This window comes from Pseudomonas sp. LS2P72 (assembly GCF_054897865.1).
In genome coordinates this window covers 5,819,467-6,142,500 of record NZ_CM142708.1, presented here as the reverse complement: position 1 = coordinate 6,142,500, position 323,034 = coordinate 5,819,467, and the positions used below count along the sequence as shown (strand labels likewise).

Genomic DNA, 323,034 nt, shown 5'->3' with positions numbered 1-323,034 from the left:
AGTGGGAAACGATGTGGGAAGGCTTAGACAGCTAGGAGGTTGGCTTAGAAGCAGCCACCCTTTAAAGAAAGCGTAATAGCTCACTAGTCGAGTCGGCCTGCGCGGAAGATGTAACGGGGCTCAAACCATACACCGAAGCTACGGGTATCACTTAGGTGATGCGGTAGAGGAGCGTTCTGTAAGCCTGTGAAGGTGAGTTGAGAAGCTTGCTGGAGGTATCAGAAGTGCGAATGCTGACATGAGTAACGACAATGGGTGTGAAAAACACCCACGCCGAAAGACCAAGGTTTCCTGCGCAACGTTAATCGACGCAGGGTTAGTCGGTCCCTAAGGCGAGGCTGAAAAGCGTAGTCGATGGAAAACAGGTTAATATTCCTGTACTTCTGGTTATTGCGATGGAGGGACGGAGAAGGCTAGGCCAGCTTGGCGTTGGTTGTCCAAGTTTAAGGTGGTAGGCTGGAATCTTAGGTAAATCCGGGATTCTAAGGCCGAGAGCTGATGACGAGTTACCCTTTGGGTGACGAAGTGGTTGATGCCATGCTTCCAAGAAAAGCTTCTAAGCTTCAGGTAACCAGGAACCGTACCCCAAACCGACACAGGTGGTTGGGTAGAGAATACCAAGGCGCTTGAGAGAACTCGGGTGAAGGAACTAGGCAAAATGGCACCGTAACTTCGGGAGAAGGTGCGCCGGTGAGGGTGAAGCATTTACTGCGTAAGCCCATGCCGGTCGAAGATACCAGGCCGCTGCGACTGTTTATTAAAAACACAGCACTCTGCAAACACGAAAGTGGACGTATAGGGTGTGACGCCTGCCCGGTGCCGGAAGGTTAATTGATGGGGTTAGCTAACGCGAAGCTCTTGATCGAAGCCCCGGTAAACGGCGGCCGTAACTATAACGGTCCTAAGGTAGCGAAATTCCTTGTCGGGTAAGTTCCGACCTGCACGAATGGCGTAACGATGGCGGCGCTGTCTCCACCCGAGACTCAGTGAAATTGAAATCGCTGTGAAGATGCAGTGTATCCGCGGCTAGACGGAAAGACCCCGTGAACCTTTACTATAGCTTTGCACTGGACTTTGAATTTGCTTGTGTAGGATAGGTGGGAGGCTTTGAAGCGTGGACGCCAGTTCGCGTGGAGCCAACCTTGAAATACCACCCTGGCAACTTTGAGGTTCTAACTCAGGTCCGTTATCCGGATCGAGGACAGTGTATGGTGGGTAGTTTGACTGGGGCGGTCTCCTCCTAAAGAGTAACGGAGGAGTACGAAGGTGCGCTCAGACCGGTCGGAAATCGGTCGTAGAGTATAAAGGCAAAAGCGCGCTTGACTGCGAGACAGACACGTCGAGCAGGTACGAAAGTAGGTCTTAGTGATCCGGTGGTTCTGTATGGAAGGGCCATCGCTCAACGGATAAAAGGTACTCCGGGGATAACAGGCTGATACCGCCCAAGAGTTCATATCGACGGCGGTGTTTGGCACCTCGATGTCGGCTCATCACATCCTGGGGCTGAAGCCGGTCCCAAGGGTATGGCTGTTCGCCATTTAAAGTGGTACGCGAGCTGGGTTTAGAACGTCGTGAGACAGTTCGGTCCCTATCTGCCGTGGACGTTTGAGATTTGAGAGGGGCTGCTCCTAGTACGAGAGGACCGGAGTGGACGAACCTCTGGTGTTCCGGTTGTCACGCCAGTGGCATTGCCGGGTAGCTATGTTCGGAATAGATAACCGCTGAAAGCATCTAAGCGGGAAACTAGCCTCAAGATGAGATCTCACTGGGACCTTGAGTCCCCTGAAGGGCCGTCGAAGACTACGACGTTGATAGGTTGGGTGTGTAAGCGCTGTGAGGCGTTGAGCTAACCAATACTAATTGCCCGTGAGGCTTGACCATATAACACCCAAGCAATTTGCGTCGAAAGACCAGATTGCGGTGTGTGAAGACGCAACGAACCGAAAATTCGAGAGACTCACAAAACACCCGCTGTCACATACCCGATTTGCTGAAGCGAGGCCGACTGGCCACGACTCGGTACCCGAATTTCTTGACGACCATAGAGCATTGGAACCACCTGATCCCATCCCGAACTCAGCAGTGAAACGATGCATCGCCGATGGTAGTGTGGGGTTTCCCCATGTGAGAGTAGGTCATCGTCAAGATTAAATTCCGAAACCCCTATCTGCGAATGCAGGTAGGGGTTTTGTTTTGCTCGCGGGAAAGTTCCCACAACAATACCGGACGGCTCCCGGCTGTCACAGTCTCCCGACAATGCTAAGGTTCGGCCCTAGCTTTTGTATTTTCCCAAGGAAGCCTTTATGCCGGACGCGACGTCCCTCAGTGCTGGTTTTATGGTGGTTCACGGCAACCGCCTGGACGAGTTGCGTAGCCTGGTAGTCAGCTGGATGCGGCGTTACCCGTTGGCTCCCTTGGAAAATGAAATTGCCTTGGTGCAGAGCAATGGCATCGCTCAATGGCTGAAGCTGGCACTGGCAGAAGACCCTGAAGACGATGACATGGGGGGCTGCGGAATCGCAGCAGCCATCGACGTGCAGTTACCGGGTAGCTTCATGTGGCAGCTCTATCGCATGGTGCTTGGACGTGACGAAATCCCGGTCAAATCCCTGCTCGATAAAGCTCCCTTGACCTGGCGTCTGATGCGTCTGCTTCCGCAGTTGATCAACCAACCGCACTTCGAACCCCTGCAGCGCTTCCTTACGAATGACACAGACTTACGTAAACGCTATCAATTGGCGGAGCGACTGGCGGATCTGTTCGACCAATACCAGGTGTATCGTGCCGACTGGCTTGAAGACTGGGCAGAAGGTCGCCATCAATTACGAAATGGCAGAGGTGAAACCAAACCTCTGACCCCGGCTAACTGCTGGCAGGCAGAGTTGTGGCGTGCGCTGCTGCTGGATGTGGGTGAACAAGGCATGGCGCAAAGCCGAGCCGGCGTCCATCAACGGTTTATCGAGCGCATCAACAGCCTCGACGTCGCCCCCAGCGGATTGCCTTCGCGGGTGATCGTTTTCGGGATTTCTTCACTGCCCGCTCAAGCCCTGGAAGCACTGGCTGGGTTGGCCCGGTTCAGCCAGGTTCTGCTCTGCGTGCACAACCCGTGTCGTCACCATTGGGCGGACATCGTCGCCGATAAAGACCTGTTGCGGCATCAATACAAGCGTCAGGCTCGCAAGAGCGGAATGCCGGTTGTACTCGACCCGCAAACCCTTCACCAGCATGCCCATCCACTTCTGGCGGCATGGGGCAAACAGGGGCGGGACTACATCAATCTGCTCGACAGCTACGATGATCCCAACAGCTACCGCTCGGCATTCCGCGATGGTCGTATCGATCTGTTCAGCGATAGCCAGCCACAGAACATGCTCAATCAATTGCAGGACGACATTCTTGAGTTGCGTCCCTTGAACGAGACTCGCGAGCGCTGGCCAGCTGTCGATCCGGCAAACGACGAATCGATCCGTTTTCACATTGCCCATAGTGCCCAGCGTGAAGTGGAGATCCTCCACGACCAGTTGCTCGCACGCTTCAGTGCTGATCCGGATTTAAGGCCTCGCGATGTGATCGTGATGGTCCCGGACATCGACAGCTACGCACCGCATATTCGTGCGGTATTTGCTCAGCTTGAACGCCACGATCCGCGTTTCATTCCCTTCACACTCGCCGATCAAGGACAACGTGGCCGTGATCCGCTACTGATTGCTATCGAGCATCTGCTCAAACTGCCCGACAGCCGTTTCCCCGTGAGCGAGATCCTCGATCTGCTGGATGTTCCTGCACTACGTGCTCGCTTCGGTGTAGAGGAACGTGATCTGCCGACCCTGCACCGTTGGATCGAAGGTGCAGGCATCCGGTGGGGCATGAATGCCGGGCAGCGTGCGGGTCTTGGTCTGCCGCAAGAGCTGGAACAAAACAGTTGGCGTTTCGGCCTGCGACGGATGCTGCTCGGTTATGCCGTGGGCAGTGCCAATGCCTGCGAGGGTATCGAGCCTTACGACGAGATCGGTGGTCTGGATGCCGCGCTCATTGGGCCTTTGGTCGCGCTGCTGGACGCATTGGAGATTGCCCACCAGGAACTCTCTCGACCCGCAGCTCCCAAACAATGGGGTTTTCGATTGCACGCACTGGTTCAGTTGTTTTTCCTGGCCAGTAACGAGCATGACGACTACGTATTGGCCCAACTCGAAGAGCTGCGTGAAACCTGGCTTGAGACGTGCGAGTCAGTTGGCTTGCATGATGAGCTGCCGTTGACCGTGGTCCGTGAAGCCTGGCTCGCCGGCCTTGACCAAGGCCGCTTGTCCCAGCGTTTTCTAGCCGGTGCGGTTAACTTCTGCACCTTGATGCCCATGCGCGCGATCCCGTTCAAACTGGTCTGCCTGCTGGGCATGAATGACGGCGACTACCCGCGCGCGCAGCCGCCATTGGACTTCGATCTTATGGGCAGTGATTACCGCCCTGGCGATCGCTCCCGACGTGAAGATGACCGTTATCTGCTGTTGGAAGCCCTGTTGTCGGCACGTGACCAACTCTATATCAGCTGGGTCGGTCGCAGCATTCGCGATAACAGTGAACGCCCTGCGTCGGTATTGATCGGCCAATTGCGAGATCATCTGGCTAGTGGCTGGCGACTGCATGAGGTCGACGAAGATCTGCTTGAGGCCATCACTCAGGAACATCCACTGCAACCGTTCAGCGCCCGCTACTTTCATGAAGGCGATGATTTGTTCAGCTACGCGAATGAATGGCAGGTGCTGCATCAAACCAGTGAGCCGTCGACTGATATCGAGTTCCTTGATCCCTATGTTCAGGAGGAGCCGCTGAGTCTTGGTCAACTGCAGGACTTCCTGCGTAATCCTGTGCGACATTTCTTCAGTCAGCGACTGAAGGTGTACTTCGAGTCGTCTGAAGTGCCCTTGGCTGATGAAGAGCCATTTGTACTCGATGCGTTGCAACGTTACAGCCTCAGCGACAGCTTGCTCGAAGCGGCGCTGGGTCATCTGGATAGCACCGATCAGATATTGGAAGCGCAGGCAAAACGTCTGCAAAACAGTGGGCTCTTGCCCATGGCCGGGTTCGGTGAATGCCTTCAGCGAGAGTTGATCGAACCGTTGCCGGATCTGTTGCAGCGTTACCAACAGCTTTTGGCGTTATGGCCAACGCCGCTCACCAACGCCCTGCCAGTGAATCTGGAGTTGCAGGGGCTGCGCCTGGAAGGTTGGCTCAGCGGCCTGCATCAACGTGCGGACTGTGGTTTGCTATCAGTCACTACAATCCCCAACAGCATCGGCTCAATCAAATCTCGCAAATGGCATCGGCTGACACGGCCTTGGGTCAATCATCTGGTTGCCTGCGCCAGTGGTATGGCGATGACCACCGCGTTGGTGGCCAGCGACGACAGTCTGCTACTCGGTCCGATGGAGGAGGGCGCAGCCTTGCGGATTCTGGGCGACCTGTTAATGGCTTGGCAAACCGGCATGCGTCAACCGCTGCCGATTGCGGTGAAGACCGGCTTCGCATGGCTTTGTCAAACCGATCCGGTTAAAGCCCAGGCCGCAGCCCGCAAGGCGTATGAAGGCGATGGCCTGACCACCGACGGCGAGCGTCGCGAAAGCCCTGCACTCGCCCGGCAGTTTGCCGACTTCGACACGCTTGTCGCAGACGAAACGTTCCCGGACTGGTGCAACGCGTTGTACCGGCCGTTGCTTGAAGCGCCCTGGCGTTCATTGAACAGCGAGGAGGCGCGCTGATGAGCACGAAACCTCTGGCCTTGGCATTTCCCCTGCGCGGCAGCCAACTGATCGAAGCGAGCGCCGGGACCGGCAAGACCTTCACCATTTCCGCGCTGTATCTGCGCCTGGTCCTTGGCCACGGCGCAGAGTCGAGCGGCTTCGGACGTGAACTGTTGCCGCCGCAAATCCTCGTTGTGACGTTCACCGATGCCGCGACCAAAGAATTGCGCGAACGCATCCGCACACGTCTTGCTGAAGCAGCGCGGTTTTTTCGCGATGAAACACCGGCGCCCGATAGCCTAATCGCGGAGCTTCGTGAGGAGTACCTTCCCGAGCAGTGGTCCGGGTGCGCGAACCGCCTGGACATCGCTGCGCAGTGGATGGATGAGGCAGCAGTTTCAACTATCCACAGTTGGTGCCAGCGCATGTTGCGCGAGCATGCGTTCGACAGCGGCAGCCTGTTTACACAAACCCTGGAAACCGATCACAGCGATTTGCTGGGCGAAGTCCTGCGCGATTACTGGCGCCTGTTTTGCTACCCGATGCAAGGCGATGCGCTGAACTGGGTGCGCGGTAATTGGGGCGGTCCAGCGGCTTTACTGCCGCGAGTGCGTGGTTTGTTCGCCAGTGAGCGAGACAGTGTTGAAGGTAAAGAGCCTGCCGAGCTGATCACGGCGTGTCTGCTGGAGCGACGGGCTGCGTTGCTCGAACTCAAGATGCCCTGGCGCCAGTGGGCGGACGAATTGCTTGCCATCTGTCACCAGGGAGTTGCGAGCAAGAGCGTCGACGGTCGCAAGATGCAGGCGCGCTATTTCGAACCCTGGTTCGAAAAGATCAGGGCCTGGGTTGAAGACGAATCCCTTGAGCAACTGGATATCGGCACCGGCTTCACGCGCCTGACTCCCGAGGGTATGGCTGAAGCCTGGAAAGGCGAAGTGCCCAGTCATCCGGGACTGGATGCCATGCCCGGACTCAAGCTCAGTCTCGATGGATTGCCTACACCTGATGCCGCCGTGCTGCAACATGCCGCCCGGTGGGTCGGTACACGGTTCGAGGAAGAAAAGCGTCGCCGCGCGGAGATGGGCTTCGATGACATGCTGTTGCGCCTCGATGCAGCGTTGCAGTCCGATGGCGGTGAGCGGCTGGCGACCCTGATTCGTGAGCAGTTTCCGGTGGCGTTGATCGACGAGTTCCAGGACACCGACCCAGTGCAGTACCGGATCTTCGAGAGCATCTATCGCATCGAAGACAACAATCCCGAATGCGGTCTGTTCCTGATCGGCGACCCCAAGCAAGCGATCTACGCGTTCCGCGGTGCTGACATCTATACCTACCTGCGCGCCCGCCAGGCCACCACTGGCCGGTTGCATACCTTGGGTACGAATTTCCGTTCCAGCCATGGCATGGTCCGGGCGGTCAACCATGTGTTCGAGCGTGCCGAGTCTCGCGAGACCGGGCGGGGCGCCTTCCTGTTTCGTGAAAAGAATGGCGAGAACCCGGTGCCGTTCCTGCCCGTCGAACCCCAAGGGCGCAAAGAAGTTCTGCACATTGCTGGCCAAGTCGTGCCCGCACTCAACATCTGGCATTTGTCCGCCGAGCAGCCATTGTCCGGCGCGGTGTACCGACAACAACTTGCCGCCGCCTGCGCCAGTGAAATCACCTCTTTGCTCAATGGCGGCCAACAAGGTCGCGCGGGTTTCATACAGGACGGCAAGGACTTCAGAGGGCTGCTGCCAGCGGATATCGCGATCCTGGTCCGCGACGGTAAAGAGGCCCAGGCTGTGCGCGGCGAACTATCCGCCCGTGGCGTGCGCAGCGTCTATCTGTCGGACAAGGACTCGGTGTTCGCCGCCCAGGAAGCACACGATCTGCTGACCTGGCTCAAGGCCTGCGCCGAGCCGGATGTCGAGCGTCCACTTCGAGCCGCGTTGGCTTGCATCACGCTGAACCTGTCGCTGGCTGAACTGGAACGCCTCAATCAGGATGAACTGGCCTGGGAAGCGCGGGTCATGCAGTTCCGCCATTATCGCGAGCTCTGGCGCAAGCAGGGCGTGTTGCCAATTCTGCGGCGATTGCTGCATGACTTCCAGCTGCCTCAGACATTGATCAAGCGCAGTGACGGCGAGCGGGTGCTGACCAATTTGCTGCACTTGTCCGAATTGCTGCAACAGGCGGCCGCCGAACTCGATGGTGAGCAAGCGCTGATCCGTCATTTGTCCGAGCATCTGGCGTTGTCCGGTCAGGCCGGCGAAGAGCAGATCCTGCGTCTGGAGAGCGACGAGCAACTGGTCAAAGTCGTGACCATTCACAAGTCCAAGGGGCTCGAGTATCCCTTGGTGTTCCTGCCATTCATTTGCTCGGCGAAACCGGTGGATGGCAGCCGTCTGCCGCTGCATTACCACGACGCCACGGGCAAGGCCCAAGTGACCTTGAGGCCGACAGCCGAGTTGATAGTTCAGGCGGATGATGAGCGTCTTGCCGAGGATCTGCGCTTGCTTTACGTGGCCCTGACCCGGGCGCAACACGCCTGCTGGCTCGGAGTGACTGATCTCAAACGCGGCAATAACAACAGCTCGGTTCTGCATCTTTCGGCATTGGGTTATCTGTTGGGCGGCGGAGCACCATTGGCCGAGTCGGCAGGTTTGAAGCGTTGGCTGGAAGACCTGCAGCAGGATTGTGCAGCGCTGAACTACGGTGAAATACCTGAAGCGACCGCCGAGCACTACCATCCGCCGCACAACGATGCGACGTTGCTTGCTCCGCTGATACCCAAGCGCAAGGCCAGCGAAAACTGGTGGATTGCTTCCTACAGTGCCCTGCGCATTGGCGACAGCATGAGCGTGGGCACTGATGAAGCGCCGGAGAACCCGCAAGCACAAAAGCTCTTCGACGACGAACGCCTCGATCCGCAAGCACCACGAGAAGTGGTGGCCGGCGGCGCTGATATCCATCGATTCCCTCGTGGCCCGAACCCCGGCACCTTTCTCCATGGTTTGCTCGAATGGGCCGGTGACGAAGGTTTTGCCGCCACGCCGAAAACGGTGGAAGACGCCATTGCCCGTCGCTGCAACCGCCGTGGTTGGGAGGGCTGGATCACTGCCCTGAGCGACTGGCTGCAGCATCTGCTTACGGCCCCGCTGCATATCGGTGGCGGGCAGGCCCCCGTGGTGTTCGAGCGGCTCACCCAATACCGGGTCGAGATGGAATTCTGGTTCGCCAGTCATAAAGTCGATGTGCTCAAGCTCGATGTATTGGTTCGCCAATACACCCACAACGGCGTGCCCCGCGTGGCTGCCGAGCCGGTGTTGCTCAATGGCATGTTCAAAGGCTTCATCGACCTGACGTTCGAGCACGACGGCCGCTATTACGTCGCCGACTACAAATCCAACTGGCTGGGCGTCGATGACGCGGCCTATACCGAGCAGGCTATGGAGCAGTCGATTCTCGACAACCGTTACGACCTGCAATACGTGCTGTATCTGTTGGCCCTGCATCGCCAGCTCAAGGCGCGACTTGTCGATTACGATTACGACCGGCATGTCGGTGGCGCGCTGTACCTGTTCCTGCGCGGTACGCGCGCGTCCAGCCAGGGCGTGTATTTCACCCTTCCTCCAAGAGAGCTGATCGAGCGTCTGGACCGGCTGTTCCAGGGCAAGCCAGAACGCAAGGCCGAACCCGCCTGGGAACAGGGAGTTTTGCTATGAGTCGTACCTTCGCTGATTTGCTGCCCACTTCGTTGACAGCCGAAAGCCTGGCGGATCTGGCGCCGTTGAGTCGCGCCGATGACTTGCTGCTATTGCTGACGCGCTGGGTGGAGCGCGGCTGGCTGCGAGCGCTGGACAAAGCCTTCGTCGCTTTTCTTCATGAGCTCGCTCCCGGCGATGATCCGCTGGTGCTGCTGGCCGCTGCGTTGGCCAGCCATCAACTGGGCCACGGTCATGTGTGCCTGGATGTGTTCGAGACGCTCAAGGAACCGGACTTCGCCCTGTCGCTGCCACCGGAAGGTGATGTGCAAAGTGGCGCGATGTTGCTGCCGTCGCAATTGCTTGAGGCGCTGGACGGTGCCCATTGGTGCAAGGTCCTGGCCTCCAGCAGTCTGGTCGCTTTGGCGGTCGATGGTCGCGAGGCGGCGCAGCATCGGCCATTGGTGTTGTCGGGCAAACGCCTGTACTTGCGTCGTTACTGGGCTTACGAGCGGCGTATCGACACCTCGCTGCGCCAACGCCTGGTGGAACACGAAACCACGCCGGATGATTTTTCCCAGCGCCTCACCAGCTTGTTCGGCCCAGCCAAGCCCGGCGAAGTGATTGACTGGCAGAAACTCGCTTGTGCCCTCGCCACCCGCAGCGCCTTCAGCATCATCACCGGCGGCCCGGGGACCGGTAAGACGACGACGGTCGTGCGTTTGCTGGCGTTGCTCCAGGCCCCGGCGGTGGAGGCGGGCAAGCCGTTGCGCATTCGTCTCGCGGCACCCACCGGCAAGGCTGCAGCCCGACTGACGGAGTCCATCAGTCAGCAGGTCAGGACTCTGGAAGTCGATGAAGCCGTACGAGTGAAGATCCCGTCAGACGTCACCACCGTGCACCGTCTGCTCGGCAGTCGTCCTGGTACTCGACACTTCCGTCACCACGCCGGTAATCGCTTGCCGCTGGATGTCTTGGTGGTGGACGAAGCCTCGATGATCGATCTGGAAATGATGGCCAACCTGCTCGACGCGTTGCCGGCCCATGCCCGTCTGGTGCTGCTCGGTGACAAGGATCAACTGGCATCGGTGGAGGCCGGCGCCGTGCTGGGCGACCTGTGCCGCGACGCCGAGGCCGGTTGGTACAGCCCACAGACTCGCCTGTGGCTGCAAGCGGTCAGTGGTGAAAACCTGGATGCCAGCGGTTTGCAGGAAGACACCCAAGGGACTCATCCGCTGGCCCAGCAAGTTGTGATGCTGCGTCATTCACGCCGGTTCGGCGAGGGCAGCGGCATCGGCCAACTGGCTCGCTGGGTCAACCAGCAGCAACCCGAGAAAGCTCGCAAGTTGTTGGCGGCTCGAAGCCATGACGACGTGTTTTCCCTGTCCCTCAAGGGGGAACTGGACCGGGCGTTGGAACGCTTACTGCTTGAGGGGCATGGCGATGGACCGCAGGGTTATCGGCATTACCTGAGTCTCTTGCGCAGCCTGCGGCCACCGCTCGACAGCACGCTTGATGATACCTGCTGGACCAATTGGGCCCGGCAGGTGTTGCAAGCCTTCGACGCCTTCCAATTGTTATGCGCCGTACGTAAAGGGCCGTGGGGCGTGGAAGGTTTGAATCAACGCGTGACCGCCGCGCTGCTCAAGGCTCGGCTGATCGACAGCGACCAGCAGTGGTACGAAGGTCGGCCAGTGCTGATGACTCGCAACGACTATGGTCTGGGATTGATGAACGGAGACATCGGCATTGCCCTCAAGCTGCCGGAACGCGAGGGGCCAGAGGTTGGGAAGCAGGTGCTGCGTGTAGCGTTCCCGAGAAATGATGGTCAGGGCGGCGTACGTTTTGTTCTGCCGAGCCGGCTCAATGATGTCGAAACCGTGTACGCGATGACGGTGCACAAATCCCAGGGCTCGGAATTTGCCCATACGGCGTTGATTCTGCCGGATGCCCTGAACCCTGTACTCACCAAGGAATTGATCTATACCGGAATTACCCGGGCCAAAAGCTGGTTCACCCTGATCGAGCCGCGTCCTGGCGTATTCGAAGAGGCGGTGAGGCGTAGGGTCAAACGCTTGAGCGGGTTAATGCTGGAATTGGAAGAGGGTGTTGAACCAAGGGGCTGAAAGGGGACGGCGCCAGACGACGGAAACTGTCCGAAGTGCCGTAGGACGCGGCCTCGCTGGTGTTTGAACGCTGTGCTATCGTTGCGGCATCATTTCGCTACGATCGAAGAGAATCCCTGCATGAAGGTCGCTGTCTGGACGACACAGCGCGTTATCGGGTGCAAACAAGTGCTGCTTGCCGGCCTTCTCTGTTTGTTCACCGGCGTCGTTTTCGCTCAGTCGGAAACGCCTGTGAGCCTGGCGGACCAACGTGCCAGATCGGTCACTCAGGTGGTACTCGGGATTCTCAGTTATGCCCGCTGGCCTGTTGAGCCAGCACAATTGCGCTTGTGCATAGTGGGCCCCACCGAATACACCGACGATCTGGTCAAAGGCACGACTCAGGCCACCGGTCGGCCTGTTAGCGTGCGCAGACTGCTGGCGGACAACCCGTCCATTGTTGGTGAGTGCGACGCGGTGTACATCGGCAAACTGACCAGTGATGAACGCAGTCAGCTTTTCGCCTCGCTGATGGGGCGTCCGGTGCTTAGCCTCAGCGAAGGCGACGACCCGTGCACCGTCGGCAGTCTGTTTTGCCTACGGGTCAGCGATGAGCAAGTGTCCTTTGAGGTCAACCTGGATTCCGTCGCCCGAAGCGGCGTGCGTATTCACCCCAGTGTTCTGCAACTGTCCCGCCGCAAGCCGGCAGCGCCATGAGTCTATTCAAGTCGGGTAGCCGCCCAACCTTGCGCTCGGTCATCGGGCGCGGACATTTGATCGTCGCACTCGTGGGCGTGGCCATGGCCAGCATCTCGCTGACGTTGCTCGGTGTACTGGCGTTGCGGGTCTATGCCGACCACAACTTGCACCTGATTGCGCGCTCGATCAATTACACCGTGGAAGCGGCGGTGGTGTTCAACGACACGTCTGCCGCTACCGAAGCGTTGGCGTTGATTGCGTCCACCGAAGAAGTGGCCGATGCCCAAGTGCTGGACGAGCAAGGCACGTTGCTGGCTCGCTGGGAACGGCCGGAAACGGGCCTGTTCTCTGATCTCGAAATGCAGATTGCCAAGGCCTTTCTGGAAAAACCGATCAGCATGCCGATTGTTCATCAAGGTCAGGAAATTGGCAGCATCCGGCTCACCGGTCACGGGGGCAGCCTGTTGCGTTTTCTACTCAGCGGTCTGGTCGGCATCGTCTTGTGTACCGCCGTCAGTGCATGGGTAGCGCTCTATCTGGCGCGCCGACAACTTCGCGCAATCACCGGCCCGTTGCGCAGCCTGGCGTTCGTGGCTCACGCCGCCCGCAGCGAGCGAGCCTTCGATCAGCGTGTGCCACCCGCCGCCATCGCCGAACTCGACAACCTGGGCAATGACTTCAATGCCTTGCTCGATGAGCTGGAATCCTGGCAGACCCACCTGCAAAGCGAAAACGAAACCCTGGCCCACCAGGCCAGCCATGACAGCCTCACCGGGTTGCCGAATCGGGCTTTTTTCGAAGGCCGGCTGATTCGAGCGCTACGTAATGCCCACAAGCTCAACGAGCAAGTGGCGGTGCTGTTTCTCGACAGCGACCGGTTCAAGGAAATTAACGATAACTTCGGTCACGCCGCGGGCGATGCAGTACTGGTGGCCGTAGCCAATCGGGTTCGTGCGCAGTTGCGTGAAGATGATCTTGTGGCGCGTTTGGGGGGTGACGAATTTGCCGTCATGCTGACGCCGCTGCATAAGATCGAGGACGCAGAGCGGATTGCCGACAAAATCATCGCCAGCATGGAAGAACCAATCCCGTTGCCGGGCAATACCCAAGTGTTGACTTCACTCAGCATCGGCATTGCCGTGTACCCCGATCATGGGGCTACACCGGGCGCTTTGCTTAACGCCGCCGACGCGGCCATGTACCAAGCCAAGCGCCTTTCCCGAGGCGCACAGCACACGGCCGGGTCGGAGCACCTAGTCGCCCATGTTCAGACCAGGAGCTAATTTTTGTGTTCTCACTGACCCGGCGTTCCCTGCGATTTTTCACGTTCACCTTATTGATGGCTTTGCTGGCATTGACCGGTTGCCAGACGGCACCGCAAAAAGGCCTGACTCCGGCGCAGATCGCTGTGCTCAAACAGCAAGGTTTCGAATTGACTGATGAGGGCTGGGCCTTTGGCCTGTCCGGCAAAGTGCTGTTTGGCAGTGACGACGACAGCCTCAACCCTGCCAGCACCGACATCGTGGAGCGTATCGGCAAGGCGTTGCTGGGCGTTGGAATTGAGCGAGTGCGGGTCGACGGTCACACCGATGCCTCGGGCAAAGAGTCCTACAACGAACAGCTCTCACTGCGCCGCGCAAAAAGCGTCGGCAAAGTGCTGACCGCTGTCGGGATGAAAGAACAAAACATCCAGCTGCGCGGCCTCGGCAGCAGTGAGCCGGTTGCCTCGAACGACACGCCAGCCGGCCGTACCGAGAACCGCCGGGTGTCGATCGTGGTGAGCGCCGACTAATCGGCGAACAGGGTCTCCCGACTTTCACCCATTAGCAGACCCTGATTCTGCTCAGTGACCGCACGGATGTAATCCCACAACAGGGTAATCCGCTTGAGCTTGCGCAGGTCCTCGCGGCAGTACATCCAGAACTGTCGAGTGATGTTGATCTCTTCCGGCAACACCGGCAGCAATCGCGGATCCTGGGCCGCCAGGAAGCACGGCAGAATCGCCAGTGACCGCCCTTGCTGTGCGGCCACGAATTGCGCGATCACGCTGGTGCTGCGCAGGTTGGCGCTGGCGCCGGGCAACACATTCGCCAGGTACAACAGCTCCGAGCTGAACGCCAGATCGTCGACATAACTAATGAATGAATGTTTACCCAAATCAGCCGGGCGGCGGATTGGTGGGTGCTTGTCCAGATAATCCTGAGTCGCGTAGAGCTGTAATTTGTAGTCGCAGAGTTTGCAGCAGACGTACGGGCCATGCTCCGGGCGCTCCAACGCGATGACGATGTCCGCCTCGCGCTTGGACAAGCTGATGAAGTGCGGCAGCGGCAGGATGTCCACCGAGATCGCCGGGTAGGCGTCGACGAAATGGCTCAGCTGCGGGGTGATGAAAAAGCTGCCGAAGCCTTCGGTGCAGCCCATGCGCACATGCCCGGACAAGGCAACGCCAGAGCCCGAAACCTGCTCGCAGGCCATGTGCAGCGTGCTTTCAATCGACTCGGCGTAACCCAGCAACCGCTGGCCTTCGGCGGTCAGGACAAAACCGCTGGTCCGGGATTTCTCGAACAGCAAAGTGCCCAACGCCGCTTCCAGCGAGCTGATGCGCCGCGACACAGTGGTGTAGTCGACCGCCAGGCGCTTGGCTGCGGTGCTGGCCTTGCGGGTGCGGGCGACTTCAAGGAAAAACTTGAGGTCATCCCAGTTCAACGAGCCTAGAGACGTGATGTTTTTTTGCATGATGGACCGGCTTTTATGTGCGTTCTTATTAGAAGTTTGCACATCTATACTCCAAAAACAGTCCGACAACCAATTCGCGACACACGTCTCATCTCAAGGTGGCTTTCTCGCCTTGGCTCCACAGATAGCTCTCTAAATAAGAACAACGTCCCGGAGACCCAACATGAACGCATCGCTCACGCCAAACGAAACCACTGTCCAAACGGTAAAGCTGTTGATCGACGGCGAGTGGGTCGAGTCCCAGACCACCGAATGGCACGACATCGTCAACCCGGCGACCCAGCAAGTGCTGGCGAAAGTGCCATTCGCGACCGCGCAGGAAGTGGACGCCGCGATCAGCGCCGCCCATCGCGCCTTCCAGACCTGGAAGCTGACGCCGATCGGCGCGCGGATGCGCATCATGCTCAAGCTCCAGGCGTTGATTCGCGAACACTCCAAGCGCATTGCCGTGGTGCTCAGCAACGAGCAAGGCAAAACCATCGCCGACGCTGAAGGCGATATCTTCCGCGGCCTGGAAGTGGTTGAGCACGCTTGCTCCATCGGCAGCCTGCAAATGGGCGAGTTCGCCGAGAACGTTGCTGGCGGCGTCGATACCTACACCCTGCGTCAGCCAATCGGCGTTTGCGCCGGCATCACCCCGTTCAACTTCCCGGCGATGATTCCGCTGTGGATGTTCCCGATGGCCATCGCCTGCGGCAACACCTTCGTGCTCAAACCGTCCGAACAGGACCCGATGTCGACCATGCTGCTGGTGGAACTGGCGATCGAGGCCGGTGTTCCGGCGGGCGTGCTCAACGTCGTTCATGGCGGTAAAGACGTGGTGGATGCGCTCTGCACCCACAAGGACATCAAAGCTGTTTCCTTCGTCGGTTCGACCGCCGTCGGCACTCATGTCTACGACCTGGCCGGCAAACACGGCAAACGCGTGCAATCGATGATGGGCGCGAAGAACCACGCCGTTGTGCTGGCGGATGCCAATCGCGAACAAGCGCTCAATGCGCTGGTCGGTGCCGGTTTCGGTGCGGCCGGGCAACGCTGCATGGCCACATCCGTCGTGGTGCTGGTGGGCGCAGCCAAGCAATGGCTGCCTGATCTGAAGGCGCTGGCGCAGAAACTCAAAGTGAATGCGGGCAGCGAGCCGGGCACCGATGTGGGTCCGGTGATTTCCAAGAAAGCCAAGGCGCGAATTCTTGATCTGATCGAGAGCGGCATCAAGGAAGGCGCCAAGCTGGAACTGGACGGTCGCGATATCACAGTTCCAGGTTTCGAGAAGGGCAACTTTGTCGGCCCGACCCTGTTCTCCGGCGTAACCCCCGAGATGCAGATCTACACCCAGGAAATCTTCGGTCCGGTGCTGGTGGTGCTGGAAGTCGATACGCTCGATGAGGCCATCGCGCTGGTCAACGCCAACCCGTTCGGCAATGGCACGGGCCTGTTCACCCAGAGCGGTGCGGCGGCGCGTAAATTCCAGACTGAAATCGACGTCGGCCAGGTCGGCATCAACATCCCGATTCCGGTGCCGGTTCCGTTCTTCAGCTTCACCGGTTCGCGCGGGTCCAAACTCGGCGACCTCGGTCCGTATGGCAAGCAAGTGGTGCAGTTCTACACTCAGACCAAGACTGTCACCAGTCGCTGGTTCGATGACAACAGCGTCAACGACGGTGTGAACACCACCATCAACTTGCGTTAAGGAGCCGGACATGAAAATCGCTTTTATCGGTCTCGGCAACATGGGCGCGCCAATGGCGCGCAACCTGATCAAGGCTGGCCACGAATTGCGGCTGGTCGACCTGAACAAAACCGTTCTGGCAGAGCTGGAGCAACTGGGCGGCAGCATCAGCGCTTCGGCACGTGAAGCGGCTCAAGGCGCAGAGCTGGTGATCACCATGCTGCCAGCCGCTGTGCATGTGCGCAGCGTGTGGCTGGGTGAAGACGGCGTGCTGGCGGGTATCGGCAAGGGCGTGCCGGCAGTCGATTGCAGCACCATCGATCCGCAGACGGCGCGTGATGTTGCCGCGGCGGCGGCCAAGCAAGGCGTGGCCATGGCGGATGCGCCTGTGTCGGGCGGTACTGGCGGTGCGGCAGCCGGGACTCTGACGTTTATGGTCGGTGCTACCCCTGAGCTGTTCGCCACCCTGCAACCGGTATTGGCGCAGATGGGCCGCAACATCGTCCATTGCGGCGAGGTCGGCACCGGGCAAATCGCCAAGATCTGCAACAACCTGCTGCTGGCGATCTCCATGGTCGGTGTCAGCGAAGCCATGGCGCTGGGCGATGCGCTCGGGATCGACACGACGGTGTTGGCCGGGATCATCAACAGTTCCACTGGCCGTTGCTGGAGTTCGGAAATGTACAACCCGTGGCCAGGCATCGTCGAAACGGCGCCGGCCTCGCGCGGCTACACCGGCGGTTTCGGTGCCGAACTGATGCTCAAGGATCTGGGGCTGGCTACTGAGGCGGCACGTCAGGCGCACCAACCGGTGGTGCTCGGCGCGGTGGCCCAGCAGTTGTATCAGGCGATGAGCCAGCGTGGGGAAGGTGGCAAGGACTTCTCGGCGATCATCAACAGCTATCGCAAACCCCAATAATCGGGCTAGAAACCTGTGGGAGTGAGCCTGCTCGCGATAGCGGTAGATCAGTTATCGTCGATGTTGAATGTGCTGGCCTCATCGCCAGCAGGCGGGCTCCCACAGGGGCCGCATGTACCCATAGATATTTACCGGGAAATCACGTCGGGTGATCTCCCGGTTTTTTTGCATCAGGCAAACACGAAATACTTGCGCACGGTTTCAACCACTTCCCACGTGCCTTTCATACCTGGCTCAATGACGAAAATATCACCGGCGCGCAGATGGATCGGCTCCTTTCCTTCTGGGGTGATGATGCAGTACCCCTCGCGGAAATCGCAGTATTCCCACTTCACGTATTCCACATACCACTTGCCCGGCGTGCAGATCCAGGTGCCCATGATCTTGCTGCCGTCTTCGCTGGTGTAGGCGTTGAGGTTGACGGTGTGCGGGTCGCCTTCGAGTTTTTCCCATTTGCAGGCGTCGAGCACCGGCAGTGGGTGGGTATCGCGAAGAACGGTAATAGGTGCGGTCATGTGGACTCCGGGGCAGTGGACGAGAGAACTGAAGTCGCACCCTATAGCGCCCGTCCACCGGTCAGTTGTCTGTGCTCGACATTGAGCTGTCCAGAAACGCGCATTGCCCTCAAAGACTGTTCAGCGGGCAATCGAACCGGCTCTGTTCGAGGCTGGCTTCGAACTCGACCAATTGCGAATGCTGCTGCGACAGCGCAGCGATCCGCTCGCTGATTTCCTGCTTCTTGGCGGCGATGACCTGATGGGCCAGTTCCCACGGCATTTGCGGCCCTTGATGTCCGGCGAAGATCGACTGTAATTCCTTGAGCCTGAAACCTAGCTGCTGCGCACACTTGATGAAGATCAGCAGGTCAACGCTTTGCTGGTCGTAGACGCGGTATTTTCCCAACCGCTGAGCGGCAGGCAGCAGGCCGATCGACTCGTAATGGCGGATGCTCTTGATCGTGGTTCCGGAGCGCTGCGCGGCTTGGCCGATGTACATGGAAAGTCCCTATTCGCCGTGGTAGCCCGGTGCATTATCGGCAGACTCAACGGCTGGCGATAGCCTGGACCTGCAGCAACCAGGTTTCACGCTGATCGGCGCTGGAACCGAGAATCGGGCCGAACGTGAGCGTGCGTTGTGGCTCGATACCGCAGAACGCGAGCGTGGTTTTGCGTACCTGATGCAGTCCAGGCATGCGATAGACCCAGCGGTAATACCAGGGTGGCGTATCCATGGTCACCAGCAAATGGGCGCTGCGGCCGTGCAGGAGTTTGTCGGGAAAAGCTTTGCCTTCGCGGTATTTGAACGCGAAACCCGGCAGGAACACCCGATCGAAAAAGCCCTTGAGCAACGCTGGAATTCCGCCCCACCAGATCGGATACACCAGCGTCAGGTGCTCGGCCCACACAATGTCCGCCTGGGCGCTACGCAAGTCGGCTTCCAGTGGCTGGACCTGTTGATAGCCTTCACGCAGCACCGGGTCAAAATCCATTGCGCCCAGAAACAGCTGGCGCACCTCATGCCCGGCGCGCACCGCCGACTGGGCGTAACGTTCGGCGAGTGCGCCGCAGAAACTGTTGCTCGCCGGATGACCCAGAATCACCAGAATTCGTTTGCCCATCGTCTCTGTCCTTGAAGATGAAAACTCAAGGGTAAAGTCTGCCCCTCAGGGGAGAGTCAAGGCGTGCAGCAAGGCCTTGGCGTAACCGGGCAAGGCGGCGAAATCCCGAGCACAGAGCAACAGTTTGCGCATGGCCCAAGGTTCTTGCAGGGCGAAACTCTTGAAGGATTGTTCACCGCGCCAGCGCTCAACTGCCGCAAGGGGCACGATCGCCAGTCCGGCCCCCCGGGCGACCATGCGCATCACACCCTCAAAACCGTCGGCGCGGATGCGGATTTGCAGGCGGGACCCGGTGTGCAGCGCCTGTTCTTCCAGGTACACCGCCAACGCGCTGTTGGCGTTCAGGCCAACGTAGTCGTGGTGCAAGGTGTCGTTGAAGCTTACGACACCTGCGTGTGCCAAGGGATGATCGCGGGGCATTATCAGCACCAGCGGATCGTCGCGAAACGGGAGGGTCTGCAGGTCATCGGTGTCCACGGCGTCAGAGACGATGCCCAGGTCTGCCGCACCTTGGCGCAAGGCGTGGGTGATGCGTGCACTGGGCAGTTCTTGTTGATCGATGTCGAGGTTGGGGTGGTCGCGAAGAAAGTCCGCGAGCAACTCCGGCAGGTACTCAGTGATCGCCGTGGTATTGCACAACAGTCGCACCTGGCCTTTGACGCCATTGGCGTATTCGGCCAGATCCTGCTGCATGCGTTCGGCTTGTTGCAGCAGGACGCGGGCGTGTTGCGCCAGGGCCTTGCCGGCCGGGGTCGGGCTGACACCGCGGCGACCTCGCTGCAGAAACTCGATCCCCAACGAAGCCTCCATGGCGCGGATACGCGCACTCGCCGCCGCCAGGGACAAATGGCTACGGGCGGCGCCGGCAGTGATGTTGCCGCTGTCGAGGATGTTCAGGTAGAGGCGCAGGTCGGTCAGGTCGAAGTGCATCGGCAACCTCTTGATCTGTGTTGTCTGGAAGGCCGCTATCGCGAGCAGGCTCGCTCCCACAGGTGACCGCGTCATCCGCACCGACTCGGTCCACTGTGGGAGCGAGCCTGCTCGCGATAGCGGCCTTCAAAACGACGAAGTTTTCAGCCTATTGCTTGACGATAGGCTGCCTCAGTATATGGCAGATTTTCAAGCAGCCAATCCGGGCTCACGATAGCGCCATGAATACTCTCGTCGCGTTCTATCAAAACCTCGGTCTGGCCCTTTCATTGATGGTCATCGCGACCTTTCTGCTGGCCGGCATGATCAAGGGGGTGATCGGCCTCGGACTGCCGACCATCGCGATGGGTTTGCTCGGTCTGGCTATGGCACCGACGCAGGCTGCCGCGCTGCTGATCATCCCCGCAACGCTCACCAACGTCTGGCAACTGGCATTCGGTGGGCATCTGCGAGGGTTGATCAAACGCTTGTGGCCGATGCTGTTGGCGATCTTCATCGGCTCCGGGGCCGGCACGTCATGGATCGGCATGGCCGGTGGTCATTGGGTCGTGCGGGGATTGGGCGCGGCGCTGTTGCTCTACGCGTTGAGCGGATTGTTTCTGCCGACCTTGCGTGTCGGCGGTCACACCGAACGTTGGCTCGGTCCGCTGTGCGGCGTATTGACGGGCGTCATCACCTCGGCCACCGGCGTCTTCGTGATTCCCGCCGTGCCTTATCTGCAAGCCTTGGGCTTGAGCAAGGATGAACTGGTACAGGCGCTGGGTCTGTCGTTCACCGTCTCGACCCTGGCCTTGGCCGCCGGCCTGTTATGGCGCGACGCATTGGGCGGTGGCGAGTTAAGTGCGTCGTTGCTGGCGCTGATCCCGGCGGTGCTCGGCATGTTGCTGGGGCAATGGCTGCGCCAGCGGATCAGCGCCGTACTGTTCAAGCGTGTGTTCTTCATCGGCCTCGGCGTACTCGGCGGCCACTTGTTGATCAGCGGGTAGCGGACGATGGGCTGAGCATGTCGATGGCGCGGATATCGAAATCACGTTCCAGGTACTCATCGCGCTGCTCGAGAAATCGCTTCATGTGGGGCAGATTCGAGTGCACGTCCAGGTGAGCCTGGGACTGCCAGATCTCGTAGAAGATAAACAGCGTCGGGTCCTGATTGTCGCGCAGCATGTGGTACTCGATGCAACCCGGCTCGGCGCGGCTCGCTTCAACATAAGCGCTGAAAAACGCTTCAAAGGCGTCGGATTTTTCCGGGCGGGTTTTGGCGTGCAGGATGAAGCCTTTCATTTCACTCATCAGAATTCCCTCAAGTTCAGAATCGGCGCAAGTTTATGGCAACAATCGCCTGTAGATTCGTGCGTATTGGTCAAATGAATTTTGTGAATTCAGCGCTTATTCCGCGCGAGGCAGATCGCTACTCTGCCGCCATCGAATTCCAACCTTCCGAGACTTCCGATGAAAAAAGTTCTGTTGCTCAATGGCGGCAAAAAATTTGCCCACTCCGATGGCCGCTACAACGCCACCCTGCATGAAGCTGCGATGAGCGTGCTGGATCGCGGCGGCGTCGACGTGAAAGCCACCTTCATCGACGAGGGTTACGACGTCGCCGAAGAAGTCGCCAAATTCCTCTGGGCCGACGTGATCATTTATCAGATGCCCGGCTGGTGGATGGGCGCGCCCTGGACCGTCAAGAAGTACATCGACGAAGTCTTCACCGAAGGCCATGGCAGCCTTTACGCCAGCGACGGCCGCACGCGTTCCGACTCGTCGCAAAAGTACGGCAGCGGTGGTCTGTTGCAGGGCAAGCAATACATGTTGTCCCTGACCTGGAACGCGCCGCAGCAAGCCTTCGACGACCCGACCGACTTCTTCGAAGCCAAGGGCGTGGACGCGGTGTACTTCCCGTTCCACAAGGCCAACGAGTTCCTCGGCATGACCGGTTTGCCGACGTTCCTGGCCGTCGATGTGATGAAACGCCCGAATGTCGAAGCCGATGTGGCGCGCTATGAGCAGCATTTGACCGAAGTGTTCGGCCTGCCGGCGTAAGGTTCCTTTTGCCCCGCATCCAGCTACTATCAAGCCAGTTTTGAATGAGGGGCACCCGTGAAAGCCAGATCCGATGAGTTGCAGATTTTCGTCTGCGTGATTGAGTGCGGATCGATTTCCGCTGCGGCCGAACAGATCGGGCAAACGCCTTCAGCGGTCAGCCGCACGCTGTCGCGGCTGGAGGCGAAACTCGATACCACGCTGATCAACCGCACCACGCGGCGCATGGACCTGACCGAAGAGGGCAAGTACTTCTTCGAGCACGCCAAGCTGATTCTCGATCAGATGGACGAGCTTGAAGAACGCCTGACCTCACGTCAGCAAACCCCGTCCGGGCGTCTGCGGATCAATGCCGCATCGCCGTTCATGCTGCACGCCATCGTGCCGTACATCGACGAGTTCCGCCGCCTCTATCCGGACATCCAGCTGGAACTCAACAGCAACGACTTGATTATCGATTTGCTCGAGCAAAGCACCGACATCGCCATCCGTATCGGTACGCTCGCCGACTCGACCTTGCACGCTCGATCTCTGGGTTGCAGTCCGCTGCACATCGTCGCCAGCCAGGCCTACCTTGAAAAACACGGTGTACCGGCTGAAGTGGCGGATTTGTCCGGGCACACGCTGCTGGGCTTTACCCACAACGAAGGCCTCAACCAATGGCCGCTGCGTTACGTTCACGGTGATCGCTGGCCGATTCAGGCGTCGATCAGCGCCTCCAGCGGCGAGACAATCAGGCACCTGGCGCTGGAAGGCCAAGGCATTGCCTGCCTGTCGCACTTCATGACGATTGATGACATCCGCGCCGGACGTTTGCAGGTGCTGTTGGCGGATTTCAACAGCGGTTATCGCCAGCCGATCAACGCGGTGTACTACCGAAATTCGCAACTCGCCCTACGGATTCAATGCTTCCTGGACTTCATCCAGGGCAAATTGGCGGCTTATGCGAACGCGGATTTCAAGGGCTGATTCGTGACCCCTGCGCAAGAGTGAATTGGGCAACGCTGTCTGTTTCCACAGGCATCGGTCCTCGATACTGGATGCATCACTTATTAACGCAGGGAGTTTCTCCATGAGCGTATTCGTCACCGGCGCAGCCGGTTTTATTGGCGGCTCCATCGCTACGGGTCTGGTCCGCGCCGGCCACAACGTCACCGGTCTGGTGCGCAGTACCGAACAAGCTAATGAATTGCGCGAACTGGGCATCACCCCGGTAATCGGCACGCTTGACGACAGCGCACTATTGGCCGAACAGGCCCGCGCTGCCGACGCCGTGATCAATGCCGCCAGCAGCGATCATCGCGGCGCGGTAGAAGCATTGCTCGATGCACTTCGCGGTTCCAACAAAGTGTTCCTGCACACCAGCGGCTCGAGCATCGTCGGCGATGCGTCGGGCGGCAAATCCAGCGACGTTATCTATTACGAAGACAACCTGCCGGCACCTACCGTCGACAAGGCTGCGCGCGTGGCCATCGACAATCTGATCCTCGCCGCAGCAAAGGACGGGGTGAACTCGGCAGTGATCTGCAACACCCTGATCTACGGCCACAGCCTGGGCGTCAATCGCGACAGCGTGCAGCTCCCGCGTTTGCTGAAACAGGCGCGTAAAAGTGGGGTGGTCCGGCATGTCGGTACCGGCCAGAACATCTGGTCCAACGTGCACATCGAAGACGTGGTTTCCCTGTACCTGCTGGCGCTGACCAAAAACGTACCGGGCACCTTCTACTTCGTCGAAAGCGCTGAAGCGTCGTTCATCGACATGACCACTGCGATTGCCCAAACGCTGAATCTGGGTGAGCCGCAAGACTGGCCGCTGAAAGATGCCGAAGCCGAGTGGGGCTATGAAATGGCTAACTATGGCCTGGGCTCCAACAGCCGTGTTCGTGGCAAGCATGCGCGGGAGTTGCTGGGCTGGGCGCCGAAGCGGACTTCGGTGATTGAATGGATTCGTGACGAGATGGTGTGAGTTCGCTCTAGACCGCGTCATCGTTCATCGCGAGCAGGTTCGCTCCCACAGTGGATCTTCGTCGTACACAAAATCTGTGTCGAGTGGAGATCAAGTGTGGGAGCGAGCCTGCTCGCGATTGCGTTTCTGGCGACCCAACAACTGGCCGTGCCGCCCTCAATTCCGTAACATCCGCGCCCTCTTTTCCCGCCTGTATTTAGGTCAGCCATGAAACCCAAACGTCTGCGCGCCGATACCCTGGCCGGGCTCACCACGTCTTTCGCTCTTCTACCCGAATGCATCGCCTTCGCGCTGGTTGCTCACCTCAATCCATTGATGGGGCTTTACGGCGCTTTCATCATTTGCACCCTGACCGCGCTGTTCGGTGGGCGGCCGGGCATGGTGTCCGGCGCCGCCGGGTCGATGGCCGTGGTGATCGTCGCGCTGGTGGTACAGCACGGCGTGCAGTACTTGCTGGCCACCGTGCTGCTCGGTGGATTGATCATGCTGGCGTTCGGGTTGCTGAAGCTGGGCAAGCTGGTGCGCATGGTGCCGCACCCGGTGATGCTCGGCTTCGTCAACGGCCTGGCGATTATCATTGCCCTGGCGCAGCTGGAGCACTTCAAGAGCGATGACGTCTGGCTCAGAGGCACGCCGCTGTACCTGATGGCAGGGCTGGTTGCCGTGACAATGGTCATCGTCTACCTGCTGCCGCGCCTGACACGCGCCGTGCCGCCGGCGCTGGTGGCGATTCTGAGTGTCGGGCTGGCGGTTTATCTGCTCGGTCTCCCGACTCGCACCTTGGGTGACATGGCGCACATCGCCGGCGGCTTGCCGACCTTTGCGCTGCCAGACATCCCATGGACCCTGGAATCCCTGCGCATCATCGCCCCTTACGCAATATTGATGGCGTTGGTCGGCCTGCTGGAAACCTTGCTGACCCTGAACCTCACCGATGAAATCACCGAAAGCCGTGGCTTCCCGGATCGTGAGTGCGTGGCGCTGGGCGCGGCCAACATGGTCTCTGGTGTATTCGGCGGTATGGGCGGCTGCGCCATGATCGGCCAGACCGTGATCAACCTCAGTTCCGGCGGTCGCGGTCGGCTGTCCGGTGTGGTGGCCGGGGTGATGATTTTGCTGTTCATCCTCTTCCTCTCGCCGCTGATCGAGCGCATCCCGCTGGCCGCGTTGGTCGGGGTGATGTTGGTGGTGTCGCAGCAGACCTTCGCCTGGGCCTCGTTGCGGGTGGTGAACAAGGTGCCGCTGAACGATGTGTTGGTGATCATCGCGGTAACGGTGATTACGGTGTTCACCGATCTGGCCACCGCCGTGCTCTGCGGGATCATCATTGCGGCGCTCAACTTTGCCTGGCAACAGGCCCGCGAGCTTTATGCCGACAGTCACCTCGAAGCCGATGGCAGTAAGCTTTACCTCCTGCATGGCACGCTGTTCTTCGCCTCGACTGCGCCTTTTCTCAACCAATTCGATCCTGCCAATGACCCGTCCGTGGTGACGATCGACTGTCGCCACATGAGCTTCGTCGACTACTCGGCCATCGCCGCGCTCAAGACCTTACGCGAGCGCTACACCAAGGCCGGCAAGCACCTGCGGGTGCTGCACTTGTCCGAACGCTGCAAGAAACTGCTCAAACGCGCCCGGGTCAGTCACGACTGAGGTCTCCAGCAAAATCCCTGTGGGAGCGAGCCTGCTCGCGATGGCGGTGTATCAGTCACATCACTGTTGCCTGACTCTCCCTCATCGCGAGCAGGCTCGCTCCCACAGGGAAATCGGGATGTAAATTCGCCTATCTGATTTGCATATTTAGCGACCTCGCATACCTCTGCGCGACAACCCTTATCCCTCCACGAAAATTACTTTCACCTCGTTTGAAAATCGCACATCGAAATGTTTTATGAGTTTCACAACCCATTCGACGTGACCCTTTCGAGGAGTACCGCATGACACCGTCCTTCGGCTATTGGCTGCTGGTTTACGCCGCCATCGCCATCATCGCGCTGATCGTTCTGATCGCCCGTTACCGGCTCAATCCATTCATTGTCATCACCCTGGTGTCCATCGGCCTGGCGCTGCTGGCCGGGATGCCACCGTCGAGCGTGGTGGGGGCGTACGAGGCGGGTGTCGGCAAGACGCTGGGCCATATCGCGCTGGTGGTCGCACTGGGCACGATGCTCGGCAAAATGATGGCCGAGTCCGGCGGTGCCGAGCAGATGGCGCGAACGTTGATCGACAGCTTCGGTGAGAAAAATGCGCACTGGGCGATGGTCTGCATCGCTTTTCTTGTCGGACTGCCGCTGTTCTTCGAAGTCGGTTTTGTACTGCTGGTGCCGATCGCTTTCACCGTGGCGCGGCGCGTGGGCGTTTCGATTCTGATGGTCGGTTTGCCGATGGTCGCCGGGCTCTCGGTGGTCCACGCCCTGGTGCCGCCACACCCGGCGGCGATGCTGGCGGTGCAGGCTTATCAGGCCTCGGTGGGGCAGACCTTGCTCTACGCGATCCTGATCGGGATTCCGACCGCAATCATCGCCGGTCCCCTGTACGCCAAGTTCATCGTGCCGCGCATTCAACTGCCGGAAGATAACCCGCTGGAGCGTCAGTTCCTCGAGCGTGAACCGCGCGACAGCCTGCCGGGTTTCGGCATCACCATGGCGACCATTCTGCTGCCGGTGGTGCTGATGCTGGTCGGTGGCTGGGCCAATCTGATTTCCACGCCGGGCAGCGGTTTCAATCAGTTTCTGTTGTTCATTGGCAATTCGGTGATCGCCTTGCTGCTGGCGACCTTGCTGAGCTTCTGGACACTTGGCCTGGCCCAAGGCTTCAACCGCGAATCGATCCTCAAATTCACCAACGAATGCCTGGCACCGACCGCCAGCATCACTTTGCTGGTGGGCGCGGGCGGCGGCTTGAACCGGATTCTGGTGGACGCTGGTGTCACTGACCAGATCGTCAGCCTGGCCCAGGTATTCCACCTGTCGCCGCTGTTGATGGGCTGGCTGTTTGCTGCGTTGATGCGCATCGCCACCGGTTCTGCCACGGTGGCCATGACCACCGCGTCAGGCATCGTCGCGCCGGTGGCCATTGGTCTGGGTTATCCCCATCCAGAGCTGTTGGTGCTGGCGACGGGCGCGGGGTCGGTTATCTTTTCCCACGTCAATGACGGCGGCTTCTGGTTGATCAAGGAATACTTCAACATGACCGTCGCCCAGACTTTCAAGACCTGGACGGTGCTCGAGACCATTATCTCGGTCGTCGCCTTCGGTCTGACCGTTGGCCTTTCTTACCTGCTTTAGCCGGAGCCGCCCGCCATGGACATCCTCTACCAGATCCGCGCCCGTCAGGATTCCTTCAGCGCGGGGGAAGGACGCATCGCCCGGCTGATGCTCGACGACGTAGGATTTGCCTCCGCCGCCAGTCTCGATGAACTGGCGCTGAGAGCGGAAGTGAGCACCGCCACGCTCTCGCGTTTTGCTCGCACCGTCGGCTGCCGCGACTTGCGCGATCTGCGCCTGCAACTGGCCCAGGCCAGCGGCGTCGGCAGCCGTTTTCTCGACCCGGCGGGCACGCCCGAGCAGTCGGCGTTCTATGGGCAAATTGTTGGCGATATCGAATCGACCCTGCGCCAGCATCTGTCGGCGTTCGATGAGTCGCGTTTCTCCGACGCGGTGAAACTGCTGGGCAAAGCGCGGATGATTCACGCCTTCGGCATGGGCGGTTGCTCGACGTTGTGCAGTGATGAACTGCAAGTGCGACTGGTGCGGTTCGGTTACCCGATTGCGGTGTGCCACGACCCGGTGATGATGCGCGTTACCGCCGCCAGCCTCGATGCCGAACGTGCAGTCATTGCCTGCTCGCTGACCGGCATCACCCCCGAACTGCTCGAGGCCGTCGAGCTGGCGCGCAGCTACGGCGCACGAATTCTCGCCATCACCCGGGCTGACACGCCGCTGGCGCAATTGGCTGATGTGCTGCTGCCGCTGCAAGGTGTCGAAACCTCCTTTATCTACAAACCCACGGCGGCGCGCTACGGCATGTTGCTCGCCATCGACGTACTCGCGACCGAGCTGGCGCTGGCCAATCCTGAAGACAATCAAGAGCGTCTGCGGCGGATCAAACTCGCCCTCGACGATTACCGTGGCGGCGACGATCATTTGCCGCTGGGAGACTGACATGATGTACGACACGCTGATTCGCAACGCCCTGATTATCGACGGCAGCAACGCGCCGGGTTATCCCGCCGACGTGGCGATTCTGAACGGCCGCATCGAGCGTATCGGCGACTTGCACGATGCCAGCGCCACCGAAGAAATCGACGCCGCCGGCCGCGTGTTGGCGCCAGGTTTCATCGACGTACACACCCACGACGACACTGTGGTGATCCGTCAGCCGCAGATGCTGCCCAAGCTCAGCCAGGGCGTGACCACGGTGATTGTCGGCAACTGCGGGATCAGCGCTTCGCCGGTGAGTTTGCGCGGCGATCCGCCCGACCCGATGAACCTGCTCGGCACCGCCGCTGCGTTCGTTTATCCGAGGTTCAGCGACTACCGCGCAGCTGTCGAAGCCGCGAACACCACGCTGAACGTGGCCGCACTGGTCGGCCACACGGCGCTGCGCAGCAACCACCTCGACGATCTGTTTCGTACCGCCACACCCGATGAAATCAGCGCGATGCGCGAGCAATTGCGCGAGAGCCTTGAGGCCGGTGCCTTGGGCTTATCCACGGGACTCGCCTATGCCAATGCGTTCTCGGCTTCCACCGATGAAGTGATGCAACTGACTGAAGAGCTGACCGCCTTCGGCGCCGTCTACACCACCCATTTACGCAGCGAATTCGAGCCGGTGCTGGAGGCCATGGACGAGGCATTCCAGATCGGCCGTCATGCAAAATCGCCCGTGATCATTTCCCACCTCAAATGTGCCGGCGCCGGTAACTGGGGACGCAGTCCGCAACTGTTGGCGTCCCTTGAACAGGCGGCGAAAACCCATCCGGTAGGCTGCGACTGTTATCCCTACGCGGCGAGTTCATCGACGCTGGACCTCAAGCAAGTCACCGACGCTCATCGCATCACCATCACTTGGTCAACGCCTCACCCTGAAGTGGGTGGTCGCGACCTGATGGACATCGCCGCCGAGTGGGGCGTGCCGCTGCTCGATGCCGCCCGACGCCTGCAACCGGCCGGTGCGGTGTACTACGGAATGGACGAAGCCGATGTACGAAGAATCCTCGCGCATCCGCTGTCGATGGTGGGTTCTGACGGCTTGCCGGAAGACCCGTTTCCGCATCCACGCTTGTGGGGCGCATTCCCACGTGTGCTCGGACATTTCAGTCGCGATGTAGGGCTGTTTCCGCTGCACACCGCCGTGCACAAGATGACGGGGTTGTCGGCGGCGCGATTTGGCTTGAAGGACCGTGGCGAAATCCGTGAAGGACATTGGGCGGATCTGGTGTTGTTCAATCCTGTGACGATTCGCGATGTGGCGGATTTCAATGATCCGCAACGGGCGGCGGAAGGTATCGATGGGGTTTGGGTCAACGGTGTCTTGAGTTACAGCGAAGGCCAGGCAAACGGCAGAAGGGAAGGGCGGTTTCTGGCGCGGCAAGGGGACTTGCGTGACGGATTCCAGTAAACATTCCGAGTGCTGTGTCACAGTGATGGCACATTGAGACTAAAGAAAACCATCGCCAAGCCGAAGCGCTGACATCTCGCCCGGCTACACTCTGGGCCTTATCAGTCTGGGAGCAACGCCATGAGCTTCGGCAAAACCACCCCGATCCTGCGGATTTTCGATGAAATCAAGGCCGTGGAGTTCTACGTCGACTTCCTGGGATTCAAGATCGACTGGCAGCATCGTTTCGAACCCGGTTTTCCGCTGTACCTGCAAGTTTCACGGGGTGAGTGCGTACTGCACTTGTCCGAACACCACGGCGACAGCACACCGGGCTCGGCGTTGCGGATCGAGACCGATGAACTTGAGGTATTCCAGCAGCAACTGTTGGCCAAGGAATATCCGTTCGCCCGTCCACAGATCCAGGCCATGCCGTGGGGCAGCCAGGACATGACCGTGACCGACCCGTTCGGGAATCGGTTGGTGTTTACCAATGCGATTTGTGTGTAAGGCCGTTCGGCAGCTCTACGGGTTTTGATGGAACAAGGTGTGTTAGCCTCAATCAATGATTTCATTGATTGCAGGAGGCATCATGGCCAGCATTACGATTCGAAACCTGGACGATCAGATTAAGGAACAGCTGCGCATCGCAGCGGCCCACAATGGGCATTCGATGGAAGAAGAGGCTCGCCTGATACTCGGCAGAGCCTTGGCTACCATTGATCGCGCAGGAGGGCTAGGAAGCCGTATCCGCAACAGGTTCAGCGCCAGCGGTGGGGTTGAGCTCGATCTTCCTTCGCGTCACGAGAAAGCGACAGCGGTGGATTTCTCCGAATGATAGTGCTCGATACGAACGTTCTTTCAGAGTTCATGCGGGTCGAGCCTGACACTCAAGTGCTTGCCTGGGTTGATGCACAGCCCGCGATGGAGTTGGCAATCAGTGCTGTCACCGTGGCAGAGATTCTCCATGGCATTGCCCGACTCCCGTTTGGTAAGCGCAAACAGAAACTTGAAGCTCATGCGATGGCGATGTTCGAAGAGGACTTTGCCGGAAGGATTTTGCCTTTTGATGCTCACGCCGCCGTGGAGTACGCGACGCTGGTCGCTGGCTGTGTAGCTAATGGTCGGACGGCATCGATGGCTGATGCGCAGATTGCCGCAATCTGCCGAAGTCACGGAGCTCCTATTGCGACCCGTAATGTCTGGGACTTTGAGTTTCCTGGCGTTGAGGTGATCAATCCGTGGCAGGCCTGAGCGCTTGATGATCGTTCCCACGCGGGAGCGTGGGAACGATCAGGTGTGATTACACCCGGAAGTGGCTCACCATCATCTGCAACTGATTGCCCAGCCGCGCCAGTTCAACACTGGATGCAGCGGTTTCGTCGCTGGCGGCGGCGGTCTGTTCAGAGACGTCGCGCACGTTGATGATACTGCGGCTGATCTCTTCAGCCACGGCGCTTTGCTGTTCGGCAGCAGCTGCGATCTGCTGGTTCATCGACTGGATGTTGGACACTGTGCGGGTGATGTTTTCCAGTGACACACCGGCCTTGCGAGTCAGCGCGACGCTGCTGTCGGTCAGGGCGCGGCTGTTGTTCATCACCGCCGACACCTGTTGCGTGCCGTTCTGCAGACCGGCTACCAGACCTTCGATTTCTTCGGTGGACTTCTGAGTGCGCTGAGCCAGGCCACGGACTTCGTCGGCAACCACGGCAAAGCCACGACCGGCTTCACCGGCACGGGCCGCTTCGATGGCGGCGTTGAGCGCCAGCAGGTTGGTTTGTTCGGCCACGGCCTTGATCACGTCCATGACGCTGCCGATCTTGTCGCTTTCCTGTTGCAGCACGCTCATGGCTTCGGTGGAGCGCGCCACTTCAGTGGCCAGGCGTTCGATCTGGGCGATGGCTTCGTTGACAACCTTGTCGCCTTCGCGGGCTTCGCCGTCGGCAGCGGCCGCTGCCTGGGAGGCTTCTTCGGCGTTGCGCGCGACTTCCTGCACGGTGGCCGTCATCTCGTGCATGGCGGTGGCCACTTGATCGGTCTCGATCTTCTGGCTGTTGACCCCGGCGCTGGTTTGCTCGGTCACGGCGGACAGTTCTTCGGCAGCGCTGGCGATCTGGGTGACGCCGTCGCGGATGCCGCTGATCAAGTCGCGCAGGGTCACGCCCATGCGAGCGATGCCTTGTTGCAACACGCCGAGTTCGTCGCGGCGAGTCACTTTGACGTCCTGGGACAGGTCGCCGCTGGCGATGCGTTCAACCACGGCCAACGTGTCGCGCAGCGGGCCGGTAATCTGACGGGTGATGATCACGGCCGCAATGATGCCCACCAGCAACGCCAGCAAGGTGCTGATCAGCTGCAGCGTGCGAGCCTGGGCGCTTTCGATGTCACGGCGGTCGAGCTGGATCTGATACAGCTGGTCGCTCAGGGTCACGATGGCGGCGCCCTGCTCGGTCATTTCCTTGCGCGCCTGCACCGCATCGCTGTTCGCCGCTTTATAAGCCTGCAAGGCGTTGCGGTAGTGGGTCAGTGCGGTTTCCAGCTGACGCAGGGCGTCTTGCTGAGTGTCGGCGAAATGCACATTGAGGGGGTTCAGGCTGGCGATCGCCACGTCCAGCTGGCTGACGGCTTTTTGCTCGGTCTCGGCGTTGGTGGTCGCGGTGTAGCCGCGCACTTCGTAGCGGGCCAGCAAGAAGGCTTCCTTGGCCGCCGTGATGGCCTGGAACTGTTCGAAGCGTTGGTCGCTCAGAGGCATTTGCTGCACGCGGGTGTTGATGGCGTTGATCAGCGTGTTCGCGGTCTCGGCATTGGCGCCCATGGTGTCGCGCGCGCTGTTACCGGTGCGGTACGCGCTGCGCATTTTGTTCAGGGACGTCTTGTAGGCGTCGATGACGGCGCCTTGCTCTTTGAGCAGCTTGAGGTTTTCCGGGCTCTTGAATTTCACCAGCAGCGCTTGTTGCTGAGCGGAGAACGCCTCGAGCGTGGTCTGGACGTTCTGTGCGGCGGTTTCGTCGCCGTTGGTCAGCATGTATTGCAGGCGAACCACACGCAGCTTGGTCAGGCCGGCATTGAGCTGGGCGATGTCGCTCATCCAGTTGCTGCGGTCAATCAATCCGCCCAGGCTCGTCCAGCCGGTCAGGGCGAGGACGCAGGTCAGGGCCAGGACCAGGCCGAACCCCAAGCCCAGCTTCATGTTCACGCTGATATTGCCGAACCAGCTATTCATCAAAAGTCCTCCAGGAACGTTGTGCTTCTAGATCGTCGGTTGGCTGGAAGATTGTTGTTTTTGGTAGCCAGCAAGGTGTGTAGCAGGACTGTATCGGCAGCCATTGCGAGAGCTGAATGGTTTTTGCAGGACCGATGTGTAACAAGACCTTCGTGCGGTCTTAAGCTTTTTTTCACATGAGTTTCACCGGCTGCCGACGCCAACCTCTCTAACCTCGCGGCATCGAATGACAGTGATGCGTGCCGGCGAGGCGGTTTGATGTGGAATTGAGACTGAGTCTGTTTGGGATAAAACGCTTGATCGATCTGAGCCGTTTTGCCCGTTATCGCAATGCGGCTGTGGTGCTCGCCTCGGCGCTGTTGGTGATTCCGCTGACGGTGTGGCTGTTGCAGCCGGCCGCTGTAGCGGATCTGGCCCATGGCAATGTAGCCGGCGCCCGGGCGTTGGCGGCCGATTGGGCCAAAGGCAACGTGATCGTGCTGGTGCGTCACGTCGAACGCTGCGATCACTCCCGCGCCGCCTGCCTGAACGGTAACGATGGCATTACCGATCGCTCTCGCAGTGTCGCGGTGGGTGTTGGTGCGCAGTTCGAACAACTGGGGCTGACCAAGGCCGACATCTACAACAGCCCCCTCCTCCGTACAGCGCAGACTGCTGGCTACATGTTCAACAAGGTCGGGGTCGGTGAAGACTGGTTGATCAATTGCAAGGGCACCATGCTGCGTGACGCGCTCGCGCACAAGGTGGCCGGGCGAAACCTGATTCTGGTGACCCACAGCGAATGCATGTCGCAATTGGAGAAAGACCTCAAGTTGCCGGCCTCTACGCTGGGCTACGGCGCGTCTTTGTTTATCTCGGCTGAAACGCCTCAGGCACCCCGCATGCTCGGTTTCATCGGGGCCTCGGACTGGCGCTCGGTGACCGCCGAATGAATTCACTTTCTGGATCAGGACACAGGTCTTCCCCCTACCGTTTTTATTGGGTGAACTTCGGTATTCCGCTGGCCTGTGCGGTTGTGGTTTTCCTGCTGTTCGACCTGACCAAAATCGATATCGCGTTCAATGATCTTTTTTATGACCCGGTCACGCAGACGTTTCCGCTGGATCATGTCCACCTGTTCGAAAAGATCACCCATAAATGGGCACGGATCATCCCGAACTGGACCGGAGAGGTAGCGATCGTCGGCGCCTTGCTGTCGTTTCTGTGGCCGCGTCTGAAGGCCGAAAAGCATTCGAAAATCATCGCATTCCTGGAAAAGATCAAAGCCGCGCCAGTCCTCAGGTTTGCCAGCAAGCACCGTCGGGACTTCCTCTACGTGGTGTTCGCGTTCTCCATCAGCACCGGTGTGATCCACTACCTCAAGGGCCACACCAGCGTGTACTGCCCGATCGAAACGACCCAGTACGCAGGGAAGATCGAGCATAAGGAGTGGTATCAGAATTTCGACCTGCTGAAAGTCGCGGGTGAGGGTCGCTGCTGGCCGGGCGGACATGCTTCGGGCGGCTTCACCCTGCTGGCGTTGTACTTCGTGGCGCGTCGTTATCGCTGGCGCTATTCCAAAGCGGTGATGTACGGCTCGCTGCTGCTCGGTTTCGTCTACGGCACCACGCGAGTTCTGCAAGGCTGGCACTACATGTCCCACACCTTCTGGGCCGGGATTTTCGTATGGCTGGCGTGTTTGCTGACAGCGTTGGCGTTTTATGGGCGAGCGCGGCTGGAGCAACCGCTGGACCAGCGCTGCTCCGGTGCTTCAAAGCGATCATTGATCAACGCCGTCAACACATGATCCTGCCAGCGCCCGGCGATACTCAGGTAGGCCTTGGCATAGCCCTCACGCTCAAATCCCAGACGCTCCAGCAGCCGCGCACTGCGTTCATTGCCAGGGATGTAATTGGCCATGATCCGGTGCAGCTTCTGCTCATCGAACATGTAGCCGATTCCCGCTTCCAGGGCTTCCTGCATCAAGCCCCGGCCCTGATGAGATTCGTCGATGTGGTAACCGAGATAGCAGGCCTGAAACGCGCCGCGAGTGATGCTGCTGAAGTTGCAGGCGCCGATCATCTGGCCGTTGTCCGGATCCAGCAACGCGAAATGCACCGCCAGACCGGCCTCGAAAGCGCTGGCTTGCACCTCAAGGCGCGGGCGGATGCGTTCGGGGCTGTGGTAATCGGCGGGGCGAATCGGCGACCACCGGGCGAGATGCCTCAGGTTGCGCCGGTAGAAGTCGCTTTCCAGCGCCGCCTGTTCAGGGTCGAGCACCGCCAGCGTCAAGCGTTTGCAGGGCAGGGATAACAGCGGCATAGGGCGCTCCGGTTCACGGGGATCGTCGCGCAAGCATTGCGTGGCCAGCGGGAAAACTCAAATCGCCATCGGCAATGTCACGATAAAGGTGCTGCCTTTGCCGTCGCCGTCGCTCATGCCGATCACCGTGCCGCCATGGGCTTCGACCAGCTCGCGCACCACCGTAAGGCCAATACCAAGGCCCGCACCATTGAAGCCGACCGCGTGAACGTCTTGCACAAACGGCTCGAAGATAAATGGCAGGGCCTGGACGGAAATACCGATGCCGTCATCGCAAATGCTCATCTGCAGCACGTTGTTCTTGGCGGTGACCGAAAGCGTGACATTGCCCCCCGCCGGTGTGTACTTGGCCGCGTTGCCCAGCAGGTTGCCGAGAATCTGCGTGAGGCGTACCGGGTCACCCTCCACCGGCAACGCTCCCTCGGGCAGTTCAGCGGTGAAGTGCAAATGGTGAGCGGTCATCACCGGGCTGCACACGTCGATGGTCTGATGGATGATCTGCACCATGTCCACGATGCGGCATTCGAGGCGCAACTTGCCGGTGCTGGCGCGGGAGACGTCGAGCAAATCGTCTACCAGTCGCGACAGGTGTTGCACCTGGTTTTCGATCAGTGCCTGCATGCGCGGCAGTTCATCGCTGGGAACGCGCACCAGTCGTCCGGCGATCATGCTGATGGGCGTCAGCGGGTTGCGTAATTCGTGAGCCACCAGGGTGAGGATGTTGCGTTGTTGTTCCAGGCTATGTTCGGCTGAGGCTTGCAGGTCTTGCGCGCTGAGGGCCGCGATCACCAATTGCGCGTTGGCTTCACGCATCTCCAGGAACAGCCGCTGTTCTTCCTGCGTGCGTTTTGGTTTTTCTGCATCGGACTGCGCCAGCAAAATCGCCAGCACCAATTGCTGATTGGCCTCGATCAGTTGCTCGACCTGCTGGCTATCGACCAGCCGGGTGTTGGCGTCGCTCAGCTCTTTTTGCAGCGCCGCCAGAACTGCCCGCGCCTCAACAGTTTTCTGGCCGAGCAGGAACAGTTCGCGAGCGGCAGTGGCCATCGCTTCCTCGTTCTTGCTATCGGCCGTGCTCATGACCTTGACTCACGCATTGTCTTTTCCGCGGCGTTGCCGAGTTGGCCGGCCGCCGAGTAAGCCTTCCTGGTCCGGCAACATCTCGCCGATCTGCAAACCGTTATCGTCGATGCGGTAAAGCCGTAACTCATCGGAGTGGACGCTGGCCCGCACCTTGACCACGGCCATGATGCGCAGCAAACGGCTCTGCACTTCAATGTAGCGCTGAACGATGATTGCGTCGGTGAGAAATGCCGTGCCGTAAGGGCTGAAGCGCAGGTCGGTGTAGCGGTCTTCCAGCTCTGAGGTCATCAACACGCTGACCCCCACGCTCGTCAACGCAGTGACCATGCGCGACAGCGACTCGCGATAGTCTTCGCGGAAGGTCGGCGCGAGCGCCAGTTCGAAACCTGACAGCGAATCGATGACCACGCGGGTCGCTTTCAATCGGGTGATTTCGCTCAACAGCAAATGCACGATTTCATCGATGGACAGGTCCGGGGCGCGGCTGTCCACCAGGCCGATCTGTCCGCTCTGGATCAGGCCCGCAAGGGTGGCGTTCTGGGAGTGATTAGGCCGTTGTTCAAACACCGCGATCACACCGGTTTCGCCATTGCGCGCGCCTTCGGCCAGGAAGGTCGCTGCCAGAATACTTTTGCCCGAGCCCGACGGCCCGGCCACCAGCAAGGAATAACCACGGGGCAGGCCGCCGCCAAGCATCTCATCGAGCTGTGGCACGCCCATTTTCAAGCGCTTGATGGGGAACTCCAGCGGTGCTTCAACCGGGTTGAGTGCCGCAGGCGCAAAGACCTTGATCCCCGACGTCGCGATGCGGAAGGTGTGCAGCCCCGGCAGTGTCGGCTGGCCGCGCATCTTCATGATTTCCATCTTGCGCACCATGGAATTGCGCTCAACACTCTGGCGCAGCCAGATCAGGCCATCGGCCACGGTGAAAATCGGGTTGGTGTCGGTTTCGGTGAAATACTCGCCAATCAGGAAGGTCGTCGCCTGCCAGGTGGTCATCAACATGCCCAGTTGCTGAACGAACTGCGGCAGGTTGTTGTTCGGGTTGTCCTGGGTCTGGCTGGCCAGCACCACCGAACGGAACGAGTCGACGAACACCAGTGACGGGGAGTGAGCCTCCACCTCGCTGACAATGCGCCGCAGCACTTCGTCCAGATTCCCGGCCAGGGTGTCGTCAGCCAGGTTGATGTAGCGGATCGACTGGTTGATCGCTTGGCTGTCGAAAAAGTCGAACTGCTGCTGGTAACGCAGCATCTTCAGCGGCGGCTCGCCGAGCACCGTAAAAAACAGCGCCGGGCGCTCGGGTGTCGCCAGGGCGAACATCATCTGATGCGCCAGGGTGGTTTTGCCACAGCCAGGCGGGCCTGCGATCAGGTTGAACGAAAACTCCGGCAATCCTCCGCCCAGCACCTCGTCCAGTCCTGGCACGCCGGTGGCCAGACGGTTGATAGTCACTTTGGTGCTCATGGCGAAATTTCCTGCGAAGGGGTGTCGCTCAAAGAAGGTTCCCACACGCCACGAAGCAAACGCGCGGTGAGCGAGGGCCCGATCAGCGTGGTCAGCAGCTCGTAAAAGGTAGTCAACAACACTTCACCGAAAAACAGCGCATCGGCGTCGCTTTGCTCAACGATTACGGACTTGAGGGCAGTCAAATCCATGCCGGACGGCACTCTGTCATAGGTGCGGGCCAGACGCGGATGAGTGGAGGCGCACAGGTGGAGGCTGCGGCGATAAAGCGCTGCAACCCCTTGGTGGCCGATGATGGGCGTGAGGGCTACATCCATATCCCGCAAGGTTGAAATGATCGCCTGGGCGATCCTTGCGATGTCAGCGTTGGGGCCAACACGTTGCGCCAGAGAAGCTACGATCTGGCGGCTCTCTTCGCTTAGCGTGGACATGGCTAACTGATATCTGATGGACAGAGCTTGATGGTACACCCAATGGCGGTATTGGGAGTGGTTTGCGTCAGGGGATTGCGGCAGGGCCCGAAAACCTGACTCTTTCTAGTGCATGGCTCTATAAAGTCCCTCCGGTTAGCTGCACAAACATGGAAACATCGCCTTTGTTGGCGAGCAGGACACGTATTTGTATCGTTTGAAGCGCCCGCAGGAAACAAAACAGCAGGCAAAAAAAAGCCCGCGGGAGGGCGGGCAAACCGTAGTTTCTTGAATGAGCGAGCGCAATGTACCCGTTGGTGAAAGGTCGTGGAGTGAAGAAAAATTCATGTCGATGAGTGTCCGTCGCTTCATACCCGTGAGACACGCCTACGGCAAATGATCCGCGGCAAAGTCCGCTTCCGAGCGCGCCCGCAAACGGCCCCTGCGGCAGGCCTGCTGGAGTTGTTCGAAGTCGCGCTCATTCTGCGCAGTGTAGCTTTGCGCATATTTGACCAACGCGTCGGCCAGCGCATCGCTCTTGCCGATGTAGCCGCTGATGTGTGCGGCGTTTCCGGACGATTTGGCGTGGGCGCGGGCCAACGCACGACCACAAACGCGTCCGTAGGCGGCGAAGGTGTCAGCATCGAACGTCTCGAGTTCAGCCGAGACTTTCATGTCGCGCAACTGGCGCACATAGAAGTGTCGCCCGCTGGGGCCGGTGGTCCAGCCGAGGAACAGGTCACTGGCCGATTGCATCAACCGTTGGCCATCGACCACGCGCTGACCGTTATGCCGCACCCGCAATTTAGTCTTCACATAATTGGCAAGCACCGAACGACGTGCCTCCTTGAACTGCAGGAACAGCGGGAACTCCTGATCATCGGTCAGCAGGGCGACCAGGCAACGAGTCCCGACGCTGCCCACACCGACCACTTTGAACGCCATGTCCTGAACATGAAAACGCGCCAACAGTTCACGACGGTCGGCTTGCAGTGTGCCGGGATAGTCGCGCAGGAACGCGTCGTAAAGCGCACGCCAATTCGACAGGCGTAGCCAGTCGTCGTCGGCATCCAGCAGCGTGGTGTTTTCGTGTAAATGGAAAATTTCCGGCAGGTCATCGCGAATGATCAGTCGGCCATGTGCGTCACGTTCACTGATTTTCGGCAGCAGTTCAGCATGGGTACGCCGTTCGGCTTTTTCGATGGCGCGCTCTACATACTCCAGTGTCGCATTGCTCGCCTGCTGCCGCAGATCGCGGTAACTGATGGACTCGTACCAGGTTTCCATGGCGCTTTGTTCGGCGCATTCGAGCATGGTCTGCTGGTAGGCGCCGACCACTTGGCGGCAGACCGTTTCTTCGACCGTGTCGCCATGGCGCAGGTCGCGCGCCGCCACCACGAAACTTGCCACCAGCCGTTTCAAGTCCCACTCCCAAGGGCCGGGATGGGCTTCGTCGAAGTCGTTGACGCTGAACAGCAGATTGCGTTCCGGCGTTGCAAAACCGCCGAAGTTCATCAGGTGACTGTCGCCGCAGATGGGCGATATCAGGCCCATGTTGGCGGTTGCGGCCAAGTCGTGGGCTTGCAGCAGGGCGTTGCCGCGATAGAAGGTGAACGGCGAGACCAGCATGCGGCCGTAGCGCAACTCGACCAGTGACTTGATGCGGCCTTCACTTGACGCTTTGATCAGCGGCAGAGGGTCGCGGTTTATTTTCCCCATGGACGCCTGCGAACTGCGGGAGCAGTTCTTGCGAGCATCCTTGCCTTGCTTCAAGCGGTCTTTGAGGGTGGTCATGTGGGTTCTTTTGGTGAGTGTTTTAGACGTGTGAGAGATGAGTGTAGAAGGGCCCCGCGTCTTCATCCGAAGTGTTTGGGCTTTGACCGTGGGGTGAAAAAAGGCGTCTGTTGAGTCAACAGAAGGTTACAGTTTATGAAACCTATTGTTGAGCTATCAGCCTCCGCGTTGTTTCTTATGTCCGTTCTAATCCCAAAAAAGGCACCTGCGATAATCTCGTCGAGGGTGTCCTAGATTTTGTGTAAACGGGATTTTTATTAAACCGTTAACAGCCGATCTTCGAACTGGATACTGAAGCGATTCAAGGCCGCTTTCCAGTCCCGGATCGGCATCGTCCACTTCTTGCTGATGTTGTTCAGCGCCAGATAAAACAGTTTCATCACCGCGTCATCGGTCGGAAATGAGGCGCGCGTTTTGATCACTTTGCGCAGGCTCATGTTGATCGATTCGATGGCATTGGTGGTGTAAATCACCTTGCGAATTTCGGCTGGATAGTCAAAAAACGGGATCACCCGAGCCCAGTTTCGCCGCCATGACAGGCTGATCGACTGGTACTCGGCATCCCATTTGGCTTCAAATTCGCAGAGTCGTTGTTCGGCCAATTCGGCGGTTGCCGAGGTGTAAATCAGTTTGAGATCAGCCGCCACCTCTCGCTGCTTTTTCCACGACACGAAGTTCAAGCTGTTGCGCACCATGTGCACGATGCACAGCTGAACGACGGCTTTTGGGTAGACGGCTTCAATGGCTTCAGGGAAACCTTTGAGACCGTCCACGCAGGCGATGAAGATGTCCTGCACGCCCCGATTCTTGAGTTCGGTCACCACTTGCAGCCAGAACTTCGCGCCTTCGGTTTGAGCGATCCACAGACCCAGCACTTCCTTGTGACCGGCCATATTGACGCCGATAGCCAGGTAAACCGCCTTGTTGCGCACGGCGCCAGCGTCACGCACTTTGACGTGAATGCAGTCCAGATAGAGGATCGGGTACAGCGCGTCCAGTGGTCTGGCTTGCCACAGCTTGACCTCGTCACTCACCGCGTCGGTAATCGCCGAGATCAGGCTGGGAGAGACCTCTGTGCCGTACATTTCCTGTAAGTGAGCCTGGATTTCTCTGACACTCAAACCGCGAGCGTAGAGAGAGATGACTTTGTCATCGAAGCCCGTCCAGCGGGTTTGATGCTTGGCCACCAACTGCGGCTCGAAGGACGCCTGCCGGTCGCGAGGGATGTCGAGCGGCAGTTCGCCGAAGTCGCCCTTCAGGGTTTTACCGCTGTGACCGTTGCGCGCATTGGCGGCGGTGTTGGTGATCGCTGCGCTTTTGTCGTGCCCCAAGTGTTCGGTCATCTCGGTTTCAAGGGCCCGCTCCACCAGCATCTTGGTGAGCTGTTTGAGCAGGCCGTTTTCGCCGATCAGATCTTCGGGCTTTTTGTAGTTGGCCAGCAGACTGTCGGCCAGTTTAACCAGTTCAGGATCAGGCTTGACTCGTTTGGCGCGCTTGGGTTTTGGCTCGGTCATTGGATTTCCTTGGGGTAGGCAGTCTCCTGCCAAATGACCGTTTACACAAAACTAATTACACCCTCATCTCGTCAGGTGCCTTTTTTGTTGGGGAGAGCAGTAATGCCATCCGATGCTCGATTCGTTAAACCGCCGAAACTTGCATCTGCAATCGTCGCCCCACCACATCCATCAAATCACAGCCATCGCGCAGCGAGGTCACCAGCACCCGCGCCAGTTCACTTTGAACGCCTTCATTTACCGCGAAACTCTCCAGCTGCACTGAGCCTTCCAGAGTTCTGAGCGGCCTGAGAACAGGTGGCCCAATACGCTACATTCTGTTGCTGCGCCCCTGCTGGACTACTTGTATCCTTATGCATGCACAGGACATGCGCCTGCTGTTATTGCCCCAGTTCAATAACAGCCAGAACGGGAAACCGGACTTTCCAAAAGGTACTGATGTGAAGCGTGATACCCACCTCGTTGTGCTCTTGCTGTTGATTATCGGCTGTTCCCTGGCATCACTGACCATTTGGAAGGTGATGGGTTCTCGAGATCGAGCGCTGGAGGAGGTAAATGTCCACGGGTTGAACCTTACCCAGGCGCTCGCGACCTATTCCGAAGGCATTGTCCGGCAAAGTTCGCTGCTCTTGCTCGGGCTCGTCGAGCGCCTGGAAACCGAGGGTAGTGGCCCCGTGCAGATCCAGCGGCTAAGTGCGCTGGTCAACCGACAGCGGCCCCTGATGCCCCAACTGAGTGGTATCACCATCTACGATAATCAGGGACGCTGGCTGATGTCCTCCAGCCGGCAGATTCCGGCCGCAGCCAGCGCTAGTGACCGTGCCTACTTTATTCATCATCGCGACGACCCTACCCCGGAGCCCTTCATCGGGCCGCCAATTCGTAGCCGGTCTAACCAGGAATGGGTGATCACCGTCAGCCGGCGTTTCAATGATGATCGGGGAGAGTTTGCCGGGGTGGTGGCGGTGACTCTGGGGATAGAAAACTTCCTGCGGCTGTTTGGAAAGCTCGACTTGGGGCAGGAGGGGGCCATTGGGTTGTCCCATACCGATGGTACGCTGCTGGTGCGTTATCCCTTCCGCGAGCAGGACATGGGACGCAATTTTTTGAAGTCGCCGATCTATGCAAAATATCTTGTGGAACAATCGGTCGGCACCGCTTCGTTTACCTCCAGCCTAGATGGGATGGAGCGGCTTTACGCCTTCCGCAAGAGTGAAACGCTGCCGTTGATAACTACCGTCGCGCTTGGCAAACGCGAAGCGCTCGCTGCGTGGCGAATGGAAGCACTGCTGTCAGCAGTGGTGGTGACTGGTCTGCTGGGACTCACCGGCCTCATTGGTTGGTTTTTGATCCTGGATATCCGCCGCCGGACTACGGTGGAGGTGGAACTGAGAGGCACTCAGCAGCAATTGCTCTCATCGAATCGGCAACTGGAGTTGTTGGCGATGAAGGACGCGCTGACCGGTTTGGCGAATCGACGCTGCTTCGATGAGGCCCTAACTATAGAGGCACGGCGAGCTCAACGAGATGGGACGTCGTTGGCATTGCTGATGATTGATATCGACTATTTCAAGTTGTTCAACGATTCCGTTGGGCATGTTGCCGGCGACGCTTGTCTGCAGACGGTTGGTAAGGTCCTGGATGAGTGCGTACGGCGGCCGTCGGATCTGGTAGCGCGTTATGGCGGAGAAGAGATGGGGGTCATCATGCCCAATACCGACGGTGATGGTGCGGCGGTAGTGGCGCAACTTATACTCGACCGGTTGAAAGAAGAGAATATCCCCCACAAAACCAGCCCATTGAGACGAGTGAGTGTGAGTATCGGGATTGCCGCTGCTGCTGGTTCGGAATTGGATCAGTTGCAAGAGTTAGTCGAGGCGGCAGATCAGGCGCTGTATAACGCCAAGGCAGCTGGACGGAACCGTGCTGTGAAGCATGTGCTGCTACTGACTGCCTAAGTCTCCAATCAAGTCAACACAGCCCATGGCTTGAAGGTCGACCACGTGGAGGCTACGTGACTTGATATCGGCCGATTCTCTGGGGTCGATCGCTGGCCAGTGCGAGTACCACGGTGACGGCGCAACACCCCTATGCGCGACAAGCTGGCAAATCAAAAGCAAGCGGGCGTGCTATCACCGAATTAACTCATTCTTAGAGTGATGACCTGACCACCAATGGACAATCAACTGGCTGGGTTCCCGATACCTCAAGGGTCTCGATCAGGTGCCGGGCAGCCTTACGACCGATCTCGTAGTAGGGCAGTTGCACTGTGGTCAGCGGCGGGATGAACAGCTCGGCAATACCGATCATGTTGTCGTAGCCGAGCACGGCGACATCGTCGGGAATTTTCAGGCCACGGCCCAACAACAGCTGATAGGCGCAAAAGGCAATACGGTCGTTACCACAGATCAGAATGTCGAATTGGGGGCGACCTTCGATGATGTGCCGGTCGAGGATGGCTGCGGTTTCACCATAGGCGTCATGAACGGAAAGGTCGTATTGCAGGAGTGCGTCAGGCGCCAGACCGAATGCCTGACAGGCACGCTGCAGGCCTTTTTGTCGCAGACCCCAGGCCAGACTCTGTTTTGGCAGATTGATACACAGAGGGTGCCGATAGCCTTGGCTCATAGCGTGATGTACGGCTCGATACTGCCCTGTTTCGTCGTCTGGCACATAACTCACCAGGCGACTGTCATCGGCCAGGCAATTGGCGAGTACCAGGGGTTTGCTCTTCAATCGCTCGGGAATGCACACATGGCGAAATCCCATGGCGCTGAAGATCAACCCGTCGGGACGGTGCGACAACATCAAGTCGATGTTCTGGTCGGTGGGCGGGTTGCTCAACAGGTTGAGGATAAATACATTCCAGCCGGCTTGCTGTGCGGTCTGTTCGATGGACAGCAGCAACTCGACCGCGAACGGTGTGGTCGCGGTATCCAGCGCGAACACACCGATGGTGCGGGACTGGAGGTTGTCGCCGCGCATCTTGCGCGCCGACAGGCTCGGTACGAATTGCAGTTCATCAATGGCGCGACGCACCCGTTGAAGGGTTTCGGGACTCAGTTTTTCCGGATTGTTGAGCGCTCGAGAAACGGTCATCAGGGACACGCCGGCCAGCTGTGCAACGTCTTTCACTGAAGTCATGCGAGGCGAAACCTGTCAGGTTGACGCAGAATCATGACACATGGCCCGGGCTTCTCGCGACTCGAATGATGCTGCTCACAGCCATCCAGAGCCCAGAGGCCATGCCTTGGGAATCGAGACCCGTCCGCCAGTCCCGCTTGCCAGCAGTTTCACGCCCAGACTGTCGGGGCTCGGATAGAGGCGACTGCTGAAACTGAAGCGGCCGTTTTCGTCGAACACCTCGATGGACGAGCGATCTAGGAACACACGCAATTCCAGTCGCTCTTGTGTCGGGTCTATCGTAACGCTGCGCTGACCGGTGACTTGCGCACCCGAGCGGCTGCGGTCCAGCACCAAACGCTGCAGCGATGCATCGTAGTAAAGCAGGGTTTCTTCCTGGCCATCGTCGCTGCAACGCAAAGCGATTCCGAGGTGGCCGTCGGTGCAACCGAGCAAATCCAGATGCACATGGATTTCGAGCATGTCGCCATTCACTTGCGGCACGCGCCGGGTTCCCGATTCATCCCACCAGGGCGTGCCCGGCAATGGCTCCTTGCGTAAGGCGGCGAGCTCTCGTGCCGGATATACGCAAAGGCGATCGGCGTGCAGTTCAAGTTCGCGCGGCAAACCGAGCATGCCGCACCAGTGATGGGCCTGGCTCGGCATCGGGCTTTCCCACATGTCGAGCCATGCCCACACCAGGCGCCTACCGTCAGCGGCCACTAGCGTTTGCGCGGCATAGAAATCATGGCCGTTATCCAGCTCGATAAAAGGCCCGCCGGTGAAGTGCCATTCGCTGTCGAGTCGGCCCACGCGATAACCAGTCTGGTACTTGTTGAGCCGATCGTAACCCTCGGGTTGCATGCCTTGAGGGGAGTAGAGCAGCACATCGCGTCCGTTCAGTCGGAACAGATCCGGGCACTCCCACATATAGCCATCGCCCGCGCTGCCGCTGGACACATAGTCGAGGAATTCCCAGGTGTGCAGATCCGTGGAACGGTACAGCGGGAGCAACGGCACATCGCCCAGACGCGCGCCGGCAATCAGGTACCAGCAGTCATTCTCCTGCCATACCTTGGGGTCACGAAAGTGCATGATAGCGTCTTGCGGCGCGGTCTCGATGACGGCGCCATGCTTGACGAACCGGATGCCGTCGCTGCTGGTGGCCAGGCACTGGACTTGACGGATTGAACGCTCGTCACCCACTTCCCCCAGCCAGGTGTGCCCGGTGTAGATCAGCGCCAGGGTATCTCCACACACCACGGCGCTTCCGGAAAAACAACCGTCGCGGTCGAAGTCGTCGCCGGGCGCCAGTGCAATGGGCAGATGCTGCCAATGGACCAGATCGGCACTCTTGGCATGCCCCCAATACATCGTACCCCATTTCGCGTCGAAGGGATGATGCTGATAGAACACGTGGTATTCGCCACGAAAGTACACCACCCCGTTGGGGTCGTTCATCCAGCCCACGAGAGGGGCAATATGATAACCGGGTCGATAATCATCGACGACGCGAGACAGACCCTCACGCAGCGCATGCTGCGCAATCTCAAGGGCAGCAGACATTGGAACACTCATGGAATTCAAAGACACAGTCATAGGGCGCGTGCTCGTACCGGGCGAAGAGAAACGCCATCCGGCAGGGTTTCAATGGCGTGTGGATGACGGCTCAAGGCCGCGCCGTCGGCGTCGAACAGGTGCAGGTTGTCGATGTCCAGCTGCAGCTCAACCCGATCGCCTGCCTTCCATCCGGCGCTGACTTCACAACGACAGATCAGAGGCTCATCCTGACCTGTCTCGAGGTGCACATAGGTTTCGCTGCCCAGGTATTCGACCGCGGTCACAACGATGCCAGCGGTTCCCTCCGCCGCCTTGAGCGACAGGTGCTCCGGGCGAATCCCCAGAGTCAGCTGCGCGCCTGCCGGCAGGTTCGAGCTGTCGAAGGGCAGGGACGTGATACCCCATACGAGGGTATCGACCAGGCTGGTTTCGCTTGGAGCCTGCAGGCGTGCCGGCAGAAAATTCATCCTGGGCGAACCGAGAAAACCGGCGACAAAGCGACTGGCCGGACGTTCATAGAGTTCGCGCGGTGAGCCGACCTGTTCTACGCGACCACCATTGAGCACGACAATTTTGTCGGCCAGGGTCATTGCTTCAACCTGATCGTGGGTCACGTAGATCATGGTCGAGCCCAGTCGGGCGTGCAGCCGGGCAATTTCGTTGCGCATCTGCACCCGCAAGGACGCATCCAGGTTGGAAAGCGGCTCATCGAACAACAAAATGTCCGGTTCCCGCGCCATGGCTCTGCCCATTGCTACACGCTGACGCTGCCCTCCAGACAGTTCCTTTGGCTTGCGTTGCAGCAGTTTGTCCAACTGCAGGATTTGCGCAGTTTTCAGCACACGCTCGCGCAGGCTGCTCTTTTCAGTCTTGGCCAGTTTGAGACCAAAGCTGATGTTGTCGTAGACGCTCATGTGCGGGTACAGCGCATAAGACTGAAACACCATGCCGACGCCACGCTCGCGCGGCTCCAGGTCGTTGACCCGTCGCCCGTCGATCAGCAGGTCGCCGCCGCAGATCGAATCCAGTCCGGCGATCAGTCTTAGCAGGGTCGACTTTCCGCAGCCCGAAGGACCGACGAACACGACGAATTCACCCGCTGCGATTTCCAGGTTGACGTCGCGAAGAATCCGCGCGCCGCCCAATTGTTTGTTCACGTTGTCCAGTTTCAATTTAATCACGATGCTGTTCCTTGTCTTTGTTGGGCATCAACCCTTTAACGCGCCGGCAGTGAGACCGGAAACGATTCGGCGCTGGAAGATCAGCACCAGAATCACCAGTGGGACGGTGACCACCACCGAGGCGGCCATCAACAACCCCCAAGGCAACTCATGGGGGCTGCCGCCGGAAATCAAGGCGATGGCGACCGGCACCGTGCGTTGGGTGTCGGTGAGGGTGAAGGTCAGGGCAAACAGGAACTCGTTCCACGCTGCGATGAAGGCCAATAAACCAGTGGTGACCAGTGCGGGCCAGAGCAGGGGCAACAGCACGCGGGTCAGCGTGACCCAGGGCGAGGCGCCATCCATGATTGCCGCTTCTTCCAGTTCATGGGGCAGTTGCCCCATGAACGTGGTCAGCACCCAAACGGTGAAGGGCAGGGTGAAAATCGTGTAGCTCAGAATCAATGCCCAGGAGGTGTTGTACAGACCCAGTGCGCGGATCACTTCGAACAGCCCCGACAGCACCGCGACTTGGGGAAACATCGACACGCCAAGGACCATCATCAAGACCGTGCCACGGCCACGGAACTTCACCCGGCCCAAGGCATAGGCGGCGGTCAGGCTGAGGAACAGCGCCAGTGTCACCACGCTAAGCGCGACCACCAGTGAATTACCGATAGCTCGCAGGAATGAGGCTTGGCTGAGCACCGCCGCGTAATTGGAGAAGTCGGGGTTAGCGATCCAGTAACTCACCTCGAACAAGGCGCTGGACGGTTTCAGCGACGTCACGATGGCGTAGTAGAAAGGGAAAACCGCATACAGCAGCAACACCCCGATCAGACACCAGAACCCGAGGCGCAACAGCGCTTTTTTCAGCAGGCGCGGGCTCATGAGCGGACCTCCAGTTGGCGGCGTCCGAGGTAGAGATAAAGCATGGCGATCACCGCAACGACCAGAAACAACAGCGTCGAGGCTGCGCTGCCGTAACCGACGTCCTGGAACTCCACCAGGTGCTGACGGGCATACACCGACATACTCATGGTGCTCGACGAGTTCGAGGTCAGCACATAGATCACGTCAAATACCCGCAACGAGTCGAGGATGCGGAAGATCGCCGCCACCAGCAATGCGGGCATCAGCAGGGGAAGCGTGACACGCCAGAACACCTTCAACGGGTGAATGCCATCTACCCTGGCGGCCTCGTAGCAATCGCTAGGTAACATCTGCAAGGCCGCCAGCATCAGCAGCGTGACAAACGGGACGGTCTTCCAGACATCGACGATGATCACCGCCCACATCGACAGATCCGCATCGGCCGTCCAGGCCAGAGGCGCGTCAATCAGGCCGAGGCTCAGCATCATATGATTGATGATGCCGAACTGGTCGTTAAGCATCCATGACCAGATCTTTGCCGAGACAATGGTCGGAATCGCCCAGGGAATCAGAATCAACGCACGCACCAAGGAACGGCCGGTGAACCTGATGTTCAGCAGCAACGCCACCAGCAGTCCCAGTACGACTTCCAGTCCCACCGACACCACGGTGAAATGCAAGGTGTTGCGCACCGCGTTCCACCATTGAGGATCAACCAGGATGCCCGACCAGGTGGAACCGTTGTGGAACAGGTAATTGCTCAAGCCGACGAAGGATCCGCCACCGGTGTCCGCGAGGTTGGCGTCGGTCAGGCTGAACCAGAATGTGCGCAGTAGCGGCCAGGCTGCCACCAGGGCCAGACACAGCAGCATCGGTGTCAGAAACAGCCAGGCGGCGCGTACTCGGCGACGTTGTACGGGCGTTTCCCTGGTGAGCAGGAGCTCGTCACAGAGGGCATGGGTAGCAGAGACAGACATGGTGATTTCCTTCCTTTGGCTTACCAGTTCCGGCGTTTGATGCGCGTGAGTTCGCTTTCCAGTTCGGCCAGCGCCTGATCGACAGGCAACTCACCCGCCAGCACGCCATGCACTCGATCGAAGAACGCATTGGAGACCCGTGGATAGCGATCGGCGGTTATTGAGGCGGGGCGCATCACCCCATCGTTGAGAATGCTGTGCAGCTGAGCGTAATAAGGCATTGCCGCGAGCAGTTCGGGATCTTGATACAGCGACTCGATAACCGGGTTATAGGCGCCTATCAAAGAACGACGTTTTTGCTCTTGGGCACTGGTCAGGTAGCTCACCAGTTCGGCGGCAAGTTTGGGATGGGCGCTGTAGCGCGATACCGCCAGACCCCAGCCACCGAGCGTGGATGCATGGGTGCCGGTCTCGCCGCCGCGGGGCAGGGGAGCGACCCCGACTTTGTCTTTTACCGCACTGTCCTGGCTTTGTACCAAGGCCCAGACATAAGGCCAGTTACGCATGAACAGCGCATTTCCCGACTGGAATACGCCACGGCCTTCTTCCTCGGTGTAATTGAGTACGCCCCGTGGGGAGATGTCACCCACCCAGCTTTTCGCCAGGCTCAAAGCCGTTCTTGAGGCCTGACTGTTGACCACGATGTCGCCTCGTGGATTGACCAGTCCGCCTTCCGGTTGGCTGCTGATCCACTCCAGCGCATTGCACGTCAGGCCCTCGTAGGCGCGCCCTTGAAAGATGTAACCCCACGCATTGGGGTTCCCGGCAGTGCGTTCGGCCTGTTGAATATCCCTGGCGGTAGCGGTCATTTCCTCCCAAGTCTGGGGAACCTGCTGGTTGTACTTCTCGAGCAAGTCTTTGCGGTAATACAGCAGACCCGAGTCGGTAAACCACGGCATCGTCACCAGCCGTCCGTTCACCGTGGCGTTATCTACCTGTGCCTGGAAGTAGCCATGGGTTGCGTTGGCTGGAAGCACCTCGCGCAGATCCATCAGATGTTTGGCCAGCATCCCCGGCCACACCATATCGATTTGAATGATGTCGATGTCGGTGGACTGAGCACTGAGGATCTGTTGGTAGAACGACAACCTCTCGGTCGCCGAGTTAGGCGTGGAAACCACCTCGACGTTGTTGCCGGTCTGTTTTGACCACGCCTCGACAGCCTCCTTGCAGAGTTGTAACTCCGCACCCACCGCACCGCACGAGATCGTCAGATCGGCTGCACTCGAGAGGGATGGAAGCCCGGCACAGAGGGTGAGTAATGCTGCTGGAAGGAGCGATTTCAGCTGTTTCATAAAGGCCTCTTTATTTTTGTTTTTATAAAAGTTAACGTTAACATCGCCAAATGTAGCAGCGTATTTGCGATGAGGCATCCTTTTTTTCGTCGATTTTGACAATTCATCATTCACGAAAAAAGGGTCCGTCGCGGGAACGAAAACAATAAAAACAAAACAGGAAATACACATGCAGAAAGCATCAAGCTGGCTACTCGCAGGTGTGCTTGGCACCTCGGCGGCAACCTCTCAGGCCGCGACTCTGGAACAACGCATGGCTGCGTTTGAAGCCCGTGCCAGCGCAGCGGAAAAACGCGCCGCCGCAGCTGAACAGCAAACCCAGGCGCTCGCCAGGGAATTGCAGCAAATCAAACTGTCCACTCCCGCCTTGCAGCCCGCTGCGTCTCCTGCAGCAGCCATGTCGGCGCCTGCTTTGGACACCCGACTGGCAAAACTCGAAGCCCGTCAGCAAAGCATGGAAAAGCAGGGCAGCAGCGGACACCTCACTGACGGCTTCAGCTTCAAGGGGTACGCCCGCTCCGGATTGCTGATCAACGATGGGCTGGGTGGTGGTCGTGGCGGTCCTTATACAACCCCGGCCGGTTCAGTCGGTGGTGCAGTCGGGCGACTCGGCAACGAAGACGACACTTACATGCGCATAGACTTGTCGAAAGAAGCCTATGCGCAAAACGGCACCCGTTCCAAATTCACGGTGTCCATCGCCGACGGTGTGGAGAGTTCCAATGACTGGACGGCCGACGAGAGCAACCTGAACGTGCGTCAGGTATTCACCGAACTCGATCATCTCGCCGCCTTTAAGGGCAACTCAGTGTTCGAGAACTCCACCTTGTGGGCAGGCAAACGATTCGACAGAGATAACTTCGATATCCACTGGCTGGACTCGGACGTCGTCTATCTGGCCGGCACCGGAGGTGGAATCTACGATGTGCAGATGAACAAGAACTGGCGCTCGAATTACTCCTTGATCGGGCGTAACTACGGGGATTTCAGTGAGGGCGGTATCAATGCCGATGTGGAAAGCTACATCCTGACCTCCAACCAGTTCTTCGACAGTGGTCAGTGGCAGTGGATGTTCAATGCCATTGGTTCAAAGAAAAATGACATTGGCACCCGCAGCAATGAAGCGGGTCTGACGCCTGCGGATTCCGGTTTGCACAGCATGCTGGCCAATCACCAGAAAGATTTTTTCGGCAGGGAAGGCTTCTTCAAAACGGCGCTGCTCTACGGGCAAGGTCTGGGGGCAGAGGTCAAGAACATCGGCTCGGATGGCGAGCTGATCGACGACGCCCGCGCTCTGCGTCTGGCGGCTTATGGCGAGACACCCATAGCGCCGGGCTGGCGCATCGGCCCCAGCTTGTTGGCCGAACAAAGCAAGGACAGGTACGTCAAGGGTGACGATTACCGCTGGATGACCCTGAACGTGCGGTTGGCCAATGAAATCAACAGCAATTTCGAGATGGCCTACGAAATGAGCTGGCAAACCATGGACCTCGACCCCAAGGGCTACCTGCAACGTAATGCGGTCGACGGTAACTTCTGGAAGTTCACGATCGCCCCGACATTCAAACCTGATGTTGGCGACCTGCTCACACGTCCCGAATTGCGAGTGTTCGCAAGCCTCATGAACTGGTCTTCGGACCTGGACAGATACAGCACCTCTGACTCCTTCGGCAAGTCGGACTTCAATGCTGGAGGCGTATGGCAGTACGGCATACAGATGGAAACCTGGTTTTAATATATGAACGCGTCCGGCCGACACCAAAGCGCATTGAGTAAGTGATTACCGGTCGAAGCTGATTAGCCAGCAGTTACCTACGACAAAGTATTGAGGAAATGACGATGGTATTGCCTCGCGCAGTAGTATTTGGCGAAGCTCTGACCGACCTTGTCCAAGGCACTCCTGGACAGTGGAAGGGCTACCCAGGTGGTGCTCCCTGGAACGTTGCACGAGCGCTAAGTCGCTTGGGTGTTGGCTGCGCTTTTGCTGGGGCGGTGAGCATGGATTCACTGGGTGACGAGATAGTTTCGCAGTCGGAAGCGGCAGCGTTAGATATGAGGTTTATCCAGCGGGTAGACCGAGATCCTTTGGTCGCCATCGTTCCATCAAGCCGTCCTCCAAAATACTTTTTTGCTGGAGATGCCGATCTGTTTTTTGATCCTGATCTGATGCCCGAAGGATGGATCAACCAAACAGAGCTGTGTCATTTCAGCTGCATCAGTTTGGCTCGACAGCCACTCGCAGGCAGGCTGGTTAAAATTGCTCAGCAGGCCAAAGAAGCTGGTAAACGGATTAGCTATGATCCGAACTGGCGCAATTTAATGGATAGCCATTATCGGGAGCAGACCTTCCCTACGATGACCGCCCTTGCTGACATGATTAAGCTTTCCGACGAAGACCTTCGGCAAATTTATCCAGGGCTGACCGAACACCAGGCAATGGATGAGCTTCGCGCTCTCAATCCTCAGGCGCAGATCCTGTTTACCCGAGGGGAACACGGGATGATTCTCCACACCCCGGACAGCCAACTCGAGCAGCCGGCTATTGCCGTGAAAGTAGAAGACACGGTTGGAGCAGGAGACGCTTGTATGGCTGGTTGGCTGGCGGCGGAGTTGCTGGGGATCTCAGACTTAAGAGCGCGCCTGCGATTTTCAGCGGCTTGCGCATCCATATCTTGCCGGTATGCCGGAGCCCATGCTCCAGCGCTAACTGATGTGGAAGGTTTGCTTCAGCTGCTAACACGTACCTGACCATGGTTGTCGGCGCCAAGGAGTTGTCTAAGTAAAAAGACGCAACTCGTGGTTGTCTGATAGACCTTTTAAGCGTGAGCCCCTGAGTATGGGAATGCGGAGCCTTCCCATACTCAGGGGCTTGGCCGCAGAAGCGCAGGCATGCGAGAGATTTAGCGACAGTCGTTACTTCTGTCGCCCTGCTGCACGACACGGATTGTCGCCGGCGTCGCCAACCTTCGGATGCTCAGCGTATCGGCACGACGTTGCGGTCCCTGGTTTGATTGATGGCGGATGCCGACTGGCTGCCGGTGGCCGCCTTCTGGATCTGTTCACTCCACCAAGCCATCATCGGACGCCGGCGTTCGATGTAATCCGCCCGGTTGTAGGCGCTTCGAACTTCGTCTTTATCAACATGCGCCAGCGCCACTTCGATCTGCTCCGGATCACACCCATGCTCGTTCAGGATTGTGCTGGCCATGGAGCGCATGCCGTGGATGACCAAGCGGTCCTGAAAGCCCATTCGTTTCAACGCCATGTTGGCGGTCTGGCTATTCGCGTGGGTGCCGAGTGCCATGTTGATTCGATTCTTGGTGACGGGATGTCGATAGTTGAAATTCCACTGCATCGAGCGATTGACCCTGACTCGCAGCTGGAGCCCGTCGCCATCGGTGAGGGCGTAATCCTTGTCTTTCGGTTTGATCGCCTTGAGCAAGAGGTCGGAGAGGCGGGTGGTTTGAGCGCACATGAGATGTACTCCATGACACTTTTTGGTATTCCCAAGATTAGCGTCGGGTAGCCGGGAATACCAAACCGCTTGGAACTCAAAAAACCTGGAAAGCCCCCCGCAGCCCTGAAACCCCCGTATTCACTGGATTTCAGGCACAAAAAAAGACGTCCGTGGACGTCTTTAGATGTAAAGTTGGTGGGCCGGGGTAAATTGAACAGGGGTTTTATTATATTGATTTAATTAGATAATTCCTGTTTCTGTTTTTTTATTGGAATACCGTCTGGAATACCATTGAGTACAAAATGTGTAACGCCCGCGGGTTCATTGAGAACTCACATTTATCGTTGTTCCAAATAATCTCAATGAGTTAATTTTTCGCCAGTCGACCGGCGGGGTTCTGCTTGCCGTATTAGGCTGCTGTCGATCCAATGCTAATTTAGGCGAAAAGTTTCCCCTTTAGCCTTACGGCAACTAGGATCTGCCGATTAATGTCCTCATTCAGTAGCCAGGTTTGTAGGATTTTTCTGCGCGGATTTGAGCGGCCGTATTTTTGATCAAGTGCCGACCTCCATCGTCAAGACGATCTAGGTCATTCTCAATGCGCGTAAGATATTTCTCGCCGCCATGCGAGCCAGCCACTTGTTTGAGAATCTTGGCAACGTCACCGCATCGGCATGCAGTTGCAGCCAGATCACCCGCCCTCCAGGATGACGACATGAATGCGTCAACCAGTTCAATGCGTGCGGCTTTGCACCGGTCCCAATCAAAGAAAGGGAAGATCTTCAGTAAGTCAGGCACGTCATTTGCCTTCGACAACTCCCGATAGATCGAAGGAAACATAGCAGCGATCAACGGCGATACGGGTTGTCGTCGGGAACGAAGCAACAAAGGCACAAGCCTTCCGGCGGCATCGAGAAGTGCTTTGCTGGATATTTGTTCCGCATCGAACATGAGTTTGGCGCAGGCGTCGCTTGCCGCTTCATTTAGGTCAATGACGTGGCGTGCCTGCAGAGCGTTGGCGATTTCACGAACAGCCCCAACGACACGGTTGCGAGCTGGTAACGGTGCCGTCTCGAAGACGATAAGATTCCGGCTCACGAGCTCGGCATCTAGGCTGGCATCCAATCCTGTTTGGACAGCCCATCCGCCATCAATTCGAGCGCCAAGGGTGCCGAGAAGCATGTGAAGGATGGCAGTTTCGTCACCGTCGAACCTATTGCGCAAGCATTTCCCTATAACACGTTCTGCGATCTCGAACTTTCGAGCATCATTGACCTTCGGAATCACGGAGCCGATAACACGGGCGTACGCATTCATAGGAAGGCTGTCCTGCATTATCGCCCGTGCGAGTATGTCGATAGAGTCATCTGGAAGGCGTGCAACCAGCCGTTCGGCGGTTGTGTGGTCAAAGAGCAGAACTGCCAACTGCTTATCGTCGGCGCGCTCCAGCACATTTTTGATGAGATCAGCGGATACTTTATGACTGAGACGCTTCTCATCGAGAAGCCAAAGTACATCTGCTTTGACAGGGTTGACCGTCATCGACAGCAGCGCAAAGCTTCGCGCCGAAGCTTCCGAAGAGATCAGAACATCGCGAACGCTCGGCAACCCCCCTACCTTGCGCGCCCGTTTGATGAGCATCGCACTAAGCCGTTCGGCTTGGAAGTCATTGGCATCACCCAGCCAACGCAGTTCATCAGCAAGCCCTTGGGAATCCAGTCTGTTAAAAATCGGTGCGGCGGCCGGAAGCTGTCGGTCATCGATTAGGTAAGGGAGCAGCACTGAGCCAGCCCTATTCGCGAGCTCTTGGTCGACCTCACTTAAAACGAGCCCCATCCTTTCGATCAGCCCATCATCGTTCGCAACCCTACTGACAAGTGCGCCGCCTTGAGAAACAATTCGCGCGATGATATCCGCCGGCGCTTCGGTCAGCACCTGTTCGACATCTGGCGCGGCCCCCTTGCCAAGACCGGTTGCAATAAAGGGGATTAAGTCGCTTATCGTGCCCTTAGGGTCAGGCTGCCTCAAGAGGTTGACCGCCCCACCAGGCGCTCGCTTAGCGAGATAAGCCACTAGCTGTTCGATCGCCGTTCTACTTGCAGGCATGTCCTGGCCCTGCATCTTCCGCGCGATTGCACCAACGAAGTCCCAAGCGTCACTATGTGACAAACTGTCCGCAACTTGACGGGTAGCCTCAGCCAGCCGAGGCTCCAGCAGTTTCATGGCTACCTTGTTGCTAACCATCCCTGAGTTGGCAATATCCAACAGCCCCAGAGCGGCTGTGGGCGTCTGGTAGAGCTTATCAAGTAGTTCGTCCCACAGGAGTGCTATGCGAAGGGCGGCAGCGCTATCAGACTCGCGGTCGCCCAGCAGCTCAATTTCACGGCTGGAGAGCAGTTTGGGGACAGGGTCCTCGAAAACTCGGCGAACAATTGTCCCCGTCCATTTATGCCGATCATTCTGTAGTGAGCGGCCGTCCACGCGACGTCCACCCCAGTCAGAGAATTTAGCTTTGGCACTTAATGGTGCGAAGACAAGATCCAGGTCACGGCCTCCTATCTTTCGGGGCGATAGTGCGAAGGTCGAAAGCGCAAACCGCCGTCGGATGCCAGGCCAAAGTGCGGTGAGTAAGCGTAAAGCGATCAGCTCTGGATCCGGCGCGTCAAACATCACCACCGGCTTCGCATCCTCAAAAAAAAGCGCTTCAAGCAATTCGCTCGCGCTGAAACTGGGAGTTGGAGGAAGCTGTTCCTCAACCTGGTCCTCCAGTTCTACGCATTTTGCATCCTTCTCGCTCGGTAGCTCAGCGGAGCCGAGCAGTCGAAGGATAGGAATAAGCGGCGGCTTGAGGGCCCAGGCTCGTGCATCGATCAGCACGCTCTTGGTTCGAACGCAACCTGCCCGAGGGACGGTAAGGTCCTGCCATGTCCGAGCAATAACGTAGTAGGTTCCACTTGGTAGCGGATAGGTGGATAGGTAGGGGGCGAACTCCTCCTTCGGGCGTAGCGGGCCGGCCACGTCAGAAAGGCGATCCACAACTGCCTGATCGTCCTTGGACAAGGCGATAGACGAAGCAAGTAGCTGGTGCCCCTTGCGATAGCCATGAACCTGAATTTCAACGTTAATCACAGGTTCAAAGGCCTACCGCCCAGGCTATCGGAAGGGTGATGTCAGGATCCTTTTTCCATCCATCACCGTCATCTACTGCGACCCATCCATGGCCATCTGGCCCCGCCTCGAGAAACGCTTGCCTGTAGGCAAGGTCGTTTTTCAGATCGCCGCCAAGACTGCTAAGGCCGAATATCCGGACATCGAGATCCTCCAAATCAGTAAGTCTGCCCGCAACAAGGGGGTACTCACGCTCCAGGTAAGCCAAGGGGCCGCGATGAAACAATCCTGCATCAACCAAATCCCATGCGCTGACAACGACGGACAGCCGTGGACGTTCGCCATCTTCGCGGTCAGCGAGCGATGACTCAAGGAAGCGGATCAGCTCGCAGAGCATCACCTGCGTTGGAAGTCCCTGATCATCTTCGTCACCAAGGATCTCGAGCATGCGGCGTGACGTCACCCAGTCGAGAGGGCGGACATCTTGGTCGGAGCCAACCCTCACGAAAAGCAGAGCGCCATCAGCTTTCTTCAATTCGCTCATCCAGTCAGGGTCGATCTCGCTGTCGATGACTGCGTTGCGCCAAAGCTCACCTGAGATGTCAGGCACGATGATCCTTGCTTGTGGTCCATTCTCCGTTGCAGCGACAACAACCTCGAAATCGCGACGTGCGTCGCTGTGCTCAGTACGTGGTGCAAATCCTCCTGCAAAAATATGATCGGTGACTTCAAGCACGAAGTTTATGTCATCAGGTTGTTTCGCAGCATGTAGGCCACCTGTCTTACCATCGAGTACTCGCCACAAAGGACCAATGTAGTTGGTCTTTCCTGAATCAGGACCGCCAAGCAATATGATTGATCGGCTCATCGATCCCTCCTGTGTTTTAGATAGGCGCGACTACTCTCGGCCGGTTCGGTCGACCTCCAGAAAATCGGGCGATCGGGTTGCTTCCCAGCGGTCAGGTTGATCAGGTCAGCTATGCCAAATCCCGCGGGCACTTCGTTAGGTTTATCAGAAAAGGGAGCGACGCCAACGATCTCGGCCTCCGCCCCGTGCCGAGCGAGTTCCGCCTGCAAACGGTGGGCTACGTTGGGATCGAGCACATGCAAGTCTTGATGAGTCACTACTACTAACAATCGAAACGCACGGCCGTCCAACATAGTGTCCAAGCGCCGGGCGAGCTGGCCCACCCGCGCTATGAGCCCATGGCGCTTCTCGATGTCTGCGAGTGAGCGGCCATCAAGCACGATCCAGATGGTTTCGGCGGACTTCATGAAGTCCAAACGATCTGATTGAGCCGAATTAACAAGCGCCTGTGTCCATTCTCCTGGTATGTCGGGAAGGGCTAGGTCGACACGCCTCCCATCCGATCGTCTGACGAGCCTGAGGTGCAGGAAGCCTGGGCCATGATCATCTGCTAACTCGGTATGGACCGTCATCTGTTCCGGTGCCTTACCTTTATTCCAGTCGCGAGCCCCACGGGCTATATCTTCGAAGGCCGCCAAACTTTTGCTGTCTGCAAATGACCAACCCTCCAGCTTTGCATGCGATACGAGCAAGTACAAACTGGCGAGGCAAGCTGTTTTGCCAGACTCTGGATCGCCGAGGATACCCACCACTTTTACATATCTGGTTGCCATCAGAGCATTCAGATCTGCCAATCCAAGCGTTTGGCTGGAAGTAAACGCGCTCGCCCCTCGGGGCTGATCCAACACGGGTGCGCCCAGTCGATCACCGAATCCTGAGAGTGCTTCGTCACCGTCTTGGGCATCAGCAGACGTCGCACCTGCAGCTTCGTTGGAAATACGGTTGCTGCAATCTAATGGGGCGCGTTCGAGCGCGCAGACTCCCGTCTCATCGACGGTGCACCCATCGAATCTGCACGAGCTGCTCATAACTTCGCCGCACCATGGAGGATCATTGTTATGAACCCGGCCTCTAGGAGTGCCCGCTCACCCCATTCCGAAACACGCCGTTTCACGCTTGCGCCTGGGCCGCTCGTTTCACCAGTGGCCAAAGCGTGAAGCAGCGGGAAAATGGTGGGGTAGGCGGCTACACTGCCCTCAGTGTACGCCTGGCCGAGCAGTTGACGATCAGCACCGATGGCCATCAGCAACTCCGCAAGATCGAATTCCGGATCTTGATCCAGTGTTCTTAGAACGATCTCGCGATGTACTTCGCATGGAAAGCGGCGAAGCAACTTCGCGCCCTCGATACCGACGGCTATGATCCGTGTCGGTTCAGTGATCGCGGATAGTTGTCTATTGAGCAGTCTGCTGCGGTTGAGTTGTGCCCACCACAGAAAGTCCAACTCCTCACGATCCAGCGCGGCATTGCGACGAAGCGACTCAACTGTACCGGCCATCGCCTCCTTGAAGTTGTTGGTTGCGACACCGTCCTCGCCGACGGCGATTTTTACAACGGACGGATCGGGAACTACTGACCGCTCCCTAGACTTCTCAGCAGATGTCGCGCGCCAGTCGGCTGCCAAATCTAGAACTTCGCGGCGAAGATTTTCACGTCGATCGTCTTCCAGAGGGGGTTGATACGCGAGCGCGGACCATAAGGCATTGGCGTAGACATCCTGGATCGTCCATCCATCTGGTCCTGGACTGGTACCCAAAATAGAAACTATCGCCATGCCGGCACAGACGCTAATGTCAAGCGGGCGCTCTTCGAATAGGAACGAGGACGACTTTTTCTGTATGGCTACTTGGACTTCGCCGCCAAGCGTAGCTGAAGGATAGCCGTCGCCGCCAAGAGCTTCGGCAACATCCACCGCCTTGGAAAGGATCTTCACCGCGGTATTTTCTTTCTTCCAACTGGCCACCAGGCTGGTCGCTGCCGAGCGTCGAGAATTCACATCGTCGTCATTTACAGCGACTCCGGAAATTCGCATATGAACTGCCAAATTATCCATTACCGTACCCCGTCCTTACGCTCGCCAATCAATTTATCAATCATCTTCTCGACTTCACTTAGCTTCCCATTACGAACAAGCATGTCCAACAACTTGCGTTCAAGACCCTGCGACATCGACTCATTGAAGCTTTTCGGGAGCGCGTCCAGTTCGAAGAGAATGCGTAGCCGCTCGCCTTCCAGCAGGTCGCGAAAAAACCGGAGTCGGGCGGTTTCGTAACCTTCTACAATAGGCTGCATGACTTGTGGCTCCCCTTCTGGAGACTCCATTGGAATCATCTCGATCGTAGGCTCAACGGGCCATGCGTTCTCTTCGCCCTCCAGAGCACCTACAGGCGAAACCGTTGGCGCTGCGTCTGGACGAGCGGCCTTCCGGAAAAATGGAGACGCCAGCCGGAAGTGGGGATCTTTCTTGCCTAAACGCTTCTCATCGGCTTCGAAACAGGTTCGTTGTGTATTCCACGCCCGTGGATGCATCGTTACCGACAAACCATCGATTTCTTCGTCCCAGTCAAATTCTATGATGTTGTAGGTGAAGGTGTAGACGTCGTCTGACTTAAAGGGAACAGTAGCTCCGGCGGCGAGCATCATCACGTCGCAACCGTCCTCGACGTTGTCGATCGATACCTTTGGGTCGTGTTCATGGCCCGATATGAAAACCCGAGCTCTGCTTCGTATGTAATCCCGTACCTGGTCTTGATCCTTGTACCAGCTTAGGGGATGGTGAACGAGGACAACGTTTTCTACTCCGCTGGTGCGCGGAATTGTGAACTGACGTGCGCCCAATATCAGTTCCGGGTGCTCATCGCGCTCGCCACCGTGGCAAAGTAGGGAGGAATTGAACCTAATAAAGCGGATGGCCCTGCCGGGCGCGAGGTTCACTTCCATCTCGGAAGCAAACGCTCCTTCATTGTTGAGGGGGCAGTTATAAGCGAAGCTAAAGCGACCATAGTCCTCGAAACGGGCGAAAAGCGCCGCCCGGTCCGTAGGATTATTCAGGATTTCCTCATATTCCCGCGTGCCACCCGCACGAATGTGATCAAGGATATGCTGTCCAGCAAACGACAGTTTTGTTCGATCAAGGTCGTGGTTGCCCGGCACCATCTGAACGCGGTGGATCTGCACTCCTACGCTCGCAGCAAGCTCATCCAACCATATACCGGCAGCCTCGTACTCGCTCCATCGTCCGGTTTGAGCGATATCTCCGGTTACCAATATGCCGTGAGCAGTCCCGCCAGCAATTTTCGAGACGACTTCCTTGGCATCGGTGATCAGTTGTTGTTTCACGTCGGCATGGATGTGAATTCGATCATCTTTTTCCTGGCCGAAATGGATATCGGACACGTGAATAAACACTGCAGGCATATGGCTTCCTAATTCTACGGTCCCTGTAAAGATGCATGATGATATCAGGGCCAGGGTGTTTCAGCTTTACTCGCTATATCACGACGGTGCCATATAAGCTAATCCGTCCTGGGTTCAACGCAACGCGGGTCGGTCCCCATCCGTTTCCAGATAAGCAGGGTCGTGAGTCGATAGTAATATCGTGTAGCTTCGGAGTGATCCTTCAGATGGTGAACCAGAAACCAACGTACATGCTTGAGTCGCCAGGTCCAGGGATTATCGCGTTGCCATCGCTGTTGAATGGCCGCTTGCATGATTCGGGCTTGCCGTAGGTGGCGTTGCTGAGTGGGCTTCGAGCCATCCAGTACGCCGCTCAGGAACAGCGTCATATCGAAGGGCTTAGTCACGCTCTTCCTCCAATGTAGGCTGAAACTACATCGATCCGGTTATGCCCGAGTTCGCGGCTGATTTGTTGCCGCGCCTGTCGATCCAGGCCGCGGTCAATGCGATAGCTGTGGCCACCATTGACCGGTGCGGCGTGACCCGTGAGCTGTTTGTAACGCTCGCAGGCGTAGGCTGCTCGCAGTTCATGAAAGCCCTTCAGCCCGTGTTCATGTAGCGTTTCGCGGGCGGGGAGCACGGTCTGTTGCAGGAATGCGGCGTAGCTTTCGTCTCGGGCCAGCAAGTTGCGGCTGCTGGGTGGCGAGGCATGACGAGCCAACTGCAGCGCCGCCTTCACCGCTTCATTAACCGCGATCCATCGCGGCGCTGAAGCCCCTGAGCGACCGCCTTTGGTGCCGTCCTGAATGTTGATGCGGCCTAAGTGTTCGGCTTCGCGGTGCAAGCGTGGCAGGTCAGCCAGGATCGCTTCGCGCAGGCGCATACCGGTTGTTCGGGCCAAAAGGACAATCGCTGCCACCCGCTCGTGTTGCTGTTCGCCAAGCGCCTCAATCACTCGCCGCACTTGTTGATGGTCTTGGCCATCTGGCGCGCGGGTGCGTACGGTCGAACGCATCTGTCCCAACGCCTGGCTCGGGCTGGCGATCCTCACGTCCTGATCACCGCGCAGCGCGGCGAGGGTGCGGTTAATGCTGCTCAGGCGGTTCTGTGCGGTAGCGATGCAGAGTTCACCTTGCTGGATCTGCTGGCGCAGGTAAGCGGCGTAGTCTTGCAGCGTCCGTCGATCGATTTGGCGTGCATCGTTGTAACCGGGGCCGTCCTCTGACCGACACCAACGCACGAACGCTTGCCAGCGATCACTATGCGCTTTGACCGTGGCGAAGTGGCCGCCGGCAAACAGATCGTTTAGCGCTTGTGGGCCGGCGTAGCTCAGCTGACGACCGTAGCCAAAGTTGCGACCATCACGCCGACCGACCAAGGCCATCGTCATCACCATTTTCGTTTGTTTGCAGAAAGAGCAGCAGGGCTTTCCAGTGAGGGCTGAGCCTGTCCACCTGCTGCCAGTGTGTCGGGCGGATCAGGAGAGCGTTCTCGTGGTGCTGCAGCAGTGCCCCTTCCTCACGCAGTTGCTCAATCAGTAGGGCGAGGTTGGCAGGCTCTAGAGGTGGTGTGGCGACAGTGGCGACAGTGGCGACAGTGGCGACAACCCGCGTCGTTCCTGGCCTGGCGCGTGGCGACAGGGTGGCGACAGAGGTGGCGACACACCGCGATTCTGGCTGCGCTTGATGTTGCGCCCGGTAGCGGCGCACCGCGTCATTGAGGCGAAACATGACGGACCTCGAAAGTTTTTCCGTCGCGGCTACTCAGCCAGCGATGCGTGATAAGTACGACCAATAAAGAGGCGGTATGGTCCGTGCTCTTGCGGGCAAAACGAGGACCGTTGCGATTGACGTCGCGGATGGTGAAGTGGGTCCAGCCTTTCTGCACCAGCCAGCGCAGCAGTCGATCCGCTTCCTCGCGTCGGCTATTGACCGGCTCCTGTTCGGTCAGGCGCTGAATCTCGGCCAGGTAGTAATCCATCAACGTGGAGGCGCGCTGGATGTGTCCTTCATCCAATGCACTGGCCTCTTCAACCATGGCCAGCACGCCCGCGATACGCAGTACATTCGCCGCCGCCTTGCCCGCGACAGGTTGGACGCCGGCCAGCTCGCCGAACTCGCCAGACTGACATTCGATGGTGTCGTGAATATCAATCCAGGCACGACGGGCACGGGAAGTCAGCTCCAGTGTGGTGGGATTGAGTGAACCATCCTTGTGAAGCGACCAGGGCTGTTGCAGCAGGGCGGTGATCCGCTGTTGGTAGCGCTGGACTTTGGCATCTCTGGTCAGGTCGATTGCCTTGTAGAGTCGCTGGCCGGCCAGGCGCTCGGGCCAACTGATCAGGCAACGGCCGAGGATGCCTTGGCCATTGATCACCGGGTCTTTGAACAGCTGGTTGGCCAGGTAGGGCTGCAGCATCAGATGCAGGCTGAGGCGGCGGTCATAGGCACGCAGGCTTTCTCCGGCCATGGAGCGGGCCCGGTCGATCGGGCTGCCATCCCACAATGTTGATAAGGTGGTGATCGCCTTGAGTAGATTCTCTTTGCTCATGGTGCTGCTGCCCAAGAACTGGCCACCTTCATCATTGAATAAACCCATGCTGGGCAAACCCTGGCACAGGCTTTTGACCAGGGCCTCAATGGTGGGCTCGGCAATGATCAATCTCGGCGGTACCGGTTCGGATAGTTCACCGCCTTCCGCCTCCGTGTGTTTCTTTGAGGTTTTGGGTTTGGCCATGATGTTGTTGGCGGCGCGATAGGCTTTGAGCTTTTCCGTATACAGGGTCCACTGCTGTCGTTCCCAGTCGCGCGCCGCTTTCAGGGCTAGATGGTCCACCGCGCTTTTGCGATCACCTGAGGACGCCACCGTCAGTAGGTAGAGGGACAGCGGATAGGTTCGGCCGTCGAGTTGGACATTGGCATGACCTTGGCTCACCAGGGCAGCGCTTGCCAGCACCGATTGGGCCGCCATGGCGCAGGGTACGCCAATCACCTCGGCCAGTCGTTCGACCGCAAGGCCCAACAGTTCTCCGAGTGCTTCGACTGGGTAGGGCAGCGGCGCCTGCTGGTATTCCAGCAATGGTTGTGGTGGCTCGAACGCTTCGCACAGTTGCATCGCTATTCTCCTGAGATTATCGACTTCCCCCTCACTCATCCCGCCACGGTTGTTGAGTGTTATCAGGGATCAAGGCCCCTGCGACCTGTGAGGTTTGTCCACTAACGCGGGACTGACGGCTCCTTACGACCGGGAGCTTGGGCATCTCATGATCCGACCTCCTGAACACCTCCGAAGAAGTGGGCGGGTGGAGGCTGCACTGGCTGACGAGACCAATGCCGCGAGATCCTGAGTCGGGTGAAGACAGCGAAGCGATGACCGGGGCATGCCTGACTGTCAGTCAGGTGCAGCCTGTCCATTGGCTGCGGCACCATTATCGGCATCGCTGTGGCGAGTGAGCATTCGGTGTTTGTCACGCCGATTGTCACGAGGGGGAACGCCGCAAAGCCCCATGCGATCAGGGCTGCAGCAGTATGAGATGCGCCCGTCTCTTTAGGGGGCAAAGAGACGGGCAACAGGTTGGCGCAAGAAATGGCCAAGCGGATAAGTTGCTGCAGAGCAGCCAGGAGAAGGCCTGAGTTGCCGCAGTGGGCATTCTGGAAGAGTGGGCATCCATCACATCGCTGTGACCGTGCGAGCCGCCGGACGCTAATCGCACTTGGGGGTGAACCACCACGGTGTGGCGTAGCCTCAAAGGTTCTGGCTACATGGGGGCTGTCGAGGACAGCGCTTGTACGGCTCTGATTTAGCGCTCGTTCTGCTCGCGGTCAACAGTATTTTGGGGGCGACTCTTGCGCCAATTGGTAGCGCTGGAAGACCTTGGAGGCCGGTGGTTTCCCATGGCAGGGTGGTCGTTCGTCGGTTTTTAATGTGAGCCCAAGCGAGTGGGAATGCGGAGCCTTCCCGCTCGCGTGGGCTTGGTCGAGAAAGCCTCAAGAGAGAGGCTTGCAGCGGCGACAGTCGCCGCTTCTGTCGCCATTCTGCAGACCAGGTATTACGCGGGTTGTCGCCGGTGTCGCCGCTGTCGCCAAATCAACCATCACTCCATCTGGGGAGTTATTTTCGGTTACCGGCGGCGTCCGGTGAGCGCTCACCGTATCGGCACGACATTGCAGTTCCTGATGTCATTAATGGCAGCTGCCGACAGACTGCCCGTTGCTGCTTTTTGGATATGTTCACTCCACCAAGCCATCATCGGTCTCCGGCGTTCGATGTAGTCCGCTCGGTTGTAAGCGCTTCGGACTTCGTCCTTGTCGACATGCGCCAGCGCGACTTCGATCAGCTCCGGATCCCACCCATGCTCGTTCAGGATGGTGCTGGCCATGGAACGCATGCCGTGGCTGACCAAACGGTCCTGGAAACCCATGCGTTTCAACGCCATATTGGCAGTCTGGCTGTTGGCGTGGGTGCGCGGATTTCTATCTGCCGGGAACACATATTCCCTGTGACCGCTGTGGTGCTTGAGTGTCTCCAGTAACGAGAGCGCCTGATCACTCAGCGGGATGGTGTGCGGGCGACGCTTTTTCATGCGCTCCGGAGGGATGGTCCAGATGCGTTTGTCGAAGTCGATGTCTGCCCATCGGGTGGTAGCCGCTTCGGCAGGGCGGGTCATGGTGTGCAGTTGCCATTCGATCAGGCAGCGGGTGATCCGCTTGATGCTGGCGTTTGCGATTTCGATCATGAGCTCGGAAAGCTCATCGGGTCGTAGCGCGGCCATGTTCTGTTTCTTGGGTTTCTTGAATACTGCGCGAATGCCACTGAGGGGGTTCGCAAAGATCAGTCCTGAATTGACCCCATAGGTCATGATCTCGTTGAGCCGTTGGCTCAATCGCTTCACTGTCTCGAGGCTGCCTTTGGCCTCGATTGGGCGAAGCAGTTCGATGACCATTGGTGCGCTGATTTTTGAAAGCGGCGTTGTTTTCAGGTTTGGAAATACATGTAGCGTGAGCGACCGCCAAATGTCCTCGGCGTAGGCCGGCGTGACAGAGTCTTTCTTAAGCTCGAACCAGGCGGTGGCCACGTTCTCGAAGGTGTGTTCCGTTTCTGCGCGCTTGGCCTCATTCAGCGTATCGCGCTGCACCTTCGGATCGATGCCTTGGGCGAGCAGTTCGCGTGCTTCGACCGCCATCTTTCGGGCGTTCGCCAGCGAGAGCTCTGGGTAGGTGCCCAAGCCCATGTTGATGCGGTTCTTGGTCACCGGTTCACGGTAATTGAAATTCCACAGCAGAGAGCCGTTGCTGCGTACACGGAGTTGCAAACCGTCACCGTCGGTGAGGACGTAATCCTTGGACGCGGGTTTGACTCCCTTGAGCTGTCGATCAGAGAGGCGGAGGGCTGGAGCAGGCATGAGATTTTCCTCAGGCACTGATTTGGTATTCCAAAGGTTAGCACCGAATGGGTTGGAATACCGTTTGGAATACCCGAATGGCTGGAACTCAAAAAATCTCAGAAGACCGCAAAAGCGCTGGAGGCCGCGTATTTACTGGATCGCAGGCACAAAAAAAGACGTCCGTGGACGTCTTTAGATGATGAAGTGGTGGAGCCGGGGGGATTTGAACCCCCGTCCGCCAGTACTCCGCTGTCGGTACTACATGCGTAGCCGTGTCTATTAAGTTAACCCTCAGCGACCCGACGGGCAGGGTGCTTTGGGCGAGTTGTGTAAGTTTTAGCCGCTTCGTCCACAACGTACTGCACGGCGATTCTGTTCTATATGACAATCACTTTGGGTTTACAGACATCCCCTGATGATTGCTGGACCCGAAGGTACCAGGAGGGAAGGGCTAAGGCTGCTTACGCAGCGAGAGCGTATTCCCCGTAGGTTTCGTCATTGGCAACTATAGAAAGTTGCAACAGTGGATTTACGAGTTCTGTTACCAACTCGGCATGCACCTAAAGTTTCGCAACCGGCGTCGAATCCTAAACGGCCCCGAGCCTGTTGCTCTGTGAATCAAAGTGAGCAACAAGCCTGCGCAGTGTACGCCAACGTGGCTCAGAAGGCCAACCCGAAGGTTGGCCACCGCAGATTATGGGTTGACTTGGTTGCTCTGATTGTTCGCGAGTGCCAATGCCTGCGTGGCTTCGGTGACGCATTTTTTGTCGTCCCCGGAGGCTTTTGAGGCTTCGGCGCTGGACATCAGCCTTTTGATCTCCATTGTGGTGTTTGCGGAGGTCGCTGGCAGTGAAGTCACTTTGTTTTTGAGCTCTTGTAGCTTGCTCGTACAAAGGTCGTTGTCCGCAGCAAATACGGGAGAGGCCAACATTGCAGCAGAAATGAAAAGACCAGCGAGTGCGGTACGTTTCATGGATATCTCCTTGAACTGATGGTCTCGGTGCTGCCGTATGAGCAGGCGGCTCGGCCGAGGTCGAAATAAGCCACGATTGACGGGGGCCTACTCAAAAGACTACGGCGCGGCGCAGGAATTCGGTTTTGGCAGAATGGCTATGAAAAAATTGTTTGATAGACGCAATGTCTTTAAACGCAGGCGCAATCACTTCTTTTCGCTGGCGGCCTCCTCAACATGAGCAACCCCAGATGCAACAAAACCCGCAATTGGCGGGTTTTGGTTTGCTTCATAGTGGGTGGCTCCGGGAGCCACCAGTCCAACCCGAAGGTTGGCCTTGTGCTGGATTACTTCCCGCCTTTGTTCGCGTTCTTGATTTGCTGGATAGTTTGTTCGGTCTCGGCGATGCAGTCATCAGTCCCTTCCTTAGTGCCTTTTGCCTGATCGGCTTTGGCTTTCGTGACGCTTTCCATTACCTGATCAGTCATCTCCGGAGGAGTCTGTGTCTTGGCATTTTCGATGGTTTTCAAGTTCACCGCACAGAGGTCTTCGGCGGCAAACGAGGTGGACGCCATTAGCGAGACAGTAACGAACAGACCTAACAGTACAGAACGTTTCATGAGTATCTCCTTGAACTGAGGGTCCAGGCATTGCTGGCCATCAGGACGGGCTGCCGAGTTTGGGTAAAAGCCCGGTAACGTCCGGGCTTATTCTGTGGACTATGGCAGCGCATCAGGGTTCTATTTTTCGTGCATAACCCTCGCCTGCGTTACCCGATCCACCAAGTAGACTAGCCCGTGGTAATCAATTCCGCCGTGTTGCGTCAGACCTATTTCACACGTGCGGCTGGTAGAAATCCCCTCGCTACACTGCTGAACCGCATCCTTGAGCGTGCGCAGCGAATGAGCATTCAACTCAGGCGTAGTAAAGCCTTTGTCGCCGGCAAACCCGCAGCAATGAATGCCTTCAGGAATAACCACGTTTTTGCTGCACTTGCGCGCCAGATCGATCAACGCCTGACTTTCCCCAAGGTGCTGGGTGCTACAGGTGACGTGCACTGCGATTGGCGCTTCCTGCGGCGTGAAATCCAGACGATCCATCAGATGCGTACGAATGAAACGCACCGGGTCGTACAGGTCCAGGCGAACATCGCCCAGGTCTTGTGCCAGACGCAAGGTGCAGGGGCTGGTGTCGCAATAGATCGGGTCGAGCCCGCCGCGACTGGCGTGCAGCAAGGCGCCGATCAATTCCTGGCGTTTGTGCTCGGCCTGTTCGGCGTAGCCCTTGGAGGCGAACGGCTGACCGCAGCAGAGGTTGTCCAGATTGTCCGGGAAGACTACTTGGTAACCGGCCTTTTCCAGCAACCCACGGGTTTTGTCGTACAGCGACATTTGCTCTTTATCACCTGCCGCCGGGCCCATTGCCCGCGACACGCAAGCCGCCAGGTACACCACTCGAGGGCGTTCGTCCGACACGGTCGGGCTGAAGCGAATGGCTTTTTCCGGTTGCGGCATGGCGTTGGTCCACTGCGGGACCTGACCTTTGGATAGGCGCGTCAACGTTGCCGAAAGCTTTGCCAGTCGTGGCGCCCCCAACAGCATTCGCGCGCCGTTAGCCACGTGCAGGGTGAAACGCGCGCCTTGCAGCGCAGTGGCGAAATTACCTTCCAGCCAATTGGCGGTTTTCGTAAGAGTCGCCTTCCGGCTGCGGAGCTTTTTCACCAGTTCGCCGGTGTTGATTCCTACAGGGCAACGCTGCGCACAGAGTCCCGTGGCGGCGCAGGTGTCGATGCCTTGGTATTCGTAAGCGGCTTCGAGTTCGGTGGTGTCCACGCCTGCGCGTTTCTTCGCCTGAATGTCACGCCAGATCACGATGCGCTGGCGTGGGCTCAGGGTCAGGCCTTTCGACGGGCAGACCGGTTCGCAAAAACCGCATTCGATGCACTTATCCACAATCTCATCAGCGGCCGGCAACGGCTTCAGATGCTTGAGGTGGATCTGCGGGTCCTCGCTGAGCACCACGTCCGGGTTGAGAATGCCATTGGGGTCGAGCAGACGTTTAAGCTGCCACATCAACTGGTAGGCATCGCTGCCCCATTCCAGTTCGACAAAGGGTGCCATGTTGCGCCCGGTGCCGTGTTCGGCTTTCAGCGAACCGCCGAACTCCACCGCCACCAACTGCGCCACGTCGTCCATGAACGCCTGATAGCGTGCGACTTCTTCCGGGTTGTTGAAGCCTTGAGTGAAGACGAAGTGCAGATTCCCTTCCAGCGCGTGTCCGAAAAGGATCGCTTCGTCGTAGTGATGTTTGTCGAACAGCTCGATCAGGCGATTTACGCCGATGGCCAGTTGTTCAACCGGGAAGGTCACGTCTTCGATGATCACCGTGGTGCCGGTTTTGCGCACGGCGCCGACGGCAGGGAAGGTGTCTTTGCGGATCGCCCAGAGGCGAGCGTTTTCCACCGGGTCTTCGGTGAAGTCGACCTGTTTTTCCACCGGGAAAGAAGTCAATGACGCCATGATGTGCGCCAGTTGTTCCTGTAGCAATGTGGACGATGCGGCGCGGGATTCGATCAGCAGGGCGCAGGCATTGTTCGACAGTTGCTGTACGAAAGCGGGCATGCCGGGTTTGTCCTGCACTGAACGCAGACTTCGCCGGTCCAGCAGTTCCACGGCCGACACCGGTTGGCTTTTCAACACAGTCACGGCGTTGCAGCAGGTTTCCACGTTCGGAAACACGATCAGCGCTGAGGCCTTGTTCGGGTGGTCGATCACGGTGTCGTAAGTCACTGCGCTGATGAAACCGAGGGTGCCTTCGGAGCCCACCAGCAAGTGGCTCAAGATATCCACAGGCTTGTCGAAATCCACCAGCGCATTGAGTGACAACCCGGTGGTATTTTTCAGACGGTATTTGTGGCGAATTCTCGCTGCCAGTTCGGCATTGGCGCGGGTTTCACGGCCCAGCGTTGACAGGCGTTCAAGCAGCGAAGCGTGGCTCCCGCGAAACGCCGCAACACTCGCCGCATCTTCGGTATCGAGACGGCTGCCGTCGGCCAGCACCAGACGAATGCCAGCCAACGTGTGATAGGTGTTTTGCGCCGTGCCGCAGCACATGCCGCTGGCATTGTTGGCGACGATTCCGCCGATCTTGCAGGCATTGATCGACGCCGGGTCCGGGCCGATCTTGCGTCCGAACGGCGCCAGCCACGCGTTGGCCTGTGCGCCGATCACGCCCGGTTGCAGACGGATTTGCGTGCCTTGGCCACGGATCTCTCGACCGTTCCAGTTATCCCCCAGCACGATCAGTACCGAGTCGCTGATGGCCTGACCGGACAGGCTGGTGCCGGCGGCGCGGAAGGTCACCGGGACCTGATCACGTTGCGCCAGTTTGAGCAGCTCGACGATTTCATCTTCGGACTCGACACGAATCACCAGTTTCGGAATCAGCCGGTAGAAACTGGCGTCGGTGCCGAAGGCCAAGGTCGATAGCGGATCGTCGAAACGTCGCTCCTGGGGAATCAGTTGCTGCGCATCTCGCAGGAAAGCCGCGGGTAGATTCATTGGTCCTCCAGGATCAAGACCACGAGGTCTTTCGGACCGTGAGCGCCGTAGGCCAGGACCTGCTCGATATCGGCGGTTTTCGACGGGCCGGACACTAGCAGGGCATTGGTCGGCATGCCTTGGGCCCATGCGAATTCCTGCTGCACTTGATAGAAGTTATCGCGGATTTCACTGGCCTTGAGCAGGGCGAAGTGGACTGGCGGCACCAGACTCATCAAGCGCGGTTCTTCCTTCGTAGGCCAGAGAATCAGACTACCTGTCGCAGCGATTGCACCGAGGGTGGTGGTCAGGCTGGCCGGCGTGTCGTTGAACAGCTCGGCTTTCCATTCTTCAACTGGACGGTCGTAGGCTTTGAGTGTCGGCAGGTCAGGATTTTTCGCCCAGTGCTGAGTGATGCGTTGACCGTGAGGTGTAGTCGGTGCGATCAACAAACTCGGCAACTGACGGTCCCGCAACAACTGAGCAAGCAACGAAGGCCAACCTTCGTCGGACGTCAGATGGATTTCGGTGTGCACTGCTTCCATCAGTTTGCGCAGCTGTGGGATGCGTTGCTCGGTCGTGTAGGTGTAGGGCGCTGTCACCAGTTCGACGTCGAACTCGTCAGGCACGGGCGTGGTGCCGGTCAGACTTTTCCGTAACTTGGCGAGGATATTTTGCTTGGCACTCATCAGCGATCTCCCTGTTTGGCCAGATGCTCGCGGGCCATATCATGCAGTGAGCGGGCAGCGGGTTTCGGTGCGCTGTGGTTTTGCGTCCAGGGGCCGACGTTGCTGGGTGCCAGTGCGCGAAAGCGAGTGGCGAAGAAGCCGAACAGTCGATAAAGCGTGGGTGAGCTGTTGAGCTTTGCCCAGGCATTCCAGATAAACCGTTCTTTGCGCGAGTACTTGCTGCCCTGGCCGCGCATCACTTGATGTGGGCTGTCCGGGGCTTTGACGTTTTCTTCGCGCAGGCGACGCAGCAGTGCCGGAATCGGAATTTTTACCGGGCAGACTTCACCGCAGGCGCCACACAGCGACGAGGCGCTCGGGTGATCCGGGACTTTCGCCAGGCCGACCATGTGCGGGGTGATGATTTTTCCGATAGGCCCAGGGTAAACCTCCCCATAGGCGTGGCCGCCGATTCGGGTGTAGACCGGGCAATGATTCATACAGGCGCCGCAGCGGATGCAGTTCAGGGTCTGGCGTAATTCGCTGTCGGCGAAGGCCTGGCTGCGACCGTTGTCGAGCAATACCAGGTGCACTTCCTGAGGGCCGTCGAGTTCATGTTCCTTGCGCGGGCCGGAGATCATGTTGACGTAGGTAGTGATCGGCTGGCCGAGGGCTGAACGGGTGAGCAGTGATAGTAGCGGCACCACATCGCGCAGGTTTTCCACGACTTTTTCGATGCCGGTGACAGCAATGTGCACGGGCGGAACCGTGGTGGTCATGCGGCCGTTGCCTTCGTTTTCCACCAGCAGCAGGGTGCCGGTTTCGGCCACGGCGAAGTTCACGCCGGAGACGCCTATGTCCGCGTCGAAGAATTTCTGCCGCAAGACTTTGCGGCCGATCTGGATGAGTTGGTCAACGTCCTTGGTGTATTCCACGCCAAGTTTGTCGTGGAACAAGGACGCGACCTGACCGGCATTCTTGTGGATCGCCGGCATAATAATGTGTGAAGGCTTCTCGTGGTCGAGCTGAACGATGTACTCGCCCATGTCCGATTCCAGGCATTCAATGCCCTGTTCAGCGAGGAAATGATTCATTTCCATCTCTTCGCTGACCATCGATTTGCCCTTGATCACTTGCCGCCCCTCGTGAGCGCGGATGATCGATAAGACGATGCCATTGGCCTCGTCCACCGTTTCCGCCCAGTGCACTGTCACACCGTTGCGGGTCAGGTTCTGTTCAAGCTGCTCGAGCAGGTCGGGCAACCTGGATAACGCACGGGCGCGGACAGCATTGCCCAGCACTCGCAAATGTTCTCTTTCGTGGGCATCGCTGAAGGACGCTGCCCGTTTTGTCATCAGTGAATCCATCGCAGTGCGAAAGTTGTTTCGCAGTTGCTTGTCATCCAACGCCTTGTGAGCCCGGATGCGAAAATCTTCTTCCACGGCAACCGTAGGAATAATCGCGGAAGCGCTCATAGAACACCTCCGGTTCGCTGCCAAAGGAAGCTGGCCAGGTGTTGGCCGCGCAATGCTTCCTTCTGTTTCTCCAGCGAGCCGTTGATGTTCATCAGACAACCGCAGTCGGCACTCAGTACCTTGTGCGCGCCGGATTCCTTCAACGACCGGGTCTTGTCAGCCACCATCGCGCCGGAAATGTCTGGCATACGGACGCTGAAAGTCCCACCGAAGCCACAGCATTCACTTTCATGGCTGTGGTCGACTCGCTCCACGTTACGAAGCTGCGCCAACAACTCACGGCCATGCAAGTGGGTGTTCATCTCACGGCGTGCCGAGCACGACGTGTGCAACGCCACTTTGACTGGCTCGCCACTGTCCTTGAGCTGCACCTTGCAGACAAACAACAGGAACTCGGCCAGTTCATACGTCCGGGCAGCCAGCGCCTGAACCTGTTTCAAGGTTTGCGGCTCGTCCTTGAACAAGTCGGCGTAATGTTCGCGCAACATCCCGGCACACGATCCCGACGGCACCACCACCGGATAGTCCCCGGCAAACAGCGCCAGTTGCGAGCGTGCCACGGTCCGGGCCTGTTCGGTGTAACCCGAGGTGTAGGCCGGTTGCCCGCAGCAGCTTTGCCCCTGCGGATACTCGACACGAATGCCTTCTCGTTCCAGCAAGTGAATCGCGTCCATCCCGGCTTCGGGGTAGAACAAATCCACCACGCAGGTTCCGAACAGGTAGACCCGTGACGGTTTCTCGCTGGGATATTGCCGAGGCTCGGGCAGTGGCGGGGCGACGCGGGTCGCATTCGGCACAGCGTTGTAAAAAAGCTCGCTCATCAGGCGTGTCTCTCGGCCGGTTATCCGCCTGTGAGGCTGCTGAATATAGAGAGGCAAGCTTTCAGCAGCCTTACAGACCGGGTTGTGAATAGCTGACGCCGGAATCGTGGTCCGGCGTCGGTTTTTGCTTTTTATCGTGTAGTACTTAGTGCACCAGCATGCCGGTGAGCCAATAGGCCTGGATGTAGGTAATCAGGCCGACGATCGTTGCGAAGAATAGGCTGTGCTTGAGGGTGAAGCGGAACAGATCCGACTCCTTGCCCACCAGACCGGTCGCGGCGCAGGCGACGGCGATCGATTGTGGCGAGATCATCTTGCCGGTCACGCCGCCGCTGGTGTTCGCCGCTACCAGCAACACATCGCTGACGCCGATCTGGTGCGCGGTGGTCGCTTGCAGCGAGCTGAACAGTGCGTTGGAGGAAGTGTCGGAACCGGTCAGGAACACACCCAGCCAGCCGAGGAACGGCGAGAAGAACGGGAATGCGGCACCGGTGCCTGCCAGAACCAGCGCCATAGTCGAGGACATGCCCGAGTAGTTGGTGACGAAGGCGAATGCCAGCACCATGCCGATGGACAAAATCGGCCAGCGCAGTTCGTAGAAGGTCTCCTTCAAAGTGGTCAGACCAGTTTTTACATTGATATTCAGCACCAGCATCGAGATCAGCGCCGAGAAGAAAATCGCTGTACCGGTCGCGGAAATCGGGTCGAGTTTGAACACTGCCGGGATGGCGGTCGGGGCGGTCACGATCGGTGCAACCTTGATCACCAATTGATCGAGGTGCGGGATGGCGATGTTAAACACCCAGCTGTACATCGAGCCGCCAGCGGCGAACATTGCCTTGAACGGTTTCAATGTCCAGATGGTGACCAGCACAGTGAGGATCAGAAATGGCGACCAGGCTTTGAGAATTTCACCGAAGCTGTACGGCGAAGCCACGGTGCTGCGCGGCAGGCCGAAACCGCCAGCGCTGGCACCCACTACGGAAGCCGACACAGCGCCGACGATGTGTTGGCCTGCGGCGCGTTTCGGTTGCCAGACTTTCAGGAACAGCGTCAGGGAAATCAGGCTGGCCAGGGCCGAGGTGATGTCCGGCAGTTCCGGGCCGATGAAGTTCGACGTGAAGTACTGGGTGATGGCAAAGCTCAAACCGGCTACCAGGGCTGCCGGCCAGGTTTCGCGAACGCCGCGCAGGCCATCCATCATGAACACCAGCCAGAACGGCACGAACAGCGACAGCAGCGGCAGTTGGCGGCCCGTCATGGCACCGATCTTGAACGCGTCGATACCGGTGACTTGCCCGGCAACGATGATCGGAATCCCCAAGGCACCGAAAGCGACCGGCGCGGTGTTGGCGATCAGGCACAGGCCCGCGGCGTACAACGGGTTGAATCCCAGTCCTACCAACAGTGCGGCGGTAATCGCGACCGGCGCACCGAAACCGGCGGCACCTTCCAGGAAGGCGCCGAAGCAGAAGCCGATCAGCAGCACTTGCAGGCGCTGGTCGTCGGTGATCGACAGTACCGAGCTGCGGATTACTTCGAACTGACCACTCTTGACCGTCAGTTTGTAGAGGAACACCGCCGCCACGATGATCCAGGCAATCGGCCACAGACCGTAGGCGAAACCATAGCCGGCGGCGGCGAAGGCCATGTCGACGGGCATCTGGAAGGCGAAGATCGCCACGGCAATGGACAAGGCCAGCGTGATGCTGCCGGCCACGTGTCCTTTGAGTCGGAACACGGCCAATGCCAGGAAGAAAAACACGATGGGGATAACGGCCGCGAGCGCGGACACGCCTAGACTGCCGAGCGGAGAATAGAGCTGTTGCCAGGTTTGCATATGGGGTGGCCCCTAATTGTTGTTGGTCAGGCACTAATCAGCGTTCTTGGATAATTGGTATTACCAATTTACAATCGCTGTTGGCTAGGGTAAAAGCCTTGTAGGCGGCGTGTCAATTTGCCGCCCTAAAACTTTTGTCGAATACGCGGTGCAGAAGTCATCTGGTCCGCTCGACCAAATGCTGTCTGGCAGGTGCTGATACAGCGCTGATAGGCCAGAATAGAGACCCCGGCGAGCCGTCGGGATCGTGGAGAAATGAGTTATGGGGTTTGATCAGATACGTCAGCGCCGTTTGTCTGACGATATTGTCGAGCAGCTCGAGGGCATGATTCTCGAGGGCACGTTGAAGGCGGGTGAGCGCTTGCCGGCCGAACGTGCATTGGCCGAGCAGTTCGGCGTGTCACGCCCTTCGTTGCGCGAAGCGATTCAGAAACTGGCAGCCAAGGGTTTGCTGGTCAGTCGCCAGGGTGGCGGCAATTATGTGGTGGAGTCGCTGGGGTCAACCTTCAGCGATCCGCTGCTGCATCTGCTGGAAAGCAACCCTGAAGCGCAGCGCGATCTGTTGGAATTTCGTCACACCCTGGAAGCCTCCTGCGCCTATTACGCCGCCCTGCGTGCTACGGACGTTGATCGCGAGCGATTGACCGCGGCCTTCAACGAATTACAGGACTGCTACACGCATCACGATGAGGTAAGTCGTGCGGAAGAGGGGGCGGCGGATGCGAAATTCCATCTGGCAATTGCTGAAGCCAGTCACAACGCGGTGTTGCTGCACACCATTCGCGGGTTGTTCGATCTGCTCAAGCGTAACGTGGTGACCAACATCGGCGGTATGTACAAGCAGCGTACGGAAACCCGCGACATGCTGATTACACAGCACCGGGAGTTGTACCTTGCGATTATTGAAGGAAGGGCCGAGCAGGCGCGGGAAGTCTCCAGCCGACATATCTTGTATGTGCAGGAAGTGCTGGAAGAAGTGCGTCAGGAAGTACAGCGCATGGCTCGGGCGGAGCGGCGCAAGGGAATGTAGTCAGTGAGATTTGTAGTGAGTGTGCTATCGCCATCGCGAGCAGGCTCGCTCCCACATTTGTTTTGTGTCGTTCACAAATCCAGTGTGGGAGCGAGCCTGCTCGCGATGGCGGTCTCGGGCGAAAAGAGAGTTAGTCTTCCTTGCCCTTGTTGCGCACCGCACGCTGCAACTCGCGACCGGCGTCGCGTTCGCGTTCGGTATCACGCTTGTCGTATTCCTTCTTGCCCTTGCCCAGAGCGATCTCGCACTTGACCATGTGCTTGCTCCAGTACCAGGACAGGCACACGCAGGCATAGCCTTTTTGCTGAACGGCCGTGGCCAGCTTTTCCAGCTCGCGCCGGTTGAGCAGCAACTTTCGGGTGCGGGTCGGATCAGCGATGACGTGGGTGCTGGCGGTCATCAGCGGCGTAATGTGGCTGCCGAGCAGCCAGGCTTCGCCATCCTTGAGCAGCACGTAACTGTCGACCAGTTGCAGCTTGCTTGCCCGCAGACTTTTTACTTCCCAGCCGGCCAGGACCAGACCAGCCTCGAACTTGTGCTCGATGAAGTAATCGTGTCGCGCCTTTTTGTTTTGCGCGATGGTCCCTGTTGGGTGTTTCTTCTGTTTAGCCATAGGGGCGGCATTATAGGGAGTTGCACGCGAGTCGGCTACGGTCTCGCTACGTGCTTGAGCAGGTTGATTGAATCCCGGACAATGCGGCCTCTTTTTTGAACGCTTGGGCGTGATAACGATGTCGACAGACAAGGTTTCTGTCCACGGCAGTTGGGCTAGCCGCTGGGTCTTCATACTCGCCGCGACCGGTTCGGCCGTGGGCCTGGGTAGTATCTGGAAATTCCCGTACATGGTCGGCGTCTACGGCGGCGGCGCTTTCGTGCTGATGTTCCTGGCCTGTATCGCGCTGATCGGTGTCCCGGTCATGCTGGCCGAAACCCTGATCGGTCGCCGTGCACGGCAAAGCCCGGCCAACGCCCTGAAGGTATTGGCGCTGGAAGCAGGGCATTCGGGTAAATGGTCCTGGGGCGCATTCGCCGGGATGATCACGGCGTTGCTGATCTTGTCTTTCTATAGTGTGGTCGGCGGCTGGTCGCTGGATTACATCATCGACATGGGTCGTGGCGACTTCCAGGGGGTGACGGCTGATCAGGTCGGCGCGTACTTCGGCAACGTTATCTCCGACCCATGGCGCCTGACACTTTGGCACACGATTTTCATGCTGCTGTCTGCTTTCGTCATCGCCAAAGGCGTGGTCGCGGGCCTGGAGCGCAGTCTGCGGATCATGATGCCGCTTCTATTTGTGATGATTCTGGTGCTGCTGGGCTACAGCATGACCACCGGCCATTTCATGGAAGGCGTGCATTTCATGTTCGACTTTCACCCGGAAAAAGTACTCGACGGTTTGCTGCCCGCCATGGGGCACGCGTTTTTTTCCCTGAGCGTGGGCGTTGGTTCGATCATGATCTACGGCGCCTACATGCCAAAGAACTCATCGATTTCCGGCACTGTCGTCGGCGTGGCGCTGCTCGATACCTTCGTTTCCCTGGTCGCTGGTCTGGCATTGTTTCCAATCGTGTTCGCCGCGGGCCTGAACCCGAGCGAAGGCCCTGGTCTGATGTTCGTCAGCCTGCCTTTTGCCTTTGGTAACGTAGCGTTTGGCCAGTTGATGGGCGTAGTGTTCTTCGTGCTCGTAGCGATTGCAGCCTGGAGTTCTGCGATTTCTCTGCTCGAACCGATGGTGGCTTACCTGGTGGAACGCACGAAAGTCAGCCGCGCCTGGGTGACCTTTTGGCTGGCATTTATCTGCTGGTTTGTCGGTCTGGGCACGGTGTTTTCCTTCAACATCTGGAAGGAAGCCAAATTTTTCGTGAACGAAGGCGGGATGTTCCACCTCTATCAATGGGGCGCGGCCGGTGGCCTGGACTTCTTTGGTGTGATCGATTTCTTCACCTCGCGAATCATGTTGCCACTCGGTGGTTTGTGTTTCGTGGTGTTTGCAGGCTGGGTGATGGGGCGTGAAACGGTACGCGACGAGTTGTCGATCCGAAACCCTGCGTTGTTCGCCCTGTCCTTGTTCTTGATGCGCTATGTGGCGCCCATCGGCATTCTTGTAGTGTTTGCCGCCCAGCTCTGGAAGTGACGCTGACATGACGACACACATTCAACGTTCGGCCCTGCTGCCGTATCCGGCACAAGCGCTGTACGACCTGGTCAACGACGTGGCGCGTTACCCGGAATTTCTGCCGTGGTGCTCATCGGCCGAAGTCCTGGAGAGTTCTCCTGAGCATATGCGCGCTAGCGTCGGTGTGGCCAAGGGCGGTCTCAGCCAGCATTTTGTAACGCGCAACACGCTGGTGCCTGGGCATTCGATCGAGATGAACCTCGAGGAAGGCCCGTTCAATCAACTGCATGGCGTCTGGGTGTTCAAGCCGTTGGGCGAAAAAGCCTGCAAGATCAGTCTGGACCTGTCGTTCGATTACGCCGGTCCGATTATCCGCGCGACCCTGGGGCCGTTGTTCAATCAGGCGGCCAATACGCTGGTGGATGCCTTCTGCCAGCGTGCCAAACAGATACATGGTTGAGGCCGTGATCGACGTTGAGGTGGTGTATGCCGCCATTGATCGTCAGGTTCTCCTGTCGGTGTCGGTGCCGGCAGGAACAACCGTGCGGGCGGCTTTGCTGATGTCAGGTGTCGGCGAGGCGTTTGCGGAGCTGGATTTGGCCGATTGCCCGGTAGGAATCTTCGGTAAAGTGATCGCTGATCCGGACAAGCATCCTGTCCAGGCTGGAGATCGCATCGAGATATACCGGCCATTGCTGGCTGATCCGAAAGAAGTTCGTCGGTTGCGCGCAGCCAAGGCTGCTGAGGCCAAAGCCCGGAATCAATGATCCGCTCAAACGCTGGACAATAAAAAACCCGGACATGCCGGGTTTTTTATTGCGTCGCAAATTATTGCGGCGAAGTTTCCAGAGGTTCTGGAGTCGGGACGGGAACGGTTTCTACCCCCTCGACCTCCTTCTGGATCTGGTCCAGCAACGAACCTGGCTTGACCGGTTTTTCTGGTTTCGGCTTCTCGGCGTTTTCTGCTGGCGCAGCAACTGTAGTGCCGCTGTCCTTGCCGAGAATGGCTTCGTCGCGGCTCACGCCTGGCATGAAATCACCAGAGAGGCTGACAAGTTGGTCATTTGGGTTGAAGATAACGCTAATGCGTTCCTGTTGGCGTTCACCGCCACCCGGTTGCAGGCTGTACAGATAATCCCAGCGATCGGCATGGAACGTGTCGGTCAACAGAGGGTTGCCCATGATAAACCGTACTTGCTTGCGGGTCATTCCCGGGCGTAACTGGTCTATCATGTCCTGCGTGACGACATTGCCCTGCTGGATGTCGATTTTGTAAACCCCGGGGAATGAACAACCGGCGAGTGCGAGCAGTCCCACAAAGGTGAAACTGGTTAGCAAGAGCTTGGTGTTTTGCATCGGTGGGCGACTTCCACTATCTTGGCTGGGACAACGTAAACGCCGATCATACCCGCATTAAGAGAAGCTGCGAAGCAGCATCGCGAGAAAGCTGACCATGGTTGAAAATAGCGAACTACGCAAAGCAGGCCTCAAAGTGACCCTTCCACGGGTCAAAATTCTGCAAATGCTCGATTCCGCCGCGCAACGCCACATGAGTGCCGAGGATGTCTACAAGGCGCTGATGGAGGCTGGTGAGGATGTCGGTCTGGCCACGGTTTACCGTGTCCTGACCCAGTTCGAGGCAGCTGGCCTTGTGGTGCGGCACAACTTCGACGGGGGCCATGCGGTCTTCGAACTGGACGACGGCAAGCATCACGACCATATGGTCAACGTCGAGACCAGTGAAGTGATCGAATTCTTCGACGAAGAAATCGAGCGACTGCAGAAGGCAATCGTCGACAAGTATGGCTTCGAGATGGTTGATCACAACCTTGTGCTGTACGTACGCAAGAAAAAGTAAGCATGTCGCGCGAACTTATGGTTCGCGAAACGAGCGAAGGCGACCCCAGGGTCGCCTTCGTGCTTTCTGCCGGTCTTAAATTTTTGCGGTGACGACCATTTTCCTGGCGTGAGCCAGAGATTCCTTGGTGAGGTCGATGCCTCCCAGCATCCGAGCCACTTCTTCGACACGATCGTTCTTGCTCAGCTTGGAGACGGCTGTGTGAGTGGCATCTTCGCCGCGCACTTTGTGTACGAATAGATGTTGATGTCCCTGCGCTGCCACCTGCGGCAAGTGAGTTACCGTCAATACCTGCCCGCGCTCCCCAAGTCGACGCAGTAATTGGCCCACGATTTCGGCGGTCGGACCGCCGATACCCACGTCTACTTCGTCGAACACCAGGGTCGGTACGCGGGAAGTCTGCGCGGTGATTACTTGAATCGCCAGGCTGATCCGTGACAGTTCGCCGCCGGATGCCACTTTTGCCAGGGCTTTCAGCGGTTGCCCTGGGTTGGCGCTCACGAGCAGTTCTACCTGCTCAAGTCCATTCGGCAGGAGTTCATCGCTGCCGTTGGGGCGCAGTTCGATGGTGAAACGACCACCGGGCATGCCGAGTCGCTGGATTTCCTGCTCCACGGCGCTGGCCAGGCTGTTCGAGGCCTGATGGCGCAAATCGCTGAGCTCGCGAGCCTTTTCCTGATAATGACGGGCATAGGAGGCCAGTTCATCGCTCAGTCGCTCGATGGATTCGTCGTTGGCATTCAGGGTTTCGATTTCATCCAGCAAGCGCTGCTGCATCTCGGCTACTTCGGTCGGCTGGATGCGGTGTTTGCGCGCCATGGTATAGATCGCATCAAGGCGTTCCTCCAGGTACTGAAGACGCGCTGGATCAGCATCGAAATTATCAAGGAAGCGATTCAGTTCTCCCACGGCTTCTTCGACCTGGATCTGTGCACTGGTCAGCAGGCTGCTGGCTTCACCCAGGGCCCCAATCGAATTGTTGACGCTCGAAAGGCGATTGAGGCTGGCGGTGAGGGCGTTCAGCACATTCCCGGAATCACTTTCGCTGCATTGCTCGACCACTTGCCGGCAAATGCCCAGCAGGGTTTCGGCGTTGGTCAGGTTCTTGTGTTCCTGTTCCAACTGCTCCAGCTCGTTTTCGCCGAGACCGAGATTTTCCAGCTCTTCAAGTTGATAACTGAGCAATTGATGGCGAGCGCGCTGCTCGTCGCCTGAGTTGGAAAGGCGTTCCAGTTCCTGGCGGGTCTGGCGCCAGCGTTGGGCGGCCAGGTGTACCTGGCGGGCAAGGTCCGTTGCGCCGGCGTATTCGTCGAGCAGGCGGCGGTGGGTGTCGGTCTTGAGCAGGGATTGATGTTCGTGCTGGCTGTGGATATCGATCAGCAGTTCACCCAGGGCTTTGAGGTCGCCGAGGGGGCAGGGCGTGCCGTTGATGTAGCCACGCGAGCGTCCTTCGGCGGTGATCACCCGGCGCAGGATGCATGGGCCGTCGCTCTCCAGGTCACGCTCGGCCAGCCAGGCGCTGGCTTCTGGAATATCGACCAGATCGAAGGTTGCCAGGATATCGGCCTTGTCGGCGCCGGGACGGACCACGCCGCTATCGGCGCGATCGCCCAGGGTCAGGCCGAGGGCGTCGAGCATGATCGACTTGCCGGCGCCGGTTTCCCCAGTGATCACGCTCATCCCGCGATCGAGTTCGAGATCGAGATGTTCAACGATGGCGTAGTTATGTACGGACAGGTGCACCAGCATAAAGGCCGCTCCCAGGCTTTAGGTCTGGTTATTTATACAGTGTTTTGTTTCTGGCTGACAATGCCCTCCCTTAGCTCTATTTGCTTGATCCGACGAAATCCTTAGTGCGCCCGGGAATGACAATGCAGCTGTTTTTTGTAGGGTTAATAAATCAGCGCCCCTTGAAGCTGAGTTTTGCGGCCCCATATAGCTGGGCAGAAGCGCGAGTTGAGCTCGCGGACGATATTGAAAGGAGAAATCTATGGCTGACGAACAGACAGTGGATACGCAAAATCTAGACGCCGATCAGGCTGCCCAGGATTCGGGTGATGAACTGGCGACTCGTGTTCAAGTGCTCGAAGAGCAATTGGCTGGCGCTCATGATCAGGCTTTGCGTGTAGCGGCTGATCTGCAGAACGTCCGCCGTCGCGCCGAGCAGGATGTAGAAAAGGCTCACAAGTTCGCACTGGAGAAATTCGCCGGTGACTTGTTGCCGATCATCGACAGCCTGGAGCGTGGTCTGGAGTTGTCCAGCCCGGACGACGAAAGCATTCGTCCGATGCGCGAAGGCATCGAGCTGACCCTGAAAATGTTCCAGGACACCCTGAAGCGTTATCAGCTGGAAGCGATCGATCCGCATGGCGAACCGTTCAACGCCGTTCAGCACCAGGCAATGGCCATGCAGGAAAGCGCCGACGTCGAGCCGAACAGCGTGCTCAAGGTGTTCCAGAAGGGCTATCAGCTCAATGGTCGCCTGCTGCGCCCGGCCATGGTCGTGGTCAGCAAGGCCCCGGCGCCGGTTTCGCCTTCGATTGACGAGCAGGCTTGAAATTAGCCGCAAGGCCCCCATTTAGAAGTCAAGCGTTTAAGTGCTACCGCAGTTAGCCACCACTGCTGCGGCAACCAAATCCAAAGTTTCGGGAGAGTGAACATGGGCAAAATTATCGGTATCGACCTGGGGACTACCAACTCCTGCGTCTCCGTGCTTGAAAACGGCGTAGCCAAAGTTATTGAAAACGCTGAAGGCACGCGTACCACGCCGTCGATCATCGCTTACGCCAACGATGGTGAAATCCTCGTTGGTCAATCGGCCAAGCGTCAGGCTGTGACCAATCCGCACAACACCCTGTATGCGGTGAAGCGTCTGATCGGTCGTAAGTTCGACGAAGAAGTCGTACAGAAAGACATCAAGATGGTCCCGTACAAAATCGCCAAGGCTGATAACGGTGATGCGTGGGTTGAAGTGAACGGCCAGAAAATGTCGCCGCCACAAATCTCGGCTGAAATTCTGAAGAAAATGAAGAAGACCGCCGAAGACTACCTCGGCGAGCCAGTGACTGAAGCGGTAATCACCGTTCCGGCCTACTTCAATGACAGCCAGCGTCAAGCCACCAAAGACGCCGGCCGCATCGCGGGCCTGGACGTAAAACGTATCATCAACGAACCAACCGCAGCCGCTCTGGCTTACGGTATGGACAAGGCGAAGGGCGATCACACCGTGATCGTTTACGACTTGGGCGGCGGTACTTTCGACGTTTCCGTGATCGAAATCGCTGAAGTCGATGGCGAACACCAGTTCGAAGTACTGGCCACCAACGGTGACACGTTCCTGGGCGGTGAAGACTTTGACATTCGTCTGATCGACTACCTCGTCGACGAATTCAAGAAAGAAAGCGGCATGAACCTTAAAGGTGACCCGCTGGCCATGCAGCGCCTGAAAGAAGCCGCTGAAAAAGCCAAGATCGAACTGTCTTCGAGCAATTCGACCGACGTGAACCTGCCGTACATCACTGCAGACGCTACCGGTCCTAAGCACTTGAACGTGAAAATCTCCCGCGCCAAGCTCGAAGCGCTGGTAGAAGACCTGGTTCAACGCACCATCGAACCTTGCCGCATCGCTCTGAAAGACTCTGGCATCGACATTGGCGCCATCAACGACGTGATCCTGGTCGGCGGCCAGACCCGTATGCCACTGGTTCAGAAGCTGGTGACCGAGTTCTTCGGTAAAGAAGCGCGTAAAGATGTGAACCCGGACGAAGCGGTTGCCATGGGTGCTGCTATCCAGGGCGCAGTATTGGCCGGTGACGTGAAAGACGTTCTGCTGCTGGACGTCAGCCCGCTGACTCTGGGCATCGAAACCATGGGTGGCGTGATGACCGCGCTGATCGAGAAAAACACCACGATTCCTACCAAGAAATCGCAAGTGTTCTCGACTGCCGACGACAACCAGGGTGCTGTGACCATTCACGTGCTGCAAGGTGAGCGTAAGCAAGCCGCTCAGAACAAGTCTTTGGGCAAGTTCGACCTGGCCGAGATTCCGCCAGCACCACGTGGCGTGCCACAAATTGAAGTGACCTTCGACATCGACGCCAACGGCATTCTGCACGTAGGCGCCAAAGACAAGGCTACCGGCAAGACTCAGTCGATCGTGATCAAGGCCAACTCCGGTCTGTCCGAGGAAGAGATTCAGCAGATGATTCGCGATGCTGAAGCCAACGTCGACGCAGATCGCCAGTTCGAAGAGCTGGCATCTGCTCGCAACCAGGGCGATGCGCTGGTTCACTCGACTCGCAAAATGGTCGCAGACGCTGGTGATAAAGTGACTGCTGAAGAGAAGACTGCAATCGAAGCCGCTGTTGTTGCCCTGGAAGCCGCTGTCAAAGGCGACGACAAAGCGGCAATCGAGGCCAAGGTTGAAGAGCTGTCGAAAGTCTCCGCTCCAGTAGCGCAGAAGATGTACGCCGAGCAGGCTCAACCTGCTGAAGGTGCTGCGCCGCAAGGCGAATCGGCTGAGAAGGCTGACGACGTCGTCGACGCTGAGTTCGAAGAAGTCAAAGACCACAAGTAAGTTGGTCGGCCGGTTGACTGCCTTTAGGCAGTGACTGGTAGGATGTCGCCGCGCGGGAGCTTGCTCCCGCGTTGGCGTGTCTGGAGTTAGCGAATTTTTACAGCATGCGACAAAGGTGGAGTGAGTGGCTTGTTCGTTAGAGCAGGTTCGGGCGCCGGAGTTGCCTAACGAACAAGCTATTCACTCCGCCCCAGTGTTGGCGGTATGGCCGGGAATGCTCCTGCTTTTCGAGCCGAAAGTACCGCATCGAATCAAAGACCAGGATCGTTGAATTGACGTGAGTTGGGTCCGGGCCTGTATTGGGGCTCAACGAGTTTGGCAAGGCTCAGGAGAGGTTTGCCGAACGTCCTTAAGAGTGCAAAGACTTATGGCAAAGCGTGACTATTACGAAGTATTGGGTGTTGAGCGTGGCTCAAGCGAAGCAGACCTGAAAAAGGCCTACCGTCGCCTGGCGATGAAGCACCACCCGGACCGTAATCCCGATGACAAAGCGTCGGAAGATATGTTCAAGGAGGCCAACGAGGCCTACGAAGTGCTGTCCGATTCCAGCAAGCGCGCGGCGTACGACCAGTACGGTCATGCCGGTGTCGACCCAAGCATGGGCGGCGGCGGTGCCGGTTTTGGCGGTCAGAACTTCTCCGACATCTTTGGTGATGTCTTCAGTGACTTCTTCGGCGGCGGTCGCGGCGGTTCTCGTGGCGGCGCTCAGCGCGGCAGTGACCTGCGTTACACCCTGGAGCTGAATCTGGAAGAAGCGGTGCGCGGTACTACTGTGAATATCCGTGTTCCGACATTGGTCAACTGCAAGCCGTGTGACGGTTCGGGTGCCAAGAAAGGTTCCTCGCCGATCACTTGCCCGACTTGCGGCGGTATCGGTCAGGTCCGTATGCAGCAGGGCTTTTTCTCGGTGCAGCAGACGTGCCCGCGCTGCCATGGCCAGGGCAAGATCATTTCCGATCCGTGCGACTCGTGCGACGGTCAAGGTCGTGTCGAAGAGTACAAAACCCTCTCGGTGAAAGTGCCGGCCGGTGTCGATACCGGTGACCGCATTCGTCTGTCCGGCGAAGGCGAGGCGGGGGCTCAGGGTGGTCCGACGGGCGACCTGTACGTGGTGATCAACGTGCGTGAGCACGCGATCTTCCAGCGCGACGGCAAGCACCTGTTCTGCGAAGTGCCTATCAGCTTTGTCGATGCTGCGCTGGGTGGCGAGCTGGAGATTCCGACCCTTGATGGTCGAGTCAAACTGAAAATCCCTGAAGGGACTCAGACCGGCAAGCAGTTCCGTGTTCGCGGCAAGGGCGTTGCGCCAGTGCGCGGCGGCGGTGCTGGTGACTTGATGTGCCGTGTGGCGGTTGAAACCCCTGTCAATCTGGGGCGTCGTCAGCGTGAACTGCTGGAAGAGTTCCGTAGCTCGTTGGCAGATGACAACAGCCATTCGCCTAAAACCACGGGTTGGTTCGAAGGCGTGAAGCGCTTCTTCGGCGATTTGTAAGGAGTCGGCATGCGACGTATAGCTGTGATGGGCGCTGCCGGGCGCATGGGCAAGATTCTGGTCGAGGCGGTGCAGCAGCGCGCGCCGCTGACCGGGCTGACGGCAGCGATCGTACGCCCCGGCAGTACGCTGATTGGCGTGGATGCTGGTGAGCTGGCCTCGCTGGGGCGTATCGGCGTTCCGCTGTCCGGCAATCTGGACGCGGTGGCTGATGAGTTCGACGTGCTGATCGACTTCACGCTCCCGGAAGTCATGCTGAAAAACCTGGCGTTCTGCCGTAAGGCGGGTAAGGCCATGGTGATCGGCACGACGGGTCTGGACGCCGCGCAGAAGCAGTTGCTGGCCGAGGCTGGCAAGGATATTCCGATCGTGTTCGCGGCCAATTTCAGTGTCGGTGTAAACCTGTCGCTGAAGTTGCTCGACATGGCTGCTCGTGTGCTGGGTGATGAGGCGGATATCGAGATCATCGAGGCTCATCATCGGCACAAGATCGATGCGCCTTCAGGTACGGCTCTGCGCATGGGTGAAGTTATCGCAAGCGCGCTGGATCGTGATCTGCAAAAGGTCGCGGTGTATGGTCGTGAAGGTCACACCGGTGTGCGAGAGCGTGAAACGATCGGCTTCGCGACTGTTCGCGGTGGTGACGTGGTCGGTGATCATACGGTGCTGTTCGCCTGTGAGGGTGAGCGACTGGAAATCACCCATAAAGCTTCCAGTCGCATGACCTTCGCCAAGGGCGCGGTACGTGCTGCATTGTGGCTGGACAGTCGTGAGTCGGGTCTTTACGACATGCAAGACGTGCTCGATCTGCGTTAAGATGCCCCCGAAATCGGGTTCCAACACAGCGTTTGGACCCGATTTTATTACGCCAAGCGACGTCCTGTCGCATTCCCAGGCCTTTAAGGCTCATTGGCGGTAGACCAAAAAAGCCTTTTTCTGTAAGCTACAGCTTTAGTGTGTCCACTAAAAGCGCGCAGAATTATTCGGTGAAGAAGCGGGGTGACGTGTCCATACGTCACTCCGCTTTTTTACAACCTGCGATCGCCCTTTCAGGCTTTATTTACGGGAGGTCTTCTTGACTAAGCCAGCCATACTCGCCCTTGCTGATGGCAGCATTTTTCGCGGCGAAGCCATTGGAGCCGACGGTCAAACCGTTGGTGAGGTGGTGTTCAACACCGCCATGACCGGCTATCAGGAAATCCTTACCGATCCTTCCTACGCCCAACAGATTGTTACCCTGACTTACCCGCACATCGGCAACACCGGCACCACGCCGGAAGACGCCGAGTCCAACCGCGTCTGGTCCGCGGGCCTGGTTATCCGTGACCTGCCACTGGTTGCGAGCAACTGGCGTAACACGATGTCTCTGTCCGACTACCTGAAAGCCAACAACGTTGTGGCAATCGCCGGTATCGACACTCGCCGCCTGACGCGCATCCTGCGTGAAAAAGGCGCTCAGAACGGCTGCATCATGGCCGGTGACAACATTTCCGAAGAAGCCGCCATCGCTGCCGCTCAGGGTTTCCCTGGCCTCAAGGGCATGGACCTGGCGAAAGTCGTCAGCACCAAAGAGAAATACGAGTGGCGCTCGACTGTCTGGGATTTGAAAACCGACAGCCACGCAACCATCGAAGCCTCTGAGCTGCCGTACCACGTGGTTGCCTACGACTACGGCGTCAAGCTGAACATCCTGCGCATGCTGGTCGAACGCGGTTGCCGCGTGACCGTGGTACCTGCTCAGACTCCAGCCGCCGAAGCGCTGGCACTGAAACCTGACGGCGTGTTCCTGTCCAACGGCCCTGGCGATCCGGAGCCTTGCGACTACGCGATCCAGGCGATCAAAGATGTGCTGGAAACCGAAATTCCGGTCTTCGGTATCTGCCTCGGTCACCAACTGCTGGCTCTGGCCTCCGGTGCCAAGACCCTGAAAATGGGTCACGGTCACCACGGTGCCAACCACCCGGTCCAGGATCTGGATACCGGTGTGGTGATGATCACCAGCCAGAACCACGGTTTTGCGGTAGACGACGCGACCCTGCCAGCCAACGTCCGGGCGATCCACAAATCGCTGTTCGACGGCACCCTGCAAGGTATCGAGCGTACCGACAAGAGCGCCTTCAGCTTCCAGGGTCACCCGGAAGCCAGCCCTGGCCCGAACGACGTAGCACCACTGTTTGATCGCTTCATCAACGAAATGGCCAAGCGACGCTGATCGCTCGCCTTGATGTAGCAAAGCTTGAGGGCGGTCCCGACACCGGTGGCCCCCTCAAGACTTAAAAGATTGAACAAGACGGCTTGCCGACTGACCTGCGGATTTGAGTGACAAACCCATGCCAAAACGTACAGACATTAAAAGCATCCTGATTCTCGGCGCTGGCCCGATCGTGATCGGCCAGGCCTGCGAATTCGACTACTCCGGCGCCCAGGCCTGTAAAGCCCTGCGCGAGGAGGGTTACCGCGTCATCCTGGTGAACTCCAACCCAGCGACCATCATGACCGACCCGGACATGGCCGACGCCACCTACATCGAGCCGATCAAGTGGCAGACCGTTGCCAAGATCATCGAGAAAGAGCGTCCGGACGCGCTGCTGCCGACCATGGGTGGCCAGACCGCTCTGAACTGCGCACTGGATCTGGAGCGCGAAGGCGTTCTGGAGAAGTTCGGCGTAGAGATGATCGGCGCCAACGCTGACACCATCGACAAGGCTGAAGACCGTTCGCGCTTCGACAAGGCGATGAAATCCATCGGCCTGGACTGCCCGCGTTCGGGTATCGCCCACAGCATGGAAGAGGCCAACGTGGTCCTCGAGAAGCTCGGCTTCCCGTGCATCATCCGTCCGTCCTTCACCATGGGCGGCACCGGTGGCGGTATCGCTTACAACCGTGAAGAGTTCGAAGAAATCTGCGCCCGCGGCCTCGACCTGTCGCCGACCAAAGAGCTGCTGATCGACGAATCCCTGATCGGCTGGAAAGAATATGAGATGGAGGTTGTCCGCGATAAGAAGGACAACTGCATCATCGTCTGCTCCATCGAAAACTTTGACCCGATGGGCGTGCACACCGGTGACTCGATCACCGTTGCTCCGGCACAAACCCTGACGGACAAGGAATACCAGATCATGCGTAACGCCTCGTTGGCGGTACTGCGTGAGATCGGCGTGGAAACCGGCGGCTCCAACGTTCAGTTTGGCATCTGCCCGGACACTGGCCGTATGGTCGTGATCGAGATGAACCCGCGTGTATCCCGCTCTTCGGCGCTGGCCTCGAAAGCCACTGGTTTCCCGATTGCGCGTATCGCTGCCAAGCTGGCGATCGGCTACACCCTGGACGAACTGCAGAACGAAATCACCGGCGGCGCTACTCCTGCATCCTTCGAGCCGTCCATCGACTACGTCGTGACCAAGCTGCCACGCTTCGCCTTCGAGAAATTCCCGAAAGCCGACGCGCGCCTGACCACTCAAATGAAGTCGGTAGGTGAAGTCATGGCCATCGGCCGGACTTTCCAGGAATCCCTGCAGAAAGCCCTGCGCGGTCTGGAAGTGGGCGTTTGCGGCCTGGACGAGAAGCTCGACCTGAGCAATCCGGAAAGCATGAGCATCCTCAAGCGCGAACTGACCGTGCCGGGTGCCGAGCGTATCTGGTACGTGGCTGACGCCTTCCGTGCCGGCCTGTCGGTCGAAGACATCTTCGGCATGAACATGATCGACCCGTGGTTCCTGGTGCAGATCGAAGATCTGATCAAGGAAGAAGAGAAGGTCAAGACCCTGGGTCTGGCCAGCATCGACCGCGACGTGATGTTCCGCCTCAAGCGCAAAGGCTTCTCCGACATGCGTCTGGCCAAGCTGCTGGGCGTGACCGAGAAGGCTCTGCGTCGCCACCGTCACAAACTTGAGATTTTCCCGGTCTACAAGCGCGTTGACACCTGCGCGGCCGAGTTCGCCACTGACACCGCTTACCTCTACTCCACGTACGAGGAGGAGTGTGAAGCCGCGCCGTCGGGCCGCGACAAGATCATGATCCTCGGCGGCGGTCCAAACCGTATCGGCCAGGGCATCGAGTTCGACTACTGCTGCGTACACGCGGCGCTGGCCCTGCGCGAAGACGGTTACGAGACCATCATGGTCAACTGCAACCCGGAAACCGTTTCCACCGATTACGACACCTCCGATCGCCTGTACTTCGAACCAGTGACCCTGGAAGACGTACTGGAAATCGTCCGCGTCGAGAAGCCGAAAGGCGTGATCGTCCAGTACGGCGGCCAAACCCCGTTGAAACTGGCTCGTGCCCTGGAAGAAGCTGGCGTGCCGATCATCGGCACCAGCCCTGACGCCATCGACCGTGCCGAAGACCGTGAGCGCTTCCAGCAAATGGTCGAGCGCCTGAACCTGCGTCAGCCGCCAAACGCCACCGTGCGCAGCGAAGACGAAGCGATTCGTGCGGCCAGCAAGATCGGTTACCCGCTGGTGGTTCGTCCGTCCTACGTACTGGGCGGTCGCGCGATGGAAATCGTTTACGAAGAAGACGAGCTGAAGCGCTACTTGCGCGATGCGGTGAAAGTGTCCAACGACAGCCCGGTGCTGCTCGACCACTTCCTCAACTGCGCCATCGAAATGGACGTGGATGCAGTTTGCGACGGCACCGACGTGGTGATCGGCGCAATCATGCAGCACATCGAGCAGGCCGGCGTTCACTCCGGTGACTCCGCGTGCTCTCTGCCGCCGTACTCGCTGCCTGCACACATCCAGGACGAGATGCGCGAACAGGTCAAGAAAATGGCCCTGGAGCTGGGCGTTGTCGGCCTGATGAACGTTCAGTTGGCGCTGCAAGGCGAAGACATCTACGTCATCGAAGTCAACCCGCGCGCTTCCCGTACCGTACCGTTTGTGTCCAAGTGCATCGGTGTTTCCCTGGCGATGATCGCGGCTCGCGTGATGGCCGGTAAAACCCTGAAGGAAATCGGTTTCACCAAAGAAATCATTCCGAACTTCTACAGTGTGAAAGAGGCGGTGTTCCCATTCGCCAAATTCCCTGGCGTGGACCCGATCCTGGGCCCAGAGATGAAGTCCACCGGTGAAGTGATGGGCGTGGGCGACACCTTCGGTGAGGCGTTTGCCAAAGCCCAAATGGGTGCCAGCGAAGTGCTGCCGACCGGCGGTACCGCATTCATCAGCGTGCGTGATGACGACAAGCCGCTGGTTGCAGGCGTGGCCCGTGATCTGATCAACTTGGGCTTCGAAGTGGTCGCCACTGCCGGTACTGCCAAGCTGATCGAAGCCGCAGGCCTGAAAGTGCGTCGTGTGAACAAGGTGACCGAGGGTCGTCCGCACGTGGTCGACATGATCAAGAATGACGAAGTCACCCTGATCATCAACACCACCGAAGGTCGTCAGTCGATCGCTGATTCGTACTCCATTCGTCGTAATGCCTTGCAGCACAAGATTTACTGCACCACTACCATTGCTGCTGGCGAAGCTATCTGCGAAGCGCTGAAGTTCGGTCCCGAGAAGACCGTGCGCCGCTTGCAGGATCTACACGCAGGATTGAAGGCATGATCAAATACCCAATGACCGTCAAGGGCGCTAAAGCCCTGGAAGAAGAACACGCTCACTTGACCAAGGTCGTCCGTCCGAAGCTCAGCCAGGACATCGGTACGGCCCGCGAGTTGGGTGACTTGAAAGAAAACGCCGAATACCACGCTGCTCGCGAGCAGCAAGGTATGGTCGAGGCGCGGATCCGCGACATCGAAGGCCGCATGCAAAACGCGGTGATCATCGATGTCACGACCATTCCTCACACCGGCAAAGTGATCTTCGGCACCACCGTTGAAATCGCCAATGTCGAGACAGATGAAAGCGTCACTTACCACATCGTTGGTGAGGATGAGGCTGACTTCAAGCTCGGCAAGATTTCAGTCGGCTCGCCATTGGCCCGCGCCTTGATTGCCAAGGAAGAGGGTGATGTGGTTGCCGTGAAAACGCCTGGCGGCGTTATCGAGTACGAGATTGTCGAAGTTCGCCACATCTAAGCGCAGGCGCCCGCTACGTGCGGGCGCCATGCTTTGGCAACTGACTCAGATGTTGTGGGTTGGTGGTCTGTGGCTGTTGCACATCGGTCTGCTGCCGGTGCTGGGTAAAATTGGCCTGGCACCGCTGCTGATCGACGAAATCGCAGGCATGCTTGATGCGCTGATGGTGGGGTTCGCCGCAGCGTGTGTAATTTTTCAGGCTTTGGTGCTGGTTCAGGCTTTGGTGCTGGTTCAGGCCGAGGGCCTTGCCAGTCTATGGCGCGATATTCGCGGGCAACTGTTGCTGATGGCGCTGTATGCGTGTGCGATGTATGCCGCGGTGCGTATCGGCTGGCCGGATGCCGTGCGTTGGCAGGTGTTCAGCTATCTTGTTCTGGGCTTTTCCGGGTTGGTGCTGGTGTTGCAGCCGGTGCCTGGATGGAGTGGCAGGGTGCGCGAAGCACACCCTTGACCCTTGTCATCACTTGAAGCGATGGACGTTCGACAGCTGCTTGTTGACGCTGAAGTTCTTGCGGTAAATCAGTGCCATCTTGCCGATGACCTGGACCAGGTCCGCTTTGCCGACCTTGCACAGTTCTGCAATGTTCGCCAGGCGCGACTCGCGATCGAGGATGTTGAGCTTGATTTTAATCAGCTCGTGATCCGCCAAAGCGCGTTCAAGTTCGGCTAACACACCTTCAGTCAAACCGTTGTCAGCCACAATCAAAACTGGTTTCAGATGATGGCCAATGGATTTGTACTGTTTCTTCTGCTCTTGAGTGAGCGGCATAATCTGACCCCTGCGTCTGATCTTGTAAAAAGCGGCGGCCAGTTTACCCGAGCGAGTCCGGGACCGCCCAGTTAATCACGACCCGTTTTATTTTCGAGGTGGCCCGTGGCCCGTTCCAAGACAAGCCTTAAATGGCTGCAAAGACATGTCAATGATCCCTATGTGAAGCAGGCGCAGAAGGATGGTTACCGCTCGCGTGCGAGTTACAAGCTTCTGGAGGTCCAGGAGAAATACAAGCTGATCCGTCCGGGTATGAGCGTTGTCGACCTGGGTGCGGCGCCCGGCGGCTGGTCTCAGGTCACAAGTCGGCTGATCGGAGGCCAGGGGCGCCTGATCGCCTCGGACATCCTGGAAATGGACAGCATTCCGGACGTGACTTTCATCCAGGGTGACTTCACCCAGGACGAAGTGCTTGCTCAGATCCTCGAAGCCGTGGGTAATTCGCAGGTGGACCTTGTGATTTCCGATATGGCCCCCAATATGAGTGGTACGCCCGAAGTGGACATGCCAAAAGCCATGTTCCTATGTGAGCTGGCTCTTGATCTGGCGGCTCGGATACTCAAGCCGGGTGGTAATTTCGTGATCAAGGTGTTTCAGGGCGAAGGGTTTGATGCTTACGTGAAGGACGCTCGTCAGAAATTCGACAAGGTCCAGATGATCAAGCCGGACTCTTCCCGTGGCAGTTCCCGCGAGCAATACATGCTGGCTTGGGGCTACCGCGGCCGTAGTGAGTAAATCGAGGTTTTTTGGCGGGTCGATAGGATTTTCGTATTTCGCCCCGTGGGAAATAGCGAATATTGTGTAGAAAGTGTTTCACAAAGGGTTACAGACGGCGCCTGCCAGAGCCGTAGGTAATGTAGTAAGTTAGGCCGGTGAATATCATGCGAAGCGCGCGCCATTAGCGGAGCTTGCTTCAGAGGGTAGTTAATTGAACGATATGGCAAAGAATTTGATCCTGTGGTTGATCATCGCGGCTGTCCTGGTGACAGTGATGAACAACTTCTCCAGCCCTAACGAGCCGCAGACCCTCAACTATTCCGACTTCATCCAGCAGGTCAAGGATGGAAAGGTCGAGCGCGTAGCGGTTGACGGCTACGTGATTACCGGCAAACGCAACGATGGCGACAGCTTCAAGACCATTCGTCCGGCAATCCAGGACAACGGTCTGATCGGCGACCTCGTGGACAACCATGTCGTAGTTGAAGGCAAGCAGCCTGAACAGCAAAGCATCTGGACTCAGCTCCTGGTCGCAAGCTTCCCGATCCTCGTGATCATCGCCGTGTTCATGTTCTTCATGCGGCAGATGCAGGGCGGCGCCGGTGGCAAGGGCGGGCCAATGAGCTTCGGCAAGAGCAAGGCGCGCCTGCTCTCCGAGGATCAGGTGAAAACCACCTTGGGCGACGTTGCCGGTTGTGACGAAGCCAAGGAAGAAGTCGGTGAGCTGGTCGAGTTCCTGCGTGATCCGGGCAAGTTCCAGCGTCTGGGTGGTCGCATTCCTCGCGGCGTGCTGATGGTGGGTCCTCCGGGGACCGGTAAAACGTTGCTCGCCAAAGCGATTGCAGGCGAAGCAAAGGTACCGTTCTTCACTATTTCCGGTTCCGATTTTGTCGAAATGTTCGTCGGTGTCGGTGCCAGCCGTGTTCGTGACATGTTCGAGCAGGCCAAGAAGCACGCGCCATGCATCATCTTCATCGATGAAATCGACGCCGTCGGTCGCCACCGTGGTGCCGGTATGGGCGGCGGTCATGACGAGCGCGAGCAGACTCTTAACCAGTTGCTGGTTGAGATGGACGGCTTCGAAATGAACGACGGTATCATCGTCATCGCTGCAACCAACCGTCCGGACGTACTGGACCCTGCGTTGCTGCGTCCGGGCCGTTTCGACCGTCAGGTAGTTGTTGGTTTGCCGGATATCCGTGGTCGCGAGCAGATTCTCAAGGTTCACATGCGAAAAGTGCCAATGGGTGACGATGTCGCTCCGGCCGTGATCGCTCGTGGTACCCCTGGTTTCTCCGGTGCCGACCTGGCTAACCTGGTGAACGAAGCGTCGTTGTTCGCTGCCCGTGCCGGCAAGCGCATCGTCGAAATGAAAGAGTTCGAATTGGCCAAAGACAAGATCATGATGGGCGCCGAGCGCAAATCCATGGTCATGTCCGAGAAAGAGAAGCAGAACACCGCTTATCACGAGGCCGGCCACGCTATTGTTGGGCGTGTTGTGCCTGAGCATGACCCGGTCTACAAAGTGTCGATCATCCCGCGCGGTCGTGCGCTGGGTGTGACCATGTTCCTGCCGGAAGAAGATCGCTACAGCCTGTCCAAGCGTGCATTGATCAGTCAGATCTGCTCGTTGTACGGCGGCCGTATTGCTGAAGAAATGACCTTGGGCTTCGACGGCGTCACTACCGGTGCGTCAAACGACATCATGCGTGCCAGCCAGATTGCACGAAACATGGTGACCAAGTGGGGCTTATCGGAAAAACTCGGCCCGTTGATGTACGCAGAAGAAGAGGGTGAAGTGTTCCTCGGTCGCGGCGGCGGTGGTCAGGGTGCAAGCTTCTCTGGCGAGACAGCCAAGTTGATCGACTCCGAAGTGCGTAGCATCATTGACCAGTGCTACGGCACGGCCAAGCAGATCCTGACCGATAACCGTGACAAACTCGACGCCATGGCTGATGCCTTGATGAAGTACGAAACGATCGACGCTGATCAGATCGACGACATCATGGCGGGTCGTACGCCTCGTGAACCTCGCGACTGGTCAGGCGGCACCGGTACCTCCGGAACTCCTCCGGTGGCACAGGATCCGCGTCCGGAAACACCGATCGGCGGTCCGGCTGCTGACGTTTAAGGTTTGAAATGACTTCTGTTCAGTCCTCGACCCGATTGCCTTGCGGCAATCGGGTTCTTGATTTGGCCCTGACGCACGTCATGGGTATTCTCAATGTCACTCCCGATTCCTTCTCTGATGGCGGTCAATATAGCCAGCTCGATGCGGCCTTGCGCCACGCTGAGGCTATGATGGCGGCCGGCGCGACGTTGATTGATGTTGGTGGGGAATCGACCCGGCCCGGCGCCAGGGTGGTTTCACCGCTGGAAGAGCTTGAGCGCGTAGCTCCGGTCGTCGAACGAATACACCGCGAGCTGGATGTAATTATCTCGGTCGACACTTCCACGCCAGCTGTCATGCGCGAAGCCGCACGACTGGGTGCGGGGTTGATCAATGACGTGCGCTCGCTGCGGCGCGATGGTGCTCTGGATGCGGCAGCAGCCACTGGCCTGCCGGTCTGTCTGATGCATATGCTCGGTGAGCCGGGCGACATGCAGGACAATCCGCAGTATCGGGACGTCACGAAAGAGGTGGGTGAGTTTCTCGCCGAGCGCATGGCTCAGTGTGCGTCGGTAGGAATTACAGCGGACCGGATCATCCTTGATCCGGGCTTTGGCTTCGCAAAAACCTTGCAACACAATCTAAGCTTGTTCAAGCATATGGAGGCTCTGCATGCCTTGGGGCGGCCTCTGTTGGTCGGGGTCTCGCGAAAGAGCATGATAGGTCAGGCATTGAATCGTCCGGTTGGTGAGCGTCTGCATGGTGGTCTGGCGCTTGCGGCGCTGGCTGCGGTCAAGGGCGCGCGTATATTGCGCGTCCATGATGTGGCCGAAACCGTCGATGTGGTGCGAATGATCGCCGCAGTGGAATCAGCCGAATAAGAATGATGGAGTACTTATGACTAAGAAATACTTTGGCACCGACGGCATCCGTGGTCGGGTTGGCGAATATCCGATTACGCCTGACTTCATGCTCAAGCTCGGCTGGGCTGCTGGTATGGCATTCCGCAAAATGGGCGCCTGCAAGGTGTTGGTGGGCAAGGACACTCGGATCTCCGGCTATATGTTCGAATCTGCGCTCGAGGCCGGACTTACGTCGGCAGGTGCCGATGTCATGCTCCTGGGTCCGATGCCGACACCGGCCATCGCCTACCTGACGCGCACCTTCCAGGCCGAAGCGGGCATCGTGATCAGTGCCTCGCACAACCCTCACGATGACAATGGCATCAAGTTTTTCTCCGGGAAGGGCACCAAGCTTCCTGATGAAGTCGAGCATATGATCGAAGAGTTGCTCGACACCCCGATGACCGTGGTTGAATCGAGCAAGATCGGCAAGGTATCGCGCATCAACGATGCTTCAGGCCGCTATATCGAATTCTGCAAAAGCAGCGTCCCGACCGGCACCAGCTTCGCGGGCCTGAAGATCGTGATCGACTGCGCTCACGGTGCGACCTACAAGGTGGCTCCGAGTGTATTCCGTGAGCTGGGAGCCGATGTCGTTGTGCTTTCTGCTCATCCTAACGGCCTGAACATCAATGAAAATTGTGGTTCGACTCATATGGAGCCGCTGCAAGCTGCCGTATTGGCCGAGCATGCTGATTTGGGTATCGCCTTTGACGGTGATGGTGATCGGGTTCAGATGGTTGATCATACCGGCACTGTCGTCGACGGTGATGAGTTGCTGTTCATCATTGCTCGCGACCTGCATGAGCGCGGCACGTTGCAGGGCGGCGTGGTCGGTACGCTGATGAGTAACCTGGGATTGGAATTGGCCCTGGCGGATCTGGCCATTCCTTTTGTGCGGGCCAATGTTGGCGACCGTTATGTAATTTCCGAGCTGCTGGAGCGCGATTGGATGGTGGGTGGTGAAAATTCGGGGCACATTGTTTGCTTCGACCACACCACCACCGGTGATGCGATCATTGCTGCATTGCAGGTATTGATGGCGCTGAAGACCCGCTCCGAGGGGTTGGCGCAATCGCGTCAGGCGCTGCGCAAGTGCCCTCAGGTACTGATCAATGTACGATTCGGCGGTGGTGCGAGCCCTCTTGATCATCCATTCGTCAAGGAGGCAAGCGAGCGCGTTACCAAGGCTATGGCTGGTCGTGGACGCGTGCTGTTGCGCAAGTCCGGGACGGAGCCGCTGGTACGGGTCATGGTCGAAGGCGAGGACGAAACACAGGTTCGCGGCTACGCCGAAGAGCTGGCAAAACTGGTTACTGAAGTTTCTGCCTGATTTCGGCTTGCCAGCCATGATTGTGTTGGGTAACATCTGCGCCCACTTTGACCGACGAGGTACAGCATGCGTCGCCCTATGGTAGCTGGTAACTGGAAGATGCACGGTACCCGCGCCAGCGTCGCTGAGCTGATCAATGGCCTTCGTCATCTGGCCTTGCCGAGCGATGTTGATGTAGCGGTATTCCCGCCTTGCTTGCATATCAATCAAGTGATTGATGGCCTGGAAGGAAAGTCGATTTCGGTCGGCGCGCAGAACTCTGCGGTGGAATCCATGCAAGGTGCGTTGACCGGTGAAGTTGCGCCGAGTCAGTTGGTGGATGCAGGTTGTTCCCTGGTGCTTGTCGGGCACTCCGAGCGCCGCCAGATAATGGGCGAGCAGGACGGAATGCTGATTCGCAAGTTCGCAGCGGCACAGGCATGTGGCTTGATTCCGGTATTGTGCGTAGGGGAAACCCTTGAAGAGCGCGAAGCTGGAAAAACTCTTGAGGTTGTCGGGCGTCAGCTAGGCAGTATCATAGAGAAGCTGGGTGTTGGTGTTTTTGCAAAGGCAGTAATCGCTTACGAGCCGGTCTGGGCCATTGGTACCGGGCTGACTGCTTCGCCGCAACAGGCGCAGGATGTGCATGCAGCCATTCGCGCTCAGTTGGCGGTAGAGAATTCTGAGGTCGCACAAGGTGTGCGGCTTCTATACGGCGGCAGCGTGAAGGCGGCCAATGCGGTCGAACTGTTCGGCATGCCGGATATCGATGGGGGGCTCATTGGTGGAGCTTCCCTGAATGCAGATGAGTTCGGTGCGATTTGTCGCGCCGCGGGAAACTGAAAAAATGCTGGAAACAGTCGTAGTCGTTTTTCATCTGCTGGGTGCATTGGGCGTAGTTGCTCTGGTATTGCTGCAGCAGGGTAAAGGTGCGGATGCTGGCGCGTCTTTCGGAGCAGGTGCTTCAAATACTGTGTTCGGAAGCCAAGGTTCCTCTACCTTTCTTAGTAAGTTTACTGCTATACTTGCCGCCGGTTTCTTCATAACCAGCTTAGGGTTAGGTTACTTTGCTAAAGAGAAGGCTCACCAGCTGACTCAAGTAGGTTTGCCAAATCCAGCAGTGTTGGAAGTTCCAAAGCAACAACCGGCTTCTGATGATGTACCGGTGCTTCAAGAGCAAAAGTCGGCTACTCCAGCGACTGACGTGCCTCCAGCTCAAGAGCAAAAGTAAGAAGGGTTTCAAACGTAGTATTGCCGAGGTGGTGGAATTGGTAGACACGCAACCTTGAGGTGGTTGTGCCCATAGGGTGTAGGGGTTCGAGTCCCCTTCTCGGTACCAATTATCAGGAGAGCCCGCTGTTGCGGGCTTTCTTGTAGGTGGAAGGTTACATTGACCCTGTCAGGGATCGGTCGTATACTTCCGCCCCAGCTTTGTCGCGGGGTGGAGCAGTCTGGTAGCTCGTCGGGCTCATAACCCGAAGGTCGTCGGTTCAAATCCGGCCCCCGCAACCAGTTTAAGGAGCCCCTTTTAAGGGGCTTTTTGTTAGCTGGACACTTTCAACGCCGCTGTTCGACGGCGTTTTCAAGGATGGGCGTTTCGCCCATTTTTTTATTTTGCACAGCATGCACATACATGCACGAGGGGGTTCAGGTGTCGAGCAAGCTAGAAGAGTTGCAGGCCTTGCTGGCCCCGGTGGTCGTGGCCCTAGGCTATGAATGCTGGGGTATTGAGTTTTCGGCTCAAGGTCGCCACTCAATGTTGCGCGTTTATATTGATAAAGAGGGCGGCGTGCTGGTGGACGATTGTGCCATTGTCAGCCGTCAGATCAGCGGTGTTCTGGATGTTGAAGATCCAATCGCCGTTGAATACACCCTTGAAGTTTCCTCGCCTGGCATGGAACGCCCACTGTTCACTATTGAGCAGTTTGCAAAATTTGCCGGTGAACAAGTGAAGATCAAGCTGCGTTCGCCTTTTGAAGGCCGACGCAACTTTCAGGGCCTTCTGCGCGGTGTAGAAGAGCAGGACGTCGTGGTGCAGGTAGAAGACCATGAGTTCCTGTTGCCGATCGATATGATCGACAAGGCCAACATTATTCCCAGTTTTGACTGAGACGCGGATCCCGCGGATCCAATGGCTTGCGAAAGGCGAGGCGTACGATGAGCAAAGAAGTACTGCTGGTTGTTGAGTCGGTATCCAATGAAAAGGGCGTACCGGCAAACGTAATTTTTGAAGCGCTGGAGCTGGCTCTGGCCACTGCTACCAAAAAACGTTTCGAGGACGAAGTCGATCTGCGTGTGGAAATCAATCGCCACACCGGTGCTTACGAGACATTCCGTCGCTGGACGGTCGTCGAAGAAGCAGACCTGGACGATCCGGCCATCGAAACCTGGCCGAGCAAGGTTGCAGAAACGCATCCTGGTGCTCAGGTTGGCGATGTAGTCGAAGAAAAGATCGAATCCATCGAGTTCGGCCGCATCGCCGCACAGACTGCCAAGCAAGTCATCGTGCAGAAAGTTCGCGAAGCCGAGCGCGCTCAAGTCGTTGATGCCTATCGCGAGCGCCTGGGAGAAATCATCTCCGGCACCGTGAAGAAAGTAACCCGCGACAACGTGATCGTCGACCTGGGCAACAACGCTGAAGCGTTGCTGGCTCGTGAAGACATCATCTCTCGCGAAACTTTCCGGGTTGGCGTGCGTCTGCGTGCGCTGCTCAAGGAAATCCGCACCGAGAACCGCGGCCCGCAGCTGATCCTGTCGCGTACCGCGCCGGAAATGCTGATCGAGTTGTTCCGCATCGAAGTGCCGGAAATCGCTGAAGGCCTGATCGAAGTAATGGCTGCGTCCCGTGACCCGGGTTCGCGCGCCAAGATCGCGGTCCGCTCCAAGGACAAACGCATCGACCCGCAAGGCGCTTGCATCGGTATGCGCGGTTCGCGCGTCCAGGCAGTGTCGGGTGAGTTGGGCGGTGAGCGTGTGGACATCGTCCTGTGGGACGATAACCCGGCTCAGTTCGTGATCAATGCAATGTCGCCGGCTGAAGTGGCGGCAATTATCGTTGACGAAGATGCCCATGCAATGGACATCGCCGTTGGCGCAGACAATCTGGCTCAGGCCATTGGTCGGGGTGGTCAGAACGTGCGTCTGGCTAGCCAGTTGACTGGCTGGACCCTGAACGTGATGACCGAATCGGACATCCAGGCTAAGCAGCAAGCAGAAACCGGCGACATCCTGCGCAACTTCATCGACGAGCTGGAAGTCGACGAAGACCTGGCACAGGTGCTGGTAGATGAAGGCTTTACCAGCCTGGAAGAGATTGCCTACGTACCGTTGGAAGAAATGCTCAACATCGACGGCTTTGACGAAGAAACCGTCAACGAGCTTCGCGCTCGCGCCAAGGATCGTTTGTTGACCAAAGCCATCGCTACTGAGGAAAAGCTGGCAGACGCCCATCCGGCCGAAGACCTGCTCTCGCTTGAGGGTATGGACAAGGATTTGGCGATGGAACTGGCGGTGCGCGGCGTAATTACCCGCGAAGACCTGGCCGAGCAGTCTATTGACGATCTGCTCGACATCGACGGCATTGACGATGATCGTGCCGGCAAGTTGATCATGGCCGCCCGAGCCCACTGGTTCGAGTAATTAGGCGCGGCCTGAGGAGAGAAGTGCATGACGCAAGTCACGGTGAAACAACTGGCCGATGAGGTCAAAACACCGGTAGAGCGCCTGTTGCAGCAGATGCGTGAGGCAGGTCTGCCGCACACCGCCGCCGATGAAGGTGTGAGCGATAGTGAGAAGCAGTCTTTGCTGACTCACTTGAAGAGCAGCCACAAGGCGAAAGTGGAAGAACCGCGCAAGATTACATTGCAGCGCAAAACCACCAGCACCCTGCGTGTTGCTGGCAGCAAAAGCATCAGCGTTGAAGTGCGCAAGAAGAAAGTCTTCGTACAGCGCAGCCCGGAAGAAATCGAAGCCGAGCGCAAACGCGAACTGGAAGAACGTCGCGCAGTAGAAAATGCTGCACGTCAGAAGGCTGAAGAAGAAGCCAAGCGTCGCGCCGAAGAAGAAGCGCGTCGCCAGCCTGCTGCTGCGCAATCCGTTACTAACGGCGCCGTTGCAGCACCTGCTGCAGTTGCCGAGCCAGTACGTGAAAGCGCGCCGGTTGTGGCTGCTGCACCAGCGCCGTCTGCCGATGTTCGCAACAAGCAGAACGAACAGCGCCGTCCGGACAAACCACGTGCCGACGATAACAGTCGTCGTGGCAGTGGCGATGGCGAGCGCAAAAACGCTCCGCATCGTGCTTCGGTCAAAGAAAAAGCGCCTGCTCCACGCGTTGCCCCACGTACCACCGACGAAGAAAGCGATGGCTTCCGTCGTGGTGGTCGCGGCAAGGCCAAGCTGAAGAAACGCAACGCTCACGGTTTCCAGAGCCCAACCGGCCCTGTCGTGCGTGATGTGCAGATTGGCGAGACCATCACTGTTGGCGATCTCGCCCAGCAGATGTCGGTCAAGGCTGCTGAAATCATCAAGTTCATGTTCAAACTGGGCACTCCAGCGACCATCAACCAGGTACTGGATCAGGAAACTGCTCAGCTGGTAGCCGAAGAACTGGGCCACAAAGTGACCCTGGTCAGCGACACTGCCCTGGAAGATTCCCTGGCCGAGTCCCTGAAGTTTGAAGGTGAGACGTTCTCCCGTGCACCGGTTGTGACCGTAATGGGCCACGTTGACCACGGTAAAACCTCGCTGCTCGACTACATCCGTCGTGCCAAGGTTGCTGCTGGCGAAGCCGGCGGTATCACCCAGCACATCGGTGCGTACCACGTTGAAACGGATCGCGGCATGGTCACGTTCCTCGATACCCCGGGTCACGCTGCGTTTACCGCAATGCGTGCCCGTGGCGCCAAGGCGACCGACATCGTGATCCTGGTCGTTGCAGCGGACGACGGCGTAATGCCGCAGACCATTGAAGCGGTCCAGCACGCCAAGGCTGCCGGTGTTCCACTGGTTGTTGCAGTGAACAAAATCGACAAGCCGGGCGCTGATCTCGATCGCATCCGTAGCGAACTGTCGGTTCACGGCGTGACGTCGGAAGAGTGGGGCGGCGACACCCCGTTCGTATCGGTTTCGGCGAAAGTCGGTACTGGCGTGGACGAGTTGCTCGAAGCTGTTCTGCTGCAAGCTGAAGTTCTGGAACTGAAAGCGACGCCTTCGGCTCCTGGCCGTGGCGTCGTGGTTGAATCGCGTCTCGACAAAGGTCGTGGCCCGGTTGCAACCGTTCTGGTTCAAGACGGTACCCTGCGCCAAGGCGACATGGTGCTGGTCGGTTCGAACTATGGCCGTGTACGTGCCATGCTCGACGAGAACGGCAAGCCAATCAAGGAAGCCGGTCCTTCCATCCCTGTCGAGATTCTCGGCCTGGACGGTACCCCGGACGCTGGCGACGAGATGAGCGTGCTGTCGGACGAGAAGAAAGCCCGTGAAGTGGCTCTGTTCCGTCAAGGCAAGTTCCGCGAAGTCAAGCTGGCCCGTGCTCACGCCGGCAAGCTGGAAAACATCTTCGAAAACATGGGCCAGGCAGAGAAGAAGACGCTCAACATCGTCCTCAAATCCGACGTCCGTGGTTCGCTGGAAGCGTTGAACGGTGCCTTGAACGGCCTGGGTAACGACGAAGTGCAAGTGCGTGTTGTCGGTGGCGGTGTCGGTGGTATCACCGAGTCCGACGCCAACCTGGCACTGGCCTCCAATGCTGTACTGTTCGGCTTCAACGTGCGTGCCGATGCTGGCGCTCGCAAGATCGTCGAGCAGGAAGGTCTGGATATGCGTTACTACAACGTGATCTACGACATCATCGAAGACGTCAAGAAAGCCCTCACCGGTATGCTGGGCAGCGATGTTCGCGAGAACATCCTGGGTACCGCTGAAGTGCGTGACGTGTTCCGTTCGCCGAAGTTTGGCGCGATCGCCGGTTGCATGGTTATCGAAGGTGTTGTTCACCGTAACCGTCCAATCCGTGTACTGCGTGAAGACATCGTTATTTTCGAAGGCGAGCTGGAATCCCTGCGCCGCTTCAAGGATGACGCTTCCGAAGTACGTGCCGGCATGGAATGCGGTATCGGCGTGAAGAGCTACAACGACGTCAAAGCTGGCGACAAGATCGAAGTCTACGAGAAGGTCCAGGTTGCTCGCAGCCTCTAACTCGCGCACTTCAAGGGCCACGGCGAGCCACCGCATGCAAGTGCGCGGCACGGCGTCAGGACTCTAAACGCAACGCCCGGTCTGGCTTTTGTCAGGCCGGGCGTTTGCCGCTTTCAGACCCTTCGGGTTTCACCGTGGGGCAGTAACAGGTAACAAGACATGGCAAAAGAATACAGCCGTACCCAACGTATCGGCGATCAGATGCAGCGTGAGCTGGCACAGCTGATCCGTCGTGAAGTCAAAGACCCGCGCGTCGGCCTGGTCACCATTACCGCTGTTGAAGTCAGCCGTGACGTCGGTCACGCCAAGATCTTCATCACCGTGATGGGGCAGGACAACGCCGAAGATATCGCGCAAAGCATCAAGGTGCTCAACTCCGCCGCCGGTTTCCTGCGCATGCAGTTGGCTCGCGAAATGAAGTTGCGCAGCGTTCCGCAGCTGCACTTCCACTACGACGAAAGCGTCGTGCGTGGTGCTCATCTGTCGGCATTGATCGAACGTGCAGTAGCTGAAGACAATCAGCATCCGGTTGCGGCAGAAGCCGAAGACACCAAGGAGTAATCGGTGGCTCAGGTCAAACGTATCCGTCGTAACGTCAGCGGCATCATCCTGCTCGACAAGCCACTGGGGTTTACCTCCAATGCGGCGTTGCAGAAGGTTCGCTGGTTGCTGAACGCCGAGAAGGCCGGGCACACCGGCAGTCTCGATCCGCTGGCCACCGGCGTGTTGCCGTTGTGCTTCGGTGAAGCCACCAAGTTCTCGCAATACCTGCTCGACTCCGACAAGGCTTATGAAACCCTGGCACAACTGGGCAAGACCACCACCACGGCCGATGCCGAGGGTGATGTTTTGCTGGAGCGCCCGGTGACCGTTGGTCGCGCCGATGTCGAAGCGGTACTGCCGAATTTTCGTGGGCAAATCAGTCAGATACCGCCCATGTACTCGGCGCTCAAACGTGATGGCCAGCCGTTGTACAAGCTGGCCCGGGCAGGTGAAGTAGTGGAGCGCGAACCGCGTTCTGTTACTATTGCGCGCTTGGAATTACTGGCCTTTGAAGGTGATACTGCGCGGCTTGCAGTGGATTGCACCAAAGGTACCTATATCCGCACCCTGGTGGAGGATATCGGTGAGCAACTCGGTTGTGGCGCTTACGTTGCTGAACTGCGACGCACCCAGGCCGGGCCTTTCACGCTGGCCCAGACGGTCACGCTGGAAGAGTTGGAAGCGGTACATGCCGAAGGCGGCAACGAAGCGGTCGACCGCTTTTTGATGCCATCGGATAGCGGCCTGCTGGATTGGCCTCTGTTGCAGTTCTCGGAGCACAGCTCGTTCTACTGGCTTAACGGCCAACCGGTACGAGCCCCGGATGCACCGAAGTTCGGCATGGTACGGGTACAGGATCACAATGGTCGCTTCATCGGTATCGGTGAAGTGAGCGAGGACGGGCGCATCGCGCCACGTCGACTGATTCGGTCAGAATGACCGGACGAGGGTGGCTGTTAACAGGCACGGTCACTACTCATTTTTAGATACAGGGATTTGTCCCTGGCCTGTTGAAGCTGTTTCTTTGAAACAGTTTCCTGATAAAAGGATTGCCTCATGGCTCTCGACGTTCAAGAAAAAGCTCAAATCGTAGCTGACTACCAGCAAGCTGTTGGTGACACTGGTTCGCCAGAAGTGCAAGTTGCACTGCTGACCCACAACATCAACAAGCTGCAAGGTCACTTCAAGGCCAACGGTAAGGATCACCACTCCCGTCGTGGTCTGATCCGCATGGTAAACCAGCGTCGTAAGCTGCTGGACTACCTGAAAGGCAAGGATCTGGGTCGTTATCAGGCTCTGATCGGTCGCCTGGGTCTGCGTCGCTAATAAGCGATTGCGCTAGAGGTTGGTTGTCTGTCGTACGTCAGTGGGTTTCCCGCTGGCGCATGGCAGGCTCCCAGCCTCAAGTTTTATCTGGATACCTGCTTTACCTGGACAATGACAGTCGGGCCGATTCCCGGCGTTGCCCAAGAATTTCGCAAGAAGACAAGTTCCCCAAGAGCCACAAAAGAAGGTAGGACACCGTGAACCCGGTAATCAAAAAATTCCAGTTCGGTCAGTCGACCGTTACCCTCGAGACTGGCCGTATCGCCCGTCAGGCCTCCGGCGCAGTATTGGTCACCGTTGACGACGACGTCAGCGTATTGGTGACTGTGGTCGGCGCCAAGCAAGCCGATCCAGGCAAGGGCTTCTTCCCTCTGTCTGTTCACTACCAGGAAAAAACTTACGCTGCCGGTAAGATCCCTGGCGGTTTCTTCAAGCGTGAAGGCCGTCCTTCCGAGAAAGAAACCCTGACTTCCCGACTGATCGACCGTCCGATCCGTCCGCTGTTTCCAGAAGGCTTCATGAACGAAGTGCAGGTTGTCTGCACCGTCGTTTCCACCAGCAAGAAGACCGATCCGGACATCGCTGCGATGATCGGTACCTCGGCTGCGCTGGCGATCTCCGGCATTCCTTTCGATGGCCCGATCGGCGCTGCCCGCGTTGCGTTCCACGAAAGCACCGGCTACCTGCTGAACCCGACTTACGAGCAACTGAAAGCGTCGAGCCTGGACATGGTCGTTGCCGGTACTTCGGATGCTGTTCTGATGGTTGAATCGGAAGCCAAAGAGCTGACCGAAGACCAGATGCTGGGCGCGGTACTGTTTGCTCAAGACGAATTCCAGGTTGTGATCAACGCCGTTAAAGAACTGGCTGCCGAAGCTGCCAAGCCAACCTGGGCCTGGGCTCCACAACCAGAAGCTACCGCTCTGCTGGGCGCTATCCGTGCCGAGTTCGGCGACGCGATCTCCCAGGCTTACACCATCACCATCAAGGCCGACCGTTACGCTCGTCTGGGCGAACTGAAAGACCAGGTGGTTGCCAAGCTGTCCGGTGAAGAAGGCCAGCCGACTTCCGCTGAAGTCAAAGCTGCTTTCGGTGAAATCGAATACCGCACCGTTCGCGAAAACATCGTTAACGGCAAGCCACGTATCGACGGCCGTGACACCAAGACCGTACGTCCGCTGAACATCGAAGTTGGTGTTCTGCCGAAGACCCACGGTTCGGCTCTGTTCACCCGTGGTGAAACCCAGGCTCTGGTTGTTGCAACTCTGGGCACCGCCCGTGACGCACAGCTGCTGGACACCCTGGAAGGCGAGAAAAAAGACCCGTTCATGCTGCACTACAACTTCCCTCCGTTCTCGGTAGGTGAGTGTGGTCGCATGGGTGGCGCTGGTCGTCGCGAAATCGGTCACGGCCGTCTGGCCCGTCGTTCGATTCAGGCCATGCTGCCTGCTGCCGACGTGTTCCCGTACACCATCCGTGTTGTGTCGGAAATCACCGAGTCCAACGGTTCGAGCTCCATGGCTTCGGTCTGTGGCGCTTCCCTGGCGCTGATGGATGCCGGCGTTCCGATGAAGGCACCGGTTGCCGGTATCGCCATGGGTCTGGTTAAAGAAGGCGAGAAATTCGCCGTCCTGACCGACATCCTGGGTGACGAAGACCACCTCGGCGACATGGACTTCAAAGTAGCGGGTACTGCCAAAGGCGTTACCGCGCTGCAGATGGACATCAAGATCAAAGGCATCACCGAAGAAATCATGGAAATCGCTCTGGGCCAAGCCCTGGAAGCGCGCCAGAACATCCTCGGTCAGATGAACCAGATCATTGCTCAGTCCCGTACCGAGCTGTCGGAAAACGCTCCGACCATGATCGCGATGAAAATCGACACCGACAAAATCCGTGATGTCATCGGTAAAGGCGGCGCGACCATTCGTGCGATCTGTGAAGAGACCAAGGCTTCGATCGACATCGAAGACGACGGCTCGATCAAGATCTTCGGCGAAACCAAGGAAGCGGCTGAAGCTGCACGTCAGCGCGTTCTGGGCATCACCGCAGAAGCTGAAATCGGCAAGATCTACGTCGGTAAGGTTGAGCGCATCGTCGACTTCGGCGCATTCGTCAACATCCTGCCTGGCAAGGACGGTCTGGTTCACATCTCGATGCTGAGCGACGCTCGCGTAGAGAAAGTGACCGACATCCTGAAAGAAGGCCAGGAAGTGGAAGTACTGGTACTGGACGTGGACAACCGCGGCCGTATCAAGCTGTCCATCAAAGACGTAGCAGCAGCCAAGGCTTCGGGTGTTTAATCACTCCCACGCCTGACCGCTTCAACGTTGTAAAAAATGCCCCGCAGTGAAAGCTGCGGGGCATTTTTTTGCCTGCAAAAAAATGAGACGAGTCATGAAGTTGCCTGACCCCAAAGTCAGTGCTAGGTTTAGCCCACTGCCCGTGTAGCTCAGTTGGTAGAGCAGCGCACTCGTAACGCGAAGGTCGCAGGTTCGATTCCTGTCTCGGGCACGAGCGACACGTTGTTTTCAGATGATCCCGAATGGTTCTGAAGGCCAGATAAACCGGGCTTCAAACGGTTTTTTGCGTCAGAGAGATCCTTGATGATCCAGATCCATCTTCCATTCCCCAGATCAAAGAGAACGCCATGACCGTTAAAGAAATGACCCAAGAAGCCAGACACGCAGAAGCGCTGAAGAAGTACTTGCTGGATACGCCCCAGCTAGCCGAAGAGATCAAGGACTTGCCCGCCGACGATCAGAAAGACCAGATCCAGTGGGCATTCGAGGATGAGGCAGAGTCTCAGGGCTTGCAGCCGTGGGAGCTGACGCTCAAGTACACCTCAACCCCTGAAGAGTTCGAGGCTGCGCGCCTTGTTCTGCACAAGGAGGCTGCCGAGGTGTTGGGCGTCGAGTGGGAAGAGTACTGCGAGATGAATAATCTGGTGGTCTGATAAAAACGCCAGCCTCACGAGGCTGGCGTTTTTCATTCACACCGGCGTAATCAAAGGCTCAGACGCATCGACAGATCGACAGCCTTCACATCCTTGGTCATCGCACCAATCGAGATGTAATCCACCCCGGTTTCGGCGATCGGCAGCAGCGTGCTTTCGTTGATACCGCCGCTGGCCTCCAGTTTCGCCTTGCCGCCGTTCAGGCGCACGGCTTCGCGCATGTCATCCAGACTCAACTCATCGAGCATGATGATGTCGGCACCGGCCGCCAGGGCTTCCTTCAGCTCCTCCAGGCTTTCCACTTCGATCTCCACCGGTTTGCCCGGGGCGATCTTGTGCGCGGCCGCGATAGCCTCAGGAATGCCACCGCAGGCGGCGATATGGTTTTCCTTGATCAGGAAGGCGTCGTACAGGCCGATGCGGTGGTTATGGCACCCGCCGCAGGTCACGGCGTATTTCTGCGCCAGACGCAGCCCCGGCAAGGTTTTACGGGTGTCGAGCAACTTCACCTGAGTCTCGGCCACGTAATCCGCCAGGTATTGCGCGCGCGTGGCCACGCCAGAAAGCAATTGCAGGAAGTTCAGGGCACTGCGTTCGCCCGTCAGGAGCGAGCGCGCCGGGCCTTCGAGGTGGAACAGCACCTGATTGGGTTTCACCCGCTCGCCATCGCGCACCTGCCAGTGCACCGCAACACGTGGGTCCAGCTGCCGAAACACTGCATCAACCCAGGCTGTGCCGCAGATGACGGCAGCGTCGCGGGTGATGATCGTGGCTTTGGCCAAGCGTTCGGCCGGGATCAGCTGTGCGGTGATGTCGCCGCTGCCGATGTCTTCGAGCAACGCACGGCGCACGTTGGCTTCGATTTCAGCGGTCAAATCGGCGAGACGTAGATTCGGCATAACGGACTCCACAAACAAAGTGGCCCGATTATAGGGCCATGGCGCTGGGCAACCCAAGGCATCAGAGGCAGTTCCATTGCTCTGAAACCTGCATTTGGTCGATTCGCCTGAGCAATCGGCTCTAAGTTGGCGTCTGCCATAGGCGTCTATTTCAATGGGAAACGCAGAGTCTGCTGGTAGAGGGGACATCTTTTGCAAGATAATCCGCCTTGCTTTTGACGTCATGGCTTTGACGTGGATCTGGATTGACGACTTCGAAGACTCACCTTTTCAGGAGGCCTGAATGCACAACGACGGGAATGTAGTGCCTTTACACAAGGTCGCTACCGACCAGGCGACTCACTCGCCGCTCGCCCGCCTGCCTGTGATTCTGCTTCAGGTTCGCGACAAGGCCGCTCAACAGCTCAGGCATGGCTTGCAGGAACTGTTCGATAACGCCGACGACACACTGTTCGAAATGGCCGACCGGGCCCGCAATGACGTCGAACAGAACCTCTTCTTCGAAGCCATGCGCGACTTGCGCCTCAAGCGTAAAAACATCGAGCGCGGCTTTCTCGAACAATTCTTCGAGGCTTTTGTCAGCCTCACCCAGTACGACATCACTCAGTCTGCCTTGCCCCAGGCGTTGGCCTTCGACGCCTCGGTGGCGCTGCCCGATGAAGACATGGAGCGCAGCGTGGCAGTGGAGGCGATGGTCAGCAAAGTGCTGACCCGCGACGGCTTCGCCCTGGAGCAACTGACTGCCCGACTCAGCGCACTGCTGGGCAGGGAACTGCTCGATCGGCACAACCCCATGGGGCCGGCGATGCTCTGCGAATATTTTTTGCAGGCCGGGCGTAACCTGGGGGTGGAGATCAAGGTCAAGCTGATCATCCTCAAACTGTTCGAACGCTATGTGCTCAGGGATGCCAGTCAGCTCTACGCCGAAGCCAATCAATTGCTGGCTGCCACCGGTGTTTTACCCGACCTTAAGCCCGCCCCTGCGCGTCGGGCCACGGATCGTGCGGCTGCCGGCGTCGCAATTGATCCCGGACAGGCCAGCACTCGCGTCGGTGGCCCGCCGATCGACGACAGCGTGCAGGAAGTCTTTGCGGCGTTGCAGGAGCTGCTGTTTCACGTGCGTGGCAGTGTCGCGCCAACCCTTGAAGCCAGTGCCCGGACACAGCCGATTTCCACCCGTGACCTGATGCGCCTGCTCTCGCACTTGCAGCAATACGTGCCGGTGCCGGCAGCCCAGGACGACTTCGATCTGCGAAACCAGCTCGAACAACTGCTGACCCGGGTCAGCGTCAAAAGTGGCAAGTCACGCGTGGTTGGGGTGGCTGACGAAGACGTGATCAACCTGATCGCCATGCTCTTCGAATGCATCCTCGATGACCGCAACCTGCCGGATTCGCTCAAGGCCTTGATCGGCCGATTGCAGATCCCAATGCTGAAAGTGGCGGTGCTCGACAAGAGCTTCTTCAGCCGCAGCAGTCACCCGGCCCGACGCCTGCTCAATGAAATCGCCACCGCAGCCATGGGCTGGGGCGAGTGCGATGACCATGAGCGCGACAGCCTGTATCTGCGCATCGAGCAAGTGGTGCAACGGTTGCTGAACGATTTTGTCGATGATCCGGCGATCTTTTCCGAATTGCTCGCAGATTTTCTCGCCTTCACCAGCGACGAGCGCCGTCGCAGTGAGCTGCTGGAGCAACGTACCCGTGACGCCGAAGAAGGCCGCGCCAGGACTGAGCTAGCCCGCCAGCGCGTCGAACAGGTGCTGAATCAGGCCTTGATGGGCAAAGTATTGCCGCAGCGGGTGGTGGTGTTTGTCCAGGAAGCGTGGAGCCAGGTGTTGCTGCTGACCTGTCTCAAGCACGGCGATCAGTCGGCCGAGTGGCACGCCGATGTGCAGTCCATGGAGCAATTGATCTGGAGTGTGCAACGTCATGATGAATCCGATGCGAGCCTGCGCTTGTTGGCGCTGGTGCCTGGGTTGCTCAAATCGTTGCGCGACGGGCTGAGCAGTTCGGCCTTCGATCCGTTTGCCACCGGCGAATTTTTCAGTGAGCTGGAAGCATTGCACGTTCAGCTGTTCGAACGTCCAGCGCAAAAGCTTGAACAGTCTGTCGATACCCCGGTAATGGTCGAAGTGCTGCAGGAGGTCGTCCTGCGAACTGCCGACGAAGGGCCGGTCGATACGGCGTCAGTGCGCCTGGCGGAGGACGATGCCGGTCTGCTTCAGGTTGATCATCTGCGGTTGGGGTGCTGGGTCGAATTTCAGGAAGACGAGGAAAACACCCCTCGCTGCAAGCTGGCGGCGATCATTGAAGCCACCGGCAAGTACATTTTCGTCAATCGCACCGGAATGAAAGTGCTGGAGCGCAGCCGCACCGGCCTGGCGCTGGAATTTCGTCGTGGCGCGGTGCGCGCGCTGGACGACACCTTGCTGTTCGACCGGGCGCTGGAGTCGGTGATCGGCAATCTGCGGCGCCTCAATCGCGGCAAGTGATCGCGCCCCGAGGGTCTATCGCGGCATACTGGGCGCCAACACAGTCGTCGTTGAAGGAACCTGTATGCAGTTGGACCCCGCGAGCGGTTGGTGTCAGGGCGTAGATATTTGCCCCTCGCCCAACTTCAATGCGCGCCCCTCAGACGAAATTTCCCTGCTGGTGATCCACAACATCAGTTTGCCGCCTGCGCAATTCGCCACCGGCAAGGTGCAGGAATTTTTCCAGAATCGTCTGGATGTCACGGAGCATCCCTACTTTGAAGGGATCGCCGACCTGCGTGTGTCTGCGCATTTTCTGATCGAACGTGACGGCACCGTCACTCAGTTTGTCTCTTGTCTTGAGCGTGCCTGGCATGCCGGCGTCTCGAGTTTCGAAGGGCGGGAAACCTGTAACGATTTTTCTGTGGGCATCGAACTTGAAGGCACGGATGATCTGCCGTTCACCGACGCTCAGTATCAGGCGTTGACGACCCTGACCCGGCAGCTGCAAAGCGCCTTCGCGGCCATCACCGCACAACGCATCTGCGGGCATAGCGACATCGCGCCCGGGCGCAAGACTGATCCGGGACCGGCGTTTGACTGGGCACGCTATCGCGCGGCTCTGGCAAAAGCTGTTCTGGAAAATAAGGAGTAACAATGAGTTTTCTGGTGTTGCTGTTGGCGGTCTGGATCGAGAAGTTCTCGGCCCTGCGCCATCGGGTTCAGCGCGATGGTGGATGGGTTCGCGAGCTGAACAAGCTTGAGGTCAGTCCGCGTCTGGCGAAGAGTCCGTGGCTGATTTTGCTGATACTGGTGCTGTTGCCAGTGGCACTGTTGGGTTTGCTGCTGTTGGTACTGGACCCGGTGGCTTACGGTCTGCTGGCGTTGCCGGTGCACTTGCTGGTGGTGATTTACAGTCTGGGCCGCGGTGATCTGCTGGCCGGTCTCGGGCCGTTTCGCGATGCCTGGCGCCGGGAAGACCTGCAAGCAGCCGCTCATGTGGCGAACCGTGACCTGGGTATTTGCGCCGATAGCGGCGAACAACTGCTGGAGCGGGTCGAAGGGCATCTGCTGTGGGAGGCTTACCAGAGCTTTTTTGCGGTGATTTTCTGGTACTTCCTGCTCGGCCCGGTCGCGGCCCTGAGCTATCGACTGCTCGCCCTGGCCGAAGAGCACGGGCAGACCTCGGCCGTGGTCGAGCGTGCGGCCAAACTGCGTCACGCGTTCGATTGGCTGCCGGTACGTCTGCTGGCAGCAAGTTTTGCGTTGGTCGGCAACTTTGTAGCGGTCAGCCGGGTGATGCTGCACGAGTTACTGAACTGGAACATCAGCGCCGCCCAATTGATCGAGAAGGTCGGGCTGGTGGCCGGTGAAATCCCGGCACCGGTGGTCGGGCCTGACGGAATCAACAGCCTCGACCGGATCTGGGAACTGTTGCTGCGCGCGGCGGTGCTCTGGTACGCCGGTTTCGCGCTGTGGACCGTCCTTCCATAAGCACACTGAAATCCTGTATCTGTGGCGAGGGGATTTATCCCCGTTCGGCTGCGAAGCAGTCGTATATTCGGCGCACGCGGTTTACCTGCTTCACCACGAGCACTGGTTTTACGACTGCTTCGCAGCCGAACGGGGATAAATCCCCTCGCCACAGCGCAGCTGCTACCAGTCCGCGTCCCCCCGCCGTTAACCTTAAGTTACAAAACCTCCCGTCGTTTTGAGCTATACAGAGACAGCGCCGAATAGTGGCTATCTGCTCTCGACCCGCGCCTGCCAATAAAAATAAGAAATCGAAGGGAGACTTCCAGTGAAGAGCTTGCTCTATCCCGCCGTCGCGCTGATGAACCGCCTGAGCTTTGGCATGAAGTTCAGCCTGATCAGCGTGCTGTTCCTTGTGCCGATGCTGGTGACCAACTTCTATCTGGTGCGCGATTCTTATCGAGAATTCCAGGGCACCCGGATCGAGCTGCAGAGCCTTGACCTACTGGGCAGCAGCCTGACGTTACGGCGCGATCTGGAAACCCTGAACAACCTGGTGCAGATCAACGTCACCCTCGGTCAGTCCGGCAAGGCCGGCAATGTCGAGTCGCAGATCAATACCCTGGGGCAAAGTGTGTTGACCCGTATGCAAGGGCTGACGGCGATGACCACTGACCCCGAGCAAATCATGGTTTTCGATGGTAAGCGCGATGAAATGATCGCCGCATTCAAGGCCCAGCAAGCGGAAAACTCCCTGCAAAGCAAAAGCGCGATGATCGGCAAGTTGCTCGGCAACGCACAAATTTTCAGCCAGATCATCGCCAGTCAGGCCGGTCTGAGCCGCGACACCCAGAGCGACATGCGCCAGCTGAGCGAACTCATTACCAATGTCACCCCTCCCGTGACGCAACTTCTGGGTGAAGGTCGGGCGATGGGCTCTTTTTCACTGGGGCAAGGCTTTCTCAACTCGGCATCGAGCACTCGTTTTGATGAGTTGCTGGCGCAGATCGAAAAACTGCAGGCCGAATATGCCCTGAAGTTGCAGGATGCGCTGGGCTCCAGCAACGCGGCACGGGAAGCCCTGGCCGCTCAGGCCGATAGCAGCAAGGCGTCGTTGAAAAAGGCCAGTGAACTGTTCGAAGAGCAGGTGGTGATGGCCGACACGCTGGATGCGCCGTGGCAGGGCTTTTACGATCAGGTCACGGGCCTGATGGACCAGACCTACCAACTCAATGAAGCCACGCTGAAGTTTCTTGGCACCCAGTTGCAGCAGCGACTGGAGCAGAACCGCACGCATATGGTCTTGCAGGCCGTGGCGCTGTCGGTGGTGTTTGTGTTGATTTTTTACCTTTACGGCGGTTTCTACGCTTCGACCCGCACCACCCTCAAGCGTCTTGGCGCGGTGATGGACAAGGTCGCGGCCGGCGACATGACGGTGACTTTCAGCGCCAACAGCCGCGATGAGCTGGGTGAGTTGGGTGAGGTGTTCAACGGCACCGTGAAGAAAATCCATGATCTGATCGAGCGAGTCGGCCAGACCGTCAGTGAGGTCGAGCGCCAGGCCGGGCAGGTGGAGAACGTTTCCGCCCAGAGCAACCAGGCGGTGGCGGGTCAGCGCATGCAGATCGAGCAGGTCGCCACGGCCATGAACCAGATGTCGGCCACGTCACTTGAAGTGGCGCGCAGTGCCGCGGCAGCGGTCAGCAGCGCTCATAGCGTCAACGACGAGACCATCAGCGGTCGCGGGTTGGTGGAATCGCAGCAGGGCAGCATCGCGGCCCTTGCCACTGAGATCGATCAGTCGGTGCTGGTGATCAATCAACTGGCCAGCGACAGCCAGTCCATCAGCCGTGTGCTGGAAGTGATCAAGAGCATCGCCGAACAGACAAACCTCTTGGCCCTCAACGCCGCCATCGAAGCCGCTCGGGCTGGTGAGCAGGGTCGCGGTTTTGCGGTGGTGGCGGACGAGGTCCGGACACTGGCCAAGCGCACCCAGCAATCGACCGAGGAAATCGAGCAGATGATCGCCAAACTGCACAGCGGTGTCGGCGCTGCGGTGAAGGCGATGGGGACCAGTCATCAGATGGCCAACGGCACGGTGGGGCAGTCGGAAAAGGTTCAGCAAGCGCTGGAAAACATCCTCGGTGCCGTCGGCATGATCGTCGATCAGAACCAGCAAATCGCCGCCGCGGTAGAACAGCAGACCGCCGTGGCCCATGACATCGACCAGAACATTGTCGAAATCAACCGCGCCGGTGAGCGTACCGCCGAAGGTGCACACCAGACCGAGGATGCCAGTCGCGCGTTGTCGGCTCAGGTGGTGGAATTGAAGCAATTGATCAGCGCGTTCCGGGTCTGAAAAACACCCCGGATCAACTGTAGGAGCCGAGCTTGCTCGCGATGGCGGTCTAACATTCGACATCTTTGTTGGATGACAGGCCGTCATCGCGAGCAAGCTCGGCTCCTACAGTTTGAAGGGCGGGCAGATCACCAGTTGAACAGCTCACAAGCGTTGGCCGTGCTGGCGGCGGCCAATTGCTCAGGGCTGATCGCCATGATCCCGGCCAGTGCCGAACAGATCGCCGGCAGATGCGCCGGGCTGTTGCGTTGGCCGGGGAACATGGCGGGCGCCATGTCCGGCGAGTCGGTTTCCAGTACCACCGATTCAAGCGGCAATTCGGCAAGCACACGATGCATGCGCAGGGCCTGAGGCCAGGTCGCGGCACCGCCAAGGCCCAGTTTGAAACCGAGCTTGATGTATTCGCGGGCTTCTTCTTTGCTGCCGGCGAAGGCATGAATGATCCCCGCGCGTTTCAAGCGAAACCGTTTAAGCGTGGCAATCACCGCCGCGTGGCTGCGTCGCACATGAATCAGCGCGGGAAGATTGAAGTCCGCCGCCAGTTGCAGTTGCGCGTCAAACAACGCCTGTTGGCGTTCACGGTCCAGGGTTTCGATAAAGTAATCCAGACCGATCTCGCCCACCGCGCACAACTGCCGATGACCCGCCAACCGGGTCAGCCAATCACCCAGTTCGTGTAAATCTTCAGGGCGATGATCATCCAGATACACCGGATGCAAACCAAACGCCGCATACAGGTCGGGATCGCTTTGCACCAGATCCCAGACCCGCTGCCAATTGCCCTGGTAAACCCCCAGCACCACCATCCGCCGCACGAAGAGGGCGCGGCTCTCGGCCAACAACGCCGTGCGATCCTCGTCGAAGTCCGGAAAATCCAGATGAGTGTGGCTGTCGATCAGCTCCACGGTTCACTCCTGGCGAATACGCTGCTTGAAGGTCCGCGCGATGGCCTGCACGCCGGGTTGGTAATCCGATTGCTCGATGGCGGCCAGGGCCAGTTCCAGCGCTTTGTCGGCGATAAGCTGATGCTGCTGGGCCATGGCGTTGACCGGCAGCGGCAGGAAATCCAGCAGCTGTGTGTCGCCGAAGGTGCCGAGGCGCAGCGGGCGGGTTTTGAGCGGGAAGTCGTGCAAGGCATCGAATACGCCCTGAAGCAGCACGTAGGAAGTCGTCACCAGCGCATCCGGCAAATGACCCAGACGCTGTAGCAATTCGTCCATCAACTGCTTGCCGCACTCACGACTGAACGACTCGGCGTGCTCGATCAGCACCTCGCCTTTGAACCCGTCCAACGCTTCTTTGAAACCGCCCGCCCGCTCCTGGCTGATGCTCAGTTCGGGGCGTGCGCCAATCAGTGCGATCTGCTTGGGCAGCGGGTCGAGTAGACTGCGGGTCAGTTGCAGGCTGGCCTCGCGGTCATCGCTGATCACCGAACAGAAATGCTCAGGCTCCATGACCCGGTCGATCGCGATGATCGGAATGCCCTTGGTCTGCAGTTGGCGATAGCTGTCATCGCCGGCCGGCAGGCAACTGGCAACGATCAATGCATCGCAGCGTCGGGCCCGGAACAGTTTGAGCAATTGCCGTTCGCTGTCCGGTGCATCGTCGGAACTGGCGATCAGCAGTTGATAGCCGCGAGCGCGGGCGCCTTGTTCCAGCAGTTTGGCGATTCGCGCGTAACTGGGGTTTTCCAGGTCCGGCAGAATGAAACCCAGGGTGCGGGTATGCCGACTGCGCAGCCCGGCAGCCTGGGGGTTGGGCGCAAAGCCATGTTGTTCGACGACCGCGCGCACGCGCTCGACGGTGGCACTGCTGATACGTTGTTGTTCTGCCTTGCCATTGATGACGTAGCTGGCGGTGGTGACGGACACACCGGCCAACTGGGCGATATCACTGAGTTTCAACCCGGGGTTTTCCTTGTTTTTTCGAGCTTGCCTCGACATTTTCGCCAATCCTACCCGATTAAGGCAGACGACCATCGTCGCGACGCATCCGACAATTGGACTTCAAGGATGAGACATTATCGAGTAACGTGCCAATCATTCTAGATTAAACGTTTCAGCAAGCGTATTTTCTACGTTTTAGGCTCCTTTGCCGGTTCTGCCGCGAAACCGCCAAAACTGCCCCTGAAAAGGTGTGCCTAAGCGCCTAAGCTGAATCATTCAAAACAATACCTGGCGTCCAAGACGCCAAAAAGGAGAAAGCATGCTCGAGCTCACCATAGAGCAGATATCCATGGGCCAGTCGGCTGTGGATAAGTCCGCAGCGTTGCAACTGCTGGCGCAGCATCTGGTCACCGACGGCCTGGTGGCCGAGGGTTATCTCGCTGGTTTGCAGGCGCGCGAAGCCCAGGGCTCGACCTTTCTCGGTCAAGGTATTGCCATCCCCCACGGTACGCCGGAAACCCGCGATCAGGTGTTTTCCACCGGCGTGCGGTTAATGCAGTTCCCTGAAGGCGTGGACTGGGGCGATGGTCAGATCGTCTACCTGGCGATTGGTATTGCGGCCAAATCCGACGAACACCTGCGTCTGTTGCAACTGCTGACCCGCGCCCTCGGCGAAACCGACCTGGGCCAGGCCCTGCGCCGCGCCAGTTCCGCCGAAGCCTTGCTGAAACTGCTGCAAGGCGCGCCGCAAGAACTGGCGCTGGATGCACAGATGATCGGCCTCGGTGTGTCCGCCGATGACTTCGAAGAGCTGGTCTGGCGCGGTGCGCGTTTACTGCGACAGGCCGACTGCGTGAGCAACGGTTTCTCCGCCGTGTTGCAGCAAGTCGATGCGTTGCCGCTGGGCGATGGCCTGTGGTGGTTGCACAGCGAGCAAACGGTCAAGCGCCCGGGCCTGGCCTTCGTCACGCCGGACAAACCCATGCGTTACCTCGGCCAGCCGCTCAGCGGTCTGTTCTGCCTGGCCAGTCTCGGTGAAGCCCATCAGGCCTTGCTCGAGCGCCTTTGTGCATTGCTGATCGAAGGTCGCGGCCACGAATTGGGCCGCGCCACCAGCAGCCGTAAAGTCCTCGAAGTCCTGGGCGGTGAGCTGCCGGCCGATTGGCCGAGCGCTCGCATCGCCCTGGCCAACGCCCACGGCTTGCACGCGCGTCCGGCGAAGATCCTCGCGCAACTGGCGAAAAGTTTTGCAGGTGAAATCCGCGTACGCATCGTCGATGGCCAGGACAGCGCGGTGTCGGTGAAGAGCTTGAGCAAACTGCTCAGCCTCGGCGCCCGTCGCGGTCAGGTGCTGGAATTCGTCGCCGAACCGAGCATCGCCGCCGATGCCTTGCCAGCCTTGCTGGCCGCCATCGAAGAAGGCCTCGGTGAAGAAGTCGAGCCGCTGCCAGCCGTGAGCCAACAACGCGAAGTGATCGCCGATGTGGCCGAGGTAATCCTCGCGCCAGCCTCCGGCAGCCTGGTCCAGGCCATCGCCGCCGCACCGGGCATCGCCATCGGCCCGGCGCACATTCAAGTGCTGCAAACCATTGATTACCCGCTGCGCGGTGAGTCTGCCGCGATCGAGCGCGAGCGTCTCCAACAGGCATTGGCGGACGTGCGTCGTGACATCGAAAGTTTGATTGAACGCAGTAAGTCCAAGGCCATTCGCGAGATTTTCATCACTCACCAGGAAATGCTCGACGATCCGGAATTGACCGATGAAGTCGACACCCGTCTCAAGCAAGGCGAAAGCGCCGAAGCGGCGTGGATGGCGGTGATTGAAGCAGCGGCCAAACAACAGGAGTCGCTGCAGGACGCCTTGCTCGCGGAGCGCGCCGCCGACTTGCGTGATATCGGCCGTCGAGTGCTGGCGCAACTGAGTGGCGTCGAAACCCCGAGCGAGCCTGAGCAACCGTACATTCTGGTGATGGATGAAGTCGGTCCGTCCGACGTCGCGCGCCTTGATCCGGTGCGTGTCGCCGGCATCCTCACCGCCCGTGGCGGTGCTACCGCTCACAGTGCGATTGTCGCGCGAGCCCTCGGTATTCCAGCGTTGGTCGGCGCCGGGCCGGCTGTGTTGCTGCTGGCGCCGGGCACGCCGTTGCTGATTGATGGTCAGCGCGGCCGCCTGCACGTGGACGCCGACGCGGCGACCTTGCAGCGCGCCACCGAAGAACGCGACACCCGCGAGCAACGTCTGAAAGCGGCCGCCGAACAACGTCATCAACCGGCACTGACCACTGACGGTCATGCGGTGGAAGTGTTCGCCAACATCGGCGAAAGCGCCGGCGTGACCAGCGCGGTGGAGCAGGGCGCCGAAGGCATTGGTCTGCTGCGTACCGAACTGATTTTCATGGCCCACTCGCAAGCGCCGGACGAGGCGACCCAGGAAGTCGAATACCGTCGCGTCCTCGATGGTCTGGCCGGTCGGCCGCTGGTGGTGCGCACCCTCGACGTTGGCGGTGACAAACCGCTGCCGTATTGGCCGATCGCCAAAGAAGAAAACCCGTTCCTCGGCGTGCGTGGCATTCGCCTGACCCTGCAACGTCCGCACATCATGGAAGCTCAGTTGCGCGCGTTGCTGCGTGCTGCGGACAACCGGCCGCTGCGGATCATGTTTCCCATGGTCGGCAGCGTTGATGAGTGGCGCCAGGCGCGGGACATGACCGAACGTCTGCGGCTGGAAATTCCGGTTGCCGACCTGCAACTGGGGATCATGATTGAAGTGCCGTCGGCTGCATTGCTGGCGCCGGTGCTGGCCAAAGAGGTCGACTTTTTCAGTGTCGGCACCAACGACCTGACCCAATACACCCTGGCCATCGACCGTGGCCATCCAACCTTGTCGGCCCAGGCTGACGGCTTGCACCCGGCGGTGCTGCAACTGATCGACATCACCGTGCGTGCGGCGCATGCCCACGGCAAGTGGGTCGGCGTGTGCGGCGAGTTGGCGGCCGATCCGCTGGCGGTGCCGGTGCTGGTCGGTCTGGGTGTGGATGAGCTCAGTGTGTCGGGTCGCAGCATTGCCGAGGTCAAGGCGCGGGTTCGCGAACTCAGCCTGGCCCAGACCAAAATCCTTGCCCAACAGGCCCTTGCCGTGGGCAGCGCCAATGAAGTGCGCGCATTAGTGGAGGCCCTGTAATGGCCAAGATCCTGACACTGACCCTCAACCCGGCGCTGGACCTCACCGTCCAGTTGCCGCTACTTGTCCCCGGCCAAGTCAACCGTAGCGACGAGATGCACACGCATGCCGCCGGTAAAGGCGTGAACGTGGCACAAGTGCTGGCGGACCTCGGGCATCAGCTCACGGTCAGCGGTTTCCTCGGGGAAGACAACCTTCAGGCGTTCGAAACCCTGTTCGCCAAACGCGGGTTTGTCGACGCATTCATCCGTGTTCCGGGTGAGACGCGCAGCAACATCAAACTGGCGGAAAGCGATGGGCGCATCACCGACATCAACGGTCCCGGACCCTTGGTCAGTGAAGCCGCGCAGCAGGCGTTGCTTGATCGACTTGATCAAATTGCGCCCGGTCATGACGCGGTCGTCGTTGCCGGCAGCCTGCCCCAAGGGATCAGTCCTCAGTGGTTGCAGGCGTTGATTGTGCGTTTGAAAAATCTCGGTTTGAACGTAGCGCTGGACACCAGTGGTGAAGCCTTGCGGGCGGCGCTCCAGGCCGGCCCGTGGCTGATCAAGCCAAACACCGAAGAACTGGCCGATGCGCTGGGCTGCGAGGTGGTTTCGGTGGCTGCGCAAGCGCAAGCCGCGAGCCGCTTGCACGCTCAAGGCATCGAGCACGTGGTGATTTCCGACGGCGCCGACGGTGTGAACTGGTTCAGTGTCGGCTCGGCGCTGCATACCACGCCGCCCCAGGTCAGTGTCGTCAGCACCGTGGGCGCAGGCGATTCGTTACTGGCCGGCATGCTCCACGGTCTGCTCAGCGCCGACACACCTGAACAGACCTTGCGCACCGCCACGGCGATTGCCGCGATGGCGGTCACCCAGATCGGTTTCGGAATTGGCGACGCCACGCAGTTGGCGCGGCTCGAACAGGGCGTGCGCATGCGCTCCCTGACAGAACAATAAGAGGGTTTGTCATGAAGTTAGCCATTGTTACGGCCTGCCCGAACGGCATGGTCACCAGTGTGCTGTGCGCCCGTCTGCTTGATGCGGCGGCCCAGCGTCAGGGCTGGAGCACCAGTGTTGAAGTCAACGATGCCGCGCACCCTGAACGCCAATTGTCGGCGGCCACGATCGAGGCGGCCGAGTGGGTGTTGCTGGTGACTAGCGCGCCGGTGGATATGTCGCGATTCGTCGGCAAGCGGGTGTTCCAGAGTACCCCGGCACAAGCCCTGCAAGATGTTGAAGCAGTGCTGCGACGCGGTGCTGAAGAGGCTCAGGTTTACGTCGCCCCCGAAGCCGTGGCCGAGCCTGCCGCCCCTGTGAAAAACGCCCCGCGCCTGGTCGCGATTACCGCATGCCCGACCGGCGTCGCTCACACCTTCATGGCCGCCGAAGCCTTGCAGCAAGCGGCCAAGCGTCTGGGCTACGACCTGCAGGTGGAAACCCAGGGCTCGGTCGGTGCGCGCAATCCGCTGAGTGCAGCGGCCATTGCCGATGCGGACGTCGTGCTGCTGGCCTGTGATATCGAAGTCGCTACCGAGCGTTTTGCCGGCAAGAAGATTTACCGTTGCGGCACCGGCATCGCCCTCAAGCAAGCCGAGGCGACGCTGAATAAAGCGTTGGCCGAAGGTACGCAGGAAACCGCTTCGAGCGGTGCCAAAGGCCCGGCCAAGCAAGAGAAAAGTGGCGTCTACAAACACCTGCTGACCGGCGTGTCGTTCATGCTGCCGATGGTGGTGGCGGGCGGTCTGATGATTGCCTTGTCGTTCGTGTTCGGCATCACTGCTTTTAAGGAACCCGGCACGCTCGCGGCAGCCCTGATGCAGATCGGCGGCGAGACCGCGTTCAAGCTGATGGTGCCGCTGCTGGCGGGTTACATCGCCTACTCGATCGCCGACCGTCCGGGCCTGGCGCCGGGGATGATTGGTGGTCTGCTGGCAAGCACTTTGGGCGCCGGTTTTATCGGCGGGATCATTGCCGGTTTCATCGCCGGTTACGCGGCGCAGGCGATCAACCGTTATGCGCGCTTGCCGCAAAGTCTTGAGGCGCTGAAACCGATCCTGATCATCCCGTTGCTGGCGAGTCTGTTCACCGGTCTGGTGATGATCTACGTGGTCGGCAAACCGGTGGCCGGGATGCTCGAAGCCCTCACGCACTTCCTCGACAGCATGGGCACCACCAACGCGATTCTGCTCGGTGTATTGCTGGGCGGGATGATGTGCGTCGACCTTGGCGGGCCGATCAATAAAGCCGCCTATGCGTTCTCGGTAGGGCTGCTGGCGTCGCAAAGTTATGCACCGATGGCCGCGACCATGGCGGCCGGCATGGTGCCGCCGATTGGCTTGGGCATCGCTACGTTTATCGCGCGGCGCAAGTTTGCCCAGACTGAACGCGAGGCCGGTAAAGCGGCGTTGGTATTGGGGCTGTGCTTTATCTCCGAAGGCGCGATTCCGTTTGCCGCGAAAGACCCGCTGCGGGTGATCCCGGCGAGCATTGCCGGTGGTGCGCTGACCGGTGCGTTGTCGATGTATTTCGGCTGCAAACTGATGGCGCCGCACGGCGGATTGTTCGTGCTGGCGATCCCGAATGCGATCAACCATGCGCTGTTGTATCTGCTGGCAATTGTGGCCGGGAGTTTGCTGACGGCGGTGGTTTACGCGGTGGTCAAGCGCCTCGAAGTCGTTGAGCTGGCAATAGAGCCCGTCAGCGCCTGACACCCAACCCTGTAGGAGCCGAGCTTGCTCGCGATAGCGGTTTAACATTCACCGAAAATGGTGGCTGATACACCCCCATCGCGAGCAAGCTCGGCTCCTACAAGGGGCGTGTCACAGCCGTTTCACACGGCCATGTTTTAGTTTTTCCTTTTCAGGGAGAACACCATGAGCGAATTCGACCTCGGCCGTCGTCGTGTCATACAAGCCGTCGGCGCCGGGCTGTTGTTGCCAGGCCTGGCGCCGGCGGTGATTGCTTCGGTCAAGGATCGTCCGCAACTCACCGATGGCGTGCAGTCCGGCGACGTGCAGGGCGACCGGGCGATGATCTGGAGTCGGTGCGATCGTCCGGCGCGAATGGTGGTGGAGTGGGACACCCGCAGCCTGTTCAGCAACCCTCGTCGTTTTGTCTCGCCATTGGCCGATTCCAATACCGATTTCACGGCCCGCGTCGAACTCACTGGCCTGCCCGCCGACCAGGCGATTTTCTACCGCGTGCACTTCGAAGACGCCCAGAGCGGCGTCGCCAGCGAGCCTTGGTTCGGCCATCTGCGCAGCGTGCCGCAAACCCGTCGCGACATCCGTTTCGTCTGGAGCGGCGACACCGCCGGCCAAGGCTTCGGCATCAACCCGGACATCGGCGGCATGCGCATCTACGAAGCCATGCGATTGCGCCTGCCAGATTTTTTTATCAACAGCGGCGACACCATCTACGCTGACGGCCCCGTACCTGCGCAGCTCACCACAGAGAGCGGCCGCGTGTGGCGCAACATCACCACTGAAGCCAAGAGCAAAGTGGCCGAAACCCTCGACGACTATCGCGGTAATTACCGCTACAACCTGATGGACGAAAACATCCGCCGCTTCAACGCCGAGGTTCCGCAGATCTGGCAATGGGACGACCATGAAGTGGTCAACAACTGGTCACCGGGCAAGCCGTTGGATGAGCGCTACAAGAGCAAAGATATCCACAGCCTGGTCGGCCGCGCACGTCAGGCCTGGCTCGAATACGCACCGATGCGATTGCAGAGCGCCGATGGCGGCGGGCGGATTTATCGCAAGCTCGGTTATGGGCCATTGCTTGATGTGTTCGTGCTCGACATGCGCAGCTATCGCGGGGCCAATGACGACAACCTCGGCGATGCAAAACCCTTCCTCGGACGTGAACAACTGGACTGGCTGAAAGCTTCGTTGAAAGCTTCCAGCGCCCAGTGGAAAGTCATCGCCGCCGACATGCCCATCGGCCTCGGCGTATCGGATGGTGAAGTCAGCCCCGGCGTGATGCGTTGGGAAGCCGTGGCCAATGGCGATCCGGGACCGGCCCAGGGACGTGAACTGGAAATCGCCGAATTGTTGGGTTTTCTGCGGGAGCAACAGGTGCGCAATTTTGTCTGGCTGACGGCGGATGTGCATTACTGCGCAGCGCACCATTACCATCCGGACCGTGCGGCGTTTCAGGATTTCGAGCCGTTCTGGGAGTTTGTCGCCGGGCCTTTGAATGCGGGCAGTTTCGGGCCTGATTCGCTGGATAAGACTTTTGGGCCGGAGGTGGTGTTCGAGAAAGCACCACCGGCACAGAACACCTCACCGTTTGGCGGGTTTCAGTTTTTTGGTGAGGTGAATATTGATGGGCAGACGGCGGAGATGAGTGTGGTGTTGCGGGATTTGGATGGGGTGGGGGTGTTTGAGCAGAAGCTGCAACTGGTTTGATTGTGTGAGTCTTAAAAGGCCACCCCTCACCCCATGGGGGAGAGGGGGAAAGGGAGCCGATCTGCTTTGGATTCGAAACACGAGTTCGACCCGGAATTTCAGGTCGATGTATAGCTCAAGACACCTCGGTCAGTCCCCTCTCCCTCCGGGAGAGGGTTAGGGTGAGGGGGGATTCTGGATCAGAATCACGACGTTCGATTCACAGCAATCCTCATGATTTGCTCAAGCACTTCACTCATCCGCTCAATAACCTCTAAATTGCTAAACCGCACAACCTCAATACCTTGCTGCTGAAGGTAAAGCGTTCGACGCCGGTCATGTATTTTTGCTGCTGTCTCGTAATGCTGACCACCATCCAGTTCGATGGCCAACTTCAGTTCCACGCAATAAAAATCCAGGATGTACGGCAGGCATGGAAACTGCCTACGGAATTTCAGATTGGCGATTTACCGAGAACGAAGTTTTTGCCAGAGCAACAGTTCGCAGTCGGTTTGGTGGGTGCGCAGGTGGCGGGCGAATTGGCGTTGGTTGGAGGAGGGGCGGGTGGGCATGCTTTACGTCCGTGTGAAGGGGGATGGAGGTTTTACTGTAGTCGGGATTTTGGGGATGACTTGAAATCGACCCCTCACCCCAGCCCTCTCCCCATGGGGAGAGGGGGAAAGGGAGCCGATCTTCATCGTATCCAAACCTGAGTTCGACTCGATTTTTCAGGTCGATGTATAACGTGAGACACCTCGGTCAGTCCCCTCTCCCTACGGGCGGTCCGACGTTTCGGGAGGGCTAGGGTGAGGGGCTCTTTTAGTAGACGTCGCGTCGGTAGCGACCTTGCTCGATCAGGCGGTCGACCTCTGCAATTCCGAGTATTTCGTTGAGCACGTGATCCACGCCTGAAGCCATCCCTTGCAAGCTGCCGCAGATGTAAATGACCGCCCCCTCGGCCAGCCATTTTTTCAGCTCGTCCGCCGACTCACGCAGCAGATCCTGCACGTAGATCTTCTCGGCCTGGTCTCGGGAAAACGCCAGGTCCAGCCGCTCCAGATCCCCCGAAATCAACCACTCCTCCAGCTCATCGCGACACAGATAGTCATGCTCGCGATTGCGTTCGCCGAACAACAGCCAATGACGTTGCTGCCCATCGGCGATCCGCGCCTTGAGCAAGCTGCGCAGCCCGGCCAGGCCGGTGCCGTTGCCCAGCAGGATCATCGGTGTCGGCTCGGTCGGCAGGTGGAAACCGCTGTTGCGTCGTACGCGCAGGCTGATGGTGCCGCCCACCGGGGCGTGTTCGGTCAGCCAGCCGGAGCCGACGCCCAGGCTGCCGTCGGGATGCAGTTCCTGGCGCACGATCAGTTCGAGGATGCCATCGGCGGCGATCGAGGCGATGGAGTATTCGCGCATGGCCAAGGGCACCAGCGCATTCACCAGCGCCTGGGCATGCAGGCCTACCAGGTGAGTTCTGTTTTCTGGCAGTTGTCGACTGGCGAGGGCTTGCTCCAGCGGTTGCGACAGGCCATCGAGCGCAACCGTGGCGCGACCGTCAATGCCCAGGCCATCGAGGAAATGTTCGATCGCCCACGGACAATTGCGCGGCAACACTTCCACCAGGTCACCGGCCAGCCAACTGCTGGTGGTGGGGGCGGTGAGGCCCAGCAAGTACACACCAGAACTCGCGCTGTCAGGGTTGAGCAACTCACGGCGGGTCAGGTTCCAGTTGTCGTACCTTGGCGCTTGCCAGGTGTCCACGGGCGCCTGTCCGGTCAGTAGACCCAGTTGTTGCTGCCAGTGACGCAAGGCGTAAGGGTCGCCGCTGTCGACTTCCACCGGGGCGAACAGGGTCTTGCCGCCGTGCTCGCCCAGCCAGGTGTGCAAGCGTCGGGCGAAGCCGCAGAAATGTTGATACTGGCGATCACCAAGCCCGAGCACGGCGTAGTTCAGGCTTTCCAGGCTCAACGTCCGACCCAGCACTTTGCGCTCGAAACCCCGGGCGCTGTCCGGTGCTTCACCGTCGCCGAAGGTGCTGACCACGAACAACGCATTGCTGGAATCACGCAAGTCTTGCTCGCTGACGTCCGCCAGCGGCTGAACCTTCACCGGCAGGCCTGCAGCCTGTAATTGCCCGGCGGTCTGCCACGCCAATTGCTCGGCAAAGCCGCTCTGGCTGGCGAAGCCGATCAGCCACGCTGGCGCGTCGCTACCCGGTTGTGCAAGGCCTTTGCGAGCATCCTTGATCTGCTTTTTCTTGCGTCGACGATCGAGGTACAACAACCAACCGGTGACGAAAAACAGCGGCATCGTCAGCGCGCTGATCGTCAGGATGATCCGCCCGACAATGCCGAAATAGCTGCCGACGTGCAGCGCGTAGATGCTGGTCAGCAACTGCGCCTTGAGGCTCTTGTCGCTGTAGCGATCATGCCGCGCGACGATGCCGGTCGCCGGGTCCAGCGTGATCCGGTTCAGCGCGCGGTCGTGAGGTGAGGTGTTCAACAGGTAGAACACGGTGGTCGGCTGCCCGGCCACGGGCGGCATGCGGATGTTGTAGGCACTCAGTGCCGGGCCGGCAGCGCTGTAGATGCTGCTCCACATCGCTGCGTAGTCGGCGGTGGGCGCCGGGCCGCTTGGCGCAGGGCCACGACCGCTACGGACGCGCTCGTTCTGTGGTGAGTCGGAAAGCAATCGGGTCAGGCCCTTGTTGTACCACTCATAGGACCAGGACAACCCGGTGAGCGCTGCCAGGAGGTAAAACACCAGGCACCAGGTACCGGCGACGGAGTGCAAATCCCAGTTGAAGCTGCGGCCTTTTTTCTTCCAGTCAAAGGTCAGCCAGGCACGCCAGCTTTTCCACTGGCGCGGCCAGCGCAGGTACAGACCGGACAGGCAGAAGAACAGCAGAATCAGCGTGCACGCACCGGTGATTTGCCGACCGCTATCGCCCATGGCGAGGAAACGGTGCAGTTGCAGCATCAGGCCGAAGAAATCCTGGCCGGTGGCGTCGCCCATGAACTCGGCGGTGTACGGGTCGAAGTAGCGCATCTGCCCACGGCGCTCGCCCGGTGGCGGAGTAAAGATCACGCGCGCGGCGTTACCGCTGTCGGTCTCGACCCAGAGCATCGAGACTTTCTTGCCCGAGGCGCCTTCGATTTTTTCCACCAGTTCAGCGGGCGGCAGGACGCCGGCGACCTGCTTTTCGACCTGCAACACAGAAGGGTTCAGCGCGCGCAGGATTTCATCCTGAAACGACACCGTCGCCCCGGTGATGCCCATCAGGGCCAGGACCAGTCCGGCGCTGATGCCGAAAAACCAGTGCAACTGGAACAGGGTTTTCTTCAACACGTTGCTCGCCTTGTTCGTTCGAAAATATTGATCACGGCGCGCATTATGCCGTGGGTTGTCGAGAAACATTCTTTCTTACGCACAAAAGCCCCGTTCATAGAGATGAACGGGGCCAGGGTGTTTTGCCCACCACTCTAGTGTGGGAGCGAGCCTGCTCGCGAAGGCTACGTCAGCCCCAACAGATAAAGTGCGATCGACACCGTATTTGTCGGAGCGCCGCCCGGAGCCGGCTCGCTCCCACAGGATCAGAAGTGGAAGTTGGTGCTCAGCAATGCTGTACGACCCGCCGCCTGGTTGGCGAAGTGGGTCGAGAAAGCTTTGTCGTAGTAGGTTTCATCCGTCAGGTTCTGCACGTTCAGTTGCAGGTCGACGTTTTTGCTCAGCTTGTACGCGGCCATTGCGTCGTAACGAACGTAGGAATCAACCATGGTGGTGTTGGCCACGCTGCCGAACACATCATCGACATAAAACGCACCGCCACCGATGGTCAGCTTCGGCGTGACCTGATAAGTCGTCCACAGGCTGGCACTGTTTTTCGGTGTGTTAGGCAGCTCGTTGCCGTCGGTGGCGCGGTTCAGCGGGCCGCCATCGACCTGCTCGCTGTCCATGTATGCGTAACCGGCGAACACTTGCCATTTGTCGGTGATCTTGCCGCTGGCCGACAGTTCGATACCTTGAACGCGGGTTTTGCCGGCGTTTTCATAGGCGGTTGTGTCGACTTGAACACGAGCGTTTTCTTTCTCGGTGCGGAAGATGTCGGCGGTCAACGACAGGCGATCGTTCAGCAGGTCCCACTTGGTACCGATTTCGTAGTTCTTGGTGGTTTCCGGCTCCATGTCGCTTTTGAGCACATCTTTGTTGCGATCCACCGTGCCACCCAGCGGGTTGCCGTCCATGCCTTCGCCGAGGGTGGCGCCAGGTGGAGTGGCAGAAGTCGCGTAGGACGCATAAATGCTGCCGTTTTCGGCCGGCTTGTAGACCACACCGAATTGCCCGGTGACGAATTCGCTGGTGTCTTTGCCTTTTGCAGGTACGCCTTTGTTTACGACCGTCGCCCCTGCGCTGTCAAAGGTGCGGTATTGGGTGTCGAAATGGTCGTAACGCAGGCCCATGTTCACCAGCCATTGCTCGGACAACTCCAGCGTGTCGAACACATACAGCGCATAGGTGTTGGCTTTGGTGTCGGTGCCAGCGTAGTTACGCGAGATTGCACCGTTCCATGGGTCGTTCGGGTTCGGGTTGGACAGCGAAGTACAGTTGTAACCGCTCGGTGCGCCAATCATCGCCGGTGTGCAGTTGGTGCTCGCAGGAGGCGCGGTCGTTCTCGGGGTGGTGTCGGTGTTGACGTTATACGAGGACTTTTCGCTTTCCTCGCGGCTCAACTCGATACCGGTAGAGAAGCTGTTTTTGAATCCGGCGATGTAGACGTCGCCAAACAGATCAGTCTGGTTAGTGGTGGTTTCGGTGTTGCTGACCCGGGTGTTGGCCCGACGCCAGACGCTGCCGTTGTTGACGTTGCCCTTGCTGTCGTCCGGCTGGGTCAGGATGTAGTCCTGCATGCTGCTGCCGTGGCGCAAGGTGTTCTTAACGGTCAGAGCGTCGCTCAGATCGTGCTCGATGGCGATGGTTGCGGTGTCGGTGCGGCCCTTGCGGAAGTCGCGGCCGTCCAGACCGTAGAAGTTGCTGCTGTCGCCGCCATCGTCAGGCTTGTCCGGGTTGGACTTGGTGCGAGCCGTCGAACCCGCGACCGGAATGCTGTATGGAATGCCGGAATCTGGCGTGTCGTTGCTTTCCAGGTGGTAGTAGTCGAGGTTGACGCGAGTGTCGGTGCCCAGGCCGAAGGCCAGCGACGGTGCGATGCCCCAGCGATCGTAATCGACAGTGTCACGGCCAGCGACGTTGCTTTCGTGGCTCATCAGGTTCAGACGGCCAGCGGCGGTGTCGGTGAACTGATAGTTGCTATCCAGGGTGTAACGCTGGGTCTGGTCGGAACCCCAGGTGAAACCGCCATCGAGCGAATTGCCAAGGTGCGCCTTTTTGCTCACCAGGTTGATGCTGCCACCGGCAGCGCCACGGCCGCCCATGGCCGAGTTCGGGCCTTTGCTGACTTCGATCGACTCAACGGCGAAGATCTCGCGGCTTTGCGAACCGGTATCGCGCACGCCGTCCAGATACGTATCGCCCTGGGCATCGAAGCCGCGAATGAATGGGCGGTCGCCTTGCGGGTTGCCACCTTCACCGGCACCGAAGGTGATGCCTGGAACAGTGCGCAGCGCGTCCTGCATGTTGAGGGCGCCAGTGTCCTTGAGCACTTGTTGCGGGATGACGGTGATCGAACGCGGCGTGTCCACAAGCGGCGCGGTGTACTTGGGCGAGGAGGCTTTTTCGACGTGGTAGGAAGTCTCATCCTGAGCTTCGCCGTTGATAGCGGTAGCGCCCAGGGAAATCACGTTGCTCGGTGCTTTTTCCTCGGCCTGTTCAGCCGCGAAAGCCATATGGCCCGCAGAGCCGGCAGTGATCGCCACGCCAATTGCAGACGCGAGCAAGCGCGGTGAACTGACCGGTAATTGTAGTTGTTGGCGTGACATGAGAATTCCCCTCCCCAAGGATTTGAGGCCGCGGAATATAGGGTAAACAGGTATTTGTATCAATTGCGAAACGTTACTATTCGCGAGGAATTTACATTCTTTACAATTTACCCTTACGGTTTTTGCTGTCTCGTTCGTCTTGGGGGTTTTACAGAGTCAATAAGAATCAATACCATTGGCGCCCCTTTGCCTTCAGGTGTCATCCCATGCTGCTGCACATTCCCGGCGTGTTCGCGAAAGAAGAAGTGCAGCGCATCCGCGAGGCTCTGGAGCAGGCAGATTGGGCTGACGGCAAGATCACCGCCGGCTACCAGTCGGCCAAAGCCAAGCACAATCTGCAGCTGCCGGAAGGTCATCCGCTGGCCAAGGAAGTCGGCGCGGCGATGCTGGAACGGCTGTGGAAAAATCCGCTGTTCATGTCAGCCGCGTTGCCGCACAAAGTCTTCCCTCCGTTACTGAACTGTTACACGGCCGGCGGCAGTTTCGACTTTCACATCGACAACTCCGTGCGCCAGCCCAAGGGCAGCATCGAGCGGGTGCGTACCGATTTGTCGGCCACTCTGTTCTTCAGCGAACCGGACGACTACGACGGCGGTGAACTGGAAATCCAGGACACCTTCGGCACCCAACGGGTGAAGTTGCCGGCCGGCGACATGGTTCTGTACCCCGGCACCAGCCTGCACAAGGTCAACGCCGTGACGCGCGGCACTCGCTACGCCTCGTTCTTCTGGACTCAAAGCCTCGTGCGCGAAGACAGCCAGCGCGCCTTGCTGTTCGAGATGGACGGAGCGATCCAGCAACTGACCCAGGACATGCCCGACCACCCTTCGCTGATTCGCCTCACCGGCACTTATCACAACCTGTTGCGTCGCTGGGTCGAGGTATGAGTTATCAACTGCGCCGCGAGGAAATCCTCGACGGTGATCGGCTCAAAGCCATGCTCGAAGAAAGCCCGGCACGTGCCGCCCAGGCGATTCTGATCGCGGCCCGCGAAGGCGTGCTGGATGCTCAGGCCTTGCTCGGGCAGATTCTGCTGGATGGGCAGGGCATCGAGCAGGATCAGCCGCTGGCCGTGCGCTGGTTCGAGATAGCCGCTCAGGGCGGGCACTTGATGGCGCGCAACATGCTCGGTCGTTGTCATGAACATGGCTGGGGTTGCGTTGCCGATGCTTCGGTTGCTGCGGGGCATTATCGCCAGGCCGCCGAAGCCGGACTGGATTGGGCGATGTACAACTACGCCAACCTGTTGGCCACCGGGCGCGGCGTTATTGAGGATCAGGCGCAAGCGTTGAATCTTTATCGCCGGGCAGCGGAACTGGGCCATGCGAAATCGATGAACTTGCTGGGACGATATCTGGAGCAAGGCCATTTTTGTCCTGCTGATCCTGTGACGGCGTTTGATTGGTATCGACGTTCGGCGCTGGGCGGTGATTTTCGTGGGCAGTTCAGTTATGCCAGCGTTCTGGTGGAACTCTCGCACATCGAAGAAGCGCTGGTCTGGTATCGCCGGGCAATGCACGCGGGGCATTCGGCTTTTTTAAGTATCGCGGCGCAGACACTGTCGAACGTGCCCCACGCGCAAGTGCAAGCAATGGCCGTGGAATATCGCGCACGGGCAGCCAACCAAGTAAACATTTGAAGTTCGTCGTCGGCTTGTCACGCGAGTGGATTAGTTGCTTGCTCGCCAGGCGTTGGTATTTTTTATAAATATATCCTCGTAAGTTTGCACTTTGCAGTGGCGCTGCATTGTGTTTTATTTCCAGTGCGCAGTTTGAATGGTTGTAATGTTCCGGCTCTGCAAATCACGTTATTAAATATCTAATTGTGTGTTGACTGATTAAAGGAATAATTATGTCTGGTAATAAATTGTGGGATGACGCTCTGAAAAACGCTTCTCCCGAGCAAATATTGCAGTACGCCGCTGAAGCTCCGGCGCGGTTAATCAGTGCATCCGCTTCGGGCTCTAATAGTGATGTACGTGCCACGGGGCTGTTGCTGACTAAAAAACAAATCATCGATCTGCACAAGTATCAGGCTGCCGCTTTCAGGCTTCCGCGTACTTTGAAAGACGTTACTGACTATCTGCGCTTCGGTGCCGGTCAGGATGGTGGTCCGGGCCTTTCCCCCGCGGACTTCCTGACCACTTTTCTCAATACTCACAACCATGCCTCGCGTTGGACGGACTTGCGCGAACGCATCATGATGACAGGCCGCGGCCTCAGTAACTTCGCAACGAGCATGCTGACGTATGGTGCATCGATGGAAGAAGTCTACTCCGACGTAAGGGCTGGCAATCTGCTGGACCTGCACGACATTAAAACGGTTGAACAACTAAGAGCGCTGCAGGCCGCGTTGGGCGACAAGTTTCCAGGTCTGCAACTGGAAAGCGATACGCTGAGTGATTTGGGTTATTTTCTCGACAGGATATTTGAAGAAGTTGATAAGAACTTAAATATTACTCGCGGCATCAAGAAAGACCTCGATGCGTTTGGTATGGATCTTCAGGAGTACATTCTGCCTGGCATCCAATACAAGGTTGATCTGATAAAAAATAATACCTTGTCGGCAGAAATAAAAAATCTGCAAGTGAAAATTGATGATCGTTCCGCCGAGATTGAACTAAAGAATACTGAGTATAAAGCGGCCGTTCAGGAGGCATTGAAAGCCGCGGCTGGTATGAACATTGTCGGGTTGGCGATGGCTATCTATATGGGCGTCGAAGCTGAAAACATTCGTGCAGCGCGTAACGAACTGTATGCCCAACAGGATCGCGACATTCTGAAGCTGGACAGCATGAATCAGACCTTGGGTTCTCTGGCGCGTGTAAAGCACGACTTGCAGAGTCTTGAAATCGTGGCAATCGATGCCGAAATCGCGACAAAAAACCTTATCTATACCTGGAACGTCTTGCACGATGCTGTCGCAAACTCTTCCAAAGCTATCGCTACCATCAACGATGCGTTGTCGCTGCGACAGTTCATCGCGCAATTCAGGCTGGTCGTTAATCCATGGAGAAAAATCGAGACCGATGCCGACGCTCTTATTCTGGTGTTCAAGGAGGCTCAGGAGGAATTTTCACGCAATAACTCGTTGGGAGCACGTTCAATGAATGTTGTAAGCCTGTTCAATTCGGCCTATCCGCCGCTCGATTTGGCGGCATTAAGTACCCATCACGAACACATGCGTAATGCGCGCATTCAGGCCAATACCTGGCAGGTCAAGCTTGGTTATTTGCCGGACTTGTTCAGCCGCTTCGACAGCGTTGTCAGAGAGGTCGGTCGGGGAAGCAACGAGTTACAAGGCGCCGCTCAGACCAGCAAGTACGAACTCGAAATCATTCAGCGCGGTCTTGAAGACCTCGAAAAAGAACGACTGAGCGAGGCTGACCCGCTAGTTATCGAAGAAATCGATGGCGATCGTAAGCGACTCTTGAAGCAGGCCGCCGATGTAATCAAGGAGAAGTCGTCCAAAATTGACCAATGCCTGGCGAATATCAGCGATTCGTTCGATCGACGCCTGGTCCAGACTTACCTGGTTGATTTTGCGCACGAAGAGCAAATGGCCAAAGATGAAATCAGTGATCTGCAATTGAAGTTGCAGGCGTTCACGGATGAGCGCAAAACCATCTCTGAAGCCGTCGCTACCCTGGGAAAGGCAGGCGTTGAAGCACTTGGCAAAGACATTGAACTGACCCTTGCCAAGGTCACTCAGTTGGGCCTGGCTCCTACAGAGATTCAACTGGTGATGATGGCGATCGACCAACTTAAAAAAACATTAATCGACGCCGGCAAGACAATTGCTTTTATCGACATGCTTCGCGAGAGTGACAAGTTGAAGCTGAAGATTGATGCCTTGGTCGAGAAGATTGATGTCCAGAATTCAATTATTCAGGCATCACTCGGCAGGACTAAATACTTGCAGGCGATTCTTTCGATAGAGGACTCGCGACATGAATACGCCACTGTCTATAGCGGTGCTGCGACAGCTTATCGGCAGTTCCTGACGGCCACCGCCGCAGCGCAATTTGCCGATGTCGAAGCGCTGGACAATGCATTCAAGGTGCAGGCACCGCTGTTTATCAAGTTCCTCGCGCCCGTGTCGATGCCAAGGCGCTGACAAACGGATGACCACGGACTGCCAGCGGCAACTTTGACGCTGGCAGTCGAGGTTTTGTCAGGCCAAGGAGAGACTGATGCTGGATTATTTATTGGCAGAAAAGAATTTTGCCTCGTTGAAGCAATACATTGTTTTTTTGAACGACTTGCCTGGCGCACTTGGAGAAATCAACCGGTTCTCAGATTCTATCGCCCGATCCGGATATACCTTATTGCCTCGGCCCGATTCTCAGGCATTGATTCAAGTTGCGCGTGGCAACGCGGTCTGCTGGCGAGCGATCGGTATTACCGTACCTTGCCTTGGTAACGTGTCGACTCGGGTACTGCAGGATGTGAGCGGTTTTATCCGCGAGTTTCAGGCGATTGTCAGCGTTACCGAGAATCGGCGTTTGGCGATTTCGGTAATTGATCCGCAGCAGTTCGCCGTTGTCAGATCTGCCGGTTGGGGCAATGCGCCCTGTGCCAATGTGATTGATGTGATGCGCGAACTCTATGCGCGGCTCGAACGTTGCCAATATGCAGTGACGGACTTCAAGTTGCAGGTAACTAAACTTGCGGTGTCGATCCACAGCATTTTTATTCGCTTCATCGAATCGCTGACATTGCCGTTAAGTACCGAAGGCCCGATGTCCAAGATTGAAGCCTATTACACCTTGGGTCGAATTGGGTTGCCGGGCATGGTTTACGATCCTGACCATCCGTACTCGCAAACGGAACGGCAAGAGATGTCCCGAGCGCACATGGGACGCCTTGGCGATCTTTACCGGCAAGCCAGTGTCGCCGCCCGTAACCTCGGTGATTTCTGTTACCGCTGGACCTACATGCTCGATGAAACCAAACGGTCGCTGGCGACTCATTATCCTCAACAAACGATGATGCGTGCCAAGGCCTCTTTGCCGATGATTACCGGCTCACTGGAGGATGTTAAATCCATGTCTGACCAATTGTTGAAAATGGCCAAGGTCTTTTAATAAAAAAACCCATGACACTGTCATGGGTTTTTCATTGGGTGTTTGAAACTCGAAGCGTCAGTTACACGTAAAACGACTTCAGCGGCGGGAAGCCATTGAATTCAACCGCGCTGTAGCTGGTGGTGTACGCACCGGTCGACAACCAGTACAAACGATCACCAATCGCCAGGTTCAGTGGCAAACCGTACTTGTAGTTTTCGTACATGATGTCAGCGCTGTCGCAGGTTGGACCGGCGATGACCACTTCTTCCATTTCGCCTTTCTTTTCGGTCCAGATCGGGAACTTGATGGCTTCGTCCATGGTTTCGATCAGGCCGGAGAACTTGCCCACATCCGTGTACACCCATCGCTCTACCGCGGTACGGGATTTACGGGCGACCAGCACCACTTCACTGACCAGGATGCCGGCGTTGGCAATCAACGAACGGCCCGGCTCCAGGATGATTTCCGGCAGCTCGTCGCCGAAGTCTTCCTTGAGGAAACGGATGATTTCTTCAGCGTAGGTTTCCAGGCTGTTGGTGCGGGTGATGTAGTTGGCCGGGAAGCCACCGCCCATGTTGATCAGCTTGAGAACGATGCCGTCTTCTTCTTTCAGGCGTTCGAAGATCACTTTGACCTTGGCGATCGCCGCGTCCCAGACGCTGATGTCGCGCTGCTGTGAACCGACGTGGAACGAGATGCCGTAAGGCACCAGGCCCAGGTCGCGAGCGAGGATCAGCAGGTCCATGGCCATGTCGGTCTGGCAGCCGAATTTGCGCGACAGAGGCCAGTCAGCGGTGGTCGAGCCTTCGGTGAGGATGCGCACGTAGACTTTCGAACCCGGTGCAGCCTTGGCGATGTTGCGCAGGTCGGCTTCGGAGTCGGTGGCATACAGACGCACGCCCTTCTCGTAGAAGTAGCGAATGTCCTTGGATTTCTTGATGGTGTTGCCGTAGCTGATGCGATCCGGGCCGACGCCCTGGTTCATCACTTTGTCGAGCTCGTAGATCGAAGCGATGTCGAAGTTCGAGCCTTTCTCTTTGAGCAGGTCGATGATTTCGACGGCCGGGTTGGCCTTGACCGCGTAGTAGACCTTGGCGAATTCGAAACCGGCGCGCAGGTCGTCATAGGCCTGGCTGATCATCGCGGTGTCGATCACCACGAACGGGGTTTCTTGTTTGTCGGCGAAGGCCTTCATTTTGTTGAAGGTATCGCGCGCGAAATAGTCTTCGACGTTGATCGACATGCTGGGAACTCCTACTGGCAAACTAGATTAATCAATGGGTGCAAATGAACGTCCTCCGTATCCCCACTTTGGTTCGCCTACTTCCCAAGGCATGTCGCCGAAAGCAAAAAGGCCATGGGACGCGGTGCTTTCCCTTGGCCTTGCTGTCTCGTCGTCAGTACTTGAGCCGGATGGATCGTTTCCAGCATGGACGTTCGGCGCGAACTTTAGGGCGTGAGGAGCTTGAGATCAACAAAAAATGTCGCGTTTTTACACACATCCGTCGTGCGGTCCTGGGTAGCTACTGATGTAACCGACCTGCATGACAGTGTGATGTTCCCCTGACAGGGAGATTTGAGGTGTGTCAGGCGGGAGTTGTATTGCCCCAATCGCGAGCAGGCTCGCTCCCACAGGGGATAAGTGTCGATGCACAGATTTCATGCACATCACCGATCCAATGTGGGAGCGAGCCTGCTCGCGATGGCGTCAGATCAGGCGACAGCAGTCTCGGCTGGCGAAACAATGCTGGTCTTGCCGCCACGGGACTTGCCGGAACTCAGGTATTCGGCAATCGATTCCTGGGTCACCTCCCCAAGGAACACCCGCTCCGCATCCATCACCGGCAACCACGAGCGGTTGAACTCGTACATGCGCGACAGCAGGATGCGCAAATGCTCGTCGTACGCCGCGGTGGCGTTGAACTCGCGCAGGTATTGCGCGCAGGTGCCGGTCTGGCGGTGCAGGTCGCGACGGCGCACGTAGCCCAGCGCTTTGTTCTCACCATCAGTGACCACCACGTAGCGACGGTCCAGTTCGTCCATCAACTCCAGGGCTTCAGCTACTGGCGTTTCCGGGCTCACCGACGGAGCGTTGTCCGCTGCGTCTTCGGCTTTTACCAACAACAGACGCTTGAGGGTGCTGTCCTGGCCAACGAAGTTGCTGACAAAGTCATCCGCCGGGTGCGCCAGCAGCGTGTCCGGGTGGTCGATCTGCAGCAGTTTACCCGCGCGGAAGATTGCGATCTTGTCGCCCAGCTTGATGGCTTCGTCGATGTCGTGGCTGACCATGATCACGGTCTTGTTCAGCGCGCGTTGCATCTCGAAGAACTCGTTCTGAATCATCTCGCGGTTGATCGGGTCGACCGCGCCAAACGGTTCGTCCATCAGCAACAACGGCGCATCCGCCGCCAGCGCACGAATCACGCCGATCCGTTGCTGCTGTCCACCGGACAACTCACGCGGATAGCGAGTCAGGTACTGCTTGGGCTCAAGCTTGATCATGCTCATCAACTCGCGGGCGCGGTCGTGGCATTTCTGTTTGTCCCAACCCAGCAGACGCGGAACGATGGTGATGTTTTCCTCGATGGTCATGTTCGGGAACAGACCGATCTGCTGGATCACATAACCGATGTTGCGGCGCAGGGTCACGGCGTCGAGGTCGGTGGTGTCTTCGCCGTTGATCAGGATCTTGCCGGAGGTCGGCTTGATCAGGCGGTTGATCATTTTCAGCGTGGTGCTTTTGCCGCAGCCCGATGGCCCGAGGAACACACAGATCTCGCCTTCATTGACGGTCAGGCTTACCGAGTCCACGGCTTTCACATCTTTGCCGTTGCTTTGGAAGGTCTTGCTGAGGTTTTGAAGTTCGATCATTTGAGCAATCCTTTTGGAGTCAGCGTGCGTTGCAGCCATTGCAGAAGCAGGTCGGCGAAGATGGCCAGGAGACTGACCAGCACGGCGCCGACGATCAGCATCGACATGTCGCTGCGGCTGATGGAAGCGAGAATGAGTACACCGAGGCCACCGGCGCCGATGGTGGCGGCGATGGTCATCACACCGATGTTCATCACCACGGCGGTGCGCACACCGGCGAGGATCACTGGCACCGCGATCGGCAGTTCGACCATGCGCAGGCGCTGGCCGAAGGTCATGCCGATGCCGCGGGCGGCTTCGCGAATTCCGGGGTCGACGCCGGTCAGGGCGAGGTAGGTGTTACGCATGATCGGCAGCAGCGAGTACAAAAACACTGCGGTGATCGCCGGCATCGGGCCGAGGCCCTGGCCGAATTTGGAGTAGAACGGCAGCAGCAGGCCGAACAGGGCAATCGACGGAACCGTCAGCAGCACCGTGGCGCTGGCTTGCAACGGGCCGGCGAGGGTCGGGAAGCGTGTCATCAGGATGCCGAGCGGCACGCCGACCAGAATCGCCAGGGTCACGGCGATGCCGACAAGGGTGATGTGCTGCCCGGTCAGTTGCAGGACCAACGGCCAGTCGAGATGGGAAAAGGCGTTCAGAAATTCCATGTCTTTTCCTCCTTATTTGATGGGGTGCTGGCGCAGGAAATCGGCGGCAACGGATGAAGGGCTTTCGTGATCGACATCGACCCGCGCGTTGAGCTGGCGCATGGTCGCGTCGTCGAACAGTTCGGCCAGCGGCTGAAGTTCTTCGGCGAGTTTCGGATGGGCGTCGAGGTAGACCTGACGCACCACCGGCGCAGCGGTGTAGTCCGGGAAGTAATGCTTGTCGTCTTCCAGCAGTTTCAGCTTGAAGGCGTTCAATCGGCCGTCGGTGGTGTAGACCAGACCGGCAAACACCTGACCATTGCGCAGGGCGGTGTAGACCAGCCCGGCATCCATTTGGCGGATGTTTTTGCGGGTCAGGTTCATGCCATAGAGGTCGACCATGCCGTCCAGACCGTCGGAGCGGTTGGCGAATTCGGTGTCCAGCGCCACCAGGTGATTGGTCTTCGCCTCAGCCTGCAGCACAGTGTTCAGCTCGCTGATGGTGTTGATCTGCGGATACGCCTTCGCAGTGTTTTCTGGCAGGGCCAGGGCGTAGGTGTTGCTGAATTTCGACGGGGTGAGCCAGATCAGTCCTTTTTTCGCGTCGAGTTCTTTCACCTTGGCGTAGGACTGCGCGCTGTCGAGTTTTTCAGTGATGTGGTTGTAAGCCACCAGCGAGACGCCGGTGTATTCCCACATCAGGTCCAGCTGACCACTTTCGTGGGCGCTGCGGGCCAGGTTGCTGCCCAGGCCGCCGGTCACCTGAGTGTCGTAACCCTTGGTGCGCAGGTATTGGGAGGTGATTTCCGCCAACAGGGTTTGTTCGGTGAACACCCGGGCGCCAATGCGGATCACCGGTTTTTCAGCGGCTTGGGCAAATCCTGCGAACAGCAGAACGCAGCCTATTAAAAAGCTTGATGTCTTCATGAATATTCCTTTGCCGAGGCTTAAGACGGGCGGAGGCCGCGTTCGAGCCAGAGGCGGCTGGCGAGTGTCACCAGACCGTCGAGCAGCAAGGCCAGCAGGGCGGTGCAGGCCGCGCCGAGCAGCAGTTGCGGCTGATTGTTCAGGGCGATGCCGGGGAAAATCAGGCTGCCCAGACTGTTGGCGCCGATCAGGAACGCCAGCGGTGCGGTGCCGACGTTGATCGCCAGCGCCACGCGCACGCCACCGATGATGATCGGCACGGCGTTCGGCAGTTCGACCCGCCACAGCACCTGAGTCGGTGTCATGCCGATGCCGACGGCCGCTTCCTTGAGCGAACCCTGAACGTTTTTCAGGCCTTCATAGGTGTTGCGCACGATCGGCAACAGCGAGGCGAGGAACAGGGCGAAAATCGCGGGGCCGCTGCCGATGCCGAGGATACCCAGGGCGATGGCCAGTACGGCAAGAGGCGGCACGGTGTTGCCGATGTTGAAGATCTGCATGAAGCGTTCAGCGCGGCCCACCATGGTCGGGCGGCTGAGGAAGATACCGGCGGGTATGCCCACAACGAGGGCGGCCAGCATGGAAGCGAGGACGAGAATCAAATGAGCTTGCAGGTAAAACAACAAATCGTCGCGGTAATGTTCGATCGTGTTGATGCCAATCCAGTGGACCAGCAGGGCCAGAAGGGCGACGACAACCGCACCTCCTATCAGCCCTTTGCCATAGCGAATAGCCACAGGCAGACTCCTTTTTCTTTGTCGGCGAACGCAGTCCCGTGGGGCATGCCATTCCTGGCTGCCGGGATTATCAACGTTCGCGAGAAGCAGCTCTTCATGCTGATAAAACCGCATGAGATCGAGCCATAAGCGCAGCCTCGTCAGGCCAACTTGCTGATTTTTCAGCCCCTGGTACGAGTGCCGTAACAGGGGAGTGGACGTCTGCACCTTTTAAAAGGTTCCATAATTAGCAGCAATTAGCCACCCTTGATATCCCTTCTGGCCCGTCGATCGCCGTTGGCGACAGGGCGAACGGTGGTCCGTAGATGTCGGTTTGCGCTATACTCGCCGCCCTTTTTTGAATCACCTGCCAGGCGATTTCCCATGACCAAACAGGCCGCCGAAGTCGCGAAACGCCGCACTTTCGCCATTATTTCCCACCCCGATGCCGGTAAAACCACCATCACCGAGAAGCTCTTGCTGATGGGCAAGGCGATTGCGATTGCTGGCACGGTGAAATCTCGCAAGTCTGACCGCCATGCCACCTCCGACTGGATGGAAATGGAAAAACAACGGGGTATTTCCATTACCACGTCGGTCATGCAGTTCCCGTATCGCGATCACATGATCAACCTGCTCGACACCCCGGGCCACGAAGACTTCTCCGAAGATACCTACCGCACCCTGACGGCGGTTGACTCGGCATTGATGGTCCTCGATGGCGGTAAGGGTGTAGAGCCACGCACCATCGCGCTGATGGACGTTTGCCGTCTGCGTGACACGCCGATTGTCAGCTTCATCAACAAACTCGACCGTGACATCCGCGACCCGATTGAACTGCTCGACGAAATCGAAGCGGTCCTGAAGATCAAGGCAGCGCCGATCACCTGGCCGATCGGTTGCTACCGCGATTTCAAGGGCGTTTATCACCTCGCCGACGACTACATCATCGTGTACACCGCTGGCCACGGCCACGAGCGCACCGATGTGAAAATCATCGAGAAACTCGACTCCGATGAAGCCCGCGCGCACTTGGGCGACGAGTACGATCGCTTCGTCGATCAGCTGGAACTGGTGCAGGGCGCGTGTCACGAATTCAATCAACAGGAATTCCTCGACGGCCAACTGACCCCGGTGTTCTTCGGTACCGCACTGGGCAACTTCGGTGTCGATCACGTGCTCGACGCCGTGGTCAATTGGGCGCCGAAACCGCTGGCCCGTGTCGCCAACGAGCGCACCGTGGAGCCGGTTGAAGAGAAATTCGCCGGCTTCGTGTTCAAGATCCAGGCGAACATGGACCCGAAACACCGCGACCGTATCGCCTTCATGCGTATCTGCTCCGGCAAGTACGAAAAAGGCATGAAGATGCGCCACGTGCGCACCGGCAAGGACGTGCGGATCGGCGATGCGCTGACCTTCTTCTCCTCCGAGCGTGAGCAACTGGAAGAAGCGTTTGCCGGCGACATCATTGGTTTGCACAACCACGGCACCATCCAGATCGGCGACACCTTCACCGAAGGCGAAGTCCTGGGCTTCACCGGTATCCCGCACTTCGCCCCGGAACTGTTCCGTCGCGTACGTCTGCGTGATCCGCTGAAATCCAAGCAACTGCGTCAGGGCTTGCAGCAATTGGCGGAAGAGGGCGCGACCCAAGTGTTCTTCCCGACGCGCAGCAACGACATCATTCTCGGCGCCGTCGGTGTGCTGCAGTTCGATGTGGTCGCCAGCCGTTTGAAAGAGGAATACAAGGTCGAGTGCTCCTATGAGCCGATCACCGTTTATTCCGCGCGCTGGATCGATTGCAGCGATAAGAAGAAGCTCGAAGAATTCCAGATCAAGGCTGTGGAAAACCTCGCCATCGACGGCGGCGGTCACCTGACCTACCTGGCCCCGACGCGGGTCAACCTGGCGCTGATGGAAGAGCGCTGGCCGGACGTGAAATTCCGTGCGACGCGTGAGCATCATTAAGCGCTGAGTCGCTTTGCTGAAAGCCCCCGATGCGTGAGCCCCGGGGGCTTTTTTGTCTGTGAAATTGATTTTTCGGAGTGACCGCGGTTGTTGCGCAACGGTTTTTTCCGTAGGTTTTTTCCTTTGGCCGGGTAGCTTGACTCTGGTTTTGCGTTGTTGGCGTTTCTACTCGAGACAACTCAGTCGTAGCCGTCTACTGTTCGAAAGGCAATTGGCAAATAGCTGTCTTTTTAAGGATCAATGGAATGATGAGTCGGCTGACTCACCTGCTGCGGCTGGACGGCTATTTCTGCACTATGGCCTGGGTGCTGGCGGCGCTGCTTTTCATCAATCGCTTGAGCAGCATGGTCAAGCTGTTCATGGCGCTGTACCTGCATCAGGAACTGGGGCTGGCCATTGAAACAGTCGGCTGGCTGCTGTCCGCTTATGGCGCCGGACTGCTGATCGGCTCGATGCTGGGCGGATGGCTGAGCGATCATGTGCCCACGGCGCGGCTGACGGCTGCGCTGTTTTTTGCCTCGGTGTGGACGCTGGTCTTGCTTGGGCTGACCACACAGGTGCCGCTGCTGGCAGGTTTGCTTTTGCTCAGCGGGACACTCGACGGAGCTATTCGTACGCTGCATCAGCGGCTGATCATGGAGTACTGCGAGGTGGCGCAGCGTCCTCGCGCGCAGGCCTTGAGCCGTGTCGCCAGAAACCTCGGAATGGCTGCCGCTGGCTTGGCGGGCGGGGTGCTGGCGCAGACCGATTTTCGCTGGGTGTTCTTTGTCAGCGCGGCCATGACGCTGCTGGCATTGCTTTGGTTTGTCCGCACGACATGGCATCGACCGGTGCTGATTCCTGACGAAACGCCCGATGCCGGCACAGGCACAGGCGTCCCCTATCGAGATCGACCGTTCCTCTGGTTGCTGGCAGCGGTGATCCTGCTCGGCATGGCGTTCGACTTGATCTACAGCATGCTCGGCAATTACCTGCGGGATTACTACCGGTTGAGCACTGAAGCCATCGGTTGGCAGTTCGGGCTCAATGCGATGCTGATTGTGGTATTGCAAATACCGCTGTCGCACTGGGGTGAACGCTGGGGCGCACGTCGGCAACTGGTGGCGGGATGTGTGTTGCTGGCGGTCGGACTCGGCATGTTGCCGCTCGGTTCCGGGGTGTTTTACGCCTGCCTTTCGACGGTGGTCTGGACGCTGGGGGAAGCCCTGTTCATGCCACCCCTGAACGTGCTGGTCATGCAGCATGCGCAAGCTGGAAAAAGCGGCCAGTACTTTGGCCTTTTTTTCATGTGCTGGAGTGCGAGTGCGCTGCTTTCACCTGTGCTTGGCGGGCAGCTTTACGGTCATTTCGGTGGACACAGTGTCTGGCTCGCAAGCGCGGCTCTGGCGGTGTTGTCCATACCGCTGTTTTATCAAGCAACGCGTTTGTCGGAGCGGCAACGGGTTCTCTCCTCGGCGCACGGCGAGCCCGCTTCACTTAGCTGATCGGGTTATAGCCATTATGCAAAACCAATCTCCCTCTCGGCGGCATTCTGTCCATTCGTTAGCGTCCTATCTGGAGAACCGGGTGAATCGGAACTAGATTTCCCTCAGCGCCAGACACGCACCCCATGCACCACTCAAGAAAGGATGGAATCGGCTATGAGCATTTTTCAACGCATTGTGCTGTTGCTTAAGGTTTTGGTGATGCTGTCCGTTGGTATGTCGGCGGCGCGGGCCGAGTGCGAGGATCACGGAGAGCAGGCTTCGAGTGGGCCGGTGGCGCACAGTGGCATGATGATCGCCAAATCGGAATCCGAACCTGGAGACAAAGGGCAGGGTGGTAGCGAGGGCGATGACGATTCGACCACCGAAGAGCCCGGCAGCGACGATGATGAAGGCGACAGCCAGACGTAAATGACGGACAAAAAAAACCCTCCTGCCGGACTGATGCGCAGCCGGGGCAGAAGAGGTTATTGACCAGCTCAGATATCCCTGTGGGAGCGAGCCTGCTCGCGAAGGCGTTTTATCAGTCACCACCAATGTCGACTGAAAGACTGCTTTCGCGAGCAGGCTCGCTCCCACATTTTGTTACGCCGCGCCGTCGAGGAATTGCTCGGCGTAATGGCAAGCCACCTGGCGGCTGTCGAGCAGGCGCAGGGCCGGCTCTTCAGTGCTGCAGCGCTCGGTCGCGTACGGGCAGCGCTTGTGGAACGCGCAGCCGGACGGCGGGTTCAGCGGGTTGGGCAATTCGCCGACGATCTTGATTTTCGGCTTGTTCGGATCCGGGTGAATGGTCGGGGTGGCCGACAGCAACGCCTGGGTGTACGGGTGCAGAGGACGCTCATAGATGTCGTTTTTCGGACCCATTTCCACCGGGCGACCGAGGTACATCACCATCACGTCATCGGCGACGTGTTGCACCACCGCCAGGTTGTGGGAGATGAACACGTAAGCGGTGTTGAACTCTTGCTGCAAGTCCATGAACAGGTTCAGCACCTGCGCCTGAATCGACACGTCCAGCGCCGAGGTCGGTTCATCCGCGACCAGCACTTTAGGCTGCAACATCATCGCGCGGGCCAGGGCGATCCGCTGGCGCTGACCGCCGGAGAACATGTGCGGATAACGCTGGTAGTGCTCGGGACGCAAGCCCACCTGCTTCATCATCGCCTGCACTTTCTCGCGACGTTCGGCGGCGGAAAGGTTGGTGTTGATCAGCAGCGGCTCGCCGAGCTGGTCACCGACTTTTTGCCGTGGGTTCAACGACGCGTAAGGGCTCTGGAACACCATCTGCACGTCTTTACGCAGTTGCTTGCGCTGAGCCTTGTCGGCACCGGTGACTTCCTGCCCGGCGATTTTCAAGGAGCCGGAGGATGGCTCTTCGATCAGCGTCAGGGCACGGGCCAGGGTGGATTTGCCGCAGCCCGATTCGCCGACGACAGCGAGGGTCTTGCCGGCTTCCAGTTCGAACGACACACCGTTCAGGGCACGCACGGTCGCATGGCCCTTGAACAGGCCGCGGGACACTTCGTAGTGACGGGTCAGGTCGCGGGCGGTAAGTACGACGGCCATTACGCCACCTCCTGATTCAGCGGGTAGAAGCAGCGGGCGAGGCTGTTGCTTTTCGGGTCAAGGGTTGGACGTTGCTGACGGCAGGTATCCTGCACGTACGGGCAACGCGGCGACAGCAGGCAACCCTGCGGGCGGTCATAACGACCGGGAACGATGCCCGGCAGCGTGGCCAGGCGGGTGGCGCCCAGGCTGTGTTCCGGAATCGCCTTGAGCAACGCTTCGCTGTACGGGTGCGCCGGAATGTCGAACAGCTGAGGCACCTGACCCACTTCGACCGCTTGGCCGGCGTACATCACGCACACGCGCTGAGCGGTTTCGGCCACGACCGCGAGGTCGTGGGTGATCAGCACCAGGCCCATGTTCTGCTCTTTCTGCAGGGCCAACAGCAGGTCCATGATCTGCGCCTGAATTGTTACGTCCAGTGCCGTGGTCGGTTCGTCGGCGATCAGCAGTTTCGGTTCGCCGGCAATCGCCATGGCGATCGCAACACGCTGGCTCATGCCACCGGACAGTTGATGCGGGTAAGCATTCATACGGCTGGCGGCGCCCGGGATTTCAACTTTTTCCAGCAGTTCGATGGCGCGTGCGCGCGCTTGCTTGCCGGACATTTTCAGGTGCAGGCGCAGCACTTCTTCGATCTGGAAACCGACGGTGTAACTCGGGTTCAGTGCGGTCATCGGGTCCTGGAAGACCATGGCCAGGTCTTTGCCGACAATCTGCCGACGCTGACGGTTGCTCAGCTTGAGCATGTTCTTGCCGTCGAAATTCAGGGCGTCGGCGGTGACGATCCCCGGGTGTTCGATCAGGCCCATCAGCGCCATCATGGTCACGGACTTGCCGGAACCCGATTCGCCAACGATGGCCAACACTTCGCCCTTGTCCACGGTAATGTCGAGACCGTCGACCACCGGAACGGCGTTCTTGTCGCCGAAGCGAACGTTGAGATTCTTGATTTCTAACAGTGACATTTGAATCTCCTCAGGCGGCGTTCTTGAGTTTCGGGTCCAGCGCATCGCGCAGGCCGTCGCCCATCAAGTTGATTGCCAGCACGCTGAGCAAAATGGTCAAACCAGGCAGACTTACCACCCACCAGGCGCGTTCGATGTAGTCGCGAGCCGAAGCCAGCATGGTGCCCCACTCAGGAGTTGGCGGTTGTACGCCAAGGCCGAGGAAGCCCAGTGCCGCGGCATCGAGGATCGCCGAGGAGAAACTCAAGGTGGCCTGAACGATCAGCGGCGCCATGCAGTTGGGCAGCACGGTGACGAACATCAGGCGTGGCAGATTGGCACCGGCCAGGCGCGCGGCGGTCACGTAGTCGCGGTTCAGTTCGCCCATCACCGCGGCGCGGGTCAGACGAACATAGGACGGCAACGAAACCACGGCGATGGCAATAATGGTGTTGATCAGGCCAGGGCCGAGGATGGCGACAATCGCCACCGCCAGCAGCAGGGACGGCAGGGCCAGCATGATGTCCATCAGACGCATGATGGTCGGGCCGAGCAAGCGCGGGAAGAACCCGGCGAACAGACCCAAAAGGATGCCCGGAATCAGCGACATCACCACCGACGACAAACCGATCAGCAGGGACAGGCGCGAACCGTGGATCAGCCGCGACAGCAGGTCGCGACCCAGTTCATCGGTGCCGAGCAGGAACTGGATTTGCCCACCTTCCAGCCAGGACGGCGGGGTCAGCAGGAAGTCGCGGTACTGCTCGCTCGGGTTATGCGGTGCTACCCAAGGGGCGAACAGGGCACAGAAAATCACCAGCAGCATGAACATCAGGCCGGCGACGGCGCCTTTGTTCTTGGAGAACGCTTGCCAGAATTCTTTGTACGGAGACGGATACAGCAGGCTTTGATCGACTGCTACCGCTGGAATTGAAGTGGACATGGTCATGATGATCTCAGCGCTGATGGCGAATGCGTGGGTTGGCAAAGCCGTAGAGGATGTCCACTACGAAGTTGACCAGAATCACCAGGCAGGCGATTAACAGGATGCCGTTCTGCACCACGGGATAGTCCCGTGCGCCAATGGCTTCGATCAGCCATTTGCCGATGCCGGGCCAGGAGAAGATGGTTTCGGTCAGGACCGCACCGGCCAGCAATGTGCCGACTTGCAGGCCGACCACGGTCAGTACCGGAATCAGCGCGTTACGCAGACCGTGCACGAATACCACGCGCGACGGCGACAGGCCTTTGGCGCGAGCGGTACGGATGTAGTCTTCACGCAGCACTTCGAGCATCGAAGAGCGGGTCATCCGCGCGATCACCGCTAGCGGAATGGTGCCGAGCACAATGGCCGGCAGGATCAGGTGATGCAGGGCATCGAAGAACGCCCCGACGTCATCGGCCAGCAGCGTGTCGATCAGCATGAAACCGGTGCGCGGCTCGATGTCGTAGAGCAGGTCGATCCGCCCGGATACCGGTGTCCAGCCCAGGCTCACCGAGAAGAACATGATCAGGATCAGGCCCCACCAGAAGATCGGCATCGAGTATCCCGCCAGGGAGATGCCCATCACCCCATGGTCGAACAGGGATCCTCGCTTGAGTGCCGCGATCACCCCGGCCAGCAGGCCCAGGATGCCGGCGAACAACAGGGCGGCCATGGACAGTTCCAGGGTCGCGGGGAATAGAGAAGTGAATTCGCTCCAGACACTTTCACGGGTACGCAGGGATTCACCAAGGTCGCCGTGGGCCAGTTTGCCAACGTAATCCAGGTATTGGGCATACAGAGGTTTGTTCAGCCCCAGGCGTTCCATTGCCTGAGCATGCATTTCGGGGTCGACTCGACGTTCGCCCATCATTACTTCCACGGGGTCGCCTGGAATCATGCGAATCAACGCGAAAGTCAGCAAGGTGATGCCGAAGAACGTGGGGATCAATAACCCCAATCGGCGGGCAATAAAACTAAACATCTTGTGGTGTACCTCATCAGCCGGTTAGGCGTGCCCGGCATTCCTGGGTCAGGAATGCCGGTAGTTTCTTATCTACTTCACCTGGGTGGTGGCGAAGTTATTAGTGGTGAGCGGGCTAATCTGATAGCCCTCTACGTTGTTACGCATTGCGGTGAACATACGGGTGTGCGCCATGCTGATCCATGGCTGGTCCTGGTTAAAAATAACCAGAGCCTGTTCGTACAGCGCTGCACGTTCGGCCGGGTCGGTTTTTTCGCGGGCCTGGTCGATCAGGGCCTGGAACTTTTCATTGCACCAGCGTGCGTAGTTTTCGCCGTTTTTGGCGGCCTCGCAACTGAGCATAGGCGTCAGGAAGTTATCCGGGTCGCCGTTATCGCCCGCCCATCCGGCAGACACCATGTCGTGCTCACCGTTTTTTGCACGCTTGAGCATTTCGCCCCATTCCATGACGCGAATATCGATATGGATCCCGACCTTGGCCAGGTCAGCCTGCATCATCTGCGCGCCGAGCATCGGGTTCGGGTTGGTTGGACCGCCGCCGTTACGGGTGAACAGGGTAAACGTAGTGCCTTCCGGTACGCCGGCTTCCTTGAGCAAGGCGCGAGCCTTGTCCAGGTCACGCGGCGGATTTTTCAGGTCGTGGTTGTAGCCCAGCAGGGTGTCCGGGTATGGATTGACCGCTACGGTCGCATTGCCTTTGCCAAACAGCGCGTTGACGTATGCGGCCTTGTCGAAGGCGATATCGATGGCTTTACGTACGCGCACGTCGCTCATGTACTTGTGCGAGGTGTTCATGGCGATGTACGAGACCGTCATCGCGTTCATTTCGTCGACACTCAGTTTGGCGTCTTTCTTGATGCTCGGGATGTCGTCCGGTTTCGGATACAGCGCAATCTGGCACTCGTTGGCTTTCAGTTTTTGCAGGCGCACATTGTTGTCGGTGGCGATGGCCAGGATCAGCGAATCAGCCGGTGGCTTGCCACGGAAGTAATCCGGGTTGGCCTTGAAGCGGACTTGAGCGTCCTTGTTGTAACGCTGGAAAACGAATGGGCCGGTGCCGACAGGCTTGTTGTTCAGGTCGCCGGTCTTGTTGGCCTTGAGCAGCTGGTCGGCATACTCGGCGGAGTAGATCGAGGAGAAGGCCATGGCGATGTCGGCCAGGAACGGCGCTTCGCGGCGGGTCAGGGTGAAGGTGACGGTGTTGTCGTCGATCTTCTCGACACTTTTGAGCAGTTCCTTGAAGCCCATGCTTTCAAAGTACGGGAAGCCCACGATTGACAGTTTGTGCCACGGGTGATTCGGGTCCAGCTGACGCTGGAAGCTCCAGACCACGTCGTCGGCGTTCATGTCGCGGGTCGGCTTGAAGTATTCGGTGGTGTGGAACTTGACGCCTTTGCGCAGGTGGAACGTGTAGGTCAGACCGTCTTCGCTGATGTCCCAGGAGTCGGCCAGTGCCGGAATCACTTCAGTGGTGCCGGGCTTGAAGTCCGCCAGACGATTGAAGATGGTTTCGGCCACCGCATCGGCTGTGACTGCAGTCGTGTACTGGACCATATCGAAGCCTTCCGGACTGGCTTCGGTGCAGACCACCAGGGGTTTGGCCGAGACGCCAACAGCGACACTCAGCAACGCGGCAGCGATGGCCGCACGTAGGGGAAGCATTTTCATCAAAGAACCCTCTGCAATCGGTTAGAAGGACAAAAGCCGAACGGCCGATTCGTCACTGAATCAGCCGTTAGGCAGGTGCATTACAGAATGTTGAACGGGATGGTGGTCACGAGACGGAACTCGTTGAGGCTGCCATCCGCCTGGTTTTCACTGGCGCGGTGAGCGGTGTAGGTCGCGCGAACAGTGGTGGCCTTGAGCGGGCCGCTCTGCACGGCGTACGAAGTACCGATACCGTATTCATAGTGGTTCTCGCCGTCCATCGACTGCACGCCGTCGTAACCGCCGCCGGCATAGTGAGTACCGTCGATGCCCCAACCGCGAGCCTGGTAAATGTTGAACTTCAGGCCTGGAACGCCGTATTCAGCCATGTTCAGGCCGTAGGCGATCTGGAAGGATTTCTCGTTCGGGCCGTTGAAGTCCGACAGCAAGGAGTTGGCCAGGTAGATGCCGTTGGTTTCGTGCAGGTAGTCGAAGTACTCGTTACCGTTCACTTCCTGATACGAGAAGGTCAGGCTGTGGGCCTGGTGAGTCAGGCCGAAGGACAGGGAGTAGGTGTCGTTGTCGATTTCGCCCAACAGCTTTTTGCCTTCGTCGACGGTCTTGTAGTAGTTCAGGCCGGTGGTCAGGCTCAGTACCGAGCTGTCGCCCAACACGTGGCTGGCGCCGAAGTAGTACTGGTTCCACAGGTCTTCAGCCTGGGTGCCCCAGAGGCTGGTGGTCAGGCTGGCGAACGGCGTGTAGGTGATACCGGCGGTGTTGACGTGATCGGCTTCAGCGGTACCGTCGCCGTATTCGGAACGGAACTTGCGCTGGCTCTGTTCGGTACGCGGCGAGTTACGGTCGAAGGTGCCGAGGTCGAAGGACAGGTTTTCCAGCTCTTCGCTGTGCAGGCTCACACCTTCGAAGCTCGAAGGCAGGGGACGGTTACCGATGACATCCACTTGCGGACTGCTGAAATTCTGGCGACCGGCAGTCAATGTGGTGTTGGAGACGCGAGCCTTGACGTTGGCCAGGCCCAGTTTGCTCCACTGATCAACGGCGTCACCGCCATTTTCAGTCAAAGTACGGTTGTTACCACGGCCGCCCCGACCTGGCTCAGGAGCACCACCGTTACCGGACGCGAGGTCTTTGCGATCACGGTCCAGAGCAATTGCGTTGTAGGCAGCCACTTCGGTGCTGAAACCTACAGTGCCCTCGGTGAAGCCCGAGTTGTACTTGATGATAGTGCCTTGCACCCAGTTGATACGACGGTCAGTCGTACGAGTCTCACCATTTTTACGATAGTTGAGCGTCGCGCCCCGCTTGAACGACTCATTTGCATACCAGTTACGCGTGGAACCGGTGATCGATTGGCCTTCGACAAAGCCGGTGGCTTCGCTTTGGGCGCTCTTTTCTTTCACGGTAACCGGGGTGTACGCCTGGCTTTGGGTTTCTGCGTACGCCGAGGCGGTTACGCTGCTGATGGCCAGGGCCAATATCGCGGTGCTGCTCAGTTTCATGGGGTGAAGCTCCTTTTTTTTCTTTTTTTTAATGCCGGTCTTTTTTGGTGATCCGGCTATTTGGTTTCGAACACATACAAGGCATCGCAAACGTTTGCTGTGGGCCGGATTGACGAATTACGGCAATACGCTTGCGTGAGGGCGGAATCCGCCCCCAGCGTTTTTGGCTAATCGGTTATTTTTCTATGCTGACGCCCGAGAACACGTTACGACCGAAAGGACTCACCTTGAATCCTTCGATTTTGGCGCTCAACGGCTGGTTAACCGTCGAGTGGGCAACTGGCGTAATCGGCACCTGCTGTTTGAGGTACTGCTGCGCCTGTTTGTAGAGCACGGTGCGCTGGTCTCGGTCGGTAACGACCTTGGCCTGCTTGATCAGCTTGTCGTAAGCCGGATCACACCACATGGAGTAGTTGTTGCCGCCAATGGCGTCGCAGCTGTAAAGCGTGCCGAGCCAGTTGTCCGGGTCCCCGTTGTCACCGGTCCAGCCGATCAGGCTGACGTCGTGCTCGCCATTCTTGGTACGCTTGATGTACTCGCCCCATTCGTAGCTGACGATCTTCACGTTGAGGCCGATTTTTGCCCAGTCGGCCTGGAGCATTTCGGCCATCAACTTGGCGTTCGGGTTGTAAGGGCGCTGGACCGGCATGGCCCAGAGAGTAATTTCAGTGCCTTCCTTCACGCCGGCAGCCTTGAGCAATTCCTTGGCTTTTTCCGGGTTGTAGGCGGCGTCTTTGATGGTCTCGTCGTAGGACCATTGGGTCGGTGGCATGGCGTTGACCGCCAGTTGACCGGCACCTTGATAGACGGCGTTGAGAATGCCTTGCTTGTTCACCGCCATGTCCAGCGCCTGGCGCACTTCGAGCTGGTCGAAAGGCTTGTGGCGCACGTTGTAGGCGATGTAACCGAGGTTGAAACCGGGCTTCTCGATAAGCTTGAGCGTTGGGTCGTTCTTCAGCGCAGTCACGTCGGCAGGGCGTGGGTGCAGGGTGATCTGGCACTCGTTGGCCTTGAGCTTCTGCACCCGCACCGAAGCATCGGTGTTGATGGCGAAAATCAGGTTTTCAAGCTTGACCCGGCTCGGGTCCCAGTACTGCTGGTTGCCGGTGTAGCGGATGTTGGAATCTTTCTGGTAGCTCTTGAACACGAACGGCCCGGTGCCGATCGGCTTCTGGTTGATGTCGCTCGGCTTGCCGTCGGCCAGCAATTTGTCGGCGTATTCGGCGGACAGGATGGCGGCGAAGCTCATGGCGATGTTCTGGATGAACGCGGCGTCCACGCTGTTGAGCGTCATGACCACGGTCAGCGGCCCGGTCTTCTCGACCTTTGCGATGTTCTTGTTCAGGCTCATCCCGTTGAAATACGGGAACTCGGTCGGATAAGCCTTACGGAAAGGTTGCTGCGGATCGAGCATGCGATTGAACGTGAACAGCACGTCATCGGCGTTGAAATCACGGGTCGGCGTGAAGTATTTGGTGGTGTGAAATTTCACCCCTTCGCGCAGGTGAAAAGTGTACTTGAGGCCGTCCTCGGAAATATCCCAGCGAGTGGCCAGGCCAGGTACGACGTTGGTGGCGCCTTTTTCGAACTCTGCCAGCCGGTTGTACAACGGCTCGGCGGCGTCATTGTCAGTTGCGGTCGTGTACTGCGCGGTGTCGAAGCCAGCAGGGCTGCCTTCGGAGCAGAACACCAGGCTGTTATTGGCGGCCTGGCTGATGGAAGTGGCGGCCAGCAGGCCGGTGCCCAGCAATGCGGATAAAACCAAGGTATGGCGCATGACGCTCCCTTTTCTCTTTCTCTAAGTGTTTTTCAATGACCGCCGCCTCGTCCGGGGACATGGAGGCATCATTGATCTCAAGCCATGACTGGCAGCAAAAACCGAGAGCCCACGCATAAACTGGTCAGATCCCGACGGTATGAGCCGTGGGTCTGGCAGTAAATACGTAGAGTCCTAAAGACTCGTAGGAAAAGGCAACGCGTCCGGCACCGCTGCTGTAATACTCAGCGGAATTGGATGTAGGTTGTTTCCTACTTTCTCGGCAGATAAAGCAACGGCGACGTTAAAAACGTCGCCGCTGCAAAACCTTATTTGCTGACGCTGACGCCGTAGAAGGAGTTCAAGCCAAACGGGCTGATCTTGAAGTCCTGCACGTTGTCGCGCATGGGTTGGAACACCGTCGAGTGAGCGATAGGTGTCATTGGAACGGCATCTTTGAGGACGTGTTGCGCCTGCTTGTACAGTTCGGTGCGCTTGGACTGATCGGTCGTGCGCTTGGCTTCTTTGACGATGCCGTCGAACTTCTTGTCGCACCACTTGGAGAAGTTGTTGCCCTCCAGGGAGTCGCAGCCGAACAGCACGTTCAGCCAGTTGTCCGGGTCACCGTTGTCGCCGCTCCAGCCAATCAGCATCGCGCCGTTTTCGCCGCCTTTGGAGCGCTTGATGTACTCGCCCCACTCGTAGGTCACGATCTTGGCCTTGATACCGACCTTGGCCCAGTCGGACTGCAGCATTTCAGCCATCAGCTTGGCGTTCGGGTTGTACGGACGCTGCACCGGCATCGCCCACAGGTTGATCTCGGTGCCTTCCTTGATGCCGGCTTCCTTGAGCAGCTCTTTGGCTTTCTCAGGGTTGTACGGCGCATCCTTGATGGTGGTGTCGTAAGACCACTGGGTTGGCGGCATGGCGTTGACGGCCAGTTGACCTGCACCCTGGTAAACCGAGTCGATGATCTGCTGTTTGTTGACGGCCATGTCCAGTGCCTGACGCACTTTCAGTTGGGCCATAGGGTTCGGCTGATCGCTGCCCTTGATCTTGTCCATCACGTTGTAGGCGATGTAACCCAGGTTGAAACCAGCCTGGTCAGGCACTTTCAGAGTCTTGTCTTCCTGAAGAGCCTTCAGGTCGGCCGGACGTGGGAACAGAGTGATCTGGCACTCGTTCTTCTTCAGCTTCTGAATACGTACCGACGGGTCGGTGGTGATGGCGAAGATCAGGTTGTCGATCTTGACGTCGTCAGGCTTCCAGTAGTCCTTGTTCCCGGTGTAGCGGATGTTGGAGTCTTTCTGGTAGCTCTTGAACACGAACGGGCCAGTGCCGACCGGCTTCTGGTTGATGTCGGCGGGTTTGCCTTCCTTGAGCAGCTGGGCAGCGTACTCGGCAGACTGGACCGAGGCGAAGCTCATGGCCATGTTCTGGATGAACGCGGCGTCGACTTCTTTCAGGGTGAACTTGACAGTTTTGTCGTCGACTTTATCGATCTTGGTGATGTTGGTGTCCATCCCCATGTCGGTGAAGTACGGGAATTCGGTTGGGTACGCCTTACGGAACGGATCATCCTTGTTAACCATGCGATTAAAGGTGAACAGCACGTCGTCGGCGTTGAACTCGCGAGTCGGCTTGAAGTACGGGGTGGTGTGGAACTTGACGCCTTCACGCAGGTGGAAGGTGTAAGTCAGGCCATCATCGGAGATGTCCCATTTTGTCGCCAGACCAGGAACGACGGCGGTGCCGCCGCGCTCGAACTGAGTCAGACGGTTGAACATGGTTTCTGCAGAGGCGTCGAAGTCGGTTCCGGTGGTGTACTGACCAGGATCAAAACCGGCCGGGCTCCCTTCGGAGCAAAACACCAGGTTAGTCGCCGCTTGGGCGAAAGGTGCGGCAGCTAATAAGCTGGCGCCGACTAAAAACGGAATGACCGCGTGTTTAAGCATGGTGGCCTCATGATTTGTTGTCATTTTTGGAATTAGAGGACGACCTCGTGAGTCGTGCCTGCGGATACTTATGCAGGGGCCATACCCATTGCAAGATCCGGAGCGGCCACAAGCCTTAAACAGTGGCACGAACGTACCTTAATGTCGCATTTGTATAAATTCATGCGCATTTGACCGTTTGCGCAGGTTTTTTTCAGTGCATATGGCGCACCTGCGCGGGGCGATCTGGACGTTTTGCGCACCCGATTGGAGCGCGGTGTTACTTATTTATACCCATCAATGAGGGGTGTGAACGGGGAGGGCGGGCGTGAGTGAGATTGAGTTTTGGTTTGGTAGGTAGGTGTTTGTTGTTTAAGGGGTTGTTGTGTCTGTGGGGGCAGATTGTTCCGTTACTGTTTGTCAGTGGACATCTGTGGGTGATGCTTGGCTTCAGGATTTGGTGGGGGCTGCAGGGGCGTGTTGGTAGTACCTGAGGTGCAACCTTTGCTGCGTCCGGTAGCGCTTTTGACTTTTTTCCAGGTGTTGAGCGTTTGATAAGGCAATAGAAACGGCGATCACTCGGTGATCGCCGGAGGGTGTCCTAGATTTTGTGTAAACGGGATTTTTATTAAACCGTTAACAGCCGATCTTCGAACTGGATACTGAAGCGATTCAAGGCCGCTTTCCAGTCCCGGATCGGCATCGTCCACTTCTTGCTGATGTTGTTCAGCGCCAGATAAAACAGTTTCATCACCGCGTCATCGGTCGGAAATGAGGCGCGCGTTTTGATCACTTTGCGCAGGCTCATGTTGATCGATTCGATGGCATTGGTGGTGTAAATCACCTTGCGAATTTCGGCTGGATAGTCAAAAAACGGGATCACCCGAGCCCAGTTTCGCCGCCATGACAGGCTGATCGACTGGTACTCGGCATCCCATTTGGCTTCAAATTCGCAGAGTCGTTGTTCGGCCAATTCGGCGGTTGCCGAGGTGTAAATCAGTTTGAGATCAGCCGCCACCTCTCGCTGCTTTTTCCACGACACGAAGTTCAAGCTGTTGCGCACCATGTGCACGATGCACAGCTGAACGACGGCTTTTGGGTAGACGGCTTCAATGGCTTCAGGGAAACCTTTGAGACCGTCCACGCAGGCGATGAAGATGTCCTGCACGCCCCGATTCTTGAGTTCGGTCACCACTTGCAGCCAGAACTTCGCGCCTTCGGTTTGAGCGATCCACAGACCCAGCACTTCCTTGTGACCGGCCATATTGACGCCGATAGCCAGGTAAACCGCCTTGTTGCGCACGGCGCCAGCGTCACGCACTTTGACGTGAATGCAGTCCAGATAGAGGATCGGGTACAGCGCGTCCAGTGGTCTGGCTTGCCACAGCTTGACCTCGTCACTCACCGCGTCGGTAATCGCCGAGATCAGGCTGGGAGAGACCTCTGTGCCGTACATTTCCTGTAAGTGAGCCTGGATTTCTCTGACACTCAAACCGCGAGCGTAGAGAGAGATGACTTTGTCATCGAAGCCCGTCCAGCGGGTTTGATGCTTGGCCACCAACTGCGGCTCGAAGGACGCCTGCCGGTCGCGAGGGATGTCGAGCGGCAGTTCGCCGAAGTCGCCCTTCAGGGTTTTACCGCTGTGACCGTTGCGCGCATTGGCGGCGGTGTTGGTGATCGCTGCGCTTTTGTCGTGCCCCAAGTGTTCGGTCATCTCGGTTTCAAGGGCCCGCTCCACCAGCATCTTGGTGAGCTGTTTGAGCAGGCCGTTTTCGCCGATCAGATCTTCGGGCTTTTTGTAGTTGGCCAGCAGACTGTCGGCCAGTTTAACCAGTTCAGGATCAGGCTTGACTCGTTTGGCGCGCTTGGGTTTTGGCTCGGTCATTGGATTTCCTTGGGGTAGGCAGTCTCCTGCCAAATGACCGTTTACACAAAACTAATTACACCCTCGATCGCCGTTTTTGTGTACGGGTTATCGAATCAAGGCATCAACACTTCAATCGAACCATCCGCCGTCATGCTGACCTGGCTGGTCCCTGCCTCAACCTCAGGCGTCACCGGTGCCGAGTCCATGCTCGCCGCTTTCATCATCATCGGCCCACGCATGTACGGTTGTGGATAGCCGTTGCTATTCAAGTTCAGGTTAACGATTTTGTAACCCTTGCCGCCCAATGCATCGGTCGCTAGTTGCGCGCGGGCCTTGAAGGCGCTGACGGCTTCTTTAAGCAGCGCATCTTCGCTGGCCTTGCGGGTTGGGGTGGCGATGGCGAAGTCCATGCCGCCCATTTTCAGGTCGGTGAGCAGTTCGCCGGTCAGTTTCGACAGCGCCGCGAAGTCGGAGCTTTCCAGGCGCAATTCGGCGCGTTCACGCCAGCCGGTGATTTTCTGGCCCTTGGTGTCGTAGATCGGGTAGCTGTTGCGGCTGCCCTGGCGCAGGGTGACTTCCTTGACCTGTTTGGCCTGGGCCAGCGCTTTGTTCATGGTGGTGCTGATGTCGGCGGCGAGTTTGGCCGGGTCGGTGTTTTGTTCTTCGGTGTAGAGAGTCACGATCATCAGGTCGCGGGCGACTTCCTGACTGACTTCGGCACGCAGGGCGATCTGGTTGTAATGAAGTTCGTCGGCGGCCAGGGCCGGGAGGCTGGCGACGGTGCCAACGCTAAGGGCAAGAAGGGCGGCGCTGCGGCTGAAACTGTGCATGAAAACTCCTTGGACGGTGCGCAGGGGTTAAGGTCCGAGCCTGCGTGAAACCATCAGACTCTAGCTTTTATGATCCGGTTCGCACAGTTACAACTTCTATACAGATCGATCGCAGGTGGCTGCTTCCCAGCCAATCGCGGGCAAGCCTTGCTCCTACAGGTGACGGGTGTGCAGAAGATGTGTGCACGACGCAAACCTGTAGGAGCAAGGCTTGCCCGCGATGGCGATCTGGCAGGCGCCGAGTAACGTCCCCGCCTGTGGCCGTTTGCCGCACTTTTGCCTGCCAGCCCCCGTGCTTGGTTATACTCCGTGCGATCCGCCTGGAGCGCTCATCAGGAGAGCTCATGCTCGCCCCCGTTCAAATCACTTCCGCAACTCGCCAGAATCTCTGGCGGCTGACGTTCATCCGCACATTGGTGTTGGCCGCTCAGGCCGGTTCCGTGGGCCTGGCCTACTGGCTCGACTTACTGCCGCTGCCCTGGTTCCAACTGGCAGCGACCCTCGGTTGCTCGATGTTGCTGTGCGCGTTCACGGCCATTCGCTTGCGCACCTCTTGGCCGGTTACTGAACTCGAATACGCCGTGCAACTGGCCTGCGACCTGTTTATCCACAGTGCCTTGCTGTACTTCTCCGGCGGTTCGACCAACCCCTTCGTCTCTTATTACCTGGTGCCGCTGACCATCGCCGCCGTGACGTTGCCGTGGCGTTATTCGGTGATTCTGTCCGGTATCGCGTTGACGATGTACACCCTGCTGCTGGCCCGCTTCTATCCGCTGCAAACCTTCCCGATCGCTCGGGAAAACCTGCAGGTTTACGGGATGTGGCTGAGTTTCGCCCTGGCCGCGGCGGTCATCACCTTCTTCGCCGCACGCATGGCCGAGGAGCTGCGCCGTCAGGAAGAACTGCGCGCCATCCGTCGTGAAGAGGGCCTGCGCGATCAGCAACTGCTGGCCGTCGCCACTCAGGCCGCCGGTGCGGCCCACGAACTGGGCACGCCGCTGGCGACCATGAGTGTGTTGCTCAAGGAAATGCGTCAGGATCACCACGACCCGATGTTGCAGGACGACCTGAGCGTGCTGCAGGATCAGGTCAAACTCTGCAAGGAAACCTTGCAGCAACTGGTGCGCGCCGCCGAGGCCAATCGTCGATTGGCCGTGGAAATGCAGGACGTCACCGATTGGCTCGACGAAGCCCTGAACCGCTGGCACCTGATGCGCCCGGAAGCCAGTTACCGCTTCCAGCGCTTGGGCCAAGGCACCGTGCCGCGCATGGCGCCGCCACCGGACCTGACCCAGGCGCTGCTGAATTTGCTCAACAACGCCGCCGACGCTTGCCCCGAAGGGTTGCAAGTGACGCTGGACTGGAATGCCGAGGACTTGACCATCAGCATCCGCGACCACGGCGCCGGTGTGCCGCTGGCCATCGCCGAGCAGATCGGCAAACCGTTTTTTACCACCAAGGGCAAAGGTTTCGGCCTGGGCCTGTTTTTGAGCAAGGCCAGCGTGACACGCGCCGGCGGCTCAGTGAAACTCTACAGTCATGAGGAAGGCGGCACGCTCACCGAGCTGCGCCTGCCCCGTGTCGCCCGAGGAGACGAACATGAGTGACGAGATCCAAGTCGAAGGCGAAGGCGAAGAACTGCCGCATTTGCTGCTGGTCGACGACGACGCAACGTTTACCCGGGTGATGGCCCGTGCCATGGCCCGCCGCGGCTTTCGCGTCAGCACCGCCGGTTCCGCCGAAGAAGGCCTGACCATCGCTCAGGCCGATCTGCCGGACTATGCCGCGCTGGACCTGAAAATGGACGGCGATTCCGGCCTGGTGCTGTTGCCCAAGCTGCTTGAGCTGGACCCGGAAATGCGCGTGGTGATCCTCACCGGTTACTCGAGCATCGCCACCGCCGTCGAGGCGATCAAGCGCGGCGCCTGCAATTACCTGTGCAAACCGGCGGACGCCGATGACGTGTTGGCCGCGCTGCTCTCCGAGCACGCCGACCTCGACACGCTGGTACCGGAAAACCCGATGTCGGTGGATCGCCTGCAGTGGGAACACATTCAACGGGTGCTGACTGAGCACGAAGGCAATATTTCCGCTACCGCCCGCGCCCTGGGCATGCACCGTCGTACGTTGCAGCGCAAATTGCAGAAGCGTCCGGTTCGACGTTGACTATAGTTTTTTGAGGGAGTGGCGAATAAACCACACTAATGGAGTGTCGTTTATTCGCCCCTTTATGCCTCTACGGCAAGATCCGGACGATCAATGGATCAGAGGGGTGTTCTACGCCTTCGGATTTCGTGTAGAACTTGATTTCGACTTCTCGATGGATGTGCGGGCGCATTTCGTTGACAGGCAAGTCGGCCGTTAATGCATTCGTTGATTTGTAGCCACTGTCCCACTTCTTGTCAGTCCCTAGAAAAACGGCTTGAAATTTGTATTCAGCACCGGGTGGAAATACACCCCCGTTGCTAATTCTGATCTCTGTGGTTTCACCTAATCCACTGAGGAAGAACGCTCCATTGTTTATGTCTGACGCCGTTGGAATCGCTTTTTGAGTATTGGTTGTATTGTCCATCGGAATAGCTCCTTTGTATGCGTTTTAACCAGATTGCCTGGCGCACGTCATGGCGACGGGTTGCGATGAGTAGGCGCGAGATATCGCTGCCTATCTACTGTCATATCTGACAGTGGCGACCGGCGGCAACCGATTGGGGATTGCTTGTCAAGAGGGCCTCAACGCTGAACCGCCCCTGAACAATTGTTGTCACACAGCGTTACAACACAAGCCGATCATCTATGATCGGTTCGTGTCTGTTCTTTTCTATATCGAGCCTTATCCATGAATCAGAACGCTGAATATTCCGCGGTCAATGATGCTGTACGCGGGCAGTTTTTCCGCCGGGTGTGGGACATGATCACGCCGTACTGGCGCAGCGAAGAGAAGGGCAAGGCCTGGACGTTGCTGATCGCCGTGATCGCGCTGTCGTTGTTCAGCGTGGCGATTTCGGTGTGGGTCAACAGTTGGTACAAGGATTTTTACAACGCCCTGCAAAAGAAGGACGAGGCAGCGTTCTGGCAGTTGATCCTGTATTTCTGCGGCATTGCGGCGGTGGCCATTCTCGGCGCGGTGTACCGGCTCTACCTGACGCAGATGCTGACGATTCGCTGGCGGGCCTGGCTGACCGAGAAACACTTCACCCGCTGGCTCGACAACAAGAATTACTACCAGCTGGAGCAGGGCGGTTACACCGATAACCCGGACCAGCGGATTTCCGAAGACCTTAATAAATTCACCACCAACACGTTGGGCCTGGGGCTCGGGTTGATTCGCAACATCGTCAGCCTCGTATCGTTCTCGATCATCCTGTGGGGCGTGTCCGGCAGTATCGAAGTATTTGGTTTCACGATTCCCGGTTACATGTTCTGGTGCGCGCTGGTTTACGCCGCCGTCGCCAGTTGGCTGACGCATTTGATTGGCCGCCGCCTGATCGGCCTCAACAACAACCAGCAACGTTTCGAAGCCGACCTGCGTTTCTCCATGGTTCGGATTCGCGAGAATGCCGAAAGCATTGCGCTGTACAACGGCGAGCCTAATGAGAACCGCCGCTTGAGCAGCCGTTTCGGGATGGTCTGGCACAACTACTGGGACATCATGAAAGTGTCCAAGCGCCTGACCTTCTTTACTTCCGGTTATGAGCAGATCGCCGTTATCTTCCCGTTCATGGTCGCCGCGCCGCGTTACTTCACTGGCAAGATCGAGCTGGGTGAGCTGATGCAAATCAACTCGGCGTTCGCTAACGTCCAGGACAACTTCAGTTGGTTCATCACGGCGTACCAGGACCTTGCCGAATGGCGCGCCACCTGTGATCGTCTGCTGAGTTTCCGCCAGGCCATGACCGACAACGAAGAGCGTGCGCCGGCGATTGATGTACAGAATTCGGGGGCGGCGTTGAAGGTGCATAACCTTGGCCTCGATCTGGCCGACGGTCGCCACTTGCTGAGCAACGCCGACATGACCGTGGAGGAGGGTGAACGCGTCATGCTCAGCGGTCGCTCCGGCAGCGGTAAATCCACGCTGTTTCGAGCGATGGGGCACCTTTGGCCGGCTGGCCACGGCAGTATTCGTCTGCCGACGGGGCGTTATCTGTTCCTGCCGCAAAAACCGTATCTGCCGATTGGCAGCCTGCGTGAAGCGCTGAGTTATCCACAGTCTGGCGATACGTATCCGCATGAACGCTACGTTCATGTGCTGGAAGCCTGCCGTTTGCCGCATCTCGTTGCCCGTCTGGACGAAGCCAATCACTGGCAGCGCATGTTGTCGCCGGGTGAGCAGCAACGTCTGGCCTTCGCTCGTGCGCTGCTTTACGCACCGCAATGGCTGTACATGGACGAAGCGACTTCGGCGATGGACGAGGAGGACGAAGCGTCGCTGTATCAGACCTTGATCGATGAGATTCCGGGATTGAGCATTGTCAGCGTCGGGCATCGCAGCAGCCTGAAGCGGTTCCATCCACGGCATGTACGAATCGAGAATGGGCATCTGGTGGATCAAACCGTGACCGCATAAACACCGCAAACCCTGTAGGAGCATAGCTTGCTCGCGATAGCCTTTACGCGGCTCATCTGAAGAACTGCGTCATCGTTCATCGCGGGCAAGCCATGCTCCTACAGGGGTTAGGTGATCGTACAACCGCGTTGAGCTATGATGCGGTTTCAGCCGCAACTTCCGAGAAAGCGTTCACCATGGAAAACCCGATCGACGCACCACGCCTCCCTCGCAAGCGCCGCAGCCTCGCTCAGGAACTGGTGACGGTGCTGTCCGAGCAGATCCGCGACGGTCACCTCAAACGTGGCGACAAGTTGCCCACCGAGTCGGCGATCATGGATGCCCATGGCGTCAGCCGCACCGTGGTGCGCGAAGCGATTTCCCGTTTGCAGGCGGCGGGGCAGGTTGAAACCCGCCACGGCATCGGCACCTTCGTGCTCGACACCCCGAGCCCGAGCGGTTTCCGTATCGACCCGGCGACCGTGGTCACGCTGCGTGACGTGCTGGCGATTCTGGAACTGCGCATCAGCCTCGAAGTGGAATCTGCCGGCCTTGCCGCGCAACGCCGCAGCCCCGAGCAGCTGGCGTTGATGCGCGCGGCGCTGGACGCGTTGAATGAAAGTGTTTCCCATGCCAGCGATGCCGTGGCGTCCGACTTCCAGTTCCACCTGCAAATCGCCCTGGCGACAGGCAACCGCTATTTCACAGACATCATGACCCACCTGGGCACCAGCATCATTCCGCGTACACGCCTCAACTCCGCGCGCTTGGCCCACGACGATCAGCAGCACTACATGAATCGTCTGAGCCGAGAGCACGAAGAGATTTACGACGCGATTGCTCGCCAGGATTCGGATGCGGCGCGGGCGGCGATGCGGTTGCATCTGACGAATAGCCGCGAGCGGCTGCGCCATGCCCATGAAGAGGCGGAGGCGCAGCGGGGTTAAGGCTTAGGTTTATAAAGCTCGGTTTCAAGTGTGACGCGTTCGATCGGTTGATCGATTTCGAAAGGGATGGTCAACGTTCTTTTGGTGACGATGTACTGCTCATCGAGACCTTCGAATTGCAGTACGTCCGTCGCATAAATAATGCCGTCGAACATGAAGTTCTGACGTTTGCCGATGGGATGCTTCAACGTATAGGTAATGTTCACGCTCTACTCCTGCTTACCTAATGAGGTCGCTCAAACCAGGAGCAACCCCTCAGTTAACGATACTGTAAGAACTGCCATTTACGACGAACGGTCTGAAGCAAAAGAACACCCATTCAATCGCACATTTGATAAGCGAATGATCCAGTTTTAGACAAACTCCTGGCACCGGGTCAGTCGATGCTGTTGCACCTGACCAATACCGGGAGCCGGCTGCGCCATGCGCATGAAGAGGCTGAGGCGCAGCGCTGATTGCTGTTTAGCGTTCCAGGCGAACTTTTAGCCCCGGGGATTGGACCGGGGTACTGGATGCGCTAGTCACTGTGTAATGCAGATCGGCAGTGGCACCTGCGACCAGACCTTTTTCAAAGATCTCTTTCTTAATCAAGAAAGTGATAGGTGTTCCAACATCCACAGCTGTCAGCACGTGGCGTCCCTGCCAGGTATTTCCCGTAGAGGTGCGTACCTTAAGTTCGACTGCATCTCCTTGAGTTGCATTCGGATATTGGGGAACCACACCAGGTGTGGGGTCTGGCAGGTTGTGAACGTAAAGAACGTCGCCAACGGCGTCTGGAAGCATCGGTACAGGCAAGGTTTTCATTTGTGCAGTCATGATCAAAATCCTTTTAACAATCAATCAAACCGTTTGACAGGCGCGAACTGGAACGCTTCGCTGGCGGGGCCGGTCTGTTAGCCCCGGAACCATTTAGGCCGTAGCGACAGTTGTTCGGCTACTGTCAGAAATTACAGTGCCGACGAATGGTAGGTGAGATGGACTGAGTAATTTGTTGGCTGATAGATCGCCATCGCGGGCCAGTGAGGGTGTCCTAGATTTTGTGTAAACGGGATTTTTATTAAACCGTTAACAGCCGATCTTCGAACTGGATACTGAAGCGATTCAAGGCCGCTTTCCAGTCCCGGATCGGCATCGTCCACTTCTTGCTGATGTTGTTCAGCGCCAGATAAAACAGTTTCATCACCGCGTCATCGGTCGGAAATGAGGCGCGCGTTTTGATCACTTTGCGCAGGCTCATGTTGATCGATTCGATGGCATTGGTGGTGTAAATCACCTTGCGAATTTCGGCTGGATAGTCAAAAAACGGGATCACCCGAGCCCAGTTTCGCCGCCATGACAGGCTGATCGACTGGTACTCGGCATCCCATTTGGCTTCAAATTCGCAGAGTCGTTGTTCGGCCAATTCGGCGGTTGCCGAGGTGTAAATCAGTTTGAGATCAGCCGCCACCTCTCGCTGCTTTTTCCACGACACGAAGTTCAAGCTGTTGCGCACCATGTGCACGATGCACAGCTGAACGACGGCTTTTGGGTAGACGGCTTCAATGGCTTCAGGGAAACCTTTGAGACCGTCCACGCAGGCGATGAAGATGTCCTGCACGCCCCGATTCTTGAGTTCGGTCACCACTTGCAGCCAGAACTTCGCGCCTTCGGTTTGAGCGATCCACAGACCCAGCACTTCCTTGTGACCGGCCATATTGACGCCGATAGCCAGGTAAACCGCCTTGTTGCGCACGGCGCCAGCGTCACGCACTTTGACGTGAATGCAGTCCAGATAGAGGATCGGGTACAGCGCGTCCAGTGGTCTGGCTTGCCACAGCTTGACCTCGTCACTCACCGCGTCGGTAATCGCCGAGATCAGGCTGGGAGAGACCTCTGTGCCGTACATTTCCTGTAAGTGAGCCTGGATTTCTCTGACACTCAAACCGCGAGCGTAGAGAGAGATGACTTTGTCATCGAAGCCCGTCCAGCGGGTTTGATGCTTGGCCACCAACTGCGGCTCGAAGGACGCCTGCCGGTCGCGAGGGATGTCGAGCGGCAGTTCGCCGAAGTCGCCCTTCAGGGTTTTACCGCTGTGACCGTTGCGCGCATTGGCGGCGGTGTTGGTGATCGCTGCGCTTTTGTCGTGCCCCAAGTGTTCGGTCATCTCGGTTTCAAGGGCCCGCTCCACCAGCATCTTGGTGAGCTGTTTGAGCAGGCCGTTTTCGCCGATCAGATCTTCGGGCTTTTTGTAGTTGGCCAGCAGACTGTCGGCCAGTTTAACCAGTTCAGGATCAGGCTTGACTCGTTTGGCGCGCTTGGGTTTTGGCTCGGTCATTGGATTTCCTTGGGGTAGGCAGTCTCCTGCCAAATGACCGTTTACACAAAACTAATTACACCCTCGGGCCAGTAGCCTTCAATCAATCTTTCAGACGCTCTCCAAAATCCCCCGATCCACTCGCACCGCCAGTTTTACTGCCTTGGGCTTGGCATCGAACGCCACTTCCCCAAACTCATCCACCACCGCTTTGGCAACCGGATTGCCATCAGCCAACAACTCCAACGGCGCCCCCTTCAGCGATTGCCCCGAGGCCAATTCCAGTTTCAATTTGATAGTCATCATCGATCTCCTTATCAGGCAACGTTGCCAGTGGGTTTGTAATCCTTGAGCAGCAAATAAGTGCTCCAGCCCCACCAGTCATCCACGGTGGCGGTGTCGTTCAGGTTGTTGACGTCCTTGCGCCGCAGCACCTTGTTGCCCTCGACCTTGAACAACGGCGAGAAATTCCCCGTCGGGTTGAGCACTGCTTGAAGATCAGGCAGTTTTTTCAACGCAGCAAAGCTGCCGGCCGACGGGGCGATTCCACTGAGATAAGCCGCGAACACCTCATCCGCAGACACCTGAACCGCCTGATTGACCTGGGTGCGATTGGCGCTGTCGATGGCGTCGAAGTAGCGCTTGTCCCCATACGCGCGCCATTGATCGCCGTTGCCATTGCGCACGTTGAGGCCGAACTTGCTGTCTTCGTCGTGCATGAAGCGCGTGATCAACGAACCCAGATCGCTGGGTGTAACCACCGCTGCCAATTGCTTGCGCGGCACTCGCAGATGGCCGGCGGAAAACAGGTCGGTCAGGTAGTGATCGGCAAAAGCGTTCATCGCATAGGCCAGCTCCAACTGCTTTTCATCGCCACTGGCGTGGGCGAGCACCGCGTGTTGCACCGCCACGGTGTGCCCGGCGATATAGGCCAACAGCGCCCATTCGGCGAAGTGATCGGCATTGTTGGCGGCCAGTTTCAGGTAGCGGCCAAAGGGGAACAGCGCCGAGACGACACTGCCGCCGCCGGTGATTTTGTTCCACTCTTCCGACAACGTATCACCGAGGGCGTCGTAAGCCTCGTGAGGTTGTTTACCGTCCTTGATCGCCTGCTTGATCGCGGCGATTTCCTTTTGCATCACGGCAAGGATCAGCTTGGCTTCGGCATTAGAGGCCGGCAGCACGGCCAGCGAGTTGAAGGCATTGGTAAACCGCTGGATTCGGTCTGCGGTTGTTGCGCCTTCGCTGATCGGTTGATCGGGAATTCCATAGAAATCACCCCCCAGCGCAATGACCTGGCCATAGGTCAGCGCCAGCCCATTGGGCAAATGCAGCTCAACCTGAGAAGCCGGGATCGCGGGTGCATCCTTGACGAAACGCAGCAGGGTACTGTCGCCGATGGCGGTGTGTTCGCCACCCTCGAACCTCAGCTGTGGCTTGCCTTTCAGGGCTTTACCGGAGGCTGTGGGTAGCGACGCCGGAATGGCTGATGCAGCGTTGTGATGATCAGCAATCTGCAAGACCACGTGTGGGTTATCCCCGATCAGAGGAATGCCATGCTCGGTAAAAAGATCATCCAGCTCGGCAATGACCTGTTTCGGTTTTTCCTTCGGTTGTGCGTGTAGACCTGACATTTCTATCTCCTTGATATGTCGTCGGTACGATTAAAAACAACTGTATAGATATACAGTTATCCGAATCATAGATGAGAAATTTCCTACGTCAAGGAAATACTTTTCCGACTCAAATTCTGCGGTTGGCGATGAAATGCAGTTGACGGTTATTATTTAAGTTGTACGATGACCTACAACTTCGGCGAAAGCTGAACGGTTTCCTCACACACATACGTCGCTATCCAGGGTGTTCGAATAATGAATCCACAAGAACTGAAGTCCATCCTCTCTTCCGGTCTGTTGTCTTTCCCGGTTACCGATTTCAATGCTCAGGGCGATTTCCATCGCGCGGGCTATATCAAACGTCTCGAATGGCTGGCCCCATACGGTGCCTCGGCATTGTTCGCCGCGGGCGGCACCGGTGAGTTCTTCTCTCTGGCGGCCAGCGAATATTCGGAAATCATCAAGACTGCCGTCGACACCTGCGAAACCAGCGTGCCGATTCTGGCTGGCGTTGGCGGTTCGACTCGTCAAGCCATTGAATACGCACAGGAAGCCGAGCGTCTGGGGGCCAAAGGCCTGTTGCTGCTGCCGCACTACCTGACCGAAGCCAGCCAGGACGGCGTTGCCGCTCATGTTGAAGCCGTGTGCAAATCGGTGAAAATCGGCGTGGTGGTTTACAACCGCAACGTCTGCCGCCTGACCGCGCCGCTGCTGGAACGTCTGGCCGAGCGTTGCCCGAATCTGATCGGCTACAAGGATGGCCTGGGCGATATCGAGTTGATGGTGTCGATCCGTCGCCGCCTCGGCGATCGTTTCAGCTACCTGGGCGGTTTGCCGACCGCCGAAGTCTACGCCGCCGCCTACAAGGCATTGGGCGTACCGGTTTACTCCTCGGCGGTGTTCAACTTCATCCCGAAAACCGCGATGGATTTCTACCACGCCATTGCCCGCGAAGATCACGCCACCGTCGGCAAGATCATCGACGACTTCTTCCTGCCGTACCTGGACATCCGTAACCGCAAAGCGGGCTACGCGGTGAGCATCGTCAAGGCCGGGGCAAAAATTGCCGGCTATGACGCAGGTCCTGTGCGTGCGCCGCTGACCGATCTGCTGCCAGAAGAGTACGAAGCTCTGGCCGCGCTGATCGACAAGCAAGGTGCGCAGTAACACATCCGATTAAACAAGGCCGCTGAGTATTCAGCGGCCTTTTGCGTAAGGTCTATTTGTTTTGAGGGGCAGCCGGTGACAGATGCAAAGCGTTTTGATAACTACATAAACGGTGAATGGGTTGCGGGTAGCGATTACTCCAACAACATCAACCCGTCCGAACTGACCGATACCATCGGCGAGTACGCCAAGGCTGATCTCGCTCAGGTTCACGCCGCCATCGACGCCGCCCGTGCAGCGTTCCCGGCCTGGTCCACGTCGGGCATTCAGGCGCGTCACGATTCGCTGGATAAAGTCGGCACAGAAATCCTCGCCCGCCGCGAAGAACTCGGCACCTTACTGGCCCGTGAAGAGGGCAAGACCCTGCCTGAAGCCATCGGCGAAGTGACCCGCGCCGGTAACATCTTCAAGTTCTTCGCCGGTGAATGCCTGCGTCTGTCCGGCGACTATCTGCCGTCGGTGCGTCCGGGTGTGAACGTCGAAGTGACTCGCGAAGCGCTGGGCGTGGTCGGTCTGATCACACCATGGAACTTCCCGATCGCGATCCCTGCGTGGAAAATCGCCCCGGCCCTGGCCTACGGCAACTGCGTCGTGCTGAAACCGGCCGATCTGGTACCGGGTTGCGCCTGGGCGCTGGCCGAAATCATCTCCCGCGCAGGCTTCCCGGCCGGCGTGTTCAACCTGGTGATGGGCAGCGGCCGAGTGGTTGGCGATGCGCTGGTGCAGAGCCCGAAAGTCGACGGTATCAGCTTCACCGGTTCCGTGGGTGTCGGTCGTCAGATCGCGGTCAACTGTGTGTCGCGCCAGGCCAAGGTTCAGTTGGAAATGGGTGGCAAGAACCCGCAGATCATTCTCGACGACGCCGACCTCAAGCAAGCGGTCGAGCTGTCGGTACAGAGCGCGTTCTACTCCACCGGCCAGCGTTGCACGGCGTCCAGCCGTTTCATCGTCACCGCCGGGATTCACGACAAGTTCGTTGAAGCCGTGGCTGAGCGCATGAAGTCGATCAAGGTCGGTCACGCGCTGAAAGCCGGCACCGACATCGGTCCGGTCGTCTCGCAAGCGCAGCTTGAACAGGACATGAAGTACATCGACATCGGCCAGTCCGAAGGTGCACGTCTGGTCAGCGGCGGTGGTCTGGTGACCTGCGATACCGAAGGCTATTACCTCGCGCCAACCCTGTTTGCCGACAGCGAAGCGTCGATGCGCATCAGCCGCGAAGAGATCTTCGGCCCGGTGGCCAACGTGGTTCGCGTAGCGGATTACGAGGCCGCGCTGGCCATGGCCAACGACACCGAATTCGGTCTGTCGGCGGGCATCGCCACCACGTCGTTGAAGTATGCCAACCACTTCAAGCGCCACTCCCAGGCCGGGATGGTGATGGTCAACCTGCCGACGGCGGGCGTGGATTACCACGTTCCATTCGGTGGGCGTAAAGGTTCATCCTATGGATCTCGCGAGCAAGGTCGCTACGCGCAAGAGTTCTACACCGTGGTGAAGACCTCTTACATCGGTTCGTAAACGCAATACCCTGTGGGAGCGAGCCTGCTCGCGATAGCATCACCGCGTTGAAACTGACACTGCGCGGCGTCTGCATCGCGAGCAGGCTCGCTCCCACAGAAAAACCAAAGATTCACCCGCGCATAAAAATAATCAGTGGGAGTACATCTACATGCAAGCGACCAAGCCGACCCACGTCCGCTATTTGATTTTGCTCATGCTTTTTCTGGTGACCACGATCAACTACGCCGACCGGGCTACCATCGCCATCGCGGGCTCCAGCCTGCAAAAAGACCTCGGCATCGACGCGGTCACCCTCGGCTATATCTTCTCCGCATTCGGTTGGGCCTACGTGGCCGGGCAAATTCCCGGTGGCTGGTTGCTGGACCGTTTCGGCTCGAAAAAAATCTACGCGCTCAGCATCTTTACCTGGTCGCTGTTCACCGTGTTGCAGGGCTATGTCGGTGAGTTCGGCATGTCCACGGCAGTGGTTGCGCTGTTCATGCTGCGCTTTTTGGTGGGCCTGGCCGAAGCGCCATCCTTCCCCGGCAACGCACGCATTGTGGCGGCCTGGTTTCCGACCGCTGAACGAGGTACGGCGTCTGCGATCTTCAACTCGGCGCAATACTTCGCCACCGTGTTGTTCGCACCGCTGATGGGTTGGATCGTTTACAGCTTTGGCTGGCAGCACGTGTTCATCGTCATGGGCGTGATCGGCATCGTCTTCTCGGGGATCTGGCTGAAGGTGATCTATAGCCCGCGCCAACACCCGATGATCAATGAGGCCGAGTTCAAGCACATCGCCGACAACGGCGGCATGGTCGACATGGACCAGGACAAAGGCAAAGGCAAAGGCAAAAAGGGCGACGGTCCGAAGTGGGACTACATCCGCCAGTTGCTGACCAACCGCATGATGCTCGGTGTGTATCTGGGCCAATACTGCATCAACGGCATCACCTACTTCTTCCTGACCTGGTTCCCGGTGTACCTGGTGCAAGAACGCGGCATGACCATCCTCAAGGCCGGTTTCATCGCCTCGTTGCCGGCGATCTGCGGCTTCATTGGTGGCGTGCTCGGCGGCGTGATTTCCGACTACCTGCTGCGCAAGGGCCATTCCCTGACCTTCGCCCGCAAGGCGCCGATCATTGCTGGTTTGCTGGTCTCCAGCAGCATCGTGGCCTGCAACTATGTAGACGTTGAATGGATGGTCGTCGGCTTCATGGCCCTGGCATTCTTCGGCAAAGGCGTGGGTGCGCTGGGTTGGGCCGTGGTGTCTGACACCTCGCCAAAACAGATCGCCGGTCTCAGCGGTGGCTTGTTCAACACCTTCGGCAACATCGCGTCGATCACCACCCCGATTGTCATCGGCTACATCATCAGCTCCACCGGCTCGTTCAAATGGGCGCTGGTGTTTGTCGGTTGCAACGCCTTGGTCGCGGTATTCAGCTACCTGGTAATCGTCGGTCCGATCAAACGTGTGGTACTCAAGGAGCCGCCCGTCAGCGGTCCTGAAACCAATAACAAATTGTCTCAAGCGCATTCCTGAGGAGCGGCGTCATGCAGTTGATTGAACATTCTGACTCGCCGCGTTACATCCGCCTGCACGAGCGGGACAACGTAGTGATCGTGGTCAACGACCAGGGCGTGCCGGCCGGCACCGAGTTTCCGGACGGCCTGGTCACCGTGGATTTCGTGCCACAGAGCCACAAGGTCACCCTGGAAGACATTTCCGAGGGCGGCCAGGTGATTCGTTACGGGCAGACCATCGGCTACGCGTTGCAGCCAATTCCGCGCGGTAGCTGGGTCAAGGAAGATCAACTGCGCATGCCCACCGCGCCACCGCTGGACAGCTTGCCGCTGTCCACCGAAGTGCCGACGGCGCAGGCACCGCTGGAAGGCTTCACGTTCGAGGGTTATCGCAACGCCGACGGCACCGTCGGCACGCGCAACATTCTCGGGATTACCACGACGGTTCAGTGCGTCACCGGTGTGCTCGATCATGCGGTCAAGCGCATCAAGGATGAATTGCTGCCGCTCTATCCGAACGTCGATGACGTGGTCGCGCTGACTCACAGCTACGGCTGTGGCGTGGCGATTACCGCGACTGACGCGTACATCCCGATCCGCACGGTGCGCAACCTCGCGCGCAACCCTAACCTGGGTGGCGAAGCCTTGGTGATCAGCCTGGGTTGCGAGAAATTGCAGGCCGGGCAGGTGATGCACGAGAACGACAGCTCGGTGGATTTGAGCGATCCGTGGCTGTACCGCTTGCAGGATTCCAGTCACGGTTTTACCGAGATGATCGAGCAGATCATGGCGCTGGCCGAAACTCGTTTGAAGAAGCTCGATCAACGTCGCCGGGAAACCGTGCCGGCGTCCGAGCTGATTCTCGGTATGCAGTGCGGCGGCAGCGATGCGTTTTCCGGGATCACCGCCAACCCGGCGTTGGGCTATGCCTCGGACCTGTTATTGCGCGCCGGCGCGACGGTGATGTTTTCCGAAGTCACCGAAGTGCGCGATGCGATTTACCTGCTGACTTCCCGTGCAGAGACTGAGGAAGTTGCTCAGGAACTGGTGCGCGAGATGGACTGGTACGACCGTTACCTGGCCAAGGGCGAAGCGGATCGCAGCGCCAACACCACGCCGGGCAACAAGAAGGGCGGGTTGTCGAATATTGTCGAAAAGTCCCTGGGCTCGATCGTCAAATCCGGCAGCAGCGCGATCAACGGGGTGCTGGGTCCTGGTGAGCGCTTCAAGCGCAAAGGGCTGATCTTCTGTGCGACCCCGGCCAGTGACTTTGTCTGCGGGACGTTGCAATTGGCGGCGGGGATGAACCTGCATGTGTTCACTACCGGGCGTGGCACACCGTATGGTTTGGCGATGGCGCCGGTGGTGAAGGTGTCGACCCGGACCGAGCTGGCGCAGCGTTGGCCGGACTTGATCGACATCGATGCCGGGCGGATTGCGACCGGGCGGGCCTCGATTGAAGACCTTGGCTGGGAGTTATTTCACTACTACCTGGATGTGGCCAGCGGCAAAAAGCAGACGTGGGCGGAGAAGCACAAGCTGCATAACGACATCACCCTGTTTAACCCGGCGCCGATCACCTAAGACCGAGTCGCCTGCTTCGCGGGCAAGCCTTGCTCCTACGGTTTTATGTCGTTCGCGCCATTGCGTACGACTCAGACCTGTAGGAGCAAGGCTTGCCCGCGATAGCGTTCTCCCAGACGCCGATGTCCTCCGTGGCTTATCATTAGCCCCCTAACGACGCTCACCCAAGGTTACCCCGGCATGCTGGCTATCTTCCTCGAAACCCTGAACATCACCGCGCCGGTGTTTGCCATGCTGTTTCTGGGGGCGCTGCTCAAGCGCATCGACTGGATCAACGACAATTTCATCCACACTGCATCGGCACTGGTATTCAACGTCACCATGCCGGCGTTGTTGTTTCTGGGCATCCTGCATGCCGACCTGCACGCTGCGTTGCAACCGGCGCTGCTCATCTACTTCTCGCTCGCTACCCTGGTCTGTTTTGCCATCGCCTGGGGCTGGGCGATCTGGAAGTGCCCGCGGGAAGACCGGGGGATCTACACCCAGGGCGCCTTTCGCGGCAACAACGGGGTGATCGGCCTCGCACTGGCGGCAAGCATGTACGGCGACTATGGGATTTCCCTCGGGGCGATTCTCGCAGCGTTGGTGATCCTGTTTTACAACACGCTCTCGACCATTGTGCTGGCGGTGTACAGCCCGGTGATCAAGTCCGACCCCTGGAGCATCTGCAAAAGCGTGATGGTTAATCCGCTGATCATCAGCGTGTTTGCGGCGGCGCCGTTTGCCTACTTCAAGATCGGCTTGCCGGGATGGCTGGAGACGTCCGGCCAATACCTGGCGCAAACCACCTTGCCGCTGGCGCTGATCTGCATTGGCGGCACGCTGTCGCTGGCTGCCCTGCGCAAAAGCGGCAACATGGCGCTGAGCTCGAGCCTGGTGAAGATGATCGGCCTGCCGGTGCTGGCGACACTGGGGGCGTGGCTCTGGGGCTTTCGTGGGGCGGAGTTGGGGATTCTGTTTCTGTACTTCGGCAGCCCGACCGCCGCTGCCAGTTTTGTCATGGCCCGTCAGGCCAATGGCAATCATGAACTGGCGGCAGCGATCATCGTGATCACCACGTTGATGGCGGCGGTTACCACCAACATCGGGATCTTCCTGTTGCAGTGGGGCGGGTGGATTTAGCTGCGGGATTTGTGGTGTTCTTCAGGGCCTCATCGCGAGCAGGCTCGCTCCCACAGGTTCAGTGTTGTTAATCAAATGTAGTGAACACCGAAGATCCCTGTGGGAGCGAGCCTGCTCGCGATGGCGGTAGACCTGGCAACGAAAATGACGGCGGCTTATTCCGGCTTCTGGTAGCTATCGATCACTTCCTGCGCCGCCCGAAACGCATCGATGGCCGCCGGGACACCGGCATACACCGCGCAATGCAGCAGCGCTTCACGAATCTCTTCCACGGTGCAGCCATTGTTCAGCGCACCGCGCACGTGACCTTTCAATTCCTGCGGGCACTTCAAGGCGGTCAGGGCGGCGAGGGTGATCAGGCTGCGGGTTTTCAATGGCAAACCTTCGCGGTTCCAGACGCCGCCCCAGGCGTGCTCGTTGACGAAATCCTGCAGCGGTTGCGTGAACTCGGTGGCATTGCCCAGCGCGCGGTCGACGAAGGCGTCGCCCATCACTTGGCGGCGTACTTCAACGCCAGGCTTTTTATCATCGGTCATGGCAATTCCTAATTGTGGTGTTGGCGACGCCAGGCGCGCAGCGACGTGAACAGCAAAAACGCCATCAGCGCCGGCAGGACAAAAAACAGCATCAGGTGTTCAAGCTTGCCAGCCAGCGGCATGCCGGTGGTGAACGACACCACGTGCAGACCGTAAGCCAGATACAAACCCAAAAACAGCAGACCTTCGGCGCGGGTCACCCGGTAACCGGAATAGAACATCGGCAGGCACAACACCGCGACGCCGAGCATCACCGGCAAGTCGAAGTCCAAGGCGTTGGGTGATACCGACAGCGGCGATGGCGCGATCAGCGCGGTGAAGCCCAGCACGCCCAAGAGGTTGAACAGATTGCTGCCGATCACGTTGCCCACGGCGATGTCGCGCTCACCACGCAAGGCGGCGATCAACGAGGTGGCCAATTCCGGCAGGGAGGTGCTGACGGCGACGATGGTCAGGCCGATGATCCGCTCCGACAACCCCAGATCGGTCGCGACCGAAACCGCCGCGCCCAACAGCAAGTGACCGGCGTAGACCAGCATCGCCAAACCCACGACGATCATCAGCAGGCTGCTGAACCATGGCGCTTGCGGGACTTCGTGGGTGGTCGATTGTGGACGGACCGAGTGTCGTGACTGGCGCAGCAACAGGCCCAGATACAACGCCAGTGCTGCCAGCAGCATCACGCCATCGGCGCGGGTCAGTTCTTCGTTCCACGCCAATACGAACACCAGCAGGCTAGCGCCGATCATCAGCGGAATATCCAGGCGCACCAGTTGCCGTGAAACCCGCAGCGGGATGATCAGCGCCGAGAGCCCGAGGGTGACGAGGATGTTGAAGATGCTACTGCCGATCACACTGCCGACGGCGATGTCGGCGTTCTGCGCCAGGGTCGCTTGCAGGCTGACCGCCATCTGCGGTGCGCTGCTGCCGAGGGCGACGATGGTCAGGCCGATAATCAGTGGTCGTACATGCAGGCGCGCGGCGAGGCGGACGGCGGCGCGCACCATCAACTCAGCGCCGGCGATCAGCAACAGCAAGCCGCCGAGCAATTCAATCACGCTGATCAGGGGTATATCGGCAAGTCCGAAAATGGTTGGTGCTCCGTCTATCAGTCGTCGAGGGCTTGCACGCGAACCTTCGCGGTGCCGCTGCGCAACATGCCCAACTGTTCGGCCGCTTCACGTGACACGTCGATCAGGCGTCCACGAGAGTATGGCCCGCGGTCGTTGACGCGCACCACGCAGGACCTGTCGTTATTCAGGTTGGTAATCTTCACCCGGGTGCCGAACGGCAACTGACGATGGGCGGCGGTCAGGCCGTGCTGGTTGAAACGCTCGCCACTGGCGGTGCGTTTGCCATGGTGTTTGGCGCCGTAATACGAAGCTACGCCGGTCTTGTCGTAGCCGTGTGGATCGATGGCATCGGTGCTGGCGCAACCGGCCAGCAGAGAGAGCAGGGCGCAGGCACTGAGCAGACGCTTCATTTAGAAAGTCCCAAAAACAAATGTGGGAGCGAGCCTGCTCGCGATGGCGGACTGTCAGTCACATCAATGATGGCTGTGCCGCCGTCATCGCGAGCAGGCTCGCTCCCACAAGGGGTAGAGCCAGGCTTTAAAACTGGCTCCATTGCGATCAGCCTTCGAGCTTGCTTTTCAGCAGTTCGTTAACCTGTTGCGGGTTGGCCTTGCCTTTGGAGGCTTTCATGGCCTGGCCGACGAAGAAGCCGAACATCTTGCCGCGTTTGGCTTCGTCTGCCGCGCGGTACTGCTCAACTTGTTCGGCATTGGCCGCGAGCATTTCGTCCAGCACTGCCGAGATCGCGCCCGTGTCGGTCACTTGCTTCAAGCCGCGCTTGTCGATGATCTCGTCCGCGCTGCCTTCGCCGTTGGCCATGGCTTCAAACACCACTTTGGCGATCTTGCCGGAGATGGTGTTGTCGGTGATGCGCAGCAGCATGCCGCCCAGTTGCTCGGCCGAGACCGGCGACTGATCGATGTCCAGGCCCTGTTTGTTCAACAGGCTGCCCAGTTCAACCATCACCCAGTTGGCCGCCAGCTTGGCGTCGCCGCCGATGCTCACGACTTTCTCGAAGTAATCGGCTTGCTCGCGGCTGGTGGCCAGGACGCTGGCGTCGTAGACCGACAGACCGAACTGCGCCTGGAAGCGCTCGCGTTTCTGCGGTGGCAGTTCTGGCAGTGTGGCGCGCACGTCGTCGAGGAATGAGTCTTCGATGACCACCGGCAGCAGGTCCGGATCGGGGAAGTAACGGTAGTCGTTGGCTTCCTCTTTGCTGCGCATCGGACGGGTTTCGTCCTTGTTCGGATCGTACAGACGGGTCTGCTGGATCACTCTGCCGCCGTCTTCGATCAGTTCGATCTGACGCTGCACTTCGGTGTTGATCGCCTTCTCGATAAAGCGGAACGAGTTGACGTTCTTGATCTCGCAGCGTGTGCCGAATTCAACCTGGCCTTTCGGACGGATCGACACGTTGCAGTCGCAACGCAGCGAACCTTCGGCCATGTTGCCGTCGCAGATGCCGAGGTAACGCACCAGTGCGTGGACTGCCTTGACGTAAGCCACGGCTTCTTTAGCGCTGCGCATGTCCGGCTCGGACACGATTTCCAGCAGCGGCGTGCCGGCACGGTTCAGGTCGATGCCGGTGGCACCGCTGAATTCTTCGTGCAGGCTTTTACCGGCGTCTTCTTCCAGGTGCGCGCGGGTGATGCCGACGCGTTTGACCGTGCCGTCTTCCAGCGCGATGTCCAGGTGGCCTTTGCCAACGATCGGCAATTCCATCTGGCTGATCTGGTAGCCCTTCGGCAGGTCCGGGTAGAAATAGTTCTTACGCGCGAACACGTTGTGCTGGCCAATCTCGGCATCAATCGCCAGACCGAACATCACCGCCATGCGCACTGCTTCCTGGTTCAGCACCGGCAGTACGCCAGGCATACCGAGATCAACCAGGCTGGCCTGGGTGTTCGGCTCGGAACCGAAGGTGGTGGAACTACCGGAAAAGATTTTCGACCGGGTGGTGAGCTGGGTGTGAATCTCCAGCCCGATCACGACTTCCCATTGCATGTGTTTCTCCTCAGAAGCCGGTTGGGGTGCGGGTGTGCCAGTCAGTGTTCAACTGATACTGGTGCGCAACGTTGAGCAAACGGCCTTCCTGGAAATACGGGGCGAGCAATTGCACGCCGACCGGCAGACCATCGACAAAACCGGCTGGCATGGACAAGCCTGGCAGACCGGCGAGGTTGGCGGTAATCGTGTAGACGTCTTCGAGGTACGCAGCAACCGGGTCGCTGTTCTTGGCGCCGAGTTTCCAGGCCGGGTTCGGCGTGGTTGGGCCGAGGATGATGTCGACCTCATTGAAGGCAGCCATGAAGTCGTTCTTGATCAGACGGCGGATTTTCTGTGCCTTCAGGTAGTAGGCGTCGTAGTAACCGGCCGACAGCGCGTAGGCACCGACCATGATCCGGCGCTGCACTTCCGGGCCGAAACCTTCGCCACGGGAACGCTTGTACAGGTCTTCCAGGTTTTTCGGGTCTTCGCAGCGGTAGCCGAAACGCACGCCGTCAAAACGCGACAGGTTGGAAGAGGCTTCTGCCGGGGCAATCACGTAGTACGCAGGAATCGCGTGCTGCATGTTCGGCAGGCTGATTTCCTTGATCACGGCACCGAGCTTTTTCAGCTCTTCGACACTGGCCATAACCAGGTCGGCAATACGCGGGTCGAGACCGGCGCTGAAATACTCTTTAGGAACGCCGATGCGCAGGCCTTGCAGCGAACCGTTGAGGCCCGCGCTGTAATCAGGCACGGGCTCGTCGATGCTGGTGGAGTCTTGCGGGTCGAAACCGGCCATGCCTTGCAACAGGATCGCGCAGTCTTCGGCGGTGCGGGCCAGAGGGCCGCCCTGATCGAGGCTGGAAGCGTAGGCGATCATGCCCCAGCGTGAAACGCGACCGTACGTCGGTTTCAGGCCAGTGAGGTTGGTCAGTGCGGCCGGCTGACGGATCGAGCCGCCCGTGTCGGTGCCAGTGGCTGCCGGCAGGAGACGCGCGGCAACTGCTGCCGCGGAACCGCCAGACGAGCCGCCCGGAACGTGTTCCAGGTTCCACGGGTTTTTCACCGCGCCGTAATAGCTCGACTCGTTGGCCGAACCCATGGCGAATTCGTCCATGTTGGTCTTGCCCAGCGTCACGGCACCCGCGGCGGCCAGCTTGGCGACCACGGTGGCGTCGTACGGTGCTTTAAAGTTGTCGAGCATCTTCGAGCCGCAGCTGGTGCGGATGCCCTGGGTGCAGAACAGGTCTTTGTGGGCGATCGGCGCACCGAGCAGGGCGCCGCTCTCACCATTGGCGCGGCGTGCGTCAGCGGCTTTCGCCTGCTGGAGCGCCAGGTCTTCGGTGAGGCTGATGAAACTGTTGAGCTGCGGATCGAGCTGGGCGATACGCGCCAGCAGGGTTTTGGTCAGCTCTTCGGAAGAAAACTTTTTATCGGCGAGACCGCGGGCGATCTCGGTCAGAGTCAATTGATGCATTGCAGGCTCTTTCCCTTTAGTCGATGACTTTCGGAACCAGGTACAGGCCGTTTTCGACCGCTGGTGCGATGGACTGATAGGCCTCGCGATGATTGGTCTCGGTCACGACGTCTGCACGCAGGCGCTGGCTGGCTTCCAGTGGGTGGGCGAGCGGCTCGATACCGTCGGTATTGACCGCCTGCATTTCGTCGACCAGTCCCAGAATGCTGTTCAGGGCCGAAGTGATGTGTGGAAGATCGGCATCATTAAGGCCAAGACAGGCCAGATGAGCGATTTTTTCCACGTCGGAGCGTTCAAGCGTCATGGGATTCTCCAGTGGAAGGAAAACAGAACGGATGCTATCCGTGTGTTAGATTGTCGGAACACTACCGCATTTCTACGGTCATAAGGCCGCGATTGTGGGGGTTGGTGCACAGAAAAGCGGCCAATTTAACATATTGGCGCCTTGCCCAAAATCCCTGTCGTTGTTAGAGTTTGCCGCACTTTTTTACCCACGCGTTGCCTAGGGTCCCTTTCCCATGTTCAAGAAACTGCGTGGCATGTTTTCCAGCGATCTTTCCATTGACCTGGGCACTGCCAACACCCTTATTTACGTGCGCGAGCGCGGTATCGTCCTGAATGAGCCATCGGTTGTGGCTATTCGGACACACGGTAACCAGAAAAGTGTCGTTGCCGTCGGCACCGAGGCCAAGCGCATGCTCGGCCGTACGCCGGGCAACATTGCTGCCATTCGTCCGATGAAGGACGGTGTGATCGCCGACTTCAGCGTTTGCGAAAAGATGCTGCAGTACTTTATCAACAAGGTTCACGAAAACAGCTTCCTGCAGCCTAGCCCTCGTGTGCTGATCTGCGTTCCATGCAAATCCACCCAGGTTGAGCGTCGTGCCATCCGTGAATCGGCCCTCGGTGCCGGTGCCCGTGAAGTGTTCCTGATCGAAGAGCCAATGGCCGCTGCGATCGGTGCCGGCCTGCCGGTTGAAGAAGCTCGCGGCTCGATGGTTGTCGATATCGGTGGCGGTACCACCGAAATCGCGCTGATCTCCCTGAACGGTGTGGTTTACGCCGAATCCGTACGGGTTGGCGGCGACCGCTTCGACGAAGCGATCATCACTTACGTGCGTCGCAACTACGGCAGCCTGATCGGCGAATCCACTGCCGAGCGCATCAAGCAGGAAATCGGTACTGCCTACCCGGGCGGCGAAGTTCGCGAAGTCGATGTTCGTGGCCGTAATCTGGCCGAAGGCGTTCCACGCGCATTCACCCTGAACTCCAATGAAGTGCTGGAAGCTCTGCAAGAGTCCCTGGCCACCATCGTTCAGGCTGTGAAAAGTGCACTGGAGCAATCGCCTCCGGAACTGGCTTCCGATATCGCCGAGCGTGGTCTGGTACTGACCGGTGGTGGCGCCTTGCTGCGTGACCTCGACAAGTTGCTGGCCCAGGAAACCGGTCTGCCGGTGATCGTTGCCGAAGACCCGCTGACCTGCGTTGCTCGCGGCGGTGGCCGTGCGTTGGAAATGATGGATAAACACACCATGGACCTGCTGTCGAGCGAGTGATCTCGCCCGACGCATCTATGCTGTTGGCGCGCAGGCAGCACTTTGCGGTGCTGCCTGTTGGCGTTTATCTTCTGTCAGTCTGCATCCAGGCCGGTTTGATGCCGTATGAATAAAGAGAACATTTGCCTGGGAGGAGCGGCTTATTAAACCGCTTTTCACCAAAGGGCCTTCACTGGGCGTGCGCTTGTTGGTGCTGGTCGTGCTATCGGTCGCGCTGATGGTGGTCGATGCCCGCTTCACACTGCTCAAGCCAGTGCGTAGCCAAATGTCGCTGGTACTGATGCAGTCTTACTGGATCACCGACCTGCCGCAGCGGCTATGGCAGGGTGTGGCCAGCCAATTTGGCAGCCGTACCGAACTCGTCGCCGAAAACGAAAAACTCAAAACCGAAAACCTGCTGTTGCAGGGCCGCATGCAAAAGCTTGCCGCCCTCACCGAGCAGAACGTTCGGCTGCGCGAGTTGCTCAACTCCTCCGCGCTGGTCAACGAGAAGGTCGAAGTGGCCGAGCTGATCGGCATGGACCCCAATCCCTTCACCCACCGCATCATCATCAACAAAGGTGAGCGCGACGGTGTGGTCCTCGGTCAGCCGGTGCTCGATGCCCGCGGCCTGATGGGCCAGGTGGTCGAGTTGATGCCGTACACCTCTCGTGTGCTGTTGCTGACCGATACCACTCACAGCATTCCGGTGCAGGTGAACCGCAACGGTCTGCGGGCGATTGCCAGCGGCACCGGCAACCCGGAACGCCTGGAGTTGCGTCATGTGGCCGATACCGCCGACATCAAGGAAGGCGATCTGCTGGTCAGCTCCGGTCTGGGCCAGCGGTTCCCGGCGGGTTACCCGGTGGCGACGGTCAAGGAAGTGATCCACGATTCCGGTCAGCCGTTCGCTATCGTGCGTGCCGTACCGACCGCCGCCTTGAACCGCAGCCGCTACTTGCTGCTGGTGTTCACTGACGGCCGCACAGCCGAAGAGCGCGCCAACGATGCTGCCCAGGCTCAAGAAGCCTTGGACCAGCACGGTGGTGGACCGATCATTCCTGCGAGCGTGCCGAAACCTGCCCTCGTCCCGGCAGCTGTTGCTGCGCCCGTGGCGCCGGTTGCGCCGACGATTGCCCCTGCCGCCACAACCCCGCCTAAACCTGCGGCAACTCATCCTGCTCCTGCGAAACCTGCCGCCAGCAAACCGCCCGCGACACAACCTGCGGCCGCTAAACCGCCCGCTGCCGTGAAGCCTGCTGCCAAACCGCCTGTCTCTGCGCCGGCTACTACTGGGGGACGAGAATAATGGTGGGTGCTACTGCCTCCCGAAACGGCTGGATGATCTGGCTGACATTCGCCATAGGCATGCTGCTCAGCGTTTCGCCGCTGCCGCAATTCATGGAAATCCTCCGTCCACTGTGGCTGGCCTTGCTGCTGGCGTTCTGGGCGTTAGCCATGCCGCAGAAAGTCGGGATGGTCACCGCGTGGTGCCTGGGCCTGGCTGAAGACGTGCTTTATGGCACGCTGCTGGGCCAGAACGCGTTGATCCTGACGTTGATCACGTACCTGGTGCTGGCGCTGCAACAACGCCTGCGCATGTTCCCGATGTGGCAACAGAGCCTGGTGATCCTGGTGATCTTCGGCCTCGCGCAGCTTGTTCAACTATGGCTCAGCGCCCTGACCGGCAATCGTCAGCCGACGCTGGCGCTGGTCTTGCCGGCATTGGTCAGTGCACTGCTCTGGCCATGGATCAGCTACGGTTTGCGCGGTTTGCGTCGACGCTACAAAATCAACTAATTCGGTCAGGCATTTGCCCGTACCGGTGCCCTGCCTCGCAAATACGTTCCTTTTTGGCGAGTGGCTGTTGTTGCCAGGCAAGGCGCCGCGACGAGTCATAGCTCGCTATGGCGAGGAGCGGCAACGCAGTATGGCTACAACAGGCGCCGCCAAAAAGGAACAGTATTTGTGAGGCAGGGCACTAAACAGGGAGATGTCTTGATGAAACAGCTGTACCTCGCCTCAGGCTCGCCGCGTCGGCGTGAACTGCTCACGCAGATCGGCGTGCCGTTCTCCGTCATCCGCGCGGACATCGATGAAACTCCTTTAGAAGATGAATCCCCGACGGCTTATGTCGAGCGCCTGGCGCGCGGCAAAGCCGAGGCCGGGCGGGGGACTGTCGTGTCTGACGCAGATTTTTGCGTGCTGGGCGCCGACACCGCCGTGGTGCTGGACGGAAAAATACTCGGCAAGCCGGTTGATGAAGCCGAGGCGTGCGCCATGCTTATGATGTTGTCCGGGTGTGAACATGAAGTCCTGACGGCGATCGCGGTGCGAGAGAGTGAGCGTTGCGAGTCTCGGGTGGTGCGCAGTCTGGTGCGTTTTCGCAACATCAATCGCGATGAAGCGGTGGCCTACTGGGCCAGCGGCGAGCCGCAAGACAAGGCCGGCGGCTACGGCATTCAAGGACTCGGCGCGGTGTTCGTCGCCGGGCTCAATGGCAGTTACTCGGCGGTAGTCGGGTTACCGCTGTGCGAAACCGCTGAGCTGCTTGGCCATTTCGGCATACCCTGTTGGCAAACCCTTAACGCGCGTTGAGCGTCGTACTGACAAGATGCGGCCATTATCGTGAACATGCCTGAACGAGACCCTGCCATGAGTGAAGAGATCCTGATCAACATCACGCCGATGGAATCGCGCGTGGCGGTGGTTGAAAACGGTGTTCTGCAAGAGGTCCACGTCGAGCGCACGCAAAAGCGCGGGATCGTCGGCAACATCTATAAAGGCAAGGTCGTGCGGGTATTGCCCGGCATGCAGGCGGCATTCGTCGATATTGGTCTGGACCGCGCAGCGTTCATTCATGCCTCGGAAATTTCCCTGCGCGAAGGCCCGGCGGTCGAGAGCATCAGCGCTCTGGTTCACGAAGGTCAGAGCCTGGTGGTGCAAGTGACCAAGGACCCGATCGGCTCCAAAGGCGCACGCCTGACGACTCAGTTGTCGATTCCATCGCGTTATCTGGTGTACATGCCGCGCACCTCGCACGTTGGCATTTCGTTGAAGATCGAAGACGAAGCCGAGCGCGAACGACTCAAGCAAGTGGTCACCGATTGCGTGGCCAAAGAAGGCATTCAAGAGGTCGGTGGCTTCATCCTGCGTACCGCTGCCGAAGGTGCCGGTGCCGATGAAATCCTCATGGACATTCGCTACCTGCGTCGTCTCTGGGATCAGATCAACGAGCAGATCAAAACCATCAGCGCGCCGAGTGTGATCTATGAAGACCTCGGCCTGGCGCTGCGCACCTTGCGTGACCTGGTGAGCCCGAAGATCGAGAAGATCCGGATCGACTCCCGGGAAACCTTCCAGAAAACCACGCAGTTCGTCGCCGAGCTGATGCCGGAAATCGCCGATCGTCTTGAGCATTACCCTGGCGAACGGCCGATCTTCGACCTGTACGGCGTCGAAGACGAAATCCAGAAAGCCCTGGAGCGCAAAGTCCCGCTGAAATCCGGCGGTTACCTGGTGGTCGATCCGGCGGAAGCCATGAGCACCATCGACGTCAACACCGGGGCGTTCGTCGGTCATCGCAACCTCGAAGAAACCATCTTCAAGACCAACCTCGAAGCCGCGACCGCCATCGCTCGTCAGCTGCGCCTGCGCAACCTGGGCGGGATCATCATCATCGACTTCATCGACATGGAAGATGAAGAGCACCAGCGTCAGGTGCTGCGCACGCTCGAGAAGCAACTGGAACGCGATCACGCCAAGACCAACATCATCGGCATCACCGAGTTGGGCCTGGTGCAGATGACCCGCAAGCGCACCCGCGAAAGTCTTGAACAAGTGCTGTGCGAACCGTGCAGCAGCTGCCAGGGCCGCGGCAAGCTGAAGACGCCGGAAACTGTTTGCTACGAGATTTTCCGCGAAATCCTCCGCGAAGCTCGCGCCTATCAGGCGGAAGGCTATCGTGTATTGGCAAACCAGAAAGTGGTCGACCGTTTGCTCGATGAAGAATCGGGCAATGTCGCCGAGCTCGAAGGTTTTATCGGACGCACCATCCGGTTCCAGGTGGAAACCATGTATTCCCAGGAACAATACGACGTGGTGCTGCTCTGAATCGCTGTCTTTCCACCCTGCTAGAACGGCTGGCCTCAGCTTTTTGCAGTATTTTTGCCATGGGAGCCAACTGACATGGAACGTCTGACACGCATTGTGGCCGCACTGACCCGCTGGGGTCTGGGGCTGTGTGCGTTGGTGTTGGTGTTGTTGGCGTTATACGTCAGCCTCGGCCGAGAGCTGACCCCGCTGGTGGCCGAGTACCGTGCCGAAGTCGAAGCCGAAGCCAGCGCTGCTTTGGGCATGCCGCTGAACATCGGCGAACTGGAAGGTAGCTGGAGCGGCTTTGCTCCGATCATGCTGGCTCACGACGTGATGGTCGGCGAGGGCGCCAATGCCCTGCGTCTGGATCAGGTGCGCGCGGTGCCGGATCTTTGGGCCAGTCTGATGGCTCGCGAAGTGCGCATCGCTCACCTGGAACTCAGCGGCCTGAAGATCAGCCTCAAGGAAGGCGAGGATGGCCATTGGGCGCTGGAAGGTTTGCCGGTGCAGCAGGATCAGCCGCTGGATCCTGAACAATTGCTCAATCGTATGCAGATGGTTCAGCAGCTGTCGGTGCTCGATAGCCAGGTCACTTTGCAGCCACTGCAAGAGCAACCGCTGACCCTGACTTACGTCGGCTTGAATCTGAAAACCGGCGTCTCTCGCCAGCGACTCGACGCCCGTTTGACCCTGCCCGATGGACAACCGGTGGCCATCAGTCTGCGTACCCGTCTGCGCGCCAGCGAATGGAAAGACGGCGAGGCCGAAGCTTATTTGAGCCTGCCGCAAAGCGACTGGTCGAAATGGTTGCCTGAGCGCCTGACCCAACAATGGAATTTTTCCGAGTTCAAGGCCGGCGGCGAGCTTTGGGTGAACTGGAACAAGGGCGCCCTGCAGAGTGCTGCGATTCGCTTGAACGCGCCGCAACTCAAGGGTGCGTACGCCGAGCGCAAACCGATCCAGATCAACAATCTGGCGCTCAACGGCTATTTCCAGCGCAGCTCCGAAGGCGTGCTGGTAACCCTGGATTCACTGGCCATGAACCTTGGCGAGACCCGTTGGGAATCGCATCTGCAATTCAAACAAAACGCGGCGACCGACAAGACTGAAGAGCTTTGGCATCTGCAAGCCGACCGCCTCGATCTCACCCCGATCACCCCGATACTGAATGCCTTGGGGCCGCTGCCCGAAGGCATTGCCACCGCCGTCGAGCGACTCCAAGTGACGGGTGGCCTGCGCAACGTGCTGATCGACTTCCGGCCCAATGCTACCGACGACAGCAAATTCAGCTTTGCCGCCAACCTGGATCGGGTCGGCTTCGATGCCTATCACGGCGCTCCGGCGGCGCGAAATGTCAGTGGCAGCATCAGCGGTGATCTGGGCGGTGGTGAGCTGCGCATGGACAGCAAGGATTTTTCCCTGCACCTGGACCCGATCTTCGCCAAGCCATGGCAGTACATTCAGGCCAATGCCCGACTGACCTGGAAGCTCGATAAAGAAGCCTTCACCTTGATCGCGCCGTACCTGAAGGTGCTGGGCGAGGAGGGCAAGATTGCCGGCGACTTCCTGATCCGCCTGCATTTCGACCAGACCCAGGAAGACTACATGGACCTGCGGGTCGGTCTGGTGGACGGCGACGGTCGTTACACCGCCAAGTACTTGCCGACAATGCTCAGCCCGGGGCTGGACGAATGGCTGCGTACGGCAATTCTCAAAGGTGCGGTGGACGAAGGCTTCTTCCAGTATCAGGGTTCGCTGAACCACGGGGCCGCAGACACTGCCCGCAGCATCAGCCTGTTCTTCAAGGTTCACGATGCCGAACTGGCCTTCCAGCCAGGCTGGCCACATGTCAGCAAGGTCACGGGTGACGTGTTTGTTGAAGACAGCGGTGTGCGGGTCCTGGCCAGCAAGGGGCAGTTGCTCAATACCCAGGTCAGCGACATTTACGTCAATATTCCCCGTGCGCCAGCGGGGCAAAACGTCCATCTGTTCCTCGACGGCGGATTCGCCGGCGGGTTGGGCGATGGCCTGAAGATTCTGCAGGAAGCGCCGATCGGCACCGCCGCCACCTTTGCCGGTTGGGAAGGCGAGGGCGATCTGCGGGGCAAACTGAAACTGGACATTCCATTGGTCAAAGGCGAGCAACCGAAGATCCTCGTCGACTTCAAGACCGCCAAGGCCCGTCTGAAAATGGCCGAGCCAACCCTGGAGCTGACTCAACTCAAGGGCGATTTTCGTTTCGACAGCACCAAGGGTTTGAGCGGGCAAAACATCACCGCGCGCGTCTTTGATAAACCGGTTACCGCACAGATTTTCGCCGATGGCAGCCCCGGCAACCTCAAGACTCGCGTCGTCGGCTCCGGCCAGGTCGAGGTCAAGAAACTGACCGACTGGCTGAGTGTGACTCAGCCGTTGCCAGCGTCCGGTGTGATCCCTTATCAGCTGCAACTGAACCTTGATGGGGCCGACAGTCAATTGATGGTCAGCTCCAACCTCAAGGGCGTAGCAATCGATTTGCCGGCGCCGTTCGGCATGGCGGCCGACGTCGGCCGCGACACCACGTTCCGCATGACCCTGCAAGGGCCGGAGCGGCGCTACTGGGTCAATTACGGTGAGCTGGCTAACTTCACGTTTGCGGCACCGCCCGGCAATTTTGCCGACGGTCGTGGCGAGTTGTTCCTGGGTGGCGGTAATGCCGTGCTACCCGGCGCCAAAGGCCTGCGGGTGCGCGGTGTGCTGTCGGAACTGGATGTCCGCCCCTGGAAGGACCTGGTAGACAAGTACGCCGGCCAGGATCCGGGCGGCAACGCCAAACAGTTGCTCAGCAGTGCGGATTTCAAGATTGGCAAGCTCAGTGGTGTCGGCACTACGCTCGATCAGGCTTCCGTACAGTTGAACCGCAAACCCGCTGCGTGGGCCCTGCAACTCGACAGTCAGCAGGTCAAGGGCAGCGCCAGCATCCCCGATGCGAAAGCCGCGCCGATTGCGATCAATCTGCAATACGTGCGTTTGCCGGCGCCAGACCCGACGGTCCTGGCCGACGAAAACTCGCCAGATCCACTGGCCTCGGTGGATCCGACGAAGATCCCGGCACTGGATATCACCATTAATCAGCTATTCCAGGGCAAAGACCTCGTCGGGGCCTGGTATCTGAAGGTCCGTCCGACCGCCAAGGGCATTGCGTTTAATACGCTGGATCTGGGCCTCAAGGGCATTCTCCTGCAGGGCAGCGGCGGCTGGGAAGGTGTGCCTGGCTCCAGCAGCAGTTGGTACAAGGGCCGGATCAGCGGCAAGAACCTCGCCGATGTGCTGAAGGGCTGGGGCTTTGCGCCGAGTGTCACCAGTGAAGAGTTTCATATGGATGTCGACGGTCGCTGGCCCGGTTCGCCGGCCTGGCTGGCGACCAAGCGCTTCTCTGGAACCCTCGACGCTTCGCTGAATAAAGGCCAGTTCGTTGAAGTTGAGGGCAGCGCCCAGGCGTTGCGAGTGTTCGGCTTGCTCAACTTCAACTCCATCGGCCGCCGGTTGCGTCTGGACTTCTCCGACCTGTTCGGCAAAGGTTTGAGTTACGACCGGGTCAAAGGCCTGCTGGTCGGGACCAACGGCGTGTATGTGACGCGTGTGCCGATCCGGCTGACCGGCCCGTCGAGCAACATCGAGCTCAACGGGACGCTGGATCTGGTGGGCGATAAGGTCGACGCCAAGTTGCTGGTGACGTTACCGGTGACCAACAACCTGCCGATTGCCGCGCTGATCGTCGGTGCACCGGCTATCGGCGGCGCGCTGTTCCTGATCGATAAGCTGATCGGTGACCGCGTGGCGCGTTTCGCCAGCGTCCAATACACCGTCAAGGGGCCGTGGAAAGAGCCGAAAATCACCTTCGACAAGCCTTTTTGACTTTCTTTTTGAAAACACACTCCTCAAGCCTATGGAGTAGCATGACCAAACATAGCGGCGCAGGTCCTCTGTAGCAGCCTTCGGCAGCTGCTACAGGTCGGTGTACAGATTTCAAAAAGGAAAGGCCATGTCTGTAGCGGTGATTCAAATGGTCAGCCAGAGCGATGTGCTGGCCAATCTGGCCCAGGCCCATCGGCTGCTCGAGCAAGCGGCGGCCAGTGGTGCGCAGCTTGCCGTACTGCCGGAAAACTTCGCCGCCATGGGCCGTCGCGACATCGCCGACATCGGCCGCGCCGAGGCGGTGGGCGAAGGCCCGATCCTGCCATGGTTGAAACAGACCGCCCGCGACCTCAAGTTATGGATAGTGGCCGGCACGTTGCCGTTGCCGCCGGTGGATCAACCGACGGCCAAAATGCATGCCTGCTCGCTGCTGGTGGATGACCTCGGCGAAATCGTTGCACGGTATGACAAATTGCACCTTTTCGACGTTGATGTGGCGGACAATCGCGGGCGTTATCGCGAATCCGATGACTATGCTTATGGCAGTGGGGTAGTCGTGGCGGACACGCCCGTCGGTCGAGTCGGGCTGACGGTGTGTTACGACCTGCGCTTCCCGGAGCTGTACAGTGAATTACGCGCTGCCGGGGCGGAATTGATTACCGCGCCGGCGGCGTTTACCGCGGTGACCGGCGCGGCGCATTGGGAGGTGTTGATTCGCGCGCGAGCCATCGAAACCCAATGTTATGTGCTCGCGGCTGCCCAGGGTGGGACGCATCCGGGGCCGCGAGAAACCTTTGGCCATGCTGCGATTATCGACCCGTGGGGGCGTGTGCTGGCGCAACAGGATCAAGGCGAGGCCGTGCTGCTGGCCGAACGCGATAGCAGCGAACAGGCGTCCATCAGGGCGCGGATGCCGGTGTCCCGTCACCGGCGCTTTTTCTCGCAGGGCGCCCGGCGACCTGCCTCAGAACGATGAATTTAAGGCGTAAAGCATATGAGCGAGTTGTTGTCCTCAGTCAGTGAACACCTCCTGGCGCCCGGCGGCGTAACAATCGAGAGCCTGCAAGGTGTGCTCGGCGATCTGGCCGGCCCCGGCATCGATGCTGCCGACCTGTATTTCCAGGGGCAGATTTCCGAGTCCTGGGCGCTGGAAGACGGGATCGTCAAGGAAGGCAGCTTCAACCTCGACCAAGGTGTCGGCGTGCGCGCGCAATCGGGTGAAAAAACCGGTTTTGCCTACAGCAATGCCATTACCCTTGAAGCCCTCGGTGCCGCGGCCCGTGCCGCACGTTCGATCTCCCGCGCCGGGCAGAACGGCACGGTGCAAGCCTTCACGACTCAGGATGTCGCCCAGTTGTACGGGCCGGACAACCCGTTGGAAGTGATGACCCGTGCCGAGAAGGTCGAACTGCTCAAGCGTATCGACGTCGCGACTCGCGCCCTCGACCCGCGTATCCAGCAAGTCACCGTGAGCATGGCCGGCGTCTGGGAACGAATCCTCGTGGCTTCCACCGACGGCGGTCTGGCCGCCGATGTACGGCCGTTGGTGCGCTTCAACGTCAGCGTGATCGTCGAGCAGAACGGTCGTCGTGAGCGCGGCGGTCATGGCGGTGGCGGTCGTACCGATTACCGATATTTCCTCAGCGATGACCGCGCCATGAGCTATGCCCGTGAAGCGCTGCGTCAGGCATTGGTGAATCTGGAAGCCATTCCTGCGCCGGCCGGTACGTTGCCGGTGGTATTGGGCTCGGGCTGGTCCGGCGTGTTGCTGCACGAAGCGGTCGGCCACGGTCTGGAAGGCGACTTCAACCGCAAGGGCAGTTCGGCCTACAGTGGGCGCATGGGCGAGATGGTTGCGTCCAAGCTTTGTACCATCGTCGATGATGGCACGCTGGCCGGTCGTCGCGGTTCCCTGAGCGTCGATGATGAAGGCACTCCGACCGAGTGCACGACACTGATCGAAAACGGCGTACTCAAAGGCTATATGCAGGACAAGCTCAACGCCCGTCTGATGGGCGTGGCCCGTACCGGTAACGGTCGTCGCGAATCCTATGCGCACCTGCCGATGCCGCGCATGACCAACACCTACATGCTGGCGGGCGAAAGCGACCCGGCAGAAATCATCGCTTCGGTGAAGCGCGGCATCTACTGCGCCAACCTCGGCGGCGGCCAGGTGGACATCACCAGCGGCAAATTCGTGTTCTCCACCAGCGAGGCGTACCTGATCGAAGACGGCAAAATCACTGCCCCGGTCAAAGGCGCGACGTTGATCGGCAATGGGCCGGAAGCCATGAGCAAGGTGTCGATGGTCGGTAACGATCTGGCGCTGGACAGCGGCGTGGGGACGTGTGGCAAGGATGGGCAGTCGGTGCCGGTGGGTGTCGGCCAGCCAACGCTGAAAATCGATGCGATCACTGTGGGTGGCACAGGATCTTGAGGGGCTCTTGAAAAAGTGAAGCTTTGGGTGAACCGCTTGGCGGCTCACCCGAGAAGGGACTTAACGCAGACCGCGTTGAGCCTCGTCCAGCTCACGGATGTACTTGAAGATTTTACGGCTCGATGCCGGTGGCTTGTTGGTCGCCAGTTCGTGCTGGGCCTGACGGATCAGGGAGCGCAATTGCTGACGATCAGCTTCCGGGTAGTCGAGCACGAACTTCTCCAGGACTGCATCGTCGCCGGCGATCAAGCGATCGCGCCAGCGTTCCAGACCATGGAAACGTTCGTTGTACTGCCGAGTGGAGGCATCCAATTGATCGAGCAGAGTCAAAATGGCGTCAGTGTCCTGATCGCGCATCAGTTTGCCGATGAACATAAGGTGCCGTTTACGCGCGATATTCGCGGTGTGCTTGGGAGCATCGGCCAGGGCCCGGCGCATAGCGTCGGTCAACGGCAGTTTTGCCACCAAGTCAGGCTTGAGCGTTGTAAGGCGCTCGCCAAGGTCAACCAGAGCATGAAGCTCGCGTTTAACCTGGGATTTGCTTTTTTCTCCCGTATCGAGGGAGTCGTCGTAAGAATCAACCATGGTGGCCGTCCGCAAAGAAACGCCGCCATGATAACCAGTCGGGGGCCGCTTGTCCGGCCCGGTCGCTCGAAGGCCCTAGCCGAAAGCAGAATTTGAGTGGAGAACAGCATGAGTGCAGTTGAAAGCGTCGGCCCACAAGCGTTGCCGGCACTGCAAGAACAAGTCGAGCAGATCATCGCTGAAGCCAAGCGCCAAGGTGCCAGTGCCTGTGAAGTGGCGGTGTCCCTGGAGCAGGGCCTGTCGACCTCAGTGCGTCAGCGTGAAGTCGAAACCGTCGAATTCAACCGCGATCAGGGCTTCGGCATCACCTTGTATGTGGGTCAGCGCAAGGGTTCGGCCAGCACGTCCGCCAGCGGTCCTGAAGCCATTCGCGAAACCGTCGCCGCCGCGCTGGCCATCGCCAAACACACCTCCGAAGACGAAGCCTCGGGTCTGGCAGATGCGGCGCTAATGGCCAAGGATCTGCAGGATTTCGACCTGTTCCACCAATGGGACATCACCCCGGAGCAAGCCATCGAGCAGGCGCTGGCTTGTGAAGCGGCGGCGTTTGCCACCGACAGCCGGATCAAGAACGCCGATGGCACCACCCTCAGCACCCATCAGGGCTGCCGTGTTTACGGCAACAGCCACGGTTTTATCGGCGGCTACGCGTCGACCCGGCACAGCCTGAGCTGCGTGATGATCGCCGAGGCCGACGGCCAGATGCAGCGCGATTACTGGTACGACGTGAACCGTCAGGGCAATTTGCTGGCCTCAGCGGAGAGCATCGGCCAGCGTGCCGCGCAACGGGCGGCGAGCCGTCTGGGCGCGCGCCCGGTGCCGACCTGCGAAGTGCCGGTGCTGTTTTCCGCAGAACTGGCCGGTGGTTTGTTCGGCAGTTTCCTCTCGGCTATTTCCGGCGGCAGTCTGTATCGCAAATCCTCGTTCCTTGAGGGCACGCTGGGGCAGAAGCTGTTCCCGGAATGGCTGACCATCGATGAGCGTCCGCACTTGATGCGCGCCATGGGCAGTTCAGCGTTCGATGGCGATGGTCTGGCAACTTACGCTAAACCGTTCGTCGAAAAAGGTGAGTTGGTCTCGTACATCCTCGGCACGTACTCGGGCCGTAAACTCGGGATGCCGAGCACTGCCAACGCAGGTGGCGTGCACAACCTGTTCGTCACCCATGGCGACGAAGATCAGGCAGCCTTGCTGCGCCGCATGGGCCGTGGCCTTCTGGTGACTGAATTGATGGGCCAGGGCCTGAACATGGTTACGGGCGATTACTCCCGTGGCGCGGCGGGTTACTGGGTCGAGAATGGTGAAATCCAGTTTGCGGTTCAGGAAGTGACCATCGCCGGCAACATGCGTGACATGTTCAAACAGATCGTCGCGATCGGTAATGATCTGGAACTGCGCAGCAACATTCGTACAGGTTCGGTGCTGATCGAGCGGATGACGGTAGCGGGCAGCTAACCCCCCCCGTCAGCTGCACAAAAAAGGCGCGTCGCCTATCAGGTGGCGCGCCTTTTTTATGCGCCTTGCCCCGTCCCCCTGTAGGAGTGAGCCTGCTCGCGATAGAGGTGAAACATCCACTAATGATGTCGACTGACACTCCGCAATCGCGAGCAGGCTCGCTCCCACAATGACCCTATGCATTTCATTAGGGTTGTTTTGGTTCTCATTATCATCTAATAATAAATCTCATTACCGAATGAGCCCGGATCATGAGTTCTGCCTTGCACGAGCAGCCTTACCTCGAAAACTGGCGCTGGATGAGTCGCCAGATCCGTTGCGCGATGGACCCTGACGAACCTCGCCTGATCGAACATTACCTGGCCGAAGGTCGGTATCTCGCCTGTTGCACGGCAACCTCTCCCTGGACCATCGCCGAAACTTCTTTCCGTCTGTTGCTCGACACCGCCGCCGATGTCGCACTGCCCTGGCACTGGCGCACCTTTTGTCTGGACCAGGCCTGGCGGCCGTTGCGCGATCTGGAACGCCTCTCTCTGTGTAAATGCCGCCTCAAGCGCTGGCAGAGCTACACCTGGCAACTGGCGACCTGCGAGTTGCAGCCCTCGATTCCTCTCATAGAACTGGTGCAAGGATTTACAGATGACCAAGACACGTATTGAGCGCGACAGCATGGGCGAACTTCAGGTCCCGGTGGACGCCCTCTACGGTGCACAGACTCAACGTGCAGTGGATAACTTCCCCATCAGCGGTAAGCCGATGCCCGTGCAGTTCATTCGCGCGCTGATCCTGGCCAAGGCCGCCGCTGCCCGAGCCAATGTCGAGCTCGAGCAAATCAGTGAATCCCAGGGCACCGCCATCGTCGATGCGGCGCTGGGCCTGCTCCAAAGCGACTTCATGCAGCATTTTCCGGTGGATATTTTCCAGACCGGTTCCGGCACCAGTTCGAACATGAACGCCAACGAAGTGATCGCCACCCTGGCCAGCCGACTACTCGGCGAGCCGGTGAACCCTAACGATCACGTCAATTGCGGCCAAAGCAGTAACGACATCATCCCGACCACCCTGCACGTTAGTGCTGCGTTGGCGTTGCACGAGCAATTGTTGCCGGCACTGGTGCGTCTGGTTCAGGTGATCGAGCGCAAGGCCGAAGAGGTTCATCACCACGTCAAAACCGGTCGCACTCACTTGATGGACGCGATGCCGGTGCGCATGAGCCAGGTGCTCAACGGTTGGGCGCAGCAGCTCAAGGCCAATATCGGTCATCTGCAGGATCTGCTGCCAAGCCTGCAATCCCTGGCCCAGGGCGGCACGGCAGTGGGCACCGGCATCAACGCTCATCCGCAGTTCGCGGCGCGTTTCAGTGAGCAACTGAGCAAGCTGACTCAGGTGCAATTCCAGCCGGGTGAGGATCTGTTTGCGCTGATCGGCTCTCAGGACACGGCGGTCAGCGTTTCCGGTCAGCTCAAGACCACGGCCGTTTCACTGATGAAGATCGCCAACGACCTGCGCTGGATGAACTCCGGCCCGCTGGCGGGTCTTGGTGAAATCGAGCTCGAAGCCTTGCAGCCGGGTTCTTCGATCATGCCTGGCAAGGTCAACCCGGTGATCCCGGAAGCGACCGCCATGGTCGCCGCTCAAGTCATCGGCAATGACACGGTCATCACCATCGCCGGTCAGTCGGGCAATTTCGAGCTGAACGTGATGCTCCCGATCATCGCCCAGAACCTGCTAAGCAGCATCGAGTTGCTGGCCAACTCCAGCCATCTGCTGGGTGAAAAGGCCATTGCCAGCTTCAAGGTCAACGAAGCCAGGCTCAAGGAAGCGCTGTCACGTAACCCGATACTGGTCACCGCACTCAACCCGATCATTGGTTACCAAAAAGCCGCGGAGATCGCCAAGAAGGCCTACCAACAGGGCCGTCCGGTGATCGATGTCGCTCTGGAACACACCGACCTGACACGCAGCCAGCTTGAGGTCTTGCTGGACCCGGAAAAACTCACCGCAGGCGGCGTGTAACCACCGCAACCGCTTTGGAGGCTCACCATGGAACACTGGAAACGCACGATCGAACGGGCAAATCGTTGTTTCATGCTGGGCGAATACGTCGATGCCCGCGAGGCTTACTTGCAGGCATTGGCCCTGGCCCAGGTGTTGTTCGAGCGCTGGGCGGATGCCGACGAAGCGGTGGCGGCCTGCGTGATTTCCCACCACAACCTGGCGGATCTGCATTTGCGTCTGAACCAGCCGGAGGAGAGCGCCGAGTACCTGTGCGCCATCCATCAGCGGTTGTTGCAGACCATGCAGGACCCACGGCTGGCGCCGGCCCTGCGTGAAGCGGCGTTGCGCCAGAGCAGCAAAACCTATGTCGAACTGCTGAATTTCATCAGCGAACACGGTGAATACCCGCGTACGCATCGGTTGCTGCACATCGATGCCGCCTCGCCTGCGCCTCTACATCATGGAGTCCATTGAAATGGCTTTTACCTTGCCTGCCTTGCCCTACGCCTACGACGCCCTGGAACCGCACATCGATGCGCAGACCATGGAAATCCACTACACCAAGCATCACCAGACCTACATCAACAACCTCAACGCAGCGGTTGAAGGCACCGAGTTTGCCGAGTGGCCAGTGGAGAAACTGGTGTCAGCTGTTCAGCAACTCCCGGAGAAGCTACGCGCGGCGGTGATCAATCAGGGCGGCGGGCATGCCAACCACTCGCTGTTCTGGGAAGTGATGGCGCCCAACGGCGGCGGCAATCCTGAAGGCTCCTTGGCTGAGGCGATCGATGAGCAACTGGGCGGCCTGAGCAGTTTCAAGGAAGCCTTCACCAAAGCCGCGCTGACTCGTTTCGGCAGCGGCTGGGCGTGGCTCAGTGTGACGCCGCAAAAGACGCTGGTCGTTGAAAGCAGCGGCAATCAGGACAGTCCATTGATGAACGGCAATACGCCAATCCTCGGCCTGGATGTCTGGGAGCACGCGTATTACCTGCAATACCAAAACCGTCGCCCGGAATACATCAACGCGTTCTACAACGTGATCAATTGGCCTGAAGTCGCTGCGCGCTATCAGGCTGCACTGGTTTAAGACTTCTGCAAAAACAATCCAAGGCTGGCTATGGGCACTGAAACACTGGCGATCGGAAGTGGGCGAATGTTTCGTTACGCATTGGGATCGCTGTTACTGCTGGCAGGCATGACGTTATTGGTTACCCAAGGCTTGGCTTGGCTGGACCTCGAGCCGAAACTGCTGCGCGCGCTGCAAGGCGGGGCGATCTGCGCCTTGGGCACAGCCTTGGGCGCGGTGCCCGTGCTGGTGATTCGACGGATACCTCAGGCGGTCAGTGATACGTTGCTTGGCTTCGGGGCCGGGGTGATGCTCGCGGCGACCGCGTTTTCGTTGATCGTTCCGGGGATCTCTGCCGCTGAAAACCTGGGACTGACGCCTTGGGCGGCCAGCGGACTGATCAGTTTCGGCATCATGCTGGGGGCGTTCGGATTGTTTCTGGTTGATCGCAAAGTGTCGGGTGCGTCGCCGGAAATGCTCGTAGGCATGCTGGAGCGACCCGTCATCCCGCCGCGAATCTGGTTGTTTGTGTTTGCCATCATTGCCCACAACATTCCAGAAGGCATGGCGGTTGGTGTGTCGGCGGGGGGTGGCATGCCCGACGCCGATAGCCTCGCCATGGGTATCGCCTTGCAGGATGTGCCGGAAGGTTTGGTGATCGCGCTGGTACTGGCCGGGGCAGGGATGTCGCGGGTCAAGGCGTTCCTGATGGGTGCTGCGTCAGGTCTGGTCGAGCCGGTCTTCGCGTTGTTGTGCGCCTGGCTAGTGAGTCTGGCCGAATTGTTGTTGCCCTTGGGGTTGGCGCTGGCGGCCGGGGCAATGTTGCTGGTGGTCACCCATGAAGTCATCCCCGAGTCGCGCCGCAATGGTCACGACAAGCTTGCAAGCCTTGGGTTGCTGATCGGGTTTTGTCTGATGATGGTGATGGATACAGCGTTGGCTTGACACTGACTATGTAGCAGCCTTCGGCAGCTGCTACAGGGCGAGGTGTTATTCGCCTTCGCCGAAGTAGTCATTGATCAAATTCACCAAAGCTTGCAGCGCCTCATCAGCCTGCTCACCTTCGGTACTCAGGTGAATTATTGTTCCCTTGCCAGCAGCGAGCATCATCATTGCCATGATGCTTTTTCCGTCGACCGTGGATTCCGGCGTGCGTCCTACCCTGATCGTGCAATCCTTGAACTCACCGGCGACGCCAACGAATTTTGCAGAAGCGCGGGCATGCAGGCCCAGCTTGTTGATGATTTCAATTTCCAGAGCAGGCATCGCGGTGTGAATCCTTTAGCTGAGGTCGCGGTGGCGAACCTGGACGTTCTTCAGAGATTTTTGCAGGGCCTGGGCCAGTCGTTCGGTCAGGTAAACGGAGCGGTGATGGCCGCCGGTGCAGCCAATGGCAATCGTGACATAAGCGCGGTTGCTGGCGGCAAAGCGGGGTAGCCACTTGAGCAAGTATGCGGAAATGTCCTGGAACATCTCTTCGACGTCCGGCTGTGCCGCCAGATACTCGATAACCGGTTGATCAAGCCCGGATTGATCGCGCAACTCTGGCTTCCAATAGGGATTCGGCAGGCAACGCACGTCAAACACCAGATCGGCGTCCACCGGCATGCCACGCTTGAAGCCGAAAGACTCCACCAGGAACGCCGTGCCGGGTTCCGGCTGGTTCAGCAGGCGCAACTTGATGGTATCTCGCAGCTGATACAGGTTCAGGTTGGTGGTGTTTACTTTGAGATCGGCGAGGTCGGCAATCGGCCCGAGCAGGGCGGTCTCATCGTTGATGGCCTCGGCCAGCGAGCGATTGGCATTACTCAGCGGGTGACGACGGCGGGTTTCCGAGAAACGTTTGAGCAAGGTTTCTTCGTCGGCGTCCAGATAAAGCACATCACACTGGATGTGCCGGCTGCGCACTTCTTCCAGCAGTTCGGGAAACCGCGACAAGTGGCTCGGCAAGTTGCGCGCATCGATGGATACGGCAACCAGCGGTTGTGCCAGCTCGGTATGAATCAACGCGCGTTCGGCCAGTTCCGGCAGCAGGCCGGCGGGCAGGTTGTCGATGCAGTAGTAGCCGTTGTCCTCGAGAACATCGAGTGCGGTACTTTTACCTGAGCCGGAGCGGCCACTGACGATGATCAAGCGCATGATTAATGACCGTTTTGCTCGTCCAGGACAACCTGATACAAGGCTTCATTGCTCGGGGCGCTGCGCAGTTTTTCGCGCACTTCCTTGCGGTCGAGCATGCTGGCGATCTGGCGCAGTAACTCCAGGTGCGCATCGGTAGCGGCTTCCGGGACCAGCAGAACGAACAGCAGGTCAACCGGGGCGCCGTCGATTGCGTCGAAATCGATGGGTGCATCAAGGTGCATCAGGGCGCTGATGGGCGAGGTGCAGCCCTTCAGGCGGCAATGGGGGATGGCGATGCCGTTGCCAAAACCGGTTGAACCGAGTTTTTCACGGGCAATCAGAGCCTCGAAGACATCTTGCATCTCCAGATCCGGCACTTCTTTGTGGATAAGGTTGGCAATTTGCTCGAGGGCTTTCTTTTTACTGCCGCCCGGCACGTTCACGAGGGAACGGCCGGGGGTCAGGATGCTTTCAAGTCGGATCATGGGTTGGGAGTGTTAACGACCGGTCGCGCCCTGGAGGAGGCTTTGGGTCTTTTCCTTATGCTTTTTGAGTTGTTTATCCAGCTTGTCGGTCAGTGCGTCGATCGCCGCGTACATATCGGTATGCTCCGCGTTTGCGACCACTTCATTGCCGGGAATATGCAGCGTGGCTTCGATTTTCTGCTTGAGCTTCTCGACCGTCATCGTGACCTGCACGTTGGTGATCTTGTCGAAATGCCTCTCTAATCGTTCGAGTTTTTCGCCGATGTAGGTGCGAAGAGGTTCGGTCACTTCCAGTTGGTGTCCACTGATGTTGACTTGCATACAGCTTCTCCTTCGTTGCCAGTGCATAAAGCGGCAGGCAGAAATGCCTGCCACTGGAACGCTGTGGCGTGGCTCTACATCAACCGCTTGCGTTCGCTCGAAGGCGCGATCCCGAGGGATTCGCGGTACTTGGCGACGGTGCGGCGAGCCACCTGAATGCCTTGTGCCTCCAGTAAACCAGCGATCTTGCTGTCACTCAACGGCTTTTTCTGATTTTCCGCGGCAACCAGTTTTTTGATGATCGCGCGGATCGCCGTGGACGAGCATTCACCGCCCTCGGAGGTGCTGACATGGCTGGAGAAAAAGTATTTCAGTTCATATATGCCCCGAGGGGTATGCATGAATTTTTGCGTGGTCACCCGTGAAATCGTCGACTCGTGCATGCCCACCGCTTCGGCGATGTCATGCAGGACCAGCGGTTTCATGGCCTCGTCGCCGTATTCAAGAAAGCCGCGCTGATGCTCGACGATTTGAGTGGCGACTTTCATCAGGGTTTCGTTGCGGCTTTGCAGGCTCTTGATGAACCAGCGGGCTTCTTGCAACTGATTGCGCATGAAGGTGTTGTCGGCGCTGGTGTCGGCGCGGCGCACGAAACCGGCGTATTGAGCGTTGACCCGCAGTCGTGGCACGGATTCCTGGTTCAGCTCCACCAGCCAACGCTCGTTGTCCTTGCGTACGATCACGTCGGGAACGACGTATTCGGCTTCGCCGGACTCGATTTGCGAGCCTGGGCGCGGGTTGAGGCTCTGCACCAGTTCAATAACCTGGCGCAGTTCGTCTTCCTTGAGCTTCATGCGACGCATCAGTTGGCTGTAGTCGCGGCTGCCGAGCAGATCGATGTAATCGGTGACCAGGCGTTTGGCCTCGACCAGCCAAGGCGTCTTGGCGGGCAACTGGCGCAATTGCAGCAGCAGGCATTCGCCCAGGTTGCGTGCGCCGATGCCAGCGGGTTCGAATTGCTGGATGCGGTGCAGGACGGCTTCGATTTCGTCCAGTTCGATGTCCAGTTCCGGATCGAAGGCTTCGAGAATCTCCTCGAGGGTTTCGTCCAGGTAGCCCTGATTGTTGATGCAGTCGATCAGGGTCACGGCGATCAGTCGATCGGTGTCGGACATCGGAGCCAGGTTCAGTTGCCACAGCAGGTGGCTTTGCAGGCTTTCGCCGGCCGATGTCCGGGTGGTGAAGTCCCACTCGTCGTCATCGTTGCTCGGCAGGCTGCTGGCGCTGGTCTGGTAGACGTCTTCCCACGCGGTATCCACGGGCAGTTCGTTGGGGATGCGCTCGTTCCAGTCGCCTTCCTCGAGGTTATCAACCGTCGGGGCGGTTTCCTGGTAGGAGGGTTCCTGAATGTCGACGTTGGGTTGCTGTTCGGCTTTGTCGGCCAAGGGGTCGGCGTTATCGAAGTCGTCGCCTTCTTCCTGGCGTTCGAGCATCGGATTGGACTCCAGGGCCTCCTGGATTTCCTGTTGCAGGTCCAGGGTCGACAATTGGAGCAGGCGGATGGCCTGTTGCAGCTGCGGTGTCATCGTCAGCTGCTGGCCCATTCTCAAGACTAGCGATGGTTTCATGGCAGGGGCTTAACACCTTATTCGCCGGCGCACATGCGCCATCCACTACAGGGCGCCGGAGCGCCAAACATAAGCAAATTATATGCCCGAAACTGCAGCGTTTGCCTAGAGCGCTGTAACAATAAAAAAATATTGATTTTTTATTGAGACAAGCGCCCGGGCAACCAGCCAGACACCTCAGTGCTTACAGGCGGAACTCATGGCCCAGATACACTTCCTTGACCAGGTCGTTGGCCAGGATGGTGGCAGAGTCGCCTTCGGCGATCAGTTGGCCATCGTTGACGATGTAGGCGGTTTCGCAGATATCCAGGGTTTCACGGACGTTGTGGTCAGTGATCAGCACGCCAATGCCCTTGGCCTTGAGGTGGTAGATGATCTGTTTGATATCGCCCACCGAAATCGGGTCCACGCCAGCGAAAGGTTCGTCGAGCAGGATGAATTTCGGGTTGGTAGCCAGGGCCCGGGCAATTTCCACGCGGCGGCGTTCACCACCGGACAGGCTCATCCCGAGGCTGTCGCGGATGTGGCTGATGTGGAATTCCTGCAGCAGGCTTTCCAACTCTTTGCGACGGCCGGCCTTGTCGAGTTCCTTGCGGGTCTCGAGGATCGCCATGATGTTGTCGGCTACCGAGAGTTTGCGGAAGATCGATGCTTCTTGCGGAAGATAGCCGATACCGGCCTTCGCACGACCGTGCATAGGCTGGTGGCTGACATCCAGGTCGTCAATCAGTACGCGGCCCTGATCGGCCTGTACCAGGCCGACAATCATGTAAAAGCAGGTGGTCTTGCCAGCGCCGTTGGGACCTAGCAGGCCGACAATCTGACCGCTGTCGATCGACAGACTGACGTCACGCACGACCTGGCGGCTCTTGTAGCTCTTGGCCAGATGCTGAGCTTTCAGAGTTGCCATTACTGGGCCTTTTGCTCGTCGGTTTTCTTCTTCGGCTGGATCACCATGTCGATGCGCGGGCGCGACTCGGTGACCTTGTTGCCCGTCGCGCGACCGGCGCTCGCAAGCTTTTTCACCGTGTCGTAGACGATTTTCTCGCCTTGGGTGACGTTGTTGTCCTTGTCGATGACTTTGGCACGATCGATCAACACGACGCGGTTTTGCGATGCGTGGTACTGGATGGTCACTCCGTAGCCCTGAACCGGCTTGGTGTCGCCAGCCGTCTGCATCTGCTCGAAGTAGGCCAGATTGCCCACCGAAGTCACCACGTCGATGTCGCCGGCCGGGGTGCGGGTGATGGTCACAGTATTGCCTTTAACAATCATCGAGCCCTGGGTAATGATCACGTCACCTTTATAGGTGGCAACACCATTCTTGTCGTCCAGTTGGGCGTCGTCGGCCTGGATGCGGATAGGCTGCTCTTGATCGTTCGGCAGAGCCCAGGCGCTCACGCTTCCCAGTGCTGCGCTCAGACCGAGCAAAATAGGGAGGGTTTTAACGAGCCTCATACTGTCCTCTTACGTTAGATAGCAGGTGTATCCTGCTTTCTTTCAAATACGCTTTCATTCCCTTGCCAGTCGACACACCACCAGCGCCGTCGATTCTAACGGGTTGCTCGGTCTGCGCATATTGCCGCTGCGGGAACACTGTCATGCGGGTGGTGGTAATCAGGGTCTTGCGGTTTTTCTCGTCGAAACGCGTGATGCGCACCGAGTCAATCAGTTCGACCTGAGTGCCGTCGGGATTCACTTCGCCGTGCTCGCTCTGGACATGCCACGGAAACTCGGTGCCGCGGAACAGGTTCAGGTCGGGATTGGTCAGCAGCGTCACTTCGGTGGCTTTCAGGTGTTCAACCTTGTCGGACGTCATTTCGTATTGCAGTTTGCCGTCCGGCAGGAATTGCACGCTGTGGGCGTTGATCGCGTAATAGTCGATCGCGGTTTCATCGATCTTTGCCACCGGCTGGTCGAGAAAGCGTTCCGGGCTGATGTTCCAGTAGCCGACCGCCGCGAATATCGCTGCGATGCAACCGAACACCAGGAATTTGCGAATCTTTTTGCTCAGCATAGTTGGCTCACAGGTACGCGGCGTTTGCCGCATCGAGGCGGCCCTGCGCGTGCAGGATCAATTCGCAGAATTCGCGAGCGGCACCCTCGCCGCCGCGGGCCTGGGTGATGCCGTGGGCGTGTTCACGGACGAAACTGGCAGCGCTTGCCACCGCCATGCCCAGGCCTACGCGGCGAATCACCGGCAGGTCCGGCAGGTCGTCGCCGAGGTAGGCGACTTGCTCATAGCTTAGGTTGAGTTGGGCAAGAAGCTCGTCGAGCACCACCAGTTTGTCTTCGCGCCCCTGGTACACATGTGGAATACCGAGGTTCTTCGCTCGTCGCTCGACCACCGGGGTCTTGCGGCCGCTGATGATAGCGGTCTGCACGCCGGCTGCCATCAACATCTTGATGCCTTGGCCGTCGAGGGTGTTGAACGTCTTGAATTCGCTGCCGTCTTCGAGGAAGTACAGGCGTCCGTCGGTCAGTACGCCATCGACGTCGAAAACCGCCAGTTTGATGTTCTTGCCGCGTTGCAGCAGGTCGGTGCTCATTACATTACTCCTGCACGCAGCAGGTCGGACAGGTTGAAGGCGCCGATCGGACGGTCCTCCTTGTCCACCACTACCAGCGCGTTGATTCGATGGTCTTCCATGATTTTCAGGGCTTCGGCTGCCAGCATATCGGCCCGGGCGGTCTTGCCATGAACAGTCATGACCTCGTCGATGGTCGTATGGTGGATGTCGATGGTCCGGTCAAGGGTGCGGCGCAAGTCGCCGTCGGTGAAGATCCCGGCCAGTTTGCCATCGGCCTCCACAATAGCGGTCATACCCAGGCCCTTGCGGGTCATTTCCATCAAGGCGTCCTTGAGTAGCGTGCCACGTTGCACCTGGGGCAGTTCTGCGCCGGCGTGCATGACGGTTTCCACTTTCAGCAGCAGGCGTCGGCCAAGCGCGCCGCCGGGGTGGGAAAAGGCGAAATCTTCAGCGGTAAAACCGCGGGCTTCCAGCAGCGCAACGGCCAGGGCGTCGCCCATGACCAGCGCGGCAGTGGTCGACGAGGTCGGTGCCAGGTTGAGCGGACAGGCTTCGTGCTCGACGTGCACGTTGAGGTTGACCTCGGCAGCTTTCGCCAGCGGTGAGTCAGGGTTGCCAGTCATGCTGATCAATTGAATGCCCAGGCGCTTGATCAGCGGCAGCAGGGTGACGATTTCATTGGTGGAGCCGGAGTTCGACAGCGCCAGGATGATGTCGTCGCGGGTGATCATGCCCATGTCGCCGTGGCTGGCTTCGGCTGGGTGCACGAAAAAAGCCGTGGTGCCGGTGCTGGCCAGGGTGGCGGCGATCTTGTTGCCGATGTGCCCCGATTTGCCCATGCCGACCACGACCACGCGCCCTTTGCTGGCCAGAATCATCTCGCAAGCGCGTACGAAATCTGCGTCGATACGGGGCAACAAGCCTTTTACGGCTTCCAGTTCGAGGCGGATGGTGCGTTGTGCTGATTGAATCAGGTCGCTGGATTGGCTCATGTCAGAAATCGTATAGCCTGATGAAAAGGCGGCGATTATAACGGTAATGATCGAAACCCTCACGCAAGTTCGTCGCGCTTTGTCATTCCCTGTTACCGAATACCCCTTAATAGAAGCTTTTACCCCGTCATCTTGCTCAACATGGCCCGGCTTGGGCCTTGGGCGCTTGGCATTTGCAGTGATATAGTTCGCCGCCAGTTCGGCCTGCCCGGGAGGCATGTGCTTTCGCCAGAAAGTCAGGCGTCCGAGTGAGAGGCTGCATCGCAAGGAGTTTAGATGAGTGCCGATAAAGCCTACGCGGTCGAGCTGAAGGGACTGACCTTCAAGCGCGGAACGCGCAGCATTTTCAATAACGTCGATATACGTATCCCGCGCGGCAAGGTCACCGGCATCATGGGACCTTCCGGGTGCGGCAAGACTACGCTGTTGCGGCTGATGGGCGCACAGTTGCGGCCCACCAAAGGCGAAGTCTGGGTCAATGGACAGAATCTGCCGAAGCTGTCGCGCAGTGATCTGTTCGATGCGCGAAAGCACATGGGCGTGCTGTTTCAGAGTGGTGCACTGTTCACCGATCTCGATGTGTTCGAGAACGTCGCCTTTCCGCTGCGCGTTCATACCGAACTGCCGGAAGAAATGATCCGGGACATTGTCCTGCTCAAATTGCAGGCCGTGGGCTTGCGTGGCGCCATCGACCTGATGCCTGACGAGTTGTCCGGCGGCATGAAACGTCGTGTCGCTCTGGCTCGGGCGATTGCCCTCGATCCGCAAATCCTCATGTATGACGAGCCCTTTGTCGGCCAGGACCCCATCGCCATGGGTGTGCTGGTGCGCCTGATCCGCCTGCTCAACGATGCGCTGGGCATCACCAGTATCGTGGTGTCCCACGACCTGGCCGAGACCGCGAGCATCGCCGATTACATCTATGTCGTCGGCGAAGGCCAGGTGTTGGGGCAGGGTACTCCCGAGGAGCTGATGAACTCGCAGGAGCCACGCATCCGTCAATTCATGACAGGCGAGCCTGACGGTCCGGTCGCCTATCACTTTCCAGCGACGGATTACCGCGCAGATCTTCTGGGGAAGCGTTGATGCGCAAGATTTCACTAATAGAACGGGTTCGCCGGTTCGGTCACTCTGGCATTGACGTGCTGGGGGTGTTCGGCCGTTCGGCGATATTCCTGTTTCATGCCTTGCTTGGCCGTGGTGGCATCGGCGGCGGTTTTGGCTTGCTGATCAAGCAACTGCATTCGGTGGGCGTGATGTCCCTGGTGATCATCGTGGTCTCCGGGGTATTCATCGGCATGGTGCTGGCGCTGCAAGGTTTCAATATTCTATCCAGCTATGGTTCGGAACAGGCGGTCGGCCAGATGGTTGCGCTGACGCTGTTGCGCGAACTGGGGCCCGTGGTCACGGCATTGCTGTTCGCCGGGCGCGCCGGTTCGGCATTGACTGCCGAAATCGGCAACATGAAGTCCACCGAGCAGTTGTCCAGTCTGGAAATGATTGGTGTCGACCCGCTCAAGTACATCATTGCCCCGCGCCTGTGGGCCGGCTTCATTTCCCTGCCGGTGCTGGCGATGATCTTCAGCGTGGTGGGCATCTGGGGTGGTTCGTGGGTGGCCGTCGACTGGCTGGGTGTCTATGAAGGTTCCTATTGGTCCAACATGCAGAACAGCGTGACTTTTGCAGACGATGTGCTCAACGGCATCATCAAAAGCATCGTTTTCGCCTTTGTCGTGACCTGGATCGCCGTATTCCAAGGCTATGACTGCGAGCCCACTTCCGAGGGGATCAGTCGTGCCACTACCAAGACCGTGGTGTATGCCTCTTTGGCTGTACTCGGCCTGGACTTTATTCTGACCGCCTTGATGTTTGGAGATTTCTGATGCAAAACCGCACCCTGGAAATCGGTGTCGGCCTTTTCTTGCTGGCTGGCATCCTGGCTTTGCTGTTGCTGGCGTTGCGGGTGAGTGGCCTGTCCCCGAGCGCGACCACCGACACGTATAAACTTTATGCGTATTTCGACAATATCGCCGGTTTGACGGTCAGAGCTAAAGTGACCATGGCCGGTGTGACCATCGGCAAGGTCACGGCAATCGATCTGGATCGCGACAGTTTCACCGGTCGAGTGACCATGCAGCTGGAAAAACGCGTAGATAACCTGCCGACTGACTCCACTGCATCTATCCTGACCGCTGGCCTGTTGGGCGAGAAGTACATCGGTCTCAGCGTGGGCGGCGAAGAAGGCTTGCTCAAGGATGGTGGAACCATCCACGACACGCAGTCGTCGTTGGTACTCGAAGACCTGATCGGTAAATTTCTGCTCAATACCGTTAGTAAAGACGCCAAATGAGGAGCTTTTGAATGATCTCTAACTTGCGACGTGGCCTGTTGGTATTACTCGCGGCCCTGCCGTTGATGGCTAACGCCGTGGCAGCGCCTTCAGCGCACGATATCGTGCAGGACACCACCAATCGGTTACTTGCCGATCTGTCGGCCAATAAAGAGAAGTACAAGCAAGACCCGCAAGATTTCTATGCGGCGCTGAACACCATCGTCGGACCTGTTGTGGATGCCGAGGGCATTTCCAAGAGCATCATGACGGTCAAATATTCGCGCAAAGCTACGCCTGCGCAAATGAAGACCTTTGAAGAAAACTTCAAAAAGGGTCTGTTCCAGTTCTATGGCAACGCTTTGCTCGAGTACAACAACCAGGGGATCGTCGTCGACCCTGCCAAGGATGAGTCGGGAGACCGTACAAGCGTTGCCATGACGGTCAAAGGCACCAACGGCGCGATCTATCCTGTGTCTTACACACTCGAAAAGATCAATGGCGAGTGGAAGCTGCGCAACGTGATCATCAACGGCATCAACATCGGCAAGCTGTTCCGTGATCAGTTCGCTGATGCGATGCAGCGCAATGGCAACGACCTGGACAAGACCATCAATGGTTGGGCCGGGGAAGTCGCCAAAGCCAAGGAAGCCAGTCAGAGCCAAATACCCGAGACGCAATCTCAATGAGTGTGTCGGCCATTCGCATGAGCGAATCCGGCGAGCTGATGCTTAGTGGCATGCTGGATTACCGCACTGGCCCCGGTTTGCGCAAGCAGGGGCAGGCGCTGATCAAATCCAGCAAGGCCGCTGCACTGGTGGTCGATTGCTCGGCAGTGTTGAAGTCCAGCAGTGTCGGCTTGTCGCTGCTGCTGTGCTTCATGCGTGATGCAGAGGCGGCCGGCAAGGCGCTGAGCATCCGCGGGATGCCAGAAGACATGCGCGAAATCGCTCAGGTCAGCGAATTGACCGAGCTGTTGGCGCATCCCTAACCGCATCTATAAAGAAGCCCCCCGTCAGAGTCCTGCTTCGCGGGGTTCGCAGGCGCGGGGCTTTTTTGTATGATGTCCGACCCGCGCGCACAGGGCGCCGATTGAGGTTGAGCATGCAGGCCGTAGAAGTGAAGAGCTTCCTTGAAGGAAAGCTGCCCGGAACCCTAGTAGAAGTCGAGGGCGAAGGCTGCAACTTTCAGCTGAACGTGATTAGCGATGAACTGGCGGCGTTGAGCCCGGTGAAGCGTCAGCAGCAGATCTATGCCCATTTGAACCCATGGATCACCGATGGCAGCATCCATGCGGTCACTATGAAATTTTTCAGCAGCGCGGCCTGGGCCGAGCGCACCTGAGCCCAAGGGCGTCGAGATTCTTATGGATAAATTGATAATTACCGGTGGCGTTCGTCTTGATGGCGAAATCCGCATCTCCGGGGCAAAGAACTCTGCCCTGCCGATCCTGGCTGCAACCTTACTGTGCGATGGCCCGGTGACTGTTGCCAACCTGCCGCACCTGCACGACATCACCACCATGATCGAGCTGTTCGGTCGTATGGGCATCGAGCCGGTGATCGACGAGAAACTCAGCGTTGAAATCGACCCGCGCACCATCAAGACCCTGATCGCGCCGTACGAACTGGTGAAAACCATGCGTGCGTCGATCCTGGTGCTGGGCCCAATGGTTGCCCGTTTCGGTGAAGCCGAAGTCGCACTGCCTGGCGGTTGCGCCATTGGTTCGCGTCCGGTTGACCTGCACATTCGTGGCCTCGAAGCCATGGGCGCGGTCATCGACGTCGAAGGCGGCTACATCAAGGCCAAGGCGCCTGAAGGTGGCCTGCGCGGTGCGCACTTCTTCTTCGACACCGTCAGTGTGACCGGTACCGAAAACATCATGATGGCGGCCGCTCTGGCCAAGGGCCGCAGCGTTCTGGCAAACGCCGCTCGCGAGCCTGAAGTCATCGACCTGGCGAATTTCCTGATCGCCATGGGCGCCAAGATCACTGGCGCCGGCACCGACACCATCACCATCGATGGCGTCGAGCGTCTGCACCCGACCACTTACAAAGTGATGCCTGACCGTATCGAGACCGGCACCTATCTGGTCGCTGCTGCCGTGACCGGCGGTCGTGTGAAGGTCAAGGACACCGATCCGACCATCCTCGAAGCCGTACTTGAGAAACTCAAGGAGTCGGGCGCGGAAATCACTTGTGGCGAAGACTGGATCGAGCTGAACATGCACGGCAAGCGGCCAAAAGCCGTTAACGTGCGTACTGCTCCGTACCCGGCGTTCCCGACTGACATGCAGGCGCAGTTCATCTCGCTCAACGCCATTGCCGAAGGCACTGGTGCCGTGATCGAGACGATCTTCGAAAACCGCTTCATGCACGTTTACGAACTGCACCGCATGGGCGCTCACATCCAGGTCGAAGGCAACACCGCCATTGTTACCGGCATCGAAAAGCTCAAGGGCGCGCCAGTCATGGCCACCGACCTGCGTGCTTCGGCCAGCCTGGTGATCTCGGCGTTGATTGCTGAAGGTGACACCTTGATCGATCGCATCTACCACATCGACCGTGGTTACGAGTGCATCGAAGAGAAACTGCAGATGCTCGGCGCCAAGATCCGCCGCGTACCGGGCTAGTTTCTGCTGCATGGGTACAGGGACGTGCCCGTTGATTTGTTGAAGTCGAGCCGGTTTCCGGCTCGATGTGTGTCCGGCGCCATTTGCGACCGGGCATGAGTACCTTGATAAGGACTGACGTTTCCCATGTTGACCATCGCACTGTCCAAGGGCCGCATCCTTGACGACACCCTGCCGCTTCTGGCTGAAGCGGGCATCGTGCCGACCGAGAATCCGGACAAGAGCCGCAAGCTGATCATCCCCACGACTCAGGCCGATGTACGTCTGCTGATCGTGCGCGCCACCGATGTGCCGACTTACGTCGAGCATGGTGCCGCTGACCTGGGCGTCGCCGGTAAAGATGTGCTGATGGAATACGGCGGCCAGGGTTTGTACGAGCCATTGGACCTGCGAATTGCCCTCTGCAAGCTGATGACCGCCGGCCGTGTCGGTGATGTCGAGCCCAAGGGCCGCCTGCGTGTGGCGACCAAATTCGTCAACGTTGCCAAGCGTTACTACGCCGAACAGGGCCGTCAGGTCGACATCATCAAGCTCTATGGCTCGATGGAACTGGCGCCGCTGATCGGTCTGGCAGACAAGATCATCGACGTGGTCGACACCGGCAACACCCTGCGCGCCAATGGCCTGGAACCTCAGGATTTCATTGCTGACATCAGCTCCCGGCTGATCGTAAACAAAGCTTCGATGAAAATGCAGCACGCCCGTATCCAGGCGTTGATCGACACCCTGCGCAAGGCAGTGGAGTCTCGACACCGCGGCTGATTCACCTGCGCGACCTTGAGTCGCGCCCGTCTATCCGCCTCATAGCCAGAATCTCAGGTGCCCAAGCGGAAACGACTGCTAAGTTAGGGCGCCTGAGTTTTTGCCATTCCTATGAGGCTCTCGCTATGACCGCACCGACTGCAATTCGCCGACTCAACGCTGCTGACCCGGATTTCGCACATCATCTGGATCATCTGCTGAGCTGGGAAAGTGTGTCTGACGACTCGGTCAATCAGCGGGTGCTGGACATCATCAAGGCCGTGCGCGAGCGTGGCGATGCGGCGCTGGTGGAATTCACCCAGAAGTTCGACGGCCTGCAGGTCGCGTCCATGGCGGACCTGATCCTGCCTCGTGAGCGCCTGGAACTGGCCCTGACCCGAATCACCGTGCCTCAGCGTGAAGCGCTGGAAAAAGCCGCGTCCCGAGTCCGCAGCTACCACGAGAAACAGAAGCAGGATTCCTGGAGCTACACCGAAGCCGACGGGACCGTGCTGGGCCAGAAAGTTACGCCGCTGGATCGCGCCGGCCTGTACGTACCGGGCGGCAAGGCGTCGTACCCGTCCTCGGTACTGATGAACGCAATTCCGGCCAAGGTGGCCGGCGTGACTGAAGTGGTCATGGTGGTGCCGACGCCGCGTGGCGAACTCAACGAGCTGGTGCTGGCCGCCGCCTGCATCGCCGGCGTCGACCGCGTGTTCACCATCGGCGGTGCTCAAGCGGTCGCCGCGCTGGCGTACGGCACCGAAAGTGTGCCGAAGGTCGACAAGGTGGTCGGTCCGGGCAACATCTACGTCGCCACCGCCAAGCGCCACGTGTTCGGCCAGGTCGGCATCGACATGATCGCCGGCCCATCCGAAATCCTCGTGGTCTGCGACGGCCAGACTGATCCGGACTGGATCGCCATGGACCTGTTCTCCCAGGCCGAGCACGACGAAGACGCCCAGGCGATTCTGGTCAGCCCGGACGCCGAGTTCCTCGACAAGGTCGCCGCCAGCATCGCCAAACTGCTGCCGAGCATGGAACGCGCCGAGATCATCGAAACGTCGATCAACGGCCGTGGTGCGCTGATCAAGGTCCGCGATATGGACCAAGCCATCGAAGTGGCCAACCGCATCGCGCCGGAACACCTGGAGTTGTCGGTTGCCGATCCGCAGGCCTGGTTGCCGCAGATCCGTCACGCCGGCGCGATCTTCATGGGCCGCCACACCTCCGAAGCCTTGGGCGACTACTGCGCCGGTCCGAACCACGTGTTGCCAACCTCCGGCACCGCGCGTTTCTCCTCGCCGCTGGGTGTGTACGACTTCCAGAAGCGTTCGTCGATCATCTTCTGCTCCGAGCAGGGTGCCTCCGAACTGGGCAAAACCGCTTCCGTGCTGGCCCGTGGCGAGTCGCTGACCGCCCACGCCCGCAGCGCCGAATACCGCATCGTTGACGACAAGAAGGGCAACTGAACATGAGTAAATTCTGGAGTCCCTTCGTCAAGAGTCTGGTGCCTTACGTGCCGGGCGAGCAGCCGAAACTGGCGAAACTGGTGAAGCTCAACACCAACGAAAACCCGTACGGTCCCTCACCAAAAGCCTTGGCGGCGATGCAGACCGAACTGAATGACAATTTGCGTCTGTACCCGGACCCGAACAGTGACTTGATGAAGAGCGCCGTGGCCACGTATTACGGCGTACAGAGCAATCAGGTGTTTCTCGGCAACGGTTCCGATGAAGTCCTGGCGCACATCTTTCACGGTTTGCTGCAACATGATAATCCGGTCCTGTTCCCGGACATCAGCTACAGCTTCTACCCGGTTTACTGCGGTTTGTACGGCATTGCCTTCGACGCGGTGCCGCTGGATGAGCAGTTCCAGATCACCCCGGCGGACTACGCCAAGCCGAACGGCGGGATCATCTTCCCTAACCCGAACGCACCGACTGGCTGCCTGTTGGCGCTGGATGCCGTGGAGCAAATCCTCAAGGCCAGCCCGGATTCAGTGGTCGTGGTGGATGAGGCTTACATCGATTTCGGCGGTGAGACGGCGATCAGCCTGGTGGGTCGTTATCCGAACTTGCTGGTGACTCAGACTTTGTCCAAGTCTCGTTCTCTGGCCGGCCTGCGGGTTGGTTTGGCGGTTGGGCATCCGGACCTGATCGAGGCGCTGGAGCGGATCAAGAACAGCTTCAACTCCTATCCGCTGGATCGACTGGCGAATGTCGGTGCAGCCGCAGCGTTCGAAGATCGTGAGTACTTCGACAAGACCTGCCGGTTGGTCATCGAGAATCGTGAATGGGTCGTTACGCGATTGGAAGCGAAGGGCTTTAAGGTGTTGCCGTCGGCGGCGAACTTCATTTTCGCCCGTCATCCGAAACACGATGCGGCGGGGCTGGCGGCGAAGTTGCGCGAGCAAGGCGTGATCGTTCGGCACTTCAAGCAGGAACGGATTGCCCAGTTCCTGCGGATCTCGATTGGCACACCGGAGCAGAATCAGGCGCTGATCGACGGCCTGGGCGACCTCTGATCCAACACTGAACCTGTGGGAGCGAGCCTGCTCGCGATAGCGGTTCGGCATTCAACATCAATTCTGAATGTCATGGCCCCATCGTCGGAACGCCGCCCGGAGCCGGCTCGCTCCCACAGGTTTTGTGTGGTGGCTGGTTACTCGTGATGTGGTTCGCCAAGGAAGGTCAGTGACGTGAACAGCCCGCGTGTCGCCACATCCGGGTTGTCCTTCAGCGGAATCTCCATCTGTGCCGCAATCACATTCAATCCTTCATTACGCACCAGTACTTGCGCCCGACCCTCTGCATCGGTCTCGGTGCTTAACGTATTCGGCGCGCTGCGATAGTCGCCCACCAGCTTCACACCCGCCGCCGGCTTACCGTCCAATAGCACTCGAACCGGCAACGATTTACCCGGCCCAACGGTCAGCGGATCAACCTCCGGCAGAATCAGCAATTTCATCTGATCCAGCTTCGGCAACTTCGCCCCCGGTTGGTAGATCGCCAGGCTGTATTTGAAGGTCTGGGTCGACTCAATGGCCCCCGGTACTTTGCTGCGTCCTTCGTTGATCCATTTTTTATCCGCGGTCTGCGACCACATGCCGTTGTTCAGTGCCACGGCCAGTACTGCCGGTGGTTTCAACGGCTTCAGGCGGGCGTGGTCGGCCAGGCGTTGTACGCTCACCGGGATCATTTTGCCGCCGACGTCATAAGCCCACGCGCCACTGATTTTCTGCGCCTTGAAGGCGTTGTCTTCGGCGCCGTGGCCGTAGACGACTTCGATGTTGCCGCGACGTTGTTCGGTCCAGAGACCGTGGGCCGAAACTTGGCTGGCACATAACAGGCCGACCAGCAGACCGGGTAGCGCCAGGGATTTTAGATGTTGCATGGTGACGTCCTTTTTACAGATTGAGTGTCAGGCTGACGGTGAAATTGCGCGGTTCGCCGGGGTTGACCCAGTAGTTGCTGTAGGAGCGCTCGAAGTATTTCTCGTCGAAAAGGTTGTTCAGGTTCAGGCCTAAGGTGACGTTTTCGCTGGCCTTGTAATGGGCCAGCAGGTCGACGGTGTGGTAGGCCGGCAGCTCGAAATCGCTGCCGGCTTCACCTGAGCGATCGCCGACATAGGTGATCGCTGCACCAAGGTCCGAACCGCGTAAATGGCCATCCTGAAATTCATAAACGCCCAACAGACTGCCGCTGCGTTTGGCCACCCCGAGAATTCGGCTGCCGGTGGGAAAGACCTTGTCGCCCTGGGTGACTTCGGCATCGATGTAAGCGAAGGCGCCGATCACTCGCACGGCGTCGGTCACTTGCCCGGTGACTTGCAGGTCGACACCCTGGCTGCGGGCCTTGCCCATGGCGCGGCTGGAGTCGGTGCTCGGATCGAGCGCCAGGACGTTTTCCTTTTCGATATGGAAGGCGGCGAGGGTGGTACTCAAGCGGTCGTCGAACAGCTCGTTCTTGATCCCGACTTCATAACCGACGCCTTCTTCCGGGTCGAAGGATTTGCCGGCGGCGTCCAGCCCGTTGTTCGGCTTGAACGAGGTGGAGGCGTTGGCGAATAACCCCACTTCGGGCGTCAGTTGGTAGAGCAGGCCGGCTCGCTGGGTCAGGGCATCGTGGCGCTGGCGGCTGGTCGCGTTGCGGCTGTGATCGTCGATGCGTTGTTCAAAGTGTTCGAAGCGCGCACCGATCATGCCGCGCAGTTTGTCGGTGAAAACGATCTGGTCTTGAAGGTTCAGTGCCTGGCTTTCGACGTGCTCGAAGAAGTCGGTCCCGGAGCGTGCGCCATTGGGTTTCGGCTGGCCGTATATCGGTCGATAAATATCGATGGCGTACGGGCCACCGGCAATGGTGGTGACCCGCTCGTTCTTGCGGAAATCCTCGTATTCGCTGCCGATCAGCAGTTCGTGTTGCCAACTGCCGATGTCGAACAAACCGCGCAGTTCGAGTTGGGTGATGCTGTCATGCCAATTGGTATCGCGCTCGCGATAGCGACGGTTGACGGTGTGGCCGTCAGCGTTCAAGGGACGATTTTCCGAGGCGAAGCCCCAGAGTTTGCCTTCCTTGTAATGGCTGGCGAGGCGCAGTTTCCAGCTATCGTTGAGCTGATGTTCGAGGGCGGCTTGCAGCAGATTGTTGTGGTTGTCGATGTTGCCGTCGTTGGGTTCGCCAAGGAAGGTCGAACGGGAGACGCCGCTCCATTTATTGTTCGGCGCGACGATACCTCGATCGAATGTCGAGCTGTGGCGAACGAATTCGCTCTCCACCAACAGGCTGGTGTCCGGGTTCAGTTGCCAGCTGAAGGAAGGCGCAACGAACACACGCTGGCTGTCGACATGATCGCGGAAGCTGTGGTTGTCCTCGACGGCCAGGTTCACCCGGGACAGGACGTTGCCGTCATCATCGAGCGGCGTGTTGACGTCCACGGCGGTGCGATAGCGATCCCAGCTGCCGGCGCTGGTTTGCAGTGTGGTGAAGGCTTCGGGCTGGGGTTTCTTGGTAACGATGTTCACCGTACCGCCCGGATCGCCACGACCATAGAGGCTGGCGGCCGGTCCTTTGAGCACTTCGATGCGTTCGATGTTGGCCACGTCCGGCGTGCTCGGATAGCCACGGTTGGCGCTGAAACCGTCCTTGTAGAACTCCGAAGTGGTGAAGCCGCGCACGCTGTATTCGTAGAGCGTCAGGCCGCCGAAGTTGTTCTGCTTCGACACGCCACCGGCAAAATCCAGCGCGCGTTCGACGCTGGTGCTGCCCAGGTCCTTGAGCACACTGACGGGAATCACATTGATCGATTGCGGGATATCGCGAATGGCCGTGTCGGTTTTGGTTGCGCTGGAGGAGCGCGTGGCGCGGTAACCCTTGACCGGGCCGATGGGGGATTCGTACTCGGAGGTGACGCTGATGGCGTCCAGTTCAACGGTTAGCGATTCTTCGGCGAAGACCGGATCCCCCAGCAAACCGAGGGCCAGGCCTGCGAGGGAAGCCATTGTTCGAGACGACATGTTATGTTGTTCCAATAGTGATATTGAAACAATATAACATGACCAATGAGAATGTCTGCTGTTAACGGTTTCGGAGTTGTGGAGCTGCTGAGGGCGCAGCTCCTACCGCTTACTCCGCTTCTTTTTCCTTGATCGGCGCCGGCGGCGGACGCAAACCGATCTCGGCGGTGAGCTTGAGCTCTTTGCCGTTGCGCATCACCTGGATCGTGACCTTGTCGGTCGGTTTGATCCGCGCGACCTGATTCATTGAACGACGCCCATCGCCGGCCGGTTCGCCGTCGATGCTGAGGATCACGTCACCCAGTTGCAGGCCGGCCTTCTGCGCCGGACCGTCACGGAAAATCCCCGCGACCACAATGCCCGGGCGCCCCGACAGACCAAACGATTCCGCGAGTTCCTGGCTCAACGGCTGCACTTCGATACCGAGCCAGCCGCGAATCACCTGGCCGTGTTCGATGATCGACTTCATCACTTCCATAGCCAGTTTCACCGGAATGGCGAAACCGATGCCCTGCGATCCGCCGGACTTGGAGAAGATCGCGGTGTTGATGCCGGTCAGGTTGCCGTTGGCATCCACCAGCGCACCGCCGGAGTTGCCGGGGTTGATCGCCGCGTCGGTCTGGATGAAGTCCTCGTAGTTGTTCAAGCCCAGCTGATTGCGCCCGGTGGCGCTGATGATGCCCATGGTCACGGTCTGGCCGACACCGAACGGGTTGCCGATGGCTAGGGCTACGTCGCCGATGCGGATGTTGTCGGAACGCCCGACAGTGATCGATGGAAGATTCTTCAAGTCGATCTTCAGGACAGCAAGGTCGGTTTCCGGGTCGCTGCCGATCACTCGGGCCAGGGTTTCACGACCGTCCTTGAGCGCCACCACGATCTGGTCGGCGCCGGTGGTCACGTGGTTGTTGGTCAGCAGGTAACCTTCCGGGCTCATGATCACGCCTGAACCGAGGCTCGACTCCATGCGCTTCTGTTTGGGCGAGTTGTCGCCGAAGAAGCGGCGGAACTGCGGATCTTCGAACAGCGGATGGCTGGGTTTATTGACCACTTTGGTGGTGTACAGGTTGACCACCGACGGCGCGGCCGTGGTCACCGCGTCGGCATACGACACCGGGCCCTGCTGCAGACCGAGGGTTTGCGGGGCTTGTTGCAGATTGACGTCCAGGTTCGGTAGCCCGACCCATTCCGGGTAACGCTGCATAATCAATAGAGCGATAAGCACGCCGGCCAACAGCGGCCAGCCGGAAAAACGCAGCGCCTTGAACATTAAGCACGTCCTGAGAGGTTGCAGGCGGTATGAGACCGCCCATAATGTCGCGCATTATACGAGGCGATGCGTGCCTCCGAACGGGATATTTAGGAGTCTTTTATGGCCGTCGCCCTGAGCACCCTGGTCGAAGAAGCCGACCGTTACCTTAACATTGCAAAGATTGCCGATTACTGCCCCAACGGGTTGCAGGTCGAAGGCCGGCCGCAAGTGATGCGCATTGTCAGCGGTGTTACCGCCAGCCAGGCGTTGCTCGACGCCGCTGTGGAAGCCAGTGCCGACCTGGTGCTGGTGCATCACGGTTATTTCTGGAAAGGCGAGAATCCGTGCATTACCGGCATGAAACAGCGTCGGTTGAAAACCCTGCTCAAGCACGATATCAGCCTGTTGTCCTACCATCTGCCGCTGGATCTGCATCCGGAAGTCGGCAATAACGTGCAGCTGGCACGTCAGCTCGATATCACCGTGGAAGGCCCATTGGACCCCGACAATCTCAAAATTGTCGGCCTGGTTGGTTCATTGAACGAGCCAGTGACGCCCCGCGATTTTGCCCGTCGCGTACAAGAAGTCATGGGGCGCGAGCCGTTGCTGATCGAAGGCAGCGAGATGATTCGCCGCGTTGGCTGGTGCACCGGTGGCGGTCAGGGGTACATCGATCAGGCCGTGCTGGCTGGCGTCGACTTGTACCTCAGCGGTGAGGCGTCCGAACAGACCTTCCACAGCGCCCGGGAAAACAACATCAGCTTCATCGCCGCCGGCCACCACGCCACCGAGCGCTATGGCGTGCAGGCACTCGGGGATTTTCTGGCGAGACGCTTCGCCCTTGAGCACATCTTCATCGATTGCCCGAACCCCATCTGACTTGCGGACTCCCTGACTGGAATACAGCCATCCTGTAGGAGCTGAGCTTGCTCGCGATGGCGATCTTAAGGACGCCATCGCCGGCAAGCCGTGCTCCTACAGGGGATCGCCATTCATTTGCCCAAACGCGGGGGTATATTCATATACCCTTTCGATCTAGTCGGCGTCCTGATTAGAAGAGGTCGCTGTGCTAGGATTCCTCGCTCGAACACGGCCCGCTGGCCGTCCATAAGATCGTTTTCGTGAGTAGCCATGGTCGACAAACTGACGCATCTGAAACAGCTGGAGGCCGAAAGCATCCACATCATCCGCGAGGTCGCCGCCGAGTTCGATAACCCGGTGATGCTGTACTCCGTCGGTAAAGACTCTGCCGTGATGCTGCACCTTGCGCGCAAGGCATTCTTCCCGGGCAAACTGCCGTTCCCGGTGATGCACGTCGACACCCGGTGGAAGTTCAAGGAAATGTACGCGTTCCGCGACCGCATGGTCGAAGACCTCGGCCTGGACCTGATCGTGCACGTGAACCCCGATGGCGTCGCGCAGGGCATCAACCCGCTGACCCACGGCAGCGCCAAGCACACCGACATCATGAAAACCGAAGGCCTCAAGCAAGCCCTCGACAAGTACGGTTTCGATGCCGCTTTCGGTGGTGCCCGTCGTGACGAAGAGAAATCCCGCGCCAAAGAGCGCGTGTATTCCTTCCGCGACACCAAGCACCGCTGGGACCCGAAAAACCAGCGTCCCGAGTTGTGGAACGTCTACAACGGCAAGGTCAACAAGGGCGAATCGATCCGTGTTTTCCCGTTGTCGAACTGGACCGAACTGGACATCTGGCAGTACATCTACCTCGAAGGCATCCCGATTGTGCCGCTGTATTTCGCCGCCGAGCGCGACGTCATCGAGATGAATGGCACCTGGATCATGATCGACGACGAGCGCCTGCTCAATCACCTGAGCGATGAAGACAAGGCGCGCATCGTCAAGAAGAAGGTCCGTTTCCGCACACTCGGCGACTACCCGTTGACCGGTGCGGTCGAGTCCGAGGCCACCAGCCTGACCGACATCATTCAGGAAATGCTCCTGACGCGAACTTCCGAACGCCAGGGCCGGGTCATCGATCACGATGGCGCAGGCTCGATGGAAGAAAAGAAACGTCAGGGTTATTTCTAAGGGGTTGTCATGTCGCACGCATCTGATTTGATCAGCGAGGACATCCTCGCCTATCTGGGCCAGCACGAACGCAAGGAAATGCTGCGCTTTCTTACCTGTGGCAACGTCGACGACGGCAAGAGCACCCTGATCGGGCGCCTGCTGCACGACTCCAAAATGATCTACGAAGATCACCTGGAAGCCATTACCCGCGACTCGAAAAAAGTCGGCACCACCGGTGATGACATCGACCTGGCATTGCTGGTCGACGGCCTGCAGGCCGAGCGTGAGCAGGGCATCACCATCGATGTCGCTTACCGCTACTTCTCCACCGCCAAGCGCAAATTCATCATCGCCGACACCCCTGGCCATGAGCAGTACACCCGCAACATGGCCACTGGTGCGTCCACCTGCGACCTGGCGATCATCCTGGTCGACGCCCGTTACGGCGTGCAGACCCAGACCCGTCGCCACAGCTTCATTGCCTCGTTGCTGGGCATCAAGCACATCGTTGTCGCCATCAACAAGATGGACCTCAACGGCTTCGACGAAACAGTCTTCGAGTCGATCAAGGCCGATTACCTGAAGTTCGCCGAAGGCATCGCGTTCAAGCCGAGCACCATGGCCTTCGTGCCGATGTCGGCGCTGAAAGGCGACAACGTGGTGAACAAGTCCGAGCGTTCGCCGTGGTACACCGGCCAGTCGCTGATGGAAATTCTCGAGACCGTCGAGATCGCCAACGACCGCAACTACACCGACCTGCGTTTCCCAGTGCAGTACGTCAACCGTCCGAACCTGAACTTCCGTGGTTTCGCCGGTACCCTGGCCAGCGGCGTCGTGCACAAGGGCGACGAAGTCGTTGTGCTGCCGTCGGGCAAGAGCAGTCGCGTGAAGTCCATTGTCACCTTCGAAGGTGAGCTGGAGCATGCCGGTCCTGGTCAAGCGGTGACGCTGACCATGGAAGACGAGATCGACATCTCCCGCGGCGACTTGCTGGTGCACGCTGACAATCTGCCGCAAGTGACTGACGCGTTCGACGCCATGCTGGTGTGGATGGCCGAAGAACCGATGCTGCCGGGCAAGAAATACGACATCAAGCGCGCGACCACCTACGTGCCGGGTTCGATCACCAGCATCGTCAACCGCGTTGACGTGAACACCCTGGAAGAAGGTCCGGCCAGTTCGTTGCACTTGAACGAGATCGGTCGGGTCAAGATCAGCCTCGACGCAGCCATTGCGCTGGACGGTTACGCGAGCAACCGCACCACCGGTTCGTTTATCGTCATCGATCGTTTGACCAATGGCACCGTCGCGGCCGGCATGATCATCGCTCAGCCGTTGAGCCATGGCACCAGCACGCACCACGGCAAACTGGCGCACGTCGCCACCGAAGAACGCGCCCAGCGCTTCGGCCAGCAACCGGCCACCGTGTTGTTCAGCGGCTTGTCGGGCGCCGGCAAAAGCACCCTGGCTTACGCGGTTGAACGCAAGCTGTTCGACATGGGCCGCGCGGTGTTTGTACTCGATGGCCAGAACCTGCGTCATGACCTGAACAAAGGTCTACCACAGGATCGCGCCGGGCGTACCGAGAACTGGCGTCGTGCGGCGCACGTTGCGCGTCAGTTCAACGAAGCGGGTCTGCTGACACTGGCGGCCTTCGTTGCGCCAAGTGCCGAAGGTCGTGAGCAAGCCAGGGAGCTGATCGGCAAGGAGCGTCTGCTGACGGTCTACGTCCAGGCCTCTCCGACGGTCTGTGCCGAGCGTGACCCACAAGGCCTGTACGCGGCGGCCGGGGATAACATCCCGGGCGATTCCTTCCCGTACGACGTGCCGCTGGACGCCGACCTCGTGGTCGATACCCAGTCGCTGTCGCTGGAAGAAAGCGTCAAGCAAGTGCTGGATCTGCTGCGCAAGCGTGGCGCGATCTAAGCGTTAGCCGTTAATAAAAAACCCGCCGATGAGTGATCATCGGCGGGTTTTTTGTGTCCCTAAGATCGCCATCGCGAGCAGGCTCACTCCCACAGGGATCTCAAGTGAACACAAAATCTGTATTCCATGGAGATCCCATGTGGGAGCGAGCCTGCTCGCGATGAGGCCAGTACAGGCGCTTCAGGACTTGGTCGGATACTCGCGATGCATCTGCCCCAGCAGCGCATCCTTGTCTTCCCATAGCTGATTGATCCAGCCCTGAAACTGCAATCGATACTCGCCGTCCTGGTCGTAGTTCTTGCCGATGAACTGTGGCGGAATCTTCAGTTCCTGAAAATGCACTACCACGTCCTTCACGTTCCCACAGAGCAAATCCCAGTAACCGGGACGCCCAGCCGGGTAGTGAATCGTCACGTTGACGATGGCTTCCAGCTGCTCACCCATGGCATCCAGCACAAACGCAATGCCGCCAGCCTTGGGCTTGAGCAGATGCTTGAACGGTGATTTCTGCTGCGCATGCTTGCCTTTGGTGAAGCGCGTGCCTTCGACGAAGTTGAAAATCCCCACCGGGTTATGGCGGAACTTGTCGCAGGTCTTGCGGGTGGTTTCCAGGTCTTTGCCTTTCTTCTCCGGGTGCTTCTCCAGGTAGGCCTTGGAGTAGCGCTTCATGAACGGAAAACCGAGCGCCCACCACGCCAGACCAATCACCGGCACCCAGATCAGTTCCTGTTTGAGGAAGAACTTCAGCGGGCGAATCTTCCGGTTCAGCACGTATTGCAACACCATGATGTCGACCCAGCTCTGGTGGTTGCTGGTGATCAAATACGAGTGTTGATAGTCCAGGCCTTCCAGGCCGCTGAGTGTCCAGCGCGTGTGCCCGAGCAAGTCCATCCACGCTTTGTTATTGCTGATCCAGGCTTCGTGGATGTGGCTCATCAGCCAATCGGTAAAACGCTGGGCGGCGGGAAAGGGCAGTAGCAGTTTGAAGATCGCCACCACGAACAGCGGTGTGCAACAGGCAATCGTGTTCAGCGCCAACAACAGCGAGGCAATGACACCTCGTAGCGGTGCAGGTAGGGAATCCAGCATTTAAAGATCCAAAGGTCGGTTGGCAGCTTGAATCGCGGTCAACGCGATGGTGTAGACGATGTCGTCGACTTGCGCGCCGCGCGGCAGGTCGTTCACCGGTTTGCGCAGGCCTTGCAGCATCGGCCCGAGGCTGACGCAGTCGGCGCTGCGCTGAACGGCTTTGTGGGTGGTGTTGCCGGTGTTCAGGTCGGGGAACACAAACACTGTGGCGCGACCGGCGACCTGGCTGTTCGGTGCCAGTTGCCGGGCAACGGTTTCGTTGGCGGCGGCGTCGTATTGCAATGGACCGTCGATCAGCAGCGAGTTTTGTTGTTCGTGGGCGAGCAACGTCGCTTCGCGCACCTTCTCGACTTCTTCGCCGCTGGCCGATTCACCGCTGGAGTAGCTGATCATCGCCACGCGCGGGGTGATGCCGAACGCGGCTGCCGAGTCGGCGCTTTGCAGCGCGATCTCGGCCAGTTCGCTGGCGCTCGGGTGCGGGTTCATCACGCAATCGCCGTAGACCAGAACCTCTTCGGGAAACAGCATGAAGAACACCGACGACACCAACGTGCAGCCCGGCGCGGTCTTGATCAGTTGCAGGGCCGGGCGGATGGTGTTGGCGGTGGAGTGAATGACCCCGGACACGAGGCCGTCAACTTCATCCAGCGCCAGCATCATGGTGCCGATCACCACGGTGTCCTCCAGTTGCTGCTCGGCCATCGGCGCGTTGAGGCTTTTGGTTTTGCGCAGGGCAACCATTGGCTCGACGTAGCGTTCGCGAATCAGGTCAGGGTCAAGAATCTCCAGCCCCGGCGGCAGCTCGATGCCGTGGGCGCGAGCGACGGCTTCGACGTCTTCCGGCTTCGCCAGCAAGACACAACGGGCAATGCCGCGCGCCTGACAGATCGCCGCGGCTTGCACGGTCAGCGGCTCGCTGCCTTCGGGCAGGACGATACGTTTGTTGGCAGCCTGGGCGCGCTGGATCAATTGATAACGGAACACGGCGGGCGACAGGCGCATTTCCCGTGGCGTACCGCAGCGTTGGTGCAGCCACTTGGCGTCGAGGTGGCTGGCGACGAAGTCGGTGATGATCTCCGCGCGCTCGCGGTCGTCGATCGGGATTTCCTTGTTCAAACCGTTCAACTGGTTAGCGGTGTCGTAGGAGCCGGTGCTCACCGACAATACCGGCAGGCCTGCCTGCAATGCGCCACGACACAGGTCCATGATGCGCGGGTCGGGCAAAGTGTCGCTGGTCAGTAACAGGCCGGCCAGCGGCACGCCGTTCATGGCGGCGAGGCTGACGGCGAGGATGATGTCGTCGCGATCACCGGGCGTTACCACCAACACGCCGGGCTTGAGCAGCTCCACGGTGTTGCGCATGGTGCGGGCGCAGATGATGATTTTGGTCATGCGCCGGGTCTCGTAATCACCGGCATTGAGAATTTGCGCGCCCATCAGATCGGCGACGTCGCGGGTGCGTGGGGCGTTCAATTCCGGCTGGAACGGGATGCAACCCAGCAAACGGAAATCGCCACTGCGCAGCAATGGCGAATGCTCTTTCAAACGCGAAGCGAAAGCCTCCATGCTTTCATCGGTTTTGACTTTGTTGAGGATCACGCCGAGGACTTTCGGGTCTTTCGGGCCGCCGAACAATTGCGCCTGCAATTCCACTCGGCCGGACAGCTCGGTCAGCACTTCGTTTTCCGGTGCCGAGACCAGGATCACTTCGGCGTCGAGGCTTTTCGCCAAGTGCAGATTGACCCGCGCGGCGTAACTGGCGCTGCGGGTCGGGACCATGCCTTCGACGATCAGTACATCTTTGCCGACTGCAGCCTGCTGATAGAGGGTGATGATTTCTTCGAGCAACTCGTCCAGCTGACCGTCGCCGAGCATGCGCTCGACGTGCGCCAGACCGAGCGGTTGAGGCGGTTTCAAACCGTGAGTGCGCGCCACCAGTTCGGTGGACCGTTCAGGCCCGGTGTCACCCGGGTGCGGCTGGGCAATCGGTTTGAAAAAACCGACCTTGAGGCCGGCCCGCTCAAGAGTACGCACCAGCCCGAGACTGATGGAGGTCAGACCCACACCAAAATCGGTGGGCGCGATAAAAAAAGTTTGCATGCGGATTCTCTGGAGGTGCATGGCAGTGGCGATCATCTATGTCTGACGATCTACCGAATTTCAGTCGCCAAGGTTATCGCTAACCGAGCCTTGTGCGCACCAACCGCAATCAAAGGGCTGGCCTATTTTTTCAATACGTTGCGCGGAGTCCAGGACCCAGGCGCGCGATTGCCACGGTGGCTGGTGGCGCAGGTGCTGGGTGTGACCGCAGGAAAGCTCGGCCACCCAGTGCCCGTCCTCATCCTGATGGAAACCTGTGACCGTCGAGCCTTTCGCCGCCACCCGTCTGTCCGGGTTGTGTTCGCTTTCGGGCGATTGCTTCGCTAAACTTGGCCATTCTTCATTCTTATGCAAAAGGTCTCGCCCCATGCTGATCGCCGCCAATAAGGCTGTCTCCATCGACTATACCCTGACCAACGACGCTGGTGAGGTCATCGACAGCTCCGCCGGCGGCGCGCCGCTGGTCTACCTGCAAGGCGCAGGTAACATCATCCCGGGCCTGGAAAAGGCTCTGGAAGGCAAAGCAGTCGGTGACGAACTGACTGTCGCCGTAGAACCTGAAGATGCCTACGGCGAATACGCTGCCGAACTGGTCAGCACGTTGAGCCGCAGCATGTTCGAAGGCGTCGACGAGCTGGAAGTGGGCATGCAGTTCCACGCATCCGCTCCAGACGGCCAGATGCAGATCGTCACCATTCGCGATCTGGACGGCGACGATGTCACCGTCGACGGCAACCACCCGTTGGCTGGTCAGCGCCTGAATTTCCAGGTCAAGATCATCGACATCCGTGATGCCAGCCAGGAAGAAATCGCTCATGGTCACGTCCATGGCGAAGGTGGCCATCACCACTGATTTTCTGCGCTAAGCTTTCGAGAACTGGAGAGGCGCCCGAGGGGCGCCTTTTTAGTCCGCGGCTGTCCCTGGTGACACCGCCAAGTGGCTGTTTCGAGAAGAACACGGGAATCTGGAGTTCGTCATGAGTGCTTTTCACGACCTTAAATTGACAGCCCTGGATGGTCAGGAGCTACCGCTGGCACCCCTCAAGGGGCACGTCGTGCTTGTGGTCAACGTCGCCTCCAAATGTGGCTTGACCCCACAGTACGCGGCGCTGGAAAACCTCTACCAGCAATACAAGGACAAGGGCTTCAGCGTGCTGGGCCTGCCGTGCAACCAGTTTGCCGGGCAGGAACCGGGCTCCGAGCAAGAGATCCAGGAATTTTGCAGCCTCAATTATGGCGTGACCTTTCCGTTGTCCAGCAAACTGGAAGTCAACGGTCATGATCGTCATCAGTTGTACCGTCTGTTGGCGGGCGAGGGAGCTGAATTTCCCGGAGACATTACCTGGAACTTCGAAAAATTCCTGCTGGGCAAGGACGGTCGCGTGCTGGCGCGGTTCTCGCCGCGTACGGCGCCGGATGATCCGACGATCGTTAATGCGATTGAAAAAGCCCTGAGCTGATCCAAAAAAATCGCAGCCATCGAGCTGCGATTTTTTATGCCTGCCTTTTGAACCTTAATCACCGCAATCAATAGTGCTGTGCATTGCTTGTCGCTCCGCATATTATCGCCGTCATAAAACATCTGTCCCGTCGATACCGTTTTCGTGGAGCGTCCCATGCCCGTCAAAGCCCTGTTCAAACCGTTCCACCTCGGCACCCTTGAATTGCCGACCCGCGTCGTCATGGCGCCGATGACCCGTTCGTTTTCGCCGGGTGGCGTTCCCAATTCCAAAGTGATCGAGTATTACCGTCGTCGCGCTGCAGCGGGTGTGGGGCTGATCATCACTGAAGGCACCACCGTCGGCCACAAGGCTTCCAACGGCTACCCGAACGTGCCGCATTTCTACGGTGAAGCCGCGTTGGCGGGCTGGAAGAAAGTGGTCGACGCGGTTCACGCTGAAGGCGGCAAGATCGTTCCGCAGCTGTGGCATGTCGGCAGCGTGCGCCGCATCGGCACCGAGCCGGACGCCAGTGTGCCGGGTTACGGTCCGTCGGAGAAATTGAAGGACGGTCAGGTCGTGGTTCACGGCATGACCAAACAAGATATCCAGGAAGTGATTGCCGCATTTGCCCAGGCCGCCAAAGATGCCCAGAGCATCGGCATGGACGGCGTGGAAATTCACGGCGCCCACGGCTACCTCGTGGACCAGTTCTTCTGGGAAGGCAGCAACCAGCGCACCGACGAATACGGCGGCAGCCTGGCCAATCGTTCGCGTTTCGCCATCGAACTGATTCAAGCGGTGCGTGCAGCAGTCGGCGAGGGTTTCCCGATCATCTTCCGTTTCTCGCAGTGGAAGCAGCAGGATTACACCGCGCGTCTGGTGCAAACGCCGCAAGCGTTGGGTGAATTCCTCAAGCCGTTGTCCGACGCCGGCGTGGATATTTTCCACTGCTCGACGCGCCGTTTCTGGGAGCCGGAGTTCGACGGTTCCGAGCTGAACCTGGCCGGCTGGACCCGTAAGCTCACCGGTAAACCGACCATCACCGTGGGCAGCGTCGGCCTGGACGGCGAGTTCCTGCAGTTCATGGTCAACACCGACAAGATCGCGCAGCCGGCCAGTCTGGAGAAACTGCTAGAGCGTTTGAACAATGATGAGTTCGATCTGGTGGCGGTAGGTCGTGCGCTGCTGGTGGACCCGGACTGGGCGCAGAAAGTGCGTGACGGCCGTGAAGAAGACATCCTGCCGTTCAGCCGTGAGGCGTTGATGACCCTGGTTTAAGCGGCGACTGCACTGACGCTATCGCGGGCAAGCCTTGCTCCTACGGTTCTTTGTCGAATACAAATGTGTGAATCGACACAACACCGTAGGAGCAAGGCTTGCCCGCGATGCTTTTATGGCAAAAACGCCGCATCGGGGAGGGTTTGCCCCTGCACACAAGCCCCGCGCAACTGCCCTTCAAATTGCTCGATAATCGCGGCCCAGCCCTGGCGACTCGCATGCTGACGCGCATTAAGCCGCACGCAGCGCAAGGTTTCGCGCTCCTCCAGCAACCACACCGCTGCATCGCAGAACGCCTCTTCGTCCCCCGGCATCGCCAGTACGCCGTTGTAGCCATGGCGGATGTGCTGAGCCGCCGCCGCTTGATCGTAAGCCACCACACCCAAACCCGAGGCCAGCGCCTCAAGCACGACATTGCCGAAGGTTTCGGTCAGGCTTGGAAACAGAAATACATCCCCCGATGCGTAGTGACTGGCCAAGGCTTCGCCGCGTTGTGACCCACAGAAAATTGCTTCGGGCAGTTCTTTCTCCAGGACCACTCGTTGCGGGCCGTCGCCGATCACAATCAACTTCAGGTTTTTCTGTGGATAAGTCGTACGCAGCTTTTCGAAACTGCGCTTGAGCAAGCCGAGGTTTTTCTCCGGCGCCAGGCGACCGACATGGATGACGGCAATGTCACTGTCGGCCAACCCCCACTGTTCGCGTAGCGACGTCAGCCGCTTGGTCGGGTGAAACAACTGGCTGTCGACCCCACGCGACAGCAATGCCAGGCGTTCGAATTGCCGGCGCTCCAGTTCCATTCTTTGGCTCACGCTCGGCACCAGGGTCAGCGTCGAGCGATTGTGAAACCAGCGCAGGTAGTGGGTCAGCAATCGCGTCAACAGTCCAAGCCCATACTGACTGGAGTACTGCTGGAAATTAGTGTGAAAGCCGCTGACCACCGAAATCCCCAAGCGCCGCGCCGCGCGCAACGCGGACAATCCCAGGGGGCCTTCCGTGGCGATGTACAGCACGTCCGGCCGATGACGCTTCCAGCGCCGCAGCAACTTGTGCATCGACGACTGACCCCATTGCAGACCGGGATAACCCGGTAGCGGCCAGCCCCGACACAGCAACAACGCATCGTCGCTGCCCAGCTGCTGATCGCAACCCTGACGCGGTCGCACCAATTCCACCTGATGCCCGCGCGCGCGCAAGCCGTCACACAAGCGGCCGAGGGTATTGGCCACTCCGTTGATTTCGGGAGGGAAGGTTTCGGTGATCAGGGTGATATGCAGAGCTGTCGTCATGACCTCAGTGTCGGCTGAGGTCATGTCGTCAGTGTGACGGTGGGATGATGGATTTGTGACCGGGTCAGCGCTGGACCACCAGGTTTTCCGCGCCGCGTTCACGCACCCAGAACAACGTCGCACCCGCCACGGCGGCCGGCATCATCAGGATGTTGACCACCGGAATCAGCAGCACCAGATAAACACTGCCGCCGAAACTCATGCTCTGCCAGCGCTTCTCGCGCAGCCAGGCGAGCATTTCGTTCCAGCCGAGTTTGTGGTTATCCGCCGGGTAGTCGATGTACTGGATCGCCATCATCCACACCCCGAACAGCAGCCACAGCGGCGCAGCGATGATGTTCACCACCGGAATGAACGAAAGGATGAACAACCCGATGGCGCGCGGCAGGAAGTAGCCGAGTTTGCGCATCTCCCGGGCCAGGGTGCGGGGGATCATTTCGATCAGCTCGCCCCAGCTGAAGGCCGGGAAGTCGTCGGTGCCACGCACCACCACTTCGACTTTTTCCGCGAGGAAGCCATTGAATGGCGCGGCGATGATGTTGGCGAGCATGGTGAAGGTGAAGAACACCATCAACACCACCAGCACCACGAACAACGGCCAGAGGACATAACTGAGAAAACTCAGCCAGTCGGGCAGGGACGGCATCAACGTATCGACCCACAGGCTGAATTGATGGCTGGCCAGGTAGATCAATCCGACGAACAGCACCAGGTTGATCATCAGTGGCAACAGCACAAACAAACGCAGGCTTGGGCTCAGGACCAGCTTGAGGCCTTCGCGCAGGTATTGTGGGCCGGACAGAACGGGGGCGGGCATAACGTGCTCCGAGCAAAGGGGAAACGCGCCGACCTTACCGGCTTTGCCTGACAGGCGAAAGCACGGCAGCAGCATCGACATTAACTGTAACAAAGGCGCCTATGTATCCATTGTGAGGGGATAGAGACCGCCTATGAGCTGGATTGTTAAACCGTATTTCCTTAATCTTCGCCCCCTCGATACGCTGCACCCATTCTTTTTACAGGACTGTCGAGCTCAAGCCTTCCCCAAGTGCTTTCAACGGTCCTTTTTTATTCCCGCCGGCAACCCGGCGTTCCGCGCCAGATGTTTAGGGCCGGTCAACAGGAGCAGGTCATGTCTGAAGTCCGTCATTCGCGAGTGATTATTCTCGGTTCCGGCCCTGCCGGTTACAGCGCCGCGGTCTATGCCGCCCGTGCCAACCTCAAGCCACTGCTGATCACCGGCATGCAAGCCGGCGGTCAACTGACCACCACCACCGAAGTCGACAACTGGCCTGGCGACGTCCACGGCCTGACCGGCCCGGCGCTGATGGACCGCATGAAAGAGCACGCAGAGCGCTTTGAAACCGAAATCGTCTTCGATCACATCAATGCCGTGGACTTCGCTGCCAAGCCGTACACCCTGACCGGCGACAGCGCGACTTACACCTGCGACGCCCTGATCATCGCCACCGGCGCCAGCGCTCGTTACCTGGGCCTGCCGTCGGAAGAAGCGTTCATGGGCAAAGGCGTTTCGGCCTGCGCGACCTGCGACGGTTTCTTCTACCGCAACAAGCCAGTGGCTGTGGTCGGTGGCGGTAACACCGCTGTTGAAGAGGCGCTGTACCTGGCCAACATCGCCAGCAAGGTCACCCTGATCCACCGTCGTGAAACCTTCCGCGCCGAGAAGATCCTGATCGACAAGCTGAATGCCCGGGTTGCCGAAGGCAAAATCGTCCTGAAGCTGAACTCGACTCTGGACGAAGTCCTGGGCGACAACATGGGCGTGACCGGTGCCCGCCTGAAGAACAACGACGGCAGCTTCGACGAGCTGACAGTTGACGGCGTGTTCATCGCCATCGGCCACACCCCGAACACTTCGCTGTTCGAAGGCCAGCTGACGTTGAAAGACGGCTACCTGGTTGTGCAGGGCGGCCGTGACGGCAACGCCACTGCCACCAGCCTCGAAGGTATCTTTGCCGCCGGTGACGTGGCTGACCACGTTTACCGTCAGGCCATCACCTCGGCCGGCGCCGGCTGCATGGCGGCACTGGACGCCGAGCGCTACCTCGACGATCTGCAGAACGCTTGATTCTGATTCTGTAGAAAGCAAAAAAAACCGGCTTCGGCCGGTTTTTTTGTACTTGCAGAATGTCCGATCAACCCTGTGGGAGTGAGCCTGCTCGCGATAGCGGTGTGTCAGTCGACCTCAATGTTTAATGATAAATCGCTATCGCGAGCAGGCTCGCTCCCACAGGGGAAATGTTGTGCTCTCAGCCTTTCAGCCGTTCCTGGACGAAGTCCATGACCTTCAGCGATTGATAGATGGCATTGGCGGCAATCCGCCCGAACGGTCCACCGTTCCAGTCCAGCAAGTACGGTTTGAACAGCTGATATCGCGTACTTTCCCCGCACACCGCTTCGGCGATGACCCGGCCGCCAATCGAGCCGGTATTCAAGCCATGGCCACCAAATGAGGTGCAGGCCCAGACGCCCGGTTCGAGCAATCCCAGGTTGGGCATCTTGTTGGTGGAGTAACCCATCAGGCCGGACCAGGCCAATTCGATTTTGACCGGGGCCAGTTGTGGATAGACCGAGACCATGTCTGCCTTGAGCATGGCGGCGAGGGCCTTTTCGTTCTGTTCGTTGCGGGTGGTGATGCGTCCGCCCCAGAGCAGGCGATCGCCTTCGACCACGCGGTAATAGTCCGAGGCGCGGCGGTCGTCGGAGAACGCGGCGCCGGAGTCGAGGACGTTTTTGATCGAGTCGCCCAGGTGCTCGGTCAGCACCACATAGGTTGCGATGGGCAGGTAGGCGCGGCTGAGTTTTTGCAACTCCGGGCCACCGTAACCGCCGGCGCAGAACACCAGGTCCTTGCAGCACACGGTGCCGTGGTCGGTCTGGACAATTTTGTCGGCGCCTTCGCGACGCCAGGCGAGCATTTTTGATTGTTCGAAAATCTGCCCTCCAGCCGCTTCGATGGCGAGGGCCAGCCCCAGGCAATAATTGAGTGGGTGGAAATGCAGGGCGTTCGGATCTTCGACTCCCTGGAAATAGCGCAAGGTGTGCGCCCGTTCGCGGACCTGGGGAGTGTCGAGGAAATTGAGTGCGTAGCCGAAGTCGCGGCGCATGGTTTCGATGTGGTTTTTTATACCCTCGCTATCGTCGTAGCGCTTGACCCGAATCGTCCCGGCAGAAGGGGCGCAACCGGCCAAGGCCAGTTCAGCAATGTTGCTGCGGACAATCTCCACGCCTTCGACCGACATCTGGAACAGCGCCTTGGCGTGTTCCAGCCCCAGTTTTTTGCGTATCGCTCCCGACCCTTCGGCCCAACCCGGCGAGACGACGCCACCATTGCGGCCCGATGCGCCCCAAGCCACTTGATTGGCTTCCAGGATGAGGACGCGTTTGCCGCGTCGGGTCAGTTCAAGAGCCGCAGTGAGGCCGGCAATGCCGGCCCCGATGATGCAGACGTCGCAAGTTTCGTCAGTCTTCAATTCGGACCTGGCCGCGCGGGGCAGCGAGGTTTTGGAGTACCAGGTGTTGGGGAAGGACATGGTCGATCCTTGAGAAATGGCCAGTAAATTATGCGTACATCAAACATTGTGGGAGCGAGCCTGCTCGCGAAAAAACGCAAGGGCGACGCGGGCATTCAGAAAAGCCGCGTCATCGTTGACGTCCATCGCGAGCAGGCTCGCTCCCACAGTGGAAAGGCGTCCTACTTGATGGTCGAATAGTCGACGCCATACCACTTGTCTGACAGCTTGGTCAGCGTGCCATCCTTGTGCATCGCGTCGATGATTTCACCGAGCTTGGCCTTCAACTCCGGGTCGCCCTTGTCGGTGGCAACGGCCAGCGGTTCGTAGAACGCGACGTTGCTGTCGACGGCCCGCAACGGATAACCCTTCTTGGCAGCGGCATCCAGGGTGCTGCGTTGCGTGAGGATGGCGTCCAGCCGCGTGCCGTCGCCCAGACGCAGATCGTCCAGTGGTCCGACGGAACCGGAGTAGGTCTTCATTTTTTCGGTCTTTACGTCATAAACGACGGGGGGCACGTCAGTGGTTTCAATGGCCAGTGCCTGGCTGAAATAGTCCTCGGACGTGGTGCCACCTTCGACGCCGATAGTCTTGCCATTAAGCGCTTTGTGATCGGTGACAGTGGATTTGTTATGCACTGCAAAGACGTACGGAACGTAGTAATAGGTCCCGGGAAAATCGAGGATTCGCGCACGACTCTTGGTCGCTGTCATCGAGCCCACGGAAACGTCCCAGCGCCCGTTCCACTTGCCGGCGGTGATCACGTCCCAATCAGGGGTGATGAACTTGACCTCGACGCCGAGACGCTTGGCGATCTCCTTGGAAACGTCGATGTCAAACCCGTCGATTTCATTCTTGTCGTTGATGAAACCCTGGGGTGGCCAGGTAGCCGAAGTGGCGACGGTCAGTGTCTTGCTGCTCTGGATTTTGTCCAGCACCGCTCCAGCGTTAGCGGCACCGACGAACAACAGTGACATGGCGGCGGCGAGGGTAATGGCGCGTTTTTTTCTGAGCATGTCTATCTCCAGTTCTCGTTATTGTTATGCGGGGGTAAAGCGGTTCTCAGTGCCCAATGATTTGCGACAGGAATTTCTGCGCGCGTTCGGTCTGCGGGTTGTTGAAAAACTCGGCTGGGGTGGCTTGTTCGATGACCTGACCCTGGTCCATGAACAGCACGCGGTCAGCAACCTTGCTGGCAAAACCCATTTCGTGGGTCACGCAAATCATGGTCATGCCGTCGGTGGCCAATTCACCCATGACATCGAGCACTTCGTGGACCATTTCCGGGTCCAGTGCCGAGGTCGGTTCGTCGAACAGCATCACTTTGGGGTTCATGCACAGCGCCCGGGCAATTGCCACGCGCTGTTGCTGGCCACCGGACAATTGCGAAGGGTACTTGTGGGCGTGCTCGGCAATGCGCACGCGTTCCAGGTAAACCTGCGCACGTTTTTTAGCTTCGACGGACGACACGCCTTGCACCAGTTGCGGGGCCAGGGTCAGGTTGTCCAGCACGCTTAAGTGTGGGAACAGGTTGAAGCTCTGGAACACCATGCCGATTTCCCGGCGCACCGCACTGACACTTTCTGCCTCGCTGGTGAGGGTGATGCCGTTAACCTGAATATGGCCTTTCTGGAAGTTCTCCAGATGGTTGATGCAACGAATCATCGTCGACTTGCCGGAGCCTGACGGCCCGCACACCACCAGGATTTCTCCTGTGGCGACGTTCAGGTCGACATCGCGCAATGCGTGAAAATCGCCGTACCACTTGTTCAGGCCGTTGATGGATATCATTGAAGGGCGGGGTTGCGCAGCAGGCGCAAGGTTGAGTCGTTCAGCGGTATTGGTTCGAGTCATCACGCATCAACCCCTGGCAATGGATCGGTTGACCCGTTTTTCGATTCGCGCTTGCACCCGTTCGAGAATGAACGACAGGGCCCAGTAAATCATCGCGGCGGTGATCAGCATTTCCAGGTGGCGGAAGTCCGCACGACCCTGGGTCTTGGCCAGGTACATCAGTTCCCAGACGCCGATCACCGACACCAGCGAGCTGTCCTTGAGCATGGCGATGAACTGGTTGCCGGTGGGCGGGATGATCACCCGCAAGGCCTGAGGCATGATCACCCGGCTCAGGGTCTTGAACGGGCTGATACCCAAGGCTCGCGAAGCTTCCCATTGGCCGACCGGAATACTCTGGATGCCCGCACGGAAAATTTCGGTCATGTAAGCGCCGTAGCACAGCGACAACGCGAGGATGCCGGCCGGCACCGCGTCGACCACATAACCCAGTTGGGGCAAGCCCAGGTAAATCAGGTAGATCTGGATCAGCAGCGGAACACCGCGAAAGAATGAGGTGTAGAACGACGCCAGGGCATTGGCCAGGCCGTTGTTCGACAGTTTGGCCACCGCACCGATCAACGCCAGCACGAAGGCAATCACGATCGCCACGGCGGAGATGTACAGCGTGGTCGCCGCGCCCTGGATGATCAGGAAACCGACTTTGTCGAGGATGAAGCTGTAGGAAAGGTCGAAGGTGTCGAAGAACGCCAGGAACAGGATCAGCAGTTCGATCCAGACCACGGTGGTCTGCACCCTGAATTTCAAACGTCCGAGGACGTGAAAGTTCAGCGTGCCCAGTGCGGCAATCGCCAGGCCGATGGCGATATTGCGAGCGGTCAGGCTGTCCGGGGCATTGCCCAACAGTGGATGCAGGAAATGACTGAGGGTGCTGTTACCCAGGTTCATCAGGTAGGAGCCGAGAAACAGCACCACGGCTACGCCAAGCAGGAATTGAGGATCATTGGACTTTTTTTTATAAATTATATTGTCGTGATACATGAATGCCTCAGCTTTTAGAGGGTTGCAATCTCACTAGTGGAAAGGGGTCTCAGGCCAGTATTGCGGGGCCAATTCGGGGACGACAAGCGAACATAATTCGCTATGTCAGTCCCGGATCGCAGTTTGCTTTTCAGGAAAGCTTCACCAGGCAAGCCTCAAGAATATCCAGTCCTTCCTCCAGCACTGCAGCCTCAGTAGTCAGTGGTGCCAGCAGCCGAATAATGTGTCGCGACTTGCCGCTGGGCATCAGCAGCAAACCGGCGTCTCGCGCCAGCGCCAGCAGTTGCGTCAATTGCGCCGAGGCCGGTGTGCCGTCGGCATTGGTCAGCTCGATGCCGCGCATCGCGCCAACGCCGGTCAAGCGGCCCAGATACGGCGACAGCTTACGGCTGCGCCAGGATTGGTAACGGCTGACAATCGCTTCTTCCTGTTGTGCGCCCCAGGCGTGCAGATTCGCGTCAGTCATTTCGTCCAGGGTCGCCAACGCTGCGGCGCAGGCGATGGGATTGCCCGAATAGGTGCCGCCCAGTCCGCCTTTTGGCAAGTTGTCGAGCAGCGACTTGCGCCCGACCACCGCGCCCAGCGGTACGCCGCCGGCGATGCTTTTAGCGAGCAGGATCAGATCGGGTTCAATGCCCAGTCGCGAAAACGCAAAACGCTCACCCGTGCGACCGAAGCCGGACTGGATTTCATCAGCGATCAGCAGGATGTTTTTTTCATCACAGAAGCGGCGTAGCGCCTGGGCGAACTCTACGTCCAGCGTCAGGAACCCCGATTCGCCCTGCACCGGTTCGACGATAAAACAGGCAACGTCATCGACATCGATCTCGACGCTGAACAGCCGGTCCATGGCTTTCAGGGTCTCGGCGCAGGTCACGCCGTTGTCCTTGCTCGGGAAGGGCAGGTGAAAAACCGGACCCGGCAACACGCCGACTTTCTGTTTGTAGGGCGCGACTTTGCCGTTGAGGTTGAGCGTGGCGAGGGTGCGGCCATGGAAGGCGCCGTCGAAGGCGATGACGGCCGTGCGACCGGTGGCGCCGCGGACTATCTTCAGGGCGTTTTCCGCCGCTTCAGCGCCGCTGTTGGTGAGCATGCCGCTGACCGGATAGTCCACCGGGATAAACGCGGTGAGTCGATCCATCAATTCGATGTAGGGTGCATGCGGGGCGGCGTTGAACGCGTAGTGGGTCAGCCGGGTGGCTTGTTCGCGAATGGCCTCGACGATGCGCGGATGGCAGTGGCCGAGGTTCAGTACACCGATGCCGCCGACGAAGTCGATATAGCGTTTGCCATCGGTGTCCCAGACCTCGGCATTTTTGCCGTGGCTGAGTGTGACGGGATGAACGATGTTGATCGACTGGCTGATGGTTTCGCTGCTCATGGATGACCGACTCTGAAGAAGGGATGCTTCTTTTTATCTAAGCCGTGAGCAGCGCTGCCCGGCAAACGAAATAAAGTTGCCGGGTCAATCTTAAAAGTCGGGATGTGCCGCTATTACTTGTAGGAGCACGGCTTGCCTGCGATGGCGTTCTTGAGATCGCCTTCGCCCGCAAGCCGTGCTCCTACAAAAAGCTTTTAGCGGCGAGTCAGCGGTTGCTGCGAGAACTTCACACCGGCCAATCCATGAGCAATCAGCGCGCGGATATTGCCGTGATCGCTGCCTTCAGGCGTCGCCACCACCGAACGGTAATGCTCGCCGAACGCCAACAGCGCTTCTTCATCGCTCAAGCCTTCCAGCAGCGCCAGACCCAGGGTCTTGCACGAGCCTTCATTCTGCCCGGCTGCGTTTTCCACGCCGCCGTTGTTGAAAGCCTGAGGCTGATAGTCGTAGCCGGCGGCGATGAAGGCCAGTGTGTCGGCAAAAACGTGTTCGCCGCTCTTGAGGCTGGCGCGCAGGGTGTTCAAATCACTCATTGGGTTTTCCTTTGGCGAACGCCGCTTGTTGTTCGGCGTTGGCTTCTTGCTGGTATTGGGCTTTCCACTCGGCGTACGGCATGCCGTAAACCACTTCGCGAGCGTCATCGAGGCTGACCTCGATCTGGCGTTCGTCGGCAGCGGCCTTGTACCACTTGGACAAGCAGTTACGGCAGAAACCGGAGAGGTTCATCAGGTCGATATTCTGCACATCCTTGCGGCTGTCCAGGTGGGCGACCAGCCGGCGAAAGGCGGCGGCTTCGAGTTCCAGGCGTTGTTGATCGGTCATGGCGGGCTCTGTGCAATCAAATCGTGCGCGGATGATAAAAGTCTGACGAACAATGCGCCAGACGCGGTCAGCGGCTCGCGGCCAGGGTAATCGACACCGACTCGGCGAAACGCAGGGCATGAGGCTTGTCGACTTCGACTTCGGCATACAACACCGACTCGTTGGCCATGACCAGATCCAGGATTTCCTGAGTCAGGCGCTCGAGCAGGGCGAAGCGATTGCCCTCCACGTGGGCGATGATCGCCTTGGTGATGGTGCGGTAGTTCAGCGCGTGATCGATGTCGTTGTCACGCACCGCTTCCTGAGCGGCATACAGGATGGTCAGGTTGATCAGCACATCCTGCTTGTTGAGGATCTCATCCTCGTTGATCCCGATGAAGGTCCGCAGGCACAGGTTCTTGACCCGGATGCGTGCCGTTCCTGGTTGAAGTTGTGGCATTGCTACTTGCTCCGTCCAATCAATTGCAGGAACTCCTGGCGGGTGTTACTCGAATCGCGGAAGGCGCCGAGCATCACCGAGGTGTTCATGGTCGAATTCTGTTTCTCGACGCCGCGCATCATCATGCACATGTGCTGGGCTTCGATGACCACCGCGACGCCTGCCGCACCGGTCACTTGCTGCACTGCGTCGGCGATTTGCCGGGTGAGGTTTTCCTGGATTTGCAGGCGACGGGCGAACATGTCCACCAGTCGCGCAATCTTCGACAGGCCCAGCACCTTGCCCGTTGGAATATAAGCCACATGCGCCTTGCCGATGAAGGGCAGGATGTGATGTTCGCAGAGCGAGTACAGCTCGATGTTGTCGACGATGATCATTTCATCGTTGTCGGAAGCGAACAGCGCGCCGTTGACGATCTCTTCGACGCTTTGCTCGTAACCATGGCAGAGGTACTGCATGGCTTTTGCTGCGCGAACCGGGGTGTCTTGCAGACCCTCGCGGTCGGGGTTTTCACCGAGGCCGATGAGGATTTCGCGGTAGCTTTGGGACAGGGCGTTCTGGGGCAGGGATAACGTCATGGAACATCCTCGCGGGGGCCGCTTATTTGATGTGCCGTCCGCCGTTGACGGTCAGGGTCGTGCCGGTGACATAAGGGTTGTCGAGCAAATAACGCAGGCTCTGGTAGATCACTTCGCAGCCGGGTTCGATACCCAGCGCGGACTTGGCCAGTGCCTTGGCGCGGTACGCCGCGTCGTCGTCGGGGTTGAACATTAACAGGGCTGGCGCGATGCCGTTGACCTTGATTGTCGGCGCGTATTTCGCGGCGAAGGACAGGGTGAGGCTGTCGAGCCCGGCTTTGCTGGCGCAGTAGCCAATGTGCTTGCTGCTGCCCTTGCGGGTCACGTCGTCGCTGATGTGCACGATGTCGGCGGGGCTTGAGCGTTGCAGCAAGTCGGCACAATGCAGATTGATCAGGTAGGGCGCCAGCATGTGGACGTTGAACATGCGGGTGAAGGCTGCGGCGTCGGTGTCCGGGGTTTCGGCCAGCCATTCGGAGGCGTTATGGACAATCGCCCGCAGGCTGTCGGTGTGGTTTTTCAGTTCGCTGATGAACGCGAAGATCCCGGCTTCAGTGGAGAAGTCGGCAAACACCGCGGTCGCTCCCAGGTCGCGCAGGGTTTGCACGCCGGGGCGTTCACTGCGGTAGCTGAAGATCACCGGCTGGCCATCCTCGAGCAAACGCTGTGCACAGTGCAGGCCGACACGTTGGCCGGCACCGGTGATGAGGATCGGGGCTGCGAAAGAGGTCATGAACGGCTCGCGTCGCGGTAAGAGCAAAACTATACCAGCGCGCGGAGCCGTTCACCTCTATCCCGTAGGAGCAAAGCTTGCTCGCGATGAACGATGACTCGGTTTCACAGAAAGACCGGGTTGTTCCAATCGCGGGCAAGCCTTGCTCCTACAACGGCTAGTGGTTCTGGGTGGAGGGCTCGGTGGGCAGCGGCCGTTGCGGCGTGGTGTTCAGCCAGCTGGCCAGCAGGCGGGTCGACAGCGGAATGAAGAAGTAGACCATCAGCGGGGTCAGGCACAAGGTGCTGATGAACACCCGGCTCAGCAGGCCCATGTCGCTCAGCAATGGCCCGAGGACAACGTTGAACAGCAGGGAAACCGGAAAGAATGCCAACCAGATCGCCACGGCCTGCTTCCAGCGTGGTGGGCGCTGGCCGGCGGCGCCGAACCAGCCTTCGATGCCGCTGACACGATGTTCCGTTGGATGGGCAAACAAGTCGCTACCGCGTGCCAGCCATGCGGTGCGCGATACGGAATGTTCCCAGACGTGCAGCGTCTGCTCATCGGCAAAGCGGAAAATAATCTGGAATTCGTCATCGTCGGGCGGCGGAGCGAGCACGCCAGAACCGAGATAGCCGGGAAAATCGGTGGCCAGTTGTTCACCTTCGTGCAACCAGGCGATCAGGTCTTGATAACGCCCATCGGCGACGCGGCGCGCAACCATTAACGTGACGGGTGAAGTAGACATTGTGTATCTCCGTATGACAATCGCGTCGCTCCGGATAGGAGTTTCGCCAGGCGCAGCGCCGGGGTGTTGGGCTGCGTCTTCGAACAAGCAAGGATTATTCCTGATTCAGCCTGGAACGTCAGTGAAATTCGTCGCCATCAGCATCTTGAAGCGTATGGGGGTAGGGGAGGTAGAATGGGATCCAATTTTTACATGGACGTAGAATTTAAAATGCCTGTTCTGACTGACGTTGTCCGTGTATTGCAGCCCGAAACTCTTCTCGAACAGGAAGAACTGTTTCCGATACGCGAAGTGGCGCGCCTGACCGGGGTCAATCCGGTCACGCTACGTGCATGGGAACGCCGCTATGGGCTTATCCAGCCCGCGCGCACCGAAAGTGGGCACAGGCTGTATTCGATGACCGATATCGATCGTGTCCGCAGCATCCTTGGCTGGATCGAACGTGGCGTCGCTGTCAGTAAAGTCGGCAAGATCCTGGCCAAGGTTGAACCGCTTCAGGCTCTGTCGCACTTCATCCCGAATGAACTCGTGCAAGCTGACCACTCGCAATGGCAGCAGCAAGTTCAGTCGGCGGTGAGTGCCTTTGATGAGGTTCAATTGGAGCAGATCTATGGACAGATCTTTTCCAGTTATCCGCTGATTGTCGTGTTCCAGGGCATTCTGCTTCCACTCTGGAAGCAATTGCTGCAGCGTCAAGTAGCGTTCGGTCAGGCCAGCGAGTGGTTTTTTCTGGATGGTTTTTTGCGTTCTCGAGTGTTGCAACGCCTGCTGCTGGTGCGTGTCCTTCAGCCTCGACGGGTAATTGTCTGCGCCCTCAACGATCAGTGTCGTGAACTCGAAGTGCTGGTAACGGCGCTGTTTCTGAGCAGTGTCGATTCGGCTATTCAAGTGTTGGCTATCGGTCAACCATTCGATGAATTGACCCTGGTCTGCGAAAGAGTCAAACCCAAGGCGCTGGTGCTGGTTTCCAATCACGCGCCTGCGCCCGAGTTGCCACGGCGATTGAAGCGCCTGGCCTTGAGCCTGGATTGTCAGTTGATGCTGGCGGGGGATGCGTCCGATCTGGTGCAGGAGAGCCTGGCTGGATCGTCGATTGGATGTCTGGGTAACGAAGGATTAGTCATGCGTCAGCGTCTGAAACAGTTCCTGGCAGGTAACCTGGACACTTGAATCAGAGATGCATGGCCGGATGCGTCAGCCGATGTTGCTGGAGGATGTATTGGCGCAGACGCTCGGTTTCGTCCTTGTCACCCTGATTCAACTGATAGGCAAAGAAGCCGCTCTCGGTTTCTTTCTCGAAGGTGCCGCGCAAGGCGATGCGCTCGTAGCCAGACGGGCTGAACCACAAGGCGAAATGTTTGGGCGGTTTGGTCTTGTTGCGGACTTCCAGCAAGACCCCTTTGAACGACACTTCGTGCACCCACATCGTACCGGGCTGGCCATTGGCATTTTCCAGCGCTACCGGTTCTTCGAGTACCAGGCGCCATGGCCGGACCATCGGTCCGTCTTCATAAATGCTGGGGACGCCGAGGCGTAAATGCAGCGCATGAAACTCGTCTTCCACCAGGTGCAGCGGGAAGGTCATTTGCTGATTTTCGAAGTTGGCCTGGATGGTGACTTGCTCATGGGCGGCAAGGCGCGTGAGCAGGTCACGGATCTGTGAACCACCGTTGACGAGCAGGCTCGACGTCGCATCCCGCACATTGAGTTGCGGGTTGTGTTGCATTGTCTGGATAAAATCCAGCTCATCCTGGGTCAGGAGTGCGTCGCGTTGCATGATCTGCTCGACAGAAAAAGTTACAAAGTCACCGGTGATTGTAGTTAATGACAATCAATTCTTCGTTTTGTTTTCGCCGTTCGTCGTTTTTAGTGCGGCAAGCTCGGCCTGGACCTCGGCCAATTGCGCCTCCAACTGCGCGACTCGTTGCTGCGCCTTGACCTGAAGGGTGACGTCTTTCTGCACACCGATGAAATAAGTCTGTCCGTCATCCGGGTTCTTCACCGTCGAAAGGGATAGCTCGTTCCAGAACGGGGTGCCGTCCTTGCGATAATTCCTGAGGATTTCCCGGCAGGAACCGCCACTGCTCAACGCCTCGCGAATCAATGGGAGAGCTTCCTGGTCGCGGTCTCCTGACTGAAGAAAACGGCAATCCTGGTAGAGGATTTCTTCGCTGGTGTAACCCGTCAGGCGTTCGAATGCCGGATTGACGTAAATCAGGATGTTGTCCTGCTCGCCTTCCTTTTCGGCAATCACGATGCCGTCGGTGGAAGCGTTGATCACCATTTGCAGCAGTTGGGCGTTAATCATCGGAGAGTCCTTTCCAATTTGATTGTGGGATGCATTCTAAAAGAACACTGAAAACTTTCTACAGGTCACCAACGTTAATTGAGAGTCAATCGCAGCTTTTTTGCCACGGCTGTTAATATCCCCCGTCTTTTTACTCAGCTTCAGGATCAGATTGATGAAAGTCGCCATCCTTTCCGGCTCGGTGTACGGCACGGCTGAAGAAGTCGCCCGCCACGCCGCGAATATTTTAAAAGCTGCGGGTTTCGAAACCTGGCACAACCCGCGTGCGAGCCTCGCCGATGTTCAGGCCTTTGCTCCCGAAGCCTTCCTGGCGGTGACCTCGACCACCGGCATGGGCGAGTTGCCGGACAACCTGCAACCGTTGTATTTCGCCATTCGCGACCAGTTACCAGCCGCTTGGCGTGGATTGCCGGGCGCGGTGATCGGCCTCGGCGATGCAAGTTACGGCGACACGTTCTGCGGTGGCGGCGAGTTGATGCGCGAATTGTTCGCAGAGCTGGGAATACGCGAAGTCCTGCCCATGCTGCGCCTGGACGCCAGCGAAAGCGTGACGCCGGAAACCGATGCCGAGCCTTGGCTGACAGAGTTGGTCAGCGCTCTGCGGGGCTGAGCGGCCGCTCGCGCAGCAAGACTAGCCAGGCTTGCGCGGCTTTTGAATATGAAGTGGGGGTGAAGAGGGATCAGTTGCGGGGTTAGTCATGGTTCTGACGGGGCTGCTGAATCTGTTCGACGCACCGTTGTTGGCGGCAGTACTTTGACATTGATCCAGGTTCGTTGGCGTACTGACTCGCTAGGCCATCAAGCTGGCTGCCAATGCAACTACATGATCCCCGGGGCGTGACTAGACTGTTGTAGCGTCGGTGAACAATAGAAACCCCAAGAATAAAAATTAGAGGTTCCTTGCCGTGAACGTAGCCCCCGTCCAACTGCCACACAGTGTCAAAGACCAGGTCAGTGCCACCGAGTGGCAGACCCGTGTCGACCTTGCCGCCTGCTATCGTCTGGTCGCCCTGCATGGCTGGGATGACCTGATTTTTACCCACATCTCGGCCAAGGTCCCCGGTACCGAAAACTTTCTGATCAACCCGTTCGGGCTGATGTTCCACGAGATTACCGCGTCCAGCCTGGTCAAGGTCGATCAGGCCGGCAACAAGTTGATGGACAGCCCTTACGAGATCAACCCGGCGGGTTACACCATTCACAGCGCGGTGCACGAGGTTCGTCACGATGTCGTCTGCGTGCTGCACACCCATACGGCGGCGGGTGTCGCGGTGTCGGCGCAGAAGCAAGGCATTTTGCCGATCAGCCAACAATCATTGTTTGTCCTGTCCAGCCTGGCTTATCACGCCTACGAAGGGGTTGCGCTCAACCATGAAGAGAAGGCGCGACTGCAAGCCGACCTCGGCGAAAGCAATTTCCTGATGCTGCACAACCACGGTCTTTTGACCTGCGGTGCGACCATCGCCGACACGTTCCTGATGATGTTTACCTTCCAGCGCGCCTGCGATATCCAGGTGCTGGCGCAGAACGGTGGCGCCGAACTGATCGCCATCGAACCGCAGATTCTGGCAGGCGCCAAGGCAATGATCGCCGGTGTCACCAAAAGCGCTCAAGGGATGGGCGGCGCACTGGCCTGGCCAGCGCTGCTGCGCAAACTCGATAAACAAGACGCGGGTTATAAACTCTAATGGCACTCGCCGAGATCCCCTTGTGTGTCTGGCGCAAACGCGGCCAGACGTTCGTATTCCGTGGCCAGACTATCCGTTACTGGACGGCCGGGCAGGGTGAGCCACTGTTGCTAATTCATGGCTTCCCGACCGCCAGTTGGGACTGGCATTACCTTTGGCAGCCGCTGACCCAGCGCTATCGGGTGATTGCCTGCGACATGCTCGGCTTTGGCGATTCCGCCAAACCGGTGAATCACGAATACAGCCTGCTGGAACAGGCCGATCTGCAACAGGCTTTGCTGGCACACCTGGGAGTCGAGCAGCCGGTGCACCTGTTGGCCCACGATTATGGCGACAGCGTGGCTCAGGAACTGTTGGCCCGGCATTACGAAGCGCGCATTCATATCGCCAGTTGTGTGTTCCTCAATGGCGGCCTCTTTCCCGAAACCCATCGCCCGGTCCTGATGCAAAAACTCCTGCTCAGCCCCTTGGGCTGGATGATCGGGCGAGCCTTTTCCCGAGAGGGACTGGTGAGGAGTTTTCGGCAGATCTTCGGCCCCGAGAGCCGCCCCACCGAGAGCGAAATGGATGATTTCTGGAGCTTGATCGAGAGCAATCAGGGGCCTCGGATCATGCACAAATTGATCGCCTATATCCCCGAACGACGTGTCCAGCGCGAGCGTTGGGTCGGCGCGATGCAGCGTGATGAAGTGCAGCTGCGGGTGATCGATGGTGAGATCGATCCGATCTCCGGCGCGCACATGGTCCGGCGTTATCGGGAACTGATCCCGAACCCGGACACGGTCTTGTTGCCCGGTATTGGCCACTACCCGCAAACCGAGGCGCCGGCGCAGGTGCTCAAGCACTATCTGGAGTTTCGCGATCAGCTGGTTTCACCGGCTCGCAAGGCCGCCTGCTCCTGATTATCCCCCTGCCTTATCGCGCACCATTCAGCCTCACCCCAGTTCATTGTGACCCGCATCGCCGTGCCTGACACTCGGACTCATTGTCCCCTGGCCTGCTGGAGTCCCCCCAATGAATGAGTCTGTGCGTTTCGAAGATAAAGTCGTGATCATCACGGGTGCAGGCGGCGGCCTGGGCCGGGCCCACGCGCTGCTGTTCGCCAAACAGGGCGCCAAAGTGCTGGTCAACGATCTCGGCGGCTCGGCTCAGGGCGAAGGCGCAAACGCTTCGGCAGCCGACCGGGTGGTGGCCGAAATTCGCGAGGCCGGAGGCATCGCCGAGGCCAACCATGACTCCGTCACCGACGGCGACAAAATCGTTCAGAACGCCTTGGACACCTTCGGCCGAGTCGATGTAGTGGTCAACAACGCCGGGATCCTGCGGGACAAAACCTTCCACAAAATGGAAGACGGCGACTGGGACCTGGTTTACCGCGTCCACGTCGAAGGCGCCTACAAAGTCACCCGCGCCGCCTGGCCGCACCTGCGCGAGCAAAACTACGGCCGCGTCATCTTCACCGCTTCGACCTCGGGCATTTACGGCAACTTCGGTCAGTCCAACTACGGCATGGCCAAACTCGGCCTCTACGGCCTGACCCGTACACTGGCTATCGAAGGCCGCAAGAACAACATCCTGGTCAACGCTATCGCCCCCACCGGCGGCACCCGCATGACCGAAGGCCTGATCCCGCCGCAAGTCTTCGAACAACTCAAACCGGAACTGGTCAGCCCGCTGGTGGTGTACCTCGCCAGCGAGAACTGCCAGGAAACCTCCGGGCTGTTTGAAGTCGGTGGCGGCTGGATGGGCAAGGTGCGCTGGGAACGAAGCCTCGGCGCGGGGTTTGATCCTCGAATTGGTTTCTCCCCGGAAGATGTGGCGGCGCATTGGCAGCAGATCTGCGATTTCGAAGGCGCGGCGCACCCGCAGGACAACCTTGAAGCGCTGAAGGAAATGATGGCGAATTTGCAGAAGTATTCGATTTAAAGGAAACCAGCAAGGTCACCGTTCTTGACCTGGCTGGTTCTTAATAGTCGGGCCCGACATCTGGTTTGCAGCGGTCTTCAAGGGAAATACTTGTCAACCAATGCCGCCAGATTCGCTGCCGTTTGCGCATCCATGATCCCGTCGTACGTTTCCGGGCGAAAGTGCAGTTGAAAGGCCCGAACAAGGTGTGTGAAGCCTTGTTCGGTTGACGCGCCGGAAACGTCGTACCCGTAGGTCTTGAACAGTTTGAGCAAGTCGCTTCGGGCTGGAATGCCGGTCTCGTTGTATTGCTGCAGATAGATATCTCGGGTGGCATCGTCAAACCAGGCACCGACGCCTTTCAAGTAAAGGGCATGCCAGGGAAATTTCGGCCCTGGGTCACTCTTGCGGCCGACCGCAATATCCGAGTGCCCCAGAACAAGGGTCGGGCTGATATCCGGGTAACGTTCAAGGATGTTCAGCGCCAGCTCTTCAATGGCGGCAATTTGTTTTGGCTGATACGGCGGAAAGTTGAAAACCCCTTGGCTAAACGTTGCAAGGTTGACGATTTCAACGCCGATAGACGTGTCGTTCAGATTGCTTTGGTTGCCCCAGTGACTCACGCCCGCGTGCCACGCACGTTTGGATTCGTCGACGAGATTGAAGACTTCCTGCCCGGTGTAACCTGCTTTCAAGTAGCTCGGATCGGTAATGTCGGGAACCAGATAGTGGGCGCTGACATTCGGGCCGGTGAGTGCGTTGACCGAACTGGAGAAGTTGCCGGCTGTGTAGTGGAAAATCAGAAAGCGTACGCGGGTGTTGAAGCTTTTAGTGGCGCGGTATTTGTTGTAGTCAATGGGTCTCATGAATAGATTGCTCGCAATGAATTAGGTTAGTGTCAGGGCGCCAATTGCAAATGAATGGCTGACTTGTTATTAACCTTAATCGTTGGGGCGGTTCTTATGATTACAGAACGATGTAGTCGATTTCCGAGAAGTGTGTAGGTGGTAGACAGTCTCTCACTGGTTCGCATGAATACTGGCTGCGAATGGACAGTATAAGAAGCAAGCACGAATGCTTGCTTCTTTGTTTGGATTACTGCGCTTCAGGTTTGAAGCCTGGTTTGCCGTTGGCTGCTCGCCAGGTTTTAATGGCTTTTAATACCCCTTCAGGGCCGTCTTCAACACCTTCTTCTGGATAATACAAAACGCCTGTGCCGTTTGGGTGTTCTGAAGTGCTTACGATGTTGTCAACAAATTCATCGTGTTCTTTCTCTGATGAAAATTTTCCTTGGAACAAGCGATTTATAACATTCAGATACTCGGATTCTGTGTATTCTTCGAATTTATTTTTTAGTTCCATTTCACATTTCTCCTTTTCTGGAATGAGTTTCAATATGCTGCTTTGGTGTCAGTATACGAAGATTATCTAGGTCGTAAACCGCACCGCCTTCACTGATAGGCTTGATGTGATGGATCTCAAACTTCTTCCGTCCACCGACTTGCTCCGAGGGGAGGGCACTTGGTGATAGACCATCTCTCACGTCAATTTTGTTGAGTTGGGTAAACTGATCAATCAGAAATTGGTCATTGGCCACGGCCTTCCAAAATACTCTGCGAAACGCTTTAAAACTCGAAAACTCCCGTCCTCGAAATTTATCCGCAATCTGCATCGGAATCGGCGCTCCTTCTCCCGTCGAGGCTGCACCCAACCAGTTTCCGGAAACTGGTTGTCCGGCGCCACTGGCAACACCGGGATCCTGTCGCCGATCCCTGAACATCGTGAATGTCGGAGGGATGCCGGACTCGATCGGAAAGACGGTGATGAAGCCACCAAATCCGTAGAGATCCAGCTCTGGAAACGGATCGATTCGCCCTGTGTCGGGGGTGACGGTAGCGCCTTCATAGATCGGCAGGTCAGTGTCGATCAGCGGAAATTCCGTTGAAGGATCCTGCGGTTCTACCAGCGGCGTCCAGGTGATGACGGAACCGTTGGAGACGGTGCTGCCGGAAACATAGACATTCTTGCGCGCGTCAAAGTGAGCAAGCTTTACCGGCACGCTGGCGGGTACTGTCACTCCGTCAGTGGTAACAACAACGATCTCTACCCTGTTGCCTATCGTCCTCGAGCCGAGTCTCACTGGCAGGTCGATTTCCCCTCCGACGGCTGCCAGTTCATACAGGTCGGCAGTTGAGTCAGGAGCGAGTTCTGACAGCGGAACACTGACAGAAAAAAGATCACCGTTGCCCAGCCTGGAGGGAACCGCCAGGGCGGCGAACCCGACCAGGATCGGCGCTGCTACTGACGCAAGTGCTGCGATAGCTACGGATACCGCTGCACGTAACGCGGTCCTGAGCGCCAAGTAGGTCGCTGGACTAACGCCGATAGTTCCGAGTGTGCCGGTAAACGTTGGGCCGAATGCCGCCATCGAACCGTAGTGGGCGAATTCGGGATTTTCCCAGCGTGCCTCAGTCTGTGCGTGCCACTGGGCTTTCAGTCGGGCTTGTTCTGCAAGTCGTTCCGGTTCGGCCTGAGCGTCCAGCAATGCCTGCTGTCGCCTTTTTTCCTGGGCGTCCAGCACTGCCTGGAATAGCCTTTCCCGGCGGTTTTTCTCAGCTTGCTGGCGAGATACGTCCTGCTCTGTGCGTAGTGCGTTTTCACGCTGACGTTCTCGCTGCTCTTTTTGAGTTCGGTGTGCTCGCTCTATGCGTAATTTCTCTGCCTCTGCCTCTGCCTCTGCTGCCCGGCGCAAGGGTTCTGCTTGCGCTTCCAGGCGTGCCTGTTCTGCAGCCACTTCGCGTGCAGCTGCTTCAGCGGCAGTTTGTGCTTGTTCCTTGGCAGGACGCCTAGCCTCATGTAGTGCTACAAACCGTGCCCGCTCACGAGCGAAAAAAGCAACCCGCTCTCGGTGTGCAGCATCGGCAATGTCCCTCTGTCGTTGCTGTTCAGCTGCGATCCGGGCGTGCTCGGCAGCTACTCGCTGTGCTTCTTGTTCCGCCAATCGCACCTGTTCAGCGGCCTGCATGGCACTGAGGGTGTGTTGAAGATTGGCTGTTCGCTGGTGGAGCGACTGCAAGGTTTGAGACAGTAATCTGGCATCGATCGCGGCTCTGAGTGATTGATTCAAGGCCTGCATGGCAATGCCATTCGGTCCCGGCCACTTCTCCATCTTCGTGGCTGTGATCATGAATTCATTGATATGCCGGTTAAATGGATCACCTCCATAAAACATATTGGCAGTGGCTGTTTTACTGTGGAACTCTGCAGTTTTACGTTGTGTAAGTTTATTCAGTACCCCTAATTCCCGGGCGACGGATTGCAAAGGTGGAACTGGATCCGTTGGACATTCATGTCGGGTCGCTGCCAGTTCTGCCTCGATGGTTTGCGGTAGTTCGCTGGACCTGGTCTGATATTCCCGCTCCAGCGCCTTGGTCGTATTTATTACGGTGCCTCGATTTTGATTGTAAGTCGAAACACCGGGCCCAAATGGACCTGCTTGCAAACGAGTTCCACTTCTAGGCGGAGGTGTAAAGTGATCGGGTGCGACGCCTACTGTATGTATAGGTGTGGTTATTTCGAGAAAACCTGGCCTCGAGTTATTTCCCTGTGGCGGTTTTGGTGGTTTTTGCATATTCATATCCTTTTGAATTTGCGTGCTGTTTAAGATGTAAGTTTTGTTGGCGTGTATGCACTGCCAACAGTTTTTATCGTGCCATTTCAAGTTACAGCTAATCGAAAAGTAATGGGTCTGAGAGGCGTGTGGGCTTTTGCACATAAACTTGAGAGGCGTTTCGATAAGGCGGGAATACAGGCGAGATTGTCCTCTGAGTAAGAAGATGTTTCTTATGCGGTTACAGGAAATGTCTTGTAGGACTTGTTTTAAACATCTAGTAAAAGGGCTGGCACCACAAAACCACCGCCCATAAAAAAGGCCGCTGCATACGCAGCGGCCAAAGTAAGACGATTGATCAAGGAGCAATAAACCAACGTCAGTGAACACAGGGCGATGAGTCGAATAGCTTCAATTCATCTGAAATCTATCGCCAATGACGTGGACGGGACACTCGCCATTGCTTCCTGCTTTCCGGCCGTTTGCCGTGAAAGCCCGGCAAGAATAAGGCCTTGAGCCAAAAGGAAAAATAGCGATTCATGACATGAACTGTTGCAGCATGAGTAACAGTGGCAACAAGCCCCGCCCACACGCCATGCGCTGCGTTGATAACCCCCCATCCAGCCCATCCATAAGCCGCGCAAAACGCCGTCCCATCCGGGCATTCATCCTTTGGAGCTACATCGCGAATACCTCCTTGGTGCGCTTATCGCTCCCAACGTGCGGCAGTAGGGTGGGGCCTTCTGTCACTCACCGGGGAAGACGCATGACAAAAACAACAATGCGCGCCATCTTCACGCCGCAAGCGCTCGCCGCTGCGGTTGCCTTGGGTTGCTGCGCCCAGGCGCAGGCTGTTTCATTCAACATCGGGGAAATCGAGGGGACTTTTGACTCTTCGCTATCCGTCGGCGCGAGCTGGGGCATGCGCGATGCCGACAAATCCCTGGTGGGGGTCGTCAATGGCGGGACCGGCCAGTCTTCGACCGGGGATGACGGGCGGCTGAACTTCAAGAAGGGCGAAACCTTCTCCAAGATCTTCAAGGGCATTCATGACCTCGAACTGAAGTACGGTGACACCGGGGTGTTCGTGCGTGGCAAGTACTGGTACGACTTCGAACTCAAGGACGAGGATCGTGAATTCAAACAGATCAGTGACAGCGGTCGTAAAGAAGGCGCCAAGTCCTCCGGGGTGCAACTGCTCGACGCCTTCGTCTATCACAACTATTCCATCGCCGAGCTGCCGGGCACTGTGCGCGCCGGCAAGCAAGTGGTCAGCTGGGGTGAAAGTACCTTCATCGGCAACTCGATCAACAGCATCAACCCGATCGACGTTTCAGCGTTCCGTCGTCCTGGCGCCGAAATCAAGGAAGGCCTGATTCCGGTGAACATGTTGTTCGCCTCGCAAAGCCTGACCGACCAACTCTCGGTGGAAGGTTTCTATCAACTGGAGTGGGACCAGACCGTCGTCGACAACTGCGGCACCTTCTTCGGCAACGACGTGGTGGCTGACGGCTGCAACAAGAATTACACGGTTGCCAGCCCGGCGATCGCACCGTTGCAACCGATCGCTGCAGCGTTTGGCCAAGGCTTCGAAGTCAGTCAGGAAGGTGTGGTCGTACCGCGCGGTGGTGACCGCGACGCCCGCGACTCCGGGCAGTGGGGGACGGCGCTGCGCTGGCTCGGCGACGACACCGAGTACGGTTTGTACTTCATGAACTATCACAGCCGTAGCCCGACGGTCGGCACCACCACTGCCGGCCTGACAACGCTGGCACGGATCCCGGCCATCGTCGGTGCCGCCAACAGAATCGCGCCCGGTACCGGGTCTGCACTGGCTCAGAGTGTGATGCTCGGACGCGGCCAGTATTACCTTGAGTACCCGGAAGACATCCGTCTCTACGGCGCGAGCTTTTCCACCACCTTGCCTACCGGCACGGCGTGGACCGGCGAGATCAGCTATCGCCCCAACGCTCCGGTGCAAGTCAATACCAACGACCTGACCCTGGCCTTGCTCAACCCGATCGCAGGCGGCGCGGCATCGCCTATCGCGACCACGCCAGGTGCCGACAACAAAGGCTACCGCCGCAAGGAAGTGACGCAGATCCAGAGCACCCTGACGCACTTCTTCGACCAAGTGCTGGGCGCCCAACGGCTGACTCTGGTTGGCGAAGCGGCGGTGGTGCACGTCGGTGGCCTGGAGTCGCGATCCGAATTGCGTTACGGCCGTGACTCGGTCTATGGCCAGTACGGTTTTGGCGGCGATACCGACGGCTTCGTCACCTCGACCTCCTGGGGCTACCGCGCCCGGGCGATCCTCGATTACGCCAACGTGATCGGCGGGATCAATCTCAAGCCCAACCTGTCCTGGTCCCATGATGTCGCCGGCTATGGCCCCAACGGGCTGTTCAACGAAGGCGCCAAGGCAGTCAGCGTCGGCGTCGATGCCGACTACCGCAACACCTATACCGCGAGCCTCAGTTACACCGATTTCTTCGGCGGTGACTACAACACCCTGGAAGACCGCGACTTCCTGGCGCTGAGCTTCGGCGTGAACTTCTGATCTGGCTGAGAAGGATGATTTTAATGCGCAAGATGATTCTGCAATGCGGCGCCCTGGCCTTGAGTCTGCTGGCTGCCAACGTGATGGCGGCGGTCTCGCCCGAAGAAGCCAACAAGCTTGGCAGCAGCCTCACGCCGCTGGGCGCCGAGAAGGCCGGCAATGCCGACGGCTCGATCCCGGCCTGGACCGGCGGCATCCCGAAAAACGCCGGCGCGGTGGACAGTAAAGGTTTCCTGGCTGACCCGTTCGCCAGCGAGAAACCACTGTTTACCATCACGGCCGCGACGGTCGACAAGTACAAAGACAAGTTGTCGGAAGGTCAGGTGGCGATGTTCAAACGCTACCCGGAAACCTACAAGATCCCGGTCTACCCGAGCCACCGCACCGTGGCCCTGCCGCCGGAAATCTACGAGTCGGCCAAACGTAGCGCGCTGAACGTGAACAGCATCAACGAAGGTAACGGCCTGGCCAATTTCACCGGCAACCGCTACTACGCCTTCCCGATTCCGAAGACCGGCGTCGAGGTGCTGTGGAACCACATCACCCGCTATCACGGCGGCAACCTGCGCCGCATCATCACTCAGGTGACCCCGCAAACGAACGGCAGCTACACGCCGATCCGCTTCGAGGAAGAGATCGCCGTACCGCAACTGATGAAGGAACTGGACCCGGAAAAAGCCGCCAACGTGCTGACCTTCTTCAAGCAGTCGGTGACGGCACCTGCGCGTCTGGCGGGTAACGTGCTGCTGGTGCACGAAACCCTCGATCAGGTGAAAGAGCCGCGTCTGGCGTGGATCTACAACGCCGGCCAGCGCCGTGTGCGTCGCGCACCGCAAGTGGCTTATGACGGGCCGGGCACTGCCGCTGACGGCCTGCGCACGTCCGACAACTTCGACATGTTCTCCGGCGCACCGGATCGCTACGACTGGAAACTGGTCGGCAAGAAGGAAATGTACATCCCTTACAACAGCTACAAACTCGACTCGCCGAGCCTCAAGTACGACGACATCGTCAAGGCCGGGCACATCAATCAGGACCTGACCCGTTATGAGTTGCACCGGGTCTGGGAAGTGATCGGTACGGTCAAGCCGAGCGAACGGCACATCTACGCCAAACGCCACATGTACCTCGACGAAGACAGCTGGCAAGTGGCGCTGGCAGACCATTACGACGGTCGCGGTCAGCTGTGGCGAGTAGCCGAGGGTCACGCTCAGTATTACTACGATCACCAGACTCCGGCCTACACCCTCGAAGCGCTCTACGACATCATTGCCGGCCGATACATTGCCCTGGGAATGAAGAACGAAGAGAAGCACAGTTTCGAATTCGGCTTCGAAGCCAAGGCCGCCGACTACACCCCATCGGCCTTGCGCGCCGAGGGCGTTCGGTAAGGGTTTTGATACATCGACAGTACAAAAGGCGACCGGGTGGTCGCCTTTTTTATGGGTGCCAATCAGCGTGCTGAATACTTCTCAACAAGTGGGTTGGAGAGGGCTAGGGTTGCCGGACAATTATAAAAAGGCACGCCGCAATGACCGCCATGATCCCGTGTCTGGACCGTTCTGGATTCCTTCCCCGTCTGTCCACTCATCACCAGTCGCGGGCTCGCCTGACCGAGCCGTTACTGACCTCCACGGCCCGGGTGAAATTACTTTGCGCACCGGCCGGCAGTGGCAAGACAGCGCTGCTCGCCGAATGCCTGTTGCAGGCGCCAACCCAGTGCCGGGTGCATTGGTTGCCATTGTCTGGCGTGGCGTCGAGTGCGGCGCAGTTTCGTCATAGTCTGGCAGAGACGCTGGGGCTGACTACGTCAGGTGAATACGAGTTGCTGGGGTATCTGTCACGATTGCAGACGCCAACCTGGCTGTTTCTCGATGACTATTGCCGCGTCCCGAACCCCGAGTTGGACTTGCTACTGGATCGCATGCTGGCGGTCAGCAGCCCGATGTTGACCTGGTGGCTGGGCACCCGCCGTCGGCCGCAATGCAACTGGCCGCGCTTGCTGCTTGATGATGAGTTATACGAATGCGAGCACTCTACGCTGGCGTTCAATCAAAGTGAGATCGCCAGGTTGTTGCGGCATTTGGCACCGGCCGAGGCCAATACTGTCGCCGGCAAGATCATCCAGCGCAGTGGTGGCTGGTGCGCCGGCGTACGGATTGCGTTACTGCAAAAGTGCGACTGGTCACAAAACAACGCGCTACATGGCCGAACGAACACCTTGCTCGATTACCTGGAGCACGAGTTGTTCACCACGCTGACCCCGGAGCTGACGGAAGCCTGGCGCGTACTCGCCCATTTACCTCGATTCAATGCAAGGCTGTGCGATCACCTGTTTGGCGCGGGTGAGGGTGCGCAATGTTTGAGAGCGCTGCAGGAGTTGGGTTGCTTTATCGAACCGTGGAAGGACTCCGCAGACTGGCTGCAGATTTTCCCACCGCTCACTCAGTTGATGCGCGATGAGCAATGGCCGGCAGGACGTTCCTGGCATCGTCGTGCCTGCCAGTGGTTTGCCGCCGAACTGGATTGGAAAGCCGCCTTCGAACAAGCGCTGCTGGCTGAAGAGTTTGAGGTCGCCGTTAGCCTGTTGCAGCACTTCAGTTTCGAGCATTTGTTCGAGGAGCAAACGGTGGTGCTGTTGTTGCGTTTGCATGAGCAGCAGGGCGAGGAGCTGACGCTGGGCAGCCCGCAATTGGTCGGACTGATTACAGCTGCGCTGTTGTTCGCCGGACGTTTCGAACAGGCGACTGCCTGCATCGCTCATTTGGCGCATTTCACGCCTCAACCCTCGGCGGTGCTTCAGCGTCAACTGATTGCCCGTTGGCAGGCCCTGCAGGGTTGGTTGCTGCATTTACAGGGACGAATGGAGTCTTCGCGCGCGCACTTTCTTGACGCGTTGAGCGCGCTCGATCCCGACTGTTGGACGGCGCGCCTGATGTGTTTGTCCGGTCTGACGCAACAGGCATTGCTAAGGGGTGAACTCGACGTGGCGCAAGCCCACAACCGCGAGGCGCTGTGCCTGGCGCGTGCGCAAGGATCGCTGGTGTTCGAGGGCCTGATGGAGCTCGATCATGCGCAATGGCTGGAGCAGCGTGGTGCCCCGGCTCGCGCCGAGAGTTTGTTGTTCAACATACATGAACAGCTCTGCCAGCAGGCCGACCGGCCCGCGCCGTTGCTTGGGCGTATCGCTTTGCGACGTGGGCGACTGGCGTTAACCATGGGCCATGTTGAACACGCACGCGAGTGCTTTCAGCGCGGTCTCGAGTTGTGTCTGCGCAGTCACGACAAGCGTGTGTTATTTGGATTTCTTGGTCTCGCGCAACTGGCGGCCAATCAGGGTGATTACACTCAGGCGTTTGTCCAATTACGCGATGCTGAACGGCTGATGCAGCAGCGGCAAATTCCGGACACCGTCTATCGTGGCGTCCTCTTGCAGGTCAGCAGTCAGTTCTGGTTGCAGCAGGGGCGACCGCAACTGGCCCATGAGGCACTGACGCGGGTACTGCGTCATTATTGTGGGCCGCAGGCTCGCCAGGCACCCCCGGCAACACTGGAGCTTATTCCGCGGATTGAGTACCTGTTGATTCTGGCCGAGGTTTATCTGCAACAGCTCGGCAACGCCGCAGCGTTGCTTCAAACTCTGATCGACAATGCGCACGCCAACGGAATGTTCGCCCTCGAAGCGGAGTTGCATCTGGCGCGGGCCGAAGTGATCTGGCTTCAGGGTGAATCGCATCTGGCCGCTGCAACTTTGCAAGAAGGAGAGCAAATGATCAGCCGTTGCCAAGGGCGGCAAGCGTGGCGCGAGTTGCAGTTGCGACAACCCCAGTGGCTGCGTACATCTGCAGCGGAGGTGTCGATCACCGAACTGTCTGTTGAGGCTCACAGCTCCAGTCCCCTCAGTAAACGAGAACTTGAAGTTTTGCAGTTGATCGCACAGGGCAACTCCAATCAACAGATTGCCGATGTATTGTTCATCTCGTTACATACAGTAAAAACTCATGCCCGTAGAATTAATGGAAAGTTGGGAGTTGAACGCAGAACGCAAGCTGTGGCCAAGGCTAAGTTGTTAGGTGTGTGCTCGTAAAGGTCGTTTGTATTTGATGGTTGTTTGTATGTGCTTGTTCTGTGTATTTTTGTTTCTGGTAATAAGTTGTTCGCTTCTATAATGTTTTGTGCTTTTTGATCTGTGTTGCTTTGCATCGTTCTGGAATAAGTTTTCGCTAAGTGTTTTGACATCGTGTCAGGCATAAACGTGTTAACAAAGGACGATGAGTATGAACAGTTTATTTAATGGAAAGACGTTAATTGCCGATGCAAGCCTCTGGTGGCTGGACGGAATAACTCAGAATGATCGCGAGCACTATTTAAGTCAGGAAGAACGGCTGGTTGCGAGTGAGAGTGAGTTGAAAAAACAGTTAGGGCACTTCAGCTCGCTCAAAGACTTTGCCCGTAGTATTGTCAATCAGAACATTAAGTTGGAGTTTGACCAGGACCGGGATGCCGATGAAATTGTGTGTAATGCCCGTTATACATTCCAGGTGGGAGGGCGGACGATCGAGCAGGAAGATACTCGCACCCTGACCGAGCAATTCATCTACGGCCTTTACGAGGAGGGGCAAAGGGCCAAACTCGTATTCACGGGGGACGGACTTCCCGCCGAGCTGAATCAGCAATGGTTTGAAGAGATGATGAGCGCCGATGCCCGGGCTGCCTACGGTGCCCAGTTTCGTTCTCGGTATCAGCGTCAAGAAGTCATGCATGCCTTGAAGAACGTCATGATCGAGCGCCTGTTTCTGAGTGCGACGGCGGCTCGCTATCAGGGGCACATCAACGACGAGAACTTCGAACGGATTGTCTCCGCCGTGCGCGGCGACCAGGCATACACCATTGATGGCGTGCGGCTCATCGACAACACGCGTGCGCTTGAGCAGTTGATTCTGGTTGCAAGACGCGTTGATAACGACGGTTTCTTGCTGTATGCGCCAGGCTCGCCAGGTGGACAGGACTGGTACGAATGCCAGGATCTGTATCGAGTAGGCATGCGGGTTGGCGAATGGACAAAAGAGGGCAAAGGTCGGGACTACCTCACCTTGCAGTCCCACGCTGTGGATCGAGAAGCCATTGCCACCTATCTGAAACAGGTCGAACGTTTGCCGAGTACCTGGAAGGGAGTGAGCCTGGTTGCATCGCCTTTCAAAGGCGCTGAAGTACTGACCGCCATCATTGAAAACATTCGCGCCTGGCGAGTGGCCGAGGAAGAGTCCCGGACACCCTACCTTTATCGCGCTGCTTCCGACGCTCGACGCCAGAACTTTGCCCGCACTCGGTGCGAACTCAAGGCCTTGCAGGTCATTGCCACTCGTGAAGGCGGTTTCATTCCCTATGACAAGTTCTGCTTCGATCTGATTAAACAGCGTATCGAGCAAGTGCTGGCTGAAAGGGGGGAGCGGGCAACGGTCAATCCTGATCGCCTCTTTATATCCGTCAGTCCGCAGTTAGGTATGACGCTGACCGAACTGATCAGCACCGAAACGCATTTTTACGCGGATGAAAAACAAACGCCTTGGAGCTATCCGCGATTTACCCTGGAACATGATCATCCGCCGATCAGCAAACTTGATATCCGGGATATTGCCGGCTGGTCGCGCACACTGCGCCCGGGCGAAAAGTACATCGAAATGCTGCGTTCGACGCATTTGAATAGAAGCCATCCCGAGGGTGCGCTTAAACGAATGGTTCACCTGGAAGTCCACCGCCGCCAAATGAAAGTGGGGGTGATGCAGGAACGTTTTAACGGTCGTTTGACTGCCGAGCAGTCTCGGGAACTGATGACTGTGATTGAAGCCCTGGAAAAAATTGACACGCGATCGATGAGTCCCATAGGTGAATATCCGAGTGAAGTTCGCTACAGCGCAACGTTCAAGTTTCATTTGCGAGACAAACTGGTGGTCGGCGTATACGTTTTCCGATTGGTCATTGGTGGTCGGATTGAGGAGTTCCTGTATACACCTGACGCACCTGACGGCCGACTGATTCGTCCGCATTCAGAATTTGTATCCGCCATCAAGAAGCTCAAATTCGGCAACTATTTCTATGACCGGGTTCGTAATAAGGATCAGCAGGTGGTGCGTACGTACATCACCGATCTGGAAGAGCTTGGCAATGAGGCCCCGGTTCTGCGACGCGACAGTCGCGTCAGAGACTTGGGCAGCAGTTATGACGATCTGATTAATCGCACGATTTCCGATATCGATGAAAAGACCGAAAGCCTTGACGAAGTCATCTTCAAGCTGGTGTTCGAGGCGGTGCAGGCTGCGGCCACCGTTGTCAGCGTGGTGATTCCGCCGGTGGGCATTGCACTGAGTGTGGTGTTGTTCACCAAAAGCACTCTGCAAGGTGCCGAAGCCTATAACGACGGGGATCGCGCCACTGCGGCAAAGCATTTTCTGGATGCTCTGATCGAACTGGCGTCGCTGGGTAAAGCCGGTTACAGCTGGGGCCAGCCAACCAAGTTGCAGAAGACCTTTATCGAATTGGCGGGCGATATGTATTTGGTTCAGAAGTTTTACAGCCAGGCGACCCGGCATCAGAGTTTGCCTTCACGGGCGCTCGAGGCCATTAAAGCTATTCTCGATGATCCACAAGCCCTCGACAGCAGAACTCGTCTGCTGTAACGGCTGAGATATTCCTCCCTTGTATTCATCGATAAGGAAATTGGCGTAAGACGTTAAATTCCATCGTGCTGCACAACATCTCGTGTCAATGAATCCGGGATCGGTTCATACCCCATCCGCCAACTAACGGCCCGCGTCGCAGCCAACAACCGCTGCGCTGCCGGGCCGTTTTCATCGGCGTGAAACAATGAAGTCGGGCCGACAATGGTCAGCACTGCGGCGACCTGTCCGACCGCGTTGAACACCGGCGCTGACAACGCATCGACACCGGGCATCAGCAAACCATGTACATGATGCAGACCGCGTTCGCGGATCTGCTCGCATAACGCTTTATAGGCCTGATCATCCGCCAGCGCATGTGAAGCGCTGCTCTGCAGTTCCTGCTCACGCAAGTCCACGGTTTCACGCTTCGGCAGATAGGCACCGAACACCAGCCCCGTCGACGAACTGAGTAACGGCAATACCGAACCCAATTGCGTCACCACCGTCACCGCGCGCACCGCCGGCTCGATGTGCACCACCGTCGCACCCTGATTGCCCCACACCGCTATAAAGCAGGTTTCATTCAGATCGTCACGCAACTCGGCCAGGGGCAGGGCGCCGACTTTCAGCACGTCCATGCTGTTGAGTGCGGCGAGTCCGACGCGCAAGGCTTCGCGCCCCAGACCGTAATGGTTGGTGGCAGCATTCTGTTCAGCAAAACCGCTGGCAATCAGCGCCTGCAAATAGCGGTGAACCTTGCTCGCCGGCATCTGCACATGTTCGGCCAGGCGCGACAGTGAAGTCGATGGCGACAGCTCGGCAAGCGCCTTGAGGATGTCGGTGCCGACCTCGGCCGAGCGGACTTTCTGTTTATCGTTGCTGCGCGGCGTTTCCATGGAGGCGGTCTGATCCCGGGACGAATGGGCGTCTTTATAGCTTGACGGTCAATACCAATCAAATTACGTTAAGCGTAATCGAATTACGATAAAAATAACCCAGGCGTGCCGAGACCTCTTCAATGGAGCAACGGGCCATGCCAACTCCCTGTTCAGGAGGCTCCATGAACCTCGATTCAACGGCGCCCGAGCTGGCTTATCAGTCCGGCTTCGGCAACGAATTCAGCAGCGAAGCGCTGCCCGGCGCACTGCCCGTCGGCCAGAATTCCCCGCAAAAAGCGCCTTACGGTCTCTACACCGAATTGTTCTCCGGCACGGCGTTCACCATGGCCCGCAGTGAAGCGCGGCGCACTTGGATGTACCGCATTCAGCCGTCGGCCAATCACCCGGCGTTCGTCAAACTGGATCGGCAACTGGCCGGCGGTGCGTTGGGTGAAGTGACCCCCAACCGTCTGCGCTGGAATCCGCTGGACATACCAACCGAGCCAACCGATTTCATCGACGGGCTGGTGAGCATGGCCGCCAACTCGGGCGCGGAAAAACCGGCCGGGATCAGCATCTACAGTTATCGCGCCAACCGCTCCATGGAGCGCGTGTTTTTCAACGCTGACGGCGAACTGTTGCTGGTGCCCGAGTTGGGACGCCTGCGCATCGCCACCGAACTCGGCGTGCTTGAACTGGAGCCACTGGAAATCGCCGTACTGCCACGCGGTCTGAAATTCCGCGTTGAACTGCTCGACCCGCAAGCTCGCGGCTACATTGCCGAAAACCACGGCGCGCCGCTGCGTCTGCCGGACCTGGGTCCGATTGGCAGCAATGGCCTGGCCAACGCGCGGGACTTCCTGACCCCGGTTGCGAATTACGAAAACCTCAAGCAACCGACCACGCTGGTGCAGAAATTTCTCGGCCAGTTGTGGGGCTGCGAACTCGATCATTCGCCGCTGAACGTGGTCGCCTGGCACGGCAATAACGTGCCGTACAAATATGACCTGCGTCGCTTCAACACCATCGGCACGGTCAGTTTCGATCACCCGGATCCGTCGATCTTCACTGTCCTGACGTCGCCGACCAGCGTCCACGGTCTGGCCAATCTGGACTTCGTGATCTTCCCGCCACGCTGGATGGTGGCCGAGAAAACCTTCCGGCCGCCGTGGTTCCACCGCAACCTGATGAACGAATTCATGGGCCTGATCAAGGGCGAGTACGATGCCAAGGCCGAAGGCTTCGTGCCCGGCGGCGCGTCCTTGCACAGTTGCATGAGCGCCCACGGCCCGGATGGCGAAACCTGCACCAAGGCGATCAACGCCGAACTCGCGCCAGCGAAAATCGACAACACCATGGCCTTCATGTTCGAGACCAGCCAGGTGCTGCGCCCGAGCCGTTTCGCCCTGGATTGCCCGCAACTGCAAAACAACTACGATGCCTGCTGGGCCACGCTGCCCGCCACTTTCGACCCGACCCGGAGATAACCCATGACTCAGACTTCCCTCACTCGTAGTTGGGTTGCCTCCGCCAACGGCCATGCTGATTTTCCTCTGCAAAACCTTCCGCTGGGCGTGTTCAGCGTGAAGGGTTCGGCACCGCGCAGTGGCGTGGCCATTGGCGAACATATCTTTGATCTGGAAGCTGCACTGGACGCCGGGTTGTTCGATGGCGTCGCAAAAACTGCAATCGAAGCCACCCGTGGCGGTCAGCTGAACGCGTTCTTCGAGCTGGGCCGCGAGGCTCGCGTTGCCTTGCGCGAACGCCTGCTGGAACTGTTCAAGGAAGGCAGCACGCTGCACGGCAAGATCGAAGCCCAAGGCGCAAAACTGCTGCCACTGGCGGCGAATTGCGAAATGCACCTGCCAGCGAAAATCAACGACTACACCGACTTCTACGTCGGCATCGAGCACGCGCAGAACGTCGGCAAACTGTTCCGTCCGGACAACCCGTTGCTGCCGAACTACAAGTACGTGCCGATCGGTTATCACGGCCGCGCTTCGACCATTCGCCCGTCGGGCACCGATGTTCGCCGTCCGAAAGGCCAGACCCTGCCGGCCGGTCAGACCGAGCCGACGTTTGGTCCGTGCGCGCGTTTGGATTACGAACTGGAGCTGGGCATCTGGATCGGTCAGGGCAACGAGATGGGCGATTCGATCGCCATCGGTGACGCCGCCGATCACATTGCCGGTTTCTGTCTGCTCAACGACTGGTCGGCGCGGGACATCCAGGCCTGGGAATACCAGCCACTGGGGCCGTTCCTGTCGAAGAGTTTCATCACCAGCATCTCGCCTTGGGTGGTGACGGCCGAAGCGCTGGAGCCGTTCCGTCGTGCTCAACCGGCACGTCCGGAAGGCGATCCGCAGCCGCTGCCGTATCTGTTCGACAAACGTGATCAAGCCGCCGGTGGCTTCGACATCGAACTGGAAGTGCTGCTGCTCACCGAAGGCCTGCGCGAGCAAAAACTGCCGGCCCATCGCCTGACCCTCAGTAACACCAAACACATGTACTGGACCGTGGCGCAAATGGTCGCGCACCACAGCGTCAATGGCTGCCAGTTGCAGGCCGGTGACCTGTTCGGTTCGGGCACCTTGTCGGGCCCGGAAAATGGTCAGTTCGGTAGCCTGCTGGAAATCACCGAGGGCGGTAAAAAGCCGATCGAACTCGCGTCTGGCGAGGTGCGTAAGTTCCTTGAGGACGGCGACGAAATCATCCTGCGTGCCCGTTGCACCCGCGAGGGTTTTGCCTCCATCGGTTTCGGCGAATGCCGCGGCAAAGTGCTGCCGGCGCGCTAAGAGGATCGGGTCATGGAACTCTATACCTACTACCGTTCGACTTCGTCCTATCGGGTGCGTATCGCGTTGGCGCTCAAGGGCCTGGATTACCAGGCGCTGCCGATCAACCTGATCGCGCCGCCCGGTGGTGAACATCGACAGCCGCCGTATCTGGGCATTAATCCGCAAGGCCGGGTGCCGGCCTTGCGCACCGACGAAGGTGAGCTGTTGATCCAGTCGCCGGCGATCATCGAATACCTGGAGGAACGTTATCCACAGGTGCCGCTGCTCTCCAAAGACCTCGCCGCTCGCGCCCATGAGCGTGGTGTGGCGGCAGTGATTGGCTGCGACGTGCATCCGCTGCACAACGTCAGCGTGCTCAATAAACTTCGGCAGTTGGGGCACGATGAACCGCAAGTGATGGAGTGGATCGGGCTCTGGATCAGCCAAGGGTTGGCGACGGTGGAGCAGTTGATCGGCGATGAGGGATATTGCTTTGGTCTGACGCCTGGGCTGGCGGATGTGTACCTGATCCCGCAGCTGTACGCGGCCGAGCGCTTCAGCATTTCACTTGAGGCATATCCGCGGATTCGTCGAGTGGCGGCGTTGGCGGCGACGCATCCGGCATTCATCAAGGCGCACCCGGCGAATCAGCCAGACACCCCTTAACACCTCGCACCGCCCTTGTAGGAGCAAGGCTTGCCCGCGAAGAACGATAACGCGGTATGCCTGATGGAGCGAGTCGTCTGCATCGCGAGCAAGCTCGGCTCCTACAGGGGGGTTAGTGGACGATGGAGTTTGGCGGCAGGTGCCCTAATCGCTCAGTCAGGCGAATCCGCTGGATCGGATCGTCACTGAGCAGCAGGGCATGCTCCAGGTCAAAGCGCTCGGCGTTCGGGCAATCCAGTCGTTGATAGAGGCTGGCCCGGGCCAGGTAGTCGGAAGCGTTGGCGTTGCCCAGTTCCAGCACACGTTCAGCGTCGATCAGGGCGCCAATGTAGTCATCGTTGGAAAGGTGTAACTGACGCAGGTTGCGCGACAGCCGCTGCAGCATTTGCACCGGCTCGGCGGTGAGCAAATGTTCGGCGCTGAGTTTCATGTTCGGGCCGTACTGGCGTTGCAGCAATTCCCGGCAGTCGTTGGGGTACAAACGACGCCCGCCGCAAGGGTCGAGCAGGTGATCGGCGCCCTGTACCCGCAGCAGGAAATGCCCGGGGAAGTTGACGCCAACCATGGGGATTTCCAGACCTTTGGCCAGTTCCAGGGCAACCAATCCCAGACTCAGCGGCTGCCCGCGTCTGCGTTCCAGCACTTTATTGACCAGCGCGACTTGCGGACGCAACGGCGTGGAGTCGTCCTGAGCGAATCCCAGGTCATTCATCCGCCGTAATAACGGCTGGGCCAACTCGCTGACCGGCAACATCGGCAAGCCACAACTGACCCGCTGTTGCAGGTCCTTGAAATCGTGCAGCACCGCTTCGGGATTGACCTCACTGTCGTGTTCAGCGGCAATCCATAGCGCCGCCTCGAACAGCGCGGGCGGTGAACGTTGCAGACAGTCGAAGAAACGTTGGCGGGGGGTCATCAAAATCTCCGGGTAATGCCTCGTTTTAGCCCCGTCTCCGCCATTCGTCCAGTACCGGACATAGGCGGTTGCAGGTTATGTCCGAAAGGCTGCTTGGCGGCGTCGCTTATTCCGGTGCGCTTCTGCAATTTTCGGGCGCAAGCCTATACTGGCGACTACAAGAAGTGATTCGGGAGCCCTACGATGTTCGCTCTCATGCAAAGCACTCGCCTTGAATCCCTGCATCTGAGCGTCGATTCGGTCACCGGGTTGAAGGCGGTCATTGCCATTCATAACAGCCGTCTGGGGCCTGCCCTGGGCGGGTGTCGTTATCTTGCCTATCCCAGCGACGAGTCTGCCGTCGAGGATGCGGTGCGCCTCGCCCAAGGCATGAGTTACAAGGCGGCGCTGGCCGGCCTGGCTCAGGGCGGCGGCGTGGCGGTGATTGTTCGCCCGGTCCATGTGGAAAACCGCGCCGCGCTATTCGAAGCCTTTGGGCGTTGCATCAATCAGCTCGACGGCCGCTACATCACCGCCATCGACAGTGGCACCTCGGTGGCGGACATGGATTGCATCGCCCAACAGACCCAGCACGTCACCAGCACCACCTCGGCAGGCGACCCCGCACCGCACGCGGCGATGGGCGTGTTCACTGGCATCCGTGCCACCGCCATGGCCCGGCTGGGCAGCGATAATCTCGAAGGCCTGCGAGTGGCGATTCAAGGGCTCGGCAACGTTGGTTATGCCCTCGCCGAACAGCTGCACGCCGCCGGTGCCGAACTGCTGGTCAGCGACATCGATCACGGCAAAGTGCAACTGGCGATGGAGCAACTCGGCGCCCATCCGATCGCCAACGACGCGCTGCTCAGCACCCCTTGCGACATTCTCGCGCCCTGCGGCCTCGGTGGCGTGCTCAACAGCCACAGCGTGACGCAACTGCGCTGCGCAGCAGTGGCCGGTTCGGCGAACAATCAACTGACCCATCTGGAAGTCGCCGATCAACTGGAACGGCGGGGCATTCTGTATGCGCCGGACTACGTGATCAATTCCGGCGGGCTGATCTACGTTTCGCTCAAACACCGCGGCGAAGAGCTGTCGACTATCACCGCACACCTGTCGAAAATCAGCTCCCGGCTGACCGAAGTCTTCGCCCATGCTCAAGCGGAAAAACGCTCGCCGGCCCGGGTGGCTGACGAGTTGGCGGAGAAAGTGCTGTATCGATGAGGTTGAACCGATGAAGGAGTGAGGGCCTATCCGGCAGACTTGCTCCCAAGGCCTGGCGCCACAAGCGTCAGGCCTGACTGACGCACGCTGACGCGGCGTGCCAGGAGCTCCTGTAATGCCTCACAAGGTTGAGCTGCCTTACACCCGTTTTTTATCCCCCGAAGGTCAATTGCTCGGCGAACTTCCCTCTTGGGCCGACGATTTCAATCTGTTGACGCGCCTTTATCGGCAGATGGTCCTGACCCGCCTTTTTGATCAGAAAGCTGTCGCCCTGCAACGCACCGGGCGCATCGGCACTTATGCGCCGACGTTGGGCCAGGAAGCCATTGGCGTCGCCGTCGGCAGCGTGATGCACGCCGAAGACGTGCTGATTCCGTATTACCGTGACACCGCCGTGCAGTTGATGCGTGGAGTGCGCATGGAAGAAATCCTCCTGTACTGGGGCGGCGACGAACGCGGTAGCGACTTTGCCGAACCGGCGGCGGCCCAGGACTTTCCGATCTGTGTGCCGATTGCCACCCAGGCCCTGCATGCCTGTGGCGTTGCCAGTGCATTCAAAATCCGCGGCGAGCATCGGGTCGCCGTCACCACCTGCGGTGATGGGGCCACCAGCAAAGGTGATTTCCTCGAAGCTCTCAACGTCGCCGGTGCCTGGCAGTTACCGGTGGTGTTCGTGGTCAACAACAACCAATGGGCGATCTCGGTGCCACGACGGATTCAGTGCGGCGCCCCGACGCTGGCACAGAAAGCGATCGGTGCCGGGTTCCACGGTGAGCAGGTCGATGGCAATGACATGCTCGCGGTTTACGACCGAGTACAAGTGGCCCTCGAACGGGCGCGTCACGGTAAAGGTCCGGTGTTGCTGGAATGCCTGAGCTACCGCCTCGGCGACCACACCACCGCCGACGATGCCACACGCTACCGGCCGGCGGACGAGGTCAAGCAAGCCTGGCTCGAAGAACCGGTCAAACGCCTGCAACGTTTCATGGTCGGCCAAGGCGTGTGGGACGAAGGCCGCGAACAGACGCTGATCAGCGAATGCCAGGGCCTGGTGCAGCGCGCTGTGGATAACTTCGAAGCGGCGGGTATTCAGGCGCCCGAATCGATCATGGATCACGTTTACGCCCAATGGCCGGCGTCCCTCGCCGGGCAGCGTGAAGAGTTGCTCGAACGGGCGGCGCGCCGCGCGGGAGATTCGAGCCATGAGTAATGGCAAAGTCACGCTGCTGGAAGCAGTGAATCTCGCGCTGCATCGGGCGATGAGCGAAGACGAGAACGTCATCGTTCTCGGTGAAGACGTCGGGGTGAATGGCGGCGTATTTCGCGCGACTCAAGGGTTGCGCGACAGCTTCGGCTTCAAGCGAGTCATCGACTCGCCGCTGGCCGAAACCATGCTCGGCGGACTGGTGGTCGGCATGGCTGCTCAGGGCCTGAAACCGGTGGTGGAAATTCAATTCATGGGTTTCATCTACGCCGCCATGGAACACCTGGTGTCCCACGCCAGCCGCATGCGCAATCGCACACGTGGGCGGATCACATGCCCGATGGTGATGCGCACGCCGATGGGCGCGGGGATTCGCGCGCCGGAACATCACAGCGAAAGCACTGAAGCCTTGTTCGCGCACATTCCAGGTCTGCGGGTGGTGATTCCGTCATCGCCGGCACGGGCCTATGGCTTGTTGCTGGCGGCCATCGATGACCCGGACCCGGTAGTGTTTCTCGAACCGACCCGGCTCTATCGCATGAATCCGCAAAGGCTGGTGGATGACGGTAAACGCCTGCCGCTGGACAGCTGTTTCACCCTGCGCGAAGGCAGTGACATCACGCTGATCAGCTGGGGCGCCAGTGTGATGGAAACCCTGCAAGCCGCCACCGCACTGGCCGAGCGGGGCGTCTCGGCGGAAGTGATCGATGTCGCGAGTATCAAGCCGCTGGACCTAGACACGATGGAAGCCTCGGTGCGCAAGACGGGTCGTTGCGTGATCGTTCATGAAGCGCCGCGCTCCTGCGGTGTCGGGGCGGAAATCGCCGCGACTCTCTATGAGCGGGTGTTGCTGGAATTGCAGGCACCGATCCAGCGAGTCACTGCGCCGGACATTCCACCGCCGCTGTATCGACTGGAATCGCTGTACATGCCCAACGTCGAGGACATTCTTCAGGCCTGCGACAACGTTCTTCACTTTGCCTGAACCCAAGGAGGCTGCGATGAAATATTTCAAACTGCCGGATCTGGGCGAAGGTTTGCAGGAGGCGGAAATCGTGCGCTGGCACGTCGCGGTCGGCGATACCGTCAAGGCCGATCAACTGCTGGTGTCGGTGGAAACCGCCAAGGCGCTGGTGGATATCCCCGCCCCCTACGACGGCGTGGTCGCAAAACTCTTTGGCGGTGAGGGCGACATCATTCACGTCGGTGAACCCTTGCTCGGTTACGAAGGCGAAGCCGATGCGGGCACCGTAGTGGGGCGACTCGAAGGTGGCGGCAGCAGTCAGGAAGACTCGTTTTTCATCGGCGCTGCCCCCTCGACCCGAGAACACCTGGCAACTCGCGCCACGCCGGCCGTGCGGCAACTGGCCCGGCAACTCGGCGTGGAGTTGAGCGGGTTGACGGGCTCTGGCCACGAGGGGCTGATCACCCGCACGGATGTGGAAAACGCGGCTCACACTGAACTGTATCGCTTCGGCGGCGAACGGTTGCGCGGTGTGCGGCGCAGCATGGCGCTGAACATGGCCCGGTCCCACGCCGAAGTCGTGCCCGTGACGATTTTCGGTGACGCCGACCTGCATCGCTGGGGGCAGGCGCGCGAACCGCTGATTCGTCTCGCCAAAGCGATGGCGGCCGCGTGCGCCGTGGAACCGGTGCTCAACAGCGCCTTCGACGGCAAAAGCCTGTCGCTCAAACAACACGAACGGCTCGATCTGGGCATCGCCGTGGACACCCCGGACGGCTTGTTTGTGCCAGTGTTGCGCGATGTCGGTCATCGCACCCCGGCTGACTTGAAGGAAGGCGTCATGCGATTGAGGGCCGACGTGCAGGCGCGATCGATTCCGCCCAAGGAAATGATGGGCGCAACCCTGACGTTGTCGAATTTCGGCACCTTGTTCGGTCGCTACGCCAACCCGGTGGTGGTGCCGCCGCAAGTGGCAATCCTCGCCGCTGGCGCGATCCGCGACGAACCGGTGGCGGTCGATGGCGCGGTGGTGGTGCATCCGGTCCTGCCGCTGTCCCTGACCTTCGACCACCGCGTGGTGACGGGCGGCGAGGCGGCGCGTTTCTTCAGGGCGCTGGTCGAGGCGCTGGAACAACCCGAAGCTTAGGTTTTTCGCGGGCATGAAAAAGGCCCTGAGTCATTTGACTCAGGGCCTATTCAATTCGGGCGTTGCTTACTTGGCAGCCTTGAGCGCTTTAGCTGGCTTGGTCGGCTCAGCGCTCGCGACTTCAACAGGTGCAGGTGCCTCAACGGGTGCAGCCTTTTCAACGACTTCAGCCGGCGCATTGAGCAATTCGGACAACGCGTCCGGCTGGCTCTTGAACGCTTTGGCAAACACATCGCGGTTCTTCGCCATGTAGATCCCGGCTTCTTCCACTTGCTGCTCGGTCAGGGACGGAACGGCTTTTTGCAACACTTCAGCCAGCAACTCGGCCAGTTCGAGCATTTTGTCATGACGGTCAGCTTCGGCTTTATCCATGAACAAGCGCTCCAGATCTCGGCTGCTGCGGTATACCACTTCGACGGCCATTCACCACCTCACATGCCTTCACATTAAGTTGTCTTATTCGACCACTGTATTTATATACAGCGAAAAGGATAAGCGAATCCCTGCGCTTTGGGTAGTGGCTTTTTAATGTAGACCGAAATCAGGGTTTGTCAGCCCGATCAGCCAAACCGGGTGCGACCAAACGCCACGGAGCGTGTTTTAGAGCACCTCGCCATCATGTGGCAGGCGCCTCTGGCCTTTTTTCTGCATGCAGAACAACCGTCACGTCAAACCCGCATCATCCGCTCGAATCGAGCTAAGGAAGAATCATCGTGAAAATCAACTGGGCCGAGAATCTGCGGCAGAACGTGCATCAACTGGCCGAGTCTCTGGGCAACCTGTTCGTCGAGACCTTCCACTACCTGGCGCTGTTCGCCATCGGTGCAGTCACCGCGTGGGCGGCGGTGATGGAATTTCTGGGGATGATCGAAGAAGGGCACATCAAGATCGATGACATCTTGCTGCTGTTCATCTACCTGGAACTGGGGGCGATGGTCGGGATTTACTTCAAGACCAACCACATGCCGGTGCGCTTCCTGATCTACGTGGCGATCACTGCGCTGACGCGACTGTTGATCTCCAACGTTTCGCACCACAACCCGCCGGATATCGGCATCATCTACCTGTGCGGCGGGATTCTGCTGCTGGCGTTTGCGATTCTGGTGGTGCGTTACGCCTCGTCGCAATTCCCTTCGGTGAAGATCGAACACCCGCAACGCAAGATCGGTACGGGTTCCGGTGAGCATCCCGAAGTGGAGAAGGGAGAGATTTAAAGCCGCATGGCTGGCCGGCTGTGGCCCTTGACGCGTGGCGGCGGCAGGTTGTGATTGTCGCCGTCGGTCATGGCTTCGAGGATAGCCACGGCGCTGTGGCCCTGTTCGATAGCAATGCCGAATTGAATGCTTTGCACCAGGCGTTTGAGGCGCTGGGGGTCATTGCGTTGTTCGGCGCTGATCATCCGTTTGGCGACCACGTGGCCGCTGTTGGACAGGGTCAGCATGATGCTGCCGTCCAGACCCTGAATGCTCAGGTTGATCTGATAATCCGCTGCAAAAGCATCGGTAATGAGCTGAAAGGGGTTGTCCATGATGCGTCACCGCCTGATTGAACGTGCAGTTGTTGACCCGCCGTGATCGGGATTAGTTCGCAACACCAGACCACCGGCACGTCGCTCGCTGAGGTTTTCAAAAGTCCTTTTGTCTCAGATAGGACTTAGCAAGGGCCATGCCGGGAAAAGTGTCGAACAATGAATACGGCAAAAAACAAGGCGGGCGCCGCGATCCGTGTAGCAGCTGGCGAAGCCTGCGTTCGGCTGCGAAGCAGTCGTAGAACCTGAGTTTGCGGTCTTCCTGAAACACCGCATCGCCTGATTTCACGACTGCTGCGCAGCCGAACGCAGGCTTCGCCAGCTGCTACAGCCCGCCTTCTTTTTGCCTGCCCGTTTCAGGGCATGAATGAGTAGATGATCGCAGACAGTGCAATCAAACCGATCAACACCACGAACACGTTCGAGGCCTGACCCGAGTACTGGCGCAAGGCTGGCACGCGGCGGATGGCGTACATCGGCATCAGGAACAACAGGCACGCGATGATCGGCCCGCCGAGGGTTTCGATCATGCCGAGGATGCTCGGGTTGAACGTCGCCACGGCCCAGCAGCTGAGGATCATGAACAGCGCGGTGACGCGGTTCAGCCAAATGGCAGACATCACCCGGCCACGGCCGCGCAGGCTTTTCACGATCAGGCCCTGAAAGCCTTCGCTGGCGCCGATGTAATGGCCGAGGAAGGACTTGGTGATCGCCACCAGCGCAATCAGCGGTGCGGCGTAAGCGATGACCGGGGTCTGGAAGTGGTTGGCCAGGTACGACAGGATCGAGATGTTCTGCGCCTTTGCCGCCGCCAAATCAGCCGGGGACAGGGCCAGTACGCAGCTGAAGCAGAAGAACATCACCGTCACCACCATCATCGCGTGGGCGATGGCGAGGATGCCGCTGCTTTTGCGTTCGGCTTGCTCGCCGTAACGCTGTTTCTGGTCGACGGCGAAAGCGGAAATGATCGGCGAATGGTTGAACGAAAACACCATCACCGGGATCGCCAACCACAACGTCTTGAAGAACAGGGGCATCGGCATGCCTTCACTGGCGGTGGCGAAGAACGCGCCGTTCCAGTTCGGGATCAGGCTCAAACCGAGCAGCAGCAAGGCTGCCACAAACGGGTAAACCAGCACGCTCATGCATTTGACGATGACGCCCTGGCCGCAACGGACGATGGCCATCAGACCGAGGATCAGCATCAGCGACAGAATCGCCCGCGGTGGCGGGGCGATGTGCAGCTGATGTTCCATGAAGCTGCTCAAGGTGTTGGTCAGCGCCACGCTGTACACCAGCAGAATCGGGAAGATCGCAAAGAAATACAGCAGCGTGATCAGCTTGCCGGCACCGATGCCGAAGTGTTCTTCCACCACTTCGGTGATGTCCCCGGAGCGCCCGGACAGCACGAAGCGGGTCAGGCCGCGGTGGGCGAAGTAAGTCATCGGAAACGCCAGCACTGCCAGGATCAGCAGCGGCCAGAAACCGCCTACACCAGCGTTGATCGGCAGGAAAAGCGTGCCGGCGCCGATGGCTGTGCCATAGAGGCCGAGCATCCAGGTGGTGTCGTGTTTACTCCAGCCTTTGTGGGTTATTTCGCTATTGCGTGTCAGGTCTACAGCAGGATTATCGGCAGCAGGTGTACGTACATCGGTCATCGTTTGGCCTCGTTATTGTTCTTGCTCGGGCTCACGTGTTGCGGACGGTCAGGGAATGCTCCTCAGCACTCCACCCAGCTCACCGCCAGGCCGCCCCGTGAAGTCTCTTTGTATTTGTCGTGCATGTCGGCGCCGGTATCGCGCATGGTGCGGATCACCCGGTCCAGGGAAATGAAGTGTTTACCGTCGCCGCGCAGGGCCATTTGTGTGGCGTTGATCGCCTTCACGGCAGCGATTGCGTTGCGCTCAATGCACGGCACTTGCACCAGGCCGCCAACCGGGTCGCAGGTCAGGCCGAGGTTGTGTTCCAGGCCGATTTCGGCGGCGTTTTCCAGTTGCTCGGGCGTGGCGCCGAGTATGTCCGCCAGACCGGCAGCGGCCATGGCGCAGGCGGAGCCGACTTCGCCCTGGCAGCCGACTTCGGCACCGGAGATAGAGGCGTTTTTCTTGCAGAGAATGCCTACGGCGGCAGCGCCCAAAAAGAACGCCACCACGTCATCGTCCGACGCGTCCGGATTGAATTTCATGTAGTAATGCAGCACCGCCGGAATGATCCCCGCCGCGCCGTTGGTCGGCGCCGTGACCATGCGCCCGCCCGCTGCGTTTTCTTCATTCACGGCGAGGGCAAACAGGTTCACCCATTCCATGGCCGACAGCGTGGAGGTGATGACATTCGGCTTGCCGATTTCCAACAGGCTGCGGTGCAATTTCGCCGCGCGACGCGGAACATTCAGACCGCCGGGCAGGATGCCTTCGTGACGCAGGCCTTGCTCGACGCATTCGCGCATCACCGACCAGATGTGCAGCAAGCCCTGACGGATTTCGGCTTCGCTGCGCCACGCCAATTCGTTGGCCATCATCAACTCGGAAACCCGCAGGCTGTGCTGATTGCAAAGCTTGAGCAATTCGGCGGCGCTGGAGAAATCGTACGGCAGCACTACATCGCTGGTGGGCGCGATACCGGACTCGGCTTCGGCCGCTTCGATGATGAAACCGCCGCCGATCGAGTAGTACGTTTGCTCCGACAACTCGCCGGTTTCGCCAAAGGCTGTCAGGGACATGGCGTTGGGGTGGTAGGGCAGGCTCTCGTCGAGCAGCAGGAGATCGCGTTGCCAGTTGAAGGCGATGGTGTTTTTGCCGGCAAGGGACAGTTCACCGGTTTCGCGAAGGGTCTGGATTCGACTGTCGATGGACGTGGGATCAATGCTGTCCGGCCACTCGCCCATCAGGCCCATGACACAGGCGCGGTCGGTGGCGTGACCGACGCCGGTCGCCGACAGCGAGCCATAAAGTCGGATTTCTACGCGCCGTACGTCGGCCAGCAATTGTTGGTCAATCAGGGCTTGGGCGAAGGTCGCAGCGGCGCGCATCGGGCCGACGGTATGGGAACTGGACGGACCGATGCCGACTTTAAAGAGATCGAAAACACTGATAGCCATGCTAAAGCCTATACAAGCAATGGAAGAGGAATCGCTGCCATTTTTGTAGGACAAGCGCAATGTCGGCGATACTGCCTACCTCGGTCCTACGTGACCAACGAAACTTCCTAAGACAGCCTTTAGCAGGACTAAACAATGAGTCGCCAATTGCACGCCCAGACTTATGTCTGGCTGCACGTGTTTTCCTGTGCCGCGCGGCACTTGTCATTCACCCGATGCGCCGAAGAGTTGCACATCACGCCGGGTGCGGTCAGTCAGCAAATCCGACAGCTGGAAGAGCGACTGGGCTTTCGCCTGTTTCACCGTCGTGCTCGCGGCGTGGAATTGAGCGCTGAAGGCCAGCGACTGGCCATCACGGTCAACGAGGCTTACGGCAGCATCGATGCGGAATTGCGACGACTGGACGCCGGAATGATCAGCGGGATTCTGCGGGTACGTTCGATTCCATCGTTCCTGAGCAAATGGCTGACACCACGTCTGCCACGTTTGCAGCAGCGATTCCCGGACATTCAATTACGGCTGGTGGCCGAAGACAGCAGCGTGCCACTACACGAAGGCGACTTCGATTTGGCCATCGACCTGAATGACGGCAGCTATCCCGGTTTGTTATCCACAACCTTGCTCGACGAACAGATATTCCCGGTCTGTTCCCCAAGCCTGCTGCGCGGCCGGCCGCCGCTACATGGTCCGGCGGATCTGCTGCACTTTCCGTTGCTGCACGACATCACCGCCTGGCGCGGCAGCTACGAGTACGCGGAATGGGAGTTTTACCTCAACGCCATCGGTTTCGAGGGCGCGGACGTGCGGCGTGGGCACACCTTCAATCGCAATCATCTGACCATCGAAGCGGCGATTGCCGGAATGGGCGTGGCGATTGCGCGACGAACGTTGCTTAACGATGAGCTGGAGCGGGGAACGTTGATCGTGCCGTTTGGCTTGGCGGTGCCCAATCACAAGCGTTACGTGCTGCTCTATGCGCCGGGGGCGCTGAGCCATCCGGGCGTGCGCGCGGTGCATGACTGGCTGGTGGAGGAGGCGGGGATATTTCGTAGTTTGCATCCGCTGGCGGAGCGGCAGATGTGAGTAATTGTGACTGAAGAGCGATGGGACCCAACTCCCGACCTTAACAGCGCTTTTGCTCCTTGTCCGGCTTTTTTTGCGAATCAAAATTTATCTTTTTTTAGGGGTTGAATTGTTCTGCGAGCAGACCGATTGTGTAAGTAAGAGGTCACGGTGATGACGCCCAAGGGCCAGCCGAAGGGCCTCTCGCGAGCTAGCTGAAATAAGGGATGAACTATGCAAATCCAAGTCAACAGCGATAACCATATTCAAAGCAGCATCCGACTGGAGGAGTGGGTACGTACTACCATTGAGAGCACGCTCGAACGTTATGAAGAGGACCTGACACGCGTCGAGGTTCATCTGCGGGACGAGAACGGCGACAAGCCCGGTCCCCATGACATGCGCTGTCAGCTGGAAGCGCGGCCAAAAGGCCACCAACCGATTTCTGTCACCCATAAAGCCGCAAACCTGGAACTGGCGATCGACGGTGCGGCCGAGAAACTTGAACATGCGCTTGAGCACCTGTTCGGCAAACTGCGGGGCAAACCACGTGCCGCTGTGGTGCCGTTCGAGAGAGTCGCAGCCGATGCGCTGCTGGAAGACGAGTTTCTCGAGAACGAACAGGCTGCGCAAAACGGCTGATATTTGTTTCGGTTTTTACCTTCCACCACTGACAAACGGGTCTGCTTATGCAGGCCCGTTTTGGTTTCAGGGGATGGTGATTTCTGTAGCTTCATGAATACCTGTGGCGAGGGGATTTATCCCCGTTCGGCTGCGAAGCAGTCGCCAATCCTGCCTAGTAGTATGTCGGGAAGAATGCAGGGGGCCGCTTCGCAGCCCAACGGGGATAAATCCCCTCGCCACAAGAGTGTCAGGCTTTAGAGGTCATTGGATCAGAACGCTACAGACGTCTGCACATAAACTGTCCTTGGCTCCCCCGCATACTTGCCCTTGTTGTTGTCATCAAACGAGCGGGTAAAGTACTGATGGTTGAAGATGTTCTTCACCCCCACCGCTACATTCAAGTCCGATAACTTCGGCCCGAAGTCATACGCCGCGCGGCTGCTGAACAGCATGTACCCAGGAATCTTGCCGGTGCTGCCATCAGCACTTTCAACCGAGGTGTTGGCGTTGTCGGCAAACTGATCGCTCTGATAGCTGCTGTCCAGGTTTAGTTTCCACGCGCCTTCGGTGTAACCCACGCCAATCGTCCCTTTGTGTTTCGAGGAGAACGGCACACGATTGCCCTTGTTCGGCCCGTCTTCGCGGATGTTCGCGTCCACATAGGCGTAAGTGGCGTAGACATCGAAACCAGCCAGCGAAGGGCTCAAGTCATCGAGGGCATAGTTGACGCTGGTTTCGAAACCTTGATGGCGAGTTTCGCCACGGGCGATCACCGAGTCGTTGGTCTGGTTGCTTTCGTACTGGTTGTCGAAGTTGATCAGGAACGCGCCGATCTCTGCCCGCAGCGCACCGTTGTCATAACGGGTGCCCAGTTCCCAGGTACGCGCCTTTTCCGGTTTCACTTCACCACTGGTCACCCGATTAGGCATCTGGCTGTATTGCACGCTGCCGAACGAGCCTTCGGTATTGGCGTAGAGGTTCCAGGTGTCGGTCACGTGATAGAGCACGTTCAGCGCCGGCAGCGCCGTGTTGTAGTCGCCCTTGTACTTTACGTTCGTCAGGTTGTTGGTTTGTTGCGATTCGATCATCTCGTAGCGAATGCCCGGGGTGAAGGTCCACTTGCCGATGTCGATCCGGTCGTCGACGAAGAACGCATTGGCCTCGGTGCCGCCTCGGGTGTCGCGGTCGTTGCGGCTGTTGGTGGTCGGGTATTCGTTGCTGGCGATCGGCGTGCGATAGCGTAACTCGTGGCCGGCTTCGTTGATGTAGCGATAGCCGACGCCGACTTCATGGCTGGTCGGGCCGACATCGAAGCCCTGGGCAAAACGGGTTTCCAGGCCGCGCACCCAATACTCGCGAGGCGACAGTGAGAGGAACGTGCCCTGATCCAGATAGCCGCTGCGCAACGTCTTGGTGAAGAAGGTATTGGCGGTGAATTCCCGGCGATCTTCCTGATAGCGATAGCCAACGTTGAACATCGTCCGTCGGCCCCAGAACTGGTCTTTCGGACGCGTCGACTGGTAAGGATCCGCATCGTAATCGGCGACGTTCAGGCCGCCGGGCATGTCGGCCTTGCCTTCGTAATACTGGGCCATCGCATTGAAGCTGTTGGCGTCGTCGAGCTGGTATTTACCCTTGAGGATCAGGTCGTCGATTTCGGTATCGCTGTGTTCTCGCCAGTCGCCACCGCGCGTACCGGAATACAACAATGCACCGCCCAGACCGTTGTCGGCAGTACCGCCGGCCAGCAGGTTACCAGTGGTCTTGAAACCGTCGTGGCTGGAGGAAGGACTGGTTTCGGTCTGAAAACCACCCTTGACCGTTGGCTCATCGGGAATCGCCCGGGTCACGAAGTTGACCACGCCGCCGACGTTCTGCGGCCCGTAACGTACGGCACCGCCGCCACGCACCACGTCCACCGCGTCCATGTTGCCCATGCTGATCGGTGCAAACGACAACTGCGGCTGACCATAAGGTGCGAAGGGCACCGGAATGCCATCCATCAATACCGTCGAGCGCGAGGCCAGTCGCGGATTGAGCCCGCGTATGCCGAAGTTCAGCGCCATGTCATGGCTGCCGGTGCCGTTGTTGTCCGGCGCATTCACGCCGGGGATGCGGTTGAGTACGTCCTTGGCCTGAGTTGCGCCCTGGCGTTCGAACTCTTCGCGGCGGATCACGTCACGCGCGCCGGGATGCTCGAAGACGTTGATTGGCGCCGCATCGCCGAGCCAGTCGCCGACGACTTTGGAGGTGTCCAGTTCCAGCGCGGTATCGCCCACCGGTTGCAGGCTGAAGGCATTATCACCTTCGGCGCGGGCTTGCAGGCCGGTGCCTTCGAGCAAGGCGTTCAAACCTTGCTCAGGGGTGTAGTTGCCTTCCAGACCGCGACTCTGTACGCCGCTGGTAACTTGCGAGCCAAAGGAAATCAGCACGCCGGCTTCACGGCCGAACTGGTTGAGGGCGTTTTCCAGCGAGGACGGGGCGATGTGATACGGCTTGGCGTCAGCGGCGTGTGCCAGCGCTACAGCGCCGAAACTCAGGCTGGCGCCCAGCAAGAGTTGGCGTAAGGTGCGGGCCAGCGGGGTGAGGCGGTTGGGTTGCATGGACGACGATCCTGAGAAGGTGGAATCAAGGTGGCTTTCCTTCTCTGTCACGCCAGATCTGAAAAACGGCTCATTTATTTAGACGATCATTACGCACGTGCCTCAACCGTCACCCAATACCGGGTAAACCGCTTCACTTTCACCGGCATGCTGATTTCCAGCAGATCAAGAATCCGTTCGCTGTCATCCACTGGATATGTCCCGGAGATCAGCAAATCCGCGACCTTCGCATCGCAATTGAGTTGCCCGCGGCGATAGCGACCGAGTTCGTTGAGGAAATCGCCGAGGCGCATGTGCGCGGCCACCAGCATGCCGTCGACCCAGGCGCCGCTGTTGGCGTCCAGTGGCACAGCGTTTGCGATGCCTTTTGCGCCAAAGCTCAACTGTCGGGTGCTTTGCAGTATCAGCGGTGAACCACCGTCGGGCGTCAATTCAACGCTGCCTTCGAACACCGCCACCTGGGTGTGATCGGCAAACTGCCTCACGTTCATACGCGCGCCTTGAGTCTTCAACAGGCCTTGGGCGGTACGAACTTCAAACGCTTGGGCGGCAGTGAGCAGCATCTCGCCTTCGAGCAAACGGATCAGCCGTTGTTGACCTTCAACGCGTACATCCACGGCGCTGGCGGTATTGAGCTGTAACTGATTGCCATCACAGAGCGGCACCTTGCGTCGCTGGCCGACCGGGCTGCGGAAGTCGGCCAGCAACGGCATCAGCGGAATGTGCTCGCGCATGCCCCAAGTGACCGCCGAACCCGCGCCGAGAATCAGCAACAGCTTCAACGCCTGACGACGGCCGGCGGATTTCGGCGCGTTGAGGGCGGCGTGGGCCAATGGCGAAGACAAACCGCGCAAGCGCTGATTGACCCGCTGGATATGTTCCCAAGCCCGTCGATGTTCACCGTGAGCATCGAGCCATTGCTGCCAGGCAATTTGCTGGCGCGGGGTTAACGGCCCTTGCTGCATTTCCATCAACCAATGCACCGCCTGTTCGGCGACTTGGGATGAAAAGTCCGGTGGGGAGTTTATTGAGTTGTTCATAGGGCGAAATAGCAGCGCATGGCCGCTTTGTTCAGATGACGTTTGACCGTGGCGATGGAAATCCGCAACTCGGCGGCGATCTGTGGATAAGTCAGGCCATCGACCTGCGCCAGCAGAAACGCGCGCTTGACCAGGCGCGGCAGGCCATCGAGCAACTGATCAAGTTCCATCAGGGTTTGCAGGATGATTGCCCGCTCTTCCTCTGACGGCGCCACGACTTCCGGCATCAGCGCCAGCGCATCGAGGTAGGCCCGCTCCAGATCCTGACGGCGGTAATGATTGCACAGCACGCGCTTGGCGATGGTGGTGAGGAACGCTCGCGGTTCGATGATCTGCGGTGTTTCCCGTGCGGTCAGCACCCGCATGAAGGTGTCCTGGGCCAAATCCGCGGCGTTGTCCGGGCAGCCGAGCTTGCGCCGCAACCAACCGGTGAGCCAGTTGTGATGGGCGTGATAGAGGACTTCGACGGTATTGGCTGGCTGCAACGGGACCACTCCGAGCGTATTCGGATGCTTTAGAGAACAAGAATTGTTCGCATTGTAGTGGTGGGTACCCATATCCGGCAATCGACGGTATCGACGATCTCATCGGACTCTTTTGCGTATGAGAATATTTATCATTAATATTGCGGCCTTGTTGGTCCCGTGACGTTCACGGGGCCTCACCCGTTTCAAGGTCGAAACATGAAAGGCAAAATCACCGCGCTCCCCGTTTCCTACCGACTGGCCGTCACTTCCCGAGTGCTGGCCGCTGTGCTGGGGGGTTACCTCGTCGCGGCATTGGCCAGTGTCAGCCTGACGATGTGGCTGCCCATGGCTCGCGGCGAAGCGGTGGTCACCGGGATGATGACCTCGTTTCTGGTGTATCTGGTCGCCGTACTCTGGTGCTTTGCCTGTCGCAGTGCGTGGCAAGCCTGGTTCGGATTGATCGTGCCAAGCGTGGTTTTGGCGGCCGTGTCGGGGCTGGCGTACTGGATGGGCCACTCATGAAAGAGGGCTTTCGACAGGCCATGGCCTGGCTGCACACCTGGGCCGGGTTGATCTTCGGCTGGCTGCTGTTCGCGATTTTCCTGACCGGCACGCTCGCCTATTTCAAGGATGAGATCAGCCACTGGATGCAGCCGGAAATTCCCGCCCGTGCAGTGTCCTCCGAAGCCAGTCTGACCTTGGCTCAGCACTACCTTGAGCAGCACGCCGCCGGTGCCTCGCGATGGCTCATCGATTTGCCGGATGCTCGCGAACCCGGGCTGTCGGTGAGGTGGCAGCAAGCACCGGCCAAGCCCGGCACGCGCGGTCAATTCACCGAAAAACTCCTCGATCCGCAAACCGGCGCAGAAGTTCAGGGCCGGGACACCCGCGGTGGCGAGTTCTTTTACCGCTTCCACTTTCAGCTGCAGATGCCCTATCCGTGGGGGCGCTGGCTGTCGACCATCGCAGCGATGGTGATGTTCGTCGCGCTGATCAGCGGGATCATCACCCACAAGAAAATCTTCAAGGACTTCTTCACCTTCCGCCCGCGCAAGGGCCAGCGCTCCTGGCTCGACGGGCACAACGCAGTGGGCGTTCTGGTGTTGCCGTTTCATCTGATGATCACTTACAGCAGCCTGGTGATTTTCATGTCGATGGTGATGCCAGCGAGCATCCTTGCCTCGTACAAAGGTGATGTCGAGGCGTTTTACGATGAGGTGTTTCCGGCATCCAATACGCCCGACATCGCAGGCAAACCGGGCCAGTTGGTACCGATGGCACCGCTGCTGGAACGGGCCAGCGAGCAATGGTCGGGCGGGCGGGCCGGGCGGCTGACGGTGAACAATCCAGGCGATGCGAATGCCTCGGTCATTCTTGTGCGTGACGGCGCCGACCAAGTGGTCCACGACTTTGGCAGCGCGTTGACATTCAACGGCGTGACCGGGCAGCTACTCAGCATGACGCCGAAGCAAGCACTGCCGATGGCGATTGCCGGCAGTTTCTACGGCTTGCACATGGGCCATTTCGCCGGCCCGGTGTTGCGCTGGCTGTACTTCATTTGTGGTTTGGCGGGCACTGCGATGATCGGTACCGGGCTGGTGATCTGGCTTGGCAAGCGTCAGCTCAAACATGCGAAGAGCGGTGTGATGCCGTTTGAGTTGCGACTGGTGGAAGTCCTGAACATCGCCAGCATGTCGGGGTTGATGGTCGCAGTGGCGGCGTTCTTCTGGGCCAATCGATTGTTGCCGGTCGGAATGGCCGGGCGGGCGGATTGGGAAGTGACCAGCTTCTTCATTGTCTGGGGCTTGAGTGTGTTGCACGCCATGGTCCGCCGTGGTCGCGCCGCGTGGGTCGAACAGTTGGCGCTGGCGGCGTTGCTGTTCTGTGCGGTGCCGCTGCTGAACGCGCTGACCACGCCTTATCACTTGGGCGTCACCCTGATGCAGGGCGATTGGGCCATGGCCGGTTTCGATTTGACGTGCCTGGGCAGTGGTCTGTTTTTCGCGTGGGCTGCGTGGAAAATGCAGCGCGCGGGGCAGGCTGGAATCGTCACCCGACCGCGGGCGAAATCGATAGCGCTTGCGCAAGAGGCGCACTGAATGTTCCTGGCCTTGTTGCTGTGCTACGGCGGTTTCACCGCGCTCTGTTTATCGATGGATCGGCATCACGTCGAACTGTTGGGGCGCAAGCCCTCGGCCCGTCGCCGCCAGGGGATGAAACTTGGTGGCTGGCTGTTGCTGGCGTTATCGCTGTGGGCTGCGGTGTCGTCGACGGGGTGGGGGCTTGGATTGGTGGAGTGGTTTGCAGTGTTGATGCTAAGCGCTCTGGTGCTGGTGTTGTTGATGCCATATCGTCCGCGCCTGGCCTTGGCGTTGGCCGGGTTGAGCGTACTCGCCAGCCCCGTCGCCGTGTTTGCGCAGGGCTGACCTGATGATCACCAGCCCCCCGGAATCCCATGACGAGGAACATCGTGGTGCGCGTGCGCATTTCCTGCAGGTGTTCCTTTCCCAGCGTTCGCAAATGGAAGCGCTGGTGAGCCGTCGTGTCGGTTGTCGGGCGACGGCCGCGGACCTGGTGCAGGACTTGTTCCTGCGTTTCTGGCGTCGGCCGCTGGTGCAGGTCGAAGAACTCAGCACTTACCTGTTGCGCTGCGCCGGCAACATCGCCATCGACCATTTGCGCAGCGAAGGCACGCGGGTGCGGGTCAACGAGGGCTGGATGCCGGATCAACCGGACAGCCACGGCAGCGAACCGCAAGCGGCGTTGGAGGCGGGCAACGACTTGCGTCACGTCGAAGCGGCGTTGCGTGCGCTGCCTGAGCGCACGCGGCAGATTTTTTTGCTCAACCGTATTCACGGGCGTAAATACGCCGAAATCGCCAAGGCCATGGGTTTGTCCCAAAGCGCCGTGGAAAAACATATGATGCGCGCCCTCGAGGCTTGCAAGGCCAGCCTGCGGGAACCCGAACCGCGCACGCCAGGGAAAGCACCGTGAACAACACCGAACGCGTCACCCCGACGCCCGCTCAGGAGCAGGCGGCCTTCGCCTGGCTGAGTCTGTTGCATGACCAGCCCAGCAGCGGCGATCAGGCCACCTTCAGTCATTGGTTACAGGCCGATCCCGCCCATGCCGAGGCTTACGCACAGGCGCAGGTGGTGTGGGAGTTGACCGAAACACCGGCCCGAACACTGGCCGATGAAGACGCGTTTGCCTTGCAGGGTTACCTCAACGCGATGAATCGCTCGCGCCGTACCAGCGTTCGGCGTTGGTCCGGGGCGTTGGCGATGGCCGCGTGTCTGGTGCTGATGATTGGCTTCGGTGCTGGCTGGCAACCGTCGCGCTGGGTCGATGATCTGGGCGCGGACTATGTGTCGGCGCCGGGGGAAATTCGCACCGTCACGTTGGCGGATCAGTCGCAAGTTACGCTGGATGCTGACAGCGCGATTGCGGTGGATTTCAGTCGTGGTGAGCGGCACGTTCAGCTGCGGCGCGGTGCCGGATTTTTCAACGTGACGCACAATGGCGAGCCGTTTGTGGTGGACGCTGAAAAAGGTCAGGCGCGGGTGCTGGGGACTCAGTTCGAAGTGCGTCTGCAACCGCACGGCGCGCAGGTTACGGTGTTGTCCGGGCGGGTTGGTGTGACGGCGGACAAGCACGCCCCACAACAAATCCTGACGGCTGGCCAGCAAGTGGCGTATGGCGAGGGTTCTGCGGAAAAACTCCGTGCGGTCGACAGCGAAGCGCAGTTGGCATGGCGTCAGGGCTGGCTCAATTACTACAAGGCGACACTCGCCGACGTGGTGCAAGACCTTGGGCGTTATTACCCGGGACGGATTGTGCTGCTCAACGATGAACTCGCGGCGTGGCGAGTCAGTGGCAGCTTTGCGAGCAAGGATCCGCAAGCGGTGTTGAGTTCGTTGCAAGGGGTGTTGGGGTTTGAGCAGCACAAAGTTCTGGGGCATCTGATTATTTTGCGTTGAGGCGGATTGCCTCTTCGCGAGCAGGCTCGCTCCCACATTATTGGATCTCCGTCGTACATAAATTCTGTGATCACTGGAGATCTACTGTGGGAGCGAGCCTGCTCGCGATGGTGTCAGATCAAACGCCACATCACTTAGATAAAAAATATTTTCAACTTTCTGGTGAGGTAAACCCCGACGCCATCCGTGTAGTGACTGAAACTGCGAGTCATTCGCATCCGTTGCGGTTCTACACAGGTCATGAGCAATGAAGTCCAGGGCAAAATCGGGTTCGGTCAAACAATGGTTGGGTACGTGTGCCTTGAGCTTTTCGGCGTTGGCATTGCTGCCGTTGAGTATGGCGGTGGCGGCTGAGGCCAGCAGTGCCCGACAGAGTGCGCCGTTCAGCTTCGCAATAGCCGCCAAACCGCTGCCCCTGGCCTTGAGCGACTTCAGCCGGATCACCGGCATCAGCGTGGTCTACACCGATGAGGCGCCTTACGGCATCAACGCTCCAGCGCTCAGCGGACAGATGAGTGCCGAGCAAGCAATGCAGCGTTTGCTCAGCGGTTCGGGTCTTACCTTCCGCCGTACCGACGGCCACACATTGGTGCTGGAGCCGTTGCCTACCGATGGCGCCTTGAACCTGGGCGCGACCACCATCACCTCGGTGGTCGATCAATCCATGAGCTATCAGCCGCCGCCCACCAGTTCGGTGATGCGCTCATCGGCCTTGCGTCAGGAAATCCCCCAGACCGTCAACGTGGTTCCGGCTCAGGTTATTCGTGATCAAGCGCCGCGCAATCTGGATGATGCGCTGGCCAACGTCAGCGGCATTACTCAAGGCAACACACTGGCGAGCACTCAGGACTCGGTGATGACTCGCGGTTTCGGCGACAACCGTAACGGCTCGATCATGCGCGACGGCATGCCGATCGTGCAGGGCCGTGGCATGAATGCGACCGTAGACCGGGTCGAAGTCCTCAAGGGCCCGGCCTCGCTGCTTTACGGCATTCAAGACCCGGGCGGCGTGGTGAACATGGTCAGCAAAAAGCCCGAGCTTGAGCAGTACAACGCGTTGACCCTGCGTGGCTCGACCTATGGCGACGGCAAAAACGGCAGCGGTGGCGGTCTCGACAGCACCGGTGCGCTGGGTGATTCCGGGCTGGCCTATCGCATGGTCCTGGACCACGAAGACGAAGACTACTGGCGCAATTTCGGCACCCATCGCGAGACATTGGTAGCACCGTCCCTGGCCTGGTTCGGCGAAAGCACCAAGCTGCTGTTCTCCTACGAACACCGCGAGTTTCTGACCCCGTTCGACCGTGGCACGGTGATCGACCCGCGTGACAATCATCCGCTGGACATCTCCCGCGAGCGTCGCCTCGACGAGCCCTTCAACAACATGGAAGGCCGCTCGGACCTCTATCACTTCGAGGCCGATCACGAACTTAATGACAACTGGAAAGCCCACTTCGGCTACAGCTGGAACCGCGAAACCTACGACGCCAGCCAGGTGCGCATCACCGCCATCGACACCAAGAAGGGCACGTTGACCCGCAGCATGGACGGCACTCAAAACGCTATCAGCACCGACCGCTTCACCACCGCCAGCCTTGAAGGCAATGTCCAGCTCGCGGGGATGAAACATGACCTGGTGTTCGGCGTCGATGATGAATACCGCAAGATCTACCGCGAAGACCTGATCCGCCAGAAAAGCCTGAGCACCTTCAGTTACATCAACCCGGTGTATGGCCGCGAAGTCGCCGGCACCACGGTCAGCCCGGCCGACAGTGCGCAGACTGATAAACTGCGCAGCGATTCGGTATTCCTCCAGGACTCGATCCACCTGACCGATCAATGGATTTTCGTCGCTGGCGCGCGCTTCCAGGAATACGACCAGTACGCGGGCAAAGGCGTACCGTTCAAGGCCAACACCGACAGCAATGGCCAGAAATGGGTGCCTCGCGCCGGTCTGGTGTATCGCTACACCGATGAACTGTCGTTCTACGGCAGCTACACCGAGTCGTTCAAACCCAACTCAACCATCGCACCGTTGAGCGGCAGCAGCACCGTGCTGGACGGCAGCGTCGCGCCGGAAGAAGCCAAGTCCTGGGAAGTCGGCGCCAAGCTCGACATGCCGGGCCGCGTCACCGGTAACGTCGCGCTGTTCGATATCAAGAAGCGCAACGTGCTGGTGGCCAACTCCGAAGGTCCGGTGACGATCTACAGCGCCGCCGGCGAAGTGCGTTCCCGAGGTCTGGAAGTGGACCTGAGCGGTCAGTTGAGTGATCGCTGGAGCATGATTGGCAGCTATGCCTACACCGATGCCGAAGTCACCGAAGACCCGACCTACAAAGGCAAGAAACTGCAAAACGTCGCCAAGAATAGCGGCTCGCTGTCGGCGGTTTATGACTTCGGCACCATCGTCGGTGGCGATCAGCTACGGGTCGGTGCGGGGGCGCGGTATGTCGGTGAGCGCGCGGGTAACGCGGTGAACGATTTCGACCTGCCGAGCTACACCGTGGCCGATGCGTTCGCCACGTACGACACCAAAGTCGAAGGGCAGAAGGTCAAGTTCCAGCTCAACGTGAAGAACCTGTTTGACCGCACCTACTACACCTCGGCGGCGAGCCGGTTCTTTGTGTCGATGGGGGATTCGCGACAGGTGTCGCTGTCCAGCACGTTGGAGTTTTAGGGCAGGTTCAAGATCGACCCCTCATCGGAACGCCGCCCGCCCATCCCTCTCCCCACGGGGGAGAGGGGGAAAGGGAGCAGATCTCCAAGCTTTTCAAAGCCTGAGTTCGACTTGATCTTTCAGGTCGATGTAGCTCTAAGAACACCTCGGTCAGTCCCCTCGCCCCTGGGGGAGAGGGTTAGGGTGAGGGGGAATTTCAATGACACCCCACCACACAAAAAACCTACCGCAAAAACGCCTGGCGATACTCTCCAGGTGTTCCCCCCAATGCCTGACGAAACCGATTGGTGAAATGACTCGCACTGGCAAACCCGCACGCCAATGCAATCTCCCCCAATGGCTGTGACGTCGAACGCAACAACTCCCGCGCCCGGCTCAGTCTGCGAGCCAACACATACTGATGCGGCGGCAACCCAAAGCTCTCGCGAAACATCCGCGCAAAGTGGTACTCGGATAGCGCACACAACGCCGCCAACTGCCCCAGGCTGATGGCCTCGGCCAACTGAGTGTCGATGAACTCCACCAACTGCCGCCGCTGATGCGCCGCCAGTCCACCCTTGAGCCGCAACCCCTCACGCATCCCGACCTGGCCGAGCAAAACGTGGCTGAGCATTTCATGGGCCAGGCTGCTGGTGAGCACGCGTTCGCCGGGTTCGTCCCAATTGAGTGTGAGCATTTGCCGAAAGCGCCGGGCTTGCGATGGGTCGTCCAGAAAGGTGGCTTCGCGCAACTGCAGTTCGCGAGGTTCGCGGTCCAGCAAAGTAACGCAGCCGAGGGCGAATTGTTCGGGACTGAAATACACATGGGCCAGGCGAATGTCGCCGTTGATCACCCAGCCCGATTGGTGCTCGGCGGGCAGGATGCACAGTTTGTCGGGGCCGCCCTTGGTGCCGGGTTGGTCACGGCGAAAGGTGCCGGTGCCGCCGGCGATATAGCAGGACAGGGTGTGATGACTCGGCGCTTCGTAATCCTGGGCGTCGTGATGGTTGCTCCACAAGGCTGCAGCCATGCCGTCACCGAGCTCGGCGCTGTGCTCCAGGCGAGCATTGGGCGAGCGGTTGAGGGCTTGAAAGACTTGCAGGGTTTCGAGTGCGGGCATGATGGCTTCTCTCCGACGCCTTGCATCCTACTCCGTAGCCGTTCGGCTGCCAGCCTATGGCCCGACAAAAGCGCAAGTTTATGCAAGTGCGAAAGGCCTTGGCGCAGGACACTGAAGGCCTATTAAGGAGTCTTCGCCATGAACCTTTCGTTGTATCTGCTGACTGTGCTGATTTGGGGCACCACCTGGATTGCCTTGAAATGGCAATTGGGTGTTGTGGCGATTCCAGTGTCGATCGTTTATCGATTCGGCCTCGCGGCGTTGGTGCTGTTCGTCATGCTGCTGTTGAGTCGCCGCCTGCAAGTGATGAACCGTCGCGGGCATCTGATCTGTCTGGCGCAGGGGTTGTGCCTGTTCTGCATCAATTTCATGTGCTTCCTGACCGCCAGCCAGTGGATTCCCAGTGGTCTGGTCGCAGTGGTGTTTTCCACCGCCACGTTGTGGAACGCGCTCAATGCACGTGTGTTTTTCGGGCAAAGAGTTGCTCGCAATGTGCTGATGGGGGGTGCGCTGGGGCTGCTTGGGCTTGGCCTGTTGTTCTGGCCTGAGGTGGCGGGCCACACCGCGAGCCCGCAAACCTTGCTCGGGCTGGGCCTGGCATTGCTCGGGACGCTGTGCTTCTCGGCGGGCAACATGCTGTCGAGCCTGCAACAGAAAGCCGGGCTCAAACCGCTGACCACCAACGCCTGGGGCATGGCCTATGGCGCGGCCATGCTGTCGGCGTGGTGCCTGGTCGAAGGCATTCCGTTCAACGTGGAATGGAACGCGCGCTACATCGGCTCGCTGCTGTACCTGGTGATTCCGGGGTCGGTAATCGGTTTCACCGCCTACCTGACATTGGTCGGACGGATGGGGCCGGAGCGCGCAGCCTATTGCACCGTACTGTTTCCCGTCGTGGCGCTGAATGTGTCGGCGTTTGCCGAAGGCTACCAATGGACCGCGCCCGCCCTGGTGGGTTTGGTACTGGTGATGCTGGGCAATGTGCTGGTGTTTCGTAAGCCCAAGGCGCTGATGGTGCAGGGGAACGGCAAGCTGGCGTGAAGATCTGGTGATCGGGCGCTGAAACTTCAGCGTTCGATTTTGAGCGCGATGTAAATCAGCAGTGGAAACATGAAGTCCACGATGTGCCGAGCCCAATCCTTGGCGTTCCAGAGTGCAGATTCATCCATGTTGAACCATTCGGTACCGATCACTTGCAAGCAGATGTAATAAACAAAAAAACCGATCAATAGTCCGACGATCGAAAACTTCTTCGCTTCGTGGAAAACGGCGGCAGGTGCATTGATGTTTCGATAAAGATGGTAAGTGCCCAGCAAACAGAAACTCGTGTAAATAACTTCAAAAGTGATAATGAACCAATAAATGCGGTGGTGGAGTATCGGTGAAGTGATTGCTCTGTAGCTCAGGTTCAGGTTTTCTCGTGTGGTGTCCATGCTGAGGATGTGGCTGACGTATTCGTAATTGGAAGCGTAGTCGGTAAAGTTGCTGTACATCACCATCAAGCCAAAAAAGCTTAGATAACCCATTAGAATTACTTTGCTGTATCTAATCAGTTTGTCGGTCGTAAGGTGGTTCAATGTAGGTGCTCTCCATAACTATGGTCTGTAAGTTAGACTAAGTGATGGGAGTCTATAGTGAGTATGTTTTTTTAGCAGTTAACTGAATTGCAAAGTGTGTAAATCACGGGCAGGCGGTTGTACACCTGCCCGTTTTAGTTAGCCTTTCCAGACTTGTGGATTCACCAGGTCTTGCGGTCGCTCTCCCAGCAAAGCGCTGCGCAAGTTAGACAAGGCACGGATGGCCATGGCTTCGCGGGTTTCATGAGTTGCCGAGCCGATGTGTGGCAATGTCACCGCGTTTTTCAGTTGGAACAAGGCGGACTCGGCCAGCGGTTCTTTCTCATAAACGTCCAGCCCGGCGCCGCGAATCCGATTGTTTTGCAGGGCTTCAATCAGGGCGGGTTCGTCCACCACCGGGCCGCGGGAAATGTTCACCAGAATCGCGCTTGGCTTCATCAATGCCAGTTCGCGATGGCTGATCAGGTGTCTGGTTTTTTCGCTGAGCGGCACCACCAGGCAGACGAAATCAGCTTCGGCCAGCAGTTGATCAAGGCTGCGGAACTGCGCGCCGAGTTCTTGCTCCAGCTCGGTCTTGCGGCTGTTGCCGCTGTAGAGGATCGGCATGTTGAAGCCCAGCCGCCCGCGACGGGCAATGGCCGCGCCGATGTTGCCCATGCCGACGATGCCCAGGGTTTTGCCATGCACATCGCAACCGAACAATGGCGCGCCGACGGTGGCTTGCCACTGGCCGGCCTTGGTCCAGGCGTCCATTTCGGCAACGCGGCGGGCGCTGCTCATCAGCAGGGCGAAGGCCAGGTCGGCGGTGCTTTCGGTGAGGACGTCGGGGGTGTTGGTGAGCATGATCCCGCGTTCGTTGAAGTAGGCGACATCGTAGTTGTCGTAGCCGACCGAGACGCTGGAGACGACTTCCAGTTTGGCGGCGTTCTCCAGTTGTGCGCGACCGAGTTTGCGACCGACGCCGATCAGGCCGTGGGCGTGGGGCAGGGCTTCGTTGAATTGGGCGTTGATGTCGCCGTTTTTCGGGTTTGGCACGATGACGTCGAAGTCTTGTTGCAGGCGTTCGATCATTTCGGGGGTGACGCGGCTGAAGGCGAGGACGGTCTTTTTCATGGGGTAAGGGCTCGTCGGGCTTGGAGAATGCCAAGCACGCTAGCATTCTTCTTTGGATTTGGGCGAGGCTGTTGGGCTCTTTTGTCCTTGGCGGCCTTTGGGCCGGCCATGTTGGTGGTTGGCTGGGTGCATATCCGTTTCTGCGGTAACGGCGGCTGGCGGTTTCGCCCTTACGGCGAGGCACTTTTTTCAAACGCCCAAAAAAGTACCCAAAAAGGCTCGCCCCAAGCGTCCGGCCCCTCGCTTAGGCTCGGCGTTCCTTCGTTCCGAAGGGGCGGGTGGATCAAGATCAAGAGCTGCAGGCGAGCTAACGCTCGGCCTGTTGAGTGGTGAGGGGCGAAAGGCGAACACTGATCCCCGATCCCCTGTAGGAGCTGAGCTTGCTCGCGATAGCGGTCTAACATTCAACATCGATGGCGAAATAACAGTCCGTCATCGCGAGCAAGCTCAGCTCCTACAGGGGATCAGATGTGTGGCGTAGATTTTGGTACGTCGAGGTTATCCAGCATCCGGTTGGCGGCGATCTCCGCCACCATGATGCTGTTTGAAATGCCCAGCAGGGCATAGCGCGACCTACCCTTTAGATGATCCACCAACTGATGGACCATCACATCGACCGAAGCCTGCGCGCCCCAACAACCGACAGACCCGTCGGAAAAGTCCCCCAAAATCACTCCGTCTGTAGGACCGTAAAGTCAGTTCGCCACCCGAACCCCACCCATACTCCCGCTCAATTCATACGCCACCAATTCCGCCTGGTGCGCCGCCAATATCTCCGGCAACGACCCGCGCAAATGCTCGACCCACGTTTTGATCTTCGCATCCAGATACTGCCGCGACGGGTAGATCGCATACAGATTCAATTCCTGCGAGCGGTAATTCGGCATCACCCGCACCAGCGTCCCGTTGCGCAACCCTTCAATCGCCGCATACACCGGCAACACGCCAACGCCCATGCCGCTGATGATCGCGGTTTTCATCGCATCAGCCGAGTTCACCAAAAACGGTGAGCTATTGATGGTGACCATTTCCTGGCCTTCCGGGCCGTCGAAGGTCCATTTCTCCAGCGGAATCACCGGGCTCACCAAACGCAGGCACGCGTGGTTCAGCAAATCGCTGGGCTTCTGCGCGCAGCCGTTGGCTTTCACATAGGCGGGCGAGGCGCAAACGATGCTGTAGGTGATGCCTAAACGCTGGGAGACGAAGCCTGAGTCCGGCAGTTCGCTGGCCAGCACGATGGACACGTCGTAGCCCTCGTCGAGCAGGTCCGGCACGCGGTTGGCCATGGTCAGGTCGAAGGTGACGTCGGGGTGGGTTTTGCGGTAGCGGGCGATGGCGTCGATCACGAAGTGCTGACCGATGCCGGTCATGGTGTGCACCTTGAGCTGCCCGGCCGGGCGGGCGTGGGCGTCGCTGGCCTCGGCTTCGGCTTCTTCGACGTAGGCCAGGATCTGCTCGCAGCGCAAAAGATAGCGCTTGCCGGCTTCGGTCAGGGCGATGCGTCGGGTGGTGCGGTTGAGCAGGCGGGTTTGCAGGTGGGCTTCCAGGTTGGAGACCGCGCGCGAAACGTTGGCCGTCGTGGTGTCGAGTTGCACGGCGGCGGCGGTGAAGCTGCCGGCCTCGGCCACGTAACTGAAGGCGCGCATGTTTTGCAAAGTGTCCATGGGGTGCTCTCTAAGCGAATGGCAAATTGTGACACGAAGTTGCTGATTGTTTACAGGCGACTAAAGATGGACCAAGGGATTATCGCGTTAACGGTAACAAAGATTCACAGGATTCCCAGCTTATCGCCATCCAACCCCACCCCTAGAATTGCGCACCTCAGGAACAACTCCCTCAGTTCAGGAAATCGCAGCAGTGCCGCGTCGCATCAACAGAGCGCTTCAGACGCTCAGTGTTTTGGCTTTAACCCTGGCAATCAGCGGCTGCATCGGTACCGGAGGGATTGCCCCGCAGGGCAAGGCGCTCGAGGCCAATTCATTGGCCACCGACGAAGCCATTCAGAACGCTGCACAGGACGCTCACTGGCCGACCGCCCAATGGTGGCAGGCGTATGGCGACCCGCAATTGAACCGCTGGATCGACCTCGCACTAAAAGGCAGCCCGACCATGGCCATGGCGGCGGCGCGAGTGCGTCAGGCCAAATCCATGGCCGGGGTCGCCGAGTCCGCCGAGTCTTTGCAGATCAATGGCGAATCCACCCTCAAACGCCATAACTGGCCCACCGATCAGTTCTACGGGCCGGGCGAGTTGGCCAACACGACGACGTGGGACAACAACGCCGCGCTGGGCTTCAGCTATGCCCTCGACCTTTGGGGCCGCGAAAGAAACGCCACCGAGCGCGCCGTCGACATGGCTCACATGAGCGCCGCCGAAGCGCGTCTGGCTCAGCTCGAATTGCAGAACAACATCGTGCGCGCCTACATCGAGCTGTCGTTGCATTACGCGCAACGGGACATCGTCGAGGCGACCTTGAAGCAGCAGCAGCAAATTCTCGACCTCGCGCAGAAGCGCCTGAACGGTGGCATCGGCACCCATTTCGAAGTCAGTCAGGCTGAAACGCCGCTGCCGGAAACCCATCGTCAGATCGATGCGCTGGAAGAAGAAATCGCCCTCAGCCGCAACCAACTCGCAGCCCTTGCGGGCAAAGGTCCGGGGGAGGGCGCGCAGTTGCAGCGGCCGACATTGTCGTTGGGCGCGGTACTGAAGTTACCGTCGACCTTGCCCGCGCAACTGCTTGGTCAACGCCCGGATGTAGTCGCCAGTCGCTGGCAAGTGGCCGCTCAGGCACGGGCCATTGATGTCGCCCATGCCGGGTTCTACCCCAACGTTGATCTGGTCGGCAGCCTCGGCTACATGGCCACCGGGGGCGGGGCGCTGGAGTTTTTGACCGGCAAGAAGCTCAACTACAGCGTCGGCCCGGCCATCTCGTTGCCGATCTTCGACGGCGACCGTTTGCGTTCGGAGCTGGGCGAAGCCTCGGCCGGTTACGACCTCGCCGTGGCCAAGTACAACCAGACGCTGGTCAACGCGCTGAAAAACATCTCCGACCAGTTGATCCGCCGCGAATCCATGGACAAGCAGCAAACCTTCGCCGCCGAGTCGGTGGCCACTGCGCAGAAGACGTACGACATCGCGATGATCGCCTACCAGCGCGGGCTCACCGACTACCTCAACGTACTCAACGCCCAGACCTTGTTGTTCAAACAACAGCAGGTTCAGCAGCAGGTTCAGGCGGCGCGACTGAGTGCTCATGCGGAATTGGTGACGGCATTGGGCGGTGGATTGGGCGCGGGCGACGACGTGCCGAAGGACAGTCAGACCCAGGCGCCGAAAACCCCGGCCCTGCTAAAGAGTCTCTCGAATTGAACACAAACCCTGTAGGAGTGAGCCTGCTCGCGATGAGGCCGTGCCAGTCAGTGCATGTGTCTCCTGACACTCCGCGATCGCGAGCAGGCTCACTCCTACAGGTTTTGCGTCTTAATCGAATCTCCATGAGCAGGATTTCATGACTCCCTTGCCCGCACCTTTGCGCTGGCTGTATTCCCTTGAATGGCGCCGGGGTTTCTTCGACTGGGCGCGCAGCGATGGCGTGACCTGGGTCTACATTTTCAAGGTCTTGTTCGCGGCGTTCCTGACGCTGTGGCTGGCCATGCGCCTGGAATTGCCGCAGCCGCGCACGGCGATGATCACCGTGTTCATCGTCATGCAGCCGCAAAGCGGTCACGTGCTGGCCAAGAGTTTCTATCGCTTTCTTGGGACATTGGCCGGCTCGGCGGTGATGGTCGCGCTGATTGCCTTGTTTGCGCAGAACACCGAGCTGTTCCTCGGTTCGCTGGCGATCTGGGTGGGCATCTGTTCGGCGGGCGCGGCGCGCTATCGTAACTTTCGCGCCTATGGTTTCGTGCTCGCCGGGTACACCGCCGCGATGGTCGGTTTGCCTGCCTTGGCGCACCCGGACGGCGCGTTCATGGCCGCCGTTTGGCGGGTGCTGGAAATCTCCCTGGGGATTGTTTGCTCCACGCTGGTCAGCGCCGCGATCTTGCCGCAATCCGCCAGCGCCGCCATGCGCAACGCCTTGTATCAGCGCTTCGGCGTGTTCGCGCTATTCGTCACCGATGGCTTGCGCGGTCGCAGCAAACGGGAGGCTTTCGAGGCAAGCAACGTGCGCTTCATCGCCGAGGCTGTCGGATTGGAAGGGTTACGCAGTGTCACCGTTTTCGAAGACCCGCACATGCGTCGGCGCAACGGTCGGCTCAGTCGTTTGAACAGCGAATTCATGGGCATCACCACCCGTTTCAACGCCTTGCACCAGTTGCTTGAGCGCTTGCGCAGCAGCGGCGCCGATCACGTGGTTGCGGCGATCAAACCGGGTTTGCAGGACCTCGCCGAACTGCTCGACGGCTTCAGCGGCCGCGCCCTGACCAACGCCGATGCGGGGCGTTTGGTCATCGCGTTGAGCGCCTATAAAGAAGGTCTGCCGGCACGCGTTCGCAGCTTGCGAGCGACTTTTCAGGAGAGCGACCCGAGCGACGCCGAGCAGCTGGATTTTCATACCGCGTACGAGCTGCTCTATCGCTTCGTCGACGACCTGCACAGTTATGCACAGACCCACGCGTCGCTGGCCGATCACAGCCATGTGCGCGAGCAATGGGATGAGCCGTTCACCCCGCAAACCAACTGGATGGCGTCGGCCGCCTCGGGGATTCGCGCGGCGTTCATTCTGGTGGTTCTGGGCAGCTATTGGGTCGCCACGGCGTGGCCGAGCGGGGCGACGATGACGCTGATCGCCGCCGCGACCGTGGGCCTTTCAGCGGCGACACCGAATCCAAAACGCATGGCGTTTCAGATGGCTTGCGGGACGCTCCTCGGGGCCCTGATCGGCTTCGTCGAGATGTTTTTCATCTTCCCGTGGATCGACGGTTTTCCGTTGCTCTGCGTGATGCTCGCACCGGTGATCGTGCTCGGTTCGTTCCTCACGTCGCGGCCGCAATACGCCGGTGTCGGTCTCGGTTTGCTGATCTTTTTCAGCACCGGTTCGGTGCCGGACAACCTCACCGTTTACAACCCTTACGCCTTCATCAACGACTACATCGCCATGGTGCTCGGCATGCTGGTGTGCGCGGCGGCCGGGGCGATCATCCTGCCGCCCAACAGCCGCTGGTTGTGGCGTCGGCTGGAGCAGGATTTACGCGGGCAAGTGGTGTACGCCATCAGCGGCAAACTCAAGGGTTTGGCGTCGAGTTTCGAAAGCAGCACCCGCGACCTGCTGCATCAGGCCTACGGTCTCGCGGCGGGGCAACCGCAAGTGCAACGGGACTTGCTGCGCTGGATGTTCGTGGTGCTGGAAGTCGGCCACGCGATCATCGAGTTGCGCAGGGAGCAGGCGATCCTGCCGGTGCACCCGGCCTATGCCGAATCCCAGCCGTGGCGTCAGGCAATCCGCGTGATGGGCCGCTCGCTGATGCGGCTGTTTCTGCAACCGAGCCAGAGCAATCTGGAGCGCGGCCTGATCGCTGTCGATCACGCGATCAGCCGCGTGCAAGCCACCGACGAACCTTTCGCGCCGCACTTCGACACCTCGGCCCTGCGTCGGGTGAAGAGCTATTTGCACTTCATCCGCACCTCGTTGCTGGACCCGCAATCACCGCTCTCTGCTTATACAAAAGGACCTGAACATGCCGCGTGAAATCGCCTTCCACGGCGTGTACATGCCGACCATGACGCTAATGTTTTTCATCGCTGCCGCGCTGGCCTGGTCGCTCGACCGGTTCTTGTCCGGGTTTGATCTGTACCGCTTCTTCTGGCACCCGGCGTTGCTGCGCCTGAGCCTGTTTACCTGTCTGTTCGGCGCCCTGGCGCTGACTGTATACCGTTGACTCTCTATCTCTGAAGAAGGCCCTGATGAAAAAGCTTTTCAGCCTGCTCGCCACTCTGTTGGTGCTGGCCCTTGCGATGTGGATCGGCCGGACCCTGTGGGTGCATTACATGGACACGCCGTGGACCCGCGACGGCCGGGTGCGCGCCGACATCATCAACGTCGCCGCCGACGTCACCGGGGAAGTGGTGGACGTGCCGGTGCGCGACAATCAACAGGTGAAGAAGGGCGATTTGCTGATGCGGATCGACCCCGAGCACTACCGCATTGCGGTCAAACAGGCGCAGGCGCTGGTGGCCTCGCGAAAGTCGACGTGGGAAATGCGCAAGGTCAACGCTCACCGTCGCGCCGACATGGACAACCTGGTGATCTCCAGGGAAAACCGCGACGACGCCAGCAACATTGCTGACTCGGCCCTGGCCGATTACCAGCATGCTCAGGCGCAGCTCGAAGTCGCCGAACTGAACCTCAAACGCACCGAGGTCCGCGCAGCGGTGGACGGCTACGTCACCAACCTCAATGTGCATCGCGGCGACTACGCGCGCATTGGTGAGGCGAAAATGGCCGTGGTCGACATGAACTCGTTCTGGGTCTACGGCTTCTTCGAAGAAACCAAATTGCCCCACGTGCGGGTCGGCGATAAAGCCGACATGCAGCTGATGAGTGGGGAAGTGTTGAAGGGGCATGTGGAAAGCATTTCTCGCGGCATCTACGACCGTGATAACCCTGAGAGTCGCGAGCTGATTGCCGATGTGAACCCGACCTTTAACTGGGTGCGCCTGGCGCAGCGAGTGCCGGTGCGGATTCACATTGATGAAGTGCCGGAGGGGGTGCTGTTGGCGGCGGGGATTACGTGCACCGTTGTGGTGAACTGACCGTTAGACCGAGTCGCGGCCATCGCGAGCAGGCTCGCTCCCACACTGACAGAGTTCGAACGCTGATTCAGTGAACGACGCAAATCCCCTGTGGGAGCGAGCCTGCTCGCGATGGGCGCGACTCAGGTTCACTCCTTGCAAAACGTCTCATGCAAATGCCGCCAAACCACTTTGCCGTCCACCTGCTTCTCAAACACCACCGTCGACCGGCGATCAGAATGTAGGCCGGTCGCATCGGTCTGCTGCTCGCGATAACTCACAACCGCGCCACCCTCGTACAGGGCAACACCGCGCAACTCGCTGAGCTCGATTCTGAACCCGAGTTTCTTCCCGCCCGCCATCAAAAACAATTCGCTCAACGCGTCGAAATCCAGCGCCCGGCCCAACGGCGAGACCATGGAAAACTGCGGTGAAAACCGGGTCAGCAATTGTTCAAGTTCTGAGTCGTCGCGTTCTTCGGCCAGCCATTGTTCGATGGCAATGTGGGCCTGGATGATCTCGTCAAAGTACTCGGTGTAATCGGTCATGGGCGATGTGATCACTTATGGCTTTCGGTAAATGTTGGAGTTTTCGGTGATTGTTCGGACGCCATCGCGAGCAGGCTCGCTCCCACATTTGAAATGCATTTCCCTGTGGGAGCGAGCCTGCTCGCGATGAAGTCGACTCGGTCTCAGAGCTGCCCGCGCAACCCGAACCGCTTCATCAACCCCGCCTCCAGCAGCCCTTTAGGCAACAATCCCGCCAACAACGGCAACGCCCGGCTGCCGTTGCCCAGACGAATCAGGCGCGGTGGTTTGCTCTGTTGCACGGCCTTGAGCAAACCGGCGGCAAATTCACTGGCCGGGGTCGGGTTGTCCTGGGAAGCCTTGGCCCGCGCGCGAATGCCGTCACGCAGCGGCCACCAAGGCGATTGTTCGGTGATCAACTGCTCAGCCTCGTGACCGGCATTCTTGGCAAAACTGGAGGCGATTGCGCCTGGCTGGACTTCCATGACCCGCACGCCAAACGGCGCCAGTTCCATGCGCAACGCATCGGTCAAGGCATGCACCGCCGCTTTCGAGGCGCAGTAGGCACCGGCGAATGGCGTGACCAAAACCCCGGACACGCTGCCGATGTTCACCACCAGACCCTTGGCGCGACGCAGCACCGGGAACAGGGCGCGGGTGACGCCGACGATGGCGAACACGTTGGTTTCGAATTGCCGCTGCATGGCTGGCACACCGCCGTCGAGCAACGGCCCCATGGCGCCGTAACCGGCATTGTTGATCAGCACGTCGAGGCCGCCATGTTGCTGGTTGATGCGCTCGCTCAAGTGTTCGAGTGCGGCGCCGTCGTTGACGTCCAGTTGCACGGCAGTGAAACCGGCAGCGGCCAGCGCCGCCACGTCTTCAGCCTTGCGGGCGCTGGCCCAGACGTCGTATCCGGCGTTTTTGAACACATCGGCGAGGGCGCGGCCTATGCCGCTGGAGCAACCGGTAATTAACGCAACGGGCATGGCGCGGTCCTTGTGCAAAAAGAGGAAGGGGATTAGTCGGAGAAACTACCTTGCAAACGTTCGGCGCGAAACTCCAGCGTTTGCGGGCGATAGCCAGGGCGCAGCGGCGGCAGGGGCAAACAGTCTTCCCAGTTCGCGCCGGCCTGAAGTTCGCCGGGGCCGCGATAGCGCGGTGCAGCGTATTGATTGTCGGCCAGATTCACCGTATCGCCCGGCGCATACGCGGCGACGCGCCAGCGTAACTCAGTCAGCGGCACGTCGTTGCCGTTGTTCATTGTCAGATGCAACGGCCGGTCCGCCGGGCAGCGTTCGGGTGCGTAGGTGATGCGCAACTCCAGGCGCGCCAGTTGCTTGACCTCGCGGTTGTCCATCCAGATCACCCACGTTGCCACCACACCCAATCCGATGGCGGCTGCCACAGAGACGGGCAATGCCTTGGTCGGGTAGCGCAGCAACAAAATCAGCCAGGTGATGACCAGCAGGACGCCGATGAACATGTTTGAACGCTCCTTGAACTCATGACCGCCATCCTACCGAAGGGCCGAAGGAATGGACATTCGTCGATCAAGGTCCTTTACCGTTGGTCGGCACTGTAATTTCTGACAGTAGCCTGGCCTGTCCATGAACGGTTAGATGACTACTGGCACACAGGGACGCGACCGGCATGCAGGCCTTGACGATGGGAATGCACCACAAAACCCCCAGATTGTCCGTTGTCGACCCGCGTGGTCTGTCGATCCGTTCGGTTGATTATTGGCGTGAGGTCGAAGGTGACCCCACTCAGGCACGCATTAACCGCACCTTTTACGATGCCGCAGGACGTGCGGTTGAACAGTGGGATCCACGGCTTTGGGCGCTGCCAAAAGAAGAGCCGCTGAGGCGCGCTAACCTCACGACGGTGTATTCGCTGTCGGGTAACGCGCTGTTCACTGACAGCGTCGATGCCGGTTGGCAGCTCAACCTGCCGGGGCTGGGCAATGAGGTGTTGCTGGGGTGGGACAGCCGAGGCACCGAACGCGAGGTCGAGTACGACGACTTGCTTCGTCCCGTGGTGGTGTTCGAACAGGACACGACTGAGCCGCGAAAGTCTGTTGAACGCATGGCCTATGGGGGACCAGCTCAGGGCCGTCGGAATCAATGCGGACAGTTGATCCGTCATGACGACCCCGCCGGGACGGTGCTGTTCGAGGCGTTTTCAATCACCGGCCAATGCGTGAAGCAAGTCCGTCACTTCACCCTGGACCCTGTTGCACCCGACTGGCCGGTGTTGGAAGGCGACTGCCAACGGCTGCTTGAACCGGGCGAGGGCGTCGCCTCGAGGTGGAATTTCGGTCCGCTCAATGATGTGCTGGAACAGGTCGATGCCAAGGAAAACCGCCAGGCCTTCAGCCTGACCCTTGACGGTCGCTTGCGTGAGACGCGACTGCAACTTCAGGGACTGACCACTTGGCAAACGCTGGTCAGCGATATCCAGTACAACGCCGAGGGAAAGGTTGAACGGGAAGTGGCAGGTAACGATGTACAAACGATCCTCAAGTATTGCCCTGAAAACGGGCGCCTGACGGAGCGACGGGCGTACAGCGACCGTGCCGGGACATTGCAGTATCTGATTTATCTTTATGACCGAATGGGCAACGTCCTCAGCATCGAGGACAAGGCACTGCCGGTGCGCTACTTCGCCAACCAGCGTATCGAGCCCATCAGTCGCTTTATCTACGACAGTCTTTCCCAATTGATCGAGGCGTTCGGCTGGGAGGCGGGTAGCGCCAATCAGGGACCGGAATCGGTGGGGCGGGCCGATCCCGCGGCAGTCAGCAACTACCGCCAGACCTACAGTTATGACGAAAGCGGCAATTTGCTTAAGCTGACGCACGTCGGCGCGCAGGGGCCTGGACGTGATGTGAAGGCCGCGCGTGACAGCAATCGCTGTCTGCACTGGCGCGACGGTGTACCGCCTACCGAGGAAGCAATCGCTGCTGCGTTCGACACTCGGGGCAATTTGCTGGAGCTGGATCAGGGACGGGTTTTAACCTGGAATCTGCGTAACCAGTTGCAGTCGGTCAGCCCGGTGGAGCGCGCCTCCGGGATCAATGATCGGGAGGCCTATGTCTATGATGGCGGTGGTCAGCGCGTGCGCAAAATCCGCTCGTTACAGACCAATGCCCGAACGCTAGTGGCTGAAGTGCGTTACTTGCCGGGACTTGAACTGCGCACCGACAGCGGCACCGCAAAGGTGCTACGGGTCATCACCGCGCAGGCGGGGCTCAATAGTGTTCGGGTGTTGCATTGGGAAACCGATCCGCCGTCCGGCGTAAGCAACGATCAGTACCGTTACAACCTCATCGATCACTTGAACTCCTGCACGCTGGAGCTCGCTGATGACGCGCGAATCATCAGTCGGGAAACCTATTACCCGTTTGGTGCAACAGCCTGGTCTGCCGGCCCGAACGACACCGATGGGGATTACAAAACCGTTCGCTATTCGGGTAAAGAGCGGGATGCGACGGGGCTTTATTACTATGGATTTCGGTACTACATACCGTGGTTGCAGCGTTGGTTGAATCCCGATCCTGCGGGGGATATTGATGGATTGAATCTGTTCTCGATGGTGCTGAACAACCCAATGACGTTTATTGATTCATCCGGCCTGCAACATGATGAAACAGGGGACTACAAAATCAACCTCGGCCCGCTTCAGCGGGCGGGATTGAAGGCCAAGGCAATGTTCGTAAAAGTCGCGGTATTTGACGATAAAACCCAGGCGTTTAAAACCAGCTCCGAATTCAAAGCGGTGGAAGTGGGCGTGGACACCGAGTACGCCGTTGGCAAAGGAGAGTTGTTACGCAACTTGCGAGAGTACAAAGATGCGTACAAATATGCTGCGAGGATGTTTCCGGCCAAATCGGGAGGGCCCCAGATGAATCTTGAATTGGGAGAAGAATACTCATCTGACATGCTGGGGTTCGTGGCGTGGGGGGGGCCGAATCCCATTATTGTCGAGCCGGATTCAGAAAGTGCCGAGCCAAAAAGAGTAACCGAGCATAGGGTCTTTGCGATTGTGAAAAAAGAGGACAAGCTGGCATCTGCCGGGACCAGGCAAATTTACGCAGTCGCCGCGATTTCCACCACTACGCGTAAGGGAGGGGCTAGTAATGATATTAAGGCGAGTGTGGAGTATTTGCTGGCCAACCCCGCCTCCCAGCTGAAGCCAGACGAACTGAAAATGGCCGTGGACGCCGGGGTGATATCGAAAAACATCGCTAATGTACGAGGCGTGGGCAACTTTCTGACACTCAAGTCTTTGAACAGGATTAACAAGACCAGCAAGTTGGTAAAAATCTCTACTCAAGCGGTCAACCCACGATCAGCGGCCATTGCCTCGAGATCTGGCGCCAAGTTGAGGGCATAAAAAAGCCCCCACCCAACCCGCTGCGGATAGGGAAACGCAGCGGGTCGGGCGGGGGCTTCTTGTGTTACAGATCAATCACTGCGCGATGGTTTTCACCGACACGCCGCGTTCGATCGGGTTGGAGCGACCGTAGATATCTTCAAACCGCTCGATATCGTCTTCGCCCAGGTAGCTGCCCGATTGCACTTCGATGATTTCCAGCGAGATCTTGCCCGGATTGCGCAAGCGGTGGACCGAGGCGATCGGGATGTAGGTCGACTGGTTTTCAGTCAGCAGGAACACGTTTTCGTCGCAGGTCACTTCAGCGGTGCCGCTGACCACGATCCAGTGTTCGGCGCGGTGGTGGTGCATCTGCAGCGACAGGCACGCGCCCGGTTTGACCGAGATGCGCTTGACCTGGAAGCGGCCGCCCATGTCCACCGAGTCGTAGGAGCCCCACGGACGATAAACTTCGCAGTGGGTCTGGGTTTCGCTGCGGCCCAGCTCGTTGAGGGTGTTGACCATCTGTTTCACGCCTTGGACCTTGTCCTTGTGGGCGATCATCATGGCGTCCTTGGTTTCGACGACCACGATGTTCTCCAGGCCGATCACCGACACCAGTTTGCCGTTGCCGTGGATCATGCAGTTTTTGCTGTCCTGAATGACCACATCGCCTTTGGTGACGTTGCCGTTGGCGTCTTTTTCATTCACTTCCCACAACGACGACCAGCAGCCGACATCGCTCCAGCCCGCGGTCAGCGGTACAACGCAGGCGCGCTGGGTTTTTTCCATCACCGAGTAGTCGATGGAATTGTCCGGGCAGCAAGCGAAGGTGGCGGCGTCGAAGTCGATGGTGTCGGCATCTTGTACGCTGCGTTCCAGGGTCAGCAGGCAGGTGTCGTAGATGTCCGGATCGTGCTTTTTCAGCTCTTCGAGGAAGCGGCTGGCGCGGAACAGGAACATGCCGCTGTTCCAGAAGTAACCGCCGGACTCGACGAACTCGGTGGCGCGCTTTACGTCCGGTTTTTCGACGAAGTGCGAGACGCGGCTGACGCCTTCGGGCAGCAGCGAATCATTGGTCGACTTGATGTAGCCATAGCCGGTTTCCGGTTTGGTGGCCGGTACGCCGAACAGCACCATTTCGCCGTTTTCTGCAGCGACGGTGGCCAGGGCCAGCGCGCGTTGCAGGGCTTTCTGGTCGTCCAGCACGTGGTCGGCCGGCAGCACCAGCATCAACTCGTCGCGACCTTCGTTGATCAGCATCATCGCGGTCAACGCAACGGCTGGAGCGGTGTTGCGGCCGAACGGTTCCATCAGGATGCGCTGGGTGTCCAGGTTACGGGCACTCAGTTGCTCGTTGACGATGAAACGGTGGTCCTTGTTGCAGACCACGATCGGGGTGTCCATGCCTTCGAACACCAGGCGTTCCAGGGTTTGCTGGAACAGCGTGTGTTCGCCGGTCAGGGCGAGAAACTGCTTAGGGAATTGCTTACGCGAAAGCGGCCAAAGACGTGAGCCACTACCACCTGACAAGATCACCGGAATCATGTTGTTACTCCTTGAAAATCGTATGGGTCAGAGCTACTGCGTTCTGTCGTTTCACTCTTGTTCTTATTCCGTGTCCGGGTAGCCCGTGGGCTACCCGGCAAAATGATTAGCGCGTCGAAACCGGGCGTTTTACCCACACTGGCGACAGGCTGCTGCCGCTGCCGGTGACGTACAGCACCGCGGCTTCACCGCGTTCCAGGGCAACCGGTTTCACGTCGCCGACTTTCTTGTCGCCATCGTATAGCGCCAGGCTGACTTTGACCGGGTTGATTTCACGCTCGCCACGGCCCTTGGCGGCCACGGACGGAACCACTTCGGTCTTGCCGTCAGCGGTTTTCAGGGTCAGGGCCTTGTCGCTGAGGTTCTGCACGCGAACCAGGGATTTCTGCTTGTTCTTGAACGGCGGTTCTTCGATCAGTTGCGGTGCGCCGCTGGCGTTGTTGACCAGGGTGTAATAGTGGTCACCGGCCAGTTTCACCGGCAGGGATTGGCTACCGACCTTGGCGCTGTAGTCGCCGCCCGGCATGAAGCTGAAGTCAGTGCTGGACAGCGGCGCGACTTCGCTCAGGTTGGTGGTGCCGACGGTGGCGCTGACTTCAGCGTTACCGGCGTTGTAGACACGTACGAAGCTCGAACCTTTCGGTGCAGTCGGGCCGTAGAGTGCGGCGTCGCCAGCGAAGGCGGACATCGACAACACGCTCATGCCAGCAACGAGGGCGACTGCTTTTAAGGAGCGAGCGGCGAGACGGCGAGGAGTAGTAGTGAAAGTCATGGTGTACCTCTCTTTCAGTTTTGCGCCCGGTCGGGCGTCTCGGATTTAGTGTTTGCAGCTACGTTTTGTTGGCGAGCGCCGGCTTCTTTGAGCTCTGCGACCCACTGCGGGTCGGCGTCACCGATTTCGTTGTTCACAGGCAGATAACGTTCAGGAAACTCCCAGATCAGCACCTGTGGCGGGCTGTTCTTGAAAGCATCACTTTTCAGATAGGTGAGCATCGGCAGAATCGGGCCGTGGCCGTCTTCGGCGTAATTGACCACGTCGCTGTTCAGCGCTTGTTTCAGCGCACCGACGAAGTTCCAGTTGGGGTTGGCGCTGTAGCTGGTGCCGATCAGGGCCACCGGCACTTCAGTGTTGGCGAACAAGGCGTCATCAGCGGCCGGCTGGTCTTGTGCCACAACGGTGTTGCGCTTCTGCAGCGGCTCTGGTTTCGGCATCAGGTTTTCGAACAGCGGGTCCAGTGGCAGGAACAACCGCAGGTCGCCCTTGTGAGTCACTTTCTCCGCAGGTTCAGTAACGAAATGCTGCGGTTCGCCGCTCAGCGGGTACTTGTCGGAAATAGATTTCGCCAAGGCCTCGGCAGCGATTTGCGCGCCTTCCGGGGTCCAGTGAGTGTCGGTGCGCAGGAACACTTGCTGACCGTCCAGCTTGGCTTTCAGCATCGGGCCGAAAAGGTCGGGAGCGAGGATCTTGTTGGCCGCCACACGAGCATGGAAGTCCTCATAGAGGTTGGCGTGGATGCTCGAAGGCTTCACTTCACCCAGGTGTTCCGGGTACAGGCGAGTCTTGGCCGGCACGATCGCCATGACCAGTTTCACGCCTTTCGCTTTCAGTTCCTGGCGCACGCCTTCAACCAGCGCGTAGTTGCCTTGCAGGTTCAGCTCTTCGTTGACGATCGGGTTGAATTCCTCATCGCTGTACAACCACTGATCGCGGCCGAGCACGACGCCCGGACGACCTTCGTTGAACAGTTTGAAATCCAGCGCAGCCCAAAGGTTGGTGCCCAGGCGCTTGATCGGGAACTCGTCGTCGTAGTGCGTTTCCACGGCTTTGGCCCAGCGGCCGTTGAGCACTGTCGTTTCGGCAGAAGTACTGAAGCCGAGGAAACTGCGCGTGGACCACACGCCAAGGACCAACAGCGTCACCATGAACAGGGTGATGTAGAGGATGCGTAATGAGCGGGTCATAGTCAGATCCCTCAGAACTGGAAGTAAAGGAACGGCGAGAAGCTTTGCGCCGAGAGTTTGAAAATCGAGGCGATGAACAGCACCAGTACCAGCGTGCGCATCACGTAACGAGACCAGTCCGCAGTCCAGTAGGCTGGTTGCACAGTCGCTTCAACGCCGACGGTGTAGCCAGGCTCGTGGATGCTGCCCGGGTTGTCGCCCGGCACGGCTTTGATCATTCCTGGGGTCGCGGCAGCCGGGCCATCGGCCTCGACGTTCACAACAGGCTTGGTCTTCTCAGGCGGCAGGTTGCTGTAGAAGTCACGAATGCCGAAGAACGCCAGGGTCATGTAAGCCACCACCAGGGTCGCCACTTGCAGGCCGGTGAGGCTGGCCGCATTGAGTTCCGACAGTGACCATTCGCCGAAGCTGAACATCGCGCCGTACATACGACCGGCGACGTCCAGGTTTTCCGAGCGGAAGATCACCCAGCCCATGACAACGAGCAGGAAGGTCAGCGCCCAGCGGATCGGGTTGATGCTGCGCGGCGAGGTGTTCAGGCCGAGGGCTTTTTCGATCGCCAGCCACATGCCGTGCCAGGCGCCCCAGATGATGTACGTGATGTTCGCGCCGTGCCACAGACCACCGAGCAGCATGGTCAGAAACAGGTTGCGATAGGTCATCAGCGTACCTTTACGGTTGCCGCCCAGCGTGATGTACAGATAGTCACGCAGCCAGGTGGAGAGGCTGATGTGCCAGCGACGCCAGAACTCGGTAATCGACTGGCTGATGTACGGCTGTTTGAAGTTTTCCATGAAGCGGAAACCCATCATCAAGCCCAGGCCGATTGCCATGTCGCTGTAACCGGAGAAGTCGAAATACAACTGCGCGGTGTAGGCCAGCGCACCGAGCCAGGCATCGCCCGTGGTCGGGTTCTGCAAGGCGAAGCAATGGTCGGCCACCACCGCCAAAGTGTCGGCGATGAAGACCTTCTTGATGAAGCCCTGCATGAATCGCGTCGCACCTTCGGAGAACTTGTCGAGGGTGTGAGTGCGGTTGTTGAACTGGTCGGCGAGATCGCGGAAACGCAACACGGGACCGGCGATCAGGTGCGGGAAGATCGCCACGAAAGCGGCAAAGTCGATCAGGTTGCGCGTCGCCGGCGTGTCACCACGGTAGACGTCGATGATGTAGCTGATGGACTCGAAGATGTAGAACGAGATCCCGATCGGCAACAGCACGTGGGTCAGGATGAACGGCGACAGACCGACGGAAGTCATCATCGCGTTGATGCTGTCGACGCCGAAGTTGGCGTACTTGAAGTAGCCGAGAATGCACAGGTCGACGGCCACGCCCAGGAGCAACCAGCGTTGTGCCGGTTTGGTCCGAACGCCTGCGGCGCCGACTTTGAGGCCGATCCAGTAGTTCCACAATGTGACGGCTGCGAACAGCGCAAGGAAGTCCACACGCCACCAGGCATAGAACACGTAGCTGGCAATCAGCAGCAGCAGGTTGCGATAGCGTATTCCGCTTAAGTAGTACATGCCGAGAAAGATCGGCAGGAACAAAAACAGGAACACGTTGGATGAAAATACCATCCCGGTCTCTCCATGTTTAACCAACAGTCAAGGGCCGCAGCCCCCCCAAACCCCCCCACCGAAAACCGGGGGAATATCACTCAACTCAAATCTTGCACTGACCCTTGTAGGAGCCGAGCTTGCTCGCGATGACTGAGTGTCAGTCGACATCGATGTTGAATGTCAGACCGCAATCGCGAGCAAGCTCGGCTCCTACAGGGTTTTGCGTTTGGCTCTAGGAGCCTTTTTTGCCCTTCTCATTCGCAGGGTCGTAGACCTTGGTCAGGTCACCACCGAGGCGAAAAGTCTTGAACGGCTGCATCTCGTGCTTTTTCTCAAGCACCTCCGGCGAGCAGGTGTAGAGCGTGCAGAACGGTTCGAGCCAGGAGAATTTCGAGTCGTCTTTCAGGTCGGTCATGTCCTGTTCCTTACCGTTCTTGTTCTCGAATTCTTCCGGGTCTTCGACACCGGCGAGCACTCGATCACCCAGGCGTTTCAATGCGCCGTTGTTTTCCTGACGCAAGTCCACACCGTTGACCTGAGCGAAACTGGCGATCATCGCCAGCGGCGGCAGGGCGTAGTTGTGATAGGCGAGGGCGCGTTGCTGGCGCTTGAGTTCGTTGGGCAGGAAACCCTGGGCGTCAATTTGATTGGCGCCGACCTTGAATTCCTTCACCGACCAGTCGAACAGGTCGCGGCGGTTGGTGGCGATGGACGTTGCCATCACCGACCAGGCGGACCAGTACGAGTGGTTGTTGGTTTTATCCAGCGGCAGGTTGTCCCAATCGCTGACCACCTGATCAGCCATTTTGCTGAACCAGGCTTCAATCAACTGCGACTCTTGCTGATGGTTTGCCAACGGATGCGACTCGGAGAACTTCAGGCGGATATAGGACGACGCCATGCTGCCCAGCGCCCATTTGCGCATGGACTTGCCGGTGTGGTTGAAGTCCTTGGACATCAACGCATCGGCCTTGGCCCAGGCGGTCAACCAATTCAGGGTGCATTCCAGCTGTTCCGGACGACCGTCACGCATGTACTGCATCACGCGCTTGCTGGTGCCGCGCTCAATCTTGGTGATGTCGGCCGTGGTGTCGCGGAAGGCTTTTTCCGATGCCTCGTTCAGGGTCGAACGGGCCTTGTCGGAACCTTCGTATTTGCTGCGAAATTGCAGCGAGCCGGTGTACGGCGTCGGCATCGCATCACAGCCTTCGCTCTTGCCGCCGGTTTTGACTTTTTCAATCGGTGCGAAGTACCCCTGTGGCGGGCGCAGTGGCGCGGCGGCCTGGGTGGCTCCGGCGAACATCGCCAGAGTCAGCAAGGAGGGCGCGATCAATCTTTTCAAAGTTCGGGTTTGCATGCATGTCATAAGAGTTGCCTCATTGCCCGGCCTGAGCGGTACGCTGCCCGGCGCCAGGGAACACGTTGCGTTTGCAGATTTTCGCTTCGACTTTCTGAGGCGCGGTACCTGCTTTTTCAGGTCCCTGGACTTCGACGGCCAGCAGATTCTGCGAGGCCCAGTCTTCGTCCGTGCGCAACTCGAAGGCGAAACGCCCGTCGGTGTCGGAGGTTTCCGGTTTTTCGATCTTGATGTCCTCGTGGCGACCGTTCATGTACCAGAGGGTGGCTTGCAGAGTTTTCACCGACGGATCGGCGAAGCGGATATCAACCTGGTGGCTGCTGTTTTGCAGGTTCAGGTTCTTGCTGTTGACCATCAATTCGTTCTTGCCCGGTTTCAGCGTGGCGCTGGCGCTCATCTGTGCATCTTTGCCTTCGCAACCGTTGTCCAGCAGCGCCATCATCTGGCGGTAGATGGTTTCCTGGTCGAGGCGATAGAGCGGCGAGAATTCCCAGATCAGAATCTTCGGCGGCTTGGTCTGGAACTCTTCGCTGCCCAGGTACTGCAGCATCGAACCTTCCAGGCCACCGCCGGGGAACGCCACGTTGAGGATGTCGGCGCCGATGGCCTCTTCGAGGAAACCGGCGAAGTTGTAGTTCTTGCCGCTGTGGCTGGTGCCGACCAGGGTGATCTCCGGATTTCCTGAATCACTGAACAGATCGCCATCAGCTGCTTCGCCTTTCGGCTCGGTGGTGAACTGATCCATGTACTGGATCGCGTAGCTAGTGCCACAGAGTTGACCAGCCATGTTGTGTAACGTTCCGGTCTTACCCATGCGACCCGACTTATGGCTCTCGAATTCGCGCTTCGGAATGTCAGCGAACTCAGGCAATTGCTTGATTTTCTCGCCAACGATTTTCGCCGTGCGTTGGGCGCCATACGGCGTCCAGTGTTGGTCGCCTTGGAAGTAGAAGTCGTGGGCCGGCAGGGTTTCTGGCAGTGATTCGTTGGTCAGTGGCGACAGGTCAGGCACCACGTAACCCATCTGCTCGAAACGTCCGAGCATGGTCTTGTAGTTCCTCAAGGCCTTGTCGAAATCGAACTTGGCTTTTTCTTCCGGGTTGAGCTTGTTGCGGTTCACCAGACCACGGGTCGGCTGGTAAACGATGACCAGTTCAATGCCTTTGCTCTTGAACGCATCGTGCAGTTCTTTCATGCGTTTGTAGCCAGCGGGGGTGGTGTTGAACTCGGTGCGCAAGTCTTCTTGCGTACGGAACAACCAATCGCCCTGGGCTTGCACCAACGTGGTGAAGTTCTGCTGGTAACGCGTGGTGTAGTTCTTCGCGTCATGGGCTGCCGGGCACAGGCTGCAGCAAGGTTCGGCGCTGAAGGCAGGTGCTTTGGCTTCATCGGCACGAGCGCCGGCGCTGGCCGCGAGAATGCCGGCGGTCAGGGCCGACAGGCTGAGTAATTTGATCAAGTGTGGGTGCATAAAATTATCCTCAGTCCCGCATTTCGGTCTGGCGTTCGACAGGGTCGATCAGCACGGCTTTCTGCTGGCGCACCAGCAGGTCGAGAATTTCATCCTGGCGCTCGCCGAGAATCCCCGAGAAGCTGATGCCGCTGGATTTGGTCGGTGCAAGCATGGACACGCGATACAACTCGACGCTCAGCGGCGAGTCGATGGACAGCGGGCCGCTGCCGTTACCGGCCAGTTCGCCGCCGACCACGATCAGGGACACCTGGGCATCGAACGGGTCGAGCTTGATGTCACGGTCGGTGTCGCTCAGGTCCTTGATGTGCCCGTAGACACCCGTCAGGCCGTTGGCCATGGACAGGTTTTCGTAGAGGCGGATGTTCACGCTGTTACGAATCCGGATGCCGTGGCGTTGGTTGCTGATCACCTTGTTGCCCCACAGCAGGTTGTCGCCACTCTCGTAGAGGGTGATGCCGTCGGTGTGGTTCTTGTAGATCTCGTTGTAGGCGATCAGGTTGTTGACGCTGTTACGGTCGATCACCAGGCCCGACAACTTGTTGTCGTAGCTGCGGTTGTTGAAGATGAAGCTGTCGTTGACCTCACGAGAAATAATGATCCCGTGCTTCTTCTTGGTTCCAAACACCGTGTTGTCGGCAATGATCAGACCGTGGGAACGGTCATGCGGGTCAATGCCGTAGACGATGTTGTCTTTGTAGGTGCTGCCCTTGACCACAAAGTCGCGGGCTTCGTAGCAGTAGAAGCCGTACCACATGTCCGAGAACTCGGAGCCGACGATCCAGCCGGTCGGTTCAGGGCGCTTGAGCACCTTGGCCATGTTCGGCGTGTACTGGGAAATACTCACGCCGTAAGACTTACTGTTGGCATAACCGAAACTGGCGATCTTGCTGTTGGCGATGTAGGTCTCGGTGCCACCCCAGGACAACATGAACGGACGGAATTCCTTCGGCGACTTGAAGACCGCCGGGCCGTTTGCCTTTTCGCTCCAGCCCGTGATTTTGGTATCACGCACAAACAACTGGCCGTCGTTGACCAGAAACGAACCGCCCTCTTGGGACAGGCGCAGTTCCTGGGTCTGCTTGTCGATTTCCAGGATGCCTTTCTCACCCACCACGATCGGCAACTTCGCCAGGAACACACCCGGCGAGGTTTCGCTGAAGTACTGCTTGGGTACTTTCCTGGCCAGATCCTTGAGGTTCATGTAGCCGTCGTCGATGAAAATCGCCTGAGGGATACCGTGCTGACGCACCACCCATTCAGCCATCTTGTTATCGCCGCCGATGAAGTCCTTCAGGGCGTTTTCCTGCATCATCCGGCGCACGCTGATTTTGCCGGGCTTGGTGCGCACGATTTTCGCGGCGATGGCTTCGGCCGTGTAGCCGGAGGTGTCCGGCAGTTTCGGCGCGGCCAGCTCCAGCGGCGCGGTCGGGGCGCTGCTGACGGTGTAGGTCTTGGCCTGCTGCAACCCTTTTGCAATGGTCGCCGGTTGCCCTTTTTGAACGGGCGAGGCCGGCTCCACTGTGGCGAAGGCTGCCGTGCTGGCCAGCAACATCGCGCCGGCCAGCAAGGTTATCGAGCCTCTCTTCGGACTGTTCATGTCAGGAACTCCCTTGGCGGTTCGCATCAGAAGCGCCAGATCACGTCGACAAACGCGCGGTGCATGTACGAGTCGACGCCTTTGCCATACGCATCGCCGGGCTTGAACACACCGCCACGCAACCGCACCAGGGCCGAAGGCTCATCGATCGACTGGCTCAAGGAGGCGGGCAGCAGGCCTTGCTTGAAGTACTTGGTGACGACCACGTCCATTTCCTGGCCGAGGTCTTTGTTGCCATCTTCCAGCGGCAGGGACGTGCTCGAGAGCACGGCGCCGGTCACGTCGTCGGTGTCGTTCTGGACGGCGTTGATGCCGTTGCTACCGACTGGCTTGTTGCCGTCGACGCGCCAGAATTTGTGGTAGATCACACTGGCGTCGTATTCGTCGTTGAGCATCCACGAACCGAACAAGGTAGCGGACTGCATGTTGTTCGTTTCGCCACGGAAGGCTTCGCCGAAACGGTGAACCCGCGAGCGAGTACCGGTGTAGTTCGAGCGGTTGCTTTGCAGGCCGTTCTGTTCGTAATCGGCACTGGCACGGGCATAGGCTGCACCGACTTGCCATTGCGGATCGAGGCGCAGACGCACGCCCAGGTCAGTGGCCCAGCCATCAACATTGCCACTGGTTTTGGCTTGTGCCGGTGCGGTGCCCTCGGCGGTCAGCGGGTTGACCGTGTCGCGGTCGCCACTCATGCCGGTGACGCTGCCCCAGTAATTGACGGTGTTGGTGTTGCGCCAGTTGTAGGCATCGCTGTCGGCGGTGAGGCCGATCCAGCTGATGTCGCCGTTCTCTTTCTTGTCCAGAGAATCGGCGGCAACGCCCGGAGTCGGGTAATCGAGCTTGCCGTCATCGTGGGTGTGGTGACCACGAATGCCGACCCAGTTGCCCGGGGTCCACTGGTACGCCGCATCGGCGTAAGCGTGCAGGCGATCCTTGTCCTTCGGCGCGAGTTCTGTGAGGTCGGTGCGGTACTCGCTGAAGCGCTCGGCAACACCGGCGTTGGCGCGTAACAGGGTGGTGTCGAAGGTCCAGTTCAGGGCTTCGATGTTGGTGTCGCGCCATTGACCATCGTCATTGCGCAGGCGCTGGCGACCGAGCTTGAGAATCTCGCCGGGGTAGGGTGTAAGGCCGCTGTAGCCGACCCAGAACTCACGCATCGCCAGGTAGTTTTTCTTGCTCTTGCGGTCACCGTTGTCGGTGGTCTGGGTGCCGTCGCTGTCGGACTGTTGCAGGGTGTCCGTCTCGATGATGTCGGTGGACGTCACGGCCTGACCCATGGCGTAGCCGCTCCACGCGCCGCTCTCGCCATAAATCCATGGACGCAGGTCGAGGCCGACGCCGTTGACGTCGCCGCCGCTCTGCGTACCCAGGTCGGTGTCGTCTTCGGACTGGGCGGTGACTTTCACGTCAAGGCCATAGTTCTTGCTTTCAGTCAGGGCCGCCAGGGTCGGGCACGACCACAGCAGGGCGAATGACAGGCCGATACCGGCCTTAACGAATGGATTCAACTTCATAGGGATTCCTCGCCGTCTTCTTCTTCCAGGGCATGCAGTTCCAGCGTGTTCTGACTCAAGGCACCACGAACGGCCTGTTCTTGTTTCAACAGGCGTTGGGCCTCGGCGAGCTGGGCAGGCGGCAGTTGGGCTTCGAGTGTTTGTGCAAGCTCGGTGGCTTGCGGGGTGTTCTGGGCCTTGGCCAATTGGCTGAAGACATAAGCGTTAAGCGGGTCGGGCCGGGTGCCCTTGCCTTGGGAGAACAGTTGGGCAATGGCGAAGTCGGCGCTGTTCTGGCCGTTACGCGCAGCCTTGAGCAGATGGTCCAGCGCTTTCTGCGAATAGACCTTGCCCAGGTAGCCGCGACGGTAGATCTGGCCGAGGTAGTAATCGGCGGCCACTTCTCTGTCGACGGCTTTCTTGAAATGTTCTTCGGCGACCTTCGCGTCGGCCGGGACCATTTTGCCTTCGTAGTAGAGCTTGCCCAGCAACAGTTCGGCGCGCGGCTGGTCGGCGGCGCGGCCGTTGTCCAGGTACTTCATCATCGTGTCGACGTCACCCAGTTCCGGGAAGTCGTAGAGCAGTTGCGCCAGGCTGACCCAGGAAGCGGGGTAGCCGGGAGCGATGCCTTCGAGCAGTGACTGCGCAGTTTTCTCGTCGGTCGTGCCCAGGGATGCATCGCCCAGTACGCGAGCCACGCTGTCCACCCGCTGGGCGGAAACCGCGCCGCGAGCCTGAGCGGCTTGCATTTGCTTGATCAGCTCGGCCTGTTTCTCTGGCTGGGCTTTTTTCTGATAGACCGTGGCCAGTTCGACGTAGCAGATGTCGGTGGTGTTCAACGCGGCTTTGCAGATCGTTTCCACTTCGTCCAGATGCTGGTCGTAAGTGCCTTGGGTGCGATAAAGCAGCACTTGGGCCAGGCCCGCTTCCGGCTTGCCTTCGGCGCGCCATTGGCTGATCTGCTGTTGCGCGTTGACGTTCGGGAAACTGTGCGGGTATTGCAGGTACAGCATTGCCAGCGGGATCAGGGTGTTGCCTTCGCCTGCGGCAGTGGCTTTCTTCAGCAAGCCTTCGGCTTCGTGCTGTTCGGCTTCGGTAGAGCCGGGTTTGGCCACCAGCAGACGACCCAGGCGAGCCTGAGCTCGCGGCGAGACGCTGGCCGCAGCGCGATAAGTCGCCTCGGCCGCTTTGATCTGCGCCGGGTCACGGCTGTCGACCTGGATATCGGCGAGGCCAACCTGTGCTTCGCTGTAGCCCAGGTCTGCCAATTGCTGGTAATTCTGCGCCGCCAGCGTGGTATCACCGCGCTTGAGGGCTTCGTTGGCCAGACGCTGGTCGGGCAGGCCGGCGCATCCGGCCAGGGCAATTGCCATGGCCAGAGTCAGCGGGACTGGCAGGATTCTGAGTGGGCTAGTCACGGGCATGTCCTCTTGTTTTTAACGACCGGCGGCCATGGCTTTGTCGATCAGCCAGTTCAGGTTCGGACCACGGGTGGCGTTGACTTCAACCGGGCGACCGGCGAATTTGCTGTCCAGCGGCTCGTCAGGCTTGATCTGCACGCGGATGTCGGACGACAGGTCGGCGCTTTTCAGGCTGGTGCTGCTGATGATCGTGCCGGTGCGGGTTTTGTCTTCGCCGGCGATCTGGAAGCTGACCGAGCTGCCTGGCAGCACGTCGCCGAACTGGCGATAGGAGAAGCGCGCTTCAACGTTGGCTTCGCTGTTACGCGGCACCAGTTGGAAGATCACGTCGCCTTTGCTGGCGTACTGACCGTCGGCGACCAGTTGCTGCGCTACGGTGCAATCGCACGGCGACGTCAGGGTGCCGGTCATTTGCTTGCCGAACAGTTCTTCAACCTTGGCCGGTTGCAGTTGGTTGTCGTCCAGATGGCCCTTGAGTACGTCGAGCATGCTGGTGCTGAAGGTCGCGAGCGGCGCGCCCTTGGAGGCAACGCCGTCGGCCTTGATCAGGCTCTGCACGGTGCCGTCGCGCGGCATGGTGATGTTCATGCCCGCCACGCTGACCAGACCGGCCTGGGCGTGGCTGACGAAGTACATGCCGTACACCGACTTGAAGATGAAGCCGAATGCCGTCAGGCCGACGAGGAAAATCGCGAGGCTGAAGGTCACTGCACGCAGACGACCGAACGGGGTCATGCCGTGGTCGCCATCCTTGAGCTTGCGCGCCTTGGTGAAGTTGTCGCGTTGCAGGGTGGCCAACACTTCACCCATGGTGACGATGTCGCCGGCCAGGTGAGAAGTGATCAGGTGGCGCAGGGTGGAAATGTCCTGAGATTCGAGGTTCTGGAACTGGCAACCGGTACGACCGGTTTCGCGGTCGTGAGAGCGCACCAGTAACTCGACGTCCATGGCCAGGCCGAGGTTATCGATGACGAACTGCAGGCGAGCCTTGTACACGTCGCCGATTTTCAGCGGCAGCTGACCGGCGTTGAAAGCCAGGCCGCCAGCGGAGAGGTCGATGACCCGAGCTTCTACCGGCGTCCGGTCAGGACCGTAGAAACGCAGCTTGGCCGGGATTTTTACCCGGGCGTGCTGGCGCTGGGCTTCTGATTCATGCACTACGTTGGCGTTGACGGCGGTATTCATATGGACGATTTCCTAGTTAATTCAGGCGAGTTCGGTCAGACCATCATCAGCAGCACAGCAACAAAAATGCTGCCGGCGGAGAAGGTCATGGTCCGAGACGACCAAGTGTTGAACCAACCTTGAAAGCTGGCGAGATCACGGGTCAGTGAAGTGGGCTGACGACTCCAGGACTGTCGGTCGAGGCGGAAGAACACGTAGATCTTCACCAGCGCGCCGACGATCTGGTTGTAATAGAGAATCGCCGGGTAGGCCGGGCCGATCGTGTGACCGGACAAAGACAGCAGCACGGTCAGGATCAGGCGGGTAATGCCGATCCACAGCAGGTAAACCAGGATGAACGCGGCGCCGTATTTGAAGGTGGCGATGAGTGCAACGGTCAGGCCCAGCAGCGATGTCCACATCGACACACGCTGGTCGAACAGCACCACCGAAGTGAACAGGCCGAGACGTTTCATCCCCAGGCCCAAGGCGCGGGAGTTCTGCCGCAGGTTGTTGCCGTACCAGCGGAACATCAGTTTGCGACTGGCCTTGATGAAGCTTTTTTCCGGCGGGTGTTCCACGGTGTGAATGGCGGCGTCCGGCACATAAAACGTGTCGTAGCCCAGGCGCATCAAGCTGAACCAGCTCGACTTGTCATCACCGGTGAGGAACTTGAAGCGACCCAGGCGCCAGTGTTGCAGCGAGTCGCTTTCCACGTCGGCGATGAATTCCGGGTTGGTCACCACGGTGGCGCGGAATACCGACATCCGGCCGGTCATGGTCAGCACGCGCTTGGACAGGGCCATCGAGCACATGTTGATGTGGCGCTGGGCGAAGCGCAGTTTGTGCCACTCGCTCATGATGTAGCCGCCGCGCACTTCGCAGAATTCGTTGGTGGTCAGGCCGCCGACATTGCCGAACAGCTGGAACCACGGCACGGTCTTGAGCACGACGCCTTCGGCGAGCACGGTGTCGCCATCGATCACTGCAACCACTGCGCGGTCGTCCGGCAGGTGGCGGGAGATGGCGCGGAAACCGTAGGCCAGGCCATCGCGCTTGCCGGTACCGGGAATGCGCACGAAGTCGAGCTTGACGCGAGCCGGTGGATTCATTTTCGCCCAAAGGCTTTTCACCAGCTTCTCATCGGACATTTCCACGATGGAGCAGACCATGGTGGTCGGCAGTCCGCAGTCGATCGCTTCGCGAATCACCGAGGCGTAGACCTGGGCGGTGGTCAGCGCGTCGATACGAAAACTGGTGACCATCAGAAACACATGGGACGGGTCTGCCGCTTTACCCAGCTTGCGCACTTTGCGCCGCAGGTGCGGGTAGACCACGTACAGAAACAGCATGCCGCGCAGAAAGTGCGTGGCACCCATCGAGTAGCGCCAGATACCGACGATACCGATCAGGAGGATGAAGTCCTTCGACTCGGAGTCGAACGTGGACGCAGGCAACGCCATGGCGATGCCCATCAATAAACTTAGGTAAAACAGCCAACCGGCGACCTGAAGTAGGCCGTGCTTTAGCCTGTGCATAATCTGCATCCGTCTCTATCTCGGGCGAGCCTGTGGGGTGGCCCGATGGGGTTAAGGCAGGCGTAGAAAGCCAAGTCGATCTCCTCAGACCTGTAGGGGCGAGGCTTGCCCGCGAAGGCGGCGTACCTGACACATCACGTCGTCTGGTTCGCCGGCAAGCCTGGCTCCTACGGGGAAGGTGTGTTACCAGCAGATGCCTTCGGTGCGGCCACTCACGTTGGTGGCTTGGGACATGAAACCGACCAGGTCGATCACTTGCTTGCCGTGTGGAGCTTCTTGCGCCAGGGCGCGGAATTTCTCGTCACGGTTGCCGAGGATGATCACGTCGGAGTTGTTGATCACTTCGTCGAAATCGGCGTTGAGCAAGGACGAGACGTGAGGGATCTTCGACTCGATGTAATCCTTGTTCGCACCGTGGACACGGGCGTATTCGACGTTGGTGTCGTAGATGCTCAGGTCGTAGCCCTTGCCGATCAGCATTTCCGCCAGATCAACCAGCGGGCTTTCGCGCAGGTCGTCAGTACCGGCCTTGAAGCTCAGACCCAGCAGGGCGACTTTGCGTTTGCCGTGGCTGGTGACGATGTCGAAGGCGTTTTGCACCTGGGACTCGTTACTGCGCATCAGCGAGTTGAGCAGCGGTGCTTCCACGTCCAGGGAACCGGCGCGGTAGGTCAGGGCGCGAACGTCCTTCGGCAGGCAGGAACCGCCGAACGCGAAACCAGGGCGCATGTAGTACTGGGACAGGTTCAGCGTCTTGTCCTGGCAGACCACTTCCATCACTTCGCGGCCATCGACGCCGACAGCCTTGGCGATGTTGCCGATCTCGTTGGCGAAGGTCACCTTGGTGGCGTGCCACACGTTGCAGGTGTACTTGATCATCTCGGCCACTGCGATGTCCTTGCGGATGATCGGAGCGTCGAGTTCTTCGTACAGCGATTGCAGAACGTCGCCCGACGCCTTGTCGAATTCGCCGATAACGGTCATTGGCGGCAGATCGTAGTCGGCGATCGCGGTGCTTTCACGCAGGAACTCAGGGTTCACTGCAACGCCGAAGTCGACACCGGCTTTCTTGCCGGAGCAGTCTTCGAGGATCGGGATCACTACGTTTGCCACAGTGCCTGGCAGTACGGTGCTGCGAACCACGATGGTGTGACGGGTGGTCTTGTCACGCAGGACAAAACCGATCTCGCGGCACACGGCTTCGATGTAGTTCAGTTCCAGGTCGCCGTTCTTCTTGCTCGGCGTGCCGACGCAGATCATCGACAGGTCGGTGTCGCGAATGGCCTCGGCGAAGTTGGTCGTGCCGCGCAATTTGCCCGTCTCGATACCCTTCTGCAGAAGCTCGCCCAGACCCGGTTCAACGATCGGCGATTTGCCGGCGTTGATCATATCGATTTTGTCTTTGGCAACATCGACGCCAACGACGTCATGGCCCCGTGCAGACAGGCAACCGGCACATACTGCGCCGACGTAACCCAAACCAAATATGCTGATGCGCATCGCAATTACCTCTGTGTTTATCAAGCCATTACATGGCCGGAGTTAATGGTGTTCAGCGGTTGTAGTGCACTCGGAAGTGCGCCTTAAAGGCGTCACAATGCCGCGTGCAGGCATATAAGTTCCGAGTGTCTAAATAAGTGCACTCAAGATGTGCGCAACTAGGCTTTTATTGTTATGGCGTGCCCTGTTATGCAGCAGGTCTTCTAATCAGAAGACATTCGTGCAAAGGTCTTGCGCGCTCAATGCCAGGCCAGAAGCCCGTAAATCAAGCGGTTGGGTGCTCAGGTGAGCACGTTTATAGGGGCGCAGCCTTGGCCTTGTAGGGGATATGTTTGATGTTTATCTCCTGTCCTTCATGTGTTGCCCAAATTAGGGATCAGTCTGCCGAAGTTGATGTGACAACTTCGCTACGTGAATCTCTTATCTGCGTAAGTTATCTCGTACAAGCTCAGAGAGAATGGTTACCGGTGGTATGAGCGGCGCTTTTGGACATAGTTCCTGTCCGCCCATCGCGAATTCTGAAATTTCTTGAAATATTGAAAAAGATGGCACTGCTCTCATATTGATAGCAACGTCGGTTTCGCCCTTGATACATAGGGCTGTTGTCGGGTTAGATAGTTATTTGCCACTACCGATAAAAAAATTCAGTGCCACTACTGAAAAAAATCAGCAAAGTCGAGTGAAACTAAAGTTAGTAAATCGAGTGATTGATTTTTGACGTCAGCAAAGTGACGAATAGAGCGAGGAATTGTTGGACGATTGGACGTGGCGCACGACCCATTACGAGGCGTGCGCCAAATCGGGTTTTTACTCGGGTGCGTGATCGCGCAGGAACACCAGATTGTCCGGTTTAGACTGCTCGGCGCTGTAGCGATAGCCTTGTACGTCGAACTGTTTTAGGGCTTGCGGGTCGTTGATGCGCTCTTCAATAACGAAGCGAGTCATCATGCCGCGGGCTTTTTTCGCGTAGAAGCTGATGATCTTGTACTGGCCGTTCTTCAGATCCTTGAAGTCGGTATTGATGATGCGCGCGTTCAGGGCTGTGCGTTTGACCGCCGAGAAGTACTCGTTGGAGGCCAGGTTCAGCAGCACGTCATCGCCTTGATCGGCCAGGGCTTCGTTCAACCATTCGCTGATCCGTGTGCCCCAGAAGGCATACAAGTCCTTGCCACGGGCATTCGCCAGTTTGGTGCCCATCTCCAGTCGATACGGCTGCATCAGGTCCAGCGGGCGCAGCAAGCCATAAAGGCCGGACAACATGCGCAAGTGCTGCTGGGCGTAATCGAAATCGGCCTCGCTGAAGGTTTGAGCATTCAACCCGGTGTAAACGTCGCCCTTGAACGCCAGCAGTGCCTGCTTGGCATTTTCCGGAGTGAACGCGGGCGTCCAGCTGCCGAAACGCGCGGCATTGAGCCCGCCGATCTTGTCGGAGACGTGCATCAACTCGCTGATCTGCGCAGGGGCCAGTTCGCGCAATTGCAGGATCAGCTCTTGGGAATGGTCGAGGTATTGTGGCTGGGTGAAGCGCTGGGTCGCCGGCGGTGTTTCGTAATCGAGAGTCTTGGCGGGGGAAATCACCATCAGCATGAAGTCGTCTCCTTTAATCGTGGGGGCGATTCTAGGGGGTTGTCCTTGCTGACTCCAGCTATCAAGTCCATAGGTGGATCGGTGGTTTGATTGGATGGGCCTTTGTGGCGAGGGAGCAAGCTCCCTCGCCACAATGAGCTCGGCTTGGCTGCGGGAGTTGGTACCGGATCAGCTATAGTGCCGCGCGGGTTTTGTTATGGAGACATCCCATTGCGTATCGTTTTTCTATTCTCGGCCTGGCTGTTGAGCTTCGGTGCCATGGCGGCACCAGGCGATGTGGCGACGCTTGATCGCAGCACCTGGCCTGAACAGCTCAACAGCCCGACCCTGTTTGATGTGGCTTCACGGGCCGAAATCCTCATGTTTTCCCGCGTCCTGTTGGCCAGCGAATCCCTGGATGAGGTGAGCCTGGCCCAGCGCCTGGGATTGCGCACGGTCAATCTGGAATCGGTCAACAACCTGCGCCAGCGCATGTGGCAACGATTGCTGACCAGCTACAACTATGCCCAACAGAGCTGCGATCAGGATGCTTCCTTCTGTTACCTGGTCGAGGACATGGACACCCTGCGCCAGCAAGCCGCCAAATTTCAGGTCAGCGATGAGAGCTACTACATAAAGTGGGCCGAGCCGAGCCGACTGTTTCACGCCCAGTATCTGGACGAGCAATTACGCAAGGCAGCGCTGTTTCCGCAAAACAGCAGCGAAGTCGATCGTTTTGGCGACTATGAGCGCAACGGCGATCAGATGCATGACCGGTTGTTTTTGCTGACTTTCGACAGCGCCGCCAATACCGCGCCGGATAACACCGCCTGGGCCACGGAATACCTGCGCAAGTCGAACATGAGCGGCACGTTCTTCGTCCTCGGCAAGGACATTCAGGCCCGTCTGGCCGATCGTTCGGTAGCCAGCCTGCAAGCGACGTACTCAAAGCAGTGCATTGGCGTGCAAGGCTGGGAGTTTCGCTCACACAGCCACTGGCAGGACTGGCAGGATTCCGTGCGTCGCAGCGTCGAACTGGTCAAAAGCAAATTGCCCGAGAACTACGTGCCATTGTTTCGGCCGCCCGATGGCCAGCGTCGGTCTGACGCTGAAGGATTCTTCAAATCCCAGGGCTTGCAGGTGGCGCTGTGGGATATCGATGCCCAGGACGGGGCGGGCAAGCTGAAAGCCAATCAGAGCGCGCAACGAGTGTTGAGCCTGATGTTGCTGTGGCGACACGGGGTGATCAACTTCAACGTGAAGCAAGATGCGCTGAAAACGGCGATGCCCTGGCTCATCACGCAAACGGCGCAAAGCGGAATCGGCTGGGAAGATTGTCAGGACGCGTTTCGCTGAAAACGACGAAAGGCCGTAAACATTGGGGGAGGGGTGGTTTCGGGGGAGAATTCGGTGCGGGCGGACTTCCGACTTTAACGGGGTGATGGCAATCCGCCTAGTGCTATTGGTCACTCTGAAAAATAAACTTCAAAAAAACGTCAAAGTACTTTTTTCTGTCACAGGTTTTGGAGTATTACGAAGACAGACCGCCGAAACCTGCAGACAGGTGGCGTCTTCCAAGACCCCAATTTGTGTGCAGTTCACTTGAATCCTCGCAGGTGAATTCGGTGGCCACTTCGAGGCGCAGCACTGTAACGGTATTGCGTCGACTGGCTCCCACAAAGGTGACCGAGTATGGATGATCACGGACGTAGTTCTTCCTCCAACCAGCCAATCCTTTATGTACTCGATACCAACGTATTGATTCACGATCCAAACGCCCTGCTTAACTTCGAAGAACACCACGTCGCCATCCCGATGACCGTGCTTGAGGAGCTCGACAAGCTCAAGAGCGGGCATCACAGCGTGGCTGCGGAATGCCGTCAGGCGATTCGCCTGATCGACAAGACCCTGGGCGATGCCAGCCCTGAAGATGTCGAACTCGGTGTGCCGATCCAGCGCGGCAAGAGTGGGCCCAAGGGTTTGCTGTCAATTCTGATGAGCAAACGTGCCGAACCGAACATCATTCTGCCCGAGCACCTGAACGACAACATCATCATCAACCAGTTGATCGACCTGCACGCGCGCGAACCAAAGCTGCCCGTGGTGCTGGTTACCAAAGACATCAACATGCGCCTCAAGGCCCGGGCTTGCGGGATTGCGGCCGAGGACTACAGCACCGACCAACTGGTTGACGACGTGTCGCTGCTGCCCAACGGTTATCACAACATGTCCGGCTCCTTCTGGGACCGTGTGAGGAATGTCGACACCCGTCAGGACCATGGCCGCACCTGGCACCAGGTTCAGTTGATCGACAACCTGCCCGCGGTACACGTCAACGAGTTCATCATCGACGAGCAGGGTTTTGTCGGCTGGATCAAGGAGATCGAGGAAGACAAACTGCTGATTCTCGACCTGCATCAGGAACCCCTGTTGCACCAGGAAGCCTGGGGCCTGAAACCGCGTGACATCTATCAAAGCCTGGCGCTGTACGCCTTGCTCGATCCGGATATCCACCTGGTCAACCTGACCGGGGCAGC

The 323,034-nt window shown here is 58.7% G+C and carries 275 protein-coding genes, 3 tRNA genes, 2 rRNA genes, 1 other RNA gene and 7 pseudogenes (2 of these 288 cut by a window edge); 145 read left to right on the top strand and 143 right to left on the bottom strand.

Annotation, left to right across the window (positions count from 1 at the left end; translation table 11 throughout):
• The 8 genes from ACYZUA_RS28200 to ACYZUA_RS28165 form a co-directional block, all read left to right on the top strand.
• Positions 1-1,881: ribosomal RNA gene (locus ACYZUA_RS28200) — 23S ribosomal RNA — on the top strand; it begins 1,011 nt to the left of the window's first position.
• Positions 1,882-2,031: 150 nt separating this feature from the next.
• Positions 2,032-2,147, top strand: a 5S ribosomal RNA gene (gene rrf / locus ACYZUA_RS28195).
• A 156-nt stretch (positions 2,148-2,303) separates the two neighbouring features.
• Entirely contained in the window at positions 2,304-5,753 is a 3,450-nt protein-coding gene (recC, locus tag ACYZUA_RS28190; protein WP_461961455.1) for an exodeoxyribonuclease V subunit gamma, read from the top strand.
• A complete protein-coding gene (gene recB, locus ACYZUA_RS28185) occupies positions 5,753-9,439 on the top strand; it encodes an exodeoxyribonuclease V subunit beta (protein WP_461961454.1) in 3,687 nt (1,228 codons plus the stop codon). The genes recC and recB overlap by 1 nt, the downstream gene beginning before the upstream one ends.
• Complete coding sequence (gene recD, locus ACYZUA_RS28180; protein WP_461961453.1) at positions 9,436-11,544, top strand: exodeoxyribonuclease V subunit alpha; 2,109 nt, start codon at positions 9,436-9,438, stop codon at positions 11,542-11,544. Before recB ends, recD begins: the two co-directional genes overlap by 4 nt.
• 120 nt (positions 11,545-11,664) lie before the next feature.
• The gene (locus tag ACYZUA_RS28175) at positions 11,665-12,240 is read left to right on the top strand and encodes a YfiR family protein (protein WP_461961452.1); all 576 of its coding nucleotides are present in this window, start codon (positions 11,665-11,667) and stop codon (positions 12,238-12,240) included.
• On the top strand, positions 12,237-13,505 hold the full coding sequence (locus ACYZUA_RS28170; protein WP_461961451.1) for a diguanylate cyclase domain-containing protein: 1,269 nt from the start codon (positions 12,237-12,239) through the stop codon (positions 13,503-13,505). The genes ACYZUA_RS28175 and ACYZUA_RS28170 overlap by 4 nt, the downstream gene beginning before the upstream one ends.
• A gap of 5 nt (positions 13,506-13,510) precedes the next feature.
• The gene (locus tag ACYZUA_RS28165) at positions 13,511-14,014 is read left to right on the top strand and encodes an OmpA family protein (RefSeq protein WP_461961450.1); all 504 of its coding nucleotides are present in this window, start codon (positions 13,511-13,513) and stop codon (positions 14,012-14,014) included.
• Here ACYZUA_RS28165 and ACYZUA_RS28160 read toward each other — a convergent pair.
• Positions 14,011-14,958 (bottom strand): LysR family transcriptional regulator, encoded by a 948-nt coding sequence (locus ACYZUA_RS28160; RefSeq protein ID WP_150658678.1) that lies wholly within the window; start codon positions 14,956-14,958, stop codon positions 14,011-14,013. The genes ACYZUA_RS28165 and ACYZUA_RS28160 overlap by 4 nt on opposite strands.
• Before the next feature lie 163 nt (positions 14,959-15,121).
• Between ACYZUA_RS28160 and ACYZUA_RS28155 the strand changes: the two genes are divergently transcribed.
• Both ACYZUA_RS28155 and mmsB read left to right on the top strand, forming a co-directional pair.
• Positions 15,122-16,648 carry a CoA-acylating methylmalonate-semialdehyde dehydrogenase gene (locus tag ACYZUA_RS28155; protein WP_046045739.1) on the top strand — a complete coding sequence of 509 codons (1,527 nt, stop codon included), beginning with the start codon at positions 15,122-15,124 and terminating at the stop codon, positions 16,646-16,648.
• A gap of 10 nt (positions 16,649-16,658) precedes the next feature.
• Positions 16,659-17,546 carry a 3-hydroxyisobutyrate dehydrogenase gene (gene mmsB / locus ACYZUA_RS28150; RefSeq protein WP_461961449.1) on the top strand — a complete coding sequence of 296 codons (888 nt, stop codon included), beginning with the start codon at positions 16,659-16,661 and terminating at the stop codon, positions 17,544-17,546.
• A 170-nt stretch (positions 17,547-17,716) separates the two neighbouring features.
• Here mmsB and ACYZUA_RS28145 read toward each other — a convergent pair whose 3' ends face one another.
• From ACYZUA_RS28145 to ACYZUA_RS28130, 4 genes are all read right to left on the bottom strand, one after another.
• Positions 17,717-18,061: a cupin domain-containing protein gene (locus ACYZUA_RS28145; RefSeq protein ID WP_007946320.1), complete on the bottom strand. Its 345-nt coding sequence runs from the start codon at positions 18,059-18,061 to the stop codon at positions 17,717-17,719.
• 109 nt (positions 18,062-18,170) lie between these two features.
• Complete coding sequence (locus ACYZUA_RS28140) at positions 18,171-18,542, bottom strand: MerR family transcriptional regulator (RefSeq protein ID WP_150658680.1); 372 nt, start codon at positions 18,540-18,542, stop codon at positions 18,171-18,173.
• Positions 18,543-18,588: 46 nt separating this feature from the next.
• On the bottom strand, positions 18,589-19,164 hold the full coding sequence (locus ACYZUA_RS28135; RefSeq protein ID WP_461961448.1) for an NAD(P)H-dependent oxidoreductase: 576 nt from the start codon (positions 19,162-19,164) through the stop codon (positions 18,589-18,591).
• Positions 19,165-19,209: 45 nt separating this feature from the next.
• Complete coding sequence (locus tag ACYZUA_RS28130) at positions 19,210-20,094, bottom strand: LysR substrate-binding domain-containing protein (RefSeq protein WP_461961447.1); 885 nt, start codon at positions 20,092-20,094, stop codon at positions 19,210-19,212.
• A gap of 221 nt (positions 20,095-20,315) precedes the next feature.
• On the opposite strand from ACYZUA_RS28130, the gene ACYZUA_RS28125 reads away from it, so the two are divergent.
• Entirely contained in the window at positions 20,316-21,080 is a 765-nt protein-coding gene (locus tag ACYZUA_RS28125; RefSeq protein WP_461961446.1) for a sulfite exporter TauE/SafE family protein, read from the top strand.
• Here the strand turns inward: ACYZUA_RS28125 and ACYZUA_RS28120 are convergent.
• The gene (locus ACYZUA_RS28120; protein WP_461961445.1) at positions 21,070-21,384 is read right to left on the bottom strand and encodes a putative quinol monooxygenase; all 315 of its coding nucleotides are present in this window, start codon (positions 21,382-21,384) and stop codon (positions 21,070-21,072) included. The two genes, ACYZUA_RS28125 and ACYZUA_RS28120, sit on opposite strands and share 11 nt — an antisense overlap.
• Positions 21,385-21,543: 159 nt before the next feature.
• On the opposite strand from ACYZUA_RS28120, the gene ACYZUA_RS28115 reads away from it, so the two are divergent.
• The 10 genes from ACYZUA_RS28115 to ACYZUA_RS28070 all read left to right on the top strand — a co-directional run bounded on the left by ACYZUA_RS28115 (position 21,544) and on the right by ACYZUA_RS28070 (position 30,955).
• Positions 21,544-22,134 (top strand): NAD(P)H-dependent oxidoreductase, encoded by a 591-nt coding sequence (locus tag ACYZUA_RS28115; RefSeq protein ID WP_461961444.1) that lies wholly within the window; start codon positions 21,544-21,546, stop codon positions 22,132-22,134.
• Between the two features lie 57 nt (positions 22,135-22,191).
• Positions 22,192-23,103, top strand: a complete 912-nt coding sequence (locus tag ACYZUA_RS28110; RefSeq protein WP_461961443.1) for a LysR substrate-binding domain-containing protein — start codon at positions 22,192-22,194, stop codon at positions 23,101-23,103.
• 103 nt (positions 23,104-23,206) lie between these two features.
• On the top strand, positions 23,207-24,100 hold the full coding sequence (locus tag ACYZUA_RS28105) for an NAD-dependent epimerase/dehydratase family protein (RefSeq protein WP_461961442.1): 894 nt from the start codon (positions 23,207-23,209) through the stop codon (positions 24,098-24,100).
• A 207-nt stretch (positions 24,101-24,307) separates the two neighbouring features.
• A complete protein-coding gene (locus ACYZUA_RS28100) occupies positions 24,308-25,753 on the top strand; it encodes a SulP family inorganic anion transporter (protein ID WP_461961441.1) in 1,446 nt (481 codons plus the stop codon).
• Between the two features lie 284 nt (positions 25,754-26,037).
• Positions 26,038-27,387 carry a GntP family permease gene (locus ACYZUA_RS28095; protein WP_461961440.1) on the top strand — a complete coding sequence of 450 codons (1,350 nt, stop codon included), beginning with the start codon at positions 26,038-26,040 and terminating at the stop codon, positions 27,385-27,387.
• A 15-nt stretch (positions 27,388-27,402) separates the two neighbouring features.
• On the top strand, positions 27,403-28,263 hold the full coding sequence (locus ACYZUA_RS28090) for a MurR/RpiR family transcriptional regulator (protein ID WP_461961439.1): 861 nt from the start codon (positions 27,403-27,405) through the stop codon (positions 28,261-28,263).
• 1 nt (position 28,264) lies between these two features.
• Positions 28,265-29,722: an N-acyl-D-amino-acid deacylase family protein gene (locus tag ACYZUA_RS28085; RefSeq protein ID WP_461961438.1), complete on the top strand. Its 1,458-nt coding sequence runs from the start codon at positions 28,265-28,267 to the stop codon at positions 29,720-29,722.
• 120 nt (positions 29,723-29,842) lie between these two features.
• Entirely contained in the window at positions 29,843-30,211 is a 369-nt protein-coding gene (locus ACYZUA_RS28080) for a glyoxalase superfamily protein (RefSeq protein WP_461961437.1), read from the top strand.
• Positions 30,212-30,293: 82 nt separating this feature from the next.
• A complete protein-coding gene (locus ACYZUA_RS28075) occupies positions 30,294-30,539 on the top strand; it encodes a FitA-like ribbon-helix-helix domain-containing protein (protein WP_223433132.1) in 246 nt (81 codons plus the stop codon).
• The gene (locus tag ACYZUA_RS28070; protein WP_461961436.1) at positions 30,536-30,955 is read left to right on the top strand and encodes a PIN domain-containing protein; all 420 of its coding nucleotides are present in this window, start codon (positions 30,536-30,538) and stop codon (positions 30,953-30,955) included. The genes ACYZUA_RS28075 and ACYZUA_RS28070 overlap by 4 nt, the downstream gene beginning before the upstream one ends.
• A gap of 49 nt (positions 30,956-31,004) precedes the next feature.
• On the opposite strand, the gene ACYZUA_RS28065 is transcribed toward ACYZUA_RS28070, so the two are convergent.
• Both ACYZUA_RS28065 and ACYZUA_RS28060 read right to left on the bottom strand, forming a co-directional pair.
• Positions 31,005-31,709 carry a methyl-accepting chemotaxis protein gene (locus ACYZUA_RS28065; RefSeq protein ID WP_415760824.1) on the bottom strand — a complete coding sequence of 235 codons (705 nt, stop codon included), beginning with the start codon at positions 31,707-31,709 and terminating at the stop codon, positions 31,005-31,007.
• Between the two features lie 201 nt (positions 31,710-31,910).
• A pseudogene (locus ACYZUA_RS28060) lies at positions 31,911-32,789 on the bottom strand (methyl-accepting chemotaxis protein); the annotation flags it as partial.
• A 395-nt stretch (positions 32,790-33,184) separates the two neighbouring features.
• Between ACYZUA_RS28060 and pmrG the strand changes: the two are divergent.
• Together pmrG and ACYZUA_RS28050 are read left to right on the top strand one after the other, a co-directional pair.
• Positions 33,185-33,856, top strand: a complete 672-nt coding sequence (gene pmrG, locus ACYZUA_RS28055) for a lipopolysaccharide core heptose(II)-phosphate phosphatase PmrG (RefSeq protein WP_461961435.1) — start codon at positions 33,185-33,187, stop codon at positions 33,854-33,856.
• Positions 33,853-34,710 carry a phosphatase PAP2 family protein gene (locus ACYZUA_RS28050; RefSeq protein ID WP_461961434.1) on the top strand — a complete coding sequence of 286 codons (858 nt, stop codon included), beginning with the start codon at positions 33,853-33,855 and terminating at the stop codon, positions 34,708-34,710. Before pmrG ends, ACYZUA_RS28050 begins: the two co-directional genes overlap by 4 nt.
• Here ACYZUA_RS28050 and rimJ read toward each other — a convergent pair.
• The 7 genes from rimJ to ACYZUA_RS28015 form a co-directional block, all read right to left on the bottom strand.
• The gene (gene rimJ, locus ACYZUA_RS28045; protein ID WP_461961433.1) at positions 34,623-35,225 is read right to left on the bottom strand and encodes a ribosomal protein S5-alanine N-acetyltransferase; all 603 of its coding nucleotides are present in this window, start codon (positions 35,223-35,225) and stop codon (positions 34,623-34,625) included. The genes ACYZUA_RS28050 and rimJ overlap by 88 nt on opposite strands.
• 57 nt (positions 35,226-35,282) lie before the next feature.
• Entirely contained in the window at positions 35,283-36,305 is a 1,023-nt protein-coding gene (locus ACYZUA_RS28040) for a sensor histidine kinase (protein WP_461961432.1), read from the bottom strand.
• Between the two features lie 9 nt (positions 36,306-36,314).
• Positions 36,315-37,775: an ATPase domain-containing protein gene (locus tag ACYZUA_RS28035; protein ID WP_461961431.1), complete on the bottom strand. Its 1,461-nt coding sequence runs from the start codon at positions 37,773-37,775 to the stop codon at positions 36,315-36,317.
• A complete protein-coding gene (locus ACYZUA_RS28030; RefSeq protein ID WP_461961430.1) occupies positions 37,772-38,206 on the bottom strand; it encodes a hypothetical protein in 435 nt (144 codons plus the stop codon). Before ACYZUA_RS28030 ends, ACYZUA_RS28035 begins: the two co-directional genes overlap by 4 nt.
• 366 nt (positions 38,207-38,572) lie before the next feature.
• Positions 38,573-39,979 (bottom strand): DUF2252 domain-containing protein, encoded by a 1,407-nt coding sequence (locus tag ACYZUA_RS28025; protein WP_461961429.1) that lies wholly within the window; start codon positions 39,977-39,979, stop codon positions 38,573-38,575.
• A gap of 257 nt (positions 39,980-40,236) precedes the next feature.
• On the bottom strand, positions 40,237-41,493 hold the full coding sequence (locus ACYZUA_RS28020) for an IS256 family transposase (protein WP_240890573.1): 1,257 nt from the start codon (positions 41,491-41,493) through the stop codon (positions 40,237-40,239).
• A gap of 124 nt (positions 41,494-41,617) precedes the next feature.
• Positions 41,618-41,755 carry a hypothetical protein gene (locus tag ACYZUA_RS28015; RefSeq protein ID WP_461964177.1) on the bottom strand — a complete coding sequence of 46 codons (138 nt, stop codon included), beginning with the start codon at positions 41,753-41,755 and terminating at the stop codon, positions 41,618-41,620.
• Between the two features lie 178 nt (positions 41,756-41,933).
• On the opposite strand from ACYZUA_RS28015, the gene ACYZUA_RS28010 reads away from it, so the two are divergent.
• The gene (locus tag ACYZUA_RS28010; RefSeq protein ID WP_461964146.1) at positions 41,934-43,451 is read left to right on the top strand and encodes a GGDEF domain-containing protein; all 1,518 of its coding nucleotides are present in this window, start codon (positions 41,934-41,936) and stop codon (positions 43,449-43,451) included.
• Positions 43,452-43,644: 193 nt separating this feature from the next.
• Here ACYZUA_RS28010 and ACYZUA_RS28005 read toward each other — a convergent pair whose 3' ends face one another.
• The 6 genes from ACYZUA_RS28005 to ACYZUA_RS27980 form a co-directional block, all read right to left on the bottom strand.
• Positions 43,645-44,637 carry a LacI family DNA-binding transcriptional regulator gene (locus ACYZUA_RS28005; RefSeq protein WP_461961428.1) on the bottom strand — a complete coding sequence of 331 codons (993 nt, stop codon included), beginning with the start codon at positions 44,635-44,637 and terminating at the stop codon, positions 43,645-43,647.
• A gap of 75 nt (positions 44,638-44,712) precedes the next feature.
• Positions 44,713-46,215 (bottom strand): glycoside hydrolase family 32 protein, encoded by a 1,503-nt coding sequence (locus ACYZUA_RS28000; RefSeq protein WP_461961427.1) that lies wholly within the window; start codon positions 46,213-46,215, stop codon positions 44,713-44,715.
• Positions 46,212-47,357 carry an ABC transporter ATP-binding protein gene (locus ACYZUA_RS27995; RefSeq protein ID WP_461961426.1) on the bottom strand — a complete coding sequence of 382 codons (1,146 nt, stop codon included), beginning with the start codon at positions 47,355-47,357 and terminating at the stop codon, positions 46,212-46,214. The genes ACYZUA_RS28000 and ACYZUA_RS27995 overlap by 4 nt, the downstream gene beginning before the upstream one ends.
• A gap of 27 nt (positions 47,358-47,384) precedes the next feature.
• Entirely contained in the window at positions 47,385-48,227 is an 843-nt protein-coding gene (locus tag ACYZUA_RS27990) for a carbohydrate ABC transporter permease (RefSeq protein ID WP_461961425.1), read from the bottom strand.
• A complete protein-coding gene (locus tag ACYZUA_RS27985) occupies positions 48,224-49,186 on the bottom strand; it encodes a carbohydrate ABC transporter permease (protein WP_461961424.1) in 963 nt (320 codons plus the stop codon). Before ACYZUA_RS27985 ends, ACYZUA_RS27990 begins: the two co-directional genes overlap by 4 nt.
• Positions 49,187-49,206: 20 nt before the next feature.
• The gene (locus ACYZUA_RS27980; protein ID WP_461964144.1) at positions 49,207-50,481 is read right to left on the bottom strand and encodes an ABC transporter substrate-binding protein; all 1,275 of its coding nucleotides are present in this window, start codon (positions 50,479-50,481) and stop codon (positions 49,207-49,209) included.
• 169 nt (positions 50,482-50,650) lie between these two features.
• Here ACYZUA_RS27980 and ACYZUA_RS27975 point away from each other — a divergent pair, with 169 nt between their 5' ends.
• Positions 50,651-52,216, top strand: a complete 1,566-nt coding sequence (locus ACYZUA_RS27975) for a carbohydrate porin (RefSeq protein WP_461961423.1) — start codon at positions 50,651-50,653, stop codon at positions 52,214-52,216.
• Between the two features lie 104 nt (positions 52,217-52,320).
• A complete protein-coding gene (locus tag ACYZUA_RS27970) occupies positions 52,321-53,229 on the top strand; it encodes a carbohydrate kinase family protein (protein WP_461961422.1) in 909 nt (302 codons plus the stop codon).
• Positions 53,230-53,455: 226 nt separating this feature from the next.
• Here the strand turns inward: ACYZUA_RS27970 and ACYZUA_RS27965 are convergent.
• From ACYZUA_RS27965 to ACYZUA_RS27870, 20 genes and pseudogenes are all read right to left on the bottom strand, one after another.
• Positions 53,456-53,773, bottom strand: a pseudogene (locus tag ACYZUA_RS27965) (tyrosine-type recombinase/integrase); the annotation flags it as partial.
• A 45-nt stretch (positions 53,774-53,818) separates the two neighbouring features.
• Positions 53,819-53,956: pseudogene (locus ACYZUA_RS27960) on the bottom strand (integrase); the annotation flags it as partial.
• 480 nt (positions 53,957-54,436) lie between these two features.
• A complete protein-coding gene (locus ACYZUA_RS27955) occupies positions 54,437-57,067 on the bottom strand; it encodes a GAP1-N1 domain-containing protein (RefSeq protein WP_461961421.1) in 2,631 nt (876 codons plus the stop codon).
• A gap of 4 nt (positions 57,068-57,071) precedes the next feature.
• A complete protein-coding gene (locus ACYZUA_RS27950; protein ID WP_169862807.1) occupies positions 57,072-57,914 on the bottom strand; it encodes a TRAFAC clade GTPase domain-containing protein in 843 nt (280 codons plus the stop codon).
• Positions 57,911-58,942 (bottom strand): TRAFAC clade GTPase domain-containing protein, encoded by a 1,032-nt coding sequence (locus tag ACYZUA_RS27945; protein ID WP_461961420.1) that lies wholly within the window; start codon positions 58,940-58,942, stop codon positions 57,911-57,913. The genes ACYZUA_RS27950 and ACYZUA_RS27945 overlap by 4 nt, the downstream gene beginning before the upstream one ends.
• Entirely contained in the window at positions 58,939-59,967 is a 1,029-nt protein-coding gene (locus tag ACYZUA_RS27940; RefSeq protein WP_461961419.1) for a GTPase-associated system all-helical protein GASH, read from the bottom strand. The genes ACYZUA_RS27945 and ACYZUA_RS27940 overlap by 4 nt, the downstream gene beginning before the upstream one ends.
• Entirely contained in the window at positions 59,967-61,331 is a 1,365-nt protein-coding gene (locus ACYZUA_RS27935; RefSeq protein WP_169862801.1) for a metallophosphoesterase, read from the bottom strand. Before ACYZUA_RS27935 ends, ACYZUA_RS27940 begins: the two co-directional genes overlap by 1 nt.
• Before the next feature lie 98 nt (positions 61,332-61,429).
• On the bottom strand, positions 61,430-61,717 hold the full coding sequence (locus ACYZUA_RS27930) for a hypothetical protein (protein ID WP_278450064.1): 288 nt from the start codon (positions 61,715-61,717) through the stop codon (positions 61,430-61,432).
• A complete protein-coding gene (locus ACYZUA_RS27925) occupies positions 61,714-62,694 on the bottom strand; it encodes an integrase domain-containing protein (protein WP_461964142.1) in 981 nt (326 codons plus the stop codon). The genes ACYZUA_RS27930 and ACYZUA_RS27925 overlap by 4 nt, the downstream gene beginning before the upstream one ends.
• Positions 62,672-63,040: a hypothetical protein gene (locus tag ACYZUA_RS27920; RefSeq protein WP_461961418.1), complete on the bottom strand. Its 369-nt coding sequence runs from the start codon at positions 63,038-63,040 to the stop codon at positions 62,672-62,674. Before ACYZUA_RS27920 ends, ACYZUA_RS27925 begins: the two co-directional genes overlap by 23 nt.
• Positions 63,024-64,424: a YfjI family protein gene (locus ACYZUA_RS27915; protein WP_461961417.1), complete on the bottom strand. Its 1,401-nt coding sequence runs from the start codon at positions 64,422-64,424 to the stop codon at positions 63,024-63,026. Before ACYZUA_RS27915 ends, ACYZUA_RS27920 begins: the two co-directional genes overlap by 17 nt.
• A 1,030-nt stretch (positions 64,425-65,454) precedes the next feature.
• Entirely contained in the window at positions 65,455-66,711 is a 1,257-nt protein-coding gene (locus ACYZUA_RS27910) for an integrase domain-containing protein (protein ID WP_461961416.1), read from the bottom strand.
• Between the two features lie 187 nt (positions 66,712-66,898).
• Positions 66,899-67,292, bottom strand: a transfer-messenger RNA (tmRNA) gene (gene ssrA, locus ACYZUA_RS27905).
• A 95-nt stretch (positions 67,293-67,387) separates the two neighbouring features.
• Positions 67,388-67,666 carry a hypothetical protein gene (locus tag ACYZUA_RS27900; RefSeq protein WP_461961415.1) on the bottom strand — a complete coding sequence of 93 codons (279 nt, stop codon included), beginning with the start codon at positions 67,664-67,666 and terminating at the stop codon, positions 67,388-67,390.
• 326 nt (positions 67,667-67,992) lie between these two features.
• Positions 67,993-68,265 (bottom strand): hypothetical protein, encoded by a 273-nt coding sequence (locus tag ACYZUA_RS27895; RefSeq protein WP_347802344.1) that lies wholly within the window; start codon positions 68,263-68,265, stop codon positions 67,993-67,995.
• A 120-nt stretch (positions 68,266-68,385) separates the two neighbouring features.
• Complete coding sequence (locus ACYZUA_RS27890) at positions 68,386-71,205, bottom strand: FAD-binding and (Fe-S)-binding domain-containing protein (RefSeq protein ID WP_461961414.1); 2,820 nt, start codon at positions 71,203-71,205, stop codon at positions 68,386-68,388.
• Positions 71,202-71,873, bottom strand: coding sequence for a LutC/YkgG family protein (locus ACYZUA_RS27885; RefSeq protein WP_461961413.1), 672 nt, complete (start codon positions 71,871-71,873; stop codon positions 71,202-71,204). The genes ACYZUA_RS27890 and ACYZUA_RS27885 overlap by 4 nt, the downstream gene beginning before the upstream one ends.
• A complete protein-coding gene (locus ACYZUA_RS27880) occupies positions 71,873-73,327 on the bottom strand; it encodes a LutB/LldF family L-lactate oxidation iron-sulfur protein (protein WP_461961412.1) in 1,455 nt (484 codons plus the stop codon). The genes ACYZUA_RS27885 and ACYZUA_RS27880 overlap by 1 nt, the downstream gene beginning before the upstream one ends.
• On the bottom strand, positions 73,324-74,148 hold the full coding sequence (locus tag ACYZUA_RS27875; RefSeq protein WP_461961411.1) for a (Fe-S)-binding protein: 825 nt from the start codon (positions 74,146-74,148) through the stop codon (positions 73,324-73,326). Before ACYZUA_RS27875 ends, ACYZUA_RS27880 begins: the two co-directional genes overlap by 4 nt.
• 145 nt (positions 74,149-74,293) lie before the next feature.
• Entirely contained in the window at positions 74,294-75,988 is a 1,695-nt protein-coding gene (locus ACYZUA_RS27870; RefSeq protein ID WP_461961410.1) for a lactate permease LctP family transporter, read from the bottom strand.
• 262 nt (positions 75,989-76,250) lie between these two features.
• Between ACYZUA_RS27870 and ACYZUA_RS27865 the strand changes: the two genes are divergently transcribed.
• Positions 76,251-77,018 carry a GntR family transcriptional regulator gene (locus tag ACYZUA_RS27865; RefSeq protein WP_461961409.1) on the top strand — a complete coding sequence of 256 codons (768 nt, stop codon included), beginning with the start codon at positions 76,251-76,253 and terminating at the stop codon, positions 77,016-77,018.
• A 130-nt stretch (positions 77,019-77,148) separates the two neighbouring features.
• On the opposite strand, the gene smpB is transcribed toward ACYZUA_RS27865, so the two are convergent.
• Entirely contained in the window at positions 77,149-77,631 is a 483-nt protein-coding gene (smpB, locus tag ACYZUA_RS27860; protein ID WP_008149046.1) for an SsrA-binding protein SmpB, read from the bottom strand.
• A gap of 118 nt (positions 77,632-77,749) precedes the next feature.
• Between smpB and ACYZUA_RS27855 the strand changes: the two genes are divergently transcribed.
• From ACYZUA_RS27855 to ACYZUA_RS27845, 3 genes are read left to right on the top strand one after another with little or no spacing between them, the layout of a single operon-like run.
• Entirely contained in the window at positions 77,750-79,153 is a 1,404-nt protein-coding gene (locus ACYZUA_RS27855; protein ID WP_461961408.1) for a sodium-dependent transporter, read from the top strand.
• Between the two features lie 7 nt (positions 79,154-79,160).
• Positions 79,161-79,595: a type II toxin-antitoxin system RatA family toxin gene (locus ACYZUA_RS27850; RefSeq protein WP_461961407.1), complete on the top strand. Its 435-nt coding sequence runs from the start codon at positions 79,161-79,163 to the stop codon at positions 79,593-79,595.
• Positions 79,588-79,902, top strand: coding sequence for an RnfH family protein (locus ACYZUA_RS27845; protein WP_461961406.1), 315 nt, complete (start codon positions 79,588-79,590; stop codon positions 79,900-79,902). Before ACYZUA_RS27850 ends, ACYZUA_RS27845 begins: the two co-directional genes overlap by 8 nt.
• 61 nt (positions 79,903-79,963) lie before the next feature.
• On the opposite strand, the gene ACYZUA_RS27840 is transcribed toward ACYZUA_RS27845, so the two are convergent.
• A complete protein-coding gene (locus ACYZUA_RS27840) occupies positions 79,964-80,491 on the bottom strand; it encodes an outer membrane protein assembly factor BamE (protein WP_150658733.1) in 528 nt (175 codons plus the stop codon).
• A 97-nt stretch (positions 80,492-80,588) separates the two neighbouring features.
• Here ACYZUA_RS27840 and fur point away from each other — a divergent pair, with 97 nt between their 5' ends.
• Positions 80,589-80,993 (top strand): ferric iron uptake transcriptional regulator, encoded by a 405-nt coding sequence (gene fur / locus ACYZUA_RS27835; RefSeq protein ID WP_064679800.1) that lies wholly within the window; start codon positions 80,589-80,591, stop codon positions 80,991-80,993.
• 75 nt (positions 80,994-81,068) lie between these two features.
• Here the strand turns inward: fur and recN are convergent, their stop codons facing one another.
• Positions 81,069-82,742 (bottom strand): DNA repair protein RecN, encoded by a 1,674-nt coding sequence (gene recN, locus ACYZUA_RS27830; protein WP_461961405.1) that lies wholly within the window; start codon positions 82,740-82,742, stop codon positions 81,069-81,071.
• 241 nt (positions 82,743-82,983) lie between these two features.
• Between recN and grpE the strand changes: the two genes are divergently transcribed.
• The 8 genes from grpE to ACYZUA_RS27790 all read left to right on the top strand — a co-directional run bounded on the left by grpE (position 82,984) and on the right by ACYZUA_RS27790 (position 93,537).
• The gene (gene grpE, locus ACYZUA_RS27825; RefSeq protein WP_283182904.1) at positions 82,984-83,550 is read left to right on the top strand and encodes a nucleotide exchange factor GrpE; all 567 of its coding nucleotides are present in this window, start codon (positions 82,984-82,986) and stop codon (positions 83,548-83,550) included.
• Positions 83,551-83,652: 102 nt separating this feature from the next.
• Positions 83,653-85,569, top strand: a complete 1,917-nt coding sequence (dnaK, locus tag ACYZUA_RS27820; RefSeq protein WP_458508465.1) for a molecular chaperone DnaK — start codon at positions 83,653-83,655, stop codon at positions 85,567-85,569.
• A gap of 367 nt (positions 85,570-85,936) precedes the next feature.
• Entirely contained in the window at positions 85,937-87,061 is a 1,125-nt protein-coding gene (dnaJ, locus tag ACYZUA_RS27815) for a molecular chaperone DnaJ (RefSeq protein WP_008149037.1), read from the top strand.
• Positions 87,062-87,070: 9 nt separating this feature from the next.
• A complete protein-coding gene (dapB, locus tag ACYZUA_RS27810; protein ID WP_461961404.1) occupies positions 87,071-87,877 on the top strand; it encodes a 4-hydroxy-tetrahydrodipicolinate reductase in 807 nt (268 codons plus the stop codon).
• A gap of 259 nt (positions 87,878-88,136) precedes the next feature.
• Positions 88,137-89,273, top strand: a complete 1,137-nt coding sequence (carA, locus tag ACYZUA_RS27805) for a glutamine-hydrolyzing carbamoyl-phosphate synthase small subunit (RefSeq protein ID WP_461961403.1) — start codon at positions 88,137-88,139, stop codon at positions 89,271-89,273.
• 118 nt (positions 89,274-89,391) lie between these two features.
• Positions 89,392-92,613 carry a carbamoyl-phosphate synthase large subunit gene (carB, locus tag ACYZUA_RS27800; RefSeq protein WP_461961402.1) on the top strand — a complete coding sequence of 1,074 codons (3,222 nt, stop codon included), beginning with the start codon at positions 89,392-89,394 and terminating at the stop codon, positions 92,611-92,613.
• A complete protein-coding gene (gene greA / locus ACYZUA_RS27795; RefSeq protein ID WP_046045786.1) occupies positions 92,610-93,086 on the top strand; it encodes a transcription elongation factor GreA in 477 nt (158 codons plus the stop codon). Before carB ends, greA begins: the two co-directional genes overlap by 4 nt.
• Positions 93,087-93,114: 28 nt before the next feature.
• The gene (locus ACYZUA_RS27790; RefSeq protein ID WP_461961401.1) at positions 93,115-93,537 is read left to right on the top strand and encodes an MFS transporter; all 423 of its coding nucleotides are present in this window, start codon (positions 93,115-93,117) and stop codon (positions 93,535-93,537) included.
• 9 nt (positions 93,538-93,546) lie between these two features.
• On the opposite strand, the gene ACYZUA_RS27785 is transcribed toward ACYZUA_RS27790, so the two are convergent.
• Positions 93,547-93,855: a YhbY family RNA-binding protein gene (locus ACYZUA_RS27785; RefSeq protein WP_008057408.1), complete on the bottom strand. Its 309-nt coding sequence runs from the start codon at positions 93,853-93,855 to the stop codon at positions 93,547-93,549.
• 105 nt (positions 93,856-93,960) lie between these two features.
• Here ACYZUA_RS27785 and rlmE point away from each other — a divergent pair, with 105 nt between their 5' ends.
• The 17 genes from rlmE (at position 93,961) to ACYZUA_RS27700 (ending at position 109,916) form a co-directional block, all read left to right on the top strand.
• Positions 93,961-94,590, top strand: coding sequence for a 23S rRNA (uridine(2552)-2'-O)-methyltransferase RlmE (gene rlmE / locus ACYZUA_RS27780; RefSeq protein ID WP_008005470.1), 630 nt, complete (start codon positions 93,961-93,963; stop codon positions 94,588-94,590).
• A gap of 202 nt (positions 94,591-94,792) precedes the next feature.
• On the top strand, positions 94,793-96,703 hold the full coding sequence (gene ftsH, locus ACYZUA_RS27775; RefSeq protein ID WP_033053619.1) for an ATP-dependent zinc metalloprotease FtsH: 1,911 nt from the start codon (positions 94,793-94,795) through the stop codon (positions 96,701-96,703).
• Between the two features lie 8 nt (positions 96,704-96,711).
• Positions 96,712-97,563, top strand: coding sequence for a dihydropteroate synthase (folP, locus tag ACYZUA_RS27770; RefSeq protein WP_461961400.1), 852 nt, complete (start codon positions 96,712-96,714; stop codon positions 97,561-97,563).
• A gap of 16 nt (positions 97,564-97,579) precedes the next feature.
• Positions 97,580-98,917, top strand: a complete 1,338-nt coding sequence (gene glmM, locus ACYZUA_RS27765) for a phosphoglucosamine mutase (RefSeq protein WP_461961399.1) — start codon at positions 97,580-97,582, stop codon at positions 98,915-98,917.
• 66 nt (positions 98,918-98,983) lie between these two features.
• The gene (tpiA, locus tag ACYZUA_RS27760; RefSeq protein WP_461961398.1) at positions 98,984-99,739 is read left to right on the top strand and encodes a triose-phosphate isomerase; all 756 of its coding nucleotides are present in this window, start codon (positions 98,984-98,986) and stop codon (positions 99,737-99,739) included.
• A gap of 4 nt (positions 99,740-99,743) precedes the next feature.
• Positions 99,744-100,127, top strand: coding sequence for a preprotein translocase subunit SecG (secG, locus tag ACYZUA_RS27755; protein ID WP_017336473.1), 384 nt, complete (start codon positions 99,744-99,746; stop codon positions 100,125-100,127).
• A gap of 22 nt (positions 100,128-100,149) precedes the next feature.
• Positions 100,150-100,235, top strand: a tRNA-Leu gene (locus ACYZUA_RS27750).
• Positions 100,236-100,331: 96 nt separating this feature from the next.
• A tRNA-Met gene (locus tag ACYZUA_RS27745) sits at positions 100,332-100,408 on the top strand.
• Between the two features lie 139 nt (positions 100,409-100,547).
• Positions 100,548-101,006, top strand: coding sequence for a ribosome maturation factor RimP (gene rimP / locus ACYZUA_RS27740; RefSeq protein WP_010463487.1), 459 nt, complete (start codon positions 100,548-100,550; stop codon positions 101,004-101,006).
• Between the two features lie 47 nt (positions 101,007-101,053).
• The gene (gene nusA / locus ACYZUA_RS27735) at positions 101,054-102,535 is read left to right on the top strand and encodes a transcription termination factor NusA (protein ID WP_008024459.1); all 1,482 of its coding nucleotides are present in this window, start codon (positions 101,054-101,056) and stop codon (positions 102,533-102,535) included.
• Positions 102,536-102,562: 27 nt separating this feature from the next.
• Complete coding sequence (gene infB / locus ACYZUA_RS27730; protein WP_461961397.1) at positions 102,563-105,091, top strand: translation initiation factor IF-2; 2,529 nt, start codon at positions 102,563-102,565, stop codon at positions 105,089-105,091.
• 159 nt (positions 105,092-105,250) lie between these two features.
• Positions 105,251-105,652: a 30S ribosome-binding factor RbfA gene (gene rbfA / locus ACYZUA_RS27725; protein WP_008149016.1), complete on the top strand. Its 402-nt coding sequence runs from the start codon at positions 105,251-105,253 to the stop codon at positions 105,650-105,652.
• Between the two features lie 3 nt (positions 105,653-105,655).
• Positions 105,656-106,573 carry a tRNA pseudouridine(55) synthase TruB gene (gene truB / locus ACYZUA_RS27720; protein ID WP_461961396.1) on the top strand — a complete coding sequence of 306 codons (918 nt, stop codon included), beginning with the start codon at positions 105,656-105,658 and terminating at the stop codon, positions 106,571-106,573.
• Positions 106,574-106,690: 117 nt separating this feature from the next.
• Complete coding sequence (gene rpsO, locus ACYZUA_RS27715) at positions 106,691-106,960, top strand: 30S ribosomal protein S15 (RefSeq protein ID WP_003176135.1); 270 nt, start codon at positions 106,691-106,693, stop codon at positions 106,958-106,960.
• A gap of 197 nt (positions 106,961-107,157) precedes the next feature.
• Positions 107,158-109,263, top strand: coding sequence for a polyribonucleotide nucleotidyltransferase (gene pnp / locus ACYZUA_RS27710; RefSeq protein ID WP_461961395.1), 2,106 nt, complete (start codon positions 107,158-107,160; stop codon positions 109,261-109,263).
• 138 nt (positions 109,264-109,401) lie between these two features.
• A tRNA-Thr gene (locus ACYZUA_RS27705) sits at positions 109,402-109,474 on the top strand.
• A gap of 136 nt (positions 109,475-109,610) precedes the next feature.
• Positions 109,611-109,916 (top strand): DUF6388 family protein, encoded by a 306-nt coding sequence (locus ACYZUA_RS27700; RefSeq protein WP_461961394.1) that lies wholly within the window; start codon positions 109,611-109,613, stop codon positions 109,914-109,916.
• Positions 109,917-109,966: 50 nt separating this feature from the next.
• Here ACYZUA_RS27700 and nadC read toward each other — a convergent pair whose 3' ends face one another.
• The gene (gene nadC / locus ACYZUA_RS27695; protein WP_461961393.1) at positions 109,967-110,815 is read right to left on the bottom strand and encodes a carboxylating nicotinate-nucleotide diphosphorylase; all 849 of its coding nucleotides are present in this window, start codon (positions 110,813-110,815) and stop codon (positions 109,967-109,969) included.
• A gap of 283 nt (positions 110,816-111,098) precedes the next feature.
• Between nadC and ACYZUA_RS27690 the strand changes: the two genes are divergently transcribed.
• The 4 genes from ACYZUA_RS27690 to ACYZUA_RS27675 all read left to right on the top strand — a co-directional run bounded on the left by ACYZUA_RS27690 (position 111,099) and on the right by ACYZUA_RS27675 (position 117,120).
• A complete protein-coding gene (locus tag ACYZUA_RS27690) occupies positions 111,099-113,309 on the top strand; it encodes a DUF1631 domain-containing protein (RefSeq protein ID WP_461961392.1) in 2,211 nt (736 codons plus the stop codon).
• Positions 113,310-113,373: 64 nt separating this feature from the next.
• Positions 113,374-113,943, top strand: coding sequence for a 1,6-anhydro-N-acetylmuramyl-L-alanine amidase AmpD (ampD, locus tag ACYZUA_RS27685; protein ID WP_461961391.1), 570 nt, complete (start codon positions 113,374-113,376; stop codon positions 113,941-113,943).
• Between the two features lie 2 nt (positions 113,944-113,945).
• Positions 113,946-114,782: a regulatory signaling modulator protein AmpE gene (gene ampE, locus ACYZUA_RS27680; RefSeq protein ID WP_461961390.1), complete on the top strand. Its 837-nt coding sequence runs from the start codon at positions 113,946-113,948 to the stop codon at positions 114,780-114,782.
• A 307-nt stretch (positions 114,783-115,089) separates the two neighbouring features.
• A complete protein-coding gene (locus ACYZUA_RS27675) occupies positions 115,090-117,120 on the top strand; it encodes a methyl-accepting chemotaxis protein (protein WP_461961389.1) in 2,031 nt (676 codons plus the stop codon).
• A 128-nt stretch (positions 117,121-117,248) separates the two neighbouring features.
• On the opposite strand, the gene ACYZUA_RS27670 is transcribed toward ACYZUA_RS27675, so the two are convergent.
• Positions 117,249-118,025: a TatD family hydrolase gene (locus tag ACYZUA_RS27670; RefSeq protein ID WP_461961388.1), complete on the bottom strand. Its 777-nt coding sequence runs from the start codon at positions 118,023-118,025 to the stop codon at positions 117,249-117,251.
• A gap of 3 nt (positions 118,026-118,028) precedes the next feature.
• A complete protein-coding gene (gene cra, locus ACYZUA_RS27665; RefSeq protein WP_461964140.1) occupies positions 118,029-119,024 on the bottom strand; it encodes a catabolite repressor/activator in 996 nt (331 codons plus the stop codon).
• Between the two features lie 301 nt (positions 119,025-119,325).
• Here cra and ptsP point away from each other — a divergent pair, with 301 nt between their 5' ends.
• The 4 genes from ptsP (at position 119,326) to ACYZUA_RS27645 (ending at position 126,586) form a co-directional block, all read left to right on the top strand.
• Positions 119,326-122,187, top strand: coding sequence for a phosphoenolpyruvate--protein phosphotransferase (gene ptsP, locus ACYZUA_RS27660; RefSeq protein ID WP_461961387.1), 2,862 nt, complete (start codon positions 119,326-119,328; stop codon positions 122,185-122,187).
• Positions 122,187-123,128 (top strand): 1-phosphofructokinase, encoded by a 942-nt coding sequence (gene pfkB, locus ACYZUA_RS27655; RefSeq protein ID WP_461961386.1) that lies wholly within the window; start codon positions 122,187-122,189, stop codon positions 123,126-123,128. The genes ptsP and pfkB overlap by 1 nt, the downstream gene beginning before the upstream one ends.
• An 11-nt stretch (positions 123,129-123,139) precedes the next feature.
• Positions 123,140-124,879 (top strand): PTS fructose-like transporter subunit IIB, encoded by a 1,740-nt coding sequence (locus ACYZUA_RS27650; RefSeq protein WP_461961385.1) that lies wholly within the window; start codon positions 123,140-123,142, stop codon positions 124,877-124,879.
• A 165-nt stretch (positions 124,880-125,044) separates the two neighbouring features.
• A complete protein-coding gene (locus tag ACYZUA_RS27645; protein ID WP_461961384.1) occupies positions 125,045-126,586 on the top strand; it encodes an alkaline phosphatase D family protein in 1,542 nt (513 codons plus the stop codon).
• A gap of 185 nt (positions 126,587-126,771) precedes the next feature.
• Here the strand turns inward: ACYZUA_RS27645 and ACYZUA_RS27640 are convergent.
• The 3 genes and pseudogenes from ACYZUA_RS27640 to ACYZUA_RS27630 form a co-directional block, all read right to left on the bottom strand.
• Positions 126,772-127,137 (bottom strand): annotated as a pseudogene (locus tag ACYZUA_RS27640) (endonuclease domain-containing protein).
• A 247-nt stretch (positions 127,138-127,384) separates the two neighbouring features.
• Complete coding sequence (locus ACYZUA_RS27635; protein WP_461961383.1) at positions 127,385-129,913, bottom strand: PepSY domain-containing protein; 2,529 nt, start codon at positions 129,911-129,913, stop codon at positions 127,385-127,387.
• Positions 129,914-130,158: 245 nt separating this feature from the next.
• The gene (locus ACYZUA_RS27630; RefSeq protein ID WP_461961382.1) at positions 130,159-132,501 is read right to left on the bottom strand and encodes a TonB-dependent receptor; all 2,343 of its coding nucleotides are present in this window, start codon (positions 132,499-132,501) and stop codon (positions 130,159-130,161) included.
• Between the two features lie 206 nt (positions 132,502-132,707).
• On the opposite strand from ACYZUA_RS27630, the gene ACYZUA_RS27625 reads away from it, so the two are divergent.
• The 4 genes from ACYZUA_RS27625 (at position 132,708) to ACYZUA_RS27610 (ending at position 137,587) form a co-directional block, all read left to right on the top strand.
• Positions 132,708-133,388, top strand: a complete 681-nt coding sequence (locus tag ACYZUA_RS27625; protein WP_461961381.1) for a Fe2+-dependent dioxygenase — start codon at positions 132,708-132,710, stop codon at positions 133,386-133,388.
• The gene (locus tag ACYZUA_RS27620) at positions 133,385-134,140 is read left to right on the top strand and encodes a tetratricopeptide repeat protein (RefSeq protein WP_461961380.1); all 756 of its coding nucleotides are present in this window, start codon (positions 133,385-133,387) and stop codon (positions 134,138-134,140) included. The genes ACYZUA_RS27625 and ACYZUA_RS27620 overlap by 4 nt, the downstream gene beginning before the upstream one ends.
• 212 nt (positions 134,141-134,352) lie before the next feature.
• On the top strand, positions 134,353-136,617 hold the full coding sequence (locus ACYZUA_RS27615) for an alpha-xenorhabdolysin family binary toxin subunit A (protein WP_461961379.1): 2,265 nt from the start codon (positions 134,353-134,355) through the stop codon (positions 136,615-136,617).
• 76 nt (positions 136,618-136,693) lie between these two features.
• Positions 136,694-137,587 (top strand): hypothetical protein, encoded by an 894-nt coding sequence (locus ACYZUA_RS27610; RefSeq protein WP_461961378.1) that lies wholly within the window; start codon positions 136,694-136,696, stop codon positions 137,585-137,587.
• A gap of 61 nt (positions 137,588-137,648) precedes the next feature.
• On the opposite strand, the gene ACYZUA_RS27605 is transcribed toward ACYZUA_RS27610, so the two are convergent.
• The 5 genes from ACYZUA_RS27605 to ACYZUA_RS27585 form a co-directional block, all read right to left on the bottom strand.
• Positions 137,649-138,812 carry a type III PLP-dependent enzyme gene (locus tag ACYZUA_RS27605; protein WP_461961377.1) on the bottom strand — a complete coding sequence of 388 codons (1,164 nt, stop codon included), beginning with the start codon at positions 138,810-138,812 and terminating at the stop codon, positions 137,649-137,651.
• Between the two features lie 470 nt (positions 138,813-139,282).
• Positions 139,283-140,440, bottom strand: coding sequence for an osmoprotectant ABC transporter ATP-binding protein OsmV (locus ACYZUA_RS27600; RefSeq protein ID WP_438658036.1), 1,158 nt, complete (start codon positions 140,438-140,440; stop codon positions 139,283-139,285).
• Positions 140,437-141,090 carry an ABC transporter permease gene (locus tag ACYZUA_RS27595; RefSeq protein WP_008148960.1) on the bottom strand — a complete coding sequence of 218 codons (654 nt, stop codon included), beginning with the start codon at positions 141,088-141,090 and terminating at the stop codon, positions 140,437-140,439. The genes ACYZUA_RS27600 and ACYZUA_RS27595 overlap by 4 nt, the downstream gene beginning before the upstream one ends.
• Positions 141,091-141,102: 12 nt before the next feature.
• Entirely contained in the window at positions 141,103-141,996 is an 894-nt protein-coding gene (locus tag ACYZUA_RS27590) for a glycine betaine ABC transporter substrate-binding protein (RefSeq protein WP_461961376.1), read from the bottom strand.
• A 20-nt stretch (positions 141,997-142,016) separates the two neighbouring features.
• The gene (locus tag ACYZUA_RS27585) at positions 142,017-142,733 is read right to left on the bottom strand and encodes an ABC transporter permease (RefSeq protein ID WP_008148956.1); all 717 of its coding nucleotides are present in this window, start codon (positions 142,731-142,733) and stop codon (positions 142,017-142,019) included.
• 363 nt (positions 142,734-143,096) lie between these two features.
• Between ACYZUA_RS27585 and ACYZUA_RS27580 the strand changes: the two genes are divergently transcribed.
• From ACYZUA_RS27580 to ACYZUA_RS27570, 3 genes are all read left to right on the top strand, one after another.
• Positions 143,097-144,680: a peptide chain release factor 3 gene (locus tag ACYZUA_RS27580; protein ID WP_131062973.1), complete on the top strand. Its 1,584-nt coding sequence runs from the start codon at positions 143,097-143,099 to the stop codon at positions 144,678-144,680.
• Between the two features lie 245 nt (positions 144,681-144,925).
• Positions 144,926-146,164, top strand: coding sequence for an MFS transporter (locus tag ACYZUA_RS27575; protein ID WP_461961375.1), 1,239 nt, complete (start codon positions 144,926-144,928; stop codon positions 146,162-146,164).
• A gap of 156 nt (positions 146,165-146,320) precedes the next feature.
• Positions 146,321-146,575 (top strand): hypothetical protein, encoded by a 255-nt coding sequence (locus ACYZUA_RS27570; RefSeq protein WP_461961374.1) that lies wholly within the window; start codon positions 146,321-146,323, stop codon positions 146,573-146,575.
• Between the two features lie 174 nt (positions 146,576-146,749).
• Here ACYZUA_RS27570 and ACYZUA_RS27565 read toward each other — a convergent pair whose 3' ends face one another.
• From ACYZUA_RS27565 to ACYZUA_RS27520, 10 genes are all read right to left on the bottom strand, one after another.
• Positions 146,750-147,730: a peptide ABC transporter ATP-binding protein gene (locus ACYZUA_RS27565; protein WP_046045819.1), complete on the bottom strand. Its 981-nt coding sequence runs from the start codon at positions 147,728-147,730 to the stop codon at positions 146,750-146,752.
• Positions 147,730-148,698, bottom strand: a complete 969-nt coding sequence (locus ACYZUA_RS27560; protein WP_223429887.1) for an ABC transporter ATP-binding protein — start codon at positions 148,696-148,698, stop codon at positions 147,730-147,732. Before ACYZUA_RS27560 ends, ACYZUA_RS27565 begins: the two co-directional genes overlap by 1 nt.
• Before the next feature lie 10 nt (positions 148,699-148,708).
• The gene (locus ACYZUA_RS27555) at positions 148,709-149,620 is read right to left on the bottom strand and encodes an ABC transporter permease subunit (protein ID WP_461964138.1); all 912 of its coding nucleotides are present in this window, start codon (positions 149,618-149,620) and stop codon (positions 148,709-148,711) included.
• A gap of 13 nt (positions 149,621-149,633) precedes the next feature.
• Complete coding sequence (locus tag ACYZUA_RS27550) at positions 149,634-150,644, bottom strand: ABC transporter permease subunit (protein WP_027924494.1); 1,011 nt, start codon at positions 150,642-150,644, stop codon at positions 149,634-149,636.
• A 72-nt stretch (positions 150,645-150,716) separates the two neighbouring features.
• A complete protein-coding gene (locus ACYZUA_RS27545; RefSeq protein ID WP_461961373.1) occupies positions 150,717-152,312 on the bottom strand; it encodes an ABC transporter substrate-binding protein in 1,596 nt (531 codons plus the stop codon).
• An 80-nt stretch (positions 152,313-152,392) separates the two neighbouring features.
• Entirely contained in the window at positions 152,393-153,811 is a 1,419-nt protein-coding gene (locus tag ACYZUA_RS27540; protein ID WP_461961372.1) for an OprD family porin, read from the bottom strand.
• Positions 153,812-153,986: 175 nt separating this feature from the next.
• On the bottom strand, positions 153,987-155,588 hold the full coding sequence (locus tag ACYZUA_RS27535; RefSeq protein ID WP_461961371.1) for an ABC transporter substrate-binding protein: 1,602 nt from the start codon (positions 155,586-155,588) through the stop codon (positions 153,987-153,989).
• A 308-nt stretch (positions 155,589-155,896) separates the two neighbouring features.
• Positions 155,897-157,522 carry an ABC transporter substrate-binding protein gene (locus ACYZUA_RS27530; RefSeq protein WP_461961370.1) on the bottom strand — a complete coding sequence of 542 codons (1,626 nt, stop codon included), beginning with the start codon at positions 157,520-157,522 and terminating at the stop codon, positions 155,897-155,899.
• 607 nt (positions 157,523-158,129) lie between these two features.
• The gene (locus ACYZUA_RS27525) at positions 158,130-159,386 is read right to left on the bottom strand and encodes an IS256 family transposase (protein WP_240890573.1); all 1,257 of its coding nucleotides are present in this window, start codon (positions 159,384-159,386) and stop codon (positions 158,130-158,132) included.
• A 95-nt stretch (positions 159,387-159,481) separates the two neighbouring features.
• Complete coding sequence (locus ACYZUA_RS27520; protein WP_461961369.1) at positions 159,482-160,198, bottom strand: SIMPL domain-containing protein; 717 nt, start codon at positions 160,196-160,198, stop codon at positions 159,482-159,484.
• A 344-nt stretch (positions 160,199-160,542) separates the two neighbouring features.
• On the opposite strand from ACYZUA_RS27520, the gene ACYZUA_RS27515 reads away from it, so the two are divergent.
• Both ACYZUA_RS27515 and ACYZUA_RS27510 read left to right on the top strand, forming a co-directional pair.
• Positions 160,543-161,805: an ATP-binding protein gene (locus ACYZUA_RS27515; RefSeq protein WP_095129467.1), complete on the top strand. Its 1,263-nt coding sequence runs from the start codon at positions 160,543-160,545 to the stop codon at positions 161,803-161,805.
• The gene (locus ACYZUA_RS27510; protein ID WP_008148925.1) at positions 161,798-162,364 is read left to right on the top strand and encodes a response regulator transcription factor; all 567 of its coding nucleotides are present in this window, start codon (positions 161,798-161,800) and stop codon (positions 162,362-162,364) included. Before ACYZUA_RS27515 ends, ACYZUA_RS27510 begins: the two co-directional genes overlap by 8 nt.
• Before the next feature lie 70 nt (positions 162,365-162,434).
• Here ACYZUA_RS27510 and ACYZUA_RS27505 read toward each other — a convergent pair whose 3' ends face one another.
• Positions 162,435-162,770, bottom strand: coding sequence for a hypothetical protein (locus ACYZUA_RS27505; RefSeq protein WP_461961368.1), 336 nt, complete (start codon positions 162,768-162,770; stop codon positions 162,435-162,437).
• A gap of 264 nt (positions 162,771-163,034) precedes the next feature.
• Here ACYZUA_RS27505 and ACYZUA_RS27500 point away from each other — a divergent pair, with 264 nt between their 5' ends.
• Positions 163,035-164,762 carry an ABC transporter ATP-binding protein/permease gene (locus ACYZUA_RS27500; protein ID WP_461961367.1) on the top strand — a complete coding sequence of 576 codons (1,728 nt, stop codon included), beginning with the start codon at positions 163,035-163,037 and terminating at the stop codon, positions 164,760-164,762.
• A 176-nt stretch (positions 164,763-164,938) separates the two neighbouring features.
• Complete coding sequence (locus ACYZUA_RS27495) at positions 164,939-165,688, top strand: FadR/GntR family transcriptional regulator (protein ID WP_046045828.1); 750 nt, start codon at positions 164,939-164,941, stop codon at positions 165,686-165,688.
• Here the strand turns inward: ACYZUA_RS27495 and ACYZUA_RS27490 are convergent.
• The 5 genes from ACYZUA_RS27490 to ACYZUA_RS27470 form a co-directional block, all read right to left on the bottom strand.
• On the bottom strand, positions 165,685-165,894 hold the full coding sequence (locus ACYZUA_RS27490) for a hypothetical protein (protein WP_347803553.1): 210 nt from the start codon (positions 165,892-165,894) through the stop codon (positions 165,685-165,687). The two genes, ACYZUA_RS27495 and ACYZUA_RS27490, sit on opposite strands and share 4 nt — an antisense overlap.
• 256 nt (positions 165,895-166,150) lie before the next feature.
• Positions 166,151-166,504 carry a hypothetical protein gene (locus ACYZUA_RS27485; RefSeq protein WP_461961366.1) on the bottom strand — a complete coding sequence of 118 codons (354 nt, stop codon included), beginning with the start codon at positions 166,502-166,504 and terminating at the stop codon, positions 166,151-166,153.
• 241 nt (positions 166,505-166,745) lie between these two features.
• Positions 166,746-168,002, bottom strand: coding sequence for an IS256 family transposase (locus ACYZUA_RS27480; protein ID WP_240890573.1), 1,257 nt, complete (start codon positions 168,000-168,002; stop codon positions 166,746-166,748).
• A 90-nt stretch (positions 168,003-168,092) separates the two neighbouring features.
• Complete coding sequence (locus ACYZUA_RS27475; RefSeq protein WP_461961365.1) at positions 168,093-168,284, bottom strand: hypothetical protein; 192 nt, start codon at positions 168,282-168,284, stop codon at positions 168,093-168,095.
• 14 nt (positions 168,285-168,298) lie between these two features.
• Positions 168,299-169,615, bottom strand: coding sequence for a phospholipase (locus ACYZUA_RS27470; RefSeq protein ID WP_461961364.1), 1,317 nt, complete (start codon positions 169,613-169,615; stop codon positions 168,299-168,301).
• Positions 169,616-169,852: 237 nt separating this feature from the next.
• Between ACYZUA_RS27470 and kdgD the strand changes: the two genes are divergently transcribed.
• From kdgD to ACYZUA_RS27445, 5 genes are all read left to right on the top strand, one after another.
• Positions 169,853-170,764 (top strand): 5-dehydro-4-deoxyglucarate dehydratase, encoded by a 912-nt coding sequence (gene kdgD, locus ACYZUA_RS27465; protein WP_064679746.1) that lies wholly within the window; start codon positions 169,853-169,855, stop codon positions 170,762-170,764.
• A 75-nt stretch (positions 170,765-170,839) separates the two neighbouring features.
• Positions 170,840-172,285 (top strand): aldehyde dehydrogenase family protein, encoded by a 1,446-nt coding sequence (locus ACYZUA_RS27460; RefSeq protein WP_461961363.1) that lies wholly within the window; start codon positions 170,840-170,842, stop codon positions 172,283-172,285.
• Positions 172,286-172,355: 70 nt separating this feature from the next.
• The gene (locus tag ACYZUA_RS27455) at positions 172,356-173,810 is read left to right on the top strand and encodes an MFS transporter (RefSeq protein WP_461964136.1); all 1,455 of its coding nucleotides are present in this window, start codon (positions 172,356-172,358) and stop codon (positions 173,808-173,810) included.
• 11 nt (positions 173,811-173,821) lie between these two features.
• Entirely contained in the window at positions 173,822-175,375 is a 1,554-nt protein-coding gene (gene garD / locus ACYZUA_RS27450; RefSeq protein WP_461961362.1) for a galactarate dehydratase, read from the top strand.
• 180 nt (positions 175,376-175,555) lie between these two features.
• The gene (locus ACYZUA_RS27445; protein ID WP_150658787.1) at positions 175,556-176,497 is read left to right on the top strand and encodes an AEC family transporter; all 942 of its coding nucleotides are present in this window, start codon (positions 175,556-175,558) and stop codon (positions 176,495-176,497) included.
• Positions 176,498-176,652: 155 nt separating this feature from the next.
• On the opposite strand, the gene ACYZUA_RS27440 is transcribed toward ACYZUA_RS27445, so the two are convergent.
• The 6 genes from ACYZUA_RS27440 to gatC all read right to left on the bottom strand — a co-directional run bounded on the left by ACYZUA_RS27440 (position 176,653) and on the right by gatC (position 181,876).
• A complete protein-coding gene (locus ACYZUA_RS27440; RefSeq protein ID WP_134096699.1) occupies positions 176,653-177,033 on the bottom strand; it encodes a carboxymuconolactone decarboxylase family protein in 381 nt (126 codons plus the stop codon).
• An 8-nt stretch (positions 177,034-177,041) separates the two neighbouring features.
• Positions 177,042-178,091 carry a calcium/sodium antiporter gene (locus ACYZUA_RS27435; protein ID WP_461961361.1) on the bottom strand — a complete coding sequence of 350 codons (1,050 nt, stop codon included), beginning with the start codon at positions 178,089-178,091 and terminating at the stop codon, positions 177,042-177,044.
• A gap of 50 nt (positions 178,092-178,141) precedes the next feature.
• Positions 178,142-178,516, bottom strand: coding sequence for a septal ring lytic transglycosylase RlpA family protein (locus ACYZUA_RS27430; protein ID WP_461961360.1), 375 nt, complete (start codon positions 178,514-178,516; stop codon positions 178,142-178,144).
• A 148-nt stretch (positions 178,517-178,664) separates the two neighbouring features.
• A complete protein-coding gene (gene gatB / locus ACYZUA_RS27425; RefSeq protein WP_111450415.1) occupies positions 178,665-180,110 on the bottom strand; it encodes an Asp-tRNA(Asn)/Glu-tRNA(Gln) amidotransferase subunit GatB in 1,446 nt (481 codons plus the stop codon).
• Positions 180,111-180,120: 10 nt separating this feature from the next.
• Positions 180,121-181,572: an Asp-tRNA(Asn)/Glu-tRNA(Gln) amidotransferase subunit GatA gene (gene gatA, locus ACYZUA_RS27420; RefSeq protein WP_461961359.1), complete on the bottom strand. Its 1,452-nt coding sequence runs from the start codon at positions 181,570-181,572 to the stop codon at positions 180,121-180,123.
• A gap of 16 nt (positions 181,573-181,588) precedes the next feature.
• Positions 181,589-181,876 (bottom strand): Asp-tRNA(Asn)/Glu-tRNA(Gln) amidotransferase subunit GatC, encoded by a 288-nt coding sequence (gene gatC, locus ACYZUA_RS27415; RefSeq protein ID WP_008026876.1) that lies wholly within the window; start codon positions 181,874-181,876, stop codon positions 181,589-181,591.
• A 214-nt stretch (positions 181,877-182,090) separates the two neighbouring features.
• Here gatC and mreB point away from each other — a divergent pair, with 214 nt between their 5' ends.
• From mreB to tldD, 8 genes are all read left to right on the top strand, one after another.
• Entirely contained in the window at positions 182,091-183,128 is a 1,038-nt protein-coding gene (gene mreB, locus ACYZUA_RS27410; RefSeq protein WP_002555108.1) for a rod shape-determining protein MreB, read from the top strand.
• A 178-nt stretch (positions 183,129-183,306) separates the two neighbouring features.
• Positions 183,307-184,416, top strand: coding sequence for a rod shape-determining protein MreC (gene mreC, locus ACYZUA_RS27405; protein WP_461961358.1), 1,110 nt, complete (start codon positions 183,307-183,309; stop codon positions 184,414-184,416).
• Positions 184,416-184,907, top strand: coding sequence for a rod shape-determining protein MreD (gene mreD / locus ACYZUA_RS27400; protein ID WP_461961357.1), 492 nt, complete (start codon positions 184,416-184,418; stop codon positions 184,905-184,907). Before mreC ends, mreD begins: the two co-directional genes overlap by 1 nt.
• Before the next feature lie 201 nt (positions 184,908-185,108).
• Complete coding sequence (locus ACYZUA_RS27395) at positions 185,109-185,705, top strand: Maf family protein (protein ID WP_461961356.1); 597 nt, start codon at positions 185,109-185,111, stop codon at positions 185,703-185,705.
• A 57-nt stretch (positions 185,706-185,762) separates the two neighbouring features.
• Positions 185,763-187,220, top strand: coding sequence for a ribonuclease G (gene rng / locus ACYZUA_RS27390; RefSeq protein WP_461961355.1), 1,458 nt, complete (start codon positions 185,763-185,765; stop codon positions 187,218-187,220).
• 75 nt (positions 187,221-187,295) lie between these two features.
• Positions 187,296-191,099 carry a YhdP family protein gene (locus ACYZUA_RS27385; protein WP_461961354.1) on the top strand — a complete coding sequence of 1,268 codons (3,804 nt, stop codon included), beginning with the start codon at positions 187,296-187,298 and terminating at the stop codon, positions 191,097-191,099.
• 127 nt (positions 191,100-191,226) lie between these two features.
• Positions 191,227-192,075, top strand: coding sequence for a carbon-nitrogen hydrolase family protein (locus ACYZUA_RS27380; RefSeq protein WP_461961353.1), 849 nt, complete (start codon positions 191,227-191,229; stop codon positions 192,073-192,075).
• Positions 192,076-192,093: 18 nt separating this feature from the next.
• Positions 192,094-193,536: a metalloprotease TldD gene (tldD, locus tag ACYZUA_RS27375; protein ID WP_008148876.1), complete on the top strand. Its 1,443-nt coding sequence runs from the start codon at positions 192,094-192,096 to the stop codon at positions 193,534-193,536.
• A gap of 60 nt (positions 193,537-193,596) precedes the next feature.
• Here the strand turns inward: tldD and yjgA are convergent, their stop codons facing one another.
• Positions 193,597-194,121, bottom strand: coding sequence for a ribosome biogenesis factor YjgA (yjgA, locus tag ACYZUA_RS27370; protein ID WP_461961352.1), 525 nt, complete (start codon positions 194,119-194,121; stop codon positions 193,597-193,599).
• Positions 194,122-194,229: 108 nt separating this feature from the next.
• Here yjgA and pmbA point away from each other — a divergent pair, with 108 nt between their 5' ends.
• From pmbA to ACYZUA_RS27340, 6 genes are all read left to right on the top strand, one after another.
• Positions 194,230-195,576: a metalloprotease PmbA gene (pmbA, locus tag ACYZUA_RS27365; protein ID WP_461961351.1), complete on the top strand. Its 1,347-nt coding sequence runs from the start codon at positions 194,230-194,232 to the stop codon at positions 195,574-195,576.
• Between the two features lie 251 nt (positions 195,577-195,827).
• Positions 195,828-196,235: a FagA protein gene (locus ACYZUA_RS27360; protein WP_461961350.1), complete on the top strand. Its 408-nt coding sequence runs from the start codon at positions 195,828-195,830 to the stop codon at positions 196,233-196,235.
• Positions 196,216-197,592 (top strand): class II fumarate hydratase, encoded by a 1,377-nt coding sequence (locus tag ACYZUA_RS27355; RefSeq protein ID WP_461961349.1) that lies wholly within the window; start codon positions 196,216-196,218, stop codon positions 197,590-197,592. Before ACYZUA_RS27360 ends, ACYZUA_RS27355 begins: the two co-directional genes overlap by 20 nt.
• Before the next feature lie 27 nt (positions 197,593-197,619).
• Entirely contained in the window at positions 197,620-198,048 is a 429-nt protein-coding gene (locus tag ACYZUA_RS27350; RefSeq protein ID WP_056742946.1) for a hypothetical protein, read from the top strand.
• Position 198,049: 1 nt separating this feature from the next.
• Entirely contained in the window at positions 198,050-198,661 is a 612-nt protein-coding gene (locus ACYZUA_RS27345; RefSeq protein WP_415766520.1) for a superoxide dismutase, read from the top strand.
• A 30-nt stretch (positions 198,662-198,691) separates the two neighbouring features.
• Complete coding sequence (locus ACYZUA_RS27340; protein ID WP_461961348.1) at positions 198,692-199,585, top strand: ZIP family metal transporter; 894 nt, start codon at positions 198,692-198,694, stop codon at positions 199,583-199,585.
• Between the two features lie 45 nt (positions 199,586-199,630).
• Here ACYZUA_RS27340 and ACYZUA_RS27335 read toward each other — a convergent pair whose 3' ends face one another.
• The 10 genes from ACYZUA_RS27335 to ACYZUA_RS27290 form a co-directional block, all read right to left on the bottom strand.
• Positions 199,631-199,906 (bottom strand): HPr family phosphocarrier protein, encoded by a 276-nt coding sequence (locus tag ACYZUA_RS27335; protein WP_461961347.1) that lies wholly within the window; start codon positions 199,904-199,906, stop codon positions 199,631-199,633.
• Positions 199,907-199,921: 15 nt separating this feature from the next.
• Positions 199,922-200,779, bottom strand: a complete 858-nt coding sequence (gene rapZ / locus ACYZUA_RS27330) for an RNase adapter RapZ (RefSeq protein ID WP_461961346.1) — start codon at positions 200,777-200,779, stop codon at positions 199,922-199,924.
• A gap of 2 nt (positions 200,780-200,781) precedes the next feature.
• On the bottom strand, positions 200,782-201,246 hold the full coding sequence (ptsN, locus tag ACYZUA_RS27325) for a PTS IIA-like nitrogen regulatory protein PtsN (RefSeq protein ID WP_056742951.1): 465 nt from the start codon (positions 201,244-201,246) through the stop codon (positions 200,782-200,784).
• 12 nt (positions 201,247-201,258) lie between these two features.
• Positions 201,259-201,567: a ribosome hibernation-promoting factor, HPF/YfiA family gene (gene hpf, locus ACYZUA_RS27320; protein WP_007941242.1), complete on the bottom strand. Its 309-nt coding sequence runs from the start codon at positions 201,565-201,567 to the stop codon at positions 201,259-201,261.
• Positions 201,568-201,641: 74 nt separating this feature from the next.
• Positions 201,642-203,135, bottom strand: a complete 1,494-nt coding sequence (locus ACYZUA_RS27315; RefSeq protein WP_461961345.1) for an RNA polymerase factor sigma-54 — start codon at positions 203,133-203,135, stop codon at positions 201,642-201,644.
• Between the two features lie 184 nt (positions 203,136-203,319).
• The gene (gene lptB / locus ACYZUA_RS27310; protein WP_414908825.1) at positions 203,320-204,045 is read right to left on the bottom strand and encodes an LPS export ABC transporter ATP-binding protein; all 726 of its coding nucleotides are present in this window, start codon (positions 204,043-204,045) and stop codon (positions 203,320-203,322) included.
• Positions 204,045-204,593 (bottom strand): lipopolysaccharide transport periplasmic protein LptA, encoded by a 549-nt coding sequence (lptA, locus tag ACYZUA_RS27305; protein WP_046052886.1) that lies wholly within the window; start codon positions 204,591-204,593, stop codon positions 204,045-204,047. The genes lptB and lptA overlap by 1 nt, the downstream gene beginning before the upstream one ends.
• Positions 204,580-205,152: an LPS export ABC transporter periplasmic protein LptC gene (lptC, locus tag ACYZUA_RS27300; protein ID WP_461961344.1), complete on the bottom strand. Its 573-nt coding sequence runs from the start codon at positions 205,150-205,152 to the stop codon at positions 204,580-204,582. Before lptC ends, lptA begins: the two co-directional genes overlap by 14 nt.
• 7 nt (positions 205,153-205,159) lie before the next feature.
• Positions 205,160-205,684: a KdsC family phosphatase gene (locus tag ACYZUA_RS27295; RefSeq protein WP_461961343.1), complete on the bottom strand. Its 525-nt coding sequence runs from the start codon at positions 205,682-205,684 to the stop codon at positions 205,160-205,162.
• A complete protein-coding gene (locus ACYZUA_RS27290) occupies positions 205,684-206,658 on the bottom strand; it encodes a KpsF/GutQ family sugar-phosphate isomerase (protein ID WP_461961342.1) in 975 nt (324 codons plus the stop codon). The genes ACYZUA_RS27295 and ACYZUA_RS27290 overlap by 1 nt, the downstream gene beginning before the upstream one ends.
• A gap of 276 nt (positions 206,659-206,934) precedes the next feature.
• On the opposite strand from ACYZUA_RS27290, the gene ACYZUA_RS27285 reads away from it, so the two are divergent.
• The 10 genes from ACYZUA_RS27285 (at position 206,935) to hisC (ending at position 214,887) form a co-directional block, all read left to right on the top strand.
• Positions 206,935-207,744, top strand: a complete 810-nt coding sequence (locus tag ACYZUA_RS27285; RefSeq protein WP_046045860.1) for an ATP-binding cassette domain-containing protein — start codon at positions 206,935-206,937, stop codon at positions 207,742-207,744.
• Positions 207,744-208,541: a lipid asymmetry maintenance ABC transporter permease subunit MlaE gene (mlaE, locus tag ACYZUA_RS27280; RefSeq protein ID WP_008150745.1), complete on the top strand. Its 798-nt coding sequence runs from the start codon at positions 207,744-207,746 to the stop codon at positions 208,539-208,541. The genes ACYZUA_RS27285 and mlaE overlap by 1 nt, the downstream gene beginning before the upstream one ends.
• Positions 208,541-209,008, top strand: a complete 468-nt coding sequence (gene mlaD, locus ACYZUA_RS27275) for an outer membrane lipid asymmetry maintenance protein MlaD (protein ID WP_046045861.1) — start codon at positions 208,541-208,543, stop codon at positions 209,006-209,008. Before mlaE ends, mlaD begins: the two co-directional genes overlap by 1 nt.
• 11 nt (positions 209,009-209,019) lie before the next feature.
• Positions 209,020-209,676: an MlaC/ttg2D family ABC transporter substrate-binding protein gene (locus tag ACYZUA_RS27270; RefSeq protein WP_461961341.1), complete on the top strand. Its 657-nt coding sequence runs from the start codon at positions 209,020-209,022 to the stop codon at positions 209,674-209,676.
• Positions 209,673-209,978: an STAS domain-containing protein gene (locus ACYZUA_RS27265; RefSeq protein ID WP_074873797.1), complete on the top strand. Its 306-nt coding sequence runs from the start codon at positions 209,673-209,675 to the stop codon at positions 209,976-209,978. Before ACYZUA_RS27270 ends, ACYZUA_RS27265 begins: the two co-directional genes overlap by 4 nt.
• 113 nt (positions 209,979-210,091) lie before the next feature.
• Complete coding sequence (locus tag ACYZUA_RS27260) at positions 210,092-210,331, top strand: BolA family protein (RefSeq protein ID WP_007912386.1); 240 nt, start codon at positions 210,092-210,094, stop codon at positions 210,329-210,331.
• A 22-nt stretch (positions 210,332-210,353) separates the two neighbouring features.
• A complete protein-coding gene (gene murA / locus ACYZUA_RS27255) occupies positions 210,354-211,619 on the top strand; it encodes a UDP-N-acetylglucosamine 1-carboxyvinyltransferase (RefSeq protein WP_046052892.1) in 1,266 nt (421 codons plus the stop codon).
• Positions 211,620-211,745: 126 nt separating this feature from the next.
• Positions 211,746-212,381 (top strand): ATP phosphoribosyltransferase, encoded by a 636-nt coding sequence (gene hisG, locus ACYZUA_RS27250; protein ID WP_007901570.1) that lies wholly within the window; start codon positions 211,746-211,748, stop codon positions 212,379-212,381.
• Positions 212,382-212,506: 125 nt separating this feature from the next.
• Positions 212,507-213,832, top strand: a complete 1,326-nt coding sequence (gene hisD / locus ACYZUA_RS27245; protein WP_461961340.1) for a histidinol dehydrogenase — start codon at positions 212,507-212,509, stop codon at positions 213,830-213,832.
• Positions 213,833-213,834: 2 nt separating this feature from the next.
• Entirely contained in the window at positions 213,835-214,887 is a 1,053-nt protein-coding gene (gene hisC / locus ACYZUA_RS27240; protein WP_461961339.1) for a histidinol-phosphate transaminase, read from the top strand.
• 137 nt (positions 214,888-215,024) lie between these two features.
• Here the strand turns inward: hisC and ACYZUA_RS27235 are convergent, their stop codons facing one another.
• The 3 genes from ACYZUA_RS27235 to algW all read right to left on the bottom strand — a co-directional run bounded on the left by ACYZUA_RS27235 (position 215,025) and on the right by algW (position 219,145).
• The gene (locus ACYZUA_RS27235) at positions 215,025-215,756 is read right to left on the bottom strand and encodes a DUF4198 domain-containing protein (protein ID WP_461961338.1); all 732 of its coding nucleotides are present in this window, start codon (positions 215,754-215,756) and stop codon (positions 215,025-215,027) included.
• Between the two features lie 13 nt (positions 215,757-215,769).
• Positions 215,770-217,875 (bottom strand): TonB-dependent siderophore receptor, encoded by a 2,106-nt coding sequence (locus ACYZUA_RS27230; RefSeq protein ID WP_461961337.1) that lies wholly within the window; start codon positions 217,873-217,875, stop codon positions 215,770-215,772.
• Between the two features lie 109 nt (positions 217,876-217,984).
• Entirely contained in the window at positions 217,985-219,145 is a 1,161-nt protein-coding gene (gene algW / locus ACYZUA_RS27225; RefSeq protein ID WP_461961336.1) for a Do family serine endopeptidase AlgW, read from the bottom strand.
• A 102-nt stretch (positions 219,146-219,247) separates the two neighbouring features.
• On the opposite strand from algW, the gene ACYZUA_RS27220 reads away from it, so the two are divergent.
• The 3 genes from ACYZUA_RS27220 to cysN all read left to right on the top strand — a co-directional run bounded on the left by ACYZUA_RS27220 (position 219,248) and on the right by cysN (position 223,084).
• On the top strand, positions 219,248-220,006 hold the full coding sequence (locus ACYZUA_RS27220; protein ID WP_461961335.1) for a Nif3-like dinuclear metal center hexameric protein: 759 nt from the start codon (positions 219,248-219,250) through the stop codon (positions 220,004-220,006).
• Positions 220,007-220,258: 252 nt separating this feature from the next.
• Positions 220,259-221,176, top strand: coding sequence for a sulfate adenylyltransferase subunit CysD (gene cysD, locus ACYZUA_RS27215; RefSeq protein WP_403140041.1), 918 nt, complete (start codon positions 220,259-220,261; stop codon positions 221,174-221,176).
• Between the two features lie 9 nt (positions 221,177-221,185).
• Entirely contained in the window at positions 221,186-223,084 is a 1,899-nt protein-coding gene (gene cysN, locus ACYZUA_RS27210) for a sulfate adenylyltransferase subunit CysN (protein WP_403140040.1), read from the top strand.
• A 180-nt stretch (positions 223,085-223,264) separates the two neighbouring features.
• Here the strand turns inward: cysN and ACYZUA_RS27205 are convergent, their stop codons facing one another.
• Genes ACYZUA_RS27205 through ACYZUA_RS27195 form a run of 3 tightly spaced genes read right to left on the bottom strand, consistent with a single transcriptional unit; the run spans position 223,265 to position 226,672 of the window.
• Positions 223,265-224,173 (bottom strand): acyltransferase, encoded by a 909-nt coding sequence (locus ACYZUA_RS27205; RefSeq protein ID WP_461961334.1) that lies wholly within the window; start codon positions 224,171-224,173, stop codon positions 223,265-223,267.
• Positions 224,174-226,273, bottom strand: coding sequence for a phosphate acetyltransferase (gene pta, locus ACYZUA_RS27200; RefSeq protein WP_461961333.1), 2,100 nt, complete (start codon positions 226,271-226,273; stop codon positions 224,174-224,176). It abuts the gene before it with no gap.
• 60 nt (positions 226,274-226,333) lie between these two features.
• The gene (locus ACYZUA_RS27195; RefSeq protein WP_461961332.1) at positions 226,334-226,672 is read right to left on the bottom strand and encodes a DUF3565 domain-containing protein; all 339 of its coding nucleotides are present in this window, start codon (positions 226,670-226,672) and stop codon (positions 226,334-226,336) included.
• Here ACYZUA_RS27195 and ACYZUA_RS27190 point away from each other — a divergent pair.
• The 3 genes from ACYZUA_RS27190 (at position 226,641) to ACYZUA_RS27180 (ending at position 228,993) form a co-directional block, all read left to right on the top strand.
• Positions 226,641-227,126 carry an FKBP-type peptidyl-prolyl cis-trans isomerase gene (locus ACYZUA_RS27190; RefSeq protein ID WP_007901600.1) on the top strand — a complete coding sequence of 162 codons (486 nt, stop codon included), beginning with the start codon at positions 226,641-226,643 and terminating at the stop codon, positions 227,124-227,126. The genes ACYZUA_RS27195 and ACYZUA_RS27190 overlap by 32 nt on opposite strands.
• A 124-nt stretch (positions 227,127-227,250) precedes the next feature.
• Complete coding sequence (locus ACYZUA_RS27185) at positions 227,251-227,733, top strand: glutathione peroxidase (protein ID WP_461961331.1); 483 nt, start codon at positions 227,251-227,253, stop codon at positions 227,731-227,733.
• Between the two features lie 156 nt (positions 227,734-227,889).
• On the top strand, positions 227,890-228,993 hold the full coding sequence (locus ACYZUA_RS27180; RefSeq protein ID WP_461961330.1) for an NADH:flavin oxidoreductase: 1,104 nt from the start codon (positions 227,890-227,892) through the stop codon (positions 228,991-228,993).
• Between the two features lie 113 nt (positions 228,994-229,106).
• Here the strand turns inward: ACYZUA_RS27180 and ACYZUA_RS27175 are convergent, their stop codons facing one another.
• On the bottom strand, positions 229,107-230,306 hold the full coding sequence (locus tag ACYZUA_RS27175; RefSeq protein WP_461961329.1) for a glycosyltransferase family 4 protein: 1,200 nt from the start codon (positions 230,304-230,306) through the stop codon (positions 229,107-229,109).
• Positions 230,307-230,346: 40 nt separating this feature from the next.
• Positions 230,347-231,099, bottom strand: a complete 753-nt coding sequence (gene cysZ, locus ACYZUA_RS27170) for a sulfate transporter CysZ (RefSeq protein ID WP_461961328.1) — start codon at positions 231,097-231,099, stop codon at positions 230,347-230,349.
• Between the two features lie 315 nt (positions 231,100-231,414).
• Here cysZ and trxB point away from each other — a divergent pair, with 315 nt between their 5' ends.
• Positions 231,415-232,371, top strand: a complete 957-nt coding sequence (gene trxB / locus ACYZUA_RS27165; RefSeq protein ID WP_008150707.1) for a thioredoxin-disulfide reductase — start codon at positions 231,415-231,417, stop codon at positions 232,369-232,371.
• 181 nt (positions 232,372-232,552) lie between these two features.
• Here trxB and ACYZUA_RS27160 read toward each other — a convergent pair whose 3' ends face one another.
• The 11 genes from ACYZUA_RS27160 to ACYZUA_RS27110 form a co-directional block, all read right to left on the bottom strand.
• Positions 232,553-233,836, bottom strand: a complete 1,284-nt coding sequence (locus tag ACYZUA_RS27160) for an NAD(P)/FAD-dependent oxidoreductase (RefSeq protein ID WP_461961327.1) — start codon at positions 233,834-233,836, stop codon at positions 232,553-232,555.
• Positions 233,837-233,997: 161 nt separating this feature from the next.
• Positions 233,998-234,831 carry a transporter substrate-binding domain-containing protein gene (locus ACYZUA_RS27155; protein ID WP_461961326.1) on the bottom strand — a complete coding sequence of 278 codons (834 nt, stop codon included), beginning with the start codon at positions 234,829-234,831 and terminating at the stop codon, positions 233,998-234,000.
• Between the two features lie 46 nt (positions 234,832-234,877).
• Positions 234,878-235,606 carry an amino acid ABC transporter ATP-binding protein gene (locus ACYZUA_RS27150; RefSeq protein ID WP_461964134.1) on the bottom strand — a complete coding sequence of 243 codons (729 nt, stop codon included), beginning with the start codon at positions 235,604-235,606 and terminating at the stop codon, positions 234,878-234,880.
• Between the two features lie 69 nt (positions 235,607-235,675).
• Positions 235,676-236,650 carry an amino acid ABC transporter permease gene (locus tag ACYZUA_RS27145; protein WP_461961325.1) on the bottom strand — a complete coding sequence of 325 codons (975 nt, stop codon included), beginning with the start codon at positions 236,648-236,650 and terminating at the stop codon, positions 235,676-235,678.
• 130 nt (positions 236,651-236,780) lie between these two features.
• A complete protein-coding gene (locus ACYZUA_RS27140) occupies positions 236,781-238,031 on the bottom strand; it encodes a 2-aminoadipate transaminase (protein WP_461961324.1) in 1,251 nt (416 codons plus the stop codon).
• 194 nt (positions 238,032-238,225) lie between these two features.
• Entirely contained in the window at positions 238,226-238,564 is a 339-nt protein-coding gene (locus tag ACYZUA_RS27135) for a HopJ type III effector protein (RefSeq protein WP_033057919.1), read from the bottom strand.
• Positions 238,557-238,853 (bottom strand): DUF1244 domain-containing protein, encoded by a 297-nt coding sequence (locus ACYZUA_RS27130; protein WP_008150700.1) that lies wholly within the window; start codon positions 238,851-238,853, stop codon positions 238,557-238,559. Before ACYZUA_RS27130 ends, ACYZUA_RS27135 begins: the two co-directional genes overlap by 8 nt.
• Before the next feature lie 67 nt (positions 238,854-238,920).
• Entirely contained in the window at positions 238,921-239,292 is a 372-nt protein-coding gene (gene folX / locus ACYZUA_RS27125) for a dihydroneopterin triphosphate 2'-epimerase (protein ID WP_150658820.1), read from the bottom strand.
• Between the two features lie 2 nt (positions 239,293-239,294).
• Entirely contained in the window at positions 239,295-239,870 is a 576-nt protein-coding gene (folE, locus tag ACYZUA_RS27120; RefSeq protein WP_461961323.1) for a GTP cyclohydrolase I FolE, read from the bottom strand.
• A 22-nt stretch (positions 239,871-239,892) separates the two neighbouring features.
• A complete protein-coding gene (folM, locus tag ACYZUA_RS27115; RefSeq protein WP_461961322.1) occupies positions 239,893-240,603 on the bottom strand; it encodes a dihydromonapterin reductase in 711 nt (236 codons plus the stop codon).
• Positions 240,604-240,760: 157 nt separating this feature from the next.
• The gene (locus ACYZUA_RS27110; protein WP_461961321.1) at positions 240,761-241,330 is read right to left on the bottom strand and encodes an antibiotic biosynthesis monooxygenase; all 570 of its coding nucleotides are present in this window, start codon (positions 241,328-241,330) and stop codon (positions 240,761-240,763) included.
• Positions 241,331-241,540: 210 nt separating this feature from the next.
• Between ACYZUA_RS27110 and ACYZUA_RS27105 the strand changes: the two genes are divergently transcribed.
• Entirely contained in the window at positions 241,541-242,500 is a 960-nt protein-coding gene (locus ACYZUA_RS27105) for a MerR family transcriptional regulator (RefSeq protein ID WP_461961320.1), read from the top strand.
• A 1-nt stretch (position 242,501) separates the two neighbouring features.
• Here the strand turns inward: ACYZUA_RS27105 and ACYZUA_RS27100 are convergent, their stop codons facing one another.
• Positions 242,502-243,107: a hypothetical protein gene (locus ACYZUA_RS27100; RefSeq protein WP_129438411.1), complete on the bottom strand. Its 606-nt coding sequence runs from the start codon at positions 243,105-243,107 to the stop codon at positions 242,502-242,504.
• A gap of 54 nt (positions 243,108-243,161) precedes the next feature.
• On the bottom strand, positions 243,162-243,638 hold the full coding sequence (locus tag ACYZUA_RS27095; protein WP_461961319.1) for a PAS domain-containing protein: 477 nt from the start codon (positions 243,636-243,638) through the stop codon (positions 243,162-243,164).
• Positions 243,639-243,792: 154 nt separating this feature from the next.
• On the opposite strand from ACYZUA_RS27095, the gene ACYZUA_RS27090 reads away from it, so the two are divergent.
• The 5 genes and pseudogenes from ACYZUA_RS27090 to ACYZUA_RS27070 all read left to right on the top strand — a co-directional run bounded on the left by ACYZUA_RS27090 (position 243,793) and on the right by ACYZUA_RS27070 (position 247,252).
• A complete protein-coding gene (locus ACYZUA_RS27090; RefSeq protein ID WP_461961318.1) occupies positions 243,793-244,248 on the top strand; it encodes a flavodoxin in 456 nt (151 codons plus the stop codon).
• Positions 244,249-244,303: 55 nt separating this feature from the next.
• Positions 244,304-244,396 (top strand): annotated as a pseudogene (locus ACYZUA_RS27085) (LrgB family protein); the annotation flags it as partial.
• Between the two features lie 147 nt (positions 244,397-244,543).
• Complete coding sequence (locus tag ACYZUA_RS27080) at positions 244,544-245,326, top strand: class II aldolase/adducin family protein (RefSeq protein ID WP_461961317.1); 783 nt, start codon at positions 244,544-244,546, stop codon at positions 245,324-245,326.
• The gene (locus ACYZUA_RS27075; protein WP_461961316.1) at positions 245,326-246,228 is read left to right on the top strand and encodes an alpha/beta fold hydrolase; all 903 of its coding nucleotides are present in this window, start codon (positions 245,326-245,328) and stop codon (positions 246,226-246,228) included. Before ACYZUA_RS27080 ends, ACYZUA_RS27075 begins: the two co-directional genes overlap by 1 nt.
• 112 nt (positions 246,229-246,340) lie before the next feature.
• Positions 246,341-247,252 (top strand): SDR family oxidoreductase, encoded by a 912-nt coding sequence (locus ACYZUA_RS27070; RefSeq protein ID WP_192410173.1) that lies wholly within the window; start codon positions 246,341-246,343, stop codon positions 247,250-247,252.
• 77 nt (positions 247,253-247,329) lie between these two features.
• Here the strand turns inward: ACYZUA_RS27070 and ACYZUA_RS27065 are convergent, their stop codons facing one another.
• The 3 genes from ACYZUA_RS27065 to ACYZUA_RS27055 form a co-directional block, all read right to left on the bottom strand.
• The gene (locus ACYZUA_RS27065; protein ID WP_461961315.1) at positions 247,330-248,097 is read right to left on the bottom strand and encodes an N-acetylmuramoyl-L-alanine amidase; all 768 of its coding nucleotides are present in this window, start codon (positions 248,095-248,097) and stop codon (positions 247,330-247,332) included.
• 229 nt (positions 248,098-248,326) lie between these two features.
• Positions 248,327-248,593 carry a bacteriocin immunity protein gene (locus ACYZUA_RS27060; protein ID WP_461961314.1) on the bottom strand — a complete coding sequence of 89 codons (267 nt, stop codon included), beginning with the start codon at positions 248,591-248,593 and terminating at the stop codon, positions 248,327-248,329.
• 1 nt (position 248,594) lies between these two features.
• Complete coding sequence (locus ACYZUA_RS27055; RefSeq protein WP_461961313.1) at positions 248,595-250,733, bottom strand: S-type pyocin domain-containing protein; 2,139 nt, start codon at positions 250,731-250,733, stop codon at positions 248,595-248,597.
• Positions 250,734-251,607: 874 nt separating this feature from the next.
• Between ACYZUA_RS27055 and ACYZUA_RS27050 the strand changes: the two genes are divergently transcribed.
• The 4 genes from ACYZUA_RS27050 (at position 251,608) to ACYZUA_RS27035 (ending at position 260,078) form a co-directional block, all read left to right on the top strand.
• Positions 251,608-253,401: a DUF1302 domain-containing protein gene (locus ACYZUA_RS27050; protein WP_461961312.1), complete on the top strand. Its 1,794-nt coding sequence runs from the start codon at positions 251,608-251,610 to the stop codon at positions 253,399-253,401.
• 23 nt (positions 253,402-253,424) lie between these two features.
• Positions 253,425-254,792 carry a DUF1329 domain-containing protein gene (locus tag ACYZUA_RS27045; protein ID WP_461961311.1) on the top strand — a complete coding sequence of 456 codons (1,368 nt, stop codon included), beginning with the start codon at positions 253,425-253,427 and terminating at the stop codon, positions 254,790-254,792.
• Between the two features lie 140 nt (positions 254,793-254,932).
• The gene (locus ACYZUA_RS27040; protein ID WP_461961310.1) at positions 254,933-257,488 is read left to right on the top strand and encodes a LuxR C-terminal-related transcriptional regulator; all 2,556 of its coding nucleotides are present in this window, start codon (positions 254,933-254,935) and stop codon (positions 257,486-257,488) included.
• A gap of 190 nt (positions 257,489-257,678) precedes the next feature.
• Positions 257,679-260,078 carry a dermonecrotic toxin domain-containing protein gene (locus tag ACYZUA_RS27035; RefSeq protein ID WP_461961309.1) on the top strand — a complete coding sequence of 800 codons (2,400 nt, stop codon included), beginning with the start codon at positions 257,679-257,681 and terminating at the stop codon, positions 260,076-260,078.
• A gap of 53 nt (positions 260,079-260,131) precedes the next feature.
• Here ACYZUA_RS27035 and ACYZUA_RS27030 read toward each other — a convergent pair whose 3' ends face one another.
• Positions 260,132-260,956, bottom strand: coding sequence for an IclR family transcriptional regulator (locus tag ACYZUA_RS27030; RefSeq protein WP_461961308.1), 825 nt, complete (start codon positions 260,954-260,956; stop codon positions 260,132-260,134).
• Positions 260,957-261,120: 164 nt separating this feature from the next.
• Here ACYZUA_RS27030 and hmgA point away from each other — a divergent pair, with 164 nt between their 5' ends.
• Genes hmgA through maiA form a run of 3 tightly spaced genes read left to right on the top strand, consistent with a single transcriptional unit; the run spans position 261,121 to position 264,381 of the window.
• Complete coding sequence (hmgA, locus tag ACYZUA_RS27025; protein ID WP_461961307.1) at positions 261,121-262,425, top strand: homogentisate 1,2-dioxygenase; 1,305 nt, start codon at positions 261,121-261,123, stop codon at positions 262,423-262,425.
• Between the two features lie 3 nt (positions 262,426-262,428).
• On the top strand, positions 262,429-263,733 hold the full coding sequence (gene fahA / locus ACYZUA_RS27020) for a fumarylacetoacetase (RefSeq protein WP_461961306.1): 1,305 nt from the start codon (positions 262,429-262,431) through the stop codon (positions 263,731-263,733).
• A gap of 12 nt (positions 263,734-263,745) precedes the next feature.
• A complete protein-coding gene (maiA, locus tag ACYZUA_RS27015; protein WP_461961305.1) occupies positions 263,746-264,381 on the top strand; it encodes a maleylacetoacetate isomerase in 636 nt (211 codons plus the stop codon).
• A 112-nt stretch (positions 264,382-264,493) separates the two neighbouring features.
• Here maiA and ACYZUA_RS27010 read toward each other — a convergent pair whose 3' ends face one another.
• Entirely contained in the window at positions 264,494-265,297 is an 804-nt protein-coding gene (locus tag ACYZUA_RS27010) for a SirB1 family protein (RefSeq protein WP_461961304.1), read from the bottom strand.
• Between the two features lie 183 nt (positions 265,298-265,480).
• Between ACYZUA_RS27010 and ACYZUA_RS27005 the strand changes: the two genes are divergently transcribed.
• The 4 genes from ACYZUA_RS27005 to ACYZUA_RS26990 all read left to right on the top strand — a co-directional run bounded on the left by ACYZUA_RS27005 (position 265,481) and on the right by ACYZUA_RS26990 (position 269,815).
• Positions 265,481-266,500 (top strand): Glu/Leu/Phe/Val dehydrogenase family protein, encoded by a 1,020-nt coding sequence (locus tag ACYZUA_RS27005; protein ID WP_056743244.1) that lies wholly within the window; start codon positions 265,481-265,483, stop codon positions 266,498-266,500.
• 115 nt (positions 266,501-266,615) lie between these two features.
• Positions 266,616-267,710, top strand: coding sequence for a pyruvate dehydrogenase (acetyl-transferring) E1 component subunit alpha (gene pdhA, locus ACYZUA_RS27000; protein ID WP_461961303.1), 1,095 nt, complete (start codon positions 266,616-266,618; stop codon positions 267,708-267,710).
• Positions 267,703-268,689, top strand: coding sequence for an alpha-ketoacid dehydrogenase subunit beta (locus tag ACYZUA_RS26995; protein WP_461961302.1), 987 nt, complete (start codon positions 267,703-267,705; stop codon positions 268,687-268,689). The genes pdhA and ACYZUA_RS26995 overlap by 8 nt, the downstream gene beginning before the upstream one ends.
• A 16-nt stretch (positions 268,690-268,705) precedes the next feature.
• Complete coding sequence (locus ACYZUA_RS26990) at positions 268,706-269,815, top strand: dihydrolipoamide acetyltransferase family protein (RefSeq protein WP_461961301.1); 1,110 nt, start codon at positions 268,706-268,708, stop codon at positions 269,813-269,815.
• Between the two features lie 168 nt (positions 269,816-269,983).
• On the opposite strand, the pseudogene ACYZUA_RS26985 reads toward ACYZUA_RS26990, so the two are convergent.
• Positions 269,984-270,238: pseudogene (locus ACYZUA_RS26985) on the bottom strand (YebG family protein); the annotation flags it as partial.
• Between the two features lie 290 nt (positions 270,239-270,528).
• Between ACYZUA_RS26985 and ACYZUA_RS26980 the strand changes: the two are divergent.
• Positions 270,529-271,029, top strand: coding sequence for a phosphate-starvation-inducible protein PsiE (locus tag ACYZUA_RS26980; protein ID WP_149418212.1), 501 nt, complete (start codon positions 270,529-270,531; stop codon positions 271,027-271,029).
• Here ACYZUA_RS26980 and ACYZUA_RS26975 read toward each other — a convergent pair.
• The 3 genes from ACYZUA_RS26975 to ACYZUA_RS26965 form a co-directional block, all read right to left on the bottom strand.
• Complete coding sequence (locus ACYZUA_RS26975) at positions 271,026-271,343, bottom strand: DUF3509 domain-containing protein (protein WP_008150633.1); 318 nt, start codon at positions 271,341-271,343, stop codon at positions 271,026-271,028. The genes ACYZUA_RS26980 and ACYZUA_RS26975 overlap by 4 nt on opposite strands.
• Positions 271,344-271,699: 356 nt before the next feature.
• Positions 271,700-273,001: a serine/threonine transporter gene (locus ACYZUA_RS26970; protein WP_461961300.1), complete on the bottom strand. Its 1,302-nt coding sequence runs from the start codon at positions 272,999-273,001 to the stop codon at positions 271,700-271,702.
• Between the two features lie 62 nt (positions 273,002-273,063).
• A complete protein-coding gene (locus tag ACYZUA_RS26965) occupies positions 273,064-274,440 on the bottom strand; it encodes an L-serine ammonia-lyase (RefSeq protein ID WP_461961299.1) in 1,377 nt (458 codons plus the stop codon).
• Positions 274,441-274,575: 135 nt separating this feature from the next.
• On the opposite strand from ACYZUA_RS26965, the gene ACYZUA_RS26960 reads away from it, so the two are divergent.
• Together ACYZUA_RS26960 and ACYZUA_RS26955 are read left to right on the top strand one after the other, a co-directional pair.
• A complete protein-coding gene (locus tag ACYZUA_RS26960) occupies positions 274,576-275,523 on the top strand; it encodes a LysR substrate-binding domain-containing protein (protein ID WP_461961298.1) in 948 nt (315 codons plus the stop codon).
• 213 nt (positions 275,524-275,736) lie between these two features.
• Positions 275,737-276,144 (top strand): HPF/RaiA family ribosome-associated protein, encoded by a 408-nt coding sequence (locus tag ACYZUA_RS26955; protein WP_008150614.1) that lies wholly within the window; start codon positions 275,737-275,739, stop codon positions 276,142-276,144.
• 251 nt (positions 276,145-276,395) lie between these two features.
• Here the strand turns inward: ACYZUA_RS26955 and fecA are convergent, their stop codons facing one another.
• The 3 genes from fecA to ACYZUA_RS26940 all read right to left on the bottom strand — a co-directional run bounded on the left by fecA (position 276,396) and on the right by ACYZUA_RS26940 (position 280,254).
• On the bottom strand, positions 276,396-278,729 hold the full coding sequence (gene fecA, locus ACYZUA_RS26950) for a TonB-dependent Fe(3+) dicitrate receptor FecA (RefSeq protein WP_461961297.1): 2,334 nt from the start codon (positions 278,727-278,729) through the stop codon (positions 276,396-276,398).
• A gap of 89 nt (positions 278,730-278,818) precedes the next feature.
• Complete coding sequence (locus ACYZUA_RS26945) at positions 278,819-279,757, bottom strand: FecR domain-containing protein (RefSeq protein WP_461964132.1); 939 nt, start codon at positions 279,755-279,757, stop codon at positions 278,819-278,821.
• Positions 279,758-279,765: 8 nt separating this feature from the next.
• Positions 279,766-280,254 (bottom strand): sigma-70 family RNA polymerase sigma factor, encoded by a 489-nt coding sequence (locus tag ACYZUA_RS26940; RefSeq protein WP_461961296.1) that lies wholly within the window; start codon positions 280,252-280,254, stop codon positions 279,766-279,768.
• A gap of 198 nt (positions 280,255-280,452) precedes the next feature.
• Between ACYZUA_RS26940 and ACYZUA_RS26935 the strand changes: the two genes are divergently transcribed.
• From ACYZUA_RS26935 to ACYZUA_RS26910, 6 genes are all read left to right on the top strand, one after another.
• The gene (locus ACYZUA_RS26935) at positions 280,453-280,758 is read left to right on the top strand and encodes a DUF3649 domain-containing protein (protein WP_095129394.1); all 306 of its coding nucleotides are present in this window, start codon (positions 280,453-280,455) and stop codon (positions 280,756-280,758) included.
• On the top strand, positions 280,755-282,335 hold the full coding sequence (locus ACYZUA_RS26930) for a PepSY-associated TM helix domain-containing protein (protein WP_461961295.1): 1,581 nt from the start codon (positions 280,755-280,757) through the stop codon (positions 282,333-282,335). The genes ACYZUA_RS26935 and ACYZUA_RS26930 overlap by 4 nt, the downstream gene beginning before the upstream one ends.
• The gene (locus ACYZUA_RS26925; protein WP_461961294.1) at positions 282,336-282,662 is read left to right on the top strand and encodes a DUF3325 domain-containing protein; all 327 of its coding nucleotides are present in this window, start codon (positions 282,336-282,338) and stop codon (positions 282,660-282,662) included.
• A gap of 4 nt (positions 282,663-282,666) precedes the next feature.
• Entirely contained in the window at positions 282,667-283,230 is a 564-nt protein-coding gene (locus ACYZUA_RS26920) for an RNA polymerase sigma factor (RefSeq protein ID WP_461961293.1), read from the top strand.
• Positions 283,227-284,216, top strand: coding sequence for a FecR family protein (locus tag ACYZUA_RS26915; protein ID WP_461961292.1), 990 nt, complete (start codon positions 283,227-283,229; stop codon positions 284,214-284,216). Before ACYZUA_RS26920 ends, ACYZUA_RS26915 begins: the two co-directional genes overlap by 4 nt.
• A gap of 247 nt (positions 284,217-284,463) precedes the next feature.
• Positions 284,464-286,893: a TonB-dependent siderophore receptor gene (locus tag ACYZUA_RS26910; RefSeq protein WP_461961291.1), complete on the top strand. Its 2,430-nt coding sequence runs from the start codon at positions 284,464-284,466 to the stop codon at positions 286,891-286,893.
• 223 nt (positions 286,894-287,116) lie between these two features.
• On the opposite strand, the gene ACYZUA_RS26905 is transcribed toward ACYZUA_RS26910, so the two are convergent.
• Positions 287,117-287,992, bottom strand: a complete 876-nt coding sequence (locus ACYZUA_RS26905) for a helix-turn-helix domain-containing protein (protein ID WP_461961290.1) — start codon at positions 287,990-287,992, stop codon at positions 287,117-287,119.
• A 138-nt stretch (positions 287,993-288,130) separates the two neighbouring features.
• On the opposite strand from ACYZUA_RS26905, the gene ACYZUA_RS26900 reads away from it, so the two are divergent.
• Complete coding sequence (locus ACYZUA_RS26900) at positions 288,131-289,033, top strand: DMT family transporter (protein ID WP_461961289.1); 903 nt, start codon at positions 288,131-288,133, stop codon at positions 289,031-289,033.
• A 26-nt stretch (positions 289,034-289,059) separates the two neighbouring features.
• Here the strand turns inward: ACYZUA_RS26900 and ACYZUA_RS26895 are convergent, their stop codons facing one another.
• The 4 genes and pseudogenes from ACYZUA_RS26895 to ACYZUA_RS26880 form a co-directional block, all read right to left on the bottom strand.
• Positions 289,060-289,569 (bottom strand): DUF2165 family protein, encoded by a 510-nt coding sequence (locus ACYZUA_RS26895; protein WP_461961288.1) that lies wholly within the window; start codon positions 289,567-289,569, stop codon positions 289,060-289,062.
• Between the two features lie 138 nt (positions 289,570-289,707).
• Complete coding sequence (locus ACYZUA_RS26890; protein WP_461961287.1) at positions 289,708-290,682, bottom strand: 2-hydroxyacid dehydrogenase; 975 nt, start codon at positions 290,680-290,682, stop codon at positions 289,708-289,710.
• 464 nt (positions 290,683-291,146) lie between these two features.
• Positions 291,147-291,305 (bottom strand): annotated as a pseudogene (locus tag ACYZUA_RS26885) (DUF6124 family protein); the annotation flags it as partial.
• Between the two features lie 72 nt (positions 291,306-291,377).
• Positions 291,378-292,346: a LysR family transcriptional regulator gene (locus ACYZUA_RS26880; protein WP_461961286.1), complete on the bottom strand. Its 969-nt coding sequence runs from the start codon at positions 292,344-292,346 to the stop codon at positions 291,378-291,380.
• A 193-nt stretch (positions 292,347-292,539) separates the two neighbouring features.
• On the opposite strand from ACYZUA_RS26880, the gene ACYZUA_RS26875 reads away from it, so the two are divergent.
• The 4 genes from ACYZUA_RS26875 (at position 292,540) to ACYZUA_RS26860 (ending at position 297,435) form a co-directional block, all read left to right on the top strand.
• Complete coding sequence (locus ACYZUA_RS26875) at positions 292,540-294,051, top strand: efflux transporter outer membrane subunit (RefSeq protein WP_461961285.1); 1,512 nt, start codon at positions 292,540-292,542, stop codon at positions 294,049-294,051.
• Positions 294,052-294,190: 139 nt separating this feature from the next.
• Positions 294,191-296,371 carry an FUSC family protein gene (locus tag ACYZUA_RS26870; protein WP_461961284.1) on the top strand — a complete coding sequence of 727 codons (2,181 nt, stop codon included), beginning with the start codon at positions 294,191-294,193 and terminating at the stop codon, positions 296,369-296,371.
• Positions 296,361-296,561 carry a DUF1656 domain-containing protein gene (locus ACYZUA_RS26865; protein ID WP_461961283.1) on the top strand — a complete coding sequence of 67 codons (201 nt, stop codon included), beginning with the start codon at positions 296,361-296,363 and terminating at the stop codon, positions 296,559-296,561. The genes ACYZUA_RS26870 and ACYZUA_RS26865 overlap by 11 nt, the downstream gene beginning before the upstream one ends.
• A gap of 25 nt (positions 296,562-296,586) precedes the next feature.
• On the top strand, positions 296,587-297,435 hold the full coding sequence (locus ACYZUA_RS26860) for an efflux RND transporter periplasmic adaptor subunit (RefSeq protein ID WP_461961282.1): 849 nt from the start codon (positions 296,587-296,589) through the stop codon (positions 297,433-297,435).
• A gap of 128 nt (positions 297,436-297,563) precedes the next feature.
• Here the strand turns inward: ACYZUA_RS26860 and ACYZUA_RS26855 are convergent, their stop codons facing one another.
• The 3 genes from ACYZUA_RS26855 to ACYZUA_RS26845 all read right to left on the bottom strand — a co-directional run bounded on the left by ACYZUA_RS26855 (position 297,564) and on the right by ACYZUA_RS26845 (position 299,427).
• Positions 297,564-297,962, bottom strand: coding sequence for a DUF4440 domain-containing protein (locus ACYZUA_RS26855; RefSeq protein WP_461961281.1), 399 nt, complete (start codon positions 297,960-297,962; stop codon positions 297,564-297,566).
• A gap of 143 nt (positions 297,963-298,105) precedes the next feature.
• Positions 298,106-298,930 carry an SDR family oxidoreductase gene (locus ACYZUA_RS26850; RefSeq protein WP_461961280.1) on the bottom strand — a complete coding sequence of 275 codons (825 nt, stop codon included), beginning with the start codon at positions 298,928-298,930 and terminating at the stop codon, positions 298,106-298,108.
• A 32-nt stretch (positions 298,931-298,962) separates the two neighbouring features.
• Complete coding sequence (locus tag ACYZUA_RS26845) at positions 298,963-299,427, bottom strand: multidrug transporter (RefSeq protein WP_461961279.1); 465 nt, start codon at positions 299,425-299,427, stop codon at positions 298,963-298,965.
• Positions 299,428-299,594: 167 nt separating this feature from the next.
• Between ACYZUA_RS26845 and ACYZUA_RS26840 the strand changes: the two genes are divergently transcribed.
• Positions 299,595-302,339: an RHS repeat-associated core domain-containing protein gene (locus ACYZUA_RS26840; protein ID WP_461961278.1), complete on the top strand. Its 2,745-nt coding sequence runs from the start codon at positions 299,595-299,597 to the stop codon at positions 302,337-302,339.
• 75 nt (positions 302,340-302,414) lie between these two features.
• Here the strand turns inward: ACYZUA_RS26840 and ACYZUA_RS26835 are convergent, their stop codons facing one another.
• From ACYZUA_RS26835 to yaaA, 13 genes are all read right to left on the bottom strand, one after another.
• Positions 302,415-303,866, bottom strand: a complete 1,452-nt coding sequence (locus ACYZUA_RS26835; protein WP_461961277.1) for a mannose-1-phosphate guanylyltransferase/mannose-6-phosphate isomerase — start codon at positions 303,864-303,866, stop codon at positions 302,415-302,417.
• Between the two features lie 106 nt (positions 303,867-303,972).
• The gene (locus ACYZUA_RS26830; protein ID WP_461961276.1) at positions 303,973-304,638 is read right to left on the bottom strand and encodes an alginate O-acetyltransferase AlgF; all 666 of its coding nucleotides are present in this window, start codon (positions 304,636-304,638) and stop codon (positions 303,973-303,975) included.
• A gap of 14 nt (positions 304,639-304,652) precedes the next feature.
• The gene (locus ACYZUA_RS26825) at positions 304,653-305,828 is read right to left on the bottom strand and encodes an alginate O-acetyltransferase (protein WP_461961275.1); all 1,176 of its coding nucleotides are present in this window, start codon (positions 305,826-305,828) and stop codon (positions 304,653-304,655) included.
• Positions 305,829-305,839: 11 nt separating this feature from the next.
• Complete coding sequence (locus ACYZUA_RS26820) at positions 305,840-307,405, bottom strand: MBOAT family O-acyltransferase (RefSeq protein ID WP_461961274.1); 1,566 nt, start codon at positions 307,403-307,405, stop codon at positions 305,840-305,842.
• Between the two features lie 214 nt (positions 307,406-307,619).
• Positions 307,620-308,753, bottom strand: coding sequence for a mannuronate-specific alginate lyase (locus tag ACYZUA_RS26815; protein ID WP_461961273.1), 1,134 nt, complete (start codon positions 308,751-308,753; stop codon positions 307,620-307,622).
• A gap of 10 nt (positions 308,754-308,763) precedes the next feature.
• Positions 308,764-310,215 carry an alginate O-acetyltransferase gene (locus tag ACYZUA_RS26810; protein WP_461961272.1) on the bottom strand — a complete coding sequence of 484 codons (1,452 nt, stop codon included), beginning with the start codon at positions 310,213-310,215 and terminating at the stop codon, positions 308,764-308,766.
• Between the two features lie 10 nt (positions 310,216-310,225).
• Positions 310,226-311,815, bottom strand: coding sequence for a mannuronan 5-epimerase AlgG (gene algG / locus ACYZUA_RS26805; protein WP_461961271.1), 1,590 nt, complete (start codon positions 311,813-311,815; stop codon positions 310,226-310,228).
• A gap of 26 nt (positions 311,816-311,841) precedes the next feature.
• Entirely contained in the window at positions 311,842-313,329 is a 1,488-nt protein-coding gene (locus ACYZUA_RS26800) for an alginate export family protein (protein ID WP_461961270.1), read from the bottom strand.
• Complete coding sequence (gene algK, locus ACYZUA_RS26795; RefSeq protein WP_461961269.1) at positions 313,326-314,732, bottom strand: alginate biosynthesis TPR repeat lipoprotein AlgK; 1,407 nt, start codon at positions 314,730-314,732, stop codon at positions 313,326-313,328. The genes ACYZUA_RS26800 and algK overlap by 4 nt, the downstream gene beginning before the upstream one ends.
• A 12-nt stretch (positions 314,733-314,744) precedes the next feature.
• Positions 314,745-315,914, bottom strand: a complete 1,170-nt coding sequence (locus ACYZUA_RS26790) for a PilZ domain-containing protein (RefSeq protein WP_461961268.1) — start codon at positions 315,912-315,914, stop codon at positions 314,745-314,747.
• A gap of 35 nt (positions 315,915-315,949) precedes the next feature.
• A complete protein-coding gene (gene alg8, locus ACYZUA_RS26785; protein ID WP_461961267.1) occupies positions 315,950-317,431 on the bottom strand; it encodes a mannuronan synthase in 1,482 nt (493 codons plus the stop codon).
• Between the two features lie 183 nt (positions 317,432-317,614).
• The gene (locus ACYZUA_RS26780) at positions 317,615-318,931 is read right to left on the bottom strand and encodes a nucleotide sugar dehydrogenase (protein WP_461961266.1); all 1,317 of its coding nucleotides are present in this window, start codon (positions 318,929-318,931) and stop codon (positions 317,615-317,617) included.
• Positions 318,932-319,738: 807 nt separating this feature from the next.
• Positions 319,739-320,518 (bottom strand): peroxide stress protein YaaA, encoded by a 780-nt coding sequence (gene yaaA / locus ACYZUA_RS26775; protein ID WP_461961265.1) that lies wholly within the window; start codon positions 320,516-320,518, stop codon positions 319,739-319,741.
• A gap of 210 nt (positions 320,519-320,728) precedes the next feature.
• Here yaaA and ACYZUA_RS26770 point away from each other — a divergent pair, with 210 nt between their 5' ends.
• Both ACYZUA_RS26770 and ACYZUA_RS26765 read left to right on the top strand, forming a co-directional pair.
• Positions 320,729-321,853, top strand: coding sequence for a polysaccharide deacetylase family protein (locus ACYZUA_RS26770; protein ID WP_461961264.1), 1,125 nt, complete (start codon positions 320,729-320,731; stop codon positions 321,851-321,853).
• Positions 321,854-322,189: 336 nt separating this feature from the next.
• Positions 322,190-323,034: the 5' portion of a PhoH family protein gene (locus ACYZUA_RS26765; RefSeq protein ID WP_095132961.1), read on the top strand. It continues 550 nt past the right edge of the window; the window shows 845 of its 1,395 coding nt (coding positions 1-845); its start codon is at positions 322,190-322,192; its stop codon lies beyond the right edge, outside the window.

Bases quoted from the DNA above. Each gene is read 5' to 3' on its own strand.
- recC (WP_461961455.1), top strand. From the start codon at position 2,304: ATGCCGGACGCGACGTCCCTCAGTGCTGGTTTTATGGTGGTTCACGGC.
- recB (WP_461961454.1), top strand. From the start codon at position 5,753: ATGAGCACGAAACCTCTGGCCTTGGCATTTCCCCTGCGCGGCAGCCAA.
- recD (WP_461961453.1), top strand. From the start codon at position 9,436: ATGAGTCGTACCTTCGCTGATTTGCTGCCCACTTCGTTGACAGCCGAA.
- ACYZUA_RS28175 (WP_461961452.1), top strand. From the start codon at position 11,665: ATGAAGGTCGCTGTCTGGACGACACAGCGCGTTATCGGGTGCAAACAA.
- ACYZUA_RS28170 (WP_461961451.1), top strand. From the start codon at position 12,237: ATGAGTCTATTCAAGTCGGGTAGCCGCCCAACCTTGCGCTCGGTCATC.
- ACYZUA_RS28160 (WP_150658678.1), bottom strand. From the start codon at position 14,958: ATGCAAAAAAACATCACGTCTCTAGGCTCGTTGAACTGGGATGACCTC.
- ACYZUA_RS28155 (WP_046045739.1), top strand. From the start codon at position 15,122: ATGAACGCATCGCTCACGCCAAACGAAACCACTGTCCAAACGGTAAAG.
- mmsB (WP_461961449.1), top strand. From the start codon at position 16,659: ATGAAAATCGCTTTTATCGGTCTCGGCAACATGGGCGCGCCAATGGCG.
- ACYZUA_RS28145 (WP_007946320.1), bottom strand. From the start codon at position 18,061: ATGACCGCACCTATTACCGTTCTTCGCGATACCCACCCACTGCCGGTG.
- ACYZUA_RS28140 (WP_150658680.1), bottom strand. From the start codon at position 18,542: ATGTACATCGGCCAAGCCGCGCAGCGCTCCGGAACCACGATCAAGAGC.
- ACYZUA_RS28135 (WP_461961448.1), bottom strand. From the start codon at position 19,164: ATGGGCAAACGAATTCTGGTGATTCTGGGTCATCCGGCGAGCAACAGT.
- ACYZUA_RS28130 (WP_461961447.1), bottom strand. From the start codon at position 20,094: ATGCACTTCGACCTGACCGACCTGCGCCTCTACCTGAACATCCTCGAC.
- ACYZUA_RS28125 (WP_461961446.1), top strand. From the start codon at position 20,316: ATGAATACTCTCGTCGCGTTCTATCAAAACCTCGGTCTGGCCCTTTCA.
- ACYZUA_RS28120 (WP_461961445.1), bottom strand. From the start codon at position 21,384: ATGAGTGAAATGAAAGGCTTCATCCTGCACGCCAAAACCCGCCCGGAA.
- ACYZUA_RS28115 (WP_461961444.1), top strand. From the start codon at position 21,544: ATGAAAAAAGTTCTGTTGCTCAATGGCGGCAAAAAATTTGCCCACTCC.
- ACYZUA_RS28105 (WP_461961442.1), top strand. From the start codon at position 23,207: ATGAGCGTATTCGTCACCGGCGCAGCCGGTTTTATTGGCGGCTCCATC.
- ACYZUA_RS28100 (WP_461961441.1), top strand. From the start codon at position 24,308: ATGAAACCCAAACGTCTGCGCGCCGATACCCTGGCCGGGCTCACCACG.
- ACYZUA_RS28095 (WP_461961440.1), top strand. From the start codon at position 26,038: ATGACACCGTCCTTCGGCTATTGGCTGCTGGTTTACGCCGCCATCGCC.
- ACYZUA_RS28090 (WP_461961439.1), top strand. From the start codon at position 27,403: ATGGACATCCTCTACCAGATCCGCGCCCGTCAGGATTCCTTCAGCGCG.
- ACYZUA_RS28085 (WP_461961438.1), top strand. From the start codon at position 28,265: ATGATGTACGACACGCTGATTCGCAACGCCCTGATTATCGACGGCAGC.
- ACYZUA_RS28080 (WP_461961437.1), top strand. From the start codon at position 29,843: ATGAGCTTCGGCAAAACCACCCCGATCCTGCGGATTTTCGATGAAATC.
- ACYZUA_RS28075 (WP_223433132.1), top strand. From the start codon at position 30,294: ATGGCCAGCATTACGATTCGAAACCTGGACGATCAGATTAAGGAACAG.
- ACYZUA_RS28070 (WP_461961436.1), top strand. From the start codon at position 30,536: ATGATAGTGCTCGATACGAACGTTCTTTCAGAGTTCATGCGGGTCGAG.
- ACYZUA_RS28065 (WP_415760824.1), bottom strand. From the start codon at position 31,709: ATGACGGCCACCGTGCAGGAAGTCGCGCGCAACGCCGAAGAAGCCTCC.
- ACYZUA_RS28050 (WP_461961434.1), top strand. From the start codon at position 33,853: ATGAATTCACTTTCTGGATCAGGACACAGGTCTTCCCCCTACCGTTTT.
- rimJ (WP_461961433.1), bottom strand. From the start codon at position 35,225: ATGCCGCTGTTATCCCTGCCCTGCAAACGCTTGACGCTGGCGGTGCTC.
- ACYZUA_RS28040 (WP_461961432.1), bottom strand. From the start codon at position 36,305: ATGAGCACGGCCGATAGCAAGAACGAGGAAGCGATGGCCACTGCCGCT.
- ACYZUA_RS28035 (WP_461961431.1), bottom strand. From the start codon at position 37,775: ATGAGCACCAAAGTGACTATCAACCGTCTGGCCACCGGCGTGCCAGGA.
- ACYZUA_RS28030 (WP_461961430.1), bottom strand. From the start codon at position 38,206: ATGTCCACGCTAAGCGAAGAGAGCCGCCAGATCGTAGCTTCTCTGGCG.
- ACYZUA_RS28025 (WP_461961429.1), bottom strand. From the start codon at position 39,979: ATGACCACCCTCAAAGACCGCTTGAAGCAAGGCAAGGATGCTCGCAAG.
- ACYZUA_RS28020 (WP_240890573.1), bottom strand. From the start codon at position 41,493: ATGACCGAGCCAAAACCCAAGCGCGCCAAACGAGTCAAGCCTGATCCT.
- ACYZUA_RS28005 (WP_461961428.1), bottom strand. From the start codon at position 44,637: ATGACTTCAGTGAAAGACGTTGCACAGCTGGCCGGCGTGTCCCTGATG.
- ACYZUA_RS28000 (WP_461961427.1), bottom strand. From the start codon at position 46,215: ATGACTGTGTCTTTGAATTCCATGAGTGTTCCAATGTCTGCTGCCCTT.
- ACYZUA_RS27990 (WP_461961425.1), bottom strand. From the start codon at position 48,227: ATGAGCCCGCGCCTGCTGAAAAAAGCGCTGTTGCGCCTCGGGTTCTGG.
- ACYZUA_RS27985 (WP_461961424.1), bottom strand. From the start codon at position 49,186: ATGTCTGTCTCTGCTACCCATGCCCTCTGTGACGAGCTCCTGCTCACC.
- ACYZUA_RS27980 (WP_461964144.1), bottom strand. From the start codon at position 50,481: ATGAAACAGCTGAAATCGCTCCTTCCAGCAGCATTACTCACCCTCTGT.
- ACYZUA_RS27975 (WP_461961423.1), top strand. From the start codon at position 50,651: ATGCAGAAAGCATCAAGCTGGCTACTCGCAGGTGTGCTTGGCACCTCG.
- ACYZUA_RS27970 (WP_461961422.1), top strand. From the start codon at position 52,321: ATGGTATTGCCTCGCGCAGTAGTATTTGGCGAAGCTCTGACCGACCTT.
- ACYZUA_RS27950 (WP_169862807.1), bottom strand. From the start codon at position 57,914: ATGAGCCGATCAATCATATTGCTTGGCGGTCCTGATTCAGGAAAGACC.
- ACYZUA_RS27945 (WP_461961420.1), bottom strand. From the start codon at position 58,942: ATGAGCAGCTCGTGCAGATTCGATGGGTGCACCGTCGATGAGACGGGA.
- ACYZUA_RS27940 (WP_461961419.1), bottom strand. From the start codon at position 59,967: ATGGATAATTTGGCAGTTCATATGCGAATTTCCGGAGTCGCTGTAAAT.
- ACYZUA_RS27935 (WP_169862801.1), bottom strand. From the start codon at position 61,331: ATGCCTGCAGTGTTTATTCACGTGTCCGATATCCATTTCGGCCAGGAA.
- ACYZUA_RS27925 (WP_461964142.1), bottom strand. From the start codon at position 62,694: ATGGCCTTGGTCGGTCGGCGTGATGGTCGCAACTTTGGCTACGGTCGT.
- ACYZUA_RS27920 (WP_461961418.1), bottom strand. From the start codon at position 63,040: ATGTTTCGCCTCAATGACGCGGTGCGCCGCTACCGGGCGCAACATCAA.
- ACYZUA_RS27915 (WP_461961417.1), bottom strand. From the start codon at position 64,424: ATGCAACTGTGCGAAGCGTTCGAGCCACCACAACCATTGCTGGAATAC.
- ACYZUA_RS27910 (WP_461961416.1), bottom strand. From the start codon at position 66,711: ATGCCTGCTCCAGCCCTCCGCCTCTCTGATCGACAGCTCAAGGGAGTC.
- ACYZUA_RS27900 (WP_461961415.1), bottom strand. From the start codon at position 67,666: ATGAAACGTACCGCACTCGCTGGTCTTTTCATTTCTGCTGCAATGTTG.
- ACYZUA_RS27895 (WP_347802344.1), bottom strand. From the start codon at position 68,265: ATGAAACGTTCTGTACTGTTAGGTCTGTTCGTTACTGTCTCGCTAATG.
- ACYZUA_RS27890 (WP_461961414.1), bottom strand. From the start codon at position 71,205: ATGAATCTACCCGCGGCTTTCCTGCGAGATGCGCAGCAACTGATTCCC.
- ACYZUA_RS27885 (WP_461961413.1), bottom strand. From the start codon at position 71,873: ATGAGTGCCAAGCAAAATATCCTCGCCAAGTTACGGAAAAGTCTGACC.
- ACYZUA_RS27880 (WP_461961412.1), bottom strand. From the start codon at position 73,327: ATGAGCGCTTCCGCGATTATTCCTACGGTTGCCGTGGAAGAAGATTTT.
- ACYZUA_RS27875 (WP_461961411.1), bottom strand. From the start codon at position 74,148: ATGAGCGAGCTTTTTTACAACGCTGTGCCGAATGCGACCCGCGTCGCC.
- ACYZUA_RS27870 (WP_461961410.1), bottom strand. From the start codon at position 75,988: ATGCAAACCTGGCAACAGCTCTATTCTCCGCTCGGCAGTCTAGGCGTG.
- ACYZUA_RS27865 (WP_461961409.1), top strand. From the start codon at position 76,251: ATGGGGTTTGATCAGATACGTCAGCGCCGTTTGTCTGACGATATTGTC.
- smpB (WP_008149046.1), bottom strand. From the start codon at position 77,631: ATGGCTAAACAGAAGAAACACCCAACAGGGACCATCGCGCAAAACAAA.
- ACYZUA_RS27855 (WP_461961408.1), top strand. From the start codon at position 77,750: ATGTCGACAGACAAGGTTTCTGTCCACGGCAGTTGGGCTAGCCGCTGG.
- ACYZUA_RS27850 (WP_461961407.1), top strand. From the start codon at position 79,161: ATGACGACACACATTCAACGTTCGGCCCTGCTGCCGTATCCGGCACAA.
- ACYZUA_RS27845 (WP_461961406.1), top strand. From the start codon at position 79,588: ATGGTTGAGGCCGTGATCGACGTTGAGGTGGTGTATGCCGCCATTGAT.
- ACYZUA_RS27840 (WP_150658733.1), bottom strand. From the start codon at position 80,491: ATGCAAAACACCAAGCTCTTGCTAACCAGTTTCACCTTTGTGGGACTG.
- fur (WP_064679800.1), top strand. From the start codon at position 80,589: ATGGTTGAAAATAGCGAACTACGCAAAGCAGGCCTCAAAGTGACCCTT.
- recN (WP_461961405.1), bottom strand. From the start codon at position 82,742: ATGCTGGTGCACCTGTCCGTACATAACTACGCCATCGTTGAACATCTC.
- grpE (WP_283182904.1), top strand. From the start codon at position 82,984: ATGGCTGACGAACAGACAGTGGATACGCAAAATCTAGACGCCGATCAG.
- dnaK (WP_458508465.1), top strand. From the start codon at position 83,653: ATGGGCAAAATTATCGGTATCGACCTGGGGACTACCAACTCCTGCGTC.
- dnaJ (WP_008149037.1), top strand. From the start codon at position 85,937: ATGGCAAAGCGTGACTATTACGAAGTATTGGGTGTTGAGCGTGGCTCA.
- dapB (WP_461961404.1), top strand. From the start codon at position 87,071: ATGCGACGTATAGCTGTGATGGGCGCTGCCGGGCGCATGGGCAAGATT.
- carB (WP_461961402.1), top strand. From the start codon at position 89,392: ATGCCAAAACGTACAGACATTAAAAGCATCCTGATTCTCGGCGCTGGC.
- greA (WP_046045786.1), top strand. From the start codon at position 92,610: ATGATCAAATACCCAATGACCGTCAAGGGCGCTAAAGCCCTGGAAGAA.
- ACYZUA_RS27790 (WP_461961401.1), top strand. From the start codon at position 93,115: ATGCTTTGGCAACTGACTCAGATGTTGTGGGTTGGTGGTCTGTGGCTG.
- ACYZUA_RS27785 (WP_008057408.1), bottom strand. From the start codon at position 93,855: ATGCCGCTCACTCAAGAGCAGAAGAAACAGTACAAATCCATTGGCCAT.
- ftsH (WP_033053619.1), top strand. From the start codon at position 94,793: ATGGCAAAGAATTTGATCCTGTGGTTGATCATCGCGGCTGTCCTGGTG.
- folP (WP_461961400.1), top strand. From the start codon at position 96,712: ATGACTTCTGTTCAGTCCTCGACCCGATTGCCTTGCGGCAATCGGGTT.
- glmM (WP_461961399.1), top strand. From the start codon at position 97,580: ATGACTAAGAAATACTTTGGCACCGACGGCATCCGTGGTCGGGTTGGC.
- tpiA (WP_461961398.1), top strand. From the start codon at position 98,984: ATGCGTCGCCCTATGGTAGCTGGTAACTGGAAGATGCACGGTACCCGC.
- secG (WP_017336473.1), top strand. From the start codon at position 99,744: ATGCTGGAAACAGTCGTAGTCGTTTTTCATCTGCTGGGTGCATTGGGC.
- nusA (WP_008024459.1), top strand. From the start codon at position 101,054: ATGAGCAAAGAAGTACTGCTGGTTGTTGAGTCGGTATCCAATGAAAAG.
- infB (WP_461961397.1), top strand. From the start codon at position 102,563: ATGACGCAAGTCACGGTGAAACAACTGGCCGATGAGGTCAAAACACCG.
- rbfA (WP_008149016.1), top strand. From the start codon at position 105,251: ATGGCAAAAGAATACAGCCGTACCCAACGTATCGGCGATCAGATGCAG.
- rpsO (WP_003176135.1), top strand. From the start codon at position 106,691: ATGGCTCTCGACGTTCAAGAAAAAGCTCAAATCGTAGCTGACTACCAG.
- ACYZUA_RS27700 (WP_461961394.1), top strand. From the start codon at position 109,611: ATGACCGTTAAAGAAATGACCCAAGAAGCCAGACACGCAGAAGCGCTG.
- nadC (WP_461961393.1), bottom strand. From the start codon at position 110,815: ATGCCGAATCTACGTCTCGCCGATTTGACCGCTGAAATCGAAGCCAAC.
- ACYZUA_RS27690 (WP_461961392.1), top strand. From the start codon at position 111,099: ATGCACAACGACGGGAATGTAGTGCCTTTACACAAGGTCGCTACCGAC.
- ampD (WP_461961391.1), top strand. From the start codon at position 113,374: ATGCAGTTGGACCCCGCGAGCGGTTGGTGTCAGGGCGTAGATATTTGC.
- ampE (WP_461961390.1), top strand. From the start codon at position 113,946: ATGAGTTTTCTGGTGTTGCTGTTGGCGGTCTGGATCGAGAAGTTCTCG.
- ptsP (WP_461961387.1), top strand. From the start codon at position 119,326: ATGCTCGAGCTCACCATAGAGCAGATATCCATGGGCCAGTCGGCTGTG.
- pfkB (WP_461961386.1), top strand. From the start codon at position 122,187: ATGGCCAAGATCCTGACACTGACCCTCAACCCGGCGCTGGACCTCACC.
- ACYZUA_RS27650 (WP_461961385.1), top strand. From the start codon at position 123,140: ATGAAGTTAGCCATTGTTACGGCCTGCCCGAACGGCATGGTCACCAGT.
- ACYZUA_RS27645 (WP_461961384.1), top strand. From the start codon at position 125,045: ATGAGCGAATTCGACCTCGGCCGTCGTCGTGTCATACAAGCCGTCGGC.
- ACYZUA_RS27630 (WP_461961382.1), bottom strand. From the start codon at position 132,501: ATGTCACGCCAACAACTACAATTACCGGTCAGTTCACCGCGCTTGCTC.
- ACYZUA_RS27625 (WP_461961381.1), top strand. From the start codon at position 132,708: ATGCTGCTGCACATTCCCGGCGTGTTCGCGAAAGAAGAAGTGCAGCGC.
- ACYZUA_RS27620 (WP_461961380.1), top strand. From the start codon at position 133,385: ATGAGTTATCAACTGCGCCGCGAGGAAATCCTCGACGGTGATCGGCTC.
- ACYZUA_RS27615 (WP_461961379.1), top strand. From the start codon at position 134,353: ATGTCTGGTAATAAATTGTGGGATGACGCTCTGAAAAACGCTTCTCCC.
- ACYZUA_RS27610 (WP_461961378.1), top strand. From the start codon at position 136,694: ATGCTGGATTATTTATTGGCAGAAAAGAATTTTGCCTCGTTGAAGCAA.
- ACYZUA_RS27605 (WP_461961377.1), bottom strand. From the start codon at position 138,812: ATGTCGATCAACGTCGAAGACTATTTCGCGCGCGATACCTTCAACAAA.
- ACYZUA_RS27600 (WP_438658036.1), bottom strand. From the start codon at position 140,440: ATGATCGAACTTCAAAACCTCAGCAAGACCTTCCAAAGCAACGGCAAA.
- ACYZUA_RS27595 (WP_008148960.1), bottom strand. From the start codon at position 141,090: ATGGAATTTCTGAACGCCTTTTCCCATCTCGACTGGCCGTTGGTCCTG.
- ACYZUA_RS27590 (WP_461961376.1), bottom strand. From the start codon at position 141,996: ATGAAGACATCAAGCTTTTTAATAGGCTGCGTTCTGCTGTTCGCAGGA.
- ACYZUA_RS27580 (WP_131062973.1), top strand. From the start codon at position 143,097: ATGACCAAACAGGCCGCCGAAGTCGCGAAACGCCGCACTTTCGCCATT.
- ACYZUA_RS27575 (WP_461961375.1), top strand. From the start codon at position 144,926: ATGATGAGTCGGCTGACTCACCTGCTGCGGCTGGACGGCTATTTCTGC.
- ACYZUA_RS27570 (WP_461961374.1), top strand. From the start codon at position 146,321: ATGAGCATTTTTCAACGCATTGTGCTGTTGCTTAAGGTTTTGGTGATG.
- ACYZUA_RS27565 (WP_046045819.1), bottom strand. From the start codon at position 147,730: ATGGCCGTCGTACTTACCGCCCGCGACCTGACCCGTCACTACGAAGTG.
- ACYZUA_RS27560 (WP_223429887.1), bottom strand. From the start codon at position 148,698: ATGTCACTGTTAGAAATCAAGAATCTCAACGTTCGCTTCGGCGACAAG.
- ACYZUA_RS27555 (WP_461964138.1), bottom strand. From the start codon at position 149,620: ATGTCCACTTCAATTCCAGCGGTAGCAGTCGATCAAAGCCTGCTGTAT.
- ACYZUA_RS27550 (WP_027924494.1), bottom strand. From the start codon at position 150,644: ATGTTTAGTTTTATTGCCCGCCGATTGGGGTTATTGATCCCCACGTTC.
- ACYZUA_RS27545 (WP_461961373.1), bottom strand. From the start codon at position 152,312: ATGAAAATGCTTCCCCTACGTGCGGCCATCGCTGCCGCGTTGCTGAGT.
- ACYZUA_RS27540 (WP_461961372.1), bottom strand. From the start codon at position 153,811: ATGAAACTGAGCAGCACCGCGATATTGGCCCTGGCCATCAGCAGCGTA.
- ACYZUA_RS27535 (WP_461961371.1), bottom strand. From the start codon at position 155,588: ATGCGCCATACCTTGGTTTTATCCGCATTGCTGGGCACCGGCCTGCTG.
- ACYZUA_RS27530 (WP_461961370.1), bottom strand. From the start codon at position 157,522: ATGCTTAAACACGCGGTCATTCCGTTTTTAGTCGGCGCCAGCTTATTA.
- ACYZUA_RS27525 (WP_240890573.1), bottom strand. From the start codon at position 159,386: ATGACCGAGCCAAAACCCAAGCGCGCCAAACGAGTCAAGCCTGATCCT.
- ACYZUA_RS27520 (WP_461961369.1), bottom strand. From the start codon at position 160,198: ATGCACAGTTTCAGCCGCAGCGCCGCCCTTCTTGCCCTTAGCGTTGGC.
- ACYZUA_RS27515 (WP_095129467.1), top strand. From the start codon at position 160,543: ATGCTCGCCCCCGTTCAAATCACTTCCGCAACTCGCCAGAATCTCTGG.
- ACYZUA_RS27510 (WP_008148925.1), top strand. From the start codon at position 161,798: ATGAGTGACGAGATCCAAGTCGAAGGCGAAGGCGAAGAACTGCCGCAT.
- ACYZUA_RS27505 (WP_461961368.1), bottom strand. From the start codon at position 162,770: ATGGACAATACAACCAATACTCAAAAAGCGATTCCAACGGCGTCAGAC.
- ACYZUA_RS27500 (WP_461961367.1), top strand. From the start codon at position 163,035: ATGAATCAGAACGCTGAATATTCCGCGGTCAATGATGCTGTACGCGGG.
- ACYZUA_RS27495 (WP_046045828.1), top strand. From the start codon at position 164,939: ATGGAAAACCCGATCGACGCACCACGCCTCCCTCGCAAGCGCCGCAGC.
- ACYZUA_RS27485 (WP_461961366.1), bottom strand. From the start codon at position 166,504: ATGACTGCACAAATGAAAACCTTGCCTGTACCGATGCTTCCAGACGCC.
- ACYZUA_RS27480 (WP_240890573.1), bottom strand. From the start codon at position 168,002: ATGACCGAGCCAAAACCCAAGCGCGCCAAACGAGTCAAGCCTGATCCT.
- ACYZUA_RS27475 (WP_461961365.1), bottom strand. From the start codon at position 168,284: ATGACTATCAAATTGAAACTGGAATTGGCCTCGGGGCAATCGCTGAAG.
- ACYZUA_RS27470 (WP_461961364.1), bottom strand. From the start codon at position 169,615: ATGTCAGGTCTACACGCACAACCGAAGGAAAAACCGAAACAGGTCATT.
- kdgD (WP_064679746.1), top strand. From the start codon at position 169,853: ATGAATCCACAAGAACTGAAGTCCATCCTCTCTTCCGGTCTGTTGTCT.
- garD (WP_461961362.1), top strand. From the start codon at position 173,822: ATGCAGTTGATTGAACATTCTGACTCGCCGCGTTACATCCGCCTGCAC.
- ACYZUA_RS27445 (WP_150658787.1), top strand. From the start codon at position 175,556: ATGCTGGCTATCTTCCTCGAAACCCTGAACATCACCGCGCCGGTGTTT.
- ACYZUA_RS27440 (WP_134096699.1), bottom strand. From the start codon at position 177,033: ATGACCGATGATAAAAAGCCTGGCGTTGAAGTACGCCGCCAAGTGATG.
- ACYZUA_RS27430 (WP_461961360.1), bottom strand. From the start codon at position 178,516: ATGAAGCGTCTGCTCAGTGCCTGCGCCCTGCTCTCTCTGCTGGCCGGT.
- gatB (WP_111450415.1), bottom strand. From the start codon at position 180,110: ATGCAATGGGAAGTCGTGATCGGGCTGGAGATTCACACCCAGCTCACC.
- gatA (WP_461961359.1), bottom strand. From the start codon at position 181,572: ATGCATCAATTGACTCTGACCGAGATCGCCCGCGGTCTCGCCGATAAA.
- gatC (WP_008026876.1), bottom strand. From the start codon at position 181,876: ATGACGCTTGAACGCTCCGACGTGGAAAAAATCGCTCATCTGGCCTGT.
- mreB (WP_002555108.1), top strand. From the start codon at position 182,091: ATGTTCAAGAAACTGCGTGGCATGTTTTCCAGCGATCTTTCCATTGAC.
- mreD (WP_461961357.1), top strand. From the start codon at position 184,416: ATGGTGGGTGCTACTGCCTCCCGAAACGGCTGGATGATCTGGCTGACA.
- ACYZUA_RS27395 (WP_461961356.1), top strand. From the start codon at position 185,109: ATGAAACAGCTGTACCTCGCCTCAGGCTCGCCGCGTCGGCGTGAACTG.
- rng (WP_461961355.1), top strand. From the start codon at position 185,763: ATGAGTGAAGAGATCCTGATCAACATCACGCCGATGGAATCGCGCGTG.
- ACYZUA_RS27385 (WP_461961354.1), top strand. From the start codon at position 187,296: ATGGAACGTCTGACACGCATTGTGGCCGCACTGACCCGCTGGGGTCTG.
- ACYZUA_RS27380 (WP_461961353.1), top strand. From the start codon at position 191,227: ATGTCTGTAGCGGTGATTCAAATGGTCAGCCAGAGCGATGTGCTGGCC.
- tldD (WP_008148876.1), top strand. From the start codon at position 192,094: ATGAGCGAGTTGTTGTCCTCAGTCAGTGAACACCTCCTGGCGCCCGGC.
- yjgA (WP_461961352.1), bottom strand. From the start codon at position 194,121: ATGGTTGATTCTTACGACGACTCCCTCGATACGGGAGAAAAAAGCAAA.
- pmbA (WP_461961351.1), top strand. From the start codon at position 194,230: ATGAGTGCAGTTGAAAGCGTCGGCCCACAAGCGTTGCCGGCACTGCAA.
- ACYZUA_RS27360 (WP_461961350.1), top strand. From the start codon at position 195,828: ATGAGTTCTGCCTTGCACGAGCAGCCTTACCTCGAAAACTGGCGCTGG.
- ACYZUA_RS27355 (WP_461961349.1), top strand. From the start codon at position 196,216: ATGACCAAGACACGTATTGAGCGCGACAGCATGGGCGAACTTCAGGTC.
- ACYZUA_RS27350 (WP_056742946.1), top strand. From the start codon at position 197,620: ATGGAACACTGGAAACGCACGATCGAACGGGCAAATCGTTGTTTCATG.
- ACYZUA_RS27345 (WP_415766520.1), top strand. From the start codon at position 198,050: ATGGCTTTTACCTTGCCTGCCTTGCCCTACGCCTACGACGCCCTGGAA.
- ACYZUA_RS27340 (WP_461961348.1), top strand. From the start codon at position 198,692: ATGGGCACTGAAACACTGGCGATCGGAAGTGGGCGAATGTTTCGTTAC.
- ACYZUA_RS27335 (WP_461961347.1), bottom strand. From the start codon at position 199,906: ATGCCTGCTCTGGAAATTGAAATCATCAACAAGCTGGGCCTGCATGCC.
- rapZ (WP_461961346.1), bottom strand. From the start codon at position 200,779: ATGCGCTTGATCATCGTCAGTGGCCGCTCCGGCTCAGGTAAAAGTACC.
- ptsN (WP_056742951.1), bottom strand. From the start codon at position 201,246: ATGATCCGACTTGAAAGCATCCTGACCCCCGGCCGTTCCCTCGTGAAC.
- hpf (WP_007941242.1), bottom strand. From the start codon at position 201,567: ATGCAAGTCAACATCAGTGGACACCAACTGGAAGTGACCGAACCTCTT.
- ACYZUA_RS27315 (WP_461961345.1), bottom strand. From the start codon at position 203,135: ATGAAACCATCGCTAGTCTTGAGAATGGGCCAGCAGCTGACGATGACA.
- lptB (WP_414908825.1), bottom strand. From the start codon at position 204,045: ATGGCAACTCTGAAAGCTCAGCATCTGGCCAAGAGCTACAAGAGCCGC.
- lptA (WP_046052886.1), bottom strand. From the start codon at position 204,593: ATGAGGCTCGTTAAAACCCTCCCTATTTTGCTCGGTCTGAGCGCAGCA.
- lptC (WP_461961344.1), bottom strand. From the start codon at position 205,152: ATGCTGAGCAAAAAGATTCGCAAATTCCTGGTGTTCGGTTGCATCGCA.
- ACYZUA_RS27295 (WP_461961343.1), bottom strand. From the start codon at position 205,684: ATGAGCACCGACCTGCTGCAACGCGGCAAGAACATCAAACTGGCGGTT.
- ACYZUA_RS27290 (WP_461961342.1), bottom strand. From the start codon at position 206,658: ATGAGCCAATCCAGCGACCTGATTCAATCAGCACAACGCACCATCCGC.
- ACYZUA_RS27285 (WP_046045860.1), top strand. From the start codon at position 206,935: ATGAGTGCCGATAAAGCCTACGCGGTCGAGCTGAAGGGACTGACCTTC.
- mlaE (WP_008150745.1), top strand. From the start codon at position 207,744: ATGCGCAAGATTTCACTAATAGAACGGGTTCGCCGGTTCGGTCACTCT.
- mlaD (WP_046045861.1), top strand. From the start codon at position 208,541: ATGCAAAACCGCACCCTGGAAATCGGTGTCGGCCTTTTCTTGCTGGCT.
- ACYZUA_RS27270 (WP_461961341.1), top strand. From the start codon at position 209,020: ATGATCTCTAACTTGCGACGTGGCCTGTTGGTATTACTCGCGGCCCTG.
- ACYZUA_RS27265 (WP_074873797.1), top strand. From the start codon at position 209,673: ATGAGTGTGTCGGCCATTCGCATGAGCGAATCCGGCGAGCTGATGCTT.
- ACYZUA_RS27260 (WP_007912386.1), top strand. From the start codon at position 210,092: ATGCAGGCCGTAGAAGTGAAGAGCTTCCTTGAAGGAAAGCTGCCCGGA.
- murA (WP_046052892.1), top strand. From the start codon at position 210,354: ATGGATAAATTGATAATTACCGGTGGCGTTCGTCTTGATGGCGAAATC.
- hisG (WP_007901570.1), top strand. From the start codon at position 211,746: ATGTTGACCATCGCACTGTCCAAGGGCCGCATCCTTGACGACACCCTG.
- hisD (WP_461961340.1), top strand. From the start codon at position 212,507: ATGACCGCACCGACTGCAATTCGCCGACTCAACGCTGCTGACCCGGAT.
- hisC (WP_461961339.1), top strand. From the start codon at position 213,835: ATGAGTAAATTCTGGAGTCCCTTCGTCAAGAGTCTGGTGCCTTACGTG.
- ACYZUA_RS27235 (WP_461961338.1), bottom strand. From the start codon at position 215,756: ATGCAACATCTAAAATCCCTGGCGCTACCCGGTCTGCTGGTCGGCCTG.
- ACYZUA_RS27230 (WP_461961337.1), bottom strand. From the start codon at position 217,875: ATGTCGTCTCGAACAATGGCTTCCCTCGCAGGCCTGGCCCTCGGTTTG.
- algW (WP_461961336.1), bottom strand. From the start codon at position 219,145: ATGTTCAAGGCGCTGCGTTTTTCCGGCTGGCCGCTGTTGGCCGGCGTG.
- ACYZUA_RS27220 (WP_461961335.1), top strand. From the start codon at position 219,248: ATGGCCGTCGCCCTGAGCACCCTGGTCGAAGAAGCCGACCGTTACCTT.
- cysD (WP_403140041.1), top strand. From the start codon at position 220,259: ATGGTCGACAAACTGACGCATCTGAAACAGCTGGAGGCCGAAAGCATC.
- cysN (WP_403140040.1), top strand. From the start codon at position 221,186: ATGTCGCACGCATCTGATTTGATCAGCGAGGACATCCTCGCCTATCTG.
- ACYZUA_RS27205 (WP_461961334.1), bottom strand. From the start codon at position 224,173: ATGCTGGATTCCCTACCTGCACCGCTACGAGGTGTCATTGCCTCGCTG.
- pta (WP_461961333.1), bottom strand. From the start codon at position 226,273: ATGCAAACTTTTTTTATCGCGCCCACCGATTTTGGTGTGGGTCTGACC.
- ACYZUA_RS27190 (WP_007901600.1), top strand. From the start codon at position 226,641: ATGCTGATCGCCGCCAATAAGGCTGTCTCCATCGACTATACCCTGACC.
- ACYZUA_RS27195 (WP_461961332.1), bottom strand. From the start codon at position 226,672: ATGGAGACAGCCTTATTGGCGGCGATCAGCATGGGGCGAGACCTTTTG.
- ACYZUA_RS27185 (WP_461961331.1), top strand. From the start codon at position 227,251: ATGAGTGCTTTTCACGACCTTAAATTGACAGCCCTGGATGGTCAGGAG.
- ACYZUA_RS27180 (WP_461961330.1), top strand. From the start codon at position 227,890: ATGCCCGTCAAAGCCCTGTTCAAACCGTTCCACCTCGGCACCCTTGAA.
- ACYZUA_RS27175 (WP_461961329.1), bottom strand. From the start codon at position 230,306: ATGACCTCAGCCGACACTGAGGTCATGACGACAGCTCTGCATATCACC.
- cysZ (WP_461961328.1), bottom strand. From the start codon at position 231,099: ATGCCCGCCCCCGTTCTGTCCGGCCCACAATACCTGCGCGAAGGCCTC.
- trxB (WP_008150707.1), top strand. From the start codon at position 231,415: ATGTCTGAAGTCCGTCATTCGCGAGTGATTATTCTCGGTTCCGGCCCT.
- ACYZUA_RS27160 (WP_461961327.1), bottom strand. From the start codon at position 233,836: ATGTCCTTCCCCAACACCTGGTACTCCAAAACCTCGCTGCCCCGCGCG.
- ACYZUA_RS27155 (WP_461961326.1), bottom strand. From the start codon at position 234,831: ATGCTCAGAAAAAAACGCGCCATTACCCTCGCCGCCGCCATGTCACTG.
- ACYZUA_RS27150 (WP_461964134.1), bottom strand. From the start codon at position 235,606: ATGATATCCATCAACGGCCTGAACAAGTGGTACGGCGATTTTCACGCA.
- ACYZUA_RS27145 (WP_461961325.1), bottom strand. From the start codon at position 236,650: ATGTATCACGACAATATAATTTATAAAAAAAAGTCCAATGATCCTCAA.
- ACYZUA_RS27140 (WP_461961324.1), bottom strand. From the start codon at position 238,031: ATGAGCAGCGAAACCATCAGCCAGTCGATCAACATCGTTCATCCCGTC.
- ACYZUA_RS27135 (WP_033057919.1), bottom strand. From the start codon at position 238,564: ATGAGTGATTTGAACACCCTGCGCGCCAGCCTCAAGAGCGGCGAACAC.
- ACYZUA_RS27130 (WP_008150700.1), bottom strand. From the start codon at position 238,853: ATGACCGATCAACAACGCCTGGAACTCGAAGCCGCCGCCTTTCGCCGG.
- folX (WP_150658820.1), bottom strand. From the start codon at position 239,292: ATGCCACAACTTCAACCAGGAACGGCACGCATCCGGGTCAAGAACCTG.
- folE (WP_461961323.1), bottom strand. From the start codon at position 239,870: ATGACGTTATCCCTGCCCCAGAACGCCCTGTCCCAAAGCTACCGCGAA.
- folM (WP_461961322.1), bottom strand. From the start codon at position 240,603: ATGACCTCTTTCGCAGCCCCGATCCTCATCACCGGTGCCGGCCAACGT.
- ACYZUA_RS27110 (WP_461961321.1), bottom strand. From the start codon at position 241,330: ATGTCTACTTCACCCGTCACGTTAATGGTTGCGCGCCGCGTCGCCGAT.
- ACYZUA_RS27105 (WP_461961320.1), top strand. From the start codon at position 241,541: ATGCCTGTTCTGACTGACGTTGTCCGTGTATTGCAGCCCGAAACTCTT.
- ACYZUA_RS27100 (WP_129438411.1), bottom strand. From the start codon at position 243,107: ATGCAACGCGACGCACTCCTGACCCAGGATGAGCTGGATTTTATCCAG.
- ACYZUA_RS27095 (WP_461961319.1), bottom strand. From the start codon at position 243,638: ATGATTAACGCCCAACTGCTGCAAATGGTGATCAACGCTTCCACCGAC.
- ACYZUA_RS27090 (WP_461961318.1), top strand. From the start codon at position 243,793: ATGAAAGTCGCCATCCTTTCCGGCTCGGTGTACGGCACGGCTGAAGAA.
- ACYZUA_RS27075 (WP_461961316.1), top strand. From the start codon at position 245,326: ATGGCACTCGCCGAGATCCCCTTGTGTGTCTGGCGCAAACGCGGCCAG.
- ACYZUA_RS27070 (WP_192410173.1), top strand. From the start codon at position 246,341: ATGAATGAGTCTGTGCGTTTCGAAGATAAAGTCGTGATCATCACGGGT.
- ACYZUA_RS27065 (WP_461961315.1), bottom strand. From the start codon at position 248,097: ATGAGACCCATTGACTACAACAAATACCGCGCCACTAAAAGCTTCAAC.
- ACYZUA_RS27060 (WP_461961314.1), bottom strand. From the start codon at position 248,593: ATGGAACTAAAAAATAAATTCGAAGAATACACAGAATCCGAGTATCTG.
- ACYZUA_RS27050 (WP_461961312.1), top strand. From the start codon at position 251,608: ATGACAAAAACAACAATGCGCGCCATCTTCACGCCGCAAGCGCTCGCC.
- ACYZUA_RS27045 (WP_461961311.1), top strand. From the start codon at position 253,425: ATGCGCAAGATGATTCTGCAATGCGGCGCCCTGGCCTTGAGTCTGCTG.
- ACYZUA_RS27040 (WP_461961310.1), top strand. From the start codon at position 254,933: ATGACCGCCATGATCCCGTGTCTGGACCGTTCTGGATTCCTTCCCCGT.
- ACYZUA_RS27035 (WP_461961309.1), top strand. From the start codon at position 257,679: ATGAACAGTTTATTTAATGGAAAGACGTTAATTGCCGATGCAAGCCTC.
- ACYZUA_RS27030 (WP_461961308.1), bottom strand. From the start codon at position 260,956: ATGGAAACGCCGCGCAGCAACGATAAACAGAAAGTCCGCTCGGCCGAG.
- hmgA (WP_461961307.1), top strand. From the start codon at position 261,121: ATGAACCTCGATTCAACGGCGCCCGAGCTGGCTTATCAGTCCGGCTTC.
- fahA (WP_461961306.1), top strand. From the start codon at position 262,429: ATGACTCAGACTTCCCTCACTCGTAGTTGGGTTGCCTCCGCCAACGGC.
- maiA (WP_461961305.1), top strand. From the start codon at position 263,746: ATGGAACTCTATACCTACTACCGTTCGACTTCGTCCTATCGGGTGCGT.
- ACYZUA_RS27010 (WP_461961304.1), bottom strand. From the start codon at position 265,297: ATGACCCCCCGCCAACGTTTCTTCGACTGTCTGCAACGTTCACCGCCC.
- ACYZUA_RS27005 (WP_056743244.1), top strand. From the start codon at position 265,481: ATGTTCGCTCTCATGCAAAGCACTCGCCTTGAATCCCTGCATCTGAGC.
- pdhA (WP_461961303.1), top strand. From the start codon at position 266,616: ATGCCTCACAAGGTTGAGCTGCCTTACACCCGTTTTTTATCCCCCGAA.
- ACYZUA_RS26995 (WP_461961302.1), top strand. From the start codon at position 267,703: ATGAGTAATGGCAAAGTCACGCTGCTGGAAGCAGTGAATCTCGCGCTG.
- ACYZUA_RS26990 (WP_461961301.1), top strand. From the start codon at position 268,706: ATGAAATATTTCAAACTGCCGGATCTGGGCGAAGGTTTGCAGGAGGCG.
- ACYZUA_RS26975 (WP_008150633.1), bottom strand. From the start codon at position 271,343: ATGGACAACCCCTTTCAGCTCATTACCGATGCTTTTGCAGCGGATTAT.
- ACYZUA_RS26970 (WP_461961300.1), bottom strand. From the start codon at position 273,001: ATGACCGATGTACGTACACCTGCTGCCGATAATCCTGCTGTAGACCTG.
- ACYZUA_RS26965 (WP_461961299.1), bottom strand. From the start codon at position 274,440: ATGGCTATCAGTGTTTTCGATCTCTTTAAAGTCGGCATCGGTCCGTCC.
- ACYZUA_RS26960 (WP_461961298.1), top strand. From the start codon at position 274,576: ATGAGTCGCCAATTGCACGCCCAGACTTATGTCTGGCTGCACGTGTTT.
- ACYZUA_RS26955 (WP_008150614.1), top strand. From the start codon at position 275,737: ATGCAAATCCAAGTCAACAGCGATAACCATATTCAAAGCAGCATCCGA.
- fecA (WP_461961297.1), bottom strand. From the start codon at position 278,729: ATGCAACCCAACCGCCTCACCCCGCTGGCCCGCACCTTACGCCAACTC.
- ACYZUA_RS26935 (WP_095129394.1), top strand. From the start codon at position 280,453: ATGAAAGGCAAAATCACCGCGCTCCCCGTTTCCTACCGACTGGCCGTC.
- ACYZUA_RS26930 (WP_461961295.1), top strand. From the start codon at position 280,755: ATGAAAGAGGGCTTTCGACAGGCCATGGCCTGGCTGCACACCTGGGCC.
- ACYZUA_RS26925 (WP_461961294.1), top strand. From the start codon at position 282,336: ATGTTCCTGGCCTTGTTGCTGTGCTACGGCGGTTTCACCGCGCTCTGT.
- ACYZUA_RS26920 (WP_461961293.1), top strand. From the start codon at position 282,667: ATGATCACCAGCCCCCCGGAATCCCATGACGAGGAACATCGTGGTGCG.
- ACYZUA_RS26910 (WP_461961291.1), top strand. From the start codon at position 284,464: ATGAAGTCCAGGGCAAAATCGGGTTCGGTCAAACAATGGTTGGGTACG.
- ACYZUA_RS26905 (WP_461961290.1), bottom strand. From the start codon at position 287,992: ATGCCCGCACTCGAAACCCTGCAAGTCTTTCAAGCCCTCAACCGCTCG.
- ACYZUA_RS26900 (WP_461961289.1), top strand. From the start codon at position 288,131: ATGAACCTTTCGTTGTATCTGCTGACTGTGCTGATTTGGGGCACCACC.
- ACYZUA_RS26890 (WP_461961287.1), bottom strand. From the start codon at position 290,682: ATGAAAAAGACCGTCCTCGCCTTCAGCCGCGTCACCCCCGAAATGATC.
- ACYZUA_RS26880 (WP_461961286.1), bottom strand. From the start codon at position 292,346: ATGGACACTTTGCAAAACATGCGCGCCTTCAGTTACGTGGCCGAGGCC.
- ACYZUA_RS26870 (WP_461961284.1), top strand. From the start codon at position 294,191: ATGACTCCCTTGCCCGCACCTTTGCGCTGGCTGTATTCCCTTGAATGG.
- ACYZUA_RS26865 (WP_461961283.1), top strand. From the start codon at position 296,361: ATGCCGCGTGAAATCGCCTTCCACGGCGTGTACATGCCGACCATGACG.
- ACYZUA_RS26860 (WP_461961282.1), top strand. From the start codon at position 296,587: ATGAAAAAGCTTTTCAGCCTGCTCGCCACTCTGTTGGTGCTGGCCCTT.
- ACYZUA_RS26855 (WP_461961281.1), bottom strand. From the start codon at position 297,962: ATGACCGATTACACCGAGTACTTTGACGAGATCATCCAGGCCCACATT.
- ACYZUA_RS26850 (WP_461961280.1), bottom strand. From the start codon at position 298,930: ATGCCCGTTGCGTTAATTACCGGTTGCTCCAGCGGCATAGGCCGCGCC.
- ACYZUA_RS26845 (WP_461961279.1), bottom strand. From the start codon at position 299,427: ATGTTCATCGGCGTCCTGCTGGTCATCACCTGGCTGATTTTGTTGCTG.
- ACYZUA_RS26840 (WP_461961278.1), top strand. From the start codon at position 299,595: ATGCAGGCCTTGACGATGGGAATGCACCACAAAACCCCCAGATTGTCC.
- ACYZUA_RS26835 (WP_461961277.1), bottom strand. From the start codon at position 303,866: ATGATTCCGGTGATCTTGTCAGGTGGTAGTGGCTCACGTCTTTGGCCG.
- ACYZUA_RS26830 (WP_461961276.1), bottom strand. From the start codon at position 304,638: ATGACTTTCACTACTACTCCTCGCCGTCTCGCCGCTCGCTCCTTAAAA.
- ACYZUA_RS26825 (WP_461961275.1), bottom strand. From the start codon at position 305,828: ATGACCCGCTCATTACGCATCCTCTACATCACCCTGTTCATGGTGACG.
- ACYZUA_RS26820 (WP_461961274.1), bottom strand. From the start codon at position 307,405: ATGGTATTTTCATCCAACGTGTTCCTGTTTTTGTTCCTGCCGATCTTT.
- ACYZUA_RS26815 (WP_461961273.1), bottom strand. From the start codon at position 308,753: ATGACATGCATGCAAACCCGAACTTTGAAAAGATTGATCGCGCCCTCC.
- ACYZUA_RS26810 (WP_461961272.1), bottom strand. From the start codon at position 310,215: ATGCACCCACACTTGATCAAATTACTCAGCCTGTCGGCCCTGACCGCC.
- algG (WP_461961271.1), bottom strand. From the start codon at position 311,815: ATGAACAGTCCGAAGAGAGGCTCGATAACCTTGCTGGCCGGCGCGATG.
- ACYZUA_RS26800 (WP_461961270.1), bottom strand. From the start codon at position 313,329: ATGAAGTTGAATCCATTCGTTAAGGCCGGTATCGGCCTGTCATTCGCC.
- algK (WP_461961269.1), bottom strand. From the start codon at position 314,732: ATGCCCGTGACTAGCCCACTCAGAATCCTGCCAGTCCCGCTGACTCTG.
- ACYZUA_RS26790 (WP_461961268.1), bottom strand. From the start codon at position 315,914: ATGAATACCGCCGTCAACGCCAACGTAGTGCATGAATCAGAAGCCCAG.
- alg8 (WP_461961267.1), bottom strand. From the start codon at position 317,431: ATGCACAGGCTAAAGCACGGCCTACTTCAGGTCGCCGGTTGGCTGTTT.
- ACYZUA_RS26780 (WP_461961266.1), bottom strand. From the start codon at position 318,931: ATGCGCATCAGCATATTTGGTTTGGGTTACGTCGGCGCAGTATGTGCC.
- yaaA (WP_461961265.1), bottom strand. From the start codon at position 320,518: ATGCTGATGGTGATTTCCCCCGCCAAGACTCTCGATTACGAAACACCG.